Source organism: Bacteroides faecium, assembly GCF_012113595.1.
Lineage (GTDB): Bacteria > Bacteroidota > Bacteroidia > Bacteroidales > Bacteroidaceae > Bacteroides > Bacteroides faecium.
This window is the reverse complement of sequence record NZ_CP050831.1, coordinates 4,959,743-5,421,115: the sequence shown is the minus strand read 5'-3', so window position 1 is coordinate 5,421,115 and position 461,373 is coordinate 4,959,743. Positions and strand designations below refer to the sequence as shown.

The 461,373-nt window shown below is 41.4% G+C and carries 393 protein-coding genes, 11 tRNA genes and 1 riboswitch (2 of these 405 only partly in view); of the genes, 283 read left to right on the top strand and 121 right to left on the bottom strand.

Going from position 1 to position 461,373, the window contains the following annotated elements; genetic code table 11:
• From carB to BacF7301_RS20245, 22 genes are all read left to right on the top strand, one after another.
• Window positions 1-366, top strand: the 3' portion of a protein-coding gene (gene carB / locus BacF7301_RS20350; protein WP_167965717.1) for a carbamoyl-phosphate synthase (glutamine-hydrolyzing) large subunit. It extends 2,862 nt beyond the left edge of the window; the window shows 366 of its 3,228 coding nt (coding positions 2,863-3,228); its start codon lies beyond the left edge, outside the window; it ends in the stop codon at window positions 364-366.
• A 244-nt stretch (window positions 367-610) separates the two neighbouring features.
• Window positions 611-1,558 carry a tyrosine-type recombinase/integrase gene (locus BacF7301_RS20345; RefSeq protein ID WP_167965716.1) on the top strand — a complete coding sequence of 316 codons (948 nt, stop codon included), beginning with the start codon at window positions 611-613 and terminating at the stop codon, window positions 1,556-1,558.
• A 350-nt stretch (window positions 1,559-1,908) separates the two neighbouring features.
• Window positions 1,909-2,487 (top strand): UpxY family transcription antiterminator, encoded by a 579-nt coding sequence (locus BacF7301_RS20340; RefSeq protein ID WP_167965715.1) that lies wholly within the window; start codon window positions 1,909-1,911, stop codon window positions 2,485-2,487.
• A 22-nt stretch (window positions 2,488-2,509) separates the two neighbouring features.
• On the top strand, window positions 2,510-3,652 hold the full coding sequence (locus tag BacF7301_RS20335) for an MraY family glycosyltransferase (protein WP_167965714.1): 1,143 nt from the start codon (window positions 2,510-2,512) through the stop codon (window positions 3,650-3,652).
• 28 nt (window positions 3,653-3,680) lie between these two features.
• Entirely contained in the window at window positions 3,681-4,886 is a 1,206-nt protein-coding gene (gene wecC, locus BacF7301_RS20330) for a UDP-N-acetyl-D-mannosamine dehydrogenase (protein WP_167965713.1), read from the top strand.
• A gap of 10 nt (window positions 4,887-4,896) precedes the next feature.
• Complete coding sequence (gene wecB / locus BacF7301_RS20325) at window positions 4,897-6,048, top strand: non-hydrolyzing UDP-N-acetylglucosamine 2-epimerase (protein ID WP_167965712.1); 1,152 nt, start codon at window positions 4,897-4,899, stop codon at window positions 6,046-6,048.
• Between the two features lie 9 nt (window positions 6,049-6,057).
• Window positions 6,058-7,422: a lipopolysaccharide biosynthesis protein gene (locus tag BacF7301_RS20320; RefSeq protein WP_167965711.1), complete on the top strand. Its 1,365-nt coding sequence runs from the start codon at window positions 6,058-6,060 to the stop codon at window positions 7,420-7,422.
• Entirely contained in the window at window positions 7,388-8,605 is a 1,218-nt protein-coding gene (locus BacF7301_RS20315) for a hypothetical protein (RefSeq protein ID WP_167965709.1), read from the top strand. The genes BacF7301_RS20320 and BacF7301_RS20315 overlap by 35 nt, the downstream gene beginning before the upstream one ends.
• A gap of 4 nt (window positions 8,606-8,609) precedes the next feature.
• Window positions 8,610-9,791, top strand: coding sequence for a glycosyltransferase (locus BacF7301_RS20310; RefSeq protein WP_167965707.1), 1,182 nt, complete (start codon window positions 8,610-8,612; stop codon window positions 9,789-9,791).
• A complete protein-coding gene (locus BacF7301_RS20305) occupies window positions 9,788-10,966 on the top strand; it encodes a glycosyltransferase (protein ID WP_167965705.1) in 1,179 nt (392 codons plus the stop codon). Before BacF7301_RS20310 ends, BacF7301_RS20305 begins: the two co-directional genes overlap by 4 nt.
• A 2-nt stretch (window positions 10,967-10,968) precedes the next feature.
• A complete protein-coding gene (locus BacF7301_RS20300) occupies window positions 10,969-12,042 on the top strand; it encodes a polysaccharide biosynthesis protein (protein WP_167965703.1) in 1,074 nt (357 codons plus the stop codon).
• 141 nt (window positions 12,043-12,183) lie between these two features.
• A complete protein-coding gene (locus BacF7301_RS20295; RefSeq protein WP_167965701.1) occupies window positions 12,184-13,335 on the top strand; it encodes a capsular polysaccharide biosynthesis protein CapF in 1,152 nt (383 codons plus the stop codon).
• 106 nt (window positions 13,336-13,441) lie between these two features.
• Window positions 13,442-14,614: a UDP-N-acetyl glucosamine 2-epimerase gene (locus BacF7301_RS20290; protein ID WP_167965699.1), complete on the top strand. Its 1,173-nt coding sequence runs from the start codon at window positions 13,442-13,444 to the stop codon at window positions 14,612-14,614.
• A 32-nt stretch (window positions 14,615-14,646) separates the two neighbouring features.
• Window positions 14,647-15,048: a WbuC family cupin fold metalloprotein gene (locus BacF7301_RS20285; protein ID WP_167965697.1), complete on the top strand. Its 402-nt coding sequence runs from the start codon at window positions 14,647-14,649 to the stop codon at window positions 15,046-15,048.
• Between the two features lies 1 nt (window position 15,049).
• Window positions 15,050-16,216 (top strand): glycosyltransferase family protein, encoded by a 1,167-nt coding sequence (locus tag BacF7301_RS20280; RefSeq protein WP_167965695.1) that lies wholly within the window; start codon window positions 15,050-15,052, stop codon window positions 16,214-16,216.
• Window positions 16,217-16,221: 5 nt separating this feature from the next.
• Window positions 16,222-17,088, top strand: a complete 867-nt coding sequence (locus BacF7301_RS20275) for an AAC(3) family N-acetyltransferase (protein WP_245208493.1) — start codon at window positions 16,222-16,224, stop codon at window positions 17,086-17,088.
• The gene (locus BacF7301_RS20270; protein ID WP_167965691.1) at window positions 17,085-18,128 is read left to right on the top strand and encodes a polysaccharide deacetylase family protein; all 1,044 of its coding nucleotides are present in this window, start codon (window positions 17,085-17,087) and stop codon (window positions 18,126-18,128) included. Before BacF7301_RS20275 ends, BacF7301_RS20270 begins: the two co-directional genes overlap by 4 nt.
• Complete coding sequence (locus tag BacF7301_RS20265; protein ID WP_167965689.1) at window positions 18,115-19,332, top strand: glycoside hydrolase family 76 protein; 1,218 nt, start codon at window positions 18,115-18,117, stop codon at window positions 19,330-19,332. The genes BacF7301_RS20270 and BacF7301_RS20265 overlap by 14 nt, the downstream gene beginning before the upstream one ends.
• Entirely contained in the window at window positions 19,314-20,021 is a 708-nt protein-coding gene (locus BacF7301_RS20260; protein WP_167965687.1) for a WecB/TagA/CpsF family glycosyltransferase, read from the top strand. Before BacF7301_RS20265 ends, BacF7301_RS20260 begins: the two co-directional genes overlap by 19 nt.
• Window positions 20,022-20,042: 21 nt before the next feature.
• Window positions 20,043-20,843, top strand: coding sequence for a polysaccharide biosynthesis/export family protein (locus BacF7301_RS20255; RefSeq protein WP_167965685.1), 801 nt, complete (start codon window positions 20,043-20,045; stop codon window positions 20,841-20,843).
• 8 nt (window positions 20,844-20,851) lie between these two features.
• Complete coding sequence (locus BacF7301_RS20250; RefSeq protein ID WP_167965683.1) at window positions 20,852-23,266, top strand: GumC family protein; 2,415 nt, start codon at window positions 20,852-20,854, stop codon at window positions 23,264-23,266.
• A 441-nt stretch (window positions 23,267-23,707) separates the two neighbouring features.
• Window positions 23,708-24,754, top strand: coding sequence for a mannose-1-phosphate guanylyltransferase (locus BacF7301_RS20245; RefSeq protein ID WP_167965681.1), 1,047 nt, complete (start codon window positions 23,708-23,710; stop codon window positions 24,752-24,754).
• 3 nt (window positions 24,755-24,757) lie between these two features.
• On the opposite strand, the gene BacF7301_RS20240 is transcribed toward BacF7301_RS20245, so the two are convergent.
• Window positions 24,758-25,651 (bottom strand): helix-turn-helix domain-containing protein, encoded by an 894-nt coding sequence (locus BacF7301_RS20240; protein WP_167965679.1) that lies wholly within the window; start codon window positions 25,649-25,651, stop codon window positions 24,758-24,760.
• A 164-nt stretch (window positions 25,652-25,815) separates the two neighbouring features.
• Between BacF7301_RS20240 and BacF7301_RS20235 the strand changes: the two genes are divergently transcribed.
• The 5 genes from BacF7301_RS20235 to BacF7301_RS20215 are packed head-to-tail and all read left to right on the top strand — an operon-like array spanning window position 25,816 to window position 31,743.
• Window positions 25,816-27,075, top strand: coding sequence for a TolC family protein (locus BacF7301_RS20235; protein ID WP_167965677.1), 1,260 nt, complete (start codon window positions 25,816-25,818; stop codon window positions 27,073-27,075).
• Between the two features lie 15 nt (window positions 27,076-27,090).
• Window positions 27,091-28,002, top strand: coding sequence for an HlyD family secretion protein (locus tag BacF7301_RS20230; RefSeq protein ID WP_167965675.1), 912 nt, complete (start codon window positions 27,091-27,093; stop codon window positions 28,000-28,002).
• Window positions 28,003-28,017: 15 nt separating this feature from the next.
• The gene (locus tag BacF7301_RS20225) at window positions 28,018-29,496 is read left to right on the top strand and encodes an ATP-binding cassette domain-containing protein (protein ID WP_167965673.1); all 1,479 of its coding nucleotides are present in this window, start codon (window positions 28,018-28,020) and stop codon (window positions 29,494-29,496) included.
• A gap of 2 nt (window positions 29,497-29,498) precedes the next feature.
• Window positions 29,499-30,602, top strand: coding sequence for an ABC transporter permease (locus tag BacF7301_RS20220; RefSeq protein WP_167965671.1), 1,104 nt, complete (start codon window positions 29,499-29,501; stop codon window positions 30,600-30,602).
• A gap of 25 nt (window positions 30,603-30,627) precedes the next feature.
• Window positions 30,628-31,743 (top strand): ABC transporter permease, encoded by a 1,116-nt coding sequence (locus BacF7301_RS20215; RefSeq protein ID WP_167965669.1) that lies wholly within the window; start codon window positions 30,628-30,630, stop codon window positions 31,741-31,743.
• 124 nt (window positions 31,744-31,867) lie between these two features.
• On the opposite strand, the gene BacF7301_RS20210 is transcribed toward BacF7301_RS20215, so the two are convergent.
• Together BacF7301_RS20210 and BacF7301_RS20205 are read right to left on the bottom strand one after the other, a co-directional pair.
• Window positions 31,868-32,296: an Hsp20/alpha crystallin family protein gene (locus BacF7301_RS20210; RefSeq protein WP_209319464.1), complete on the bottom strand. Its 429-nt coding sequence runs from the start codon at window positions 32,294-32,296 to the stop codon at window positions 31,868-31,870.
• A 269-nt stretch (window positions 32,297-32,565) separates the two neighbouring features.
• The gene (locus tag BacF7301_RS20205) at window positions 32,566-33,033 is read right to left on the bottom strand and encodes an alanyl-tRNA editing protein (protein ID WP_167965667.1); all 468 of its coding nucleotides are present in this window, start codon (window positions 33,031-33,033) and stop codon (window positions 32,566-32,568) included.
• A gap of 43 nt (window positions 33,034-33,076) precedes the next feature.
• On the opposite strand from BacF7301_RS20205, the gene BacF7301_RS20200 reads away from it, so the two are divergent.
• The 3 genes from BacF7301_RS20200 (at window position 33,077) to BacF7301_RS20190 (ending at window position 36,326) form a co-directional block, all read left to right on the top strand.
• On the top strand, window positions 33,077-35,002 hold the full coding sequence (locus tag BacF7301_RS20200; protein WP_167965665.1) for a recombinase family protein: 1,926 nt from the start codon (window positions 33,077-33,079) through the stop codon (window positions 35,000-35,002).
• A gap of 36 nt (window positions 35,003-35,038) precedes the next feature.
• Window positions 35,039-35,452: a hypothetical protein gene (locus tag BacF7301_RS20195; RefSeq protein WP_167965663.1), complete on the top strand. Its 414-nt coding sequence runs from the start codon at window positions 35,039-35,041 to the stop codon at window positions 35,450-35,452.
• A 397-nt stretch (window positions 35,453-35,849) separates the two neighbouring features.
• On the top strand, window positions 35,850-36,326 hold the full coding sequence (locus BacF7301_RS20190) for a hypothetical protein (RefSeq protein ID WP_167965661.1): 477 nt from the start codon (window positions 35,850-35,852) through the stop codon (window positions 36,324-36,326).
• 48 nt (window positions 36,327-36,374) lie between these two features.
• On the opposite strand, the gene BacF7301_RS20185 is transcribed toward BacF7301_RS20190, so the two are convergent.
• A complete protein-coding gene (locus BacF7301_RS20185; protein WP_167965659.1) occupies window positions 36,375-37,028 on the bottom strand; it encodes a recombinase family protein in 654 nt (217 codons plus the stop codon).
• A gap of 459 nt (window positions 37,029-37,487) precedes the next feature.
• Between BacF7301_RS20185 and BacF7301_RS25835 the strand changes: the two genes are divergently transcribed.
• The 4 genes from BacF7301_RS25835 to BacF7301_RS20165 all read left to right on the top strand — a co-directional run bounded on the left by BacF7301_RS25835 (window position 37,488) and on the right by BacF7301_RS20165 (window position 40,454).
• Window positions 37,488-37,679, top strand: a complete 192-nt coding sequence (locus tag BacF7301_RS25835; RefSeq protein ID WP_209319463.1) for a hypothetical protein — start codon at window positions 37,488-37,490, stop codon at window positions 37,677-37,679.
• Window positions 37,663-38,316: a hypothetical protein gene (locus tag BacF7301_RS20175; RefSeq protein WP_167965655.1), complete on the top strand. Its 654-nt coding sequence runs from the start codon at window positions 37,663-37,665 to the stop codon at window positions 38,314-38,316. The genes BacF7301_RS25835 and BacF7301_RS20175 overlap by 17 nt, the downstream gene beginning before the upstream one ends.
• Entirely contained in the window at window positions 38,295-38,471 is a 177-nt protein-coding gene (locus tag BacF7301_RS20170) for a hypothetical protein (RefSeq protein ID WP_167965653.1), read from the top strand. The genes BacF7301_RS20175 and BacF7301_RS20170 overlap by 22 nt, the downstream gene beginning before the upstream one ends.
• A gap of 153 nt (window positions 38,472-38,624) precedes the next feature.
• Complete coding sequence (locus BacF7301_RS20165) at window positions 38,625-40,454, top strand: BT4734/BF3469 family protein (RefSeq protein ID WP_167965651.1); 1,830 nt, start codon at window positions 38,625-38,627, stop codon at window positions 40,452-40,454.
• Window positions 40,455-40,515: 61 nt separating this feature from the next.
• On the opposite strand, the gene BacF7301_RS20160 is transcribed toward BacF7301_RS20165, so the two are convergent.
• The 3 genes from BacF7301_RS20160 to BacF7301_RS20150 form a co-directional block, all read right to left on the bottom strand.
• On the bottom strand, window positions 40,516-40,698 hold the full coding sequence (locus BacF7301_RS20160) for a hypothetical protein (protein WP_167965650.1): 183 nt from the start codon (window positions 40,696-40,698) through the stop codon (window positions 40,516-40,518).
• Between the two features lie 425 nt (window positions 40,699-41,123).
• Complete coding sequence (locus BacF7301_RS20155; RefSeq protein WP_167965649.1) at window positions 41,124-41,762, bottom strand: SanA/YdcF family protein; 639 nt, start codon at window positions 41,760-41,762, stop codon at window positions 41,124-41,126.
• 96 nt (window positions 41,763-41,858) lie between these two features.
• Window positions 41,859-42,662: a BT1926 family outer membrane beta-barrel protein gene (locus tag BacF7301_RS20150; protein WP_167965648.1), complete on the bottom strand. Its 804-nt coding sequence runs from the start codon at window positions 42,660-42,662 to the stop codon at window positions 41,859-41,861.
• A gap of 412 nt (window positions 42,663-43,074) precedes the next feature.
• Between BacF7301_RS20150 and BacF7301_RS20140 the strand changes: the two genes are divergently transcribed.
• A complete protein-coding gene (locus tag BacF7301_RS20140; RefSeq protein WP_167965646.1) occupies window positions 43,075-43,779 on the top strand; it encodes an SGNH/GDSL hydrolase family protein in 705 nt (234 codons plus the stop codon).
• Window positions 43,780-44,184: 405 nt separating this feature from the next.
• Here the strand turns inward: BacF7301_RS20140 and uvrB are convergent, their stop codons facing one another.
• Window positions 44,185-46,218 (bottom strand): excinuclease ABC subunit UvrB, encoded by a 2,034-nt coding sequence (gene uvrB, locus BacF7301_RS20135; protein ID WP_167965645.1) that lies wholly within the window; start codon window positions 46,216-46,218, stop codon window positions 44,185-44,187.
• 134 nt (window positions 46,219-46,352) lie between these two features.
• On the opposite strand from uvrB, the gene BacF7301_RS20130 reads away from it, so the two are divergent.
• The 5 genes from BacF7301_RS20130 (at window position 46,353) to BacF7301_RS20110 (ending at window position 50,039) form a co-directional block, all read left to right on the top strand.
• Window positions 46,353-47,651 (top strand): phenylacetate--CoA ligase family protein, encoded by a 1,299-nt coding sequence (locus tag BacF7301_RS20130; protein ID WP_167965644.1) that lies wholly within the window; start codon window positions 46,353-46,355, stop codon window positions 47,649-47,651.
• 31 nt (window positions 47,652-47,682) lie between these two features.
• The gene (locus BacF7301_RS20125; protein ID WP_167965643.1) at window positions 47,683-48,108 is read left to right on the top strand and encodes an ACT domain-containing protein; all 426 of its coding nucleotides are present in this window, start codon (window positions 47,683-47,685) and stop codon (window positions 48,106-48,108) included.
• 226 nt (window positions 48,109-48,334) lie between these two features.
• Window positions 48,335-49,138, top strand: coding sequence for an outer membrane protein assembly factor BamD (locus tag BacF7301_RS20120; RefSeq protein ID WP_167965642.1), 804 nt, complete (start codon window positions 48,335-48,337; stop codon window positions 49,136-49,138).
• A 14-nt stretch (window positions 49,139-49,152) separates the two neighbouring features.
• Window positions 49,153-49,488, top strand: a complete 336-nt coding sequence (locus BacF7301_RS20115) for a DNA-directed RNA polymerase subunit omega (RefSeq protein ID WP_167965641.1) — start codon at window positions 49,153-49,155, stop codon at window positions 49,486-49,488.
• 107 nt (window positions 49,489-49,595) lie between these two features.
• On the top strand, window positions 49,596-50,039 hold the full coding sequence (locus BacF7301_RS20110; RefSeq protein ID WP_167965639.1) for a DUF4293 domain-containing protein: 444 nt from the start codon (window positions 49,596-49,598) through the stop codon (window positions 50,037-50,039).
• Window positions 50,040-50,118: 79 nt separating this feature from the next.
• Here the strand turns inward: BacF7301_RS20110 and BacF7301_RS20105 are convergent, their stop codons facing one another.
• On the bottom strand, window positions 50,119-50,853 hold the full coding sequence (locus BacF7301_RS20105) for a porin family protein (RefSeq protein WP_167965637.1): 735 nt from the start codon (window positions 50,851-50,853) through the stop codon (window positions 50,119-50,121).
• 7 nt (window positions 50,854-50,860) lie between these two features.
• On the bottom strand, window positions 50,861-52,621 hold the full coding sequence (locus tag BacF7301_RS20100) for a LysM peptidoglycan-binding domain-containing protein (RefSeq protein ID WP_167965635.1): 1,761 nt from the start codon (window positions 52,619-52,621) through the stop codon (window positions 50,861-50,863).
• A 157-nt stretch (window positions 52,622-52,778) separates the two neighbouring features.
• On the opposite strand from BacF7301_RS20100, the gene uvrA reads away from it, so the two are divergent.
• The 3 genes from uvrA (at window position 52,779) to BacF7301_RS20085 (ending at window position 57,940) form a co-directional block, all read left to right on the top strand.
• Window positions 52,779-55,604, top strand: coding sequence for an excinuclease ABC subunit UvrA (gene uvrA / locus BacF7301_RS20095; RefSeq protein WP_167967263.1), 2,826 nt, complete (start codon window positions 52,779-52,781; stop codon window positions 55,602-55,604).
• Between the two features lie 81 nt (window positions 55,605-55,685).
• The gene (gene ybaK, locus BacF7301_RS20090; RefSeq protein WP_167965633.1) at window positions 55,686-56,165 is read left to right on the top strand and encodes a Cys-tRNA(Pro) deacylase; all 480 of its coding nucleotides are present in this window, start codon (window positions 55,686-55,688) and stop codon (window positions 56,163-56,165) included.
• Between the two features lie 107 nt (window positions 56,166-56,272).
• The gene (locus BacF7301_RS20085) at window positions 56,273-57,940 is read left to right on the top strand and encodes a peptide MFS transporter (protein ID WP_167965631.1); all 1,668 of its coding nucleotides are present in this window, start codon (window positions 56,273-56,275) and stop codon (window positions 57,938-57,940) included.
• A gap of 75 nt (window positions 57,941-58,015) precedes the next feature.
• Here the strand turns inward: BacF7301_RS20085 and BacF7301_RS20080 are convergent, their stop codons facing one another.
• Window positions 58,016-58,516, bottom strand: coding sequence for a GNAT family N-acetyltransferase (locus tag BacF7301_RS20080; protein WP_167965629.1), 501 nt, complete (start codon window positions 58,514-58,516; stop codon window positions 58,016-58,018).
• 165 nt (window positions 58,517-58,681) lie between these two features.
• Between BacF7301_RS20080 and BacF7301_RS20075 the strand changes: the two genes are divergently transcribed.
• The 4 genes from BacF7301_RS20075 (at window position 58,682) to BacF7301_RS20060 (ending at window position 61,808) form a co-directional block, all read left to right on the top strand.
• Window positions 58,682-59,008, top strand: coding sequence for a PadR family transcriptional regulator (locus BacF7301_RS20075; protein ID WP_022139283.1), 327 nt, complete (start codon window positions 58,682-58,684; stop codon window positions 59,006-59,008).
• A 20-nt stretch (window positions 59,009-59,028) separates the two neighbouring features.
• Complete coding sequence (locus BacF7301_RS20070; RefSeq protein ID WP_167965628.1) at window positions 59,029-60,126, top strand: PspC domain-containing protein; 1,098 nt, start codon at window positions 59,029-59,031, stop codon at window positions 60,124-60,126.
• A gap of 154 nt (window positions 60,127-60,280) precedes the next feature.
• Window positions 60,281-61,279, top strand: a complete 999-nt coding sequence (locus BacF7301_RS20065; protein WP_167965627.1) for an MBL fold metallo-hydrolase — start codon at window positions 60,281-60,283, stop codon at window positions 61,277-61,279.
• Window positions 61,280-61,301: 22 nt separating this feature from the next.
• Window positions 61,302-61,808 carry a flavin reductase family protein gene (locus BacF7301_RS20060; RefSeq protein ID WP_167965626.1) on the top strand — a complete coding sequence of 169 codons (507 nt, stop codon included), beginning with the start codon at window positions 61,302-61,304 and terminating at the stop codon, window positions 61,806-61,808.
• 120 nt (window positions 61,809-61,928) lie between these two features.
• Here the strand turns inward: BacF7301_RS20060 and dpp5 are convergent, their stop codons facing one another.
• The 4 genes from dpp5 to pyrG form a co-directional block, all read right to left on the bottom strand.
• A complete protein-coding gene (gene dpp5, locus BacF7301_RS20055) occupies window positions 61,929-64,031 on the bottom strand; it encodes a dipeptidyl-peptidase Dpp5 (RefSeq protein WP_167965625.1) in 2,103 nt (700 codons plus the stop codon).
• Between the two features lie 48 nt (window positions 64,032-64,079).
• Window positions 64,080-65,411: a multidrug efflux MATE transporter BexA gene (bexA, locus tag BacF7301_RS20050; protein ID WP_167967262.1), complete on the bottom strand. Its 1,332-nt coding sequence runs from the start codon at window positions 65,409-65,411 to the stop codon at window positions 64,080-64,082.
• Between the two features lie 81 nt (window positions 65,412-65,492).
• Window positions 65,493-67,349 carry a membrane protein insertase YidC gene (gene yidC, locus BacF7301_RS20045; protein ID WP_167965624.1) on the bottom strand — a complete coding sequence of 619 codons (1,857 nt, stop codon included), beginning with the start codon at window positions 67,347-67,349 and terminating at the stop codon, window positions 65,493-65,495.
• A 26-nt stretch (window positions 67,350-67,375) separates the two neighbouring features.
• Window positions 67,376-68,986 carry a CTP synthase gene (gene pyrG / locus BacF7301_RS20040; RefSeq protein WP_167965623.1) on the bottom strand — a complete coding sequence of 537 codons (1,611 nt, stop codon included), beginning with the start codon at window positions 68,984-68,986 and terminating at the stop codon, window positions 67,376-67,378.
• Window positions 68,987-69,175: 189 nt separating this feature from the next.
• Between pyrG and BacF7301_RS20035 the strand changes: the two genes are divergently transcribed.
• The 30 genes from BacF7301_RS20035 (at window position 69,176) to BacF7301_RS19895 (ending at window position 103,877) form a co-directional block, all read left to right on the top strand.
• The gene (locus BacF7301_RS20035) at window positions 69,176-70,684 is read left to right on the top strand and encodes a DUF3078 domain-containing protein (RefSeq protein WP_167965622.1); all 1,509 of its coding nucleotides are present in this window, start codon (window positions 69,176-69,178) and stop codon (window positions 70,682-70,684) included.
• A gap of 250 nt (window positions 70,685-70,934) precedes the next feature.
• Window positions 70,935-71,525, top strand: a complete 591-nt coding sequence (locus tag BacF7301_RS20030; protein WP_167965621.1) for a UpxY family transcription antiterminator — start codon at window positions 70,935-70,937, stop codon at window positions 71,523-71,525.
• Between the two features lie 335 nt (window positions 71,526-71,860).
• Window positions 71,861-73,792: a polysaccharide biosynthesis protein gene (locus tag BacF7301_RS20025; RefSeq protein ID WP_167965620.1), complete on the top strand. Its 1,932-nt coding sequence runs from the start codon at window positions 71,861-71,863 to the stop codon at window positions 73,790-73,792.
• Window positions 73,793-73,805: 13 nt separating this feature from the next.
• Window positions 73,806-74,639: a polysaccharide biosynthesis/export family protein gene (locus tag BacF7301_RS20020; RefSeq protein WP_167965618.1), complete on the top strand. Its 834-nt coding sequence runs from the start codon at window positions 73,806-73,808 to the stop codon at window positions 74,637-74,639.
• Window positions 74,640-74,648: 9 nt separating this feature from the next.
• On the top strand, window positions 74,649-77,063 hold the full coding sequence (locus BacF7301_RS20015; RefSeq protein WP_167965616.1) for a GumC family protein: 2,415 nt from the start codon (window positions 74,649-74,651) through the stop codon (window positions 77,061-77,063).
• A 657-nt stretch (window positions 77,064-77,720) separates the two neighbouring features.
• The gene (locus BacF7301_RS20010) at window positions 77,721-79,034 is read left to right on the top strand and encodes a UDP-glucose dehydrogenase family protein (RefSeq protein ID WP_167965614.1); all 1,314 of its coding nucleotides are present in this window, start codon (window positions 77,721-77,723) and stop codon (window positions 79,032-79,034) included.
• Between the two features lie 671 nt (window positions 79,035-79,705).
• Window positions 79,706-81,151: a lipopolysaccharide biosynthesis protein gene (locus BacF7301_RS20005; RefSeq protein ID WP_167965612.1), complete on the top strand. Its 1,446-nt coding sequence runs from the start codon at window positions 79,706-79,708 to the stop codon at window positions 81,149-81,151.
• A gap of 12 nt (window positions 81,152-81,163) precedes the next feature.
• Window positions 81,164-82,372 carry a polysaccharide biosynthesis protein gene (locus BacF7301_RS20000; RefSeq protein WP_167965610.1) on the top strand — a complete coding sequence of 403 codons (1,209 nt, stop codon included), beginning with the start codon at window positions 81,164-81,166 and terminating at the stop codon, window positions 82,370-82,372.
• Window positions 82,373-82,412: 40 nt separating this feature from the next.
• Window positions 82,413-83,555 (top strand): DegT/DnrJ/EryC1/StrS family aminotransferase, encoded by a 1,143-nt coding sequence (locus BacF7301_RS19995; protein ID WP_167965608.1) that lies wholly within the window; start codon window positions 82,413-82,415, stop codon window positions 83,553-83,555.
• The gene (locus BacF7301_RS19990; RefSeq protein ID WP_167965606.1) at window positions 83,548-84,153 is read left to right on the top strand and encodes a NeuD/PglB/VioB family sugar acetyltransferase; all 606 of its coding nucleotides are present in this window, start codon (window positions 83,548-83,550) and stop codon (window positions 84,151-84,153) included. The genes BacF7301_RS19995 and BacF7301_RS19990 overlap by 8 nt, the downstream gene beginning before the upstream one ends.
• A 78-nt stretch (window positions 84,154-84,231) precedes the next feature.
• Window positions 84,232-85,293, top strand: coding sequence for a nucleotidyltransferase family protein (locus BacF7301_RS19985; RefSeq protein WP_167965604.1), 1,062 nt, complete (start codon window positions 84,232-84,234; stop codon window positions 85,291-85,293).
• Window positions 85,294-85,342: 49 nt separating this feature from the next.
• Window positions 85,343-86,485, top strand: coding sequence for a glycosyltransferase (locus BacF7301_RS19980; protein ID WP_167965602.1), 1,143 nt, complete (start codon window positions 85,343-85,345; stop codon window positions 86,483-86,485).
• A gap of 1 nt (window position 86,486) precedes the next feature.
• Window positions 86,487-87,476 carry a glycosyltransferase gene (locus BacF7301_RS19975; protein ID WP_167965600.1) on the top strand — a complete coding sequence of 330 codons (990 nt, stop codon included), beginning with the start codon at window positions 86,487-86,489 and terminating at the stop codon, window positions 87,474-87,476.
• A 175-nt stretch (window positions 87,477-87,651) separates the two neighbouring features.
• Window positions 87,652-88,716: an acyltransferase gene (locus BacF7301_RS19970; protein WP_167965598.1), complete on the top strand. Its 1,065-nt coding sequence runs from the start codon at window positions 87,652-87,654 to the stop codon at window positions 88,714-88,716.
• 8 nt (window positions 88,717-88,724) lie between these two features.
• Complete coding sequence (locus BacF7301_RS26130; RefSeq protein WP_369805547.1) at window positions 88,725-89,018, top strand: acyltransferase family protein; 294 nt, start codon at window positions 88,725-88,727, stop codon at window positions 89,016-89,018.
• Between the two features lie 475 nt (window positions 89,019-89,493).
• A complete protein-coding gene (locus BacF7301_RS19965) occupies window positions 89,494-90,459 on the top strand; it encodes a glycosyltransferase family 2 protein (protein WP_167965596.1) in 966 nt (321 codons plus the stop codon).
• The gene (locus BacF7301_RS19960) at window positions 90,444-91,163 is read left to right on the top strand and encodes a glycosyltransferase family 25 protein (protein ID WP_167965594.1); all 720 of its coding nucleotides are present in this window, start codon (window positions 90,444-90,446) and stop codon (window positions 91,161-91,163) included. Before BacF7301_RS19965 ends, BacF7301_RS19960 begins: the two co-directional genes overlap by 16 nt.
• Window positions 91,164-91,191: 28 nt before the next feature.
• Entirely contained in the window at window positions 91,192-92,352 is a 1,161-nt protein-coding gene (locus BacF7301_RS19955; protein ID WP_073345988.1) for an ATP-grasp domain-containing protein, read from the top strand.
• Between the two features lie 32 nt (window positions 92,353-92,384).
• Complete coding sequence (locus BacF7301_RS19950) at window positions 92,385-93,401, top strand: polysaccharide deacetylase family protein (protein ID WP_167965592.1); 1,017 nt, start codon at window positions 92,385-92,387, stop codon at window positions 93,399-93,401.
• A gap of 44 nt (window positions 93,402-93,445) precedes the next feature.
• Window positions 93,446-94,435, top strand: a complete 990-nt coding sequence (locus tag BacF7301_RS19945) for an acyltransferase family protein (RefSeq protein ID WP_167965590.1) — start codon at window positions 93,446-93,448, stop codon at window positions 94,433-94,435.
• Window positions 94,407-95,711, top strand: coding sequence for a glycosyltransferase family 4 protein (locus BacF7301_RS19940; protein ID WP_167965588.1), 1,305 nt, complete (start codon window positions 94,407-94,409; stop codon window positions 95,709-95,711). The genes BacF7301_RS19945 and BacF7301_RS19940 overlap by 29 nt, the downstream gene beginning before the upstream one ends.
• Window positions 95,712-95,746: 35 nt before the next feature.
• Window positions 95,747-96,970, top strand: a complete 1,224-nt coding sequence (locus tag BacF7301_RS19935) for an O-antigen ligase family protein (RefSeq protein WP_022136911.1) — start codon at window positions 95,747-95,749, stop codon at window positions 96,968-96,970.
• Window positions 96,971-96,984: 14 nt separating this feature from the next.
• Entirely contained in the window at window positions 96,985-98,127 is a 1,143-nt protein-coding gene (locus BacF7301_RS19930) for a glycosyltransferase family 4 protein (RefSeq protein ID WP_167965586.1), read from the top strand.
• Window positions 98,128-98,136: 9 nt separating this feature from the next.
• Window positions 98,137-99,288, top strand: a complete 1,152-nt coding sequence (locus BacF7301_RS19925) for a glycosyltransferase (protein ID WP_167965584.1) — start codon at window positions 98,137-98,139, stop codon at window positions 99,286-99,288.
• 10 nt (window positions 99,289-99,298) lie between these two features.
• On the top strand, window positions 99,299-99,853 hold the full coding sequence (locus BacF7301_RS19920; RefSeq protein WP_167965582.1) for an LbetaH domain-containing protein: 555 nt from the start codon (window positions 99,299-99,301) through the stop codon (window positions 99,851-99,853).
• Window positions 99,846-100,760 (top strand): glycosyltransferase family 2 protein, encoded by a 915-nt coding sequence (locus tag BacF7301_RS19915; protein ID WP_167965581.1) that lies wholly within the window; start codon window positions 99,846-99,848, stop codon window positions 100,758-100,760. The genes BacF7301_RS19920 and BacF7301_RS19915 overlap by 8 nt, the downstream gene beginning before the upstream one ends.
• Before the next feature lie 32 nt (window positions 100,761-100,792).
• Window positions 100,793-101,560, top strand: a complete 768-nt coding sequence (locus tag BacF7301_RS19910; protein ID WP_022136906.1) for a glycosyltransferase family 2 protein — start codon at window positions 100,793-100,795, stop codon at window positions 101,558-101,560.
• Between the two features lies 1 nt (window position 101,561).
• Complete coding sequence (locus BacF7301_RS19905; RefSeq protein WP_167965579.1) at window positions 101,562-102,500, top strand: NAD-dependent epimerase/dehydratase family protein; 939 nt, start codon at window positions 101,562-101,564, stop codon at window positions 102,498-102,500.
• A gap of 2 nt (window positions 102,501-102,502) precedes the next feature.
• Entirely contained in the window at window positions 102,503-103,492 is a 990-nt protein-coding gene (locus tag BacF7301_RS19900; RefSeq protein ID WP_167965577.1) for an MraY family glycosyltransferase, read from the top strand.
• Entirely contained in the window at window positions 103,482-103,877 is a 396-nt protein-coding gene (locus BacF7301_RS19895; protein ID WP_167967261.1) for a WbuC family cupin fold metalloprotein, read from the top strand. Before BacF7301_RS19900 ends, BacF7301_RS19895 begins: the two co-directional genes overlap by 11 nt.
• Before the next feature lie 75 nt (window positions 103,878-103,952).
• Here the strand turns inward: BacF7301_RS19895 and BacF7301_RS19890 are convergent, their stop codons facing one another.
• From BacF7301_RS19890 to BacF7301_RS19880, 3 genes are all read right to left on the bottom strand, one after another.
• Complete coding sequence (locus BacF7301_RS19890; RefSeq protein ID WP_167965575.1) at window positions 103,953-104,366, bottom strand: N-acetylmuramoyl-L-alanine amidase; 414 nt, start codon at window positions 104,364-104,366, stop codon at window positions 103,953-103,955.
• 4 nt (window positions 104,367-104,370) lie between these two features.
• Complete coding sequence (locus tag BacF7301_RS19885; RefSeq protein ID WP_022136901.1) at window positions 104,371-104,478, bottom strand: smalltalk protein; 108 nt, start codon at window positions 104,476-104,478, stop codon at window positions 104,371-104,373.
• A 99-nt stretch (window positions 104,479-104,577) separates the two neighbouring features.
• A complete protein-coding gene (locus BacF7301_RS19880) occupies window positions 104,578-105,075 on the bottom strand; it encodes an HU family DNA-binding protein (RefSeq protein ID WP_022136900.1) in 498 nt (165 codons plus the stop codon).
• Window positions 105,076-105,295: 220 nt separating this feature from the next.
• Here BacF7301_RS19880 and BacF7301_RS19875 point away from each other — a divergent pair, with 220 nt between their 5' ends.
• Window positions 105,296-105,514, top strand: a complete 219-nt coding sequence (locus BacF7301_RS19875; protein WP_044653407.1) for a DUF4248 domain-containing protein — start codon at window positions 105,296-105,298, stop codon at window positions 105,512-105,514.
• Between the two features lie 147 nt (window positions 105,515-105,661).
• Here BacF7301_RS19875 and BacF7301_RS19870 read toward each other — a convergent pair whose 3' ends face one another.
• Window positions 105,662-107,497 (bottom strand): DUF3987 domain-containing protein, encoded by a 1,836-nt coding sequence (locus tag BacF7301_RS19870; protein WP_167965573.1) that lies wholly within the window; start codon window positions 107,495-107,497, stop codon window positions 105,662-105,664.
• 74 nt (window positions 107,498-107,571) lie between these two features.
• Complete coding sequence (locus tag BacF7301_RS19865) at window positions 107,572-108,198, bottom strand: BT4734/BF3469 family protein (RefSeq protein ID WP_167965571.1); 627 nt, start codon at window positions 108,196-108,198, stop codon at window positions 107,572-107,574.
• 166 nt (window positions 108,199-108,364) lie between these two features.
• On the opposite strand from BacF7301_RS19865, the gene BacF7301_RS19860 reads away from it, so the two are divergent.
• From BacF7301_RS19860 to galE, 11 genes are all read left to right on the top strand, one after another.
• On the top strand, window positions 108,365-108,517 hold the full coding sequence (locus BacF7301_RS19860) for a hypothetical protein (protein ID WP_167965569.1): 153 nt from the start codon (window positions 108,365-108,367) through the stop codon (window positions 108,515-108,517).
• A 233-nt stretch (window positions 108,518-108,750) separates the two neighbouring features.
• Window positions 108,751-110,313 carry an ATP-binding protein gene (locus tag BacF7301_RS19855; RefSeq protein ID WP_167965567.1) on the top strand — a complete coding sequence of 521 codons (1,563 nt, stop codon included), beginning with the start codon at window positions 108,751-108,753 and terminating at the stop codon, window positions 110,311-110,313.
• A 28-nt stretch (window positions 110,314-110,341) separates the two neighbouring features.
• A complete protein-coding gene (locus BacF7301_RS19850; RefSeq protein ID WP_167965565.1) occupies window positions 110,342-111,598 on the top strand; it encodes an FRG domain-containing protein in 1,257 nt (418 codons plus the stop codon).
• 228 nt (window positions 111,599-111,826) lie between these two features.
• Window positions 111,827-112,252 (top strand): SoxR reducing system RseC family protein, encoded by a 426-nt coding sequence (locus BacF7301_RS19845; RefSeq protein WP_167965563.1) that lies wholly within the window; start codon window positions 111,827-111,829, stop codon window positions 112,250-112,252.
• Between the two features lie 7 nt (window positions 112,253-112,259).
• Window positions 112,260-113,198, top strand: coding sequence for a Fe-S cluster domain-containing protein (locus BacF7301_RS19840; RefSeq protein WP_167965561.1), 939 nt, complete (start codon window positions 112,260-112,262; stop codon window positions 113,196-113,198).
• A gap of 24 nt (window positions 113,199-113,222) precedes the next feature.
• On the top strand, window positions 113,223-114,560 hold the full coding sequence (gene rsxC, locus BacF7301_RS19835; RefSeq protein ID WP_167965559.1) for an electron transport complex subunit RsxC: 1,338 nt from the start codon (window positions 113,223-113,225) through the stop codon (window positions 114,558-114,560).
• A gap of 5 nt (window positions 114,561-114,565) precedes the next feature.
• Window positions 114,566-115,558 (top strand): RnfABCDGE type electron transport complex subunit D, encoded by a 993-nt coding sequence (locus BacF7301_RS19830; RefSeq protein WP_167965557.1) that lies wholly within the window; start codon window positions 114,566-114,568, stop codon window positions 115,556-115,558.
• Window positions 115,555-116,298, top strand: coding sequence for an RnfABCDGE type electron transport complex subunit G (locus tag BacF7301_RS19825; protein ID WP_167965555.1), 744 nt, complete (start codon window positions 115,555-115,557; stop codon window positions 116,296-116,298). Before BacF7301_RS19830 ends, BacF7301_RS19825 begins: the two co-directional genes overlap by 4 nt.
• 14 nt (window positions 116,299-116,312) lie before the next feature.
• Window positions 116,313-116,900 carry an electron transport complex subunit RsxE gene (gene rsxE, locus BacF7301_RS19820; protein ID WP_167965553.1) on the top strand — a complete coding sequence of 196 codons (588 nt, stop codon included), beginning with the start codon at window positions 116,313-116,315 and terminating at the stop codon, window positions 116,898-116,900.
• Window positions 116,901-116,996: 96 nt separating this feature from the next.
• Window positions 116,997-117,569: an electron transport complex subunit RsxA gene (gene rsxA, locus BacF7301_RS19815; RefSeq protein ID WP_167965551.1), complete on the top strand. Its 573-nt coding sequence runs from the start codon at window positions 116,997-116,999 to the stop codon at window positions 117,567-117,569.
• A gap of 242 nt (window positions 117,570-117,811) precedes the next feature.
• Window positions 117,812-118,846, top strand: coding sequence for a UDP-glucose 4-epimerase GalE (gene galE, locus BacF7301_RS19810; protein ID WP_022136693.1), 1,035 nt, complete (start codon window positions 117,812-117,814; stop codon window positions 118,844-118,846).
• 258 nt (window positions 118,847-119,104) lie between these two features.
• Here the strand turns inward: galE and ispE are convergent, their stop codons facing one another.
• Complete coding sequence (ispE, locus tag BacF7301_RS19805; protein WP_167965549.1) at window positions 119,105-119,929, bottom strand: 4-(cytidine 5'-diphospho)-2-C-methyl-D-erythritol kinase; 825 nt, start codon at window positions 119,927-119,929, stop codon at window positions 119,105-119,107.
• Between the two features lie 234 nt (window positions 119,930-120,163).
• Here ispE and dnaB point away from each other — a divergent pair, with 234 nt between their 5' ends.
• The 6 genes from dnaB to BacF7301_RS19775 all read left to right on the top strand — a co-directional run bounded on the left by dnaB (window position 120,164) and on the right by BacF7301_RS19775 (window position 127,775).
• Window positions 120,164-121,732, top strand: coding sequence for a replicative DNA helicase (gene dnaB, locus BacF7301_RS19800; RefSeq protein WP_167965547.1), 1,569 nt, complete (start codon window positions 120,164-120,166; stop codon window positions 121,730-121,732).
• A 265-nt stretch (window positions 121,733-121,997) separates the two neighbouring features.
• Window positions 121,998-124,460, top strand: coding sequence for a phenylalanine--tRNA ligase subunit beta (gene pheT, locus BacF7301_RS19795; protein ID WP_167965545.1), 2,463 nt, complete (start codon window positions 121,998-122,000; stop codon window positions 124,458-124,460).
• A 41-nt stretch (window positions 124,461-124,501) separates the two neighbouring features.
• Window positions 124,502-125,239 (top strand): YebC/PmpR family DNA-binding transcriptional regulator, encoded by a 738-nt coding sequence (locus tag BacF7301_RS19790; protein ID WP_167965544.1) that lies wholly within the window; start codon window positions 124,502-124,504, stop codon window positions 125,237-125,239.
• 6 nt (window positions 125,240-125,245) lie between these two features.
• Window positions 125,246-125,491: a TIGR03905 family TSCPD domain-containing protein gene (locus BacF7301_RS19785; protein ID WP_167965542.1), complete on the top strand. Its 246-nt coding sequence runs from the start codon at window positions 125,246-125,248 to the stop codon at window positions 125,489-125,491.
• Window positions 125,492-125,727: 236 nt separating this feature from the next.
• The gene (locus tag BacF7301_RS19780) at window positions 125,728-126,981 is read left to right on the top strand and encodes an Nramp family divalent metal transporter (protein ID WP_167965540.1); all 1,254 of its coding nucleotides are present in this window, start codon (window positions 125,728-125,730) and stop codon (window positions 126,979-126,981) included.
• Window positions 126,982-127,010: 29 nt separating this feature from the next.
• The gene (locus BacF7301_RS19775; protein WP_167965538.1) at window positions 127,011-127,775 is read left to right on the top strand and encodes an exodeoxyribonuclease III; all 765 of its coding nucleotides are present in this window, start codon (window positions 127,011-127,013) and stop codon (window positions 127,773-127,775) included.
• A 4-nt stretch (window positions 127,776-127,779) separates the two neighbouring features.
• Here the strand turns inward: BacF7301_RS19775 and BacF7301_RS19770 are convergent, their stop codons facing one another.
• The gene (locus BacF7301_RS19770) at window positions 127,780-128,046 is read right to left on the bottom strand and encodes a hypothetical protein (RefSeq protein ID WP_167965536.1); all 267 of its coding nucleotides are present in this window, start codon (window positions 128,044-128,046) and stop codon (window positions 127,780-127,782) included.
• Between the two features lie 92 nt (window positions 128,047-128,138).
• Here BacF7301_RS19770 and BacF7301_RS19765 point away from each other — a divergent pair, with 92 nt between their 5' ends.
• From BacF7301_RS19765 to nhaA, 5 genes are all read left to right on the top strand, one after another.
• Window positions 128,139-128,597: a C-GCAxxG-C-C family protein gene (locus BacF7301_RS19765; RefSeq protein ID WP_167965534.1), complete on the top strand. Its 459-nt coding sequence runs from the start codon at window positions 128,139-128,141 to the stop codon at window positions 128,595-128,597.
• Between the two features lie 153 nt (window positions 128,598-128,750).
• Window positions 128,751-128,951: a winged helix-turn-helix domain-containing protein gene (locus tag BacF7301_RS19760; RefSeq protein WP_167965532.1), complete on the top strand. Its 201-nt coding sequence runs from the start codon at window positions 128,751-128,753 to the stop codon at window positions 128,949-128,951.
• Between the two features lie 127 nt (window positions 128,952-129,078).
• Entirely contained in the window at window positions 129,079-130,860 is a 1,782-nt protein-coding gene (gene lepA / locus BacF7301_RS19755; RefSeq protein ID WP_167965530.1) for a translation elongation factor 4, read from the top strand.
• Between the two features lie 141 nt (window positions 130,861-131,001).
• Entirely contained in the window at window positions 131,002-132,180 is a 1,179-nt protein-coding gene (locus BacF7301_RS19750; RefSeq protein WP_167965528.1) for a cation:proton antiporter family protein, read from the top strand.
• 45 nt (window positions 132,181-132,225) lie between these two features.
• Entirely contained in the window at window positions 132,226-133,545 is a 1,320-nt protein-coding gene (gene nhaA / locus BacF7301_RS19745) for a Na+/H+ antiporter NhaA (protein WP_167965526.1), read from the top strand.
• A gap of 155 nt (window positions 133,546-133,700) precedes the next feature.
• On the opposite strand, the gene BacF7301_RS19740 is transcribed toward nhaA, so the two are convergent.
• The gene (locus BacF7301_RS19740) at window positions 133,701-134,942 is read right to left on the bottom strand and encodes a DNA recombination protein RmuC (protein WP_167965524.1); all 1,242 of its coding nucleotides are present in this window, start codon (window positions 134,940-134,942) and stop codon (window positions 133,701-133,703) included.
• Window positions 134,942-135,796, bottom strand: a complete 855-nt coding sequence (map, locus tag BacF7301_RS19735; RefSeq protein WP_167965522.1) for a type I methionyl aminopeptidase — start codon at window positions 135,794-135,796, stop codon at window positions 134,942-134,944. Before map ends, BacF7301_RS19740 begins: the two co-directional genes overlap by 1 nt.
• A gap of 180 nt (window positions 135,797-135,976) precedes the next feature.
• Here map and BacF7301_RS19730 point away from each other — a divergent pair, with 180 nt between their 5' ends.
• Window positions 135,977-137,125, top strand: coding sequence for an AAA family ATPase (locus BacF7301_RS19730; RefSeq protein WP_167965520.1), 1,149 nt, complete (start codon window positions 135,977-135,979; stop codon window positions 137,123-137,125).
• A 153-nt stretch (window positions 137,126-137,278) separates the two neighbouring features.
• Here BacF7301_RS19730 and BacF7301_RS19725 read toward each other — a convergent pair whose 3' ends face one another.
• Window positions 137,279-137,905: a DUF4858 domain-containing protein gene (locus BacF7301_RS19725; protein WP_167965518.1), complete on the bottom strand. Its 627-nt coding sequence runs from the start codon at window positions 137,903-137,905 to the stop codon at window positions 137,279-137,281.
• Between the two features lie 152 nt (window positions 137,906-138,057).
• Window positions 138,058-139,692 carry a B12-binding domain-containing radical SAM protein gene (locus BacF7301_RS19720; RefSeq protein WP_167965516.1) on the bottom strand — a complete coding sequence of 545 codons (1,635 nt, stop codon included), beginning with the start codon at window positions 139,690-139,692 and terminating at the stop codon, window positions 138,058-138,060.
• A gap of 207 nt (window positions 139,693-139,899) precedes the next feature.
• On the opposite strand from BacF7301_RS19720, the gene BacF7301_RS19715 reads away from it, so the two are divergent.
• Window positions 139,900-140,313, top strand: coding sequence for a hypothetical protein (locus tag BacF7301_RS19715; RefSeq protein WP_167965514.1), 414 nt, complete (start codon window positions 139,900-139,902; stop codon window positions 140,311-140,313).
• A 77-nt stretch (window positions 140,314-140,390) separates the two neighbouring features.
• Here BacF7301_RS19715 and BacF7301_RS19710 read toward each other — a convergent pair whose 3' ends face one another.
• Together BacF7301_RS19710 and rlmD are read right to left on the bottom strand one after the other, a co-directional pair.
• Window positions 140,391-141,311, bottom strand: a complete 921-nt coding sequence (locus BacF7301_RS19710; RefSeq protein ID WP_167965512.1) for an RluA family pseudouridine synthase — start codon at window positions 141,309-141,311, stop codon at window positions 140,391-140,393.
• A gap of 11 nt (window positions 141,312-141,322) precedes the next feature.
• On the bottom strand, window positions 141,323-142,693 hold the full coding sequence (gene rlmD, locus BacF7301_RS19705) for a 23S rRNA (uracil(1939)-C(5))-methyltransferase RlmD (protein ID WP_256380265.1): 1,371 nt from the start codon (window positions 142,691-142,693) through the stop codon (window positions 141,323-141,325).
• 247 nt (window positions 142,694-142,940) lie between these two features.
• Between rlmD and ppdK the strand changes: the two genes are divergently transcribed.
• From ppdK to BacF7301_RS19640, 13 genes are all read left to right on the top strand, one after another.
• Window positions 142,941-145,661, top strand: a complete 2,721-nt coding sequence (gene ppdK / locus BacF7301_RS19700) for a pyruvate, phosphate dikinase (RefSeq protein ID WP_167965510.1) — start codon at window positions 142,941-142,943, stop codon at window positions 145,659-145,661.
• A gap of 203 nt (window positions 145,662-145,864) precedes the next feature.
• Window positions 145,865-147,064: a tyrosine-type recombinase/integrase gene (locus BacF7301_RS19695; protein ID WP_167965508.1), complete on the top strand. Its 1,200-nt coding sequence runs from the start codon at window positions 145,865-145,867 to the stop codon at window positions 147,062-147,064.
• 107 nt (window positions 147,065-147,171) lie between these two features.
• Window positions 147,172-149,361: a hypothetical protein gene (locus BacF7301_RS19690; protein WP_167965506.1), complete on the top strand. Its 2,190-nt coding sequence runs from the start codon at window positions 147,172-147,174 to the stop codon at window positions 149,359-149,361.
• A 163-nt stretch (window positions 149,362-149,524) separates the two neighbouring features.
• The gene (locus BacF7301_RS19685; RefSeq protein WP_167965504.1) at window positions 149,525-150,193 is read left to right on the top strand and encodes a hypothetical protein; all 669 of its coding nucleotides are present in this window, start codon (window positions 149,525-149,527) and stop codon (window positions 150,191-150,193) included.
• 346 nt (window positions 150,194-150,539) lie between these two features.
• Window positions 150,540-150,809 carry a hypothetical protein gene (locus tag BacF7301_RS19680; RefSeq protein WP_122138281.1) on the top strand — a complete coding sequence of 90 codons (270 nt, stop codon included), beginning with the start codon at window positions 150,540-150,542 and terminating at the stop codon, window positions 150,807-150,809.
• 95 nt (window positions 150,810-150,904) lie between these two features.
• Window positions 150,905-151,792: an AAA family ATPase gene (locus BacF7301_RS19675; RefSeq protein WP_167965502.1), complete on the top strand. Its 888-nt coding sequence runs from the start codon at window positions 150,905-150,907 to the stop codon at window positions 151,790-151,792.
• Entirely contained in the window at window positions 151,758-152,843 is a 1,086-nt protein-coding gene (locus BacF7301_RS19670; protein WP_167965500.1) for a DUF3871 family protein, read from the top strand. Before BacF7301_RS19675 ends, BacF7301_RS19670 begins: the two co-directional genes overlap by 35 nt.
• Before the next feature lie 8 nt (window positions 152,844-152,851).
• The gene (locus BacF7301_RS19665; protein ID WP_167965498.1) at window positions 152,852-153,307 is read left to right on the top strand and encodes a JAB domain-containing protein; all 456 of its coding nucleotides are present in this window, start codon (window positions 152,852-152,854) and stop codon (window positions 153,305-153,307) included.
• Between the two features lie 945 nt (window positions 153,308-154,252).
• A complete protein-coding gene (locus tag BacF7301_RS19660; RefSeq protein WP_167965496.1) occupies window positions 154,253-154,906 on the top strand; it encodes a tellurite resistance TerB family protein in 654 nt (217 codons plus the stop codon).
• A gap of 391 nt (window positions 154,907-155,297) precedes the next feature.
• Entirely contained in the window at window positions 155,298-155,711 is a 414-nt protein-coding gene (locus tag BacF7301_RS19655; protein ID WP_167965494.1) for a pepsin/retropepsin-like aspartic protease family protein, read from the top strand.
• Window positions 155,698-156,225, top strand: a complete 528-nt coding sequence (locus BacF7301_RS19650) for a hypothetical protein (protein ID WP_167965492.1) — start codon at window positions 155,698-155,700, stop codon at window positions 156,223-156,225. The genes BacF7301_RS19655 and BacF7301_RS19650 overlap by 14 nt, the downstream gene beginning before the upstream one ends.
• 734 nt (window positions 156,226-156,959) lie before the next feature.
• Window positions 156,960-157,475, top strand: coding sequence for an outer membrane beta-barrel protein (locus BacF7301_RS19645; RefSeq protein WP_167965490.1), 516 nt, complete (start codon window positions 156,960-156,962; stop codon window positions 157,473-157,475).
• 191 nt (window positions 157,476-157,666) lie between these two features.
• Entirely contained in the window at window positions 157,667-158,365 is a 699-nt protein-coding gene (locus BacF7301_RS19640) for a porin family protein (protein ID WP_167965488.1), read from the top strand.
• Window positions 158,366-158,451: 86 nt separating this feature from the next.
• On the opposite strand, the gene BacF7301_RS19635 is transcribed toward BacF7301_RS19640, so the two are convergent.
• From BacF7301_RS19635 to BacF7301_RS19590, 10 genes are all read right to left on the bottom strand, one after another.
• Window positions 158,452-159,060: a thiamine phosphate synthase gene (locus tag BacF7301_RS19635; protein WP_167965486.1), complete on the bottom strand. Its 609-nt coding sequence runs from the start codon at window positions 159,058-159,060 to the stop codon at window positions 158,452-158,454.
• Window positions 159,061-159,121: 61 nt separating this feature from the next.
• Window positions 159,122-159,814 (bottom strand): HesA/MoeB/ThiF family protein, encoded by a 693-nt coding sequence (locus BacF7301_RS19630; RefSeq protein ID WP_167965484.1) that lies wholly within the window; start codon window positions 159,812-159,814, stop codon window positions 159,122-159,124.
• A gap of 4 nt (window positions 159,815-159,818) precedes the next feature.
• Complete coding sequence (thiH, locus tag BacF7301_RS19625) at window positions 159,819-160,943, bottom strand: 2-iminoacetate synthase ThiH (RefSeq protein ID WP_167965482.1); 1,125 nt, start codon at window positions 160,941-160,943, stop codon at window positions 159,819-159,821.
• Window positions 160,944-161,018: 75 nt separating this feature from the next.
• Window positions 161,019-162,707, bottom strand: coding sequence for a phosphomethylpyrimidine synthase ThiC (gene thiC, locus BacF7301_RS19620; protein WP_167965480.1), 1,689 nt, complete (start codon window positions 162,705-162,707; stop codon window positions 161,019-161,021).
• Window positions 162,708-162,741: 34 nt separating this feature from the next.
• Window positions 162,742-163,518: a thiazole synthase gene (locus tag BacF7301_RS19615; RefSeq protein ID WP_167965478.1), complete on the bottom strand. Its 777-nt coding sequence runs from the start codon at window positions 163,516-163,518 to the stop codon at window positions 162,742-162,744.
• Window positions 163,519-163,550: 32 nt separating this feature from the next.
• Window positions 163,551-164,168, bottom strand: a complete 618-nt coding sequence (locus tag BacF7301_RS19610) for a thiamine phosphate synthase (RefSeq protein WP_167965476.1) — start codon at window positions 164,166-164,168, stop codon at window positions 163,551-163,553.
• A 4-nt stretch (window positions 164,169-164,172) separates the two neighbouring features.
• Window positions 164,173-164,373, bottom strand: coding sequence for a sulfur carrier protein ThiS (gene thiS / locus BacF7301_RS19605; protein WP_024988332.1), 201 nt, complete (start codon window positions 164,371-164,373; stop codon window positions 164,173-164,175).
• 60 nt (window positions 164,374-164,433) lie between these two features.
• Window positions 164,434-164,527: riboswitch (TPP riboswitch) on the bottom strand.
• Between the two features lie 55 nt (window positions 164,528-164,582).
• The gene (locus tag BacF7301_RS19600; RefSeq protein WP_167965474.1) at window positions 164,583-166,565 is read right to left on the bottom strand and encodes a sensor histidine kinase; all 1,983 of its coding nucleotides are present in this window, start codon (window positions 166,563-166,565) and stop codon (window positions 164,583-164,585) included.
• 147 nt (window positions 166,566-166,712) lie between these two features.
• Window positions 166,713-167,330 (bottom strand): superoxide dismutase, encoded by a 618-nt coding sequence (locus tag BacF7301_RS19595; RefSeq protein ID WP_022138544.1) that lies wholly within the window; start codon window positions 167,328-167,330, stop codon window positions 166,713-166,715.
• Between the two features lie 75 nt (window positions 167,331-167,405).
• A complete protein-coding gene (locus BacF7301_RS19590) occupies window positions 167,406-169,145 on the bottom strand; it encodes an RHS repeat protein (protein WP_167965473.1) in 1,740 nt (579 codons plus the stop codon).
• Window positions 169,146-169,291: 146 nt separating this feature from the next.
• On the opposite strand from BacF7301_RS19590, the gene BacF7301_RS19585 reads away from it, so the two are divergent.
• The 3 genes from BacF7301_RS19585 to BacF7301_RS19575 all read left to right on the top strand — a co-directional run bounded on the left by BacF7301_RS19585 (window position 169,292) and on the right by BacF7301_RS19575 (window position 174,171).
• On the top strand, window positions 169,292-171,667 hold the full coding sequence (locus tag BacF7301_RS19585; RefSeq protein WP_167965471.1) for an ATP-dependent helicase: 2,376 nt from the start codon (window positions 169,292-169,294) through the stop codon (window positions 171,665-171,667).
• A 27-nt stretch (window positions 171,668-171,694) separates the two neighbouring features.
• Window positions 171,695-172,390, top strand: a complete 696-nt coding sequence (locus tag BacF7301_RS19580) for a YMGG-like glycine zipper-containing protein (protein ID WP_167965469.1) — start codon at window positions 171,695-171,697, stop codon at window positions 172,388-172,390.
• Between the two features lie 218 nt (window positions 172,391-172,608).
• Window positions 172,609-174,171 carry an ATP-binding protein gene (locus BacF7301_RS19575; RefSeq protein ID WP_167965467.1) on the top strand — a complete coding sequence of 521 codons (1,563 nt, stop codon included), beginning with the start codon at window positions 172,609-172,611 and terminating at the stop codon, window positions 174,169-174,171.
• A gap of 64 nt (window positions 174,172-174,235) precedes the next feature.
• Here the strand turns inward: BacF7301_RS19575 and BacF7301_RS19570 are convergent, their stop codons facing one another.
• Window positions 174,236-174,619 (bottom strand): helix-turn-helix domain-containing protein, encoded by a 384-nt coding sequence (locus BacF7301_RS19570; RefSeq protein ID WP_167965465.1) that lies wholly within the window; start codon window positions 174,617-174,619, stop codon window positions 174,236-174,238.
• A 13-nt stretch (window positions 174,620-174,632) separates the two neighbouring features.
• Entirely contained in the window at window positions 174,633-174,926 is a 294-nt protein-coding gene (locus tag BacF7301_RS19565; protein ID WP_167965463.1) for a type II toxin-antitoxin system HigB family toxin, read from the bottom strand.
• Window positions 174,927-175,696: 770 nt separating this feature from the next.
• Between BacF7301_RS19565 and BacF7301_RS19560 the strand changes: the two genes are divergently transcribed.
• From BacF7301_RS19560 to BacF7301_RS19495, 14 genes are all read left to right on the top strand, one after another.
• Window positions 175,697-176,824, top strand: a complete 1,128-nt coding sequence (locus BacF7301_RS19560) for a winged helix-turn-helix domain-containing protein (protein WP_245208271.1) — start codon at window positions 175,697-175,699, stop codon at window positions 176,822-176,824.
• Window positions 176,825-176,975: 151 nt separating this feature from the next.
• Window positions 176,976-177,209 (top strand): NVEALA domain-containing protein, encoded by a 234-nt coding sequence (locus tag BacF7301_RS19555; protein WP_167965461.1) that lies wholly within the window; start codon window positions 176,976-176,978, stop codon window positions 177,207-177,209.
• Window positions 177,178-178,260: a BF3164 family lipoprotein gene (locus BacF7301_RS19550; RefSeq protein WP_209319539.1), complete on the top strand. Its 1,083-nt coding sequence runs from the start codon at window positions 177,178-177,180 to the stop codon at window positions 178,258-178,260. Before BacF7301_RS19555 ends, BacF7301_RS19550 begins: the two co-directional genes overlap by 32 nt.
• Before the next feature lie 207 nt (window positions 178,261-178,467).
• Window positions 178,468-178,749, top strand: a complete 282-nt coding sequence (locus tag BacF7301_RS19545; protein WP_167965459.1) for an NVEALA domain-containing protein — start codon at window positions 178,468-178,470, stop codon at window positions 178,747-178,749.
• A 5-nt stretch (window positions 178,750-178,754) separates the two neighbouring features.
• Window positions 178,755-179,741 carry a 6-bladed beta-propeller gene (locus tag BacF7301_RS19540; RefSeq protein WP_167965457.1) on the top strand — a complete coding sequence of 329 codons (987 nt, stop codon included), beginning with the start codon at window positions 178,755-178,757 and terminating at the stop codon, window positions 179,739-179,741.
• 39 nt (window positions 179,742-179,780) lie between these two features.
• A complete protein-coding gene (locus BacF7301_RS19535) occupies window positions 179,781-180,647 on the top strand; it encodes a DUF1573 domain-containing protein (RefSeq protein ID WP_167965455.1) in 867 nt (288 codons plus the stop codon).
• Between the two features lie 8 nt (window positions 180,648-180,655).
• Window positions 180,656-182,656, top strand: a complete 2,001-nt coding sequence (locus BacF7301_RS19530) for a transglutaminase domain-containing protein (protein WP_167965453.1) — start codon at window positions 180,656-180,658, stop codon at window positions 182,654-182,656.
• Window positions 182,647-184,527 carry a glutaminase domain-containing protein gene (locus tag BacF7301_RS19525; RefSeq protein ID WP_167965451.1) on the top strand — a complete coding sequence of 627 codons (1,881 nt, stop codon included), beginning with the start codon at window positions 182,647-182,649 and terminating at the stop codon, window positions 184,525-184,527. Before BacF7301_RS19530 ends, BacF7301_RS19525 begins: the two co-directional genes overlap by 10 nt.
• The gene (gene lepB, locus BacF7301_RS19520) at window positions 184,524-185,399 is read left to right on the top strand and encodes a signal peptidase I (RefSeq protein ID WP_167965449.1); all 876 of its coding nucleotides are present in this window, start codon (window positions 184,524-184,526) and stop codon (window positions 185,397-185,399) included. Before BacF7301_RS19525 ends, lepB begins: the two co-directional genes overlap by 4 nt.
• A 24-nt stretch (window positions 185,400-185,423) precedes the next feature.
• Window positions 185,424-187,049: an O-antigen ligase family protein gene (locus BacF7301_RS19515; RefSeq protein ID WP_209319538.1), complete on the top strand. Its 1,626-nt coding sequence runs from the start codon at window positions 185,424-185,426 to the stop codon at window positions 187,047-187,049.
• Between the two features lie 162 nt (window positions 187,050-187,211).
• Window positions 187,212-188,306, top strand: coding sequence for an efflux RND transporter periplasmic adaptor subunit (locus BacF7301_RS19510; protein ID WP_209319462.1), 1,095 nt, complete (start codon window positions 187,212-187,214; stop codon window positions 188,304-188,306).
• Between the two features lie 99 nt (window positions 188,307-188,405).
• Window positions 188,406-191,501 carry an efflux RND transporter permease subunit gene (locus BacF7301_RS19505; RefSeq protein ID WP_167965447.1) on the top strand — a complete coding sequence of 1,032 codons (3,096 nt, stop codon included), beginning with the start codon at window positions 188,406-188,408 and terminating at the stop codon, window positions 191,499-191,501.
• A 37-nt stretch (window positions 191,502-191,538) separates the two neighbouring features.
• Entirely contained in the window at window positions 191,539-193,044 is a 1,506-nt protein-coding gene (locus BacF7301_RS19500) for a TolC family protein (RefSeq protein WP_369805537.1), read from the top strand.
• A 157-nt stretch (window positions 193,045-193,201) separates the two neighbouring features.
• A complete protein-coding gene (locus tag BacF7301_RS19495; protein WP_167967254.1) occupies window positions 193,202-196,447 on the top strand; it encodes an efflux RND transporter permease subunit in 3,246 nt (1,081 codons plus the stop codon).
• 50 nt (window positions 196,448-196,497) lie between these two features.
• Here BacF7301_RS19495 and BacF7301_RS19490 read toward each other — a convergent pair whose 3' ends face one another.
• Entirely contained in the window at window positions 196,498-197,055 is a 558-nt protein-coding gene (locus BacF7301_RS19490; protein ID WP_167965446.1) for an NAD(P)H-dependent oxidoreductase, read from the bottom strand.
• 176 nt (window positions 197,056-197,231) lie between these two features.
• On the opposite strand from BacF7301_RS19490, the gene nspC reads away from it, so the two are divergent.
• From nspC to nagA (BacF7301_RS19445), 9 genes are all read left to right on the top strand, one after another.
• The gene (nspC, locus tag BacF7301_RS19485) at window positions 197,232-198,371 is read left to right on the top strand and encodes a carboxynorspermidine decarboxylase (RefSeq protein ID WP_167965444.1); all 1,140 of its coding nucleotides are present in this window, start codon (window positions 197,232-197,234) and stop codon (window positions 198,369-198,371) included.
• Window positions 198,372-198,489: 118 nt separating this feature from the next.
• Window positions 198,490-198,562 (top strand) — tRNA-Gly (locus tag BacF7301_RS19480).
• A gap of 34 nt (window positions 198,563-198,596) precedes the next feature.
• Window positions 198,597-198,678 (top strand) — tRNA-Leu (locus tag BacF7301_RS19475).
• 26 nt (window positions 198,679-198,704) lie between these two features.
• Window positions 198,705-198,788: transfer RNA gene (locus BacF7301_RS19470), tRNA-Leu, on the top strand.
• A 19-nt stretch (window positions 198,789-198,807) separates the two neighbouring features.
• A tRNA-Gly gene (locus BacF7301_RS19465) sits at window positions 198,808-198,880 on the top strand.
• Window positions 198,881-198,912: 32 nt separating this feature from the next.
• Window positions 198,913-198,997: transfer RNA gene (locus BacF7301_RS19460), tRNA-Leu, on the top strand.
• 34 nt (window positions 198,998-199,031) lie between these two features.
• A tRNA-Gly gene (locus BacF7301_RS19455) sits at window positions 199,032-199,107 on the top strand.
• Window positions 199,108-199,302: 195 nt separating this feature from the next.
• Window positions 199,303-200,469, top strand: coding sequence for an N-acetylglucosamine-6-phosphate deacetylase (nagA, locus tag BacF7301_RS19450; protein ID WP_167965442.1), 1,167 nt, complete (start codon window positions 199,303-199,305; stop codon window positions 200,467-200,469).
• Window positions 200,470-200,490: 21 nt separating this feature from the next.
• Entirely contained in the window at window positions 200,491-201,663 is a 1,173-nt protein-coding gene (gene nagA, locus BacF7301_RS19445) for an N-acetylglucosamine-6-phosphate deacetylase (protein ID WP_167965440.1), read from the top strand.
• A gap of 164 nt (window positions 201,664-201,827) precedes the next feature.
• Here nagA (BacF7301_RS19445) and BacF7301_RS19440 read toward each other — a convergent pair whose 3' ends face one another.
• Window positions 201,828-202,187 (bottom strand): thioredoxin family protein, encoded by a 360-nt coding sequence (locus BacF7301_RS19440; protein WP_167965438.1) that lies wholly within the window; start codon window positions 202,185-202,187, stop codon window positions 201,828-201,830.
• Between the two features lie 240 nt (window positions 202,188-202,427).
• Between BacF7301_RS19440 and BacF7301_RS19435 the strand changes: the two genes are divergently transcribed.
• From BacF7301_RS19435 to BacF7301_RS19425, 3 genes are read left to right on the top strand one after another with little or no spacing between them, the layout of a single operon-like run.
• A complete protein-coding gene (locus BacF7301_RS19435) occupies window positions 202,428-203,693 on the top strand; it encodes a TolC family protein (protein WP_167965437.1) in 1,266 nt (421 codons plus the stop codon).
• A 22-nt stretch (window positions 203,694-203,715) separates the two neighbouring features.
• A complete protein-coding gene (locus BacF7301_RS19430; protein ID WP_167965435.1) occupies window positions 203,716-204,810 on the top strand; it encodes an efflux RND transporter periplasmic adaptor subunit in 1,095 nt (364 codons plus the stop codon).
• A 17-nt stretch (window positions 204,811-204,827) separates the two neighbouring features.
• A complete protein-coding gene (locus BacF7301_RS19425) occupies window positions 204,828-207,953 on the top strand; it encodes an efflux RND transporter permease subunit (RefSeq protein WP_167965433.1) in 3,126 nt (1,041 codons plus the stop codon).
• A gap of 95 nt (window positions 207,954-208,048) precedes the next feature.
• On the opposite strand, the gene BacF7301_RS19420 is transcribed toward BacF7301_RS19425, so the two are convergent.
• Both BacF7301_RS19420 and BacF7301_RS19415 read right to left on the bottom strand, forming a co-directional pair.
• Window positions 208,049-209,380, bottom strand: a complete 1,332-nt coding sequence (locus BacF7301_RS19420; protein WP_167965431.1) for a sensor histidine kinase — start codon at window positions 209,378-209,380, stop codon at window positions 208,049-208,051.
• A gap of 23 nt (window positions 209,381-209,403) precedes the next feature.
• Window positions 209,404-210,078 carry a response regulator transcription factor gene (locus BacF7301_RS19415; RefSeq protein WP_167965429.1) on the bottom strand — a complete coding sequence of 225 codons (675 nt, stop codon included), beginning with the start codon at window positions 210,076-210,078 and terminating at the stop codon, window positions 209,404-209,406.
• 116 nt (window positions 210,079-210,194) lie between these two features.
• Here BacF7301_RS19415 and BacF7301_RS19410 point away from each other — a divergent pair, with 116 nt between their 5' ends.
• Window positions 210,195-212,204 (top strand): glycoside hydrolase family 97 protein, encoded by a 2,010-nt coding sequence (locus BacF7301_RS19410; protein WP_167965427.1) that lies wholly within the window; start codon window positions 210,195-210,197, stop codon window positions 212,202-212,204.
• Between the two features lie 213 nt (window positions 212,205-212,417).
• On the opposite strand, the gene BacF7301_RS19405 is transcribed toward BacF7301_RS19410, so the two are convergent.
• Window positions 212,418-214,082 carry a long-chain fatty acid--CoA ligase gene (locus tag BacF7301_RS19405; RefSeq protein WP_167965425.1) on the bottom strand — a complete coding sequence of 555 codons (1,665 nt, stop codon included), beginning with the start codon at window positions 214,080-214,082 and terminating at the stop codon, window positions 212,418-212,420.
• A 281-nt stretch (window positions 214,083-214,363) separates the two neighbouring features.
• Window positions 214,364-215,830, bottom strand: coding sequence for a potassium/proton antiporter (locus tag BacF7301_RS19400; RefSeq protein WP_167965423.1), 1,467 nt, complete (start codon window positions 215,828-215,830; stop codon window positions 214,364-214,366).
• Between the two features lie 169 nt (window positions 215,831-215,999).
• Between BacF7301_RS19400 and BacF7301_RS19395 the strand changes: the two genes are divergently transcribed.
• Window positions 216,000-217,184, top strand: a complete 1,185-nt coding sequence (locus BacF7301_RS19395; protein WP_167965421.1) for a uracil-xanthine permease family protein — start codon at window positions 216,000-216,002, stop codon at window positions 217,182-217,184.
• Window positions 217,185-217,307: 123 nt separating this feature from the next.
• On the opposite strand, the gene hcp is transcribed toward BacF7301_RS19395, so the two are convergent.
• The 6 genes from hcp to BacF7301_RS19365 all read right to left on the bottom strand — a co-directional run bounded on the left by hcp (window position 217,308) and on the right by BacF7301_RS19365 (window position 224,148).
• The gene (hcp, locus tag BacF7301_RS19390; protein WP_167965419.1) at window positions 217,308-218,939 is read right to left on the bottom strand and encodes a hydroxylamine reductase; all 1,632 of its coding nucleotides are present in this window, start codon (window positions 218,937-218,939) and stop codon (window positions 217,308-217,310) included.
• Between the two features lie 151 nt (window positions 218,940-219,090).
• On the bottom strand, window positions 219,091-219,759 hold the full coding sequence (locus BacF7301_RS19385; protein WP_209319461.1) for a Crp/Fnr family transcriptional regulator: 669 nt from the start codon (window positions 219,757-219,759) through the stop codon (window positions 219,091-219,093).
• Between the two features lie 27 nt (window positions 219,760-219,786).
• On the bottom strand, window positions 219,787-221,100 hold the full coding sequence (locus BacF7301_RS19380) for a sensor histidine kinase (protein ID WP_167965417.1): 1,314 nt from the start codon (window positions 221,098-221,100) through the stop codon (window positions 219,787-219,789).
• Between the two features lie 12 nt (window positions 221,101-221,112).
• Window positions 221,113-222,456, bottom strand: coding sequence for a sigma-54-dependent transcriptional regulator (locus tag BacF7301_RS19375; RefSeq protein WP_167965416.1), 1,344 nt, complete (start codon window positions 222,454-222,456; stop codon window positions 221,113-221,115).
• Between the two features lie 104 nt (window positions 222,457-222,560).
• Window positions 222,561-223,364, bottom strand: a complete 804-nt coding sequence (locus BacF7301_RS19370) for a hypothetical protein (RefSeq protein ID WP_167965414.1) — start codon at window positions 223,362-223,364, stop codon at window positions 222,561-222,563.
• Window positions 223,345-224,148: a metallophosphoesterase family protein gene (locus BacF7301_RS19365; RefSeq protein WP_167965412.1), complete on the bottom strand. Its 804-nt coding sequence runs from the start codon at window positions 224,146-224,148 to the stop codon at window positions 223,345-223,347. Before BacF7301_RS19365 ends, BacF7301_RS19370 begins: the two co-directional genes overlap by 20 nt.
• A gap of 346 nt (window positions 224,149-224,494) precedes the next feature.
• On the opposite strand from BacF7301_RS19365, the gene BacF7301_RS19360 reads away from it, so the two are divergent.
• Genes BacF7301_RS19360 through BacF7301_RS19350 form a run of 3 tightly spaced genes read left to right on the top strand, consistent with a single transcriptional unit; the run spans window position 224,495 to window position 229,774 of the window.
• Window positions 224,495-226,729 (top strand): ABC transporter permease, encoded by a 2,235-nt coding sequence (locus tag BacF7301_RS19360; protein ID WP_245208269.1) that lies wholly within the window; start codon window positions 224,495-224,497, stop codon window positions 226,727-226,729.
• A gap of 37 nt (window positions 226,730-226,766) precedes the next feature.
• Window positions 226,767-227,441, top strand: coding sequence for an ABC transporter ATP-binding protein (locus tag BacF7301_RS19355; protein WP_167965408.1), 675 nt, complete (start codon window positions 226,767-226,769; stop codon window positions 227,439-227,441).
• Window positions 227,442-227,455: 14 nt separating this feature from the next.
• Window positions 227,456-229,774, top strand: a complete 2,319-nt coding sequence (locus tag BacF7301_RS19350) for an ABC transporter permease (protein ID WP_167965406.1) — start codon at window positions 227,456-227,458, stop codon at window positions 229,772-229,774.
• Between the two features lie 38 nt (window positions 229,775-229,812).
• On the opposite strand, the gene BacF7301_RS19345 is transcribed toward BacF7301_RS19350, so the two are convergent.
• Window positions 229,813-231,180, bottom strand: a complete 1,368-nt coding sequence (locus BacF7301_RS19345; protein ID WP_167965405.1) for an MATE family efflux transporter — start codon at window positions 231,178-231,180, stop codon at window positions 229,813-229,815.
• A gap of 170 nt (window positions 231,181-231,350) precedes the next feature.
• On the opposite strand from BacF7301_RS19345, the gene BacF7301_RS19340 reads away from it, so the two are divergent.
• The 3 genes from BacF7301_RS19340 (at window position 231,351) to BacF7301_RS19330 (ending at window position 234,188) form a co-directional block, all read left to right on the top strand.
• Window positions 231,351-231,998, top strand: a complete 648-nt coding sequence (locus tag BacF7301_RS19340; RefSeq protein WP_167965403.1) for an HAD family hydrolase — start codon at window positions 231,351-231,353, stop codon at window positions 231,996-231,998.
• 201 nt (window positions 231,999-232,199) lie between these two features.
• A complete protein-coding gene (panB, locus tag BacF7301_RS19335; protein WP_167965402.1) occupies window positions 232,200-233,021 on the top strand; it encodes a 3-methyl-2-oxobutanoate hydroxymethyltransferase in 822 nt (273 codons plus the stop codon).
• Window positions 233,022-233,030: 9 nt separating this feature from the next.
• A complete protein-coding gene (locus BacF7301_RS19330; protein ID WP_167965400.1) occupies window positions 233,031-234,188 on the top strand; it encodes an MFS transporter in 1,158 nt (385 codons plus the stop codon).
• Window positions 234,189-234,311: 123 nt separating this feature from the next.
• Here BacF7301_RS19330 and BacF7301_RS19325 read toward each other — a convergent pair whose 3' ends face one another.
• Complete coding sequence (locus BacF7301_RS19325; protein WP_167965399.1) at window positions 234,312-236,528, bottom strand: RelA/SpoT family protein; 2,217 nt, start codon at window positions 236,526-236,528, stop codon at window positions 234,312-234,314.
• A 106-nt stretch (window positions 236,529-236,634) separates the two neighbouring features.
• Between BacF7301_RS19325 and BacF7301_RS19320 the strand changes: the two genes are divergently transcribed.
• The 8 genes from BacF7301_RS19320 to BacF7301_RS19285 all read left to right on the top strand — a co-directional run bounded on the left by BacF7301_RS19320 (window position 236,635) and on the right by BacF7301_RS19285 (window position 246,699).
• Complete coding sequence (locus tag BacF7301_RS19320; RefSeq protein WP_167965398.1) at window positions 236,635-238,152, top strand: DUF4301 family protein; 1,518 nt, start codon at window positions 236,635-236,637, stop codon at window positions 238,150-238,152.
• 124 nt (window positions 238,153-238,276) lie between these two features.
• Window positions 238,277-238,900: a chloramphenicol acetyltransferase gene (locus BacF7301_RS19315; protein ID WP_167965396.1), complete on the top strand. Its 624-nt coding sequence runs from the start codon at window positions 238,277-238,279 to the stop codon at window positions 238,898-238,900.
• Window positions 238,901-238,931: 31 nt separating this feature from the next.
• Window positions 238,932-240,347, top strand: coding sequence for an acyloxyacyl hydrolase (locus BacF7301_RS19310; RefSeq protein WP_167965394.1), 1,416 nt, complete (start codon window positions 238,932-238,934; stop codon window positions 240,345-240,347).
• A gap of 62 nt (window positions 240,348-240,409) precedes the next feature.
• Window positions 240,410-241,576, top strand: coding sequence for a formate-dependent phosphoribosylglycinamide formyltransferase (gene purT / locus BacF7301_RS19305; protein WP_167967252.1), 1,167 nt, complete (start codon window positions 240,410-240,412; stop codon window positions 241,574-241,576).
• A gap of 246 nt (window positions 241,577-241,822) precedes the next feature.
• Window positions 241,823-242,773, top strand: a complete 951-nt coding sequence (locus BacF7301_RS19300) for a tyrosine-type recombinase/integrase (RefSeq protein WP_167965392.1) — start codon at window positions 241,823-241,825, stop codon at window positions 242,771-242,773.
• A 344-nt stretch (window positions 242,774-243,117) separates the two neighbouring features.
• Window positions 243,118-243,312: a hypothetical protein gene (locus tag BacF7301_RS19295; RefSeq protein ID WP_167965390.1), complete on the top strand. Its 195-nt coding sequence runs from the start codon at window positions 243,118-243,120 to the stop codon at window positions 243,310-243,312.
• Window positions 243,313-243,361: 49 nt separating this feature from the next.
• The gene (locus BacF7301_RS19290; protein ID WP_167965388.1) at window positions 243,362-245,386 is read left to right on the top strand and encodes a coiled-coil domain-containing protein; all 2,025 of its coding nucleotides are present in this window, start codon (window positions 243,362-243,364) and stop codon (window positions 245,384-245,386) included.
• Window positions 245,387-245,421: 35 nt separating this feature from the next.
• Window positions 245,422-246,699: an OmpA family protein gene (locus tag BacF7301_RS19285; RefSeq protein ID WP_167965386.1), complete on the top strand. Its 1,278-nt coding sequence runs from the start codon at window positions 245,422-245,424 to the stop codon at window positions 246,697-246,699.
• Between the two features lie 327 nt (window positions 246,700-247,026).
• On the opposite strand, the gene BacF7301_RS19280 is transcribed toward BacF7301_RS19285, so the two are convergent.
• The 5 genes from BacF7301_RS19280 to BacF7301_RS19260 form a co-directional block, all read right to left on the bottom strand.
• The gene (locus BacF7301_RS19280) at window positions 247,027-248,202 is read right to left on the bottom strand and encodes a FimB/Mfa2 family fimbrial subunit (protein WP_167965384.1); all 1,176 of its coding nucleotides are present in this window, start codon (window positions 248,200-248,202) and stop codon (window positions 247,027-247,029) included.
• Window positions 248,203-248,232: 30 nt separating this feature from the next.
• Window positions 248,233-252,501, bottom strand: a complete 4,269-nt coding sequence (locus BacF7301_RS19275) for a hypothetical protein (protein ID WP_167965383.1) — start codon at window positions 252,499-252,501, stop codon at window positions 248,233-248,235.
• A 102-nt stretch (window positions 252,502-252,603) separates the two neighbouring features.
• Window positions 252,604-253,812: a hypothetical protein gene (locus tag BacF7301_RS19270; protein WP_167965381.1), complete on the bottom strand. Its 1,209-nt coding sequence runs from the start codon at window positions 253,810-253,812 to the stop codon at window positions 252,604-252,606.
• A 44-nt stretch (window positions 253,813-253,856) separates the two neighbouring features.
• Entirely contained in the window at window positions 253,857-254,789 is a 933-nt protein-coding gene (locus BacF7301_RS19265; RefSeq protein WP_167965379.1) for a hypothetical protein, read from the bottom strand.
• Between the two features lie 16 nt (window positions 254,790-254,805).
• Window positions 254,806-255,342 (bottom strand): DUF3575 domain-containing protein, encoded by a 537-nt coding sequence (locus BacF7301_RS19260; protein WP_167965377.1) that lies wholly within the window; start codon window positions 255,340-255,342, stop codon window positions 254,806-254,808.
• Window positions 255,343-255,905: 563 nt separating this feature from the next.
• On the opposite strand from BacF7301_RS19260, the gene atpD reads away from it, so the two are divergent.
• The 11 genes from atpD to BacF7301_RS19205 all read left to right on the top strand — a co-directional run bounded on the left by atpD (window position 255,906) and on the right by BacF7301_RS19205 (window position 268,156).
• Window positions 255,906-257,423, top strand: coding sequence for a F0F1 ATP synthase subunit beta (gene atpD / locus BacF7301_RS19255; protein ID WP_167965375.1), 1,518 nt, complete (start codon window positions 255,906-255,908; stop codon window positions 257,421-257,423).
• A gap of 12 nt (window positions 257,424-257,435) precedes the next feature.
• Window positions 257,436-257,681 carry an ATP synthase F1 subunit epsilon gene (atpC, locus tag BacF7301_RS19250; RefSeq protein ID WP_022137275.1) on the top strand — a complete coding sequence of 82 codons (246 nt, stop codon included), beginning with the start codon at window positions 257,436-257,438 and terminating at the stop codon, window positions 257,679-257,681.
• Between the two features lie 103 nt (window positions 257,682-257,784).
• The gene (locus BacF7301_RS19245; protein ID WP_167965373.1) at window positions 257,785-258,219 is read left to right on the top strand and encodes a hypothetical protein; all 435 of its coding nucleotides are present in this window, start codon (window positions 257,785-257,787) and stop codon (window positions 258,217-258,219) included.
• Window positions 258,203-259,342: a F0F1 ATP synthase subunit A gene (gene atpB / locus BacF7301_RS19240; protein WP_167965371.1), complete on the top strand. Its 1,140-nt coding sequence runs from the start codon at window positions 258,203-258,205 to the stop codon at window positions 259,340-259,342. The genes BacF7301_RS19245 and atpB overlap by 17 nt, the downstream gene beginning before the upstream one ends.
• A gap of 44 nt (window positions 259,343-259,386) precedes the next feature.
• Window positions 259,387-259,644 (top strand): ATP synthase F0 subunit C, encoded by a 258-nt coding sequence (gene atpE / locus BacF7301_RS19235; protein WP_024988623.1) that lies wholly within the window; start codon window positions 259,387-259,389, stop codon window positions 259,642-259,644.
• A gap of 4 nt (window positions 259,645-259,648) precedes the next feature.
• Complete coding sequence (gene atpF, locus BacF7301_RS19230) at window positions 259,649-260,152, top strand: F0F1 ATP synthase subunit B (protein WP_167965369.1); 504 nt, start codon at window positions 259,649-259,651, stop codon at window positions 260,150-260,152.
• A gap of 5 nt (window positions 260,153-260,157) precedes the next feature.
• Window positions 260,158-260,718 carry a F0F1 ATP synthase subunit delta gene (locus tag BacF7301_RS19225; RefSeq protein ID WP_167965367.1) on the top strand — a complete coding sequence of 187 codons (561 nt, stop codon included), beginning with the start codon at window positions 260,158-260,160 and terminating at the stop codon, window positions 260,716-260,718.
• Window positions 260,718-262,301, top strand: coding sequence for a F0F1 ATP synthase subunit alpha (gene atpA / locus BacF7301_RS19220; protein ID WP_167965365.1), 1,584 nt, complete (start codon window positions 260,718-260,720; stop codon window positions 262,299-262,301). The genes BacF7301_RS19225 and atpA overlap by 1 nt, the downstream gene beginning before the upstream one ends.
• A 123-nt stretch (window positions 262,302-262,424) precedes the next feature.
• Window positions 262,425-263,321, top strand: coding sequence for a F0F1 ATP synthase subunit gamma (locus BacF7301_RS19215; protein WP_167965363.1), 897 nt, complete (start codon window positions 262,425-262,427; stop codon window positions 263,319-263,321).
• A gap of 153 nt (window positions 263,322-263,474) precedes the next feature.
• Complete coding sequence (locus BacF7301_RS19210) at window positions 263,475-265,412, top strand: LruC domain-containing protein (RefSeq protein WP_167965361.1); 1,938 nt, start codon at window positions 263,475-263,477, stop codon at window positions 265,410-265,412.
• Window positions 265,413-265,600: 188 nt separating this feature from the next.
• Window positions 265,601-268,156: a helix-turn-helix domain-containing protein gene (locus BacF7301_RS19205; RefSeq protein WP_167965359.1), complete on the top strand. Its 2,556-nt coding sequence runs from the start codon at window positions 265,601-265,603 to the stop codon at window positions 268,154-268,156.
• A 5-nt stretch (window positions 268,157-268,161) separates the two neighbouring features.
• Here BacF7301_RS19205 and BacF7301_RS19200 read toward each other — a convergent pair whose 3' ends face one another.
• From BacF7301_RS19200 to BacF7301_RS19190, 3 genes are all read right to left on the bottom strand, one after another.
• Entirely contained in the window at window positions 268,162-268,782 is a 621-nt protein-coding gene (locus BacF7301_RS19200) for a LysO family transporter (RefSeq protein WP_167965357.1), read from the bottom strand.
• Entirely contained in the window at window positions 268,779-269,057 is a 279-nt protein-coding gene (locus BacF7301_RS19195) for a LysO family transporter (RefSeq protein ID WP_022138007.1), read from the bottom strand. The genes BacF7301_RS19200 and BacF7301_RS19195 overlap by 4 nt, the downstream gene beginning before the upstream one ends.
• Window positions 269,058-269,461: 404 nt before the next feature.
• Window positions 269,462-270,379, bottom strand: coding sequence for an SDR family oxidoreductase (locus BacF7301_RS19190; protein ID WP_167965355.1), 918 nt, complete (start codon window positions 270,377-270,379; stop codon window positions 269,462-269,464).
• A gap of 148 nt (window positions 270,380-270,527) precedes the next feature.
• Between BacF7301_RS19190 and BacF7301_RS19185 the strand changes: the two genes are divergently transcribed.
• Window positions 270,528-271,697 carry an RtcB family protein gene (locus BacF7301_RS19185; protein ID WP_167965353.1) on the top strand — a complete coding sequence of 390 codons (1,170 nt, stop codon included), beginning with the start codon at window positions 270,528-270,530 and terminating at the stop codon, window positions 271,695-271,697.
• A gap of 277 nt (window positions 271,698-271,974) precedes the next feature.
• Here BacF7301_RS19185 and BacF7301_RS19180 read toward each other — a convergent pair whose 3' ends face one another.
• From BacF7301_RS19180 to BacF7301_RS19170, 3 genes are all read right to left on the bottom strand, one after another.
• The gene (locus BacF7301_RS19180) at window positions 271,975-273,252 is read right to left on the bottom strand and encodes a clostripain-related cysteine peptidase (RefSeq protein WP_167965351.1); all 1,278 of its coding nucleotides are present in this window, start codon (window positions 273,250-273,252) and stop codon (window positions 271,975-271,977) included.
• Window positions 273,253-273,638: 386 nt separating this feature from the next.
• Window positions 273,639-274,538 (bottom strand): helix-turn-helix domain-containing protein, encoded by a 900-nt coding sequence (locus BacF7301_RS19175; protein WP_167965349.1) that lies wholly within the window; start codon window positions 274,536-274,538, stop codon window positions 273,639-273,641.
• A gap of 35 nt (window positions 274,539-274,573) precedes the next feature.
• The gene (locus BacF7301_RS19170; protein WP_167965347.1) at window positions 274,574-275,476 is read right to left on the bottom strand and encodes a helix-turn-helix domain-containing protein; all 903 of its coding nucleotides are present in this window, start codon (window positions 275,474-275,476) and stop codon (window positions 274,574-274,576) included.
• Window positions 275,477-275,645: 169 nt separating this feature from the next.
• On the opposite strand from BacF7301_RS19170, the gene BacF7301_RS19165 reads away from it, so the two are divergent.
• Window positions 275,646-276,668, top strand: coding sequence for an SDR family oxidoreductase (locus BacF7301_RS19165; RefSeq protein ID WP_167965345.1), 1,023 nt, complete (start codon window positions 275,646-275,648; stop codon window positions 276,666-276,668).
• A 28-nt stretch (window positions 276,669-276,696) separates the two neighbouring features.
• On the opposite strand, the gene BacF7301_RS19160 is transcribed toward BacF7301_RS19165, so the two are convergent.
• From BacF7301_RS19160 to BacF7301_RS19140, 5 genes are all read right to left on the bottom strand, one after another.
• Window positions 276,697-277,230 carry an occludin gene (locus BacF7301_RS19160; RefSeq protein WP_167965343.1) on the bottom strand — a complete coding sequence of 178 codons (534 nt, stop codon included), beginning with the start codon at window positions 277,228-277,230 and terminating at the stop codon, window positions 276,697-276,699.
• Between the two features lie 116 nt (window positions 277,231-277,346).
• Window positions 277,347-278,042 (bottom strand): response regulator transcription factor, encoded by a 696-nt coding sequence (locus tag BacF7301_RS19155; RefSeq protein ID WP_167965341.1) that lies wholly within the window; start codon window positions 278,040-278,042, stop codon window positions 277,347-277,349.
• 12 nt (window positions 278,043-278,054) lie between these two features.
• Window positions 278,055-279,572 carry a sensor histidine kinase gene (locus BacF7301_RS19150; protein ID WP_167965339.1) on the bottom strand — a complete coding sequence of 506 codons (1,518 nt, stop codon included), beginning with the start codon at window positions 279,570-279,572 and terminating at the stop codon, window positions 278,055-278,057.
• A 68-nt stretch (window positions 279,573-279,640) separates the two neighbouring features.
• Complete coding sequence (locus BacF7301_RS19145; protein ID WP_167965337.1) at window positions 279,641-280,342, bottom strand: epoxyqueuosine reductase; 702 nt, start codon at window positions 280,340-280,342, stop codon at window positions 279,641-279,643.
• On the bottom strand, window positions 280,339-281,466 hold the full coding sequence (locus BacF7301_RS19140) for a GyrI-like domain-containing protein (protein WP_167965335.1): 1,128 nt from the start codon (window positions 281,464-281,466) through the stop codon (window positions 280,339-280,341). Before BacF7301_RS19140 ends, BacF7301_RS19145 begins: the two co-directional genes overlap by 4 nt.
• Before the next feature lie 246 nt (window positions 281,467-281,712).
• Between BacF7301_RS19140 and BacF7301_RS19135 the strand changes: the two genes are divergently transcribed.
• Complete coding sequence (locus BacF7301_RS19135) at window positions 281,713-283,821, top strand: outer membrane beta-barrel family protein (protein ID WP_167965333.1); 2,109 nt, start codon at window positions 281,713-281,715, stop codon at window positions 283,819-283,821.
• A 2-nt stretch (window positions 283,822-283,823) separates the two neighbouring features.
• Here BacF7301_RS19135 and aspD read toward each other — a convergent pair whose 3' ends face one another.
• Window positions 283,824-285,467: an aspartate 4-decarboxylase gene (gene aspD, locus BacF7301_RS19130; protein WP_167965331.1), complete on the bottom strand. Its 1,644-nt coding sequence runs from the start codon at window positions 285,465-285,467 to the stop codon at window positions 283,824-283,826.
• 51 nt (window positions 285,468-285,518) lie between these two features.
• Complete coding sequence (gene aspT / locus BacF7301_RS19125) at window positions 285,519-287,213, bottom strand: aspartate-alanine antiporter (protein ID WP_167965329.1); 1,695 nt, start codon at window positions 287,211-287,213, stop codon at window positions 285,519-285,521.
• A 117-nt stretch (window positions 287,214-287,330) separates the two neighbouring features.
• Between aspT and BacF7301_RS19120 the strand changes: the two genes are divergently transcribed.
• A complete protein-coding gene (locus BacF7301_RS19120; protein ID WP_167965327.1) occupies window positions 287,331-288,998 on the top strand; it encodes a formate--tetrahydrofolate ligase in 1,668 nt (555 codons plus the stop codon).
• Between the two features lie 386 nt (window positions 288,999-289,384).
• Here BacF7301_RS19120 and glyA read toward each other — a convergent pair whose 3' ends face one another.
• The 8 genes from glyA to BacF7301_RS19080 all read right to left on the bottom strand — a co-directional run bounded on the left by glyA (window position 289,385) and on the right by BacF7301_RS19080 (window position 295,442).
• Window positions 289,385-290,665, bottom strand: a complete 1,281-nt coding sequence (gene glyA / locus BacF7301_RS19115; protein ID WP_167965325.1) for a serine hydroxymethyltransferase — start codon at window positions 290,663-290,665, stop codon at window positions 289,385-289,387.
• 135 nt (window positions 290,666-290,800) lie between these two features.
• Window positions 290,801-291,538 (bottom strand): porin family protein, encoded by a 738-nt coding sequence (locus BacF7301_RS19110; protein ID WP_167967251.1) that lies wholly within the window; start codon window positions 291,536-291,538, stop codon window positions 290,801-290,803.
• 18 nt (window positions 291,539-291,556) lie between these two features.
• Window positions 291,557-292,126 (bottom strand): flavin reductase family protein, encoded by a 570-nt coding sequence (locus BacF7301_RS19105; protein WP_167965323.1) that lies wholly within the window; start codon window positions 292,124-292,126, stop codon window positions 291,557-291,559.
• 36 nt (window positions 292,127-292,162) lie between these two features.
• Window positions 292,163-292,624 carry an aspartate carbamoyltransferase regulatory subunit gene (gene pyrI, locus BacF7301_RS19100; RefSeq protein ID WP_167965322.1) on the bottom strand — a complete coding sequence of 154 codons (462 nt, stop codon included), beginning with the start codon at window positions 292,622-292,624 and terminating at the stop codon, window positions 292,163-292,165.
• Window positions 292,621-293,562 carry an aspartate carbamoyltransferase gene (gene pyrB, locus BacF7301_RS19095; RefSeq protein WP_044654187.1) on the bottom strand — a complete coding sequence of 314 codons (942 nt, stop codon included), beginning with the start codon at window positions 293,560-293,562 and terminating at the stop codon, window positions 292,621-292,623. The genes pyrI and pyrB overlap by 4 nt, the downstream gene beginning before the upstream one ends.
• 103 nt (window positions 293,563-293,665) lie before the next feature.
• On the bottom strand, window positions 293,666-294,454 hold the full coding sequence (locus BacF7301_RS19090) for a DUF4373 domain-containing protein (RefSeq protein WP_167965321.1): 789 nt from the start codon (window positions 294,452-294,454) through the stop codon (window positions 293,666-293,668).
• A gap of 23 nt (window positions 294,455-294,477) precedes the next feature.
• Window positions 294,478-294,816, bottom strand: a complete 339-nt coding sequence (locus BacF7301_RS19085) for an SH3 beta-barrel fold-containing protein (protein ID WP_167965320.1) — start codon at window positions 294,814-294,816, stop codon at window positions 294,478-294,480.
• A gap of 215 nt (window positions 294,817-295,031) precedes the next feature.
• The gene (locus BacF7301_RS19080; RefSeq protein WP_167965319.1) at window positions 295,032-295,442 is read right to left on the bottom strand and encodes a DUF4119 family protein; all 411 of its coding nucleotides are present in this window, start codon (window positions 295,440-295,442) and stop codon (window positions 295,032-295,034) included.
• Between the two features lie 136 nt (window positions 295,443-295,578).
• On the opposite strand from BacF7301_RS19080, the gene BacF7301_RS19075 reads away from it, so the two are divergent.
• The 46 genes from BacF7301_RS19075 (at window position 295,579) to BacF7301_RS18850 (ending at window position 343,231) form a co-directional block, all read left to right on the top strand.
• On the top strand, window positions 295,579-296,526 hold the full coding sequence (locus BacF7301_RS19075) for a tyrosine-type DNA invertase cluster 3b (protein WP_305792421.1): 948 nt from the start codon (window positions 295,579-295,581) through the stop codon (window positions 296,524-296,526).
• A gap of 343 nt (window positions 296,527-296,869) precedes the next feature.
• Window positions 296,870-297,442 (top strand): UpxY family transcription antiterminator, encoded by a 573-nt coding sequence (locus BacF7301_RS19070; RefSeq protein ID WP_167965317.1) that lies wholly within the window; start codon window positions 296,870-296,872, stop codon window positions 297,440-297,442.
• A gap of 47 nt (window positions 297,443-297,489) precedes the next feature.
• A complete protein-coding gene (locus tag BacF7301_RS19065) occupies window positions 297,490-299,418 on the top strand; it encodes a polysaccharide biosynthesis protein (protein ID WP_167965316.1) in 1,929 nt (642 codons plus the stop codon).
• Between the two features lie 16 nt (window positions 299,419-299,434).
• Entirely contained in the window at window positions 299,435-300,253 is an 819-nt protein-coding gene (locus BacF7301_RS19060) for a polysaccharide biosynthesis/export family protein (RefSeq protein ID WP_167965315.1), read from the top strand.
• Between the two features lie 9 nt (window positions 300,254-300,262).
• Complete coding sequence (locus BacF7301_RS19055; protein WP_167965313.1) at window positions 300,263-302,686, top strand: GumC family protein; 2,424 nt, start codon at window positions 300,263-300,265, stop codon at window positions 302,684-302,686.
• 90 nt (window positions 302,687-302,776) lie between these two features.
• Window positions 302,777-302,902, top strand: coding sequence for a hypothetical protein (locus BacF7301_RS26065; protein WP_256380245.1), 126 nt, complete (start codon window positions 302,777-302,779; stop codon window positions 302,900-302,902).
• Window positions 302,903-303,248: 346 nt separating this feature from the next.
• Window positions 303,249-304,529 (top strand): DegT/DnrJ/EryC1/StrS family aminotransferase, encoded by a 1,281-nt coding sequence (locus BacF7301_RS19050; protein WP_167965311.1) that lies wholly within the window; start codon window positions 303,249-303,251, stop codon window positions 304,527-304,529.
• Between the two features lie 119 nt (window positions 304,530-304,648).
• Complete coding sequence (locus tag BacF7301_RS19045) at window positions 304,649-305,380, top strand: glycosyltransferase family 2 protein (RefSeq protein WP_167965309.1); 732 nt, start codon at window positions 304,649-304,651, stop codon at window positions 305,378-305,380.
• A 288-nt stretch (window positions 305,381-305,668) separates the two neighbouring features.
• Entirely contained in the window at window positions 305,669-306,235 is a 567-nt protein-coding gene (locus tag BacF7301_RS19040; RefSeq protein ID WP_167965307.1) for an HAD family hydrolase, read from the top strand.
• A 20-nt stretch (window positions 306,236-306,255) separates the two neighbouring features.
• Entirely contained in the window at window positions 306,256-307,914 is a 1,659-nt protein-coding gene (locus BacF7301_RS25970) for a phosphotransferase (RefSeq protein WP_245208268.1), read from the top strand.
• A 44-nt stretch (window positions 307,915-307,958) separates the two neighbouring features.
• Window positions 307,959-309,503, top strand: a complete 1,545-nt coding sequence (locus BacF7301_RS19025; protein ID WP_167965305.1) for an MATE family efflux transporter — start codon at window positions 307,959-307,961, stop codon at window positions 309,501-309,503.
• An 8-nt stretch (window positions 309,504-309,511) separates the two neighbouring features.
• Complete coding sequence (locus BacF7301_RS19020) at window positions 309,512-310,849, top strand: hypothetical protein (RefSeq protein WP_167965281.1); 1,338 nt, start codon at window positions 309,512-309,514, stop codon at window positions 310,847-310,849.
• A 1-nt stretch (window position 310,850) separates the two neighbouring features.
• Entirely contained in the window at window positions 310,851-311,711 is an 861-nt protein-coding gene (locus BacF7301_RS19015; RefSeq protein ID WP_167965279.1) for an SDR family NAD(P)-dependent oxidoreductase, read from the top strand.
• Between the two features lies 1 nt (window position 311,712).
• Window positions 311,713-312,630, top strand: a complete 918-nt coding sequence (locus BacF7301_RS19010; RefSeq protein WP_167965277.1) for a hypothetical protein — start codon at window positions 311,713-311,715, stop codon at window positions 312,628-312,630.
• Window positions 312,627-314,390 carry a thiamine pyrophosphate-binding protein gene (locus tag BacF7301_RS19005; RefSeq protein WP_167965276.1) on the top strand — a complete coding sequence of 588 codons (1,764 nt, stop codon included), beginning with the start codon at window positions 312,627-312,629 and terminating at the stop codon, window positions 314,388-314,390. Before BacF7301_RS19010 ends, BacF7301_RS19005 begins: the two co-directional genes overlap by 4 nt.
• Window positions 314,387-315,478, top strand: coding sequence for a polysaccharide pyruvyl transferase family protein (locus BacF7301_RS19000; protein ID WP_167965274.1), 1,092 nt, complete (start codon window positions 314,387-314,389; stop codon window positions 315,476-315,478). The genes BacF7301_RS19005 and BacF7301_RS19000 overlap by 4 nt, the downstream gene beginning before the upstream one ends.
• Window positions 315,475-316,497, top strand: a complete 1,023-nt coding sequence (locus tag BacF7301_RS18995) for an acyltransferase family protein (protein ID WP_256380244.1) — start codon at window positions 315,475-315,477, stop codon at window positions 316,495-316,497. Before BacF7301_RS19000 ends, BacF7301_RS18995 begins: the two co-directional genes overlap by 4 nt.
• Before the next feature lie 154 nt (window positions 316,498-316,651).
• Window positions 316,652-317,590, top strand: a complete 939-nt coding sequence (locus BacF7301_RS18990; RefSeq protein ID WP_256380243.1) for a glycosyltransferase family 2 protein — start codon at window positions 316,652-316,654, stop codon at window positions 317,588-317,590.
• A 321-nt stretch (window positions 317,591-317,911) separates the two neighbouring features.
• Window positions 317,912-318,811 (top strand): glycosyltransferase, encoded by a 900-nt coding sequence (locus tag BacF7301_RS18985; RefSeq protein WP_167965269.1) that lies wholly within the window; start codon window positions 317,912-317,914, stop codon window positions 318,809-318,811.
• Window positions 318,812-318,819: 8 nt separating this feature from the next.
• Window positions 318,820-319,914 carry an EpsG family protein gene (locus tag BacF7301_RS18980; protein WP_167965267.1) on the top strand — a complete coding sequence of 365 codons (1,095 nt, stop codon included), beginning with the start codon at window positions 318,820-318,822 and terminating at the stop codon, window positions 319,912-319,914.
• A 3-nt stretch (window positions 319,915-319,917) separates the two neighbouring features.
• The gene (locus tag BacF7301_RS18975; protein ID WP_167965266.1) at window positions 319,918-320,907 is read left to right on the top strand and encodes a hypothetical protein; all 990 of its coding nucleotides are present in this window, start codon (window positions 319,918-319,920) and stop codon (window positions 320,905-320,907) included.
• A gap of 19 nt (window positions 320,908-320,926) precedes the next feature.
• A complete protein-coding gene (locus BacF7301_RS18970; RefSeq protein ID WP_167965265.1) occupies window positions 320,927-321,910 on the top strand; it encodes a polysaccharide deacetylase family protein in 984 nt (327 codons plus the stop codon).
• Window positions 321,911-321,935: 25 nt separating this feature from the next.
• The gene (locus BacF7301_RS18965) at window positions 321,936-322,163 is read left to right on the top strand and encodes an acyl carrier protein (protein ID WP_167965263.1); all 228 of its coding nucleotides are present in this window, start codon (window positions 321,936-321,938) and stop codon (window positions 322,161-322,163) included.
• Window positions 322,164-322,233: 70 nt separating this feature from the next.
• A complete protein-coding gene (locus BacF7301_RS18960; protein ID WP_167965261.1) occupies window positions 322,234-322,986 on the top strand; it encodes an SDR family NAD(P)-dependent oxidoreductase in 753 nt (250 codons plus the stop codon).
• Window positions 322,987-323,006: 20 nt separating this feature from the next.
• Window positions 323,007-324,008, top strand: coding sequence for a 3-oxoacyl-ACP synthase III family protein (locus BacF7301_RS18955; RefSeq protein WP_167967249.1), 1,002 nt, complete (start codon window positions 323,007-323,009; stop codon window positions 324,006-324,008).
• Between the two features lie 272 nt (window positions 324,009-324,280).
• Window positions 324,281-325,156: a glycosyltransferase family 2 protein gene (locus BacF7301_RS18950; RefSeq protein ID WP_167965259.1), complete on the top strand. Its 876-nt coding sequence runs from the start codon at window positions 324,281-324,283 to the stop codon at window positions 325,154-325,156.
• 3 nt (window positions 325,157-325,159) lie between these two features.
• Window positions 325,160-326,278, top strand: a complete 1,119-nt coding sequence (locus BacF7301_RS18945) for a glycosyltransferase family 4 protein (protein WP_167965257.1) — start codon at window positions 325,160-325,162, stop codon at window positions 326,276-326,278.
• 160 nt (window positions 326,279-326,438) lie between these two features.
• Complete coding sequence (locus BacF7301_RS18940; protein WP_167965255.1) at window positions 326,439-327,572, top strand: glycosyltransferase family 4 protein; 1,134 nt, start codon at window positions 326,439-326,441, stop codon at window positions 327,570-327,572.
• A 1-nt stretch (window position 327,573) separates the two neighbouring features.
• Window positions 327,574-328,182: a sugar transferase gene (locus BacF7301_RS18935; protein ID WP_167965253.1), complete on the top strand. Its 609-nt coding sequence runs from the start codon at window positions 327,574-327,576 to the stop codon at window positions 328,180-328,182.
• A complete protein-coding gene (locus BacF7301_RS18930) occupies window positions 328,182-328,769 on the top strand; it encodes an acetyltransferase (protein WP_167965251.1) in 588 nt (195 codons plus the stop codon). Before BacF7301_RS18935 ends, BacF7301_RS18930 begins: the two co-directional genes overlap by 1 nt.
• Window positions 328,770-328,779: 10 nt before the next feature.
• Entirely contained in the window at window positions 328,780-330,045 is a 1,266-nt protein-coding gene (locus BacF7301_RS18925) for a DegT/DnrJ/EryC1/StrS family aminotransferase (protein ID WP_167965249.1), read from the top strand.
• Between the two features lie 218 nt (window positions 330,046-330,263).
• Complete coding sequence (locus BacF7301_RS25965; RefSeq protein WP_245208267.1) at window positions 330,264-331,799, top strand: IS66 family transposase; 1,536 nt, start codon at window positions 330,264-330,266, stop codon at window positions 331,797-331,799.
• Entirely contained in the window at window positions 331,796-332,080 is a 285-nt protein-coding gene (locus tag BacF7301_RS25960) for an IS66 family transposase (protein ID WP_245208266.1), read from the top strand. The genes BacF7301_RS25965 and BacF7301_RS25960 overlap by 4 nt, the downstream gene beginning before the upstream one ends.
• A 194-nt stretch (window positions 332,081-332,274) precedes the next feature.
• Window positions 332,275-332,694, top strand: coding sequence for a WbuC family cupin fold metalloprotein (locus tag BacF7301_RS18910; protein ID WP_167965247.1), 420 nt, complete (start codon window positions 332,275-332,277; stop codon window positions 332,692-332,694).
• Between the two features lie 27 nt (window positions 332,695-332,721).
• Window positions 332,722-333,306 (top strand): N-acetylmuramoyl-L-alanine amidase, encoded by a 585-nt coding sequence (locus BacF7301_RS18905; RefSeq protein ID WP_167965245.1) that lies wholly within the window; start codon window positions 332,722-332,724, stop codon window positions 333,304-333,306.
• A gap of 277 nt (window positions 333,307-333,583) precedes the next feature.
• A complete protein-coding gene (locus BacF7301_RS18900) occupies window positions 333,584-333,802 on the top strand; it encodes a hypothetical protein (protein ID WP_167965243.1) in 219 nt (72 codons plus the stop codon).
• Window positions 333,796-334,116 carry a type II toxin-antitoxin system RelE/ParE family toxin gene (locus BacF7301_RS18895; RefSeq protein WP_167965242.1) on the top strand — a complete coding sequence of 107 codons (321 nt, stop codon included), beginning with the start codon at window positions 333,796-333,798 and terminating at the stop codon, window positions 334,114-334,116. The genes BacF7301_RS18900 and BacF7301_RS18895 overlap by 7 nt, the downstream gene beginning before the upstream one ends.
• Window positions 334,117-334,317: 201 nt before the next feature.
• Complete coding sequence (locus BacF7301_RS18890) at window positions 334,318-334,500, top strand: nucleotidyltransferase family protein (protein ID WP_167965240.1); 183 nt, start codon at window positions 334,318-334,320, stop codon at window positions 334,498-334,500.
• A 122-nt stretch (window positions 334,501-334,622) separates the two neighbouring features.
• On the top strand, window positions 334,623-336,188 hold the full coding sequence (locus BacF7301_RS18885) for an ATP-binding protein (protein ID WP_167965238.1): 1,566 nt from the start codon (window positions 334,623-334,625) through the stop codon (window positions 336,186-336,188).
• Window positions 336,189-336,349: 161 nt separating this feature from the next.
• Window positions 336,350-336,871, top strand: a complete 522-nt coding sequence (locus BacF7301_RS18880; protein WP_167965236.1) for an HU family DNA-binding protein — start codon at window positions 336,350-336,352, stop codon at window positions 336,869-336,871.
• A gap of 68 nt (window positions 336,872-336,939) precedes the next feature.
• Complete coding sequence (locus tag BacF7301_RS18875) at window positions 336,940-337,032, top strand: smalltalk protein (RefSeq protein ID WP_156150203.1); 93 nt, start codon at window positions 336,940-336,942, stop codon at window positions 337,030-337,032.
• Between the two features lie 185 nt (window positions 337,033-337,217).
• Window positions 337,218-339,542 (top strand): transglycosylase domain-containing protein, encoded by a 2,325-nt coding sequence (locus tag BacF7301_RS18870; protein WP_167965234.1) that lies wholly within the window; start codon window positions 337,218-337,220, stop codon window positions 339,540-339,542.
• Between the two features lie 15 nt (window positions 339,543-339,557).
• Window positions 339,558-339,926 (top strand): 2-amino-4-hydroxy-6-hydroxymethyldihydropteridine diphosphokinase, encoded by a 369-nt coding sequence (locus BacF7301_RS18865; protein ID WP_167965232.1) that lies wholly within the window; start codon window positions 339,558-339,560, stop codon window positions 339,924-339,926.
• 8 nt (window positions 339,927-339,934) lie between these two features.
• Window positions 339,935-340,687, top strand: a complete 753-nt coding sequence (gene kdsB / locus BacF7301_RS18860) for a 3-deoxy-manno-octulosonate cytidylyltransferase (protein WP_167965230.1) — start codon at window positions 339,935-339,937, stop codon at window positions 340,685-340,687.
• A 4-nt stretch (window positions 340,688-340,691) separates the two neighbouring features.
• Window positions 340,692-341,975 (top strand): M16 family metallopeptidase, encoded by a 1,284-nt coding sequence (locus BacF7301_RS18855; RefSeq protein WP_167965228.1) that lies wholly within the window; start codon window positions 340,692-340,694, stop codon window positions 341,973-341,975.
• Window positions 341,976-342,061: 86 nt separating this feature from the next.
• Window positions 342,062-343,231, top strand: a complete 1,170-nt coding sequence (locus tag BacF7301_RS18850) for an MORN repeat-containing protein (protein WP_167965226.1) — start codon at window positions 342,062-342,064, stop codon at window positions 343,229-343,231.
• Between the two features lie 86 nt (window positions 343,232-343,317).
• Here BacF7301_RS18850 and BacF7301_RS18845 read toward each other — a convergent pair whose 3' ends face one another.
• Window positions 343,318-344,256 carry a ribose-phosphate pyrophosphokinase gene (locus tag BacF7301_RS18845; protein ID WP_167965224.1) on the bottom strand — a complete coding sequence of 313 codons (939 nt, stop codon included), beginning with the start codon at window positions 344,254-344,256 and terminating at the stop codon, window positions 343,318-343,320.
• Window positions 344,257-344,436: 180 nt separating this feature from the next.
• Here BacF7301_RS18845 and BacF7301_RS18840 point away from each other — a divergent pair, with 180 nt between their 5' ends.
• The 9 genes from BacF7301_RS18840 to lacZ4 all read left to right on the top strand — a co-directional run bounded on the left by BacF7301_RS18840 (window position 344,437) and on the right by lacZ4 (window position 361,719).
• Complete coding sequence (locus tag BacF7301_RS18840; protein WP_167965222.1) at window positions 344,437-348,750, top strand: sensor histidine kinase; 4,314 nt, start codon at window positions 344,437-344,439, stop codon at window positions 348,748-348,750.
• 34 nt (window positions 348,751-348,784) lie between these two features.
• Window positions 348,785-349,513, top strand: a complete 729-nt coding sequence (locus BacF7301_RS18835) for a DUF5932 domain-containing protein (RefSeq protein ID WP_167965221.1) — start codon at window positions 348,785-348,787, stop codon at window positions 349,511-349,513.
• Between the two features lie 37 nt (window positions 349,514-349,550).
• On the top strand, window positions 349,551-351,005 hold the full coding sequence (locus BacF7301_RS18830) for an AbgT family transporter (protein ID WP_167965219.1): 1,455 nt from the start codon (window positions 349,551-349,553) through the stop codon (window positions 351,003-351,005).
• A gap of 99 nt (window positions 351,006-351,104) precedes the next feature.
• Window positions 351,105-351,692 (top strand): RNA polymerase sigma-70 factor, encoded by a 588-nt coding sequence (locus BacF7301_RS18825; RefSeq protein ID WP_167965217.1) that lies wholly within the window; start codon window positions 351,105-351,107, stop codon window positions 351,690-351,692.
• A gap of 78 nt (window positions 351,693-351,770) precedes the next feature.
• Complete coding sequence (locus BacF7301_RS18820) at window positions 351,771-352,793, top strand: FecR family protein (protein WP_167965216.1); 1,023 nt, start codon at window positions 351,771-351,773, stop codon at window positions 352,791-352,793.
• A 133-nt stretch (window positions 352,794-352,926) separates the two neighbouring features.
• The gene (locus BacF7301_RS18815; RefSeq protein ID WP_167967248.1) at window positions 352,927-356,313 is read left to right on the top strand and encodes a TonB-dependent receptor; all 3,387 of its coding nucleotides are present in this window, start codon (window positions 352,927-352,929) and stop codon (window positions 356,311-356,313) included.
• Between the two features lie 28 nt (window positions 356,314-356,341).
• Window positions 356,342-358,156: a RagB/SusD family nutrient uptake outer membrane protein gene (locus BacF7301_RS18810; protein ID WP_167965214.1), complete on the top strand. Its 1,815-nt coding sequence runs from the start codon at window positions 356,342-356,344 to the stop codon at window positions 358,154-358,156.
• A 73-nt stretch (window positions 358,157-358,229) separates the two neighbouring features.
• Complete coding sequence (locus tag BacF7301_RS18805; protein ID WP_167965213.1) at window positions 358,230-359,669, top strand: sulfatase; 1,440 nt, start codon at window positions 358,230-358,232, stop codon at window positions 359,667-359,669.
• A gap of 64 nt (window positions 359,670-359,733) precedes the next feature.
• The gene (gene lacZ4, locus BacF7301_RS18800) at window positions 359,734-361,719 is read left to right on the top strand and encodes a beta-glucuronidase LacZ4 (RefSeq protein ID WP_369805659.1); all 1,986 of its coding nucleotides are present in this window, start codon (window positions 359,734-359,736) and stop codon (window positions 361,717-361,719) included.
• Window positions 361,720-361,774: 55 nt separating this feature from the next.
• On the opposite strand, the gene BacF7301_RS18795 is transcribed toward lacZ4, so the two are convergent.
• A tRNA-Arg gene (locus BacF7301_RS18795) sits at window positions 361,775-361,848 on the bottom strand.
• A 286-nt stretch (window positions 361,849-362,134) separates the two neighbouring features.
• On the opposite strand from BacF7301_RS18795, the gene BacF7301_RS18790 reads away from it, so the two are divergent.
• The 6 genes from BacF7301_RS18790 (at window position 362,135) to BacF7301_RS18765 (ending at window position 368,045) form a co-directional block, all read left to right on the top strand.
• A complete protein-coding gene (locus tag BacF7301_RS18790) occupies window positions 362,135-362,869 on the top strand; it encodes a tetratricopeptide repeat protein (RefSeq protein ID WP_167965209.1) in 735 nt (244 codons plus the stop codon).
• 126 nt (window positions 362,870-362,995) lie between these two features.
• Window positions 362,996-364,003 (top strand): aminodeoxychorismate synthase component I, encoded by a 1,008-nt coding sequence (locus BacF7301_RS18785; RefSeq protein WP_167965208.1) that lies wholly within the window; start codon window positions 362,996-362,998, stop codon window positions 364,001-364,003.
• The gene (locus BacF7301_RS18780; protein ID WP_167965206.1) at window positions 363,987-364,583 is read left to right on the top strand and encodes an aminotransferase class IV family protein; all 597 of its coding nucleotides are present in this window, start codon (window positions 363,987-363,989) and stop codon (window positions 364,581-364,583) included. The genes BacF7301_RS18785 and BacF7301_RS18780 overlap by 17 nt, the downstream gene beginning before the upstream one ends.
• Window positions 364,584-364,859: 276 nt before the next feature.
• Entirely contained in the window at window positions 364,860-365,534 is a 675-nt protein-coding gene (locus tag BacF7301_RS18775; RefSeq protein ID WP_209319460.1) for a DUF2461 domain-containing protein, read from the top strand.
• Window positions 365,535-365,567: 33 nt separating this feature from the next.
• Window positions 365,568-366,014, top strand: coding sequence for a NanQ anomerase/TabA/YiaL family protein (locus BacF7301_RS18770; protein ID WP_167965205.1), 447 nt, complete (start codon window positions 365,568-365,570; stop codon window positions 366,012-366,014).
• A gap of 18 nt (window positions 366,015-366,032) precedes the next feature.
• The gene (locus BacF7301_RS18765; RefSeq protein WP_167965203.1) at window positions 366,033-368,045 is read left to right on the top strand and encodes an alpha amylase C-terminal domain-containing protein; all 2,013 of its coding nucleotides are present in this window, start codon (window positions 366,033-366,035) and stop codon (window positions 368,043-368,045) included.
• 78 nt (window positions 368,046-368,123) lie between these two features.
• On the opposite strand, the gene BacF7301_RS18760 is transcribed toward BacF7301_RS18765, so the two are convergent.
• From BacF7301_RS18760 to BacF7301_RS18720, 9 genes are all read right to left on the bottom strand, one after another.
• Window positions 368,124-368,612 (bottom strand): PepSY-like domain-containing protein, encoded by a 489-nt coding sequence (locus BacF7301_RS18760; protein ID WP_167965201.1) that lies wholly within the window; start codon window positions 368,610-368,612, stop codon window positions 368,124-368,126.
• A gap of 133 nt (window positions 368,613-368,745) precedes the next feature.
• Window positions 368,746-370,443 (bottom strand): alpha-amylase family glycosyl hydrolase, encoded by a 1,698-nt coding sequence (locus tag BacF7301_RS18755; protein ID WP_167967246.1) that lies wholly within the window; start codon window positions 370,441-370,443, stop codon window positions 368,746-368,748.
• 52 nt (window positions 370,444-370,495) lie between these two features.
• On the bottom strand, window positions 370,496-371,302 hold the full coding sequence (locus BacF7301_RS18750) for a patatin-like phospholipase family protein (protein ID WP_167965199.1): 807 nt from the start codon (window positions 371,300-371,302) through the stop codon (window positions 370,496-370,498).
• An 84-nt stretch (window positions 371,303-371,386) separates the two neighbouring features.
• Entirely contained in the window at window positions 371,387-372,931 is a 1,545-nt protein-coding gene (locus BacF7301_RS18745; protein ID WP_167965197.1) for a 4Fe-4S binding protein, read from the bottom strand.
• Between the two features lie 6 nt (window positions 372,932-372,937).
• Complete coding sequence (locus tag BacF7301_RS18740; RefSeq protein WP_167965195.1) at window positions 372,938-373,873, bottom strand: DUF362 domain-containing protein; 936 nt, start codon at window positions 373,871-373,873, stop codon at window positions 372,938-372,940.
• A 15-nt stretch (window positions 373,874-373,888) separates the two neighbouring features.
• Window positions 373,889-374,398: an ECF transporter S component gene (locus BacF7301_RS18735; protein WP_167965193.1), complete on the bottom strand. Its 510-nt coding sequence runs from the start codon at window positions 374,396-374,398 to the stop codon at window positions 373,889-373,891.
• Between the two features lie 287 nt (window positions 374,399-374,685).
• Window positions 374,686-375,399, bottom strand: a complete 714-nt coding sequence (locus tag BacF7301_RS18730) for a DUF169 domain-containing protein (protein WP_167965192.1) — start codon at window positions 375,397-375,399, stop codon at window positions 374,686-374,688.
• A 70-nt stretch (window positions 375,400-375,469) separates the two neighbouring features.
• Window positions 375,470-376,357, bottom strand: a complete 888-nt coding sequence (locus tag BacF7301_RS18725; RefSeq protein ID WP_167965190.1) for a polyphosphate kinase 2 family protein — start codon at window positions 376,355-376,357, stop codon at window positions 375,470-375,472.
• An 84-nt stretch (window positions 376,358-376,441) separates the two neighbouring features.
• On the bottom strand, window positions 376,442-376,975 hold the full coding sequence (locus BacF7301_RS18720; RefSeq protein ID WP_167965188.1) for a methylated-DNA--[protein]-cysteine S-methyltransferase: 534 nt from the start codon (window positions 376,973-376,975) through the stop codon (window positions 376,442-376,444).
• A 129-nt stretch (window positions 376,976-377,104) separates the two neighbouring features.
• On the opposite strand from BacF7301_RS18720, the gene BacF7301_RS18715 reads away from it, so the two are divergent.
• The 5 genes from BacF7301_RS18715 to BacF7301_RS18695 all read left to right on the top strand — a co-directional run bounded on the left by BacF7301_RS18715 (window position 377,105) and on the right by BacF7301_RS18695 (window position 382,801).
• Window positions 377,105-378,721, top strand: a complete 1,617-nt coding sequence (locus BacF7301_RS18715; protein ID WP_167965186.1) for a patatin-like phospholipase family protein — start codon at window positions 377,105-377,107, stop codon at window positions 378,719-378,721.
• A gap of 119 nt (window positions 378,722-378,840) precedes the next feature.
• Window positions 378,841-379,203, top strand: coding sequence for a hypothetical protein (locus BacF7301_RS18710; protein ID WP_167965185.1), 363 nt, complete (start codon window positions 378,841-378,843; stop codon window positions 379,201-379,203).
• 224 nt (window positions 379,204-379,427) lie between these two features.
• Window positions 379,428-380,231: a DUF4846 domain-containing protein gene (locus tag BacF7301_RS18705; protein ID WP_167965183.1), complete on the top strand. Its 804-nt coding sequence runs from the start codon at window positions 379,428-379,430 to the stop codon at window positions 380,229-380,231.
• Between the two features lie 180 nt (window positions 380,232-380,411).
• Window positions 380,412-381,914 carry a glutamine synthetase family protein gene (locus BacF7301_RS18700; protein ID WP_167965181.1) on the top strand — a complete coding sequence of 501 codons (1,503 nt, stop codon included), beginning with the start codon at window positions 380,412-380,414 and terminating at the stop codon, window positions 381,912-381,914.
• Window positions 381,915-382,030: 116 nt separating this feature from the next.
• Window positions 382,031-382,801 carry a hypothetical protein gene (locus BacF7301_RS18695; RefSeq protein ID WP_167965179.1) on the top strand — a complete coding sequence of 257 codons (771 nt, stop codon included), beginning with the start codon at window positions 382,031-382,033 and terminating at the stop codon, window positions 382,799-382,801.
• A gap of 74 nt (window positions 382,802-382,875) precedes the next feature.
• Here the strand turns inward: BacF7301_RS18695 and BacF7301_RS18690 are convergent, their stop codons facing one another.
• Genes BacF7301_RS18690 through BacF7301_RS18680 form a run of 3 tightly spaced genes read right to left on the bottom strand, consistent with a single transcriptional unit; the run spans window position 382,876 to window position 384,095 of the window.
• Window positions 382,876-383,289: a PaaI family thioesterase gene (locus BacF7301_RS18690; protein ID WP_167965178.1), complete on the bottom strand. Its 414-nt coding sequence runs from the start codon at window positions 383,287-383,289 to the stop codon at window positions 382,876-382,878.
• Window positions 383,290-383,317: 28 nt separating this feature from the next.
• Window positions 383,318-383,881, bottom strand: coding sequence for a Crp/Fnr family transcriptional regulator (locus BacF7301_RS18685; protein ID WP_167965176.1), 564 nt, complete (start codon window positions 383,879-383,881; stop codon window positions 383,318-383,320).
• 16 nt (window positions 383,882-383,897) lie between these two features.
• Window positions 383,898-384,095, bottom strand: coding sequence for a hypothetical protein (locus tag BacF7301_RS18680; protein ID WP_167965174.1), 198 nt, complete (start codon window positions 384,093-384,095; stop codon window positions 383,898-383,900).
• Window positions 384,096-384,289: 194 nt separating this feature from the next.
• Between BacF7301_RS18680 and BacF7301_RS18675 the strand changes: the two genes are divergently transcribed.
• The 5 genes from BacF7301_RS18675 to rbp all read left to right on the top strand — a co-directional run bounded on the left by BacF7301_RS18675 (window position 384,290) and on the right by rbp (window position 388,527).
• Window positions 384,290-385,186 carry a DUF6268 family outer membrane beta-barrel protein gene (locus tag BacF7301_RS18675; RefSeq protein WP_167965172.1) on the top strand — a complete coding sequence of 299 codons (897 nt, stop codon included), beginning with the start codon at window positions 384,290-384,292 and terminating at the stop codon, window positions 385,184-385,186.
• Between the two features lie 50 nt (window positions 385,187-385,236).
• Window positions 385,237-386,235 carry a sensor histidine kinase gene (locus BacF7301_RS18670; RefSeq protein ID WP_245208265.1) on the top strand — a complete coding sequence of 333 codons (999 nt, stop codon included), beginning with the start codon at window positions 385,237-385,239 and terminating at the stop codon, window positions 386,233-386,235.
• Window positions 386,232-387,287 carry a sensor histidine kinase gene (locus tag BacF7301_RS18665; RefSeq protein WP_167965168.1) on the top strand — a complete coding sequence of 352 codons (1,056 nt, stop codon included), beginning with the start codon at window positions 386,232-386,234 and terminating at the stop codon, window positions 387,285-387,287. The genes BacF7301_RS18670 and BacF7301_RS18665 overlap by 4 nt, the downstream gene beginning before the upstream one ends.
• Window positions 387,284-388,003, top strand: coding sequence for a LytR/AlgR family response regulator transcription factor (locus tag BacF7301_RS18660; RefSeq protein WP_167965166.1), 720 nt, complete (start codon window positions 387,284-387,286; stop codon window positions 388,001-388,003). Before BacF7301_RS18665 ends, BacF7301_RS18660 begins: the two co-directional genes overlap by 4 nt.
• Before the next feature lie 278 nt (window positions 388,004-388,281).
• Window positions 388,282-388,527, top strand: a complete 246-nt coding sequence (rbp, locus tag BacF7301_RS18655) for an RNA-binding regulator (protein WP_007755457.1) — start codon at window positions 388,282-388,284, stop codon at window positions 388,525-388,527.
• 64 nt (window positions 388,528-388,591) lie between these two features.
• Here the strand turns inward: rbp and BacF7301_RS18650 are convergent, their stop codons facing one another.
• The 5 genes from BacF7301_RS18650 to thiD form a co-directional block, all read right to left on the bottom strand.
• Window positions 388,592-388,765 carry a hypothetical protein gene (locus BacF7301_RS18650; protein ID WP_004316403.1) on the bottom strand — a complete coding sequence of 58 codons (174 nt, stop codon included), beginning with the start codon at window positions 388,763-388,765 and terminating at the stop codon, window positions 388,592-388,594.
• 66 nt (window positions 388,766-388,831) lie between these two features.
• Window positions 388,832-389,692, bottom strand: coding sequence for a succinate--CoA ligase subunit alpha (sucD, locus tag BacF7301_RS18645; protein ID WP_167965164.1), 861 nt, complete (start codon window positions 389,690-389,692; stop codon window positions 388,832-388,834).
• Between the two features lie 34 nt (window positions 389,693-389,726).
• Window positions 389,727-390,857, bottom strand: coding sequence for an ADP-forming succinate--CoA ligase subunit beta (gene sucC, locus BacF7301_RS18640; protein ID WP_167965162.1), 1,131 nt, complete (start codon window positions 390,855-390,857; stop codon window positions 389,727-389,729).
• A gap of 192 nt (window positions 390,858-391,049) precedes the next feature.
• Window positions 391,050-391,937, bottom strand: coding sequence for an ACP S-malonyltransferase (fabD, locus tag BacF7301_RS18635; protein ID WP_167965160.1), 888 nt, complete (start codon window positions 391,935-391,937; stop codon window positions 391,050-391,052).
• A gap of 50 nt (window positions 391,938-391,987) precedes the next feature.
• A complete protein-coding gene (gene thiD / locus BacF7301_RS18630) occupies window positions 391,988-392,824 on the bottom strand; it encodes a bifunctional hydroxymethylpyrimidine kinase/phosphomethylpyrimidine kinase (RefSeq protein ID WP_167965159.1) in 837 nt (278 codons plus the stop codon).
• A 341-nt stretch (window positions 392,825-393,165) separates the two neighbouring features.
• On the opposite strand from thiD, the gene BacF7301_RS18625 reads away from it, so the two are divergent.
• The 4 genes from BacF7301_RS18625 to xylE all read left to right on the top strand — a co-directional run bounded on the left by BacF7301_RS18625 (window position 393,166) and on the right by xylE (window position 398,384).
• Window positions 393,166-393,897, top strand: coding sequence for an NUDIX hydrolase (locus BacF7301_RS18625; RefSeq protein ID WP_167965158.1), 732 nt, complete (start codon window positions 393,166-393,168; stop codon window positions 393,895-393,897).
• 40 nt (window positions 393,898-393,937) lie between these two features.
• Window positions 393,938-395,461: a xylulokinase gene (locus tag BacF7301_RS18620; RefSeq protein ID WP_167965157.1), complete on the top strand. Its 1,524-nt coding sequence runs from the start codon at window positions 393,938-393,940 to the stop codon at window positions 395,459-395,461.
• 43 nt (window positions 395,462-395,504) lie between these two features.
• Entirely contained in the window at window positions 395,505-396,821 is a 1,317-nt protein-coding gene (gene xylA, locus BacF7301_RS18615) for a xylose isomerase (protein WP_167965156.1), read from the top strand.
• A 108-nt stretch (window positions 396,822-396,929) separates the two neighbouring features.
• On the top strand, window positions 396,930-398,384 hold the full coding sequence (gene xylE, locus BacF7301_RS18610) for a D-xylose transporter XylE (protein ID WP_167965155.1): 1,455 nt from the start codon (window positions 396,930-396,932) through the stop codon (window positions 398,382-398,384).
• A 104-nt stretch (window positions 398,385-398,488) separates the two neighbouring features.
• Here the strand turns inward: xylE and BacF7301_RS18605 are convergent, their stop codons facing one another.
• Complete coding sequence (locus tag BacF7301_RS18605) at window positions 398,489-399,109, bottom strand: HU family DNA-binding protein (protein ID WP_167965154.1); 621 nt, start codon at window positions 399,107-399,109, stop codon at window positions 398,489-398,491.
• Window positions 399,110-399,446: 337 nt separating this feature from the next.
• On the opposite strand from BacF7301_RS18605, the gene BacF7301_RS18600 reads away from it, so the two are divergent.
• Entirely contained in the window at window positions 399,447-400,751 is a 1,305-nt protein-coding gene (locus tag BacF7301_RS18600; protein WP_167965153.1) for a DUF3874 domain-containing protein, read from the top strand.
• Between the two features lie 143 nt (window positions 400,752-400,894).
• Here the strand turns inward: BacF7301_RS18600 and BacF7301_RS18595 are convergent, their stop codons facing one another.
• Window positions 400,895-401,368 (bottom strand): hypothetical protein, encoded by a 474-nt coding sequence (locus BacF7301_RS18595; RefSeq protein ID WP_167965151.1) that lies wholly within the window; start codon window positions 401,366-401,368, stop codon window positions 400,895-400,897.
• Window positions 401,369-401,817: 449 nt separating this feature from the next.
• Between BacF7301_RS18595 and BacF7301_RS18590 the strand changes: the two genes are divergently transcribed.
• Window positions 401,818-403,356: a carbon-nitrogen hydrolase family protein gene (locus BacF7301_RS18590; protein ID WP_167965149.1), complete on the top strand. Its 1,539-nt coding sequence runs from the start codon at window positions 401,818-401,820 to the stop codon at window positions 403,354-403,356.
• Window positions 403,357-403,441: 85 nt separating this feature from the next.
• Here BacF7301_RS18590 and BacF7301_RS18585 read toward each other — a convergent pair whose 3' ends face one another.
• Window positions 403,442-404,491, bottom strand: a complete 1,050-nt coding sequence (locus BacF7301_RS18585; protein ID WP_167965147.1) for a DUF2776 domain-containing protein — start codon at window positions 404,489-404,491, stop codon at window positions 403,442-403,444.
• A 211-nt stretch (window positions 404,492-404,702) separates the two neighbouring features.
• Here BacF7301_RS18585 and ileS point away from each other — a divergent pair, with 211 nt between their 5' ends.
• From ileS to BacF7301_RS18560, 5 genes are all read left to right on the top strand, one after another.
• On the top strand, window positions 404,703-408,191 hold the full coding sequence (ileS, locus tag BacF7301_RS18580; protein ID WP_167965145.1) for an isoleucine--tRNA ligase: 3,489 nt from the start codon (window positions 404,703-404,705) through the stop codon (window positions 408,189-408,191).
• A gap of 35 nt (window positions 408,192-408,226) precedes the next feature.
• The gene (locus tag BacF7301_RS18575) at window positions 408,227-408,607 is read left to right on the top strand and encodes a TraR/DksA family transcriptional regulator (RefSeq protein WP_022138809.1); all 381 of its coding nucleotides are present in this window, start codon (window positions 408,227-408,229) and stop codon (window positions 408,605-408,607) included.
• Between the two features lie 98 nt (window positions 408,608-408,705).
• Window positions 408,706-409,362: a lipoprotein signal peptidase gene (locus tag BacF7301_RS18570; RefSeq protein WP_167965143.1), complete on the top strand. Its 657-nt coding sequence runs from the start codon at window positions 408,706-408,708 to the stop codon at window positions 409,360-409,362.
• Window positions 409,355-410,431, top strand: coding sequence for a DUF4296 domain-containing protein (locus BacF7301_RS18565; RefSeq protein WP_167965141.1), 1,077 nt, complete (start codon window positions 409,355-409,357; stop codon window positions 410,429-410,431). Before BacF7301_RS18570 ends, BacF7301_RS18565 begins: the two co-directional genes overlap by 8 nt.
• Before the next feature lie 5 nt (window positions 410,432-410,436).
• Window positions 410,437-410,823, top strand: a complete 387-nt coding sequence (locus BacF7301_RS18560; RefSeq protein WP_167965139.1) for a hypothetical protein — start codon at window positions 410,437-410,439, stop codon at window positions 410,821-410,823.
• On the opposite strand, the gene BacF7301_RS18555 is transcribed toward BacF7301_RS18560, so the two are convergent.
• Window positions 410,774-411,538, bottom strand: coding sequence for a TrmH family RNA methyltransferase (locus tag BacF7301_RS18555; protein WP_167965137.1), 765 nt, complete (start codon window positions 411,536-411,538; stop codon window positions 410,774-410,776). The two genes, BacF7301_RS18560 and BacF7301_RS18555, sit on opposite strands and share 50 nt — an antisense overlap.
• A 143-nt stretch (window positions 411,539-411,681) precedes the next feature.
• Between BacF7301_RS18555 and tamL the strand changes: the two genes are divergently transcribed.
• The gene (gene tamL / locus BacF7301_RS18550; protein WP_167965135.1) at window positions 411,682-413,991 is read left to right on the top strand and encodes a translocation and assembly module lipoprotein TamL; all 2,310 of its coding nucleotides are present in this window, start codon (window positions 411,682-411,684) and stop codon (window positions 413,989-413,991) included.
• On the opposite strand, the gene BacF7301_RS18545 is transcribed toward tamL, so the two are convergent.
• From BacF7301_RS18545 to BacF7301_RS18535, 3 genes are all read right to left on the bottom strand, one after another.
• Window positions 413,945-414,397, bottom strand: a complete 453-nt coding sequence (locus BacF7301_RS18545) for a hypothetical protein (protein ID WP_167965133.1) — start codon at window positions 414,395-414,397, stop codon at window positions 413,945-413,947. The two genes, tamL and BacF7301_RS18545, sit on opposite strands and share 47 nt — an antisense overlap.
• A 97-nt stretch (window positions 414,398-414,494) precedes the next feature.
• Window positions 414,495-415,046, bottom strand: coding sequence for a DUF3332 domain-containing protein (locus tag BacF7301_RS18540; RefSeq protein ID WP_167965131.1), 552 nt, complete (start codon window positions 415,044-415,046; stop codon window positions 414,495-414,497).
• Window positions 415,047-415,140: 94 nt separating this feature from the next.
• Window positions 415,141-415,590 (bottom strand): DoxX family protein, encoded by a 450-nt coding sequence (locus BacF7301_RS18535; protein ID WP_167967245.1) that lies wholly within the window; start codon window positions 415,588-415,590, stop codon window positions 415,141-415,143.
• 172 nt (window positions 415,591-415,762) lie between these two features.
• Between BacF7301_RS18535 and BacF7301_RS18530 the strand changes: the two genes are divergently transcribed.
• Complete coding sequence (locus tag BacF7301_RS18530; protein ID WP_167965129.1) at window positions 415,763-416,011, top strand: DUF6965 family protein; 249 nt, start codon at window positions 415,763-415,765, stop codon at window positions 416,009-416,011.
• Window positions 416,012-416,229: 218 nt separating this feature from the next.
• Here BacF7301_RS18530 and BacF7301_RS18525 read toward each other — a convergent pair whose 3' ends face one another.
• Window positions 416,230-416,652, bottom strand: coding sequence for a BT0820 family HAD-type phosphatase (locus BacF7301_RS18525; protein WP_022138799.1), 423 nt, complete (start codon window positions 416,650-416,652; stop codon window positions 416,230-416,232).
• Between the two features lie 99 nt (window positions 416,653-416,751).
• Between BacF7301_RS18525 and BacF7301_RS18520 the strand changes: the two genes are divergently transcribed.
• The 4 genes from BacF7301_RS18520 (at window position 416,752) to BacF7301_RS18505 (ending at window position 419,294) form a co-directional block, all read left to right on the top strand.
• Window positions 416,752-418,140 (top strand): peptide MFS transporter, encoded by a 1,389-nt coding sequence (locus BacF7301_RS18520; protein WP_167965127.1) that lies wholly within the window; start codon window positions 416,752-416,754, stop codon window positions 418,138-418,140.
• Window positions 418,141-418,222: 82 nt separating this feature from the next.
• Window positions 418,223-419,026 carry an MBL fold metallo-hydrolase gene (locus BacF7301_RS18515; RefSeq protein ID WP_121764976.1) on the top strand — a complete coding sequence of 268 codons (804 nt, stop codon included), beginning with the start codon at window positions 418,223-418,225 and terminating at the stop codon, window positions 419,024-419,026.
• An 89-nt stretch (window positions 419,027-419,115) separates the two neighbouring features.
• Window positions 419,116-419,188: transfer RNA gene (locus BacF7301_RS18510), tRNA-Lys, on the top strand.
• Window positions 419,189-419,221: 33 nt separating this feature from the next.
• Window positions 419,222-419,294: transfer RNA gene (locus tag BacF7301_RS18505), tRNA-Lys, on the top strand.
• Between the two features lie 180 nt (window positions 419,295-419,474).
• Here the strand turns inward: BacF7301_RS18505 and uxaC are convergent.
• Window positions 419,475-420,881 carry a glucuronate isomerase gene (gene uxaC / locus BacF7301_RS18500; RefSeq protein ID WP_167965125.1) on the bottom strand — a complete coding sequence of 469 codons (1,407 nt, stop codon included), beginning with the start codon at window positions 420,879-420,881 and terminating at the stop codon, window positions 419,475-419,477.
• A gap of 198 nt (window positions 420,882-421,079) precedes the next feature.
• On the opposite strand from uxaC, the gene BacF7301_RS18495 reads away from it, so the two are divergent.
• From BacF7301_RS18495 to BacF7301_RS18475, 5 genes are all read left to right on the top strand, one after another.
• Window positions 421,080-422,147 (top strand): LacI family DNA-binding transcriptional regulator, encoded by a 1,068-nt coding sequence (locus tag BacF7301_RS18495; protein ID WP_167965123.1) that lies wholly within the window; start codon window positions 421,080-421,082, stop codon window positions 422,145-422,147.
• 26 nt (window positions 422,148-422,173) lie between these two features.
• The gene (locus tag BacF7301_RS18490) at window positions 422,174-423,613 is read left to right on the top strand and encodes a tagaturonate reductase (protein ID WP_167965121.1); all 1,440 of its coding nucleotides are present in this window, start codon (window positions 422,174-422,176) and stop codon (window positions 423,611-423,613) included.
• Between the two features lie 461 nt (window positions 423,614-424,074).
• Window positions 424,075-424,557, top strand: coding sequence for an HU family DNA-binding protein (locus BacF7301_RS18485; RefSeq protein ID WP_167965119.1), 483 nt, complete (start codon window positions 424,075-424,077; stop codon window positions 424,555-424,557).
• Between the two features lie 1,070 nt (window positions 424,558-425,627).
• Window positions 425,628-426,002, top strand: coding sequence for a tetratricopeptide repeat protein (locus BacF7301_RS18480; RefSeq protein ID WP_167965117.1), 375 nt, complete (start codon window positions 425,628-425,630; stop codon window positions 426,000-426,002).
• A gap of 33 nt (window positions 426,003-426,035) precedes the next feature.
• Window positions 426,036-427,622, top strand: a complete 1,587-nt coding sequence (locus tag BacF7301_RS18475; RefSeq protein WP_167965115.1) for a tetratricopeptide repeat protein — start codon at window positions 426,036-426,038, stop codon at window positions 427,620-427,622.
• 266 nt (window positions 427,623-427,888) lie between these two features.
• Here BacF7301_RS18475 and BacF7301_RS18470 read toward each other — a convergent pair whose 3' ends face one another.
• The 4 genes from BacF7301_RS18470 to BacF7301_RS18455 form a co-directional block, all read right to left on the bottom strand.
• Window positions 427,889-428,443, bottom strand: coding sequence for a hypothetical protein (locus BacF7301_RS18470; protein WP_167965113.1), 555 nt, complete (start codon window positions 428,441-428,443; stop codon window positions 427,889-427,891).
• Window positions 428,430-429,473 carry an ATP-binding protein gene (locus BacF7301_RS18465; RefSeq protein WP_167965111.1) on the bottom strand — a complete coding sequence of 348 codons (1,044 nt, stop codon included), beginning with the start codon at window positions 429,471-429,473 and terminating at the stop codon, window positions 428,430-428,432. The genes BacF7301_RS18470 and BacF7301_RS18465 overlap by 14 nt, the downstream gene beginning before the upstream one ends.
• A gap of 134 nt (window positions 429,474-429,607) precedes the next feature.
• Entirely contained in the window at window positions 429,608-430,135 is a 528-nt protein-coding gene (locus tag BacF7301_RS18460) for an FHA domain-containing protein (RefSeq protein WP_167965109.1), read from the bottom strand.
• 21 nt (window positions 430,136-430,156) lie between these two features.
• Window positions 430,157-431,233: an HU domain-containing protein gene (locus tag BacF7301_RS18455; protein ID WP_167965107.1), complete on the bottom strand. Its 1,077-nt coding sequence runs from the start codon at window positions 431,231-431,233 to the stop codon at window positions 430,157-430,159.
• A gap of 90 nt (window positions 431,234-431,323) precedes the next feature.
• Between BacF7301_RS18455 and rfbC the strand changes: the two genes are divergently transcribed.
• Genes rfbC through BacF7301_RS18440 form a run of 3 tightly spaced genes read left to right on the top strand, consistent with a single transcriptional unit; the run spans window position 431,324 to window position 434,047 of the window.
• Complete coding sequence (rfbC, locus tag BacF7301_RS18450) at window positions 431,324-431,872, top strand: dTDP-4-dehydrorhamnose 3,5-epimerase (RefSeq protein ID WP_167965105.1); 549 nt, start codon at window positions 431,324-431,326, stop codon at window positions 431,870-431,872.
• Window positions 431,873-431,900: 28 nt separating this feature from the next.
• Window positions 431,901-433,214, top strand: coding sequence for a UDP-glucose dehydrogenase family protein (locus tag BacF7301_RS18445; RefSeq protein WP_167965103.1), 1,314 nt, complete (start codon window positions 431,901-431,903; stop codon window positions 433,212-433,214).
• Between the two features lie 35 nt (window positions 433,215-433,249).
• Window positions 433,250-434,047: a DUF4738 domain-containing protein gene (locus BacF7301_RS18440; RefSeq protein WP_167965101.1), complete on the top strand. Its 798-nt coding sequence runs from the start codon at window positions 433,250-433,252 to the stop codon at window positions 434,045-434,047.
• Between the two features lie 11 nt (window positions 434,048-434,058).
• Here the strand turns inward: BacF7301_RS18440 and BacF7301_RS18435 are convergent, their stop codons facing one another.
• Window positions 434,059-435,318 (bottom strand): DEAD/DEAH box helicase, encoded by a 1,260-nt coding sequence (locus BacF7301_RS18435; protein ID WP_167965099.1) that lies wholly within the window; start codon window positions 435,316-435,318, stop codon window positions 434,059-434,061.
• A 46-nt stretch (window positions 435,319-435,364) separates the two neighbouring features.
• Entirely contained in the window at window positions 435,365-436,594 is a 1,230-nt protein-coding gene (serB, locus tag BacF7301_RS18430; protein ID WP_167965097.1) for a phosphoserine phosphatase SerB, read from the bottom strand.
• A 266-nt stretch (window positions 436,595-436,860) separates the two neighbouring features.
• Between serB and BacF7301_RS18425 the strand changes: the two genes are divergently transcribed.
• Window positions 436,861-437,364: a thioredoxin family protein gene (locus BacF7301_RS18425; RefSeq protein WP_167965095.1), complete on the top strand. Its 504-nt coding sequence runs from the start codon at window positions 436,861-436,863 to the stop codon at window positions 437,362-437,364.
• A gap of 165 nt (window positions 437,365-437,529) precedes the next feature.
• Here the strand turns inward: BacF7301_RS18425 and BacF7301_RS18420 are convergent, their stop codons facing one another.
• Genes BacF7301_RS18420 through lon form a run of 3 tightly spaced genes read right to left on the bottom strand, consistent with a single transcriptional unit; the run spans window position 437,530 to window position 442,226 of the window.
• Entirely contained in the window at window positions 437,530-438,627 is a 1,098-nt protein-coding gene (locus tag BacF7301_RS18420; protein WP_167965093.1) for an LptF/LptG family permease, read from the bottom strand.
• 3 nt (window positions 438,628-438,630) lie between these two features.
• Entirely contained in the window at window positions 438,631-439,761 is a 1,131-nt protein-coding gene (tgt, locus tag BacF7301_RS18415; RefSeq protein ID WP_167965091.1) for a tRNA guanosine(34) transglycosylase Tgt, read from the bottom strand.
• Window positions 439,758-442,226, bottom strand: a complete 2,469-nt coding sequence (gene lon / locus BacF7301_RS18410; protein WP_167965089.1) for an endopeptidase La — start codon at window positions 442,224-442,226, stop codon at window positions 439,758-439,760. The genes tgt and lon overlap by 4 nt, the downstream gene beginning before the upstream one ends.
• 216 nt (window positions 442,227-442,442) lie before the next feature.
• On the opposite strand from lon, the gene BacF7301_RS18405 reads away from it, so the two are divergent.
• Complete coding sequence (locus BacF7301_RS18405; RefSeq protein ID WP_167965087.1) at window positions 442,443-443,153, top strand: tRNA1(Val) (adenine(37)-N6)-methyltransferase; 711 nt, start codon at window positions 442,443-442,445, stop codon at window positions 443,151-443,153.
• Window positions 443,154-443,697: 544 nt separating this feature from the next.
• On the opposite strand, the gene BacF7301_RS18400 is transcribed toward BacF7301_RS18405, so the two are convergent.
• Window positions 443,698-443,892: a hypothetical protein gene (locus tag BacF7301_RS18400; RefSeq protein ID WP_167965085.1), complete on the bottom strand. Its 195-nt coding sequence runs from the start codon at window positions 443,890-443,892 to the stop codon at window positions 443,698-443,700.
• Window positions 443,893-444,041: 149 nt separating this feature from the next.
• On the opposite strand from BacF7301_RS18400, the gene BacF7301_RS18395 reads away from it, so the two are divergent.
• The 3 genes from BacF7301_RS18395 to BacF7301_RS18385 all read left to right on the top strand — a co-directional run bounded on the left by BacF7301_RS18395 (window position 444,042) and on the right by BacF7301_RS18385 (window position 445,091).
• A complete protein-coding gene (locus tag BacF7301_RS18395; RefSeq protein ID WP_167965083.1) occupies window positions 444,042-444,815 on the top strand; it encodes a class I SAM-dependent methyltransferase in 774 nt (257 codons plus the stop codon).
• A gap of 91 nt (window positions 444,816-444,906) precedes the next feature.
• Window positions 444,907-444,981: transfer RNA gene (locus tag BacF7301_RS18390), tRNA-Pro, on the top strand.
• A gap of 35 nt (window positions 444,982-445,016) precedes the next feature.
• Window positions 445,017-445,091 (top strand) — tRNA-Pro (locus tag BacF7301_RS18385).
• A gap of 178 nt (window positions 445,092-445,269) precedes the next feature.
• Here the strand turns inward: BacF7301_RS18385 and BacF7301_RS18380 are convergent.
• From BacF7301_RS18380 to BacF7301_RS18370, 3 genes are all read right to left on the bottom strand, one after another.
• The gene (locus tag BacF7301_RS18380) at window positions 445,270-446,157 is read right to left on the bottom strand and encodes a Fic family protein (RefSeq protein ID WP_167965081.1); all 888 of its coding nucleotides are present in this window, start codon (window positions 446,155-446,157) and stop codon (window positions 445,270-445,272) included.
• 120 nt (window positions 446,158-446,277) lie between these two features.
• On the bottom strand, window positions 446,278-447,555 hold the full coding sequence (locus BacF7301_RS18375) for a sensor histidine kinase (protein ID WP_167965079.1): 1,278 nt from the start codon (window positions 447,553-447,555) through the stop codon (window positions 446,278-446,280).
• Window positions 447,552-448,928 (bottom strand): sigma-54-dependent transcriptional regulator, encoded by a 1,377-nt coding sequence (locus BacF7301_RS18370; protein WP_167965077.1) that lies wholly within the window; start codon window positions 448,926-448,928, stop codon window positions 447,552-447,554. Before BacF7301_RS18370 ends, BacF7301_RS18375 begins: the two co-directional genes overlap by 4 nt.
• 206 nt (window positions 448,929-449,134) lie before the next feature.
• Between BacF7301_RS18370 and BacF7301_RS18365 the strand changes: the two genes are divergently transcribed.
• The 7 genes in view from BacF7301_RS18365 to BacF7301_RS18335 are tightly spaced (at most 51 nt apart) and all read left to right on the top strand, a layout consistent with a single transcriptional unit that may run on beyond the window.
• Window positions 449,135-450,607: a TolC family protein gene (locus BacF7301_RS18365; protein ID WP_167965075.1), complete on the top strand. Its 1,473-nt coding sequence runs from the start codon at window positions 449,135-449,137 to the stop codon at window positions 450,605-450,607.
• Between the two features lie 51 nt (window positions 450,608-450,658).
• The gene (locus BacF7301_RS18360; RefSeq protein ID WP_167965073.1) at window positions 450,659-451,909 is read left to right on the top strand and encodes an efflux RND transporter periplasmic adaptor subunit; all 1,251 of its coding nucleotides are present in this window, start codon (window positions 450,659-450,661) and stop codon (window positions 451,907-451,909) included.
• A 26-nt stretch (window positions 451,910-451,935) separates the two neighbouring features.
• Window positions 451,936-454,314: an ABC transporter permease gene (locus BacF7301_RS18355; RefSeq protein WP_167965071.1), complete on the top strand. Its 2,379-nt coding sequence runs from the start codon at window positions 451,936-451,938 to the stop codon at window positions 454,312-454,314.
• A 13-nt stretch (window positions 454,315-454,327) separates the two neighbouring features.
• Complete coding sequence (locus BacF7301_RS18350) at window positions 454,328-456,724, top strand: ABC transporter permease (protein WP_167965069.1); 2,397 nt, start codon at window positions 454,328-454,330, stop codon at window positions 456,722-456,724.
• Between the two features lie 27 nt (window positions 456,725-456,751).
• A complete protein-coding gene (locus tag BacF7301_RS18345; protein WP_167965067.1) occupies window positions 456,752-457,426 on the top strand; it encodes an ABC transporter ATP-binding protein in 675 nt (224 codons plus the stop codon).
• A gap of 16 nt (window positions 457,427-457,442) precedes the next feature.
• A complete protein-coding gene (locus BacF7301_RS18340; protein WP_167965065.1) occupies window positions 457,443-459,785 on the top strand; it encodes an ABC transporter permease in 2,343 nt (780 codons plus the stop codon).
• Window positions 459,786-459,809: 24 nt separating this feature from the next.
• On the top strand, window positions 459,810-461,373 hold the 5' portion of the coding sequence (locus BacF7301_RS18335; RefSeq protein ID WP_167965063.1) for an ABC transporter permease. The gene runs 848 nt beyond the window's last position; 1,564 of the gene's 2,412 nt are visible here — the first part of the coding sequence; its start codon is at window positions 459,810-459,812; its stop codon lies off the right edge, out of view.

Here is a 461,373-nt window from a genome sequence, read left to right as displayed (position 1 = left end):
AAAGCCGATATGATGGATGCAGCCCGTATGTTGGTGAATAAGGGCTATAAACTCTTTGCGACCGGTGGCACGCACAAAGCGCTTGCTGAAAACGGTATTGAAAGTACCCATGTCTATTGGCCTAGCGAAGAGGGGCATCCGCAAGCATTGGAAATGCTCCATAATAAGGAAATTGATATGGTAGTCAACATTCCTAAGAACCTGACAGCCGGAGAGTTGGACAACGGATACAAAATTCGTCGTGCAGCCATTGACCTGAATACTCCGTTGATTACAAATGCCCGTCTGGCTAGTGCATTCATTAATGCTTTCTGCACGATGAGCATTGACGATATCGCTATCAAGAGTTGGGCAGAATATAAGTAATGCGATGGCATGCATTCGATAGAATGATGGCATCCTGTTGAAATGAAAAAATGAAAGGTCGTTCCTGTTATTCGGGAGCGACTTTTTTTGTTCATTTTTTGATTAATCTGCCAATTTTGGTATTAAATCGTATAGGTTATTAAAAACTTTATAAGAAAATCTCAGTTAATTGCCATTTTAATTGGAAATTCGTTCTATTTCTCGTAATATCATACTGATTTTATAAACTAATAGATTAGAAATTATGAGAAAAGACGGATTTACCGTATGTGCAAACAATTATGTGGAGTGCTTGCGCCGTGAGGGGCGCTATGCTACAGCACATGTTTATGAGAATGCGCTACGTTCTTTCACAATGTTTTGTGGAACATCGTGTGTGTCATTCAGTCAGATTACTCGTGTGAACTTGAGGCGATACAGTAACTATTTGCTGGCTAGTCGTTTGAAGCTTAACACTATCTCTACTTATATGCGAATGTTGCGCTGCATATATAATAAAGGGGTAGACGCTCACCAGACCCCTTATGTGCATCGTTTGTTTCGTGATGTATTTACCGGAGTGGATACTCGTCAGAAGAAAGCCATCCCGGTAAACGAACTGCACACGTTGCTTTACAAAGACCCGCAGTCCGAGAGATTACGCCGTACGCAGGCTATTGCCAACTTATTGTTTTTATTCTGTGGAATGCCCTTTGCCGATTTAGCCCATCTGGAAAAGTCTAACTTGGAAGGGAATATTCTGAAATACAATCGTACCAAGACAGGAACTCCCATGAGTGTGGAAATATTAGAATCGGCGTCAGATATTGTTTCCCGGCTTCGTAATTTCCACTCGTCGGTTCTTCCCGAATATCCTGATTATCTCTTTTATATATTAAGCGGGAAGAACAAGCGGGACGAAGAGGCCGCCTATAAAGAATATCAATCCACCTTGCGTCGTTTTAATAACGACCTGAAGAGTTTAGCCAGGAAGTTACATGTTCGTTCAGCCGTAACTTCTTATACATTCCGGCATTCCTGGGCTACTACTGCCAAATACCGGGGAGTCCCTATTGAAATGATAAGTGAATCACTAGGGCATAAATCTATCAAGACAACACAAATCTATTTGAAAGGCTTTGACCTTAATGAACGTACAAAAGTAAACCGACTGAATTATTCTTACGTGAGGAATTGTAGGGGAATTCTGTGATAAGTAGATTAAATACTTGATATTCAGTTAAATTGCACGGTTGTTACTTCTTAGGTAACGGAAATTATTCGGTGCAAATATAGACAAAATTGTTAATAGCGTACAAGCAAATTTCCTTTTTTTTCTCTTTTTATTTAAATATATAGTAAAAATGTATCCGAACATGAAACTTTATCGCTTCATGTTCAATGATTTCTATTGTCTGCACTGAACGAATTTCTCTGTAAATCAGGCAGAAAACTCCCAAACTTCCCTATTTGTATGCATTTCTTCTTCTTATTGTGGCAGGTTTCCAGTCGCCTATATTTCCGTTACCTAAGAAGTAATGGAAACATAAGGGGTAAAAAAGTATGATTCTAAGAAAAGAAGGAACTTTAATTGCTGGGCCTAATATTGGGACAGGGGAAGGCGTAGCACACTCTAAACGCTGGTATGTAGCTCTCGTGCGTATGCACCACGAGAAGAAAGTAGCAGAGCGTTTGGCCAAGATGGGGATTGAGAATTTTGTACCGGTCCAACAGGAAGTGCATCAATGGAGCGACCGCCGTAAAGTGGTTGAATCTGTTCTGCTTCCGATGATGGTATTTGTGCATGCGGATCCGAAAGAACGTAAAGAGGTTCTTTCCTTCTCTACAGTCAGCCGGTATATGGTAATGCGTGGTGAGAGTAGTCCGACTGTAATTCCTGATGAACAAATGGCTCGTTTTCGTTTTATGCTCGATTATTCGGATGAAGCGATTTGTATGAATAGCGCTCCTTTGGCACGTGGTGAGAAAGTACGTGTTGTCAAAGGACCTTTGACAGGGCTTGTAGGGGAACTTGTAATGGTAGATGGTAAAAGTAAAATAGCTGTCCGGTTAAATATGTTGGGATGTGCTTGTGCAGATATGCCGGTGGGGTATGTGGAACCGGTTGGAGAAAAGAATTAAGCCTAAAATACGATAGATTATTATGATGTATATTTATATTGGAGGTACTTTTTTACTTTCAGTACTATTAGCTACGATTGTTATTCCAAGAATAATATTTATATCTTATAAGAAGCGTCTCTTTGACGTTCCTGATGCCCGTAAAGTACATAAGACTCCCGTTCCTCGTTTGGGCGGTCTGGCTTTTCTGCCTGTTATATTAATATCTTTGTGTATTATCACAGGAATCCGTTATTACATGAATGAACCCGTTGCGCCTGTATGGTCATCCTGTTTATTCATGCGTTATCTTTTCCTTGTTGCCGGCACGACATTGCTTTACCTTGTCGGGGTAGCGGATGATTTGGTAGGAGTGAGTTATCGGTATAAATTTGTGGTACAGATTCTTTCCGCCTCTTTTCTTCCCCTTTCCGGTCTTTGGATTAACGATTTGGGAGGATTATTAGGACTTCATGCCATACCTGCATTTATTGGTATGCCTTTGACTGTTTTTCTTGTGGTCTACATTACGAATGCTATTAATCTGATAGATGGAATTGATGGTTTGGCTTCGGGGCTTACTTGCATTGCATTAGGGCTGCTTATTATTGTGTGTACACTTGTGGGGCAGTGGACTCATGCGCTTTTGGCTTCTGCTACATTGGGAGTTGTCATTACCTTTTTTTATTATAATGTATTCAGTGTATCCGGACGGAAACTATTTATGGGAGATGCCGGCAGTTTGACTCTTGGTTATATTCTTAGTTTTTTGATTCTTCATTTTTGGATGCAGCAAGAATATTGGGATCCATTCAAGCTGAATTTGAATATGGTAACTATTTCTACATTGTTTATTCCATTGCTTGATGTTGTACGTGTATTCTATTCCCGTATTAGAAGTGGACGTAATCCTTTTCTGCCAGACAAGAATCATATTCATCATAAATTGCTACGTACAGGGATGAGGATACGCACTGTAATGATCACATTATTAATGTTGTCATTGTTTTTGGTAGCGGCTAATTTTGTATTGTCTTTTTATATCAATGCAACTTTCATGCTTCTTTTCGACTTGATATTTTGGTGTACTTCACATGTTGTTATTAATCGAGCCATTGTAAAGCACGAAAAACTAACTGGAAGAAAGTGGTATAAGACCTATATACATGTACCATTCAATAAGTAAGTTCAATAATATTCAAAATAAAATAATCATGAAAGCTTGTTTTATGGGGTTAGGCTATATTGGCCTGCCTACAGCCATTATTGCCGCTAAAAACGGTGTTCAAGTAGTCGGAGTTGACATTAATCCGAAAGTCGTTGAAATGACCAATCAGGGCAAATTGCATATCATAGAGCCGGGTATGGAAGAGATGTTGCAAGAAGTGGTAAAAGCGGGTAGCTTGAAAGCTGCCACTGTTCCCGAAGTAAGCGATGCCTATTTTATGGTGGTTCCTACACCATTTAAAGGAAATCACGAACCTGATATTTCATATGTGGAATCAGCAACTCGCGCCGTGCTTCCTTTATTGAAAGAGGGTGATTTGTATGTTATAGAATCTACTTCACCTGTGGGTACTACTGATAAAATGAAAGATCTTATTTTTTCAGAACGTCCCGAATTAATTGATAATATATATATAGCCTACTGTCCTGAGCGTGTGTTGCCGGGTAATGTCATTTATGAATTAGTACACAATGATCGCGTCATTGGTGGGATAAATGATGAATCTACTGATAAAGCTATTGCTTTTTATAGTCAGTTTGTACATGGTACGCTTCATAGCACTAATAGCAAAACTGCTGAAATGTGTAAATTGACTGAAAATTCAAGCCGTGATGTACAAATAGCTTTTGCCAATGAACTTTCACTTATTTGTGATAAAGCCGGTATTAATGTATGGGAACTGATAAACTTAGCTAACAAGCATCCACGCGTCAATATTCTGCAACCAGGATGTGGTGTAGGAGGGCATTGTATTGCCGTAGATCCGTATTTTATTACCGCCGAATTTCCAATGGAATCTAAGATCATTAGCCAGGCACGTGAAATTAATAATTATAAATCATTTTGGTGCGCAGAAAAAGTACAGAGCGAGATGCTGAAATTTGAGCTTGAGCATCACTATAAACCTTGTGTGGCTATGATGGGGCTTGCTTTTAAACCCAATATTGATGATTTGCGTGAATCACCAGCTAAATATATTGTTACTAAAGTAATGCAAAGTTGCAATAATGCCAATATTCTAGTGGTAGAACCTAACGTGAAGGAACACAATGTGTTTAAACTCACTGATTATAGAGATGCTTACGAAAAGGCTGATATTATCGTTTTTCTGACTGCACATGAACCGTTCAGGGCGCTTGAATGTCGGGAAGATAAGGTTATTCTCGATTTCTGCGGTATTTTCAAAAAATAAAACACGTATAATGAAAAAGATAATGTTAGTCTTCGGGACTCGTCCCGAAGCTATTAAAATGGCACCATTGGTGAAAGAATTTCAGAAACACCCTGATAGCTTTCAAACCATTGTCTGTGTTACTGGACAACATCGCCAAATGCTTGACCAAGTGTTGAACCTGTTTGAAATAGCACCAGATTTCGATCTAAATATAATGAAACAGGGACAAGATCTCTACGATGTGACGGCAAGGGTATTGACAGGTATGCGTGATATTCTGAAAGAGGCGAAACCTGATATTGTATTGGTACATGGAGATACTACTACAAGCACAGCTGCCGCTCTTGCAGCTTTTTATCAACAAATACCTGTAGGTCATGTGGAAGCAGGGCTTCGCACACATAATATTTATAGTCCATGGCCAGAAGAAATGAACCGCCAGATAACGGGGCGTATTGCTACTTATAATTTTGCACCTACTTTACTAAGTAAAAGTAATCTTTTAAAGGAGGCCATAAATCCGGATTCAATTGTCGTGACGGGGAATACCGTCATTGACGCCTTACATCAAGTCGTTACGAAAATCAAGAAGGATACGCTCCTTGATATTGAATTAGAGAAGACGCTCATACAAAGTGGATATGACGTAAGTCGTTTAAGAGATGGAAAGAAGCTGGTACTCATTACAGGGCATCGTCGGGAGAATTTTGGTGACGGTTTCATTCAGATGTGTACAGCAATCAAAGACCTAACCCAAAAATATCCTGAGGTTGATTTTGTGTATCCCATGCATCTTAATCCTAATGTGCGCAAGCCTATTTTTGAAGTCTTTGGTGAAAATCTTTCTAATCTGAAAAACATGTTTTTCATTGAGCCTCTCGAATATTTAAGTTTCGTTTATCTGATGGAAAAATCAACAATTGTATTAACCGATAGCGGAGGAATTCAGGAAGAAGCACCGGGACTGGGTAAGCCGGTATTAGTAATGCGTGATACTACAGAACGTCCGGAGGCATTGGATGCAGGGACAGTGAAATTGGTAGGAACAGACTATAATAAGATTGTAGATGAAGTTTCTATATTGTTGGATAACGCAGAAACATATAAAAAGATGAGTATGGCGGTCAATCCTTACGGAGACGGACTGGCATGCGGAAGGATTGTGAAATCTTTGTTATAGTATATAATAATGAATTTGATAAAAGGAGCCCTGCATTATCTGAATTCAGGAAATGGGCGTACTGTCAGAGCTAAAAAAGCTATAACAAGAATGTTTCTTAATAAAGGAACAAGCCTGTTTTTAAGTATGTTGTATGTCCCTTTGTTTTTGGAATGTTTGGATAAGACACGGTATGGTATATGGGTTACAATAATGTCTTTAGTGAATTGGATTGGCTTTTTTGATATTGGCATTGGACAAGGATTAAGGAATCTTTTAGCTAAATCTCTAGCAGAGGAAAATTATATAGAAGCAAAAAAGATTGTTAGTACAGCTTACGTTGCCATGATCTTGATTTTTGTTTTTATCATGATAATATTTGTGGCCATATATCCTTTTGTCAATTGGTATAAGATTTTTAACGCACCTGTAAATATGGCTTCGGAAATTAATACTTTAATGTTGATAGTCGTTTTAATGATGTGTATGAATTTCATCTTGGGCATATTTAAGTCTGTTTTGTTGGCTTTTCAAATGCCGGATGTCACGTCCAATATGAATTTAGCTATTCAATCTATTTCATTGCTGACTATTTTTATTTTTTATTTGAGTGGGAAAATATCTTCTTTGATAGGGATAGGATCTATATTGGTAGTTATTCCTGTATTAGTCTATGTGTTTTATACCTTTAAATATTTTGGAGGAAGGTTTAAGAAGGTCTTACCGTCTTTTCGCTTCTTCGAAAAGAAAATGGTACGGCAGATATTGACATTGGGGGCTGCCTTTTTTATCATTCAGATTTCTAATCTTTTTCTGTTTCAAAGTAATAATATTATAATCTCTAATATTGTTGGACCTGAAGCTGTTCCTGAATATTATATAGTGAATAAATATCTTTCAATATTACTTTTTGCTTTTACTATAATAACAACTCCTTTCTGGTCAGCGGTGACAGATGCTTATACCAAAAAAGATATAGCTTGGATTAAAAATGTAAAGTCAAAATTGGTTCGGATTTATTGCGGGTTTATATTATTGGCTGTGATAATGATTATAGTTTCACCATTCTTTTTTAATATATGGCTTGGTGATAAAATGGAAATAAGTACATCCCTTGTGATACTATTGTCTGTATTTTTATTGTTGCAAATGTACTCAAACATATTTTTGAGTATAATTAATGGTATCGGTAAAATAAAGCTCCAATTTTACATATCTATTTTACTTCCTTTTATTTATGTTCCTCTAGCTATAATTCTGGGGAAATATATGGGAATATATGGAGTAGTAATATCAGGTATAATAATGATGTTTATATATGTAATTATATATCCTATTCAATATTATAAAATCATATCTAATGAGAATAAGCCGAACAGCATATGGTACAAATAGTCTGAAATCTAAAAAGATTATAGACAATATTGTACTATTCTTCCTCTTTATTTATATTTCGAATACTGCTTCAATTTGTTTTGAACAGACATTCTCTTTTGCTTTGATTGGCTTGTTTTGTGCGTTTTTTTTGCTAAAAAAGAGACGAGTTGATCCATTTTTTATAGGGATAGGTATATATTGGTTCTTTATCAATTTTCTATATTCTAATGTTTTTAATGATTCGTGGGGCTTCAATAAAGTGCTGGGTGGTTTAATACCTCTGACTATATCATATTTGGGATTTAAAATAATTGGCAGTTCATTCTGGCACCGTTTTGAAAAATGGGTATTTGTATTAACGGTCATTTCCTTGGTATTCTATGGCATGCAGTTATTATTACCATCCTTATTTGAGAGTTTGTCTCCCATATTTGGACGTTTCATTGCTGAATTTTATACGGAAGCCCGACCGACTGCGTGGTATGTATTTGTTTATACTTATTCTCCGATAGCCGGATTGGCATATGTCAGAAATTCAGGCTTTATGTGGGAACCCGGGGCTTTTGCCATGATCTGCATTATTGCCATCATCTATCGTTCTATAGTTTATGGAGTAAAAATAGATAAGTATTTAATTATTTATGTAATAGCAATTTTGACAACAATGTCGACTGCCGGATATTTGGCACTGGCATTATATCTTTTATTTTATATTAGAAATAGTGAAGGCCGTATCAAAACGATTTTGTTCTTATTATTTTTTATTTGTGCCATTCCTTTTGTGTTTCAATTAGAGTTTATCGGAGAAAAATTAAATGATTATTTGTATAATTCAAATGTTTATGGAACGACTAATGCGAGGTTGGACACGATAGAATATGACAGATTTACTGTCTTTAGATTGAATTTGGAACGCCTTCTTTACTATCCATTGGGATATGGTGTTTATAATATTAAAGATGATTTTGGCTACAATTTCGTAGGTGTCAATGGTATAGCGACTTTTGCTCGTATGTGGGGGATAGCAGGCATATCTTGTGTGTTAATTGGAATTTATAAGACTTTAAAAAAAATGTATGGGGGAATGTATTTTTCTTGGTTGTTTGTATGGATGTTGTTGATCGTGTTTTTTTCAAACCCAATAGAACGCAGTCCTTTGTTTTTTTTCTATTTAATGTCATTTTGTCGAATTCAAAAATAATAAAATGAGAGTTTCAGTAGTTTGCACATTTTCCTTTCCTGAAGGATTGGCAGCATCAGCAAGGATTATTTCTTATATGAAAGGACTTCATCAACATGGTGCTAAAACAGATGTTTTTATTTATAGGCCAACGGATTTACATACAAATCCATCATCTTATCCTGCCTATGGAACTTATGAAGGCATAAATTATAGATATCCCAACACCCGTGTTTATTCTAAATATAAAATTTGCAGGTTTATTGGGAGGTATTATTACTGGGGAGTGACATGCTATAATATTTGGAAGGAAAATAAAGCTGAAAAAATAGATTTCTTATTAATTAGCAATGATTTCCTAGATATACTGTTCTTATTCACTTTATGGGCTAAGATATTAGGTATTAAGCCTGTTTTTATTACTGATGAATATCCGGAACCTATAAGAGTGTATTTGAAGAAAGATATTCCAACTTGGAAAAAAAGACTCTATAATTTTATTTTAAAATATGAGGATTCTTTTATTTTCATGACGGAAAAATTGAATGTTTTTTTTAATAGCAAACTGAATAAACCTTATTATATTTTACCTACTATCACAGACACTTCCAGATTTAACATCAATGCGGCTGACAATGTTCAGAAAAAATATATGTGTTATATGGGTAATATGGAGTTGTCAAAAGATAATGTAGACAATATAATACGTGCTTTTTCTATGATAGCCAATAAATATCCTGATATAGATTTTTATCTGTATGGAGCTCCTTCACCAAAAGATTATAATGTAATAATATCTGTTATTGAAGAATGTAATCTTTCAGATAGGGTATTTATTAAAGGAAGAGTTAGTAGTTTGGAAGTACCGTCTATTTTGAAGAATGCTTATTTGCTAGTGTCGTCTCAACCTAATTCTAAACGAGCAGAAGGTGGTTTTCCTACTAAACTTGGCGAGTATATGGCAACCGGAGTTCCGGCTATTTTAACCGATGTAGGTGAAATAACTAAATACGTTCAGGACGGGGTTCACGTTTATATCGTAGAGCCAGAGAATCACATAGCTTATGCTAGTAAATTGGATTTTATTTTTTCAAACTATTCAGAAGCATTAGATATAGCATCTAATGCGAAAGAGTATTTATTGAATAATTTCGATTACAAATCAGTGTCGAAGAAATTATTGGATTTTCTTTATTCCCGTTTATGAAAATAGCCATTATTTGCAGTTATCCATTGCCTTATGGAATGGCTGCGACAACACGAATTTTTTCTTATTCAAAAGGATTGGTTGCCTTGGGTGCTGATATTGAAGTTATTTCATATATGCCATCAGGAATAGGCATAGATAATTTGGAAGATGACAAGGGAGAATTGGATGGTGTAAAATATAGATATGCCTTCCGACGTAAGAGAACAAAGAATAAAATCTTTAGATATTTAGAAGTTCTTTGGTCATTGCTGCTATTAATGAAATATTTAGTTAAGAATAATGGAAAATCTAAATATGATGCAATAATTATTAGTTCGGATAATCTTGTAATATTATGCTATATGATATTTGCCAATATAATAATTCAATCGAAGTTGTTGTTTATATTTGATGAATTTCCTATTCCCATCCGGGGTAAATTGAAAAAAGCAATTCCTGCATGGAAGCGGAATGCATATTCATTAATTCTTCATTTCTATTCAGGATATATTTCAATGACGGATACTTTATTGAAGTATTATCAAGACATTTCTTTCCATAAAGGGATAATAGTTTCATCCATTACGGATATTTCAAGATTTGAAAAACTACCTGTTAGAGTAAATATGCATCCTGCATCTTTTAGGATTGTATATATGGGAAATATGGAATTATCGAAGGATAATGTGGATAACATATTATTATCATTGGCTTATTTAAGAAATAAATATAACATTCATCTTTTTTTATATGGTAATCCTTCAAAATCAAATAAGAATGAACTGTTAGACATAATCAAGTCTAATGAATTATCTGATTATGTGACATTCGATTATGTTTCTTATGTAGATGTTCCAACGATATTGAATGAAGCAGACGTTTTAGTCTCATCGCAACCGGATACGGTTAGAGCTGCCGGTGGGTTTCCGACAAAATTAGGTGAATATTTGATGACAGCAAAACCTGTTTTATGTACTGATGTAGGGGAGATATCAGAGTATTTTGTGGATAAGAAAGAGGTTTATCTGGCTATGCCCGGCTCTCCGAAAGATTTTGCTGATAAATTGAGCTATATATTTGATAACTATAAAGAGGCTCTATTGGCAGGGGAGGCTGGTAAACAAAAGATTATAAATAACTATTCGCATTATCAGGCGGGAAATAAAATATTTAACTTTATAAAATCGTTATAATTATGTCAGTATTTAAAGACAAAGTCCTGTTAATCACAGGCGGTACGGGTTCATTTGGAAACGCTGTTCTTCGTCGTTTTTTAGACTCGGATATCAAAGAAATTCGCATCTTTAGCCGTGACGAGAAAAAGCAAGACGATATGCGTCATCGTTTGCAGAATCCGAAAGTGAAGTTTTATATAGGTAATGTGCGGAATAAAGCGTCTGTGGATGTTGCTATGCGAGGGGTAGACTATGTGTTTTCTGCTGCTGCTCTGAAACAAGTACCCAGTTGCGAGTTTTTTCCAATGGAGGCTACTCATACCAATGTATTGGGCACGGAAAATGTATTGCTTTCCGCTATCGAACATGGTGTAAAGAATGTGGTGGTACTTTCTACCGATAAGGCTGCTTATCCAATTAATGCAATGGGTATTAGTAAAGCTTTGATGGAGAAAGTTTCTATATCAAAAGGACGTGAACTCGGTGAAGATGCACGGACAGTTATTTGCTGTACCCGCTACGGCAATGTCATGGCAAGCCGTGGCTCGGTGATACCTTTGTGGGTAGAACAGATCATCGAAGGTAATCCGATTACTATCACCGACCCGAATATGACTCGTTTCATGATGACGTTGGACGATGCGGTAGACTTGGTTGTGTATGCCTTTACTCATGGACATAATGGTGACCTTTTCGTGCAGAAAGCTCCAGCTGCGACACTTTCTACATTGGCTGAAGCTTTGAAACAGATTTATGTGAAAGTGGATCCAAGATATGGAGAAACAGAAGTAAAAGTGATTGGAACTCGTCATGGTGAGAAATTGTATGAAACGCTTGTCACTCGTGAAGAAATGGCTAAAGCGATAGATATGGGTGATTATTATCGTATCCCTTGTGATAACCGCGATTTGAACTATGACAAGTTCTTTACTGAAGGTAATGAAGATGTTTCCCGAATTGAAGATTATCATAGCCACAATACTCGTCGCCTTGATGTGGAAGGTATGAAAGAGCAATTGATGCGCTTGCGTTTTATTCAAGAAGACTTGGGATTGATAGAACATGCTAAAGCTAAAGAAATCAGAAGTGAGTAACTTTATCCTTGCTTTTAAGCAAATATATTTTGTGAATTTATTATTAATGCCTTTTTACTCAACTTGCATAGTTTCACAATTTCTCTTTCCTGAAAATAATCTCTAATAAGAAACAAGTTGAGTTTTAACAATAAAATTAGTATGAATATATTAGTTACCGGTGCCAAAGGCTTCGTCGGACGAAACTTAGTTTCCCAATTGCACAATATTCAGAGTGGTAAGGCTAAGAACTATGATATATCAGGTGAAGAACTGAAAATCTTCGAATATGATATTGATAGTGATCCGGCAGAGTTGGATATCTATTGTAGAAATGCCGACTTTGTGTTTAACCTTGCCGGAGTGAATCGTCCGAAAGATCAGTCAGAGTTTATGAAGGGAAATTTTGGTTTCGCTTCTATACTGTTAGATACGTTAAAGAAATACGGAAATAAATGCCCTGTGATGATTTCATCATCGTCGCAGGCTGCTCTGAACAATCCTTATGGGGAGTCGAAGAGAGCAGGAGAGCAGTTGATGTTCGACTATGCCGGAGAAACAGGAACCAAGGTACTGGTGTACCGTTTTCCTAATGTATTTGGCAAATGGTGTTGTCCTAATTATAACAGTGCGGTAGCTACGTTCTGTAATAATATAGCCAATGGTTTGCCTATTCAAATGAATGATCCTGATGTGGTGATGAATCTGGTGTATGTAGATGATGTGGTGAATGAATTAATTGCTTCCTTAAGTGGAATGGAACATTACGAGGGTGCTTATTGTGTAGTGCCTGTGGTGCATACCATAACTTTAGGTGCTATTGTCGATTTGCTCTATAGCTTTAAAGAGAGCCGTAATAATTGGAGTGTACCTGATATGGGCGATGCTTTCACAAAGAAACTCTATTCTACTTATCTATCTTACCTGCCAACAGATGAATTCGGTTATCCGTTAAAAATGAATGTTGACGAGCGCGGTAGTTTTACGGAGATTATTCGTACTCCCGAGCGTGGACAGTTCTCAGTTAATATAGTGAAACCGGGCATAGTTAAAGGACAACATTGGCATCATACAAAAAACGAGAAGTTTTTGACCGTCAGTGGTAAGGGAGTGATTCGTTTTCGTGATATGAGAAATTCTGATAGTCAAGTTCTTGAATATTATGTTTCAGGAGATAAGATGGAAGTTATTGATATTCCTACAGGCTATACACATAATATTGAGAATTTGGGGGATACGGATATGGTCACATTCATTTGGTGTAACGAGTGTTTTGATCCTCAGAATCCGGATACTTACTTTGAAAAAGTGTAATATACTAATTTAGCCAATATGCTGACAGGTTCTTTTCAATGGATAATTGAATAAGAGCATAAATAAGCATATTGGCCATTAATGCGTTAAAAAAAATGTTTGGATTATGAGCTATTCAAATGTCAAATTTCAGAATAACGGGAAATTGAAACTCTTAATTATTGCCGGAACTCGTCCTGAAATTATTCGTCTTGCCGCAGTGATAAACAAATGCCGTCAATATTTTGACTGTATTTTAGCACATACCGGTCAGAATTATGATTATAATTTAAATGGTGTTTTCTTCAAGGATTTGAAATTGAAAGATCCAGAGGTGTACATGGACACTGTAGGAGATGATTTAGGGGCAACGGTGGGTAATATAATTAATTATAGTTACAAATTGATGGCACAGATACGTCCGGATGCATTGTTAATCTTAGGTGATACAAATTCTTGTTTATCTGCTATATCTGCCAAACGTCTTCATATTCCGATTTTTCATATGGAAGCGGGCAATCGCTGTAAAGATGAGTGTTTGCCGGAAGAAACGAACCGCCGTATTGTGGATATTATTTCAGATGTCAATATGTGTTATAGTGAACATGCACGTCGCTATTTAGATGAGAATGGGCTTCCCAAAGAGCGTACTTATGTGACAGGTTCACCTATGGCAGAAGTAATTCATGCTAATTTGCACGACATTGAAGCATCAGATATATTGGAACGTTTGGGATTGGAGAAAAAACAATATATGCTGCTTTCCGCTCATCGTGAAGAGAATATTGACACGGAGAAAAATTTTCTTTCTTTATTCAATGCTATCAATGCTATTGCAGAGAAGTATAATATGCCAATTCTTTATTCTTGTCATCCTCGTTCAAAAAAACGTTTGGAACAGAGCGGATTTAAACTGAATGCATCTGTCATACAGCATGAGCCTCTTGGTTTTCACGATTATAATTGCCTTCAAATGAATGCTGCTGCTGTGATTTCCGACAGTGGCACATTACCTGAAGAGAGTTCTTTCTTTGTTTCTATAAAGCGTCCGTTTCCTGCAGTGTGTATCCGTACAAGCACGGAACGCCCCGAGGCATTGGATAAAGCTTGCTTTGTCTTAGCCGGAATTGATTCAGAGTCGTTGTTACAGGCTGTAGATATGGCTATCACGATGAATGCAAATGGTGATTATGGTCTTCCTGTGCCGGATTATGTAGAAGAGAATGTTTCCACCAAAGTCGTAAATCTAATTCAGAGCTATACGGGAGTGGTTGATAAGATGGTTTGGCGAAAATATTGAAAATAAAGGATATTTAATAAAATGGATTTGTAATGAAAATAATTGGAAAATCTATTGTTGCAGAAGTACATAAGCAAGCGAGAGTATCAGAACGATTACGTATGAATTATAACATTCATGAATCTTTAGATGAAGATATTCATAAACTTTTAAACTCTTTGCAGCCTGAAACTATTATGCCTATTCATCGTCATCTGCACCCATCTAAGAAAGAAACATTTGTTTTGTTACAGGGGGCAATAGAAGTTTTACGATATGATGACAATAAAACAATTGTCGAACGTCATCTGATGAGTAGCGAAAGTGGCAATATTATTTGTGAAATAATGCCTGGTGAATGGCATTCACTCAGAGTCTTGGAATCTGATACCTTAATTTTAGAAATAAAAAAGGGACCATACATTCCTTTTCAAGACATTGATTTATTAAAATAGGATGAATAAAAGTATTTTATGTATAAGCTCTTCTGATTATGAAGGTATACGTTGGGGAAGAACTTTCCCATTAGCACGAGCTTTAGCACATAATGGATTGGAGGTTGTTTTATTGGTTTCTGAAAAAAGGAGAAGTCTGAAATTATGGCATAAAAGATATATTGACGGAGTTACGATTATCTGCTATAATGCTATAATCCCTTATCGTATAAGAAAATTGCCTATGGGACTTTTTACCTTAAATTTTATGATGAGAGCGTTATATGCTTTATTCCATAAATATGATTTGGTGTATTCGGACTGTGGAGAGACTCCTTGTTCAGGTTGGCCATGTAAAATAAACCAGTTTATATATAAATCTAAGTATTTATCAGAATATGGTGATTTGTTAGGGAGGGGTGGATATTATGATTCGAAATCCTATTTGTATAAAATCCTATTTGGAAAATATTTTTTGTGGGCAATATCATATTTTAGACAAACATCTGATTATGTATTGGTATTGTCTGAAATAATGAGAAGTTATGTTATTGAGGAAATGAGAATAATGCCGGAGAAAATTATATTGGTTCCTGGCGGTTCTTTACCAGATAAAATCTCGTTTAAAGAATTGCCTGATTCTTTAAATAGGATAATAAGGTTTGGCTATATAGGAATTGATGATGAGGAATTTAAAGGTATTTTGCCAATACTTTTATGTATAAAGCATTTTTATCCTTCAAATTTTAAGATTTTATTGTTCGGGAAAAAAGTTTCAGATTCAATTATAGATAAATATGGATTGAGAAATATTATAATTGAGTGTGGCTGGATTGATGTTATAAAAGGACAGAATGAAATAAGTGAGGTCGATGTATTCTTATTAATGCGTAAAAACTTACTGATAGGTGCTATGGGTTGGCCTAATAAATTAGGTGATTATTTGAGTTATGGACGACCTGTAATGATTGATCCATATGGGGATTTAATATCATTTGTTGAATTACATGAGAAAGGATTTATTAAAGTAAACCGTGATGATGAACAGGATATTTGTGAAAAGTTAAAATCCATACTAAATAAGAATTATAAATTATCCGAAATGGGAAAATATAATAGGAGCATTGCTGAAAATGAGATTTCATGGGATGCACGCGTTAAAGTCTTGATTAATAAAATAAGTAATTAACAGTGATGGTAAATATAAAGTCTTTTTTGAAAGGAGTTTTATCTCCAGAGTTGAGGAGCCATTTGAAAAGATTAAAACGCCATCTTAAGGAACGGATGAAAGGTGATGTCCCTCAAACATCTCTCGATGAGTTGAAGGGGATATTAGTAAATGATTTGGGCTTACAATCTGGGGATAAAATCATAGTATCTTCAGGATTCGGTAATTTGAACGCAAAATATTCTCCTCAAGAAGTAATAGAACTACTTCAATCGATTGTTACCAAAAATGGTGTGATAATGATGGCTTATTACCCCCCGATGAATTCTGATGAATGGGCGAAAGGTAATCATATATTTGATATGAAGAACACTAAGTCAGGTATGGGAATTTTAACTAATGTTTTTTCTAAAATGCCAGATGTTTATAAAAGTATTCATCCAACAAAAGCAGTTTGTGTGTGGGGCAAGAATGCCCAAATTTTTGCAGGAGGACATGAAAATAGCCAAACCCCATTTTATTGGGATTCTCCTTATGGAAAATTATTAAAAGAGGAGTGTAAGTCTTTAGGATTGGGCGTAAAGAATATTCCAGCTTTTCATGCGTTAGAAGATGTATTATCAAAAGATAAAGCAGAGTGGTATTTGTCTGATAAGTTTTTATTGAAAGTAAGGTTGGAGAATGGAGAAGAGAAAGATGTGAAAACATATATTCACAATAGTAAATTAATGAATTCAGCAATTAGTCCAGGAGATTATGTTGCATCACTTCATTGCAAAACTTACAAAAGAGTAGATTTTGGTTTTTCTTTTATATATGTGGTGGACAACACAGATCTTTATAATGAGGTGAAGATTAAGTATGAACAAAATATTACTCGACTTAAAAAATGAAGGTATTTCTTCTTACTCTTGATTATGAGTTATATGGTAATGGCTCTGGAAATATTTTCCAACACATGATTGAACCGACTAAACATTTGTTGGATATTGCGAATCTGTATGATGTACATTTTACTTTCTTTTTTGAGGTAATAGAATACTGGAAATTAAAAGATGAATGGGCTAAAGGTAATACAATGGGATATAAGGAGAATCCTATTGAAGCAATTGAACAACAATTATTAGATGCTTATAAGGCTGGACATGATATACAACTACATCTTCATCCTCAATGGGTAGATGCTTATTGGGATAAAAATAAATGGAATGTTAATTTGAAAGAATGGCGATTGGGTAGTTATGAACGTGATGGAGAATATTCTTTGGTAAATCTCTTAAAGAAAGGTAAAGCTATTATTGAAGAGTTGATTCAACAGGTTGATCCGACGTACGAATGTATTGCTTTGCGTGCTGGTGGATATAATATTCAACCTTCTGAGAATATTGTAAATGCAATGGAGCAAGCTGGGTTGGTGATTGATTCGTCTATATATCCTGGAGGGAAGGAAGCAGGAATTCTTTCAAATTATGATTATTCAAATATACCAATAGATTTAGAATATTGGCAAGTGGGGAATATGTTAGAACAAAGAGGAAATAAAGAGATATGGGAGTTACCAATTGTTGCTTTTCCAATGGTCCGTTGGACTAAATATATTTCAATGGAGAGAATGAAATCGTTATTTCAGAATCGAAAGTCGGCAAAAGATGCTTTTGAAGCAAAAACAAACGGAATTCATAAAGGAAAACTTGATAAGATTAAATATTTTTTTGAAAGGGAATATCAAACTTGGGACTATTGCCTTTTTTCTTCTATAATGCATAGAAAATTTTTGTCGTTAATAGCTTTACAAGATAGAAATATATTCGTACTCGTTGGTCATCCTAAAAGTTTTGTATCAAGTGGAGGATTTAAGTATTTATTGTCTGAAACAAACGATGGTTTTAAATATCAAACAATAACGGAAATATATAAAAATGACATTAAGTAATACTACTACTAAAATATTACTGAAACTTAAATTGTACTGTGAATCACAGCACTTTAAGGGATGGGATCCTTATGATGGATTGAATTCGAAACTTTTTCATGCATTTCCTCTTTTAAAGAAGTCTGCTTTATGCAGATTAATCATCATTCAGGGATTTAAAAGATGCCCTATTAATTTGCGTTCTGTAGCATTCGTTCCTAAAGAATATAATGCAAAAGGAATAGGGCTATTCCTACAAGGATATTGTAATTTATATACAGTGGTTTGTAAATCTCCTGAGCTGGAAATTGAGTTTGGAACAAAGGCGGTGTTGTTGAAACAAATCGGAGAGCTGGCAAATTTATTGATCTCACTCCAATCGAAAGGTTACGCCGGTGCTTGTTGGGGATATAATTTTGACTGGCAAGCACGACGATTGTTTTTATTTCCTAAATATACACCTACCGTAGTAGCAACAAACTTTTGTGCTACAGCATTGATGGAAGCTTATGAAGTTACAGGCAACAAGGAGTTCTTGAATGTGGCACTTTCTGCTGCAAACTTTGTTATGAATGATTTACACCGAGTTGATTGCAATGGTGGTTTTTTATTCTCGTATAGTCCACTCAAAGGTAACGATACAGTATTTAATGCTTCATTGTTAGGTAGTAAGCTATTAAGCTATTGTTATCATTATACAGGAAACGAATTGTATAAGAAAGCTGCAAGAAAGTCGGTGATTGCTTGTTGTAATGCACAGAAAGAGGATGGTTCGTGGGTGTATGGGATGTTTCCCGTACAATCATGGATTGATAGTTTCCATACAGGCTACAATCTGGATGGTTTGATAGCATATGAAGAACAGACAGGAGATAGAGCATATCATTTGCATATTGAAAAAGGATTTAATTTTTATATCAGTCATTTTTTTGAAGAGGATGGTACTCCTAAGTATTACCATAATCAAATGTATCCGATAGATATTCATTGTCCGGGGCAGTTGTTTATTACTTTACATAGATTGCATAAGTTTAATGAAAATCAGGAAATGGCTGAGAAAGTGCTGAATTGGACAATAAAGAATATGCAAGATAAAAAAGGATATTTCTATTATCAACTTAAAAAAGGAATAAGCTCGAAGATTTCTTATATGCGTTGGAGTAATGCATTTATGTTTAATGCTTTAAGTTATTATATATTATCGCTATGCAAGACAAAAGAGTAATATTGAATGGTGTAAAAGTACATCCCTTCAAGGCTTTTTCAGAACTATTGGAATATGTGAAAGGCCGTAAAGGTATTTTGGTAGCTATCAATGCTGAAAAGATTCTGCATGCTACAAATCAGACACGGGATATCATCAATCGAAATATTGGTTACTGTGATGGTATTGGCGCTGTGATGGCTTTGAAACAACATGGATATAAGGATGTTGTTAAAATTCCGGGGTGTGAACTCTGGCTGAAGATAATAGCTTCTTTATATGAAGAGAGAAAAAGTTTTTATTTAGTCGGTGGTAGGCAGGACGTGATTGAAAGTACGGTAGAGAAGTTGCAGAAGGAATTTCCAGGTATTAATATTGCCAACTATCGAAATGGTTATATCAAGACAGAGACGGAAAAGCAAGCATTGATTGCTGATATTGTGACAAGGAAGCCGGATGTGGTGTTTGTAGCTATGGGCTCTCCAAAACAAGAGTTGCTTATGGAGGAAATGTTTCAACAACACATAGCTATTTATCAAGGGCTGGGAGGAAGTTTCGACGTGTATACGGGAAATGTGAAACGTGCGCCCAAATGGTGGATAGATCATAATTTAGAGTTTGCATATCGATTAGTGAAACAGCCGTCGCGAATAAAGCGTCAGATTCATTTGATACGCTTTCTTCAGTTGGTGAGAATGGGCAAGATTTAACATTTTAAATACAATAAATTTATGAATAGATTAAATAAACAATTATTTTGGTTGATGTTGACTTTTCTTTTGGTTGCATGTCAATCGTATAAAAAAGTACCATATCTGCAGGATGTCGAGGTCATAGAGCAGACTACACAACAGGAGAAAATGTATGATGCGAAGATTATGCCAAAAGATTTGTTGACTATTGTTGTATCATGTACTAGTCCGGAATTGGCTATGCCATTTAATCTTACTATTGCAAGTCAGGTAAATGTTAATGAAATGAGTAAATATACAACAGCTCAGCCCACGTTACAAACTTATTTGGTGAGTAACGAAGGTACTATTGATTTCCCTGTATTAGGAGAACTGAAGTTAGGCGGATTGACGAAGAAACAGGCAGAGCAAATGATTGTAGAAAAACTGAAGCCTTATATAAAGGAGATTCCGATTGTTACAGTACGCATGGTGAATTACAAGATTTCTGTCATTGGCGAGGTTGCCCGTCCGGGGACATTCACTATCAATAACGAAAAGGTTAATTTATTGGAAGCTTTGGCAATGGCAGGAGATATGACAGTATATGGACTTCGTGACAATGTAAAGTTGATTCGTGAAGATAACAATGGTAAACAACAGATTATAACACTTGATCTCAATAAAGCTGAAACTATTTTATCCCCTTATTATTGGCTGCAACAAAATGACATACTCTATGTGACTCCGAATAAAGCGAAGGCACGCAATTCGGATATTGGTAACAGCACAAGCCTTTGGTTCTCGGCTACTTCTATATTGGTATCATTAGCAAGCCTGTTAGTAACAATTTTGAAATAACAAAATATATGATTGAGGAAAGAAAGGAAAGAGCTAACCAAGCGGACGAAGAACAAATTAATATTCAGCAAATTATTTTCCGCTATTTGATTCATTGGCCGTGGTTTATCGTTTCGGTCGTTATCTGTATGATTGGTGCATGGGTTTATTTGTTTACAACTACTCCGATTTATAATATCTCTGCTACTGTATTAATAAAGGATGACGAGAAAGGTGGAGGAGCAAGCATGGGCTCGGAATTAGAGAAAATGGGACTTGATGGTTTCATGTCTTCATCAAAGAATGTGGATAATGAAATAGAGGTATTACGCTCTAAATCATTAGCTCGTGAGGTGGTGAATCAGTTGAATTTGTATGTGACTTACAGAGATGGTGATGCATTTCCTGCAAAGGAGCTATATCGAACTTCTCCTGTACTGGTAAGTTTGACACCGCAGGAAGCAGAGAAACTTCCCAAAACAATGGAGGTGGGAATGACTTTACTATCAACAGGAGCTATGAATGTACAAATTATAGTAGGTGATAAAGAATATAATAAGCAATTTGATAAATTGCCGGCAGTATTTCCTACGGATGAGGGAACTGTGGCTTTTTTTGAAAATAAGGATACGTTAGCGGTTATTCAGCCTGAAGAAGAAAGTGAAGAACGGCATATTACGGCTTTTATAAATAGGCCACTATCTGTGGCTAAAGGATATACTAGTGCTTTGTCAATTGCTCCTACGTCAAAAACGACTTCTGTAGCTACTGTTTCATTGAAAAACTCGAATACTCGGCGTGGTACGGATTTTATTAATCAGTTGCTGGCGATGTACAATATCAATGCCAACAATGATAAAAATGAGGTAGCCCAGAAAACAGCAGAGTTTATTAACGAACGCATTGGGATTATTTCGAAAGAACTGGGTAGTACAGAACAAGATTTGGAGAATTTTAAGCGTAGTGCCGGTATTACTGACTTGACAAGTGAAGCTCAGATAGCATTGACTGGGAATGCTGAATATGAGAAAAAACGTGTAGAGAATCAGACGCAGATTAATTTGGTAATGGACTTATATCGTTATATGAAAGGTAATGAATATGAGGTTTTGCCAAGCAATGTCGGATTGCAGGATGCAGCGTTAGCTGGAGCAATAGATCGATATAATGAGATGTTGGTGGAAAGAAAACGTTTGCTACGCACATCGACGGAAAATAACCCGACTATTGTAAATTTGGATACCAGTATTCGGGCAATGCGAAGCAATGTGCAGGCCACATTGGATGCTACAATAAAAGGCTTGCAGATTACGAAGGATGATTTGGCTCGTGAAGCGAACCGTTACTCCCGTCGTATCAGTGATGCGCCGACTCAGGAGCGTCAGTTCGTCAGTATAGCCCGTCAACAGGAAATCAAAGCCGGACTCTATCTGATGTTACTTCAGAAACGTGAGGAGAATGCAATAACTTTGGCAGCTACTGCAAATAATGCGAAAATTATTGATGAAGCATTAGCGGACGATAATCCGGTTTCTCCTAAAAGGATGATAATCTATTTGGCTGCTTTAATAGCCGGTGTGGGATTTCCTGTCGGTATTATTTATTTGATTGGACTGACAAAATTAAAGATTGAAGGTAGAGCTGATGTGGAAAGGTTGACTTCACTCCCAATTGTTGGTGATATTCCTCTAACTTCTGAAAAACAAGGCTCTATTGCTGTGTTTGAGAATAAGAATAATCTAATGAGTGAAACCTTCCGGAGCATTCGTACTAATCTTCAGTTTATGCTCGAAAATGGTAAGAACGTGATTTTGGTAACTTCGACTATTAGTGGTGAAGGTAAATCCTTTGTATCGGGAAATCTTGCAATCAGTCTTTCTTTGTTAGGAAAAACAGTTGTGATTGTGGGACTTGATATTCGTAAGCCGGGATTAAATAAGGTATTCAATATTCCTAAAAAAGAACATGGAATAACTCAATATCTAACTAATACTACTACAAACTTAATGGATTTGGTGCAGCAGTCTGATATAAATAAGAACTTGTTTATTTTACCTGGCGGAACAGTGCCGCCCAATCCGACTGAATTGCTTGCACGTGATGCTTTGGAAAAAGCGATTGAACTTCTGCGCCAAAATTTTGATTATGTAATATTGGATACTGCTCCTGTCGGTATGGTAACAGATACATTGCTGATAGGACGTGTGGCTGATTTGTCTGTTTATGTATGTCGTGCGGACTACACCCATAAAGCTGAATATACACTAATTAATGAGTTGGCTGAAGGAGATAAACTACCTAATATTTGTACAGTCATCAATGGACTGGATATGAATAAGAAAAAATATGGCTACTATTATGGGTACGGTAAGTATGGTAAATATTATGGCTATGCCAAACGTTACGGTTATGGATATGGAGAACAATATAATGATAAAGAATAAAGAAAAAATAGCGTAGTTTATTACTTATGCTGTTTGACCCCAAGTGAGATGAAATATGTAGGTCCCTAACTTCATGCTACACACATGAAGAACCCTACATTTTGTAGGTCAGGAAACGTACAGCGGTATGTTCCTGGTCCACGCCCTCATGTCGGCGTAAAAGCCGGTGTGATTTCCTTTTATATCAACTGTCTGCGAAGATCGTTGATATATTTTTTTTATAACAAGCAAAGGTGGAAAACGAAATACGAATAAGAGTAAAACATAAAGCGGTGCTTTACGAAGGCTAAAGCATAGCTTTACTACCTCTAAAGCTATGCTTTAGGACTAAGAAAACACCATGTGTTACAAGTGTTTTAATTAGTTTCTTTTGTTTTCCTTGCGGAATTGGGCATTTTGGAGTAACTTGCGCAATTATTTAAAAATTGGAGAATAACAGGTATGGATAATCATGTCGTAATAATGGCTGGTGGCATTGGCAGCCGTTTTTGGCCGATGAGTACACCGGAATGTCCAAAACAATTTATTGATGTAATGGGATGCGGACGGTCGCTGATTCAGTTGACTGCCGATCGTTTTGACGGTGTTTGCCCGAAGGAAAATATGTGGGTGGTTACTTCCGAGAAATATATAAATATTGTTCGGGAGCAGTTGCCAGAGATGCCGGAGAGTAATATTTTGGCAGAGCCTTGCGCACGTAACACGGCACCCTGCATAGCTTATGCCTGCTGGAAGATCAAAAAAAAACACCCGAATGCGAATATCGTAGTGACTCCTTCGGATGCATTGGTTATCGATACGGGAGAATTTCGTCGGGTAGTAGAGAAGGCACTTCGTTTTACGAATGATAGTAGCGCTATTGTTACCCTAGGTATCAGACCGACCCGTCCGGAAACCGGATATGGGTATATTGCTGCCGGAGATCAGATAATGACGGATAAGGAGATTTTCACAGTAGATGCATTCAAGGAAAAACCGGATAAGGAAACTGCTGAGAGGTACTTGGCAGAAGGAAATTACTTCTGGAATGCCGGAATCTTTGTGTGGAATGTACGTACCATAACCTCGGTGATGCGTGTATATGCTCCGGGTATTGCACAGATTTTCGACCGTATCTTCCCGGATTTCTACACGGAGAAAGAAAGCGAAACGATAAAGAAGCTGTTCCCGACTTGCGAAAGCATTTCTATTGACTACGCGGTGATGGAGAAAGCGCAGGAAATCTATGTACTGCCTGCATCATTCGGTTGGTCAGATTTGGGTACATGGGGTGCTTTGCGTGGACTGTTACCACAGGACAAATCGGGAAATGCTACGGTAGGAACAGATATTCGCCTGTATGACAGTAAAAACTGTATTGTACACGCCAGCGAAGAAAAGCGGGTGGTGGTTCAAGGACTGGACGGATATATCATTGCCGAGAAAGATAATACGTTGTTGATTTGTAAACTGGAAGAAGAACAGAGGATTAAAGAATTCTCAAAATAAGAGCTATTCCGGGTTCTGATATTCACGTGGTGTTATCCCTGTTATCCGTTTGAAAAACTTGCAGAAAAAAGAAGGGTTAGGGAAATTTAACTCATCAGAAATTTGATAAACAAGCAGGTTGCTATGCTTTAGCAATACTTTAGCTTCTAGTATAATGGACTGGTTTATCCAGTCCATTACTGTTTGTTGGCTGGCTTGTCGGACGACCGTATTGAGATAGCGTGGAGTGAGACATAGTTTGTTTGCATAAAAAACAACGTTACGCTCTTTCTTACTATAAGTATTGACCAAAGAGATGAAACGCTGGAAGATTTCTTCCTGGCGTGTTTGGTAGTTTTGTGTTTTCTGGTTGTTATTGGCAAGGTATTCTATATTATATAAGAGGCTGACCAGTAAATGCTGAATGACTTCCCGGCGGAAGAACGATTCTTGTAATATATTCCACATGAGGTCAAAATAACTTTTAAATTGCTGGCTTTCCTGCGGTGTCAGGGATAATATAATATTTTTCTGTAATTGTGAGAGATGGGTAAAGAAATCATCCTTTCCGATTATAGGAAGAAATTCAGAATCCATTGCCACCATTTGCATATCAAAATCAGGAGATACCTCGATGAGCTGAAGAATAGAATTGGGAACTATTAGCAACATCTTGTCTGGCTGGAAAGTTTGTTCTATCAGGTTAATTAGTACCCGTGCATACCCCTGTTTGATAATCGCAACACGTCCTTCTTTGATTCGGTATGGCTGATCTAATGTGACAAGACTCGATTCTAATTTTGCAAAGCTGTGTACAAATCCGAAATGCGGTGATATAAAACGGAACTCATTATGCCGGACGATATCCAGATTCCCTAATATTTCCAATCCTATATTCAAAGGTGTTTTCTTCTCCATTTTTTTTCTTTATTTTTCCGGCAAAGATAATAAAAAGCTCCAAATGACCTTTCTTCCTTTTGCTTTATCGAACTATTGGGACATATTTGCTGACTATCAGAATGTGACTGTATCTCTGAAACACCTATCTTTGTCTTTCGAAGAATTAATAGAAAATGATGCGTATGAAAAGAATAGTTTTCAGTTTCTCCTTTTTATTGTTTGTATTGGGTATGTATGCGCAAGTTACGTTAGAAGAATGTCAACGGAAGGCGCAGGATAATTATCCGTTGGTACATCAATATAGTTTGGTGGAGAAAACAAAGGAATATAGTTTGGCAAATGCGGCCAAAGGATATTTGCCTCAGTTGGCTCTTTCGGCTAAAGCTACTTATCAGAGCGAAGTGACGGAGATTCCGGTGAAACTTCCCGGAGTAGATATAAAAGGATTACCCAAAGACCAGTATCAGGTAATGTTGGAGTTGCAACAGAAAATTTGGGATGGTGGCGGAATCCGGATGCAGAAGAAACATACAATGGCGGAAGCTGAGATAGAGAAAGAAAGCCTGAATGTGGATATGTATGCACTGAACGGTCGGGTGAATGATTTGTATTTCGGAATTTTGTTGTTGGATGAGCAATTGCGACAGAATGTATTGTTGCAGGATGAACTGGAACGGAATTACCGTCAGATCACCGCTTATGTGGAAAATGGAATAGCCAATCAGGCGGATTTGGATGCTGTGAAAGTAGAGCAGTTGAATACCCGCCAGAAGAGGGTAGACCTTGTTTCGTCACGTGCTGCTTATTTGAAAATGCTTTCGTTGCTGGTAGGGGAAGAGTTATCTCAAAACACTACATTGGAGAAACCCGTCCCTCAGAATGAAGTTTCTGCTGTTAGTGAGATACGTCGGCCGGAATTATCCTTGTTTGATGCGCAAGGAGCCGGGTTGCAAGTTCAGGAAAAGGCACTTAATGTACGTCATCTTCCGCAATTCGGATTGTTTGTACAAGGAGCTTATGGAAATCCGGGGCTGAACATGCTGAAAAATGAATTCTCTCCTTATTATATGGCAGGTGTCCGCTTTTCGTGGAATTTCGGTAGTCTGTATACGTTGAAAAACGACCGGCGGGTGATTGAGAATAAACGCCGGCAGTTGGACAATAACCGGGATGTGTTTCTTTTCAATACGCGGTTGCAAATGACGCAACAGGATCAGGCGATTCGTTCGTTGGAGAAGCAGATGCAGGATGATGATGAGATTATCCGTCTGCGTACTAATATTCGAAAAGCGGCAGAGGCAAAGGTGGCTAATGGAACATTGACCGTGACCGAGATGCTTCGGGAACTGACCAATGAGAGCTTGGCGCATCAGTCGAAAGCCCTGCATGAGATTCAACGGTTGATGGGCATTTATCAATTGAAATATACAACGAATTATTAAAAAACTTCTCAGGATATGAAAGGAATAACAAAGATAGGAATGTGGGGGATGGCATTGGTAATGTTGTCTGCCTGCGGAAACGGGACACCTGATTATGACGCAACCGGTACGTTTGAAGCTACGGAAGTCATCGTCTCTGCCGAAGCTGCCGGAAAATTGCTAAAGTTGGATGTAGAAGAAGGTACAAGATTAAAGGCGGGTGAAGAAGTTGGTTTGGTCGATACCGTGCAGTTATATCTGAAGAAGCTGCAACTGGAAGCTAGTATGAAATCCGTGGAAAGCCAGCGTCCTGACCTTGCCAAACAGATTGCTGCTACCAAACAGCAGATTGCTACGGCCGAACGTGAAAAGAAACGGGTAGAGAACTTGCTTGCTGCGGGTGCGGCGAATCAGAAGCAGTTGGACGACTGGGATGCACAAGTCAAATTGCTCGAGAGGCAGCTTGTTGCCCAGGAATCATCATTGCTGAACAGTACGAATAGTCTGACGGAACAGGGAAATTCGGTAGCCATACAGGTGGCACAGGTGGAAGACCAGTTAGACAAATGCCATATCCAGTCACCTATTGAAGGTACGGTACTGGCAAAATATGCGGAAGCCGGTGAACTGGCATCTGTCGGCAGACCATTATTTAAAGTGGCAGAAACTGACGGAATGTACCTGCGGGCTTATATAACTTCCGAACAGTTGTCACAAGTGAAACTGGGAGATAAGGTGACTGTCTATGCCGATTATGGAAATTCGGAGCAGAAAGCCTATCCGGGCGTGATTACATGGATTTCCGACCGTTCGGAATTTACTCCTAAAACTATCCTGACAAAAAATGAACGCGCTAATTTAGTATATGCAGTGAAAATAGCTGTGAAAAATGACGGAGAACTGAAGATAGGTATGTATGGTGGAGTAAAAATGAAGGTTGGAAACTGAAAACGGAGAATTTAGATGAAAGTGGCAGATGGAAGAGAACCCATAGTGGTTGCGGAAGAAATCAGCAAAAGCTATGGAAAGGTGGAAGCGCTGAAAGGAGTTTCTTTTGCGGTAGAGCAGGGAGAGATTTTCGGGCTGATTGGCCCCGATGGTGCGGGAAAGAGTACCTTATTCCGTATTCTGACTACTCTATTGCTTGCTGATAAGGGTGTGGCGGCTATCGGCGGATTAGATGTAACTTCGGACTATAAACAGATTCGCACGAGGGTAGGATATATGCCCGGTCGCTTTTCGCTTTATCAAGACCTCTCGGTGGAAGAGAATCTGGAGTTTTTTGCTACGGTATTCCATACGACAATCCGGGAAAATTATGATTTGATTAAGGATATCTATCAGCAGATAGAACCGTTCAAAAAGAGAAGGGCAGGAGCCTTGTCGGGTGGTATGAAGCAGAAACTGGCATTGAGTTGCGCGTTAATTCATAAACCGGATATTTTATTTCTGGACGAGCCGACTACGGGTGTGGATCCTGTGTCGCGCAAAGAGTTTTGGCAAATGCTCAGGAATTTAAGGCAGCAGGGGATTACGATTATTGTTTCGACTCCTATTATGGACGAAGCCCGCCAATGCGACAGGATTGCTTTTATCAATCATGGACAAATTCATGGCATCGATACACCTGAACGTATTCTGCAACAATTTGCTTCTATTCTTTGTCCGCCTTCATTGGAACGGGATGAAGTACGGCATGAGAGGACGCCTGTGATTGAAGTGGAGCAGTTGACTAAATGTTTTGGAAGTTTTACCGCAGTAGATCATATCTCCTTTCAAGTGAACCGGGGAGAAATCTTTGGCTTTCTGGGTGCTAACGGTGCAGGAAAGACGACAGCTATGCGGATGCTTTGCGGACTGAGCCGGCCGACATCGGGGGTGGGAAGGGTAGCGGGATATGATATTTTCCGAGAGGCGGAGCAGGTAAAGAAACATATCGGATACATGAGCCAGAAGTTTTCTCTATACGAAGACTTGAAGGTATGGGAGAATATTCGCCTGTTTGCCGGAATCTATGGAATAGAAGAACAGGAAATAGAACGGAAGACTGAGGAATTGCTGGAGCGTCTGGGTTTTTCTGCCGAGCGGGATACTTTGGTGAAAAGCCTTCCTTTAGGCTGGAAGCAGAAACTGGCATTTTCGGTTTCAATCTTCCACGAGCCGAGAATCGTTTTTCTGGATGAGCCGACCGGTGGGGTGGATCCAGCCACGCGAAGACAGTTTTGGGAATTGATTTATCAGGCTGCCGACCGGGGAATCACGGTATTTGTGACCACACACTATATGGACGAAGCGGAATATTGTAACCGGATTTCTATCATGGTGGACGGACAAATTAAGGCTCTTGACACGCCTGCCCGTCTGAAAAAGCAATTCGGAGTGGAAACGATGGATGATGTTTTCCAAAAATTAGCCCGCAGTGCGGTGCGCAAAGCAGATTGATTATGAGACAGTTTATTGCTTTTGTAAAGAAAGAGTTTTACTATATTTTCCGTGACAGGCGGACGATGCTGATTCTGTTGGGGATGCCCGTTGTGCAGATTATTCTGTTCGGATTTGCCATCAGTACGGAAGTGAAAAATGTACGCCTGGCTGTGCTCGATCCTTCTAATGATGTGGTGACACGGAAGATCATTGATCGTTTGGATGCCAGTGAGTATTTCACGGTTACTGCCCGTTTTCATTCACCTCAAGAGATGGAAGCTGCTTTTCTGAAAAGTGAGATTGACATGGCGGTTGTTTTTGGCGAACGTTTTATGGACGGGCTTTATGCGGGCGATGCTCGTGTACAGTTGATTGTTGATGCGACGGATCCGAATATGTCGACTTCTCAAGTTAATTATGCGACTGGAATTGTCTCTATGGCAGGGCAGGAGATGCTGCCGCCGAATGTATCGGCTGCCAGTCTGACTCCCGACGTAAAGCTGCTGTACAATCCTCAGATGAAAAGTGCTTATAATTTTGTACCGGGAGTGATGGGGTTGATTCTGATGTTGATTTGTGCCATGATGACCTCTATTTCCATCGTTCGCGAGAAAGAAACAGGGACAATGGAAGTATTGTTGGTTTCGCCGGTAAAACCGTTATTTATTATTTTGGCAAAGGCTGTGCCTTATTTTGTGTTGTCGTTTGTCAATCTGATAACTATTCTGTTACTTTCAGTCTTTGTGCTGGATGTCCCGGTGGTGGGAAGTTTGTTTTGGCTGATAACGGTGTCTCTGTTGTTTATCTTTGTGTCTTTGGCTTTGGGGTTGCTGATTTCATCGGTAACGCAGACGCAGGTTGCCGCTATGTTGGTATCGGGCTTGATGTTAATGATGCCTACTATGCTGCTATCGGGGATGATTTTCCCTATTGAGAGTATGCCATTGATACTTCAGTGGATATCGGATATACTTCCGGCACGTTGGTATATTCAGGCGGTGCGAAAGTTGATGATTGAAGGCGTGCCGGTTATATTTGTAGTGAAGGAGATTGGAATTTTATTGTTGATGGCGACGGTGCTTATAACAGTCAGCTTCAAGAAGTTCAAGTATCGGTTGGAATAATAATGGGCTAAATGGAGAATTACTTATGATAAAGTTCTTGATAGAAAAAGAGTTTAAACAGTTGCTACGCAATTCGTTTCTGCCGAAACTGATTCTTGTTTTTCCATGTATGATTATGCTGCTGATGCCTTGGGCGGTAAATCTGGAAATCAAGAATATCGAACTGAATATAGTGGATAATGACCATTCGGCTATTTCCCGGCGACTGGTGAATAAGATTGCTGCTTCCACTTATTTCCGTCTGGTGGAAGTGCCGGCTTCCTATGAGGAAGGGCTTCGAAATATTGAAACCGGAACGGCGGATATTGTAATGGAGATACCGAGGCATCTGGAACGGGACTGGATGAACGGTGAAGATGCTCATATCTTGATAGCTGCCAATGCCGTGAATGGGACGAAAGGGGGACTTGGAAGTTCTTACTTAGCTTCCATAGTTAATGACTATGCTGCCGAATTGCGTTCGGAACGTCCTGAAGCGGCTACCCTTTCCGGGGCTTTTCCTTCTATCCGTATTGATACTCAGGGATTGTTTAATCCGAATTTGAACTATAAACTTTACATGATTCCGGCATTGATGGTTATGTTGCTGACATTGATTTGTGGCTTTTTGCCTGCCTTGAATGTGGTTAGCGAAAAAGAAGTGGGGACGATTGAACAAATCAATGTGACACCGGTTCCGAAGTTCGTCTTTATTCTTGCCAAACTACTGCCTTATTGGTTGATTGGCTTCATTGTGTTGACTTTATGTTTCATATTGGCATGGTTGATTTACGGTATAGTACCCGTCGGGCATTTTATGTTGATTTACTTCTTTGCAGTTCTTTTCGTATTGGTGATGTCCGGCTTCGGACTTGTCATTTCCAATTATTCGGCTACAATGCAGCAGTCGATGTTCGTTATGTGGTTCTGTATGTTGATTTTGATATTGATGAGCGGGCTGTTTACGCCGATTAGCAGTATGCCGGAGTGGGCACAATGGATTACCAGGCTCAATCCTTTGCGTTATTTTATGGAAGTGATGCGAATGGTGTATCTCAAAGGGAGCGGTTTCTTTGACTTATTGCCACAGTTGGGGATATTGCTGTTTTTTGCAGTTGTGTTTAATAGTTGGGCAGTGGTCAGTTACCGGAAGAATCAATAAGAAACATATCTACATAAAGGGATACATCTACATGTATATAAAAAGACAGCCCATTCCTTTTGATTGGAAAGAGCTGTCTTTGTCATTTCTATCACTGGTTCCAGTGATTTAGTTGGTTACCGTATTATTTTACTTCGATTTGTCTATTCGGCTTCTTCACTTCTTCTTCAGAGAGTTTGGGAAGTTCAATATTCAGAACGCCATTATCTACGGATGCAGCAATTTTTTCTTTGTCTACATTATCCGGTAGAATCATTGTTTGCTGGAACTTGGAGTATGAGAATTCGCGACGCAGATAGCGACCTTCTTTCTTCTCCTCTTTGTTTTCAGTCTTCTTCTCCATGCTGATGACGAGGTTGTTGTCTTCATCAATGCGAACATTGAAATCATCCTTTGTCATACCTGGAGCAGCCAGTTCTACTTTGTATTCTTTCTCTGTTTCCAAAACGTTAATTGCAGGTGCAGTAGCATTTGCTTTTACCATCCAATCGTTATCAAAGAAATCGTTAAAGATACTTGGTAACCAACTTTGAGTTCTTCTAACAGGCATCATAATTTTAGTCTCCTATCTTTAAGTTAAACATTTTATTAATTCAAGTTTGAACTTCGGAACTCTTGCAGGTAGTGGAGATTATTTGGGTATCCACTGTCTGTTCTTGAACCGTCATTCACTCTTAATAGTGCAAACCTCGTGCCAATTGATTTTAGAGATTAAAAATGTCTATTTGACATTTGAATAATGTCAATTTTACTTATTTGGTGACAAAATGTATTCTTCTTTTATTTATTTTATATAAGATAGATATTAATTTTATAATCCGGTTACTTCTTCTCGATTAGCTTGAATCTTAATCTCAGCGTTTGCCTTTCTTCATCATAATCATAACTGATGATTTTGAAAGTTCCCACTTCGGCGGTATTGGATACATGAGAACCGATACAGGCACAGGCATCATAATCGCCAATACGAATGATGCGAAGTGTTTCGCTGGCATCCGCAGGTAGTTTACTCAAGTCTACAATGTCTTTAGCCTGCTCATGTGTCATAAACTCAATAGTCACTGGCAGATTCAGACTGATGACTTCGTTCACTTTATTTTCAATAGATTGTATCTGCTCTGCTGTCGGACAAGAGGAAAGAATATAGTCACATTTACTTTTTTTTCTTTCTATGTGGGCGTTGCGAGAGCGTGGGCAACCGAAAGTTTTTACCATGGTGGCATTTAATAAATGCTCCGCTGTATGCATAGGTGCGATAAACATACTTTGAAATTTTTCTTTTCCATCCATAATTCTTATATTTGTAAATGATAATGCAAATATAAGAAAAAATATGAAAAAAGTAGTAGCAATTTATGTGAGAATTAGCACCCAATTACAATATTTAGATAGACAGATTGAAGAATTGACAGCTTATGCTAATAACCACCAATATAAGATATATAAAGTGTATAATGATGTTATTACAGGTTTCCAATCTAAGGAAAAACGCCCACAGCTATTAGAACTAATTAAAGATTCTAAGAAAGGTTTATTTGAACTTATATTATTCAGTGAATTTTCACGATTAGGGCGAAATCAAATGGAACTAAATAGGCTTATTAATGGTTTTCATAAATTAGATATTGAACTATATTTTGCTAAGCAAAATCTAATGATATATAGGAAAGAAATTGATATGAGCACGAAAATGACTTTATATGTTTTAGGTCTAATTTCTGAGTATGAAATTAAACTATTTGCAGAAAGGTCTATTAGCGGAAAAATATCAGCCTTAAAAAATAGAGGTATTAATATCGGTGGATTTTCTAATTACGGATATACAACAGATAAAGTAACAAAGAAAATGATAATAGATAAAGATGAGGCTAATGTAGTAAAGCGTATATTTAATCTTTATAATGAAGGAAAATCACAGCACGAAATATGTGATATATTAAATGATTTAAATGTACCACCACCATACTTTAAACGTTTAAATAATGCTAATAATAAGAGAAAAGAAAAGGGGTTTAAAGAGAAGGATTATAAAGGAAAAGATACTTCAATTTGGCTTATCAGCTCATTAAATCGCATTTTAAAAAATGAGGTTTATATAGGAAAACGATATTTTGAGTTTTATAAGCCCGATGTAGATAAATATATAGATAAAGAAATAGATGACTTATTTAAAACAGAAGAAGAAAAAAAAGAAGATGTAAAAAAAGAACGTGAGTTATTAGAGAAGTTTGAAATATATGATAAAGATTTAGCTATTATAGATGAAAGATTATTTTTAGATGTTCAGACTAAAATAATAAAAAATAGAACTAATAAAAACCCCGAAATAAAGTATAAAAACTTGCTGAAAACAAAATTAATTTGCGGAATATGTAGCTCAAATTGGGCAGTTGGAAAAGAGAATGATTATCATATATATAGATGTTATGGGAGTTATAAAGGGAGTGTTTCCCGTAAAAAAATATGTTTTGATAGCCTGCAAATTTCGCAAAGTAAACTAAATGGTTTAGTAGTACAATTATCAATACAAAGATTTGCAGAATGGCAGATAGAATATAATTCTCAGAATAGAATTGATGAATTAAGAAATAAAATAGCCGAGAATAATGATTATATTAGAATAAAAGAAAAAGAATTGAGTAATATAAAAGAGGAATGGATAAACTTCTTTAATAAGGCAATTAAGTTTAATATTGAAGATAATTTAATAGCAGAAAAGAAAAATGAATATGATATAGAAAATAACGCTATTAATAGAACAATAGATAGATATAAAAAAGAAGTAATAAAATACTCTGAAATTATTAATTCTATTTCTAAGATGGATAAAGAAAAGGGGTTGTTATCTAAAATACGTGAATTGAAAGATAAAAAAGATTTGATTAAACAAATGATAGACGATTATATAGATAAAATAGTTGTTTATCCATTGTATAAGAAATATAGTTTAATTATTGTTTGTTATATAGATGGCTCTGAAAGTTGGGGGAGTATAAAATCAGCAAGATATAGTAAAGAAGAACTTTTTATTGACCCTATATTTGCTATTACTCCTCAATATATTAGTTTATTCTACTATAATGAATATAACAAGCATACTTGTACATTTGATTCTGAGAATAAATGCTTTCATTATATTTCTGAGAATAAAACATTATTAGGTGATACTAAGTTAGGTGATTATTCGATAGAAGAATTTATAACTCTATTAAAAGAGCATGAAGCAACAATATCATTTGTTAATTACGATTATAATTGATATATTTGCATATTGTTTAACTAAATAATATAAGATATGGAAAAGGAACAAGAAAAAAAGGTACCTCAGTACACAAAATCAAACTTAAAACGTTTTATTTATTCAGAGGATGGTACACGTTATCAACAGTTTTTGGATGAAAAGAACTATCAATTAGAAGATTTTGAAAAAAAGACTATTCAAGAACAAGCAACTGAATTGAAACTTTTTTTTGATTCTAAAGGGTGGAAACTTAAAGCTAATAGACAGGGAAAATTTCCAGAGAATATTGTTTTAAAGGTAGATGATAAAAGCCTTATTGAAAAAATAACTGATAGTATTAAATGTGATAATGATAAGAAAATTGATTTGATAAAAAAAGCACTTTTATTAAAAACAAAAGAGGAAGAATTGACTAAACTACAACAAGAAATAAACGAAATAACTACAGAGATAAATGCAGTTATTTGATTTTTATAACTATGTGAAAAGAGAGTTACAAATTGAAGTAATTCTCTTTTTTTTGTCAATAAAATGAAATATATTAAATTGTTCGATATTGAAATTTTAACTTTATGCTAGGTATATAGAGAATTATTGCTTATATTTGCACCATGTTTCAGGTGTGAGACTGTTTTGATGGCATTTAAAGCTCATTGTTTGCTGATAAAACGACCAAATTAAGAAGCGAACGACAATAAGCACATTAAATGCCCATGCTATAGGCGTGGGCGTGCTTGGCGTTCGTATGGTGCTTGGTCGTACCTTTCAGCAGCGAAGTACGACCCACGTTTTAGTTAAACGTTTGGTGTCTTAAATTTTGTTGATTTATTTTTATCAAATATTGTTTAACTAAAAAAATTACAAAATGAAAAAAGTATTTTCTTTAATGTTGCTTTTTGCAACAATTAGTTTTTTATCGTCTTGCTCGAAAGATGATGATAATGAGGGTGATAATGGTTCTAATGTCATCACTGTTAACAGTACGAAATTTCATACAGAAAGTACCCCTACAATAAGTAAAGGTGCTAATTCACTGTATTTTGAAGTATCTTTGGTTCAAAATGACGTAGACTATTTAACCATGTACGATTTAGGAATAAGAACTAATGTAACGGAAGTTAAAGCAGGTCAAGAACTTAAAGTAGAAGTTGAATTATACCAAGAATATACAGATGTAGGTAGCTTATATAGCTATAATTCATTTACAGGTAAGGTTATTGTTGAGGCTGTTGATGGCAATTCTATTACACTTAAATATGATAATTTTGCATTCAATAGAAGGCATAAAGATAAAGATAGTAAATACGCTGTAAATGGTTCAATCAAATATCAATATAACTAATATTCGATATTTAATATATTTAGAAAGGGGGGATATTTCCCCCTTTTTTTATTGATAACGTTTCATTAATCGGCTGACAGCAGCAGGTGTAAATAAACAACCTTTAGACGTTCTAAATTCATTGTCATTTAAATACGTGGCAATAGCTTGCAAGGTCATATTACGTTCAATTAGCGAACTAATAACACTGTATGCACGCTTATTATTAGTGTTATTATTTGCTTTATTCTTAATTGCATTGGCGGACTTAATACGCATATCATTTGATATAGTTGCATTGGGTGCACCCAACTTAATACCTTTTTCTTTCTTTGCCTGTAATGCTGCCCTTGTACGTGAACTGATTGTTTCACGTTCTGATTGAGCGATGGTCGCAAATATGCCTAATGTGAGCGTATTACATTCAGGAATATCACAGCAATAAAAGTTTATTCCGCTATCTTTAAGTGCGAAAATGAATGATACATTACGGCTTAATCTATCTAATTTTGCAATTATCAAAGTTGCTTTATTTGTCTTGCAATAATTAATTGCTTTAATCAATTCAGTTCTATTGTTACACTTACCGCTTTCCTTTTCTTCAAATGAATTAATTAGCTCACCATTGATATTATTAATGTAATTAACAACTGTATTACGTTGAGCGTCTAACCCTAAGTTTTGGCGTTTAGTTGAAACTCTATAATAACCGACATATTTCATATTATTGTCATTTAAATTAATGCTACTACAAAGATATTAATAATATATCAAATTGCAAATGAACGTATGCAATTTGATAATCTATTAGCATGTATTAACATTCTACTATCATATCAATTTAATAGGTAGTACTCTACGGGTACTACTAATAGTACCCATAGGGTACACATTATTATAAAAGAAATAAGAGAGTTTATAATCCACCTTTAGAGGATGGATTAAAAAACTCATATCAAAACTAAGGGGGTATAATATAATGTAGCTAATTATTATTAACAATTATATATATGTTATGCAACAGCTTATTTACTTCTAATGTGCCATACAGTATGCTACAGAAGGGGTAGTAAAAAATTTCTCATAATTCTATTTACATTTATTAGTAGTATGGTTAACTTTAGTATAGTTAGTATGATACTTATATATAGTACTAATAATAATCAAATAAAATACATTAAAATGAGAGTAGAACGTAAACAAACTTTAGAAAGCAATATAAAGAGAAGTATTGCAAATAGAGGGAAAAAAAGAAGTGAAGAAACCAAACAGAAAATCAGCAGTTCACTAAAAGAATATTGGGCAAAAATACCTTATTCTTTAGATGATGAAAATAAAATAGTAACCAATATAATAAATGAAGAAGAAAAATGAGAAACACGATATACTTGCTGATATAGGACATTATACTGTAAACAATGTCCACCTAAAGAAGGTGTTAACACCACAAGAGTTTGATTTATTCGATTTAATAAGGTATGAAAATAATGTGTCAAATGGATATATCAGTTATACTCTAATACAATTGGAAGTTGGGATTATACAGCGCAATTTAATTGCTGAAATTAAACGAAATCTGATAAAGTTAGGGTTTATATCAATTGTTGATAATAACCGAATTAAGGGAACAAAGTACACGGTTAATTATACGATTGTACGTGATATAGTTCAAGTCTTGAACAATGAACGTAATAGCGTAAATAGGTTGCGAATCGCAGATAATTATAGAACTAATAAAGGGTTGAAAAGTATTGTTGGAAATAGAATTTCCAAATTTGAAAATACAAATTTTGACATAAGTGTAGATGTTGACCGTTTTGAAAAAAATAAGGAAAATAAACAAGTAAATTGTAAAGAAGTAATTCTTTTAAATAATCTATTTGAAAAATTGAAAAATAAAGAAATAACAGAAAGACAATATAACGTACAGAGTAATAATATTAAAGCCTCAGCCAAACAAAGAATAATATTTAATAAAGATAAAAATCAATGGATAATAGAAATGAATTAAGATTAAAAATGTTAGTTGATACATTAAACAATACTTTAGAAGCAACTGACAAGAAGCAATTAATAAACCTTATGGCTGAAATAATACAAGTAGTTGAATTGCTTAAATGGGATGAAAAATATAATAATACAGACCCCTTCATGTTTGTGGATTAATCAAAATTGAAATGACCAAAGAGCAAAAAATACAAATTCTAAAAATGAAAAATCATTTAAAAGAGTTATTAGATTATAACTGTATTGATAAGTACACTTATAACTACCTATTGAACTACAATATACTAATAATGAAACAAAATAACTAATAATATGGAAACAATAAACTTCAATAACACTTATTCCTACGAACAAATTTTAAAATCACTAATTGATTTATCAAAAAATGGATTACCTACAGGATATAATATGGGTATATCTGAATTAGACGAAATGTTTAGAATTGATAAGGGTAAACTTATCACATTAACGGGTATTCCGAATTTGGGAAAATCAGAATTTACCGACTTTATTTGCACTCAATTTAATAAATTATATGGGTTTAAAACTCTATTCTTCAGTGCTGAGGATGATTTAAATACACACGTTGCAAAGATTATTACGAAATATACAAATAAAGAGTTTAAAAATACTCAAAATGAAGAAATAGAAAAGCAGGCAAAGTATATGTATGAGAACTTTATATTCATTGATTATAATAAGGTTTATACCGTAAATGCACTATTGGAAGAAGCAGAAAAACAAATAATTGAACAGAATATTGATATACTTGTAATTGACCCATTTAATAAATTAGAGGCTGACAAGGATTATAATGTTAATATGACTGATTACATATCTAAATTTTTAGATAAACTATTAAGATTAACCAAGAAATATAATATAATAACTTTATTGGTTGCTCATCCAAAAAAAATGAATGAAGGTATTATTCCATCTCCGTATGATATTAGTGATAGTGCCCATTTCTTTAATAAATCAGATTACTGTATTACAGTGCATGGAAATAAGGCTAATTATAGCACTATAATTAAAGTGGATAAGGTCAAATATAAACATTTAGGTAGTTGTGGACAAATAGAATTATATTATGATGATTTGAGCGGTAATTTCTATTATGATGATAGATTTAATGAACGAAAATATATACATAAAGATTTCGATATGACACCTAAAGGAAATTACAGCCGTTCTAACGAGCTATTAAATATTGATGTAGATACGTTTAATTGTATTGCCGATGTACAGCCAAAGCAAAAGAAACTGATTGATATTCTAACTTTAAATGATGATGAAAAGGCAAATCAAATAATAACGCAGATACGCAGCGAAAAGGACGAAAGTAAGCAAAAAGAACTTAAAAAGAATTTGCCTAATTATTGTATCAACGCAACATTTAACAGTACACGTAAAAAAGATAATATAAAAGCATTGACAGGGTTATTATATATTGATATTGACGCTAAAGACAATACAAGTATTATTAAAAATGTACCCGATATACTACGTAATATTAGTAATATATTATTCTTTAAACGAAGTTGCAGAGGGTCGGGATATACTGCAATTGTGCCATATAATACCAATTTAAAGATAGATGATGTTTGGCATTCAATAGACACTGATTTTAAAAAGTTAGGGGTTGAAATTGATAAGTCTACCAAGAATGTAGACCGTGTTACATTCTACTCTTATGATACTGATTTTTATATAAATGATAATGTTGAAACATATAATAAGTGTATTAGTAATACCGTTTCTTCAAATTTCAAAGTATCTGAAAATTCAAAAAATGATACTCAAAAAGTTGTTGTTAATCCCCCAAATAATATCGTAAATAATAAAGATAGTTATAAAAATAGGGAATATTTGAACAAATTAATAGGGTATTTGAATGATACTAAAAAGTCACTTGACAATGGTAATTACGCAGCATGGGGGAAGATATGTTTAGCATTAATATCTGAATTTAAAGAAAAGGGATTATACTATTTTTTGATGTTAAGCCAAAATTATAAAGGGTTTAATAAAGATGAAACAACCGAATTTTACAACAAATATTTGGATAGTTATTCAGATAATAATGATGTAACATTTGCCACAATTAAGCATTATGCAATGTTGGTAGGTTTTAAAGAATGATTTGTATGTAGCACAAATTGAAATAGGTGTATCACTATAATAAGTGGTACACCTTTTCTTTTTAATACAATAAAATTTTTTTCTTATTCCTATTTTTTTCTTTCATGCCATCACTTATATTCTCTTTATGTTCTTTGCTTAATTTACGCCCTGTAAGTGCTTGCTTGATGTGCTTAATGTGTGTTGCGGACTTTTTTCTACCCTTCATTTTAGCACTGATTTTCTTTTTTGTAATTTCATCCATTTGCTTATCTATTATATAATATAAGTAGTAGTTAAGTTCATTTTATGCTAAAAAAATATATGGAAAATTCGTTTTTCAAACCGTATGTGTAGTAGATAAATTAATAAATTATTTTTTTAATCTGAGTGTGGGGTTACGCCAATTAATACACGTCTAATACACCTTATATTTAAGACCTGAATAGAGGTTATTGGAATGTTATCTATTCTATTGTAAACCAATTAATTGGTTAAAATATGTGATTATATTTATTTGTTTTATAATTCTTATTACCGTACTTGCTTTTTTGTGGTCGTTTTATGAAATGTAAATATCATAATATCAGCTAATTAGTAAACAAGTATGTTTATATCTGTAGTGTGCATGGGCGGGTACTCCTGCTTGTTGTGGTCGTTGAGTTGAGGCTGTTGTTCCATAAATTATTCTTATTTTCCAATTATAATTTTTTCTCCTAAGAAATGTGGCTGTTTATCTGTTGCTAAGTCAATAAACATTTTTACTCTCGCAAATAGTTCCCGGATATTGGTTTTTAATCTTGAGTAGGCATTCACGTCTTTTGCATTGTAACCAATAGCATTTATTCCATTTTTCTCGGCTAGATAAATAGCACGTTCATTGTGAAAACGTTGAGATATGATTGTCAGCCGATTTTGCCCGAATACTTCCTTTGCACGTACAACGGAGTCTAGTGTACGAAATCCAGCATAATCCAAATAAATAGACTTTTCGGGGATTCCTTTTTGCATAAGTGCCTTTTTCATTTCTTCCGGTTCATTGTAATCTTCTCTGCGATTGTCGCCACTGATAAGGATATATTTTATTTTTCCTGCTTTGTATAATTCGATAACCGCAAGAATACGATAGTCGAAATACAGATTATTATTCCCATTTTTTAGTTTTGGAGAAGTGCCGAGTAATAATCCTACATTGTTTTGAGGAATAGTGATGACTTCACTGTAAATTTGTGCGGAAGTATGTTTCTTGATTGTTCGGTTACAAACAATCAGACTGATTGTACATAAGATTACAATTATGAGTGTTATATAAAGCAGCTTTCGTTTCATGCGATAAAAATACAGATTTTTGTGAAATAAATAAGGCAGAATGAAAGAAGTTTAACATCTTTCGTTCTGCCTTATTGACTAGATGAGTATTTCTTTTTAGAAAGTAATACCAATACGAAGTCTAGGCTCGATATAAGTCTTGAAATTAGTTGTGCGATAGTTATCAGTTGTTTCTTCATCTATTGTATCTTCAGTTGTAGTCGTTTGTCCTCCTGAAGTTACCTTGCTGATTGTTGTTGCGTCAAATTCCATTTTTAAGCTTTTCCGAGAGCTGCAGCCTATTCCTAATTCTGTTCCGATATAAAGTCCTTTATATATATAGACATCTAAACCGGCAAAAATGGCAGCGTTTATATTCCAACTGGCTCTCTCGGCTTGGTCAAAGATATTATTGCCTGTGCTACTTGTAATGGCGCCATTCTTCAGTTCTCCTGTATAAGATGTTTCAATGATACGCGAACCGTTGTATTCATCATATGTAGATTTTGAATAAGTCTCAATCTTAGTTGATGCAAAATTCTTACCTAATCCAATGCTACCGCCAAGATATGCATCCAGTCTTTTACCCAAGTTAAAATGACGTTCATATCCTAAATCAATATTGAAATTTCCCTTTTTGTAATCATATTGATTATCACGGCTACTCCCTTTTTCTTCATCAGAATCTTTATCTGTGTATTTAGAATTAGTTGTTGCGAAACCTACTTTCAGCCGAATTGCATTTTTATCATTGAAGAAATAACGAACTTTCAATCCATCCAAACTAAATGTTTCTCCATCTTGATCAAAAGGATTGATTTGGACTTCAGTACTCCACGAACCTTTTGTGGGTTTGTGTTGTGCGGATGTGTTTCCAGCCATCATTAGAGTGGCCAATAGAATAAATGCTAATCTTTTCATAAACTTAGTTTTATTTGTTTTAGTGAATATGTTTTAAAAAACAGCGCAAATGTATGAAATATTTGGAGATTAAAATAAAAAAATGTTTTGTTTATAAAAAGTTAACTATAAAATAGGCTGCTAGAAAAGAGTTTAGAGGATGTGTTATGCAAACGTATGGACATAAAAAAAGGAGCAACGCCTTGCTCCAACCTTTGTTAACCTTAAATCTAATACTATGAAAAACACATTGCAAAGGTACGGACTTTTGCGACAATAGCAAATAATCCAAGAAAAACAATATGTTATATAACATAGATTAAGAAATCTGAGCTTGATGTTAACGCTTATTCGCTGATTGAGTAACAATATATATGAGAATTCTTTATCTTTGCGTGCGATTAATATTTCACTAATACTTAAAAATATAAAGATGAAAGGGAAAAGGATAGGCCACTGGGTATTATTGGCCGTTATTTGTTTGAGTTTCTCAATAGGAGAGACTTTTGCTCAGAAAAAGGATTTTGCAAACTTGGCTCGCTATGCTAAAGAGAATGTAGAGTTACCAAAACCGGCAAAAAAAGAGAAAAGAGTTGTGTTCATGGGAAACTCCATTACCGAAGGCTGGGTGCGGACTCATCCGGAGTTTTTTAAGACGAACGGATATATCGGTCGTGGTATTAGTGGGCAGACTTCCTATCAGTTCTTGCTGCGCTTCCGTGAAGATGTGATAAATCTTTCTCCAGCTTTGGTAGTCATTAATGCCGGAACCAATGATGTGGCGGAAAATACGAATCCTTACAATGAAGATTATACTTTTGGCAATATCGTTTCTATGGTCGAACTGGCTAAGGCAAATAAGATAAAGGTGATATTGACTTCCGTACTTCCTGCTGCGGCTTTTAAATGGAGAATGGAAATAAAGGATGCTCCACAGAAGATTCAAGCCTTGAATGCCCGTATAGAGGCTTATGCTAAGGCTAATAAAATTCCGTTCGTAAATTATTATAAGGCAATGGTGGCCGGAGATAATCAAGCTTTGAATCCTCAATATACAAAAGATGGAGTTCATCCGACAGGTGAAGGATATGATATTATGGAGCCATTGATTAAAGCTGCGATAGACAAAGCGCTTTGAGGAATGTTGGCAGATTTTGATGCGACGGTCGTAAATAAGTAAACTCTTCGTATTAGAAAATAGTGAATAAAAATGGCGTCACTATCCGGTTGGCATAGTGACGGTATGTGGCTATGATAGTGACGGTATCCCACCCGGATAGCGTCACTGTTTTTTGTGGTGTGTTCGAAATAAGAAAGACAGGATAAGTACGGGCATAAAAAAAGGAGCAACGCCTTGCTCCAACCTTTGTTAACCTTAAATCTAATACTATGAAAAACACAGTGCAAAGATACGGACTTTCGTGATATTTGCAAATTATCAGTGAATGATTAGTGTTTTTATAACACTAGTTAAATGTTTGATTCCGATATTATAGACTTGTTAAGATTCTCCATCTTGCGTATTAGATGGAGAATAAAAAACTTATCCCCATTTTTCTTTCATTAAATCTTCCAGTTTCAGTAATTCGTCACGATATTGGGCAGCTTCAATGAATTCCAATTTCTTGGCGGCTTCCTGCATAAGTTTGCGGGTACGCTCGATGCTCTTTTCCATTTGCGGTTTGCTCATATACTGTACCACCGGATCGGCTGCGATATTTGGCGTGGCAGGTTCGATATAAGCATGTTTCTCCTTCAGTAAATCATTTGCTTCGGAGTTTGCATTACCAAATACAGCCAAGTTTCTAGCCTTCTTGATTTGTTGTGGAGTAATACCGTTTGCTTCATTATATGCCAACTGTTTTTCACGACGACGGTTAGTCTCGTCAATGGTCAACTTCATGCTATCCGTCATCTTGTCGGCATACATGATAACTTTTCCGTTCACATTACGTGCGGCACGTCCTGCGGTTTGTGTCAGGGAACGATGGGAGCGAAGGAACCCTTCCTTATCTGCGTCAAGAATGGCTACGAGCGATACTTCAGGAAGGTCTAGTCCCTCACGAAGCAGATTCACTCCAATGAGTACATCGTAGATTCCTTGCCGGAGATCATCCATGATTTTGACACGTTCAAGTGTATCGACATCGCTATGGATATAATTACATCTTACATTATTATTAAGAAGGTATTCCGTCAACTCTTCCGCCATCCGTTTGGTCAGCGTAGTGACAAGTACACGCTCTTCTTTCTCGATCCGCAGTTGGATTTCTTCCATTAAATCATCAATCTGATTAAGGCTCGGACGAACTTCAATAATAGGATCCAGCAAACCAGTAGGACGAATTACCTGCTCTACAACAATACCTTCGGATTGAATTAATTCATAATCTGCGGGCGTAGCACTGACGTAAATGACTTGTTTTGCCATCTCCTGAAACTCTTCAAATTTCAGCGGACGGTTATCCATGGCAGCAGGCAGGCGGAAACCATATTCCACAAGATTGATTTTACGTGCACGGTCACCACCATACATAGCACGGACTTGTGGGACACTTACGTGACTTTCGTCAATTACAATCAGAAAGTCATCCGGAAAGAAATCAAGCAAACAGTAAGGACGGGTACCTGCTGTGCGACCGTCGAAATAACGGGAATAATTTTCAATGCCGGAACAATGCCCGAGCTCCCGAATCATTTCCATATCGTAAGTAACCCGTTCATATAATCGTTTAGCTTCATACTCTTTGCCGATAGACTCAAAGAATGCCACTTGTTTGGTCAAGTCATCCTCTATTTCATGGATAGCACGGAGAGTCGCTTCCTTTGTAGTCATAAACAAGTTGGCCGGATAAATTTTATAAGCATCGAAAGGAGCGATAGTGACGCCTGTAATAGGATCTACCTCTTCTATGCCATCAATTTCATCTCCCCAGAAAGTGACGCGAAGCAGATTGTCCGTGTAAGCCAGATAAACATCCACCGTATCACCTTTCACACGGAAATTACCACGATTGAGATCAATATCGTTGCGTACATACAAGCTATCTACCAAACGGCGAAGAAACACATTGCGATCCATCATGCGTCCCCGTTCTATATCAATTACATTTTTATAGAAGTCCGAAGGGTTTCCCATACCATAAATGCAGGAAACGGAAGAAACCACTACCACATCTTTTCTTCCGGAGAGCAGGGCGGAAGTGGCGGCAAGACGAAGTTTATCGATTTCGTCATTAATCATCAAGTCTTTTTCTATATATGTATCACTACTTGGCAAATAGGCTTCCGGTTGGTAATAATCATAATAGGAAACGTAATATTCCACCGCATTATTCGGAAAGAAACCTTTAAACTCGCCATACAACTGTGCAGCCAGCGTTTTATTATGGCTCAAGATCAATGTCGGTTTATTGATATTCGCAATTACATTGGCAATGGTAAATGTTTTTCCCGATCCGGTGACTCCCAATAAAGTCTGCGCGGGAACTCCCTGAAGTACCCCTTCAGTCAGTTGCGCAATAGCTTCCGGCTGATCCCCGGTAGGCTTGTAAGCTGATGTTAGTTCAAAATTCATAGTTAATCCTAAAAAGTGGAGCAATATTCGGCAAAATAATCGAGATTACAAATCATTTTTCCAAATAAATCCTTTACTTTGCAACATATTAATATCAAAAAACAGATTCATACAACTAGTAATACCAGAAACACATGATTTGGAATGAGAGCATTGAGTGTATGGACCGCGAAAGTCTTCGCAAGATTCAAAGCATACGACTCAAGAAAATTGTAGATTACGTTTATCACAACACGCCCTTCTATCGGAAGAAGATGCAGGAAATGGGAATTACTCCCGACGATATCAATAGTATAGATGATATTGTAAAACTGCCGTTTACCACGAAACATGATTTAAGAGATAATTATCCATTCGGACTTTGTGCCGTTCCGATGAGTCAGATTGTACGTATCCACGCATCTTCCGGTACTACCGGAAAGCCGACAGTCGTTGGATATACCCGTAAGGACTTGTCCTCATGGGCGGAATGTATATCCCGTGCTTTTACAGCCTACGGAGCAGGTCGTTCCGATATATTCCAGGTGTCTTACGGATACGGGCTTTTCACGGGCGGACTGGGCGCGCATGCCGGAGCCGAGAATATCGGAGCTTCCGTTATCCCGATGTCCAGTGGCAATACCGAAAAACAGATAACCCTGATGCATGATTTCGGCTCTACGGTACTTTGCTGTACGCCATCCTATGCACTCTACCTAGCAGATGCCATTAAAGATTCCGGTCTGCCGCGCGAAGATTTCAAACTAAAGGTAGGAGCTTTAGGTGCGGAGCCATGGACGGAACATATGCGTCATGAAATCGAGGAAAAACTCGGTATCAAAGCTTATGATATTTATGGCTTGAGTGAAATAGCCGGTCCTGGTGTCGGTTATGAATGTGAATACCAACATGGTACTCACTTGAATGAAGACCATTACTTCCCTGAAATTATTGATCCGAATACGTTGCAACCGGTAGAACCCGGACAAACAGGCGAATTGGTATTTACCCATCTGACGAAGGAAGGTATGCCGCTGCTTCGTTACCGTACGCGCGACTTGACCGCCTTGCATCACGATAAATGTTCCTGTGGCCGTACATTGGTGCGCATGGATCGCATTTTAGGACGTAGTGACGATATGTTGATTATCCGCGGTGTGAATGTATTCCCGACACAGATTGAATCAGTTATTCTTGAAATGGCTGAATTCGAACCGCATTACCTGCTGATAGTAGATCGTGCAAACAATACCGACACCATGGAACTTCAGGTGGAAGTGCGTCCTGAATTCTATTCTGACGAGATTAACAAGATGCTGGCCTTGAAGAAGAAACTGGCGGGACGTTTGCAAAGCGTACTCGGGCTGGGAGTCAATGTGAAACTGGTAGAGCCGCGCAGCATTGAACGTAGCGTAGGCAAAGCGAAACGAGTGATTGATAACAGAAAAATTTAATACCTGAACTTACATATAATACTTTACGATTATGGTAGCAAAACAACTTTCTATCTTTTTGGAAAATAAGTCAGGCCGTCTGACGGAAGTGACTGAAGTGCTGGCGAAGGAGAATATCAACCTTTCTGCCTTGTGCATCGCAGAAAATGCGGATTTCGGCATTTTGCGTGGAATAGTATCCGATCCGGATAGAGCATATAAAGCTTTGAAAGATAATCATTTTGCAGTGAATGTGACCGATGTGGTCGGCATTAGCTGTCCCAACGTGCCGGGTGCTTTGGCAAAGGTACTGGGATTTTTATCTGATGAAGGAGTATTTATCGAATATATGTATTCGTTTGCTAATAACAATATCGCTAATGTAGTGATTCGCCCAAGCAATCTGGATAAATGTATCGAGGTACTGAAAGAGAAGAAGGTCGATCTGCTGGCAGCAAGCGACCTGTATAAACTGTAAATTTCAAGATTGAAATGTAGACAGTAAATAAAGAATGGTAAACAATATGCGGTGGATGGGCTGTACTTTCAGTTAATAGTGCAGTTTATTCACCGCATATTGTTTATGGTTCGACGTCATTTTCTCCCCTTTTGTCGATGTTTAACGCCTTTTATGTATTAAAAAACATAGATTAATTGCTAAATTCCCGGCGAATAAGTAACTTTGCGCATTATTTTTAAATAGGATGAAGAAAAATATCATTATAACTTTGCTTGCGGCAGCCACTCTTACGTCATGTGGAGAGTATAATAAATTGCTGAAAAGCACCGATTACGAATACAAGTACGAAGCCGCCAAAAACTATTTTGCGAAAGGACAGTATAACCGTTCAGCTACCCTGTTGAATGAGTTAATTACCATTCTTAAAGGAACGGACAAGGCGGAAGAGTCTTTGTATATGTTGGGAATGAGCTACTATAATCAGAAAGATTACCAGACAGCTGCCCAAACATTTATTACCTATTTCAATACATATCCCCGTGGTACTTTTACCGAACTGGCACGTTTCCATGCAGGTAAGGCATTATTTCTGGATACTCCGGAACCACGTTTGGATCAATCAAGCACTTATCAGGCTATCCAGCAGTTGCAGATGTTCATGGAATACTTCCCGAGCAGCACAAAGAAGCAGGAAGCACAGGATATGATTTTCGCTTTGCAGGATAAGTTGGTGCTGAAAGAACTTTATTCAGCCAGACTATACTATAACCTGGGTAATTATATGGGTAACAACTATGAGTCTTGTGTTATCACAGCACAGAATGCCCTGAAAGATTATCCTTATACAGATTATCGCGAAGAACTTTCTATCTTGATTCTGCGTGCAAGGCACGAAATGGCTATTTATAGTGTGGAAGATAAGAAAATGGATCGTTATCGTGAAGCGATTGATGAATATTATGCTTTTAAGAATGAATTTCCTGAGAGCAAGTACCTGAAAGAGGCTGAAAGAATATTCAATGAATCACAGAAAGTAATTAAAGACTAAATTTAAATAGATTTATGGACTACAAAAAGACGAATGCTCCTGTTACAACAGTAACTCGTGACATGATGGAACTCTGTTCTGATACAGGGAATGTTTATGAAACTGTTGCCATTATCGGTAAGCGTGCAAATCAGATCAGTGTGGAAATCAAAAGTGATCTTTCTAAGAAATTGGCAGAGTTTGCTTCTTACAATGACAACTTGGAAGAGGTATTTGAAAATAGAGAGCAAATCGAAATTTCTCGTTACTATGAGAAATTGCCGAAACCGGACTTGATTGCTACGCAAGAATACATCGAAGGGAAAATATATTATAGAAATCCTGCTAAGGAAAAGGAAAAACTTCAGTAATCTATTTTCTGACGAAAAGATTGATAGTCAAGTAGTAAGTGGGATAATAATCCCTGCTCCTTATTGCTTGGCTATTATTGTTTAACTTAACTACTATAAGAAAACTTATGATTCAACGGATTCAAACAGTTTATTTACTAATTGTTGCAGGATTGCTGATTGCGGCAATGTGTTTGCCGATGGGCTACTTTACTGATACAATGGGAGAGCATCCTTTTAAGGCTTTAGGAATGGGCGTAAATGGCGCTTTCCAGTCCACATGGGGATTGTTCGGCATTTTAATGCTTAGCACCTTGGTTGCTGCCGCTACAATCTTATTGTTTAAGAACCGTATGTTGCAGATTCGTATGACGATTTTCAATAGCCTGCTGTTAGTTGGTTATTATATTGCCTTCCTTGCTTTTTATTTTGCATTGAAAAATGACGCGAACTTGTTCCGTATTGGTTGGGCGCTATGCTTGCCGCTTATTTCTATTATCCTTAATATTTTGACTATTCGTGCCATCGGACGGGATGAAGTAATGGTAAAAGCAGCAGATAGATTGAGATAATTTGAGCATTCATATCTGATACAAAAAGCACCGCTTTAGTCATCCTAAAGCGGTGCTTTTTGATATCTAAAGCGATGCTTTATTTTTTCAAGTCAAATAAATAGGTGAGTTTAATGGTGATTGTACCATGTGCTGCACGTGCAAAATAATCTTTCTTTGTAGTACTATAGAAATCGGACAGGGCAAAGTAATAACGTCCTTCTACGATGAAACTACCTGCTTTCTTTGTTCTGAGCTCCACGCCGCCACCGCCGGCAATACCATAATCAAATTTATTCTGAATCTTGACTCCATATACTGCTTTTTGAGTATTTGACAAGTTATTCATGTCTATCCCCTCTATCGTTTCAGATTCACTTATCAGAAAGCCGATTTGAGGCCCTGCATGGACGAAGAACTGCAATCCTCTGTCTCGTCCGAAAGCAAGATGGGCGAGAAAGGGAATGTCGACATAAGTCATTTTGCGGGTATAAGTCTTGGTAGGGTCTTTGGAAGTCACTTCATATCCATTGGCGTCCAATGATACGGTTTCGAATAATTGATCCCATCCTCGTTGTGAGACATTCAGTTCGACCTGTGCGCCGCAAATCATGGCAAAATACTTCTCAGAAATATAACGTGCTGTCAATCCACCGGTAATCCCCATCAAGCTATTTTGCTTGATGGTCGGGGTGAAAGAAGCGCTATTCAGATTGACGCCGCCGTTGATACCCACAGAAAAATTACTTCGTGCTTCTCCGATTTGGGCAGTAACAGGCAGAGTAAAACCTGTAAGCAGGAGCGCTGCGATCAAAAATGGTTTTATCTTTATCATTTTCGTATTATTCGAAGTCTAGTTTTACTAATTCAAAGTTCTTAGTGAAACGTATGAAGAACACCTTCTTATTAATAAATCCCCCCCAGTTGTTCACACGCTGGAATTTGAATCCGGTCTGAATAGGAGTCAGACTCATTTTAGGCAGATTATTTTCAAGTTCCGAGCCATAGCGTGACAGGCCTTTCAGGAAGAAGAAGCCAGTGTCAAATCCAAGCATTGCATAGTTTGGAAATTTGCTTGTTAAATCCTTGCTGTACCATTTATGGTAGTCGTTGGTGAATTGCACAGCCGCCGGGAATAATGTATTCGTATAGAACGAAGAGTAGAAATATACATCCAGTTCAAAGAAACTATCTAAATGGTCTTTAGTATAAATTTGCCACTCCGGGTAGCCAAACAAGTGAATATTTTGTTCGGGATTGTCCCTGACTAACAGAGTTAACTGTGGTAGTGCCTTAATTAGCAGCACATTCGTACTTGATGTTGGAATAAAGATGTTCTCTTTGTCATTACGAAGTGCTGCCTTCAATGTTTCTTTCGTAGCGCTTTCGTTGACTGTCTGCATCGAGACTCCCTTGCTTTTCAATTCCTGCTTCAAACCACTGATAAAATCAGCTTTCTCCTTATCGGCAATTGTCGGCTCAATAAAGATAACGTGTGCATTAGGAAATTGACGGGTAAAATGCTCGTAAACTTCCGAATACAAATAAGACTGTGGCGTATTGATTTGATAAACGGCAGGATTATTGAATACCTCTTCACCTTTTTGTGAGAAAGGAATCACTAAACGAATATCGTTCTTTTCTGCGAAATCGGATAAAGGTTTAATTTGGTTCTGATGCATCGGACCGAAGATTACATCCATCTTCTTCATCTCGTTTTTGGCAAGAATCGTATTTAAGGTAGAAACATCTTTGCCACTATCATACACATATAAGTCAAGCGAAGTACCAGTGCGTTTCAGGCTATCCACTGCCATGAGGAAACCTTCGTAATATTCCACCATACGTTTGTCTTCCTGGAAAGGCAACACTAATGCAGCTTTAATGGTAGACATCTCTTTGGGAGTCTCTTTGCTCTTGCGGAAAAGTTCGCTGTTGCTCGGTGGAATAGCATAAGGATCTTCTTTTTGGGTAGGCTGCACGGTAGTTGCTGCAGGGTAGGGGATACAAAGGAACTGTCCTTTTTTCATTCCCTTTTTCAGTTCGGGATTGGCAGCGATCAATTCCTGTTCGCTGATTCCATATTCGCGGCTCACGCTGAAAATTGTTTCTTTGCGTTTCACCTTATGCATATCCTTGCATCTGGGAACCACAGGGCCTTGAATACTGCTTTGTTCAACCGGTGTCTGGACGGCAACTTCCTTTTCCTCTTTCTGTGGAATCAGGATAACCTGTCCGATACGAAAATTCTCGGCACTCAAACCGGGATTGGCTTCACAAATATCTTTTGCGGATACATTATACATTGTTGTCAGTTTGTACAAAGTCTCTCCGGCTTGAATCGTATGGAAGGTTTCTCCTTTCTGGCTTTCTTTTCCTTTAGGAATCTTAATCGATTGCCCGGCATAGATTTTCTCGTCACAACCGGGATTCAAACGGATAATATCCGATGTCGTGACATTGTACATCTTGGAAATAGAGTATAAACTTTGTCCTTTTTCGATGGTATGCAAGAAATATGACTGGTTTTCCTGTGCATAACTGACGGCGTATGAAACGCTTATAAAAAGCAGAAATAAGAATATTCGGTTTATCGGTTTCATCAAATTATAACTATTGGTTCTTGAAATCAAGGAACAAAGGTACAAATAATGCCCTATATCTTCATAAGATTTGAGTTAAGAAAATAATATTGTGCTTTTTTAGGAGCATATTTCGGGCGGAAACATTAATTTTGCAGCATTTATGGAAGATATGAATATGCAGGAAACAGAATATATCAACGTGTACGGTGCGCGAGTACACAATTTGAAGGATATTGATGCCGAGATTCCCCGCAACAGTCTGACTGTCATTACAGGACTAAGCGGAAGTGGTAAATCTTCTCTGGCTTTTGATACAATTTTTGCTGAGGGACAACGCCGCTATATCGAAACCTTTTCAGCGTATGCCCGTAATTTTCTGGGTAACCTGGAACGTCCGGATGTCGATAAGATAACAGGCTTGAGCCCGGTTATTTCCATTGAACAGAAAACAACGAATAAAAATCCCCGTTCTACCGTAGGGACAACGACCGAGATATACGATTATCTCCGTCTGCTCTATGCCCGTGCGGGAGTGGCCTATTCGTACCTGTCCGGTGAGGAAATGGTGAAATATACCGAAGAACAGATTTTAGACTTAATCCTGAAAGATTATGCGGGAAAGAAAATATATCTGCTTGCCCCGCTGGTTCGTGCCCGTAAAGGACACTACCGGGAACTGTTCGAGCAGATACGCAAAAAAGGATACTTATATGTACGTGTAGATGGCGAAGTGCGTGAAATAACGCATGGCATGAAACTCGACCGCTATAAGAACCACGACGTCGAAGTAGTCATTGATAAATTGGTGGTAACGGAAAAGGATGACCGACGCCTGAAACAGAGCGTGGCAACTGCCATGCGCCAAGGTGACGGACTGATGATGATTCTGGATACCCAGTCGGAAAATATCCGTCATTACAGTAAACGTCTCATGTGTCCGGTCACCGGATTATCATACCGTGAACCGGCTCCCCATAATTTCTCCTTCAACTCTCCGCAAGGAGCGTGTCCGAAGTGCAAAGGACTGGGAATTGTCAATCAGATTGACGTGGATAAAGTGATTCCCGACCGAGATCTTTCGATTTATGAAGGCGCAATAGCACCTTTGGGAAAATATAAAAATGCCATGATTTTCTGGCAGATTGGAGCGCTGCTTGACAAGTACGACGCAACATTGAAAACTCCTGTTAAGGAATTGCCCGACGATGCGATTGACGAAGTTCTGTATGGCTCTGATGAACGGATTAAAATCAAAAGTTCTCTGATCGGAACTTCTTCTGACTACTTCGTCACTTACGAAGGTGTGGTGAAGTATATCCAAATGTTACAGGAGAAAGACGCTTCTGCTACGGCACAGAAATGGGCGGAACAATTTGCTAAAACGACTGTTTGTCCCGAATGTAAAGGCGCCCGACTGAATAAAGAAGCGCTGCATTTCCGTATTCATGATAAGAATATCAACGAACTGGCCAATATGGACATTAACGAGTTATATGACTGGTTGATGAAAGTCGATGAATTCCTTTCTGATAAACAGAAGAAAATCGCCGTGGAAATACTGAAAGAGATTCGTACACGTTTGAAGTTCTTATTGGATGTCGGTTTGGATTATCTGGCATTGAACCGCAGTTCTGTCAGCCTTTCCGGTGGAGAGAGTCAGCGTATCCGTTTGGCAACGCAAATCGGCTCCCAGTTAGTGAATGTACTTTATATTCTTGACGAGCCGAGTATCGGTCTGCATCAACGCGATAACCTGCGTCTTATCAATTCTTTGAAAGAACTTCGTGATATGGGAAATTCCGTGATTGTAGTGGAACATGACAAAGATATGATGTTGGCTGCCGATTACGTCATTGATATGGGGCCGAAAGCCGGTCGCCTGGGTGGAGAAGTAGTTTTTGCCGGAACTCCGCAGGAGATGGTAAAGACCGACACAATGACTTCTCAATACCTGAACGGAAAGATGAAGATAGAAGTTCCCGTCAAACGTAGAAAAGGGAACGGAAAATCTATTTGGCTGAAAGGAGCGAAAGGTAATAACCTGAAAGATGTTACTGTTGAATTTCCATTGGGAAAACTGATTTGCGTAACGGGAGTATCGGGAAGTGGAAAATCCACTTTAATCAATGAGACATTGCAACCCATCCTTTCGCAGAAATTCTATCGTTCCCTGCAAGATCCTCTGGAATACGATTCTATTGAAGGATTGGAAAATATAGATAAGGTGGTCAACGTCGACCAGTCTCCGCTGGGGCGTACACCCCGTTCCAATCCTGCCACTTACACCGGCGTGTTCTCGGACATCCGTAATTTGTTTGTTGGATTGCCGGAAGCGAAGATTCGCGGTTATAAACCGGGACGTTTCTCTTTTAATGTTTCGGGCGGTCGTTGTGAAGCATGTACGGGAAACGGCTATAAGACTATTGAAATGAATTTCCTGCCGGATGTCTATGTGCCCTGTGAAGTCTGCCATGGCAAACGTTACAACCGGGAAACACTGGAAGTCCGTTTCAAAGGGAAATCCATAGCTGATGTGCTGGATATGACAATCAATCGTGCCGTAGAATTCTTTGAAAACGTACCGCAAATCCTAAATAAAATCAAAGTCATACAGGACGTCGGACTGGGATATATCAAGTTAGGACAATCTTCCACCACTCTTTCCGGCGGCGAGAGCCAGCGTGTGAAACTGGCAACGGAACTCTCCAAAAGAGATACCGGTAAAACCCTTTATATTCTGGACGAACCGACTACCGGACTCCATTTTGAAGATATACGCGTATTGATGGGTGTCCTGAACAAACTTGTAGACAAAGGCAACACGGTAATTGTGATCGAGCATAATCTGGATGTGATTAAAATGGCGGATTATATCATCGACATGGGCCCTGAAGGTGGCAAGGGCGGGGGAGAACTCCTTAGCTATGGAACACCCGAAGAAGTTGCGAAGAGCCCTAAAGGATATACACCTAAGTTTCTTCGCGAAGAACTGGGGCTTTAATCAGAATCATAAAGTGCCAATTTACCGGATAGTCTCCGGTGGGTTGGCACTTATCATAGTATACCTTTAAATACAACGAAAATGAAAATCAATAAAACGAATGCTGCACGGCTGCTGGACAAGGCGAAAATAGCTTATGAGCTAATTCCCTACGAAGTAGATGAAAATGATCTGAGCGCCGTTCACGTAGCAGCAAACTTAGGTGAGAACATAGAGCAAGTATTCAAAACGCTCGTTCTTCACGGCGACAAGAGCGGATATTTTGTCTGCGTCATCCCAGGCGAACACGAAGTCGATTTAAAATTGGCAGCAAAAGCTTCCGGTAACAAGAAATGCGATTTGATACCTGTCAAGGAACTTTTGCCGCTTACAGGTTATATCCGGGGTGGTTGTTCTCCTATTGGCATGAAGAAGCATTTCCCTACCTATATTCATGAGACTTGTCAGCAATTTCCGTATATTTATGTGAGTGCCGGAGTGAGGGGGCTTCAGATAAAATTAGCTCCAGAAGATTTGATTCGCGAATCGCGAGCGGAAATTAGTCGTTTATTTGAGGAATAAATCCTATTATTTATAGAGCAAATATGCCTACATATTCTTTGAATGAATTAAAAAAAGTATATATTTGCAGAAAATATCAATTTTATTAATCTAATATTCTAGTTTATATGTTTGAAGGACAACCGAAAGGGCTATACGCTTTAGCCTTGGCTAACACGGGCGAACGTTTTGGCTACTACACGATGCTTGCTATCTTTACACTTTTCTTACAAGCGAAATTTGGTTACACAGCAGCAGAAACTTCTACTATTTTTGGTTCATTCCTGGCAGCAGTTTATTTTATGCCTCTCATTGGCGGTATCTTGGCTGACAAGTGTGGTTATGGTAAGATGGTAACGACAGGTATCGTTGTCATGTTTATCGGTTATCTGTTGCTGGCGATTCCTACGGCAGCGAACCTCACAGGTAAGATGATGATGTTCGGTTCACTGTTTCTGATTGCTTGTGGAACAGGACTATTTAAAGGAAACTTGCAGGTAATGGTAGGTAACCTTTATGATTCTCCGGAATATAGTTCAAAGCGTGACACTGCTTTCAGCTTGTTTTATATGGCAATCAACGTAGGTGCTTTATTTGCTCCGACGGCTGCAACCAAAGTTACCAACTATATCTTAGGCGGTGCAGGATTTACTTATAATGCTCAAATTCCTTCATTGGCACATCAATACCTTAACGGAACTATTACTCCGGAAGGAAATGTTGCTCTTAGCGGATTACAGGCTGCGCAAGGCTTTGCCGGTGATACAGCCGCATTCTGTGATATCTATATTGAGAAACTGTCAGAAGCCTATAACTATGGTTTTGCCGTAGCCTGTATTTCTCTGATTATTTCAATGGCAATTTATGTGTGCTGCCGTTCTATGTTCAAGCATGCGGATTATAACTCCAAGCAAGCTAAAGCTGTAAACAATAATAATAATGAACCGGAATTGACTCCGGCACAAACGAAAGAACGTATTGTTGCTTTGTTGCTTGTATTTGCTGTGGTTATCTTCTTCTGGATGGCATTCCATCAGAACGGTTTGACAATGACATTCTTTGCGCGTGACTATACCACTCAATCTGTGACCGGACTTGATCGTCTTGGATTCGATGTATGGAATTTGGTTCTTGTTATTATTGCCGTTTATGGCGCATTCTCCCTCTTTCAGTCCAAGACAGGTCGTGGTAAAGCGATTGCAGGTGTTGCTGTGTTAGCTTCATTAGGCATATTGGTATGGAGCTATTCTTCCATGGATTCAACCGTAGAAATCCTTCCTCAAATATTCCAGCAGTTCAATCCGTTCTTTGTAGTGGCTCTGACTCCGGTTTCTTTGGCTGTCTTTGGTTATTTGGCTAAGAGAAAGAAAGAACCTTCCGCACCCCGTAAAATCGGTATCGGTATGGTGATTGCAGCCTGTGGTTTCTTGATTTTGGCTGTTGGCTCTATGGGGCTGCCTACTCCGAAAGAAGTGGAAACAGCAGGCATTAGCCCGGATGTCCTGGTTTCTCCCAACTGGTTGATTTCTACTTATCTCGTATTGACTTTTGCAGAATTGTTGCTTTCTCCGATGGGTATTTCTTTCGTGTCGAAAGTAGCTCCTCCCAAGTATAAAGGTATGATGATGGGTGGCTGGTTCGTAGCTACGGCTATCGGTAACTATTTGGTTGCTATTATCGGTTATCTGTGGGGTGGCATGCAACTGTGGATGGTATGGAGTGTATTGATCGTATGCTGTCTGCTATCAGCCTTGTTCATCTTCTCTATCATGAAGAAACTTGAAAAAGTAGCTTAAAAATAAATCCGGTAAATAATACCGGATTATAATCATAAGAAAAGGCTTGCAGAGCAATCTGCAAGCCTTTTCTTATTAAATAATATCCAATCCCATAATATAATCATTCATATAATAACCGTTACCAATCGGAAAATCACCTTCCCGCAGTTTCCTCATCCCCATATGCTCATAAAACTGCAATGCCTTATTGTTACGATTCACATTCAGCTCCATCAAGCAAGGTTCCGGATGCACTTCTTTTATATATCTGACAGCCTCTTTAAACAGGAAACTTCCGCAGTGCGTTCCCTGAAAGTGGGGGAGGACATAAATCTTCTGAAGATGGAAAACATCCTTTTCCTGTTGCTGCACAGAAACATATCCACATAACTCACCATCTTTGTAAGCGATGAAATAGACATGCCTTTCTTCTTCCATTTGCTTGAGAATATTCCGGGGAGCATACATCCAATCCATCATATAATCCAGTTGTTCGGGAGATAAAATTTCATTGTAAGTGGCGGGAAACACTTCCTTTGCCATCTTATGGATAAGTTCGCAATCGTTGACCGTTGCTTTTCGAATAGTAAACATACGTATTTTCTTTTTTGTGGTTTAACGGGCACAAATATAGACATTATTTCTTTTTATAATAAGGTGTAAACTCTCTAATGTTTTAATAATTATTAATTTATAGTACTTTGCAATGCAAGGTACTAAAGTTATGCATATATTTGTGCCATACAAAAGAAGAGAATAATGAAAGTAGACAATGTAAAATCCCAGATGAGAAAAGGCATGCTTGAATATTGCATCATGCTTTTGCTGCATAAGGAGCCTGCTTATGCTTCAGACATCATTCAGAAACTGAAAGAGGCCCAACTAATTGTAGTAGAGGGGACTTTATACCCTTTGCTGACACGTCTGAAGAATGACGATTTGTTGAGCTATGAATGGGTGGAATCCACGCAGGGGCCACCTCGCAAATATTATAAACTCACAGAGAGTGGAGAAGCCTTCCTGGGAGAACTTGAAATCTCCTGGAAAGAATTGAACGAAACAGTGAACCATATTGCCAATAGATAATCCGAAAAGAAAAAATTAAAATGAAAAAGACATTGACCATCAATTTAGGAGGAACTGTCTATCATATAGATGATGATGCCTACCGTCTGTTAGACAATTACCTGTCTAATCTGAAGCATTACTTTCGTAAACAGGAAGGTGCGGAAGAAATCGTAAACGATATTGAAATGCGTATTGCCGAACTGTTTGCTGAAAAAATAGCCGAAGGAAAACAAGTCATAACCGTTTCGGATGTGGAAGAAATTATAGCACGTGTAGGTAAACCGGAAGATTTTGGAATAACTGACGATGATGTGGATTCCCAGAAAAAGACGGAACAGTCTGCTTCCGGTAATCAGAGTTATACGCATACTGCCGCTCCGCGCCGTTGGTTCCGCGATCCGGATAATAAGTTGTTGGGTGGTGTAGCATCAGGACTGGCAGCTTATTTCGATTGGGATATCACCTTGGTGCGTATTCTGATGATTATTTTGGTATTTGTCCCTTACTGTCCGATGATCATACTCTATATTATCGGATGGATTGTTATACCGGAAGCTCATACAGCGGCAGAAAAACTGAGTATGCATGGAAAAGCCGTCACAATCGAGAATATTGGCAAAACGGTGACAGACGGCTTCGAGCGGGTAGCGGATGGAGTCAATAATTATATGAATTCCGGCAAGCCCCGTACCTTTCTTCAGAAAGTAGGGGATGTGTTTGTTTCCATCGCTGCCGTCCTCTTTAAGATATTTCTGGTAGCTTTGGTGATTATCTGCTGCCCTGTACTGTTTGTATTGGCTGTCGTACTGGTAGCCTTGGTATTCGCTGCTGTTGCGGTAGCGGTCAGTGGCGGGGCATTGCTTTACGAAATGCTGCCTGCCATCAATTGGATGCCAGTGACTTCCGTATCTCCTATGATGACGCTGCTTGGTACGATTGCCGGAGTTGCCCTGATTGGTATTCCATTGGGAGCTTTCCTTTATACTATTCTCCGTCAGTTGTTCCATTGGTCACCGATGGGGACAGGCTTGAAATGGTCATTGCTGATTCTATGGATATTGGGTGCAGTCATTATGGTAATTAACCTTTCAGCCCTCGGATGGCAACTGCCTTTATACGGCTTACACTGCTCTTAACTAACTCTTGTTCTATTAAAAAAGGATAATATTTATTCTTTTATAACTAAATGTACCCCGATAGTGTGTCCGGGGTACATTTTTTGTTTGTTCTTATTTATAGTAAATCGAGAATTTTTTATTAAGTTTGTAAAGACGTATTCAAGAAATAAAAATGGGTGAACATATATGTTTTAGGAGAAACGAACGTTTGGCTACCGTCAATCCTTATTGGAGAGGAAATCCGATGGTGCGCGGACGCTTTTTTAACAGACAGCATCGCTTCCGTCCGGGGATGGGAAGTGTACTGAAATGGCGTCTTTCGCCCAATCCCCAACGAAAAGAAAAGAAGACGGTGAAGTGGAATCCGAAAGTCTGCTACCTTCGTTCCCTGGACGCAGTGGTAGGAGACTCCCTGATATGGTTGGGACATAATTCCTTTTTTCTCCAATTGGCAGGCAAAAGAATCATGTTCGATCCTGTATTCGGCAGCATCCCTTTTGTTAAGCGTCAGAGCGAATTTCCCGCCAATCCTGACATCTTTACAGGGATTGACTATTTGCTCGTCAGCCACGACCATTTCGACCATTTGGATAAACAAAGTATCGCCCGTCTCTTGAAGAACAATTCGCAAATGAAACTTTTTTGCGGACTGGGAACAGGAGAATTAATCCAGAACTGGTTTCCTGAAATGAAGATAATTGAAGCCGGCTGGTATCAGCAGATGGAAGACGAAGGACTCAAAATCACCTTCCTTCCGGCACAGCATTGGAGCAAACGTTCCGTGCGTGATGGCGGTCAACGATTGTGGGGAGCCTTTATGCTGCAAGGCGATGGCATCTCACTCTATTATAGCGGTGATACGGGATATTCCAGTCACTTCCGTGAAATCCCGGACTTGTTTGGTCCACCGGATTATGCTTTGCTGGGAATCGGTGCGTACAAACCCCGTTGGTTTATGCGTCCCAATCATATCTCGCCTTACGAATCCCTGACTGCCGCCGAAGAAATGCGCGCCGGGCTTACTATCCCGATGCATTATGGTACATTCGACTTGTCTGACGAACCTTTGCACGATCCCCCGAAAGTCTTTGCGGCAGAAGCAAAGAAAAGAAAGATTCCAGTAGAGATTCCATACCTGGGAGAAATTGTAAAACTAAATAAGAAGAAATAACTATAAACGAACGAATAAAGAGATGAAGAAATTAGAAATTAAAGACCTGAAAGAGAACTTTTTCGAAACTATCGGAAAAGAATGGATGCTGGTCACAGCCGGCACGAAAGAGAAGTTCAATACAATGACGGCAAGCTGGGGTGGCATCGGCTGGTTGTGGAATAAGCCCGTAGCCTTTGTTTTCGTTCGCCCCGAACGCTATACATATGAATTTATAGAAAAGGGCGACTATCTGACTTTATCCTTCTTAGGAGAAGAAAACAAGAAAATTCATGCAGTCTGTGGCTCCAAGTCGGGACGGAATATAGATAAAGTCAAAGAAACCGGATTGAAACCTATATTTACGGAAGAGGGAAATGTATTGTTCGAGCAAGCCCGTCTGAGTCTGGAATGTAAGAAACTCTATGCCGACGGCATCAAACCGGAATGTTTCCTGGATAAGGAATCATTAGAAAAATGGTATGGTGGCGCTCATGGCGGTTTCCATAAAATGTATATTGTAGAAATTAAAAATATATATTCGGAATAAATTTAGCGGATTTTTTATGAATGTAACGGAGAAGGCTCTGAACTCAATGAATGATTGAGAACAGAGCCTTCTTTTATTTTACTATGTTTTATTCTACTATGTGATTAGTATCTTAAAAACTTATTTGGATGGAGCTTTCTTTACCCACGTGTCCAGCCATTCAAAGAATGTACGTTGCCACAACACTCCGTTTTGAGGTTTCAGTACCCAGTGGTTTTCATCCGGATAAATCAGCAGTTCGGCAGGAACCCCACGCATCACGGCAGCGTCGAAAGCAGCCATCGCCTGATTAGCCAGGATACGATAATCTTTTTCTCCATGGATGCAGAGAATCGGAGTATCCCATTTTTCTACGAAGAGGTGAGGGGAGTTGGCGAAAGTACGCTGTGCCACCGGATTTTGTTTTTCCCAGTATGCGCCACCCATATCCCAGTTGGCAAACCATTTCTCTTCAGTCTCCAAATATTGCATTTCCATATTGAAGATACCGTCATGAGCAATAAATGCCTTGAAGCGTTTGTCATGGTGTCCGGCCAACCAATATACGGAGAATCCACCGAAACTGGCACCCACACATCCTAAACGGTCTTTGTCTACATACGGCTCTTTTGCCATCTCGTCAATAGCCGTGAAGTAATCCTTCATGCATTGACCGCCATAATCACCGCTGATCTGTTCGTTCCATTCTACACCGAATCCCGGCAGACCGCGACGGTTCGGAGCAACGATGATATAATCATTAGCCGCCATAATCTGGAAGTTCCAACGATATGACCAGAATTGACTTACCGGACTCTGAGGACCGCCCTCACAGAACAACAAAGTAGGATATTTCTTATTCGGGTCAAATTGTGGCGGGTAAATCACCCATGTTAACATCTGTTTGCCGTCTGTTGTCTTCATCCAGCGACCTTCCACTTTACCCATTTCCAACTGGTCATAAATCTGCTTATTCTCTTGTGTCAATTGAGTGGTTGTACCGTCCAGTGCCACTGTATAAATCTCGTCACCCATACTCATAGAATGACGCTTGGCAATCAGCTTATCACCAAAAAGAGCCACGCCTTCGTAATCATACATTCCCGAAGTAACCGCCTTTACCGAATCATTTGCCAAATCCAGCGCATAAATCTGCGATTCTCCGTGCCATACACCTGTGAAATAGATAGTCTTAGCGTCTGCACTCCATACAAAAGCATCCACATTCGATTCGAACGCCTTGCTGACAAACCGTTTCTCACCGGTTTCCAGATTCATGATGAACAGACGGTTCAGATCAGCTTCGTATCCGTCACGTTCCATGCTCTGCCAGGCGATATACTTGCCGTCCGGAGAGTATTGCGGATTGGTATCATATCCCTTATTCTCTTCGGTGATATTCTCCGTTTTCTTAGTATTCAGGTCATAGACATAAATATCCGAATTGGTAGAAACCGCATACGCCAGTCCTGTCTTCTTGCGGCAAGTATAAGCTACTTTGTCCGAAGTCATATTCCAGGCAAGTTGCTCGATGCCGCCCCAAGGCTTCATCGGGCTTTCATATGGCTCACCGTCCAGAATATCCACGATATTGGAGATGCCGTTGCCGTCAAAATCAGCAACGAAAGGATGCGGAGCCGTCGTCACCCATTCATCCCAATGTTTGTACATCAGGTCAGTGACAATAATGCCGGTAGCTTTAGGCAGGTCCGGGTATTTATCGGCTGTACTTTCTTTCGTCTTTACTTGTGAGATAAACAAGAGCTTCTTGCCGTCCGGTGAGATAGAATATCCTTCGATGTCACCGTCATAATTGGTCAGTTGCTTGCGACCGCTGCCGTCGGGATTCATCTCGTAGAGCTGGCTGCTACCGTTGTCGTTGCTTAGAAAAGCGAGCTTGGTGCCCCCTTTAATCCATGTCACCTCATTCTCCTGATAAGGAGTGTGGGTGATTTGTTGATTATCACTTCCGTCTGCGTTCATCACGAAGACTTCGCGGTTACTCTTGTTTTCCGGTACACTATAGTATGCCACCGTATACACAATTTTCTTTCCGTCGGGCGATACCGCGAATCCGCCGATACGTCCCATGGCCCAAAGTGCTTCGGGAGTCATGCGCTTCCCTTCAATCTTAATATCCGATTTCTCGATAAGCACCTGGTCCGTCTTGCCTGCGTCTTTGGTTCCGCCGCAGGCAGCTAACAACATTGCTGCCGACATCATAAATAAATTAGCTTGTCTCATATATTTTATAAAATGTTTATTTTCTTGCGAAGATAGTGAAAAAAGGATTTAAATCTTCTTTTTCTGCCAGTTTCCTTTCTTCATATACATGTAGCAGAATATCAATGTGAAAATACCATACACACACTCCGTTGTCCACGCAAATGCGATGTCCATCCGCAGATACAGGATAAAGTACATTGAGTAAGCGACATAAATGGTCAGTACGCAAAGTTCCATCGCTAGAGCTGTGCGGGTGTTTCCCGTCCCTGATACCGACTGGAAATAAACATTGGCGGGAACTAGCACCAGATAAGCCGAACATAGTACCCAAAGAGAATGGACGGATGCTTCCCTTAATTCCGGAATGTCAGTATAGATACTCAGAACCAGGTCAGGAAACAGGCAGAAGAATACCAGTATGGGTATTACAAGTATATACCCGATACGGATATGCTGCCTGATAGTTCCCCGTACGCAATCCTGTTCGCCTGCGCCAATAAGGTTGCTGACCAGTGAACCGCAGGTAGAGGCGAAAGCCATCGCAATCATAAACGGAATTCCCGATACATTACGGATTATATTGGCGATTGCCAGCGACCGTTCTCCCAAGTGTTCCACGAAAAGGAAGAACATGAACCAGGTCGATAGGGAAACGAAGTTCTGAATCATCGTCCAAACGGAAATATTGAGAATCCGTTTCAACATCTGTACACGGAATTTTGGCAGGATATTCAATGCATACTTCTTGCAGTCAATCCGTTTCCATGTATAGATGATGAAGAAAATCACCGAAACCATCTCGGCTAACGAAGAACCGATGGCAGCACCGGCAATCCCCAGTTGCGGGAAACCGAATTTACCGAAAATCAGGATATAGTTGAATACAACATTCGAGAGTACCATCACAATGGAGTTCAATGTCAGTGTCTTGGTCTGGGTGGTTCCTACGAAGAACGCCCGGAACATAACGCCGACAAAAGAGAAGAAGAAACCGTAGACTCTCCAGTGTATATAGCTCTCGGCTGCATCGTAGATGTGCGGAGAAGATATGATATTCTTCAATATATGCGGTGAGAATACGATGGATAGGGTGAACAATATAGCTGCAACCGCCAGTAAAAAATAGATGCCCTGATAGAAGATCAGACCTATCTCTTTGTAATTTCCTTCCCCGTTGCGACGGGCAATCAATATCTGGGCTCCGATGCTGAAACCGAAAGCCAGCATAAAGATAGCGAGGTAATATACACCTGCGATGGCAGATGCCCCCAGTTCAATTTCGCCAACACGTCCTAGAAAAGCCGTGTCCGTCATGCCAATCAGCTGCTCCATAATCAGGCTGATTAGGATAGGATAGGCGATCATCCAGATTTGTTTATAAGTATATTTAGTTTTCATCATACTTTGTATTTTAGAGAAAGAAAGCCGGGCAACCTAAATGGATGTCCGGCTTTCTCAGAATATATAGGATTTTATTCCTTATTTCTTATTCTGTCTTTGCTGCTGCAATTGCTCTTGTTGCTTTTGCATCGCTTCCAGGCGTGCAGCAAATCCGGTCTTTTTCGCTTGTTTCGGGTCTTTCTTTTTCGCTTCGAGGATAGACAGTAATTTTGTTTCGTTAGTAGTTTTACGAAGCAGAATCATAGTACCTACACTAATCAACGTTGACACGAAATAATAATAGTTCAAACCTGACGGATAATCGTTCAACACAAACAAGAACATAATCGGCATCAGATACATCATCCATTTCATGGCAGCCATCTGTGGTTGCGCGCCTGTATCCTGCATAGACATCGTGTACTTCGTGTTCAGCACGTTGGTTACCGTCATCAGCAAGCAGAACAAGCTGAGATGGTTGCCCAGGAACGGAATATTGAATGGGAATGTGATAAATGCGTCATAAGTGGAAAGGTCGTCCGCCCACAAGAAACTTTGTTGGCGCAACTCGATAGCACTCGGCACGAACATAAACAAAGCCATCAGGATAGGGAACTGCAACAACATCGGCAGACAGCCGCCCATCGGGCTTACCCCATATTGGCTGTAAAGCCCCATCACTTCCTGCTGCTTCTTCATCGCGTCTTCCTGCTTCGGATACTTCTTATTGATTTCGTCGATTTTCGGTTTCAACACGCGCATCTTGGCAGAAGACATATAAGTTTTCCAGGTAGCCGGATAAACCACAACTTTCACCATGATAGTCAGAATCAACAGTACGATACCCATGCTCAAGCCCCAACCGGACAACCAGTCGAATACGTTGATCGTGATGAATTGATTAATCCAGCGAATCAACGGCCAGCCCAGATATACCAGTCTGTGAAGTTCCCATTTCTCGGTACGACCCTTATCCAACGCTTTCAGCGTCTTGAAGTGGTTCGGACCAAAATAGAAATACATCTCTGTCGGTTCTTTGCCTGTCGGATCGAAGAATGTATTCATTTCAGCAGAGTAATCCTTGATATATCCGCTTCCTTGCTGTTCCATTCTCGATTTTACAGAAACCTTTTCGAAATCCTGCTCAGCGATAAATACAGAAGAGAAGAACTGGTTCTTGAAAGCCACCCAGTCGATACGGCTTTCCAACTTCTTATCATCATCCTTGGCAGCCGACAAGTTATCTACATTTTCACCTGTCACCTTATAAGTCAGCTCAGACAAACGATTCTCGTAAGTGAACCCTTTTTCCAGTTGGCGGGCACGTTGTGACCAGTCGATGTCCACATACTTGGTGTTAGCCAGCTTGTCTGCCATACCTGTAGCCTTGATTTCAAAGTTCATCAGGTAGCTGTCCGGTTTCAGTGTGTAGATGAAGTCGATATAGCTTTCGCTGCCTGCGGCCAAACGCATGGTAACGCTACTATCCGTCTTGTTTACTGCTTCAAAGAAATAATCCTTTGTCTGAATAGCACCTTCTTTATTGTAGAAGTTGAAATTCATCGAAGCATCATCACCGTCGAACAGCATGACCGGTGTCTTCTTATCCTGTGCCATGTAATCCTTCAGCATGGCTGAATATACACGTCCGCCCTTCGTCGTGAAAGTGATTTCCGCTACATTATTCTGAATACTGATTTTAGAATCAGTTCCGTGCATGGCATTGAAAAACAGAGCAGAAGAATCGGCTACCGATGCGGCAGTCTCTTTCTTGCTGTCAGCCAGTGCAGCTTCCGTTTTCGCCTTCAGCGCTTCTTCTTGCTGCTGTACCACGGCAATAGAATCGTAGTATTTCTTTTGTGCAGCTATCTGCTCCTCGCTGGGACGGCTCAGAAAACTGAATCCTACCAATAATATACCTATTAAAACGAGACCTGTGATGGTGTTTTTATCCATTCTTATTTTAATTACAAATTACTAATTTACTTTTCGTTTTCGATAGCAGCTTTCACAAACGCTACGAACAACGGGTGCGGGTTCAATACCGTACTACCATATTCCGGATGGAACTGTGTACCAACGAACCACTTCAATGCCGGAATTTCCACAATTTCCACCAAATCCGACTCAGGGTTGATACCTACACATTTCATGCCGGCAGCTTCGTACTGTGTTTTGTAGTCATTGTTGAACTCATAGCGGTGACGGTGACGTTCTTGAATATGTTCCTGTCCGTAAGCCTTATAGGTCTTAGAGTCTTTATTTAATACACATTCGTAAGCTCCCAAACGCATCGTACCACCCATATTGGTGATTGCCTTCTGTTCTTCCATGATGTCGATTACGTTGTGCGGAGTCTTTTCATCCATCTCGCGTGAGTTGGCATCGGCATAACCCAGTACGTTGCGTGCAAATTCGATAGCGATACATTGCATACCCAGACAAATACCGAAAGTCGGAATATCATGTGTACGCGTATATTTGATAGCAACAAACTTACCGTCAATACCACGCTGACCGAATCCTGGACCAATCATAACACCAGCCATGCCTTTCAACGCTTCACCTACATTCTCGTCTGTCAGCTTTTCACTGTTTACGAAATGCACTTCCACTTTGCGGTCATTGTAAGTACCGGCCTGTGACAAAGCTTCACGGATAGATTTATAAGCATCCTGCAAGTCATATTTCCCAACTAACGCAATATTAACCGGCTCTTTTGTCTCTGCAGCGTGACGGCGTTCCAGGAATTTGCGCCATGGGCCGAGTCCCGGAGTTTCTCCTACCGGCAGTCCCATCTTTTCAAGAATGGTGCTGTCCAGTCCTTGTGCCTGCATCAGGATAGGTACTTCGTAGATTGTTTCCGCGTCGATAGACTGTACTACGGCTTTATCGTCCACATTACAGAACTGTGCCACCTTTTTGCGCAATCCGTCGCTTAGCGGATGTTCGGCACGGAGTACCAGTACATCTGGCTGAATACCTACACTCTGAAGTTCCTTCACCGAATGTTGTGTCGGTTTCGTTTTCAGTTCTCCGGCAGCAGCAAGATAAGGAACATAAGTCAAGTGCACACAAAGAGCATTCTTGCCAAGTTCCCATTTCAACTGACGGATACTTTCGAGGTAGGGGAGTGACTCGATGTCGCCGACCGTACCACCGATTTCAGTGATTACAAAATCGAATTTGTACTTGTTGCCGAGCAGCTTCACATTCCGTTTGATTTCATCCGTGATATGAGGAATCACCTGGATTGTCTTACCCAGATAATCTCCACGGCGCTCCTTATCGATAACGCTCTTGTAGATACGTCCCGTAGTGATGTTGTTCGCCTTTGTCGTTTGAATGCCCAGGAAACGCTCATAGTGTCCCAGGTCAAGGTCGGCTTCGTGTCCGTCTACGGTAACATAGCACTCTCCGTGCTCATATGGATTCAATGTTCCCGGGTCGATGTTGATGTACGGGTCAAACTTTTGGATGGTTACATTATAACCTCTTGCTTGTAGCAACTTACCGATGGATGATGAGATGATACCTTTTCCTAATGAAGAGGCAACACCACCGGTGACGAAAATATACTTTGTTTCTCCCACAGCTATAACTGTTTTAAAAATTGTTTACTTAGTAGTATTCTTACGAACTTAAAAAGCGCAAAATTATAAAAAAAAGAGGAAGAATGCTGTCTTTCGTCTCTACAAATTTATTAAAAAATGCAATTTTAAAAGATTCCTATGATTTCTGAACAAAATAATGTAGCTTTGCACCCTAAACCATAGACAAATATGATGAGAATTACTACTTTATGTTCAGCTTTTATCCTGTCCTTATTATCGTTATCGCTTTCTGCACAGGAACCAGTCGATAATTCTGCACTTCCGGTCGATTCAGTACAACCTGCCCCCGAAGTGGTCAAACCTGTCAAAACTACTAAGTCCTCAACCGTTGTGGCAAAAGCCAAAGTTGTGAAAGCGGATACACTTTCAGCGGAGCTGCAGAAATATTTGATGCTCAAACTTAATATGTCGGGGCCGACTCCTAAATTGGATACAGTTTCTTATTTATATAATAAGTATATCGCCCAGTTGGACTATCTGAATGACTTGTCCGTACCCGTACGCTATATTCCGTCCGATCCCGACTACTTCCGCCTGTTTACCCCATTGGCATATTATTATGCTCCAATGGAACAATATTCAAAACTGGAATGGAAACCAGAGCAACCGGACACCACTCCGCAACTGACAGCGGAACTCCTTCCTTATGACACCCTGGCATTTACCAAAACCCAACGTGCCAACACCTTGGTCAATAAGGCACTGATGGATCTTTATCTGCAAAAACCGCAACTGGTAGTCACTACGGAAGACCGTATCATGAGTCGTGATGTTTTCCGTCGCGATGTCAAGCCGAAAATATCTCCGAAAGCCAGCGTTATCCACTTGTTCCAACCGGAAAATATGGATGATAATGTAGGTAAGGCCGATATAAAGATCAGCCGCCCCAATTGGTGGGTGACCGGTGGTAACGGATCGCTGCAAATCAGCCAAAACCACCTTTCGGACAACTGGTACAAAGGTGGTGAGAGTAACTTCTCCGGCCTGGCAACTTTTCAGGTGTTCGCCAACTACAACGACAATGAAAAAATCCTGTTCGAGAATCAACTCGAAGCTAAAGTGGGTATGACTTCCACTCCTTCGGACGAATACCATAAATACTTGTTTAATACCGACCAATTTCGTCTGTATAATAAATTAGGTCTAAGAGCCTTCAAGAACTGGTACTACACTATTTCTTCCGAATTCAAGACCCAGTTCTTCAACGGCTACAAAGCGAACAGTGAAGATTTGGTTTCAGCATTCATGTCTCCGGCGGATTTGGCAGTCAGTGTCGGTATGGACTACAAATTGTCCAAGAAGAAATTCAACCTCTCCGTATTCGTGGCGCCGTTGACCTATAACTTGCGTTATATCGGCAGCTCGGAAGTAGACGAAACCAAATTCGGTCTGGATAAAGGAAAATGCTCCAAGAATGACTTCGGCTCCCAATTGCAATCGACATTCAACTGGACTATTATCTCTGCCGTAACATTGGAATCCCGTCTCAACTACCTGACCAATTATCATTGGGCGCGTGTTGAATGGGAAAATACCTTCAACTTCGTCCTGAACCGCTATCTTTCTACCAAGCTTTATCTACATACCCGTTTTGATGACAGCTCCAAACCTACTGAAGGCGACAGCTTCTTCCAGTTGAAAGAGCTGCTTAGCTTCGGTATTAATTATAAATGGTAAAAAAAGGCAGGAATAATTTGAAAGCAAAACAGGGGGGCTGAATAACAATTAAAGTTATTCAGCCCCCTAATTATTATCCCCTATATTTGTAAACCATTAGTCATATCCAGAGCCGATTTAACCACATATTTAGACTTGTGAGTAAAAAGAAAGTGTTTTTTCTTGTTTACTATTTATTATTTTATCTATATTTGCAACCAAATTCATTCCGTTATCAAAGAAGTAACGGAGAAATGAAGGGTGAAAATACATGATCATTAACAAAAATGACGATCGAAAAACTCTGCCAACAAATGTGATTGGCAGCGGCGTAGCACGCTCAAAACGTTGGTTAGTGGCAATTGTGCGCATCTGTCACGAGAAAAAAACGAGTGAACGTCTTACAAAAATGGGGATTGAAAACTTCCTACCAATTCAACAGGAAGTCCATCAATGGAGCGATCGCCGTAAAGTTGTTGACCGGGTATTACTTCCGATGATGATCTTCGTTCATGTTGACCCGCATGAACAAAAAGAAGTTTTGACATTATCTTCTATCAGCCGTTACATGGTACTACGTGGTGAAAGTACTCCGGCTATCATTCCTGACCAGCAAATGTTGCGATTCAAATTTATGCTCGACTATTCGGATGAAACGATTAGTATGAATACATCGCCATTGGCACCGGGAGAGAAGATAAAAGTGATCAAAGGACCATTAGCAGGACTGGAAGGGGAGCTGGTAAATGTGAATGGAAAATCAAAGGTTGCTGTCCGCTTGACAATGTTAGGGTGTGCATGCGTAGATATACCGGCAGGATGTGTAGAGCCGGTATCTGGAAATGGGGAATTACAAGATTAATCAACCAATTTATTTTATGGGGGTATGGGGATTTTACTACAAGAACGTAATGAAAGTCTGCAAAATATAACAGGCTGTCTATCTGACATCGGTGATAAAAAGCTAGGTATGTGCACCGATGACCTCTCTCGAGTGAATAAAAATCCATGAAAGTATTAATGAATTGTATCCTCTAAAGGGATACAGTGTAGAAATGTATGTACGTATCGAAAGATGAGGGGATTCTTTGTGTGGTAACACTACCGCCATTGAAGTCTTGCTCATAACCTTTGTGCTGATAATAATCAATCAGATAAATCAATTTTCGAAATATAATTTTATTCGTTTATACTATAATGGAAAAGACATTGAAGGACATAGTACAATATGTCCGCAAAAACTATTTCAGTTATTGGGTAATTTTAGGTATTGACACGGCAATATCTGTCTTATGCTCATTGATAGCCTATGCCGTAATTCACTATATGGCACATGTTCCAATGACTGACTGGATGCTTTGCCAATTTATTTTTGTCTCTTTAGCAGCAAGTATTGCAGGCTCCTTATTATTTCATACTTATCGTAATACGATTCGTTTTTCTCAGGCACGTGAACTTTGGCGCATCATGTGTGCTGTCTTGTTCAAGGTTGCCTGTTTGTTGGTTGTTTCTTTTTGGATTATATCCGAATCGCAACTACAATACAATTATAAAACGGCCTATCTTCTGTTTGACGGTCTATTGACTTTGGTGGCACTTACTGCTTTTCGTGTATCACTTATTATCGTTTACGATTTTTTGTTAGACTGGATGAATAAGAAAAATACTCGTATTCTTATTTATGGTATTGATGAAAAGAGTGTAGCTTTAAAACTTCGTCTCCGTGACAGTGCACACTATAAAGTAGTAGGTTTCTATACCTATGGTAAAGGTAACAGCAGGCGTCGCTTGACAGATCTTCCCATTTATTACTTTGAAAATGAATCGGATGTTGAGTATATAATGCGTAAACGGGGGATTCGTGGCATTTTGTTTGCCCGTTATGAAGATACCCGTCTGGAGGAAAACCGTCTTCTGGAATACTGTAAAAGCAATTCTCTTAAGACTCTGATTGCGCCTACCATCAGTGAAGCGGATTCTGATGGTAACTTCCATCAGTGGGTGCGTCCTATAAAGATTGAAGATTTGTTGGGACGTGCTGAGATTAATATCAATCTCCGTCAAGTTGCAGAAGAATTCAGAGGGAAAACTATATTGGTTACAGGTGCTGCCGGTAGTATTGGTAGTGAGCTTTGTCGTCAATTGGTACAGATGGGTATTCAGAAACTCATCATGTTTGATTCAGCAGAAACTCCTTTGCATAATGTCCGTCTTGAGTTTGAAAAGAATTATCCTACTATAGATTTTATTCCGGTGATTGGTGATGTGCGTGTGAAAGAACGTGTACGCATGGTATTTGAAATTTACCATCCTCAAATCGTCTTTCATGCTGCTGCTTACAAGCATGTGCCTTTGATGGAAGAAAATCCTTGCGAAGCGGTACTTGTCAATGTCACAGGTTCACGTCAAGTGGCTGATATGGCAGTGGAGTATGGTGCGGAAAAGATGATAATGGTTTCTACTGATAAAGCTGTTAATCCTACTAATGTGATGGGATGTTCCAAACGTCTGGCAGAAATCTATGTGCAGAGTTTAGGCTGTGCCATTCGTGAAGGAAAAGTGAAAGGCCATACCAAATTCATCACTACCCGTTTTGGTAATGTCTTGGGTAGTAATGGTTCAGTTATCCCTCGTTTCAAGGAACAGATAGAGAATGGAGGACCTGTTACTGTAACTCATCCTGATATCATCCGCTTCTTTATGACTATTCCTGAGGCTTGCCGTTTGGTAATGGAAGCCGCTACGATGGGAGAGGGTAATGAGATTTTTGTCTTTGAGATGGGTAAGGCTGTGAAGATTGTCGATTTGGCTACTCGCATGATTGAACTGGCTGGTTATCGTCCGGGAGAGGATATCAAAATTGAATTCACAGGCTTACGTCCTGGTGAGAAACTTTATGAAGAGGTATTGAGTGATAAGGAAAATACGCTTCCAACCGAAAATAAGAAGATTATGATAGCTAAAGTCCGCCGGTATGAGTATGCCGATATCCTTGATACGTACACAGAGTTTGAGAGACTCTCCCGTGCGGTTAAGATCATGGATACGGTCAGACTGATGAAGAAAGTAGTCCCGGAATTCAAATCGAAGAATTCTCCGCGGTTTGAGGTATTGGATAAAGAACAATAAACTAGAATATATTATGAACAATTCATTTTGCATTGCTGCAAGTATGCAGAAAAAAGTCGGTGGAATACTTTCCTGCCTGTTTGTACTCTTTCTGCTTGCTTCCTGCCAGTCATACAAGAAAGTCCCCTATCTGCAGGACTCTGAAGTTGTGGGACAGGTTGCCCAACAGGAAACTCTGTATGATGCCAGGATAATGCCTAAGGATCAGCTTACTATCATGGTGTCATGTACGAACCCTGAACTGGCGGCTCCTTTCAACCTGGGAGCGACCGGTTCTGCCGGTATGACTGCCGGAAACCCACAGGGTACTTCTCAATCCTCTCAACAGACTTATCTGGTAGATAATGAGGGGAATATTAATTTCCCTGTATTGGGGATATTGAAAGTGGGTGGACTGACTAAAAAGGAGGTGGAGCAAATGATAGTGGAGAAGCTGAAGCCCTATATCAAAGAAACTCCGATAGTTACTGCCCGTATGGTCAACTATAAAATCTCCGTGTTAGGAGAAGTCGCTAGTCCTGGTACATTTACTATCAGCAATGAGAAAGTGAATCTATTGGAGGCCTTGGCCATGGCGGGTGACATGACCATTTATGGAATCCGTGACAATGTTAAATTGATTCGTGAAGGTGCTGACGGTAAACAACAGATAATAACATTGGATTTGAATAAGGCCGAAACTCTTCTTTCTCCTTACTATTGGTTGCAGCAGAACGATATTATATATGTGACTCCGAACAAGGCGAAGGCCCGAAATTCAGATATCAGTAACAGTACAGGTCTTTGGTTCTCTGCTATTTCTATTTTGATGTCATTAACAAGTTTATTAGTAACAATCTTCAGATAATAATATCGTATGGTTGAGGAAAGAAAAGAAAGAACGGGGGCACAATCCGAGGAACAAATCAATATTCAGGAAATTCTTTTCCGTTATCTGATTCATTGGCCATGGTTCGTTGTTTCAGTAATAGTCTGTGTTGCTGTTGCATGGGGATATCTACGTCTGACAACACCTATATATAATGTTTCCGCCACAGTTCTGATTAAGGATGAGAAGAAAGGCGGTGGTGCGAATATGTCTTCCGAATTGGAAAAGATGGGGATGAATGGCTTTGTCTCCTCATCGGGTAATATAGAGAATGAAATTGAGGTTTTGACTTCCAGGACATTGGCAAGGGAGGTAGTCAGCTCTTTGGGATTGTTCGTGACTTATATGGACGAGGACAGGTTTCCCAAGAGGGAACTGTATCGTACTTCCCCAGTTCTGGTAAGCCTGACTCCACAGGAAGCGGATAAACTTCCGCAGACAATGGAAGTAGGTATGTCCTTACAACCTTCCGGTGTGATGGATGTACAGATTAAAGTGGGAGAGAAAGAGTATCGGAAAAGTTTTGAGAAATTACCAGCCGTACTTCCGACCGATGAAGGTACGGTTGCTTTTTGGGCAAATAATGATACCCTGTCATCACTTCGTCCGGAGAGTGTAACAAAAGAACGTCATATCACGGCTTATATTAACAGACCTTTTTCTGTAGCGAAAGGATACGCCGGTTCCCTGTCAATAACTCCTACCTCGAAGGCGACTTCCGTAGTGACCGTTTCACTTATGAATTCCAATACCCGGCGTGGTAAGGACTATATAGACAAGCTGCTTGAGATGTATAATATCAATGCCAATAATGACAAGAATGAGGTGGCTCAGAGAACTGCCGAGTTTATTGACGAGCGTATCGGCATCATATCAAAAGAACTAGGTAGTACAGAGCGCGATCTGGAGAATTTTAAGCGTAGTGCGGGTATTACAGATTTGACAAGTGAAGCCCAGATTGCCTTGACGGGTAATGCTGAATATGAGAAGAAACGTGTGGAGAATCAGACTCAGATTAATCTTGTCATGGATTTGCAAAGATATCTCCAAGGCACTGAATATGAAGTATTGCCTGCGAATGTCGGTTTACAGGATGCAGGTGTAGCGGGTGCAATTGACCGGTATAATGAAATGGTGTCCGAGCGTAACCGTCTGTTGCGTACATCCACGGAAAGCAATCCGGCAATTGTAAATCTTAATGCCAGCATCCGAGCGATGCGTGGCAATATACAAACCACCTTGGATGCAACGCTGAAAGGTCTTGAGATCACTAGGGCTGATTTGGCCCGTGAAGCGAGTCGTTATTCCCGTCGTATTAGTGACGCTCCTACCCAGGAACGACAATTTGTTAGTATTGCTCGCCAACAGGAAATCAAGTCTGGCTTGTATCTGATGCTGCTTCAGAAGCGTGAGGAGAATGCCATTGTCCTGGCTGCTATAGCCAATAACGCCAAGATTATTGACGAGGCACAGGCGGATGGTGCTCCGATTTCTCCGAAGAGGAGTACGATTTATCTTGCGGCTTTGATATTTGGAATAAGTATTCCGATAGGTATCATTTATCTGGTTGGTTTGACCAAATTTAAAATAGAAGGTCGAGCTGATGTTGAAAAATTGACTTCGCTCCCTGTTATCGGTGACATTCCATTAGCAGATGAAAAGACTGGCTCTATTGCCGTATTTGAGAACCAGAACAATTTGATGAGCGAGACTTTCCGAAATGTCCGTACCAACCTTCAGTTCATGCTTGAAAATGATAAGAATGTTATTTTGGTAACCTCTACTATTAGTGGTGAGGGAAAATCCTTTATATCCACCAATTTGGCTATCAGTCTTTCCTTGTTAGGGAAAAAGGTTGTGATTGTTGGTCTTGATATTCGCAAACCGGGATTGAACAAGGTGTTTAACATACCTAAGAAAGAGCATGGTATAACTCAATTTCTGACTAATCCTACTATAAATCTGATGGATTTGGTACAGCCTTCTGATATAAACAGGAACTTATATATTCTTCCCGGTGGAACAGTTCCCCCTAATCCAACAGAATTGTTGGCTCGTGACGGACTGGAGAAAGCAGTTGAAACCTTGAAGAAGAATTTTGACTATGTGATATTGGATACTGCTCCTGTAGGTATGGTGACAGATACTTTGCTCATAGGACGTGTAGCGGACTTATCCGTCTATGTATGTCGTGCTGATTACACCCGTAAGGCTGAGTTTACTTTGATCAATGAACTCGCTGAAAATAGTAAATTGCCTAATCTCTGTATTGCCATCAATGGTTTGGATCTTCAGAAGAAGAAATATGGCTATTACTATGGCTATGGTAAATATGGCAAGTATTATGGCTATGGTAAACGTTATGGTTATGGCTACGGGTATGGGGAACATAAAGTAAAATGAATATAAGGTTTTTCTGTCATTTTTCTATCTATTGAAAGTAAAATCCATCCTTGATGAGGGTATAATAGCAGAGGAAAGAGGCACTTACTGCCAAGGACTTGGAAACAACTATATCTTTATCAACCTCAAGCAACATCTGAAAATAGAGAAAATCAGTGCTTCTTCCAAAGTCGTAGCTTATCTGTCTAGAGCTTTAAACTAAATAGATGTTGGGGTAAACAATATTTTTACTTACCATTTAGAGATACCCAATAGATAACAATGTGGTAGAACGTGTCGTTAGTCTGCTGACAATTCAACACCACTTCATGCTTTATTTCAGCAGTGGTGAAGGGACTGAAATATCCACATATAATCAGTACAGTGAAGATCAAGGTAGGTTTGATTGAAATTATTTAGGTGAGTTTACTACTGATATTTCTTACGGTTGTAGATATTTGATAGTCTGCAACTAGATAAAATTGGATTAGTAATATGCCGATAGTTATGCAAACGTTTAAAACTTAATATAGGTACTTGCAAAAGGTGCTTGTATGAGAGGGCTTAAAATTGACTACTAACATCTTTTTGTATAGGTAAATATTCCCAATTGTTACCTCTGTGAGATATGTACTCAATTCTGCATGGAATTAATAAGATCTTAATCAATAACAATATATGAAAATAGCAATTGTTGGCACAGGCTATGTGGGCTTGGTGTCCGGTACCTGTTTTGCTGAAATGGGTGCTACAGTAACTTGCGTGGATGTAGACGCAAATAAGATTAATAAACTAAAAAAGGGTGAAATGCCTATTTATGAACCAGGGCTGGAAGAGTTGGTGAAACGTAACGTGGGTTACGGACGATTGAACTTCACAACAGACTTGATTGAAATTTTAGATGACGTGGAAGTTGTTTTCTCCGCTGTGGGAACTCCGCCGGATGAAGATGGTAGTGCCGATTTGAAATACGTACTTGCTGTAGCCAAGCAGTTTGGACAAAACATCAACAAATACACTATTTTAGTAACTAAATCTACCGTGCCTGTTGGCACTGCTCAAAAAGTGAAAGCTGTCATTCAGGAAGAGTTAGATAAACGTGGAATGGATGTACCCTTTGATGTAGCCAGTAACCCTGAGTTTCTGAAAGAGGGTGCTGCTATCAAAGACTTTATGAGTCCTGATCGTGTGGTTGTAGGTATTGAAAGTAAAAAAGCAGAGGAGGTGATGACCAAGCTCTATCAACCTTTCTTGCTTCAGAATTTCCGTGTAATTTTTATGGATATTCCTAGTGCAGAAATGACCAAATATGCTGCTAATGCTATGCTAGCTACCCGCATTAGCTTTATGAATGACATAGCTAATTTGTGCGAGCGAGTAGGTGCCAATGTAGACCATGTGCGCAAAGGAATAGGGGCGGATGTACGTATCGGTCAGAAATTTCTTTATGCCGGTTGCGGATATGGTGGTAGCTGTTTCCCAAAAGATGTGAAAGCTCTGGTGCGTACGGGTATCGACAGCGGTTACCACATGGAAGTGATTGAAGCTGTAGAGCGAGTTAATGATCGTCAGAAGAGCATAGTTTATGACAAACTTATTCGTTTGATGGGCGATGTAAAAGGCAAGACCATTGCTTTGTTAGGTTTAGCTTTTAAACCTGATACGGATGATATGCGCGAAGCTCCAGCTTTAATGGTGATTGATAAATTGCTGAAGGATGGTGCTAGCGTGAGAGTGTTCGATCCCATTGCAATGAATGAGTGTAAACGTCGTATTGGTGATGTCGTGGTTTATACGGAGAATCTTTACGACTGCGCAGATGGTGCGGATGCCCTGTTACTAATGACTGAATGGAGACAATTTCGATTGCCAACTTGGAATGTGATTCAGAAAGTAATGGTCGATAAGTATGTTGTAGATGGGCGTAACATCTGGAATCGTGCAGAGTTGGAAGAGATGGGATTTAGTTATACCCGAATAGGGGAAAAGTAATGATATTTTATACAAAATACTTTACGAATGAAACAACCCTGAATTGATGTTTGCAAGAGATTTATTATTATCACTGTAACGATAGTATACATAATGCTGGAGAGTCGTTTTTTCTACTTGTTTCATATGGTTATGTTCTTTTTTAGCAGGTTATGTTATACGTTACATCCTATAATTATCGTCAAAAAGTCGAAGAGACTATTCATACCACGTTTGGAATTGTTTCTTCTTTTGATTGTTGCAGAAATGTTACTGTCATATCAAATTAATGAAAGTGTAACATAGAATGTGGCAGAATGAATGATGCTATCTAGTTGGTTGTCAGATGAGTTTGGGGAGTTTTGTGAACTTTAATAATTGTAGTTGGAACAATGGGAATAGTTATACTTATACAATAAGATTTCTGGTACCATTTTTGCTTTTAGTTATATATAGTTTAATGGATGTTCTACCAGTAAAGATGATTTTATTATTAGCACTGTATACTCTTTTGAACTATATTTACTTTTATCTTGCATAACAATTAGAATGCCAATGGGATATTATATTAGTAATCCATTATCTCTTTGATTGTTTATACAATAACTCCTTTTTAATCATTATTTTTACTCGGAATTAAGGAGGAAGAAGATAATTTGGAAGTAATAACAGGAGGAAGATAAATAAAAACAATGTCAAATATTAGACAAGAAATGAAGAAGGGGCTGTTTTGGACAGCTCTTGATAAGTATTCGGGTCAAATTATAGGTATTGTCATATCTATGATATTGGCACGCCTACTTACACCATACGACTATGGTGTTGTAGCAACTGCTTCCGTGTTATTGGGCTTTTTAAGTATTTTTACAAGTGCTGGCATCGGCCCTGCAATCATACAGAGAAATGATCTCTCTCAAGATGATTTAAACAATATATTTACCTTTTCCATCATTCTTGGATTAGTGATAGGTAGTGTATCTTTTGGTTCTTCTTGGGTAATTGCAGATTTTTACGGTACTCCTTTGCTTACTCCGGTTATTCAGATTTTGTCTGTGGGACTATTCTTTGGTACTATCAATATGGTGCCGGCAGCATTGATGTCCAAGAATAAGCGATTTAAGGAAATGGCAACTCGAAGCCTTGCATTTCAGGTTTTATTTGGTGTAATAGGTATTATTTCTGCCTTTCTCGGAGCAGGAGTGTATGCTCTTGTTTGTCCGCAGATATTTGCGTCGTTGTGTACATTCTTGTATAACAATCACTTTTATCCTGTTCGGATTAGTAGTCGATTTCATGTTGAACCCATTAAGCGAATTATTTCTTTCTCATCATTTGTATTTCTTTCTGAGTTTACTAATTATTTTGCACGAAATTTGGATAAATTGATTATTGGAAAAACGATATCTGCAAATGCACTTGGATATTATGAGAAGTCATATCGGTTAATGCAGATGCCGCTCAACAATGTATCTTCTGTTATTTATCCTGTCTTACAGCCAATCATGACTAGTCTTCAAAATGACATGAAGGAGATGTCTACAAAATATGCTAAGATTGTCTCCATTATAGCATCTGTAGGCTTCCCTATTGCGGTTATTTTATATTTTACTGGGCAAGAAATTATGGTAGTTATGTTTGGAGAAGTATGGCTTCCGGCTGTTCCAACTTTCAAGATATTAGCTCTATCCATTCCAACAATGCTGATATGTAACCCCAATGGAGCAATATTCCTATCTTGTAATGCTTCAAAACAAATGTTTTATGTGACAATCATCAATACATGTCTTACAGTAATAGGTTTTATTGTCGCTGCTGTATTTGGTGGCACTATCGAAGCTATTGCATGGGGATGGACAGGAAGTGGGATATTAGCAACTTTTAATTCATACTTTCAATTATATGTGCTTGTTATGCATCAGTCACTTATTCCAGTGTTAAAGAGCCTTATCAAACCTGTTATCAATGCGTGCATATTAATTGTTGTGTATATGCTCTATGACATATTAATGCCGTCTTCATGGTTTATGATTGCACACTTGATACTCAAATGTGTCTTGGGTTTGATGATAGTATTATCATTTTTGAGATGTACAAATCAGTTTGATGTTATAGCATTTGCGAAATCAAGGATAAAATAATATTATTATAAAATGTTCAACTTAGAGAAGTTCATTTCTGACTCTGTGACCTCTCGTTCAGTCAGTATGTTTGCACTAGATATTGAGGCAAACAAGGAATTTCTTACCACTGAAATCAAGGGTAAGAAAGTGTGTGTAATTGGTGGTGCTGGCAGTATTGGTTCTAGTTTCATCAAAGCTGTACTCCGATTCAAACCAGCTTCGGTTGTAGTTGTTGACCTTAACGAGAACGGCCTTGCAGAACTCGTTCGTGACGTTCGTTCCACCGAGGGACTTTTCGTGCCCGAGGAGTTCCGCTGCTACACACTCAACTTTGCAGACCCTATTTTTGAACGCATTTTTCGCGAGGAGAAGGGCTTTGACATCGTTGCCAACTTCTCAGCTCACAAGCACGTGCGTTCAGAGAAAGACAAATATTCCGTTCAGGCACTTATTGAGAACAACGACATCAAGGCCAAAAAGCTGATGGATCTCCTTACCATCTATCCACCTAAGCACTTCTTCTGCGTCTCCACTGATAAGGCTGCCAATCCCGTGAACATAATGGGTGCCAGTAAACGTATCATGGAAGACCTTGTAATGGCCTACAACACTCACTTCAAGGTTACTACCGCACGCTTTGCTAATGTAGCATTCTCTAATGGTTCACTTCCTGATGGCTGGATTCATCGCCTTCAGAAGAAACAACCTCTGGCAGCTCCATTTGATGTAAAGCGCTATTTCGTATCACCTGAGGAGTCTGGTCAGATCTGTATGCTCGCTTGTGTCCTCGGTAATGGTGGTGAGGTGTTCTTTCCTAAGTTGGGTGAAGACCAAATGCTCACCTTCTCTACTATCTGCGATGATTTCGTAAAGGCGGAGGGATTCATCAAGGTAGAGTGCAAGAATGAGTTAGAGGCAAAGCAGTATGCTATTAACATGTCGTACGAGTCGGACACATATCCTGTGGTTTACTTCAAATCAGATACCACCGGAGAGAAGGCATATGAAGAATTCTATATTCCAGGTGAGAAAATCAATATGGAGCGCTTCTCTGCTCTTGGAGTAGTAGAGGAGACCAAACGTCGTCCAATGCCTGAAATCAACAGCTTTTTTAATGAGTTAGAAGGTATCTTTGCAAAGGATGACTTTACCAAGGCAGAAGTAGTAGAATCAATCAAGAGGTTTATACCTAACTTTGAACATGAGGAAAAAGGTAAGAATCTTGATCAGAAGATGTAATTTATAAATAAATAATTGACAAATTAAATTATAGAGAATTATGGCTTACAAAATTCCTTTGTTCAATCTGAACTTTGATGAACGTGAGGCTCAAGCTGCATATGATACTATTAAGTCTGGCTGGATCTCTACTGGTCCTAAAAATGCCGAACTTGAGCAAATGTTTATTGACATGTGGAAGGTGAAGTATGCAGTCAGCATGTCTAATTGTACTGACGCACTTCACGTTTGCTGTATGGTATGCGATTTTGGTCCTGGTGATGAAGTTATTTGTCCTTCACTAACTTTTGCTGCTTCTTGCAACTGTATCCGCTACGTTGGTGCCACTCCAATATTTGCCGACATCGTAAGTCCTGGTCACATCAACATTGATCCTAAGGATATCGAGGCTAAGATCACATCTCGCACCAAGGGTATAGTTGTTGTACACATGGCTGGATTCCCTGCCGATATGGATGCTATTATGGAGATTGCCCGAAAGCATAGTCTCAAGGTTGTTGAAGATGCATGTCACGGTCCTCTTTCTGAGTATAAGGGCAAGAAACTCGGTACTATAGGGGATTGCGCAAGCTTCTCATTTTTCTCTAATAAAAATATCTCTACAGGTGAGGGGGGTATGTTTATCACCAATAACGAGGAAATGGCTCAGAAGGCTCGTCTTATTCGTTCTCATGGTATGAGCACCATGTCTTACCAGCGTGCATCTGGTCATGCAACAGAGTATGATATCACTTGTCTTGGTTATAACTTTCGTATGGATGATATTCGTGCTGCGATTGCAATTGAGCAGCTCAAAAAGCTTCCAGCCGATCTCGAGACTCGTGTAATAGTTCGCAAGCGCTATGAAGAGAATCTCGCTAAAATTAATCGGATAGTGGTTCCTTTTGTAGATTGCAAGGAATTCACCAGCAACTATATCTTCCCAATCGTCATTAAAGATTCTACAAAGGAGCAGCGTAACTCTCTTCGTGAGTACATTCATGCTCAGGGCGTTCAGACTTCTGTACACTATCCTGCAGCTCACCACTTCTCTACTTACAAAGAACTGGATGTTGTACTTCCTCAGACGGACTATGTTACTGACAATGAGGTAACTCTTCCTATGTATGCATCTCTTACTATGGAACAGGTTGATTTCATATGTGAAGTAGTAGCTAATGGTATCAAGGAAATCTATGGATAAAGATGTTATATTGCTCGGTGGTTTTCACGAGGTGATTGAACTTTGTGAAAAAGCGGGCTACAATATTGTCGGTATCATAGATGGTCGGTTACGGGATTCCTATTTTGGATATTCTGTGATTGGTTCTGATGCTGATGCTGAAGTCTTGTTCTCTAATTATGGTAAGTGCAAGTTGGTTCTCACCCCTGATTCACCCAAAATCAGAGAGAAACTTGTCAATCTGTACAAACCGTTAGGTTATGACTTCGCTACAGTCATTAGCCCCCAAGCAACAATATCCAAGTTTTCAACAGTTGGAAAAGGAACGATCATTCAAGATGGGGTGAATATATCTGCATGCACTACTATTGGTAATTATGTAAAACTCAATACCAATTGTAACGTTATGCATGATAATGTCATCTCAGACTATGTTACAATAGCTCCCAATGCTATAAATCTTGGTAGGATTACTGTTGGAAGGTCATCATATATAGGTGCAAATGCTACTATACTTCCAGAGGTGAAGATTGGGCACCACTCAACAGTTGGAGCAGGTGCTGTGGTAACAAAGGATGTCGATGATAATAAAATAGTAAAAGGAGTGCCTGCGAAATAGAGTTATCCGACCGCACAGATTATCCAGCGGATGTCGTTCGGTACAACTGATTGGAACTTAACATAAAGATTTAAAACTATGGCTGTTTTAGAAAAAATTCAAGAAAGGTCTATACAATGTTCGATGACAGTACTCCAGTCACTTAAAAAGATGGATGAGACTAAGGTCAAGATGCTTTTTGTTTTTGATGAAGATCGTTTTCTTAGTATACTCACTATTGGTGATATCCAGCGTGCAATAATTAAACAAACAGCATTGAACGATTCTGTTTTTACAATAATCGATATAAATAAAAAGTTTGCATCACCTACAGAAACAAGGGCACAGATTCGAGAAAAAATGCTTTCACTTCGTGCAGAGTGTATGCCTGTGGTGGATGAAAATGGTAATCTTGTGGATGTCTATCTTTGGAGTGAGATGTTCAAGCATTCAGAACCCGAGCATCGTGAGAAAATTGACCTTCCCGTTGTCATTATGGCGGGAGGTAAAGGTACTCGATTGAAACCGATTACTAATGTAATTCCTAAGCCTTTGGTTCCGGTAGGAGATAAGACTATCTTGGAAGTCATTATGGATCAATTCGAGAATATTGGTTGCCATAAATTCTATATGTCTGTCAATTATAAGGCAGATATGATGGAGTTCTATCTTTCTCAACTTGAACATAAGTATGACGTCGAGTTTTTTATGGAGAATAAGCCTCTCGGAACCATCGGTAGCGTATCACTTTTGAAGGGAAAGATTACCACTCCTTTCTTCGTGAGCAACTGTGATAGCATCAACGAGCAGGATTATCGTGATGTGTATGATTATCATGTTAGTAATAAGAATGATATGACTATTGTTACCCTCGTCAAGAGTTTTAAGATACCTTATGGTGTTATCAAAACTGGTGAAGACGGTTTGATGCAAAGTTTACAGGAGAAGCCAGAACATACTTATATGGTCAATTCAGGTGTGTACATCCTTAGTCCAGAATTGATAGATGAAATTCCGGAAGATGAGTTCTTTCACATCACTCATCTTATGGAAAAAATAATGGCTCGTGGAGGACGTGTTGGTTGTTTCCCTGTTAGTGAAAATTCTTGGCACGATATGGGTGAATGGTCTGAATATTTGAAGATGATAAATGTAAGATAAGAGTGACTCATTGTTATTAGATTTGGATGAATATTAAAAAATATATAAAGTGAAAATCTTATTATTAGGATCAGTACGAGATGCTCATTTAAATAGATTTATAAACAATCTTAAATTGGCAGATAAGACTAATAGCATAAGTATTGATGTATTCGATATTTGGGGTGTGAATGAAAAAAACAATAGATATATAAGGGATTTATATTCTGTAAGGCTTCATTTTAAAAATTTTTTATACAATATTCCTGTATTGTCATCGTTGTTGCACATTATAGACTATAGAATAAGTTTTAGAAAAGTAAGTAATCAATATGATGTTGTAAACATTCATTACGTAACGGATATTTCTTATTATATATTGGATATAATTAAACGTCGTACTGCGAAAATTGTAGTAACGCCATGGGGTAGTGATATATATCGTATAAAAGAGAGTGATAAGGGAAAGGTACGCAAGGTTTTAAAGGATGGATATGCAATTACTTATCCTCATGATAGGATGAAATATGACATTCAGAAAATATTTTCTTTGGGTAGTGCAGTCTTTGTTCAGATGTATTTCGGATCTGAGACAATAGATTCTTTGTTGCGTATGCCATATAATCAAACTGAAGCAAAGGAAAAATTAGGATTCGCTAAGAAATACATAATAGTATGTGGATATAATAGAGTGCCAGAACAGAATCATGAAAACATTATTACTGCATTAGTTGCCGTTAAGAAACGGCTTCCTAATAACACAATGTTGGTATTTCCATTTAGCTATGGAATTTGTCCAAATAATTATAAGATTTCCTTGGTAAGTAAGTTGATGGAAAGTGGATTTGAATATAGGTTCTTTGATAACTATTTGACGAATGAAGAGAATGCATTATTACGTATATCGGCAGATATGTTTATACATATACAAACCACTGATGCTAATTCTGCTACTATTCAGGAATTTTTATTGACAGATACTGTGGTCTTTAATGGTGCTTGGCTAAAATATCCTTTATTAGAACAGCATAATCAGATGCCATATATAAGAGTTGATTCAATGAATGATTTATCCTCGAAAATTGTTCAATACTTTAATGGAAGTGTCCTTGTGTCAGTAAGTAATGAATGTAAGGAGATTATAAATAGCAATTCGTGGGGCAATAGAGGAAAAGAATGGTTTAATTATTTCAAAAAGATATCTTCTATTTAGTATGAATACAACAATAGTATATATTCTTACTAGCTCTGACAAGGATTTATATATTGAGCAGCTATGGTTATCATTGTATTCGCTTCGTCTTCACAATCCCGAAGTACGAGTGGTGCTTTTAACAGATGATAGTACAGAAGTTTCGTTGGTAGGTGATAGGGCAAAGATTAGACAATATCTATCTGAAGTAAAAGTTATAGATGTCCCTAAAGAGTATACTCTAAAAGAACGTTCTCGCTTTATCAAAACTACCTATCGTAAGTATTTAAAGGGAAATCTTCTTTTTCTTGATACAGATACAATCATTGCTGACAGTCTTAGTAGTATAGATGCTGTAGAAGCAGATGTAGCATGTGTGTTGGATTATCATGCTCAGTTGGACAAACTCATTGATGGACCTGTTATCCGCGAGCGCGTGATAGACATTTTTGGTGTAGATGTAGGTGACGAGAGCAACTATTTTAACTCAGGTGTGATGTTTGTAAAGGATACTCCTCGTACTCATCAGTTTTTTGAAGAGTGGCATAAGAATTGGAAAATTGCAGCCTTTGAAAAGAACCAATGCTTTGATCAGCCAGCTTTATTAGTTTCCGATAAGGTCTGTGGGCATGTTATAAAAGAGCTATCCGGTGTTTGGAACTGTCAAGTACTCACTAGTATTCAGTATCTCCATCATGCCAAGATTATTCACTTCTTTAATAATACATGGGAGGGAAAAGCCGAATGGTCTCCTTTCTTTGACGATGGAATATATAAACAACTAAAACGTGAAGGAGAAATTCCTGCAAGAGTCAAGGAGTATATTAATGACCCTAAGTCTGCATTTTTCTCTCCAGCATACTTTGTGTGTAAAAGGAAGAATGAATTTCTGCAAACTCTTGTAGGAGCCACATTGTATAGTGAGTTCCAGAAAAATGGCATTCTTTTCAGGTTTGTAAAACTACTATGTAATTTTCGCTGTTTTTTTATACAATTGATTAAACATGGTTAGATTTAGTTTCATAGTACCTGTGACTGTTTGCAGAAAAGAGTTTGACCTTTTGGTTGATTATGGAAAGTCGCTGATGACAATCATGGTTAATCCAGATACAAAGTTGAAGAAGTTCTGCAAATTTATGATAGAAAAAGCTATTCGTATATACTGGATATTCCAACGCTTTTAAAAGATGAGGCAACCTCATATTGAATTGTTGCGTATCTGCGCTATGCTATTGGTATTGATAGTGCATACTGCTTATTACTCAATGGGTTCTCCTACAGGAGAGATGATAGTCTGTGCGCCCGTTGAATGGACATGGATTACATTTGTACAGTCTGTATCTGTAATTTCTGTGGATGTATTTGTGCTAATCTCAGGTTGGTTTGGCATCAGACCTAAGGTAAAGTCGCTTGTAGGTTTCTTTTTTCAAGTATTTTTCTTTCTTATATTATCATTTGGTGTGATGGCGGCATTGGGGAAAGTGCCCGTATCGATGAACAATATTACCAAATGCCTAACCGTCATTAATACTCTTTGGTTTGTTAGTGCATACCTTTTGCTATATATACTTAGTCCCGCATTGAATGCCTTGGTAGAGCATACTAGTAGGCGAACTTTCAAAAGGGTACTGATAGCGTTTTATGTGTTACAATTTGTATATGGTTGGACTGGGTTACTACCGATATACGAGGGTGGCTATTCAGTCCTATCGTTCGTTGGTCTCTACCTTTTGGCCAGATATTTCAAGGTGTATCAACCTAAGTTTACGAGGTATAACCAGTACACATATATATATTCATATATGTTGATAGCTATTTTGCTCACTATCCTTGGTGTGGCAATTGCATATCTGCCAGTCTTATGCGACCATGTATCCGTAGTCAGTTGGACACTATTTGCATATAACAGTCCATTCGTTATTCTTGAAGCATGCGCCTTTTTCTTTATCTTTGAAAAGATGCATCTCCCTCTTCATTTTCAACGAGTTATTGTGTGGGTGTCATCTTCAAGTTTTGCGGTTTACCTATTACATGCTAATCCTTTTGCACTAAGTGTGTGGTACAAACCTGTAGTGTCAGGTCTTTACCAGATGACAGATTGGGTATTTGTGAATGAAATATGTATTCTTGCATTTGTTGTGGGAGTATTTGTCGTTGCTATTGTGATTGATAGGTTGAGGATAGTACTATGGGATATTGTTTGGCGGAAAATGGAAAAGCCGATTAGAAGGGTAGTAGAAGCAGTGACCTAATCATTATTATGAGAAATCTAAACGGTATTGATTTGTTAAAGTTCATAATGTCAATCATCATCGTTGGCGTACATAGTTGTGTTTTCGAGATGCTTGCCAATGATTATTTTGGAGTACTCATAAACAATATATCCAATGTCTGTGTATCAACATTTTTTGTTATCTCTTCTTTTTTCTTTTTCCGTAAGGTACGTAGCCTTACAACAACTAAAGAAAAGAATAGGCAATTACTTATGTTTGAAAAAAGAACATTATTTCTTTATCTTTTTTGGATAGTTGTACAGTTGCCATATATGGTATAGAGTGCATGTAGGGAGTCTAATTCTTTCATTTTGGAGAGGAATGTTTTGGATGATGTTAGGATATTATTGCTCGTCAGATAAATTTGTAAGAGTTATTGGGAGGACGCCACAGTATGTAAAATTACTTCTACTTGTTTCTATCTTATTGCTTACGCCAGTATGTCCGATAGACTACATTAGTATACCATTTACTATTCTTGTGTTTGCTGTATTTTACACTATGCCATTAAAAGATTCTGCTGTATATAAACAGTTACGAGTTTATTCAATTATTATTTATTGTATTCATGGAACAGTATTGGCTGCTATATCATTTCTTTTACACCCAAGTACAATTATGTTAACCGTTATCGCTGTGTTTATTTGCATAATTGTAGCAGTGGTTGTTTATAGACTTTCGATGGTTCCCCGCTTCAAACTTTTGCAATTAGCTTATTGATATAACCTGTCCTTTGATTGTAATATTTTTAGATTTATGCCTTTAGTTTCAATTATCATACCTGTTTACAACGTAGATAAATATCTACGTACATGTTTAGACTCAATTATCAATTGGACATTTACCAATTGGGAGGCAATCCTTATAGATGATGGAACGCCGGATAATAGTGGCGTCGTCTGTGATGAATATGCAGTAAAAGATACGCGCTTCAAGGTAATTCACAAACAGAATGAAGGTGTCTCCGTTGCTCGTAATTTAGGGCTGGATATAGCAAAAGGACAATGGTGTTGGTTTGTTGATTCAGATGATCTTATTGATTCAAATACACCTGTTGATGTAGAATTATTGAAAGAAAAAGATATAGTAATGTTCGACATTAAGATGTTTAATGATGGCGAAGCAATTCCATACGCTGTTGAAACTATATCATATGATGAATGCGATAACTTAGATACTTTTTACAAAAGGTGGATTTCATATACGCATCCAACTATATGGTATAACCGGAAATTTTGGGATAAAAATGGAGAGTATGCCATTCGTTTTACAAAAAGTATAATATTGGGCGAGGACTTGGAATTCATGCGTAAGTGCGAGTTGCTGACAACCAATCCTATAAAGATTCATTATACCAATTATTACTATCGTCTTCGTGAAGGTTCTGCATATCATAATGCTAACATTCATCAGCAAGTTATAGATGATACTTTCAAAGTTTTGACTAATCTTTATGAGTTTATTTCCAAGTATCACATAAAACCAACTAATGGTTTTCTTCCTCGACTTACAAATCTCGCAACATGCATACCTTCTCATGCTGTAACTGGCAAGATATGGAATCGGCCTTTACAGAAAAAATTTAAAGAAGTTATGAGTAAATACGAACAAAAAAGGATTCATTTGACTTCGGCTCGTTATATTTGGTTAGCGACAAAGCTGCCATGGCTATTATCTTGGGCAACAAAGCTTAAAACAGTATTAACATGCAAACATTCTTGATAAATTTAGATAAAGACAAAGATCGTCTTATAGCAGCAGATGCTCAACTCAAAAGATTGTGTATCGCATATGAACGTTTCCCGGCTGTTTATGCGAAGGAAATGCCAAAGGAAGAAAGAGATTCAAAAGTGAATTATTTCCGGTTTCGTTGTTGTACGGGGCGAGATATTTGGCTAGGTGAAATAGGTTGCTGTTTATCTCATTACTCACTTTATCAGAGAATGATAGATGAAAATATTCCTTATGCGTGTATATTAGAAGATGATATTGTTTTAACGGAAAATTTCAAATCTACAGTAAAACGAGTGGAACTCTTTTTAGAACACAGTCTACCTCAGGTTTTTCTACTTTCAAATTATACTAACGAGGTGGTTGATGGAGAAGAAATAAGAGAAGTAAATAACGGATATTGTACTGATGCTTATATAATTACTCAACCTGCAGCAAAAGCTCTCTTGAAAGAGAATTTGCCAATTTGTGTTCCTTGTGATCATTGGGCACGATGGGTACGGCACAAGGCTATAAAACTTTATGTAGTTCTTCCTTCTGTTTGTACACAAAATAATACAGATTTTGTGACTAGCATTCCTAGTAATGGGGAAAAAAAAGTGAGCGACATGTCGTTGCTTGAGAAAATTGGATTTAAGGCTAGACGAGTATTAGGGAGCTCTTTTGATTATATTCTTTATAAGTTGCATAAATAGCTTTTCTTGATTACAAAAGTAATTTGTTATGAAAAAAAAAGGTACAGACAATAAGATTATTGTTATTGGCGGAAGTCACTATAATACACTTGGATTGATAAAAAGTTTAGGCAAAAAGAGATATCCAATTATAGTACTCTTGGAACATTGTAGACTCGATTGGTGTAGTTTGAGATTCAGTAAATATATATCAGAACTTTATCATCTTGAATCATTGGACAATGCACTTGAGATATTGCGTAAGAATTATTGGAACGAGCCTAATAAGCCTATTATTTTATGTGCTAGCGATGCTTCAATATGTTTTTTAGATAATCATTATGATGCATTGAAAGATAAATTCTTTATTTTTAATGTGAATGAGCAGCAAGGAATGATAAATCATTATATGAATAAATGGAATACATTTTCTATAGCTGAAAAGAGTGGATTCTCAATAATAAAATCCTATCATATTGCAAATAAGGAGGATATTCCTAAATGCATCAGTTTTCCTTGTTTAATAAAAGGTAATAGCAGTGTTACTAGTTTAAAAACAGATATGTTCAGATGTGAAAACGAAGAAGAATTAAAAAACTGTTTTCATGAAGGAGTTGATTATCTGCTGCAAGAGTATATTGATAAAGATTACGAAATAGATGTTGTAGGTTTTGCGTATAATCATGGTCAAGACACTATTATTACAGGAGCAGTGAGAAAGATTCGGGATGATTTGCAACGACAGTCTGTTTACATACGTTTAGATGATATTAATGATTACCCTCAGCAAATCAAAAAATCGATTTCTATATTTTTAAAGGAGATAAAATATGATGGAATTTTTAGTATAGAACTTTTATGCAAAGGTGATAAGTTTTATTTTTTGGAAATAAATTTGCGTAATGATGGGAATGGGTATTTGTATACGGCTGCGGGGGTAAACTATCCACTGTGTTGGGTTAAATACTGTACAGGAACACTAACTGAAGATTATATAGAATCCATTCGGATAAAAACTCCTTATCTGTTAATGCAATTATTGGATATTTATAATGTATTTGAGGGAAAGGTCTCATTCCTAAAATGGTGTTGGCAAGCAATAACAGCAAATGCTTATTATGTATTAGATTGGCATGATCCTAAACCATTTATCCATATAGTTGTAGTTAGCGTAAAGCAGGTTAGCAAGAAAATATTAAGATTGTTATAGCCTTTATTAGTAACAGAAATATTTTGTAGTACATGACAAAATTGATAGCTCAAATATGTTATATTTTACAATTGCATAGATTGGCGTATTTTTTCAACAGGGATAGAAAACGAATCATCACATTTCATAATGTATTGCCAGACGATTGTTTTGAAAAAAATGTTGCAAACGGAGTCTCGTGTTCGCTATCTGATTTTAAAACCATCATAGATGAAATTTCACGTTTTTATGGTTTTTCATTGGATCTTGACGATGCAAAGACTGTAACGGTAACTTTTGATGATGGGTATCAGAATCAAGTGGAAATTGCAGCCCCATATTTGTTTGCAAGAGGTATCCCAGCCTATTTGTTTGTTTCTGGGCAATTATTGCCGCCAAATAGTGATGATGGTGAGAGAAATGAAGAAGCTAGACCACTTACTATTGATTTGCTTTTGCATTGGGTAAGCTATGTGCCAAATGGTGAATACAAACTTAGATTTGGTGAAAGATGCTTAGATATTCATGTTACTGACAATAATCGTCTACAGATATGGTCAAGCGTGTTATGGCCTGCATTTCTGGATGATTCTATTTCAAAGGGGGTGAGGCTGTTGAACGCACTGGACGCAACTTATCCCATTGATTCAGTCATAAAATCATTGCCAAAGAAGTATGCTGAACAAAGATTGGGATGTCCAACCATTGAACAACTGAATGAACTTAGAACAAAAGGTTGGGAGATCGGTTGGCATACGTATTCTCATTATCCATTAGCAAAACTTTCACATGAAGAAAAAATAAAAGAACTGATGTCAGATTTGAAATGTTCTAGCAAAGTGTTGTCCTTTCCTTTTGGTGGTCCTCAAGAAGTAGATTGTGAGTGCTTGGAAATAGCGAAATCTATGAATTATTCTACAGCAGTTAGTAATGTTAATGTTGTGAATACTTTGTCAGGAAAATGGTTTCGTTCAAGGATGAGTTTGAGTCCTGAACCTGCATTATTGCATTTTGAATTGAGCGGTTTAAGATATATAATCAAGCATAGAAAACTTTTGCCTAAGATTTAATTTTTGGATTAAATTTTTTCTATATAATCAATATGATGTGTATAATGATACAAAAAACTTATTTAAGAATTCCCGAGTTAGATTACATGCGTGGGCTAGCAATGTTATTTGTAGTTATGGGGCACATTCTTGAATTTGGAATGCAGGCAGATAGTTATCCACGAGCATTTATGAGCATTGTTCAAATGCCTATATTTTTCATGATAGCTGGTTTCTTTGCTTATAAAGACGGAGATGAGAGTGTGAAAGCTGTTGTACATCGTTTTGTGTTGCGCACCAGAGCGTTGCTTGTTCCGTTAATAGTATGGTCGGTATTGCTAAACGTCTGCAATGGTGTTGTAACATCTCCACTATCAATGGTATACAGGGGTGGGTATTGGTTTTTTTTGGCATTATGGTGGTGTGATGTTATAAGTACATTGTGTGCTTATGCGTCAAAGAAGTTCAAGTATGGTATAGTGTCAGATATAGTTCTTTATTCTACCCTCTATGCGATTATACTTATAGGCAAAATAGAGGACATAGAACTTGCAGGACTGTTGCCTATACAAAATGTACAGTACTACTTCCCTTTTTTTGCACTGGGTATAATGTGCCGGAAATATCCATGTATATATAGTGCTGTTTTGAACAAATATACATATGCATTAGGTCTCGTAACGGTTATTGTGGGATGGTATTTCTCTTACTTGCAGAGCTATGCAATATTTGCTACAACAGCTCTTGGTGGCTGCGTGGTAATATGGATGGCATGCAAAGAGATTCCTGACAAAGTAAAGTGGGCTAAAGCATTGAGCATTGTTGGCAAGAACACGTTACCTATATATGCTATTCATTATTTGTTTATAACAACTTTGCCACAATGTTTGCATGATGTAGTCAATGTACCTATGGGCTTTTTCTTACAATTTGTCATAGCATTTGCATATGCTGTTATTGTGGTAATTTTGTGTCTTATCATAGACCGCATTATCTCTATTAACCCTATCACTAGAATGGTATTTTTTGGCGAAAGTAAGAAAAGAGAATGGTAATTTGAATGCTATTTCTAATCTTATTAATGTAGAAAAGTTTATTATATATCCTGTGAAAAAGCTATATATATCTATTACGCCTTTTTTTCCTACGAAAGATTCCTTTAGAGGTCCTTATGTGTATGATCAAGTAAAGGCAATTGAAAAGAATAGTGACTATGAAGTCATAGTATTTAAGCCTAAGTGTCCTTGGACAAGGACTATGACCTATGACTATGAAGGGATAAAAGTGTACTACTTCGATAGTATTGAAATGCCTTCTTATATTCTGAATGGACTCACAAATGATATTAACTCCTACCTATTCATAAAGAGAGTCAAAGAACTTGGTATTCAGATTAATGACATTGCAGTAGCTCATGGTCATACTTCTCAGTTTGCTGCCTATGCTTTGGCTCTGAAGAATCTTAACCCAAAGATAAAAGCTATCGTTCAACATCATGATTGCGATCCCTTTACCATACGTAATGGAAAATGGGCGAGAAAAAAATGGAATGCAATTTTTAGAGCAAATAAAAGTATTGAATTGTTTGAGAAAGTGGATTTGCATGTTTGCGTCAGTGAAGGAATGAAAGATTCTTTACTGAGTTTTCCTAATGCACCGCAACATCTTTATTATGATGACTACCGCAATGCATTAAGTGCTGTGAAAGGAGTTCGTAAACCAAAAATAAAGGATGTTTATGTATTATATAATGGAGTTGATTGTGAAAAGTTTAAACCCTTGGAAAAAACGCAGGATTTAGAAAGAAGAGTAAACATTAAGCCTTATACCATAGGTTGTATAGCAAACTTTGTGGAATTGAAAGATCAAATAACACTCCTTAAAGCACTAAAAATACTTGTTGACAATGGCATTCATGATATTAAAATAATTTTTGTTGGCTCTGGCCCCACATTGAGCAACTGTAAACAATATATAGTTAATAATAATTTGACACAATATATTGAGATACTTTCTGAGTTCGAGCATTCTCAATTGAGGGGATATTACCAATCGTTGGATTTATTTGTGTTGCCAACTTATTTTGAGGGATTTGGATGTGTATGTACTGAGGCGGCAGCCTGTGGTGTACCATTTATGATATGTAAGTATCAAGGGGTTGCTGAATATATTGGGAAAGATGATGAAGATTTGTGGACATTTGAACCACATGATTATAAAACATTGGCTAGATTGATTGCTAATGCTAAATCGCAAAATTTGAAGCAGACTTTGATACATCCATATGATATAAACACTCTTGTTTCAGGGTATTTGAAGTATATCAGTTAATAAATTTTTTATTATATACGTTGTGATGAATTACAATGAATAAAATTCTTAACTATTTGATAAACTTACCTGTTTTTGCAAATGTAGATGCTACGATCAATTGTAAGCGAATGGCGTGGTTGTTTACGATAATTGCGATAAATGGCATAACAGGTTTTAGTATTCCATTATTAGGAAGTATATATATTCCCGTGTGTATGGTTTGTTTGTTATATATATTGGCATGTGGCAAACTGAAAATCGATGGACTGTATGTGGTAATGTATATAGCCTTTTTTCTAAGTGCATTAGGGGCAACTGAACCTTTTTTCAACTCTAATATCCGGTACTTATTGTTTCTATGTGTAACATTACTATGTACGTCATGTATTTCTTCTCCTACAGCAATAGCTTTTAGGAGTCTTGTGTACCGTAATATATTAATACTTCTCACATTTCTTACAATAGGTTCATTTGTGTGTTATTTCCTCGGCATTAATTTAGTGCGTAAAGATTTGATGCATGATGTTACGTCAGCAGGTGTATTCGGAGGACTCTATGCGCATTCAATGTTACTTGGACCTATGTCTGCACTTGTGGCATTGATGTTTCTTAACACATATGTAGTTTATCGTAAAAAGATTCTTATTGCACTTTTTTTTATAGCGGCAGCGGCAGTTGTAATGTCAGCAAGTAGAGGAGCTACATTGGCTATGGTTGTACCTATTGTTTATTCACTTTTTTTTATGAAAGACTTGGGTGGTGGCCGAAAGGCTCTTATTGGATTGCTGGTAGTAACATCAATTGTAGCTATACCTATTGCAGATAGAATTGCAACGGGATTGATAACTAAGCAGCAACGTAATGAAAAGGCTGGTAGCACATTTGATAGTCGTGAGGATAAATGGGATAATAGAATACGAGAATTTGAGGAGAATCCGGTTTTGGGAATTGGGTTTTGTTCTGTTGATTTGAGGAACTCAGAAGATTATAATGCTGCGGGTGGGGTAGAGTCAGGCTCTACTCATTTATCTATTCTTTCTATGACAGGAGTGGTTGGTATGATACCCTATTTATGTGTGTTATTAAGTGCATACAAAAGTGTACGTAGGGATAGAAGCGTAGTGGCCCAAATGAGAATGTATATGTTTCTTGCAATGATAACACATGCTATGTTTGAGGGGTATGCTTTATATGCAGGTGGGTTTCTCTGCTTTGTTTATTGGTTGATGATTGGGCATTGTGCTGATTATAAGAAAATGAAAAATAGGTTGGAATAAATAATACTTGAGGTATGACAATAGTATTTGTATCAATAGCATTGAATATTCATCAGGCTTGTGTTGCTGATGAACTATATAAATTGACCAATGGAAATTTTTGGTTTGTGGAGACAGGTGATGTTGATAATGACTATAGCAAAGGTGGAGATATGAATGACTTTTCTAGCCGACCCTACTTGATTCGGTTGGCTGATGGTAAGGAATCTGTGCAGAAGGCATTGAGGTTAATTCGTGAGGTAGATGTGATGATATACGCTGCTGCGCCTTTGATATTTTTAAAAGAGAGGATTCGGACAAACAAAATTACATTTATTAATAGTGAACGTTGGTTGAAACGTGGGGTGATAAACTTACTGTCTCCTCGTTTACTTAAACAACAGTGGTATTATCACACTTCTTGTCATGGTAAGCCATTCTATGCTTTGTGTTCGAGTGCTTATGCAGCAGGAGATTTTCGTTTAATGCAGTCATTCAAGAAGAAATGTTATAAATGGGGATATTTTACTGCTGTACCAGATATTGATATTGAAGTTATACAAAAGGCAAAGCGAAATGCTTCCACTGTAAAAATCTTGTGGGTAGCAAGATTTTTACAGTTGAAGCATCCGGAACGGATGCTTCAACTGGCTTCCTTGCTTTATCGTGAAAAAGTGGATTTTATAATCAATATGATTGGAACGGGTCCCGAATATAGTAAAATAGAAGCTTTAATACAACGTAAAGGTTTGAAGGGGGTTGTTCACCTGCTTGGTAGTATGCATAACAGTAAAGTGATAGAGACTATGCGCATGCATGACATTTTTTGTTTTACCAGTGATAAGAATGAGGGATGGGGTGCCGTACTCAATGAGGCAATGAGCTGCGGATGTTGTCCTGTAAGTTCCATAGAGACAGGTTCAACTCCTTATCTTATAAAAGAGGGCATAAACGGCTTTTCATTTAATCTTAAGAAAAAGAATGATTTATTCGATAAAGTACTTTGGCTGATAAAACACCCTAAAGAACGCGAAAGAATGAGCATAGAGGCTTACAAGACAATACGTGATGTGTGGAGTCCAAAGAATGCTGCCGAGCAATTGTATAAATTGTGCCAATCGATGTTACAAGGTGAAAATTATGTAGTAGAAGACGGTCCTTGTTCAAAAGCAGAATAATTAAAAATAATGAAAGTATTACAGACTATACAGGGATTATCAGCTTCATCTGGTGGTCCCAGTACTTGTACTCGTGACCTTTTGGAGGGGTTGGAAGACTTGGGAGCTACAGTTCATTTACTAACTACCGAAAGCGCTGATGGTAAGGGACCTAATTTGGGTAAAGGGAGTGGCTGGCTTATTGAAGTGGCAAATGATTATAAAACGCCTTTAGCTTTTTCTGCCAATTTGCAGCGTGCTTTAGCTGAATCTGATTGTGACATTTACCATACTAATGGTTTGTGGATGTATTCTAACCACGTAACTTGTAAAATGGCACGTGCCAAAAAGAAGCCATATATTATTTCTCCCCATGGTATGCTGTATCCTTCTGCACTTGCTATTAAGCGATGGAAAAAGTGGCCTATGCTGAAATTATGGTTTAATAAGGATGTGCATAACGCGACTTGTCTACATGCTACCTGCAAGCAAGAAATGGAACATTGTAGAACTTTCGGCTATAAAGGTCCTATTGCGGTAATTCCTAATCCTGTGGTTTTTCCAAAAGGAGTGGAAGCTATTGTCAATAAACCTGAAGGTCGTAAACAGATAGGCTTTTTGGGACGGTTGCATCCTATTAAAAGAGTAGAGAATCTAATTTATGCGCTTACTCTTTTATCGGAAGAAGAGCAAAGCAGATTGTCTTTACAAATTATGGGTAAATACGATGATTGTTATGAAGAGTTCTTGAAAACGGAAGTTAAGCGTTTAGGGCTGGATGATTGTGTGGAGTTTGTAGGGTTTGTGAGCGGTAAAGATAAATACGATCGTCTATCACGCTTATGGGCATTGATGGTTCCCAGTACGCAAGAGAACTTTGGTATGATTGTACCTGAAGCTCTAATTTGTGGTACACCAGTATATGCTTCATTGGGTACGCCTTGGGGTGAATTGAATGAGTGTCAGTGTGGATGGTGGAAGGACAATGAACCTGAGACTATTGCGAAGGTGATGCTTGAAATATTGAGTATGTCGGAAGCTGAAGTTGTAGCTATGGGTGCTCGTGGGCGCAAGCTGATGGAAGAAGAATATGAGCAACATAAAGTGGCTGGTATGATGAACGATTTATATAGATGGGTGGTTGGCAAATGTGCCAAACCGGATTTTGTATATACTCTTTGATTAGTGTCTGATGGAAAAAATAGATTTATCAAAGTATCATAATACATTAGGTCGAAAGCATCAATGGGTGCGTTTGGCTTGGAGTATTGTGTGGGGGTGTTTAGCGCGACCGTTACCAAGAAGTATGGGGAGCGGATGGAAGCGTATGTTGCTTCGATTGTTTGGGGCTAAGATTGATTCCACTGCTGTGGTGTATTCATCAGCAAAGGTTTATTATCCAAAGAACTTGGTCATGGGAAGATATTCATGTTTGGCATCTAATGTAGATTGTTACAATGTAGCTTCTGTAATATTAGGTGACAATGTGACTGTATCACAAGGTGCTTTTCTTTGTACAGCCAGCCACGATGTAACAGAACCATTGCATCCTCTTATTACCGCTCCTATTGTGATTGAAGATGCTGCTTGGGTAGCAGCTGATGCTTTTGTGAGCATGGGGGTAACTATAGGTGAAGGGGCTGTAGTTGGTGCTCGGGCTTGTGTCTTTAAGGATGTGGAAAGATGGGCTATAGTAGGAGGGAATCCTGCAAAATTTATTAAGAAGAGAGAACTGAAAAATGAATAAACTTGATTTGACAACTATCATCCTTACATACAATGAGGAATTGCATATTCGCAGATGCTTGGAGAATGTGTGCCCAATCTCTAAAAAGGTGATTGTGGTGGATAGTCCATCAACAGACAGCACTGTAGAGATTTGCAAGGAATTTGAAAATGTGGAAGTTGTTGTTCACAAATATCCGGGTAATCAAGCGGAACAGTTTAATTGGGCACTTGATAATGTAGAGATATCGACAGAATGGGTGCTGCGTATTGATGCAGATGAGTACCTTCTGCCAGAATTGATGGAAGAAATTGAAGCGAAGTTGCCTACTTTGCCCAAGGAGGTGACTGGTATAGAGTTGAAGCGTCGTCACATCTTTATGGATAGGTGGGTAAAGCATGGCGTATATCCTGTGTTGATTATGCGTATGTTTCGCAAAGGTATGGGCAGATATGACGATGCTCGCTTGATGGATGAGCATATTGCGCTGAAAGAGGGGCGTTCAATAGTGTTGAATAATGATTTCTGTGATCATTCTTTAATTGATTTGGGTGACTATTGTCGCAAACACATCAACTATGCACAGCGTGAAGCTTGCGAGGTGTTGAATGATGAGTTCAACCTTTCAGGGGGTAATGATAGAGACAAAAATGGGGGACTTGGCAAACAAGCAAAAGAGAAACATTACCGCAAGAATGATTATAACAAGCTCCCGTTGTTCTGGCGTAGCTTTGCCTATTTCTGCTACCGTTACATTATGAGAGGCGGTTTCCTTGATGGCAAGGAGGGCTTTTTGTTTGCATTCATCCAAGGATGGTGGTATCGTGCTATGGTGGACGGTAATATCCTAGCCTGCAAGAAGGCTTGTGGCGAGGATAAGGAGAAAATGAAGGTATTTATTAAAAATCGTTGGAATATTTCGCTGTAGGGCTGTATGGTTTAATGACTAATGATAAATATATGAGGATTTCTATAGTAACTGTTACTTGGAATAGCGCTGCAACGCTACGTGATACCATTGAAAGTGTGTTGAAACAAGACTACAAGAATTTGGAATACATCATTGCCGACGGCCTGTCTAAGGATGAAACCGTGAGCATAATCAAGGAATATGAGCCTAAGTTCAATGGTCGCATGAAATGGTTCTCAGAGAAAGACAAGGGGATGTATGATGCCATGAACAAAGGTATCAAAATGGCTACCGGTGACGTAGTGGGCATCATCAATTCGGATGACTTCTTTCATCGCACGGATGTGATTTCGAAGGTAGCGGAGGCTTTTGAACAAAATAAATCCGTCGAGGCTGTGTATGGTGATGTCCGTTTTGTGAATGATAGTGATTTGGATAAGACGGTACGCTATTATTCATCGAAAAACTTTGCACCTTGGCGTTTCCGATTTGGCTTTATGCCTGCACATCCTTCGTTTTATACATATAAGCACAATTTTGAAAAATATGGCTATTACCAGTATGACTACAAGATTGCAGCAGATTATGAGTTGCTGACTCGTTTTCTTTATTCAAATAAATTAAAGTCGAAGTATTTGCATTTGGATTTCATGAAGATGCGAACAGGAGGTAAGAGTACCGCTAACTTGAAGAGTAACTGGATATTGAATAAGGAAATTGTCCGTGCGTGTCGTGAAAATGGAATATGGACATGCATGCCGTTGCTTGGATTGAAATACTTTGTGAAAGTTTTTGAGTTGATTTTTACAAAAGAATAATATGAAGATACTTATAACCGGAATCCACGGCTTTGTCGGAAGTAATATTGTAAAGGCCATGGGACGGAATCATGAGATTTATGGTCTCGACATTGTTGCTCCTGAAAAGGAGGGTGTAGTCAAGACCTTTTCCTGGAATGACCTTGATGAAAATAAGATTCCACAAGTAGATGCTGTTATCCATCTTGCCGGCAAGGCACATGATTTGAAGAAAACATCGGGGCCGGAGATTTATTTCAAGATTAATACTGGATTGACACAGAAAATCTATGACTGGTTCCTTCAGTCATCGGCCGGAAAGTTTATCTTCTTCTCGTCTGTAAAGGCTGCTGCCGATTTTGTTCCGGGCGATATTCTTACTGAGGATATTGTTCCTAATCCTGTGGGGCCTTACGGTGAGTCCAAGATTAAGGCTGAAGAGTATATCTTGTCTCATCCTGCAACCGGTAAGCAAGTGTATATCCTGCGTCCATGTATGATACACGGTCCCGGTAACAAAGGTAATCTCAATCTGCTCTACGGTGTAGTGAAAAGAGGGATACCTTGGCCGTTGGGGGCATTTGAAAATCGACGTTGTTTTACTTCCGTTGGCAATCTTTGCTTTGCCATTGAGGGTTTGCTTACCAAAGATGTCGCTTCGGGCATCTACAATATGGGAGATGATGAGTCTTTGTCAACGAACGAGCTTATTGCAGTCATTTGCAATGCGCTGGGTAAGAGAGCACACATCTGGCATCTACCCAAGGGATTGATGAACGGCATGGCAAAAGTGGGAGACGTTTTGCACCTGCCGCTGAACTCGGAGCGTTTGACGAAACTTACCGAAAACTATGTGGTGAGCAATGCCAAAATAAAAAGGGCGCTGGGGGTAGATAAGATGCCCATACGTGCCGAAGAAGGACTGACACAAACCGTTAAATCATTTGCAAATACAAAATAAGTATGGTCGTATATCTGTTGATAGCAGTATTGTTGCTTGTTCTTGAATTAGCATATTTCAAGGTTGCCGATAAGTGTAACATAATAGATAAACCCAATTTGCGTTCATCGCACAGTTCTATAGTGTTGCGTGGCGGTGGTATTATTTTCTTGTTTGGAGCCTGGCTTTATGCCGCCTTTTATGGTTTCACATGTCCGTGGTTCCTGTTGGGGCTCACCATGTTGGGTGGCATCAGTTTTGCCGATGATATTCATTCGGTACCCAATAAATTTCGACTGATTGTACATTTCGCCGCTATGACGCTTATGTTCTATCAGTGGGGCATTTTACTGCCTGAGTATTGGTGGGTGGTTATCATTGCACTTATAGTATGTACAGGTATTATCAATGCGTATAACTTCATGGACGGCATAAATGGTATCACCGGTGGCTATTCATTGGCGGTATTGATTCCCTTGTTGCTCTTGAATATGCAGGAGGAATACACCGATAACAACTTTATCATTGTGACTTTGTTGAGTGTATTGGTGTTCTGCCTGTTCAACTTCCGCACCAGGGCAAAATGCTTTGCCGGTGATGTGGGCAGTGTCTCCATCGCATTTATTCTGCTCTATTTCCTGGGCTCTTATATTTTACAGAGCGGAAACTATTGGGCTATAGTGCTGTTGATGGTATATGGTGTGGACAGTGTGCTTACTATCTGTCACCGCATCATGCTACACGAGAATATAGGTAAACCCCATCGCAAGCATGCTTATCAACTGATGGCTAATGAACTGCATATTAAGCATGTGACGGTGTCCACCATCTACATGATTGTACAGTTGGTAATTTCTTTGGGTGCCATCTATCTGCCGGTGAACAAGTATCTGTATCTCGTAGTGGTGTTGGTGCTGCTGTGTGTAGCCTATATATTGTTCAAAAAGAAGTATTATCATTTGCACGAAGAGTATCTGCGTGCTAAAGCTAACGAAAGGGATGATGGAAATTAATGACCAATTGCTTGATGAGTTGCTGTCTCAAGCTGAGACCAATGAGAGACGCCGTGTCAATCTGGATTTGCGTAATGGCGATGGAGACACTTCACAACGTATGCTCAATGCCTTGCAACCGGGAACGCATGTTCCCATTCATCGTCACACAACGACTAGTGAAACCGTAATTCTGCTTAGAGGTCATGTCACCGAACTTTTCTATAACGAAAAAGGAGTTGAATGCGGTCGTTATGATTTGAATCCCGTGAAAGGTGTTTATGGTGTTCAAGTCCCCGTTGGAATGTGGCACACTCTTATTGTACATGAACCTTCTGTTATCATAGAAATGAAAGATGGTGCTTATGTGCCCATTACCATGGATGATATTTGGCAGTACGAATAAATTCAGGGTTATTATAGAAAATATAAGACGAATGGCTGACAAAGAAATCTTCTGTCAGCCATTCGTCTTTTTAATTTATACCTGCAAATACTCTTTTACCGCATCATAGCACGGACATCCCTTCATCGGATTCAAATCATGATGCCCCACAATCAACGCTTTCGGAAACTGTCTCCGCAACTCCCTCAACAAAGCAAGCAACGAGCCCTTTTGCTCCAAGGTACGAGTATCCTTCGGCTTTCCTTCCGCATCCAGCCCGCCTTCGTAGCAAATACCTACCGAATGTGCGTTATGGTTCCGGCAGTGTGCCCCAACCTTTTCAAGCGACCGTCCCCGATGGATTTCCCCGTCACGTGTGATATAGAAATGATAACCGATGTCACGAAATCCACGATGGTGGATATGGTCTGAACGACAGGCTTCCGCCGAGAGGGATTTCCCCTCCGGCGTAGCACTGCAATGAATGATAATTAGCGTAATAGTCCTCATTAGCCTACATACAGCTTTGCACCCCGAACACACCGCCGATGGCGGTGGCTACAGTGATGATAATTTTGAGAACCAGGCTCCATACGGAGCGGCGTGATGATGAATTGCTCATAAGTCGATTTTTTTAAGATTAAATAATTTAATATTAGCGAGCCCTTCGCAAACAGAAGGGCTCACAGAAAATAGGAGAGACAGGAGATAGGGACAAGGGTTAAGCTGCCGGATCCGGAGTCTCTCCACCATCATCCGGGTTCGGATCAGGCGTATTGCCGGAATCCGAACCGGAACCGCCGCCACCGGAAGTGGTAGGCTTCTGATACTCCGCCTGCTGTCTCAGTTGGCTGTCGAGCTTCAGGTTGGTCGTTGACAGATTGCCGGTGGCACGTGCCTTGAGTCTCATACCGGTGATATTCTTCTCCAGCGAAAACTCTTCCAACGTTTCAGCAGCCTTGCTGCGGATACCTACACCGAAAATGGCAAGGTCGTCAATTTTCACACATTTGCCATCGAGCAGCAACTCCTTGATGCAGTCCACCATATCGGTGAGCACACCCTTGATGACACCGCCGGAATACGGTGAATTGTGTTTCGACATATGTTCGGCAAGCTTGCCTAAATCATACGTCTCATCGCTTACCGCACGGGCGAACCACTTTCCCGCATTCAAGCCTTTCTTCTGTTGGTTCTGATAAATTTTGTAACGAATCATAAAACAATAAATTAAAGGGTTATACATGGTGTCTCCGGGATTCTTTCCCCTTTCGACGATACAAAGATACAACCCCGGACTACCCGAAAATCGGTTGTGTACCGTTATGCTCATACCTTGTCGGTTATATGCAATTAGGGTCGGTTATTCAATGGAAAAACGTTGGTTATGTGGAAATATTTTGTTACTTTTGTGACAGTAAATCAGAAACTTATCCATCATGAAAGAATTCAGAATACGTGCGTATGGACGCATGGAGCTGGCGCAACTCTATTCTCCCGAACTTACCGATATTGCCGCTTACCGGAAAATGAAGAAATGGATCCTACGGTGTCCCGGACTTTTACAACGCTTGTATGATTTGGGTTATCAACCGGAACATCGCTCTTTCACACCGTTGGAGGTGAGGGTGATTGTGGATGCGTTGGGCGAGCCTTAGGAGAGCAGCGTTTTACAACTGCTAAAGCGGCGCTTTAGAGGACGTAAAGCTAAGCTTTAGCACTCGTAAAGCGCCGCTTTGATACAGACAAATCGCTACGTTGTTAATAACGGGCAGGTACAGCAGGTACACTTTTCCGGGGCTCCCTTACACACGCACACGTGCGTGCGCGTAAGTTCCTTTTCCGTCTATACTGATGAACACTCCGCTTTTGGTCAATCGTTTCAACCAGGTGAGGGCAGTGTTTTCCTTGATTCCCATGGCAGCTGCCTGTTCCAACAACTGTGCGCGGGTAAATTCTTCACCCAACTGTTCGAAGAGGAAATCCCGGTCGGCATTAGAACGGTGACTGATTTCTACGGCAGGAAGGAAAGACAGGATATGCGTGGCATGACAGTAGAGAGGTTCAGCCAGTGCAAGCACAGCTTTAAAGTCCTCGGGAGTAATAGTTACGTCCCAACGGGTAATAATACCGTCATTGATGTTGTCAGTAGGAATTTCCTTGTCGGGAGTAAAGCTGGAAGCAGGGGATACCTTGAACTGATAAGACTGCGGACTTTCGAGAGCACGCAATACAGCTACTTCCGCCATGATACGACACAGGTTGACAGCCAGGCGGGCTACGAAACTGTACATCTCCCTGCCATTAGCTATGCTCGAACGGGAGAACAGGCGGGAGAAGAGTGCGTCGAATTCTTCTTTCTGTCCAACCGTGAGCTGGAGTGTGTGAATTCCATGTGCTTTTATCATATCCAGTTTCCCTTTCCATTCCAATCCCATAGCGGTAAATACCTCTTCCAAATTTATCTTGTCCTCTGTAAACTGGCTCACCCATTTCCAGATGCCGTGCAGGTAGTAGAACAGTTGACGGGAGAAAGCACCGTCTTCTGTCGTCGGAATAAAAGTTTTGACTTGTGAGGGTGTTCCGGAAATCAGGACGGAAAGAAAGCTCTTTTTAACTTCCCGGTATTCCTGGTCCGTACGGCGGTTGTAAGACAAGCGGTCGTGGTCGAATGCTTTGCGGAGCGTGTCGCTCCAGTGGCCGTAATCCGAGCCTATGGCAGTGGAAAGGGTATCCGCTTCGGCTTCACAGATAAGTCCTGTTCCTTCGGAATCCATGATATTTTGCAGGATACCCGTGCCGGTATTATTACCGGAAATGAGAAACATCCTGTTGGCAGGAATTTGCGGAGCTTCCACTTTAGCACGCTCTTTGCCCATTGCTTCGTAAGCCGCTTTCTCTCTCTTATATGCTTTCATCTGTACGGCCACTTCTGTACGAATCTGGTCGTGGATAGGTTCTACGAGCAACCGGATATAGGAAAGGATGCTTTTGCCGGAAGCGGAAGGAGCGATGACGAAACATTGCATACAGGGATACTGGTATTTACCGCCATAAGAACAACGCACATACCGTTCCATGGAAGAACCTAAGGCTGTCAATGCTCCTAATAGCATGATGTCATGTTGGGCCGCAGTGTTTCCATAGCTTATGATACGTTGCAGAAACTCCGGCCAGTCAGCTTCGGGGAAGGTAGGTAGCGGATGCTGCGGTTCACTGCCCGGCAATAGTTCTTCTTCTCCGTTTCCGCAAGTTTCGTCATTTCTTACCTTATTACGCGCGCACGTGTGTGTGAGAAAATTGCGGGGTGTACCTGCTGTACCTTTTGTACCCGCCGGGCTGTTCATAACTTCGTCTTTGCGGATGGTTACCCCTGCGGTTTCGGCGAGGTGGAACACTGTGCCCAGATGTATGTCGCCATGTTTCGTGGTGAGTGCGTTGGAGAATACCCTGTCGGCTTGTTCACGCTGATATTTGGCGGACATGCGGCAGAGACGGTGAAAATAGTCGCGCCCGGCTTCGCCGCAATCTGTGGCGATGGCAAATGCCAGTTGTACGTACTCAATGTAAGTCGGGGCGATATCCGCTCCTGCCGTTTCGACTGTCTCGGTGAGGCGGTGTAGTGATTCAATGTCGTTCATTTTTCTTGGATTGGGAATTATACAATTGAGAAATATAAATTCGTATATGGTCAGGCAATGACTTATAAGTCATATCAGATGTTTCTGAATAAGGCTTCGGGGTCGTGGCTTAGGAAGCAGGCTCTTACCAGGTCTTTCCCTGAACCGTCTACGCCTTTGGCAGTTGTCCGGGCGGTGATGTCCGTTGCCGGGGCGTAGGCCATTTCGACATATTGCATGGCTCTGTGGATGCTTTCTGTGACATTCCGTATCTCGTCTGCCGGAAATGGCGTGCCGGTCGGGACGAATGCTTTCACGCCCCGGCCGCTGGGGCTGATATACGTAAGTATGGGGCGGAGGAAGGGATCGTCGAACAAGGTACGGCGCATTCCGGCGGCTTCTTCGTAGGAGTCGAGGTGGTCTACATCTATCACTATCAGCCGTGAGGGGGATAGGAAGCACTTGCTGTTGCGACGGGTGAAGGTGCCGCAGGGGGTCACGTAAGGCAGGAGTGTGGCTTTTGCCGTCCGCATATCCGGGGTGTTGCGTACTTGTTCGGTCAGGAGCCTGAGGTCTTCGTTGCAGGTGATCATCTGGAAAACTTGTTCCACGGAGATTTCGCAGAAGGGGAGAAGGGTGGCGGGGGTGACAATTCGTCCTTCTTCATTCCTGACGGGGGCGATGGGTGGCATGAAATAGGACATTCTGTAGTTGTTTGGCATATTGTTTTGCTGTAATGAGTTTAAATTTTTACCTTTGCGAAAAAAACACGAATGTGCTTTAAAACACGGTGTAAAATTAGCAAATACGAAATAAACATCATCCCGACATATGGGATGAAAGTTAAAATAATTAATCGTTATGGTGTGTTTTTAACAATAAATAAGAATGAAAAAAGAAAAAGCTTGTTATGAGAGTTTGGGCGCTTGCATTTGGGAGTTGCAAGACCGTTTGGGTTTGAAGAATTCTGAAGTACATAAGGCAATAAACATCGGTCATTCTACCTATAATGATGTAAAAAAGGGCTGGATGGCAGATTGAGTCATTACGTAGAAGTTGTCGATTTCTTTTTTGACTCCTTTAGTGAGGAGGAAATCGAGGCGTATTGGGATAAATGGAAGTTGCTGTATCTGGAGCACAGAAAGAGAAGAGAGGAGGAGCGAGGAGAACAGTGAAAAAACAGATAAAGTGAAAGAGTTGCAGGCGGGAAAAAATTTCCCGCCTGCCTTTTCTGAACGGATATTTTTTGTAGCTTTGTGAAAAATATGATTGATATGGCAGATTCGCAAAGATTATACCCTATTGGGATACAGACATTCTCGAAGATACGTGAGGATAATTTTCTCTATATTGATAAAACGGAATATGTGTACCGACTGACACATTCGGCTTCCAGCTATTTGTTTCTAAGCCGTCCGCGACGTTTCGGGAAATCTTTGCTTACCAGTACCTTTCATTGTTATTTCGAAGGACGGAAAGAGTTGTTTGAAGGACTGGCTATGGAGGCATTGGAAACGGAATGGGTACAGCATCCGGTATTACACTTCGACATGAGTACTGCCAAACATGTAGACAAGGAGCAACTGAACGCGGAACTGGAATTGAAGCTCATGGCTTATGAGGAGATTTATGGACGTGTAGAAGAAGAACTGTATGTCAATCAGCGTTTGGAGGGGCTTATTAAACGTGCTTACAAACAGACCGGCAAGAAAGTGGTGGTCTTGATAGACGAATATGACGCCCCTTTGCTCGATGTGGTTCATGAAGAGAAAAACCTGCCGCAGTTACGTAACGTGATGCGTAATTTTTATAGTCCGTTGAAGGCGTGTGACCCTTATTTGCGCTTTGTCTTTCTTACGGGGATAACTAAGTTTTCGCAACTCAGCGTGTTCAGTGAACTTAATAATATAACCAATGTGAGTATGTTGCCTGATTATGCTGCCATTTGTGGTATTACAGGTGAGGAACTTCGTACTCAGATGCTTCCGGATGTAGAACGTCTGGCTGTCCGCCTGGGGATTACTGCTGAGGAGATGTTGGACAAATTAAAGGAAAATTATGACGGTTATCATTTCGCATGGCCGTCACCCGATGTCTTCAATCCTTTCAGTTTGCTTAAGGCGATGGCTTTGGGAGAGATTGGCTCCTATTGGTTTGAGAGCGGTACACCCACTTATATTATAGAGATGCTGCGCAAATATGCCGTGTTGCCGTCAGAGATCGGTGGGGAGGAGGCATCACCCAGTGATTTTAACGTGCCTTTGGAGCTGGCTACCAATTATATGCCGTTGCTTTATCAGGCAGGCTATCTTACGATAAAGGGGGCGGATTTGGAATTTGACGCTTATATGCTTGATATTCCTAATAAGGAGGTACGAGTCGGTTTGATGAAAAGCTTGATACCGTCTTATGTGATGAGCGACACGCACGAGGTGAACAGTGTGGTGCGTAATTTGGCGCGTAACATTGTGAGGGGAGATATGGAAGGCGCCTTGAAGTTGCTTCAGACTTTCCTTGCCACTGTGCCTTATTGCGACAACACAGATTATGAGGGGCATTATCAGCAGATGCTTTATGTGATATTCTCATTACTGGGTATTTATACGGATGTGGAGGTGCATACGCATAAAGGACGGGTGGACATGGTGCTTCGTACCAGGACTACTCTCTATCTGGTGGAATTGAAGTTGAATCAAAGCGCGGAAGCTGCCATGAAGCAAATTGACTTGCAGCAATATTCCGACCGTTTCGCTCTCTGCGGGCTTCCGGTGGTGAAGGTTGCGATAAATTTCAGTGCGGAGACCCGGACGATTGCAGATTGGGAGATTGTTTTATAATAAGTTTGGAAGATTTTTTTAAGGTATTATGGTGACAGGAAACGAATATATATTTCCAAATATAGATGACGCATTGGCTTATGTGTTGGATAATGAACAAAGAGCGTTGGCGGCAGATACAAAAAGGCAGACTGCTCCAATTATGATAAGACCACCTTTTCAGACGTCAAATGTGACAAAAAGGCAGATAACAGTGGATAATTTAGATTTTCCTTTAAGCGGATATTTTAACAGTGCGCCATCAGATAGTTTTATTATGTCTCGGTTGGCGTCAGGTAGATATGCTTTGAAGCCCAATCTTCGTGAAAGAAAATATTTGTTCCGTGGTGAAACGGAATTTCATTCTCCGTGCAGTCCTAATTTATTTCGCAACGTGAAACAAAAGAGATACATCGGAGAGTTGGCTACCGGTCAGGAAATGATGCTTCTGATGTTATCACATCCTTTGGTGCAGTTGCTGGATCTTGGTGTTGAGCTAAATGGTCGGCTATTCCGCTTTGAAATGAATTTGTTTGGTTTGACTCAACATTATTATAATAGAACTTCATTATTAGATTTGACTAGCAAACCACAAGTGGCGTCATTCTTCGCAACAACTTGTTATGATTGGAAAACTGATAGTTATTGTCCCATTCTGGATGAAAATCATACACCGGGTGTCCTCTATTATTATTCGTTGGATATTGCAAGTGATTTTAAAATGAATTCACTTTCTACGATAGGATTGCAGGTCTTTCCACGCAGTGGCAGGCAGTGTGGCTTTCTCTATGATGTACAAAAAGGACAAGACTTTAATCTTCTCTCAAAATTGCAGATGGTGCGATTTAAACATGATTCTGTAATTGCCAAACGTATATTTGATGAATTTCATGGTGGTGTGGACCTTTTCCCTGATGATATTTTGATGAATCATTGGAAGGCTTTCAATCGTGATAGAATGGTGCTGTCTAATAGAACTGTTTTGGCTAATCAGATAATGAATTCTAATTCATCAGTAGAAGAGCTAACTCATGAATTGGAAGATTTAGGATATGAAATTCAAGATTATATACCAGCTTTTACACAAGATGAATTAGATAAACATTATGATGCGGTTAAAAAAGGACTTTGGGATGAATTTTGCTCAAAGTTGTACATTCCAGGTGATGATGGCTCTATGATGGCTGCATTAAAGTCTCTTCCTTACGATTATCGCTATCAATGGGCTTTTGAAGCTGGTGTCTCACATTCTATAGATTACAATCAGGGATTTGTACTGAAAAGGTTTGCCAATTGTTTGAGATAGGAAAGTGTTTACCTGTCCGAAAGAATTTTATTCATATTGTATATGTTGTGAGTGCATATGTGTGAGATAAGATGATAAGTCTTTCAAATAGTAGCCATATCTTTTTCCGTGTGCGATAACGAAAACAGAAGAAATAACAATTTATTATGTAGAAAAAATATGGAGAATGCTTCGTAGTTCACAAATAATGATTAAATTTGCCGCGATTTGTAATGTTGAGTTTGCAAAATGACGAATAATACTATAAAGCATCTAGGTATTGTGGAAAGCATACAGGGTTCTCATCTGTCGGTGAGGATTGTTCAGACATCGGCTTGCGCGGCTTGTAGCGCAAAGGGGCACTGTTCCTCGGCGGATAGTAAGGACAAAATCATAGATATAATCGATACTGCGGTTTCTTCCTATCAGGTGGGAGAGAGAGTGATGGTAGTCGGCGAAATGTCGATGGGCATGATGGCAGTGGTATTGGCATTCATAATTCCTTTCGTACTTCTGATTTTTTCATTGTTTCTTTTTATGGCTCTGATAGGGAATGAATTGTATGCAGCACTTCTTTCTCTGGCTATCCTTATTCCTTATTATTTTATTTTGTGGCTCAATAAAACACGACTCAAACAAAAATTTTCATTTACTATAAAACCAATAAATAACTAAGAACATTATGAATTTGATTCTGATTGCAGTGATTTCATTGGGAGCGATAGCGCTCGTATTGGCCGCTATTCTATATCTTGCTTCCAAGAAATTTGCCGTGTATGAAGACCCGCGGATTGCCCAGGTAGGAGAAGTTTTGCCCCAGGCTAATTGTGGTGGATGTGGCTACCCCGGTTGTAGTGGATTTGCCGACGCTTGCGTCAAAGCCGGATCACTGGATGGCAAGTTCTGCCCCGTAGGCGGACAACCTGTCATGGCACAAATTGCTGATATTCTCGGACTGGCAGCAGGTGAAGCTGAACCGATGGTAGCAGTAGTGAGATGTAACGGAACATGCGCCAACCGCCCGCGTACGAACTTTTACGACGGTGCGAAGAGTTGTGCTATCGCCGCTTCACTGTATGGTGGAGAAACCGGTTGCAGCTACGGCTGTCTGGGATGTGGCGACTGTGTGGCTGCCTGCCAGTTCGACGCTATCCACATGAACCCTGAAACAGGGCTTCCCGAAGTGGACGAAGCAAAATGCACGGCTTGTGGCGCTTGCGTGAAGGCTTGTCCTAAAGCGATTATCGAGATCCGCCCGCAAGGTAAGAAGTCACGTCGTGTGTACATCTCTTGTGTGAACAAGGACAAGGGTGCTGTGGCACGCAAGGCTTGTACCGTTAGTTGCATCGGCTGTGGCAAGTGTGTGAAGACTTGTCCGTTCGAAGCTATCACGCTGGAGAACAACCTGGCTTACATTGATCCGAACAAGTGTAAATCTTGCCGCAAGTGTGTGGAAGTTTGTCCGCAGAATACGATCATCGAGCTGAATTTCCCGCCGCGCAAACCGAAGGCGGAAGAAGCTGCGGCTGCTCCGAAAGCTACGGTTGCTCCGAAGGAACCGGCTGCTCCGAAACCGGCTGCTGCCAAAGAATCGGCTGAAGCTCCGAAAGTAACAGAATAATAACAGAATAAAATACAGAATTGTATGTTAAAGACATTTTCAATTGGTGGAGTTCATCCACACGAAAATAAATTGTCGGCACATCAACCTATTATCACGGCGGAAGTTCCTGCAAAGGCAGTTATTCTGCTGGGGCAGCACATCGGTGCGCCTGCAAAACCGATTGTCGCGAAAGGTGATGTGATAAAGGTGGGCACTAAGATTGCCGAACCTGCCGGCTTTGTTTCGGCAGCAATTCACTCTTCAGTCAGTGGCAAAGTGGCGAAGATTGATACGATAGTCGATGCCAGCGGTTATGCGAAACCTGCCATCTTCATTGATGTGGAAGGTGACGAATGGGAAGAGACAATCGACCGCAGCACGACGCTGGTGAAGGTATGTGAACTTCCGGCGGAAGAAATCGTGAAGAAGATTGCCGATGCGGGAATCGTTGGTCTGGGCGGGGCTTGTTTTCCTACGCAGGTGAAACTGTGTCCGCCGCCGTCTTTCAAGGCTGAATGTGTGATTATCAACGCGGTAGAGTGCGAACCCTATCTGACTGCCGACCATCAGCTCATGCTGGAACATGCGGAAGAAATCATGGTAGGTGTTTCTATCCTGATGAAAGCTGTGAAGGTGAACAAAGCATTTATCGGAATCGAAAATAATAAGCCGGACGCTATCGAGTTGATGACGAAGATAGCTTCCAGTTATGCAGGTATCGAGGTTGTTCCTTTGAAGGTGCAATATCCGCAAGGGGGTGAAAAACAACTGATCGACGCGATTACCAAACGTCAGGTGGCCAGCGGCGCACTGCCTATCTCTACGGGAGCGGTGGTACAGAATGTAGGTACGGCATTTGCTGTATATCAGGCTGTTCAGAAGAATAAACCGTTATTTGAGCGTGTGATTACCGTGACGGGAAAGTCGGTTGCGAAACCTTCCAACTTCATGGCTCGTATCGGTACGCCGATGAAGCAGTTGATTGATGCTTGCGGCGGTCTGCCGGAAGATACGGGGAAAGTAATCGGTGGCGGCCCGATGATGGGTAAGGCACTGGTGAATATCGAAGTTCCCACTGCGAAGGGCAGTTCCGGTATCCTGATTATGAATCGGAAGGAAGCCAAGCGTGGCGAGGAGCAGACCTGTATCCGTTGCGCGAAGTGCGTGAGCGCCTGTCCGATGGGGCTGGAACCGTACTTGCTCGGAGCTTTGTCTGAAAACGGGGATTTTGAATCAATGGAAAAAGAAAGAATCATGGATTGCATCGAGTGCGGCTCCTGCCAGTTCACTTGTCCTGCCAACCGTCCGCTGCTCGACTACTGTCGTCTGGGTAAAGGCAAAGTAGGAGCTATGATTCGCGCACGTCAAGCTAAAAAATAACGAATATGGAAAATAAATTAATCGTATCACTATCACCCCACGTTCATGGCGGAGACAGCGTGAAGAAGAACATGTACGGCGTGCTGATTGCACTGGTTCCGGCTTTTCTGGTGTCTCTCTATTTCTTCGGACTGGGTGCCCTGATTGTTACAGCTACTTCCGTTGCGGCTTGTTTGTTCTTCGAATGGGCAATCGGAAAATATTTGATGAAGAAACCGACCACGACTGTCTGCGACGGCTCTGCCGTTATCACAGGTGTGTTGCTGGCATTTAACTTACCTTCCAATCTGCCCATCTGGATTATCGTCCTCGGCGCACTGTTTGCTATCGGTGTAGGCAAGATGTCTTTTGGCGGACTGGGTTGCAACCCTTTCAACCCGGCATTGGCGGGACGTGTGTTCCTGTTGCTCTCTTTCCCGGTGCAGATGACAAGTTGGCCGGTAGTCGGTCAGTTGACCGCTTACACGGACGCCACCACCGGCGCTACTCCGCTGGCGTTGATGAAGCAGGCGATTCATGGCGATACCTCTGCGTTGAGCCAGATTCCGGATGCTTTGAGCCTGTTGATCGGGCAGAACGGCGGATGTATCGGTGAGGTCAGTGCGTTGGCGCTGCTGATTGGGCTGGTTTATATGCTTTGGAAGAAGATTATCACTTGGCATATCCCTGTATCTATCCTGGTGACTGTATTCGTATTTGCAGGTATCATGCACCTGGCAGATCCTGAAAAATATGTTTCTCCGGTATTGCAGTTACTCTCCGGCGGTCTGATGCTGGGTGCTGTCTTTATGGCAACCGACTACGTGACTTCTCCGATGAGCAAGAAAGGAATGTTGATTTATGGTGTTTGTATCGGTCTGCTGACGGTCATTATCCGTCTGTTCGGTGCCTATCCCGAAGGTATGTCATTCGCCATCCTGATTATGAATGCGTTCACTCCGCTGATTAACACCTATTGTAAACCTAAACGCTTTGGGGAGGTAGCGAAGAAGAAATGAAAAAGTTACAATCATCTTTAAAGAATATGTTGCTGGTGCTTACGGGTGTGACTGCTGTCTCCGTAGCGTTACTGGCTTATGTGAACGAACTGACCAAAGGCCCTATCGCTGAAGCGAACGCGAAGACGCTGAACGAGGCGCTGAAGAAGGTTCTTCCCGAATTTACCAATAATCCGGTAGCGGAAAGCGATACTATTTTCGGTGAGAAAGACGGAAAGAAGTTCGTTGATTTTATCGTCTATCCGGCAAAGAACGGCGAAGAGCTGGTCGGCACGGCTGTTGAAGCTAAGTCGATGGGATTCGGCGGTGAATTGAAAGTGCTGGTAGGCTTTAATGCCGAAGGCAAAATCTATAATTACTCTCTGCTGGCTCATGCGGAAACTCCGGGACTGGGTTCGAAAGCTGACAAATGGTTTGGCGCTTATGATCCCACGAAAGGCGAACAAGGCGTGACGCATGAAGAAAGTACAAAATCTATCCTGGGTATGAATCCGGGTGAAGCTCCGCTGACTGTGAGCAAAGACGGTGGCTCGATAGATGCTATCACTGCGTCTACTATCAGCTCGCGCGCATTCCTGAATGCTGTGAATGCAGCGTACCAGGCATACAAAGCAGAGGGTGGGGAAGTGAACGGTGTCACCGGTGCTTCTCAAAAGGCTGCCGGTGAAAATGCAGACGCGGATGCAGCTACTGGAGCTACGATTAAAGTTGAACTTACTGATTCTATCAGTGCTAATTAAGAAAGGAGACAGGTATGAATAACTTTAAAGTAATGATGAACGGGATTGTCAAAGAGAATCCTATTTTTGTGCTCCTGCTTGGTATGTGTCCCACATTGGGTACGACTTCATCGGCTATCAATGGTATGGGTATGGGGCTTGCCACGATGTTCGTATTGATTTGCTCGAACGTGGTAATCTCTTCCATCAAGAACCTGATACCGGACATGGTGCGTATCCCTTCATTTATCGTGGTGATTGCGTCTTTCGTAACGCTGCTTCAGATGATAATGCAAGCTTATGTGCCGGATTTGTATGCTACGCTCGGTCTTTTCATTCCGTTGATTGTAGTAAACTGTATTGTGTTGGGACGTGCCGAAGCGTTCGCCGCGAAAAATAATCCGATTGCTTCCATGTTCGACGGTATCGGCATGGGATTGGGCTTTACTATTGCCCTCACTCTGCTGGGTGCTGTTCGCGAATTCCTGGGAACAGGCAAGATTTTCGACCTGACAATCATGCCGGAAGAATACGGAATGTTGGTATTTGTACTGGCTCCGGGCGCTTTCATCGCTTTGGGATACCTCATTGCAATAATTAATAAATTGAGAATTGAAAATTGAGAATTGAGAAATAATAGACATGAACTATGTTCTTAATTTCACTTTCACATTCTCTGATTTTTTAATTTTTAATTCTCAATTTTCAATTTAATAATTATGGAATATATATTGATTTTTATTTCGGCAATCTTTGTAAACAACATCGTGTTGTCGCAGTTCTTGGGTATCTGTCCGTTCCTCGGCGTATCCAAGAAAGTGGAAACTGCGATGGGTATGAGCGCTGCGGTTGCTTTCGTGCTGACCATCGCCACCATCGTAACCTTCCTGATTCAGAAGTTTGTCCTTGATGTTTTCGGTTTGGGATACTTGCAGACGATTACTTTCATCCTGGTGATTGCCGGACTGGTGCAGATGGTGGAAATCATCCTGAAGAAAGTCTCTCCGGCCCTTTATCAGGCATTGGGTGTGTTCCTGCCGCTGATTACGACCAACTGTTGTATTCTTGGTGTGGCTATCCTGGTGATTCAGAAAGACTTTGATTTGCTGACAGGAGTTGTGTATGCTTTCTCTACGGCTTTGGGCTTCGGGCTGGCACTGGTACTCTTTGCCGGACTGCGTGAACAGATGAGCCTGGTGAAAATCCCGAAAGGGATGCAAGGCACTCCGATTGCCCTGATTACCGCCGGTCTGCTTGCCATGGCATTCATGGGATTCTCAGGTGTGGTGTAAGACTTACAGTTGATAATTAAATATGGGATTGGGAACTCCGGTGTATGGCGACATACAGGCTGCGGGTTTCCAATTCTTTTTTGTACCTGAATGCTGTTTTTTTATACCTGAATACCATCGAATCGTACCAAAACGGTTTTTTGATAAATAATTTCGTGACAATTTATTGCAAATCCATTTTATTTCCATAAATTTGTAGCTCAAACGACAAAAAGCCGAGAAACTAACCATTTATAAAGAATATGAAAGAAAGAATTTTAGTAACGGGCGGAACAGGATATATAGGTTCGCACACCGTAGTAGAACTACAAAACAGTGGATATGAAGTAATCATCATCGATAATTTATCAAATTCAAGCGCTGACGTTGTTGACAATATAGAGAAGGTATCCGGTATTCGTCCGGTTTTCGAGAAATTGGATTGTCTCGATTTGGAAGGTCTGGATGCTGTGTTTACTAAATATAAAGGAATTAAGGCTATTATTCACTTTGCAGCGAGCAAAGCAGTTGGAGAATCAGTGGAGAAACCGTTGCTTTATTATCGCAACAACCTCGTTTCTTTAATCAATCTCCTCGAGTTAATGCCTAAACATGGAGTGGAAGGTATCGTGTTCTCTTCTTCTTGTACAGTATACGGTCAGCCGGATGAACTGCCGGTAACGGAAAAGGCCCCGATCAAGAAAGCGGAATCGCCTTATGGAAATACCAAACAAATTAATGAAGAGATTATTCGCGATACAGTAGCTTCCGGAGCTCCGATCAATGCTATCATGCTGCGTTATTTCAATCCGATTGGCGCGCATCCTACCGCATTGCTGGGTGAACTGCCGAATGGTGTTCCTCAAAACCTGATTCCTTATCTCACTCAGACTGCTATGGGTATCCGTGAGAAACTTAGCGTGTTTGGTGATGATTATGATACGCCTGACGGCTCTTGTATCCGTGACTTTATCAATGTTGTTGACTTGGCTAAAGCACACGTAATCGCTATCCGTCGTATCTTGGAAAAGGGACAGAAAGAAAAAGTAGAAGTATTCAATATCGGTACGGGACGTGGTGTTTCCGTTTTGGAATTAATCAATGGCTTTGAAAAAGCTACCGGTGTGAAATTGAATTACCAGATAGTCGGACGCCGTGCAGGTGATATCGAAAAGGTTTGGGCAAACCCTGATTTCGCAAATAATGAACTGGGTTGGAAAGCCGTAGAAACTTTGGAAGATACTTTACGTTCTGCATGGAACTGGCAACTGAAGCTCCGTGAGAGAGGTATTCAGTAAAAGAGATAAATGTTTTAATTAACATAAAAGTTTAAACAAACCGTGCATGCGGTTTGTTTAATAGATGCTAATCAACCTGAAGCTATTTGTGAGTATGTGAATATACATAAGTAGTACTTATACCTCTCCGGTATAGACAGGTGGATTGCATAGTAGTTTTGTCGTGTTTTATTTTGTGTTTGTGTTGTGACGGTACTACGACGTGAGTCGTGGTACCGTTTTTTGTTTGCCCGCAAAGCAGGCAAACTGCTTTTATTGTTACAGTTTTCCTTTAAAGCAGAAGGTGTCGGGCTTCCAGTCTATTTCCGGCAGGGAAGATTCCGGTACGAACAGCCCGAATACAGAAGAACCGGAACCGCTCATGGAAGCATAAACTGCTCCTTGATTATAGAGTTCTTGCTTTATTTCTCCGATAACGGGATGCTGCGGGAAGACGCTCGCTTCGAAATCGTTGATTAATGTATCCTTCCATTCTGCAACCGGACGACGGATTACCTCTTTGACCGGATATTCGGGATGATGGGGATGAATGTTTGCGAAGGCTTCGCGGGTGGAAACAAAGACGTCCGGCTTCACAATCATAATCTGGTAACCTTTTAATGAAAGTTCGATTGGCGAGAAGATGTTGCCGATGCCTTCGGCGTAGGTCGTTTTGTTCTTAATGAAGAAGGCGCAGTCTGCTCCCAGGGTGGCGGCATATATTTCCAGTTGGTCCTCAGATAATTCCAGATGGAAATGATTATTGAGTAATTTCAGCATAAAAGCGGCATCTGACGATCCGCCGCCAAGACCGGCTCCTGAAGGGATATGCTTATATAGATGAATCTCGACAGGGGGAAGGTGAAACTCTTTGTCCAGAAGTGAATAAGCCTTTGCCACCAAATTATCTTCCGGATTGCCGGCTATCTCCATTCCATATTGGTGGAGAGTGATTTTCTTTTCTGCTTCGGGCAGAGTGCGGATTTCGAGAGCATCCTCGAGGGCTACCGGATAGAAAACCGTTTCAAGGTTGTGATAACCGTCCGGGCGTTTCTCCGTGATGGAGAGCCCCAAGTTTATTTTGATATTCGGAAAAACGATCATAAGGTTATTTACTATTTTACAATTTACAATTTACTATTTGTAGTGGTGCACACCACAATTAATCGTGTGCTTAATGTGATTCGGGAGCAAAGTTAGTAAAATCTTCATTTTTCCTTATTCATTCTTCGTGATTATATTCTATCTTTGTCGTCCCGACTGGAAAAACTCTGTTATAAAGGAGTCTGTCCGGTCGCAAAATAGTAAATAGTAAATTGAAAACTAGTAAATATCTTCATGGCCGAACAGAGAAAAAATACCCGTAATACAAAGTCTACTAAAGTGCAACCGGTAAATGACTATGGTCGTATCCAGCCACAGGCACCCGAGTTGGAAGAAGCTGTGTTGGGAGCTTTAATGATTGAGAAGGATGCTTATTCACTGGTGAGTGAAATTCTTCGTCCCGATTCTTTTTATGAACGCCGGCATCAGTTGATTTATACTGCTATTACCGATCTTGCCGTGAATCAGAAACCGGTGGATATTCTGACGGTAAAGGAGCAACTTAGCAAACGGGGAGATTTGGAAGAGGTCGGCGGACCGTTCTATATTACTCAGTTGAGTAGTAAGGTCGCCTCTTCGGCACATATTGAATACCATGCGCGTATCATTGCGCAGAAGTCACTGGCGCGTGAGTTGATTACATTTACAAGCAATATCCAAAGTAAGGCTTTTGACGAGACGCTGGATGTGGATGACTTGATGCAGGAAGCGGAAGGCAAACTTTTCGAGATTTCTCAGCAGAATATGAAGAAAGACTATACGCAGATCAATCCGGTGATTGACGAAGCCTATAAGCTGATTCAGAAGGCTGCGGCACGAACTGACGGTTTGAGCGGTCTTGAAAGTGGTTTCACGAAACTGGACAAGATGACTGCCGGCTGGCAAAATTCCGACCTTATTATTATTGCCGCCCGTCCTGCCATGGGTAAAACAGCTTTCGTGCTTTCTATGGCGAAGAACATAGCTGTTGATTATCGGAACCCGGTGGCGTTGTTCTCTCTTGAAATGAGTAACGTTCAGTTGGTGAACCGTTTGATTACGAATGTTTGTGAGATTCCGAGTGAGAAAATCAAGAGCGGACAGTTGGCAAATTACGAATGGCAGCAGTTGGACTATAAGTTGAAGGACTTGCTGGACGCGCCGCTTTATGTGGATGATACTCCGTCTTTGTCTGTTTTCGAACTTCGTACGAAAGCGCGCCGTCTGGTGCGTGAGCATGGGGTGAGAATCATTATTATTGACTACCTTCAGTTGATGAATGCGAGCGGTATGGCATTCGGAAGCCGTCAGGAAGAGGTGAGTACCATTTCGCGTTCGTTGAAGGGATTGGCGAAGGAGTTGAATATTCCGATTATTGCGCTGTCACAGTTGAATCGTGGTGTGGAAAGCCGTGAAGGTATCGACGGTAAGCGTCCGCAGTTGAGTGACCTTCGTGAATCGGGAGCCATCGAGCAGGATGCCGATATGGTGTGCTTTATCCATCGTCCGGAATATTATAAGATCTTCCAGGATGACAGGGGAAATGACTTGCGTGGTATGGCGGAGATTGTGATAGCCAAGCACCGTAATGGTGCGGTAGGCGAGGTGTTGCTCCGATTCAAGGGTGAGTTCACCCGGTTCTCGAATCCGGAAGACGACATGGTTATCCCGATGCCGGGCGAGCCTGCCGGTGCCATGCTTGGTTCTAAAATGAATACAGGGGGAGCGGGTTCCGTTCCACCACCGCCGGCGCCTGACTTTACTCCGCAGACGGATAATCCGTTTGCCGCACCGATAGGAGGGGATGGACCGCTGCCATTTTAGTTGCTCATTATTTCACCACAGAGGACGCAGAGGACACAGAGTTCTTTCTTTTTACTAAGTACTCATGTTTAATTAGTTCACAAATTAATTATATACATTTACTTATTACGGATTTACACTTGTTTATCATCTTCCCGCTATCCTCTGTGTCCTCTGCGTCCTCTGTGGTGAAATAACTCTCAACTTTTTTAAGAACCTTTTCGGTCAACCGAAAAATCTTATTAACTTTGCAAATCTTTTTGAGAAACAATAAAAAAATAATGATATGAATATCTCTTACAACTGGCTGAAAGAGTATGTCAATTTCGATTTGACGCCCGAAGAAACGGCGGCTGCGTTGACTTCTATCGGCTTGGAAACAGGTGGTGTGGAAGAAGTGCAAACCATTAAAGGTGGTTTGGAAGGTCTTGTGATCGGCGAAGTGCTGACTTGCGTGGAACACCCGAATTCCGACCATTTGCATATTACTACTGTCAATCTGGGAGAAGGCGATCCGGTGCAGATCGTTTGTGGTGCTCCGAATGTGGCTGCCGGACAAAAAGTGGTGGTAGCTACTTTGGGAACAAAACTCTATGACGGTGACGAATGTTTTACCATCAAGAAATCAAAAATCCGTGGTGTGGAATCTACCGGTATGATTTGTGCTGAAGACGAAATAGGGCTTGGTACGGATCATGCAGGCATCATCGTATTGCCGGAAACTGCTGTTCCGGGTACCCTCGCCAAGGATTATTATAATATAAAGAGCGACTATGTGCTTGAAGTGGATATCACGCCCAACCGCGCGGATGCCTGCTCACACTATGGGGTAGCCCGTGACTTGTATGCCTATCTGATTCAGAACGGCAAGCAGGCTACTTTGCAACGCCCGTCAGTGGATGACTTCAAAGTGGAAAACCAGGACTTGAATATTGAAGTGAAGGTTGAAAACAGCGAGGCTTGTCCGCACTATGCCGGAGTTACCGTGAAAGGAGTGACGGTGAAGGAAAGCCCGGAATGGTTGCAGAACAAACTGCGACTGATCGGTGTGCGTCCTATTAATAATGTAGTGGATATTACCAATTATATCGTTCATGCTTTCGGTCAGCCTTTGCACTGCTTCGATGCTGCCAAGATAAAAGGCAATGAGGTGATTGTTAAAACAATGCCCGAAGGAACTACGTTCGTCACACTGGATGAAGTGGAACGTAAACTGAACGAACGCGACCTGATGATTTGCAATAAGGAGGAAGGCATGTGTATTGCCGGTGTATTCGGCGGACTGGATTCCGGTTCTACGGAAGCTACGACGGATGTATTCATCGAAAGTGCTTACTTCCATCCTACATGGGTGCGTAAAACCGCACGTCGCCATGGTCTGAACACGGATGCTTCTTTCCGTTTCGAACGTGGTATCGACCCGAACAGTGTGATTTATTGCCTGAAACTGGCTGCCATGATGGTGAAAGAACTGGCTGGCGGTACGATTTCTTCTGATATTAAGGATGTATATACTACTCCTGCGCAGGATTTCATCGTAGACTTGGCTTATGCAAAAGTCAATTCACTGATAGGCAAGGTGATTCCGGTAGAGACAATCAAGAGCATTGTGACCAGTCTGGAAATGAAAATCACCAATGAAACGGCTGAAGGTCTGACATTGGCTGTTCCGCCTTACCGAGTGGATGTACAGCGCGACTGTGACGTGATTGAAGATATCCTTCGCGTTTACGGATATAATAATGTGGAGATTCCGTCTACTCTGAAGTCTAGTTTGACTACGAAAGGTGAGCATGACAAATCAAATAAATTGCAGAATCTGATTGCCGAGCAGTTGGTTGGCTGCGGATTCAATGAAATATTGAATAACTCATTGACCCGTGCCGCTTACTATGATGGTCTGGAGACGTATCCGTCCAATCACCTGGTGATGCTGCTGAACCCGTTGAGCGCGGATTTGAACGCTATGCGCCAGACTTTGTTGTTCGGCGGACTGGAAAGTATCGCTCATAACGCGAACCGTAAGAATGCCGACCTGAAATTCTTCGAATTCGGTAATTGCTATTATTTCGACGGAGACAAGAAGAACACGGAAAAGGTGTTGGCTCCTTATTCGGAAGATTATCACCTGGGCTTGTGGGTGACCGGCAAGAAGGTTTCCAACTCATGGGCACACGCTGACGAAGACAGTTCTGTATATGAGTTGAAGGCTTACGTGGAGAATATATTGAAACGTCTGGGACTTGATCTGCATAATTTGGTTGTAGGCAACCTGACTGATGATGTTTTTGCTGCTGCGCTTTCTGTGAATACGAAGGGTGGCAAGCGTCTTGCGTCTTTCGGTGTAGTGACTAAGAAATTGCTGAAAGCATTCGATATTGATAATGAAGTGTATTTCGCCGACCTGAACTGGAAAGAACTGATGAAGGCTATCCGTTCCGTGAAGATCAGCTACAAGGAAATTTCCAAGTTCCCGGCTGTGAAGCGTGACCTGGCTTTGTTGCTTGACAAGAACATACAGTTTGCCGAAATCGAAAAGATAGCGTTCGATACGGAGAAGAAGTTGCTGAAAGAAGTGGAACTCTTCGACGTGTACGAGGGTAAGAACCTTGAAGCGGGCAAGAAGTCGTATGCTGTCAGCTTTCTGCTTCAGGACGAGAGTCAGACATTGAATGATAAGATGATTGACAAGATCATGTCGAAACTGGTGAAGAACCTGGAAGATAAGCTGGGTGCGAAACTTAGATAATCTGATAAACTTAAAATTATCAATCTAAAATATACAAACCAATGGGAAGAGCATTTGAATATAGAAAGGCCACCAAACTGAAAAGATGGGGCCACATGGCTAAAACATTTACAAGACTGGGTAAGCAAATCGCTATCGCTGTAAAGGCAGGCGGTCCGGAACCTGAAAATAACCCGACGCTGCGTTCGGTGATCGCTACTTGTAAGCGTGAGAATATGCCGAAGGATAATATCGAACGTGCTATCAAGAACGCGATGGGTAAAGACCAGAGCGACTACAAGAGCATGACTTACGAAGGATACGGCCCGCATGGAATTGCTGTCTTTGTGGATACTTTGACAGACAATACTACCCGTACGGTGGCTGACGTCCGTTCGGTATTCAACAAGTTCGGCGGTAACTTGGGTACAATGGGTTCCCTGGCATTCCTTTTCGACCACAAATGTATGTTCACTTTCAAGAAGAAAGACGGACTGGATATGGAAGAGTTGATTCTCGACCTGATCGACTATGATGTGGAAGATGAATACGAAGAGGATGACGAAGAAGGAACAATCACTATCTACGGTGATCCCAAGAGTTATGCAGCTATTCAGAAACATCTGGAAGAATGTGGTTTCGAAGATGTCGGTGGAGACTTCACTTACATCCCGAACGACTTGAAAGAGGTGACTTCCGAACAGCGTGAAACTCTGGATAAGATGATCGAACGCCTGGAAGAATTTGACGACGTGCAGACTGTTTATACTAATATGCAACCCGAAGAAGGCGAAGAATAAGCGGTCATGGAGTATGTGTATAGGACGAAAGGTACTTGCAGCACGAACATCGAACTGAATGTGGAAGATGGAGTGGTGAAGGAAGTGGCCTTTTGGGGTGGATGTAACGGTAATCTGCAAGGTCTTTCACGCCTGGTAAAAGGGATGAAAGTAGAAGAGGTGATAACAAAGCTCGAAGGAGTGCGTTGTGGCGGCAGACCGACATCTTGTCCCGACCAGTTATGTCGTGCATTGCACGAGATGGGATATTAATAGTCGACATTTCCCTTTTTTATAGTTATATCGGAAGGGAGTGGCAAAAAACTCCCTTTTGATTTTTATTTAGGCACGGATTACACGGATAACACGGTTTTGATTGATTTTGAACCGTGAAATCCGTGAAATCCGTGCCTAAATCTTATTTACTTATTTGTTGGTATTTTGAACCAAAATGAATCTTCAGTCGTTATTTATAAGTACATTTGTACTGGATAAACTATTATGCAAAAATGAAGAATATTTTTCAAGACTTAAAACGCAAAGATCATAAACGTTATTTGGGCGGACTGGATGTTTTCAGATACATCGGTCCGGGACTTTTGGTAACTGTCGGGTTTATTGATCCGGGAAACTGGGCGTCTAATTTTGCTGCCGGTTCCGAATTCGGGTATTCATTGCTTTGGGTGGTTACCTTGTCCACTATTATGCTGATCGTCCTTCAGCACAACGTTGCCCACCTGGGGATTGTCACCGGACTCTGCCTTTCGGAAGCAGCCACTAAATATACTCCGAAATGGGTGTCTCGTCCGATATTGGGTACGGCGGTGCTGGCTTCCATCTCTACTTCGCTGGCGGAGATTCTGGGTGGTGCCATTGCATTGGAAATGCTGTTTGATATGCCTATCATATGGGGAGCTATATTGACGACCGTTTTTGTCTCTATCATGCTTTTCTCCAATTCTTATAAAAAAATAGAGCGTTCCATTATTGCGTTCGTTTCCGTGATCGGGCTTTCGTTTATTTATGAGTTGTTCCTCGTGGAGATAGACTGGCCGGCTGCGGCAGCGGGATGGGTGACTCCGTCTTTTCCGAAAGGAAGTATGCTGATTATCATGAGTGTATTGGGCGCGGTAGTGATGCCGCATAATCTGTTCCTTCATTCGGAAGTGATACAGAGCCACGAGTATAATAAGAAAGATGATGCGTCCATTAAGAAGGTACTGAAATATGAGTTGTTCGATACGCTGTTTTCGATGATTGTCGGCTGGGCGATTAACAGTGCGATGATTTTGCTGGCTGCCGCTACGTTCTTCAAGAGCGGTATTCAGGTAGAGGAGTTGCAACAAGCCAAATCACTGCTCGAACCGTTGTTGGGAAGTAATGCCGCCATCGTATTCGCGTTGGCTCTGCTGATGGCGGGCATTTCATCGACTATCACGAGCGGGATGGCGGCAGGTTCCATCTTCGCAGGTATTTTCGGTGAATCGTATCATATCAAGGACAGCCACTCGCAGGTCGGGGTTCTTCTGTCTTTAGGGATTGCCCTGCTGCTGATTTTCTTTATCGGAGATCCTTTCAAGGGGTTGATTATATCGCAGATGATACTTAGTATCCAGTTACCCTTCACGGTGTTCTTGCAGGTGGGGCTGACTTCTTCACGGAAGGTGATGGGGGATTATGTGAACAGCCGTTGGAGTACGTTTGTGTTGTACACCATTGCCATCATCGTATCGGTGCTGAATATTATGCTGTTATTCTCATAAAAAGAACATGAATTAATAAATATATGACAATGAAGATTATTACTTATAACGTGAACGGGTTGCGTGCTGCTGTTTCCAAAGGTTTCGCGGAATGGCTGGCGCAGGAGAATCCCGATGTTCTTTGTCTGCAAGAGACAAAACTACAACCGGACCAATATCCGGGAGAGGTGTTTGAAGCGCTGGGGTACAAGTCTTATCTGTATTCTGCACAGAAGAAAGGGTATAGCGGAGTGGCTATACTGACCAAGCAGGAACCGGATCATGTGGAATATGGGATGGGAATGGAAGCCTACGATAATGAAGGGCGTTTTATCCGTGCTGATTTCGGAGATTTGTCGGTTGTCAGCGTGTATCACCCTTCGGGAACGAGCGGGGATGAACGCCAAGCATTCAAGATGGTGTGGCTGGAAGACTTTCAGAACTATGTGACGGAGTTGCGGAAAACCCGTCCGAATCTGATTCTTTGCGGGGATTATAACATTTGCCATGAGCCGATTGATATCCACGATCCTGTGAGGAATGCGAAGAACAGTGGTTTCCTTCCTGAAGAACGGGAGTGGATGACACGTTTCCTTTCGGCGGGATTTATCGACTCTTTCCGGTTGCTTTATCCCGAAAAGCAGGAATATACGTGGTGGAGCTACCGCTTTAATTCGCGTGCCAAGAATAAGGGTTGGCGGATAGATTACTGTATGACGAGCGAGCCGGTACGTCCTTTACTGAAGAGTGCACAGATTTTGAATGATGCTGTACATTCCGATCATTGTCCGATGGCGCTGGAAATCGAGCGTTGAGCTTTTAGAATTGGGATGGCGGATTCAAATCCACATATGGATCTTTGATGGCGGATTCCATCATTGCGTTCACGGTGATTCCGGCATCCTCTTTATAGGTCCTTCTTTTGTTCCACTCGCGTATATCTTTGAGTGTGACTTCACGCTTTTTTCTGTTTTGAGGGAAATTGATTTTTCTTTTCCTATCAGCGTATTCGTCTTTACGTGCGGAACTCATCATAGCCTGGATAGCTATGGCTGTCGATTCTTTATATGATATTGATTTGCCCATATTTTTAAATTTAGATTTTAATCTTAGTGTAATTTCCGATAACAAAGATACTTTTTTATATTTTTGCATGAAAATAAAAAGCGAAAAATAGTATGGAAGATAGAATACAAAAAGCTGTAGAGCTTTTTAAGAGCGGATATAACTGTTCGCAGTCGGTAGTGGCTGCCTTTGCGGATATGTATGGATTCACGCAGGAACAGGCCTTGCGCATGAGTGCTTCCTTCGGTGGGGGAATAGGCAGGATGCGCGAAACTTGCGGGGCTGCCTGTGGAATGTTCCTCGTTGCAGGACTGGAAACCGGAGCAACGGAAGCGACAGACCGGGAAGGCAAAGCTGCCAATTATGCGGTGGTGCAGGAACTGGCGGCTGAGTTTAAGAAGAGAAACGGTTCGCTGATTTGTGGCGAATTGTTGGGATTAAAGAAAAAAGAACCGGTTTCCACCGTTCCGGAAGAGCGTAATGCTCAATATTATAGCAAGCGCCCTTGCGCAAAAATGGTGGAAGAAGCGGCAAGAATTTGGTCAGAATACCTCGAAAATCATCCTAAATGAGGGGAAAAATGCTTTTTTATTACAAAATCAATAAAAAAACATTCAATAAAGTGTTATATAACATAAAAATAACTATCTTTGTCCCCGAAATAAAATCTGAAAGTCTTTAGGACCGGATGATTTAAAGCATGTCTAACTAAAATTTCAAAGCAAATGTTGAAAGAAAAAGCAGGTGTAATCGCAGGAAGTATCTGGAGTGCACTGAATGAAACAGAAGGAATGACTGCCAAGCAACTGAAGAAAGCTACTAAGTTGGTTGACAAAGACCTGTTCCTCGGACTTGGCTGGTTATTGAGAGAAGACAAAGTCTCTGTGGAAGAAGTTGAAGGTGAACTCTTCATCAAATTGATCTAAGCGAGTAACTCACTTAAGCAATAAAAAAATGCGTTGGTACATTGTCAGAATGTTATCAACGCATTTTTTTTTATTCCGCCATTTACGTATCTTTGCACACCAAAAAGATAAAATAATAAGAATTCGAATGAAGAATATACGCAATTTTTGTATTATTGCTCATATTGACCACGGTAAGTCGACGCTCGCCGACCGTCTGCTGGAGTTTACCAAGACTATTCAGGTGACTTCCGGACAGATGCTTGACAATATGGATCTGGAGAAGGAGAGAGGAATTACCATCAAGAGCCACGCTATTCAGATGGAATATACCTATAAGGGCGAGAAGTATGTCCTTAACCTGATCGACACTCCGGGACATGTGGATTTCTCGTACGAGGTGTCTCGTTCTATTGCGGCTTGTGAAGGTGCGTTGCTGATTGTCGATGCGTCGCAGGGCGTACAGGCACAGACCATTTCCAACTTGTATATGGCTATCGAGCACGATCTTGAAATTATTCCGGTTATCAATAAATGTGATATGGTGAGTGCTAACCCGGAAGAGGTGGAAGATGAAATCGTGGAACTGCTGGGCTGTAAGCGCGAGGAAGTGATTCGTGCATCAGGTAAAACCGGTATGGGCGTGGAAGAAATTCTTGCGGCTGTTATCGAACGTATTCCTCATCCCGAGGGTGATGACGATGCTCCGTTGCAGGCATTGATTTTTGACTCTGTGTTCAACTCTTTCCGTGGAATTATCGCTTATTTCAAGATTGAGAACGGTGTTATCCGCAAGGGTGATAAGGTGAAGTTCTTCAATACGGGGAAGGAATATGATGCCGACGAGGTAGGGGTGCTGAAAATGGATTTGGTTCCTCGCAACGAGCTTCGTACGGGTGATGTAGGATATATTATTTCCGGTATCAAGACTTCCAAAGAGGTGAAAGTGGGGGATACCATTACTCATATTGCCCGTCCGTGCGACAAGGCTATTGCCGGTTTTGAGGAAGTGAAGCCGATGGTGTTTGCGGGAGTTTATCCGATTGAGGCGGAGGAATTCGAGGATCTTCGGGCATCTTTGGAGAAGTTGCAACTGAATGATGCTTCCTTGACGTTCCAGCCGGAGTCTTCGCTGGCTTTGGGATTTGGTTTCCGTTGTGGTTTCCTCGGATTGCTTCATATGGAGATTGTGCAGGAACGGTTGGATCGTGAGTTTGACATGAATGTGATTACTACGGTACCGAACGTATCCTATCATATCTTTGACAAGCAGGGGAATATGAAAGAGGTGCACAATCCGGGCGGTATGCCTGACCCGACTATGATAGATCATATCGAGGAACCGTATATCAAGTCTTCCATCATTACGACGACCGATTATATAGGTCCTATCATGACGCTTTGCCTGGGTAAACGGGGTGAGCTTATCAAGCAGGAGTATATTTCCGGTAACCGTGTGGAGATATATTATAATATACCTTTGGGTGAGATTGTGATTGACTTTTATGATAAGCTGAAGAGTATCTCCAAAGGGTATGCTTCGTTTGATTATCATCCGAACGGTTTTCGCACTTCCAAGTTGGTGAAGCTCGATATTCTGCTGAACGGCGAGCCTGTGGATGCGCTCTCTACGTTGACACATGTCGACAATGCCTATGACATGGGCAAACGGATGTGTGAGAAGTTGAAGGAGCTGATTCCCCGCCAGCAGTTTGATATTGCCATTCAGGCGGCTATCGGTGCGAAGATTATTTCTCGCGAGACGATTAAGGCAGTTCGTAAGGATGTGACTGCAAAATGTTACGGCGGTGACGTCAGCCGTAAGCGTAAGCTGCTTGAAAAGCAGAAAAAAGGTAAAAAACGAATGAAACAAATAGGTAACGTGGAGGTTCCTCAAAAGGCCTTCCTCGCTGTACTGAAACTGGATTAAAATAAAGCCGCAAGCAATTTTTTCGGATATATATTCTGAACAAATTGACTTGCGGTTAGTTTTTTAATACACCAGGGTGATTGCCTTCTGTCCGCAGAGCTTTCCTTGGCAGTCACTTTTAAAAAACAAACGACTATAAATATGAGAAAAGTTCTGTCTTTTTCGGGCTTCCTTATGTTGGGGCTCATTATTTCACAATTCCTGCCGGTAATGGCAGGGCAAGGTTATGGAACCGTTAAATCCATTTCAAATGTACTGCTTTATGTATGTCTTAGTTTTATAATGATTAATGTGGGCCGGGAGTTCGTGCTCGATAAGGTCAGGTGGAAAAGCTATGCTGAGGATTACTTCATAGCGATGGCGACGGCAGCTCTGCCGTGGTTTATGATTGCCATTTATTATGTGTTTATATTGCTGCCGCCCGATTATTGGAATAGTTGGGAAGCATGGAAGGAGAATCTGTTGTTGAGCCGTTTTGCGGCGCCGACATCGGCAGGTATCTTATTTACGATGTTGGCTGCTATCGGGCTGAAGTCCAGTTGGATTTATAAGAAGATTCAGGTGTTGGCTATCTTTGATGATTTGGATACGATTATCCTGATGATTCCTCTTCAGATAATGATGATCGGATTGCGCTGGCAATTGATTATTGTGGTGGTGGTCGTGTTTATGTTGTTGGCTGTCGGTTGGCAGAAGTTGAATAAATATGACTGGCGTCAGGACTGGAAGGCTATTCTCTTTTATTCGGTTATTATATTCCTGGCTACGCAGATTCTTTATTTAGGCAGCAAGGAGTTGTATGGAGAAGAAGGGAGTATCCATATTGAAGTGCTGTTGCCGGCTTTTGTCTTGGGTATGATTATGAAACATAGGGAGCATGATACGCCCGTGGAGCGAAAAATGTCAACCGGAATTTCTTTCTTGTTTATGTTCCTGGTGGGGATGAGTATGCCTCATTTTATCGGGGTGAACTTTGCGGAGACTCATGCGGGCACACATTCCGTAACGGGCTCACAGGAGATGATGTCCTGGGGAATGATTATGTTCCATGTGGTGATTGTCTCTTTGTTGTCGAATGTAGGAAAACTCTGCCCGATGTTCTTTTATCGCGACCGGAAGTTGAGTGAACGGCTGGCTCTTTCCATCGGAATGTTTACCCGCGGGGAAGTGGGGGCCGGAATTATTTTCATTGCGTTGGGATACAATTTGGGAGGGCCTGCGCTGGTGATTTCTGTGCTGACTTTGGTGTTGAACCTGATTTTGACAGGAATCTTTGTGCTTTGGGTGAAAAACCTGGCTTTGAGGAGCTATACTGAATAGAAAAATCCGTATATTGCCGACTTTAATACTATAAAGCATTTTCTTATGACGATCTTACGGACCATGCGAAACTTCTCGTCGATGAATATCACGGCGAGCATCCTTTTGTTTTTGGCTGCAATTTCCGCCGCTGTTATTGCTAATTCTTCAGTTGCTCCGGTTTATCAGGAGTTTCTGTCTCATGAGCTTCATTTGCAGATTGGTAGTTTTAACTTACTTTCGCATGGCGGGGAAAATCTACGGATGATTGAGTTTATCAATGATGGTTTGATGACGATTTTCTTCCTGATGGTGGGATTGGAAATCAAACGGGAGTTATTGGTTGGCGAGCTTTCTTCTTTCCGCAAAGCGTCATTGCCTTTTATTGCCGCTTGCGGCGGTATGGTGTTTCCGGTATTGATCTATATGCTGTTTTGCCCGCCGGGTAGTGATGGTGGACGGGGACTTGCCATTCCGATGGCGACGGATATTGCTTTTTCATTGGGAGTGTTGAGCTTGTTGGGCAAACGTGTTCCGATAAGTCTGAAAATCTTTCTGACGGCTTTTGCGGTTGTGGATGATATTGGCGGTATCTTGATTATCGCTATCTTTTATAGTTCGCATGTATCTTATGGTTATCTTGTAGTGGCTGCGTTACTTTATGTTTTGCTTTACTTTATTGGAAAATGGGGAGCGATAAATAAAATCTTCATTTTGGTGATTGGTATAGTAATTTGGTACCTATTCCTGCAATCGGGTATTCATAGTACGATTTCAGGGGTGATTCTGGCTTTTGTGATTCCTGCGAAACCTCGTCTGAATGTTGGAAAGTATATTGAACACATCCGTCATACAATAGCCGGTTTCCCGACAATGGAATCGGGAAGTATTGTGTTGACCAATGAGCAGATTTCCAAACTGAAAGAAGTGGAATCGGCTTCCGACCGTGTGATTAGTCCGTTGCAGTCATTGGAGGATAATCTGCATGGGGCTGTCAATTATCTGATTCTGCCGCTTTTTGCTTTTGTCAATGCGGGTGTGGTGCTTGGTGGTGGCGGTGAGTTGGTCGGCAGTGTGGGCATTGCTGTGGCAGCCGGGTTATTGCTGGGAAAATTCATCGGTATTTATTTGTTTACTTGGTTGGCTATCAGAATTAAACTGACTCCCAGGCCATTGGGGATGAATTGGATGAATCTTGCGGGAGTTGCCTTATTGGGTGGTATTGGTTTTACTGTATCACTTTTCATTGCGAACCTTTCTTTCGGTGCTGATTATCCGCTATTATTGAATCAGGCTAAGTTCGGCGTATTGTCAGGCTCCATACTTTCCGGGTTATTAGGATATGCTTTACTCCGGCTGGTACTCATAAAAGGGCAGGGGCACTGATATTGTCTGTTAGGCACGGATTACACGGATTACGCTGTTGCTTTATGCAATCATATTTCTAAAAACCGTGAAATCCGTGTAATCCGTGCCTGATTTGTTATGTATAGGCTTTAGTATATGAAACCGGGATGATGAAGTTTGTTTAACCTATTCTCTTATTGTTCATCTGTAAGCTCATCATCTATTCCGTCAATCGGTAGAATCTTCTGGCTTTCTTCATGTGGTAACTGCTCCACTTGCCGCAGTTTCCGTTCGATGGCACGTGTCCGTTTTCCCATCACTTCTTCCAGTTGGTCTCCGGCGCTTTGCAGGTTCTTCTGTACTTTTTCAAGTAATCCGCCGAATTTTCCGAATTCTGTTTTGACAGCTCCCAATACGGTCCATACTTCTCCGGTACGCTTTTGAATGGCAAGAGTACGGAATCCCATTTGCAGACTATTCAAGATAGCCCCTAATGTTGTCGGTCCGGTCACAACTATCTTATATTCCTTTTGGAGCGTTTCTACAAGACTTGTTCTTCGGATTACTTCCGCATAAATGCTCTCGAAAGGTAAAAACATAATAGCGAAATCGGTGGTAAAAGGCGGATCTACATATTTGTCATGGATGTCTTTTGCCATCTTCTTGATCGTGCTTTCCAGTTGCTTGCCGGATGATTCCATCAGCGCGGCATCTCCTGCTTCGAAAGCATCGTAATATTGCTCGTATATGTCTTTCGGAAATTTGGCATCAATCGGAAGATAAACGGTGCTGTTGGCATCGTCTTTTCCCGGAAGTTTGATGGCAAATTCTACGAATTCAGTTCCGCTCTTTTTCGTTTTAACGTTAGCGTCATACTGTTCGGGGCTCATCATTTGTTCGAGTAATGCTCCGAGCTGTACTTCACCGAATGTTCCCCGCATTTTTACGTTGCTCAATACTTTTTTCAGTCCGCCGACGTCCTGTGCCAGGGATTTCATCTCTCCGAGTCCCTTTTGTACGTTCTCAAGCTGTGAACGGACGATTTCAAACGACTGGCCGATTCGTTCGTTCAGTGTCTTTTGCAGCTTTTCCTCTACCATCAGGCGCATATCGTCCAGGCGTTTCTCGGTAGATTTTACCAGTGCTTCCTGTTGGCGTGCCATCGTGTCGAATTTCTGGCGTTGTAACTCTCCGCTGGTCATCATGTTTTTGTGCAGGACATCCTGGAGTTGCTGCATATTCTGATTGAGCGTTTGCGTCATTTCCATGCGAAGTTCCCGGATGCTGCGGTTCAGTTCTTCCCGGTTCTCCTGCATCTGTTGGCGCAAAGCTATCTGTAATTGTTCCGCTTGAGTTTGATTGTTGCCTTTTGTCAGTGATAATACCAGCAGGACTATCACTAATACGGCAATTACAATAAGTAGAATCAGTTCCATCAATAGGTTAGAATTTCGTTTCCGGTTTCAGTAATCAGAATCATATTTTCCCATTGGGCGGAGGGTAGTCCGTCGTCGGTGCAAACAGTCCATCCGTCGGCTTCGTCTATAAATACTTCGTAGGTTCCCATATTAATCATCGGCTCGATGGTAAAGGTCATACCGGGTACGATCATCATCCCTGTGCCGCGGCGTCCGAAGTGTTCTACATCCGGCTCTTCATGGAATTTCATCCCCACACCGTGTCCGCAAAGGTCGCGGACAACGCTATATCCATTCTTTTCGGCATGTTCCTGAATCGCTGCACCTACATCGCCCAATTGTTTCCAGGGCTGTGCGGCAGCAATTCCTATTTCCATGCATTCTTTGGTTACCCGAACGAGTTTGCGCATTTCGGGACTTACCTCGCCAATCATAAACATGCGGGACGCGTCGGAGAAATAGCCATTATAAATCGTAGAAACATCCACATTGACAATGTCACCGCTTTTAAGGATTTCGTTTTTGTTCGGTATCCCATGACACACTACATCATTGATACTTGTACAAACGCTCTTGGGGAATCCTTCATAATTGAGCGGGGCGGGGATAGCTCCGTGGCCGGTAGTGAAATCATACACCATTACATCAATCTCTTCGGTAGACATTCCTTCACGAATATTTTCAGAGATATAATCCAATAATGCCGTATTGATTTTGGCACTTTCACGAATTCCTTCCAGTTGCTCGGGGGTACGGAGTACTTTACGTGGTGGAAGCTTATATCCTTGTTTTCTATATTTCTGTATTTTCTCTTCTACTGCTGCCGGATAATTGGAGGGGGTAAACCGGAATCCCTTGATAAAATTCTTCATTATTATAGGATGTTTTTTTAATCGTACAACAAAGGTACGAGAATTAATGGAAGATATGCTTTCTTACTTTCTAAAACTTTTCTGTCTTAACAGTAAGATGATATATTATTGATTTTGTATTATACGATTTGTATAATATGAATAGAATAATTATATTTGTGTTCATTAAATATGTAAATAATGGAAAATCCTTTTATTATTATCGGCAATATTCCGGAGAAATATTTCTGTGACAGGCGTGAAGAGTCTAAGAAAGTCATTCGTATCTTATCTAATGGTGGAAATTTGTGTATGATTTCACCAAGGCGTATGGGAAAATCCAAGTTGATTCGTTTTTGTTATGACAAGCCTGAAATTGCTGATAATTATTATACTTTTTATATAGATGTCCTGCATACATCCAGTTTGCGTGAATTCACCTATCTTTTCGGGCAAAAGGTTTTTGAAACATTGAATACAAAAAGTAGAAAGGCATTTATGGCTTTAGTACAGGGATTAAAATCTATCAATGCAAAATTTGGATTTGATCCTGTCAACAGTGCTCCGACATTCAGTTTGGAGTTGGGCGATATTAGCCGTCCGGAACTTACATTGGCCGAAATTTTTGCTTGTCTTGAGCAGGCGGACAAACCATGTATCGTAGCTTTTGATGAATTTCAACAGATTACCAAATATCCGGAAGAGAACATCGAAGCTTTACTTCGTTCGCATATCCAGCATCTTTCCAATGTGCATTTTATCTTTGCCGGTAGCGAGCGTCATCTTGTGACGGAAATGTTCCTTTCTTCTGCCAGACCTTTTTATAACAGTACGTCGATAATGGAATTGCATCCTATTGCAACAGAGGAATATATACCTTTTGTCTGCAAATGGTTCAAGGTATATGAACGGGAGATCCATGAGAATGACGTGTTGAAAATATACGAACTGTTTTACGGGAATACTTATTATATACAGAAGACTTTTCATGAGGCTTTTATCAATACTTCGACAGGTGGTGTATGCACAATAGATATATTGAGACAAACGATTGATGAGATTCTGGAAGAAGCCAGTGATGGTTATCGCCAGATGTTATCCCGGATTCCCGAACGGCAGAAAGAACTCTTATATGCAATCGCTACAGAAGGAAAAGCCCAAAAGATAATGAGTGCTTCTTTTATCCGTAGATATGCATTGACATCTAGTAGTGCTGTTCAGGCGGCAAGCCGTAAATTGATGGAATTGGATTTGTTGACTGTGGAAGATAACGTTTATTATATTCCGGATATTCTTTTCCGTATGTATCTGCAAAGATTAAGAGAGAGCAGTATTTCTTTTCTGGTATGATTGCCGTTCTGCTTTAGCAAGAGAAACTAGGGAAAAGTCAGAAGAATAGGCGAAATCGCCGTTGGCCAACGGCAAATTCATCGTTGGCCAACCATGAATTCACCGTTGGCCAACGGTGAAAATGGTAAGAATGGATAGAAAAAGTTGTAGTATTTACCATTCATATGAAACACTGACTTGTGGTATCCATTCCCATCTTTTTCGCAGGGCATTGTATTGATATTGCATACCGGTTTTAATCTTCCAGTTTTTGTTTATTCTCAAAACAATGTTGCTTCCTAGTTGGGTTGGTTCTACTTCGGAAGGTAGTCCCCGGTGTTTTCGGGTATCAAGATTTTGCGTACCATATATATTGAGTGACCATTTTTTTGAGAATTTATAGTCAATAAGAGTTTGGATATGGAAGTTGTTTTGACTTTCTGCAAAGTTGCTTTTGCTATGCAGAATAAGATTCTTGTTTATTTTTAAAAAAGAATAAGTGGGTAAAAAGGTAGAAGCAGGTGGCCTGTAGAGTATGTTATTGGTGTTAATGGATGGCTTTGAAAAGATTGTAGAAGATTTTATAGTTGGTAATGTTAAATCAAAATCTGTAAACGGCTTTGGAGAATACGTTCCTTGCTCTGTTGCTTCAATGAGTTTTCTGTTTATTATAATTTCTTGGTCGGAGTCTAATATTTGCTGTAGTTTCAATGAGTCCTTCTTACTCCATTCTTGTCCTGCGACAGATAGAGGGAGTAATGATAGGCAAAGAATCATCAACTGATATTTTTGAATGTCCATACAGTGTTATGCTAGTAAAGTTTACTGTATGGACGATGGAGAATAGGAAATGCTGCTACAAATGATAAATGAATAGTAATTATTTCACAAAATATGGGAATACTTTTCTTTTTTTATTTGGACAGTTTTCTGATTACGGGGGGGATTCTTTATTAAGTTGTTGCTTTAAATACCGGTTGTATCTTCTGAATCTCCGATTCAAAGCCGAACCAGTATCCATGTCCTTCTTCGTCGGTGGGAAGAAAGCATAGACGTAGATTTTCACGATATGAACCGTATATTACTTCCCAACTTTCGGGAGGAACTTGCCGTTTGGTTCTTACTCTTTCGGCAGGGGCTTTCTTCAGGGACATTCCTGCTTCTATCCATGCGATGCTGACTTGCGTCAAGTAATCGGGGTATTGACTTTTACAAAAATCGTATAGAATCAATCCTCTTCTTTCCAAACTTAAAGGAGTGTCGATGACATCTGTTTGCACCAAATGGTTGAGGAATTCATGTAAGAAAGAAGGATTCTCCAAAATTAATGTCCGGGTAATGCTTTGCCAGGTAGGAGTATTGTAGAATCCGTCTAAAAGTCGGGACAGATAATGTGCTGTCTGTAACTTATCTACTGATATTTCGCGGGTTTGCAGTACTTCGTACGGTGGGAGTGGCGAGTATTGGATGCCTAGTTCTTCTGCTCTTCTTCGCATTTCAGTGCCGGGAAGTAGCTTCAGAGATTCCAGTTGGATTTCTCCTGCGCCATATTCTGCCAAGGTGTGTACATCTTCGAATATCTCGGATAAGTGATAGAGTGGGAGTCCTGCTATCAGGTCGGCATGCGTCTCCATGTTTTTTAGGGAGCAGAGATATTTCAATCCTTCAAGGGCATCGGACAGCTTTCCGATGCGTCGGCTTTGTTGTAGGACAGACTCTTTTAAACTCTGGATACCGGCTTCCAGGTGTAATAAACCTTTAGGGAGAACGGATAATTCCTTTTTAAGTTCTTCGGAAAGGAGAGCCGGATGGATTTCAAGATGGAAACAGATGTCCGGATAGTTGCGGAACAGGTCGAGTAATTCTTTAGCACGCTTATTATTATAATTAAAGGTACGGTCGAGAACACGTACATTCTTGATGCCATGTTGATGAATATCGTTCAGACGTTCACGGATAGCTTCCAGAGGAATGGTGCGGACAGGCTTTTCACCGCCACTGACACAAAAAGCACAGGTGTTGAAACATCCGCGGGTCGTTTCAAGCTGTACGAAAGGCTTGCTCCAGTTGAAGAAACGGCTCTTTTCTGGTGAGATGAGTTGTGAGAAATTCATGACACGGGCAATGCCGTTATCCTGATATTGATTCGTCTCATCAATGTAGCAAAGTCCGGTTATGGATTTCCATGCTTGCTTTGGGTGATTCCATACTTTAAGCCATTGAGGAAATACTTCTTCACCTTCGCCGCGGAATACTCCGCTGACAAATTTATTTTTGATTAAAAAGTCTTCGTTATCTCCCAAAAACTCGGGACCGCCAAGTACGACACAAGATTGGGGAAGTAATGCTTTTGCACGTGAAACAATATGTAATAGTTGTTCGTGGTTAAATAACCAATTGGTAGCTGCAATGATGTCCGGTTGATGGTGATAGATTTGTTTGACAACGTTACCTATGTTCTCATTGATTGTTGCAGAAACCATACACCATTCGATAGTGATGTCATTTGCTATTTGTGCATGTAGGGCGGGTAATGCCAAAGATGAATGGGCGTATGAACTATTTAAATCAAGCCAAAGAAGTTTCATGTGAAAATTTTAATATTATGTGGCAAAGGTACAAAAAACTTATGGCTTGCTGCCTATAGTGAATAAAAAACGCTAATTTTGTGCATAATTCATATTTCGGTAGAAAACAAAAACTTTGAGTCTCTTATATTTGTTTTAAGAAAGAGATTGTTTTTGTGAAAACGAAATTATATATTTGTATCAATAAACGCAAAAAACTAGATAATTATGAAAATGATTAAGAGATATGCAGGTATCTTGATGATGCTGACCTTATTGGTTGGTTTTACTTCGTGTGAAAGTGAAGAAGAAACAGAATTTAATCTGCCGGGTACATGGTATACCAATGAAGAAATAGATTTTGATTCATATACTTGGGGGAGAGGTACGGTAATGACTTTTAATGCGAGGAATCAAGGAACAATTGGTTCGGTGGGTGATCCGAATTATTTGGTTTTTGAATGGGAGTGGATTAACGAAGGATATAATTCGATGGAATTATATTTCTATGATAGTCGTAGTTATGCATACATTTGGGGAGCAGAAGCAACCGGTAGGACATTTAGTGGAACATGGTATAACACTTGGCAAGACTATAGAGATAGAGTGAATGGTCAGCCATTTTATATGCGTCGTCAATAAAACAATGAGATAGTAGAATATAAAAAATAAGGCCGGAATCAATAAGAAAATGATTCTGGCCTTATTTTTTATCAACCCTATTTCTTCAAAAACAACTTCTTGAAATCTGCCGGATAAGGAGTCTCAAACTCCATCAAGTCCCTCGTCACCGGATGATAAAAACAAAGTTTGAAAGCATGAAGGGCTAATCGTCCGATAGGATTCGAATAGTTTTCTCCACCGTATCTTCCATCACCGATAATCGGATGACCTAACCCTTGCATATGTACACGAATCTGATTCTTGCGGCCTGTTTCCAAATCAAGTTCCAACAAAGAATATCCGTTCGCACGTTTGATTGTCTTGTAATGTGTGATTGACTTCGAACCACCATCGTCATATTCGCTGGAACTGACATACAAAGTCTTGTCTGTCAACCAAGATACTACCGTATCATAATCCTTCTCCATATTTCCTTCCACTACGGCTACATATCTGCGGTCGGTCACTATCTCTTGCCAATTGTCACGCAAAATTTGCTGTGTCTTTTCATTTTTTGCAAACATCATCAAACCGGAAGTATCTCTATCCAGGCGGTGAACGATGAATACACGGAATTGGCGACCGGAACGCTGCACATATTCATTAAGTATGGTGTAAGCGGTACGCTCCTTTTGACGTTCCGTATTGACGGATAAGAGTCCTTGCGTCTTTTCAATGACGATAATATAGGCATCTTCATACACAATCTTCAGCAATCTGTTGCTAAATTCTTTCTTTCCTTTTACCTTGCTGATTTGCACTTTCATTCCTGCTTGAAGCGGGAAATTAAATTGCGTAGTGATTACATTGTCTACAAGCACCACTCGTTTGCTCAACAAAGCCTTCAGTTTCGTGCGACTTGCATCCGGCATTTTAGCAGCCAGGAAATCCATGAGTTCCATCGGCTCTTTGACTGCGTAGTTCGTATATTGGGCGCGTGCTTTTTCTGCAAGCGTCTTTCTCGGTCTTTTTTCCATTCTTTTCTCTTTTATCGAAATTCTAGCAATACTACATTCTCCACATGATGAGTATGGGGGAACATATCTACAGGTTGCACAGCTTTCACTTTATATTTGCCGTCGAGTAATTGCAAGTCGCGTGCCTGGGTAGCAGGATTACAGCTTACATAAACAATCCGTTTAGGTTCGGCGAATAAAATGACGTCAACCACATCCTGATGCATACCTGCGCGGGGTGGGTCTGTAATGATAACATCCGGGCGTCCGTGCTGATTGATGAAATCCTGCGTCAGCATATCCTTCATGTCACCGGCATAGAACAAAGCGTTTTTAATATCATTGATTTCCGCGTTTACCTTTGCGTCTTCGATTGCTTCCGGTACATATTCGATACCAATCACCTGGCGTGCCTGTCGTGAAACGAAGTTGGCAATCGTTCCTGTTCCGGTATAAAGGTCGTACACCAGTTCATTTCCGGTCAGTCCGGCAAAGTCACGGGCTATCTTATATAGATTGTATGCCTGTTCCGAATTAGTCTGATAGAACGATTTCGGTCCGACTTTGAAACGCAGTCCTTCCATCTCCTCAAAGATGTGATCCATTCCTTTAAATACGTGCACATCCAAATCGTTGATGGTATCGTTACACTTATTATTAATAATGTATAATAGAGAAGTAATTTCCGGGAAAGAGTCAGCGATGAACTGAAGCAGTTGCTTGAACAGTTCCATTTCGTGATCTTCTGTGATCTTGCAAATCACAATAACCATCAATTCGCCTGTCGAAGAAGTGCGGATAATCATATTCCGCAGCATACCTTCCTGTGAGCGCAGGTTGATAAAGGAATAATCGTGCTCGTAAGCATAATCACGTACCGCGTTACGGATACGGTTGGATATATCGTCCTGTAACCAGCATTTCTCGATAGCCAGCACCTTGTCAAACGCACCCGGAATATGGAAACCTACCGCATTCATCTGATCGTACTTCACATCCTGGCGCACTTCTTCGTTTGTCAACCAACGTTTGTTGGAAAAAGTGAACTCCAGTTTGTTTCTGTACCATTCAGTTTTTGCCGAACCAAGAATCGGGGAGATTTCAGGCAGCTCGATTTTCCCGATACGTTTCAGGTTATCTTCCACTTGCTGCTGCTTATATCTGATTTGTTCCGCGTAAGGGAGCACTTGCCATTTGCAGCCGCCGCATACGCCATAGTGTTGGCAGAAAGGAACGGCGCGATTGGGCGATAGTTCATGAAACTTCACCGCTTCTGCTTCGGCATATTTATTCTTTTTACGCTTGATCTGAAGGTCTACGACGTCACCCGGCACTACGTAGGGGACAAAAATTACCAGGTCGTTTACTTTTGCGATGGCTTTTCCTTCGGCAGCCACATCCATGATTGTTACCTTCTCTAATAAGGGAAGCTCTTTTTTCTTTCTTGCCACTTTTACACCAGTCTAATAATTACTCTGCAAAAGTAGGTATTTTTTTTGGAAAAATTTCGTGTCTGTAGAAATATTCCAGATTGTAATGTCGAAATTGCATTTTGATAGAAAGTTTTTTCGCAAAAAGTTTTCTGGTTTACGAAATATCCTTAGATTTGCGAACAGAAGATAATCATAATGTAACTTTAAACACAGTATTATGGATAAAAAAAGAGTTTATACCTTTGGTAATGGTCAGGCAGAAGGAAAGGCTGACATGAAGAATTTGCTAGGTGGTAAAGGTGCCAATCTTGCTGAAATGAATTTGATCGGAATTCCAGTCCCTCCAGGATTCACAATAACTACAGATGTTTGTACGGAATACAATACATTAGGACAGGACAAAGTGGTTGAGTTACTGAAAGATGATGTCGTGAAAGCCATCTCTAATGTAGAGGGCTTGATGAAATCAAAATTTGGTGACATTGAAAATCCTTTGTTGGTGTCTGTACGTTCCGGTGCCCGCGCGTCTATGCCGGGTATGATGGATACTATCCTGAACCTGGGTCTGAATGACGAAGTGGTGGAAGGTATTATCCGTAAGACAGGTAACGCACGCTTTGCATGGGATTCTTACCGCCGCTTTGTACAGATGTACGGTGACGTGGTATTGGGTATGAAGCCTACCAATAAGGAAGATATCGACCCGTTCGAAGCAATCATCGAAGAGGTGAAAGAATCGAAGGGTGTGAAACTCGACAACGAGTTGGAAGTGGAAGACTTGAAAGAACTCGTGAAGAAATTTAAAGCTGCCGTAAAAGAACAGACAGGAAAAGATTTCCCGACTTGTGCATACGAACAGCTTTGGGGTGCCATCTGCGCAGTATTCGATTCATGGATGAATGAACGTGCTATCCTTTACCGTAAGATGGAAAGTATTCCTGATGAATGGGGAACAGCCGTAAACGTTCAGGCGATGGTATTCGGTAATATGGGTGAGACATCGGCAACCGGTGTTTGTTTCTCACGTGATGCCGGTACGGGTGAAGACCTTTTCAATGGTGAATACCTGATTAACGCGCAAGGTGAAGACGTAGTGGCAGGTATCCGTACTCCGCAACAGATCACTAAGATCGGTTCTCAACGCTGGGCTCAACTGGCCGGAGTAAGCGAAGAAGAGCGCGCAGAAAAATATCCTTCTATGGAAGAAGCTATGCCGGAAATCTACAAAGAACTGGATGCGCTTCAGACTAAACTGGAAAATCACTATAAAGATATGCAGGACATGGAGTTCACCGTACAGGAAGGTAAACTTTGGTTCCTTCAGACACGTAACGGTAAGCGTACGGGTGCCGCTATGGTGAAAATTGCTATGGATTTGCTTCGTCAAGGTATGATTGATGAAAAGACAGCTTTGATGCGTGTTGAGCCGAATAAGCTGGACGAATTGCTTCACCCTGTATTTGATAAGGATGCTTTAAAGAAAGCTAAAGTCCTGACTCGCGGTCTTCCGGCTTCTCCGGGTGCTGCAACCGGTCAGATTGTATTCTTCGCCGACGACGCTGCCGAATGGCATGCTGCCGGAAAGCGTGTAGTGATGGTTCGTATCGAAACTTCTCCTGAAGACTTGGCAGGTATGGCAGTTGCCGAAGGTATCCTGACAGCTCGTGGCGGTATGACTTCTCACGCTGCTGTGGTTGCCCGTGGTATGGGTAAATGCTGTGTGTCGGGTGCGGGTGCATTGAATATTGATTATAAAGGCCGTACGGTAGAAATTGATGGTGTAGTGCTGAAAGAAGGCGATTACATCTCTCTGAACGGAAGTACGGGTGTTGTATATAATGGTAAGGTGGAAACGCAGGCTGCCGAACTTTCCGGTGACTTTGCCGAATTGATGACGTTGGCTGATAAATATACCCGTCTGCAAGTACGCACGAATGCGGATACTCCTCATGATGCGGAAGTAGCCCGTAATTTCGGCGCGATAGGTATCGGTCTTTGCCGTACGGAACATATGTTCTTTGAAGGTGAGAAAATCAAGGCAATGCGTGAAATGATCCTGGCAGAAGATGCAGATGGACGTCGGAAAGCATTGGCTAAGATTCTTCCATACCAGCAGGCTGACTTCAAGGGTATCTTCAAGGCAATGGCAGGTTGTCCGGTGACTGTACGTCTGCTCGATCCTCCTTTGCATGAGTTTGTTCCTCACGATTTGAAGGGACAGCAGGAAATGGCGGATACAATGGGCGTAAGTCTGCATTATATCCAGCAGCGTGTAGAATCCTTGTGCGAACACAACCCGATGTTGGGTCACCGTGGTTGCCGTTTGGGAAATACATATCCTGAAATTACGCAGATGCAGACACGTGCTATTCTGGGGGCTGCATTGGAATTGAAGAAAGAAGGAGTGGAGACACATCCGGAAATCATGGTTCCGTTGACCGGTATCTTATATGAATTCAAGGAACAGGAAAACGTGATCCGCACAGAAGCTGCGAAGTTGTTCGAAGAGTTGGGAGACAGCATTGACTTCAAAGTAGGTACAATGATTGAAATCCCGCGCGCAGCTTTGACAGCCGACCGTATTGCTTCTTCTGCTGAATTCTTCTCATTCGGTACAAATGACTTGACGCAGATGACCTTCGGTTATTCTCGTGACGATATCGCTTCTTTCCTTCCTGTTTATCTGGAAAAGAAGATTTTGAAAGTAGACCCGTTCCAGGTGCTCGACCAGAATGGTGTGGGACAACTGGTACGTATGGCAACAGAAAAAGGCCGTGCTATCCGTCCGGATTTGAAATGCGGTATTTGTGGTGAACATGGTGGTGAGCCTTCTTCAGTGAAGTTCTGCCACAGAGTGGGCTTGAACTACGTTAGTTGTTCTCCATTCCGCGTGCCCATCGCAAGACTGGCGGCGGCTCAAGCAGCTATTGAGGGATAGTTGAATACACTGGTTAGGTACTTGACTATCTGATAAATCAATATTAATCAGTAAGTTATAGAGGGATTTGCTTTTATAGTAAGTCCCTCTTTCTATTGTTATAATAGTCTGTTTTTAATGATTGTTTGACTCTATGTTTGCAGAAGGAAAGCATGGTGTTTGCAGTGAATATGTTATGTTAAACAATTAAATATTAGATGATTATGGCAACTTTTAAAGCTTGTGTTAGGTCACAGAGAAGTGATGGCTTGTTTGCTGTATTAATAAGGGTTACTCATAATAGAGTTGCAAGATATATAAATACAGATAAAACAGTGGATAAATCAAAATTGCGTAAAGGGGAAATTAAAGACCCTGAAATACTTTCTTATTGTTCCAACCTTATTAAACTCTATAGTGATAGATTGAATGCTGTAGATATATCCAGTTGGGATACCAATGAGGTTGTATCCTATTTACAACACATAGATGAAGATATATCTTTTTCTAAATATGCTAGGAAGTATGTTTTGGAGATGGCTACTGTTAGGGGGATGGTTAGGAATGCAAAGAACTACAGATGGGCATATCAATCATTGGAAAGGTTTGCAGAGTCAGAGAATATAATGTTTTCAAAGCTTACTACAAAGTTTATTCAAGACTGGATTAGCTCTTTAGCATCTACAAATAGGGCAAAGGAAATGTATCCAACTTGTATTAGGATGATATATAATGCAGCTCTTGAAGAGTATAATGATTATGATAAGAATATCATCCGAATCAAATTACAACCTTTTAGGAAGATTTCAATACCTAAAGCTGATGTTCCAGAGAAGAGAGCTTTGGATATAGATATATTAAAGAGATTCTTTACAGGTGAAATACCTGAATCTAATTTAAAAGTATCTCTACCAGAATTAAGTAGAGATGTAGCAGAAATGGTTTTCTGTCTAGCAGGGATGAATACAGCAGATATCTTTGAACTGCGTAAGGAGAATTTAAGAGAGGGAGTATTATGTTATCATAGATTAAAGACAAAGAAGTTTAGGCGTGATGGTGCATATTTGGAAATCAAGATACCATCAAGGATATTATATTTATTCGAGAAATACAAGTCAGATAATGAATACCTTCTGAATTTCAATAAAAGGTATCAGGATGGTAACTGTTTTAATGTAAATGTAAACAATGGTTTAAAATCTTATTGCAAGTATAATGAACTTCCTGATATCTGTATTTATAATTTCAGGCATTCATGGGCTACCATTGCCCAGAATAATTGTGGAGCTAGTACAGCAGAGGTTGGGTTTGCATTGAATCATGCATCCGCACATAGGGTAACAGAAGGGTACATTAAGAAAGATTATTCTCCAATTAGTATGTTGAATAATAAGGTTATTGAATATGTATTTGGGGAATATTAGTTGGTGCTAATAGCACCCAAGTGGTAAAAAGAATCTTTATAGCTAGTAACTATAGAGATTCTTTAGTATCTTTGCGCACTAAGGTGTATATTATATGTAAATACTATATGAGTAGAAGCAACCAAGACCTTAAGGTTGATTTAACCGAGGAAGTAGTAGACTTTCAAGAGTTAGAAGATGAGTTAGCTAATCTTGACCTCAAGAATGCTTTTGTTATTGACTTTGATAGCAAGTCAAATGCCATAACAGAGTCTCAAACATTAAAGATTAAGGACTCCAAACAATCTTTCTTTAGTGCCCTACCTGCTACTATTGAAGCTTCCAATAATGATAGTCTACAATCAGCAGAGATTATAGAGTGTGATGAAAGTATTAATTACATATCAGAGAAACTACCTATGATTCCCTCTGGTATCATTGAATGCCAAGTACTCCATATAGGCATTACTTATCTGGAGCTACATGCTGACAGAGATTCTATTATTCTGTTTCCTCATGAGGATGAAGCTAAGTTATATGCTAAAGAGTATCCTGAAATTAGCTTCTATGTAGACATACAAGAAATGATGTTTGAACAGGAGATAACTGCCTATAGGTCTGATAATAATAAACAGAAGTTTCTAGTTACTCCCAGTAGCATAAGTAGACTGTTGGACTATCTAGGTCAAGAAGAGGCATTAAAGTGTTTCTTTATGATTAAGGATATGGAGAAACTTCAATCAGAGTGTAACTATAAGCCTTATATATCTACTATCTTAGACTATTATATGGCATACCCTAAAGACAAAAGATGTATCTGTACCACAGATTATAAAGCATTTAGTCATCCAGTCCTTAAGAGTGAAGATGTACACATCATCAAATGGCATCATTTACCTAAGAGAAACATCAAGGTAAGACCATGCAGTAATACTATTGGAGTATTGAAAGAAACCATAGAAAAGCTACCTGATACAGATAAGGTACTAATTGTATATACATCTGTATCACAAGCAAGGTTAAGCATATTGAACCTTAAGGAAGATATACAGAAAGAATGCTGCATATTATGTAGTACTTATAATAAGGAAGATACAGGAGAGTTCTATGCTTCAATAGATGAGCTATCAGAAATACTATCTAAAAGAATCACATTCTTAGCTCTCAATAAGTTTGATATTAAGGTGAATGACAAATGTCATCTAATTACTGTATCCGATACAAGCAGAGGTAGTACAACAATGTCATTAAAGGATATAACCAGTGTATATGATTTATGCAAACCTGACAACATATTGAGTGATACTGTAATCCATAATACTATAAAGTGTTATGATAAGTGGAATGATGATATTGCTCTATTAATAGAAAGAGCTGATAAGATATCCAAGTTACAAAATACAGCAGATGAACTAAGCAGAGGTGATAGCAACTTACAGAGATTATTCTCCATTGTAAAGAGCACTATAAAGAACAAAGCATCTGGCAGGATAAGAGGTCGATTCCCTAACATCAAGTTAACAAGGATTGATGCTTGGAATAGATGTGCTGTAGCTTATATGAATATAGATAGCTTATTGTTAAGGACTAACTTATACAAGTCATATTATGATAAACCGGAATGCTTAGGTACTGCACTTAACAAATTATATCCTACTACTACCAGTGATAAGCTTAATGACAATCAAGTCTCTAAGGAGCAAAAGGAGAGAGAAAAGGAGGAGAAAACCCTATATAAAGATAAAGTAGCCAAAGGAAGATTAGCAGTATTAGATAACATACTAAAACTACATACAGAAGGTAAACTTAACATGCCATATCTTGAAATGAATAGTAGAAGAGGCACTAGAGCAAATAGAAAGATATATGAAGAAGTCAAAGTATTATATCCTTATATTTCAATAGAAGAGCTTATAGCAGGACTAAAAACTATCAAAAGTGGCAACAGAATAGGCTTCAAGACATTCAATAACTCTGTCATATATTGGGCACTTGATGATGAGCATCCCCTAAAACTATCTGTTAATAAGGCATTCAAGGTTGGAAAGAAATATAGTAATACTGAAATTAGAGAGAGGATGAACCCTATTATACAATATCATCTACATAAGGATTGGGCAGGCAATGAGAGGAAGACCATTGCACTGTTTAAGTGCTTCTTCAAGACTATAAGACCTAAGAGAGAGTATATCATACAGGCAGGTGACAAGTTTAACATTCATAAAGAGAGGATAAGTAAGGAAGAAAATGATTTGTTAAAATTACTTATAATCACTGACAGCCAACCCAATAAGTCAAGTGCAAGCATTGTGATATGATTAATTATACTTAACTTTAAGGTGTTACAAAATGTATATCAATTTTACTTATCATAAGGGTCAAATATCACCCTATACTAATTACTTTAGGATAAGCTCTTATCCTTTATTACTGTAGGTAATTAGTATGGGGTGGATTTTGACCCCTGCAAAACAAGAATTAATGACAACAGTTAAACAATTCACCATCATCCCCATTGAAGCTTGTAAATACTTCAAGCCCAAAGACCTTTATCTACTGGCAGGTTTGTATATTAATGCACCTTATAAGATAGGAGAAGAATATTTGGTAACAAACACCACCTATGAACAGTTAGCAGACACTACAGGAGTAAGCCTTGATTATATCAAGGATGCCTTTATCCCCAGATTAAAAGAAAGCAACTATGTTAAAGTTAAGACCATACAGGAGAACTATATGGTCAAGAGAAATATTTATCATCTACCTAATCCACCAGAGGATTTCAGGATTATATGGGCAGAGTTGTTCAGTGATAGCTCTTTAAGTCCTGAAGAGAAAGGAGTTATGATAGGGTTATATTGCCTTTGTGTTAACAATGAGTTCAGGATAGACCTATCAGATAAAGTCATTTATAGCCACTTGGATATGGCAAAGAACACATATAAAAAGTATAGAGACCTACTGATTGAAAAGAAAGTTATCTGGTCTTCCAATGATGTTCCAATGACACTAGCATGGAGTGAACATATGGAAGCTAAAGTACTCTTATACCCTCACTTAGGTTATAATACTTGGATAGACAAAGTTACATCAGATGTACCAGATGATGATGAAATCAAGCATTACATTGATACTGTTAATGATGAATGAATATGAATGATACATACCCAATATCCCCTGTTTTCACACTAGAAGATAGGGGATTATTGTATATGTACATAACTAATGTATAGCACTCCCTACTGTCATCTGATATACTGTCCCCTGATTTTTTAAATTTTTATTTTAAATTTCTGCAAACTTGATATCTACAAGTGCACTCTAAGTCACACTTTCACCCACCCCAGACCTTAAGAGTGGGATATCCCCCCTGTGGATATTGGGGATTATTGGATTCACATTATGAACTCATTACAGTAAGCTCATTACCCCACCATAGTAACTGAATCAACAGCAGCAGAATGGTCTGTCTGCACAACAATAAAATTACAATATTATGGAAAGATTAAAGTTCTTAGAAACAGTAACAGTGAATGAGTTCAAGGCTCAAAAGGGAGTAAGTAAGATTGAAGTAAAGCAGAATCCTCATACAGGTAAATGCTTCTTTGTCTATGGATGTGAAACTGGTGCAGTTAGTGACAAGTTCCTTAATGGAGAGGTTACCAATCCTGTTATCTCTCAAGTATGCTCACCAGATACAGGTGATATGTTCTATATGCTGCACCAAAGAGGTGAAGGTGGAGCTATGACATTGGCAACTTTATGATGGTTGTTAATGTTGACCTCAAGGAAGTAAGTCTATTAGAACTTGCTTCCTTTTTTCTTTATAGATTATACATCAACTATTAATACTATTCAGATATGTTGAACTTAAGAGTTTCATCCAAGAAGCAGGCTAAGATTAAGCTTGCTCTACAAGGTTGTGCAGGTTCAGGTAAGACCTACTCTGCATTACTTTTAGCTTATGGTCTATGCAATGACTGGACTAAGATAGCCATTATTGATAGTGAACATGGAAGTGCAGACCTTTATGCTCACTTAGGTGCTTATAATGTATTAAGCCTAAGTGATAACTTTACACCTGAAACCTATATACAAGCTATTGAAGTTTGTGAAGGTGCAGGTATGGAAGTTATCATTATTGATAGCATTTCTCAATGTTGGGATACCTTGCTTGAATACCATGCAGGTCTACAAGGTAACAGCTTCACCAATTGGCAGAAGGTGACACCTAGGATTAATGCTTTCATGCAGAAAGTATTGCAGTCTGGAAGCCATGTAATATGCACTATGAGATGCAAACAAGACTATGTTTTAAGTGAGAAGAATGGCAAGATGATACCAGAGAAAGTAGGACTTAAAGCAGTCATGAGAGATGGCATAGATTATGAGTTTACTATAGTCTTTGACATCAACATGAAGCACCAGACTATTGCATCCAAAGACAGGACAAACCTGTTTATTGGTAAGCCTGACTTTAGCATTACACCTGCTACAGGTCAGATAATACTTGACTGGTGTAATGATGGAGTTAACCTAGAGATGATAAGAAGTAAGATTAACAGCAGTAAGACCATTGAAGAGTTAACTGCTATCTATCATGCTTATCCAGAATGGTATCAGCAGCTTACATCAGACTTCATGCAAAGGAAAGCAGCACTTATGGACAAACAGAATCAACCAACTATTAACTATACTCCTAATTACATTAGATATGGAAACAATGCAGTTGCAGCCAGTCAGAGCTAATCTGATATACCCTAATAGAAATAAGGTAGATAATCCTTATATTCAAACAGTTGAGCCAATAGAAGTCACCAACACAGGCATTATATCAACAAATCCTGTAGAAGCTGAACTAATAAGCACCAGAGAAGGTAATAAGTTACCTTTTATTGAGGCTAATACAAAGGAAGTAACCATGCAGTACCTCAAGGAGGAATGTATTACACCTGTGTTCTCTAAGGACAATGAGGTTACTATATCACACTCTAGCTTTATAGAAACAGTATGGGAAGCAGCTAATAAGGTGTTTACTAATGAGAGAATAGATGAACCTGCCATCAGGGTAAGCCATGTTATCAAAGGCAGAATACCAGAAGCTATTCATAAACCAGTGAATCAGTTACTGGAATCTGATAAAACCATCTACTTTGAAAGGATGATGTTCTGTTTTGAGATACCAACCATATATGAGGATATTGCAGGTAACAGATTGAGCTTAACCATAGGTGGAGTAAGAGCTTATAATCACATGAATCTGTACAGCAAGAAGGGGGCAGAGAAGTTCAAAGTGTTTATTGGATTTCAAAACATGGTATGTTGTAACATGTGTGTATCAACAGATGGTTACAGGTCAGAGCTAAAGGTTATGAGTACCACAGACTTATTCAATTCAGTGATGAGGCTATTGCAAGAATACAATATAGCTAAGCATTTGTATTACATGTCAGCTTATAAGGATACTTATATGAGAGAATCCCAGTTTGCCCAGTTCTTAGGCAGATGCAGATTATATCAGTTCCTTCCTGTTGACCAAAAGAAGAAGTTACCACAGATGCTAATGACTGATACTCAAATAGGATTAGTTGCCAAAGCATACTATAATGATGATAACTTTAGTACTCTTCTGGATAGCAGGGAAATCAGCATGTGGAATGTGTACAACTTACTAACTGGAGCTAATAAGAGCAGCTACATTGATAACTTCTTGGACAGGTCACTTAATGCCACCCAATTGGCAGAAGGACTTAATAAGGCTTTATATGGTGAAAGTGAATATAGTTGGTTCATTAATTAGTGTATCTAATGGATAGTATAATGAATGTAGCAGAGGTTCAATTGAGCTATAAAAGTAATGTCAAATCATCAACTAGATACAAGATAAATAGTTCACAGGATGCCTATGAACTATTGATAAAGTGCTTCCCTGATGACACTATAGAATACAAGGAAAGCTTTAAAGTGGTACTGCTTAATCAGTCTAACAAAGTACTGGGTATAGTACCTATTTCAGAAGGTGGAATATCTGCAACTTATGTAGATGTAAGGTTGATATTACAAGCTGCCTTATTGGCTAATGCAACACAGGTAATATTGGCACATAATCACCCTTCTGGAAGCATGAAACCCAGTACTTTGGATGATGTTTTGACTGAAAAAGTAAGGAAGGTGGCTGAACTCATGGAGATTCATGTAGCAGACCATATAATCTTAAGTCCAGAGAAAGAATACTACTCCTATCATGATGAAGGAAAACTATAAATACTTAACCTTCTAAGGTCTACAATATCCTACCTTCTATTAAATCCATCCCCTCTGCTGTTATTATACCATTATGATGGGAAATTTCTCCTGCCTCACTTTCTTGCATATTATATATACAAAGTAAGTGATGTAGAATGGCAAATCAGGGGATAGTTTTATAGAGGTTGAATGCCTCTTCTAATATAGGTTGAGGGTATTTGATTACAGGGTAAAGAGATGTACTGCTATAATTACTTAACCACTTGAGGTTCGGTGAAGTATGTAAACATGAATTATAGCAATAGTTAGTAAGTTAGATTAAATTAAATGTCGATTGAATTATGTGTGAGATAATCTTGATTCTAGTGGGGGTTGTCCTCACAAGTATGATACTTAAGGATTAAGAGGTTATATACCTCTTACTATGTGTTTTTATTGTTGTTGATAGCCCTAGTTCATCATGGACTGGGGCTTTAACTTGTGTATATATGACAGCATTAGATATGATATTACAGTGGCTTATATTGATAGTTACTGGTACTCTATTTATCAATTGGGCATACAGAAAGTGAACAATTAGCCCTACCTTGGTATTATAAGGATATAGCCTGCATCTATGGTATTGATATGCCTTGAAACCTATTAATTTATGACTGTCAGATGATGAAGTATGACTGGAAAGTTCTATCTTTGCAGCAGTATTAATTAAATGACAATTAATGAAATAGATGTTTAACTAAGACATATTAGAAGAAGAAGTGTTTGCTTCTTGCTTGATGTTATCAGAGAAATCGCCAATTTCAATCAGATATAACCATCAAAAGCAGGTTAGTGAATGCTCATACCATATAGGTGTGGGCTTTCCTTATTTGCATGGTTATAGGTGTTTGGCGATACCTTCTGATAAGCAACTAAGGTTAAGCTCACACCTTCTTTGTAGTATGGCTACAAAGGAATATAATTATGGGAATACTAGACTTATTCAGGAGAAAAATTAAAGACCCTGAACTGTGTAGATTACGAGACTTACTAACTATTGCTTATGCAAGTGGAGAAATGACAGCTAAAGAGAGAAATACTATTCTTGAAATAGCAGCAAAGCACAACATTAGTAGTAGTAAGTTTCATCAAATGCTTGAAATAAGCCCTGATAGTGTACAAGATGCTTATCCTATTACTAAAAAGGAGAAGGATGAATATCTGCATGAGTTGGTGTATCTAATGGAAGTGAATAGCAAACACACTATGAGAGCTGTAAACTATGTTGAGTTTATTGCCAAGAAGCTAGGCTATACCCCTCAAGATGTACATGAAATGATAGAGGTAGTTACTTCTAGCCCTATCAATAATTCACCACAAAAGAAGCCTAACCAATGGCATATTAAATCAATTAGAGACTTTACTCAAGATGAAATCAATGCTGTATCACAAGCAGTTGTGGTATCCAGTCAGTATGGCAATAGTGTACAATTCACTATGATTAGTGGTGGGATGACCTATATTCCAATAGAACAGAATAGTGCTTCAGTTGCAGGCGAGATTGTGGATATAACTAAAGCTAAATTGCTCACCTTAGAAAAGACTGGTGAGATTGACATCTATAGAGTACAGATTTAGTATTAATCAGGGACTAGGTTATCTACTCCCTTAAACTTATTGCTTTATGAAGAAGATATTATCCATTGTACTAGTGCTGATAGCAATAGCTTTATACTTACTGGCTTTCTGGAAAATCTTAGTAGGAGTATTAATCATCTTTATCATAGGTATTATACTTGAAATGTATAATGGCAAATCACTTAAAGAAATCATTAATGACATGATAAACTAAAAGAGCTAAACACCAAAAGATATGAGAAAGATATTATATGTTTTAGGCTTACTTCTATTGGGGATAAGCATATGGAGCATTGCATGGACATGGCTAGAGTGGACATTAGTAGGAGTGATACATAGAATGGTCTTCCTAATAGTTAGTATCATACTCATCTATAAATATAGGTAGCCAATGTACTACTCCTTATATTATGGATTAAATAGTACCAGACTTCCCATTATATTAGTTGATGTTAAAGGTGAACACCTTTGCTTCATCTTGGATACTGGAAGTACCTGTAGTCTGATAGACAGCACTGTAGTAGAATACTTCAAGGATATAATAGAGCCTATTGGTGACTATTGTATCAGTGGAATTGAAGGAACTAAGCACAAGGTAGATATGATTACTCTGCCTTTCACATTTGAAGGTCAGATATATAAGCCCAAGTTCTGTGTAAGACCCTTATTGGATGCTTTTAAAAGCATTGAGGATGAAAGTGGAATACGGGTACATGGCTTATTTGGTACTGACTTCTTACTAGAGAACAAGTGGATTATTGACTTCAAACAACTTAATATTGCGGATGATTATGAAAAAGTATAACATTATTTATCTTATAACATTAACCCTAACTCTCAACATAGGATGTACAGGAAAACAAAAAGCAGAGCAATCTAATAGTATTACAGTTGAGAATGGTACTGTTATTGAAAATGTTCTTGCTGAGAAATTAGGTACAATAGTCAATACAAAATGGTCTACCTATAAATATAGGTCTCATTTTAAAGATATGGGTGCACAGGACAATAATATAGAAATGTACTCAAGGCTTATCAAAGATGAGTCAGGTAGCTATAATAATTTTGCTATTGATATATATGTTAAGAATGACTCTATTGTATGGCAAGGTTGTAGCATGCTTTTTGATTATGAAGAATTCATTAAATATGATAGTTTATTATTGGACTGTATTCCTAATAATGTAATTGGGGATTTCACTCCAGAAGATAAGTTTTGGAATAGACAATACTTCTTTGATGAGTTTTATGTGCAAGTAGGTAGGATGGATACTAATTATTATGTGCATTATTATTCAAGGGCATTTAGAAAGTATTGATTCTTAAATTTAACACTAATCCATTAACCCAATACAACACTACTATGCCAAATCCAGAACCTAACAAGTGGACTGGTATCATGCTATTTGCAGGTACAGTCTTATTAATCATCATCATGGTGATACTGACAATCATAGCCAGTTCTCATATGTAAGAAGAGAAGGGGCACATGAAGTATTTGAAGTAAGTTACTTTGAACACTTGTACCCCCTACTTTATTAAAACTCTGATAAGGTAGATTTGTACTTTATTGATGCCTACTTATGCCAAGTGAACATCTATTGAATGAAACTTTAAACTAATTAAGTTATGAAACAGAAGGAAGAAACTTAGTATTTATATACTATTATATTAAAATAATATTGCTACTTTTGTAGCAGAGCAATCAATGACAGACTGTATTGAATATGCTGAAGAACTATTATAGAATTAATGAAGTTTTCAGCATGCTTGCAATGAAAGACTAACTTGTTGATTAATAGGCAAGACTGGCGGCGGCGCAGGCAGCCATTGAGGGATAGCTAAATACACTGGTTAGGTACTTAACTATCTGATAAATAGGCTGTGAATACTTGTAAAAGTATTTGCAGTCTATTTTATTTTGTGTAAACAGAAGTTGTGTATTTTATAAAAAACTAACTAAAAAGTTGTTTTAATGAAAAAAGGGTTATACTTTTGCACCCCGGAAACGGATCTAAATGGGGTCTAATGGTATAATTTTAAAAAAAAGAAGATGAAAAAGAGTTTATTATTGGTAGTTATCATGCTGGTAGCTATCGCTGTAAAAGCACAAGACATTTACGTAGGCGGATCTTTGAACGTTTGGCGTAACAGCACAGGCAACACTACATCATTTAAAGTTGCTCCGGAAATTGGATATAACTTTAATAAAACATGGGCATTGGGTGCCGAATTGAATTATTCACATGAGTATAACGAAGGCGTAACTGCCAATGCAGTATTTGTAGCTCCGTACGTTCGTTGGTCTTATTATCAGAACAGTGCTGTTCGCCTGTTTATGGACGGAACTGCTGCTCTCGGCTTTGTGAAAATCAAAGATGGTGATACCAGCAAAGCAGGACAGATCGGTATCAGACCGGGTATTGCTGTGAAACTGAACAAGCATTTCTCTTTTGTTGCTAAGTATGGTTTCCTGGGCTATCGTAGAAACATTAATACTTCCGGAGATTCTTTCGGTCTTAAACTGAGTAGCGAAGACTTGTCATTTGGCTTCCACTACGAATTCTGATAAGAAAAACCGAACAAAAAATAGGAAAGGGAGTTCTCTAAAATAGGAAATTCCCTTTCTTTATGTATAAACTCTATAATTTACGCACTTGTTAACGAAAAATTTGTTTAATACGAATTACAATTATACATTTGTATTGTTAAACAATGAGGAAGTATAATCCTTGAGTATTAATTTAAAACTTTAAAATTATGAAGAAGAGTGTCTTATTTGTATTATTTGCGCTGATTTCAGTAGCAGGTTTTTCTCAGATTACTGGTTGGAATGCCAAAGTTGGTATGAATGTCAGTAACTGGACAACAGATGACATGAATGCGAAAGTTGGTTTCAGAGTTGGGGTTGGGACAGAGTATGCATTCAATGATATGTGGTCATTGCAACCTTCTTTGTTCTTTTCTACCAAAGGAACAAAAGCTGATAATGGTGATTTTATGGGAGCTAGTGCAAAAGTGACTGTGAACCAAATGTATCTGGAATTACCAGTAATGGCTGCTGCTCGTTTTAGTGTGGCTGATAATACGAATTTGGTTATTAGCGCAGGTCCTTATTTTGCTTATGGTGTAGGTGGTAAAACAAAGGCTACTGTTAAAATGCAGGGAGATGAAGCTAAGGTAAAGTTTAATACTTTTGGAGATATAGACAAAGTAACTCTTGAATATAATGGACAAAGTGCAGATGTTTCTATTAAAGATCTTGAAGATGAAACTGGTGAAGACTTGTCAGGAGCGAAAGGACTGGATCGTTTTGATTTTGGTTTAGGTGTTGGAGTTGCGTTGGAATACAATAAATTTATTGTTGGTCTGGACGGACAGTTTGGATTGACTAAATTACAAACCGGTGGTGGCAAAAATATGAATTTTGCAATCAGCGTGGGATATAAATTCTGGTAAGTATCCATAGAAAAAAGAAAGCCGTTGCAGAAGATGATTCGCAACGGCTTTTTTATTATTGAGATTAATAAATGTAGTCTCTTTCTTTAATCCGACAATTTCTTCAACTTCTTGAAATGCTCGATTACAGCAAGATAATTTTGATCCGAGCAGGCATCGAACCTGTTCCAAAGGTCTCCCAGTACGACAGCTCCCCCAAAACCGAAATCTTTAATTTCCAGCAGATTGTCTTCGTTGATACCCCCCAATGCCATGACTTTGGAATCAATGATTTTGGCCTTTTGGGCTTCACGCAATTCTTCGGCAGTATATGTTGAATAGTAATTCACTTTAGAGATACTGTCATAGATAGGACTCATGAAAACATAATCATAGAAGTGCTTTTTGTTTTTCACCTCTTCGACAGAGTGGCACGAACAACTGATATGTCCGTCGTAGTCATGCGGCTCTTTCGGATTTCGCGCATTCAGGTGAATCCCCATCAGGTTGAACTCTTCCTTCAGATAAAAATGTTCGTGCGTGACAATGCGGCGGTGATATTTTTCCGGGATAAGAGTCAGTAATCGTTCTGAATACATGGCCGGAGTTTCCGGTTTTCTAAGATGTAGAATGTCCAGGCCCTCTTCGAAAAGAGCAGTAATAATCTTATCTTCTTCAACGAAGAAAGTGGGTGTGGTGACTACAATTAATTTCATTTCCTTTGTTAACTTGGATTGTTTAGCAAAGTTAGTGATTAACTATATCAGAAACCAACGTTTATAGTGAAAATTTGTTAGATTGCAATGTCCGCAAGTCAATAGTCCATAGTTCGCCTGCCAAAACATCGCCAAATCCACCAATAACTTTCAGAACTTCCGTTGCTTCAATGCTTCCTACGACGGCGGGAGTAATCCCCATTACACCTTTTGGCGGCGGTGGCATTCGCTTCATTTCTTCCTCGTCAGGATAGAGATCACGGTAACTTTTCTTCCGGTTTCCGAAATTGAATACCGAAACTTGTCCTTCAAAACCGCAGATGGCACCGTATATATACGGCTTTCCCTGTTCGATGCAAATGTCATTAATCAGATAACGTGTGGTGAAGTTATCGCAACCATCCACGACCATATCATATTCCCCGATAATATCACGAGCATTATCTTCTGTCAGTCGGGTAGAGTAGGGCTGTACTTTGATTTCACTGTTAAGGGCGGATAGTCGCTCCGCTGCACATACTGCCTTGGACTTACCCAGCTCTTTCTCGGAATAGAGTACTTGCCGTTGCAGATTGCTGATACTTACCACGTCATCATCCACCAACCCGATACAGCCTACACCGGCACCCGCCAAGTAGAGGGCGATGGGAGAGCCTAACCCTCCCACGCCTACTATAAGAACTTTGGCATCCAACAACTTTTTCTGACCTTCTTCTCCGATTTCGGGAAGAATCATTTGTCTGTCGTATCGCATCCGTTTATCTTTTAAAATCGAAAGACTGATCCCAATCTTTCCAAATCGGTTCACGGCCTAACTTTCTCAAATCACGTTCAACCTCTACCGCTTTCCGTTCATCGCTGACATGAAATTGTTCTAGTGTCTGTGGATAACTGTAATATCCTCCCGGCTCTGTTTTACTTTCCGCACTCATAGTCGTTACACCCAGTGTAGCCATATTATTCCGGATTTCAGCACTTTCGCGGGTGGAATAAGAGATGTCCACATCATGGTCGAAGATACGCATGGCGAATGTCAGTTGAGCCAGTTCCCGGTCGTTCATGATTACGTTCGGTTGGAAACCGCCATTCTCCGACGGGCGCATGCGCGGGAAGTTGACGCTGTATTTTGTTTTCCAGTAATATTTTTGCAGATAACGCAGATGATAAGCCATCATGGTGACATCCGTCCGCCATTCTTCCAGTCCGATCAGGACACCCATACCAATCTTGTGCACACCTGCCTGTCCCATACGGTCGAAACCATCCACGCGCCATTCAAATTTAGACTTCATGCCTCTTGGATGATACGTCTTGTAATTTGACTTATTATAAGTCTCCTGGAAACAAATCACTCCGTTCAGTCCATGATCCGTCAGTTCCTTATATTCTTCCACTTTAAGCGGCATTACCTCAATTTGCAGATTACTGAAATAAGGCTTTGCCAAATCCAGTGCACGGGCGATGTACGGAACTCCGGCTGCCGCAGGATTCTCACCCGTCACGAGCAGAAGATTCTCGAAAGGAGCCAATCGCTTGATAGCCTTGTATTCATTGATTATTTCTTCCTCTGTCAGTATCGTTCTTTTCATCGGGTTACTGATGTGAAAACCACAATAGACACAGGAATTGGTACATGAATTAGTCAGATAGAGCGGCACAAACATAGAGATTGTCTTGCCGAACCGTTCCATTGTATATTTTTGGCTAAGGCGTGCCATCACTTCCAGATAAGGAGTGGCGGCAGGTGAAATCAGCGCCATAAAGTCGTTGACGTCCAAATGTTCTTTCTTACCTAATGCACGGCGTACATCGGCATCAGTTTTGGAATAGATGGCTTTTGTCGTCTCTTCCCAGGGTATTTTTTCTAATTCGTCAGAGAACATTCTTATTAAATTAAAAATTAAAAATTGAGAATTGAAAAATGAGGTTGAGAGGTTGTCAGAACCTTTTTCCTCTTTTTACTTCTTACTCTTTTTTAAATCACGTGATAATCGCATCGCACAGAAGTTGGGCCCGCACATCGTACAATATTCCCCGTCGATGTGGTGTCCTGCACGGAAATAAGTCTGTGCCCGTTCCGGGTCGAGTGACAAGTCGAACTGGTCTTTCCAACGGAACTCATAACGTGCTTTGCTCAGTGCGTTGTCACGTACCTGTGCACCCGGATGCCCTTTGGCAAGGTCGGCGGCATGAGCAGCTATCTTGTAGGTGATAACTCCTACACGGACATCTTCTTTGTCCGGCAGGGCAAGATGCTCCTTCGGAGTCACATAACAAAGCATTGCCGTACCCAGCCATCCGATTTGTGCGGCACCGATAGCGGAAGTGATATGGTCGTATCCCGGAGCGATATCCGTCACCAACGGGCCGAGCGTGTAGAACGGTGCATCGTGGCACTTCTCAATCTGACGTTCCATATTCTCTTTAATCTTGTGCATCGGCACATGCCCGGGGCCTTCGATAAATGCCTGGACATTCTTGTCCCAGGCGCGAAGTACCAGTTCTCCCATCGTATCCAGTTCTGCAAACTGAGCTTCATCGTTGGCATCATAGATAGAACCCGGACGAAGTCCGTCTCCCAAAGACACCGCTACATCATACTCTGCCAGAATATCACAAATATCATCGAAGTGATCATACAAGAAACTCTCCTGGTCATGCTCCAGGCACCATTTACTCATAATACTTCCCCCGCGACTGACAATACCACACAGGCGATTATCGGCAAGGTGTACATTATGGCGGCGGATACCTGCATGAATCGTAAAATAATCCACTCCCTGCTCGCATTGTTCAATCAAAGTATCCCGGTAGATTTCCCATGTCAGGTCTTCCACTACACCGTTTACTTTTTCAAGTGCCTGATAGATAGGAACCGTGCCGACCGGAACGGGGCAATTGCGGATAATCCACTCGCGTGTCTCGTGGATATTTTCTCCCGTAGAGAGATCCATCAAAGTATCACCGCCCCATTTGCAACTCCACAATGCTTTTTCCACTTCTTCGTCAATGCTCGAAGTAGTAGCGGAGTTTCCGATATTCGTATTGATTTTCACTAGAAAGTTGCGTCCGATAATCATCGGTTCGGCTTCCGGATGATTGATATTGGCAGGCAGTACGGCACGTCCTTCCGCAATCTCCCGGCGGACAAATTCAGGGGTGATATGGCTTTTTATTCCCAATTCCTCACAGTTCATATTCTCACGGATAGCCACATACTCCATTTCGGGAGTGATGATACCTCTTTTGGCATACGCCATTTGGGTGATAGCTTCCCCTTTTTTTGCACGATAAGGCAGGGCGATATGTTCAAAACGCAGGTGGTCGAGATTCTTGTCATCCCGTCTCATGCGTCCGTATTCGGATGTGATTTCAGGAAGTTGTTCCACATCACCGCGACCTACAATCCATTCTTCGCGCATTCGCGGCAAGCCTTTTTTAAGGTCGATACTCATATCCGTGTCGCTGAACGGACCGCTGGTATCATATACATATACTTCGGGATTCGGTGTCGCAATCTTTTCTTCGCCTTCAAAACTGACGCTGGGCACTTGTTCCACTTTCCGCATGGCTACACGGATATTCGGATAAAGTTTGCCGGGTAAATATACTTTTTGAGAGCGGGGAAATTTTATTCTTTGTTCCATAATTGTTTTTTTAGTAGTCAGCTACTCATTCATATTATTTATCCAGGAAAGCAGTCAGAGGTGAGCTTGCTTCGGCTATAAAGTTGTTCGCTTGCAGTCCTAATCCCGCTTCGTAAGCCCGTCTTCCGGCTTCGGTGGCAGCTTTGAAAGCCTTTGCCATCTCTACCGGGTTTCCGGCAACGGCGATTGCCGTATTCACCAATACGGCAGAAGCACCCAGTTCCATTGCTTCGGCAGCATGGCTTGGCGCGCCGATACCGGCATCGACAACAACGGGGATACCTGCCTGTTCGATAATGATTTGCAGGAACTCTTTAGTTTGCAATCCCTTATTCGTGCCAATCGGAGCACCAAGAGGCATGACGGTAGCTGCACCGGCTTCTTCCAGACGTTTGCAAAGCACAGGGTCTGCCTGGCAATAGGGCAATACGATAAAGCCCAGTTTTACCAACTCTTCCGTAGCCTTCAGTGTCTCGATAGAGTCGGGGAGCAGATAACGGGGATCGGGATGAATTTCCAGTTTCAGCCAGTTCGTACCGAACGCTTCACGCGCCATCTGTGCGGCAAAAACAGCTTCTTCCGCATCACGTACACCGGAAGTATTGGGCAATAACTGGATATTCGGATGGATAATATGTTTCAGCATGTCGTCCTCTTTATTGTCCATGTCGATACGTTTCATGGCAACCGTCACCATTTCTGTGCCTGAAGCCAGAATGGACTGTTCCATTACTTCATTGGAATTGAATTTTCCTGTTCCCAGGAAAAGGCGTGAGTTAAATTCACGTCCTGCAATTACTAACTTTTCCATGTTTTTTGGAATTTAGAATGATAGATGTTGATTTATGAATTACTTAGAATTTTTCGTGTTTCCTCTACCGGATTTTCAGCCCGGAGAATCGTGCCGGACATGGCAATCCCGTTGACTCCTGTGCGGAGAATATCAGGAATATCCTCGTTCGTGATTCCACCGATAGCCACTACGGGCAGTTCGATATTCGCTTCCTTCATTTGGGAAAGGATGGACGAATATCCTTCCAAGCCCAGTACAGGGCTCAGGTTCTTCTTGGTAGTAGTGAACCGGAAAGGCCCGATGCCGAGATAGTCGGCTCCGGCGCGATAATGCTGCACGACGTCTTCGAATGTATTTGCCGTGCCGCCGATAATAAAGGCTTCTCCGAGCATTTGCCTTGCCTGGTCGATAGGCATATCCTTTTTACCCAGGTGCACGCCGTCCACTTCCAGTTTTTTGACCAGTTCGACGTGGTCGTCGAGAATTAAAACCGCTTCGTACTCTTTACAAAGTGGTTTCAGTTGCAGTGCCACCGCTTCCACTTCCTTGAGAGAAGCATCCTTCATGCGTAGTTGAATCCATTTGCACCCGCCTTCGAGTGCCATACGTGCCGATTCGAAGTATGAATACCGTTCGGTCTGATGCGTGATAAATTGTAGACTGACCATCACTTTATCCTCCGCATGCTGCCTTGATAATTACCAGGTTGTCATTCTCATGAAGCGTGAAACGTTCCCACTCGGTGCGGGGAATCATTTTGTTGTTCACGGCGATAGCGATACCCTGAACCGGAAGTTCGAGTTGCGCTGTCAGTTGTGTAAGGGTAGAGTCGGGAATCATTTCCACCTCTTTGTTGTTCACTTGTACTTTCATTGTCCTATCAGAATAAATAAGTTGAAAGTAAATACAAAGAGCGTGCTTTTATGGAAAGGCGATAAGAAGAAACACAATCCCTACGTCAGTACTAACTGCCTCAGGTTCCTAGGGTATAATCTCAGCCCCTCATGGGGCACCCCTTTGTCTTTACGGGGGCAAAGTAAGCGAAAAAGAAACAGAAAAACACTAAATCGACAGATTATTTTTCATTTTTCTGCCGATTCCTGTTTTTTGATAGGATGGGAAAAGACAAATCGTGCGCCATTCTTGTAGTTCTTGTCAATCCATATATCACCTTGCATGTACTGAATGGTCAACTTGCAGATAGCCAGTCCCAGTCCCGTTCCCTGAATAAACTCGTTCAGTTTCTCGAAACGCTGGAATACGAGTTCCTGTTTCTCTTCGGGGATTCCTGTACCGGTATCAGTCACGGAGAATAACATACATTGCTTTTCTTCGTCCACTTTGTAGTCCAGTGTGATACTTCCTCCCGCAGGCGTGAATTTCAACGCATTATTCAGCAGATTGATAATGATTTGTTGCAGGCGCAGCGGGTCGGTATATAATAGATACGGCTCTTTGGGCATCTGGAGACTGATATTTACATCTTTCGTTTTATTCTGATTCGTCAGAGTAATCATGTTTTGACAATGATTCATCAATTCACACCACTCATATTTGAATTGCAATTTACCTGACTCCAAACGTGATATATCCAATACATCGCTAATTAATTGGAGTAACAGATTGGAATTAGTCTGAACAATATTCGCGTATTCCTGAAGTTCGCCGTTATGGTCTACCGAATCAACAATCAGACTGGAAAAGCCTACGATGGCATTCAGCGGTGTCCGTATTTCGTGGCTCATGTTCGACACAAAGGCGCTTTTCAGTTGATTGGCTTCCTCGGCACGTTCCTTGGCATCACGCAGTTCGATTTCGGACGCTTCCAGTTTCTTTTTGTCTTCCCGCAATTGTTCCGTCGTTCTTTCGAGGTGGTTTTTCAGGATTTTAGTCCGGTAATAGTAATATAGTGAAATCATCAATCCGCCTATCAATACCAGGAATATGAGCAGGATGAACTGTACCTCCGTCTTATAAGCCACAAAGAAAGGAATCGGCTGATTGATAACAAGCGAGCCGACAGGCAGTTTCTTATCTTCAAATCCCCATTCTTTCAGCTTGTTGGCATCAAATTTATACTTATTAGGTAGAATATTGATGCTTCTGATATCAGTTTTCCCCCGGTCTAAAAATTGGTAGGCATATTCTCCCATACTTTTTCCCACCCCTTCATATTGGGGAACATATCCGCCGATAGCCCAGTATCCTATGGCGGTGGAAGTCAGGCTGAACACCGGCAGCAAAGGGTTGGCTTTGGAAAAAGCATAAACGGAGTTATTCATATAGGTAATTCCACGGTTGTCCACCCGCCAGATGCCGAGTAACATCACTGATTTTGGCGAAAGATTCCGTAGCTGGCTGACAGCCGTATCAATGGTATGAATACGACCGTCGATATAAGTAACCGACAATTCCGGATAATTTTTCAGGTTCTTTTTGAACCAGGCAAGCTCAGCCAGTCCATTGTATGTATTGTCTGATACGAATACCAGGTTATCCATTTCCGGATAAAAATCCTGCATCATTTCTATATCTTTGTTGATGTCATATTCGTATGTATTACAGTATTTTACATTGTACTCTTTCATCTTCTCCGTTAAGTCAATGCTTTGAGGCTCATAACTTCGGATATCAATAGAATCATCCGGGATATGGATGCCGTTGCGTGAAGCCATTGCGAAGAAAACGGGGAGCTGCTTGTATTTCTCATCTTCGAGATGAAGGAAACTGCTCCATGCTTCACCACCCAGTAGGACAACTAACTTCGCTTTCGGATGCTTGTCCAGAATATCGGTCAGTGTCTTTTTCCATTTATGGGCCTGGGTTAAATCCGTTGCATTCATATTTTCTACAATGGTAGAGTATTTTCCGCCCAATTGCGTATAAGTCTTTATAAATGCACTGATGTTATCGTAAGTATATTTAGTATCGGCATTATAAGAAGTGATGAAAAGTATTTCTTCCTCAGATTCTTCTGCGGTGGCGGCATTGCAGAAAATAGGGAAGAAAAGGAGAAAGGCAATGGCGGTAATCAATCGTATGTTTTTTCCTTTATGTAATGTCATAATTGTTTGTTATGCTGATATGAGTGTTGCAAAAATACAACTAATGTAGCTGATATACAATAAATATTGATTTTTTATGTGAGAAAAAAGGCCGCTGTGATTTTCACAACGACCTTTTCATTAGTATAGTTTAGTCAGTAAATCCGGTTACATTCTTTTTTCAACCACATCCCAGTCGATGATGTTCCACAGGGCGTTGACATGGTCGGCACGGCGGTTTTGGTAATCCAGATAATAGGAGTGTTCCCACACGTCGAATCCGAGAAGCGGCTTCAGTCCGGCACGTACAGGGTTGCTGCCGTTTCCTTCTTTGGTGATGTGCAGTTTGCCGTCTTTGTCAACGGACAACCAAGCCCATCCCGAACCGAACAATCCTACTGCTGCTGCGTTGAATTCTTTCTTGAAGTTTTCAAAGCTGCCGAAGTCACGTTTGATAGCTTCTCCCAGTTTGCCTGCCGGTTCCTTCTTCGCAGGTTTCGGGGCAAATTGCAGGAAATACAGATTGTGGTTCAATACTTGTCCGGCGTTATTGAATATAGCTCCATCCGGTGCTGCGGCAACGATTTCTTCCACCGTTTTACCTTCATATTCTGTTCCCGGTACGAGGCTATTCAGATTATTTACATACGTTTGTAGATGTTTTCCGTAATGGAAATCTATCGTTTGCTGACTGATTACAGGTTCCAACGCATTGTTTGCGTAAGGAAGTTTAGGCATTTCGTAAGTCATGGTCATCATAATTAAAGACATTAATATAGTATTCATAATGTTACAAGTTTTAATTGGCTTGTTATACTATAATAACAGAAGCCTTCCGCAAAATGTTCACAGCATCTTCTTTTATTTATAAATATACTGTATCCGTTCCATATCTTTCGGGTTGTCCCGGTTCGTGCGGCAAATCCATTGTCCCGTATTGTCATACTCATAGTAAGAATTTCCATCAATCCGGTTCCCGTATTTATCGTACATGCAAGTCAGGCAGCCGGACGTTTTCTGGTTATTCCCTAAAATCCGCTGGTAGACAATCTGCGTCAGATACCCGTACTTGTCATATTCATAAGCATCTTTCTGTGAAATAATCTGATCGGACGAGTTGGCGAAAAGCAGGTTCTGATGTTGCGAGGCAATCAATCTGCCTTTATCATCATATTTGTTTGCGGTGTAGCCTTGGAGCTCTCCGTTCTTATTATATTCTTTGGCTTCGGTCAGTAAGCCCTGCTTATTGTAAGTACTAATGATGAGTCTGCCATCCGTATATCTCAGAGAATCGCTCTCGATACTTCCATCAGCACCGATACGGCGTGTCCGCCGGTAAATGTCCGTCTTGGTCTTCGGATTCGTCTGTACTTCAAAGATGCAGTGACCTTGCGGGTCGTACAGCCTGTTTGTCTGCATTTCATTGCTTGCCTGCCCGTTTTTCATGGTCAGTGATAACGTGGAGATGAGCTGCCCCTTGTCGTCATACGAATAAGTGGTAGAGATATTTCCCGTGCTGTCGTTTTCGGCAGACTTTATCAGCCGTCCTGCATTATAATATTTCACGGAAGTGGGAGTGGAAATGATTGTTTGCAGGATAAACGGTGTCCGTAACGCATTGGCCTGGTCACGAAACTCCTTGTATCTGTGCGTACTAAGAAATTCCTGCAACAGACTCAAAGATTCGGAACTGACTATCGCCGGCTTTAAAAGTTCGAAATCCGCTTTTTCACTGAGATACTCCAAGTCGTTCTGATGAGTACGCGCCGCGGTATCCAGATAAGGAGTGCGTTTGTAGTCATCGATGATTTGTCGGATAGCCGTTGCATTTCCCCCTTCCCGTAAGCTGTCAATGCTATGGAACAGGTAATTGTCATATAACGCTTGCACTTCACCCAGAAACGGGCGGGTATCCGTATCCGTGAAGAACTTTTGCATGGCGGGATTATCAAAGAAAGCTTTGAAATTCTCCGGTGTTGGATTTGTCTTCACAATCTGATAAAGTCGCTTGTTCTCGGCGGCATTGATCTGGGAGATGAATTTTCCGTTCGGATACTCGGTCATGTACGTCTGATAAATGCCGGGTGCAGGTGCTTTCAGCATACCTTCCAGCAGTGCCATTTCGCGGATATCCCGTAACTTCTGTATCAGTGCGGAATCTGCGGGATAACCGCTTGAACGGATGCTGTCCATTAGTGTCCGGCTGAAAGGAATCTGATTATTCGAAGTCTCTAAAATATAGACGATAGATTGCTCCGCCTTGTTCTGCACGTTGGAAAGCTGTATCTTCTCCTCATCGCAGATGTTGGGGAAATAGGATTTGGCTGCCTTTTCATAACAACCGAAATAATCGGTGGCTGCCTGTTCGCTCTGTTTGTTCCACAGTCCGTTGAGGACATCCAGCAGTTCCAGTTCCTCAGCATAATATGCCTGCGTTTCATCGTCTACCTTTTCGCGGTTCTTCTGCCATTTGTCAGCGTCGTTGTCATTCAGATACCTGAGCAGTTTTTCCAGACGGCTCTGCTTCTGTGCCATGGCCTGTGGAATACAGGCGACCAGACACAAACTTAAAATAATTGTCAAAAATATACCTCTTTTCATTGCTTTTGGGGGTTAGGTTAAAATAGTTAGTGATGAAAAATCATAAAAATACCTTCATTCTCGAATGAATATTATACTTTTGTATTGAGAACAAAATTGAACGCCGAGGGTTTGTTAAAAAACCTCATTGTTTTTATAATGCTGTTATGAATACCAATTATATAGAGGAATTGAATGAGAGTCAGTGTGCAGCAGTGACTTACAACGACGGTCCTTCACTGGTGATAGCCGGTGCAGGTTCGGGGAAGACGCGCGTGTTGACTTATAAAATCGCCTATTTGCTGGAGAACGGTTACAATCCGTGGAACATCCTTGCACTGACCTTTACCAATAAAGCAGCGCGTGAGATGAAAGAACGTATTGCCCGCCTGGTAGGTATGGAGCGGGCGCGTTATTTGTGGATGGGGACTTTCCATTCCATATTCTCCCGTATCCTTCGTGCCGAAGCGCAGTATATCGGATTTACTTCCCAGTTTACCATTTATGATACGGCCGATAGTAAGAGCCTGCTCCGTTCCATCATCAAGGAAATGGGGCTTGACGAAAAGACCTATAAACCGGGAACTGTGCAATCCCGTATTTCCAACGCCAAGAATCATCTGGTCACTCCTACGGGATATGCTGCCAATAAGGAAGCGTACGAAGGCGATATGGCAGCCAAGATGCCTGCTATCCGCGACATCTATACCCGTTATTGGGAAAGATGCCGCCAGGCGGGAGCTATGGACTTTGACGACCTGTTGGTATATACCTATATCTTGTTCCGTGACTTCCCGGAAGTCCTGGCCCGCTATCGGGAGCAGTTCCGCTATGTGCTCGTAGACGAGTATCAAGATACCAACTATGCCCAACACAGCATCGTCCTGCAACTCACCAAAGAGAACCAGCGTGTCTGTGTCGTAGGGGATGACGCACAAAGCATCTATTCTTTCCGTGGAGCGGATATCGACAATATCCTCTATTTTACGAAAATCTATCCTAATACGAAAGTCTTCAAACTGGAGCAGAATTACCGCTCCACACAGACCATTGTCTGTGCTGCCAACAGCTTGATTGAGAAGAATGAGCGTCAGATACGGAAAGCCGTATTCTCCGAAAAAGAGAAAGGGGAAGCTATCGGTGTGTTCCAGGCATACAGCGATGTGGAAGAGGGTGATATTGTGGCGAATAAGATAGCCGAACTGCGCCGCGAACATTCCTACGGCTATGCTGATTTCGCTATCCTGTATCGTACGAATGCGCAAAGCCGTATTTTTGAGGAAGCTCTTCGGAAGCGGACGATGCCTTATAAGATTTACGGCGGACTTTCGTTCTACCAACGAAAGGAGATAAAAGACGTTATCGCTTATTTCCGTCTGGTGGTGAATCCGAATGACGAAGAAGCGTTCAAGCGTATCATCAATTATCCTGCCCGTGGTATCGGAGATACTACCGTCGGCAAGATAATATCGGCAGCCACCGATAATGGAGTCAGCCTGTGGGCGGCGCTCTGCGAGCCGTTGAGCTATGGCTTGAATATCAACAAAGGGACACATACGAAACTTCAAGGTTTCCGTGAGTTGATAGAAGGCTTTATTGCGGACTTGGCAGATAAGAACGCATACGAGATTGGAACGGATATTATCCGTCAATCCGGCATTATCAACGATGTCTGCCAGGACACTTCTCCTGAGAATCTGAGCCGCAAGGAAAATATAGAAGAGTTGGTAAACGGTATGAACGACTTCTGTGCTTTACGGCAGGAAGAAGGCAATCCGAATATATTCCTAACCGATTTCCTTTCGGAGATTTCATTGCTTACCGACCAGGATTCCGATAAGGCGGATGACGGGGAGAAAATAACTTTGATGACCGTCCATTCCGCCAAGGGATTGGAATTTAGGAATGTGTTTGTGGTCGGTCTGGAAGAAAACCTGTTCCCTAGCGGCATGGTAGGAGACTCACCACGTGCGTTGGAAGAAGAACGTCGTTTGTTCTATGTAGCCATTACCCGTGCGGAAGAGCATTGTTTTCTGTCTTTTGCCAAAACCCGTTTCCGTTACGGAAAGATGGAGTTTGGAAGTCCCAGCCGTTTCTTGCGGGATATTGATGTTGATTTCTTGAAGATGCCGCATGAGTCGGGAGTCAGCCGTTCGGTGGATGAAGGTGCGGGACGTTTCCGCAGAGAGATAGAAGGCGGATTTACCCGTTCTGCTTCTCCGTCGCGTGCACCTTTCGGAAGTACCTCTTCTTCAGAACAGCGCGAACGGCCGAAGGCGCAGATAATAGCTCCCAGTGTGCCGAGAAACTTGAAGAAGGTAAGTGCGGTAGGCAGCAGTGGGGGAACTCAGGCGTCGTCTTCCGGTTCTGCATCGGTGGCAGGAGTGCAAGCCGGACAAATGATAGAGCACGAACGTTTCGGACTGGGAGAGGTGATGAAAGTAGAAGGAACGGGAGATAACGCAAAAGCCACCATTCATTTCAAAAATGCGGGTGACAAGCAACTATTATTGCGTTTTGCTCGTTTTAAAGTGGTAGAATAAGAGAAGTAACACTAAATAGAGAGGTTCATGAAGAAACAACTAACAGTAATTTTGCTTTCCGCTTTGATTTTGAGCGGATGTGCGTCGGGGCGTATGGGGAATCCGGGAGCTATCGTAGCAGGTGCTTCTATCGGTGGTAGTCTGGGAAGTTCGATAGGCGGGCTTGTCGGGGATAATAATCGTGGCTGGCGTGGCGGTTACCGTGGTTCTGCCATCGGAAATATCGTAGGAACCATTGCCGGCGCGGCAATAGGAAGTGCGTTGACAGCGCCGAGACAGGAACAAATAGAAGAAGATGCCTACATTCCTGAAGTGCGTGAAGTCCGTGTTCAGAAATACAAGAAACAGCCGCAGCAGGTTCAGCGTCCGCTTGCCCAACTGAAATTGCGCAGGATTCGTTTTATTGATGATAACCGCAACCATGTGATTGATGCAGGGGAGAACAGCAAGATAATCTTTGAGATTATGAATGATGGCCGGAAGCCTGTATATAATGTGGTTCCTGTGGTAGAAACAGTCGAAAAGGTGAAACATCTCGGCATCTCTCCTTCGGTGATGATAGAGGAAGTTCTTCCGGGCGAAGGTATCCGATACACTGCCTCGATTCATGCAGGCGAAAGACTGAAAGACGGTGAAGTGACTTTCCGTGTAGCAGTGGCGGACGAGAACGGAATGATTTGCGATTCGCAGGAATTTACCCTGCCTACACAGCGCGGAAACTAAGGAAAACAGCCGGAAATATCCGGTTTGAATATAGTGACGGTATGTGCCCGGGATAGTGACGCTATCCTAAGCACATACCGTCACTATGTTGGTGGGATAGCGTCACTATTTTAAAATGACAATAATATGGGGCAAATCTCAAATTCGGATCATATTTATACAAGGTATGCGTAAAAACGTTATCTTTGTTCATGTTTCAACAAAAGCATTAGAATTATATGAAAGAGATATTCAGAAGATATCCTATCGGGATACAGAATTTTGAGCAGTTACGTAATATGAATTGTGTATATATTGATAAAACTGCATTGGTTTATCAATTAGTCCATACTGATACTGTGTATTTTCTTAGCCGTCCCCGCCGCTTCGGAAAAAGTCTTCTAGTCTCTACTCTGGAAGCCTATTTCTCCGGGAAAAAAGATTTATTTAAAGGACTGGCAATAGAGCAGTTGGAACAGGAATGGACTGTTTATCCTGTGTTGCATATTGATTTCAGCAGAACAAAATATACCGCTATTGAAGACTTACAGGAACAATTGAATCTTTATCTGAGCGGATGGGAGAGGACTTATGGGAAAAATGAAGAAGAAACGAGTTATGCAGCCCGTTTGACAGGTTTGCTTCAACGAATTTATCAACAGACAGGAAAGCAGGTTGTCGTATTGATTGACGAATATGATGCACCTTTATTGGATAGTAATAGTGACTCTGCTTTACAAGGACAATTACGAACCGAGATGCGTAAATTCTTCAGCCCTCTCAAAGCCCAAGGGCAATATCTTCGTTTTTTATTTCTGACAGGTATCAGTAAATTCAGTCAGATGAGCATATTCAGTGAGTTAAACAACTTGCAGAATATTAGTATGAGTGATGATTATAGTACTATTTGCGGTATAACAGAGCCGGAATTGCGGAGTCAGATGCAACCGGATATTGAGAGGATAGCCCAAGCGAACAATGAGACTTATGAAGAAGCCTGCCAGCATTTGAAACGCCAATATGACGGTTATCATTTTAGTGAAAATTGTGAAGATATTTACAATCCGTTTAGTCTTTTCAATGCTTTTTCTCAAAGGAAATATAAAAGCTTTTGGTTCTCTACCGGTACGCCCACTTTCTTGATTGAGATGTTACAGCGAATGGACTTCAATCTCAATCTACTGGAAAAGATGGAAGTGAAAGATGAAGACTTTGATAAAGCGACAGAGGTTATCACAGACCCGATTCCTGTACTCTATCAGAGTGGTTATCTGACTATCAAAGGATATGAACCTCTTTTTCGTACATACACATTAGGCTATCCGAACGAAGAAGTTAAAATAGGCTTTATTGAGACGCTGATTCCTTCCTATCTCAACCAACCCACCCGAGAAAGTAATTTCTATGTAGTTTCTTTCGTAAGAGACTTGATGAAAGGTGATATTGAGCAATGTCTTCTTCGTACTCGTTCTTTCTTTTCTTCTATACCCTATGATTTGGAAAACAATCAGGAAAAACACTATCAAACCATATTCTATTTGTTATTCCGTTTGATGGGGCAATATGTGGATGTAGAAGTCAAGAATGCAATTGGCAGGGCTGACATAGTGATAAAGATGCCTGATGCGATTTATGTGCTTGAGTTTAAGGTAGACGGAACTCCCGAAGAAGCGTTGGCACAAATCAATAGTAAACAATATGCCATTCCTTATGAGATAGACCATCGTAAGGTTGTTAAAGTTGGCGTGAATTTTGATAGCACAACAAGGACTTTGGGAGAGTGGGAGATAGAATATTCTTAGTAGAATTTGAACATAATTTTTTAAGGGCGTGTCACGGCACGCCCTTATTTCATCTTATTCTTTTCTACATATTATCTAAGATAAAATCAGCTGGAATTCCGAAATTGTCCCGCAAACGTTTCACTAAATTCAAGTTAAGCGCTCTTTTGCCAGATAATAGTTCACTTATTCGAGATTTGGAAACGCCTAATTTTTCTGCCGCTTCAATTTGGTTAAGATTGGCTTCGTCCATTTTACGTCTAATCTCGTCCGTTATTAAAGTTGAAACTTTTCCCGGTAGAGGATGATAAGCGGCTTCCCATTCTTCTACCATATCAGACAAACGAATAAGTTCATCCTTGTCTGATTGATCAAGTAAGTCCATACTTCCAAGGTTAGTGCCAGTGTGAATGATTTTATCTATTCCTCTTTTGCACCTTCTATATTCAGCGTCACTTTTTATTTTCATAATCCACCTCCTTTTATATAATCTTAGCATCTATTCTGTCATAATCAGCATGTGTTCCTACAAAACGTATATATAAACGTCCTGCGAAAAACACTACAACGGCAATAATCCTATATTTGTTCCCTTTGATATTGAAAACATATCGATCGTTCCCTACGTAATCAACTGAAAGAAAGTCACTTTTCAATTCATTGTGATTTTTCCATTCGGCACTTTGGATTATTTCTATCCATCTTTCAATAGCGTTCTCTGCATCGGCGTGCTTTTTCACAAACTTCTCCAGTTTTTCCGCATCGATAATTTTCATATCTTCCTTGTTTATTTAATACAAAGATAGAATAAAGTTCCCAAATATGGAACTGTCTGGCCGTATATTTTCTATTTTTAATCGTTATTTGCTAAAAGTGCTCTTTTATTAAAATAAGACCATACATAAAAATAGGATACTTTATGCGTTTTTCCTGCTTGAAATTTAGACAGAGTATGTTGTGCAAGTAAATATGTGAGTGATCAGGCACTGTGGGAATCTGTGATGCTTCTATTTATCTGTTATAATAGTACCTATTGTTTGCAATAATGACCTAATTGTATGTATCTGTCGGAAGATTGGGAATCTATATAATATTTTGCTATATTTGTTTTTGACAAAATAAGGCATGAAATAGCCGGAAATATACAGGTTATATCAAGCCACACCGATGAACACGTCGTTGGTCGGTGAGAAAAGCATCGACTCTCACCGACCAACGATGTGTTCCTTTTAAAGGAACGGAGCTTAGTTAGGGGAGAATAACTCGTTTTTTATTCCTCATTTATGCAGTTTTTAGCTCATGAATGGCATATTCTTACATTAATTTATACATTTATTTTTCTATTTGCTCGATTTTGAATTGAATATTAAAAGGAGAAATCTTAAAAATAGAACAGAATCTCTTATTGTGGGAGACATAGTTGACATTCCATTCTCTGTTGAAACTGCAAGAATATAGTTTCTCGCACTATAGATATTGTTTGGCTTATTCGCGAATTAATTAAATAATGTTACCTTTGTGTTTGAAAAAGGATATAAAATGAAACATGATGAGAACTTATAATGTTATTTTGTTGTTTATTGCTGCCTGCATCGGTGGAGTTATATTTTTCTTTGCTTGCAAGTACACTTATGAATCGAAATTATCAGAACTTAAGAAGAAAGCGGAAGTAGCCTTTGGTGAGGCAATAAATCAGGAGCTGATAAACAGGAATTTGAAGGGTGATATTTCGCTTAATTTTAATCTAGCTACAGTGACTGATGATGTTTCGAGTATTGTTTATTGGGAAGATGAGTCTGGAAGACATGAGTATCTGCTTGATATAGAGAAAAGTACCCTGAATATAACTGATGATACTAATGTACGTCTTTTGCATTCTGTTGCATTTAAAAAGAAACCACTTCAACCTGATTCTTTGAATGTTAGATGGAGAACACAATTGGAATTATCAACTATTGTTTTAAGATCAGCTTTGTGCATATCCTTAACGAGCACTGATGGTGGTGTAAAATTGCAAAATACATATCAGAGCGAATGGTGTAACTCTTCCAATATAGTATTTACCCGTTATATAGGTTATGCTTGTGAGATAGAAGTAAAGGGTTACTTGTATTATTCTATATGGAGTATGATTTATAAAGAGATACTATTGTATTTATCATTATATTTGATTTTGGGATATGGATTTTATAAGTCTTTTATTGCTCTTCGTCGCAAGATACATTCATTTCATTGTAAAGAGATAGTGGAAATTATAAATGAGGTTCCTGTTGAAGTGATAAAGGAAGTTCCTGTAGAAATTCATGTAATCGAAGAAGTTCAGAAAGTGAGTACTACTCCCATACGCTCATACAAATTGGGTGAACATATAATATTTTATGCAGACCGTAATGTTGTAATGGTAAATGGCATTGAGAAAAAAAATCAGGCTCAAGCTTGTTTGCTTTTGGAATTATTTCTAAATGCAAGTAATAATGACTATATTCTAAAGGATAATATAATTATAGATACATTGTGGTCTGATGGTTCAGGTAATGACAAACGAATGCATAAAGCGGTTGGACGTTTACGTTCATTTATCAATGGAATAGATCCTTCATTAAATATATTAAGGAAAGTTGGTGCATATCAACTAATTATTTCAGAGAATTCTTCTTTTGAGTCAAATAGCTAAAATATCGATGAAATGGGAATATTTTAATTTGCATTTGATTATTAGAGAAAAAAATATTGCCATGTCCGAAATGGTCAGCAGCATAGTTTGCTAATCTGTTTTTTCACTACTATTTTTGTTGCCATAATTAATCTTATAACACAAAGATAGTATGAAGAAATTAATAGTTTTGTTATTGTGTATGGTAGCTGCTTTGTCTACTAAATATTTTGTTTCACATAGTAATAGTAAAGTGCATAATACTTTTCTATTATATAATGTTGAAGCGTTAGCTGCTGGTGAACACGCGGCCATTACTCGTTGTTATGGAACTGGTTCCTTAGATTGTCCTGTATCTCATAAAAAGGTTGAATATATTTTTGGAGGATATAGCCTTGAAGAATAGTATTCTTCTTCTCCTTCTTTTTCTATTTCTCTTTATTTCTTGCAAAACGAAATATAAGGAATATGCAGACAATGTATTACCTTATTCCAGATTTCCGCAAGAAAAAGAATTGAAAGGAGAAGTAATAGAGCTTGATACAGCCTTGTTCCGTTATCCTTTTCGGATACGGATAGAAGGGGATAAAGCTATTGTGATGGATTTACATGGTTTCGATTATTATGGGCATTTATTCCAATACCCAAGTTTCCGGTATCTATCTTCTTTTGGTAGACGAGGAGATTCTCCCACAGAAATGTTGTCAATGGAGAACTTTCGTTTACATAACCATATATTATGGACTTTAGATGCTAACAAAAGCGAATTAACTAGGTTAGATTTTTCTTCATCCGGTGATTCACTGCTTCGTGAGGAAACGGTGGCATTGGATGAAGATATACTTCGACCACTTGATTTTGCCATATATAATGATACAACATTTGTCATTCCTGACTATTCAGGTGAGAGTCGTTTTATGAAGGTTAGTTGTGAAGGTAAGCTAATAGAGAAAATAGGAGCTATACCAACAACAAATGAGAAGGCCTTGCAAGAAGCCCGTCCGGCATTAGCACAGGCATGGCGTAGCTTTTTAGATTATAATCCTCGTAATAGTATTTTGGCTGCTGTTACTCAGTTGGGAGAAGTGGTTGAAGTTTATAATTTAAAAGATAGTACTCATGTAATTCGTATCGGTGAGCACGACGAACCTGAATTCAAAATATCAGATGGATATGGTATGCCAACAGGTATAATGGGATTTAGCGATGTGCAAGTAACTGATTGTGCTATTTATGCGGTGTTTCATGGAACGCCTTTTAAGGAGATAGCGAGACAAAGCGGAAGCCTTCCTGATGGTGGAAAATATATTTATGTATTTAGTTTGAAAGGAGAACCGTTATGCAAATATATACTCGAACAATATATATATGGTATTTATGTAGATGAAACTACTAAAACGATAATGGCGACAGATGTAAATAGCGATCAGCCAATACTAAAGTTTAGCTTTGGTTGAATTAGATAATTAACTTGATTAAAGGAGCAGAATGATGAGTTTGTTCATCTTGCCGGATTTGCTTACATATCATCTGCTCCTAAACCTTTAAAAAAAGATTCCGCTGCAAACATAAGAATAAAAAATTAATGTAGCAAACTATTGCTATTCTGTTGAAATGATAGATACAGAAGAAAAACGAAAAAGAACAATTTAAAAAATGACAGAATGAAAAAGAAAATGATGGGGCTTATAGCCGTTGTTGTTATTGCCGTTGTTGCGGGATTTAATGTGTATAAAACACAAATTATTGTAGATTTATCAACTTTGGCTTTGGTTAATGTAGAAGCTTTAGCAGGCGGTGAGACTGAAGGTACGTGTACTGCTCGTGTCTCTTGTGGCGGTGGAGGACCTAATGATTTTGTTGAATGCTCAGGAAGAGTATGTGAGCGTCATGCTACAGTTTTGTCAAGATGGGTGAAATGTGATGGAATTAAAACCAGTTGTTGAATAATATGAAGTATGTATTTGTATTATTATTTCTTCTGATGAGTCTATTTTCTTGTTCAGAAAAAGATTTAGTAAGAAGATTATCAGTAAAAGATAAAGTATCAGAATTTTCTGATACTTTATTCTTAGGGCGAGTGAAAAACCTGCTTACGTATAATAATGACATCTATTTTGTTGAACAATATAGAAATCAAATTATAAAGTTGGATAGTTGTTTGAATCTCAAAGGACTAATAGGGCGTATGGGGGAAGGTCCGGAGGAATTGTGTAATGTGTCAAGTTTCATAATAGATAATGATATAATTTATGTTTTAGATGCAGGTTGTGCTAAACTCATATCATATGGGCTGGATGGTAATATAATAGCCAGATATCGTTTATCAGAAAAGGTTGGTTTAATGCCGGAATTTCGTTTCGTAGTATCAGGAAATGATTATATGGAAATGAGTGTAACTGATAGAAGGGGAGCTTTTGGAAAAATGAAGTTACAATCTGATTCTGTTTCATATTGGGGGGAACGAACTTTATTTGCACATACAGATATGGAGTATGTAAGAAATGGGCGCTATCTCTTTAAATCTTCTTCTGGATATGTTAGTATCTCAGATAATGAAGCAATAATTGAAGTGTACAATTTTGATAAGAAGAAAATAATGGATTATGATTATTCAAGTTTGGAGGTAGTAAAGAGAAGTTTAGCTTATTTGGATACACAACCTATGTCTTCCAATAGTTATGGCATTATTTGTGAAGATGCATATATGGATGGAAATCAGATTTATCTTTTATTGTCTTCTTATGAAACTATGGGATATAAAGCTAATACAGTGGCTGTTTTTGAGTTGCAATCTGATATCAGATTAAAAGGTGTATATCAGTTGGCTGGCTCATTATATTCTTCGTTATGTGTGTTGAATGGAAATGTGTATGCGTTTGAAACAAAAGAATCAATATTGGAAAAGTATTCAATAATGTCTTCTTCTGTTAATTGAATGCATTATAGATAATAATGAACTAAGTATTTAAATTGAATGAAATATATTGTTTTTTGTATACTATTATTTATGTCTATATCTTGTATAGATAGTAAACAAAAAAAAATAGTGGATTTAATACGAGAATGGGAAAGCAAAGAAATAGTTTTCCCGATTAATCCTATTTTTACAATTGGTGGAAAGGATACAGTAAACTTTCAGGTTGAAAGAAATAAATATAAAATAGTAGTGTATGTTGATTCTGTAGGTTGTACCAGTTGCAAACTAAGATTATTGGCATGGAAAGGTTTTATGGCTCAGATTGATTCATTATCTTCTAATACTGTTCAATTTTTATATTTTATTTATCCTAAAAATAAAATGGAACTTTCTTATAATTTGATGGTAGATAATTTTAGATATCCTGTATGCTTCGATGAGAAAGACTCGTTAAATAAATTGAATCATTTTCCGGGAGAAATGATGTTTCATACTTTTTTGCTAGATAGAGCAAATAAAGTACTTGCTGTTGGTAATCCTGTTTATAATCAGAAGATAAAAAAACTTTATTTAGATCTTATTTTAGGACGAGAAATTTCGAATGAAAAAGAAGAATTAAAAACAACAGCCATTTTGTCTGCATCAAAACTGGATATGGGAGCTTTTGAGTGGCATTATGAACAAATTGGTGAGTTCATATTAACTAATAGTGGTAATAAGCCACTTATTATAAATGAAGTCGTAAGTTCTTGTGGTTGTACCGTTATAGAATATTCTTCCAATCCAATCCAACCAAGAGATAGTATAAAATTGAAGGTGAGATATAAGGCAGAGCATCCGGAATATTTTAATAAAACAATTACAGTCTATTGTAATGCCGAAAATGCTCCATTTAAATTGAAAATTAGTGGAAATGCAAAATGAATAAGCATATGATAAAGCATTTACGATATTTCCAACTCATAATTATTATTCTATTAGGATGGTATCTTATCAAGAAAGTAGTATTTAGAGAAGAATCAATGACTTCTCTAGGAACTGTATTACAAGTTGCGAAAGATAATAGGATGGAGTTGGAAAAAGTGCTTTATCGTTATCAAAAAGACTCTACTGATAGTTTAAAGTATAAAGCAGTTTGTTTTCTGATAGAAAATATGCCTTTTTATACTTATTCTGTTGGAGAACAATTGGATAATTATAAGTCTTATTATACATGGTTGAAAAGAAGTAGAGGGCAAACGCCACAACAGGTTGCTGATTCGGTTAAGAATGTGTATGGGGCTATAAAGGCATTTGAGAAGAAATGTGACATTATGGAGATAGATTCTGCTTATCTATGTCATAACATTGATTGGGCTTTTAAAGTCTGGCAGGAACAACCTTGGGGAAAAAATATCTCGTTTGAAACATTTTGTGAGTATATATTGCCTTATCGGATAGGGGATGAACCGTTAGCATACTGGCGTGAAACGTACTATGAAAAATATAATTCGTTGTTGGATTCTTTGCGTATGTCTGATTCATTAGATATTGAAGATCCGGTTGTTGCTGCTAATTATCTAATAAGTAAATTACCTGATAAGAGCTATTATTATACTTCTGTAACGCCATATCCATTTGGACATATAGGACCGGAATATGTACAATACTTATCCGGTACATGTAGGGAAGTGACTGATTTTGCTGTGTATCTATTTCGCGCTTTGGGTATTCCTTGTGCCATTGACTTTGTTCCTGTACGAAGTTATATTAATGCCGGGCATTTTTGGTTGACAACATGGAATAAAGATGGAGAAGAGTATATGACTGATTTCCCACAAAAACTGCGACCTGTACGTAAGAATTGGTGGTATCGGTGGGATGATAGTTCTAAAGTGTATAGATATACTTTTAGTGCGAACAGAGAATTGTACGAGCAAATGGCAGAATATGGTGAAGAAGTATATCCATTTTGGCGTTTGCCGAAATTTACGGACGTAACTTATGGATATGGCTATAATTTAAAGAAAGAATTGGTTATTCCTTTGGAAAAACTGTATAAAACGAAACGGAGTGGAAAAATAGCTTATCTATGTGTCAGCGATAGGGATAATTGGACTCCGGTTGATTGGACTGAATATACTGCTGGTCATTTAGTGTTTCAGTATGTACGGAATGGTTCGTTTATGAGAGTGGCTACTTATGAGAATGGGACATTATGCTTTTTGACTGATCCTTTTTATGTTGATAAACAGAGTAATGAGATTTACTATTATCCCGCAGGAAAGGAGAAGGAAGATGTGATATTATATGCCAAGTGTGATATCGGGAGAGAAAATATGTATAGGGACCGGATGATAGGAGGTGTTTTTGAAGGGAGCAACTATCCTGATTTTTTGGAAAAAGACACTTTATTTATTATACAGGGCAGACCTAATCGTTTGAATACAACTGTAAAGAGTTGGTCTGATAAGGAATATCGTTATCTTAGATATTTTGGTCCGCCTAAAAGCGCATGCAATATTTCGGAAGTCGCTTTTTATGAGAAGAATGATACTGTTGCTCTGTCAGGGAAAATCATAGGGACTCCCGGATGTTATCAACATGACGGAACACATGAATATACCAATGTGTTTGACGGGAAAACATGGACTTCTTTCGACTATTTTAAGCCTACCGGAGGATGGGCAGGACTTGATTTAGGTAGAAAAGTCCGTGTAGACCGCATTGTCTATACTCCGCGCAATCGAGATAATTATGTTCGTCCTGATGATGTATATGAGCTGTTTTATTGTGATCAGGATTGGAAGTCTGCCGGAAAAATAAAAGCAACTGCCGATTCACTGGTATTTCGGGATATTCCCGAAAATACACTGTTACTTCTGAGAAATCATACGCGCGGACTGGACGAGAGAATCTTTATTTATGAAAACGGAACTCAGCTATGGAAATAAGAACTCATATCAGGCTTGTCGTGGCATGGAGAATAATTATAATCTCGGGTATTATTTCTCTGATATATGCTTGTTCTTATTCGGATAAGAAGATTTCGCATCTTTCCGGTATTGCTCCTTCTGAACATACATTATTGGCGATTACTCCCGATGTTAGTATCAAAGTAATAGGTGATTCGCTAAATAAAAGTTATCCGCAGTTGAGAACCGGGAAAGTATTCCCGATAACAGGTCTTTTGCGTGTAGACGGTAAAGCTTATCGTTTCATGGGAGACGATTCTTTGCGTATATCTCCTTTAGCTCCTCTTTCAGAGGATACTATCGGATGGACGGGGAAATATTCTTTTTTGTATCCGGGAAAAGGATGGGAATTGAGAGAATATGATGATTCTTTGTGGAATGAAGGTAACGGAGCTTTTGGTCCGACAAAGGGATATTATTATCCGGCTCATACTCTGTGGGGAGCGGAAAATATTTATGTCCGCAGGCATGTCAAGGTGGACAATAAAGAGGTTTTGAAGAATCATAAAGTGTATGCTCGTTATGTATGTGACGACCGGATAAAACTTTTTTGTAATGGGGGATTTCTGTTAGAGAATGGATTTACGCATCTAACGAAATGTCAACGCTTGACTGATGAAGCTGTTAGTCAAATAGTTGATGGAGATAATATTCTGGCTGCATACTGTCGTAATACGGGTGGTGCCGGCTTGTTGGATTTTGGCTTGTATATAGAAAATAAAACATATGCTGATGCAGAACCGGCAACTTTGAAAGAAATGGAAGTGCAAGCCACGCAGACTCAATTTATTTTCCAATGTGGAGATGTGGAACTTCAGATTGACTTTGTTTCACCTTCCTTGTCGGAAAGATGGGATATGACAGGATGGCCTGTTGGTTTTCTTACCTATCAGGTTCGTACGGCAAGCGGAAAGGAACATACAGTGGAAGTTTTGTTCGATGTGGACACGGAATGGATGTTTGGCAAAAGGAAAATTGATAGTTGGGTCGATAAGGATTGGCGTTTTGTGAAGTCCGACAGTTTGTATTTGGCTATGGCAGCAGATGAAACAAGCTTTTCGTGTGAAGATAATCATATCGTTCTATCTCAAAAATTGTGTGCGGGAAATGAAAATAGGGGGGGATTGCTTCTCGGATATGAAGAAGGGACAACTTTCCAGTATAGTGGTGAGAGTTTACGCCCACTTTGGAATAAGGATGGAACAAGAGAAATAAAAGAATTGATGATGTCTGTAGGAAACAGGTATCAGGATTTGAAAGCAGAATGTAATAAATTGGATTATCGGTGGAATATCAAGGCGTTTCAAGCAGGGAATAAAGCTTTTGCCGAACAAATGCTTCCTGCTTATCGTAATTTTATATCCTCTCATAGGTTTGTGTTATCCTCGGATAATAAGCTTTTTTGTTTTGGTGATACTTTGAGTAATGTAAGAGAAGCTTATGGAAATTTTCCAATGTTGTTGTTTTTTAACCGTACCGACTGGATGAAAGGCTTGTTGAATCCAATATTTGCATATTGTGAAGATATTTATTGGGTGAAGAAGTATCCACCTTACGATATAGGTTTGTATCCTATTGCCAGTAAACAAGTGAAATTGGAAGACTGTGCCGTGGAAGCGGCTGCCAATATGTTGATGATGACAACTGCTATTGTAGAAGCGGAACAGGATTTTGGTTATGCTGATATGCATTGGAAACAGTTGTGCTTGTGGGCGGATTATTTGCAGGAAAGAATGAAGAAAATGACTTTTCCATCTGTTGGATTATTGGATAATGATGATGAACGTGTGAAATGTGTGTTAGGACTGATGGCTTATCACAAATTGGTTCAATTAAAGGGAAACTTATGAGTAAAGTAAAGAGAATTTGGGCGATACTGGAGAATTTAGCATTCTTCATATTCTGTATGGTAGTAGTTCTATTCTTGATGCAACTGTTCTGCTTTACTTCATTCAGGATACCTTCGGATTCTATGGAACCGGTGTTGAAGGATGGCGACCGGATATTAGTTAATAAGATGATAAAGGGGGCTCGTTTGTTCGATGTGTTTGCAGCCTTGAATAATGAGGATGTTGTTATTCACCGAACGCCCGGATTTGGGAATTTCAAGAGAAATGATATACTGGTTTTTAATTTCCCATATCAAATGAATCGTTGGGATAGTGTACGGATGGATGTAATGCAATATTATGTAAAGCGTTGTATTGCTTTGCCGGGAGATACATTAGAGATTCGGGGAGGATTTTATAAAATACGTGGTTGTGATGAACAGTTGGGAAACTATAAGGCTCAACAATATCTCGCTGGATTACAGCATCCGGAACAGCATGGCATTGTAGTAGGTACATTTCCCTATGACAAACAAATTGGATGGACTATCCGTGAGTTCGGACCTTTGCCGATTCCCAAGAAAGGTCAGATAGTAATGATGAACCGTACGAACTGCCTTTTGTACAGGCAGTTGATAGGTTGGGAACAGAAGAAGAAACTACGTATAAAAGACGGACAGATAGTATTGGGGGACAGCGTTATTACCCAATATCGCTTTAAAAAGAACTATTATTTTGTTTCCGGTGATAATATGGCTAATTCGCAGGACTCGAGATATTGGGGGATGTTGCCGGAAGAATACATTGTAGGTAAAGCTTCCCGTATATGGTATTCGGAAGATAAATTTACGGAGAAACCTCGTTGGGACAGAATTATGAAGAAAATCAAATAAAGAACGAAAATAAAGTTGGAATTGATGCGGATGACACAGAAGAATATGGCGGATGTGATAACTCTTACAGGAGTTGCGGCAATCTTGAGCGTAGTAGTTTTTGCTACTTCGAATGATATTCCTGTCGGTGAAATGGCATATCAAAAACTATGGTTGGGACGCATGCTTTTTGTTTTTGTCGCTTGTTGTCTATTATCCTTTTGTCTGAATAGAAAAAACTATTTGTCTTTTCCATCCATCGTGACGTGGGTATTGATTGTCCTGGGTGGAATGGAAGCTATCTGGGGATTGAGGCAGATATACGGCTTGGCTGTTTCCAATCACTCTTTATATGCACTTACGGGCTCTTTCTATAATCCGGGACCTTATTCGGGATATTTGGCGATGATATTTCCGCTTTGCCTGTATGAATGGCTAAACTTGAAAGAAAAAACAGAACGTACATGGGTAGAACAGGGAAAGTATTACATAGCATTAGGAGTTATGCTGTTGATTCTTTGTGTACTACCTGCCGGAATGAGCCGTTCGGCATGGATTGCTGCCGCAATATCGGGTATATGGGTATATGGAATGCACGTTTCATGGGGAAGCAAACTAAAGGAATTTGGACGAAAATATAAGAAAAAACTAGTACTGGCTTGCATTGCAGGCAGCGTTATAATCATAGTGGCAGGTTATGCTCTTTTTCAGCTAAAAGCGACTTCTGCCAATGGACGCTTGTTCATGTGGAAAATTAGTAGTATGGCTATTGCCGAAAGTCCGCTTATAGGCCATGGCACAGGGAACTTTGTTTCAGCTTATGGCAGAGCGCAAGAAAGCTATTTTGCAAATGGGGAATTTTCGGAGACAGAAGAGTTGGTGGCAGGAAGCCCGGAGTATGCTTTTAATGAATATCTGCAAGTAGCGATGGAATATGGGATTCCTTTTTTATTAGTTGTCTCGTTAGTAATTGCATTTTGTCTTTGGAAGGGGAGTAGCGAAGGGAGAATAGGTATTTGTGGCGGAGTAATTTCATTTTTGGTATTTGCCTTTTCTTCTTATCCGATGCAGATTCCCGGATTTGCAGTGACATTTTATTTGTTGTTGGCGGCTTGTGTTATTGGGCGTTCTAAAGTAATATTATTCCTTTTTATTTCGATGATGGCTCTATTAGGAACGTATTATTGGAAAAACAATCAATATGCTGCGTGTAAGGACTGGTATCGTAGTAAGATGCTTTATAATATAGGAGCTTACCAGTCTGCTAAAGAAGACTACGGGAAGTTATACCCAGAATTAGCGAATCGTGGAGCATTTCTCTTTGAATACGGATATTCTCTTCATAAATTGAAAGAATATGATAACTCGACAAGGATATTGGAGGAAGCAATGACGCATAGCAATGATCCTATGATTCTGAATATCATCGGCAAGAATTATCAGGCATTAGGAGCGTATGAGAAAGCCGAAGAATATTTAATTCGCTCTACACATCGGCTTCCGGGACGAATTTATCCGTTTTATCTGTTGGTGAAACTTTATGCGGAACCGGAATATTGTCAGCCGGAAAAGTTAAAGCGTGCCGCAGAGGTTGTATTGACAAAAGAACCGAAAGTGCAATCGACGGCAGTAAAAGAGATGAGAAAGGAAGTAAAGAAATTATTGAAATAAATGCATAGGTACAATGAAATGGAAATTGTAATGTTAAGAATTGTTGTGATGTAACTCATGTAAGAAAATTATTACTGATAAACGAAATATAGGTATTTCAATTATGTTACTTTTGTAACTAAGTAAAACATAAAGTAAAACGCTATGAAGACAAATATGCTTATGAAAAAATACAATTGTATATGGGTGCTGTTATGTTGTTTGGCTTGTGTGGGGACAACCTCATGCTCTGATAAGAAAAGTAGTGCCGATGAACAGGAAAAAGGTGTCTCCACCGTTCTTCCTGACACAAAGAATGAAGTTACCACTCAAATTCTGAAGAAGCGTAATTTTGATCATGAACTGGTAAGCAATGGAAAGGTGAATGCCCGTAGCAAAGCCGATTTGCGTTTTGAAACGAGTGAAGTCATTGCCCGTATTTATGTGAAGAATGGTGACCGTGTACATAAAGGACAGAAACTGGCAGAACTGGATAAATTCCGTCTGGAGCAGAAACTGTCCCAGGTGGAAGATGCTTTGTTGAAAGCTGAACTCGAGTTGAAAGATGTGCTCATCGGGCAGGGATATACACCGGATGATTTCAGCAAGGTTCCTGTGGAGACAATGAAACTTGCGAAAGTGAAGAGCGGTTATGAGCAGTCGAAGTCCCAGTACGAACTGACAAAAAGGGAAACGGAACACGCGACGCTTACCGCGCCTTTTGACGGGGTGGTGGCTAATCTTTTTTCAAAGCCTTATAATCCGGCTAATACCTCGGAAGTATTCTGTACTATTCTTGATACCAAAGGAATGGAAGCTGAATTTACCGTATTGGAGAATGAACTTGCCTTTATTAAAAAAGGTGACAAGGTGACGGTTATTCCTTATGCCGGGGGAAGTTCTTTTGAAGGCAGCGTATCCGAAATCAATCCGTTGGTGGATACCAATGGAATGGTAAAGGTAAAGGCTGACGTAAACGGTGAAGGCAAGTTGTTTAGCGGTATGAATGTGCGGGTCAGTGTCAGGCGGAACTTGGGGGAACAGTTGGTGATTCCCAAGACGGCTGTGGTACTGCGCTCCGGCAAGCAAGTGGTGTTTACATTGGAAAAAGGCAAGGCTATGTGGAACTATGTGCATACGGGACTGGAGAATGCAACGGAATACATTGTTTCTGATAAATCCCAGAAAGGTGTTGAAGATGGTTTATTGGAAGGAGATACGGTTATTGTGACCGGAAACCTGAATCTGGCACATGAAGCGGAAGTAAATGTAAGATAATCAAAAGGCACGGATTACACGGATTTCACGGTTTTAGAATTGTGATAGCATAAAGCAACAGCGTAATCCGTGTAATCCGTGCCTAAAACTAAAGTAAGCATGATAAAATTTTTAATCCAGCGTCCTATCGCCGTGTTGATGGCTTTCACCGCCTGTTTTATAATCGGCTTGGTGACCTATTCCACACTGCCGATATCGCTGCTTCCGAATATCGCCATTCCGGAGATTACCGTACAGGTTTCTGCCGCGAATACATCCGCCCGCGAACTGGAAAACACGATTGTGAAACCTTTGCGCAGCCAACTGATTCAAGTTTCCACCTTGAAAGACATTCATAGCGAATCGAGGGACGGGGCGGGTATCATCCGCTTGTCTTTTGAGTTCGGCACTAATACGGACCTTGCTTTTATCGAGGTCAATGAGAAGATAGACGCCGCGATGAACTATCTCCCCAAGGAAACGGAACGTCCGAAAGTTATCAAGGCGAGTGCAACGGATATTCCCGTGTTCTACCTGAACCTGACCTTGAAGAATGACAGTGCTTATAGTACTACTACCACGGGACAGCAATCCTTTCTTGACTTGTGTGAATTTGCCGAATCGGTTATCAAGCGCAGGATAGAGCAGCTCGAAGAAGTGGCTATGGTGGACGTGACCGGACTGGTGGAACGCCAGGTACAGATTGTGCCTGATGAGGACAAGCTTGCCATGATGGGACTTGCCATCGAGGATATTGAATCCGCTCTGTCGTCCAACAATGTAGAACCGGGCAGTATGACAGTACGTGACGGGTACTACGAATATAATATCAAATTCTCGACATTGCTGCGTACGGCGGAAGATGTGGAAAATATCTATCTGCGTAAGGGTGACCGCATTGTACAGTTAAAGGATTTCTGCAAGGTCAATATCGTGCCCGTGAAGGAAAAGGGCGTGTCTTTATCGAACGGTAAGCGTGCGGTGACACTGGCTGTCATCAAGCAGGCGGATGAGAATATGGACAAGATGAAGAACTCCCTGGTAGGAACGATGAAGTATTTCCAGCGGGTATATCCGGACATTGATTTCAGTATCAGCCGTAACCAGACGGAGTTGCTGGACTTCACGATTTCCAATCTGCAGCAGAACCTTTCTTTAGGATTCCTCTTTATCTGCCTGGTAGCAGTCCTGTTCCTGGGTGACGTGAAATCCCCGTTGGTCATCGGGCTCAGCATGGTGGTTTCCATCGTCATCAGTTTCGTGTTCTTCTACCTTTGTAATATGTCACTGAATATCATTTCCCTTGCAGGATTGATTCTGGCTTTGGGAATGATGATTGACAGCTCGATTATCGTGACCGAGAATATTTCGCAATACCGCGAACGGGGATATTCACTGCGTCGTGCCTGTATCACAGGAACAAGTGAAGTGGTGACCCCCATGCTGAGCTCTTCGCTGACCACCATTGCCGTATTCGCCCCCCTGATTTTTATGAGCGGTATTGCCGGAGCCATCTTCTACGACCAGGCTTTCTCCGTCACGGTAGGACTGATGGTGTCTTATTTTACAGGTATCATGCTGCTTCCCGTCCTTTATCTGCTGGTCTACCGTGCAGGTATCCACACCCGGAAATGGAAGTGGCTCTCCTTTAAATTCAATAACCCGATAAAAGACCATACACTGGACCGTTTCTATGACGCCGGAGTAGACTGGGTGTTCCGTCATAAAACGTTCAGCGTATTGTTTTGCGTCATTTCCATTCCGCTCTGTGTATTCTTCTTTTTCTTTATAGACAAGGAGCGGATGCCCGATATCGAAGAAAACGAACTGATTGTCCGCATAGAATGGAATGAAAATATCCATGTGGATGAAAACAGGAAGCGTGTGGACGAACTTTTTAAGGAACTGGACGGCCGCTCTCTGGAACAGACGGCTTCTGTCGGCAGACAGGATTTTATCCTGAACCGGGAAAGGGAACTTTCCTCTTCCGAAGCGGAACTTTATTTCCGGACGGAAACTTCCAGTGAAATAGCTCCTTTGGAACAGGAAATATACCGACGGCTGAAAGAACGTTATCCGCTCTCCGTCATTTCTTTCTCTCCACCGGAGACGGTATTCGAGAAACTTTTTGTGACGGGTGAGCCGGATATCATAGCTGAATTTTATGCACGCAACAGGGCACAGGCACCGGAAGCGGAAACGATTCGCAAACTGGAGCATGAACTGGCAGGGAAAACTGGAATCAATCCTACGGGCATCGCTTTTGAAAATCAGTTGAACCTGAGCATCAGCAAGGAAAAACTGCTGCTTTACCGTGTCTCCTATAATGAACTTTACCGTGTCTTGAAAACGGCTTTCCGTGAAAACAGCGTGACTATGCTACATTCTTACCAGCAGTATCTTCCAATTAATATTGCAGGGAATGAAAAGACCGTGAACAGGGTCTTGCAGGAGACATTGATACAGACACAGCCGGATAACCAGGGCAATATAGAATATATCCCGCTCCGGGAACTAGTAAAGGTGGCTCCTGCCGAAGACCTGAAGAGTATTACTGCCGGGCGTAACGGGGAATTTGTGCCTTTCGATTTTTATGGAGTGCGGGATGCGGACAAGCTGATAAAAGACGTGAAGCAGGTAGCCGGAAATACAGGAGAGTGGGATACCGGCTTTTCCGGCAGCTTCTTCTCGAACCGGGAAATGCTGGACGAACTGGTAGTGATACTTCTGATTTCCCTGTTGCTGATGTATTTCATCCTTGCGGCACAGTTCGAGAGCTTTCTGCAACCCCTGCTTGTCTTGGCGGAAATCCCGATAGACGTTGCATTCGCGCTTTTGCTGCTTTGGATTTGCGGGCATACACTGAATCTGATGTCAGCCATCGGGCTTATCGTCACCTGCGGTATCGTAATCAATGACTCTATCCTGAAACTAGACGCAATCAATGAACTGCGCAAGGCAGGCGTCCCTTTGCTGGAAGCCATCCACGAAGCCGGACGCAGGCGCCTGCGTCCCATTATCATGACCTCACTGACTACGATTTTCGCCATGGTCCCGCTATTATTCTCTTCGGATATGGGTTCGGAACTGCAAAAGCCGTTGTCCATTGCCATGATAGGAACGATGTCGATAGGCACGGCAGTGAGCCTGTTCATCATACCGTTGCTTTACTGGTTCATTTACCGGAAAAAAGAAGAAGTAAGAAAGTTGAAATAAGTAGCAAATAATAACAAATAGTTCAAATATGAGAGTTATGAACGGATTATTAAGAATTCCCACCTTTCTCTGTGTCCTCTGTATCCTCTGTGGTGAATCCCCGCTGTACGCACAGAAACATCTGGTACTGGACTTGAATCAGACGATTGCTTTGGCCAACGACAGTTCGCTGGAATCATTCCGCACACAGAATATGTATCTCTCCGGTTATTGGGAATACCGGACATATAAGGCGAACCGCCTGCCCAGTCTGACGCTGGACCTTACTCCGGCGCAATATAACCGGGATATAACGAAACGTTATGATTCGGGCTCCAACCTCGACGTGTACCGCACGCAGCAATCATATTATGCCTACGGCGGCCTGAGCGTGAGGCAGAACCTCGACCTGACCGGGGGTACATTCTATCTGGAATCGAATCTTGCCTATATGCGCAACTTCGGGGATAACAGCGCGACACAACTCACCAGTGTCCCTATAAGGCTTGGATATTCGCAGAGCCTGGTAGGATACAATCCTTTCAAGTGGGAGCGGAAAATAGAACCGTTGAAATATGAGCGTGTGAAGAAGGAGTTCCTTTATAACGTGGAGAAAGTTTCGGAAACGGCCACGAACTATTTCTTTTCTCTTGCCATGGCACAGGCGGAATATAAACTGGCAAAAGACAATCTGGCTTCCACCGATACGCTTTACCGTATCGGGCAGCAACGCCACCGGATAGCCGCCATCTCACAAGCCGACCTGCTGACATTGAAACTGGACCGTGTAAACGCACAGAATACTCTTCAGAACAAGGCGAGCGACCTGAAACGGGCGATGTTCTCTTTAGCGTCTTTTCTTAATCTGGATAAGAATACGCAAATCGAACTGCAACTCCCTTCCCGTCCGGGCATGATAGAGATTCCGGTGGATGAGGCTTTGAGTTGGGGAAGAAGCAACAACCCCCAATTGCTGGAATTGAAGCAGAATGTACTGGAAGCGGAACGGAATGTGGACAAGACAAAGAAAGAATCCCGTTTCAACGCAAGTGTGAATGCGAGCGTCGGTTTTAACCAGGTGGCGGATAATTTCGGGGATGTATATCATAAACCGATGCAGCAGGATTTGGTGGCTGTCAGTGTTTCTATCCCGTTATTGGATTGGGGCGTCCGCAAAGGCAAGTATAATATGGCGCGCAATAACCTGAATGTGGTGAAGATTTCGGCACGCCAGGATGAGATTAGTATCGAAGAGGAAGTGATTATGACAGTGAGCGATTTCAATATCCAGCAGCAGTTGATAGCAAGCGCGGAAGAGGCTTTGGATTTGTCTGTACTTGCTTATAATGAGACAAAACAGCGTTTTATCATCGGCAAGGCGGATATAAACAGCCTGACACTCTCACTCAACAGGCAGCAGCAGGCACAACGGAATTATATTTCAGCCTTGCAGAACTACTGGCTGAATTATTACAAGATACGCCGGCTTACCCTGTTCGATTTCGCCGCGAAGCTTTCTCTTTCGGACAGGTTCGATTTCAATGGGGGGAAGTTGGTTAAATGAGTTCACCACAGAGGACACGGAGGACACAGAGTCCTTCTCGCTCTCTTTCCGCAAGTAAAACAGAGCAATAAATACGTGAGATTCTGTGTTACTCTACAGTAAATAAAAAATAGTAAATCTCTGTGTCCTCTGTGGTGAAATATAATGAATGATGATAATGCAAACTATGGATTCTGAAATAAATAAGTCCCCGAAGGCTTCCGCCTTTACGCTGATTGTGGCTTTTGTCTGTGTGGCATTGGTCGGGCTGGCACTTGTCCCGCTGTTGCCTGTCAAACTGAACCCGTCACGGACGCTGCCCGGCTTCACGGTGCGTTTCAGCATGCCCGGCACTTCGGCACGTGTGGTGGAGATGACGGCTACCAGTAAACTGGAGGCGATGCTTGCTCGCGTGAAAGGGATTCGGGGAATTTACTCAACTTCGGGAAACGGGTGGGGAAGTATCAGCGTGAACCTGGACAAGCATGTGGATGCGGCGGTCGCCCGTTTCGAGGCTTCCACCATTATCCGCCAGACGTGGCCGGAACTGCCGGACGGGGTGAGTTATCCGTATATTCAGATGCAGAGTCCCGGACAGAGCAGCCAGTCTCCTTTTATGGCGTTTACAATTAATGCGCCTGCTACACCTGTGTTGATTCAGCAGTATGCGGAAGAACATATAAAAACACGCCTTGCACAGCTTTCGGGGATTTATAAGATTAACCTTAGCGGTGCTACCCCGATGGAGTGGCGGTTGGAGTATGATTCCGAACAACTGCGCACGCTCGGGATAAGTACGGATGATATCCGTGAGGCAGTTCGGTTGCATTACCAGAAAGAGTTCATGGGTACTTATGATGTGGAACAGGGGGCTTCGGACAGGCAGTGGATACGTCTGGCACTGGTTCCCGAATCTGAAAGCCGGGATTTTGATGCGGGACACATACAGGTAAAGATGAAAGACGGGAGAATTATCGGTCTGAATGAGCTGGTGAAGGTTTCCCGTGTGGAAGAACAGCCGCAGAGTTACTACCGGATTAATGGGCTAAACTCGATTTATCTGTCTGTCGTGGCGGAAGAAACGGCTAACCAGTTAGCGTTGAGCAAGGAGGTGAAAGCGTATATGGACGGTATCCGGTCGTTTCTTCCGGCGGGGTATGAGATTCACACCAGTTATGACGCTACGGAGTTTATTCAGGAAGAACTAAGCAAGATTTATCTGCGTACGGGAGTGACGGTGGCTATTCTGCTTCTGTTTGTGTTGCTGATTACTTTCAGTCCCAAATACCTGTTTCTGATTGTAGTCAGCCTGTCCGTCAATATAGCGATAGCCGTTATTTTTTATTATGCGTTCGGATTGGAAATGCAGTTATACTCTTTGGCAGGTATCACGGTTTCCTTGAATCTTGTGATTGACAATACGATAGTGATGAGCGACCATTATCTGAGGCGCGGGAACCGGAAGGCGTTCATGTCCGTACTGGCAGCTACGTTGACGACGATAGGGGCACTGGTTATTATCTTCTTTCTGGATGAGAAGATACGGCTCAATTTGCAGGACTTTGCTGCTGTGGTGATTATCAATCTGGGAGTTTCATTATTGGTCGCCCTGTTTTTCGTCCCTTCCCTGATTGATAAAATCGGACTGAAACGGCGGAAGAAAACATCTCTTTCAAAACTCGGAAGACGAATGGGCAGCGTACGTCCCTTTGTGTGGATACGTTCGAAAATGCGGCGTGTTCCGGTTTATTTCAGTCGTTTCTACGGGTGGCTGATACGGATTATCTGTCGTTGGAGAGTGGCGGTTTGCATACTGTTATTGCTGGCTTTCGGATTACCGGTGTTCCTGTTGCCGGAAAAGATGAAAGGGGATGACAAGTGGGCGGAAGCTTATAATAAGACGCTGGGTACTTCCACTTATAAGGAAAAGGTGAAACCGGTGGTGGACAAGGTATTGGGCGGAACGTTAAGGCTGTTTGTGCAAAAGGTATACGAGGGGAGTTACTTTACCCGCAATGAAGAGGTGGTGCTTCATGCCAATGCCAATCTGCCGAATGGAAGTACACTGGAACAGATGAATACACTGGTTAAGAAGATGGAAACCTATCTGAGCGAATTTAAGGAAATCAAGCAGTTTCAGACGTCTGTGGAAAGCGCCCGCAAGGCATCTATTCATATTTATTTTACGAAAGAACATCAAAAAAGCGGTTTCCCCTATACGCTGAAGGCCAATATGATTGGCAAGGCGCTCCAACTGGGCGGTGGTGACTGGAGCATATACGGATTGCAAGACCAGGGATTCAGTAATAATGTACGTGAGAATGCGGGTTCTTTCCGGGTGAAGATGTATGGGTACAATTATGATGAATTGTATGCGCAGGCGGAAAAGTTGAAAGAAAAGCTGTTGTCCCACCGCCGTATCCGGGAAGTGACCATCGGTTCCGATTTCTCTTGGTGGAAGGATGATTATATGGAATTCTATTTCAATCTGGATAAACGACGGATGGCAGAGGAAGGGATTGGAGCCGGGAGACTGTTTTCCGCTATCCGTCCGGTATATGGGCGGAATATGGAAATCGGTTCGGTGGTGACGGAAGAGGGTACGGAAAAGATAAAACTTTCTTCGCGGCAGTCGGAAGAGAGGGATGTATGGGCGATGCAGTATTACCCTTTCGAGGCGGGCGGTAAGGAATATAAGCTTTCGGAACTGGCAACCGTAGAAAAAGGACAGATGCCGCAGGAAGTGGCGAAGGAGAATCAGCAGTACCGATTATGCCTGCAATATGAGTATATCGGCTCTTCGGAACAGGGAAACAAACTGTTGAAGAAAGACCTGGAAGAGTTTAACGAGCTTCTTCCAATGGGATATACTGCCAAATCGGAAGAAAACAACTGGTCATGGGGTGGAAAGGACAACAAGCAATATCGTCTGCTCCTGATAGTAATCGCCATTATCTTCTTTATCACAAGTATCCTGTTCAATTCTCTGAAACAGCCGTTGGCTATTATCTTTGTGATTCCGGTATCTTATATCGGCGTGTTCCTTACATTTTACTGGTTCAAACTGAACTTCGACCAGGGCGGTTTCGCTTCCTTTGTCCTGCTTTGCGGTATTACGGTAAATGCGAGTATTTATATCCTGAATGAATATAATTCTATCCGTAAGCGTTTCCCGTGTCTTTCACCGCTCCGGGCTTACGTGAAAGCCTGGAACACGAAAGTGATTCCTATTTTCCTGACGGTAGCTTCCACTATCCTGGGTTTTATCCCTTTCATGGTAGGAGCGGAAAAAGAAGGTTTCTGGTTTCCGTTGGCCGCAGGCACTATCGGGGGATTGATAATGTCCGTAATCGGGGTATTTATTTTCCTGCCGGTGCTGACGTTGAAGAAGAAGAGCTTTGCGGCATCTAAAGCTATGCTTTAAGGATGCTAAAGCGTAGCTTTATCCAGTCTAAAGCTACGCTTTTCATTGTCTTACCAATTGTTCCCTGCATTACTGCTATTGACAAGCATTTCCACCCGTTGCTTGTACAAATTCGCTCCTTCGGCAATATTCTTTCCTGCATCTGCGGTCCCCATTCCGTAAACGACAATAGGTGTCTGCCATGCCATACCCGAATGAATCGCGCTGCCCTGATACGGGCGTAGAAGCTCGTCGGTTGTGAAGCGGTTTCGCCCGCCGCTGCGGTAAGCGTCGTATTCGGAGCCGGTAGTTGTTACCACCATCAATGGCTTGCCTGCGACAGCCGGAGTCTTGGACAAGTAAGTGAACACTTCGTCCTGCCATTTTTTGAGTAATGACGGGGCAGCCATCCAGTAGAAAGGAAACTGGTAGATGACAGCCGAAGCGTCGGAGATGATTTTACTCCATTCGTCCACATTGAAAGCGATTTCCTCGGACAGTTCGTAAAGGTTGAAAACCGCCACTCCTTCAATGTCATTGACAGCATCGATTAATGCTTTGTTTGCCTGTGATTCTTTGATGTTTGGGTGAGCCAGCAGAATCACGACTTTTCTTAAATCTTTATTCATATTCAATCAGGTATTTAGGATGATACAACTACTTATATATTATTAAGGTCTAAAAATAAGAAAAAGTTCTCGAAAACCAATATCTTAATTAAAAATAAAACAATCCCTCTTTGCTTTTGAATTTGTATTTTTGCATCCACGTTCGTAAAACGTTACTTTAGATAATAATAGTAGATATGATAGATTTTACCCGGTTTCCTTCTCCCTGTTACATTATGGAAGAAGAACTTTTAAGAAAGAACCTGAGTTTGATAAAAAGCGTAGCCGACAGGGCGGGAGTGGAGATTATCCTGGCTTTCAAATCGTTCGCCATGTGGCGCTCTTTCCCTATATTCCGCGAATATATCAATCATTCAACGGCCAGTTCGATATATGAAGCCCGCTTGGCATTGGAAGAGTTTGGCAGCAAGGCGCATACCTATTCTCCTGCCTATACAGAACAGGACTTCCCGGAAATCATGCGTTGCAGCAGCCATATTACCTTCAACTCGATGGCGCAGTTCGAACGCTTCTATCCGATGACGGTAGCCGAAGGAAGCGGAATTTCCTGTGGAATTCGTGTGAATCCCGAATATTCAGAGGTGGAGACGGAACTTTATAATCCGTGTGCACCCGGTACCCGTTTCGGGATAACGGCTGATTTGTTGCCGGAGACACTGCCGCAAGGGGTTGAAGGTTTTCATTGCCATTGCCATTGCGAATCTTCCTCTTATGAGTTGGAACGTACATTGGAACATCTGGAAGAGAAGTTTGCCCGTTGGTTCCCGCAGATAAAGTGGCTGAACCTGGGCGGCGGACATCTGATGACCCGCAAAGATTATGATACGGAACATCTGATAAAACTGTTACAAGGATTAAAATCACGCTATCCGCATTTGCAGATTATCCTGGAACCCGGCTCGGCTTTTACCTGGCAGACGGGTGTCCTGACTTCCGAGGTCGTGGACATTGTAGAGAGCCGTGGAATCAAGACAGCCATCCTGAATGTCAGCTTCACCTGCCATATGCCTGATTGCCTGGAAATGCCTTATCAGCCGGCAGTCCGTGGCGCGGAAATGGGAAATGAAGGGAAATACATTTACCGTCTTGGGGGAAATTCCTGTTTGAGCGGTGATTATATGGGATTGTGGAGTTTCGACCATGAACTGCAAATCGGAGAGCGGATTGTGTTCGAAGACATGATTCACTATACGATGGTAAAGACAAATATGTTTAACGGAATTCATCATCCTGCCATCGCTTTATGGACAAAAGAGGGGAAGGCTGAAATTTACAAGCAATTTTCTTACGAGGATTATCGGGACCGAATGAGTTGATAATCAAAAAGATTGTTTTGCGGTGGGGGCAAAGTGTGCAGATTTCTTAAAAAAAAGTGTGCAGAATGTTTGCATGTTTACGGAAAATCCCTACCTTTGCAACCGCAAACGAAAAAATGCGGAAATAGCTCAGTTGGTAGAGCATAACCTTGCCAAGGTTAGGGTCGCGAGTTCGAGTCTCGTTTTCCGCTCATGTTTCTTTGAAATGTTGGAACAATAATCTTTGCCCAGGTGGCGGAATTGGTAGACGCGCACGTTTCAGGTGCGTGTGTCGAGAGGCATGCAGGTTCGAGTCCTGTTCTGGGCACAGAGATTAATAACTTTTAGAATTATGGAGAGGTGGCGGAATTGGTAGACGCGCTACTTTGAGGTGGTAGTGACAGAGATGTTGTGGGAGTTCGAGTCTCCTCCTCTTCACAGTTTATAAAGTTTATTTGCGGAAATAGCTCAGTTGGTAGAGCATAACCTTGCCAAGGTTAGGGTCGCGAGTTCGAGTCTCGTTTTCCGCTCTTGTTTCTTTGAAATGATGGAACTAAGTTTTGCCCAGGTGGCGGAATTGGTAGACGCGCACGTTTCAGGTGCGTGTGTCGAGAGGCATGCAGGTTCGAGTCCTGTTCTGGGCACCAATCTTTCAGTTTTCTGAATGACGGAATTTAGTTTGCGGAAATAGCTCAGTTGGTAGAGCATAACCTTGCCAAGGTTAGGGTCGCGAGTTCGAGTCTCGTTTTCCGCTCCATATAATATAAGAGGTTGTCAGTCGATAAGATTGGCAACCTCTTTTTTTGTATTATATCGGAAGTTTGCCGGACGATTTTATCAATAGATTGAATAGAAAAGCGTAATTTTGCAGATGAAAAAAATCAATGTACTCCCCCCAAAAAAGAGCGTCATTGATTCACACAGACCTATAATTAATTTAATAACAAATGGTATGTTAACACAAATCATTAATGCACGCATCCTGACCCCGCAAGGCTGGCTCAAGGATGGGTCAGTGCTTATCCGCGACAATAAAATTCTGGAAGTAACAAACTGCGACCTTGCCATTATCGGAGCCAAACTGATTGATGCCAAAGGAATGTACATTGTCCCTGGTGGAGTGGAAATCCACGTTCATGGTGGCGGCGGAAGAGATTTTATGGAAGGCACGGAAGAGGCTTTCCAAACAGCTATCAAAGCTCATATACAGCACGGCACTACCAGTATTTTCCCCACACTTTCTTCTTCAACCATTCCTATGATTCGCGCGGCCGCAGAGACTACCGAGAAAATGATGGCGGAACCGAATAGCCCGGTGCTCGGACTTCACTTGGAAGGACATTATTTCAATATGGAAATGGCAGGCGGGCAGATTCCCGAAAATATCAAGAATCCCGACCCTGAAGAATATATCCCGTTGCTGGAAGAGACGCATTGTATCAAGCGTTGGGACGCTGCGCCGGAACTTCCGGGAGCTATGCAGTTCGGCAAGTATATCACAACAAAAGGTATATTAGCTTCGGTAGGACATACACAGGCTGAATTTGAGGATATACAGACGGCTTATGAAGCGGGCTATACTCATGCCACCCACTTCTATAATGCCATGCCGGGATTCCATAAACGGAAGGAGTATAAATATGAGGGTACGGTAGAAAGTATTTATCTGATTGACGATATGACCGTGGAAGTAGTGGCGGACGGTATTCATGTGCCCCCGACAATTCTGCGTCTTGTCTACAAAATAAAAGGAGTGGAGCGTACCTGTCTGATAACGGATGCGCTGGCTTGCGCGGCCAGTGACAGTCAGACGGCTTTTGACCCGCGTGTAATTATTGAGGACGGGGTTTGTAAACTGGCAGACCGTTCCGCTTTGGCGGGAAGCGTGGCGACAATGGATCGCTTGATTCGCACGATGGTGCAGAAAGCGGAGATTCCATTGGCGGATGTGATAAGGATGATTTCCGAAACGCCTGCCCGCATCATGGGAGTGCTGGACCGTAAAGGTACGCTCGAACGTGGTAAGGATGCCGATATCATTGCGTTGGACAGAGACTTGAATGTAAGGGCTGTATGGGCAATGGGAGAGCTGGTAGAAGGTACCAATAAATTGTTTTAAATCCTATAAAAAAAGAAGACTATGTTAACTCAGATAATAAACGGAAGAATACTTACCCCGCAAGGCTGGTTGAAAGATGGCTCCGTATTGATTTGTGATGGAAAAATATTAGAGGTGACGAACAGTGATCTGGCGGTTATCGGTGCAACGATTATTGATGCCCGCGGGATGACAATCGTACCGGGATTTGTGAGTATGCATGCGCACGGCGGTGGCGGGCACGACTTTACAGAAGCTACGGAAGAGGCTTTCCGCACGGCAACTACTGCCCATTTGAAACATGGTGCCACCAGTATGTTCCCTACTTTATCGTCCACTTCTTTTGAAAGGCTTTATCAGGCAGTCGATGTTTGCGAGAGCTTGATAAAGGAGAAAGATTCTCCTATTCTCGGTCTGCATATCGAAGGCCCTTATCTGAATCCGAAGATGGCAGGCACGCAGTATGACGGTTTCCTGAAAATGCCGGATGAAAATGAATATATTCCTTTGTTGGAGCATACTTCCTGTATCAAGCGTTGGGACATCAGTCCCGAATTGCACGGCGCGCATGATTTTGCGAAGTACACCCGTTCGAAAGGAATTATGACCGCCGTGACACATACCGAAGCCGAGTATGATGAAATTAAGGCTGCATATGCGGTAGGCTTTACCCATGCCGCGCATTTCTACAATGCGATGCCGGGGTTCCACAAACGCCGTGAATATAAATATGAGGGTACAGTGGAAAGCGTATATCTGACGGACGGAATGACTGTGGAAGTGATTGCGGACGGTATTCACCTGCCGGCTACTATATTGAAACTGGTGTATAAACTGAAAGGTGTAGAGAATACCTGTCTCGTAACGGACGCTTTGGCTTATGCCGCTTCTGACGGGACTGTGCCGGTTGACCCTCAGTATATTATTGAAGGCGGAGTATGTAAGATGGCAGACCATTCTGCATTGGCAGGCAGTTTGGCTACTATGGATATACTGGTGCGTACCATGGTGAAGAAAGCGAATATACCTTTGGAAGATGCTGTACGCATGGCTTCTGAGACTCCCGCCCGTCTGATTGGAGTTAGCGACCGGAAAGGGGCGTTGGCTAAGGGGAAGGATGCCGATATTGTGATTCTTGATAAGGAATTGAATGTGCGTTGTGTGTGGTCGATGGGAAAGATTGTTCCGGGAACTGATATCCTGTTGCACAAATAACAGTTGAAATCATACAGGCGCGGATTAGCAAATAGCGTCTGAAATAATATAGGCACGGATTACGCGGATAACACGGTTCTGATTAACTAAAACCGTGAAATCCGTGCAATCCGTGCCTAAAATATATACTAATTATAAAAGCAAATGTTTCAACGTATCATATATTATGAAAGCAAACTGGTTTCTATCAGTTCCTTTAATTGTGCTTTATTCATCGTGCCCAGTTGCATAGTCGGTTTGCCGTCTTTGGTGCAAAGCAGCAAATTTGGAATAGTACGGATATTGAATGCACTTTCCAGTTCCGGTTCCTGGTCGACATCTACCTTATAAATATCTAATCTCCCTTCGTATTCTTTCGCCAACTGGTCTAATATGGGTGATAACGCTTTGCAATAGATACACCATGGCGCATGAAAATCTACCAGACAAGGTTTGTCTCCTTTAAATTCCCATTGGTCGGGATAACCCTTGAAGTCAGCAACTTTTTCAACGAAACTATCTTTATTCAAATCTTCTATTTTCATACTTCTAATTTTTAGGGGTTAGTGTTTATCTTTTCACTTTGCAAAGATAGGGCTATCTGCAAGAAGTACGGATAGCTATTTTTCCTGTTGACTTTACAATACTTCCTTTCTATTGTTTTTATGATTTCTAATCGAATTCTAATCTGAAATGAGAGCCTTATAATGGCTTTTTTCCTTCTCTACGATTGCAGAATTGTAATTTTGTCGCGAAAACTACGATAAGGTAAAAAGATGATTACAATGAACAGAGTATTTCTAATTTCTTTTTTTCTTCTATTGACAAGGGGAGCATTATGTGCCCAGCAGGTTTCGGGCACGCTGACACTAAAGGATGCGGAACAACGTTTCCTGGAACGTAACCTGTCTCTGATAGCTGAACGTTATAACATAGACATGGCACAAGCGCAGGTTCTGCAAGCCAAACTATTTGAGAATCCGGTGATTTCGCTGGAACAGAATGTCTACAACCGGCTGAACGGAAAGTATTTCGATTTTGGCAGCGAGGGCGAGACGGTTGTAGAGATTGAACAGGTGATTCGCCTTGCCGGACAGCGGAACAAGCAGGTGAAGCTGGAAAAAATCAATAAGGAAATAGCCGAATACCAGTTTGAAGAAGTGATACGTACCCTTCGGCAGGAACTGAATGAGAAGTTCGTACAAGTTTATTTTCTTACCAAATCCCTTTCTATCTATGAGAAAGAAGTAAATTCCCTGCAAGCGTTACTTGCCGGGATGAAGGTGCAGCAGGAAAAAGGAAATATTTCGTTGATGGAAATATCCCGTCTGGAATCCATGCTGTTTTCTTTAAAGAAAGAGAAGAATGAACGGGAGAATGAGTTGCTGACTCTCAGAGTAGAGTTTAACAGGTTGCTTAATCTTCCGGCAGATACCCGGATTCCATTATCATTGGATGAAGAGGTACTGAAACAGCTTGATTTGTCCCGACTGTCATTCGCTGATTTGAAAGCGATGATTAATGAGCGTCCGGACTTGAAAATCTCGCGGAGTACGGTAAGCGCTTCCCGTGCCAATTTGAAATTGCAGAAGTCGATGGCTTTCCCTGAATTCTCGGTGAAAGGTAATTATGACCGTGCCGGAAACTTTATCAATAATTATTTTGCGGTAGGAGTAAGCCTGTCCGTACCTATTTTCAACCGTAACCAGGGAAATATAAAGGCTGCCCGTTTCAGTATCCAGCAAGCGGGAGTACAGCAGGAAGATGCTGCCAACCGTGCGGATATGGAGCTTTATACCGCTTATGCTTCACTGGAAAAGGCAGTGCAGCTTTATCAATCTACCAACATGGACCTGGAACGCAACTTTGAGAAACTGATAACAGGCGTGAACGAGAACTTCAGCAAACGCAATATCAGTTTACTGGAGTTTATTGATTACTATGACAGTTATAAAGAAACCTGTATTCAGTTGTATGAGATAAAGAAAGATGTGTTTCTCGCCATCGAAAACCTGAATACAACTATCGGACAGAATATATTGAATTACTAATATCTATAAATTATCAAAGACTATGAACTGGAATAAATTCCTTCCTTGCATATTGCTTACTACTTTATTGGGAGCATGCTCCGGCAAAGGCGAACAACCGAATGTTGCCCCGGCTGCCTTATGTCTGACGGACAGCTTGCTGAAAGTCGTATCCGTCGATACGGTTCACGTCCAGGAAGTGATAGACGAACTGACACTGAACGGACGGGTGACTTTTAACGAAAATCAAGTGGCGCATGTATATCCGATGTTTGGCGGTACGGTGACGGAGCTGAAAGCTGAAATCGGGGACTTCGTCCGTAAGGGAGAAGTGCTGGCAGTCATCCGCAGTGGGGAAGTGGCGGAGTATGAAAAGCAACTGAAAGATGCGGAACAGCAATTACTGTTAGCCCGCAGAAACATGGATGCTACACAGGATATGTATTTGTCCGGGATGGCTTCGGATAAGGATATACTTCAGGCAAAACAGGAATTGGCAAGCGCCGAAGCGGAAGAGAGAAGGATAAAGGAAGTGTTCTCCATTTATAATTTCTCGGGAAATGCCTATTATCAGTTGAAGTCGCCTGTATCGGGCTTTATCGTGGAGAAGCAAATCAGCAGGGATATGCAGTTGCGCCCCGACCAGAGCGAAGAACTGTTTACGATTTCGGGACTTTCCGATGTATGGGTGATGGCGGATGTATATGAAAGTGACATCAGCAAAGTGTCCGAAGGGGCTTCGGTACGTATCTCTACACTGGCCTATCCCGACAAAACGTTTGCCGGAACGATTGACAAGGTATATCATCTCTTGAATAATGAAAGCAAAACGATGAACATCCGTATCAAACTCAAGAATGAGGATTATTTGCTGAAGCCGGGAATGTTTACGAACGTAAGCGTAAAATGCCGGGCGGACGGAACCTCGATGCCCCGCATTGATTCTCATGCGCTGGTATTTGAAGGGGGCAGGAACTATGTGGTCGTAGTGGAACCGGACCAGCGGCTGCAAGTGAAAGAGGTGGATGTATACAAGCAGTTGAGCAAAGAATGTTATATCCGTTCCGGACTTTCCGAAGGAGACAGAGTGTTGAATAATAATGTATTGTTAGTGTATAATGCTTTGAATGCAGATTAAAAACAGAGAATAGAGTTATGCATAAATTCATAGATAATATAGTGGCTTTCTCGCTGAAGAATAAGTTCTTTATCTTCTTCTGCACGGCGATTGCCATTATAGCCGGAGCTGTTTCTTTCAAGCACACTCCGATAGATGCTTTCCCGGATGTGACAAATACGAAAGTGACGATTATCACGCAATGGGCGGGACGCAGCGCGGAAGAAGTGGAGAAATTTATCACGATTCCTATCGAGATAGCCATGAACCCGGTTCAGAAGAAAACGGATATCCGCTCGACTACACTTTTCGGACTTTCCGTTATTAATGTGATGTTCGAAGACCGTGTGGATGATTTTACAGCCCGTCAGCAAGTGTATAATTTGCTGAATGATGCCGATTTGCCCGATGGGGTGACACCGGAAGTCCAGCCTTTGTATGGCCCTACCGGAGAGATTTTCCGCTATACGCTGCGTAGTGACAAACGCAGTGTGCGGGATTTGAAGACCATTCAGGATTGGGTAATCGAGCGTAATCTCCGTTCGGTGTCCGGTGTGGCGGATATTGTGAGTTTCGGTGGTGAAGTGAAAACTTTTGAGGTGAGTGTGAATCCTCACCAGTTGATTAATTACGGCATTACTTCCCTCGAACTTTATGACGCGATAGCCAAAAGTAATATCAATGTAGGGGGAGATGTGATTACTAAAAGCTCACAGGCTTATGTCGTCCGTGGTATCGGTCTGATTAACGACCTGGACGAACTGCGGAATATCGTAGTAAAGAATATCAATGGTACTCCGATTTTGGTAAAGAACCTTGCCGAGGTACACGAATCATGTCTGCCCCGTCTCGGACAGGTAGGGCGGATGGATGAGGACGATGTAGTTCAAGGTATCGTAGTGATGCGGAAAGGGGAGAATCCGGGCGAGGTAATCGCCAGCTTGAAAGACAAGATAGAAGATTTGAATCAGAATGTGCTTCCGAAAGATGTGCAAATAGTCTCGTTCTATGACCGTGAGGACTTGGTGAACCTGGCTGTCAAGACGGTGACGCATAACCTGATTGAAGGAATATTGTTGGTTACCTTTATTGTTTTAATTTTCATGGCAGATTGGCGGACCACTGTGATTGTTGCTGTTGTCATCCCATTGGCACTGTTATTCGCATTCATCTGTTTACGCGCAATGGGAATGTCCGCCAATCTGCTTTCTATGGGAGCCATCGACTTCGGTATCATTATTGACGGGGCGGTGGTGATGGTAGAAGGAGTATTTGTCGCCCTGGACAAGAAAGCCCGGCAAGTGGGAATGCCTGCTTTCAACGTCATGTCGAAAATGGGACTTATCCGTCACACGGCAAAGGATAAGGCGAAAGCGGTATTCTTCTCCAAATTGATTATTATCACGGCACTGATTCCTATTTTCTCTTTCCAGAAAGTGGAAGGGAAGATGTTCTCCCCCTTGGCATATACACTGGGTTTTGCACTCTTGGGGGCACTGATATTTACGCTTACCTTAGTGCCGGTCATGTCTTCCATGCTATTGAAGAAAAACGTCCGTGAAAAGAAGAATTTCTTTGTCCACTTTATCAATACTAGATGTTCGGCTCTCTTTGATACGTTCTATGCGCATAGAAAGCTGACTATCGGACTGGCTACGGTGGTAGCGGGCGTCGGCTTGTGGCTCTTCTCTTTTCTGGGGACGGAATTCCTTCCGCAGTTGAATGAAGGTTCTATCTATATCCGCGCCACTTTACCGCAAAGTATCTCTTTGGATGAATCAGTGACGCTTGCCAATAAAATGAGAAGAAAGCTATTGACATTCCCCGAAGTGCGGCAAGTATTGTCGCAGACCGGACGACCGAATGACGGCACGGATGCTACCGGATTCTATAATATAGAATTTCATGTCGATATCTATCCCGAAAAGGAGTGGGACAGCAAACTGACCAAGATGCAACTGATTGACAAGATGCAGGATGATTTGTCCATCTATCCCGGCATTGACTTTAACTTCTCGCAGCCGATTACGGATAATGTGGAAGAAGCGGCTTCGGGCGTGAAAGGCTCTATTGCCGTGAAAGTCTTCGGTAAGGATTTATACGAGTCGGAAAAGTATGCGGTTCAGATTGAGAAGATTCTCGCTACGGTGCAGGGAATTGAAGACTTGGGAGTAATCCGGAATATCGGTCAGCCAGAGCTTCGTATCGAATTGAACGAACAGCAGTTGGCACGCTACGGAGTAGCCAAAGAAGATGTACAGTCGATTATCGAAATGGCTATCGGCGGTAAATCGGCCTCACTACTCTATGAAGATGAGCGGAAATTCAATATCATGGTGAGATATAGCGAACAGTTCCGTCAGAATGAAGAGGAGATAGGCAAGATACTGGTTCCGGCAATGGATGGAACGATGGTACCTATCAAGGAACTGGCGGATATCACGACCATCACGGGACCGTTATTGATTTTTCGTGATAATCATGCACGTTTCTGTGCCGTTAAGTTCTCTGTGCGGGGACGCGATATGGGTACAGCAGTTGCGGAAGCACAGAAAAAGGTGAATGCGTCTGTACATTTACCTGCGGGATATTCTTTGAAATGGACGGGTGACTTTGAGAATCAGCAACGGGCTACGAAGCGCTTGGCGCAAGTAGTGCCTGTCAGTATTGCTATTATCTTTATCATTCTGTTTGTCCTTTTCTCTAATGCGAGGGATGCCGGGCTGGTATTGCTGAATGTGCCGTTTGCGGCTGTCGGGGGGATTGTAGCTCTTCTGCTCACACGGTTCAACTTCTCCATTTCGGCAGGTATCGGCTTCATAGCCCTGTTTGGCATCTGTATTCAGAATGGTGTGATTATGATATCCGATATAAAAGCGAATCTGAAGCTGGGCTCTCCGTTGCAGGAAGCGACGAAAGAAGGAGTCCGTTCACGTATTCGTCCCGTGATAATGACAGCGGCGATGGCAGCTATCGGTTTGATGCCTGCCGCCATGAGCCATGGTATCGGTTCGGAGTCACAGCGTCCACTGGCGATTGTTATCATCGGCGGACTGATAGGAGCCACTTTCTTTGCCTTGTTTATTTTCCCTCTTATAGTGGAAGTGGTCTATGAACGGATGCTGTATGATAAAAACGGTAAGTTATTGCAAAGACGTATATAAATAATTTCATTATCTATTCTATGAAAAAAACTCTCATAGATTAAATTGTATGTTTTCAGTAGGTAGAAGTGAGAAAGGGATAAAAAGCGGGTGAATTAGAAAATCACCCGTACTTTTGTCCCTTTTTCTATTTCGGAAGATATTTCCAGTTTTCCGTTGTATGCGGATATAATCTTCATTGTCAGGCTGAGTCCGATTCCTTGTCCTGCATAGTCATGCGTGTTGCTGCCCCGGTAGAAGGACTGGAAGATATGCTCTATTTCTTCCTGCGGAATACCGATTCCCCGGTCTTCTATTTCAACCACGGTTTGCTGGTTGGTACGGGAAAGGGTGATATCCACTTCCTTTTCAGAATACTTGCAGGCATTATCTATGATATTCTTCAATGCTATTTTCAGCAGATAGGGATTTGCCTGTACAGTGGCTTGTGTGCCGGGCTCTTGAATGTGAAACCGGATTCTGTCATTGCCGGTTGTCAAGTCAGTCAGCATATCCTGCAGAGAGGTTTCTTCCATATTATTCTTCAGCAGTTCTTCGTCCTGCCGGGAGAGGAAAAGAAGATGGCGTATCAGATTGGAAAGCCGTTTGCTTTCCGATGAAATCCGTTGCAGGGCTTCCACGTATTCTCCGGTACTTCTTTCTTTGAGCAGGCTGATTTCACATTCTCCCTGAATGGCGGTTATTGGGTTGTTCAGCTCGTGTGACGCATGGCTGACAAAGGATTTCTCTGCTTTGAAAGCACTGTCCAGGCGGTCGAGCATACTGTTCAGGGTGACTATGATTTCTTCCAGTTCGTCATTATTGCCTGTCTTCTTCAATCGCCGGTTGAGGCTGTTGGCACGTATCTTTTTCAGCTCCTTCAATATATGCTGAAGGGGAACAAGGATACGTCCCGAATAGATTTTTCCTATAAAGTAGATTAGGATAGAACTGAATAGCACCAGGAATATGGAAAGCAGCAACAGATGTTCCTGAATCTCCGTTCCGTAAGCATTGCGGGACATGACGAGAACGATGAAATTGCCTTCATTGTCGGGATAATAGAGGGCTGCGCCCAGTTGGTCTTTATATTTGAAGGAGAAAGGGATGCTGTCTTTGCCTGCTATAAGAAGTGTCTGTTGCTGTTGGGTGAGATATTTATTCAGTGTGTCACGTACTTCGGAAAGACTATCCATATTCAAAAGAATCTCATGGGCTTCGGGTAGAAGTTCGTCATATTTGCGTTGGATAATCTGATAACTCTGTTCGTCCACTTCGTCTTTCTCCCAATGTTTCTGTGCGGTCAGGTAGGCTTTTTCACGAAGGTAGGAAGCATAGAGCTTGTTAATATACTGCGTGCTGAAAATATAAAATACAGCAATGATGATAACAGTGGTCAGCACGCTGACTAATGTATAGAAAAGAGCTATTTTAGAACCTACTTTCATATTCCTGCCGATTGGTGACGCATTTAAGTATTCATGATATATCCTAATCCTACAACCGTGTGAATCAGTTTCTTATCGAAGTCACGGTCTATCTTTACCCGGAGATAATTGACGTAAACATCCACGATATTGGTATTCGTGTCGAAGTTCTTGTCCCATACATCTTTGAGCAAGGTGATACGTGAGAGGGCTACCCCCTGATGAGTCATAAAATATTCGAGCAGACGATATTCCTTGACGGTGAGTTCGATGTCTATATCACCTCTTCTGGCCTTCCGGGTATTGTAATCCAATATCAGATTATCACAAACCAGTTGGTTGGCGGCAACTTCCTTGCTGCGTCGAAGCAATGCCTTGATACGCGCTTCCAGTTCCTGAAAACTGAAAGGTTTGACAAGGTAATCGTCCGCTCCCGCATCCAGTCCTTTGACAATATCTTCCGTTGTGCCCAAGGCTGTCAGCATGATAACGGGAGTCTGATAACCGAACATCTGACGATAGAGACGGCAGAGTTCCAGCCCGTTTATCTTCGGCATGATGATGTCCAGTATTAAAAGGTCGAAAGGCTCTTCCTGAAGGATTTTCCAACCGGTGTTGCCGTCATGACAGACGCTTACCGTATGTCCGAATTCTTTCAGTCCCCGTTCAATAAAAGAGGCGATATTTATTTCATCTTCAACCAATAGTATCTTTGCCATAATCGTACTGTTTGCGTGCAAAGATACTTTTTCTTTGCATTTGGCGAAAGAAATCCGCCCTACATTTAAGTGTTTCTTATTTCTGAATTGTATTATATATAAACAGTAGATATGCTATGAAAATAAATCATTTAGTCGGAGCTTTTCTGTGTGTGCTGGGATGTTACGCGTGTAGCAGTCCGAAAACAGAAGTCAAATCACCGGATGGTCATATTAAAATGTCTTTTACAGTAGATGAAAACGGCAGACCACTCTATAACGTTTCAGTAGGTGATTCATTATTCATTGAAAATTCGATGATGGGCTTCACGGAAGGTAACGGAGTTGCCTTGGCAGACGGTTTCCAAATAAAAAGTACAACTTTCGACAGCAAGGACGAGACTTGGACACAGCCCTGGGGAGAGAATAAGACGAACCGGAACCATTATAATGAAATGGCAGTCAACCTGATTAACGGAAGCCAGGTGGAACTGACCCTTCATTTCCGTGTATTCGATGACGGGGTAGGATTCCGCTATGAATACAACGTCCCCACAGTAGATTCATTGATGATAACTGATGAACTGACTACGTTCCGTTTCCGTCAGGATGGTACTTCATGGTCGATTCCTGCCAGTGCGGAAACTTACGAGTTACTATATAAACAGCAACCTATCTCCGAAGTCGAAACGGCAAATACTCCCTTTACCTTCAAAACGGCAGACGGTGTGTATGGAAGTATCCATGAAGCGGCTTTGTATGACTTCTCCGAAATGACTCTGAAGCAGGCAGGTAACTATACATTGAAAGCGGAGCTTACCCCGTGGCCTGATGGTATCAAGGTGCGCAAAGGCAACCATTTCACTACTTCCTGGCGTACCATTCAGATTGCTCCCGAAGCTGTCGGACTTATCAATTCTTCATTGATTCTGAATCTGAATGATCCTTGTGTACTGGAAACTACCGACTGGATTCGTCCGTTGAAGTATGTCGGAGTCTGGTGGGGAATGCATCTCGGCGTAGAAACCTGGAAGATGGACGAACGTCACGGAGCCACCACGGTCAACGCTAAAAAATATATAGACTTCGCAGCCGCCAATAATATAGAAGGTGTCCTGTTTGAAGGCTGGAACGAAGGTTGGGAAAGTTGGGGCGGTATGCAGAACTTTGACTTTACGAAGCCTTATGCCGATTTTGATATTGACGAGATAGTCCGTTATGCCAAAGAGAAAGGCATTGAAATCATCGGCCACCATGAGACGGGTGGAAATATCCCTAACTATGAGCGTCAAATGGACCATGCGATGCAATGGTACACTGACCATGGCATTTCTATTTTGAAAACCGGTTATGCAGGAGCTTTCCCGGACGGACTTTCACATCACGGACAGTATGGAGTCAACCACTATCAGAAAGTGGTAGAAACGGCTGCCCGTCACAAAATGACGCTCGATGCACACGAACCGATTAAGGATACCGGAATTCGCCGTACATGGCCAAATATGATGACTCGCGAGGGTGCCCGTGGGATGGAATGGAACGCATGGAGCGAGGGCAATCCGCCTTCCCATCATGTGATGCTGCCGTTTACCCGTCTGTTGTCCGGACCGATGGATTATACTCCGGGAACTTTTGACATTCTGTTCTTGCAAACAAAAGATTCTCCTCGTCGTCAGAAGTGGAACGACCAAGATAAGGGAAACAGCCGTGTGAATACCACTTTGGCAAAACAGATAGCTAACTGGGTAATTCTGTATTCTCCTTTGCAAATGGCTTCTGACATGATAGAACATTATGAAGGACATCCTGCTTTCCAGTTCTTCCGTGATTTTAATCCTGATTGTGACGAATCGAAAGCATTGGCAGGTGAACCGGGAGAATTCGTAGCAGTTGTGCGTAAAGCAAAAGGCAACTATTTCCTGGGAGCAGCTACCGACGAGAAACCGCGTACATTGGAAATAAAACTGGACTTCCTGGAACCGGGCAAGCAGTATAAAGCCACCATCTATGCCGATGGAGAAAAGGCGGACTGGAAAACGAATCCTACGGATTATCAGATAACAGAGCAAACGGTGACTTCCGAAAATGTATTGACTGTACGGATGGCTGCCGGCGGTGGACAGGCTGTTTCATTCATGCCGCTTTAACGAAGAATCAATTGAAAATAGATTAGGTTAACAATAGTAGAGACAATAGGTTTAGTCTTTTTGAGGTAAGAAGATTGTTAGGAAATAAAGAAGATTGTCAGGAAGATAATAGGTATAAATAAAGTTGGTTAAGAGGTTTGAAAAAAACGGTGGACAGTACTGCAAGGCTGTTCACCGTTTTAGTTTTATATCTTATCGGTTTCTGCGATTGGATTATCCTTTCGCTTCCTGGTACATGAAGCGTTTGATTGATTTCTTTGCGGTCTTTTCAAATTCCTCGAAATGGATTTTAATCTTGCTTATTTGAGAATAGTTTGGAAGCTGCTGATTCAGTTCGATACGGTTCTGTTCCATCACTTTCTGAATATCCGCTTGCTGCAATCCATGAGCAAAAGCATCATCAAAATCAGGATAGATAAGAGCTACCAGCTTTTCATGCTGCAGAACGATGATTGATTCCGATACATACGGCAGGTTGTTCAATTTGCTTTCAATCTCTTCAGGATAGATATTCTGTCCGCTTGAAGTAAGAAGCAGATTTTTGCTACGGCCGCGGACGGTTACGTATCCTTCTTCATCCATTGTTCCGAGGTCGCCCGTATGCAGCCAACCGTGTACATCTATGATTTGTGCAGTAGCTTCGGGATTTTTGTAGTATCCCAACATCATATTGGTTCCTCTGCAAATGATTTCTCCGGCATGGGTTTTGGGGTCCGGCGAATCAATCTTTACTTCCATACGTGTCGTTGCCTTTCCGCAGGAAGCCAGTTTCAACGTTTCCCAACGGCTCGAGCAGATAATAGGGCCACATTCGGTCATACCGTAAGCGATGGTATAGGGGAATCCTATCTTTTGAAGGAAAGCTTCCACTTCGACATTGAAAGGAGCACCGCCGATAATGATTTCATCAAAGTTACCACCGAATATTTCCATAGCGGCCTGACGTGCCAAAGACTTGATTTTATCATTGACAATAGGCACTTTGAGCAATAACTTACCAATCTTGCTGTCCACTTTAGGCAGAATATCCTTCTTGATAATCTTTTCTACAATCAAAGGCACACAAGAGATTACTCTTGGCTTGATTTCCGCAAACGATTGGGCAATGATTTTCGGAGACGGCATACGCGTCAGGAAGTAGATATGCGCACCTGCCGAGAATCCGTACAGGAAGTCGTACACCATACCGAATACGTGTCCCATAGGAAGCATGGAAACGATGTTGTCTCCCGGCTTAAGCGGAAGCATCTCGAAGCAATACGCCACGTTTGACCAAATGCTGCGGTAGGGGAGCATGACTCCTTTTGAATATCCCGTAGTGCCCGAAGTATAGTTGATAATCGCTAACTCTTCCGGTCTGTCTTTCCGGTAACAGATATGTTCAGGGCGGAAATTCTTGGGATACTGCTGCCCATAAATAGCGTTCCGATGTTCAAAGGCATAAGTGAGTTTCTCGTTCCGTGATACTAAAGCGGAGAAGTCTGTCAGTGAAGCGATACCTTCCAGTAAAGGCATGGCATCTTCATTCAGATTTTCCCAAGCCTGGTCGCCCACGAAAAGTAGTTTGGCTTCGGAGTGATTGACAATATTATGAATGTTGTCCGCCTTGAACTCATGCAGGATAGGCACGATAACGGCTCCATAAGTAATAGTGGCTAAGAAAGTAACTGCCCAGTGGGCACTGTTGCGTCCGCAGACTGCTATTTTATCTCCCGGCTGAATTCCGGCGCTTTCCAGTACGATGTGAAATTTAGCGATTTTACGCGCTACGTCTTTATATTGAAGGGTGATTCCTTTATAGTCAGTTAAGGCATCTTTGTCCCAGTTTTTGATGATACTTTGCTCAATATAATCAATGAACTGATGTTCTTGTTCCATTCGATTCTTGCACATTTAGTTTAAAACTGCGCAAAATTAATACTTCAGATGTGTAAACCGAATTTTAAATTCAAGTTTTACGGTTAATTAACGGTGACTGACCGAACAATTTCTTTCGACCTGCCGGCGGGCTTTTCCTGTTTCTTCCTTAAAACTAATTGATGGGTATACCTGAAACGTTTCGTCTCCATGCGTGAAGACGAAATGAACGTCGTGTGAGGACGAAAGATTTCACGCATGGAGACGAATAAGTTTTTGTATAAAGGATTTCTTTTCAGATGTTAGGTGGATTCTATTTCTTCCTCTTTGGATTTCTCGGAAATGAGCAATAGTTTATCCCCCTCGTGCAGCTTCAATGTTCCGTTAGGAATCAGGAACTCATCTCCACGTTTCACAATCATTACCAGTGTGCCTTTGGGAAGATTCATATCCTTCAATGTATCTGCTTCTTCCAGCATTTCGCGGGTAATTGTCATGTCGCTTAGGTCGGAATCAATTTCTTCCGGGAGTTCGACACCGAAGTCATTGCCTGTTTTCTCCAAAGGTTCGGAGAGATGCAGTAGACGTGCCACAAAAGAAATGGTAGTACCCTGTACGACCAGTGAGACAATGGTAATGAAGAACACGATATTGAAGATAATATTCGAACCTTCGACTCCTGCAACCACCGGATAAGTGGCGAAGATGATAGGGACCGCTCCGCGCAATCCCACCCAGGACACGAACAAACGTGATTTCATCGTTATTTTTCGGAACGGGAGCAAGCAGAGGAATACGCTTAACGGACGACCGATAACAATCATAAATACGCCAATCAGCAAAGCGACGACAGCTACTTCCAGCATCTCATGCGGATTGACAAGCAATCCCAGGCAAAGGAACATAATGATTTGAAACAGCCACGTCAGTCCGTCCATAAATGTATAGATTTCCTTACGATGCATGATTTTGTTGTTTCCTACCATTATACCGGCGATATATACTGCCAGATATCCATTACCTTTCAGCAAGTCGGTGATGGCGAAAGTAAAGAAAACAAAAGCCAGTAACAGGATAGGGTATAACGCTTGATTGTCAATATTAAGCTTGTTCAACATGCGGATAGCCAGTTTGCCGAGTAAATATCCGGCAGCGGCACCTACAATAAACTGAATGATAAACGACATTGCGATAGCGCCGACTCCCATGCCTGCCGATTGGATAAACTGTATCAGGACGATAGTAAGCATATAAGCCATCGGGTCATTACTTCCACTTTCCAGCTCCAGCATAGGGCGGAGATTGTGCTTTAAGTTCATCTTTTGTGAACGAAGAATGGCGAACACCGAAGCTGAGTCGGTTGACGACATGGTAGCTGCCAGTAGCAGCGAAGTAGTGATAGGTAAATAAATGTTCGTCCAACTCATGCCGGATAACCACCAAATAAAGAGGCCGGTGAAAAGGGCTGTTAGTAGTACTCCGACAGTGGAAAGCACGATACCGGGACCTAATATAGGTTTTATTTCTCTGAATTTCGTGTCCATACCACCCGAGAAAAGGATGATACTCAAGGCGACCATACCGATGAACTGCGCCTCTTTGGCATTATGAAACTGGAGTCCGAAACCGTCGCTTCCGAATATCATTCCCACTACAAGGAACAGTAATAAGGTGGGTACTCCAAAGCGGTATCCGGTCTTTCCAACGACAATGCTGACGAAAAGTAAGATAGAACCGATAAGTAAGGTGTTTTCTGCTGTAAATATCATAGGCAATATATTATAAAGTTATAAAATTGTCGTATTGGTTTTCACTGTGCGAAGTTACACATTATTAACAACAAATAAAACCCCTGTTTGGATGTATTTTTGTCAAAAAAGGTAGTTAAATTGTCTAAAAAGATTAATTTTGCACTCACATTTTAGACAATCTACTTTTATGGATGCAAATAATCTTACACCTTTGAGGAAAGGAGTGGTGGGAGTACAATTCTTGTTTGTAGCTTTCGGAGCTACGGTACTCGTGCCGTTATTAGTGGGGCTCGACCCCTCGACAGCCCTGTTTACAGCAGGTATCGGTACGCTCATCTTTCATGCGGTCACCCGTGGAAAAGTTCCTATCTTCTTAGGAAGTAGTTTTGCCTTTATAGCGCCTATTATCAAAGCGACGGAGCTTTACGGACTGCCCGGCACATTGTCCGGGATGGTCGGGGTGGCATTGGTTTATTTTGTGATGAGCGCGCTTGTCAAATGGCAGGGAGTACGGGTGATTGAACGCCTCTTTCCGCCTGTTGTCATAGGGCCTGTGATTATTCTTATCGGTCTGTCATTGGCAGGAACCGGGGTAAACATGGCAAAGGAGAACTGGGTGCTGGCTTTACTATCGTTGGTCACTGCGGTCGTTGTCTCCATGAAGGCGAAAGGGCTTTTGAAGTTGATTCCTATCTTTTGCGGGATTATAGTCGGTTATCTGGCAGCCTGGCTTTTTTATGATTTGGATTTGTCGGGTGTCAGGGATGCCGCCTGGCTGGGATTTCCACAGTTCGTTTTTCCTAAATTCTCCTGGGAGCCTATCCTGTTTATGATTCCGGTAGCGATTGCTCCGGTGATAGAACATATCGGAGATGTGTATGTGGTGAACACCGTCACGGGCAAAGACTTTGTGAAAGACCCTGGTCTGCATCGTACTTTGCTGGGAGACGGGTTGGCTTGCTGCTTTGCGGGACTGGTGGGTGGACCGCCGGTCACTACTTATTCGGAAGTGACAGGAGCCATGTCATTGACGAAAATCACGAATCCGCAAGTCATACGGATTGCCGCTATTTCTGCTATCTTATTCTCCGTGATAGGAAAAATCAGTGCACTTTTGAAATCCATTCCAAGTGCGGTATTAGGTGGAATCATGCTTCTGCTCTTTGGTACGATTGCTTGTGCGGGAATTGCCAATCTGGTGAATAATTGCATAGACTTGAGCCGTACACGGAATATTATCATTGTATCATTAACGCTGACTGTCGGTATCGGCGGTGCTGCTTTTAGTTGGGGTGATTTTTCCCTGTCGGGCATCGGACTGGCAGCCTTGGTGGGAGTACTTCTGAATCTGATATTGCCTAAGGACGATTAATGAAATCTCCATCCTTATTAGAAGAATCGGCAAGATACTGATAGATGAAAAAAGGCAGGCTCGAATAATACTATCTGTATGATTCGAGCCTGAATTCTTAAGGTTTAGGGATGAAAATCCTGTTTATGACAGGAACTTCATTATATCTTCGTCCACACTGCTGATACCGCCGATTCCGAATTGTTCAATCAACACATTCTTTACATTCGGTGAAAGGAAAGCCGGAAGAGTGGGGCCGAGGTGGATATTTTTCACTCCCAATGCCAATAGGGCTAACAATACGATAACCGCTTTCTGCTCATACCAGGCAATATTGTAAACAATGGGCAGTTTATTGACATCGTCCAAACCGAAGATTTCTTTCAGTTTCAGTGCGATAACCGCCAATGAGTAACTGTCGTTACATTGTCCTGCATCCAGTACGCGGGGAATTCCGTTTATATCACCCAAAGCCAATTTATTGTACCGGTATTTGGCGCAACCGGCAGTCAGGATAACGGTATCCTTTGGTAACTTCTGCGCAAATTCCGTATAATACTCACGGCTTTTCATACGTCCGTCGCATCCTGCCATGACAAAGAACTTGCGGATAGCTCCACTCTTGACAGCATCTACCACTTTATCAGCCAGCGCTGTCACCTGTGCATGAGCGAATCCACCGATAAGTGTTCCGTTTTCGATAGCTACGGGTGGTTGGCATTGCTTGGCATGGGCAATCAGTGCGGAGAAGTCTTTCGGTTTTCCGTCTTTCCGTTCAGGGATATAATGTGCGCCTTCCAGTCCGCAGGCTCCTGTGATATAAATACGGTCTTTATAAGTGGCATTCGCACGCGGGGGAACGATACAGTTGCTGGTAAACAAGACAGGGCCGTTGAAACTTTCGAATTCTTCTTTCTGTTTCCACCAGGCATTTCCATAGTTCCCCGCCAGATGCTTGTATTTCTTCAGTTGCGGATAGTAATGTGCGGGAAGCATTTCGCTGTGGGTATATACATCTACTCCCGTACCTTCGGTTTGTTCCAACAGTTCTTCGAGGTCTTTCAGGTCATGTCCGCTGATAAGAATACCCGGATTGTTGCGGACACCGATATTTACTTCGGTGATTTCCGGATTTCCGTAACTGCTTGTATTGGCTTTGTCCAGTTGTGCCATAGCAGATACGCCATGTTTCCCTGTTTCCAAAGTCAGTTGTACCAACTCTTCCACGGTAATATCATTACGGGTTAATTCTGCTAATGCGTGTTGCATAAAGGCAAAGATTTCCGGTGACTGGTAACCCAGGTTATTGGCATGCTCTACGTAAGCCGCCATTCCTTTCAGTCCGTAGTGTACCAGTTCTTTCAGTGAACGGATATCTTCGTTCGGGGTACGAAGTACGCCTACGGTCTTCGACTTTTCTTCAAACTCATCTTCGCTGCCATCCCAAAGACATTCGTCGGGAGCATTTTGAATCGTTACCTTGCTGCCGAGTTCTTTTTTCAGCTTCAATCCTTCTTTGATTTTCCGGGTGATGGCATCCTTGTCAAAGTTGGCGTTGGTGATGGTGATAAACAGGGCATCGTAGATAAATTTGTCTGCAGTTTCGGAAGGATGTCCCTCTTTGCGCAGGTGCTCGTTGTAGACGGCAATTCCCCGTACTACAAAGAGCAACAGGTCTTGCAGGTTAGCCACTTCGGATGTTTTACCGCATACTCCTTTCAGGGTACAACCTGTACCCATTGCAGTCTCTTGACATTGATAACAGAACATACTCATAACTTTTACGTTTTAATTAGTCTTATAGTTTATTGAACGCAAAAGTAGGGGAAAGGTTGAACGTAATTCTGTAACCAATGTTACAAGGGCGAATATTTTTTATATCTTTCCCGGATTTCCTATTGAATGAGCCGGATAAGCAGTTTTTTTCTTATTGAATCAGTCGGATTAGCGATTCTTTTTGAAGAATCGTGATATGTTTTCGGTCGGCTATAAGCAGACCATCTTCCTGCATATGCGCCAGCTCGCGTGCGAGAGAAGGACGCGATACTCCGAAATAATCGCTTAACTCCTGTTGCGAACGGTCGAGAGTGATATGCAACTGTTGCTGTTGCTTATGCAGCCGGAGCAGATAAGAAGCCAGTTTTTGGCGAATCGTCTTGAATGACATAAAGAAGAGCTTGTCCGATAATGTCCGTGCATAATTGGCGGAGAGGTTCATATAGTTTTCCAAAAACTGTTCGTTCTTGCGAAACAGGTTCAGGACGCTCGATTTGGGAAGTTCGATGACTTCCGTCGGTTCATTGGCAGTCACTTCCACCGGAAAACGGTTCTCTTCTCCAAACAGGAACAAAGGGGCGAGGGCTCTTGGAGCGGCTATGTCTTCCACTTTGATGAGCCGTCCCGAATAGTCAATCATTTCCCCGCGCACACTCCCTTTTGTCAGGATGACAAGGTGGTTGCACACATCTCCCTGGCGTGCCAGGATTTCTCCTTTCTTATAAGAACGGGTGTGGAAACTGATTGCTTCCAAATCGGTGGAAAGTCTTTCTGGAGTAATCTCTCGGAATAACGGATTATTGGTGAGTGCAGGTATCATAATGGGGGGATATATAATTGGTTATTGTTATTTGAATTTTAAAACAAACTTGGTTTCCTTGTCCGGCAGTAGCGTGAGACTTCCACCCGATAGGCGCATAATCTGACGCGAAATGCTTAATCCGATTCCGCTGCCACCTTCCTTGGTGGTAAAGAATGGGATAAATATATGTTCGGCTATCTCTGACGGGATTTCGGGACCATTATTCTTTATTTCAATCAGTACCTCTTCCATGTCATTGCAATAAGCCAGGATTTCAATTCTTCCGTCCGGTTGGTTGCCGATAGCTTGAATGGCATTCTTCAAGAGGTTGATGACAACTTGGGAAATCAGGTTTTCGTCTGCATGTACTATCAAATCCGCAGGTGAAATATCCATCTGGAAGAAGATATTATCGCATGGGTTCTGATGGCGGGCAAGTTCGACCATTCTCCCTATGAATGTCTTTACATAGAATAAAGAGGGTTCGGGAGTCGGTATGCGTGTGAATTGCCGGTAAGATTCTACAAAAGAAAGCAGTCCTTTTCCGGTTGCGCTGATTGTTTGCAATCCATGATATATTTCTTCGTCTTTCTCTTCCGACATGGAAAGGAGAGTGTCGCAAAGTGAGGTGATGGGAGTTACCGAATTCATGATTTCATGGGTGAGTACACGTGTCAGACGAATCCATGAATCGATTTCCTTCTCGTCCAGTTCGGTATTGATGTCATTCAGAGCTAGGATGCGCAGATGCTCTTTGCGTACATTAATTTCTGAAACACGTAGGGAGAGGTTGACCGTTCCCCGCTCGTTGTGGAAGGTAACCTGCAACTTGTCTCCGGGACGGCAATGTTCTATCTTGTCCATCAATACGGCATCTACTTTACTCAACTGGCGGACATGCGTAAATATGTTCAGTCCGAGAAGCCGCAGGGCTTCTTTGTTCTTCTGATACACGGCTCCGTTGTCATTGAGCACTAACAGTCCGGTGCTGACAAAATCCAGAATCAGTTCATAATATTTTTCCTGCTGTGCCGTTTCCGCCTTTACATTATATAATATATGTCCCACCCGGTTGAGTGCTATATTGATTTGCCTGCTTTCCGCTGTTCCGTCCTCTTCGGGAAATCGGAAAGAGTTATCATTATTTTCCAAAGCGTCAATCATGAAAAGCACTTGCTTGACATGACGACGATAAAGCCGGATTTGCCATAGGATACTCAGGATTAGCAGAATTACACTGATACCGAATCCTATAGAATCTTTCTGAAAGCCAAACCAGGCAGTCAGCAGACAGGCACAGACGGTTAATGCTATTCTGAACCAATATCGGTAGCTAAGTTGCCGGAAGAACTTTTTCATACTCTGATTTTTTTATAATCCGAACTTTTTCATCTTGTTATAAAGAGTCTGCCTTGTTATTCCCAGTTGGCTGGCAACAGCAGACAGGTTTCCTGCGCAAGTGTCCAGGGCTTTCCGTATCATTTGTATTTCCATCTCTTCGAGCGTAGATATACTTTTCTCCTGAATCCCTGTGCGGGGTGGCACTGATAATTGAAATAATTCGGCAGGAATCAGCGGACTGTCATTGATGATGACGGCTTTTTCAATCACGTGTTCCAACTCGCGGATATTACCATACCAGGGATGCGCTGTCAGTTTCTCTTTGGCATCCGGTGCAAACTTCATCGGAGCCTTGTCATATTGCTTGCAGAAACGTATGATAAATCTTTCCGCAAGTGGGATAATATCCTCTTCCCGTTCCCGTAAGGGTGGTATTTCTACATGAATGGTATTGATGCGATAGAGTAAATCTTCCCGGAATTCGCCTTTGCCCACCATCTCTTGCAGATTCTGGTTTGTAGCGCATATCAGCCGGATATCAATAGGAATAGGAGTATTGCTTCCTACACGTACGATGCTTCGGCGTTGGATGGCAGTCAACAGTTTGGCTTGCAGATGATAAGGCAGATTTCCTATTTCATCCAAAAACAGGGTGCTTTTGTCGGCAGACTCGAACTTGCCTGTACGGTCGGCGTGTGCATCCGTAAAAGAGCCTTTTATATGCCCGAAAAGCTCACTCTCAAACAAGGACTCCGTGATAGTCCCCATATCGACAGCAATCATTTCCTGGTGTTTCCGATGGGACAGGGAATGAATCTCCCGTGCCAGCATTTCTTTTCCCGTTCCGTTCTCACCGGTTATCAGGATATTGGCATCGGTGGCGGCGACCTTTTCAATCAGCGTGCGGAGTTGCTGCATCACTTTGCTTTCTCCCCAGTACATAGCCGGGTGAATCGGTTCTTCTTTAGCGTTCGATTTCTTTTCTTGAGATGTAGACGCGGCTGCGGCTTGCAGGGTTGCCACTAGCTTTTGGTTATCCCAGGGCTTCACGATAAAGTCGGTTGCCCCTTCCTTTATCCCCCGGATGGCCAGTTCAATGTCCGCATAAGCCGTAAAAAGTACGACCGGCAGTTCCGGGCGTACTTTCTTTATTTCATGTAACCAGAACAGACCTTCATTGCCGGTATTGATGCCCGATGTAAAATTCATATCCAGCAATATTACTTCCGGCATCTCTTCCCGAATGACGCTTGTCAGCGTGACGGGAGAGGAGAGTGTAACGACTTTTGAGAAATAACTTTTCAGAAGGATTTGTACTGCGGTCAGCACCCCTTTATTATCGTCTACAATGATGATTGTTCCTGATTTACTCATTTTCGTGTAAGTTTTTAAAGCGCAAACTTACGAAAAAAGTAGTTTAGATTTCAATATTTGGATTTCAAAAAATGAATTTCAAAATTCATAACTCAAAAATGAATTTACAGCCATTGGAACTTCAATCCGAAGGACAGACTCAGATAATCACGCGGACGGAGATAACTATTTAGTACGGCGCTGACCAGGTAAAGGTCGCAAGTGCTTATCTCATAGAAGAACGTCACAGACTTAGCTAGAAATCTGCGTTGCGGATCAATATCATAAGTCAGCCGCTGTCCCATGAAGATATGGAAACGTACCTTGCTTGAGAAACCGTAGTAACCTTTCGGATAACGGTCGGGTTCATTTACCCAAAACTGGTCTCCGAATACCGTGTTCATATAAAGACCACAAGTAAGCGGTTCCGTTGAGAATCCCTTTCCAATATTGATGCTCCAAGGCATGTAATTTTGCTTGAGCGTCATCGTCACTTTGGCTTTCTTTGAAGAGTATTTCGGAATAAATCCGACCAATAAATCTGTTTCCCATTGATTCCGCTTTCCATAATCCCATCCTGTGCCGAAAGAGAGCAATCCCATGTTTCCGGCATATTGTATTTTAGAATGAGTGGGGATAATCCTTTCCCAGTTTCTGCGGAAACGGTGTACCCGGTTATCGTAACGGGTACGCTTCACTTCCTTGGGCGTGGCAGGCAATATGGAATCCGCTTTGATAATCGTAAATACGGAATCTCCTGTATGAAAAGCAATGATTGAATCTGACTTGATAACAAAGCGGAGTGAGTCTGCCTTGTATGTGTCTATGACGGTATCTGTCTTGCAAGTGGCTGAAATCAGACTGGGGAGCGAGAGAAGTGCCGACAGTACTCCTGCCCGCAAGATATATTTAGTATTTAACCAGTTCATATTCGTATTTTTCCGGGGTTATGGTAAATACCAGATAACTGCGGCAATCCATGCAGTCACTGGTGATATAATGTATTCCATCATCAAAAATGACATCATCCCGATAGTGGTGAGTATGGGCGGCCGTACAGAATTGTATTCCCGGATATTCGGTGACATAACGATGAAACACCTTGGCTACATTGTCATTAAACACATCTGTGTAGGGGCGCGCGTGCATGCTGATTACCGTTTTTTCAAACTCATCGCTTCTGTTTGTTATCTCCTGCTCCATAAAAGTGAAATTCGGGACAGGCTCGGAATAATCATATTCCAGCGCATTAGTATTCAGGCAGACAAATTTTACATTACCGGCTATGAAAGAAAAGTTGGTCGATCCGAATACGGCTTTGTATGTTTCTTCTCCCGTACCCAAGCAGTCATGGTTTCCGATAATAGCTACATAAGGCACTTTAAGCCCGTTCATAATATCGCGTTGCCAAAGGAACTCTTTCGTCACTCCGAAGTCGCTCATATCTCCGCCGTGAATGACGAAATCAATATCATCCCGTTTATTAATCTCTTTCACGAAATCTTCCGTTTCGTCATACCAACGTTGTGAATCGCCCATGGTTACGAAGCGTAGCGTAGTCTTACCTTTGCAATTCGCTTCTATCTTTTCGATATTGTGTGCATTGACATTTGTTTCGCCGCTGATTCGGACATCGTACGGATGATAATCTATCATACCGCATCCGGAAAGTAACAGACACGACAAGAGCGCATATAAACTTTTTCTCATCATAATTATAATAATATAGTTTAGAAAACTTTCAGCGAAGATATAGTTTTCGAATGAAATAACGATGGTCTAGTATGGAAAATAGGAAAAAAAGAACAATAAAGAGGTGGAAATATCAACTTATAGCCCTTTATGAGAGAGAACAGAACTATTCAACTTTGTCTAATTATTAGACACTACTGTCTAATAATTAGACAAATAATGTCTTATGGAGAATAATCTAACTGGCTGATAGCTAATAGAAAAAGACTTTGGCATGCTTTCTGTCTTTCTATTTGCGAATATAACAAAATAAAAATTGATGAGGCACTTTTATTATACCATTCAACTATTGATTCATGAACGGGGTATGAATAGTATCAAAATTATCTCGATGACTTTAGGGATATTTGTTGGTATTCTGCTGTTTTCGTGTGTGAAGTTTCAATTGAGCTATTACAATTTTTGTTTTCAACCCGAACGGCTATATGTTGCATATATGGATGGTCCTTATACTTATGGTCCCTTCTCTGCTGCTATGCGCGATAATTTCCCGGAAGAAGTGGAGGATGCTACAATATTGAGAGATATGGGGACTAATGTTTTTTATAATGGCAACGTCCGTTTGACGGAACCTATGATATATGCTGACGGGCATTTATTCTCCACATTGGGTTTGAAGCTGTTAGCGGGTAAGGCAGAAGAGCTGGTCCGTCCTGATGTTTTATTCATTTCCCGTTCGTTGGCAGAAAAAATAGGAGAAGGGAAAAGTCTTGAGAGTGTCATAGGTAAGACTTTGTCTGTCGACCGTAAAGAACCGATGATGATACGTGGTATTTTTGAAAATGTGGGAGAAAATACGGATATACATTTTAACGTAGTGGCTCCGATGAGCCAGTTGTGGAATCAGGCTCGTGGCGGGTGGGGGAGCGATATTAGTTATATGTCGATTATTCGTTTCCGCGAACCGGATAAAGATATAGCAGCGGTAGAGACGCGAATACCTGATATGCTTAAAAAGTATATGGCTGATTCCTCTAATAATAAAAAGAAATTCAATAGCTTTTCTTTCCGTCCATTATTAGAATTTCATACTGCCAATCCGACAGTCCGGCTCATGATACTAATGATGTCGGTATTGGGCGTTGTCATTTTGTTGGTTGCAGCTTTTGATTATGTACTTATTGCTGTATCGTCCTTAGCCCGGCGGGCTAAGTCTATCGGAGTGCATAAATGCTGTGGTGCGACTGATAGTAATATCTTCAGGATGTTTCTGACAGAAACAGCTTTTATTCTTTTAATTTCTGTGTTACTGACTGCGTTGCTTATATTTCAGTTTCGGGAATTTGTAGAAGAAATCATTGCGATACGTTTAAGTTCGCTCTTTACGTGGCAAACGCTTTGGGTGCCTATGGTTGTACTTCTATCAGTTTTTATATTAGCGGGAGTTATGCCGGCAAGCATATTCGCGTCTATTCCTGTGACACAAGTCTTTCGCCGTTATGCCGAACGTAAAACTTCTTGGAAACGTCCGTTATTGTTTATCCAATTTGTTGGCATGACTTTTATTTTGAGTTTCCTTATGGTTGTATTTCTCCAATACCGGATGGCAATGAATAAGGATTTGGGATACCGTCCGGAACGTGTCGTTATGTGTTGGCATAAGTTCGGGAGTGACCGGCAAAACGCAAAGAGCTTCTTTATGAACCTGCCTATGGTTGAGGAATATGGAGTGGCGCGGCAACCTATCTGGTCTGGTTGGGCTGGGGATGAGTTTAGTGTTGGGGAAGGGCGGACTATTCAAGGCCGGTTGGAATGGATAGGAGATGATTTTGTACCTATGATGGGGATACAGATACTATATGGTAAGAATGTGATATCTGCGAAAGAAGCTTTGGTGAATGAAGAATTCGTACGTCAGGCGGGGTGGACGGACGAACCGGTCGGGAAGCAATTATCCGTATGGGGTAAAGAGATAACCATTGTTGGTGTAATGAAGAATTTCTCTGTTCAAAGTGTGTATCATCCTCAATATCCGGTATTGTTGTTGGGAAGTGGGAGTGATTCAAACCCCGGGCTTCACTATATCCGTTTAAAAGAGCCGTTTGATGATAACTTGAAAAGGCTGAATGAATTGATGGCAGAGACTTTCCCAACAGATGATTTTGTCTTTTATTCACTGACTCAGAAATTAGATGCCCAATATACGGATATTACCCGTTTTCGGAACGCAGTACTTTTGGCTTCGATTTCTATATTCTTTATAGCGTTGATGGGATTATTGGGATATGTAGGCGATGAAATCCGCTTTTGTAGAAAAGAGATAGCTATTCGTAAAGTGAATGGTGCGGATACTTTCGGCATATTGAAATTGTTTTCTACAAACATATTGTGGACAGCACTTCCTGCGGCACTTGTTGGTGCAGTACTGGCTCATTGGGCAGGCATGAAGTGGTTGCAGCAATTTAGCGATTCTGTGAATCCGGGTATTGGGGCATTTGCAGGAGTCGTGGCGTTTGTATTAGTGGTGATATGGGTATGTGTCATACTTAAAGCATGGCATGTGGCTAATGAAAATCCGGTGAATAGTATTGCAAATGAATAACTGTGATATATTGAAATATAATAAAAATAAAGAGATTATGATTAAGATTGAAAACGTCAGTAAAGTATTCCGTACTTCCGAAGTAGAGACGGTCGCATTGAATCATGTCAATGTTGAAGTGAAAGAAGGAGAATTTGTAGCCATTATGGGACCTTCGGGGTGTGGCAAATCCACCTTGTTGAATATCCTCGGACTATTGGATAATCCCACCGAAGGTTCGTATCAGTTGATGGGGCAGGAAGTTGCCGGACTGAAAGAAAAGGAACGTACTCATGTGCGCAAGGGTAAATTAGGCTTCGTGTTCCAAAGTTTCAACCTGATAGACGAACTGAATGTCTATGAGAATGTAGAACTTCCGCTCACTTACCTGGGGCTTAAGGCATCCGAACGTCGCTGCATGGTAGAAGACATTCTGAAAAGAATGAATATCAGTCACCGCGCTAAGCACTTTCCCCAACAACTTTCCGGTGGTCAGCAACAACGTGTAGCCATTGCCCGCGCCGTAGTGACCAATCCTAAATTAATCCTTGCCGATGAGCCTACGGGTAATCTTGACTCCAAGAACGGTGCGGAAGTAATGAATCTGCTGACAGAACTGAATAAGGAAGGAACTACCATTATTATGGTGACCCACTCACAACACGATGCAAGCTTTGCTCATCGTACTGTGCATTTATTCGACGGAAGTATCGTAGCAAGTGTAACGGCATAAACAGTACATCAGCAATGAGACAAATCTACTATACTATACGTACATTATTGCGTGAACGAGGGTCGAATATCATAAGGGTAATCTCCCTTTCTTTAGGGCTTACCATTGGTATTCTGCTTTTCTCGCAGATAGCTTTCGAGCTAAATTATGAGCAATGCTATCCGGACGCGGAACGCTTGGCACTCGTACGTTGTCAGGTAACCAACTCCAGCACAGGTGAGACAGCGGGTGATGAGGGTGGAACCAGTTATGACTATACCGTCTTTGATGTGACAGCCGCTACTTTGGCGCAGGATATGCCAAATGAAATAGAAATGGCCAGTTGTGTCTTTCCTTTTGGTGGCGCTAATATCTATAAGGAAGACAAACTTTTGTCCGGCATAAATTACATCTATGCAGATACCTGTTTCTTTCAGACTTTCGGCATCCCTGTACTGAAAGGAAATCCGAAAGACATGATTATGCCCGGAAGTGTTTTTGTGTCAGAGCATTTTGCCCGTGAGACGTTCGGAGATGAAAATCCTGTCGGGAAAGTACTTTCTATTCAGAAACAAGAAGAACTGACCATTCGCGGCATATACAAGGACGTACCGGAAAACACGATGCTTACTCATGACTTCGTAATTTCCATCTATCAGAATGGGGGATATTACGCGGGAGCCGGCTGGAACGGGAATGATGTTTTTTATGCGTTCCTTCGCTTGCGCAATGTTTCGGATATTGATAAGGTGAACGCTAATATCCAGCGGGTGATTGGGAAATATACCTCTTTGGAATTTGATGGTTGGAAAACGCAATTTAGTGTCATTCCGTTAGTGAAACGTCATTTGGATTCTCCCGATGTGCAGAAACGGTTGGTTATTTACGGATTTCTAGGCTTTGCTATCTTCTTTGTGGCTATTATGAATTATATGCTTATATCCATTGCCACATTGAGCCGTCGTGCGAAAGGGGTAGGAGTGCATAAGTGCAATGGAGCCAGTTCGGCAAATATCTTCAATATGTTTTTGGCAGAGACGGGAATACTTATTATCATTTCCATATTGCTTAGTTTCTTGCTGATAATTAATACACGTGGCTTGATTGAAGACTTGCTTTCCGTACGTCTTTCCTCACTTTTTACTTGGGAAACGTTGTGGGTGCCGCTACTTACTGTCTTCGTGCTTTTCATTTTGGCAGGCGGCATACCGGGGCGGTTGTTCTCACGTATTCCTGTCACGCAAGTGTTCCGTCGTTATACTGACGGGAAGAAAGGCTGGAAACGTTCGTTGTTGTTTGTGCAATTTACAGGGGTTTCTTTTGTCTTGGGGTTGCTGTTAGTCACCTTATTGCAGTATAGTCATTTGATGAACCGGGACATGGGGATTGTCGTGCCCGGATTGGCCCAGGCACAAACATGGCTTCCCAAAGAATCGGTAGAGCATGTCAAAGATGAACTTCGTCGTCAGCCGATGGTGGAAGGAGTGACGGTTGCCATAAATGGCGTACTTGGTGAGTACTGGACGCGCGGACTGATAGGAAATGACGGCAAACGCATTGCTACACTGAATTTTAACTCTTGCCATTATAATTATCCCGAAGTAATGGGAATCAAGATAATTGAAGGAACTACGATAAAGAAGCAGGATGATTTGCTGGTAAATGAGGAACTGGTGCGTCTGATGAAATGGACGGACGGGGCAGTAGGTAAAAAGTTGAATGATGTTCAGGGAACGATTGTGGGTGTTTTTCGTGACATTCGCAACACCAGCTTTTATGCGTCTCAATCTCCTATCGTCCTGATAGGAGATGAGAATGCAAATCATGCGTTCGATGTCCGTCTGAAAGAACCTTATGACGAAAACCTGAAACGTCTGAACGAATTTGTGGAAAGTACCTTCCCGAATGTATCCTTACGCTTTGTCTTAGTAGACAGCATGGTGAAAGACATATATAAGAATGTGTACCGCTTCCGTAATTCCGTCTGGATTACTTCCGGCTTTATTTTGTTGATTGTCATCATGGGACTGATAGGCTACGTGAACGACGAAACCCAACGCCGCAGCAAGGAGATAGCTATCCGGAAAGTGAACGGTGCTGAGGCTTCCCACGTCCTGCGGCTACTGACACGTGACATCTTGTATGTTTCTGTAATTTCTATCCTGATAGGTACAGTTGTCTCTTATTTTGCGGGACAGGCATGGCTCGACCAGTTTGCCGAGCAGATTGATTTGAATCCGTTGCTTTTTGTAGGCACAGCCCTTTCTGTTCAATTATTGATTGTAATTTGTGTTGTTCTGAAAGCATGGCATATTGCCAATGAGAATCCGGTGAATAGCATCAAAGCGGAATAGAAATCACAGGACAAAAGCAGAATAGGGCAGGAACAGCCTTATTCTGCTATCACATTTTGTTGTTTTGACACCTTCTTAATATAAATCATCAAACTGACAACCGCTGTAATAAACGCTAATGCATCCGATACCGGCATACTAATCCAAATCCCTTTTAATCCTAATCCCCACCAATTAGGGAAAAGCAACAAGCAAGGCAATAAATAAAGCAACTGCCTTGTCAGTGAAAGGAAAATACTGATTTTCGCCTTGCCGATACTTTGGAAGAAGTTACCGATAACAATCTGTGCCCCTACGAATGGGAACATCAACACCGTCAAGCGAAGCCCTTCTACGGCAAGTCCGATTAGTTCATCATTATCCGTAAAGAGCGCGGACACTGCATGCGGGAAAAACTCACAAATCAGGAAACCGCTGCTCGTGATAACCACTCCCGAGATAATCCCCAGCTTCAACGTCTGCTTCACCCGGTCTATCTTCTGTGCCCCGAAGTTATAACCGACAATCGGCTGCATACCCATCGTCAATCCCAATACAATCATGACATAAAGCGTCAGCAACCGGTTGATGATACCATATGCACCGATAGCCATATCGCCCCCGTATTCCTGCAAACTGTTATTGATAATAATAACAATAGCACACGCACAAACATTCATCAGGAACGGTGACATACCGATAGCGAAAATACTCTCCACGATTCTTCGCTTCATCTTCCATACCTTTCCTTCAAAATGCACCGTGCTGTCTTTCTTCATAAAATGGCTCACTACCCATACCATACCAATCAACTGCGAAATGACCGTTGCCGTAGCCGCTCCGCGCATTCCCCATTCAAAGTGGAAGATAAAGATAGGAGCGAGGATGATATTAGCCACCACCGTCACCATAGAAGTAAGCATCGCCTTCTTCGGATAGCCGGTAGCACGCATCACGTTGTTCAATCCTATCATCGTATAAGTAATAGGAGTTCCCAATAAAATGACCTGCATAAAGCTACGTGCATAAGGCAACGTATCAGGACTCGCCCCGAAGAAAGTCAATATATCATCCAAAAAGATAAAAGACAATATCCCGAAGAAGAAAGAATTCGTGATACAGAGCATCAGCGTATGTGACAGAATTTCCGTAGCCCCCTGCATATCCTTTTGCCCCAACCGGATAGAAGCAAGCGTAGAACCGCCCGCCGACACCAACGTACAGAAAGCGACCACAAGATTCATCAGCGGAAAACTGATAGCCAATCCCGCAATAGCCATCGGGCCGACCCCATGCCCGATAAAAATACTATCAATAATATTATAGATAGAAGTAATCGTCATTCCTATAATAGCAGGAATGGAATATTGTAACAGCAGTTTGCCGATACTCTCTTTTCCTAAGATATGTGGGTCGTTCTTGCTCATGCGTCAGTCGATTTGTTGGATAAACCAGTAGAATTGTTGGATAAAAACGTATGTTACGTTTTTTTTAGCTTTGCAAAGGTACGAATAATTTGTCTGATTCGATGATTATTCGGAACTTTGCGCCCGTCGATACACAAGGTTTAACGTTTTAGGTAATAAGAAAGTTTGATATGAATACAACAAAGACAATTGCGGCACTGTTCGACTTCGACGGTGTCATTATGGATACAGAGACACAGTACACCGTTTTTTGGAACGAACAAGGACTGACATATCTGAACGAAGAAGATTTCGGACGCCAAATCAAGGGACAAACCCTGGCGCAAATCTACGAGAAACACTTCTCGACTCTTCCCGAAGCACAGCAGGAAATCACAGCGAAACTTAACGTCTTCGAGAAGAAAATGTCCTACGAATACATCCCTGGTGTAGAAGCCTTTATCGCCGACCTGCGCCGTCATGACGTAAAGATAGCCGTAGTCACCAGCTCCAACGAGGAAAAGATGCAGAACGTCTACAATGCCCATCCCGAATTTAAAGGAATGGTAGACCGTATCCTCACCGGTGAAATGTTTGCCCGTTCCAAACCCGCTCCCGACTGTTTCCTCTTGGGAATGGAAATATTTGAATCCACCCCCGAAAACACATACGTTTTTGAAGATTCCTTCCACGGCCTGCAAGCAGGAATGACTTCAGGCGCAACCGTTATCGGGCTCGCCACCACCAACTCCCGCGAAGCTATCACCGGAAAAGCCCACTATATCATGGACGACTTTACCGGAATGACCTACGATAAGCTCTTGACGCTGCACCGTTGACCCCGTTCCGCGCTTAAACGTCTTCATCCATCCTCTCAACCGCCCGCCAACTATCCCTGACGAGCGGTTGAGAGGAATTTTTTGTATTTCCTTCTCTGTTATGAATTAAATGTTATAACTTTGCCCCGATTTTTTTGCTGGTGTTCAACGACACAGCTCAAAATACATAAAATTAATTTATAATTCAAAATTTAAAAAGACATGGCTGGTTATATATCAGATGACACAAGAAAGGTAACTACTCATCGCTTGGTTGAAATGAAACAGAGAGGCGAAAAGATTTCTATGCTTACTTCCTATGACTACACAATGGCACAGATTGTAGACGGTGCGGGAATGGATGTTATCCTCGTTGGCGACTCCGCTTCCAATGTAATGGCAGGTAACGTAACCACGCTGCCTATCACGCTCGACCAAATGATTTATCACGCTAAATCCGTAGTACGTGGTGTAAAACGTGCCATGGTAGTCGTTGATATGCCTTTCGGTTCCTATCAGGGCAACGAAATGGAAGGACTTGCTTCCGCTATCCGCATCATGAAAGAGAGTCACGCCGACGCTTTGAAACTGGAAGGCGGAGAAGAAATTATCGACACGGTGAAACGCATTGTCAGTGCAGGTATTCCGGTGATGGGACACTTGGGATTGATGCCACAGTCTATCAATAAATACGGAACTTATACTGTACGCGCCAAAGACGACGCTGAAGCAGACAAACTGATTAGCGATGCTCATTTGCTTGAAGAAGCAGGTTGTTTCGCCATCGTGCTCGAAAAGATTCCGGCAACCCTTGCCGAACGCGTAGCCGGTGAGCTGACCATACCTATTATCGGTATCGGTGCAGGTGGTCATGTAGACGGCCAGGTACTGGTTATCCAGGATATGCTTGGCATGAACAACGGCTTCCGTCCCCGTTTCTTACGTCGTTACGCCGACTTGTACACGGTGATGACCGATGCCGTCAGCCGTTACGTATCCGACGTGAAGAATTGCTACTTCCCCAACGAGAAGGAACAATATTAAACAAATTATATGGCAGTTAAATTGTGGACAGTACATTTTATGCGGATATGTGTAGCTAATTTGCTGTTGTTTATATCCTTGTATGTGTTATTCCCAGTACTTTCCGTTGAGATGGCTGACCGTCTCGGAGTGCCGGTCGCACAGACAGGAGTAATCTTTCTCTTTTTCACGCTGGGAATGTTCCTTATCGGTCCTTTCCATGCCTACCTCGTAGATGCATACAAACGTAAGAGTGTGTGTATATTCTCTTTTGCCCTGATGGTAGCGGCAACGGTAGGTTATGCTTTTGTCACCAACATAACGGAACTTATCCTGTTGAGCACCGTACAGGGATTAGCATTCGGCATAGCCACAACAGCAGGCATCACCCTGGCAATCGACATCACTAACTCCACACTGCGCAGTGCGGGGAATGTCAGTTTCTCATGGGTGGCACGCCTGGGAATGATTCTGGGTATCATCCTCGGAGTATGGCTCTATCAGAGTTATTCCTTCCAAAATCTGCTGTCCGTCTCCGTTATCACCGGAGCAGCGGGAATCCTCGTAGTGTCTGGTGTCTATGTACCTTTCCGCGCGCCGATTGTCACCAAGCTCTATTCCTTCGACCGCTTCTTGCTGTTGCGGAGTTGGGTTCCTGCCATCAATATGATTCTGATTACGTTCGTGCCGGGACTACTGATTCCGCTTGTTCATCCTTTCCTTAACGACTCTGTACTCGGAACTACGGGAATCCCCGTACCTTTCTTTGCAGGAGTGGGAATCGGATACCTCGTATCCCTGTTCCTGGCACGTCTGTTCTTTATGAAAGAGAAAACGCTCAGACTGGTCATTATAGGAATCGGACTGGAAATGCTGGCTATGTCCCTGTTGAATGTCACTGCATCCGTAGTTGCCCCTTCCATACTTCTGGGGCTCGGACTGGGACTTATCATGCCGGAATTCCTGGTCATGTTTGTGAAACTGTCCCATCACTGCCAGCGTGGAACGGCAAACACCACCCATCTTCTCGCAAGTGAAATCGGTATCTCTTTAGGTATCGCCGCTACGTGCTACATGGATATGGATACCGACAAGATGCTTCATATCGGACAGATGGTAGCTTCGATAGCTTTAGTGTTTTTCGTCATTGTGACGTATCCTTATTATATAAGAAAGAAAGTGAGATAAGGGTGCTAAAATCCTTCTTGAAAATGGCGTCACTATACCGTCCGGATAGTGACGCTATACTATAGAAATAGTGACGCTATCCGCATGGGATAGCGTCACTATTTTTATTACATGAATTCGTTGTTAATTCCGGCTTACCTGTTTCACTCCTTTCACCGTCCTCAGCTTCTTGATAAGTGCTTCCAGTCTTCCTGTATCGCCAACCATAATCGTCAGCGTCCCCGAGAACAAGCCGTCATGCGAGTCAATGCCGATAGAGCGAAGAGTAATCCCATTCTCCTTGGATATAATAGAAGTGATATTCGTCACGATACCAATATCATCGTGTCCCACAACGCGCAGCGTGATAGGATACTGCGTCCCTTCTGATTTGCCTGCCCAGCGAGCCTTTACAATCCGGTAGCCGAAACGTTCGCGCATCTGATTCGCGTTCGGGCAGTCTTTCCTGTGAATCTTGATTCCCCCGCTTACCGTCACGAAACCGAATACATCATCACCATAAATAGGATTACAACACTTCGCCAGTTTGAATTCCAGCCCTTTCAGATTTTGGTCAATCACAAGCACGTCCTCTTTGGAAGTCGTCTCTTCCTGCACCACCTGCATGTTATATCCCTCGGCGCTACGATACACAATCTCGTCATGCGTATCATTATCCCGCTTCTGCTGCTCGATGTATTTGTCCAAAACCTCGTTGACATCCAGTGCTTCATCAGCTATTTTCTGATAAAACTCCGTCACGTTCTTGAACCCCAAACGCTTGATAAGACGCATCATTGTCGCCTCGTCATACTCCAGTTTACGGTTCTTGAATTTCCGTTCCAGCGTCTCCTTCGCAAAGTCATGCTGACGTGCCACCATCTCTTTGAGAGCCTGCCGAATCTTTGTGCGGGCTTTGGAAGTCGTTACGATATTCAGCCAGTCCTGTTTCGGTGTCTGCGTATTCGAGGTCATAATCTCCACCTGGTCGCCGCTGTTCAGCTTCTGCTTCAATTGGACATTCTTTCCGTTCACCCTCGCGCCGATACATTTGCATCCCAACTTGCTATGGATATGGAAAGCAAAGTCGAGTACCGTAGCACCTTTTGCCAGTTTGAACAAGTCTCCCTTGGGGGTAAATACGAAAACCTCATCCTCGTAAAGGTCCATCTTGAACTGGTCCATTACCTTCATCGAGTCGTTGTCCGCATTTTCCAGCGCTTCCCGCACCGAAGTCAGCCATTCGTCCAAGCCTGTTTCGCCTTTGATACCTTTGTATCTCCAGTGCGCAGCCAGTCCGCGTTCGGCGATTTCGTCCATGCGGCGGGTACGTATCTGTACTTCCACCCATTTCCCTTCCGGACCCATCACGGTGATGTGCAACGACTCGTAACCATTGCTTTTCGGGATAGACAACCAGTCGCGCAGACGCTTCGGGTTCGGTTGATACATATCCGTCACGATAGAATATACCTGCCAACATTCCTGCTTCTCCTTCGCCGGTTCCGGTTCCGAATCCAGGATAATACGGATAGCAAACAAGTCATAAATACCTTCAAACGGCGTTTTCTGTTTCTGAATCTTGTTCCATATCGAATGGATGGACTTGGTACGCCCCTTGATGTCGAACTTCAGTCCCGCTGCCGACACCTTCTTTTGGATAGGCTCGATAAAAGCAGCGATATACTTGTCGCGTGACGCTTTCGTCTCGTTCAACTTATCCTTTATATAATAATAGGTGTCCCGCTGCGTATATTTCAGCGACAAATCTTCCAATTCCGATTTCAACTTGTAAAGTCCCAGTTTGTGCGCTAGCGGAGCATACAGATAAGCAGCCTCGTTCGCCACCCTGTTTCGGTCTTCCTCGTTGCCCGTGTCCTTGATTTTGCGCATCACGTTCACACGGTCGGCAATCATAATCAGAATCACACGCATATCCTCGGCAAACGAGAGCAGCAGGTTACGGAAATTCTCCGACTCAATCGCCGGACTCTTGGCATATAGCTCGTTCGTCTTCACCAATCCCTTGATGATGCTCGCTACATCTTCCCCGTATTCCGCATTCACTTCTTCGATAGAGAGTATATGCGCTTTCACAATCTCGTGCAGCATGATACCAATCAGGCACGAGCCCTTCATTCCAATTTCTTCGGCCACGATAACCGCCGTTTGTAAATCTCTGATGACGGGATTCATCCCGAAGTTATTGCGTTGCAGCCCGTTACATTGTGCTGCTTTGATTAGATGTTTCTTTAACTTTAGGCAATCCTGCCAGGAAATGCTGTCTCCGGCAGATAGCATCAAATGCCGGTAGAGTGAAAAAAGCTCCTTTTTTTCCTCTGATGTAAAAAAGACGTCCATATTCAATCTTGTTAATTCGATGTAAAAGTAGTTTTTTTCTTGGTTATTCGGCAAGAAGTAAATAACATTTTGTATTTTTGGGCATCAATTAATAAAAATAGATATTATGATAACGACACAGGACAAAGAGTTGCTTGCCAGGAAAGGCATTACGGAAGAGCAAATAGCAGAGCAACTGGCTTGCTTCCAGACAGGTTTTCCTTTTTTGAAACTGGACGCTGCGGCTTCCATCGAGAAAGGTATATTAGCCCCCGGCGTTGAAGAGCAGAAAGCATATTTGGCAGCATGGGATGCATATACGGCCACGGATAAAACCATTGTGAAGTTTGTACCGGCTTCGGGCGCTGCAAGCCGTATGTTCAAGAACCTGTTTGAGTTTCTGTCTGCCGACTATGACACGCCGACTACAAAATTCGAACAAGCATTCTTCGACGGTATCAACGATTTTGCTTTCTATGACGACCTCAACGTAGCTTGCCAGCGTACAGCCGGAAAAGACATTCCCGGATTAATCGAAGCAGGCAACTATAAAGCCGTAGTTTCCGCTTTGCTCGAAACTGCCGGCCTGAATTACGGCGCACTGCCGAAAGGTCTGCTCAAATTCCATAAATATCCCGAAGGCGCACGCACTCCGTTGGAAGAACACCTTGCCGAAGGAGCTATGTACGCAGCCGGAAAGAGCGGCAAAGTCAACGTGCACTTCACCGTATCTACCGAGCATCGCGAACTTTTCAAGAAACTGGTGGAAGAAAAGTCCGGCGAATTTGCCAAACGCTACGGAGTAGATTACTACATCACATTCTCCGAGCAGAAACCGAGTACCGACACCATTGCTGCCGATATGGACAACCAACCGTTCCGCGACAACGGCAAACTGCTGTTCCGTCCGGGTGGACACGGTGCGTTGATTGAGAATCTGAACGACCTCGATGCCGATATTATCTTTATCAAGAACATCGACAACGTTGTCCCCGACAAACTGAAGGAAGATACCGTTACTTATAAGAAACTGATTGCCGGCGTACTTGTCTCCCTGCAAAAGCAGGCATTCGAATACCTCGAACTGCTCGACAGCGGCAAATACACGCACGACCAGATGATGGAAATGCTTCAGTTCCTGCAAAAGAAACTTTTCTGTAAGAATCCGGAAACGAAAGACCTCGAAGATTCCGTACTCGCCATCTATCTGAAGAACAAATTGAACCGTCCGATGCGTGTCTGCGGAATGGTGAAGAACGTAGGCGAACCGGGGGGTGGCCCGTTCCTTGCATACAACAGTGACGGAACGATTTCCCTGCAAATCCTCGAAAGCTCGCAAATCGACATGAATGACTCCGAAAAGAAGGAAATGTTCGAGAACGGTACTCACTTCAATCCGGTAGACCTGGTATGTGCCGTGCGTGACTATAAAGGTCACAAATTCGATTTAGTGAACTACGTAGATAAGGCAACAGGCTTCATCTCCTACAAATCAAAGAACGGCAAAGACCTGAAAGCTCTCGAACTCCCCGGCTTGTGGAACGGTGCGATGAGCGACTGGAATACCGTATTTGTAGAAGTTCCCCTCTCTACCTTCAATCCGGTGAAGACGGTGAACGACCTGTTGCGCGAGCAACATCAGTAAAGCAAAAAGGCGATTGCCCGGTCGGGGAAAACCGGGCAGCCGTTTCCCACAAACTAACAGCCTGGTTGCGTTTGAGCGGTTCTGCATCCACAAGCAACCGGCTATTTAAAAAAGAGTGTTTAGAATGAATCAGATTGAGAAAATCATTGATATTGCTACCTGGAACAGAAAAGAACATTTCGAGCACTTCAGTGCTTTTGACGACCCGTTTTTCGGAGTGACAGTCAACGTAGACTGCACCCGTGCGTATCAGGAAGCCAAAGACAAAGGCGTATCTTTCTCCCTCCTTGTGCTGCACCGGATTATCACCGCTGCCGCCAAAGTCGAAGAATTCCGCTACCGTATCGAAGGGGATAGGGTAGTGTGCTATGACAGCCTTCTGCCCGAAGCCACCGTAGGCCGTGCCGACCATACGTTTTCTTTTGCGGCCTTCGAATATAACCCGGACGAACTTACCTTCATCTGCAAAGCGAAAGCCGAAATGGAACGTCTGCAAGCCACCACCGGACTGAACAAAGGGGGAACATTCCACCCTAACGCCATCCATTACTCGGCTGTTCCGTGGCTTACTTTCACAGATATGAAACACCCCACCAATATGCGTTCGGGCGATAGCGTCCCCAAAATCTCCACCGGAAAGTACTTCCGCGAAGGAGAGAAACTGCTGTTGCCTGTCTCCGTCACTTGCCATCATGGACTGATGGATGGTTATCATGTCGCCAAGTTTATTGAAATCCTCGATTTATGAACTTCGTTCTAAAAAGACAAAGTAGACGTCTATGAGATTCAAAGTACCAAGATGGAAAGCCATCGCCTTCCGCACCACCTTCCGTTACGCCTTCTGTTCGGCATTACTTTTTCCGGGAGCTTTCTTACATTCACAGGAAGTCCGGCAGGATACACTGGAAGATGCCCGTCAGGATGTGAAACAACTTCAGGAAGTTGTACGTGAACTCCGGCAGGAAGTCAGGAAGCTACAGGAAGAAATCCGTGGACTCCGGCAGGGATATTTCCCGGAATACGGGGAATACCAATTCGATTCCGTTTCGGCATACACTCCTCATCGCTTTATCCATCGCCTGGGCATAGAAGCCCGCCCGCAATACGTATTTCCCACCAATCCTTTCCTGCGTGGCGAGAATGAGCGGTGGAAACCGATTCAGACGTCTTTTGCCGCCCATCTGAAATATTCGTTCAAATTTCGTCCCAATACCTGTGCCGATCGCATCTATGGCGGTGCCTATCAAGGTTTCGGCTTGGCTGTCACTACCTTTGGAGACAAGAAACAACTCGGTGACCCTTTCACTTTCTATCTGTTTCAAGGCGCGCGCATCGCGCGTTTCAATCCGCGTCTTTCACTCAATTACGAATGGAATTTCGGTATTTCTGCCGGATGGCAGCCGTATGACAATGATTATAATTCTTATAACGGAGCTGTCGGCTCCCGCATGAATGCTTACCTCAATGCAGGTATTTATCTGAACTGGGCATTTTCCCGCTATTTCGACCTGATAATCGGTGGAGACTTCACGCATTTCTCCAACGGAAACACCAAGTTTCCCAATGCAGGAGTGAACACTACCGGAGCTAAAATCGGGCTGGTCTACAACTTCAACCGTGAAGAATCCGACTTGACCAAATCACTGGTAACTCCGTTGATTCCCCGCTTCCCGCGCCACATCAGTTATGACCTTGTCATGTTCGGCTCATGGCGACGGAAAGGAGTATATGTAGAGAGTGGAAAACAGATTGCTTCTCCCGGCAGTTATCCCGTGGCGGGATTCAACTTTGCCCCGATGTACAATCTCAATTATAAATTCCGTTTCGGAGTTTCGTTGGATGGTGTCTATGACGGCAGTGCCAATGTTTATATCGAAGATGTCATTTCAGACTACGGAGATACCGGTTCACGCCGTTTCTGCAGACCGGGAATTCAGCACCAGTTAGCCTTGGGCGTTTCGGGACGTGCAGAATACGTAATGCCTTATTTCACTATTGGCGTCGGTATTGGCTCGAATGTATTGGGGCGTGGAGATTTACGTGGTTTATACCAGGTATTTGCCTTGAAGATGAATATCACCCGGAGTTCATTCCTTCATATCGGCTACAATCTTCAGAATTTTCAGACCCCTAATTATCTGATGCTCGGACTTGGTTTCCGCTTTCACAATAAATATCCGAAAGTACGTCATTAAAAAAAGCCGTATTTCATCTAAATATACTAATTTTGCATCACTAATATAAAACACTCAAAATGATGAAGAAAATACTGTTACTCGGTTCAGGAGAACTTGGAAAAGAGTTTGTAATCTCAGCTCAGCGCAAAGGTCAGCATATCATTGCCTGTGACTCTTATGTGGGAGCTCCCGCTATGCAAGTGGCCGATGAATTTGAAGTATTCGACATGCTGAACGGCGAAGAACTGGAACGTGTCGTAAAGAAACACCAGCCGGACATTATCGTGCCGGAAATTGAAGCTATTCGCACAGAACGCCTGTACGACTTCGAGAAAGAAGGAATCCAGGTAGTGCCGAGTGCCCGTGCCGTCAACTTCACGATGAACCGCAAAGCCATCCGTGACCTTGCCGCCAAAGAACTCGGACTGAAAACTGCTAAATATTTCTACGCCAAGACACTGGAAGAACTGAAAGAAGCTGCCGCTAAAATCGGTTTTCCCTGTGTGGTAAAACCTTTAATGTCCTCATCCGGCAAAGGACAGTCCCTCGTGAAGAGTGCCGACGAACTCGAACACGCCTGGGAATACGGATGCAGTGGCAGCCGTGGTGATATCCGCGAGCTTATCATCGAAGAATTTATCAAATTCGACAGCGAAATCACCTTATTGACCGTTACCCAAAAGAACGGGCCTACCTTGTTCTGCCCGCCTATCGGACATGTACAGAAAGGTGGAGACTACCGTGAAAGTTTCCAACCCGCACATATTGACCCCGCCCATCTGAAGGAAGCGGAAGAAATGGCGGAAAAAGTAACTCGTGCCTTGACAGGCGCAGGATTGTGGGGAGTGGAATTTTTCCTGAGCCACGAAAACGGGGTTTACTTCTCCGAACTTTCTCCACGTCCGCACGATACGGGCATGGTGACATTGGCAGGAACACAAAATTTGAACGAATTTGAACTTCATCTCCGTGCTGTACTCGGTCTGCCTATTCCTGGCATCAAGCAGGAGCGGATAGGGGCAAGTGCCGTTATTCTTTCTCCGATAGCCAGTCAGGAACGTCCTCAATACCGTGGACTGGAAGAGGTGACAAAGGAAGAAGACACCTATCTCCGCATATTCGGCAAACCGTTTACCCGTGTCAACCGCCGTATGGGAGTAGTGCTCTGCTACGCTCCGTTGAATTCCGACCTCGACGCGTTGCGTGATAAGGCTAAGAGAATCGCTGAAAAAGTAGAGGTGTACTAAGAAATCGGAATTTCCCGTATCAATGTTCTCGGGGGGATACTCATTCATTTAAGGAAATCATATCAAAAGGCGGCTCATGTTACTTGAACATGAGCCGCCTTTATGTTGGAATCATAATAATCTCCAAATAATAAATTATAGATTTAAAAATATCCGGCTTGGCTTTCCATATTCAGAAAATTATTGTTTCATTTATAAAGTGGGAAATGAAGAATTTAGTAAATAATAATTATTGTAGAAAAGTAAATGAAGAAAGAAAGCTTAGTCTCATTTATGAGAGAGATTGCAGGGGAATTACAGAAAAGTGGGAATTTAGGGACTGCCCATGTATATAGGAGCAGCTTGAATGCAATACTCGCTTTTCATGGTTCCGAGAAGTTATCGTTTCATCAGTTGACGCCTGAATGGTTGAAACGTTTTGAGAGTAGTCTTCGGGAGCGTGGATGCAGTTGGAATACGGTGTCTACTTATGTTCGTACTTTACGAGCGGTTTATAATCGTGCGATAGATAGACGGATAGCAGTATATGTGCCGCATTTATTTCATTCGGTTTATACAGGTACACGGGCGGATCGTCAGCGTGCGTTGGATATGGAAGACATGAAGAAAGTGTTTGTCCGTCTGCCGCGACAGGCTACTGCTTCTGTTACTTCTGCGATGAGAGATGCACAAGAGTGGTTTATTCTGATGTTCTTGCTTCGCGGATTACCGTTTGTCGATTTCGCTTATTTGCGCAAGAGTGACTTGAGGGATAATGTCATCACTTACCGCCGACGCAAAACAGGGCGTCCGTTATCGGTGACGCTGACACCGGAAGCAATGATTTTATTGAAGAAGCATATGAATCGTGATGTTGCGTCTCCTTATTTGTTTCCTGTTTTGAAAAGCGGAGAGGGGACGGAACAAGCCTACCGCGAATATCAGTTGGCATTGCGCAGCTTCAACTATCAGTTAGCTTTGCTTGGGAAATTCTTAGGGCTTAAAGACCATCTGAGTTCCTATACTGCGCGCCATACCTGGGCTACGACTGCTTATTACTGTGAAATTCATCCGGGCATTATCTCCGAAGCAATGGGACATTCGTCTATAATGGTGACGGAGACATATCTGAAGCCGTTTCGAAGTAAGAAAATTGACGATGCAAACGGGCAGATTATTGATTTTGTGAAGCGGTCGGTCGGTGGCGCAATAGCCTAATAGATAGACTGTTACTTTGTAGGTAACAGGAATTTTATTCCGCTGCAAATATGGGCATATTTCTTAATTTAAACAAATAAAATACGACTTTTTTTCTTCTAAATGTATCTAAAAGGGAATTGACACGATAAACATATAGAATTTTTGCTTTAGAGCTCTTCTACTCTCTGAATTTTGCAAAAAGTTTCCTTCCCTCTACTACCCTTCGGAAGCAGGGGTAAGAATATTTCATCATTAATTAGACTGTTTTCCGTACTGATTACTCTAAAAAAGCAGGAACAAAGGTTTTTCTGTTACCTACAAAGTAACAGGAAAAGGGATGGTATAATTAATTGTGAAGTGATATGATACAACAAATTCGGAAATTTTGGAAATCAAGGCATCGTGGTGTTTATAATGAGTTGGCTATCAAGTTTAAAGTTTCTCCTTGGAAGATTTATAAACTTGCACATGGAAGGCGGGCTGTAACTAATGTAGATTCGGATATACTGGAAGAGTTGTTTGAACGTGGCATCATTAGTGGGATAAGACCCTATTAGACAAATTAGATATAATTAAGGTTAGAAATAAGGGAAGGAGAGCTGTATAATGGATATTAAGAAGCATAATTTTATTTTTGTTATAGTGTTGTTCTTATTAGGAACAACAAGCGTGTTGATGGGTGGTTGCCAGAAAGACTACGACGGGCAACTGGAAATCATCCGTAATCAGATAAAGAGTGGAGAAATCAGTTTGGATAATCTAAATTCAAAAGTAATTCTTATTGACGAGCAGATTGCGGCATTGCAAAAAGCATTGGAAGATGCTGAGACTACGGAGGAGCATAAAAAAGATATTCAGGCGGTTCTGAAGAAACTGGATGATGTAAAAACGGAACTGGAAGGAAAAATTGCCGGACTGGAAAAGAAAATCGCGGATAACAACGAAGAATTAATCGGTATTAAAGAAACGATTGAATCTTTGGAACAACAGTTTAATGAGAAATTGTTGGCTATTTCTATTGAAATTCAAGGTATTGATGTTCGCCTTGATGCTTTGGACGGGCGTGTGAATGCATTGGAAGGACAGGTGAAAGCGCTGGAAGAGATACGGGAAACCATTCAAGATGAAATTGATGACTTGAGGGACAAAATTGCAAAGGCACCTTCTCAAGAACAGATTGGGAAACTGGAAAAAGCGGTAGGCGATTTGACCAAATTGCAGGAAGAGTTGGGGAATAGTATCACAACTCTTACAAAGCAAGTGGGCGATATTGCCACTGATGTGAAACGTCATGAAGAGGCGATAAGTGATGCTGCACGGGATATTATAGATATTAATAACCGGATAACTGAGGTGATGGCGGAACATGCTACTGAGTTTAAGAATTTGTGGGATGCTATTAATGGAATAAAAGAACAATATACCAAGTGGGATGAAAAGTTTGAAAAACTGACTGATGAATTTTCTGCCTTACAAAGTGACTATATTGAAAAAATAACAGCTCTTGAAGAACTGATTAAGACAGTAGAACCGGAAGAAATTGCAAAAGAAATTGAAGAGGTAAAGAAAGAACTGAATAAGCTGTCTAGTGCTGTCGAAAAAAACAAGGCTGACATATTAACCACAAGTAATCTTGTGGTAGATGTTAAGAAACAAGTTGAAGCGTTGAATGAAATCGTTACGGAGCACAAACAAAGGATTTCAGCGATAGAGAAGGAAATAAAATCAATACAAGAAGATATAAAGAATCTGTTTGATCGTATTCAAAGCATGGTGATTATTCCTCAATATACAGGGAATTATGTAAAATTAGAGACTAGTAATGAGAGTAACAAGACGTACAATTTGACTATGGAGGTTGATATTAGACCTTTCAGTATAGCGGCGAAGATTGCAAAGGGTGCGTTCTCAATCTCTGTAAAGTCGGTTGAGCCAACTCCGACTCGTGAAGTGTCTGAACTTCCAGCTTTTAGCATAGAATCTGTGTCTTCTAATAAAGGAAGTTCTACTTTTACAATAACAGCATCAACGACAATGGAAATCGGGAATGCATCTATCTATTCAACTCCTATGAATTTCCAAGTAGCTCTTGCTTTGGACGACGTAAGTAGTGGTACTTCAAAGAATGATAGACTGTCTGAGTATATGGGTGTATATTATGTTGCGCCGGGATCTATTGATGAGGATGTACTTTATAAGTTCTATGAAAATGGAGAAATGAAAGAAGAACTGAAAAATGTAACAGAAAGTATATCCCCATCCATTTTAGAATCAAATTGTTATCTAAGAACCTTTTTGGATAACGGTAATTTCATGGGTAAATCGTATCCTATTTTTGACTCTAAGATTACAGCTAATCGAGGAGAAAAACAAGTGCGGGCTAATGAAGAAGAGGATTTTGAGGTCGAATTTAGCTTAGCTTCTGCTGCATATAGTAGTCAAGCAAGTCTTGGCTTGGCGAATTGTTTTACCGTATCCCGTAATGGGGTTATAGCGCAAATAAAAGATGCGTCCGCGTACGTGAAGTCTTTGGATGGCGTTAAGATATTTGTTGGCTTACAAGCTAAGAAAGGCTCAGTTAAATATGGTAAGCATTGCTATATCTGTGTAGTTCTTAAAAACAAAGACTGATTGCGAATTTATTGTAAACAATAAAATTGATACAAATGAAAATATTACGTTATGTAGCGGTAATAATATGGTGGGTGTATTTGCCGGATATGACTGTTTCAGCCCAAGATATACATATTTCAGACCCTTATGCGAATTATCCTGCTAAAAAAGCAATGTATGATGAGTATTCGCATTGGAGTATCGGGCTGAATGGCGGTATCCCTTTCTTTGCCGGCAATTTCCGCTCCATGTCATTGGGGAATAACTATTGGGGCGGAATGGCCGGCATACAAGCCGGATATCAGATTAATCCTCTCTTCGGAGTGCGTATGTCCGTAGATTACGGAGTGAACAAAGCAGGTTCTAAAAACTATGAGGATGACTTTATCCTACTGCCTGATGCGGAAACTTATTACAATGTCAATCTTCCTGAGGGCGCTAAATACTATCGTGAACTTTACAGTTCCATCAAGATGTGGAACGTCGGTTTGAATTTCGAGACAAACCTGTTTAACCTGCTCCGCAGAAGTGACGGTAACCGTCGTTGGGGAGTAATTTTATCTCCGGGCATCTATTTGCAGAAATTCTCACCTACCGTGAAGTCGAAATCGGACGATAAACAATTCGCTTCTGAAATCAGTAATAAACTGAATATCGGTTTGGGTGGAGATTTGGCTGTACGCTATCGGGTGAACCGGAATATTGATTTACAGCTAAAAGGCGGCATGATGTGGGTAAATAACAATACCCTCGACGGAGTGAAAACCATATGCGATTGCAAACATAGCAGTATGGTCACCGTTCAGGCAGGTGTTGTCTGGAAAATTGGTAATGGTACGAATAAGAAGAAAGATAATATAATGTATGCTCCGGGATATTTGCCGGAATGGAAGCGCGCGACACGTACGGTGACTAAGATTATCCATGATACTATTTACATAGAAAAGAAAATCATCGAGAAATCTCCCGAAGTGGTCGTTTGTAAGGGCTTGCCCAATCTGCCTGCCATCTATTTCGAACGTGGCAAATCTAATTTGGATACGGATAAATATGCCATCCAACTGTTTACTATAGCCCAAGCCATGATGGGTAGTCCTGCATCCGAGATTGATATTCTGGGATTTGCCGACCATACGGGTGGGGAAGCGATTAATGCCAAAATCACGAAGAAGAGGGCGGAAGCTCTGAAGAAGTTTTTAGTAAAGGTTGGTATTGACGGTTCCCGAATTCATACGTATGGCATGGGAAAAGATATGAAAATAGAAAAGGAACTGCAATTCTCGGAGAAAGCCCGACGTACAGAAATTAAGGCAATCTTAAATAAAAAATGACCGGGTCGGTGGATAATTGGCAAACATGAATAATTTAATAATATTTTTTTCAACGTGAAAACGAATAAACCCTGTTTCAGGCTTTCTTGGGAATATGGGAAGACCTGAAACTCATCTCAGAAAGTTCGGGCTTGTGAAAGTCCGGGCTTTTAAAATCATGAAAAGGGATATCGACTTATATTTATAGGGTATTCCTTTTCAATCCCTAATTTTTTGAAATATCTTCCTTTGTTGCGCAAAAAGCGCCAGTCCTCATTTCCCTTGGATAAGGAGGTGTTTCGAGAATACAAAAGCCCGGGTCTGTGAAGCTCCGGGCTTTTCGTTGGATTACTCCCACACCAATAAATTTTCCCATTCCGTCATCACCTTTGCCCGTATCCCGGTTCTTGTTCCTATGGCTCCCAAATTAATAGGAACAAGCGGTGTGCCTATTCCATAGAAATGATTGGCAATGATGGGGAAGCGATAAACACCTTGCGGGTCGATAATACCTGTACCGTTTCCGGTAGAAGAATTAGAGTCATCACTGTCAGAGAGAGTGACACGTGCCGAGCGTAACGTATTTCCGGCGGCATCCACAAGTTCCACTTTCAGCGAAAAATCATTTGCATTCACGACGGCAGGAGCTGGAACAGGCAGCACATAAGACCCTTTGGATAACGTGGCGAGAGGCAAAGTGCCTGCGGGTACGGGAATCTGTACCAATACGCGGCCACCGGTGGAAGCGGAGAGGGGACTGGCTATGTAATCCTTGAATACAGGAGTCTGGCTGCGTTGCAATAATGGGACGCTTTTGTTCTGCTGCGTATAGAGTGTGATGCGTATGGCGGATACCGTAGTAGCCCCAACCAGTGTGGGGACATTCGTAAACCAGCCCATCACGCCCGCTACCCGTCGCCAAAGGTCTACATTGCCTTGCGCACCGGCATAGGTGGGCGTCAGCACGGTGGCTCCGGCAAAAAGTTCGGAAGTGCGTATATTGTTCCAGGTGGTTGCTTCCGTGCCGGACAGGGTGGCGATGGCATTGCCTAGCGTAGTAGTATTCACTTGTATGGCAGCGGGAAATCCATAGGTAGTGCGGGAAGACGCATCCATGCCGACAGCGAGGAAAGTGTAAGGATTATCCTTTACAAGTCCTTCGTACTTCACATGATACTTCATAGTAGCCGTCACCGTAGGCGGAACATTGCCGAAATAGGCAGACCAACCCACATCTTCGGACGCTATGCACACAGCAGCATCACCCGTACCGTTGAAAATATAGAGCTGAACGGACGTCACATGTTGAGTATTCCCTGAACCGGGCAGCTCGGTACGGGTACTCGCCGGGTCGGCACTCAGCGACAGTTCGCCTGCTACGGTAAAATCAAGAATTACTTCTCCCGCTTTTTCCTGAGGTACAGGTTCTGTCAGTTCTTCTATCTCTTCTCCTTGTTGGCAGGCGGCCATCAGCACTGCCAACAGCCAAAACGCTAACTTTCTTCCTATATGATTCCGTTTCATAATGCTATATTTTTCTGATATGATTCTTGATTATTGATTCTTCATTAGATAAAACCTTCCTACGTGCGTGGATAGTATTCCTAAATCCAGTGTCGTTTCTGAGGTAGATAATGAAGTTCGTTTTCCCGTTTGCGTATCCACGAGCGACCAGTTCTTCCAAGTATCTCCATTACCGTGGGAAAGTTTCAACGTAACCCGTGCAGGATTGCGCAAACTGAATCCCAGAGGAATCTGAACGGCATTATTATTGAGTTGCTGAATATCAAGCGCTTTCTCGTCGGCAACGCTGAATACGGCAATGACGGGAGCTACTTCGTTATCCATCAAGAGTTCGGAGTCTTCACCTGCACGAAAATCGTCACGGGCGGAAGAGGACAGGCGCATCAGACAACCGGAGGTGGTGCTTCCGGCTGTTGCCGAGAGTAGCAGGGTGGGGCGTGAAGCGGAGGAAGTGCCGGATAAAGACAGGGCACGGGTACTACGCATCAATCCGCCAGAACCGGGAGCTTGCGTCAGGGCAGCTTCGGTGAACTTCACGGAAAGTCCGGTGGCTGGCACACTGACAGTGACAAAGAATGACTGCATCGGTGCTATGTACTGGAAGTTGCTGCCGTTCGTCAGTAACTGTCCGTCTGCTTTGATGACGGAATTGTTGCTGTTGCCGTCATACACTTTAACGGATGTCACACTGGGATTGTCCATCATGAAACGGTCGATACGTATATGCGTCATAAACGGATTTCCGATAAGGAAGCTCGTCCCGGTGGCTTTGTTCGTAGCGTTCACGGTATAGGGGAATGAGACTGCCCCGCTACTGTTCTCGTAGATAAAGCGTCCGAGAAGCGTCCGCGTCAGGTTTTCACTGTACGAAGTTCCTTGTCCCGACATATTATAATAGGTATAATGCGTATGCACTTTCGGGAAACGGAATGTGAGCGTGCTGCCCGATACAGATTCTTTGTCGGCGAGCAGGGAGAAGCCCATGCCTGCGGTATAGGCTTGGTTCAACGCGTTGAAAGGCGGTGTCCAGTTGGTCTTGTCCGGGGTGACGGTGACAGGGGTAAGTGTTCCGCCGCTAATCTTCTGTCCAGGGGCGTCATGGCTCCATAGACGTTGGTAGATACGGGGGCTGAAACGATTTTCGGGGGAAGTCGTTTCGTTCAGAATCACGAAGAAGTCGTTGTTCTGAGTTCCGCTTATGGAAGCGGGGATAAACATATCGCCCGTGAAAGTGGCTTTCAATGGGGCGGACAACATATAGTAACGTCCGGATTGCAGCGCCATTTCTGCCCATGCCTGCGAATAGGTGAGATAGTGAGTATTTACTATTTCCGAGTTCGGGGCGAAGTGGAGATTGTTGCAATAGTTGGCGTCTCCTTGTACGAGTACAGGGTAGAGGGCGGCACCGGACGGGATGATGACGTCCGTACATTGCCACGGGCTTCCGTCACTCCAGTTGGCCCATGTGTTCCAGTTGGAAGTACCTGCGTTGGTTTTCCAGGTGGTGCGCAGCGGGTGGACAGTAGAGTGGATACCGTTGTAATATAACTTCGTGCCGCCGGCATCATAGATGGAGATATAATAATCGCCTGCGGGCATATTGGCAATGGTAAAGGTTTGATTGGTGAGGATAACTGTTTTATCCGTCACTTCATTATTCTTGGCGACGTTGTAGAAACGCAGCAGATAACTGTTGCCGTTCGTTCCGCCCTGCACTTGTAGCGCGATGGGACTGCCTTGGCAGAGATGTGAGGTGACACCGAGGAAATCAATCGTCTCATCTCCCCCCGGAGTGACTTCGGCACAGTCGGGGATACCGTCGCCATTACTATCCTGACGGGTATAGACTCCCGCCAGTTGGATGGTCTTCAGCGCGTCGACAACTCCGGCAAAGGTAATCCGCACTTCGTCAAAAGGAGCGGAAGAAGGAGTCGTCTCCATATATTGCTTGCCACCCGTCCCGATGACATCCAGTCCCAACACACCGCCTGTTCCGGTCTGTCCCACCAGTACGCCGGCGTTATAGACGGAGAGTGTAGTCCAGTTTATCAAGTCGGCTCCGGCTATTCCGGCAGGGTCTACCACAATAAAGCCCACGGGCTGTTTCTGCTGTATCCGGTTGAACTTCACAGCCACAGTGACCGCTCCCAATACGTTGGTGGCGGTAATGGTAGAATAGCTGTTCTCGTCGGCATCTATCAAGTTGCCCAGATTGTTGATGGAAGTTCCTACATTGGCTACGCCCGGACTGCCGGTAGCGATATAGTTGATGCTCGCTCCGTAAGTGGAAGGCGTCATAAGCTGAAGGCAGGCATTGGCTACACTGCTGCTGTAACAGTTGTCGCTCACGTTTTCCCAATAGGCGTAGTAGATGCGGAAAGCATTTAGGTTGAGATTGAGTATGCCGCCTGTCCAAAGTTCGATGGCATCGAACTCCTGATTGGTAGTGACACCGACGCGTACTTTATTCCCACTGTCGCCTATCAGTCCGGCGGAGATGGTATTATTATCGTCTGCGGTACTCTCAAATACTTTCACGCCGTTTCGATACAGGCGGATGATAAGGAATTTGAGCGCATTGACACTGAGCAGTTTCGCGGAAGTCTGGATGACAAATCCCGTACGAATTTGTGCTTTCGAAGCATTGATAGGGGTAGCGGCTGCTGTCCGGATACCCACGATAGAAGTATTGGCGGCAATGCTCGCTACATTATAATAGGTAATATAGTTGTCGGGATTGCTGTCTATAAGGTTGCTTTTCCCTGTGAAATTGGTGCCTTCACCTACGCATAACAGGCATCCGCCGCCGGAAGGGGCGTAGACGGTAGCTCCGTTGCTGGTGGCGGTTATCAGCGTGTTGCAGGATGCGGAGCCGTTGGACACGGCGTTGCGGGTGATGGTGGCGGTCTGTGTGTAAACCGTACCGTTGGCTGCGGTGTAGGTTCCTGTCACCTGATAGGCGCCATTGACGGTCATCCCCGTTATTTTATTGTTGCTAATAGCGGGAGTAGCTCCTGACGGGGAGCTGTTGATGACGTAAGTCACGCTTCCGGTGGCGGGGGTAAGTAGCTGGTAAGAATTACCAGTGATGGTGGCATTGCTCAATGAGAAAAAACTCGATGGGTCTACTACCGACGCGTCACGCACAAAGGCGTAATTGATAGTCGTAGTCCCGAGATTGACGTTCACTCCTGAGAACTGTATTTTGAGCTGCGTACAGGGTTTCTTCAGAATCATGCTGACTTGTGTGCCACCGCCCACGATGGCGGAGATACCGAGCAGGTTGCTGACCGAGACTTGTTCCTGTTGCACGTCGTTGGCGTCGTAGGTAGTCAGTATGGTTGTACCCAACAGGCTGATATTGGCTAGTCCGAGGTTGGAGAGGTTGAAGCCTACTTCGGCTCCTATGGGGATTACTTGTTTGAAATTGATTGTGGCACGAGGTTGCAACAATGAACCTATCAGGCTGAAAGTGGGGCCGTTGGTCAGGTTGGCGTCTATCAATTCCCCACTGCTGGGGACGGTAGTCCAACTGAAATCAAGACCGGAATTGGCATGCACTGCCACACCGTTTGTATAATAAGCGTTTCCGGTTACGGCAGGCTGTATGGGGTTGTCGCCTACAAAGGCGTAATATAGTTTCAAAGCATTCAGTACGGTGGCAGAAATGCCATACATACCTATTTTTATTTCATCAAAGGGTTTGGTGAGCGAGGTGGTGATGGAAAGAGCTTGCTGACCGCCATTGTTGGCTGCGCCGATAAGGTTGAGTTGTAAAGTTTCCACTACTTGTGAGTCGCTGCCTTTCATTTCTTGTTCCACGCCTTTGAGGTAAGTTTTCAGGTAGAAACCTTTCAGCACATCAAGTGTGAGCAGAGAGGAGTTATCCAGTAAATAGACAAATCCGGCAGCTTGCCCGCCGGCATAGGTGCGGTTGACGTCACGCACGGACGCTATCTGGTTGCCTATCAGATTGGCGGTTGCCACGCCACTGAATGAGGCGGAGTTGGTGAGGTCGGTATCAAGCATGTTGGCGATACCCTGATTGGCGTTGAGTACTTCTATCAAAGCGTTCGACATATCGTCTACGATACGTCCTTCACCCACTAGAGGAACCCTTCGGCTGGCTGTCCATGTCTTTCCACCATCGGCGGATGTGAGGACGGATGTTGAGCCGGAAGTGGCTGCTATGGCTCTCGACGGAGGTATATCTGCGGGAGCGGGTATGATTTCTTCGTCCTGACACGCGAAAAGGCAGAGGAAGAAGGCGCAGCTTAGAAAGATATGTTTTGTTTTCATTGCAGGAAGAGTTTTTTTAGTAACAGGGGTAAAAAGTGAAGAGGATGTGCAGGGATTCTGTGGCTAAAATCTGTTCCGGCACACCCGCTTACTAAAAAAAGATTATTCTATACCAAGGTTATAAATCGTATCCCAAGCATCGTTGATGGTGATGGTGATAACGGTTTCTTTGGACAGGTCGATAGGTTGGTCGGCATCTCCGGGGTCACTTGTACCGCCGTCAGTAGAACCGGCTACGTATTTCTGACCGATAGAGTAGAAGTAGTTGCGCTGAACGTCGAATACTTTATCTCCTGAAAGACCATTATTGATTACATCCCAAGATTTCAGGACTGTTCCGGTTGCGTTTTCCAGTTGTATGGTAAAGGTCGTTGTACTTGCCACTTTGGAAAACGGAATGAGGAACTTACCACTAAGGATACTGTTGGGCACGGTAGCAGTCAGGCCGGTTTTGGCAGGAATATTAAATGTTTTGGTCAAATCTAGTCCGATAGCCGTAGTTTGAGATACGAAATCAGATATCAACGTAGCAAGGTTGAATTCCAGCACTTTGGTCTTAGTATTGTTTCCTGTTCCATTCACCGGCAATGCACTCGGGAAAGTGAATGCTGACGCATGAGAAGATGCATATACGCGAACGAATGCTACAATGTCGGGAAGGTTGGTAGAAGGGTTGGTGTACAATATAGGTACATTCTTGAAGTACCCCAGCAAACCGGCTACATGGCGACGTAGTTCGACTTCGCTGGTGGTTCCTGATTGTATGTTACCATTCACTACGGTAAAAGTGCTCTTTCCGGCAAAGAGTTCGGACTCGTTGGTAGCTCCCGGAAGGGTAGCTGTGAACGCATCGTTGGCAGTACCGCCACCACTGATGGTATAGTCGGTCACCAGATTATAACCATAAGCCACTACAGTATATACCCCGTCAGATGCCAGTTTATTCAGTTTGATGGTTTGGCTCGCTTTATGAGCCGGACTGGGGTTGTCACCGGGAGCGGCGGGACTTGACGGACCTGCTGTCCAAGTGATAGGGTTCAGTGTACCTGCTGTCAATGCGGCAGCGGTAACGTCTGTTCCTGATGCATTGTAAATGTACAGTTTGATAGCGGTTACATTGTTGGCTGCTTCGGAACTGTTCACTGGACGATTGGCACGAGTACCCAGCCCGTCGCCGCCACTATTGAGCGTCAGGGTAAGTTCAGAACCGGGTTGAGTTGCGTCGGCACCTTCGACAGGCACTGTGTCATCATTGCTACAAGCTGCCAGCATCATCGCGCCGACAGCGGACAAAAATAAATACTTTTTCATTTGAGTTAAGTTTTAGAATTAAACAATATGTGAAAAAAACAAGATTAGTCTATATCCAAGTTGTAGATGATTTCCCAGGCATCATCTATCAACAGGAAGATGTTGAAGTCCCTTTTCTCGTCATCGTAGACGTATTTCAGGGTAGTCAGTTCATTGCGTTTCAGGGTGACGTTCACATCTTTTGGGGTAAGGATGGGAGCTGTCCGCTCTGCTTTATCGTATAGGTTGATATGGACGGGAGATTGTAATTCTCCTATCGAAGGAGCCAAAATAGTGTACAGCACAACATCCGGAGCTGTATTCCAGGCGTCTTGCTTGCGCACGGTGATTGGATTGCTGTATTCGAACTTGTGGTTCACTCGTTCGTATATCTGTCCGATGCTGTTGTCTTCATAGAGTACGGTGGCGGGCAGGTCGACGATTTGAACCAACAGCTTTCCCGTGGTGCGTTGAAGGTCAAAGGAGTAGTGGACATGCTGGTCGTCATATACCAGTGTGTCATGTGCCAGGTAAATATCTTTTGCCTCTACCTGACTGGCGTGCAGGATGCTGGCAAGTGAATTGTCCGTCAACTGTGAGTTGTCCGTCAATCCGCCCCATACGGTCAGCACGTATTTGCCGAACGGCAGGCACTCGCAGAAAGTTACAGCATGTGTGGGGGCATTGTCAGTCACGTTGAAGACTCCCTGTTCTTCTACGATGTCGCCGGTTGCCGCATCGCGGAGCGTATAGTAGAGGGTGGGGACGTAGGCACGGAAGGCGAGGGATTCGCTCTTGCGTGTCTCCAACGGCACATTGTTGATATTGAAATAGTTCTTATCCTTCACGGAGAGTTCCACTTGCAGGGGCGGGCAAGGTTTCAGGTCGTCTCTGATGCAGGAAGACAACAGCGGAAAAGTGGCAATGAGAAGGCACTGGATGCTTCTTTTGGCAAACTTACGGATACGTAATCCGTATAGGGGAATATCGGCTTTCATGTCGGTACGGATGAGGTTAGAAGATAAAATAGGTCAGGGATATGGCTATCTTGGTAGGACCAAAATAGTTCTTGTGTTTCCGCTCGTAACATTTCTCGCAGGGCACTCGCGGGCTCTCTTTATACCACAGATGGGCATATCCGATACCGATGGCTGCTTCCAGGTTCCAGTGGGGAGACAGAATCCAGTCATATCCATAGGTGAAACCGCCGCCTGCAAGGTAACCGTCATATCTTTTGGAACTGAATCCGCCATAGTACTGTGCACCGTGAAGGTGCACTCCGATGAAGTGTCCGTTGAACTTTTCGCAGGTCCAATACTTGAATTCCGGCTGTACCAGCCAGAAATGCATTTTCTTGTCATCCTTGAACGTCCAGGGATTGTAAGCACCTACAACTTCGAAGGTTGTCTTGCTACTCAGGGAAAATTCAGCTCCAAGAGTTGGAGTTGTGGTCAGCCAGTAGAGCGTATTCGTTTTGATAGCTACATTCTGAGCCGTTAGAATTTGCCAGAATCCGATGGCGGATAGTAGCAGTGACAACATTCGTTTCATAGGCTTGCTTTGTTTTCGGAAGACAACAGAAGCTGATTTCCGTTTGTTTCGAAAATTTTGAGTTTTAATCTTCGTTAAGGAAACTATGGATAAGGATAAACATATTGTATTCGAATATTATTGTGTTCGGACACAAAACTAGTTGTCTTTGCCACTATTTTATCTCTCCGATAATCCGTTGATTTTAAATATGTATATGGAAAACTTTACGGTGAAATCAAGTTTATTATTAATTTATCAGCGAAGAATGCATTTTGCTGTGTAATTGTAATTGAAATATTCCTATTTTGGTACTTTTGTAGTTGTTATTGGTCTAACAAGTGTTATCGAACAACAAATAATGAAAAAGGATGAACAATCTCACGTATTTGTTTCTACATTTGCACCGTTGTTTATTTAACTATTTCTTTTGATGATAGTTTATTAGAAATAGAAAATAGATGAACAAAAGCTGAACTTAGCTGTTTATTATAATAGTGAAACAGGTAAAACGCGAAACGTTCCTTGTCATACTATTATTTTCAATAGGAATAGAGAAAGAATAATATAAATAAAGATTGCTTATGTCACAGATTATCGGACATATCTCGCAGGTTATCGGCCCTGTGGTCGATGTGTACTTTGAAGGTACGGATGCAGAACTGATACTGCCAAGTATCCATGATGCACTGGAGATAAAAAGGCCAAACGGCAAAATACTGGTTGTGGAAGTTCAGCAACATATCGGTGAGAATACGGTGCGTACCGTAGCAATGGACAGTACCGACGGACTTCAGCGAGGCATGAAGGTGTATCCCACCGGAGGCCCGATTACAATGCCAATCGGCGAACAGATTAAAGGCCGGTTGATGAATGTGGTCGGTGATTCTATCGACGGTATGAAAGACCTCGACCGCAAAGGTGCGTATTCCATCCACCGCGATCCCCCTAAATTTGAAGATTTGACAACTGTGCAGGAAGTGCTCTTCACAGGTATCAAGGTTATCGACCTGCTCGAACCGTATGCCAAAGGTGGTAAAATCGGTTTGTTCGGTGGTGCCGGTGTAGGGAAGACTGTATTGATTCAGGAACTTATCAACAATATCGCCAAGAAGCATAACGGATTTTCTGTATTCGCCGGAGTAGGTGAGCGTACCCGTGAAGGTAACGACTTGCTGCGCGAAATGATTGAATCGGGCGTTATCCGCTACGGTGAAGCATTCAAGGAAGGAATGGAGAAAGGTCACTGGGACCTCTCAAAAGTAGATTATAACGAACTGGAGAAATCGCAGGTATCACTGATATTCGGTCAGATGAACGAACCGCCGGGAGCACGTGCTTCCGTAGCATTGTCCGGACTGACGGTAGCGGAATCTTTCCGTGATGCCGGAAGCGAGGGCGAGAAACGCGATATCCTGTTCTTCATTGATAATATTTTCCGTTTCACGCAAGCCGGTTCGGAAGTATCTGCCCTTTTGGGACGTATGCCTTCCGCCGTTGGTTACCAACCGACACTGGCTACGGAAATGGGTGCGATGCAGGAACGTATCACGTCTACCCACAAAGGTTCTATCACCTCTGTGCAGGCTGTGTATGTGCCTGCCGACGACTTGACAGACCCGGCTCCCGCAACGACTTTCAGCCACTTGGACGCAACTACCGTGCTCGACCGTAAGATTACGGAGCTGGGTATCTATCCGGCTGTAGACCCGTTGGCTTCTACTTCCCGTATCCTCGACCCGCACATTGTAGGTCAGGAACATTATGACATAGCGCAGCGGGTGAAACAGATTCTGCAACGCAACAAGGAATTGCAGGATATTATCTCTATCCTCGGCATGGAGGAACTTTCGGAAGAGGACAAGATGGTAGTGAACCGCGCCCGCCGTGTGCAGCGTTTCCTTTCACAACCGTTTGCTGTAGCCGAACAGTTTACAGGCGTGCCGGGCGTGATGGTGACTATCGAAGATACGATTAAGGGATTCAAGATGATTTTGGATGGTGAAGTGGATTATCTTCCCGAACAAGCTTTCCTGAATGTCGGAACCATCGAGGAAGCGATAGAGAAAGGTAAGAAACTGCTGGAACAGGCAAAGAAATAAAAACATAGAGTGATGAAAGAACTGCATTTGAGTATAGTATCGCCCGAGAAGAGCATATTCGACGGAGATGTGAAGATTGTCACATTGCCGGGCACAATCGGGTCGTTCTCCATTCTTCCGGGGCATGCGCCCATCGTCTCGTCATTGAAAGCGGGTACGCTGAGTTACACGACACTGGAAGGAGAGGAGCATACAATGGATATTCAGGGTGGTTTTGTCGAAATGAGTGACGGGACGGTTTCTGCTTGTATTTCCTGACGGAAACGGGAACTTTTCACAGAAACCTCTCCGCATGGAGAAAGACATCACACAGAATTGAAAAAGACGAGATTAAATAAGTACAGAAGAAAGACACAGTGACATGGTGAACATTAGTAAAACGAAACGGAACTTTATCGGTTTGCATACTTTATTTGCAATCTTAAGCGCGGCAATTGGGGCAGTCATTTTACACTTTGCTCTGCCCGGGCATTATTTCGGAGGGTATCCGTTCATTCCGGTTTATTTCTATTTATTCGGTTTGTTTAGTATCTATATGTTCGATGCGTGCCGGCTACACGCTCCGCAGAGAATGTTACTGTTGTACTTGGCGATAAAGATGGTAAAGATGATTCTTTCTATTATCCTGGTCTTGATTTATTGCCTTGCCGTACGCGAAGAAGCCAAAGCGTTTCTGCTTACGTTTATCTCGTTCTATTTGATATATCTGATATTCGAAACCTGGTTCTTCTTCTCTTTTGAAGTGAACCGGAAACTGAAGAAGAAAAATAAGAAGAAAAATGAAACAGTTGCATAACATAGTAGCTCCGTTGGTTTTGTTCTGCCTAATGATGGCGGTCGGCTTGCCGGTTCTTGCACAGGAACAGGTGGGGGACGCGACTTCTCAAACGCAGGACGGGATTACTCTGAAAGAAGAAAAGGAGAACACGGTGGATGTGAAAGAAATCGTGTTCGGGCATATCGGCGACTCATACGAATGGCACATTACAACGTGGGGTAAGACGCAGATTATTATACCATTACCTATCATCGTTTATAGTGGTAGTACAGGTTGGCATGTGTTCCTTTCTTCCCGCCTCGAAGAGAATGGTGGTACGTATGAAGGACTCTCCATCGCTCCCGCAGGAAGTAAGTACGAAGGCAAATTGGTGGAATACAACGCGGCAGGCGAGCAGGTTCGCCCCTGGGATATTTCTATTACGAAAGTGACATTCGCTCTGCTGTTCAACAGCGTATTGCTGCTGGTTATCGTATTGAGCGTGGCACACTGGTACAGGAAACGTCCGCAAGGAGCCAAAGCGCCGGGTGGATTTATCGGATTTATGGAGATGTTCATCATGATGGTGAACGACGACATTATCAAGAGTTGCGTCGGCCCGAATTACCGGAAGTTTGCCCCGTATCTGCTGACAGCGTTCTTCTTTATCTTTATCAATAATATGATGGGATTGATTCCGCTCTTCCCCGGAGGTGCGAACGTGACGGGAAATATCGCTATTACCATGGTACTTGCAATATGTACGTTCCTGGCAGTGAATATCTTCGGAACGAAGCATTATTGGAAAGATATCTTTTGGCCGGATGTGCCTTGGTGGCTGAAAGTGCCGGTGCCGATGATGCCGTTCATCGAGTTCTTCGGAATCTTTACGAAACCGTTTGCCTTGATGATTCGTCTTTTCGCCAATATGCTGGCGGGACACATGGCGATGCTGGTGCTCACTTGTCTGATATTCATCTCGGCAAGCATGGGGCCTGCATTGAACGGCACGCTGACAGTGGCTTCCGTATTGTTCAACATCTTTATGAATGCGCTTGAACTGTTGGTTGCTTTCATCCAGGCTTACGTATTTACCATGTTGTCGGCAGTGTTTATCGGACTGGCACAGGAAGGAGCCAAGGTTAAAGCAGAAGAGAAATAAATAATAAACGAGAGAAAATATAAACCATTTTAAAACTGAAAATTATGATCCTATCAGTATTGTTACAAGCCACTGCAGCAGCAGTAGGAGTAAGTAAATTAGGTGCAGCTATCGGTGCAGGTCTTGCAGTAATCGGAGCTGGTTTGGGTATTGGTAAAATTGGTGGTTCGGCTATGGAAGCTATTGCACGCCAACCGGAAGCATCAGGTGATATCCGTATGAATATGATTATCGCGGCCGCCTTGATTGAAGGTGTGGCATTGTTGGCGGTAGTAGTTTGTCTGTTGGTATTCTTCCTTTAAGCCTATGTCATTACTATTACCTGATAGTGGCCTGTTGTTCTGGATGTTCCTCTCATTCGGGATTGTGTTCGTGATATTGGCAAAATACGGCTTCCCCGTCATCATCAAGATGGTGGAAGGCCGTAAGACCTATATCGACCAGTCTTTGGAGGTGGCGAGGGAAGCCAACGCCCAGTTGTCTAAGCTGAAAGAAGAAGGCGACGCGTTGGTGGCTGCCGCCAACAAAGAACAGGGACGCATCTTGAGGGAAGCAATGGAAGAACGTGACAAGATTGTTCACGAGGCCCGCAAACAAGCCGAGATAGCCGCACAAAAGGAACTGGATGCGGTGAAACAACAGATTCAGATTGAAAAGGACGAAGCTATCCGCGATATCCGTCGCCAGGTAGCTGTTCTTTCGGTTGACATCGCTGAGAAGGTGCTCCGCAAGAATCTTGCGGACAAAGATGCACAGATGGGCATGATTGACCGGATGCTGGATGAAGTATTAACCCCGAATAAGAACTAAGGAAGATGGAAGTCGGAATACTCTCAATGCGTTACGCAAAAGCGATGATTGAATACGCGCAGGAAAAAGGTTTGGAGGACAGGATATACCAGGAGTTTATGACTCTGGCCTATTGCTTCCGTGCCCAGCCCGGGTTGCGTGAAACGCTTGAAAACCCTGTCGTCACGACGAAGGAAAAATTGGCGCTGGTCTGTACCGCTGCCGATGGTGACGGTAAGTCAACGAGGGAGTTTGTCCGTTTCATCACTTTGGTATTGAGAAACAGGCGTGAGGGCTATCTGCAATTTATCAGCCTGATGTATATGGACCTTTACCGGAAACTGAAACACATCGGCACCGGCAGGCTGATTACGGCCGTGCCTGTCGATAAGGAGACGGAAAACCGGATTCGTTCCGCAGCTGCGCATATCCTGCACGCCCAAATGGAACTGGAGACAGTGGTAGACCCGTCTATCGAAGGTGGATTTGTCTTCGATATCAACGACTACCGCCTGGATGCAAGCGTTGCCACGCAGTTGAAGCGAGTGAAACAACAATTTATTGATAAGAATAGGAGAATTGTATAATGTCTGAAAATATAAGAGTAAGCGAAGTATCGGATATATTGCGCAAGCAGCTCGAAGGAATCAACGCCAATGTGCAACTTGACGAAATCGGTACGGTGCTCCAGGTGAGCGACGGCGTTGTCCGTATCTATGGACTGCGGAATGCCGAAGCGAATGAACTGCTTGAGTTCGACAATGGTATCAAAGCAATCGTGATGAACCTCGAAGAGGACAACGTGGGGGCTGTGCTACTGGGGCCGACGGACAGAATTAAAGAGGGATTCATCGTGAAGCGTACCAGGCGTATCGCCTCTATCCGTGTGGGAGAGGGGATGTTGGGACGTGTCATCGACCCGCTGGGCGAACCGCTCGACGGTAAAGGACTGATTGGCGGTGACCTGTATGATATGCCATTGGAGCGGAAAGCTCCGGGAGTTATCTTTCGTCAGCCGGTAAACCAGCCGTTGCAGACCGGATTGAAGGCTGTTGATGCCATGATTCCTATCGGCCGCGGACAGCGTGAGTTGATTATTGGTGACCGTCAGACAGGAAAGACCTCTATCGCGATTGACACGATTATCAACCAGCGTAATAACTTCCTGGCAGGTGACCCTGTATATTGTATCTATGTGGCTATCGGTCAGAAAGGTTCTACCGTTGCTTCTATCGTGAATACGCTTCGTGAGTACGGTGCGTTGGATTACACGATTGTAGTTGCCGCCACCGCCGGTGACCCGGCTGCATTGCAGTATTATGCACCGTTTGCGGGTGCTGCCATTGGTGAGTATTTCCGTGATACCGGTCGTCATGCGCTGGTTGTCTATGATGACCTTTCCAAGCAAGCGGTAGCTTATCGTGAAGTTTCTTTGATTCTTCGTCGTCCGTCGGGACGTGAAGCATACCCGGGTGATATTTTCTACCTGCACTCCCGTCTGTTGGAACGTGCGGCAAAGATTATCAGCCAGGAAGAAGTGGCACGCGAAATGAACGACTTGCCGGACAGCTTGAAAGACATTGTCAAAGGTGGTGGTTCTCTCACCGCATTGCCTATCATTGAAACGCAGGCAGGTGACGTCTCGGCCTATATCCCTACGAATGTGATTTCTATCACTGATGGACAGATATTCCTCGAAACTGACTTGTTTAACCAAGGTGTACGTCCCGCCATCAACGTCGGTATCTCTGTATCCCGTGTAGGTGGTAACGCGCAAATCAAGGCGATGAAGAAGGTTGCCGGAACATTGAAGATGGACCAGGCGCAATATCGCGAACTGGAAGCTTTCTCCAAGTTCAGCAGTGATATGGACCCGATTACCGCCCTGACTATCGACAAGGGACGCAAGAATGCCCAACTGTTGATTCAACCTCAATACAGCCCGATGCCCGTAGAGCAGCAGATTGCTATTCTCTATTGTGGTACGCACGGACTTCTCCGTAATGTCCCATTGGATAAGGTGCAGGACTTTGAACGCAGCTTCATCGAATCTCTGCAACTGAATCACCAGCAGGATGTATTGGATGTCTTAAAGACGGGTGTTATCGATGATAGTGTAACCAACGCCATTGAAGAGACTGCCGCTATGGTCGCCAAACAATACTTGTAGAAAATTGAAAATTGAGAATTGAGAATTAAAAAATAAATGCTCACAATCAGTGAGGTAGTTGACATAATCCTCTTTATTCTCCATCTTCCTGTTTTTTAATTTATAATTTTTAATTTAAAAAAGATGGCTTCACTGAAAGAAGTAAAAACCAGAATAAATTCGGTAAAAAGTACCCGAAAAATCACTTCAGCAATGAAGATGGTGGCTTCTGCCAAATTACACAAGGCACAAGGAGCCATTGAGAATATGCTTCCTTATCAGAGGAAGTTGAACAAGATTCTAACCAACTTCCTAAGCGCGGACCTTCCTGTTGAGTCTCCTTACGTGAAGGAACGCGAAGTGAAGCGTGTAGCAATTGTCGCCTTCTCTTCGAACACTTCTCTTTGTGGTGCTTTCAACGCCAATGTCATCAAAATGCTACTACAAACGATTGGCGAATACCGCACTTTGGGACAGGATAATATCTTGATTTTCCCGGTAGGTAAGAAAGTGGATGAAGCCGTAAAGCGTATGGGATTCCAACCGCAAGAAACTGCTCCCACGCTTTCTGACAAACCGACTTATCAGGAAGCTTCTGACTTAGCGCATCGCCTGATGGAAATGTATGTGTCCGGTGAAGTGGATCGCGTAGAAATCATCTATCACCACTTCAAATCAATGGGCTTACAGATTCTTCTTCGTGAAACGTACCTTCCCATCGACCTGACGCATGTCATAGATGAAGAGGAACTAAAGGATAAAGAGGAGGTGGAAGAACATGAAATAGCCAATGACTATATCATCGAACCGAATGCCGAAGAGCTGATTGCCAGCCTGATTCCAACGGTATTGAGCCAGAAATTGTTTACCGCAGCCGTTGATTCGAATACTTCTGAACATGCTGCGCGTACATTGGCGATGCAGGTAGCTACGGATAATGCAAATGAGCTGATTCAGGATTTGACAAAGCAATATAACAAGAGCCGTCAGCAGGCGATTACGAATGAGTTACTGGATATTGTGGGTGGTTCCATGAAGTAGATTCTAATAATCAATAATACAATTTTTTGATTCGGTATCCCATTTTTAAGCTTTGTCTTAAAAATGGGATATTTGTATATATATTTGCGTCATAAAATGTCTCGGGCATATGATGTATAGACAAAACAAACTCTAAAATATAGTATCGGAATTATGAAAATCAAGTATTTATTTAATTTTATCGTTGTTGCAATATTCATAGGTATGGCAACGGGATGTGGAGAGAAGGATTTATATGATCCTAATTATGGTAAAGAACCTGTAAAAGGTCCTGAAGAATATTTCGGATTCGAAACACGTGGAGATGTGTCGCTTAATGTGAATTATGCATTACCCGGATTTGCGGCTCTTATTGAAGTCTATGATATTGATCCGATGGAAATTGTGGGTAATACACCTGTAAAAAAACAAGGAGTGGAAGCTTTATTCAAGATTTACACGGATGAAAGCGGAAAGTTTAATGGAAAGATGAATATTCCTACCTCTGTAAAATCAGTATATCTGTATACTGAAAGCTGGGGGCTGCCGAGATGTATGTCGTTGGAAGTTAAGGATGGTATGGTTAATTTTAATATGGCAGATTTAGGGGCTTCTACTGTGAAAACAAAAAATAATACGCGGTATTATGATTTTCAGGGAACGGTTCCCTATGTTCTGAACAGAAATGCGAATCTGTATTCCTTATGTAAATGGGGAGAAGGAGGAAGCCTTAACAGTGAATATATGTCGCTTGAAACGCAAGTTGGCGATGAAACGGTTGGAAGTTTGACACAACGTTTAAAGAATTTCTTTAATCCTGATGGAATTCCTAATGTTGATAATATGCATTTAGTCACACAATCTGAGGTTACGAATATTACTGTGGCGCAAGATGGTACTGCATTGGACGTTGTCTTCCTTAATCGGGATGCAGAGTATAATAATTCGTTTGGATATTATTATTATAAAACATCCGAGGGAGCTAATATGTCAAATATGAAGAAATATATTGTATTCCCGAATGTTTCTTTCTCTGTATATGGAGGTCAATTGCCAATTTTGAAATGTGGTAGTAAAGTCCGTTTGCTTTATTTTGATGAGCAGGGTAATGCAAAAAAGGAATTTCCGGCAGGATATACGGTAGGATGGTTCATCTATGCTGATGGATATAATCAGAATAAGAACGAAATTGATACAAATAAACAAGTTGTATCAGGCTTCGCCAATCTTTTGGCTTCTAATCAGGTATCTGGGCAGCAGCGACCGAATAATTTTGTATCTGTAAAGGACGAGAAGAGCGGCAAGATTATCATTGGAGTAGAGGATGGGGCAAATAATAGCTATTGTGACCTCTTATTCTATGTAAATGCATCAAAAGATATTGAGAATCCCGTTGACAGGCCTGTTATAACTCCGGATGATGGGAATGAACCGGAAAAACCGGATGTAATTGAAACGAAGACCGGTACGCTGGCTTTTGAAGATATATGGCCTGACGGTGGAGATTATGATATGAATGACGTAATCGTAGAATATAATTGTGCCGTGTCTTTTGATAAAAAGAATCAGGTAACTAAAATTGTAGATACATTTACTCCTGTACATGATGGTGCGGTGTTTGCGAATGCTTTTGCTTATCAGATAGATAAGGGACAATTCGGCAAAATAACTTCTTCTGCTACTACGGAAGGAATACGTACAGAAACGGAAACGTCTTCTATTATTGTCTGTTCGAATGTGAAACAAGCTGCCAGGAAGGCATACACTGTAACCCGTGAATTTGCAAGTGGTTCTTTCAATAAGAAAGATTTTAAGTCATATAATCCTTATATTATCGTGAAGTATGCCGAAGGACAGAGAAGTCGTACGGAAGTTCATCTTCCCAAGCATGAGGCGACATCTTTTGCGGATTTGTCCTTGATAGGTTCCGGCAAAGATGCTTATTATGTTGATAAGGCAGGAGCCTATCCGTTTGCTATTGATATTCCAATAGTGAATTTTATTCCAGTTACAGAAAAATCCAGTATTGATACCGAGTATCCTTATTTTAAGGCTTGGGCAGATTCAAAAGGAAAGGAATATACGGATTGGTACAAGAGTTATAAGAAGTAACTTTTGCGACACATAACACAATATTTGCTGTTCTAATTAAATCTATCGTCCCGGTTGTTTTCAGGAGAGAAACAGCCGGGACTTTTTATATCAGATTGTCACCTGCCGACTTTTATTGGAAAAGTTTACTGCTTTTATTTCAATCTCTGTATAGTTTTCTGTACCTTTGCCAAAAATAACAAACTTTCATGGAAAATAATCCTGAACTGCAACTTGCTTGGCAGTTCATTGAAAATACAGGCACACACCTGTTTCTTACCGGAAAAGCCGGAACCGGAAAAACTACATTTTTAAGACGATTGAGAGAGCATACCCCCAAACGCATGGTCGTATTGGCTCCTACGGGTATTGCGGCTATTAACGCTGGGGGAGTGACAATTCATTCTTTTTTCCAGTTATCTTTTGCACCGTTCGTGCCGGATACAACTCTTAACTCGGCACAGATACACTACCGTTTTAATAAAGAGAAACGTAACATCATTCGGAGCATGGATTTGCTTGTCATTGATGAAATCAGTATGGTACGTGCGGATTTGCTGGATGCGGTGGATGCTACTTTGCGGCGTTATCGTGACCGTGAGAAACCATTCGGCGGGGTACAGTTGTTGATGATTGGAGATTTGCAGCAGTTGGCGCCCGTTGTGAAAGACAGCGAGTGGGAGATGCTGCGGCATTATTACGAAACGCCCTATTTCTTTGCCAGCCGTGCGCTGAGGGAAACCACCTATATGACGATTGAACTGGAAAAGGTATATCGTCAAAGTGATACTTTTTTTCTTTCCCTGTTGAATAAGATACGGGAGAATAAGGCGGATGATGAAGTCTTGAATGAGTTGAATAAACGCTATCAACAGGGTTTTCAGCCTCTCAAAGAAGAAGGATATATTCGTTTGACGACACATAATTATCAGGCACAGCAGGTCAATGACCGTGAACTGGCATCTTTGCCCGGAAAGGCTTACAGTTTTCGTGCTGAGGTGAAAGACGAATTCCCCGAATATTCTTATCCTGCGGATGAAATTCTCACTGTCAAGGAGGGAGCGCAAATCATGTTCCTCAAGAATGATGTTTCTTCAGAAAAACGGTATTATAACGGTATGATTGGAGAGGTGGTGACTGTTAACGAAACGGGCATGTTTGTACGTGGAAAGGATAGCGAACATGAGTTTCAACTGTTGCAGGAAGAATGGGGGAATTATAAATACGTATTGAACGAAGAGACGAAAGAAATAACAGAGCAGATAGCGGGAGTATTTCGTCAGTATCCCATTCGACTGGCTTGGGCTATTACAATTCATAAGAGCCAGGGACTGACATTTGAACGCGCTATTATTGATGCACGTAGTTCTTTTGCACATGGGCAGACGTACGTAGCTTTAAGCCGATGCAAGACTTTGGAAGGAATGGTATTGGAATCTCCTTTGCGCCGGGAAGCTATCATTAGCGACAGTGTTGTCGATAACTTCACAAAGGCAGTGGAGCAGAATAAACCGGGAAGCAAGCAGTTGAATGATATGCAGAAGGCTTATTTCTTTGATTTGTTGAGCGATTTGTTTAACTTCTATTCTATCGACCAGGCTTATAAGCGGCTGCTCCGCATGATGGATGAAGACCTTTACAGACTCTTTCCAAAGCAACTTGCCGATTACAAGGCATTGGAATCCCATATCAAGGAAAAGATAGTGGAAGTTGCCCATCGTTTCCGCAACCAATATACCCGGTTGATGAATGAAAGTGAAGATTATGCCGGAAATCAGGAGTTGCAGGAACGTATCCGTTCCGGTGCCGGATATTTTCGTAAAGAGTTGGAACCGGTTCGTGCCTTGTTTGATAAGACAAATATGCCTCTTGACAATAGGGAACTGAGGAAACAATTGAATGAACGTCTGCAAACACTGGATGATGCGTTGTGGATTAAAGAATCTTTATTGGACATCATATGTACGTCAAGTTTCACCGTTTCTGACTATCTGAAGCAGAAAGCGAAAGTAATGTTAAGCCTCGAAGGAGATTCTTCAACTTCTGCTTCGTCTTCCAAAGCTCCGAGAGAGAGAAAAGAACGGAAAGAACGTGCGGCAAGCAGTCGTTCCGGGAAGGTGAAAGTGGATGTTCCTACGGATATTATGCATCCCGAGCTTTATCGTGCTTTGGCGGAATGGAGAACAGAAAAGACGCGTGAAGCCAATCTGCCTGCTTATGTCATTATGCAGCAGAAAGCATTGATGGGAATTGTGAACCTATTGCCAGATACTCCGCAAGCTTTGGAAGCTGTGCCTTATTTCGGAGTGAAAGGCGTGGAGAAATACGGACTTGAAATTTTGGGGATTGTTCGTAAGTATATGAAAGAAAACCAACTGGAACGACCGAAAATCAAGGAGATATTTATTTCGGAGAAGGAACATAAGAAAGATAAGAAAAAGGAAGAGAAAAAAGAACCCAAGAAAGAAACGAAACTGGTGAGCTATGAAATGTTCTGTCAGGGGATGGGCATAGAGGAGATTGCCAAAGCGCGTGATTTGGTGACGGGGACGATTGCTACGCATTTGGAGCATTATGTTCGTGAGGGAAAGATAAAGCTGGAGCAAGTGGTGTCGGCAGAAAAGATAGAAAAAATAGAGAAGATTCGCCGGCAGCAGCAAAAGTCCGGACATTCCGGAGTGGTGGATGTGAAAGTGGCATTAGGAGACGAGGTCTCCTATGCCGATATAAAGTTTGTATTCGCAGCCAACGACGTCCAACGTTGATTCCTTTAGAGATTACAGAAAAAAGAAACGAATACCGGGACGCTCATATCAATGAGGATACCATGCAAGATGGCGATAGGAATCATTTCTTTTCCCGAATATCTGCTGATAGAAGGCAATAGTACATCCATGGAATTGACTCCCGCCGCAGAGATGGGAGCCAATTTCCCGAAGTACTTCTTGATGAGCGGAGTTCCGAGAAGTGCCATCATTTCACGGAAGATATTAGTCAGCAAGGCGATTGTTCCCAGTTCAGTAGCCAGTTGCAAGCCGATAGACGGCTCTTTGAACTGGGTGATGAGGATAGAGGAAAGCGAGTAATAAGCAAATCCGCTTCCCACTGCCATGCAGTCGAATACACTCCATTGGCTTAACAATATGCTTGCCAGGGCAGAGAACAACAATGTACCGATAATAGTGCCCAACGGAATCAGCAACATCTTGGGGTGCAGATGTGAGATGATAGCTTTCAGATTCTTGTTGGAACCGATACTGATACCTACTTGTAGCATCAGCGCGTACAATATGTACATGGAAATGGTGTGTGTATCAAATTGGAACTTATTGAAAAGTCCCATGACACAGCCTACGCAAAAGAATAATATAACAATCAGACTTCCTTTCATTGTTTACCTCCTTTCTTGAAAAATAGTTGTAATACTAAGCGGGCAGCAATCAGGCTTCCCAATACACCGGATGAAGCAAGAATAACAGCTTGCCATCCGAACTTTCCGAGATTGTTCACAATCAGACTGTTAGAGCCGATAGACACACCGAGAATAAAGAGTAACAAGAATATTGTAAGAGAAATTGTCTTTTCTGTCTTTTGCAGAATACTCCAGTTACGCAATACATAACCGATGCCGATTCCTAAGAACATAGTAGATATAATAGAGAACATATTGTATATATTTTTGGTTAGGTTAAACGAATAATTAGATTACACACTGCATATTTCCAAAAAAGATGATGCATCTTGTTGAAAATCAAGTAGGAATACTGCTTATGAGTAACAAAATAAGTCGATAGGCAGTTCCTTTAAAAAAAGGATGGGTGAATTTAGATGAATCCGCTGAACCAATGCACATGCACGCAACTAGAGTTGCAGAAGGAAGGTATCCCTGCAAGAGTCGGAGAAGCGTTATGTAATTGTAATATTTGATTCATCACTGGTCTTTTTTTTATTTTGGTGCAAAGATAAGTCTTTATTGCATATTTTCAAAATAAATATGCAATAAAGATAGATTCTTGAAAGGTTGAAGCTGGAAAATACTGTTGTAATAAGTTGGTAATGTGTTCTTTCCTTTATAGAAGTTTCCAATCAAAAAGAACCTTTTTTAGTTTTCGTGGTTCGTATCCAAGTATCGTTTTAGCTTTTTCAATACTCATTCCGCTGAAACGGGGGCGGGGAGTGGCTTCTTTCATCTCTTCCGTAGTGGCAGGACGGATAAGCGAACGGTCGAGATTCATACAGTCTGCTACCTGGTAAGCAATCTCGGCGATAGTCATACATTCATCCCCACAGATATGGAATATTCCGTTGGTCGTATTTTCTATCAGGAGTTGTATTCCGTTTGATACGTCTCCGACATAAGTTGGGGTTCGCCATTGATTGGATACAACGCGAATCTCTTGTCCGGCTTTCAAACGGTTCATCACTAATAGGACGATATTTCCATGTTGACCTGGCAATGCCTTGCCATAGACGATTTCTACACGTGCTATTGCGTAGTTGCTACAAATCCTGGCAACCTTTTCTTCGCCTTTCCATTTGGTAAATCCGTAATAATTAACGGGAGCAGGAACGTCTTCTTCCGTATATAATTGTCCGGTATGCTCATTCATCCTTCCGTCAAAGACGAAATCGGTAGATAGATGGATGAAGCGGCTTTTGTATTCTTCACAGAGATGTGCCAGTTGCTCTACTGCCGTAACATTGGTAAGACAGGCTTCTTCGTGGTGTGTCTCGCAATAATCGGGGACGGACAGAGCAGAACAGTTGACGACTACATCGGGATGAACTTCTTTGAAAAGGTCTTTCACAGCCGCCACGTCCCGTATATCAGTTTCAATGAAATGATAGTTTCCGGCCTTGTCCGGAGTTGGAAAAATATCCGGGTGCAGGGAGCATCCGGTGACGTTATATTGTTTATGAATAGACAAATCATTCAATAACTGGCGTCCGGTAAACCCGTTAGCGCCGATAATCAGTATATTTTTCATGAATCCTTTTATAAGAAATTAGGGGCTGTTATTTTTGATATATCCACAAAAGTAGAAAATAAATTCTATTGCGCAAATAGATTTCGTACTTCCCTTTTTACTTTGCACCCGATAACAAGATTTACATGAATTGATAAAAGAAAAAAGTATGGAAAAAGTAATTATGGGAACACGTGTACCCGCCAAGCTGTGGTTGAGTGAAGTAGAAGAATCCTGTCTGTCGCAAATCCGCGATTTGACTTCACTTCCTTTCGCATTCAGGCATATTGCTATTATGCCCGATGCCCATGCGGGAAAAGGAATGCCCATTGGCGGTGTGCTAGCTACGAAAGGTGTGATTGTTCCCAATGCTGTGGGAGTGGATATCGGATGCGGAATGTGTGCGATTAAGACAAATCGTAAAGCAGAGGATTTCAATTATACGGACTTGACTTCCATTATGTCGAAGATTCGTAAAGTTATTCCTTTGGGATTCGACCATCAGAATAAGAAGCAGGATAAAGAACTGCTTCCTCAAGGATTTGATTTAGAAGAAATGCCGATTGTGAAGAATCAGTACGAAGCCTGTTTGAAGCAGATAGGTACGTTGGGCGGTGGTAATCACTTTATAGAGATTCAGAAAGATACGGATACTTCCGATGTGTGGGTGATGATTCATTCGGGAAGCCGAAATGTCGGTCTGAAGGTTGCCAATCATTATAATAAGATAGCGCAATACTGGAACGAGAAATGGTACTCTGAAATGATACCGGGATTGGCTTACCTGCCTATGGAGACACAGATGGCAAAAGATTATTTCCATGAAATGAATTTCTGTGTGGCTTTTGCCTTTGCCAACCGTCAGTTGATGATGACACGTATCTGTGAATCCATTCAAGCGGTGAAGCCGGATACGGACTTCGAGCCGATGATTAATATTGCCCATAACTATGCAGCCTGGGAAAATCATTTCGACCAGAATGTAATTGTACACCGAAAAGGAGCGACGCGGGCTTATGAAGGCGAGATTGGTATTATTCCCGGTTCTATGGGTACTAAGTCTTATATTGTCGAAGGTTTGGGTAATCCGGAGAGTTTCAAGAGTTGCTCGCACGGTGCAGGTCGGTTGATGGGAAGAAAAGATGCCTGCCGTCGTTTGTCACTGGAAGAAGAAACGGAACGAATGAATCAACAAGGTATCATTCACGGACTGCGTACACAGGATGGTCTTGACGAAGCACCGGGAGCTTATAAAGATATCGATCAAGTGATAGCCAATGAACGGGATTTGGTAAAACCATTGGTGGAACTGGCTCCGATGGCAGTGATTAAAGGATAATGGCTGCTATATACGAAGGAACCGATAGAATAGAGTTGGAGTATGGACATAAAAAAAGGAGCAACGCCTTGCTCCAACCTTTGTTAACCTTAAATCTAATACTATGAAAAACACATTGCAAAGGTACGTACTTTTGCGACATCTGCAAATAATCCAAGAAAAAAAGTATGTTTTATAACATTGATTAAGACTTTGTTTTCTCGATTCAATTTTTATTAAGAGATTTTGCCGGAAGTCGCCAAAGTGATGGTATTTATTCTGACAGTTTCCTGTCTCTTCAATGTGTAGCGGCATACCAGGCTGTTTCTTTCTTCCTGGCAGCTTCCGTACTGGTACTCGGGTCGGAAATAGTAATCCCCGAGAAAGTATCTATTTTTATTTTTTTTCCGCCTCCGCTCATTGTATAGTAATAATCTGTATTTCTTTTGAATGGAACAGTCCTGTCCAACTGTTCTTTAAATTGAGCTAATAATCCCTGGTCAGGACACAACTTTGAAACATAGTCCCAGCAATCGAAGAATATAACAGGCGAATAGCCGTCCAGTCTTTGCAAAGAACCGACTAATGTCGGGTCAAATGTATATTGGCTATTAATGTCTTTCATTATGGTTGCCAGATTTCCCAATTCTGAGCAATCAGTAACAGCAAGCGTACCGCATGGCATTGTTGTATAATTTGAATAAAAAGAATGGAATCCTTCACAAATCTTCTCGTAATTGACTTTGCCTATTAAATACTCTCCAATCTCTGCATAAGGCATTCCATACGCCATAACTTCACTGGTAGATGCAATTAAATGCTCCGTTACATCCTTGAGATCGTAAGCTACCTCTACACCCGACATATAGCAATCATCAAAAAGTATATATTCCATTTTCAGGCCGACACGGGTTATTCCTTCGGCAAGCGTAGTTATATCCGTCTGATATTCGGGAGACAGTCCGCCGAATAAACGTGTCATAGGTACATTTTCATATTCCCAATGTCTCTTGGTTGCACTGAATCTACTGCGGGATTGAGTATTGGATACAGGAATCCATCCCAGTCCGTGACACCCGATAATCATTGCATATCGTTTGGCAGGAGCATAGGTTTCAACATCATTCAGAATAGCGGCAATGCCATCTGCTGTTGTATATGAAGGACTTGGATACTTATAATTTTTATAAGTCTTTCGTACTTCCTTTCCGTCCTCATAGACAAGCTCGAAAAGGGAAGCTTCTGTCGCTTTGGTACACATGAACACGATAATCCGTTCATTCTTCAGTATATTCCTTGCAACGACTTTTCTCAGATCGGTAATATTCTGTTTGAAGTTACTTGTAAGGTTAGTAGACCAGGGAAGATACATGAATACGGTTTGTTCATTATTCGGACGTATAATCGGGTCACTAGTTTCAAAATCCGTCAAGTCGTCGACCGGTGGATCTGTTTGTCTTGTACTCGGGGGAGTGGAAACCGGTTCTTCTTTCTCACACGAACTCATGCTGAAGGAAAGAAGTAGTATGAAGATAACTGATTGTATCAGTCGAAAATATTTGTGAGTTGTCTCCATGATTCTATGGGGATTAAATTTTTCTTTTTATATATAACGTAAAAAGAGAACTTTTTGATTTTCCTTATCAAGAGAAAAATTAGCTTTAGTACCTCTCTCTTTTGCAAAGTTACTGAAAATTAGGGGAATTCTCACTATTGGGCATAAAAAAAGGAGCAACGCCTTGCTCCAACCTTTGTTAACCTTAAATCTAATACTATGAAAAACACATTGCAAAGGTACGCACTTTTGCGAAATCTGCAAATAATCCAAGAAAAAAAGTATGTTTCATAATATAGATTAAGAATTTGATATTTCAATTCAAATTTTATTAAGACTTTTTTCTCGTTTCGCAATGCTTTAATAATACTTTATTGGGGATGGGAATCCCCGTTTGATAAACATCATCAATTGGGTACTCTGAATTCATTGGGCGAACAGCCTGTGATTTTTTTGAACAGACGGCTGAAATAATGTGAATTAGAGAATCCCAGTTCCTCTGCAATCTGATTAAGTGGTTTATCGGTATTCTGCAACCAGTCTTTTGCAATCTCGAAACGTTTGAACTGGATATACTCATTGAACGATTTCCCTGTTTCATATATCAGCAGGTCATTGAGATATGCAGGTGATAAATGAAGGAACTTAGCGCAATATTCATAGGAAAGCATACCGATTGACTGAATAGCTTTCGTACTGATATGAGTATCTAGCAGACGATTAAATTCTTTGATAATCTTCTTATTAGCTTCATTGCGTGTGATGAACTGCCGTTCGTAGAAACGGATGCAATAATCCAGCAACAGCTCAATGTATTTTGAAATGATTTTCTTGCTATGCCGGTCGATGCAGCGTTGGAGTTCTTGATTGATCTTCTCCAGAAACTCCAGAATAATCTGTTTTTCACGTTGCGAGATATGCAGCGCTTCTTCGGGAAGATAAGAGAAGAACGTATAATTGTGTATGTTAAGCCCCAGAGGGGTACCGCAAATCAAGTCGGGATGAAAAGCCAGTATCCATCCTTTGGAAGGGAATCTCTTGTTATTCTCTTTCATGCTGATTGATTCTCCCGGAGCCAGACATACGAGGGTTCCGTCCGAGAAATCATAGCACTGATGTCCGTATGTATAAGCTTCGCATTTACATTCGCTCAACAGAAGTGTATAAAATCCGAATTTAATGTCCGTATGTGGAGATAAGTCCGCCATTGAGAGGTCAATGACACTGACCAGCGGGTGCAGTGTCTTGCTTCCCAGGCAACAATTACATTGATGCACGGTTCCTATCTTGAGTATTTTATCTCCCATGACGTTAACGTTCTCCTGTATCTATTATATACGTCTTAATTCAGTTGCTTATATTCATTCGGGGTATGTCCGACATGTTTCTTAAAGAGCCGGCTGAAATGTTGGGGATACTGGAATCCCAGTTCATAGGCTATCTGGCTGACCGTTTGCGTACCTTCTAATATCCGCTCTTTGGCAAGTTCAATGATTCTGCATTGGATATACTCCTGTGCAGTCTTACCCGTCTCCTTTTTTATCAGGTCACCAAAGTAATTGGGAGAAAGACATACCTTGTCCGCAAAGTATTTTACGGAAGGCAGCCCTTCGGTCATCGCCGCCTGCCCTTGGAAATATTCATCCAGCAAATGCTCGAACCTTACGATAATATCTTTATTTGCCTGGTTGCGGGTGATAAACTGCCGTTCATAGAAACGCATACAGTAATCGAGTAACAGTTCGATGTTGCGCACGATAAGCTGCTTGCTATGTTTGTCGATAGCATGTTCCAGTTCGATTTGTATCTTATGTATGCAGTCCGTTACGATTTCCTTTTCCTGGTCGGACAAGTGCAAGGCTTCGCTTACCTCATAAGAAAAGAAAGAATAATTCTTGATATTCTGTCCCAGAGAAGTTCCCCGGATTAAGTCAGGATGGAACAAGACACCGATAGATTGGGTACGTACTGGTGCCTGCTTCCGGTTATCTATTCCGATTACTTGTCCCGGAGCCATACAAACCACCGTCCCTTCCTGATAATCATAATATTTACGACCATACTTTAGGTCCCCGCATTTTGCGTCTTTCAGGAACAGAGAGTAGAATCCGATGTTCATGTGATAGTATTCCACTGTTTTTGTTGCTTTTGAAAAGTCAATCACATTGACCAAAGGGTGCAAAGTCTCCAGTCCGAACAGTTGGTCGTACTGGTCAATAGTTTCAATTCTGGTAATTTCATCCATACGGCTTACAGTTTTATCTGAAGGCAAAGATAAAACATTTCAGAACATCTTCCCTATATCCCATTTGCAAATCAGTAATATAGGTACAAGATTCAGTAATTTATATACAACCTTGGCAGTGAATGGCAGAATTAATATCTTTGTTCCAAGAATTTAAATACCAACTTTTATGAAAGCATTATTCATTGGTGGAACGGGTACGATTAGTACCGACGTCGTTGCGTTGGCGCAACAGAGAGGGTGGGAGATTACCCTTCTCAATCGTGGTTCGAAAAAGGTGCCTGAAGGAACCCGCAGTATCATTGCAGATATAAATGACGAAGAAGCCGTGGCAAAAGCCATTGCAAATGAAAATTACGATGTAGTTGCCCAGTTCATTGGCTATACGGCAGAAGACGTTCAGCGTGATATCCGCCTGTTTCGGAATAAGACAAAGCAATATATCTTTATCAGCAGCGCCTCTGCTTATCAGAAACCATTGGCTGATTATCGCATAACGGAAAGCACTCCTTTATCGAATCCCTATTGGCAATATTCACGAAATAAGATAGAAGCGGAAGAAGTGTTGATGTCCGCTTATCGGGCAGATGGATTTCCGGTAACTATTGTCCGTCCCAGCCACACCTATAACGGCACAAAACCGCCTGTCTGTGTGCATGGAAGTAAGGGTAACTGGCAAATTTTGAAACGTATCCTCGACGGGAAACCTGTGATTATTCCCGGTGACGGGACTTCTCTGTGGACATTGACACACTCCAAGGACTTTGCCAAAGGATATGTAGGATTGATGGCGAATCCTCACGCCATAGGAAATGCCTTTCATATCACTACCGATGAAAGTATGACTTGGAATCAGATTTACCAAACGATTGCCGATGCATTGGGAAAACCTTTGAACGCATTGCACATCCCTTCCGATTTCCTCGCCAGACATGGAGAAAACTACGATTTTAAAGGCGAACTCTTAGGAGACAAAGCCTCTACTGTTGTTTTTGACAATTCGAAGATAAAGAGACTTGTCCCGGATTTTGTCTGTAATATATCAATGGCGGACGGTTTGCGGCAAGCCGTGCAATTTATGCTTGCTCATCCCGAAACTCAGACACCCGATTTGGAATTTGACTCATGGTGTGACCGTATCGCTGATTCGATGCGTGTGGCGGACGAAGCCTTTTTAAAGAACTCGCGTTGATTTCAGCATAGAATTTATCAGCAGCAGATTAGTAGGGGACATTGCGCCCCTGCTGCACTTCAATCCGTATCCCGAAATTGCCATTAGCGGATTTGAGCTCGAATGCTCCCCGGAAATTATTCTTTTCCCAAGGCATAGCGCTCCGGTTAGGCACTCTCCAGCCGTCTTTATCATAATCTCCATATGTATTAATTCTCATTCCGTTTTTCAACTTGAAAGACCCCATCTGCATGAACTGCGGAGAAGACGACAGCCCCCAACCGTATCCGAAACCGGAGAAATAAGAGGAAGAAAATGCATCCGTAAATCCTTGTGAGTAGGTGGCGTCCGTATTCAAACGGAATATCTGGTTGTAATCTTTGCTCATATCCGGCATGCTCAAATCAAACTTAGGCAGTTGCGGAGCAGTGACATTCATTAATCCCATATCCAGCAAAAAGCCGCCAAATTCCTTGATATTAGCCGAAGGAGCACGACGGATACTATCAGAAGGAATTTCCGACTGTGCGGATGCAAAACCGACCGACAATATCAACGAAAGAAATAGAATCAGTTTTTTCATCTTCGTAAAGGTTGATTTACGACAAAGATAGAATATTTCAGCCTGACTATCCGCTTTCGTTATATTTTCTTAGAGAAAAACTTATTAAGACAAGTCGGCATCATCCATATGCAGATTTAAGTAGCAATTAACTTATAACCGATTCCCCGCACATTGATGATACGGATTTGCTCGTCCTGTGATAATTTATGCCGCAATTTGGTGATAAACACATGCAGGCTCCGTGAATTGAAAAAACTGTCGTCTCCCCAAAGTTCGAGCAGTACATCTTGTGTATTGACCACTTGGTTTTTATTCTCGCAAAGCCGTTTCAGAATTTCCGATTCACGATGCGAGAGTTCCTGCTTCATCCCGGCATGCATCAAAGTCTGAGTAATAGGATCGAACAGATAACTTCCTATTTCAAAGCGGTTGGAAGTCTTGTTTTCCGTGAATAAGAACGCCTTTCCCAGCAATGCTTTGATGCGGATAATCAACTCCTGCATGCCGAAAGGCTTTTTCAGATAATCATTCGCACCGAGTTCGAATCCTTCCACCACATCATTGATGCCCGAACGCGCCGTCAGAAACAGGACAGGGGTTTGTTTGTCCGTCTGACGGATACGGCGAACCATTTCGAACCCGTCCATTTTCGGCATCATCACGTCGGCAACGAGCACGTCCGGACGCAGTTCAAAGAAAAGACGTAATCCCTCTTCACCGTCACCAGCCGTATAGATGATAAAACCACTTTCTTCGAGTGTATCTTTGATAATCATGGCGAGCGTCAGTTCATCCTCTACCAATAATACTGTGATATCATTTTTGCTCATGATTTTGCAAGTTTATAAAGTAATCGTGAATGTACTTCCTTTGCCCGGCTCACTCTTCACTGTGATAGTCCCCCCGTGCTTCTCAACCATGCTCTTCACATAAAAAAGTCCCAATCCATACCCTTTTACGTTGTGAAGATTCCCGGTCGGAACCCGATAGAATTTATCGAATATATGTTTTTGCTTCTCAAAAGGAATACCAATTCCCCGGTCGGCAACGCTGATAATAACCGTTTTTCCTGTCTGTCGGCAGGAAATGGTAAGCTCCGCCTGCTCCTTCGAATAATTCACGGCATTGTCTATCAAGTTGCTGATGATATTACCGAAATGCGTACGGTCGGCAACGATGGTTAGCGTTTCCGGTTCAATCTCCAGTTGTATATTCACGGGCTTGTCCGCTTTTAACTGATGCTGTTCCATCAGCGGAGTTATCACCCCCTTCAATTCAATTTCTTCAGGATGTAGTCGGAAAGTCTTACGGCGTTCCATGCTCATGGATAAAATCTGTTCGACCAGTCCGCTTAATCTTTGCAGTTGTTCCTGGCTGATGCGGAGATATTGCTCACGCTTGCTTTTCTCATCCGCCTGGTTGAAGTTGAGCAAAGCATCGTTAGCAGCGTAAGCCACGGCAATCGGCGTCTTTAACTCGTGCGTGATATTATTGGTAAAATCACTTTTCATTTCATCCAGCGTCTTCTGTTTTAAGAGCGTACGAATAAGAAACCAAAATGAAAATCCGAGGATAAGCAGGATAATAAATGAAGTAACCAGAATCCCCGTCATTTGTTTCCATATTATTGCGCCAACCGGTTCGATAATCAGTTGATAGCGTTGGCTTCGATGTCTGTTGAACTCATAATCGTAACGGATTGCTTTTGGACTGGGGATATAACTACTATCTCCCGCTATGCCTAATGTATCTGTGAATGTTACGGTAGAATCTGCATCGCTTCCGGTATAAATCAATAAGGTACGATGAGGAACGGAAAGATTATGTTCCTCTAATACCACCATAAGCAGACTGTCATATCGTTGCAGATTGACATCTATATAAGTGTCTACTCCCGAATGAATCCCCTGCTGGATGCTGACCAGCAAATCCTTCAAAGAATCCTGTTTCTTCAATAACACATCGAGCCCGCTCTCACTGGACGCGACGGCTTCTGCTATCGCGCCATCACCGGTGGCGGTCTTTAGCGTATCCACCATTGTTTCCGTGCGCGAATGTAGCGTATCTTGATAAGTACTGTCCGTATAAGAAATAGTCTGGCTTGTCACCAATGAGTTACCATCCGCCCCATATCCTGCGGAAACAGTCACCGAACCATGTTCCACATTATCTTTCTGCAATTCATTCACCCGAAGCACTATCTCATTGAAATCACTCGTACGCATGGCATCCCTAATATTGCTTTCCATTTCCTGTTTCATCGTACGATAAAGCCCTGTCAACCAATAAGCCTGGTAAACGAAGATTCCGGTTAGCGAGCAGATAACCAGTATGACAATATGTTTCAACGGCAGTTTCATATGCACAAAGATAATGGTAAACTCTAATTTTTCTTCTCTTTGATAAGACTAAATAACAATGTGGATACTCAGACAATATTCCTCTTCATATATGTTTGTGTTCTGGGACAATGCACAAGGCATTTCAAACAGGTACTACATCCGTGTATGTTAACGATTTCATCTCTTGAAACAGCTCTACTCCAAATCTTACCTTTAAGGACTTTTCTTTCGCAGATATTGACGCAAGTAATGCAATTTCCACATTTTGGAGATAGAGGTTCATGCAATACCGTTTCCAGTGGAGCATTAGTCAAAACCGTACCGAGACATTGTGCTGCTCCATATTCAGGGGTAATTAACAGGTTGTTTTTCCCAATCCACCCTAATCCGCCAAGTAGTGCAACGGTTTTATGGGGTAATACTGATTCTTTTGTTTCATAATCGAATACGCCATCGGTCAATAAAGCCGTATCGGATTGCGAAACGGCTTTATAGCCCTTCCCGATAATGAGCTTGGCCAGTTCGTCTGCTATTTCTCCCGCCTTATGTTCGGTTAGCGAATATTCATCATCGTCGAAATTGTAATTATCCGCTATCCGTGCTTGTACATAGTCGGGAATATTAAATACCGTTTTAACATATTCTGCAGTTAGCGGAAGTGCAAAAACAATGGCGTTCGGGAGTTGTCTGTTTTGCTTTTCGTCCAAATGCGATATGCCGACAAAGCGAATCAGTTCTGCTCCTTGATTTTTTAATTCGTTTTCTATTTCTTGATTTAAGTATTTCATATTTCTTTTTTTGCAATGGGAATATAAATATCTGTTATAAGCTCCGAAGTCGGAGTTTTTTCGGGAGTGTTGATGTAAGTTTCAAAGGTGAACTGCTCCCGTAGTGTATAATCGCTTGTTGGCAACCAGTCAAGGTAAATATGGCGGTACACCTTATTCAATTCATGATAAAACCCTTTGAAACGAAAGATTGCATATTCTCCCGCATGAATTTCATAAACGCCAAAGCCTTTCGGCGTTTCAAATGATTGCGGCAATGTTACCCCAATCATAAAACGACTTTGTTCTTCATGCGTGATATATGGATAATCGAGAGCCAAACTCACGTATTTACATCCTTTTGAAGACAATTCATATTTTTCGGAGAATTGTAGCAACTGCTTCCACAAAACAGAGAAGCTATGGATGACATTATTTGTTCTTTCCAACTTCAAGTATGCGATTCGGATATCTGGTACTTTTTTAATGCTTGGTTCAATTCGTATCGGATTCTTCCTCTCGAGATTGACGTTTGAATGTCTTTTACGAAATTCCGGAATGGAACAATTAAAATAATTTTTGAATGCCCTCGAAAGTGTATGCTTGTTTTGATAATTGATTTGACCGAGAAGTTTCGGGACACTTATATCAGTCGTTATTAACTTAAATGCAATGTACTCTAATCTCAGTCGTTGAATGTAAGTTCCAATATTTTCGCCACAAACAGCTTTGAATAGCTTGTGGAAATAATATTTGGAAATACCTGCAACATGGGATAGCTTGTCTGAATTAAGGTCGTCAAACAAATGGCGGTTAATATATTCCTGAACTCTTATAATCAAATCATATTGCACATGAGCCGTATTGATTTTTTGTTTCCACCTCTTGATATTCGGAAGTCGGTTGGACATTTCCGTTCTCAACTCTTCCGAAGTGAGATTAACTCCTGTCTCTTTATAATATTCTTCGGGGAAAAGTCCCCAAAGATAAATGAGATAATCCATTGAAAAATCATAGAGTTTAACTCCATTGTGCAGACAATAGTCGCAATATTCCACATTTTTGTTTGCCTCTAGATTTGTATAATCTATATCTAAAGGTATTCCACACGTCTGGCAGTATTTTGTTTCATCATTGATTTTCATAAATATCCTGTTATTTGGATGCAAAGTTAATCAATAGATTGCGCTAAAGGTTACCATAAATAGCCTTCTTTTAAAAAAAACAGTATTTATAGATTCATTATTATTCAGTCTGTTATAAGTGTTATTATCTAATTCTTCTTTGTTTGGATAGTGAGCGATAAGACTAAATAACACTAGATAACCCAACGATAACGTAAACTTCCGTTTTTTCTGCCGTATTTTGCAGTGTACCAAAATAAATGCGATATGAAACGGATTAACATACTCTTCTTTTCTTTTTTCTGTATCTGGATGCGCGTAGCCGCACAAGAAAACAAACAGGTACAAGAACCTGCCGATAGCGTGAAAAACATAGCCTACATAGATAGCATATATCAGGAACTTCCCGAAGTGATGATTACCGGCGAACGCCCGATAGTGAAAGCGGAGCAGGGAAAATTAGTCTATGACGTTCCGCGACTGGTAGGTAACCTGCCCGTGGACAACGCTTACGATGCAGTCAAAAATCTTCCGGGCGTCATCGACATGAACGATGCCCTGATGCTGGGCGGACAGCCGGTGACTATTGTCATTAACGGGAAAGTGACCACCTTATCCATCGAGCAATTAACCGCCTTATTGAAATCAATCCCTGTCAGCCGTATTGAAAAGGCGGAAGTGATGTATTCCGCCCCGGCACGCTATCAGGTACGTGGCCCTATGATTAATCTGGTGCTCGCTTCTGGTACAGGAAAAGAACCTTCTCTGCAAGGAGAACTTTATACAGCCTATGCACAAACACACTACGAATCTTTGGCAGAGCGTGGAAGCCTTCTCTATTCCGGACGTAAATTCTCCGCTGACCTTCTTTACTCTTACACTTACGACCGTGACCGACGGGTGACGGACAAAGAAGCCCTTCACACGCTTGCCGACGGTTCGGTGCATCAAATGGATATGTACGATGTCACGCTTTCCCGTAATAACAATCATCAGGTACGCCTTGGAATGGATTATAACTTAGCGGAAAACCATTTGTTGAGTCTGGTCTATACAACCGCTTTTACCGATTCCAAACACTATGCCACCGTTGTCGGTGCACAGAATTCTGTTACCGATTCATACGGAGATAACCAGCTCCATAATGTAAAACTGGACTATCAGGCACCTTTCGGACTAAAGGCAGGCGCATCATTTACTTACTACCGCTCTCCGGGCGAACAACTATTGAACAGCACCCTGGGACATGAATCACTGAACTTCCTGAGCCGGGATAATCAACGAATCAATCAATGGCGATTCTACGCCGGACAAGAGCACACATTAGGCAAAGACTGGGGATTGAATTACGGTATGGCTTATACCACAGCCTTAGACAATAGTTATCAAATGTACTACGACCCTCAAACAAACGACCTCTTACCGGACAATAACATGAAATCCCGCCGTCGTGAGCAAACATTGAATTTTTACGCAGGATTAAGCAAAAGTTTCGGTGAGAAACTTTCCGCTGATATATCTTTGGCCGCAGAGCAATACCACACAAACATTTGGAATGAATGGAGCTTTTATCCGGTAGCCAATTTTACATATATGCCTGCTGCCGGACACGTCTTGCAACTATCACTGAGCAGTGACAAAGAATATCCTGAATACTGGAGTGTGCAGAATTCCACCTCTTACATGGGAGCCTACTCCGAAATCCAAGGAAATCCTTTGCTCAAACCTGCAACGAACTACGAAACCACCCTCAGCTATATATTAAGAGGCAAATATGTCTTCTCCGCTTATTACAGCTACACCAAAAACAAAGAAATGCAGACCCTCTACCAGTCGCCCGAACGCCTGGTGGAAATCTACAAATGCTTCAACTTTGACTTTTCAGAACAAGCGGGACTGGTAGCCGTAATTCCTTTCAAAATAAAGAAATGGCTGGATTCCCGAATCACCGCAATCGGTTTCCGTTACCGCCAGAAAGACAGTGATTTCTGGGACATTCCCTTCGACCGTAAGCTCTATACATTTGTGCTGACAATGAACAATACATTTACCCTCTCCACCAAACCCGATTTGAAATTTACCCTGACCGGATTCTTTCAAAATAAAGCCATACAAGGTATCTTCGACCTGCCCCGTTCGGGAAACCTGGACGCAGCACTCCGCTATACCTTTGCGAAAGGAAAAGCGCAACTGACATTGAAATGCGATGATATATTCAATACTTCCACCATATCAACACGTGTCCACTACGGTCAGCAGAACGTAAACAATCATTATATGCGGACCACCCGTGCGTTCGGCGTCTCCTTCAATTATAAGTTCGGGGGATATAAAGAAAAAAAACGGGAAGAAATTGATACTTCCCGTTTTAAATAAACTTATGATATGGATGTCTTCCACACTTCGGCATACTCTTCCAACACCCGCTTGATGCTCTGCCCGATTTTTACATAATCGGCTTCATTCAAATTGGCAAGCGATACGCGGACACTCCATTTCGGGCCGGCGAAACCGCCGCCGTTTAATAGCACGAGTGAAGTCTCATTGGCGAGGCGGAACACTACATCCAACGGATTGTATGTCTTTTCCAAGTAGGATACGAAGTCATCTCCATAAAATTTCCTTGCCCATACCAGCATGTCTATTTCAGAATAATATCCGGCACGCAGCGGGTCTTCCACCAGTGTGAAACCGGTATTATCCCATAGTGCATGCAGGCGGCGATGGATAATTTCCTGCATCTTTGCTTTATATCGGTCTTCCTTATCAAGCAGCGAGAAGATTGCGAATAAACTCATCTGCATCTGTTGGGGCAACGAAAGCCCGGCGGTATGATTCAGTGCAATTTGCCGGCTGTCAGCCACCATGCGGTCGATAAACTTCATCTTTTCCGGTTGCAAACTCAGACTGGAATAGCGCTTGTTCAAGATTGCTTTCTGCTCCGCCGACAGGCGGGCAATCATTTTGTCGTAGATGTTGTCTTCGTGTAGAGCAATAACTGCGTCTCTCCATCCCGTAGCTCCGAAATATTTGGAGAAAGAATAAACGCAAAGCGTATTATGCGGCAATTCCGCCATCAACGAACGGAAGTGCGGGATAAATGTCCCATACACATCATCCGTAATAATCATCAGGTTCGGATTGTCACTCTTTACGATGTTGACAATACGGGCGGTAGTCTCCGCGCTGAGCGCATAACTGGGCGGATTGCTCGGATTAGTGATAAACAGTGCCTTGATTCGCGTATCTTTCAGCTTGTCGATATCCTCATCCTTATATTGCCACGTATGCAACCCGTCGGCCGTCATCTGGTCGGCAGATATTTCAGTGACATCGAATTGGTAACGCCGCAGTTGCGGAATCTCGATATAAGGCGTGAAAACCGGAACCATCAAGGCGATGGCATCTCCTTGGTTCAGCAGGAAATTCTCTTGCAGCGAATCAAACAGGTAACACATGGCAGCCGTTCCCCCTTCGGTTGCGAAAAGGTCGAAAATCCCTTTCGGCGGACGGCGGTCGCACATTTCCTGGGCCAAATAATCCTGTACGATGATTTCTGTAAAATGCAAGATACGGTCGGGCACGGGATATTGGTCACCGATAACGGATTCCGCCCACTCATGCACCAGCGTGTCCGGGTCGGCAGCGTGTTCCATCAACATATAGTTGTATCCCTCTTTCAGCAAATCGGCACCCGCCGCCTTTTCATTGTCTTTCAGAAAAGCCTCGAAGCGTACGGCAATCCCTGCCTTTTGCGGAATACCGGCGATTCCTTCTTCCAGTGAGAACGCCCGGCGACATTCGCAAAGCCCGAATTGCCCCAGCAGGAAAAATGCTTCACGCGGTTCGGTGGCAATCCAGTTCGGATTACCTCTTCCGGCATTCAGCATGGTGTGTGCTATCTTCTTAATACTTTCATCCGCCATATCGATAAGCTTGTTCTTAAGCTCGAACGGGCTGATGGACTCCATTTTCCTGGCATAATTTTTGGTAATGGCAGGGCCATTTGTTTTCTTTTCCATAATGATATTATTTATATATTCTCGAAATAATTGAGTTGATTGAACGGGATGTTACATAAGCAGCACGATGACCACTCCCCAAATAATCAGCAATGTGTTGCCGACAGCATACGTCACAGTATATCCCAGGGCAGGCGTGTCACTTTCCACCGCATCCTGAATGGCGCCTAGCGCGGCAGTTGTGGTACGTGCCCCCGCCGTGCATCCCAAAGACAGGGCAGGATGGAACTTGAACAGATACCTTGCCATCAGCAACCCTGCAAGAAGAGGAATAGCTGTTGCCAGTGCACCGACGATGAACAGGCTAACTCCCACTTCCTTGAACCCGGCTATAAAACTAGGACCTGCGGCAATGCCGACTACCGCAATAAACATATTCAATCCCACATTATTCAGTACCCATAAAGATGGTTCGGGGATACCACCGAATGTAGGATGCTTGCTGCGCAACCAACCGAATAGAAGTCCGGCAATCAATGCTCCGCCACTCGTCGAAAGACTGATGGGAACACCGCCCAGATGAATGGCAAGCGCACCGAAAAGTCCGCCGAGCAGAATACCCAGCCCGACAAAAATCATATCCGTCTGATTGGTCGGACGGTCTACATATCCCATCTGTTTGGCGGCGGCTTCCACTTCGTGCTTCATTCCCGTCAGTTCGAGAACATCTCCCGAATCTACCACTGTCTGCGCAAGCACGGGAACATTGATACCCGCACGCTTGATACTGCGGATGCTGACACCATGCATAAACTTCTGTGCCCGGATAGTGGCAATCTTTTCTCCTGCGAAAGTCCGGTGGGTAACCATTACCGGAAGAGTCTCCGCCGGAAAATCGAGTAATTGGGCGTCAATCACTTCCGGTCCAATCCAGTCCTCTTCGCCGATAACAAATTCCCGTCGTCCGCTTAGTACGACTTCATCTCCCGATTGAAGAATCATGTCGGGGCTGACTTCCTTCACAACCCCCTGTTGGCGAACCCGCTCCACAAATAAACGTTTGTCTTTCTCGTTCAGATAAGTTTCCAGTTCGCTGACTTTCTTTCCTTTGCCGAACCACTTGTTCGTGATTTTGTAGGCACGGAACACCACCGGACGAAGGGCGGGAGAGAAGCCCGGTTCGTCGGCTTCCGAAGTCCCCATCTGTGCTTCCAGTTCCCTGCAGTCAGCTTTCACCTTTTCCAGTCCGCCGAGCATCTTGGGACCGAGGGAAGCCAGAATCCATGCGGAGCCTGCCGTACCGAAAATATAAGTTACGGCATAAGCCACCGGAATGGCATTGATATATGTAGCTTTCTGTGCTTCGCTGATACCCAACTGGTTAATCGTGTCACTAGCCACACCGATAACCGCTGAAATAGTCTGTGACCCTGCCAGCAAACCGGCAGCTTCGCCCACATGATACCCCATGATTTTAGCAAGAATCCACGGTGCCACCAAGCTCACGACACACATCAGCACGGTGAATCCTACCTGAGGCAGCCCATCCTTTTTCAGTCCGCGAAAGAATTGCGGCCCTACCTTATAGCCGACGGCAAACAAAAAGAGCAGAAAAAATACGGCCTTCATCGGACCGTCTACGGTAATGTTCAATTGTCCCACCAATACTCCTACAAGAAGCACACTGGTCACCGTACCTAAAGAAAACTTCCCTATCTTGAGCCTGCCCAACCAGAATCCCGCAAAGAGAGTGAGAAAAATGGCAAGCTCAGGGTGTACCCTTAGTTGATTAATAATCCATTCCATAATTAAGTTGTTGTTTAGGTTTATGTTACTTACAACAGTTATTGTGCGGAAAGAGTTTGTTACTCGACGCAGATTTGTTACTTTTGCATTTTCAAAATAAAACTAACCATATTCTGTATGAAATCAGACATAGAAATAGCTCGCAGCATTGAGCTGAAGAAAGTAAAGCAGGTTGCCGAAAGTATCGGAATTCCTCGCGAGGAAGTGGAAAATTATGGTCGCTATATCGCAAAGATTCCCGAACAACTGATTGATGAAGAGAAAGTAAAGAAAAGTAATCTCATTCTGGTGACTGCCATTACGGCCACAAAAGCGGGTATCGGCAAAACTACAGTATCTATCGGTCTTGCCTTGGGACTTAATAAAATAGGAAAGAATGCGATTGTTGCGCTTCGCGAACCTTCTCTCGGCCCATGCTTCGGCATGAAGGGTGGAGCAGCCGGCGGTGGATACGCCCAAGTACTCCCGATGGACAAAATCAATCTCCACTTCACCGGAGACTTTCATGCCATCACCTCTGCGCACAACATGATTTCCGCCCTGTTGGATAATTATCTTTATCAGAACCAGGCAAAAGGTTTCGGGCTGAAAGAAATCCTCTGGCGTCGTGTGCTCGACGTGAACGACCGTTCATTGCGTAGCATCGTTGTCGGGCTGGGACCGAAATCGAACGGCATCACACAAGAGTCCGGTTTCGACATTACACCCGCCTCGGAGATTATGGCAATTCTCTGTCTCTCCAAAGACGTGAACGACCTGCGCCGCCGTATTGAAAATATCCTGCTCGGATTCACTTACGATGACAAGCCTTTCACAGTCAAAGACCTGGGAGTGGCAGGAGCCATCACCGTATTGCTGAAAGATGCTATCCACCCCAATCTCGTTCAGACCACTGAAGGCACTGCCGCTTTCGTACACGGCGGACCGTTCGCCAATATCGCCCATGGTTGCAACTCTATCCTGGCTACCAAACTGGCAATGTCTTTCGGCGACTACGTAATCACAGAAGCCGGATTCGGTGCCGACCTCGGTGCGGAGAAATTCTATAATATCAAATGCCGTAAAAGTGGACTCCAACCACGCCTGACAGTAATCGTCGCTACTGCGCAAGGACTGAAAATGCATGGTGGCGTCAGTCTCGACCGCATCAAGGAGCCCAACATGGAAGGGTTGAAAGAAGGATTGCGCAACCTCGACAAGCATGTCCGCAATCTACGTTCTTTCGGTCAGACAGTGATTGTTGCTTTCAATAAGTTCGCTACCGATACGGACGAAGAAATGGAACTTCTTCGCCGACATTGCGAACAACTGGGTGTAGGCTTTGCCATCAACAACGCATTCAGTGAAGGCGGAGAGGGGGCAGTAGACATGGCACGCCTGGTAGTGGATACTATCGAAAATAAACCTTCCGAGTCCCTGCGCTATACATACAAAGAAGAAGACAGCATCGAGCAAAAGATTGAAAAAGTGGCTACTAATATCTACGGAGCAAGTGTTATCACTTACAGCAGCATTGCCCGCAACCGTATCAAGCTGATTGAGAAAATGGGAATCACCCATTATCCCGTCTGCATCGCCAAGACACAATACTCATTCTCTGCCGACCCTAAAATTTATGGTGCAGTGAATAACTTCGAATTCCATATCAAGGATATAGTTATCAATAACGGTGCGGAAATGATTGTTGCGATAGCAGGAGAAATCCTTCGTATGCCGGGACTTCCGAAAGAACCGCAGGCATTACATATCGACATTGTAGATGGAGAAATTGAGGGGCTGAGTTAAAAAGTGTGTCAATAATAAACTAGGCACGGATTACACGGTTTTATTTAACTGGAACCGTGAAATCTGTGTAATCCGTGCCTAAATAATATATGGTAAATCCCCGTCTTTCCTTATAAACCAATAGGGAAAGACGGGGATGCTTGTATATAGAGTCCGGTACACCTTTTTTATATCTCTTCTAGCATACCGTACGATTGAATTCATCTTTGTTGAAGAGATATTTTATATCCTTTTTGTAATAATAAAAACGAGATTCCTGACAGATAGTTCGGATGGCGGAGTTAATAAATATAAAAAAAGTCTGCTCTTTTCACAAAGAACAGACCCATGAAAATTCACAAATCAAATATTGATAGCCTTAGCAACTATCAAATAAAAAATATTTTTTAGAAAGCAAAAAGAGGATATTTCTTCATTGTCTCATTGACACGTGCACGTACTTGTGCAATAACCTCTTCGTTTTCTACATTAGACAATACAGTCTCAATCATTTCAGCAATTTCGATCATCAAGTCTTCCTTAGCACCACGGGTAGTGATGGCAGGAGTACCCAGACGGATACCGGAAGTCTGGAAAGCCGAACGGCTGTCAAACGGAACCATATTCTTGTTAACAGTAATATCAGCAGAAACCAATGCTTTTTCTGCCACTTTACCTGTCAAGTCAGGATATTTGCTACGCAGGTCTACCAGCATAGAGTGATTGTCAGTACCACCGGAAACGATGGTAAAGCCACGGTCTACAAGAGCCTGTGCAAGTACAGCCGCATTTTTTTGTACCTGTTTTGCATATTCCTTAAATTCAGGTTGCAGGATTTCGCCGAAAGCTACTGCTTTAGCAGCAATCACGTGTTCCAACGGTCCGCCTTGGATACCGGGGAATACGGCAGAATCCAACAATTGAGACATCATTTTGATTTCACCTTTCGGAGTCTTCTTACCCCACGGATTGGGGAAATCCTTACCCATCATGATGACACCACCACGAGGTCCGCGAAGTGTTTTATGTGTAGTAGAAGTGACGATATGTGCATATTTTACCGGGTTTTCGAGTACTCCGGCAGCAATCAGACCGGCAGGGTGGGCCATGTCGATCATCAGGATAGCGCCTACTTTGTCAGCGATTTCGCGCATGCGCTTGTAGTCCCATTCGCGTGAGTAAGCAGAACCACCGCCGATAATCATTTTCGGTTTCTCGCGCAGAGCGACTTCTTCCATCTGGTCGTAGTCAACGCGTCCTGTTTCCTGATTCAGGTTATATTCGCAAGGAGTATAGATAATCCCCGAAGTATTCACCAGTGAACCATGAGAGAGGTGTCCGCCGTGTGCAAGATTCAATCCCATGAATTTGTCGCCCGGATTCAGGGCAGCCAGGAAAACCGCTGCGTTAGCTTGCGCTCCTGAGTGCGGCTGTACGTTTGCCCATTCGGCTCCGAAGATTTCTTTCAGACGGTCGATAGCGATTTGTTCGCTTTGGTCTACAACTTCGCAACCACCATAGTAGCGTTTGCCTGGATAACCTTCTGCGTACTTGTTAGTCAGACAAGAACCCATTGCCTGCATTACCTGGTCACTCACAAAGTTTTCTGATGCAATCAGCTCGATACCTTTCAGCTGACGTTGATGCTCTTTTTCGATGATGTCGAAAATTAAGTCGTCTCTTTTCATTCTTTTATAAGTAAGATTAAATTTCTAATTCGAGATACCTATTTTTAAGCGCACAAAGTTAATGAAAATAAATAAAGAATGAAGGAAGTGCAAGAAAAATGTTAGTAAAAAGCGGGATTTAATGATATTTTATTTCTAAAGGATGAATCCCAGCGAAAAACTTAACGCACTGTCGCGGCGGCGGAAAGTAATATGGCTGACTCCCGTACTACCGTCGGAATTGATATTATCATACACAATGGACTTGGAAATATTTCCCACTCCCTGTTCATAGCGGAAATCGAAGAAGATACGGGAAATATTGACACCTACGCCGATCACCACGCTGACATTGAACGGATACAGTTTTTCGTGAATACCTTTCTGGTCGAAGTTCTTGAAAGTGATTTCATTCTGCTTTCCCCATAAATAGCGGAGCTTGGGACCTGCAAAGATAGACATCCCATACGGCCCTTTCTTCACCACATTATACCCGTACAAGACAGGGAAGTCGATACTATGCAGTACAGACTGCACCGAAGCATAATCCGGCTCGATGGCAGGATGCTGCGATCCCAACTTGTCAAAAGTAATCTCGCATTTAGTCACATTGTACGATACTTCCGGCTGAATGAAGTGCTTCTTCATATTGATACGCATAAAAAGTGCTCCGAAATAACCGATTTTATAGTTATTCTGCACCTCGTCAATCGTCACATCCTTAATCTTCAATTCAGATACCATGAACATGGACGAGTTGAATCCCGCCTTGATACCGAAATTTATTTTCTTCGTATTGGGGCGGTCTACTCTATCTGCGTTAAAGTTCTGTCCGAAAGCCGTGCAGGCTATGGATAACGAACCGAGAAGAAAGATTTTGCGCAGCATATTCATGGTCATATCGTCCTTAGTTTATGTCTTTTTCTTTTCTACACTCCAGCCGAACTTACCGATTTTCTCTCCCAAATCATAATACCCGCCATGTACGTATACCAACGGATTAGCTTCCGCCAGTTCAAGTTTTCCGGTTTCGGGATTCAGATTCCGGTCGTCGGCGCGTACATTCACCACGTCTGCTATGAACATATCATGCGAACCGAGAGAAACAATTTCCTTCACACGACATTCGATGCAAAGGGGAGACTCCTCGATCAGTGGTGCGTTGACCACAGTACATCGTCCCGGAGTGAGTTTCATCTTTTCGAATTTATGATAATCGCGTCCCGAACGAACCCCGCACCAGTCGGTGGCAAAAGCCATGTCTTTAGTTGTCAGATTGATAACGAATTCCATATTCCGTTTGATAATCTCATAAGAATGTCGTTCCGGTCGTACGGATATATAGCACATGGGCGGGTTTGTGCAAATCGTACCCGTCCATGCCACAGTGATAATGTTATATTCACTTTCTTCTTTTCCGCAGCTGACTAGTACAGCCGGCAGCGGATAAATCATCGTTCCTGGTTTCCAGTCCTGTTTCAATTTGAATAAAGATTAAAAAATGAGGAATCAAAGAAATCAGAGGATGGTAATTTCCTCACGTTTCTGTTCTTTCTCGCAATAATGGCATTTTACGATGCAATTATCCTTGTCTATCACGTGGAATAACGTAGCCATCGGCTCATTGTTCGTGATACATTTCGGATTGGCGCATTTCACGATTCCGCGAAGCACGTCCGGCATCTTCACTTCCTTCTTTTCCACTACCTCGTAATCACGGATGATATTCAGTTTGACATGAGGCGCAACCACTGAAATACGGTTGATCTCCTCATCGCAGAAAAACTTATCCGCAATCTTGATGATACCTTTCTTGCCCAGCTTCTTACTTTCGAGATTAAATCCGATAGTGATATTGCTAGTCATATGCTCCACGCCGAGCAACTGTACTACGGTAAAGAGCTTTTCGGATGGAATATGGTCAATTACTGTCCCGTTCTCGAGGGCAGCTACTTGCAGTTCTTGCTTATTTTCGCTCATAATAAAATATCGTTTTTAACGTCGTCTAATGTGATACCTAATACATCGCAAAGGATTGCTTCGCGAGCATACAGACCGTTCTGCGCCTGTTGGAAGTAATATGCTTTCGGGTTGTCATCCACGTCATATGCAATCTCGTTGACACGTGGCAGCGGGTGCAAAATGCGCAGGTTCGGACGGGTATTTTCCAGCATCTTATTGCGGAGGATATACACGTTCTTCACCCGTTCATATTCCATCAGGTCGGTGAAACGTTCGCGTTGCACACGGGTCATATATAGAATATCGGCATCAGCGATAATCTCTTCGGAGAAGTCCGTATGTTCAACGTATTTTATTTGGTGAGTCTTGCAATAGAGCTTGTATTCTTCCGGCATTTTCAGCTCTTCGGGAGCGATAAAGTGGAAAGTGGGGTTGAAGTGGCGCATTGCCATCAATAGTGAATGTACGGTGCGTCCGTATTTCAAATCGCCTACCAGGAAAATATTCAGGTTCTCCAGCGTACCCTGCGTCTTGTAGATAGAGTAGAGGTCGAGCATGGTCTGCGACGGGTGCTGGTTGGCTCCGTCTCCTGCATTGACAATAGGCACCGGAGCCACTTCACTGGCATATCGTGCCGCTCCTTCGAGATAGTGGCGCATGACGATAATGTCCGCATAGTTGCTCACCATCATAATCGTGTCTTTGAGTGTTTCCCCCTTCGAAGAGCTGGTTGCTTTGGGGTCAGTGAATCCGATAACCCGTGCGCCGAGACGGTTGGCAGCTGTTTCAAAACTCAGGCGGGTGCGGGTGGAAGGCTCGAAGAACAGGGTTGCTACAACCTTTCCTTGCAATAACCGGCGGTTGGGGTTCATTTCAAACTGCTTCGCCATTTCGAGCATGTAGAGGATTTTTTCTTTAGAATGTTCGGCAATGGTTACTAAACTTCTGTTTTCCATTTTGTTATATTTTATGTGGATAGAACTTGTTTTACCGGAGTGTAAAGGTACGAAGAATTTGTGAGAAGCACAGATTTTTCGCACCTTTTTTATCACCTTTTTATCAGCCGGCTTGTTTCCGTCCGCCGGCTAATGCCGCAATGATATATTTCCCCGGCGCCCCGATCTTGTTCCAGGACGTATTGGAAAGCAGTTTCCACACCTGAGTACCTTTCCTCCCGTAATCCGACAGCCGGAGAATCGTCTGCCTCTCCTTCGGATTCGTCACTTTGTGGCGTTCCAGGCTTTCTATCAGCCCGTTCATGTTGTGTGTAGCCTGATTGTAGGCATACCCCGGAATTTCAAACGAAGCATCGCTTATTTCTTCTTCCTCAAGATTTAGTTTAGTTTGCTTTAGTTTAGTTTGTCCGGAAATGTCTTCATTTTCCGGATTCGCGTCCTCTTGAGTTGAAGAAATGTCTGCATTTTCTTCATTCACGTCATCTTTCCGTTTACCTTTTTTCTTTTTGTTTTCTAATATATAAGGTAATTGGGAGAAATCTATTTTTCGTCGCGTGGTTGCTTCAAACCACACTTCCTGAATCCGTTCCGAGGTAAGGACACCGTATTGCTCGTAAGTTTCCTTGTGGAAAAATCCCTTTTCCAATAATAGTTCCATAATCTTTTCCATCATTTCCTTATTAATCCCGCCGCCCACTTTACGGACGAAAATCAAGCTTTGTTCTTTTCCCCAGGAGATGTAATATCCCTCTTTATAGATTTTGCAAAGCAATCGCAGAACGATATAAGAAGCTAAAACGCCAAATTTCGCTTCCAACAATTCCATAACTTCTTCATCGAAAAAGTTAGCCGGTGTAGGGAAATAAGATATCCCTTTGTTAATCATACTCATAGTTCAATATGTTTTACTGTAAATTAAACGATTGCTTTCCATTCCATCAGGTTGCTGATTCTGAATCTTCTCCATCCGTGTTGTTCCTCACTCCAATAGATGACCGACTCCTGCTTTACTGTGAACTTGAACTCCCTATGAAAGAATTTTTCGTATCCCACCAGAGTGCCTTTTTCCAAACAGAATGTTCCGTCCTGTTTCTGAAAAGCTATCATTACATTTCCATACAACATGCGTTTAACCAGTTCCATGCACTTCAGTACAATCTTTTCCGCACTAACTTCCGAAATTCCTTTTTCAGCGGCAATACGTTTTTTCCATATTGACATGCAGTCGTCAGACCTTTTTTTTATCCTTCTCATTGTTTAAAAGATTTAATTAAAATCACTCGTGTTTATTGCATAAATTTCCCCCTTCCGGGATAGTGACGGTATGCTGCAGATGTAGCGTCACTATCCTCGCCTTATAGTGACGCCATCGCGACCGGATAGCGTCACTATTTTTTAGGTAGAAGTTTACTGTTTTTCAGCCGGCAGAAAACGGCGGCAAAAGTAAAGCTTGCATTTTACCTGCACAATTATTTTTGTAAATACTTATTGGAAGCTTTCTCTTTAGCCTGTCTTTCTTTTTCTTTCCGCTGCTCCCGGAGAGCTCCCCTGATCACGGATAGTTCTGTCTCTATACTGCTGACTTCCATTAACTTATACCCACCTTGCTTGTGGACGTACAAGTGCTCTTTTTCATAAATTTGTTTGGCTAAATCTTTTAGCTTTTTGGAGTGCTTCATATGGACATCTCCCTCGTCAAATTTTTGGAGATATACCGTGAAAAGTGCAGTTTCATCTCCGGTCAGTCCGCCTCTTTTTTCCAGTTCTTCCTCACTGATGATTTCCGCTTTCTTACATCTGCCGCCACTCTTTTTCCGATTTTGGGCATTGTTTTTTACTCTTGTTTTCGCTTCCCTTTTGGGTGTCTTTTTACTAGCCATAATTTGCTAATTTTTACTTTGGTTAAAAATACTAAATATTAAAACATACTTTGGCAAGTGTGCGATAAAGCTGCAAAAAGATTCGTTTTTTTGCCGCTTGCCAAATGGTATATATATAAAATAACTAGTGATGCAAATGACAAGTAAAAATGGATTTAACCGGTGTGGAGAACTCTACATCGATCGTTTGCGAGAAGAGGGCCGCCACTCTACGGCGCATGTTTACAAGAACGCCCTCTTTTCTTTCAGCAAGTTCTGCGGCATATACGGTGTGTCGTTCAGGCAAGTCACCCGTGAGCGTTTACGACGCTACGGGCAGTATCTTTACGAGTGTGGGTTGAAGCCCAATACGATTTCTACGTATATGCGTATGCTTCGTAGCATTTACAATCGGGGAGTGGAAGCGGGCAGTGCCCCTTATGTGCCGCTATTGTTTCATGATGTTTATACGGGAGTTGATGTCCGGCAGAAAAAAGCTTTGCCTGTTGCCGAACTGAACAAACTTTTGTATGCGGATCCGAAGTCGGAACGTTTACGCCGTACGCAAGCCATTGCCACCCTGTTGTTCCAGTTTTGCGGAATGTCGTTCGCCGACTTGGCTCATCTGGAGAAATCGTCTTTAGACAGTAATGTGCTTCGATACAATCGTATCAAGACAAAAACGTCCATGAGCGTGGAAGTGCTGGACAGTGCCATAGAAATAATTAACCAGCTTCGGAACAACCAGGATTCGCAATCAGATTGCCCTAATTATCTTTTCGATATTCTCCGTGGTGATAAAAAGCGGAAGGATGCAGCAGCTTACCGGGAATATCAGTCCGCTCTCCGTCGGTTTAATAATAGCTTGAAGGAGTTGGCAAGGGCATTGCGTTTGAAGTCTCCGGTCACTTCCTACACGCTTCGCCATTCTTGGGCTACTACTGCGAAGTACCGGGGAGTCCCGATTGAAATGATTAGCGAATCATTGGGGCATAAATCTATAAAAACCACACAAATCTACTTGAAAGGCTTCGGGCTTGAAGAACGTACAAAGGTAAATAAAGGGAATTTATCTTACGTAAAGAACTACTGCGCTAGCAGATAAGAATAGTGTAATATATTGGAAATCAGTGATAATAATCGCCCGTTACTTCTTAGGTAACGGATTTAAATTTGACGCAAAGATAGACAAAAACATAGATAACATACAAATATTTCTTCACTTTTTTTAGTTTTATCTGAAATACAGGGCAAAAAACTATCCGAACATGAAATCGTAGATTTCTCATGTTCAATCATTTCTATTGCCTAATCCGAAGAGTCTTCTCGTTGATTACTAGACAATTTCATCTTTTCTCCCCTGTCTATGTGTGTAATTTCCTTTTTCATTGTTGCATGTGACTTATCCGTTACCTAAGAAGTAACGGACAAATATGGGGTAAAAAAACATGATTTTAACAAAGCCAAAATCGATTAGTGCTGGGCCTAGTAATGGGACAGGGGAAGGCGTAGCACACTCTAAACGCTGGTATGTCGCTTGTGTTCGAATGCATCATGAAAAGAGAGTTTCTGAACTCTTAGAAAAAGTCGGAATCGAGAATTTTGTTCCTGTTCAACAAGAAATTCATCAATGGAGTGACCGGCGTAAGATGGTCCAATCCGTGTTGCTTCCAATGATGGTATTTGTACATGCTGATGCAAAAGAACGTAAAGAAGTTCTTTCCTTTTCTACAGTAAGTCGGTATCTGGTAATGCGTGGCGAGAGTAGTCCGACTGTAATTCCTGATGAGCAGATGGCTCGTTTCCGCTTTATGCTTGATTATTCAGAAGATGTCATATCCATGAACAGTGCTCCCTTGGCACGTGGCGAAAAGGTTCGCGTCATCAAAGGTCCTCTAACGGGACTTATAGGTGAACTGGTTAATGTAGAAGGTAAAAGCAAGATTGCCGTTCGGCTTAATATGCTTGGATGTGCTTGTGCTGACATGCCGATGGGGTATGTAGAACCGGTGAAACTTTGAATATGTGATTGTATTTCTGATACACAACTTTATTCGTTCATACTACAATGGAAAAGACATTGAAGGGCATAATACAATATGCCCGCAAAAATTATTTTAGCTATTGGGTAATTTTAGGTATTGATACGGTAATATCCGTACTATGTTCGTTGGTAGCCTATGCCGTCATTCATTATATGGCACACGTTCCAATGAGTGATTGGATGCTTTGTCAATTTGTAGGCGTCTCTTTAGTGGCAAGTGTTGCAGGTGCTTTATTATTTCACACCTATCGTAACACCATCCGTTTTTCTCAGGCGCGTGAACTTTGGCGTATTATGTGTGCTGTACTATTCAAAGTTGGATGTTTATTAGTGATTTCTTTTTGGATTATATATGAAGTTCAATTACCATACAATTATAAAATATCCTATCTTCTGTTTGATGGCTTATTAACACTGGTTGTATTGACGGTTTTTCGTGTATTGCTTATTATTGTTTATGACTCTTTGCTAGATTGGATGAATAAAAAGAATACCCGTATTCTTATTTATGGTATTGATGAAAAGAGTGTGGCTTTGAAACTTCGTCTCCGCGACAGTGGGCATTATAAAGTTGCAGGTTTCTATACCTATGGTAAAGGCAATAGCAGGCGTCGCTTGACGGATCTTCCCATTTATTACTTTGAAAAAGAATCAGATGTTGAGTATATAATGCGTAAACGGGGAATTCGTGGCATTTTGTTCGCCCGTTATGAAGATACCCGTTTGGAGGAAAACCGTCTTCTGGAATATTGTAAAAGCAATGCTCTTAAAACTCTGATTGCACCTACTATTAGTGAAGCAGATTCTGATGGGAACTTCCATCAATGGATACGTCCTATTAAGATTGAAGATTTGCTGGGACGTGCTGAAATCAATATCAATCTTCGTCAGGTCGCCGAAGAGTTCAGGGGAAAAGTAGTGTTAGTGACAGGTGCTGCTGGTAGTATTGGCAGTGAACTTTGTCGTCAATTGATACAGATGGGTATTCAGAAACTCATCATGTTTGACTCCGCCGAAACCCCTTTGCATAATGTTCGTCTCGAATTTGAAAAGAATTTTCCTACTATAGATTTTATTCCAGTGATTGGTGATGTTCGTGTGAAAGAGCGTGTACGCATGGTATTTGAAAATTACCATCCTCAAATCGTCTTTCATGCTGCTGCTTACAAACACGTCCCATTGATGGAAGAAAATCCCTGCGAAGCTGTGCTTGCCAATGTCACCGGTTCACGTCAAGTAGCTGATATGGCGGTAGAATATGGTGCAGAAAAAATGATAATGGTTTCTACTGATAAGGCTGTTAATCCTACCAATGTAATGGGGTGCTCCAAACGTCTGGCTGAAATCTATGTACAGAGTCTGGGCTGTGCCATCCGTGAGGGAAAAGTGAAGGGTCATACCAAATTTATCACCACCCGTTTCGGTAATGTATTAGGTAGTAATGGTTCTGTTATCCCGCGCTTCAAGGAACAGATAGAGAATGGCGGTCCTGTGACGGTGACTCATCCTGATATAATCCGCTTCTTTATGACTATCCCTGAGGCTTGCCGTTTGGTAATGGAAGCTGCCACAATGGGAGAAGGGAATGAGATCTTTGTCTTTGAGATGGGTAAGGCTGTGAAGATTGTAGACTTGGCTACCCGTATGATAGAACTTGCCGGTTATCGTCCGGATGAGGATATAAAGATTGAATTCACAGGCTTGCGTCCCGGTGAGAAACTTTATGAAGAGGTGCTGAGTGATAAAGAAAATACGATACCGACAGAAAATCAGAAAATTATGATAGCTAAAGTACGTCGTTATGAATATGCCGATATCGTTGACACCTATGAGGAGTTTGAGAAGTTGTCCCGTGCTGTGCGGATTATGGATACGGTCAGATTGATGAAGAAAGTAGTTCCGGAGTTCAAATCGAAGAATTCTCCGCGATTTGAGGTTCTGGATAAAGAATAATAAACTTGAGAAATTTATGAATAATTTATTTTGCATTTGCGCAAGTAGAAAGGGTAGGGTATTGCTTCCTTGCCTGGTTGCGATATTGCTGTTCGCTTCCTGTCAGTCGTATAAGAAGGTGCCTTATTTACAGGATGTAAAGGTCGTAGAGCAGACCGCTCAACTGGAAAATCTGTATGATGCGAAAATAATGCCTAAAGATCTGCTTACTATTGTAGTGTCATGTACCAGTCCGGAACTGGCAGTCCCGTTTAATTTAACAGTGGCTACTCAAACAAATTTAACAACAAGTACGACTAGCCAACCGGTATTGCAACAGTATCTGGTCAATAATGATGGTAAAATCAATTTTCCGGTATTAGGTGAGTTGAAAGTAGGTGGTTTGACCAAGAAAGAGGCAGAGCAACTGATTGTGGAAAAGTTGAAACCCTATATCAAAGAAACTCCGATAGTCACTGTCCGTATGGTAAACTATAAAATCTCCGTATTGGGTGAAGTTGCCCGTCCGGGAACTTTTACCATCAGTAACGAGAAAGTGAATCTGTTGGAAGCCCTTGCTATGGCGGGTGACATGACAGTTTGGGGGCTTCGTGACAATGTGAAATTGATTCGTGAAGGTGCTGACGGCAAACAGGAGATTATAACATTGGACTTGAATAAGGCGGAGACCATCATTTCCCCATATTACTGGCTGCAACAGAATGATATAGTATATGTGACTCCCAACAAGGCGAAAGCGCGTAACTCTGATATAGGTAACAGTACGAGCCTTTGGTTCTCTGCTACTTCCATTTTGGTATCATTGGCAAGCTTATTAGTAACAATTTTCAGATAGTAGTGTCATATGATTGAGGAAAGAAAAGAAAAATACGGAGAACAGACCGAAGAACAGGTTAATATTCAGGAAATCATTTTCCGTTATCTGATTCATTGGCCATGGTTCGTAGTATCGGTAATCATTTGTATTGCTTGCGCATGGGGATATCTACGCATAGCGACACCTATTTATAATATTTCCGCTACAGTCATGATAAAGGATGACAAGAAGGGCGGGGGAGCAAACATGTCCTCCGAGTTGGAAAAAATGGGACTGGATGGTTTTGTCTCCTCATCGAGTAATGTGGATAATGAAATCGAGGTTCTTCGTTCAAAGTCATTGGCACGGGAAGTAGTTAACCGTTTGGGATTGTTTGTGACTTATATGGATGAAGACGATTTTCCCGTTAGGGAACTCTATCGTACTTCTCCCGTTTTGGTTAGCCTGACTCCTCAGGAAGCGGATAAGCTTTCTAGTAGCATGGAAGTAGGTATGACTTTACAGTCTACTGGTACAATGGATATACAGATAACAGTAGGAGATAAAGTTTATCAGAAACGTTTTGAAAAGTTGCCTGCTGTGTTTCCAACCGATGAAGGTACGGTTGCTCTTTTTGCCAATAATGACACTTTGACATCGGTTCGTCCGGAGACAGTAATCAAGGAACGTCATATTACGGCTTTTATTAGCAGACCTTTTTCAGTAGCAAAAGGATACGCTAACTCTCTGTCAATAGCTCCCACGTCAAAGAACACTTCGGTTGCAGTGGTGTCACTGAAAAATTCGAATGCTCGACGCGGTAAGGATTTCATCAACAAACTACTTGAAGTGTATAATATCAATGCTAATAACGATAAAAATGAGGTGGCTCAGAAAACTGCTGAATTTATAGATGAGCGTATTGGCATTATTTCAAAAGAGTTGGGCAGCACGGAACTGGATTTGGAGAATTTCAAACGTAGTGCCGGTATTACGGACTTGACTAGCGAGGCGCAGATTGCTTTAACGGGTAATGCTGAATATGAAAAGAAACGTGTGGAGAACCAGACACAGATTAATCTAGTTGTGGATTTGCAAAGATATATACAAGGCAATGATAATGAAGTGCTGCCTGGAAATATCGGCTTGAGTGATGCTACGTCTTCCGGAGCGATTGACCGTTATAATGAGATGTTGATTGAGCGTAAACGCTTACTACGTACATCAACGGAAAATAATCCGACTATCGTTAACTTGGATACCAGTATCCGTGCTATGCGTACCAATGTACAGGCAACTTTGGATGCCACTTTGAAAGGATTGGAGATAACGAAAGCTGATTTAGCTCGTGAGGCAAGCCGCTATTCCCGTCGTATCAGTGATGCCCCTACTCAGGAACGACAGTTTGTGAGTATTGCCCGTCAACAGGAAATTAAGGCAGGGCTTTATCTAATGTTGCTTCAGAAGCGGGAAGAAAATGCAATAACTCTTGCTGCTACCGCTAATAATGCCAAAATCATTGACGAGGCATTGGCAGATGATAGTCCTGTTTCTCCTAAACGGATGATAATTTACCTTGCTGCTTTAGTATTAGGGGTAGGAATTCCGATAGGTACCATTTACCTGATTGGATTAACTAAATTCAAGATTGAAGGTCGTGCCGATATAGAAAGATTAACTTCGCTTTCGGTGATTGGAGATATTCCATTAGCGGATGAAAAGTCTGGTTCTATTGCTGTCTTTGAGAATAAGAACAATCTCATGAGTGAAACTTTCCGTAATGTTCGTACCAACCTTCAGTTTATGCTTGAGAATGGTAAGAATGTGATTTTGGTGACTTCTACCATCAGTGGTGAAGGAAAGTCTTTTATATCCGCCAATTTAGCTATCAGTCTTTCTTTGTTAGGAAAGAAGGTTGTGATTGTGGGACTTGATATTCGTAAACCGGGGTTGAATAAAGTATTCAATATTCCTAAAAAGGATCATGGTATTACTCAGTTCTTGACTAATCCAACTACGAATCTGATGGACTTGGTACAATCTTCTGATATAAACAAGAATCTATTTATTCTTCCTGGTGGAACAGTTCCGCCTAATCCTACAGAATTGTTGGCTCGTGACGGGTTGGAGAAAGCTGTCGAAACGTTAAAGAAGAATTTTGACTATGTGATATTGGACACAGCTCCGGTGGGTATGGTGACAGATACTTTACTTATAGGACGTGTGGCGGACTTATCCGTTTATGTATGTCGTGCTGATTACACCCGTAAGGTAGAGTTCACTTTGATTAACGAACTTGCCGACAATAACAAACTGCCTAATCTCTGTATTGCTATTAATGGCTTGGACCTTCAAAAGAAGAAATATGGTTATTATTATGGCTATGGCAAATACGGTAAGTACTATGGTTATGGAAAACGTTATGGATACGGCTACGGGTATGGGGAAAATAAGGTAAAAAGACAAGACTAATTAATTAAAAGTAAGCGTCCAATTTTGCCATATTTCCTACCCGCTAATAAAATCAGATCTTTGTGTTTGTAGAATCAAAAAGCAAAGTTTATGTATAGTTACAATGATTTTGAGCGTCTGTTTTTGTTCTATAAATTAGAAGGCATACCGGCAGGAGTTTCAATAGAGAAATACTGCATAGCCAACAAAGTCACTTATAACCTGTTTGAAAAATAGTACAAGATATACGTTGTAAATACAATTGAAGACCCATATTCAGATATGACTCCTGACAAAAAAACGAAAATACTCATAGAACTGATTGCCCGCGTCTCAGCGGTATATCATACCATCATCTCAACCTGCAAGATGCAGGGTATGTCAGTTGGATTATTTCAAGAGATTCTTCAGTGAAATTGTTAAAGGACGTAGGGATTATGAACATTTATTGCCTTTGACAATCGGACTGAATCAATAACGAATATTAAAAATCAATATCATTTTTGACGTTATTTATTAGGGAATCGCTTTGTGGCGGCTTTCCTTGGGCTACACGTCAAAATTGGACGCTAACAATACAATCATGTCTGAAGAAAGAAAAAATATCTATTTGTGCCTCGCATCAATGAGTCCCAGTGGCGCAGAGCAGAAGTATGTTCAGGAAGCTTTTGACACCAATAGGGTAGTCCCCATGGGACCAAATGTCAATGCTTTTGAGCAAGATTTGTCTAACTTCGCTAACTGCAATAGCGACGGAAGCAAACTCGACTGCACCGTTGTATGTCTTAGTTCGGGCACTTCCGCAGTCCACCTTGCACTTATTAGTTGTGGCGTACAGGCAGGTGACGAAGTCCTCGTACAGAGCTTTACTTTCTGTGCATCATCCCACCCAATCACTTATCTTGGTGCAAAGCCTATATTCGTAGGTTCTGAGCCTACGACCTGGAATATGGACCCCGTGCTACTCGAAAAAGCCATTATTGACCGCAAGGAGAAGACCGGCAAGTACCCTAAAGCTATCGTTCCTGTTGCCCTCTATGGCATGCCATACGACTGCGAGAAGATTATGGCTATTGCCGACAGGTATGGTATTCCTGTTGTTGAGGATGCTGCCGAAGGTATGGGCTCACGCTTCAATGGTCAGGTGCTTAGCACTTTCGGTAAGTGTGGCGTACTCTCCTTCAATGGTAATAAGATGATCACCACCTCTGGCGGTGGCGCTTTGATTTGTCGTTCAAAGGAAGAAGCCAACGAAGTGATGTGGTATGCGACCCAAGCTCGTGATGCCTATCCTTACTATCAGCACACCGCCATCGGTTATAACTACCGCATGAGTAATGTCTGTGCAGGCATCGGTCGCGGACAGATGACTGTCCTTGATGACCATATCGCTCACCATAAGCACGTGCAATCACTCTATGAAGAACTCCTGAAGAACGTACCTGGTGTACATATCCACAAGCAACCAGAAGATCCTCGTTATGATGCCAACTTCTGGCTCTGTGCCGCCACCATCGACAAGGATGTTCACGTCAAGGGACAGGAAAATACCTACAAGGAAGTCATTACCTCTGCCGTAGGTGGTGCTGCAGGTGTAATCCATGCCGTAGATTCTGCTACCACCGATTGCCAGCCAAACGAAAACGTAGAAGCTCTCCGTGTCTTCATGCTCGACAAAAAGGTTGAGTGCCGTCCCGTATGGAAGCCTATGCACAAACAACCAGTTTACGAAGGCGCTCCTGTTTATACCAATGAAGTGGAAACCGAAATCTTTAAAGTAGGTTTCTGTCTACCTGCTGGTCCATACGTAACAGACGATGACGTGAAGTATATCGTAGAGTGTATCAAGGAAGCTATTGCATAACAATATTCAAGCTGGCAACAAGGCGTGATGCTGCAGATCGAATCTGTGCCTGATTACAACACTCTTAGTCTTTTAGCCCCCTATGTCTCTTAGACTTATATTCATTGAAATAAAAAAATATGCGAAACCTACATATTATCATGCCCATGGCTGGCGAGGGAAGCCGCTTCAAGAAAGAAGGCTGGACAACCCCCAAGCCACTCATCGAACTCAACGGTATGCCTCTCTTCAAGCACGCTATCAGTAGTGTCTCTGCCAAGGGTATCAACCTCAAGTACTCCTTCATAGTGCGTCAAGAGCATATCGATGAATACAAGATTGACGAAGGCATCAAGTCCTTCCAGCCCGATGCCAACATCTTTTCGGTGCTCAAGACTACCCTAGGTGCAGTAGAGACCTGCCTTATGGCCGAATCGGCCATTGCCGATGACGATGCCGTAATAGTGATGGATTGCGACCTCGAGTTCCGAAGTGTCCGCTTCGTCGAGATCATAAAGGAGATCCTCTCTCAGCCTATGGAGGAAGCTAACGGGGGTGCTTTAGTGTCATTCGAAAGCAACGAGCCTCGCTACTCCTATGCAGCTTTGGGTGAAGACGGTTTCGTAACTCGTACTGCTGAGAAGGAAGTCATCAGCAATCATGCTCTCTGTGGAGCCTATTTCTTCTCCACCGGCAGGCGCTTCAAGCAGATTGCCCACCAACTCCTTGACGAACCCGAGTTCAAGAAACCTGAGTATTATGTCTCACTCCTCTACAACTACCTCCTTGCCGATGGCGAGAAAGTTCGTCTTGCACCAATGGAGGAATACTATTCATATGGAACTCCTGAGGAGTTGAAGCGATATCTTTAAACGAAAACTAAAACTGTGGGGTTGGAAGCGAAAAATCAAAGTCCAAATCCGTGCTCGTTTAGTTATCGTTATAGTTAAAAATCACTTTTTGTTTTAGTTATAGTTTCAGTTGAACAAGGAAATCGCTTTATGGCGGCTTTCCTTGGACTATATGTCAAAATTGGATGCTAACTTGGAGTCTTTCCCTTAAATGGTTGCCCCTGAAACAGTCGGAGGGCTCAAAATCTTTACTCAAAATCCCCCTAGAAAATTCAAACTAAGTTTTTGTATTAGTTTTCGTACATAGTTATGATAAAAGCAATAATCACCGATTTTGACGGCACGCTCGTTGATACCTTCGAGGCCAATCTCCGTGCCTATCAGGAGGCTTTCCATCAGGTGGGCATCACACTCACAGCAGAGAAATATCGTGAGTGCTTCGGCTACCGTTTCGACCGCTTCATGCTGGCTATGGCAGTAACCGATGAGACTATTGCCAACCAGATCAACGAACTGAAGAAAGAGGCATACCCTCAGCACTTCAGCCACCTTATTCCCAACACAAAACTCATTGAGTTCATTGCCACCTTCCATCAGATGGGAGCCAAGACCGCAATTGCCTCTACAGCTCGTAAGGAAAACCTTATGAATGCTGTCAACTACCTGGGTATTGCTCATCACTTCGACCTCATCTATGCCGGAGTCGATGTCAAGCAAGGCAAACCCTCACCAGAGATATACCTCAAAGCAATGGATGCTCTTGAAGTAAAGCCCGAGGAGGTTCTCATTTTCGAGGACTCACCTGTAGGTTTCCAAGCAGCCAAAGCCAGTGGTGCTAAGTATATTCCCGTTACCACCGACTGGTTTACTGAATAAGAAATGTAAAAGTTATAACTATGGAAATAGAAGTTAGAGGTCATTCCGGCTGTCAGATTGATGTGGTCAATGAAGACGGAGGAATCTACGTTTATAAATCGACAGCAGATCCCAAGTATCTGCAACGTCTCGCATTGCAAGCCAAAAAGCAGATGGCTGCTGCAGATGTGGAGTACCAGCACATCCGTGTACCTAAAGTGTACGAGCTGCAGGAGAATCTCGACACCACCATCATCAAGATGCAGTATGTCTATTCCAAGAACTTCATAGAGTTCTTTGAACAGGCAGGCTTTGAGCAGGTCGATTACCTCATTGGCGCTTTGGAGTACTTCGTAGAGCACGAAATCTCCAAGAGCGAATTCCAGAAGGTCTCTCCCGCCGTCTTCCAGAAGAAGTTTGCGGATATCAGAACTAAAGTGGAATCCAATCCACTTTACAACGAAAACCAAAACGGCTTGAACCGTTTGAACCCTGCAATGGCAGATCTTATGACTCGTTGTCAAACCGTCTTCGACAATCTCAAGGAGATGACTATCCCTGTGGGCGTATGCCATGGCGACCTCACCTTCAGCAACATCCTCTTCAACGGTAACAACTACTACCTCATCGACTTCCTTGACTCCTTCATTGAGACTCCTCTTCAGGACATCGTCAAGATACGTCAGGATACTGCTTACCGCTGGTCACAACTCATGTACACCAAGAAGTATGATGCTGTCCGCCTCCGTATCGTGTGTGACAAGATAGACCGAGAGATCGACCAGTACTTTACCTGCAAGTACCAATGGTACACCGACAACTATCGCGTCATGCAGCTCATGAACATTCTCCGTATTCTGCCGTATGCACACGAGGAGAAGGTCATCTCGTATTTGGTTCAAGTACTCAATGACCTTCTCTCGAGCGTTGAAGGAGAAACGGGAAATGGGAAAGGATGTGAAGGTAACGAGAATGGAGAAATGAAAAACGAGAAATGTACCAACGACAACCCTTCTCCAGAACGAACGCTTATCATGCCGATAGCGGCAGATAAGAGTGAGTACAAAACCCGTCTCCCTCGCGTCTTCCTCATTGCCGAAGATGGCGTTATGCATTGCATACGAGCCCTCAAGAGTCTCAACCTCTCACGATACGATCACATCTACATCACTATCCTCCGTCATCTCGATGAGAAGTATGCCCTTACTGAGCGCCTCATTCTCCAGTTCCGTATTAATGGCATCACCAATGCCGAGATTGTAGTCCTCGACCAGCCTACCACCTCGCAACCTGATACCATCTACCAGACAATTCTCCAGAAGGATATCCATGGCAGCATCTTCGTCAAGGATGCCGATTGTAGCTTCTGTGGTGACGACACCATCGGCAATGCTATCGCCATTTATCCACTCGAAGAACTCGATTGGGTCAACCCTAAGAACAAGAGTTATGTGAGCGTTGATGATATGTACTATATCACCAACATCATTGAGAAACGCATTGTATTTCACTTCTTCACAGCCGGAGGCTATAGTTTTGAGAGTGCCGATACCTATTGCCGCTACTACGAGCAGTTCCGGCAGCAACCAGGTCTTTACCTCTCTCACATCATCTACTCCATGCTCCTCGACAAACACACCTTCCGTCCCGTTTTGACCAAGGAGTATGAGGACTTCGAGCTTAAGTTTGAGAAGAAGTAATCTGTTTTACTTTTTGTACGGAATTTTATCTTTATTATCAAATAATGGCAGACAGTATTTCAGATAACAAACGAATAGCCAAAAATACGCTTGCATTGTACTTCCGTACTTTCATTACGATGATAGTGGGATTGTACACAAGCCGTATTATGCTACAAGCGCTTGGTGTTGACGACTATGGTATAAACAATGTTGTAGGTGGCATTGTTGCAATGAGTTCCTTTTTGACAGGAGCTGTTTCATCTGCTATCGCACGATTTATCACGTATGCTCTTGGTGATGGTGACAAACACCGTATGAAAGTTGTTTTTTCTACAAGTGTCAATGTGATGATAGCTATGTCAATTGTTGCAGTCATAGCACTTGAGATTATTGGAGTGTGGTTCCTTAACTCACAAGCGGACATCCCTGATGGACGAATGACTGCAGCAAACTGGGTGCTGCAATTTTCAATCATTACGCTTGTGCTAAATCTCATCAGTACACCTTATAATGCTACCATTGTAGCACACGAGCACATGTCTATTTATGCCTATGTGAGTATTGTTGAGGTAGTGCTGAAATTGGGTGTATGCTTCGCGATTATGGCTTTTGGTGGCGACCGCTTGATTCTGTTTGCTATACTGACTGCTGCTATTGCTTTGGGCATTCGATTGTTTTATTCATGGTATTGCCAACGCAATTTCGAAGAAGCAAGATACAGTCATAAGCTGTTCGACAAGTCCTTCCTAAAGGAAATGACTCAGTTTACAGGGTGGTATATGGTAGGAAATGCTGTGTGGGTATTTAACACACAAGGCGTTAATATGCTTATCAATGTATTCTTTGGTGTTGTACTGAATGCGACCCGAGGAGTTGCTGTAACCGTCACTGGTGCTATCAATACATTCGTAAACAACTTCACTGTAGCATTTGTTCCGCAAATTACCAAGAGTTATGCTTCGGGAGATAAAGATCGTTTGCTTTTCCTGGTGTTTCAAGGCACCAAGATAACATGGTATCTCTTGTTTATATTGATCATTCCTGTTTTTTGGGAAGCAGAAACTTTGCTAAAACTTTGGCTTGGTAACCCTCCAAAGTATTCTGATTTATTCCTTCGTTTTGCTTTGTTTGAAAGTTGGTCAATGGTCGTAAGTTTTGCACTTCACAACACGATATTGGCAATAGGAAAATTGAAGAGAGTACAGTTGCAAATTGCGCTTTATACAGCTTTGATTTTCCCGATTACATGGTTGTGTTTCTTGGCAGGAGCTCCAGCATGGTCTTCATGCATCGTTTTTGTACTTCTGAACACCACATCAAAAGCATTCACTCTTTACGAACTAAAACGCCTTATTGATTTTCCTGTAAATAGCTTTATGAGACAATGCGTTCTGCGATGTACGGCTGTTACTGCACTAGCATTCGCACTACCAGGAGTTCTCGTGTATCTGATGCCGCAAACCACTTTACGCTTCTTTATTGTGGTTTCTGTGTCGATGTTATGGACGCTGATATGTGCATATAGACTTGGATTAAACAGTTCCGAGAGATTAGCTGTTCGTTCAATAATAAATAAGGTGCTGAATAGATTTGTAAATAAGAAATAACATATGTAATGAAAAAAATAGAATTAATCAAAGCTTATGTAGAGGGTGACACTATCCATTACCAAGTCCGCGAAGATGCAGGTCTTGGATTGCTGAAAAAGGAGATTGTTGACCTGTTCATCCGCTACCATGGTGATAGCAATTATGACTGTGACCTATCCAAGGTCCATAGGTCAATATTGCTTACGCCTATATCTCTATATATGTTGCCAATAACATATTTCTTCAATGACGTAGAATTGGTAATACCTGAGATGGACAAGGTTCTTTACGGACAATTGCCCACCATATATGAAGCTTATTCTAAGATTTATGGTCCATTCAAGAAAGATTGGAGGGGCAAAGTAACTGTACAGAAAGTTGTAGAGAATACACCTGTTGAGAATGCTAAGTATGACAAAGTTGTATTCTTCTCGGGAGGTGTAGATGCTTGTCATGCTGGTATAAATAATCCAGGCAAAAAATCTCTTCTGGTAAGTATTCCAGATATTGAGCGTGATGCGGTTAGCGAAGGGCCTTTGCGTGAAGAAAAGTACTCTTTAATCAAGAATTTCTCTAAAGTAGTAGATAGTGATTGGCTCTTGATTTTAAATAATTTCAATACTTCGCTTTTCAATGAAAAAGTAATATATAATTGTTTGAGTTTTGAGATAGGCCTTTGTAGTGATGCTTACAAATATGACGGATGGGGTGGCATAAGGTATTTGGCTAATATGTGTTGTGTGGCACCTGTCGCATATTTAACAAGTATAAGGTCGCTCGTAATGGGTTCAGCATTTGAACAGATTGAGGATAAGTTGCAGAATAATTATGATGGAGCAAGTCCGGAGTTATCTGATACTATAGGATTCTGTGATACTACTTTTGCGGAACAGGATGCTCTCACTGTTCGTCGCACCCAAAAAGTCCTCAATATTATTAATTGGTGTAAGTCAAAAAATACAACCACGAAAATATGGGTTTGCTTCTCTAATGATTCTGTTCAATGCGGCTTATGCGTAAAGTGTTTACGTACCCAGTTGAATATCTTGTGTGCAGGCGAAAATCCTAAAGAGTGGGGCTTTGAAAATTTCTCAGAGAAAAAGTTTTCTCTGTATGTTAAGGCTTACAAGTATAATGAAAGCAATCCTTGTTGGATATGGGATAATATAGATACAATCCAGGATGACAGAACTTACCCATATTGCGATGAACTCTTGCATTGGTTGAAGTCAATCGGTTATAAAGAGTATCACCAGCGTGCAGTGGAAAAGGCGAGACCTACTTTGATGAAGAGATTGCTGGCTTTCGGTCAGTATTCTCACTATCTCAAGGTGATTATTTCAAAACTAACAGGAAGAAAGTAATATGAGTGTCATAAGCAAATTAAAGAGTGTCGTAAAGGGCATTTTGAGAAGTGTTCAACCAAGAACAGCCGTTCAGGCTAATATATCACAATTAGCTCCGAATGAATTACTCAAGGATCGTTGTGCATTGATTACGGGCGGAACCAGCGGTATCGGCTTTGCTATTGCAGAGGCGTATCTCAAAGCTGGTGCAAAAGTCATTGTTACAGGACGCTCAGAGAGCAAACTAAAAAAAGCCGTTGATGATTTGGAGGGTTATGGTGAATGCTGTGGGGTGGTTATGGACATAACGAAGACAGAAACATTGCAGGATGACTTCAATACTGCTGTTTCAAAATATGGGAAGATAGATATTCTTGTCAACAATGCCGGAGTTTCAGGTGCATTAATCTCAAATGCAACTCCAGAGGCATTTGATGCTGTAATAGATACCAATCTGAAGGGCGTATTCTTCCTTTCTCAGATTGTAGGTAAATATATGGTAAAGAATGGTATTCACGGTAACATTCTGAATATTTCTTCAGCATCAAGCATCAGACCTGCGGCATGTGCTTATACTATCTCAAAATGGGGCATCCGTGGATTTACTATGGGACTTGCACGTACCTTGTTACCATACGGTATTGTTGTTAATGCATTGGCTCCTGGCCCTACAGCAACCCCATTACTCAAAAAGGATGCCGATGCAGATGATATCTCGTTACTTAGAACTCCTGCTGGTAGATACGCATTGCCTTGCGAAATTGCAAATATGGCGGTCATTCTTGTGAGTAGCATGGCACGATTGGTAGTTGGCGATACTGTATTCATGACCGGTGGCGCTGGTAACATAAATAATGGTGACATCGATTATACTATCTAATATGAAGAAATCAATAGATTTATTGTTACGCAAACTAGAAGAGAAACATATTTCAAAACATATTGTTTGCCCTTCTGCAAGTTTTGCGATTAAGGATTTAACCGAAAGCGTTGAAAACGCTGTCGAGATAATAGACGAACGATCAGCTGGATATATAGCAACAGGTATGTGCGAGGAGATGGATGAACCTATTGTGGTATGGTGTGCTGATAACGATGCTTATAGAAATCTCACATCAGCACTTACTGAAGCCTATTACCGTAAGTTGCCGATACTTGTTATTGCTGTTGCTTGTGTTTCTATTATCAATCAATCCATAAATCCGTATGACACTATCCGATATTATGCCAACAATTCTACTGTTGGCAGTAAGGGGGTAGAGGCAGATGTTGAAACAGCTATTGATTATCTGTTTGCAGACGTAAAAGGACCAGTCTTTCTGTCATTAGGTTCAAATTCCGTTAATACAAACAGTACCCTTATCGAAGAACCTGTGAATATGATTGATGCTACCGCAATCACTGCTGTTATCCCATCCGATACGTGCTTGCATCTTGGATACAACATAGCCTGTGAATGTGGTCATTTTATAGAATCTATTTCCAGAAAGGGGCATTGTACCAAGGATGGCAATCTCTCGATGTTGATAGGTTCCTCTGTAGTAGCTAAAGATCAGTTGCACATAGGCATCTTTACGAGTGATGAGGTAGCATACGACTTGAATATGTTAGGAAACAGGCATGTGGGAAACAATCTTATAGTCTTTTCCGTAATGTCTGGTGGTCAGTCATCAGCAATAAACAATTTCGCTAATAGAATGGCTTGGGAATGCAGGCGTGTAGCTATCTCGGAGATGGAATCACTTAAAGGATGTCTTGTTACAAGTGAAAAACCTCAATATATAGAAGTAGAATTATGAGTCAGATAGAAAAACAATATGATGATCTTAGATATAAGACAGGCTGTTTCTACACAAACGAACGCAACAAGCAAATCATCATATTCCTCCTGAAAAAATATGGCATAAAGAGGGTTGTTGTCTCTCCTGGAGCTACCAATTTTGCGCTTGTTGGCAGTATGCAGCACGATTCATTTTTCGAAATGTATTCTTGTGTTGACGAGCGTGCAGCTGCTTATATGGCAATTGGTATGGCAGAGAAGAGCAATGAACCTGTAGTCCTTTCTTGTACGGGTGCAACTGCCTCAAGAAACTATATGGCAGCATTGACTTATGCTTTCAAGCGTAATATACCTATATTGGTCATAACTTCAAGTCTCTCGTTGGCTTCAGTAGGACATCTGAAAGCTCAGGTTACAGACAGAGAGCACTCACCGGTGGATATGATTTTAAAGTCATATCAGTTTGATAACATTAAGGATGCAGAGGATGATTGGAAGGTTAATGTGAAAACTAATGAAGCTATCACACAACTCTTGCTTAATAGGAAACCTGTTCTCATCAATGTGTGCACTACATATAGTTTGAATTTTGTAGTAAGGGAATTATCTGGTGTCAAGTATATACCTACTTACTCCTTAAGTTCAGAGTTGCCTTCCATCCCCAACACCAATATCTGCGTGTTTATTGGATCGCATAAAAGATTTTCGGCTGAGCAGACAGCAGCTTTGGAAAAGTTTTGTGAGTGTCATAATGCCGTTGTTATGGCTGACCATACAAGTGGGTATTATGGTAGATATAGAGTGAATATGGTCTTGCCATTTAGTCAGGAACTTTACTTCTCCAAAAATCGGGAAGTGGGACTTCTTATTCATCTTGGTGAGATCTCTGGCGATTATTACACTTTTGGCGGTCTTCAACCGAAGATGGTATGGCGTGTAAATACAGATGGTGTATATTCTGATTTCTTCAAGAAACTGACGGCTGTCTTCAAAATGCAGGAAGCAGATTTCTTCAATCACTATAATAATGGATGTACGTCAGGTCATTCCTACTATGAATCTTGCTTGAAAGAGCGTGAGATGTTTTTCCAAAAGAGACCAGACATTCCATTTAGTAATATCTGGATAGCAAGTCAGTTGCACGACAAACTTCCGAAGGGTTCACAGCTCCACCTTGGTATTTTGAATTCATTGCGTTCATGGGATTTCTTTGATTTGCCGGAAGGTGTTGAAGGCAATTCTAATGTAGGCGGATTTGGTATAGACGGTTGTGTTTCTTCCTTGGTAGGAGCCGCTATGATGTCGCCTGATAAGATTTTTTATGGCGTTGTTGGAGATTTGACATTTTACTATGATGTAAATATTTTACTTAATAAATGTTTACCAAAGAACTTCAGATTAATCGTAGTCAACAACGGAAGAGGCATTGAATTCAGAAATTATTGCCATCCAGCATCAATGGCGTTCGGCAAATCTGTTGACTCTTTTGTAGCTGCAGCTGGTCATTTTGGCAATCAGCAGAATAGTGCCATCATTGATCTTTGCAAAGAAGCCAATATTGATTATCACGCTATCTCTTCAAAAGAAGATTTTTCCAGTATTATTGGAAAACTCGTTTCTCCGCAAAATGATAAAGCGATGGTGGTGGAATGCTTTACAAGTGCTGAGGACGAAAGTAACGCTCTTCGTCAATGCAGGCAATGTGTTCAGGATCCCTATTGGCGTATTCGTAAGGTTAAGAGAGTGATAGGTAGAATTAAAAATAGATTAGGATTATGAAGTTAGGCATACTTACATTCCATTGTGCACATAATTACGGAGCATTGCTACAATGTTATGCACTTCAGGAATATCTCAAGTCATTAGGTCATGATGTCTCAGTCATTGACTATCGCCCACGGTACTTAGTATCTGGTTATCTGCGAAGCTCACTCCATTACTGGATTTCGCGCACTCCCAAATATATTTTTAGCAAGTTCTTCTACGAGCTAAAGGTACACAAGGCACGAACACGCAGATTCGACAAGTTTGATGACTTTATCAATAAGAAATTCCATCTTGCTCCTTATAGCAAGGATATGGATTTCAGCGAATATGATGCTATCTTTATCGGTAGTGACCAAGTGTGGGATAAGGCTATCTGTGGAGGCACTTTTGAACCAGTATATTTTGGTGAGAAAGCAGTTTGTTGTATCATTTCTTATGCTGCAAGCAACAAAATGTCTTCATTGACAGATGAGGATAAAGCTTACTTCAAATCCAGACTGGAACGATTTACAGCCATTGGTGTTCGAGAGAAAAGATTGCAGGAACTGCTCCAACCGCTCACAAACAAAGAGGTTGCACATACTGTTGATCCTACATTGTTGGCAGGCTCCTTACTAACGGATGGTATCGAGGACAAACGTCTTGTGAAGGATGAATATGTTTTGGTTTATGAGGTGGTAGAGCATCCCGAGGTTATTCGTACTGCAAGAGAGTACGCAAAGTCCCATGGCTGCAAGGTTGTCTTGTTGAGTGCATACTTAATGACAACTGATCTGGACATTAGAGACCAGGAGGCTTTACCTTCGGATTTTGTAAACTATATCCGACATGCCGAATGTGTTTTTACTACTTCGTTTCATGGTACAGCATTATCTATTATTCTAAAGAAAAAGTTTTACAGTTTCCGTCAGTATACCAATTCGGATATAAGAATAGAATCTTTGCTGAATGTGGTAGGAATTCAAAATCGTTTTATCGATATGGGTGCGCCTATTGATAATACAGATGTTGATTACACAAATGCTTATCAAAACTTGAATAGGAGTGTTGATAGTTCGAGATTGTTTATAGAGAATGCTTTAGCAAAAGTGAGATCATGAATACAACAAACTTGCAGTTTACACGTGATTATACGCAGATCATAAAGGGCTTTGCCATAGTGTTTATGATAGTGCTACATTGCTTTGGTGGCAGCGGTTGGTATGATGCAGATCTGCCAATGAATCACAATGAGTTCTTGATGGCGTTCATGCCTTCATTGAAAATCTGTGTAGGTATTTTTACTTTCATGGTGGGTTACGGTTACGCTTTCTCCAAGACAAAGGATTTCTCCTACAGTTGGCACCACATTAAAGCACTCCTTATTCCATATTGGATTATACTGTTTGGCTTTACTGTTCCATTCTGTTTAAACTTAATATGTGGGGGTAAAAGCTTGATTAACAATGCGTTTGGTCTTCAAAGTAATCTTAGTTGGGTGAACTGGTTCATCCATTTCTACATCTGGTCAATGATTATTATGCCCTTTGTAGGAAAGATGATAAATAAAAAGCCATACCTCTTTGGAAGTATAGTAATAATAGCTGCTTTTGCAGGAGAAGTTGCTTTACATCAGTTAGTGCCTACATATAAGGATAATTGTTATCTACAGACACTATTCAACTGTCTTACACAGACGCCAACCATGATACTTGGTTATGTGTTTGCATGTATGCGACTCTTCCAAAAGGTTTCAATTATGGAATTGAAGGGTATAGGGGTTAAGGTGCTTGTTGTTTTGGGTATAGTAGTAATGATGTTTGTCATCCTCTTTATCCGCTCAAAGATAGATGCCATAGTCGGTTTCAATCTCGATTTCTTCTATGCCCCTCTGATGATAGCTTGCATTCTCTATCTTTTCAATCAGTTTCAGATGCCGAAGCTCAGCAAGGTTATGGTTTCGTTAGGTAGCAATTCCGTGTATATGTGGTTTTTCCATGGATTGTTCTTCACAGCTGTCATCCGTTCGGTTTATCAGCCCTTCATTATGGTCAGCACCAATCTCTGGATCATCTCCCTTTGGACAATAGTACTCACCTACATCTGTTCGGTAGTGATCAAGAAGGTTGTGGAGTATTAATATAGATTTTAGTTGAGATTATCTAATGGATCTTAGGTGAGGATTTTGAGCAAAACTACCATCGTAAAAACTCGACCTAACATTTTTAGTAAGATTTTTAGTTAATATTTTATAGATATAAGTTATTATTTTCGTTGACGTTATCGTTGAAAATATGAACAACCCATTAGTTTCAATCCTTCTACCAGTCTATAACACTTCGGCATACTTGCCTCAGTGTTTGGATTCTGTGCTTGCACAAACCTATGAGAACCTGCAGGTGGTTCTTGTGGATGACGGCAGTAAGGACAACTCATTAGAAATATGCCAGCAGTATGCCGCAAAAGACTCCCGCATAGAGGTTTATCATCAGGAGAACCAGGGGGTGGCTACTGCTCGCAATGCATTGCTGTCCAAGATCAAGGGCGATTACTTTTTCTTTGTAGATTCTGATGACTGGATAGAGTTGGATATGATTGAGTTCCTTCTTACTAGAGTTGAGAAAGAAAGAGCCGATATAGCGACCTGTGACATCGTTATTAATGATTCAAAGGTAAGTTCGGACTATTTTTCAAAGATATATAGCAAAGATGAGGCAGTTGAGCGCTTTCTCTACCATTTAGAGTTTCGAGGTTCATTGTGCAATAAACTAACGAAAAGTACATTGTTATGCAATAGGCCAAAATTCTTGAAGGATATCAGTTATGGAGAAGATGCTCTCTTCTGTTGGGAACTACTAAAGGAGGCAAAAAAAGTTGTTTATACCGACCGGCAGTTCTATCATTACAGAATGTTAATGGACAGTTTGACCCATTGTGCCTTTGGTCCTAGGAAGTTAAGTGGCCACAAAGTATGGTCTATATTATGCGATGAGACTGCACGTCTCTATCCTCAGTATTCAGATGTGGCACATGCTCGTTTCTGTGTAGAGACGACTCTTCTCCTTCGTGATGCTGCCCATTGTGGCTATAAAAAGATGGACAATGTGAAGATGCTCCAGCGAACAATCAAGAAGCACTGGCCTTGTTTGAACAAAGTCAGCATCACCTCTCTCAAAATGAAAATATACGCCTTACTTGCTTGCAGAAGCTATTGGTTGGCAGGTAAGATATAAGTTGAATGATTAAACTTTAATAATAATATGCAAAGAATAATATTTGCAAACCTTCATGGAAATGAGTTTCTATTGAAGACACTTAATAAGATCATATTCAAGCAGTCTGTTGCTATCAAACATAAGTATCTATTGGATTATCTTCTGCAGAGCGATGAATTTGAGGTGTGCACATATCTTAATGATAAGAGTTTCTCTATGTCGTATTCTCACGCAGGTATAATACCAAAGTGGCTTGTTAAATTAGAACATAAGTATTGCTTGAAGAAGAATGGCATTCCGTCAAGCAAGATTACAATTCTGACGAAAGAAGACCAGATAATGAAAGACGACATTTTGATTATGTACAACTACTATACTAATCAATATGACTTCAAGAAGCGTCCAGACTGTCTGATTGCCATAAGTCATATCCATTTCAATACAAGTAATGCGGATAAGATGCGTGCAATAGATCCAGACGTGCTGTACAACGAGGCAAACTTTTCTCATGGGTCTATTATTTTCGACAAATTCTACAGCTGGTTCAACAAAAAGTTTGAAGTCATCCCATTCGTTTTTGCCGACCGATTCCAGAATGTCAAGCCTTTCAACGAACGTCAGAACAAGTGCTTTTCAACAGGTACTGTTACCTATATGCATAACATCACACCTTACTATGGCGACCCTTGTGCACAACCAGCACGTAAGCAAATTATGACTCATAAGGAGGAACTTCTTCCTTTTGTTGATTGCTATAATAGTGACTATGCCGAGGATACTGTTGATGGTCTTTTGAAGGCAAATAACGTATGTGCCCGAATTTATAATGTGGTCTATTCCAAGTTGTTTACAGGTCGCCAAAAGAAGTACTATTCCTTCAATATGGTTGAGAAATTCAACGATTACAAAATGTGTCTTGTTGGTGAAGAGATAATGGGTATCCCCGGTGTCGGTTTCGTAGAGGGTATGGCATGCGGTTGTGCCTACATTGGTCAGAACAAAGGCTACTATGAAGATTACGGAATGCAGGAAGGTGTTCATTATATTGGGTATGATGGTAGCATAGCAGACTTGAAAGATAAGATAGCCTATTATCAGATGCCTGAACACCAAGAAGAACTTGAACGCATAGCAAAGACAGGTTGCGAGTTTGTTCGCAAAAACTTCTGTGGTCCTGTAATTGCAGAAAAATTTATCAATATTCTGTTACAATATCTCTCTAAGAAGAACGAAAAATAGAATAGATTATGGATTTTATTCCTGCTCAATATTATTATGATGTCTATCTTGTGATAGCAACATTGCTGTCATTTTCCTGTTTGACGTTCTATAATAGAAGAGATGTATCCCTTTCGTTGAATGTCAATCAAGAAAACAAAAAGGCATTCTGGCTATTCTTTATATTTGCTATCTTTGTGGGTGTGCGTCCTATTAGCGAATATTTTGCTGACATGACTCAGTATTATGGTATATATACCAGATGGTCAGGAAGCTTTACCTTCAACTGGGATGTGGAGAATCTTCTCTATGACAACCAAATGATGTGGTTTGCAAATATTCGTCTTGAGCCCGTCATCTATTATCTGTATATAGCATTCATATATTTTGGTGGCATGTATGTGGCATGTCGTAAGATGTTCCCCGGAAATGCTTATGCTGCTCTTTTGGTTTGTCTTGTTGCTTTCTCCACCTTTGGGGCTGGCACAAATGGTATCAAGGCTGGTTCTGCAGGTTCTCTCTTCTTGATTGCTCTTGCTTATCGTGACAATTTGAAAATATGCATCTCTTTTGTGCTGCTGTCTTATGGTTTCCATCATTCTATGCAGGTTCCTATTGCTGCCATGGTGGCAACATTGTTCTACAACAAGAAACCAAAATACTATATTTACTTCTGGATTGTTTGCTTCATATTATCAGCTTTGCACATATCCTACTTCCAACTTTTGTTTGCGGGTTTGACTGATGATAAGGGTGCTGGTTATCTTTTGAGTGATAGATCAGAGGATGTGATTTTTGATAGAGGTGGTTTCCGTCTGGACTTTATCATCTATTCCGCTATGCCCATTCTGATGGGATGGTATGCTATCACTAAGAGAAAGATACAAGACAAGTGGTATAACATCATCTTTTGTACATATACACTAGTAAATGCAGTATGGATGCTTTGTATGTACGCATCGTTTACCAACCGTATTGCCTACCTCAGTTGGTTTATGTATCCTATAGTTCTTATCTATCCGCTCTTCCTTGAGCAATGGGGAAATGATAGGTATAAGTTCTTTGCCAGGGTGGCAGCATTGCATCTGGCATTTACATTATTCATGCACATTGTTTATTATTAATATATGGAAGCGAAAACATTAACGAAAGCAGACTTGCAGCAGCTGCAAGATTATAATAAGAAGATATATCCAGATAAAGTGATTCCTGCCAAGGATTATCTGGAGTTCTGGTTCAATAGAAATGAGCGTGCCCTTGACCAATGCCTTATCCTTCGCGAAGAGGATGGAAGTGTACATGGTCAGGTGTTGGCATCGGAGATGTCGTACTACTATAAGCAGGAGCGAACAGATACCGTTTGGCTTTTCGACCTGATTGTGGATGAAGACCTCAGAAAGACAGGTTGGGGCGTGGATGTGCTACTGGCTTGTATGGATAAGCATCCTCGTTCTTGTTCTACAGGTTCTGGCCCTACTGCTCTACCTATCCACCTGAAGATGGGCAATAAGATGTTGGGAGAGATTCGCAAGTATGTGGGAATTGTTAATCCTTTGAGCATGTTTATCTCTCTCTTCCGGACAAACATCAAAGCAGAGAAGTTCCCCTCATCAGTTACTGTCAATGGTAAGACCTTCCGTGAACTTTCGCGTGAGGAAATGCCAGCACTGACAAAGCCATATAACGATAATCTTTTAGAGATTGCTCGCAATAGGGAATTCTTGCAATGGCGTTACTTCAATGACCTGCATCCATACGCTTTCTATAAGGATGAGCAGTCGGATGATTTTTTTGTAGTACGAACCACCATCCAGAAGCACATGACCGTGATGCTGCTTGTTGACTATCGTTGCGATATGAGTGATGCCAAGGCGTTTGAGAATATCTATCTGGCAGCCAAGAAGGTGATGAGCAAACTGCATATTGGTATGTTGATAGCTGGTAGCTCGCTGAAAGTTGTGGATGACGTGCTGGAGAGTCATGGGTGCAAGTCTATTGGTCGCCCTCGTCCTGTTATTGGCTTTGTGAAGGTGAAGGATAGAAAGGCAGATGTGGAGGCTCGCACCTTCTTGCTGACTACATTTGCAGATAGCGATGGCGAAACCAATTGGGTATAATTGTTAAATGATAGGACAAATGAACAATCCCAATAAAGGCACTCTCGTAATTTCCCTCGACTATGAGTTGATGTGGGGCATCATAGATGTTCTTACCAAGGACGGTTATGGGCAGACGCATGTCAAGCAGGTACCGGATGTTATCAACAAGATGATAGCCCTCTTTGAGAAATATGACGTGCATGCCACCTTCGCTACTGTGGGTATGATCATGTACTCCAACAGTAAGGAGTTGCTTGCAGACATCCCTCAGGTACATCCTACATACAAGCAAACGGTCAAGTCACCTTACGAGCACGATTACATAACTCAGATTACTGCTGAAGAAGAATGTCTTTTCTTCCAACCGGAGGTGGCAAAAAGAATTAACTCACACAAGGGGATGGAGTTTGGTACTCACACCTACTGCCATTACTATTGTTGGGCAGAGGGTCAGACAACAGAACAGTTTGATGCCGACACGAAGAAAGCGGTAGAGGTTGCTAAACGTAATGGTATTGAAATCAAGAGCATTGTCTTCCCAAGGAATCAGGTATCAGACGAACATCTGAAGATTTGTGCAAAATATGGTATCACGTCTTATCGTGGCAATGCGCTCAAGTTCTTCAATGAGCCAAAGAGTACATTTGAGGAGATCAAGAACCGCATCTGCCGACTGCTCGATGCCTATATCAATGTGGGTGGCATGACCTCCATTCCTTACGAAAAGTTGGAATACAAGGAGGGAATGCTGAATGTATGTGCCAGCCGTATGCTTCGTCCGTATAGCTCTCGTCTTTTTTTCTTAGAGGAGCTTCGTCTTAGACGTATCAAGAAGGAAATGACCTATGCCGCCAAGAAGAGTGAGATGTACCACTTGTGGTGGCATCCGCATAACTTTGGTGCAAACATGGAGGAGAACCTTCGATTTCTCGAAGGAGTCCTCCAGACTTATAAAAAGTGCAAGGAACGCTATGGAATGCAGTCCTGTACGATGACTGAAATCAAAGATCAATTATCATAGTATTAACTTTTAATTTTTTATTGTAATGGAACTCAATGAATTTGTAGCAAACTTTGCTGACCTTTTTGATGACACTGATGTAAGTGAAATTCAGCCTTCTACCATATTCCACGACCTCGATGAGTGGTCTTCACTCACTGGTATGGGATGTATCGCTCTCGCTAAGACTCAGTACAGCAAGGTAATCACAGGTGCAGATCTTCGTGCTTGCGTAACCGTAGAGGACGTATTCAACCTCATCAACAATAAGTAAAGAACTCAGTCTTTGACTTCATACGAAAACGATAACGAAGACGAAAACTAAAACGAAAAGTAAAGTAACCATGGAACAATTCAATCCGTTTTCCCTTGTTGGCAAACAGATTCTTGTTACTGGAGCATCATCAGGCATAGGCAAGGGAATCGCTCTTGCTTGTGCCAAGATGGGTGCTACTGTTATCATTACAGGTCGCAACGTAGAGCGTCTGAACGAGACTCTGAGTCTGATGTCCGAAGGTGACCACAAAGCCATCTCTGCTGATCTTACTAAAGCAGAGGATATTGATCGTCTGGTTAGCGAACTGCCTAAACTGGATGGTCTGGTGCAATGTGCAGGTGTGGGTAGTCGTGTTCCTTGCAAGCAGATTAGCAAGGATGATATTGCTCACGTGATGCAGCCTAATATGGAGGCTCCAATTTTGTTGCAAACTGCATTGCTCTCAAAGAAGAAAATCAACAAGGCTTCGTCCATTGTCTATATAGCTTCACGTGCATACCAATCTCCTTCAATGGGTAATGCCGTCTATAGTGCCTCAAAGGGTGCTATTGTGGCATACGCCAAGTGTTTGGCTTTGGAGCTCGCTTCTCGTCAGATTCGTGTCAACTGTGTTTGCCCAGGTATGGTATGGACAGATCTCATCACCAATGATGTTGATAAAGAGACGCTGGAAGGAGCCCAACTCAGATATCCATTGAAACGCTTCGGTACTACCGATGATGTTGCAAACCTTGCCATCTATCTACTGAGTGATGCCTCAGGCTGGATGACAGGTTCATGTGTTGACATCTCCGGAGGTGGTGAAGGCGTTTTGGTATAGAATAATCAAAAAGAACAACAATAATGGCATTTATTAAAGGAATTAGTTACTATCTCCCTGAGAGAGTAGTGACCAACGAAGAACTGCTTCAGGAGTTTCCTGAGTGGAGTGTGGACAAGGTAGCAGCCAAGGTGGGTGTGAACAGCCGACACCTTGCTGGCGAAAATGAGACTGCCGGCGATATGGCAGAGAAGGCTGCCCGCAAGTTGTTTGAGGAATATAACATTGATCCAAAGGCCATCGACTTTGTGATGCTTTGCACCCAGAGTCCTGATTACTTCCTGCCTTCAACTGCATGCATCCTTCAAAATCGGTTGGGCATCCCTACAACAGCAGGTGCTGTCGACTATAATTTGGGTTGTAGCGGTTGTGTATATGGTATTGCTATGGCAAACAGCTTCGTGAAGAGTGGTCTTGCAAAGAATGTACTCGTGTTGACTGCAGAAACCTATCAGAAGTATCTCCATCCATCCGACAAGAGCAATCGTTCCATCTTTGGTGATGGTGCTGCTGCTTGTCTGATCTCAATCGAGGGTATGGCAGAAATTGGAAAGTGCGTATTAGGAACTGATGGTTCAGGCGCAGATAACCTGATTGTAAAGACTGGTGCGGCTCGTTGTAAGCAGGCTACTGGTGTTGTAGTAGAGGATGAGGACGGTCACCAGTGTTTTGATGACTACCTGTATATGAATGGTAGTGCCATCTTCAATTTCACGCTGGATGCCGTTCCTGCAATGATGGCTCAAATTTTGGAGAAGAACCAAATGCAGAAGGACGATGTGGATTACTATGTATTCCATCAGGCAAACAAGTTCATGCTGAACACTATCCGCAAGGTGTGCGTATTGCCAAAGGATAAGTTCTATGTGAATCTTGAAGAAACAGGCAATACTGTATCATCTACTGTGATGATAGGTTTAAAGGATTGCATAGAGGCTGGTACCATACACAAAGGTATGTGGGTAATGTGTGCAGGATTTGGTGTGGGTTTAAGTTGGGGTGGTGTAATATTAAAGTTCTAATATATGTATAACTTCAAACATATTACTCACAAAAGAATACCGCAACTTGTGGAGTATAACAAGCAAACCTGTCAAACACCTCGTACTTCAACTAGGTATATGTTTGAGAGGAATAATATTTATCTAAAGTAACTAAGATTCGATTTATATAGGATGTTTTAGAAAGTACTTGCATTTTACTTATCAGATATGAATCCAATATAAAGAATACTTATAGTAATAATATCGGTATCCATAAACATTGGTATAAATATAATAATTAATAAAACAAGATGAAAACTTTAACGGTATTTACTCCAGCTTACAATAGGAGCGATACATTGGTGAGGCTATATGAAAGTTTGTGTCGCCAGACATGTGATGATTTTGAGTGGCTTATTATAGATGATGGTTCTACAGATAATACTGAAGATGTTGTGAAACCGTGGTTGAAAGAACAGAAATTCCCTATTCGCTATATAAAGAAAGAAAATGGAGGTCTACATACTGGCTATACTACAGCCATAGCAAATATGGATACAGAGTTGAATGTTTGTATAGATAGCGATGACTATATGCCTGACAATGCTGTGGAAATTATTGTAAGTACTTGGGAAAAAAAATGTAGAGGTAAGAATTTAGCTGGTATAGTTGGTTTGGACTACAGGCTTGACGGAACAGCTAATGGAGGTGAGTTTGTTAAAGAAGGACCATTTCATTTCCATGAAATTGCGAAATTTCATATTGGCGATGACAAGAAAGTTTGTCGTACTGATTTATTAAAGGCGTTACCTCCGATGCCTGTGTTTAAAGGTGAGAAAAATTTTAATCCTATATACTATTATTTGCAGGTTGATGCAGAATACAAGTTTCTTGTTATAAATAAGAATCTTTGTTTTGTGGATTATCAAGTTGATGGTATGTCGGCAAATCTTTATCACCAGTTCAAAAACTCCCCACATAGTTTTGCACAACTTCGCAGGTTGTATATGTCAATGACATATTTCACATGGACTAAACATTTTCGTAATGCGATGCATTATGTGTCCAGTTGTATTTTTGGGCACGAATGGGATATGCTTTTTACTTCACCTCGCCCATTTATAACCTTTTTAGCAATCCCTGGAGGCATAATTCTAAATATATATATAAGATATAAGACACTATAAAGAATGGCGAAAAATATCATAGTATCATATTTGGGGAGACATGGAGCTGGTGCAGAATATTCTTTTGAAATGACTAGAGGATTATTAGCTCATGGTTGTAATGTATATGTAATTATATCTGCACAAGTGGATAATCTAGAGCTTTGGAAAGTTCTTCCGGTGAAAAAACTGTTTTTGATACCTACATCTAATCACTATCAAGATTTAATTTCAGCCACATGGCAATTTTTGTTTAAGTATATTGGAGAGATAAAATCGTACTTTAAAAATATTAAAGTTGATGTGTTATATGCCCCGATGGGGCATCCTTGGATATTGGTAATGCGTTATCTCGTTTTTAGGGATGCAAAGTTTGTGTTTACTTGTCATGATCCAATTGTTCATCCTAATGAACCGTTACTTCCTGTGCTTGGACAACGTTGTGCTATATGGATGGCCGATTCTGTTGTGATTCTATCAAAAATTTTTTTCAACTATATGGTAGAACACTATAAGAAGAAAAGAGAGAATATTGTAGTGATTCCTCATGGTGCTTTTTCACACTATGATGATGTTAATTATGTAAACATGGAGGCAACATTTCCAATAGCAAAATACAATTTTCTGTTTTTTGGTCGAATAACAAAATATAAGGGTATAGAAATGCTTGCCGAAGCATATAGAAAATTAGCATTGGAACGTAACGATATATCACTGCGTGTAATAGGTTCTGGCGATATATCGGAATATAAGGAGGCACTTGCATCTTGCCCAAACACAGTTGTGGAAAACAGATTTGTAGGAGATAATGAAGTCTGTAAATATTTCTCAATGCCTAACACTATTACGGTAATATCATATACTTCTGCTTCACAATCAGGGGTAATTCCTATCGCTATGCGTGCAAATTCACTTCTTATTGTAACAAATAATGAAGGACTGCTGGAACAGACTTTAGATGGCCAATTAGCATTGATTTCTGATATATCTATGATTTCACTTTATATGCAGATGAAAAATGCTGTAGAAAATTTTGATGACCATAAAACAATGATTAGAAAAGCTCAAGATTACATAAATTCCTTATCCTGGGATAATCTTGCAAAGATTCTACTTGACCATATAAATAAAGCGATAGCATAATAATGCTTCACGTAAGAAGATGTTCATTAAACTCAATTGTTTCATCGCCAAGGGTTTATGAAGCAGTTGAGTATAAGACTTACAGAATATTCTCAATTGATACGGTGGAAGAACTAAAGGTGGTAAAAATGTTTTTTTAAAAGTGAATACAAAATAATTTATGCAACAGAGATACAAAATAATTCGTGCCTGCACAGTACCCATGTCACTGGTATTTGTGAATGGTATGCTTCCAGACCTTCAGAAGAAGTACGAGGTAGTGTTGCTCTCATCCTCGGGTCCCGAGTGGGAGGAAGTGCATCAATTGCATCCTGATGTAAAGTGTATAGAATTAAATATACAGCGTCACATATCACTCACTAAAGACTTGAGAACATTGTGGCAACTGTGGCGCACATTCCGCAAGGAGAAACCACAAATGGTGCACTCCATGACTCCTAAGGCCGGATTACTCTGTATGATGGCTGCGTGGTTGGTCGGTGTTCCAGTGCGCGCACATACGTTCACGGGGCTAGTATTCCCCACTACCGTGGGGTTGAAAAGGAAGATTCTGATGGCGGCTGATTGGCTGACTTGTGCCTGCGCTACACATATTATTCCAGAAGGCGAAGGTGTGAAGAACGATCTCTTAAACAATGGAATTACCCGGAAACCTATTAAAGTTCTTGGTTATGGCAATTGTCGTGGAATAGATATTAAACGCTTTGATAAGACCCCAGAAATTATGGCTGAAGCTGAGAAGTTACGGAAAGAGGGTGTTTGCACTTTTGTTGCTGTTGGTCGTTTAGTTGGTGACAAGGGAATTAATGAACTAGTTGAGGCTTTCGTTAAATTAAATAAAGAGCATCCTGATACACGCTTGGTTCTTGTTGGTTCTGAGGAAAAGGAACTTGACCCTTTGAAGCCTGAAACAATGAAGGTCATTGCTGAGTGCACGGCTATTAGTGCAGTGGGTAGTCAGAGTGATGTGCGTCCCTGGTTTGCGGCGGCGGATATTGCTGTGCTCGCATCTTATCGGGAGGGATTTCCCAATGTTGTGATAGAAGCCGGTGCTATAGGTCTACCTCAGATTGTGACTGATATTAATGGTTCGCGTGAAATTGTCATAGAAGGTGAGAATGGAATTATCATTCCTCCCAAAAGTGTTGATGCTCTTTATAATGCCATGAAACGTATGCTTGACGTTAATTACCGTAATGCCCTTGCTAAGAATGCTCGCAAGCTGATAGCTTCGAGATATGAGCAGGGATTTGTGCGTAAATGTTTATATGATTTCTACGATAGTATATTATAATATGTATAAACACTTTTTCAAAAGGTTGATTGATGTCTGCATTGCTTTTATAGCATTGAGCATTCTGTTTATTCCGCTGGCAATCATAACGCTTTGGTTACATTTTGCCAATAAAGGTGCCGGAGCATTCTTCTTTCAGGAGCGTCCCGGCAGAGGAGGCAAGCTATTTAAGATTGTAAAGTTCAAAACTATGACCGACGAGCGCGATGCTGACGGTAATTTTCTACCTGATGAGAAGCGGTTAACGAGAGTTGGAAAATTTGTGCGTTCTACAAGTATTGATGAATTACCACAGTTTTGGAATGTATTAATTGGCGACATGTCACTAATCGGTCCCCGTCCATTGCTGGTGCAATATTTACCCCTGTATAGTAAAGAGCAGGCTCGTCGTCATGAAGTACGTCCCGGAATCTCCGGTTGGGCGCAGTGTCATGGACGTAATTCATTGTCATGGGACGAGAAATTTGCTTTGGATGTGTGGTATGTAGACCACTGTACACTGATTACGGATATTAAGGTAATTTTCATAACAGTCAAAAAGGTGCTTGTTCGTGATGGTATCTCACAAGAGGGCAACGCTACTATGAAACCTTTTAACGGAAATAACTAATGTATTTATACGGTGCTAGTGGTCATGCCAAAGTGATTATTGATATTATAAAGGCACAAGGCGGGGGAGTGGAAGGTGTGGTGGATGATGATCCTGACCTTAAAGAGCTGAGGGGTATTCCTGTGTTGCATGATGTTATCGGTTTATCTCCTTTCATCATTAGTATTGGCAACTGCAAGATACGTAAGATGATTGCTGAACGACTTAATTGCGAGTTTGCAACAGTAATTCACCCATCTGCTATCATTTCTTCTACTGCCACAATTGGCGAGGGAACAGTGGTAATGCAAGGTGCCATTATCCAAACTGAAGTGCAGATAGGCAAGCATTGTATCATCAACACAAAGGCGAGCATCGACCATGAGTGTGTGATTGGCGATTATGTGCATATAGCACCTGGATGCACTATCAGCGGTGATGTACATGTTGGCGAGGGCACTTGGATTGGAGTGGGAACAACTATCATACAAGGTATACACGTGGGCAAGAACTGCTTTATTGGTGCCGGTAGCGTAATAGTAAAGGATATACCGGACAATTGTAAGGCTTATGGAGTTCCTTGCAAAATAGTAGAAACAATCAAATAAGATATAAAAAATGAGTTACATTCCTGAAAAAACAATTTATCTCTGCCTTGCCCACATGAGCGAAGAGGGGATTGAGCAGAAATATGTAAAAGAAGCATTCGATACTAACTGGGTGGTGCCTTTGGGACCAAACGTGAATGCGTTTGAACATGACCTTAAGAACTTTGTTGGGGGCAAGAATGAGGTTGTTGCCTTGAGCGCCGGTACAGCTGCTGTGCATCTCGCATTGATTGGCTGCGGTGTTCATGCTGGTGATGAAGTATTGGTACAAAGCTTTACTTTTTGCGCTTCGTCGCATCCGATAATTTACCTTGGTGCTAAGCCTGTGTTCGTTGGCTCTGAAAAGGATACTTGGAATATGGACCCGGTATTATTGGAGGAAGCTATAAAAGATCGTATCTCTAAAACAGGTAAGAAGCCGAAGGCGATTGTTCCTGTGGCACTTTATGGTATGCCTTATGATTGCGAAAAAATCATGGAGATTGCAAACCGCTATGACATTCCTGTTGTAGAGGACGCTGCGGAAGGTTTTGGCAGTAAGTTCGATGATAAGGTGTTAGGTACTTTTGGTAAATTTGGTGTTCTTTCGTTCAATGGTAACAAGATGATTACCACATCAGGTGGTGGTGCTTTGATTTGCCAAAACGCTGAAGATAAAAATACCATTATGTGGTATGCTACGCAAGCTCGTGATGCTTATCCTTACTACCAACATACAGCTATCGGTTATAATTATCGTATGAGTAACATTTGTGCTGGTATTGGCCGTGGACAGATGACTGTTGCAGATACGCATATTACTCACCACAAGCATGTTCAGGCACTCTATGAAGATCTATTGGCGGATGTGGTGGGTGTGCACATTCACAAGCAGCCTGCTGATTCTCGCTATGATGCAAACTTCTGGTTATGTACTGCCACTATTGACTCCGATGTAAAGATTGTTGGTCAGGAAAAAGCTTATAAAGAAGTTATTAAAACAGCCGTAGGTGGTGCTGCCGGTGTGATCAAAGCTGTGGATAGTGCCACAACGGATTGTCAGCCCAATGCAAACGTGGAGGCACTGCGTGTATTTATGCTTTCCAAGAGGATTGAGGCACGGCCTGTATGGAAACCAATGCACAAGCAACCGGTTTATGCGGATGCTCCTTTCTATACTAATGGAGTAGAAGAGGAAATCTTCAAGGTCGGATTCTGTCTTCCTGCCGGACCGTATGTAACTGATGATGATGTGCATTACATTGTAGAGAAAATAAAAGAAGCGATTATAAAATAATAGTTGAACCATTAATATTATAAGCAAGAGAATATGTGGAGGAGCATCAAAGAAATATGTAGGTCCCTGAGCTCATGATATATTCATGAATTCCCTGCATTATATGAGTTGTTAGCGTCCCCAAATGACGTCTTAAAACGTAAGCACTCATTGTATGGCTCTTGCCCCATCTTTATTGGCGTCTTATCTTTGTACTCATAATTTAAACATATTTGATTATGAACATGAGTGAATTTTACAGTGAATTTTTATTCCGTTACCAAACTGATGGTGCTCCGCGTAAGATTTCCATCAATGCTTATTGCATTCAAGAAGGTGTTGAATGCCGTAATTTCATCAAGTGGTATCGTGATAACAAGAAGCGTATCCGCGAGTCAGAAATGGAAGAGATCCGTTTGCGTCCTGTTACGTTAACAGGTGCTTCCCCGGAGCATTCTCCTATTCCGTTGTTGTCGTCTCACTCCTCTTCGGAAGATGCGAACGTTGTTTGTTTCCACTTGAAATTGAGTAACGGTATTGAGATAAATAAAGAGAATTGTAATTTGGAAAGCCTCACTTACCTTCTTCAAAGTATGCGTAGAGATAATAAAAATCTTTCCAACCAACTATCCCAAGCACTGGAAGATAAGGCTCAGTCTGAGAAGCAATCCGCCCTTCTTTCCAGTGCTTTGGAAGAGTTGAAAAATCTCCACGCTTCTGAACTCTTTGAAATAGAAAAACAGAAACATCAGTTATATGGTTGCAAGTCTGAAAAGTCTTCCTCCTTACGCAAAGTACCGGATAAAGACCTTAAAAGTGATAAGGATGATTTTGACGGCAGCAATCCTCCTAAAGTATCTTGCGATGATTCATCAACCCCTGTTACATCGGAAATGACTAATAGTGAACCCGCTTCCTCCTTCAGTTCTGTATCCCGTCCTCATCGTTCGGATTACAGTAAGCGTTGCACCCGCGTTGATAATGTTTTGATGCATTATTGTGATGTAAGCGGTATCCCTTCAGATGCCCGCAAGCTTGATGTCCGCCACTGGATTCTTTATAAACTGGATTGGAGCGTTACCAAACATGTTTTAGAGTTGCTTCGTTTGATAGATAAAGAAGGCACAATTTCTAATTATTACAAAGCAGATGAAGCAAACGACACTTTGCATCCTTTTGCGAATGTGCTTCCCGGTTATCATGTAGATATTGATATGATTGCTCAGATTCTTGTTGACAAGTATCAATACAGCATGTCTTTGGAACGTGTGGTCGACCGCTTCAAGGATGTTGACGCGGATTTTTCCTCTTCTACAGTCTTGAATTGGGTTCATAGGCATATCCGGGAGCTTGACAAGCTTGACGCTCCTTTGCGCAGTATCCTGCTGACTGAGGGCAGTTTTCTTTTTTGTGATGAAACCACCGAACAAGTCAAGGTCTTTAACAAGTCAACCGGCAAGTTCGAGTATCGTAAGAAATACATTTTGGGCATAAAGAATTCCGCTTTAAAAGTCGCTTACTATTTGTACGACCATGGCAGCTTCAGCATGGCTGTGGCCGAGAATTTTTTCCGTAACTTCTTCGGTAGTATCACCACTGACGGCTACAATGTTTACAAGTTGTTTGACCGTCATCGAAAAGGGATTACCCGCTACGGTTGTATGGCTCATGTGCGGTGCAAGTTTGTGGATGCTTTGAATACCTCAAGCCGATATTTGATGAGACCCAGGTTTTTGCTGCCAATCTTTTCATCAAGGCGGTTCGTTATGCGGTGAACGAATGGGAGGCTGTATGCCGTTATGTGACCAATGACCAGGCGGAGATTGATAACAACACCGCAGAGCGTATGATGAAGCCTGTTTGTCTGGGTAGGAAGAACTATTTGTTCTGTGGCTCGGAGCAGGCGGCTAAAAATACGTCCTTGATTTACTCGATTATTGAAAGCTGCAAGATGAACGGGCTTCGTCCTGTTAAATATATTGCGGATGTTTTACGAAAATTAGTATCCGGAGAAATGGATTATATGGCACTTCTGCCAATGAATATTGCAAAATAACCTAATTATTAATCAAAAATATAACTTAAAGTGGGCTACAATACCTTTACGGGTATTATAGTCACACAGTGAGTGCTTACAGTTTTTATTAAGAATATGAATAAGATAAAGAGTGTTCTTAAATCGATATGGATTTTTTGTAAGTTTCTTTTTTGGCCTCAAAAAGTAAAACGGTTGCCCAACAATGAATGAATATGGATTTTGACAAAGATTTTTTAGAGAGATTATTTGAACAGGCTATTGAGAGTCCACGCCTTCGTCAAAGTTTTGACCTGCGTACATCTTCAGCCGATTCCAGTCAGCGAATACTTAATGCATTGTTGTCTGGAACTGTAGTTCCGATTCACCGACATCTGAATACCAGTGAGACGGTTATCTGTCTGTGTGGAAAGATGGATGAGGTAATTTATGAAGAATCTGATTCAAATAAAGAAGTTCCATCTCTCCGTGAGGTGCAACGCATTCGGCTTTGTCCCGCAGAAGCCAGGTATGGATGTCAAGTCCCTATGGGAGCTTGGCATACTGTGGAAGTGATTGAGCCTTCTGTTATCTTTGAAGCCAAAGATGGGGCTTATGCTCCAGTTACAAGCGAGAATGTTTGGAGTTATGAATAGTAAGCTTCTTAGAATACATTTTATAATATGAGAATATTAATAGATAACGGACACGGCAAAGAAACTCCCGGCAAGTGTTCACCAGACAGTCGTTTGAAGGAGTACGCATATACTCGTGAGATTACTGACAGGGTAGTAGCCGGATTGCAGGATCAAGGCATTGATGCCATGCGTATTGTGCCGGAAGAAAATGATGTGGCGTTATCTGAACGTGTGAGGCGTATCAATGCATTCGGCAAAGAAGCTATATTGGTATCAATCCACTGCAATGCGATGGGGAATGGCGTTGAGTGGATGTCCGCAAACGGATGGAGCGTATTTGTTGGTAACAATGCTTCAATGAATAGCAAACGGCTTGCCCGGCAACTGGCGCAAGCTGCCTTGAACAGAAAAGTGAAAGTCCGTCATCCGTCTCCACAGGATATCTATTGGACTGCCAATCTTTATATCTGTCAGAAAACGAATTGCCCGGCAGTGCTGGTCGAGAATTTCTTTCAGGACAATAAGGAGGATGTTGAGTTCCTTCTCTCGGAAGAAGGGAAGCAGTGTGTCACTAATATATTGCTGGAAGGTATTATGAACTATTTAAAGGAATATCAAAGAAATATGTAGGTCCCTGAACTCATGATATATTCATGAATTCCCTGCATTATACGAGTCAAGAAGAATACAGCGGTATATTCCTGACTTATACCCTCATATTGGCGTTGAAGCTGATATGTGTTTGTATGTAAGATATATCAACTGTCTGTGAAGATGGTTGATATATTGGTTTTAGGGGGTATGTTGATTAGCGTTTTATTTTTATCGGTTTAAGGGAAAATAATTATGGATTAGTATATATTCTCGGATTTACTTGTTACCTTTGTGGTATAAAAAAACTCATAAAATGAAAAAGAAGGAATCTCATGATATAGAGAAGAAAGAATATCCTGCACATGTGTCAGAACCAACTTCTGAATATGGAGCTTATTCAAGTTCTACATCTATACCAGGTTGTTGCTCAATAGATGAACTTCATACTATTTTGGATCGTGTAGAGAAGAATTTTTCTCAGGGAAAAAAGGTGTGTAATGAAGAAGCCTTAAAGAGAATAATGTCGTGGTAGAGTTTCAAGTTGAATGGGATGAAGGAGCTTTAGATGTTTTCAAAGCAATATTTCAGTGGTATAAGAAGAATTTAGGTCAGAAAGCTGCAGATAAGTTTCGAAATGGCATATTGAATGCTGTTCGTATTTTACAGTCTAATCCTCAATTAGGTAAGGTAGAAGAACTATTGGTAGGTAGAGAGAAGCAATACCGTTCTTTATTAGAGTATCCTCATCATCGTATAATTTATTTTATAGAAGATTCTGTAATTTATATCGCATATATATGGGATAATCGCATGGATAGTAAAATGATTCCTATTGTAGTGAAATAAATGGTTTGAATGTGGTGATATATCTTTTCTCTGTGAAGATGGTTGATATATTGGTTTTAGGGGGTATGTTGATTAACGTTTTATTTCTATCGGTTTACGAGAAAATAATTATGGCTTAGTATATATTCTCGAATTTACTTATTATATTTGTGGTATAAATAGCGTAAATAAGTAACTCAGAGCCATTAAAGAGATATAGAAATGAAAACATTATCAGAATATGTCAGCTTATTGCACCACTATATGCAACAAAATGCATCTAAATATGGAATTTTGCGTATGGGAATATTTGGTTCGGTAGCTCGCAACGAACATACTGCTACAAGTGATGTCGATATTTATATAGAAGGGCAACTCCATGGCTTTTTTGCTTTTGCTGAGTGAGAGTGGCATGATGAAATCTATCGTATTTGTAAGGAGGATATCATATCTTTGCATCAGATGATAAAGCGGATAATGAACGATTTACGATAGTAAGTAAGTTTTTAGTGAAAAATATAATTGATATGGAAGATTTGCAAAGATTATATCCTATCGGGATTCAGACATTCTCGAAGATACGTGAGGGGAATTACCTCTATATTGATAAGACGGAGTATGTTTACCGGATGACTCATTCGGCTTCTGGTTATATGTTCTTAAGTCGTCCGCGGCGTTTTGGTAAATCATTGCTTACTTCCACATTGCATAGTTATTTCTCCGGCCGCAAGGAACTTTTTCGTGGGTTAGCTATGGAAAAATTGGAGAAGGAGTGGGTGGAGTATCCGGTACTGCATTTTGATATGAGTACTGCCAAGCATGCGGATAAGGAGCAACTGTTGCAAGAATTAAATCTGAAATTATTTGGTTATGAGCAGATTTACGGACGGTTGGATGAGGAAGTTAATCCTAATCAACGTTTGATGGGATTGATAAAACGTGCTTACGAGCAGACTGGGAAAAAAGTGGTTGTACTTATTGACGAATATGATGCTCCTTTGCTAGATGTGGCGCACGAACCGAAAATTCTTGATGTATTGCGTAACATTATGCGTAACTTCTACAGTCCGTTGAAAGCTTGTGATCCTTATTTGCGTTATGTGTTTCTGACCGGTATAACCAAATTCTCTCAACTTAGTATTTTTAGTGAACTGAACAATCTTGAGAACATCAGTATGGATGAGCCTTATGCTGCCATCTGTGGGATTAGCGAGGATGAGATACATTCTCAAATGAAAGAAGATGTGGATGAGTTGGCGAAGAAATTGGAGGTTACATCAGAGGGGGCTTTGATGAAGTTGAAAGAAAATTATGATGGGTATCATTTTACTTATCCGTCGCCGGATATGTACAATCCATTCAGTTTGCTTACAGCTATGGAGAAAGGTAAGATTGGTTCTTACTGGTTTGGTAGCGGCACGCCTACATATTTGATAAAGATGCTGGATAAATATGGTGTAGAGCCTTCCGAAATAGGGAGGAAAATGGCTGCTGTAGAGGACTTTGATGCGCCAACGGAAAGAATGACAAGCATTCTTCCGTTATTATATCAAAGTGGCTATATCACAATAAAGGATTTTGACAAGGAATTGGACTTATACGCATTGGATATCCCCAATAAGGAAGTAAGAATAGGCTTGATGAAAAGTCTTCTTCCGCATTATGTCGGCAGTAAAGCTCCGGAAACTACGACTATGGTGGCTTATCTATCCCGTGATATCCGTAATGGTGATATGGATGCTGCTTTACATCGCTTGCAAACATTCTTGTCTACGATACCTCAGTGTGATAACACAAAATATGAGGGGCATTATCAGCAGATATTTTATATTATATTCAGCCTGTTAGGTTACTATGTGGACGTGGAAGTCCGCACTCCCCGTGGACGGGTGGATATGGTGTTACGTACAAAGACTACGCTATATGTGATGGAGTTGAAGTTGGATAAGGATGCGGATATGGCAATGGAACAGATTGACTTGAAGAATTATCCGGAACGTTTTGCTTTGTGCGGATTACCTATCGTAAAGGTGGCTGTCAACTTTGATAGTGAACGTTGTACAATAGGAGGGTGGAAGATTTTAAATGCCTGATTATATTGTTGACTGATAGTCTATTATATACTTGAACGAATAAAAAGAGCTCCGCAAGGGGCTTTTTCCTTTTCTATGCGAGATAAAAGCCGCACCTTTGCATCGTTGATCAACGAAACGTGAATAAATAACTTGAATTTGAATCTTTAAAAAAACGTAGTATGAGTGTAATTTACAAAGTCATTACGCGACCGACAGATCCGCGTGTCCCTAATTCTCCCAAGAGATTTTTTCCGCATCTGATTACTTTAGGCCAGTCTGTCAATTTGAGATATCTCGCTGAGAAGATGAAGGATCGTTCTTCTCTTTCTGTCGGTGATATCAAAAGTGTGATTCAGAACTTCGTGGATAAGATGAAGGAACAGTTGCTGGAAGGTAAATCGGTGAATATCGAAGGGTTAGGAGTGTTTATGTTGGCTGCCCGTTCGAAAGGTGCGGATCTAGCGAAGGATATCACTGCTAAAAGTGTGGAGAGTGTTCGTATCTTTTTTCAAGCGAATAAGGAACTGCGTGTCACAAAGACTGCAACACGGGCAGATGAGAAGCTGGACTTGATCAGTCTGGATGAATATCTGAAGAAAATCAGTGTTGCTGTAGCACCGGGAAATCCGGATGATGGCGGTGATGAAGGTGGCGGCAACGAAGGGGGAGATGACGGAGAAACGCCTGATCCGGCCGCTTGATTAATTGACAGCTCACAATTGGCTGTCTGGTAGTTTGTTTAATGTTTAATTTAAAAAGTAGAATGTCTATGAAAAGAACTTGGAGTATGATTTTGAAAGTGATTATTGCTGTTGCCGGTGCAATCGCCGGAGTGATTGGTGTACAGGCGGCAACGATGTAATTGGTATCTTGTAGTTAAGATATAATTAGGTATGAATGGCAGGCGGGAAAAATCCCGCCTGTTTTGTGTTTTAGAGGGATGTGGTATTTAACAAAACTGAAATAATAATCAAACTCGTTGGCTGAGTACTGGATTTTATCTACCTTTGCGTCTTAATTTAATGCGTTTTTTAAGCTAGAAAAAACATGATTCGAAAAATAATAAAAGCTCTCTGGATTTTATTGGCAATTGGAGTAGTGGCTGTCGTCACTATATTTGTTTCCATCTCGAAAGGTTGGATAGGATATATGCCGCCTGTAGAGGAATTGGAGAATCCGAGTTATAAGTTTGCGACGGAGATTTTCTCGGAAGATGATAAGGTACTGGGTACTTGGTCTTACAGTAAAGAAAATCGTGTATATACTGCCTATAAGGATTTGTCACCCAATATCATTAATGCATTGATTGCTACGGAAGATGTTCGTTTCGTCGAACATTCGGGTATTGACGCCAAGGCGTTGTTCCGTGCATTTGTGAAACGCGGTTTGATGTTCCAGAAAAATGCAGGTGGGGGTAGTACCTTGTCACAGCAGCTTGCCAAGCAGTTGTTTACGGAAAATGTGGCGAGAAATACTCTTCAACGTCTTTTTCAGAAGCCTATTGAATGGGTGATTGCTGTGAAGCTCGAACGCTACTATACTAAAGAAGAAATTCTGAGCATGTATCTCAATAAGTTCGACTTCTTGAATAATGCTGTCGGTATTAAGACGGCGGCTCATACTTATTTTGGCTGCGAACCGAAGGAATTGAAACTGGAAGAAGCGGCTACTTTGGTCGGTATGTGTAAGAATCCATCGCTTTATAATCCAGTACGTTTCAATGAACGTTCCCGTGGACGTCGTAATGTGGTACTTGAGCAGATGCGTAAAGCGGGATATATCACAGAAGCCGAATGTGATTCTTTAAAAGCTCTTCCGTTGAAGTTGACTTATAATCGTGTAGACCACAAAGAAGGGTTGGCGACTTATTTCCGTGAGTATCTCCGTGGTGTAATGACCGCACCGAAGCCGGTGAAAAGTGATTATCGCGGTTGGCAAATGCAGAAGTTCTACGAAGATTCTCTTTCTTGGGAAACCAATCCGCTGTATGGCTGGTGTGCGAAAAACAAAAAGAAGGACGGAACAAATTATAATATCTATACTGATGGGTTGAAGATTTATACTACCATCAACTCACGTATGCAGCAATATGCTGAAGATGCTGTGAAAGAGCATTTGGGTGATTATCTGCAACCGGTATTCTTCAAGGAAAAAGAGGGTAGTAAGAATGCTCCTTATGCAAGGTCTTTGCCGGAAAAACGAGTAGAAGAATTGCTGACTAAGGCGATGAAGCAGACCGACCGTTACCGTCTGATGAAGGAAGCGGGAGCTTCGGAACAGGAGATTCGGAAAGCGTTCGACAAGCCGGAAGAAATGACTGTCTTTTCCTGGAAAGGGGATAAAGATACGATTATGAGCCCGATGGACTCTATCCGTTATTACAAGTCTTTCCTGCGTACAGGATTTATGTCGATGGATCCGATGAACGGACATGTGAAGGCTTATGTAGGCGGACCGAATTATGTATATTTCCAGTATGACATGGCTATGGTAGGACGCCGCCAGGTAGGATCTACTATCAAACCCTATCTGTATACACTGGCTATGGAGAATAATTTCTCTCCTTGTGACCAGGTGCGTCACGTAGAACAGACATTGATCGACGAGAATGGAACTCCGTGGTCACCGCGTAATGCTAACAACAAGCGTTATGGTGAAATGGTGACTTTAAAATGGGGACTGGCCAATTCAGACAACTGGATTTCTGCTTACCTGATGGGTAAACTGAATCCGTATAATTTGGTGAGACTTATTCATAGTTTCGGTGTACGTAATAAAGCTATCGACCCGGTTGTTTCACTTTGTCTCGGTCCTTGCGAAATCTCTGTCGGTGAAATGGTGAGTGCTTATACAGCTTTCGCTAATAAAGGTATTCGTGTAGCTCCGCTGTTTGTTACCCGTATTGAAGATAGTGACGGCAATGTGATTTCTACATTTGCACCACAGATGGAAGAGGTAATCAGCGTTTCGAGCGCTTACAAGATGCTGGTCATGCTTCGTGCCGTTATTAATGAAGGAACAGGTGGACGTGTCCGCCGTTATGGTATCACTGCCGATATGGGTGGAAAAACGGGAACGACCAATGACAACTCCGATGCCTGGTTTATGGGATTCACTCCCTCACTGGTATCCGGTTGCTGGGTAGGAGGTGACGAACGTGATATTCACTTCGGTAGAATGACTTATGGACAGGGAGCTGCTGCTGCACTGCCTATCTGGGCACTCTACATGAAGAAGGTATACGATGACCCGACTTTGGGATACGACCAGCAAGAAACGTTCAAACTTCCTCAGGGATTTGACCCTTGTGCCGGTTCGGAAACTCCGAATGGCGAAGTGGAAGAAATGGGGTTGGACGACTTGTTTAACTAAGCTTCTTCTCCTGCCATGCATAAGTGTATCATCTGCATTGGAAGTAACTACAACCGGAAGGAAAATCTGTTTTTTGCGCGGCAAAAGCTGGCGGATTTGTTTCCTTCCATTCGTTTCACGTCTGAGCAGGAAACGCAGCCTTTGTTTTTCCGGAGCCCGGCGTTATTTTCCAATCAGGTAGCACAGTTCTTTTCCGAAGCCGGGGAAGAGATGGTAAAGAAGGAGTTGAAAGCCATCGAGAAATCTGCCGGCCGTCGTCCGGAAGATAAGAAAGAAGAAATAGTTTGCCTGGATATTGATTTGCTCACTTTTGACGACAGGGTATTGAAACCTGAGGACTTGAAAAGGGAGTATATCGTGAAGGGATTAGAAGAATTAAAATAGATTCAGATATGAAATTTCTGGGAATAATACCTGCCCGTTATGCATCCACACGCTTCCCCGCGAAACCGTTGGCTATCCTGGGTGGAAAAACAGTGATACAACGTGTATATGAACAAGTAGCGGGCGTATTGGATGACGCTTATGTAGCTACTGACGACGAACGGATCGAAGCGGCTGTAAAAGCTTTCGGGGGCAAGGTGGTGATGACTTCTGTTCATCATAAAAGCGGTACGGACCGTTGCTACGAAGCTTGTAGCAAGATTGGTGGTGATTTTGATGTCGTTGTTAATATACAGGGTGACGAACCTTTTATCCAACCTTCGCAGCTGAATGCCGTAAAGGCTTGTTTTGAAGATCCGACTACGCAAATTGCAACATTGGTGAAACCTTTCACTGCCGATGAGCCGTTTGCCGTACTCGAAAATGTGAATTCACCGAAAGTGGTAGTCAATACTAACTGGAACGCACTTTACTTCAGTCGTTCTATTATCCCTTATCAGCGTAATGCCGAAAAGCAGGATTGGCTGAAAGGACATACCTATTATAAACATATCGGCCTGTATGCTTATCGCACGGAAGTGCTGAAAGAGATTACGGCTCTCCCGCAGTCTTCTCTTGAAATAGCCGAGTCGTTGGAACAGCTTCGTTGGCTGGAAAACGGGTATAAGATAAAGGTAGGTATCAGTGATGTGGAAACGATTGGTATTGACACTCCTCAGGACTTGGAACGTGCAGAGGAATTTTTGAAAAACAGAGGATAGTCTTATGGATCGCACGATACAACCTGAAATACAAACCCTGAAAAACTTCCGGATACTTACTCCTGTCCGGACTACTTTGCCGAATGGTATTCCGCTGACCGTTATCAATGCCGGTGAGCAGGATGTGGTACGTATGGATATACTTTTTGCCGGAGGTCGCTGGCAGCAGTCGCAGAAACTGCAAGCTTTGTTCACCAACCGGATGCTGCGTGAGGGGACTGCGAAATATACGGCGGCAACAATTGCCGAAAAACTGGATTATTATGGTTCGTGGCTCGAACTGTCCAGCTCTTCGGAATATGCTTATATCACAGTCTATTCGTTGAATAAGTATTTGGCGAAAACATTGGAGGTGGTGGAGTCCATGATTAAGGAACCGCTTTTCCCGGAAAAAGAACTGCGGACTATCCTGGATACGAATATCCAACAATATCTGGTCAATACTTCCAAAGTTGACTTCCTGGCACATCGCAGTCTGCTGAAATCTCTCTACGGAGAACAACATCCATGCGGAAAGATAGTGATGGAAGAAGATTACCATATTATCACTCCGGATGTACTTCGTGATTTCTATGAACGGCATTATCATTCGGGCAACTGCTTCATTTTTCTTTCCGGGAAGGTGACAGAAGATAGTATTCGCCGGGTGACGGATACTTTTGGTGTTCCGTTCGGACAATATCAATTACAGATGCCGAAATTAAGTTTTCCGTTTGCTGCTGTTCCTGAAAAGAGAATTTTTACAGAGCGTGAGGATGCGATGCAGAGTGCAGTGAAAATGGGATGTACCACTATCACTCGTGAACATCCGGATTATCCGAAATTGCGGGTACTGATGACTTTGTTCGGTGGTTATTTCGGTAGTCGCCTGATGTCTAATATCCGCGAAGAAAAAGGATATACCTATGGGATTTCGGCAGGTATCATGTTCTATCCTGATAGCGGGACGCTGCTTGTTTCCACGGAAACGGACAATGAATATGTGGAACCGCTGATACAGGAAGTGTATCACGAAATTGACCGTCTGCATCAGGAACCTGTGTCTATGGAAGAACTGACAATGGTGCGCAACTATATGCTGGGCGAAATGTGCCGGAGCTATGAGTCACCTTTCTCGCTTTCGGATGCATGGATATTTATAGCTACTTCCGGTCTGACTGACGATTACTTTTCTGATTCCCTGCATGCTGTGAATGAGATTACACCTGCAGAGATACAGGATTTGGCACAGCGCTATTTATGCAAAGAGACATTAAAAGAGGTCATCGCAGGTAAAAAGTTGTCATAATTTGCTTTCCGGTAGGGGAATGTATGGGAGAGAAATTGTATCTTTGTCCAAATTGTAAATCTAAAAAAGAGTAACTACTAAAATAAATGAGGAAATATCTATATACTACACTTTTATTGGCTCTCCTTGCACAAGCGGGAGCGATGGCACAAGAAAATGAAGGAAAAAAAAGCGGATTTTTCGGGAAAATCAAAGATACATTCTCTACTGAAATAAAGATTGGCAACTATACTTTCAAAGATGGTAGTGTCTATACTGGTGAAATGAAAGGACGTAAACCGAATGGAAAAGGGAAAACAGTCTTTAAGAACGGTGATGTCTACGAAGGGGAGTACGTGAAGGGAAAACGTGAAGGCTACGGCATTTATATGTTTCCCGACGGTGAAAAGTATGAAGGACAATGGTTTCAAGACCAGCAGCACGGAAAAGGTATCTATTATTTTATGAATAATAACCGTTATGACGGTATGTGGTTTCAGGATTACCAGCATGGTGAAGGAACGATGTATTATCACAACGGTGACTTGTATGTAGGCAACTGGGTTAATGATAAACGCGAAGGCAAAGGTACTTATACCTGGGCGAACGGCGCAAAATATAGTGGTCACTGGAAGAACGACAAGAAGAACGGCAAAGGTACCATGAATTGGGATGATGGCTGTAAGTATGACGGTGATTGGAAAGACGATGTCCGCCATGGTAAAGGGGTCTTTGAATATACCAACGGCGATAAATACGATGGTGACTGGGCGGATGACATTCAACATGGAAAAGGTACGTACTTCTTCCACACGGGTGATCGTTATGAGGGTTCTTATCTTTTAGGTGAACGTACCGGCACGGGTGTTTACTATCACGCGAACGGTGATAAATATGTAGGAAACTTCAAGGATGGTATGCAGGACGGCAAAGGTACTTTCACGTGGTCGAACGGTGCTGTGTACGAAGGTTCTTGGAAAAACAACAAACGTGACGGAAAGGGTATCTACAAATGGAGCAATGGCGACGTTTACGATGGTGACTGGAAAGATAATCGTCCGAACGGGCAGGGTACTTTAAAGACTGTCGCAGGTATGCAATATAAAGGTGGTTTCGTTGACGGACTGGAAGAAGGACAAGGTGTGCAAGTCGACAAGGATGGCAACCGCTTCGACGGTTTCTTCAAACAGGGAAAAAAGGACGGTCCGTTTGTGGAAACGGATAAGGACGGAAAGGTTATTAAAAAAGGAACCTATAAGTTAGGAAGACTTCAATAAAAAGATAGAGATACTAAAAAGAAAACGGTGAACAAATTGCGTAGTGCAATATTTGTTCACCGTTTTTTTTAACGATATTGATTCGTTTAGATTATGTATTGTGAGCTGATTGACTCGTTATTCATAACGCGTTTGATAGTTTCAGCAAACATATCGGCAATACTTAACTGTTTTACTTTTGCGCATTTCTTAGCGTAAGGGATACTGTCGGTAAATACCATTTCAGTCAGACCGGACTCTTGTACACGGAAAGAAGCAGGATCGGACATTACACAGTGACTGGCGATAGCCCGTACAGATGCTGCGCCGGCTTCTAGCATGATGTTGGCAGCTTTAGTGATTGTCCCTGCTGTATCTACGATATCGTCAATCAGTACAACGTTCTTGTTGCTCACGTCACCGATGATTTGCATGGAAGCAACTTCATTTGCTTTTTCACGTGATTTGTTACAGAGTACCAATGGCACACCGAGATATTTGGAGAAAGTACTGGCGCGTTTTGAACCGCCTACGTCCGGTGTAGCAATCACCAGATTTTCCAGGTTTAATGACTGGATGTAGGGGAGGAATACGGCTGATGCATACAGGTGATCTACGGGAATGTTGAAGAATCCCTGAATCTGGTCTGCATGCAAGTCCATGGTAATCAGTCGGTCGATACCTGCCACAGAAAGCAGATCGGCTACCAACTTAGCTCCGATAGATACACGAGGTTTGTCTTTTCTGTCCTGACGGGCCCATCCGAAATAGGGGACTACGGCTACAACGCTCTTTGCAGATGCACGTTTTGCAGCATCGACCATCAGGAGAAGTTCCATTAAGTTGTCTGAGTTAGGGAAAGTGGATTGAACCAGGAATACATGTGCGCCACGAATTGACTCCTCATATGAAACCGCAAATTCACCATCGGCAAAATGCGTAATGTTCATATTTCCCAGAGGACAATCCAGGCTTGCGCAGATTTTTTCTGCAAGATATCTCGAGTTCGTTCCCGAGAATACCATAAAGGGTGCTTTTTCGCTCATTTTGTAATAGATGTTTTACCTATTTGTTAATTTGCCTGCAAAGGTAGGAATTTCTCTTATTATTTAGAAGGACTTATTGTATAAAAAATATTTTTCTCTCCAACTTATCGGAAATATTTGTAGATTTGCAATAAATAATGGGGAATATCCATTATCCGTCGTTAATTATCCGATAATAAAATGAGTTCACGCTTTCCTCTATATATAATAGGCGTAGTGTTGTTCGCCTCTTTTTTCTCGTGCACTGATATGGTGCCGACTAAAGAAGTGCGTCTGATTGATTCACTGAACGGGAAAGCGTATGCTTTTCGTTACCGGAATCTCGATTCTTCTTATAGATATGCTGAACAGGCTTATCGTAAGGTTAACTTATATAAGTCGGGGAAAGCCGAGGCATCCAACAATCTGGGATTCTGGGCTTACATGAACATGGATTTCGACCGTGCCGAAGCCTTGCACAAAGAGGTGTACAAACTGACCAAGAATGAGCTCGAACTACTGATTGCCGACATCGGACTGATGAAAATCTGTCAGCGGACGGCTATGAACAAGGAGTTTTATGATTACCGGAACAGTGCACTGAAACGCATGAAGCGTATCCGTGAAGAAAGCGACCTGTTTGCCGACCGTCACGAGAAGCTTCGGCTGGATTATGCTTTTACAGAATTTTTCATCGTTTCTTCTATTTATTATTATTATCTTCAGCAACGTCAGGAAGCGATTGCTTCGCTTAATCAGATACCGGAAGATGAAGCATTGGCAGATACGAACCAATTGCTTTATTATCATTATCTCAAAGGTTCAGCTTCTTTGGTGGAAGCCGGTAAACCGGAAGATAGGAAGCTCCGCGAGTTCGACCACCTTTATTATACTTGGCGGACGGCAGTTCAGAGCAATCATCTCTATTTTGAAGGAAATGGTCTGCAAGGGCTTGCCAACCTAATGATTGCTCCCAATGACTTCGATTTCTTTCAGGTGAGACGGGGACATGCGTTAGACCAGTTCGGCTTTTCGATAGATTCGCTTTTACCTTTGCGTCTGGCACAGCTTGCGCTTGAAAAGTTCCGTGAATACGATGATTTATATCAGATTGCCGGGGCGTATGTCTCTATCGGCAAATATCTGAATACACACGGGCGATATTCGGAAGCGTTGGATACGCTTACGAAGGCATTGGATTGTGTGAATCGCCATCATATGCTCTATTATCACCATGAGGCAGATACACTGGATAAGCTATATACGTTTGCCGAAGGAGATACAACCTATACGGGAGTGCCGTGGATTACGCAGGAGAATGTAAAGACTGTACCCGAATGGATTTCGAGAATCCGGGAACAATTGAGCGTATCGTATGCGGGATTAGGAATGAAATATGCTTCTGATTACAACCGGAATATTTATCTGGATATTCTAAACTTTACCCGTCAGGATAAGGAACTGGAGAGTCGTTATGTTTCATTGGAAGCCGGTTCGCGGCAGATGACACTTGTGCTTTCTTTGGTGATTGTCGGATTGGTGCTGGTAGTTATTCTTTGGTGGTTCTTCAACAAGCGTTCCAAGATAAGGAATCAGATTGATGTGGAACGTCTGCAACAGATTTTGGGGCTTTGCAGGGATATTACTTCTTCCATTCCAATGAATGTTCCGTTGATTCAGGAAGGAATAGACAATCTGTTCGGTAAGGGTAGGATGAGACTGGATATTCCCGAGGAGGGAAAAGTGGCGCTTGTTCCTGCGCATAGATTGAGTCGTGATGAAAAGGCTTTGGTGCATGTGCTTGAACCTTATATTATTTGGGCGGCGGACAATGAACAGATGGTGGAAGCATTGAGCGACGAACGGATGCAGTTGGAAAAACAACGGTATATCTATGAGCAGCATATTGCGGGAAACAAGCGTCAGAATCTGATAAAAAAGGCTTGTATGGCTATTGTGAATGGTATCAATCCTTATATAGACCGTATTCTGAATGAGGTGCACAAGCTTACGGAGAAGGGATATATTGATGATGAAAAGATAAAGAAGGAGAAGTATCAGTACATTGATGAACTGGTAACTACTATTAATGAGTATAACGATATTCTGGCTCTGTGGATCAAGATGAAGCAAGGAACGTTGAGCCTGAATATCGAAACGTTCAGTCTTGACGAGTTGTTTGAATTGTTGGGAAAAGGACGGCGTGCCTTTGAGATGAAAAAACAGACGTTGGAGATTGAGCCGACTACTGTTATGGTGAAGGCAGACCGGGCGCTGACTCTGTTTATGATTAATACGCTGGCGGAGAATGCCCGTAAATATACTCCGGAAGGAGGAATTGTCAAGGTCTATGCACATACTACGGATACGTATGTGGAGATTTCCGTGGAAGATGACGGACACGGCATTTCGGAGGAAGATGTGGCGCGTATTATTGGTGAGAAAGTATATGATTCGCGGGTGATAGGAATAAAGAATGCGGAGAATCCCGACGAATTGAAAGAAAATAAAGGCAGTGGTTTCGGACTGATGAACTGTAAGGGAATCATTGAGAAATATAAGAAAACGAATGAACTCTTCCGGGTATGTACCTTTGATGTGGAGAGTGAATTGGGAAAGGGAAGCCGTTTTTATTTCCGTTTGCCTTTGGGAGTGCGTAAGGTAATTGGCGTATTGCTTTGCCTGTTGCTTCCTATGGGAATGGTGTCTTGCCTGCATGACCCGATTCCACCTATGTCGCAGGTGGGAGATTCGATAGTGGTAGTTACTGATTCTGCTTATGAAGACTTGCTGGATGCAGCGTCGGACTATGCCAATGCGGCATATTTTGCCAATGTGGATGAAAATTACGAGCTTGCCTTGCAGTATGTGGACTCTGCCATGTCGTTGCTGAATGAGCATTATGAAAAGTATGCGCGTCCGGAAAGTCCGCATCGTTATATGAAACTTGTAGGCACAGGAATACCTGCTGAAGTCAGTTGGTGGAATGAATTATTTGATTCGGATTATCATGTGATTCTGGATATAAGAAATGAAGCGGCGGTCGCTTTCCTGGCTTTGAAGCAACTGGATGGGTACAGTTATAATAATTCGGCTTTTACGGATTTGTATAAGTTGCAGGGGGAAGACCAGACATTGGAAGCATATTGCAGGCAGTTGGAGCGCTCGAATACTAATAAGACGGTGGGGATTATCCTATGCTTTGTCTTGTTGGTTGTTTCTTTGGTTGGTTATTATTTTCTGTATATGCGGAAGCTGTTACAGAATCGGCTGAACCTCGAACAGGTGCTTGAAATAAATCAGAAAGTATTTGCGGCATCTATAGTCAGACTGCAGGAGCAAGAGGATGCGGAAGCGCTTCAACGTGAGGAGAGTACGCTCAAAGAAATTCCGCAGCGTATTGTGAATGAAGCATTCGGTTCGGTGAATGAATTATTGACGATTGACCGGATGGGAATCGCAGTGTATAATGAAACGACGCATCGGCTGGAATATGCTTCGCGTCCCGGGCAGGAAATGCCGGAAATGGTGCAACAGTGTTTTGACTCCGGCGAGTATCTTGCCGACCAACATCTTTTGGCTATCCCATTGAAAGTGGAAGCAGGAGGAGAGCATCAATGTGTCGGCGTATTGTATCTGGAGCGCCGGGAAGGTTCGGAACAGGAAACTGACCGTTTGCTCTTTGAACTGGTGGCGCGTTATGTGGCTATTGTGGTATTTAACGCGGTAGTGAAACTGGCTACGAAATACAGGGATATTGAGTCGGCGCATGAAGAAACGCGTCGGGCTTCCTGGGAAGACAGTATGCTGCATGTACAGAATATGGTGCTTGACAACTGTCTGTCTACGATTAAACATGAAACGATTTATTATCCGAATAAAATCAAGCAGATTGTAGGACGACTGAATACGCTGAGTCTTTCGGAAAAGGAAGAGCGCGAAGCAGTGGAGACTATGACTGAACTGATTGAATATTATAAGGGCATATTTACTATCTTGAGTTCGTGTGCTTCCCGTCAGTTGGAAGAGGTTACTTTCCGGCGGACGGTGATTCCGGTGCAGGAGCTTTTTGATGCTGCCGGAAAATATTTCAAGAAGATGATGAAGAACCGGACGGAGAGGATGGAACTGGAGATGGAACCGATAGAAGCGAAGGTGATAGGAGACGTGAACCAGTTGCGTTTTCTATTAGAAAATCTGATTGACGAAGCGTTGACGGTTCGTCAAGATGGCGTATTGCGTTTGCAGGTTCGCAAGGATGATGGATATATTCGTTTCCTCTTTACGGATACGAGACGTGAAAGGAGTGTAGAGGAACTGAATCAGTTGTTCTACCCGAATTTGGCACGCATGACTTCCGGTGAGAAAGGGGAGTTGCGGGGTACGGAATATTTGGTGTGCAAGCAGATTATCCGTGACCATGACGAATTTGCGGGACGCAGGGGATGCCGCATTAACGCCGAGCCTGCTGCGGGTGGAGGATTTACGGTTTATTTCACTGTTCCGCGCAGATAAAAAAGAGAACACATAAAAGTTATTAGATAAGGAAATGGAAGAACAGAAGTTTAAAGTTATTATTGTAGAGGATGTAAAACTGGAGTTGAAAGGTACGGAAGAGATATTCCGTCACGAAATACCGAATGCGGAAGTGATCGGTACTGCCATGACCGAGAGTGAATTTTGGCCGTTGATGGAGGCACAGCTTCCTGACTTGGTATTGCTGGATTTGGGACTGGGTGGTTCTACTACTATCGGGGTGGATATTTGCCGGAATATATTCAAACGCTATAAAGATGTCCACGTACTGATTTTCACCGGTGAAATATTGAATGAAAAGTTATGGGTGGATGTACTGAATGCCGGTGCCGACGGAATTATCCTCAAGACGGGAGAATTACTGACCAAAACAGATGTACAGGCTGTGATGGACGGTAAGAAACTGGTTTTCAACTATCCGATTTTGGAAAAGATTGTAGAGCGTTTCAAAAAGTCAGTTGCCAATGATGCGAAGCGTCAGGAAGCAGTAATCAGCTATGATATCGATGAATATGACGAGCGTTTTCTCCGCCATCTGGCATTGGGATACACGAAAGAGATGATTGCGAACCTGAAAGGTATGCCTTTTGGTGTGAAATCATTGGAAAAAAGGCAAAACGACCTTATCGGACGTCTCTTTCCAAATGGAGAAAGAGTAGGAGTGAATGCTACCCGATTGGCTGTTCGTGCTTTGGAATTGCGCATTATTGATTTGGATAATTTGGAAGCTGACGAGGAATAGACAAAGGGAAACTGACGAAGAACAAACCTGAAAAGCGATGAAGACAAAATGGCGCATGCCCCATCCTGCAACGATGTTCATGCTACTGACAATGGCAGTGGTCTTTCTTTCATGGATATGTGATATCTATGGATTGAAGGTGACATTGCCACAGACCGGTGAAGATATTCGTGTACAAAGCCTGCTGAGTCCGGAAGGAATTCGCTGGTGGTTGAGGAACGCTATCAAGAACTTTACAGGGTTTGCTCCGTTGGGCATGGTGATTATTGCCATGTTCGGATTGGGAGTTGCCCAACACTCCGGTTTTATTGATGCATGTATCCGTATGGGGGTGGGCAACCGCAAGGAGAAGAGGAAAATTATCTTGTGGGTGATTGTTCTAGGATTATTGTCGAATGCTATTGGTGACGGTGGATATATTATCTTATTGCCTATTGCCGCTATGCTGTTTCAGTGGGTGGGAATTCATCCGATTGCGGGGATTGTGACGGCTTATGTCTCCGTTGCCTGCGGGTATAGTGCCAATATTGTGTTGAGTACGATGGACCCGTTGCTGGCTCATACCACACAGGAGGCAGCGTTGGCTCAAACGGGCTATCAGGGAAATACGGAACCTCTTTGCAATTACTTCTTCATGAGTGCTTCTACGATAGTAATTACTGCCATTGTTTACTGGGTGACTCAAAAATGGCTTCTTCCCAGATTGGGTAAATATGAAGGAAGTGTGAAGGTGGAAGCCTATCGTCCCCTGTCCCGTAAAGAGAGACGTGCGATTATGATTTCTATTATGGTGGCGGCTGTCTATGTAGCTCTTGTTTTATGGCTTACTTTTTCCTCTTACGGAATTCTGCGGGGTGTGAATGGAGGTTTGATGCATTCACCTTTCATTGCCGGTATTTTGTTTCTTCTATCTTTGGGAGCGGGCATTACGGGGATGGCGTATGGCTTTAGTTCCGGTCGCTATCGCACAGACAATGATGTGATTGAAGGGTTGACGCAGCCCATGAAACTTCTAGGCGTCTATTTCGTAATTGCTTTCTTTGCCGCTCAGATGTTCGCCTGTTTCGAGTATTCTCATTTGGACAAATGTCTTGCCATAATGGGTGCCGAGTTGGTTTCTTCCTTTGAACCGGCTCCATTGGCAGCTTTGGTCTTATTTATCTTGTTCACGGCATTTATCAATCTGATTATGGTATCTGCCACTTCCAAATGGGCTTTCATGTCTTTCATCTTTATCCCGATGTTTGCGCAGATGGGAATATCGCCGGACGTAGCACAATGTGCTTTCCGTATTGGAGATAGCTCGACAAATGCCATTACTCCTTTCTTATTTTATATGCCTTTGGTGCTGACTTATATGCGGCAGTATGATAAGCAGATTACGTATGGTACATTACTTAAATATACCTGGAGATATTCATTGGCTATCTTGTTTGCCTGGACATTACTGTTTATCGTTTGGTATTTGCTGAAAATACCGGTGGGTTTATAATACAAAGATAGATTGCAAAGTTCCGGTTTCATCAGCCGGAATTTTTTATTTCTGAATTATTCGCTATATTTGTAATCGTTCCTTTAAGAAAAACAACGAATGAATCTACCGGAAGTCTCTGAAAAGCTAATAGAGCAATTAAATCATGGTAATATTAAGGCTTTTGATAAAATCTATCATACGTACTATCTGTACTTGTGTGCAATAGCTGTTTATTATGTACATGACAAACGGGTGGCCGGAGAAATTGTGAATGATGTTTTTGTTTCTTTTTGGCAGAATCGTCATCATATTACTCATCCGCCGCTTCCATATTTGAGGCGTGCCATCCAGAATGCAAGTGTCAGCTATCTCCGTTCTTCTTATTTTAATGAGAAACTGATGACGGAGCAGATGGAAGAGATATGGGCTTTTCTCGAAAATCATATTCTTTCTTCTGATAATCCTCTGCAGGCTTTGGAACATAGCGAAATGAATACAATGATTATGAAGAAAGTTGAAGAACTTCCTGCCAAATGCCGTGCTATATTTAAGGCAAGCCTATATGAAGGAAAATCGTATAGTGAGATTGCAGAGGAACAGAATATCAATGTCGCGACTGTAAGAGTACAGATGAAAATAGCATTGACTAAGTTGCGCGAATCACTTGGTATACCGTATATGATAGCAATTTTGATGTTTCTCTAAAAAAAATCGCATTTCTTTTAAACGTATTTTTTTCTTTTGCGTATATAGTTATATACACCCATAGAAATAATACGCTTTATGAATAAGTTTTATGATATAGAAGAGTTGGAATTACGGATTAGTAATTACTTGTCCGGTAGTTGCACGGAGAAAGAAAAAGAAACTCTACTTGCCTTTTTGGCGTCCAATGAGGATGCTGCCAACACCTTTCGGGAAATGTCTGCCGTATGGGCTGTCTCTTCTGTTCCCGCATTCGCAAAGAATGAGGATACTAATTTATTGCATATAAAAGAAGAAATTGCGGCTTCTGAAGTGAAAACTATCCGGACACGAAAGTTGGTACCTGTTTGGCTGAAGGTGGCTGCCGCTATTATTTTGTTGTTAGGATGTAATTATTTCTGGTACACTTATACCGAAAATCTTACGGAAGTATATACCAAAGCGGATTCTCCTTATGAAATCAAGGTACCTGCCGGTTCGCGGACGAATATTGTGCTTCCCGATGGAACGGAGGTTTCGCTGAATGCAGGTTCTGTTTTGCGTTATTACCGGGGCTTCGGTATTCGTGAACGTGATGTCACTTTAGATGGTGAAGGATACTTTAAGGTAGCGAAAAATGAGAAAATTCCTTTCTTTGTGAATACGAATGGTGTACAAGTGCGGGTAGTGGGAACTGTATTCAATGTCCGTGCTTATGATGACGATGACTATGTGATGGTATCACTGTTGGAAGGTCGTGTCAATTTATCCGCTTTGTCCGGCTCTGCGATGAAGTTATTCCCTAGCGAACAGGCTTTGTATAATAAGAATACGGGACGTATGGAAAAGATGAAATCGAATGCAAGTACCGCCTGCGACTGGCTGGATGGTGGCTTGACCTTTGAGAATGTCTCGTTTGCGGATATTGCACATCGACTGGAACGTAAATTCCAGGTGAAGATTAGAATTGAAAGTGAACGTCTGAGTGAGGAACATTTCTCAGGATGCTTCAACAGTAATCAGAGTATCGATGATATATTGGAAGAAATCAACGTTGAAAAGCAATATACATGGAAAGTGAGTGGTGACACAATCTTTATAACGGATAAAAAAAGGAGGTAAAATAAAAGAAAATATAGGATATGATTGGGAACATGACCGGTAGATATACGGGCGGTTCGTCGATATATAGAAAGATATTAGTTAACCTTTAATAGTGAAAAATATGAGATTAATAGTAAAGAAGATATTATTAATGCTTCTGCTTTTGTCTATCGGAAACGTTTTGGCTGGCTATCAACTGTCAGCGCAGGAACAAAGCAAGAGATTCAACGTAAAAGTGGATAACGTTACTTTAAAAGAAGCCATCGAGGTCATAAAGAAGTCCGGAAACTATTCTTTCCTGATTCGCAATAATGACATTGATCTGAATAGAAAGGTTTCTGTAGATATAAGTAACGGTACGATTAATGATGTAATGGGACAGTTGCTGACAGGTATGAACGTCAGTTATGAAGTGAACGGAAGCAGAATAATCATGTTCCATGCAGTAACTCCTCAGAATGAACAGGAAAAATCATTTCTTTTGAAAGGTCGGATTACCGATCCTACGGGGGAGGGAGTGATTGGCGCGAATGTGAAAGTGCTGAATTCTACAGAAGGTACAATTACGGATATGGACGGTAATTTCTCATTGATGGTTACCTTGAATGCCCGGCTATCTGTTTCTTATATCGGATATGCTACTCAGGAAGTGACGGTGAAAGATCAGCGTCCTATGAGTGTAACCCTGAAAGAAGATACCCGTTTGATAGACGAAGTAGTGGTTGTCGGTTACGGTGTGCAAAAGAAGGCGAACCTGACAGGCGCGGTTAGTAGTGTGAAGATGGATGATGTATTGGGTGACCGTCCGGTAGTTTCCGTTAGTGATGCTTTGAAAGGAGCGATGCCCGGTTTACAGATTACCGGTAATTCAGGAAGACCCGGTGAAGAAATGAGTTTCAATATCCGTGGTGTCAACAGCCTGGATAAGAATGGAAAACCGCTGGTACTGGTGGATAACGTGGAGATGGATATTAATATGCTCGACCCGAACGACATCGAATCGGTAACGGTTCTGAAAGATGCAGCCTCTTCTGCTATTTATGGGGCTCGTGCAGCGTTTGGTGTGATTTTGATTACTACCAAGAAAGGCTCGGACGCCACTAAGCTTTCTATCAATTATTCAAATAACTTCTCATTTAGCAGACCTGCCAATATGCCGCACAAGGCTACTCCACTTCAAACGGTGCAAGCTTATAAAGATATGGGAACAATCAATTATCAAAGCGGGCAGAACGTGGATACCTGGCTGGACTTATTGAAGGAATATAATGCCAATCCGTCTGCTTATCCGGATGGTTATGCGATGGTAGACGGACTTCGGTATAGCTTGGCGGAAACAGACCTTTTCGATGATATGATGGAGACAGGCTTCCAGCAAACTCACAATATCTCGGTAGGTGGTGGTACGAAAGATATTTCTTATCGTTTCTCTTTCGGTATGGTAAATGAGAATGGTGTATTGAACTCGGATAAGGATACGTATAAACGATATAATGTTTCTTCTTATCTTCGTTCGGATGTGTTCTCGTGGATTACTCCTGAGCTGGATATAAAATACACGAACTCCAACTCTTCATTACCTGAAACTTCCGGAGGATATGGAATATGGGGAGCAGCGGTAGCATTTCCTTCTTATTTTCCTACCGGAACAATGAATATTGACGGTGAAGATTTGCCGATTAATACTCCCCGTAATTTGATTAATCTGGCATATCCGACAACTATTCAAAAGAATAATCTTCGTATTTTCGGAAAAGTGACGATTACTCCTATGAAGAACGTGAAATTGATAGGTGAATATACATTCAATCATCTAAGCAATGAGAAAACAAAGTTTGATAAAAAATTCTACTATGCCCATGGAGGTAATTTTGTAAAAGAGGTTTCTACGGCAAATTCCAAGTACGAATATTCCAATGGTATTACCGATTATAATGCATTGAACTTCTATGCTAATTATAGCAATTCGTGGGGCAAGCATGATGTCACTGTAATGGGAGGTTTCAATCAGGAAAGTAGTGATTACCGGTATGCTGAAATGTTACGCATGAATATGATTAATGAGGATCTGCCTTCTATTTCACAGGCGACAGGGGATTATTTTGCTAAGGATAAATTCGAGCGTTATACAGTAAGGGGCTTGTTCTATCGTATCAACTATTCGTTTGCCGGCAAATATTTGCTTGAAACGAACGGACGCTATGACGGTTCTTCCAAATTCCCAAAGAATAGCCGTTTTGGTTTCTTCCCTTCGGTTTCTGCCGGATGGCGTATCAGTGAAGAAGCATTTATGCAACCGCTGAACACTGTTTTGTCTAACCTGAAGTTGCGTGGCTCCTGGGGTAATATTGGTAATCAGAGTATCACTCCTTATGCATATATTCCCGGTATGGATGCCGAACAAGCTTATTGGACTGTCTCCGGTATCAAAGTGACGACGCTGAAACCCGCTTCTTTGGTGAGCAATAGCTTTACGTGGGAAAAGGTGACGACCATTGATATTGGTTTTGACCTGGGATTATTGGATAACAGGCTGAATATGGTGTTTGATTGGTATCGCAGAGATACAAAGGGCATGCTTGCTCCGGGGGCTGAACTTCCGGGTGTATTAGGTGCAAGTGCTCCTTTGCAGAATACGGCTGACCTTCGTTCCAAAGGTTGGGAAATTTCAGTAGATTGGAACGACCGGATAGGAAAAGTGAAATACAATCTGGGATTCAATCTTTATGATGCAAAGACTAAAATCACCAAATACAACAATGAAACAGGTTTGTTCGGTAAAGATAAAAATGATAAGGATACCTATCGTGTAGGAATGGAATTAGGTGAAATCTGGGGATATGTTACCGACCGTTTGTACACTGTGGATGATTTCGATGAGAATGGAAAACTGAAGCCTGGCATTGCTAAAGTAGAAGAATATAATCCGAATCCGGGGGACATATTGTATAAGGATTTAGATGGAAATGGCATCATCAACAGTGGTACGAGTACGACAAAAGACCCGGGCGACCGTAAGATTATAGGTAATAACACACGTCGTTATCAATATGGTATTCATGGTAGTGCAAGTTGGAACGGATTCTCACTGTCTTTCCTGTTGCAAGGAGTAGGAAAACGGGACTTATGGGTTATGAATGACTTGTTCTATCCGCATTATGACGCCTGGACTACTGTTTATGATTCACAATTGAATTATTGGACTCCGGAGCATACGGATAGCTATTTCCCACGTATCTATGAGAAAGCTGCCGGAAATACTGCCGCTAATACACGTGTTCAAACCCGCTATTTACAAGATGGATCATATTTGAGTATTCGCAATATAACGCTTTCTTATAATTTCCCGTCCAAGTGGATGAATAAGATTGGGGTTAATAATCTGGCAGTATTCTTTAGCGGTGAGAATCTTTATACATTCGATCATCTTCCGAAGGGACTCGATCCGGAACGTTCTGTTACGGATGATTTGGGGCAGCGCGGTTTTACCTATCCGTATATGAGACAGTATTCGTTTGGTATAAACGTTTCATTCTGATTGTATTACAACTTAAAGAATAATTGTTATGAGTAAATATATACTATGTGTAAGCGTTAGTCTTTGTTTGTTGGTGTCGTCTTGCTTGAATGACGAATTCCTGGAAGTTTATCCGAAGGGACAGCAAACAGAAGGTTCAGTCTTCACTACCAATGATAATTTTAAAACGTATGCATGGGGACTGTATAATGTATTTTTCGGATATACGTATGATACGGGGCAGACGGATGAAATATTCCGTGGCGATTTCGAATCGGATAATATGATAAAAGGATTGGCAGGATATGAAGGGCAGTGGGCGTATCGTAAAGCAAAAGCTACGGATGAATCCAAAGATTGGGATTATGATTATATTCGTCGTGTCAACCTGATGCTTGATAATATTGATAATTCGGAAATGAATGAAACCGAGAAGGAGCATTGGAGAAGTGTAGGATGTTTTTTCCGTTCTTATAAGTATTTTCAGATGCTTTCCAAGTTTGGTGGTATTCCCTGGGTGGAACATGCTCTGACGGAAGAGAGTCCGGAACTTTATGGAAAGCGGGATACCCGTGATTTGGTGGCTTCCAATATCCTTTCCAATCTGAAATATGCGGAAGAACATATCGGTAGTGATATTTTGGTTGATGGGAAAAATACAATCAATGTATATGTGGTGAAGGCTCTCATCTCCCGTTTTGCCTTGTTTGAAGGCACTTGGAGAAAGTATCATGGTTTGCCGGATGCGGATACGTATTTAAAGGAATGTGCCCGTGCTGCCGGAGATGTGATAGAAGAGTATCCCGACGTACATCCCCGATATGACGAATTGTTTAATTCGGAGACATTGGACGGAGTGGCAGGAATTCTTTTGTATAAAGCTTATGAAACCGGGCAATTGATGCATGGCCTGACTCGTATGGTACGTACCGGTGAGTCTAATATTGAAGCAACAAAGGATGCGGTAGATAGTTATTTATGCAAGGACGGTCGACCTGTCAGTACGACAACAAGTAATTATGGCGGTGATAAGAATATCTACGGGCAGTTTCGTGACCGTGATTATCGTTTGTATCTCACGATATGTCCTCCCTATATGGTAAAGAAGGACAAAGGTCCGAGTACACCTGAATGGCAATATACGGATAATGCGGAAGATAGGGAATTTATGGATCTTATGGCTACGATTTCCGGTGAGACTTATCATCGTTTGCCGTCTTCCAACTTTAAAGGATTTACAGTTCAGGGACAGCCACACTTTAAAAATATGAATTGGGGACAGGGATGGAATGCTTCTCAAATGGGATTTTGGGTTTGGAAATATTATAATACACATACGGTGGCAACCAATGCTAACGGTGTAAATACAACAGATGCCCCGTTGTTCCGTGTAGGTGAAGTGATGGTGAACTATGCCGAAGCTATGTGCGAACTGGGCAAACTTGACCAGCCTGCCGCTGACAGGTCAATCAATAAACTGCGCTCAAGAGCCGGTGTTGATAAAATGATTGTGGATGATATTAATGACGATTTTGATACGGCTCGTGATCCTTCCGTTCCTGCTCTTTTATGGGAAGTACGCAGAGAGAGACGCGTGGAGTTGATGGGCGAAGGTTTTCGTTTGGATGATTTGCGTAGATGGAAGAAAGGGGAGTATGTCAATAAACAAGCATTGGGCGCATATGTGACAGAAGCTTCTGCTAAGAAGCTGAAAGTGACGGGCGGAATAGGTGCTGATGACGGTTATGTTTATTTCTACGATGCTCCGCTTGGATGGCAGGAACATTATTATCTGTATCCGTTGCCCTTGAAGCAATTGGCTCTGAATACGAATTTGGAACAGAATCCGGTATGGACTAAGTGATATTAAGTTAATAATATATACAAGACCTGTGATATTTTAGTATATTGCAGGTCTTTAAAATTTAAAGTGTAAAATGAAGAATAGATTCCCGATAAAATACACGCTTCTTTGTGGAACGGCTTGTTGTTTCTCCTCTATGATGCGGGCACAGCAGGATGTATCTCAGATGAATGTCCTTTTTATAATGGCGGATGATATGCGCCCCGAACTGGGGTGTTATGGAGTAAAGGAGGTAAAGACACCAAATATGGATCGTTTGGCTGCAAGCGGTGTCTTGTTTCAAAATGCTTATTGCAATATTCCTGTGAGCGGAGCATCCCGTGCCAGTTTATTGACAGGTGTATATCCCCAATATCCGAACCGCTTTATCAGTTTCTCGGCTTATGCCAGCAAAGATTGTCCCGATGCGATACCTATTTCAGGATGGTTTACCCGAAATGGTTATCATACCGTTTCGGATGGAAAAGTATTTCATCATATGAGTGACCATGCAGATTCATGGAGCGAGCCGCCTTATCGAAATCATCCGGACGGATATGACGTGTATTGGGCGGAATATAACAAATGGGAACTTTGGATGAATTCGGAATCTGGAAAGACTATTAATCCGAAAACGATGCGCGGACCTTTTTGTGAGTCGGCAGAGGTGCCTGACACTGCCTATGATGATGGCAAACTGGCGAATCGGGCTATTCGTGACTTGAAACGTATGAAGGATACGGGCAAGCCTTTTTTTCTGGCTTGCGGTTTTTGGAAACCTCATTTACCATTCAATGCTCCGAAGAAATATTGGGATTTATATAAGCGTGAAGAAATTCCTTTGGCTGCCAATCGTTTCAGACCCGAAGAATTACCCGAACAGGTTCGTAATTCGACTGAAATATATGCTTATGCGCGGGTTACAGATACGAGCGATATTGATTTCCAGCGAGAAGTGAAGCATGGATATTATGCTTGTTTGAGCTATGTGGACGCACAAATCGGAAAAGTGTTGGATGCGCTGGACGAACTGGGATTATCTGATAATACAATCGTTGTTTTGTTAGGGGATCATGGTTGGAATTTAGGGGAACATAATTTTGTAGGAAAACATAATCTGATGAATACTTCCACTCATGTTCCGCTGATTATCCGTGTGCCGGGAATGAAAAAGGGAAAGACAAAATCTATGGTGGAGTTTGTTGATTTATACCCGACTTTATGCGAGCTCTGCAAACTTCCTGTGCCTGGTAAGCAACTGAGCGGGCAAAGTTTTGCCGGAGTTTTCAGAAACCTGAAAGCTAAGACTAAAGATGAAGTTTATATTCAATGGGAGGGTGGAGATAATGCTGTTGACCAGCGATATAGTTATGCCGAATGGATGAAAGGGGATGTGAAGAAAGCTGGCATGCTGTTTGACCACCGGATTGATAAAGCAGAAAATAAGAACCGAATAAATGAGAAGAAGTATAAGGATAAAGTTGAATCGTTATCTTCTTTTATCAAAGTAAAGAAAACATCAATAAAGAAATAGTATGAGAACACGTTTTTTATTCTTCGTCCGCTTGTTGCCGGTTGTTTTATTTGTGCTTGGTAGTATGGCTGCGTTTGCGCAACGGCAGGATATCTCGTTAAATGATAATTGGAAATTCAGGTTTTCGCATCAGGTACAAAAGGGGACAGAAATTAGAGTTGATTTGCCTCATACCTGGAATGCGCAGGATGCTTTATCAGGGAAAATAGACTATAAACGGGGTATTGGTAATTATGAAAAGGAACTGTTTGTCCGTCCCGAATGGAAAGGCAAACGTCTTTTTATTCGCTTCGAGGGAGTGAATAATATCGCTGATGTATTTATCAATCGCCGTCATATAGGTGAGCATCGTGGAGGATATGGGGCTTTCATCTTTGAAATCACAGGGAAGGTTGAATATGGAAAAGAGAACTCCATATTAGTACGGGTGAATAATGGAGAGCAGTTGGACATCATGCCTTTGGTGGGTGACTTTAATTTTTATGGTGGAATCTATCGGGATGTACATTTGTTGATTACTGACGAAACGTGTATTTCTCCTTTGGATTATGCTTCTTCCGGAGTGCGTCTGATACAGGATAGCGTGAGTTATGAATATGCGAAAGTGCGTGCACTTGTTGAATTGTCAAACGGGAATACTGCCAATCAGGAAGTAGAACTTAATATCCGTCTTTTGGATGGTAAAAAAGTGGTGAAAGAAGAAATGAAGAAAGTGAATCTTTCCGGTACTTCAACTATGCAGCAGGAACTTGTTTTTGAAATGAATCAACCCCATTTGTGGAATGGCCGCCAGGATCCGTTTCTTTATCAGGCGGAAATCTCTCTTTCCCGAAACGGCAAACTAGTGGATTGTATAACACAGCCTTTAGGGCTTCGTTTTTATCGGATAGACCCAGATAAGGGTTTCTTCCTGAATGGAAAACATTTATCTCTTCGTGGAGTTTGTCGCCATCAGGATAGGAGTGAGGTGGGAAATGCTTTGCGAACTCAGCATCATGATGAGGATGCTGCATTGATGTTGGAAATGGGAGTGAATTCCGTGCGTTTGGCACACTATCCTCAGGCTACCTATTTTTATGACCTGATGGATAAAAATGGTATTATTGTATGGGCTGAGATTCCTTTTGTCGGTCCTGGTGGATACAATGACAAGGGCTTTGTGGATCTGCCTGCTTTCCGTGCCAATGGAAAAGAACAACTTAAAGAACTGATTCGTCAACATTATAACCATCCTTCTATCTGTGTATGGGGACTCTTTAATGAGTTGACTGAGATAGGGGATAACCCGGTAGAATATATTAAGGAATTGAACGTACTGGCTCATCAGGAAGATGCGACACGACCTACTACCTCTGCAAGTAATCAAATGGGAGATTTAAACTTCATAACAGATGTTATCGCATGGAATCGTTATGACGGGTGGTATGGTGGCACTCCTGCAGATTTGGGCAAATGGCTGGACGGTATGCATAAAAAGCATCCGAAGATCTGTATTGCTATCAGCGAATATGGCGCCGGTGCCAGCATCTATCATCAGCAGGATTCATTAACTAAAACTATTCCTACCAGTTGGTGGCATCCGGAAAATTGGCAAACATATTATCATATTGAGAACTGGAAGACGATTTCTTCCCGTCCATATGTATGGGGGAGCTTTGTCTGGAATATGTTTGATTTTGGGGCTGCACATCGTACGGAAGGCGACCGCCCCGGCATTAACGACAAGGGTTTGGTTACTTTTGACCGAAAAGTCCGCAAAGATGCTTTCTATTTTTACAAAGCCAACTGGAATAAGGAAGAACCAATGCTTTATTTAGCAGGCAAACGTAATATAATACGTTCTCAACGTTTGCAAACTATTATCGCCTTTACCAATCAGCCTGAAGCCGAATTGTTTGTAAATGGTAAGAGTTGTGGCAAAGCAGCCGCAGACCAGTACGCTGTTTTAGAATGGAAGAATGTGGAATTGCAATCAGGAGAAAATGAAATCAAAGTGGTTTCTACCAATAAGAAACAGCCTTTGAGTGATAGCTTCCGTTGCAGGTTATAATAAATTGTAAGTACAAAAAAGAGGTTGATTATTTTAAATAATCAACCTCTTTAAGTGATTCCGAAGCGATTCGAACGCTTGACCCACGCCTTAGAAGGGCGTTGCTCTATCCAGCTGAGCTACGGAACCATCCTTATTTGCGGATGCAAAGGTAGTGCTTTTTATGAAATCTCAAAAACTTTTTGTCACTTTTTTATTCATATTTTTCTTTATGACTATGAATCAGTAATTTATGCAGGGATAATATTTCGTCTATCTACGCATTGTAGCATGGATGAATAGTGAATCATTGTTTTTACGAAGAATAACGAACGTTATATTGCTTTCAAAAAGCTCAAAAAACTTAAATAGGGTTGTGTTTTTGTATTATAAGGTTTACTTTTGGGCGATAAACAACTAAAAAACACATAAAGTTATGAAGAAATTTATTTTTTTATTTGCATTTTGTATTACAGTAGCTAACCTTTTTGCTCAAACTGACCCTAACCAAATTAAGAAAGAAGGAAATGATGCATTCAATGCCAAAAATTATCCTGTGGCATACGCCAAATTCAGTGAATATTTAAAGCAGACTAATAATCAAGATTCAGCAACAGCATATTATTGTGGTATGGCTGCTGATGAAATAAAGAAGTATGCTGAAGCGGTTACATATTTCGATATAGCCATCGAAAAGAAGTTCAATACAGGAAATGCATATGCCCGTAAGGCGTCAGCTTTAGATGCATTGAAGAAGACTGATGAATACGTAGCTACATTGGAAGAAGGATTGAAAGTTGATCCGAACAATAAGGTAATGATAAAGAATTATGGCCTTCATTTTTTGAAAGCAGGACTTGCTGCTCAGAAAGCCGGTAAGGCTGAAGAAGCAGAAGAAAACTTCAAGAAAGTAATCCCTTTGAATCATAAGTCTTATAAGACGAATGCTCTCTATAGCCTGGGAGTTCTTTGTTACAATGACGGAGCCAATATTCTGAAGAAAGCCGCTCCTTTGGCAAACTCGGATGCTGATAAATATGCTGCGGAGAAAGAAAAAGCTGATGCTAGATTTAAAGAAGCGGTAGATTATCTGGAAGAAGCTGCCAAAATATCACCGGAAAACGAAAACGTGAAGAAAATGCTTCCTCAAGTGAAAGCTGCCATGAAGTAATAAGGTTCTTATAAAGAATATGAAGGGTTGCCAATAGACACATTTGGCAACCCTTTTTTTATTGTGTTTTTTCTAATCCATACTTTTTTTGTGTACTTTTGCCGTTCCTAAAACAGAAGGATTTTTATGCATTTAAATACCAAGGAACAGGCTGTCAAGCAGATGAATGAGTTGGGAGTATCCCGTCGCCCTTTTATCTTTATTATAAATTACCTACAAAATGCTTCTTACGTAGAAGATGTTTCGTCCGTAGATTCTACAGAATTGCTCTATAATCTGAATGAATTTACCAATCAACCGATATCAGACAAAAGCTATGAGGATTCTTTTCCCAATAATAAGGAAAAACATATTCGTTGGAAATCATTGCCCGAATCTTTTGATACTTATAGACATTCATTTCATATCGTTCAAAGAAATATTTTCGCAGGAAACAGCTTTCTCACGAACTTGACTTGCCGCACTCCGATAGAAACCAACCTCACTCTGAAAGATATTTATTCCCGTTCGAAAGCTACCTATAAGTTATGGTTAAAAGATTCGTTTACGGTATTTTCTCCTGAAATATTTGTCAGAATCCATCAAGGAAGAATTTACTCCTTCCCGATGAAAGGAACTATCGACGCTTCAATTCCTGATGCCGCCCAAATCCTGATGAATGATCCGAAAGAAGCCGCAGAACATGCCACTATTGTAGACCTGATACGGAATGATCTAAGCATGGTTGCCAATCAAGTATCAGTATCCCGCTACCGATATATTGATACCTTACGGACTAACCAAGGCTCTATCCTTCAGACAAGTTCGGAAATTCAGGGAGTTCTGCCGAATGATTATCAAGCGCACTTAGGTGATATTATTTTTAAGTTATTGCCCGCAGGGTCCATAACAGGTGCTCCAAAGAAAAAAACGATGCAGATCATTCAAGAAGCAGAAAGATATGACAGAGGATTTTATACAGGCATCATGGGATATTTTGACGGTGAAAATTTGGATAGTGCTGTTATGATACGTTTTGTAGAACAAGAAGGTGAGAGGATGTTTTTTAAAAGTGGCGGTGGAATCACCTGTCAAAGTGATGTGGAAAGTGAGTATAATGAAATGAAACAAAAAGTATATGTGCCCATTTATTGAAACTATCCGGATAGAAGATGGAAATATTTACAATCTCGACTATCATACAGAGCGGTTTAATCGAACTCGTGCTGCCTTTTGGAAAGACAGTACTCCACTCATCCTGCAGGAATTTATATCTCCGCAATCATTACAGGGAATTCATAAATGCCGGATTGTATATGGCAGAGAAATAGAAGAAATTACATATGCACCATATCAGATGCGGGAAGTTTCTTCTTTACGCCTGGTTGTAGCCGATACTATTGATTATACTTATAAAAGTACGAACCGGGAAGATTTGAATATTTTGTATGCCCAAAGAGAAAGAGCAGATGATGTCTTAATTGTGAGGAACGGTTATCTGACAGATACTTCCATAGCCAATGTGGCACTCTATGACGGAAAAATGTGGTATACACCCTCTCATCCGTTGCTCCGGGGAACAAAACGTGCCGAGCTTTTGGACAGGCAACTGATCGTGGAAAGAGACATTTCGCAGACACATTTAGGCGAGTACTCTAAAGTTATGTTATTCAATGCAATGATTGATTGGGGACGTATCATGTTACCCATTGATGATAAACATTTTATTCTATAAACTATAATTAACTGAAATATACAGAGAACTGCTGAACAAAAGCCACTTTTGTACTGTTATATTTATGTGTTTTTCATAGTATTAGATATAAGATTAATTAAAGAGATTGTACTCCACTTGTGAAAGCTAAAGTACGTCAGAGACAGAAGAGTCTGTTTTTTTGATAAATGTGTTAGAGCATCGGTTTACCAGGCCGATGCTTTTTTTATGTCCTTTTGCCCCCTTTTGTAGTTTATATGAAATAAAATTTGTACGTTTGTAGGATAATAATAGAAAATGATAAAGATGAACATACCCGTTATCTTTCAGTTTTTAAAAGATCTTTCCGCGAACAATAATCGTGAGTGGTTTAATGAGCATAAGGCAGAATATGAGATAGCCCGTGCCGAGTTTGATAATTTTTTGGCAACAGTGATTGCCCGTATTTCCCTGTTTGATGAAACAATTCGGGGAGTTCAACCCAAAGACTGTACCTATCGCATTTACCGGGATACCCGCTTCTCTTCGGATAAAACACCTTATAAAATACATTTCGGTGGTTATATCAATGCAAAAGGCAAGAAATCTGATCATTGTGGATACTATGTGCACCTGCAACCCGATGGCTCTATGCTTGCCGGCGGAAGTCTGTGTCTGCCTTCCAATATCCTGAAAGCCGTTCGGCAGTCTATTTATGATAATATTGAAGAGTTTGTCGCTATCGTGGAAGATCCGGAATTTAAGCAATACTTTCCGGTGATTGGAGAAGACTTCCTGAAAACAGCTCCTAAAGGTTTCCCGAAGGATTTCAAGTACATTGATTATCTGAAATGCAAGGAATATGTCTGTTCCTATAATGTCCCCGATAACTTCTTTACCCAACCGGATGTATTGGAGCAGATAGATAAGGTGTTCCGCCAATTCAAGCGGTTTGCCGATTTTATAAATTATACGATTGATGATTTTGAATAATACCCAAAATATAAACTTTAAAATTGAACTTATATGGTAGTAGATACTTTAGAAAATCTGGAGAAATATGCGTCTTTAAATCCTTTATTTGCACAGGCTATTGAGTTTCTGAAATCTCATGACCTTCAAGCCATGGAAATCGGTAAGACTGAATTGAAAGGAAAAGATCTGCTGGTGAATATCGCACAAGCTAAGCCAAAGACCAAGGAAGAGGCCAAACTGGAAACACATAACGAATTTATAGATATTCAGATTCCATTGTCAGGAACAGAAATTATGGGTTATACTGCTGCTAAGGACTGTGTTCCTGCAGATGCTCCTTATAACGCAGAAAAGGACATAACTTTCTTTGAAGGATTAGCTGAAACATACGTTGCCGTGAAACCGGGAATGTTTGCTATCTTCTTTCCACAGGACGGACACGCTCCCGGCATTACCCCGGACGGTGTGAAGAAAGTAATCGTAAAAGTAAAAGCATAATCTAAATTCAATTCTGATATGGAAAAGACACTTAATCTTATAAAAAATGATCCTTGGCTGGAACCTTTTGCCGATGCTATTGCAGGTCGTCATCAGTTTGTGTTGGACAAGGAAGCCGAACTGACCAATAAGGGAAAACAGACTCTTTCAGACTTTGCATCAGGTTATCTTTATTTCGGATTGCACCGCACTGATAAAGGATGGACCTTCCGCGAATGGGCACCGAATGCTACACATATATATATGGTAGGCACGTTTAACAACTGGGAAGAAAAGGATGCCTACAAGTTGAAAAAGCTAAAGAATGGGATTTGGGAGATTAATCTGCCGGCAGATGCCATTCATCATGGCGACTTATATAAGCTGAATATATATTGGGATGGTGGCCAAGGTGAGCGTATACCTGCTTGGGCTACACGTGTTGTTCAGGATGAACAGACCAAGATATTCAGTGCACAAGTATGGGCACCGGAGAAACCCTATAAATTCAAGAAGAAAACCTTTAAGCCCACCACCAATCCTTTGCTGATTTATGAGTGTCATATCGGAATGGCGCAACAGGAAGAAAAGGTCGGAACCTATAACGAATTCCGTGAAAAAACGCTTCCACGCATTGCTAAGGAAGGATACAACTGTATTCAGATTATGGCAATCCAGGAACATCCCTATTATGGAAGTTTCGGGTATCATGTATCCAGTTTCTTCGCCGCCTCTTCACGTTTCGGAACTCCCGACGAATTGAAAGCATTGATTGATGCTGCCCATGAAATGGGAATTGCTGTGATTATGGACATCGTTCATTCACATGCCGTAAAGAACGAAGTGGAAGGATTAGGGAATTTTGCCGGTGATCCGAACCAGTACTTTTATCCGGGCGGTCGCCGCGAACATCCGGCTTGGGATTCTCTTTGCTTTGACTATGGCAAGAATGAAGTAATTCATTTCCTGCTGTCCAACTGCAAATATTGGTTGGAAGAATATAAGTTCGACGGATTCCGTTTTGATGGAGTAACATCTATGCTATATTATAGTCATGGATTAGGTGAAGCTTTCTGTAATTATGGAGATTATTTCAACGGTCATCAGGATGATAATGCAATTGGCTACCTGACATTGGCTAATGAAGTGATTCATCAGGTCAATCCGAAAGCAATCACAATAGCGGAAGAAGTTTCCGGCATGCCGGGATTGGCTGCGAAGGTAGAAGACGGTGGCTACGGATTCGATTATCGTATGGCTATGAACATTCCTGATTACTGGATTAAGACAATCAAAGAAAAGATTGATGAGGACTGGAAACCTTCCAGTATGTTCTGGGAAGTGACCAATCGCCGTCAGGATGAAAAGACCATATCTTATGCAGAAAGTCACGACCAGGCATTGGTAGGAGATAAGACAATCATCTTCCGTCTGATTGATGCTGATATGTATTGGCATATGCAAAAAGGAGATGAAAATTATGTAGTCAATCGGGGTATTGCCCTGCACAAAATGATTCGTTTATTGACATCTTCTACCATTAACGGTGGTTATCTGAATTTCATGGGAAATGAATTCGGTCATCCTGAATGGATTGACTTTCCACGTGAGGGTAACGGATGGTCATGCAAATATGCCCGTCGCCAATGGGACTTGGTAGACAATAAGAATCTGACTTATCACTATATGGGTGACTTTGACGCGGAAATGCTGAAAGTAATCAAGAGTGTAAAAGACTTCCAGGAAACACCGATTCAGGAAATCTGGCATAATGACGGCGACCAGGTATTGGCTTATGGACGTAAGGATTTGATATTCGTCTTTAACTTCAATCCGAAACAGTCATTCGCTGATTATGGATTCTTGGTAGCTCCGGGCGCCTATGAAGTAATACTGAATACGGATAATGTAGCATTCGGCGGAAACGGTTTGGCAGATGATTCTGTCGTTCATTTTACAATAGCCGATCCACTGTATAAGAAGGAAAAGAAAGAGTGGTTAAAACTTTATATTCCTGCACGCACTGCCGTAGTGCTTAGAAAGAAAAAGTAATTTTTTGTTTTTAAATAAAGAGTCCTCGCAAATATTCAATGATTTGCGAGGGCTTCTTTTTATATATAACAGTCTCTTTTAATTGGATAAAAATGTATCTGGACCAAGAATGTCATACATATAACTGACGTTCCGTGTCTTCAGTAGCATCCCCTGTGGAGTATAGAATAATTGATATTTGATGTCTACATTGTCTTGTCCTACCTTAACTACTATAATAGCCTGCCATTTCGGAAATTCTACCATAGTCACATCATCCACTACCCAGCTCGCATAAGGACCGGATACAAATGCATTGTAAATAGTGGGTGACAAGCGGTCAAGACTAACAAGGTCAGTCTGCGTCATAGCCCATTGCCCCTGTGTATTGAACCATACATTTTTAGTAAATCCATTCTTTACAAAATTCGCGCAATAATATCCGCCATCCTGTGACCAGGCTATACCAGTGGCCTTCGGATACATTTTTTTGAAAGTGCCCTGCACATTACTGGGAGGGGTGTCCGCAAAAGCTGATATGGACATTAACAAAATCAATACGAACGCCCCGATATTAATCTTTTTCATAAGCCTTGAGTTTAGAGTATTATTTATCTACCTAAAACAGCCTTTGAGAATATTTGTTTGAGTGATATGCATAAAATAACCCGATCATTCGTAATGACCGGGTTATAATGAGTATATAAATCTTAGCTTTTACTTAAAAAGTAATCTTCAGTATCTTTCCATTATAGGCTCCGACTGAAACATCTGTCGGTTTATAAGGCAATAAACTGATTTCTTCTTTAGCGCCCGTCATCAGGTCTACTGCCTGGTAAGACTCCATTTGAGGAATCTGCAAGAAGTCGAAAGCGTGTGAAGGTATATTGATTGCCACATCTACCAACTGGCTGTCGAAATTAATAACGAAGAACAGCAACTCATTTTTATATTTCCTCATAAAAGTATATTGCTTGCGTTCGTTGAAGCGCCAGCCATTTATATTGGCATACATTAAATCAAAGAATACACCTTGGGTGATTGCCTTTTCCTCGTTGCAAAGCGTCAGCACTTTCTGATAAATGTCATAAAGTCGTTTATGATCTTCGGTAAGCATCTTACCGTCGAATTTTCCTCCGTTGCGCCAGCGTCGAATCGTGTCTACACTCCAATAATCAAATATAGTAGTCCTTCCGTCCCTTCCACTGAATCCTTCACTGTCCATCCCCATTTCTCCAAATTCCTGGCCGAAGTAAATCATCATAGGATTTGTGTTCATGCAGGCTGAAACAATGAGCGCAGGAATCCCTTTACGTGGATTTCCGGCAAAGAAATTAGAAGCGATGCGTTGCTCATCGTGATTTTCGAGGAAGTTGAGCATCCTTTTCTCAATTCCGTTCAGGCTTTGCCAGCAATGCGTGATGGCAGCGGCAGATTCATATCCACATGCTACATTGCGTAATGTATCATACAAGCCTACTTTATCATATAAATAATCAAATTTGCCACGCATCAGATAGTTGCGGTATTCATTCGGATTATAGACTTCTGCGATGAAAAGAATTTCAGGATAAGCCTCTTTGACCTGTGGAATAGCCCATTCCCAAAACTCAACGGGAACCATTTCAGCCATATCGCAGCGGAAGCCGTCAATATCCTTGGATGCCCAAAAGAGAAGGATGTCCAGCATCTTGATCCATGTGTCCGGAGTCGGAGAAAAGTGACATGTACCACCATTCTGATAGTCCACTCCATAGTTCAGTTTGACTGTTTCGTACCAGTCGGTGATATTGGGAGTAGCGTCAAAACGATTATTGCCTGTTGCCTTCGCCGGAAATTCCCGATAAGGTTCTGCGGCACCGTCTTTCATGTCAAACTGGGCATGAAGTTCTGCCTGTGGAATATAATAGAAATTATTGTAAGGGCTGAAAGACAAGCTTGAATCATCATTGGCTCCCAATTCCGTAGTGCCGTCCGGCTGTGCATCCGAATGATATTGGCGGGCCACATGATTGGGAACAAAATCAATGATAACTTTCAATCCGGCACGATGGGTACGGTGTACCAGATTCTCGAATTCCTTCATACGTCCCGGCACATCGTTTGCCAGATCCGGGTCAACATCGTAATAATCCTTGATGGCATAAGGCGAGCCGGCTTTTCCTTTCACGATAGCGGGATGGTCGGGACTGATATTGTATCGGCGATAATCTGTCTGCGTAGCATGTTCGATAATACCTGTATACCAAATATGCGTACTACCCAGTTTCTTGATTTCTCCAAGTGCTTTTAGGGTGAAATCGGCCATTTTTCCACAGCCGTTGGCACTTATGTCACCATTGTAGACACAGTGGTTGTTATTATTACCAAACAGGCGGGTGAACACCTGATAGATGATTATTTTCTTTTCGTCATTCATATCGAGTAGATTTTTATGATTCATATTCATTGTTCTTTTTGGAGAATATGGATTATTTCCATATTTTCCCTTTTTCTGCCAACAATTGATTCAACACTTCGTTGGCTGTATTATATCCATGTTCAAAGATTTCTTCTGCTTTTTCCAGTTCTGTGTTGCTATACCCATATAAGTTATAAGGCTCAATCAGCAAATCACATTTTTCTCTTTCGGGAAACGTATTGGCACGGAACATAAAGTGGAATGAACGCATGGCGATGCTTACAATATTCATCTTATAATCTTGCGCCATGATGGGACTTACATTGACAGCCACCACCTTGTCACAAACCCGGCGGAGAGTGGAAACCGGAAGATTCATCATCAATCCGCCATCTACATAATTAGTTCCTTCTATATTAACGGGAGCAAACATGACAGGCATACAGCAGGAAGCAGCCACCCGCTCCGCTATGGTGCCACGATGAAAATGAACCATACGCCCGTGGTCGAGGTCGGTTGCCGTAATAATCAGAGGGATCTGTAAATCTTCCAGATTCTTAGCCCTTACGTTCGTCCGGAGAAAATCAATAAATTCACAGAGGTCGAATAACCCTTTCTTGGGGATAACCAATTTAGTCAAGTCCTGGAATTTATGTCCGGAGAAATAATCAAGCACTTTGTGAGGTTCGTTGCCGTCCGCATAGAAAACTCCTGCGAGTGCTCCCGCACTTACTCCGGAGATAATGTCCGGTTTGATGTCATGCTCCAAGAGAGCTTGCATTACCCCCAAATGGGCAAATCCTTTAATAAATCCTCCGCTCAGAGCATAGCCAATCTGATATTTCCGGCTATTCCAGTTGTTTGTATATACCTCCATGAAATCCTATTTTCTTTAGTACGCCACGAATTTAGTGAAATTATTGAAAGTAGGCGGAATATAATGAATAGTTTTTTTGGGAAGTTAGAATCCGAAGCCATCAATTTCAACTTTATGTTCTTCGCTTTCTTTAAATGGTTTTGCTTCTTTTTGCACAGGATTTCCTTCAATATATACAGCTCGGAACGGACGTGCAGGGCAGACATATTCACAACCACCGCAACCTACACATATTTCTGTATTCACATGAGGGATAGTCAGCCCGTCCCTGTAAGGTACCATGGCGATGGCTTGAGTGGGACAGTGCTCCGAACAAGCTCCGCAACTGGTTCCGTCTGTGTAGACAATACAGTTTTCTTCGATAAATACCACAGTTCCCATTTGGGTGAGGTGCTTCTGCTCAACAGTCAGGGGGAGAATGGCGCCGTTGGGGCATACATCTCCGCAAACCGTACAGTCGAAATTACAGAATCCTTTATCGAAATTGACAGTAGGCTGCATCATGCCGGCCAGCCCATATTCCATGAAAGCCGGCTTCAGAACATGTGACGGACATTTGCTTACACAAAGATGACACGACGTGCATTTCTGTTGGAAGTGCTCCTGGTTGACAGACCCCGGTGGAGTAATCGGATTTTCCTTTTTATAAGCCTTTTTTCCTTGCATGGTTGCCACAGATTCCTGGACTTGTGAGAGAACCTTAGATGCTGCTCCGGCTGTAACAAGGCCAGCAACAAGGAAACGTCGTTTGGAAGAATCAGTAGTTGTCAATGTGGCAGCTCCTTCCGAAAGCGATTGTTGCTTTTTTGCTGTAGGACTATATACCAAAGCCTTCTGTTTGCAAGCCCCTAAACAATTGAAACAATCTACACAGCGACTATGGTCAATTATATGTTCCTTACTGTTGATGCAGGCAGCTTTACATTTGGTAGCGCAAAGCCCGCAACCATTGCATTTCGTAGCGTCAATGCGAACCTTGAATAAAGAAAAGCGGCTTAAAAATCCGAGTACAGTCCCGACGGGGCAAATTGTGTTGCACCAGGTTCTTCCATGTTTCCATGCCAATATAATAATGATTCCGAATGTGAGTATTGAGATAAGCAGGGAAGAAAGACTAAGCATAGACATATCTACCTGATAGAATGTATAATTCTCAAATTTTGAAAAGACAGATTCCAGCAAGTTATTCCCTAACATATAGACAGGCTTGAATACGTGCACCGCAATACGCCCGTAAGCACTATACGGATCTAATATTCCTATTGCAGCAGTGAATTTGCCAATAAAAGCAATTACCAGCACTCCGACGATGCTCCATCGCAATATATTTTTGGCAGGGCTGTATTTGTACCTTTTCTTTTTCTTTACTGTTGATTTGGAAATGCGTGCAACGACATCTTGCAGAATACCCATCGGGCAAATCGTTGAGCAATAAACGCGTCCGAACAGCAAAGTCAGTACAATAAGAAAAAGTAATATACCTACGCTGAATGATATCAGCGCAGGTATAAATTGAATATGTGCTAACCTATGAAAACTATTCGGTAATACCCCTGCGAAATCTATAAAATAAAAAGTAATCAGCGCAAAAAGCAGGGCTGATAGTACGATACGTATCTTTCTTAACATTATAATTTACATCTTAATTCGCTTGACATTCAGTTTGTCAAGATTCATGGTACCTACTTTCAAAGCTTCTCCTTTGGAGAGATGTCCTACGGTATCCAACGGCATCTCACGTACCTGGTTGAAGAACTTGGCGGCAGCCGTATCTACGGCTACAATATCCGGTGAAATAAACAATCCTTTTGCCAGGACAACATCTGACGCCGAACGTCCCCGCGGGCCATTGGTTTTCATAATCCGATAAGCGTCTACTACATTGAGCACTGCTTTTTTCTGTAACGTACATATATCCGCTATGCACTGTTGCAAATCATTCTGATGGAAGAAACCACGATCCCATACAATTCCCATATGATTTTTCATTGAGATTGTCAGATTGGCTCCGCCATGATTCTTCAGGATAGGGACATTGATCCACACGTCACAATTCAGAATCGCTTCATGTACTTTTGCCTTCTTCATTTTTTTACCATTTGGCAGGTCTACCGGTTTGTAGTAAGATTCCAGATGAGCAGGCATAACCTTAGCTCCCGCACTTTTGGCGGCTGCTTCGATACCACTGTTTTTGTAACATTTCTGCCAGTCGTCGCAAGTATGGTCGAATACAGTCACTTCTTTTGCTCCGGCGGCAAAACATTGCTTCACGATTTCCGCCACTAATTTCGGATTTGTATTCCCTGCCAGCTCCGGCACTTTATCCCAACCGATATTAGGCTTTACGACCACTTTCTGTCCCGGTTTGACGAATTGCTTCATACCCCCCAGTTCGCTTATGGCACGACGGAACATGGCTTCCGGCTCTCCACCCATGACGGCTACCAGGTCAGGATTAGCTCCGCTTGCTTTATTGATAGTCTGAGTTAATACCTCCATAGCTTCCGACCGCTGTATAGTCAAAGCTGCTCCGGTTATAGCTACTGTTTTTAAAAAGTCCCTTCTATCCATTATTTCTATTTTAGTTTAGAGTTTTGCAATCGCTTTTAACAGGGCATAGCCACCAAACCACTGGATCAACATTCCCGGAATACCGATACGGAAATCTTGTACCGCTGCATGGAAATTACCGAGAATCGCCCATTCAAAAGCAGTTCCTATGATCTGATAGGAGAGTACGACACCAAGAACGCCCAATAAAGAGACAGATTTCAGTGTTCGTGCGGCGAGAGCGGAAGCTCCGGCGAGCAAAGTGGATTTTATCAGTATAACCGGAAGCGCCGCTTCCGAAGGCATGGCAAACAACAGATGGTTAATGACGGGAGAAAGAATCGCAGTCAATAATCCTACGCGGAATCCATACTTATAGCCTGCAACCAATGTGAAAAAATAGATAGGCAGCAGGGTAGGGCCACCGTAAGGTGTAAGATGACATAGTTGTGGAAGTGCAATGTTGCCTGCAATAAACAGCAGAGCGAACAAGTAAGTTTTTACATTGCTGTAATTCAGCGAGTAGAGCTTGGCAGATGTTTCCATTTTCGTTGATAACTTTTGTATTTAATAGAACGATAATATCTTAAAAATTAGACTTTCCTCTATTAAAAAGGTTTAATCCGGGAAAAGAACTATTTGCTTATTTTCTTAAAAATAGGACAGAAAAGTTTCAGACCCATTTGAAACACTTTGTTTCTCGGTGTGAAACACTTTGTTTCCCGGTGTGAAACGAATGGTTTCTCGGTGTGAAACAAAGTGTTTCAAGGCGCGAAACTTTTAGCTTCAAAGCACGAAACAGATTTTTGACCTATTTGATTGGTTCTTTTGCCTTATTCAGCATCCATCCTTTCCCGAATCTTGCTCCATGCATGCGTGTCGAACAAGCAACTTTGACGCATTGTGCCACACATTTCCTTGAATCTGGACATAGGTATGGTATAGCTTAATTTGTCCGCTTCGAAGTGGGGGCGTACCGACGGATCGAAGAAACCGATGAATGTCCGTCTGCCGCCTTTGCGGTTTTCTATGGTAGCTTGCGTTACTATGCAGCTACAACCGGAACCGAACATGGAAACCACACCGTCTTCAGCATTATTATCATAATAAGCCCATGTGGTGAGTCCGGAAAGCATGTCGGGATTGGCAATAAATACGACGCCTTCCACTTCTTCCAGACTTTCCATCTTGTCTATACGCGCAAAATGAAGGTATTTCTTTTCGGCTTTGAGCACTCCGATTTGCTGTATGAAGTCGATGACCATTTGCGGAGTCTGTTTATATCGCTCTTTTAATGAGACAAAAGTCGGTACACGCTCGGGCATTTCAGTAAAGCCGGTATAGAACTTGCCACCACCACAGCCGATTGTTTCGGCATTCAGGCTGATGATGCTGCCTTCTCTTACCGCTTTCATACCTTTGAAGAAACAGCCGTTTATTTTTTCCGCTGTCCCCACCTGTGTGTCCGAGTACCAGAATACAAGAGGCAATTCGGCTTTTTCTCCGAACGCCTCTCTGAAGTTTAGAATAAATGTTTGAATGTCCATAACTTATCAATTTTTGTTCATACGTAGTTGCTCTACAAAGTTAGAATAAAAAAGGATAAGTGCAAGTGAATCAGAAGTTAATATCGGATACACTTTTCTTACATTCTTCCAGCTTCCTTAATCCTTCTTCGGATAGTTTGGGGTAATGCAAGTCCAGTTGTTTCATCCGGTCGCAGATAATCCACCCTACTGCGTAGCGCATGAACCATTTATTGTCGGCGGGGATTACGTACCACGGAGCCAGTTCGGTAGATGTTTCGGTCAGTACATCTGCATAGGCTTTCATGTATTCATCCCAAAACTGACGTTCCTTGACATCTGCGGAAGAGAATTTCCAGTTTTTGGCTTTGTCATCCAATCTTTCCATAAAGCGCTTTTTCTGTTCGGCTTTTGATACATTCAGGAAGAATTTCAGGACAACGGTTCCGTTTTCCGTCAGATAACGTTCGAAATCATTGATTTGCCGGTAACGGCGCTTCCAGAAGTCAGGGTCAATGTCTTTGACGGTTTCTATGCCCGGCAATTTGCCGGACAGTATAATTTCGGGATGCACTTTGGCGATAAGCACGTCTTCATAGTGGGAACGGTTGAAGATTCCGATTCGCCCTCTCTCGGGCAGGCAACGGTTGATACGCCAGAGATAATCGTGATCCAGTTCTTCGGCAGAAGGCTGTTTGAACGAAAACACCTGGCATCCTTGCGGATTGATGCCGGACATGACATGTTTGATTGTTCCGTCTTTTCCGGCCGCGTCCATAGCCTGAAAGATAATAAGAATCGAGTAGCGATCCTGTGCGTAGAGCATGCTTTGCAGTTCGGAAAGTTTCTCAACGTCCTGTGCCAGTTGGTCTTTGGCATCCTGTTTGGATACTTCGCCGGTGAATGACGGGTCGAAATCGGAAACGGAATATTGTTTTCCGGGTTTGGCAAGCAGGTCTTTTAAAATGTCCTTTTTCATGGATTTGTAATTTGAATGTTTCTACTGAAAATAAAACAGCCGGGGCAATCAATTAGTTTTTCGGGCAAAGGACATTTTTCGGATTTATAGTGCCGTTCCTTTCTTCGGTACGAACAGGTTTGTCATATCCGCCTGTTCGAGAGTGAGCAACTCAATCTTTTTAGAAATACCGCCTGCATATCCTGTCAGGCTGCCGTTGCAACTTACAACCCGGTGGCAGGGTATGATAATGCTAACCGGATTGTGTCCCACCGCATTGCCTACCGCTTGCGTCGACATGGACGGCAGTCCGTTCCGGCGGGCTATTTCTTTGGCAATATCCTTGTACGTAATGATTTTGCCGTAAGGGATTTCTTTTAATATTTTCCATACGGAGAGACGGAAAGAAGTACCTTCCAAGTGTATCTCAGGCATGAAGCCGGGATTCTTTCCGCTGAAATAGCAATCGAGCCATTCTTTGGTTTGCTCGAATACGGGCAATGCTTTTTCTTCGTGTTCAGGAGACAACGAAGCGGCAAAATATTTCTGCCCGTCAAACCACAAACCTGTCAAGGAATTACCGTCACTTGCGATTGTTATTCCGCCGATAGGGGATTGATATTTGTAAATGTATTGCATAACGTTATATATATAAGGTGATGTCTTTTACAAAAGTAGCATTTCATTTTTAAATAATATCTTTTTCACCTCTGTTTTGAAGAATAATTACTTATATTTGCCCTACTACAAACTTTAAAACACATCATAATGGAAAACAAACTCAAAATAGCTTTGACTTTTTCAGGAGGAGGTTATCGCGCCGCAACTTTTCATTTAGGAGCTTTGTCTTATCTGCATACAGTAAAAATAGGAGAATCTACATTATTGGAACAGGTGGTTGCCATGTCCACCATATCGGGCGGAACTATAACGGGATTGCGCTATATGCTCGGACTGACCCGTGGCGAGTCTGTTGACGAGGTATTCAAGGATTTATATCATTTTTTCACCGAAATAGATTTGGCTACCATAGCAATGGATAATCTTTCGTCCTATGAAGAAGGTCAATGTGCCTCACTGATTCGCACAATGGCGGAAATCTATAATAAAGAGTTATTCAAAGAGGCTGTATTGGGCGACTTGATGGATAAGATTGACGATATCCATATCGGACATTTTGCCGCCAATGCAACGGACTTTACAAATGGTCTGGCTTTCCGTTTTCAGGCGACCGAAAATACTGGAGTCAAACCGGGAAATACAGCAGGTTACGGAATTGTCGGAAATAACAAGATAAGAATTCCCCGTGAGGTGGCAAAGCATATCCGGCTTTCCGAAATACTGGCGTGTTCTTCCTGTTTCCCCAGTGGGTTTGAGCCGCTTGTCTTCCCGAAGGATTTTGTATTGGGTGATTCGGAAGAAGTGAGAAATTATGTGGAAAAGATTGAACCATTCGGTATAATGGATGGTGGCGTTGTCGATAATCAAGGTATTGAGCCTATTATATTAGCGGAAGAACGAATGGCAAGGTGTGCCGGCAGTCCGGAAGAAAAGTGCCTGGATTTGGTGATAATATCGGACGTAGCCAGTCCATATATGGAGCCTTATTCTCCTTCTTGTTTCTGTTTGCCTGATTCGATTGGAAAATTGAGCCTGAAAAAACTTTCCGGGCGTCTTTTGATTACGGGCATTGTGGCTACGGGTGTTGTGGCGGCTTCTTATGTGTTTACCTCTGTCTCTTTCTTATCCGGTTTCCTTACGGCTTTGTGGGTGTTGTTGGTAGGAGTCTTTATCGTATATGCCATTCTGAAAAAGAAGCTGGTTCGGATAGCAAAGACAACCGTGATTCAAGACAGTGTGCCGTCTGTTCTGAACTTGCGTTTCAAGGATATTGCCACATTGGTTGCCAATCGGGTTAATTCGGTGTTGTTGTTAGTTTCTTCTGTGTTTATGAAGCATCTGCGCCGTATGGGGTACCGCAGTGTTTATCAGGATGAAACGTGGTATAATCGTACAATGATGAATGGCGTTTATGAGCTTCGCCCCAATGAAACGTGGGTATCCAAATTGAAATACGGACAACTTCCCGAATATCTGAAACCGAGTGATGCAATCCAACAGAACTCAAAGAAGGCGGCAGGAATGGGAACTACCCTCTGGTTCACACAGCAGGAGAAAGAAACCGGTATGCCCGATGCGTTGATTGCTGCGGGACAATATACTATTTGCTGGAATCTGCTTGAATATATCGAAGATATAAAGAAAGACCCGACAAATACGAATGAGCATCATCAATTGATTATTGCCTGTGAAGAACAGTTGAGGAAAGATTGGGAAGAGTTTCAGAAGAATCCGCTTTGCAAACTGGATGAATGGAAGAGATAGAACAAGGCATGGATTTGACGATTGTAGAGGAATTTGATAAAATACTTAGAGAAAATAACAGCGAAACATTAAATGACCGCTGTTAGCATAACGCTAGTCATATGAAATAGAATAAAATAATGAGTAGAGATATTATCATAGTAGAGGATGGGAAAGAAAAGGTTGTTTTCCATTTTGCTATTTTTTGTGAACTGCTAAAAGAATGTATCGCAAAATACGGAAACATACACATGGAACAAGCAGAACTACTTGTCAAAAGAGCTTCATTCTTTATATTCCGGGACATTAACAGTTTTACAGGTGTTGTATATTTTTCTCATGAAAGAAGTTTTCATTGGGCTATGATTATTCTATATGGAAATAATTATTGGCACACGCATCCTGAGTATGCGACAATTCCAAAAGACTATGATGCTTGGGAAACAATGTTTTTGGCTCGTTACCATTTATCAGATTGTTATGAATTTGAAACTAAAGAATAAAATGTGACTAACACGCACCTCGATTGCCTTAAATGGCTGTAAGCTGCAACTTATTATCGGTAAAATTGATTACAACACAATAGATGCACTAGCAATAAATTTCATACTGCAAAAGAAGTTTAGGATTAATATTTCAAAAGTTTGTGGGGAATAAAAGAATAAATTTGCCAGTTATCGGCAAGAAGTGTATATTTGTCTTGATACAACTATAAAACATATTATAAATGAAGCATTTGCTAATATATATAGGATTGTTCTGCGCAATCCTGCAATTACGGGGACAAGAGAGGGTTGTTTCAAGAATCATCCCACCGGCAGGGTATGTCAGGGAATCTTGTGCCGATAATTCGTTTACGGGTTATTTACGTAATTTGCCTTTGCTGCCGAAAGGCAGCAAAGTGATGCTCTACAACGGAAAAGAAAAGTCGAACCAGTCTGCTGCTTATGCCGTAGTAGATATGGAGATTGGCAACCGTGACTTACAGCAATGTGCTGATGCTGTGATGCGTTTGCGTGCGGAGTATCTGTGGGGGCAAAAGAGGTATGGAACAATAAAATTCAACTTCACAAACGGTTTTCCTGCCGAATATAAAAAATGGGCGGAAGGAAGCCGTATAAAAGTCAACGGTAATCAAGTGCTGTGGTATGCTTCGGGCAAAGGGACGGATTATTCCTATAAAACTTTCCGCAATTATCTCGATATGGTTTTTATGTATGCCGGAACGGCTTCTTTATCCAAAGAACTCCAGACTGTGGCTTATACTTCTTTGCAACCCGGTGATGTTTTTATAAAAGGTGGTTCTCCCGGTCATGCTGTTATTGTAATAGATGTCGCAGTTCATCCGGTTACGAAAAAGAAAGTATTCCTATTGGCACAAAGCTATATGCCTGCACAACAGATTCACATTCTTATAAATCCTGTCAGCCGCAGCCTTTCTCCCTGGTATGAATTAACGGAAACCGATAGCGGAAAACTATATACGCCGGAATGGATTTTTGAGAAGAAAGACTTAAAACGCTTTAAGTAGGAGAACAGGCTAAATAAGCGAATAGGCAAAATAAGCAAACAGATGAAGTAGGCGAACGGATTTAAATGAAAGGTAGTAAGGAAATAATTAAATCTTTTTTATTTGGTTTTCTATCTTTTCGTTATCTTTGGCGATTAACAAACCGTTTTTTAATCATACAACAACGAAAAACAACCGATCATGAATCAAGAGTTATCAATGAATGCCAATAAATTGGTGGCATTTCTCAAGAAGCCGACTTCTGAATTTACCAAAGCCGACATCATTTCATTTATCCAACAAAACGACATCCGCATGGTCAATTTCATGTATCCCGCGGGAGACGGTCGTCTGAAAACTTTAAATTTTGTCATCAACAATCAAGCTTATCTGGAAGCTATCCTTACCTGTGGAGAACGGGTAGACGGTTCCAGCCTTTTCTCTTTCATCGAAGCGGGAAGTAGCGACCTTTATGTTATTCCTCGGTTCCGTACGGCATTTGTCGATCCGTTTGCTGAAATACCTACGCTGTCTATCCTTTGTTCTTTCTTCAATAAGGACGGAGAACCATTGGAAAGCTCGCCGGAATATACGCTTCATAAAGCCAGTAAAGCATTTACGGACGTGACGGGAATGGAGTTTCAGGCAATGGGTGAGTTGGAATATTATGTGATAGCACCGGATACGGGTATGTTTGAGGCAACCGACCAGCGTGGTTATCATGAATCGGGGCCTTATGCCAAATTCAATGAGTTCCGTACCCAATGTATGTCTTATATCTCACAAACTGGCGGACAAATTAAGTACGGACACTCTGAAGTGGGTAACTTTACCTTGGAAGGCTATATCTATGAGCAGAATGAGATAGAGTTTTTGCCGGTTCCTGTTGAACAGGCTGCCGACCAGTTGATGATTGCCAAATGGGTAATCCGTAACCTGGGATTCAAATATGGATATAATGTTACGTTTGCTCCTAAGATAACAGCAGGTAAAGCGGGTTCCGGTTTGCACGTCCATATGCGTATCATGCAGGACGGAAAGAATCAGATGTTGAAAGACGGCATTTTGTCAGAAACAGCCCGGAAGGCTATTGCCGGAATGATGGAGCTTGCACCTTCAATCACAGCCTTCGGAAACACGAATCCCACTTCATACTTCCGTCTTGTTCCGCATCAGGAAGCGCCGACGAATGTTTGTTGGGGCGACCGCAACCGTTCCGTATTAGTACGTGTACCTTTGGGATGGGCTGCAAAGAAGGATATGTGTACATTAGCGAACCCGTTAGAAACGGAAAGCCATTTTGATACCACTCAGAAGCAGACGGTGGAAATGCGTTCGCCGGACGGTTCGGCAGATTTGTATCAACTGCTTGCCGGACTGGCTGTTGCCTGCCGTCATGGTTTTGAAATAGAGAATGCTCTGGAACTGGCTGAAAAGACGTATGTGAATGTGAATATTCACCAGAAAGAAAACGAAGATAAGTTGCAGGCATTGGCTCAATTACCGGATAGCTGTGCTGCGTCTGCCGATTGCCTGGAACAGCAACGGGCTATTTTCGAACAATACAATGTATTTAGTCCGGCAATGATTGACGGCATTATCCGTAAACTCCGTAGCTATGAAGATAAGACACTGCGTGCGGACTTGGACGGAAAACCGCAGGAGATGCTTGATTTGGTTCATAAGTATTTCCACTGCGGATAATGTAGTATAACTGATATATAAATAAAAGCCTGTCTTTCCATGGTAAGATAGGCTTTTGTTTAACGAAAAACACACAATTAGAGAAACAGAAATAAAAATATACGTAATAACAGGTTATGAGAACAGTAATAATTCTATTTTTATGTCTTATCGTTTATGCGTGTGGCGGTAGACAAAAACAATCGGGCGATATCAAGGCGGCATTTGATGATGAATCGGACACGACTCTATTGCCTGTGGATGAAGATACGGAGATAGATATTCTCATACCGGCAGGGTATAGAGGCAGTCTGCTTTCTGATTTCTATCATATGTATTCGGAGCCGTGGTATGACTTTTATCAGGACGTAACTGCTGGTTTTTGTATGAATAGGGCAAACGTAAAAGTGGAAAACTTTTATGATGATTGTATCGAAGATTCTGTTGCTTCTGTCTTTTCTGATAGAGATAACAGTATCCTGTTGATAAAAGGTATTGAGCCCCAAGACAGTTTGATAGAGACTAAGCCTATACAAGATAGTATTTATATGGGGGAGCAATATGAATTTGAATTTCATAATCAGAAATATCGATTACGTGCCGAAGGAGTATTAAGGAATGATATAGAGAACAACGGGAACTGGGATAACGTAAGGAACTATAAACTCTATCTGTCGAAAGCTGGTATGGATAAAGAACAGTTACTCATTGCCATGCCTGAATTCCACGATACTCATGTAGCTATACTTTGGATGGGAGACATGGATATGGATGGCTGTCCGGATTTTATTTTTGATGTTTCGGGCGATTACGAATCTAAGTCAGTAGTCTTATTTTTATCATCAAAAGCTGACGATGGTTTATTGGTAAAATGTGTTGGGCGCTCTGAATATGTCTTTGATTGCTAATGATAAATCAATGTTTCTTTTGCTAATTTTACATTGATTATCTGCATGAGTTTAATTGTTATTTAGTTCATATTTTATTTCTTGGAAATAAACCATTCGAAAACAGCCTGCATCACAAGCATATCTTCATTATTAAATAAAGAGACTTCCACATTTAATAAAATCCGTCCCTTTTGATTGATAGCTTCAATCACATCACACTTCTCAATATCACGAAGTTTTGCCGTTGAATATACTGTTCCAATTGCCGGTTTGCGATATTTCACCTCTACTTTTCTGACAACCGGGATAATATCCGATAATTCACTGAATTGTTCAAGGAGATAATGTCCGCTTGTAGCTTCCGCCAAGGCAAACATAGCACTGGCGTGTACGGTATCCAAGTGATTATGATATTCTGATTTATCGTTGAGCATTAAGATGTAATGCGGATTATCGGAGAATTCCAGTCCGATAAAATCATTAAAGGGCAGTTTTGTTACGTTCATCGTTTGATTATTTCATTATTAGTAGTTATTATTCATACTTCTTGCGTATATGACTAATCGTTTCTGGAGTAACCCGGAGAAAAGAGGCTACCTCTTTCAGGGTAATATAATTCAGAAAATCAGGATAACGTCTCACTAAGTCTAAATAGAGTTCGGCAGGAGTTTTGCAATATATATCTAATAAACGCATGTAGGTTTGCACAAAAAGTTCTTCTGCAAGAATCCGTTCCAAGTTCTGTGTCGTTTCGTTTGTAGAGAAGAATTTTCTCATGTCTTCGGCAGAAGCATAATAGATTCTAGCATCACTTGCAGCCTGGATACTTACCATAGCTTTCTCCTTTTTCAGGCATGCAGGATAGTCACCTACATATTCTCCGGCAAAAGAATAGCCGACGATATGCTCGCATCCTCTGTCGTCTGTACAGATATATCGGAACAATCCTTCCTCTATGTAAGCCCCATGCGTTGCTAAAGCTCCCTGCTGAGTGAAATACTCTTTCTTCTTCATGTCTTTACATTGCCCATGTGTCAAAAAGAAGTCCTTAAATGCGGAGAACTCTTCGCGTCCTGCATAATGATTAAAATTTTTCATGCCTTTAAATACTATTTTATTCCAGTCTTCTGAAAATCCCAGGTATTACCAGCCAGCCTATAACTAAAAAGATAATTCCCGCAATCATTAGGATAGCATATAGAAATCTTTCATGTCCGACGAAAATTCCCATACCGCCTGCGATGGTCAGACCTGAACCGACCGTAAATGTAGTTGCAAGGACAATTCTTTTAATGAACTTCAAATTCTCCATTTAATTATTATTCCGTTGGTTCTATGAATATACTTATCTGGCAGGCAAAGTTAAAAGAAAAAAGTAAAAAACAGCCCATGAAGGAAAAAATGATTCGTTTTGTCTACTGGATATTGGGTTTGGTCTACAATTTCCCAACATAGATTGGCAAAGCTTTATTTTTGCCTCATTCAAATTCAAAAACAGATAAAAGAATGAAAGCTATTTTATTAAGTGTGTTCGCCTTGCTCTTATTACTATCAGAAAATGTACAGGCACAGGTAACTATTAAAACAGGGTATATCTCTTCTTCGCAATATAAAGATGAAGAAGGGCAGAAAACTGGCGGGAAAGGGGATATGCGGTTTGTTGAAGGAAATGTCAATATCCCTGTCTCTCAGAAAATGAATGAAAGAAACCAGCCTACGGTCTGGATGATTTCGACTGGAGCAAGTTATACAGCTTTGAATAATAAAAATCTCCAATCCTATATAGATGTAGATCAAATCATAAATGCGCAGTTGAGTGTGACCAACATTCGTCCGATTAGCAAGAGATGGTTGTTGCTGACTACAATCGGCGCGGGAGTTTATACCACTTCCGATGTTAGACTGAAAAATATCCTTGGGCAAGGGGGACTTGTTTTTATCCGGCAGTTTAAGCCAAACCTGGCTTTAGGGGCGGGACTGGCCATTAATAACACTTTTGGTTATCCGATGCTATTTCCGGCAATTTATTTTGATTGGAGTACTGAAGGGCGTTATCAGATAAAAGTATCCATGCTCAATGCTATGGAAGTCTCGGCAGGAATGAGAATGAATAAATACCTGAACCTGAAAGTGGTCGCGGAAATGAACGGTTCGCTGGCATTATTGGAAAGAGAAGGGAAGGACGTCGTGTTTTCCCAACAATTCATTATTGCAGGTTTACAGCCGGAATTCAATATTGGAAATTCCTTTTCCGTGACTGCTACTGCCGGGGTGTCATGCAGCCGGATAGCCTATTACACCACCCGTACTCTAAAAGCCTTTTTTAAAGATATGTCGAAGGATGCAGACCCTTATTTCAAACCGGCAGCATATGTTTCGCTGGGAATGAAGTATCAATTCTAAAAAAGTAGTAACTTTATCGCCTGATGCCAGTTAGGATACCTTTATATAGATTGTTGAAACAAATAGGTATATTTCTATTAGTTACCTTTTTAGTATTCAGAGGTACATTTGTCGAAGATAACAGTGTAGGGCTGAATCCGGTGACAGGTGTTAACTTAGTGCTTTCGCTTATACTCTGGGGAATAATAAACCTGCATACCTATCGGGTGATTCCTGAATATTTGTTTCAAAGACGATATAAAGCCTATATCTGCTTTACAATTAGCCTTGTTCTATGCATGCTGCTGTTATTATTCATCGGTGCATATATCATGGGACAGTATTATCCCATGCCCGATAATATCAAAACAATCAATTCGAGATTTTTCTTTTTTCTGTTATTGAATGCTCTTGCTCTTATTCTTTACTTTTTTGCTTTCTCTTTCACTATTTTCTTGCGTCGATGGGTATCTTATCATCAACGGCTGGATGAATTGGAGAATAACGGTCTTCAAACCGAACTGAATCATTTGAAAGAACAACTGCAACCTGATTTTCTTTCCAAAATGTTGAATAAAGCCCGGACACTCTCTTTGGAAGATACCGATAGAGCGTCTGCGCTTATCTTTAAATTGAGTCGGCTGCTTCGGTACCAACTTTATGAAAGTGGACATAAGAAAGTATTATTAGGAGACGATATGCGTTTTATGACCGACTATCTGGAATTGGAGAAAATCTGTAATCCGACCTTCAAATCTGAAATCCGAATGGAAAGCAAGGTCGCTTATATGCAAATTCCGCCTTTATTATTTATGCCAATTATAGAATATGCAATTCAGGAAAGTATAGAAGAGGAAAAGTATATCACGATTGAGTTAAAGGCAGAAAAGGAGATGCTTCTTTTCACTTGTACTTACCGTTTAAAAGAAAGCGTACCGCGAAAGTCACTTCCCGCTTTTGAGAAACTTCGGCATCGGTTGAAGCTGTTGTATCCGAAAGGAGATTATTTGTTAGAGAATCGTTGTGATAACCAATCGCAGTGTGTTACAGATTTAAAGATTAAATTATGAAAGATTCCCGGAATATATATAATTGGGGAAAGAGTCTGGTCGATCATCGGTTCAGACTGTTGGGGCATCTGCTATTGTTACTTTTGATACTCTTCCTCGGTTTCCAGAATATACATAGAAGTTTTAATAGCGACGGTTTCCTGTACGCGTTTGTCGTGAGCACACTCGTATTTGCTTTTCCTATTTATTTGAGTATTTACTGGCTGGTTCCCCGCTTTCTGAATAAACACCAGCTAACACATTACTGGCTTTGGTTTTCCGCAATCATTCTTTTGAGTGCATTGATAGGGCTTGCCTTTTTATATCCTCTCCATCAACAATATGGGATTGATGACTTCCACTTACAGGATGGGCGACCTTTTTCTTTTTTGAGCTTTATACATTCTGTCGTCACATTAATGCTGATAGCGAGCGGGTGTACCAGTTTCGAGCTTTTCCGGCGTTGGATAATCTCCGGCAGGGAAATTATGGAACTGGAGAAAGCCACCAAACAGGCGGAATTGCAGCAATTGAAGAATCAGATTAATCCTCACTTCCTTTTCAATATGCTGAACAATGCCAATATCTTAGTGAAAGAAGATGCAGAGGAAGCGTCGCAGATATTAGCGAAACTGGATGATTTGTTACGCTATCAATTCAATGACAGTGCACAGAAAGAAGTACTTTTACAAGCGGATATTCAGTTTCTAGTCGATTATCTCGAACTGGAGAAAGTACGACGGGATTGTTTTGAGTATCACGTAACAACGGAAGGTGAACTTGACGAGATTTGCGTCCCCCCATTGCTTTTCATCCCTTTTGTGGAGAATGCAGTGAAACACAATCCGGATAGTAATAATCTGTCCTATGTACATCTCTACTTTAAGGTCTGTGATAACGAACTGCTGTTTCGTTGCGAGAACTCCAAACCGCCTGTTCCGATAAAGAAAGACGGCGGAATCGGACTGGTCAATATACGGCGCAGGCTGGATTTACTTTATGGAACACGATATGTGCTAAAAATAGAAGATAAGGAAACAACTTATAATGTCAACTTACATTTGAGCCTATGAATTGTATTATTGTCGATGACGAGCCGGTAGCTCGTAAAGGAATGAAATCATTGGTGGAGCAGATTCCTCAATTGGTATTGACCGGTAGCTTTAATAATGCCATTGCCGCGTCCGCTTTTATGAACGAACATACGGTCGATTTGGTCTTTCTCGATATTCAGATGCCGGGAATTACCGGATTGGAGTTTGCGCAGAGTATTCCTAAAGATACATTGGTTATCTTTACAACAGCCTATGCGGAATACGCACTCGACAGCTACGATGTGAGTGCCATTGATTATCTGGTAAAACCCATAGAGATGAACCGTTTCCTGAAAGCGGTCAACAAAGCCATTGCATATCATAAATTATTATTGTCGGAAACGCCTGAAAGGGTAGAGGAGATTCAAGAGGAATACATCTTCATCAAGTCGGAACGGCGTTATTTCAAGATAAACTTCGGTGATATTCTTTTTATTGAGGGACTGAAGGACTATTCGATTCTTCAATTGGAAGATCAGCGGGTGGTGACTAAGATGAATTTAAAGAATATCCACGAACAACTCCCCGGCAAGCAGTTTCTTCGGGTGAACAAATCTTATATTGTCAATATCTCCCGGATTGACTCTTTCGATACGAATGATATTTTTATCAAGTCTTATGAGATAGCTATAGGCGGAAGTTATAAAAAACTCTTTTTTGACGAATTTGTGATGAAGAATCTGCCGAAAGAATAATTCCGGCAACTAGCTTGGAAAATCCCCGGCAATAGGAGATACGAACGTTAAGTATTGGGCTATTTCCTTAAAAAAGATGTTTTACGAAAAGAAAAAGGAGAGAATATAGTGCAATATCTATAAATAATGCTTTCCTTTGCAATCAACAACAATAAAGAGGTTTATTGCGATTTGATTATTTTACATGAATCTTCTCATTTATTTGAGCATATCCATCTCTAATTTAGATCTTCCCAAAACTTTCTTATTGAATTATTAATTTTTTATATTTGTATTTTATGAATTTGTACATTGGAAATCTTAGCTATAATGTTAAGGAATCAGACTTGAGAAATGTAATGGAAGAGTATGGAACAGTTGCTTCAGTAAAGTTAATCACAGACCGTGAAACTAGAAGATCAAAAGGTTTTGCGTTTATCGAAATGCCGGATGATACAGAAGCTAACAATGCTATCAAACAATTGAATGGTGCTGAATATGTAGGTCGTTCAATGGTAGTTAAAGAAGCATTGCCAAGAAACTAAGACTGGAATATATAGCCAATTATAAAGAAAGGCGTGTCAGGTAAACTGGCACGCCTTTCTTCTATTAGTCCTCGTTGTTATCTTCTTCATCATCCACCATATTATTGAGCTCCAGTTCCAGATCTACCAGTTCCTGTTCCCATAATTTCAAGATATTTTTCGGTGTATCCTTTGCAGCCTTCTTGATTCTTTCCTGGGCTACGGATACTTCATGCTCCAATTGTCTACGTCTGCTCATACCATTCTAATTTTTAAGTGATAGAATTGTAACAAGCAGAATGAAAGAATAGTTCGAAGGATATAATTATTTTTTTAATAATACCGGTATATCCGAAGGCTCCCGTGCTACCCGGATTCCGGCAGCTTCCAGTGCTTCAATCTTCTCTTTTGCCGAACCGGAGCTTCCTGAAATGATCGCCCCTGCATGTCCCATCTGTTTTCCCGGGGGAGCAGATTGTCCGGCAATAAATGCCACTACGGGTTTGCTGACATTCCGCCGGATATATTCGGCAGCCTGTTCTTCCGCATTTCCGCCGATTTCTCCAATCAGGACGATTGCTTCAGTTTCCGGGTCGTTCTGGAACATCTCCAGCAACTGTAGGAAATGTAGCCCCACTACCGGGTCGCCGCCGATACCGATAGCGGTGGACTGTCCCATGCCGTTGGCTGTCAAGTGATATACTATTTCATAGGTAAGCGTTCCGCTACGACTGATAACGCCGACTTTGCCTTCCTGGAAGACTTGTTCCGGCAGGATGCCGACCATACTTTTTCCCGGAGAAATAAGTCCCGGACAGTTAGGTCCGACCAGCATCGCGCCTTTCTCTTCGACGAACCGGTGTGCTTTAATCACATCCAGAGTGGGAATCCCTTCTGCAATGCAAACAATTAAACGGATACCTGCGTCTGCCGCTTCCATAATCGCATCCGCCGCAAAACGTGCCGGAACGAAAATGATGGAAGTATCAGCCTGCGTCCGTTCGACGGCTTCATACATGGTGTTGAATACCGGAATACCGTCCACCTCTGTTCCGCCTTTACCCGGAGAAGTTCCGCCGACGACATTAGTTCCGTATTCCTTCATCTTTTTAGCGTGGAAAAGTCCGTCCCTGCCTGTGATTCCTTGTACAATCAAGCGAGTGGCTTTATTTATTAATATGCTCATAATTGTTTTACTTTTAGAGTGATTTCGTTACGTATTATGATTTCAGAGCCATGAGAGCGGCTTCTTTCATGGTTGTGGCTATCTGGAAACGACTATGATTCCGCAGCAATTCCCGTCCGATATTCTCATTCGTTCCCGTAAGCCGGACAATGACAGGTATATCACTTTTTATCATGTCGAATGCTTGGATAAGCCCCATTGCCACATCATCACAACGAGTGATTCCACCGAAAATATTAATCAGAACCACTTTTACTTTTTCATCCTGCAAGAGAAGTTTCATGGCATCCACTACTTTGAGCGGATTGGAACTGCCGCCAATGTCCAGGAAATTAGCAGGATTTCCACCGTGAAGTTTTATCATATCCATTGTAGCCATGGCAAGTCCGGCGCCATTCACCATGCAACCTATATCACCGTCCATATGAACATAACTGAATCCCTTATCTTTCGCATTTGCTTCGACCTTTTCTTCTTCCGTCGGGTCGAATAATGCATGTATTGCCGGATGACGGTAAAGTGCATTATCGTCAAAAACAATTTTGGCGTCAATAGCCATCAACGTGCCTTTTGCGGTGAGTGCCAACGGGTTGACTTCCACTAATGATGCGTCATTTTCTATAAATACTTTATGAAGTTCCTGAAGGATGACCGCCATCCTGCCTGCCTGTTCCATCTGAGGAAAAAGGGAGAAGGCAAAGCGCCGTGCCAGGTAATCGGGAAGTCCGACGAACGGATTGATTGAATATCTGATAATTTTCTCCGGTGTACGGCGGGCCACTTCTTCAATGTCCATTCCACCGGATGCGCTCATCATAAGAACGACGGAACGTGTATTCCGGTCGATAGTAAAACTGACATAGTATTCGGCTGCAATATCAATGGCTTCACTAACCAAGACCTGATTGACAGGAAGCCCCTTTATATTCATTCCAAGAATATTCCTGGCTTCCTGGTAGGCATCTTCCGTGTTGTCTACCAATTTGACCCCACCGGCTTTCCCCCGCCCGCCGGTCAATACTTGCGCCTTAATAACGGCTCTGTCTGTTCCCATACTCCGGAACGCGGCTACGACACCTGCGGCAGTACGGCATAAAGTGTGCCTTTCAACAGGTATTCCATACTTGGAGAAAATCTCTTTCGCTTGATATTCATGTATTTTCATGGCTCACAAATTTGAGTAAATGATTCCTATTAATAAAACAGAAGCAATATACGGAAAGTTTACGAAAAAGAAATCTACTTGAATGTTTTAGAACATGTTAATCCCTCTTTGGTATGAAGATTGAGAATAAAAAAAGCGTGTTGACAATCCTGCCAACACGCTGTAAACTAATAAATAGTGTATTTATTGTCTTTATGCAATGCCATGAGCACTGACAGTGCCGTCTATCTTCTTAATCAGACCTTGGAGTACTGCACCCGGTCCGCATTCTGTGAAATCAGTAGCGCCGTCAGCAACCATGTTTTTCACCGATTGAGTCCAACGTACGGAAGCAGTCAACTGGGCAACCAGGTTCTTCTTGATTTCTGCCGGGTCGGTATGAGGAAGAGCATCTACATTCTGATATACCGGACATTTGGGAGCATGAATCTCTGTTGCCTTGATGGCAGCTTCCAATTCTACTTTAGCAGGATCCATCAACGGAGAGTGGAAAGCGCCGCCCACTTTCAACGGAAGGGCACGTTTTGCTCCGGCAGCCTTCATCAGTTCGCAAGCCTTTTCGATACCCGGTATGGAACCTGAGATAACGATTTGTCCCGGACAGTTATAGTTGGCAGGTACACAAACTTCACCTTCCGCATTTACAGATGCACAGATTTCTTCTACTTTCTCGTCCGGCAATGCGATGATGGCAGCCATTGTAGAAGGAGTCGCTTCGCAAGCTTTCTGCATAGCCATCGCACGTGCGTAAACAAGTTTCAATCCATCCTCAAAGCTCAGAGCTCCGGCAGCTACCAATGCAGAGAATTCACCGAGGGAGTGTCCTGCTGTCATTTCCGGCTGGAAGTCGTCGTCCATGCAAAGGGCAGAGATAACAGAATGAAGGAATACGGCAGGTTGAGTCACCTTTGTCTGACGAAGGTCTTCGTCTGTGCCATTGAACATGATATCTGTAATGCGATATCCAAGGATATCATTTGCTTTTTCAAACAATTCTTTTGCTAAAGCTGAGTTTTCATACAGGTCTTTACCCATTCCCACGAATTGAGCGCCTTGACCGGGAAATACAAATGCTTTCATATTTTTATTATTTAATTGATTTTTAATTGCGGGTGCAAAGTTACGTATTTTTATGATACGACCGCACAAAATGTACACATTTGTGCAACGGAGTCGGGAAAATGCCATAGCGGACCATTGCCGTGACCGATGTGCAAATCCTTTCCTGCAATGATAGCCTGAGTGATATAAGTCTTGGCATGCTGGATGGATTCCCGCATGGGATAACCTTTTGCCAGGCAGGTAGCAATGGCAGAGGAGAGGGTACAGCCTGTCCCGTGCAGATTATTGCTTTCTATCTTTTTCTCCTTATATATATGGTATATGGAGTCGGCAGTGTGAAGGAGGTCGAACATGTCGTCTCCTTCCAAGTGACCGCCTTTTATTAAAATGCCGGTATGGAAATTATCCGTCAATATTTCGGCTGCTTCCTGCATTTCCCGGATATTATGGATACTTTTACCCGTGAGCACAGTGGCCTCGTCTATATTAGGCGTGACTAAAGTAGCAAGTGGCAGCAACTTTTTCTTTATCTCTTCGATGGTTTCGTCCGTCATCAGTTTTCGTCCGCTGGTAGATACCATTACCGGATCATATACGACATATTCCGGTCTGTACTTTTTCAGACAATCGGAAATGACACGGACAATCTGAATATCATGTACCATCCCTATCTTTATGGCGACAGGCTGAAGGTCTTCCATCACAGCTTCTATTTGTCCGCGGACAATTTCAGGGGGCATAGCCTGCACGGCACGCACTCCCAAAGTATTTTGTACGGTAACTGCGGTGATAGCTGATGCCGCATATCCGCCTAAAGCCGAGATTGTTTTTATATCTGCCTGAATACCTGCACCACCCGAACAATCGGAACCGGCAATGGATAAAATGACTGGATGACGTTCCATTTTAGTTTTTTTAATATTTACTCTGCAAAGATAGAATAAAAAACGATAAGGTACAAAATGACATATCGTTTAAAGTACAATAAGTACCCTTGTTGCCGTTCGCTGGAATTCATATGAAAAGTACTGATAATAAAGCGCAAATCCTGTTTTTGTACTTTATACAATTACTCATCCCGGAAATGACTAAAATACATATTGTAAATCATAAGATAACACTAACTATTCATATTGTATGATGTATGATATGTATTTATATGAAAAACAATGTTTTATAGCATACTAATTAATCTTGTTTAGACGGTATTTCCCCTCTATATTTGCATTGTCTTAAAGAAACAGATATGCAGAATATACATAAAAATACACCTTTGGCGAACAATCATATATCAGTAGACTGTGTAGTGATTGGTTTTGACGGAGAACAACTGAAAGTATTGCTAGTAAAACGTGCAGGTGAAGAAAACGGCGAGGTATATCATGATATGAAACTTCCCGGAAGCCTTATATATATGGACGAAGATTTGGATGAAGCTGCGCAACGCGTATTATTTGAATTGACAGGACTTAAAAATGTGAACCTGATGCAGTTCAAAGCATTCGGTTCCAAAAACAGGACCAGTAATCCCAAAGATGTACGTTGGCTGGAACGTGCCATGCAGTCGAGAGTGGAACGTATTGTGACCATTGCTTATCTGTCGATGGTGAAGATAGACCGCGCATTGGATAAGAACCTGGATGAGCATCAGGCTTGCTGGATTGCCTTGAAAGACATGAAGACATTAGCTTTCGACCATAACCTGATTATCCGCGAAGCGATGACTTATATCCGCCAGTTCGTGGAGTTCAATCCTTCCATGTTATTCGAACTGCTCCCGCGTAAATTTACGGCTGCGCAATTACGAACTCTTTTTGAGTTGGTATATGATAAAGCGGTAGATGTACGCAATTTCCATAAGAAAATAGCCATGATGGAATATGTAGTTCCTTTGGAAGAAAAACAACAGGGAGTGGCTCACCGTGCCGCCCGTTATTATAAGTTCGACAAGAAAATATATAATAAGGTGAGACGGTAAGAAATCATAAATAGTAAATCGTTAAATCGTAAATAAAATTATGTTTCTATTAGGTTATGACATAGGTAGCTCGTCTGTAAAAGCGAGCCTGGTAAATGCTGAAACAGGCAAATGTGTATCGTCTGCGTTTTTCCCGAAGACGGAAGCGAATATTATCGCAGTGAATCCCGGATGGGCAGAACAAGACCCGGAGAGTTGGTGGGAAAATCTGAAGCTAGCCACTCAAGCTATTATGGCTGAATCGGGCGTAAGTGCTGCCGAGATTAAAGCTATCGGTATCTCTTATCAGATGCACGGATTGGTATGCGTTGATAAGGAGCAGCGTGTGTTGCGTCCTGCTATTATTTGGTGTGACTCTCGTGCTGTGCCTTATGGACAGAAAGCATTCGAGACAATCGGAGAGGAGAAATGCCTTTCTCACCTGTTGAACTCGCCGGGTAACTTTACAGCTTCCAAATTGGCATGGATTAAAGCAAACGAACCAGCCATCTATGAGCAGATTTACAAAATAATGCTGCCAGGTGATTATATCGCCATGAAACTGAGCGGTGAAATCTGTACGACAGTTTCCGGACTTTCGGAAGGTATGTTCTGGGATTTCAAGAACAACCGGGTAGCTGATTTCTTAATGGATTACTACGGATTCGATTCGTCGCTGATTGCGGATATTAAACCTACTTTTGCAGAGCAGGGTCGTGTCAACGCTGCGACAGCTAAAGAATTAGGTTTGAAAGAAGGCACTCCGATTACATACCGTGCCGGTGACCAACCTAATAATGCCCTTTCTCTGAATGTATTCAATCCGGGTGAGATAGCTTCTACGGCAGGAACATCGGGAGTGGTTTATGGAGTAAACGGCGAAGTGAATTATGACCCTCAATCACGTGTCAATACCTTTGCGCATGTCAATCATTCAATAGAACAGACTCGCTTGGGTGTACTGCTTTGCATCAACGGAACAGGTATTCTTAATTCATGGGTGAAGCGTACGATTGCTCCCGAAGGAATATCTTATAATGAAATGAACGTCCTGGCTTCCAAGGCGCCTATCGGCAGCGCGGGAATCAGTATCCTTCCCTTCGGCAACGGTGCCGAACGTATGCTGAATAATAAGGAAATCGGTTGTAGCATTCGCGGGTTGGATTTCAATGCACATGGCAAGCATCATATTATTCGTGCTGCCCAGGAAGGTATCGTGTTCTCCTTTAAATATGGTATTGATATTATGGAGCAGATGGGTATTCCTGTGAAGATGATTCATGCCGGACACGCCAATATGTTCCTGAGTTCGATATTCCGTGATACTCTGGCAGGAGTGACGGGAGCCACTATCGAACTTTATGATACGGACGGTTCGGTAGGCGCAGCGAAAGGTGCGGGCATCGGCGCAGGTATCTACAAAGATAATAACGAGGCGTTTGTCACACTCGACAAACTGGACGTGATTGAGCCTAATGTAGCTAAACGCCAGGAATATGCAGACGCATATGCCAAATGGAAATATCGCCTTGAAAAATCAATGGCAAGCAAAATACCGGCTCCGGTTCTTTCTTCAGATAAGTAATTGACAATATAAATAATAACCATTTAAAAAATAAAAAAGAATTATGGCAACAAAAGAATTTTTCCCGGGAATTGAAAAGATTAAGTTCGAAGGTAAAGATAGTAAAAACCCGATGGCATTCCGTTACTACGATGCTGAAAAGGTAATCAACGGTAAGAAGATGAAAGATTGGTTGAGATTCGCTATGGCATGGTGGCATACATTGTGCGCAGAAGGCGGTGACCAGTTCGGTGGCGGAACAAAACAATTCCCTTGGAATGGTAATGCAGACGCAGTTCAGGCTGCAAAAGACAAAATGGATGCAGGTTTCGAATTCATGCAGAAAATGGGTATCGAATACTACTGTTTCCATGATGTAGACTTGGTATCCGAAGGCGCAAGCATCGAAGAATACGAAGCTAACCTGAAAGAAATCGTAGCATACGCAAAGCAGAAACAAGCTGAAACAGGCATCAAACTGTTGTGGGGTACTGCCAACGTATTCGGTCATGCCCGCTATATGAACGGTGCTGCTACTAATCCTGATTTTGACGTTGTAGCCCGTGCTGCCGTTCAGATTAAGAATGCTATTGACGCTACTATCGAACTTGGCGGTCAGAACTATGTATTCTGGGGTGGACGTGAAGGTTATATGTCTCTTCTGAACACCGACCAGAAACGTGAAAAAGAACATCTTGCACAAATGTTGACTATCGCTCGTGACTATGCCCGTGCCCGTGGCTTCAAAGGTACTTTCCTGATTGAACCGAAACCGATGGAACCGACTAAGCATCAGTATGACGTAGATACGGAAACTGTAATCGGATTCTTGAAGGCTCATGGCTTGGATAAAGACTTTAAAGTAAACATTGAAGTAAACCACGCAACTTTGGCAGGTCATACTTTCGAACACGAACTTGCAGTAGCAGTAGATAACGGCATGTTGGGTTCTATCGACGCTAACCGTGGTGACTATCAGAATGGCTGGGATACAGACCAATTCCCGATTGACAACTACGAACTGACTCAGGCTATGATGCAGATTATCCGCAACGGTGGCTTGGGCAATGGCGGAACAAACTTCGACGCTAAGACTCGTCGTAACTCTACCGACCTGGAAGATATCTTCATCGCTCACATTGCAGGTATGGACGCTATGGCGCGTGCATTGGAAAGTGCGGCAGCTTTGCTGAACGAATCTCCATACAAGAAAATGTTGTCCGACCGTTACGCTTCATTTGATGGCGGTAAAGGTAAAGAATTTGAAGACGGCAAATTGTCTTTGGAAGACGTGGTTGCTTATGCTAAAGCAAACGGCGAACCGAAGCAGACTAGCGGCAAGCAAGAACTTTATGAAGCAATCCTGAATATGTATTGCTAATTAAAATCTAATACTAAGGTGGTAAAGCAGTGGTTGAACTGCTGCTTTATCACCTTCTTTTATATCTAATCCAACTACTACACACTACTTATCCAATTTATACAAACTATGAACAATACAACGAACGAAGGAAGCAAACTCTATTTGTATTCCATCACATCCGTTGCTATCCTGGGCGGACTGCTTTTCGGTTATGACACGGCAGTTATCTCCGGAGCAGAAAAAGGCTTGGAAGCTTTTTTTCTTTCAGCCTCTGATTTCCAATATAACAAAGTAATGCATGGAATCACTTCTTCCAGTGCATTGATAGGTTGCGTACTTGGTGGTGCGCTCTCCGGCATATTCGCTTTCCGTCTGGGACGCCGTAATTCGTTGAGGCTCGCTGCCGTACTCTTTTTCCTTTCAGCATTAGGCTCTTATTACCCGGAAGTCCTGTTTTTTGAATATGGAAAGCCGAATATGGACTTGTTGATTGCATTTAATCTGTATCGTGTCTTAGGCGGTATCGGTGTCGGACTGGCATCTGCCGTTTGTCCGATGTATATCGCGGAAATAGCCCCTTCCAACATTCGCGGAACTCTTGTTTCGTGCAACCAGTTTGCCATTATCTTTGGTATGCTGGTGGTGTACTTTGTGAATTACCTGATTATGGGCGACCATCAGAATCCTATTATTCTGAAAGATGCTGCCGGAGTCTTATCGGTTAGTTCCGAATCTGATATGTGGACTGTATTTGAAGGCTGGCGTTATATGTTCGGCTCGGAAGCTTTCCCTGCCGCTTTCTTCGGCTTGTTGCTGTTCTTTGTTCCGAAAACTCCCCGTTATCTGGTATTGGTACAGCAGGATGAAAAAGCTTACTCAATCCTTGAAAAGATCAACGGCAAGGCAAAAGCTCAGGAAATCCTTAATGACATTAAAGCTACCGCCCACGAAAAGACAGAGAAACTCTTTACTTATGGAGTGGCAGTAATCGTTATCGGTATTCTCCTTTCTGTATTCCAACAGGCTATCGGTATCAATGCGGTACTTTACTATGCTCCGCGTATTTTTGAAAATGCAGGCGCAGAAGGTGGCGGTATGATGCAAACGGTTATTATGGGTATCGTAAACATCATCTTCACATTGGTTGCTATCTTTACAGTAGACCGTTTCGGACGTAAACCGCTGTTAATTATCGGTTCTATCGGTATGGCAGTAGGAGCATTTGCAGTAGCAATGTGTGATAGTATGGCTATAAAGGGAATCTTCCCGGTAGTTTCGGTTATCGTATATGCCGCATTCTTCATGATGTCATGGGGACCGATTTGCTGGGTATTGATTTCAGAAATCTTCCCGAATACAATCCGCGGCAAAGCAGTTGCCATTGCCGTAGCTTTCCAATGGATATTTAACTATATTATATCTTCCACTTTCCCGGCATTGTACGATTTCAGTCCGATGTTCGCATACAGCCTTTATGGAATTATCTGTGTAGCTGCCGCAATCTTCGTTTGGCGTTGGGTGCCCGAAACGAAAGGCAAGACACTGGAAGATATGAGCAAGCTTTGGAAGAAAAATAAGTAAATTAGGTTAGTGTAATTTCATCAAGATTATGACATCATGCCAATGGTATGGTGTCATAATCATTTTTACAAGTATCTCATTGTAAATCAAGACCTAATATTGCATCAACGATTTCTGGATATTCCGAACCAACCTGGTACGGGGAAATAGAATGGAGAACGAAGATACCCCGGATGAGTCAGTTTTCCTTCAGTCACTCGTTTTTGTAACCTGCGAAGTGCAGTAGCTTTTCGTAGTCCGCATAATGAACAAAGTTGCTGTGTGGTAATATAAGGGTTATCTTTGAAAAATTCAGCTAATTTTCCGTCAATTTCTATATCGCTCAATTCCTGTGAGCGGCGGGTTTCACTTACCTTTTCAAAGGTCGTAGACTTTAATTCGCGAAGCAAATCTTTTTCCGGTGTAAAAACGATTCCGCTGCAATGAATGTTTTCAGCGCGGATTTCTTTGGGAGAGCGTACTTCGGGAGATTCTGCCTTGATACGGAACGAACCGACCCCGGGAATATGAATACTGTTACCATTGGATAATTCTTGTTTGAAAACATCTGCGAACTCTATAAAAGAGCCTATTACGTCGCTTTGTCTTAAACTACTTCTGGATTCAATTCTTTCGGCAATATCCTCTAGTGCAATGGTATCCCGTACGACCAGCCGGGCGTGATATCTCGTTTTATTGGAGTCTTTGGGTTGAGGAGTCAGGAAGAAATCATAAAGTGCATTCATTGCTTTAGTTGTTTTGTGCGCACCAATTAGCAGATTTACGCGGTTGTTTTATTTATTTTGTGCCCATCTATTGATTGGCTCACATTATGTGCAACAGCTAACTCACATTATGTATGACAACTGTTGCTCATTGTGTGCGACAGTTATCGCACAATTGGTGCTACAACTAATATGATACGTCAAAATTACTAATTATTCTAATCAAAAACAATACTTCAACGGTTTATTTCTGTTAGTTCATTTTATTGAAAAGAATGAAGCTACTTATTTGTAAATCCGGTCTTTAGTATTATACTTTTGTGTCTCAAATTTCATAATAATTAAAAAAATGACGAATATGGGAACAATGATTAGAGAAATGGTGGAGACAATAAAACAGTTATTTGTACAGAAACAGTTGCAGAAACCGGTAGCTGCGGAATCTGCAATACCGGAGAAGGCAGAACAAACGGTTACGGAGAATAAACCGGAAAAAAATCTTAAGCCTAATAATAAATGGAACAAGTCGTTGACCTTACAATTAAAGGAGTATTTGGATAATAATTTTGTATTTCGCTATAATAGCCTGACAGGTGCAACGGAGTACAGAGGGATAAGTGAAAAGAATGTTTTTCGTCCCATTAATGAACGTGAAATGAATGGCATTATTGTGGACGCCCGTTTGGATGGAATCCCTTGTTGGAGAGGGGATGTACCTACCTTTGTCCTGTCAAACAAGGTTAAGTCTTATAATCCTTTTCATCTTTATGTGAAGGAATTGCCGCCCTGGGATGGAGTAGACCGGGTGACACCTTTATTATTAAGGGTTTCGGATAACGAACTTTGGCTGAAAGGAGGGCGTTGCTGGTTGCGGGCGATGCTTTCGCAATGGAGTGGGGAAGAGCGTTTGCATGCCAATGTACTTACACCTGTATTAATAAGTGGAAAGCAGGGATTGAGCAAAAGTACCTTCTGTCGTTTATTGATGCCGGATTCACTTCGATGTTATTTTCTGGATAATTTGAATCTGGCGACAGGCAGTTCCCCGGAGAAAAAACTGGTAAAGAACGGCTTGATTAACTTGGACGAATTTGATAAAATAAAAGAGAGCCAACAGGCTACATTAAAAAATCTTCTCCAAATGGTGAATGTATCCGTTTTTCATGGCAAGCGATTGGGGTGGGTGAACGAACCCCGTCTCGCTTCTTTTATAGCAACAACAAATGTTTATCAGGTTCTAACTGATCCTACGGGAAGCCGCCGTTTCCTTTGTGTAGAAGTCTTGAAACCGATATCGGAAGAACCATTGGAGCATAAACAGATATACGCACAGCTAAAAGAAGAATTGGAGTCCGATGCACCGGATCATTTAAACAAGGAAGAAGAAAAAGCTTTGCAGAAACATAATAAAGCATATTATCGTCAGTCTTTATTGGAAGATGTATTTCATTGCTGCTTCCGTCGTCCTCTTGATACGGAAAAAGGTATTTGGCTGACAACTGCCGAAATATTCCAGGTAATGCGTAAATTCAATTCGGCTGCTTTGAGGGATATATCTGCACGGCAACTAAGTCTAAAACTATCTGCAATGGGATTTTTTGCCAAACATACGTCTTTTGGGAATCGCTATTATGTATTTAATCTTTTGGCTACGAAAGAGTAGTGGCATTGTATTAGGCTATGTTTAAGGTGGTTACGTTGAAAAGTGATTTACTGATGAGGATATCTAAAAAGACAAAACTCCCGCTTTACGTTCGTTTGGTGATACGACGGAAAGCGGGATATTTGAACGAATATCAGTTTGTGTTACTCGTTGGTTATATTCTGAGATTCGATGGGTCTGCTGCCCATGAGTTTTTCCAAGTCACGTAATTGGCGATGATAGTCTTGCAATATCTGACTGATGAAACCACGATGAAAGGAAGCTGCTATCAGGAAGTCCGACCATTTCGTCCATTCTTCGAATATCTTTTGGCATTCTGCGCGAGGTGAATTTTGTAAAGCCAGGAAATGCAGGCAAGCCTTTTGCATCTCTGGCATCCCATTTTCCCATGGACGGTCGAGGTTGGTCAACGCTTTAATAAAATGCTTGATTTTGTGGTGTAACGCTCCCAAACGTTGCGTTTCCGAACGATCGGCTGATACAGTAGGGCATAGTCGTAGTGATTGGGCTAAATAAAACTGTTTTAGTTTCTCTTTTTCTTCCGGATTGGGAGAGTCTGCTTCCTGCCGATTGCTTCGAATGGTTTTTACAGGTGCATTGTTTTGTTCTTCATGCATGATACAACGATTTTTAAGATAGGCGGGAATATAAAAACGGTTCCGCCTTTCCCGTTGCATAACACTTCACAGAAGCTGGGGACGCATTAACGTTCCCCACGGGGGTACGAAACCGCGTATCTACGACAGCAACAGGCATAAGAATGCCTGCTACTGGAGTTGAAGCAGGTTCACTGCTTCTGTGAATAAAATGTTATGCGTTGCAAATGTACGATAATTTTCGGAAGTCACAAATTAAACAGCACAAGAATCTGTGTGAAAATTGTGTGGTGTTAAAGTGCAATAGCTGTTTCGGAATACATATTGTTATGGCAGATAATTCAATATAGATTAGGTCTATTTTCTCTATATGATTCAAAATTAAATATAATACATTTTTTGTTTTGTAATGACAATATATAGGTATAAGCTGTACCTTTGCACTGTCTTTATATAAAACACGTATTATTATGGAACAACATCCGATTAAAATTAATAAAGTACAGATACGCAATCTTCAGATAGAAGATTACGCACAGTTATCCCAATCGTTTACCCGTGTTTATTCTGACGGTAGCGATGTGTTTTGGACTCATGCCCAAATCAAGAAATTAATAAATATTTTCCCGGAAGGACAGATTGTAACAGTGGTTGACGATAAAATTGTAGGTTGTGCCCTTTCTATTATTGTCGACTATGACAAAGTAAAGAACGACCATACTTATGCTCAAGTCACAGGTAAGGAAACATTTAATACGCACAATCCCGAGGGAAATATTCTGTATGGCATCGAGGTGTTTATTCATCCCGGATACCGTGGGTTGCGCCTGGCGCGTCGTATGTATGAGTATCGTAAGGAACTTTGCGAAACATTGAATTTGAAAGCCATAATGTTTGGCGGACGTATTCCGAATTATCATAAGTATGCCGATAAGATGCGTCCGAAAGAATATATTGCACGCGTTCGCCAACGTGAAATCTATGATCCGGTTCTGACATTTCAATTATCGAATGATTTCCACGTCCGCAAAGTGATGACCAATTATCTTCCGAACGATGAAGAATCTAAACATTATGCGTGTTTGCTTCAATGGGATAATATCTATTATCAGCCACCTACGCAGGAATATATAAGTCCCAAAACTACCGTCCGTGTAGGCTTGGTGCAATGGCAGATGCGTAGTTATAAGACGCTGGACGATTTATTTGAACAAGTAGAATTTTTTGTAGACGCAGTATCGGATTATAAAAGTGACTTTGTACTGTTCCCGGAATATTTCAATGCCCCTTTGATGTCGAAGTATAACGATAAAGGAGAATCTCAGGCTATTCGCGGATTGGCACAATATACAGATGAAATTCGGGAACGGTTTGTGAATCTGGCTATTAGCTACAATATAAATATCATAACCGGTAGTATGCCATACGTAAAAGAGGATGGACTGCTTTATAACGTAGGATTCCTCTGCCGGCGTGACGGAACATACGAAATGTATGAGAAGATGCACGTCACTCCTGATGAAATAAAAAGTTGGGGACTTAATGGCGGCAGGCTACTGAATACTTTTGATACCGATTGCGCGAAAATTGGCGTTTTAATTTGTTATGATGTAGAATTTCCCGAACTTTCCCGTTTGATGGCAGATCAGGGAATGCAGATTCTGTTTGTACCTTTCTTGACAGATACACAGAATGCCTACTCCCGCGTTCGTGTCTGTGCGCAGGCACGTGCCATTGAAAATGAATGTTTTGTAGTCATTGCAGGAAGTGTGGGAAATCTTCCCCGTGTGCATAATATGGATATCCAATATGCCCAATCCGGCGTATTTACTCCATGTGACTTTGCTTTCCCGACCGATGGAAAGAGGGCAGAGGCAACTCCGAATACAGAAATGATTCTGGTGTCCGATGTCGATTTGGACTTATTGAACGAACTTCATACTTATGGTAGTGTCCGCAACTTGAAAGACCGCAGGAACGATGTCTATGAGGTCAGATTGAAGAGATAAAAATAGTGACGCTATCCCGTCACGATAGCGTCACTATATGCTTAGGATAGCGTCACTATCCGGAGTACATAGTGACGCTATATTTTTACTTGGAAGAAGTACCGCTTTCCAGTATGCTAACGATAGAAAACAGTGTGAAACAGATAGCCCCTAATCCGACTAAAACACGTGCCGGGATAAAATAATCGGCATGTTCCGTTGCAAGCTCGAATACGAAAGCCGCTAGAAATAAGCAGGCTAATGCCGTCAATACCGGAATCATAGGGATACGGTTAGCCAGTTTAAACTCCTGTCTCCATATCTTGGCTAGCAGGATTACCTTACTGGAAATACTGTAACACACCAGTCCAAGACCAAGCATGATATATCCGGTAGTACCGTTTGTGCTACCTGAATCTGCAAAAATTACGAATAACCCCCATATAAAAGAGATAGAGCCCATCAATAAAACCAGTTTCGGCCATTTGTTCCGTTCCTTTTCCGAATAATCATTCCGCACCTGGCGGGCGATAGTAGCTACCAATGCAATAAGGCTGGTACAAATACATGCAAGCCCTACCATCACATGCCCTGCAACAAAATAAGCGGGATGAGAGTGACTGTTGCTCAATAAGACAAATGCCCATATCCATGCTATAATAGAAATGATAATAGCAAGAATTACCATTGCCCGTCTCTGGTTAAGAGAAAACGCTCCCTCTGGCACTTCGTTATCCGTTGCTTTTGAATTTCTTGGAATTAAAGAGAAGCGGGTGGAAGAGGTGGCGGCAGTAGCTACGCAGGCTGTGATAAATCCTACACCCGTAATTACGTGACCTGCAACGAAGGCGGAAGTGGAAGCGGCATTACTAAAAATACAGATACCGCCAATAATCGTAGTTACGGCTGCCAGATACCCTATGATGGGTAAAACATATTTGGTGGCTTCATTATAGGTATGTATGATTTGCCGGATAATAGTGGCTGCCGTACAAAACAGCGCAATACATATCATACCTAATGAAAATACAACAGGGCCCGCTACAACACGATTTCCCGCATCTCCGTAACCATAAATAAACGCTCCGTATCCGAAGCAAAAAAGTGCCATCGCCAAAGGGATTGCTCTGAATAAAATACTAATACCGTAATTCATAAGTTAAGTGCTTTTAGGTTTTTCACTAGAACAAGGATATATCCGTTTTGTTTAACCCGCAAGCCGTTTATAATCATTAACTTCGCATGATTCTGATTAAAAGTTATTGCTTTTTGCTCAACTAAGCAAATGTTTTTGTAAATTTGCACCCTTAAAAATGGGGATACCCCTCAAAGTGTAAATTGTAAATAGTAAAATCGTAGACACAGCTATGAGTAAGAGATTTACTGAGTATTCGCAGTTTGACCTTTCACAGGTGAACAAAGATGTGCTGAAGAAATGGGACGAAAACCAGGTTTTCGCCAAGAGTATGACAGAACGTGATGGCTGCCCTTCGTTTGTATTTTTCGAAGGACCACCCTCGGCTAACGGTATGCCGGGTATTCACCATGTAATGGCTCGTACGATTAAGGATATTTTCTGCCGTTACAAAACGATGAAAGGTTATCAGGTAAAGCGTAAAGCCGGATGGGATACGCACGGACTGCCTGTGGAACTGAGTGTGGAAAAAGCATTAGGTATCACAAAGGAAGATATTGGTAAGAAAATCTCTGTTGCCGATTACAATGCTGCTTGCCGCAAAGACGTGATGAAATATACCAAAGAGTGGGAAGACCTGACTCATCAGATGGGATATTGGGTGGATATGAAACATCCTTATATCACGTACGACAACCGCTATATTGAAACACTGTGGTGGTTATTGAAGCAATTGCACAAAAAAGGATTATTATATAAAGGGTATACTATCCAGCCGTATTCTCCGGCTGCGGGAACAGGATTGAGCTCACACGAGTTGAATCAACCGGGCTGCTATCGTGATGTGAAAGATACAACTGCCGTTGCCCAGTTTAAGATGAAGAACCCCAAGCCGGAAATGGCAGAGTGGGGAACTCCTTATTTTATAGCATGGACAACCACTCCGTGGACATTGCCCTCAAATACGGCTCTTTGTGTAGGACCGAAAATTGATTACGTTGCCGTACAGTCTTATAATGCTTATACCGGAGAACCGATTACGGTTGTTCTGGCAAAGGCTTTATTGAATACTCTCTTCAACCCGAAAGCGGCAGATTTGAAACTGGAAGATTACAAGGCTGGAGATAAGCTTGTGCCGTTCAAGGTAATCGCCGAATATAAAGGCGCTGACCTGATTGGCATGGAATACGAGCAACTGATTCCTTGGGTGAAGCCGGTTGAAGTATCCGAAGACGGTGCCTGGAAAGCCAGTGATAAAGCCTTCCGTGTAATTCCGGGTGATTATGTGACTACAGAAGATGGTACAGGTATCGTCCACATTGCACCGACATTTGGTGCGGACGACGCGAATGTGGCACGTGCTGCAGGAATCCCGTCACTGTTCATGATTAATAAGAAAGGTGAAACTCGCCCGATGGTAGACCTGACAGGTAAATTCTATCTGATTGATGAGCTGGACGAAGACTTTGTGAAGGAGTGCGTTGATGTAGATAAATACAAAGAATATCAGGGCGCATGGGTGAAAAATGCCTATGATCCTCAATTTATGGTAGATGGCAAATACGATGAGAAAGCCGCACAGGCTGCCGAGTCTCTGGATATTGTGATTGCCATGATGATGAAAGCCAATAACAAGGCTTTCAAAATAGAGAAACATGTCCACAACTATCCGCATTGTTGGCGTACAGACAAACCGGTACTTTATTATCCGTTGGATAGCTGGTTTATCCGTTCTACGGCTTGTAAGGAACGTATGATGGAACTGAATAAGACCATCAACTGGAAACCGGAATCTACCGGAACAGGACGTTTCGGAAAGTGGCTGGAAAATCTGAATGACTGGAACCTGAGCCGTTCCCGTTATTGGGGTACTCCGTTGCCAATTTGGCGTACGGAAGATAACTCTGATGAGATATGTATCGAGTCTGTAGAAGAACTTTATAATGAAATAGAAAAATCGGTAGCTGCCGGATTCATGAAATCCAATCCGTACAAGGAGAAAGGGTTCGTTCCGGGCGAATATACTGAAGGAAATTATGATAAGATTGACCTTCACCGTCCGTATGTAGACGATATTGTATTGGTATCGAAAGACGGTCAGCCAATGAAGCGTGAATCCGACCTGATCGACGTTTGGTTCGACTCGGGTGCCATGCCTTATGCGCAGATTCATTATCCGTTTGAGAACAAGGAAATGTTGGATAACCGCGAGGTATATCCGGCTGACTTTATCGCAGAAGGAGTAGACCAGACACGCGGTTGGTTCTTTACGCTGCACGCTATCGCTACGATGGTATTTGATAGTGTGTCCTACAAAGCTGTTATCTCCAACGGACTGGTACTTGACAAGAATGGTAACAAGATGTCCAAGCGTTTGAACAATGCTGTCGATCCGTTTACTACGATTGAAAAGTACGGTTCCGACCCGTTGCGCTGGTATATGATTACCAACTCTTCTCCGTGGGATAACTTGAAGTTCGACGTAGAAGGAGTGGAAGAAGTTCGCCGTAAGTTCTTCGGTACTTTATACAATACCTATTCGTTCTTCGCGCTTTATGCCAACGTAGACGGATTCGAATATAAGGAAGCCGACGTGCCGATGGCGGAACGCCCGGAAATCGACCGTTGGATATTGTCCGTATTGAACACATTGATTAAAGAGGTAGATACTTGTTATAATGAATATGAACCGACAAAGGCAGGACGTCTGATTTCCGACTTTGTGAATGATAACTTGTCCAACTGGTATGTTCGCCTGAACCGTAAACGTTTTTGGGGTGGTGAATTTACACAGGATAAATTGTCTGCATACCAGACATTGTACACTTGTCTTGAAACAGTTGCCAAATTGATGTCTCCTATATCACCGTTCTATGCAGACCGGTTGTATACGGACTTGATTACTGCAACAGGACGTGACAATGTGGTTTCTATCCACTTGGCTAAATTCCCGGAATGTCAGGAAGAAATGATAGACAAGGAATTGGAAGCCCGTATGCAAATGGCACAGGATGTAACGTCTATGGTACTGGCATTGCGTCGTAAAGTGAATATCAAGGTTCGCCAACCGCTACAGTGTATCATGGTTCCGGTGGTAGATGAAGAGCAGAAAGCTCATATCGAAGCAGTGAAGAACTTGATTATGAACGAGGTAAATGTCAAAGAAGTCAAGTTTGTTGACGGTGCTGCCGGTGTATTGGTGAAGAAAGTGAAATGTGACTTTAAGAAGCTCGGCCCGAAATTTGGAAAACAGATGAAGGCAGTAGCTGCCGCAGTTGCGGAAATGTCACAGGAAGCCATCGCCGAACTGGAAAAGAACGGAAAATATACATTGAACCTGGACGGAGCGGAAGCTGTCATAGAAGCGGCGGATGTAGAAATCATCAGCGAAGATATTCCGGGATGGCTGGTTGCCAACGAAGGCAAGCTGACTGTTGCGCTTGAAGTGACTGTTACCGAAGAGTTGCGCCGTGAAGGTATTGCCCGTGAATTGGTGAATCGTATTCAAAATATACGTAAATCAAGCGGTTTCGAGATTACAGACAAAATAAAAATAACAATCTCGAAAAATACGCAAACAGATGATGCGGTAAAAGAATATAATACTTATATTTGTAACCAGGTTTTAGGCACATCTTTGGAACTTGTTGATGAAGTGGAAAACGGTACAGAGCTTAACTTTGACGATTTCTCACTGTTCGTGAATGTGATAAAAGACTAATACTATATTGATTAACCTTTTAAAATTGTAAGATTATGGCAGAAAAGACTAGATACTCAGATGCGGAACTCGAAGAATTCCGTGCCATCATAATGGAGAAACTGGAATTGGCACAACGTGACTATGAACAGTTGAAAAGGAGTCTGATGGGATTGGACGGTAATGATACTGACGATACATCTCCTACATACAAAGTGTTGGAAGAAGGAGCTAATACGCTTTCCAAGGAAGAAACTACCCGCCTGGCACAACGCCAGTTGAAGTTTATTCAGGGATTGCAGGCTGCTTTGATACGTATTGAGAATAAAACGTATGGCATTTGCCGTGAAACGGGAAAGTTGATTCCGGTAGAGCGTTTACGTGCTGTTCCTCATGCCACTTTGAGTATTGAGGCAAAAAACAGTGGTAAAAAATAATAGATAGCTACATAAGCTACGGGTAATGAGCTACAAGTAGCTGCGCAAAGTTTACGCACGGCACTTGTAGCTCGTTATGTTTAATTTATAATGAACACATGAAGAAACTATTCACGAAGGGGAGAATTGCTCTCATCGTTATCTTTTCCGTATTAATTATTGACCAGGTCATTAAAATCTGGATTAAAACTAACATGTACTGGCACCAGAGTAACCGTGTGACAGACTGGTTTTATATCTATTTCACCGAAAACAACGGGATGGCTTTCGGCATGGAAATCTTTGGTAAGCTATTCCTGACCACATTCCGTATTGTCGCTGTGGCATTGATAGGCTGGTATCTCTATAAAATAGTGAAGAAGGGCTTTAAAACCGGATACATTGTTTGTGTAGCCTTGATTCTGACCGGTGCATTGGGAAATATTATCGACAGTGTATTCTATGGAGTCATTTTCAATGAAAGCACTCATTCGCAGATTGCGAGTTTCATGCCCGAAGGCGGAGGATATTCTACCTGGTTTTACGGTAAGGTGGTAGATATGTTTTATTTTCCCATTATAGATACGAACTGGCCTACATGGATGCCGTTTGTAGGCGGGGAACATTTTATATTCTTCAGTCCGATCTTTAATTTTGCCGATGCTGCCATCAGTTGTGGTATCATTGCTTTGTTGCTCTTTTATAGTAAATATCTGAATGAATCCTATCATTCGTTGGATAAAGGTAAAAAGGAAGAAAGTGCGAATCATGAATAATAAATTTCGGTTTCATCTGTGTCTTGTCTGCATGCTTGCTTTTGCAGTGGCCGGGTGTAAAGTGAAAAGGCCCGGTGATGTTATCTCTGAATCGAAGATGGAGAATCTGCTGTATGATTATCATCTGGCAAAATCCATGGGAGACAACCTGCCTTATAGTGAAAACTATAAGAAAGCGCTGTATGTGGATGCCGTTTTTAAGAAATATGGGACTACACAGGCTGAATTCGATTCGTCTATGGTTTGGTATACACGTAACACAGAAGTGCTATCGAAAATTTATGAAAAGGTAAGAAAGCGTTTTAAAGACGAACAGGAACTTGTTGGTGACCTGATAGCCAAACGTGACAAGAAGCCGAAAATGACTAAACAAGGTGACAGTATCGATGTTTGGCCATGGCAGCGTATGGTACGTTTGACCGGTGAAATGATGAATAATCAGTATATATTTACTTTGCCGACTGACTCTAATTATAAAGACCGGGATACTTTGGTGTGGGAAGTGAGATATCGTTTCCTCGAACCGATGCTTGCCGATTCTTTGAGATTTGTTACTATGGCGATGCAGGTGATATACGAAAAAGATACAATCAACTGTTGGGAGACTGTGACCGAACCGGGTGTTCAGCAGATACGTCTTTTTGCAGATACATTGGGGCAGATGAAGGAGATAAAAGGTTTCATTTATTATCCGGTGGAAAATCAGCAGAAAGTGGGAACATTATTGGCCGATCGTTTTTCGATGATCCGCTACCATTGTACGGATACGCTTGCTTTTGCTGTTCGTGATTCGTTGAATAAGATAGAAGCTTTACGGGTGGATTCTTTGAAAAAACTTGCTGATAAAGAAAAAGTTGATTCGCTACAGAAAGTGATAGAAGAAAATAAAGAGGATGCCCAACGTCTGACACCGGAAGAAATGAACCGTCGTCGCTCGGGAACTCAGCGTGAGAAGAAGCCGGAGCAGATTGAAGTAGAGCAGCATATCCAGCAAGAAAGGATAGAACAGAGAAGAGAACGGCAGATGAACCAACGTAAGCAGCAACAGCAAAGACGTCAAACCCGTTAGGCATTATGAAACGATTTGCATCGCATTATTTACTGATACCTGATATTGGATTTATGAAACAGCAGGTAGTGGAGATTAATGATGAAGGAGTTGCGCAAAGTATATTCCCATTGACTGAAGAAATTGAGTCGGTTGAATGGATACCGGGAGTTATCGTTTTGTTTTCTGTACGTCAGATGGAAGATATAAAAAACACTGGGATGATTTTAAAAAACATCCCAGTGTTTCAATCTAATCTTCCCGTTGTTTCCAATCAATCTTCTCAATATTCAAGTGAACTTCTTGATGAGTCCAAAAGGAGAGGAGAAACGTTGCTTCCTTATCTGTTCTATCCCTTTGATTTTATTTCCATGCAGCCTGTCGACGGAACTCGGCACAGATTACTGCGGTAGCGATGGCTACATTGAGTGATTCGGAAGTTTCCTGCCCCTGCGGATAATTGGGAATATATAGTTTTCTATTGATCAGTGCTTCCACCTCTTTTCCTATTCCGTTTCCTTCGTTTCCCATAACGATCAACCCGGTAGCAGATAATGGCTGCTCGTACATGTTTTTTCCATCCAGGAAAGTGCCGAATACGGGAGCATCTCCAAGTGAGCGGATAAAATCGGGAAGAGAAGTATAGTGCACCTTTACCCGTGCGATTCCGCCCATGGTGGCTTGTACGGTTTTTGGGTTATATACGTCTACTGTATTCTGTGAACAGATAATATGCTCGATACCGAACCAATCGGCCAATCGGATAATAGTCCCCAAATTTCCGGGATCCTGAATGTCGTCCAGTGCCAGACAAAGAGACTGGTGTACAGCTTCCGGATTTAAAGTATAGCGGGGTTGTTCAAAAACAGCAAGTACCTGTTGGGGAGTTTTCAGTAAACTGGCTCGTGAGAGTTCATCCTGTGAAACTTCTGCGATTTCATTTGCATGAATATCGGGATGTTTTTGAAGCCATACTGAAGTGGCAGCCAGAAAACGACAAGGAAAATGTTCAAGTAAATCACCTACCAGTTTAGGGCCTTCGGCAAGAAATACCTGTTCTTCTTTACGTATTTTCTTCTGTTCCAGCGAGTGGATATACTTTATTTTGTTTTTACTTAATGATGCCATATATTTGATATTCTTTTGCAAAGCTATAAAGATATTTCCAATCTATCCTTACTTTCCCCTCTTTTTCTTAATTTATTTTCCCCATCGGAAAATATAAATTATCTTTGTAATCGCATTTTTTATGCTATCGATGTAGAAACCGTATGAGGAGAAATTTTCTTTTTTTGATTACTTCCGCTGCTGTCCTGTCACTTGCTTCGTGCACTGCCACTAAGTTTGTGCCGGATGGTTCTTATTTGTTGGATGAAGTCAAGATTCGTACGGATCAGAAGAATATCCGCCCTTCTTCCTTGCGCATGTATGTGCGTCAGAATCCTAATGCCAAGTGGTTTAGTTTGATAAAGACGCAGCTGTATGTCTATAATCTTTCGGGACGTGATTCTACCAGATGGGGGAATAAGTTTTTGAGAAGGATAGGGGATGCTCCTGTGATATATAGTGAGGAAGAAGCGCTACGTTCAGAGGAAGAAATCACGAAGGCTGTACATAATATGGGATATATGGCAGCAACAGTGAAGCGTTCGACAAAGATAAAAAAGAAAAAGATAAAGCTGTATTATGACGTGACGGCAGGGAACCCGTACGTCGTCCGGTCTATTAAATATGATGTGCCCGATCCAAAGATAGCCAGCATCCTGAAACGGGATTCTGCCAGGAATTTGCTGAAAGAAGGGATGTATTTTGATGTCAATGTATTGGATGCAGACAGACAGCGTATCACGGACAGGTTACTGCGGAATGGTTACTATAAATTTAATAAGGATTTTATTGGCTATACCGCTGATACGGCTCGTAATACATATAATGTGGATTTAATCCAACATTTGCAACCCTATAAAGTTCATGCGAGCGATTCTGCAAGAGCACATCAGCAATACAGGATAAACAAGATTAATTTTATTACGGATTATGATGTGTTGCAGTCATCTGCAATGAGCAGTGTAGATATCAATGACTCTGTTCATTATAAAGGCTATCCGATTTATTATAAAGATAAACTTTATCTGCGTCCCAAAGTACTGACGGACAATCTTCGTTTCAGTTCCGGGGATTTGTATAATGAACGGAATGTGCAGCAGACGTATTCCAGTTTTGGGCGTTTGTCTGCCTTGAAATATACTAATATCCGTTTTGTTGAAACACAGATAGGTGATTCGACAAAGCTCGATTGTTACGTCATGTTGACTAAGAGTAAACATAAATCCGTAGCTTTCGAGGTGGAAGGGACAAACTCTGCCGGCGACTTGGGTGCAGCGGCTTCCGTCTCTTTTCAGAATCGGAATCTTTTTCGAGGCTCAGAGACTTTTATGATAAAATTCCGTGGTGCTTATGAAGTGATTTCCGGACTTCAGGCTGGTTATTCGAATAATAACTATACGGAATATGGGGTGGAGACAAGCATTAATTTCCCTAACTTCCTGTTTCCCTTTCTTTCATCGGACTTTAAACGGAAAATCCGGGCTACTACGGAGTTCGGATTGCAATATAATTATCAGTTGCGACCTGAGTTTCTGCGTACGATGGCTTCCGCCAATTGGAGCTATAAGTGGACTCAGCGTCAGCGAATACAGCACCGTATCGACTTGATTAATATTGGTTTTCTCTATTTGCCGCGTATCTCCGATAAATTCAGAGAGGATTATATAAACAAGGGGCAGAATCAGGTTTTCCAGTATAATTATCAGAATCGCTTGATTATAAATATGGGATATAGCTATAATTATAATAGCGTAGGCGGATCGATAGTTAATAATACAATCGCTGCTAATTCATATTCTATCCGTTTTAATTTCGAATCTGCAGGAAATGTAATGTATGCTTTGTCGAAGGCTACCGGTATTCGGAAGAATAGTAATGGTGAGTATGCAATTTTAGGTATTCCTTATGCCCAATATCTGAAGGGGGAATTTGATTTTGCTAAAAATATCCGGATTGACCGTCGAAATTCATTTGCGTTTCATGCAGGTGTAGGAATTGCTGTTCCTTATGGAAATGCGAAAACAATTCCGTTTGAGAAGCAATATTTCTCCGGTGGTGCTAATAGTGTTCGTGGCTGGTCTGTACGTGATTTGGGGCCGGGTTCTTTTGCCGGAAATGGAAATCTGCTGGATCAATCCGGCGATATTAAGTTGGATGCCAGCATTGAGTATCGGAGTAAATTGTTCTGGAAGTTCCAGGGGGCAGTATTTGTAGATGCGGGTAATATCTGGACAATCAGGAATTACGCGAATCAGCCGGGTGGTGTATTTGAATTTGATAAGTTCTATAAGCAGATAGCAGTGGCTTACGGATTAGGGTTGCGCCTTGATTTGGATTTCTTTATCCTTCGTTTTGATGGGGGTATGAAAGCGGTTAATCCGGCTTTCCAAACAAAGAAAGAGCATTTTCCTATTATTCATCCTAAATTTAGTCGTGATTTTGCTTTCCATTTCGCAGTGGGATATCCTTTCTGATTAGCCATCTATTGTATTCTCTTACCAGTTCAAGCGTATCTTGCAGAGCGTTTATCTGTTTCATTTCTCCATTTATCGGATTGATAATAAATGCATTTTTTATTTGGCACACAACTGTTGCTCTCTCGGAGTTGGCATCTATTTCACTTGAGACAATTGAAACTTTAGCGGCTCCTTGTGTCTTTAATTGGTCTAGGTGAGTTTGCTTGACATTGGATGCTAAAAAACTAAAGTAGGGCAGAGAAGAAGGAGTGCTCCATTCTTTGGCAACCGGATAATTGAAATTATAAAATGCTTCACAAAAATCTATGGCTGTTTGCTCTATTTGGTTCTGTGGGGTTTGTTGCTGGCATGATAAACATGTAAATAATAAAAATGAAAGGATTAATATGTGTAGCTTGTTCATAGTATTAAGAAATTTGTAACCGGGAATGATAATGAAAAAAGGAGATGAAACTCACCTGAACAGGTTCCATCTCCTTTATATTTTTTTCTTTTGATTGTTAACGGGCTGCAAACATTAGGTTGCTTGTTGTTGCCTGACGGGCTGCCATCATACCTTGGGCATCCAGTGTAACATTCATCTTTTCGCCGTTTGGTAAGAACAGATCAGCTGTGCCGTCATTGTTCATCTTGATCAATTCTGCGCTTTCACCGTTTGCTACAACATTCCAAGTATTGGCTTCTTTGTTGTAAATCAGATCCATGGAAGCGGTTTTACCTTCTTTAGTGATAGAATAACCATTCTCAAGTGTTTTTACCATGTAGTTGCCGTTTTCTCCTTTTACTTTCTTCACGTCGCCTACATTAGCCATCGGATTGGAGCCACTCCAGAATTCGATAGAGTTGATAACTAAAGCATCAGCCAGATAAGCTACTCCATAAACCGGAATGATGTTGAAAGCCAAAAATACAAGTTCGTTTACAAATTTGTTTCCAACAGACTGGTTCCAGGAAGATAAGCGATTGAATAAACCAAATGAACCTACACAAGAACTGAATAATAGGCTGCCGCTAAGTACTACTGCGACTAAAGACAGTTTCCCTCTTTTCATGTCAAAAATGTTTTTGATTAATAAAAAATGTTTATATATTCTCTTTTAAATGTATGCAAATATACTATTTTTTAATTAATTAGGGTTATTATTCCTATTTTTTATAAGATTTAGATTTTCGCCGTTCCAATTCGTAGCCGATTATATGGTCAATTGAGAATTTACCGGGACCGGCAATATACATGATGATAAATACGACTAAGTAGATGAAAGCCATTTCTTTAACTGCAAATACATCATTTGCGTGAACTATAAAGAATGCTACAATCATGGTGAAAATCATTGGAATCATTGCCAACCGATACAGGAAGCCGACGATAAATGCCATTGAACACACAAGTTCGCCAAAAATGGCTAATCCGAGAGAGATAGGACTTCCTATTCCCAACGGATCGGGAAAGGCTGTCGACAGTTCCTGGAAATTACTCCATTTTTGTATACCATGGTTCATTAATAATATTCCGAAGATGATTCGGACTGCCAATAAAAGCAAAGAAGCTTTTGTCGTATTGGGCTTTGTCGGAAATAAAAGATTATAAATCATAAGTTGTTCTATTTTTAAGTTCATCTCTATCTATTTTATATAAACATAAAAAATCTTGATTTTGTTCTTTGAAGATTATAAAAAATAGATACGTTTGATATTGAAAAGAAACAAGTAACCTTGTTCGTGAATAAATAAACTTTGTATCTTTGTCGGAAAATATAAAAGATATATGGCACAACATACTTATGACAATGATTCTGTTCAGGAGTTGCTGGACTGGGCAAAAAAGATGATTGAAACTAAAAATTATCCGACTGAAAAATATCAGCTTAATAAATGTACTACAATTATTGATGGCAAACAGTATTTGGAGTCTTTGGTTGCGATGATTGCCAGGAACTGGGAAAATTCAACGTTCCATCCCATTATTGAGCAATTATGGGAGTTTCGGGAGAAATGGGAGGATAAAGAAGCGTAGCCGGAACTGCGCGAATGGTACTATTTATAAATATATGTGCACTCTAATCACGCCAGATAAGAGTGCACAATTTTCAAAATAAACATATAATACTCGTGACTTTAATAAGGGCACGAGAAATAAGGGTTTGCAAATATACACCGAATAGTCACAAAAATCGACTGTTTAATCGCTTTTTTAATCTAAATAGGCAAAATTTGCATTTGTTTGAGTGCCTCTTAAAAAGGCAGCCATCTTTTTTTCTTTTTCAGAGATGGTTTTTCCTCTTCTCCATTTTGGCTGTATATATCTGCGAATGTCTTTTTCTCTTTTATCATTTCATAAATAACTCCCCAATCCGGCAAGCCGCCCAGGTTACGGTCGTCTATAAACATATCGGCTTTCAGTTTACGAGAGAAACCCTGATGGTCTTTTTGTTCTTCAGGATAATCCTTATTCACTGCGTAAAACTCCAAACCTCTGGCCTTGCACCATTCGACAGCTTCGTCCAGAAGTGAGCCTTCACGCACACTCCATAATATTAAACGGTGCTTTTCTTGTTGCAACAACTTCAGTGTATCAACTGCGAATGGAATTTCTTCACCAATACGCGGGTAACGATGTTCTACAATCGTTCCGTCAAAATCAACAGCTATAATCATAGTTTTTTTTAATACCTAATTTTACACAAAGATACGGACAGTAAGCCAAAAAAACGTATCTTTGTTCCAAATTAACATTTTAATAAAAATTATCGATACATGAACAATTCCCCTCAGCGTGCTGCCAAAGGCTTTACGAGAGCTTTTTGGGTTAGCAACACAGTCGAACTGTTTGAACGTATGGCGTATTATGCCGTTTTTATCGTTCTCACGATTTATCTATCTTCCATTTTAGGTTTTAACGATTTTGAAGCAAGTATGATTTCCGGCTTATTTTCCGGTGGATTATATCTGCTTCCTATTTTTTCCGGGGCTTATGCCGACAAGATTGGTTTTCGGAAATCAATGATTATAGCGTTTTCCCTATTATCTATCGGATATTTGGGATTAGGAGTCTTGCCTACCTTATTAGAAGCGGCCGGACTGGTGAATTATGGTGCAACGACACAATTTAGCGGCTTGCCCGATAGCAGTTCCCGTTGGCTGATTGTGCCTGTCTTATTTATTCTTATGGTAGGCGGTTCTTTCATTAAATCTATTATTTCCGCTTCCGTAGCCAAAGAAACAACAGAAGCCACTCGTGCCCGTGGTTATTCTATTTTTTATATGATGGTAAATATAGGTGCTTTCACCGGTAAAACAATTATTGATCCTTTGCGGAATGTAATTGGTGAACAAGCATATATCTACATCAATTATTTTTCCGGTGCCATGACTATTATTGCTTTGCTTGCCGTTATTCTTCTTTATAAATCTACTCATACGGCAGGAGAAGGAAAAAGCCTTCGTGAGATTGGGCAGGGATTTATGAGAATTATAACGAATTGGCGTTTACTGATTCTTATATTGATTGTCACAGGCTTCTGGATGGTACAACAGCAACTTTATGCTACGATGCCCAAGTATGTGATCCGTATGGCAGGCGAAACGGCAAAACCGGGATGGATTGCCAATGTGAATCCTTTTGTGGTGGTATGTTGCGTTAGTTTTATCACACGTTGGATGGCAAAACGCAGTGCTATTACTTCAATGAATGTGGGAATGTTTCTGATTCCTATTTCGGCTTTATTGATGGCATGTGGTAACTTGCTAGGTAACGACTTGATTTCGGGTATGAGCAATATCACATTGATGATGGTTGCGGGTATTGTTGTGCAGGCACTTGCCGAGTGTTTCATCTCGCCGCGTTATCTGGAATATTTCTCTTTGCAGGCTCCTAAGGGAGAAGAAGGGATGTATTTAGGATTTAGTCACTTACATTCTTTCCTCTCGTCTATTTTCGGTTTTGGGTTGGCGGGAATCCTGCTGACTAAATATTGTCCGGATCCTGCTTTGTTTGAGACACGTGCAGCATGGGAGGCAGCCAGCGGAAATGCCCATTATATATGGTATTACTTCGCTGCAATTGGTCTGATTGCTGCTATAGCATTGCTATTATTTGCAAAAATCACCGAATTCATCGACAAAAAGAAGAAGGCTAATCAGTAAATCTCTCCTTTTTTACGTATATTTGCCGTCACTTTGCTGTAAAAGTTGACGGCATTTTGCATTTTAATAAAGAAGTTGAGACATGAAAGTGAAATTTATAAGCTTGGCGAGTGGCAGTAGTGGAAACTGTTATTATCTGGGCACTGAAACCTATGGAATACTGATAGATGCTGGAATCGGTATTCGTACTATAAAAAAAACACTGAAGGATTTTAATATCTTGATGGATAGTATTCGTGCCGTATTTATTACGCACGATCATGCGGATCATATCAAAGCCGTAGGCCATTTGGGTGAGAAGTTAAACATTCCCGTCTACACAACGGCACGTATTCATGCAGGAATCAATCGTAGTTATTGCATGACGGAGAAACTTAGTTCATCGGTTCGTTATCTGGAAAAGCAGGAGCCTATGGTTTTAGAAGATTTTCGTATTGAATCTTTTGAAGTCCCGCATGACGGTACGGATAATGTAGGGTACTGTATCGAAATAGATGGCAAAGTATTTTCTTTCTTAACCGACCTTGGGGAAATTACGCCTACGGCAGCTCATTATATTAGTAAGGCTCACTATCTGATTCTCGAAGCTAATTATGACGAAGAAATGCTCAAAATGGGTCCTTATCCTCAATATTTGAAAGAGCGGATCACGAGTAAGACCGGACACATGAGTAACTCCGATACCGCAGAATTTTTAGCGGAAAATATCACGGAACACTTGCGATATATCTGGCTATGCCACTTGAGCAAAGACAATAATCATCCGGAGTTGGCCTTTAAAACTGTGGAATGGAAATTAAAGAACAAAGGTGTTATTGTTGGCAAAGATGTGCAACTGCTTGCTTTAAAGCGAAATACGCCTTCCGAGCTTTATGTGTTCGAATAAAAGCAAAAAAAAGATAGTAAAAAAGCTGCATTATTGTTTGGTCAAATAAAATAAAAGACCTACTTTTGCAACCGCAAACGAGGAAATAAGCACTCTTAGCTCAGTTGGTAGAGCAACTGACTCTTAATCAGTGGGTCCAGGGTTCGAATCCCTGAGGGTGTACAAGTTCCGAAGTTGCAACGTAAATTTAATGTTGCACTCTTAGCTCAGTTGGTAGAGCAACTGACTCTTAATCAGTGGGTCCAGGGTTCGAATCCCTGAGGGTGTACAAATAGAAGAAGTAACAGATGTTGCTTCTTTTTTTATTTATAGTCTCTCTATTGGCTGAAGGTTTTCAGAACATGGAACATTCCTGGATTCTGGGGAATTTTGAGGAATGAGATAAAATAAAATGCCACTGCTTGAATTGAAACTCAAACAGCGGCATTTGTATTTTAACTGCGGTATATTAGAACTTGAAGAAGTTCTTTGCGTTGTTATAGCTGATATCTTCAATCATCTGATTAACGCGTTCCATTTCAGACGCCGGGATTTCTCCGTTCTCTACATCACGTCCTACCAGGTTGCATAATGTACGACGGAAGTATTCGTGACGAGGATAGGAGAGGAATGAGCGGGAGTCTGTCAGCATACCTACAAAGCGGCTTAAAAGACCGAGTACGGACAAAGCGTTCATTTGTTTTTCCATGCCGTCTTTTTGATCCAGGAACCACCATCCGGAACCAAATTGGATTTTTCCTGCTACGGAACCATCCTGGAAGTTGCCTAACATGGTAGCGATTACTTCATTTGCGCATGGATTCAGATTATAGAGGATTGTTTTAGTCAATTTGCCGTTGGTGTTCAGGCGGTCGAGGAATTTAGCCATTGCTTTAGCAGTTGTAAATTCACCGATAGAGTCAAAACCGGTGTCGGCGCCTAACAGTTTAAACATCTTGGTGTTGTTGTTACGGATAGCTCCATAGTGGAATTGCTGCGTCCATCCTTTTTCCCAATCCATCTCTCCGAAAATCACGAGCATAGCTGATTTGAACTTCAGAATTTCTTCTTTTGTCAGTTCGGCACCTCCATATACCTTATTAAATATAGCTTTGATTTCTGCGTCTGTATAGTCTTCTGCGTAGAATTCTTCGATACCATGGTCAGACAAACGGCATCCTTGTTCTGCGAAGAAGTCATGGCGTTTACGTAAAGCAGCAATCATATCATCAAAGTTGGAGATAGTAACACCGCTTACTTCTGCCAGTTTTTCTACGTAAGCACGGAAGTCGGCAGGAACTTCTACTGCCATTGCTTTATCCGGACGCCAAGTTGGCAGCATCTTTACTTCAAATCCGCTTTCACGGGTTTTGATGTGGTATTCCAGTGAATCGATTGGATCGTCAGTAGTGCATACTGCTTCTACATGGTAACGACGCATCATTCCGCGAGCTGAATATTCAGGTTGAGCTAGCTTCTCGTTACATTCATCGTAAATCTCACGTGCAGTTTGCGGGTTCAATATCTTATTGATGCCGAATGCAGTCTTCAGTTCAAGGTGAGTCCAGTGATACAATGGGTTGCGGAATGTATAAGGAACGGTTTCAGCCCATTTTTCGAATTTCTCCCAGTCTGTGGTATCTTTACCTGTACAAAAGCGTTCATCTACGCCATTTGTACGCATTGCGCGCCATTTGTAGTGGTCGCCACCCAGCCAGATTTCAGTCAGTGATTTAAACTTGTAGTCGTCAGCTACCATTTGTGGGATTAAGTGACAGTGATAGTCGATGATCGGCATTTTAGCCGCATGCTCGTGATACAACTTTTGTGCAGTTTCTGTCTGCAACAAAAAGTTTTCGTCCATGAAGTTCTTCATTATTACTGTGTTTTAAGTGTATAAAATTATTACTTTCTATATTTATACCTATATAGTATTGATTCTAAAGCTAATAGGTGTAAATCTCGTTTTAGTTTTATTAACCGTTATCGAACACAAAAATAGAAAATTTACTTGGAGTAACAAAATAATTCGTATATTTGCAGCGATTATTTATAATATTTAAGTTTTAGCACTATGGAGGACCAGAACTATACCATTAAAGACATAGCTCGCATGGCGGGTGTTTCTGCCGGAACGGTTGACAGGGTATTGCACAATCGCGGTGACGTATCTCCCAAGAGCAAAGCTAAAGTACAAAAGGTGCTGGATGAGATTCATTATCAGCCTAATGTGTTCGCTATCGGATTGGCTGCTAAAAAGAAATACTCTTTCATTTGTCTGATTCCTTATTATATAGAACATGATTATTGGCATTCGGTAGTGGGTGGCATTGAACGTGCCCGACAAGAGTTGCGTCCTTTCAATGTGAGCGTTGATTACCTGTGCTATCATCATGGTGATGAGCAAAGCTATCAGGAAGCCTGCCGTTCTATTAAGGAAAGTAACGTGGATGCCGTATTGATTGCTCCGAATTTTAGGGAAGAAACATTGTCATTGACAGCCTATCTGCAAGAGAATAAGATAGCTTATGCATTTGTCGATTTCAATATGGAAGAGGTGGATGCATTGACATATATCGGGCAAGATTCATACAAAAGTGGATATATCGCGGCTAAAATATTAATGCGCAATTATTCGGTAGGAGAAGGGCAGGAACTGGTTCTGTTTTTAAGCAATAATAAGGATAACCCTGCTGAAATACAGATGCAGCGCCGTTTGGAAGGCTTTATGAGTTATATTACCGAAGAGTATGACAACTTGGTGATCCATGAAGTGATACTGAATAAATCCAATCAGGAAAACAATCAGCAGACATTGGATGAGTTTTTTCAGACGCATCCGAAGGCTGTGCTCGGCGTGGTATTTAATTCCAGAGTATATCAGTTAGGAGAATATCTCCGTCACGCAGGTCGTAGTATGAAGGGGTTGATAGGGTATGACCTTTTGAAAGCGAACGTAGAGCTGCTAAAATCGGGCGATGTGCATTATTTAATCGGGCAGCGTCCCGGATTACAAGGATATTGCGGAGTGAAAGCTCTGTGCGATTATGTCGTGTTTAAGAAGCATATTGAGCCCGTAAAATATATGCCTATCGACATTCTGATTAAGGAGAATATTGATTTTTATTTTGAATTTGTATAATATCAACTTTATAAATTACAACTAACATGAAAGCATTAAACAAAGAAACTGCTCCTAAAGTACAACGTCCGGAGCGTATTATTCAATTTGGCGAAGGTAACTTTTTACGCGCTTTTGTAGATTGGATTATTTATAACATGAACCAAAAAACTGACTTTAACAGCAGTGTTGTAGTGGTTCAACCTATTGATAAAGGCATGGTCGATATGCTGAATGCACAAGATGATCTTTATCATGTTAATCTTCAAGGATTGGATAAAGGGGAAGCGGTTAACAGCTTGACAATGATTGATGTAATCAGTCGTGCGTTAAACCCGTATACTCAAAATGATGAGTTCATGAAGTTGGCAGAGCAACCGGAAATGCGTTTCGTTATTTCAAATACTACAGAAGCAGGTATCGCTTTTGATCCGACTTGCAAACTTGATGATGCTCCTGCTTCATCATATCCGGGTAAATTGACTCAATTGCTGTATCATCGTTTTAAAACATTCAACGGTGACAAAACGAAAGGTTTGATTATCTTCCCTTGCGAACTTATCTTCCTGAACGGTCACAAACTGAAAGAAACGATTTATCAGTATATTGAATTGTGGAACCTGAGTAATGAATTCAAAACTTGGTTTGAAGAAGCTTGTGGCGTATATGCAACATTGGTAGACCGTATCGTTCCGGGATTCCCACGCAAGGATATTGCTGCTATCAAAGAAAAATTGCAATATGATGATAACTTGGTTGTTCAGGCTGAAATCTTCCATCTGTGGGTAATCGAAGCTCCGCAGGAAGTGGCTAAAGAATTCCCGGCTGACAAGGCAGGTTTGAATGTATTGTTCGTTCCTTCGGAAGCTCCTTACCATGAACGTAAAGTTACTCTGTTGAATGGTCCTCATACGGTTCTTTCTCCGGTTGCTTATCTGTCCGGAGTGAATATCGTTCGTGATGCTTGTCAGCACGAAGTAATCGGTAAATATATCCATAAGGTAATGTTTGACGAACTGATGGAAACATTGAATTTGCCGAAAGATGAATTAGAGAAATTTGCTAATGACGTATTGGAACGTTTCAATAATCCGTTCGTAGACCATGCAGTTACAAGCATTATGCTGAACTCATTCCCGAAATACGAAACTCGTGATCTTCCGGGATTGAAAACTTATTTGGAACGCAAAGGTGAGCTTCCGAAAGGATTGGTACTTGGTTTGGCTGCTATTATTACTTATTATAAGGGCGGTGTGCGTGCAGACGGTGCTGAAATTGTACCGAACGACGCTCCTGAAATTATGAATTTGCTGAAAGACCTTTGGGCTACTGGCTGCACAAAGAAAGTAACTGAAGGTGTTCTGGGTGCAGAATTTATCTGGGGTGAAGACTTGAATAAGATTCCGGGACTGGCAGAAGCCGTGAAAGCGGATTTAGATTCAATTCAGGAAAAAGGTATGATGGAGACTGTGAAAGGTATCCTGTAATAGATAAGAGACGACGAAAGTCGAACATGAATATAAGGGGTGTTTTGATAGGGAATATAACTATCAAAACGCTCTTTTTGTTTGCTTGTCTGGAATGGTTGGTTAATGATTCTTAAAAGTGAAAATTCTCTGTTTCTGCATTTTTTATTTTTCTCATTCTTAATTTTCTTACTTTCCGCGTTTTTGAAAGCTTCAAATCCTTAGTAGGCCGTCTAATTTTTTATTGTCGCCTATTTTCTTTTAAGTTTTAAATTTAATACATTAGTTATCAATTGTATATATTGTTTTGTTGACTTGAATTTACTTTTTATGTGCTGCACTTTATAGTTGTAAATAAACTAAGAATAAAACAGTCTTTTTCCATAATTTCCCCGTTAGGAAATCTCAAATGATACTGATACCTTTGTTGTGAAGTCAATAGAGTGGCTTCCTATTATTATTAAATTAAATTTTAGAAAAGTATGGCTATACGCTATAAAAAGAAGCAGATCACTTTATGCTTCGACAAAGAAAATAAAGTGGAAAAGTACGTTGCAGCAAACGTATTAGTTGGAAGTATCAGCTATAGCAAGCTGTGTGACGAGGTAAATCAGCGAACGGGGATTCATCGTGCTATGGTGGATGTAGTGCTGAAAGGAGTGCAGGATACGATGGTAGCCTTTGTAGAAGAGGGATTTTCTGTGAAGCTAGGAGAGTTCGGTTCATTCCGTCCTGCTATTAATGCGGAAAGCCAAGACAATTTAGAAGACGTGAATGCCAATACTATTATTAGGAGAAAGATAGTCTTTACTCCGGGAAGTGCGTTCAAGGAAATGCTTGGCTCTGCGAGCATAGAGTTGTTTGGCGGTAATGTGGCAGATACGAATGGTGGCAACAGTGGGAATCCCGGTGCAGGCGGTGGTTCCGGTGGAGATTCCGGAGAAACCCCAGATCCGGCAGCCTAGTTTTTACTAAAATTGCTTTTGATAGGGAAAGTTCTTTCGGGGACTTTCCCTATTTTTTTGACATTTCGGGTAGGTATGGTGTAAATCGCCGTTGGGCAACGGTGAATTCATGGTTGCCCAACGACGATTTTACCGTTGCCTAATGGCGTATTTGCTATCAGACGTAGAGTTTTGGTAAGAATAGCGTACGGAAAAACGGGACTTCTACTGGATTTATATTTTGTTTCTCCGTCTCTTTATGTTTCCTGTTTATTGAAAAAGCGAGGGATATCTTGGTTTTTCTTGTATCAACCTCTTCAAAAAATGTTATTTGTGAGAAATAATTTTTATCTTTGCAACGTTGTAGTGGCGTAAGTTGCTCAACATTATATTGATTGATGAAAGTGTTTAGCTTTTATCCTTGTCAGGAAATCTGGTAAATTTCAAAAAGCACAGGGAAGCAATAACATTCATCACTTGTATCGCTATGTATAATTTATGTTACATATGCTTTATGAGTGTGGGGTATTGTTTATTTGTGCTTAGGTTTACCAGAACCTCCTGACGGATAGACTAATAACTCCACACTTTCTTTTTACTGTTTAACGAACTGCTGTTGGAGTTGTGGTAGTGAAATTAATGTTACTTATTATGATAAAATCTATTTTATAACATATGCTTTTCGTTTTTCTAAGAAGAAGCATTTTAAGAAGAAATAGTACTCTCATTAGAGCGCCATATTGAAGAAAAAACGTATCTTTGCAATTGTTAAGACACAATTTGTGCTTTAGCAGACATAAGAAAGCGTTTTTGCTTTGTCCCGAAACTGAAATTCGCCAAATTTTAATCAAGAGGACGGAGGCAATATGACGCTCATTCTGTTTTGTATATATTCGTGCAGCCTATGCTGTATCCATATGTCAAAATGGCGTGAGAGTATTGTTTCTTCTCGTTCATTCTTGATCAGGCGTTTGGCGATGCCTCAGTTTCGATGAACTGGCAGACAAGTCTCACGCCTTTCTTGTATAGTAACGTTTGATTAAAATAAACGGCTGAATTTGGAGACTTATAAGCGTATAGGAGGACAAAGTATGAAAAGGTCAGTTTTATTTTTATTGTTATCTTTTTTTGTATTAAGTGGCTATTCGCAAGACAAAGGTACTGAAAAAACTTTAGCAAAAGCGCAGGGTGGAAATGCTAAAGCACAGTATCAAATTGGATGGTACTATGGTAATGGTGCAAAGGGCTTTGTACGTAATGAATTAAAGGCAATTGAATGGCTGGAAAAATCAGCAGAGAATAACTATCATCCAGCACAATATTACTTAGGGTGGTTCTATTTTTATGGTTATGGGGTTAAAAAAGATATAAATAAGGCTACTTATTGGTATGAAAAGGCTGCTGCTCAAGGAAGTAAAGAAGCGAAGCAGATGTTGAAAGCTTGTCAGTTACATTCTAATAAGTGAAAATTCTCTGTATAAATAACATTGTTTTAGGTTATGAAAAATAAGAAACTGTTTAGTTTAGCAAGTTCTCAAGGAAGAATTTGTTCTATTGTTGTTTTTGTATTTTGGAGTCTAGCGAGTCTAGCTCAAAATAGTAATTCACAGGAACTTATGGAGAGTGCTAATCAAGGAGATCCTGAATTGCAGTTTGAAATGGGGACAGAGTTGTATAATAAAAGGGATTATGTGAAAGCTTTCGAATGGTATTCTAAAGCTGCCGCACAAGGCTATGCTAAAGCTGAATATAATGTGGGGTACTTCTATGAAAATGGAGTAGTAGTGGAAAAGAATGTGATTAAAGCCTTTGAATGGTATTCTAAAGCCGCTACACAAGGCCTTGCTGCTGCAGAGTGTGCTGTAGGCTACTGTTACGAAGAAGGAGAAGGCATTGAAAAGAATATAGCCAAAGCTTTTGAATGGTACTCTAAAGCTGCTACACAAGGCCTTGCTGCTGCAGAGCGTAGTGTAGGTCGCTTTTATTATAAAGGAATGGGAGTGGAAAAGAATGCAACAAAAGCTTTTGAATGGTATTCTAAGGCTGCTGCACAAGGAGATGCTATGGCACAATATATTTTGGCTCTTTTTTATACAGATGGAACAGGAGTAGTGAAAAATGAACGAAAAGGTTGGATGTGGATGGTTAAAGCTGCAAATAATGGGTATCTTAATGCGCAAATTTCATGTTATCAAAATTATAAAGCAGCGGGCAGTAATTGGACTGGAATAGCTATGAAATATATCTTGTTAGCTTCTCAACAGGGAGCTGATGAAGCAAAAAGTATGTTCAAAGAAGTTGTTGGGATATCATATGATAATTTAGAAAAGACTTATAAAAGTAAAATAAAAACATACATAGGCGAGTACCCTTTGCCTTTAAGATATTATAATGCTTATGTACGTCATACTGGAAATTGTACTTATCAATATTATGAAATTGGGGATTTAAGAATATATCATGGAATATTTGAATACACTTCGAAGGAAAAGGTTCAAGTATTGAAAGATAAAGCTATTCCTAAATTAACTATAAACGGAAATTTTAAAGATGATTATAGAGATGGGGTTTGGAAGATTAAATATCGTGAAAGCGATGTTGAATACAACATAAATGTTACATATCGGAATGGAATATTTAATGGACCTTTCACATATCAAAAGAAATATACTTCGGGTAAAAATATTCAGATCACAGCTGAGTATAAAGATAATATTATAGTTAAATTTAAGAGACAGGATTCCACTGGATTTTCGGTAGAAGCTTATATGGATGATGATGGCTTTTTGCATGGTCCATATTTGGCAAAAGACTCTGAAGCAATAATTAAAGGGGATTTTATTCACGGAAATTCAGATAATGTTTCTAATGCAAACTTACAAACTGGTGGATTGAATAGGAAGGCTATGAAAAAAAACAGTTATTCTAGAGCAAGCTTCGTTAGCATCCCTTGGTATGATTCTTCAAATGTTTTGTATGGATTACATAAGGAATTTAAGAAGGGGCTAGAATTATCCTCATTTGCTATAGGCCAAGATTGGTTAAATGGGGTTCCGGCTGCTTATCCTTCAGATATTGATAGATGATGGGATTAAATAAAGTTGGTTTTATATCTTTGATTATAAAAATGAATTTTAGTACTCATTGAAGTATCAGGATACTAGAAGAACTGTAAATTAGGACACTGTCTACAATATTTAGGACAGTGTCTTTTACAATCGACTTAAGTGTGTATAATTCTTTTCTGAACAATACAAATATAACTCCCTGTAGTCAACTCCTTCTTGAGAAACAAATAGACATATTTAGGACTTTGTGTATATAGCTCTATTTCAGAACAGCGAAATAATAGCTATATCAAACTTACTTCCATTCCTTCCAACTCATTATTATAAGCACGTGTATTGAGTATATCCACGTCTGAAGTGAGCCAAGTTAGTCGTTTTCTTAGTTCTTTCCGTCTTGTAGACATATTTGTTTTAGCTCGTCGTAACAAATTCTCTGTTGAAACATCTAACTCCACCCATGCAATCACTTTTAAGTTGCCATTATCATTAAGATGTCCCACATGACTCTTCCACACATCAGGTAAATTAGTAGAATTTCGTGCACCGCCAATGATTGTAGCTAAAGAATCTTTCACTTTTTGGGCTATTTCCACTGTTATGTCATCTTTCTCACCGGTCAAACGTTGCACATTCTTTTTATCGCCATATCCTCTAAAACCTTTGACTTCAATAAATAGCAAAATTTTATCTGCGTCATTAAATCCGATAAAGTCTATACATCGGGTTTCTGGTATTTGTTTGCATATCTTTTGGCGATAATCAGCTTCTTCGTCCAGTTGGTAAACTTCCCATCTATCATCAAATCTGAAAACAAGACCACTCTCTTTAAACTCTTTCATTATGCCTCTTTATATATTCGTTTTCTAAATCATAAAAAGCCGAATATTCTTCTAAAATAGGATTATGGGCTATATCTACTAACTGGTTGGCAATTTCTGCTTCTACCCGGTGTCCATCTTTATATAAACTAAAGAAACGCATTGCCGGACTAGTTTCCTCAGCATATTCTGCCATCATCGATAACTTATGTGATAATAGATAATCATGCGTTGACAAGAAAATCTGGATTCCGTGTTTTTGTGCCAGCTCCATTAATAAATCAACAATAATTGAAATTAAATTGGGGTTCATATTCGATTCTGGTTCGTCCCAAAATAGGATACTACCTGGTCTAAGTTCTCCGTTGATACACAAATATAGGATAGTAGCTACTTTTCTTAATCCTTCTGCTACTAGATGGGCTTCGTATTCTTGGCTATCATCAATAACATAAAAACGATTTCCTTTTCGCATTACGTCTATATTCCATTTTGCCAATATAGGAGCCAACATGTCTTTTGCCCTTTTCAATGCTTCGTTTTTCAGTGGAGAGACGTCCATTGCTTTGGCTAAATCCAAATAAGTTTCATCAAAGGAGATTTCCCTTCGTTCATATAGGCTGATAAACCCTTCGAATAAGGAAAACATTTCTCTTGGGGGAATATAAATAAAGTGGGGTTGCTCAATGTATGCATTATTATCTGTCTTCACCAATGATGCCCTTTCTCCGAAATTATATGCGATATCTCCCGTAGTCAGTTCTACTTTTACCGAAGCCGCCCCCAAACCGTATTTGTTTACCAAATGTCCTAAAGAATCAGGCTTGAAATAACCGATTAACTTCTCTGACAGCAAATCTCCGAACTTGTCTTTGGTTTTTGATGTAGATTGGCTAAACAAGGCATTGGCTTTCATGGATGCTGCCAAACATTTCAATATGTGAGTTTTACCGGTTCCGTTACGACCTATAAAAATATTGATGCCTTTACAGAAATCAAAGACAGAATCATCAAAGCAGGTAAAGTTGTTTAAATATAAACGTTCAATCATTATTGCTATGTTATTTTAATCCGATTGGGTATTCATTGCGAAGATAATAAAACAATTTAGCCCATTCGTCTTTTTTCGCAATTTCTTATCATAAATAACTGCAAAATATTCAATTATATATGAGAGGTTAAATACTATTCAGCAGCGTGTAAAATAAACGTAGTAGCTCCAATAGTCACAATCGCACCATCTTCAATGCGGATGCGATCCTTATCTCCCAAAATTTCATTCATCAGAAATGTTCCTGTCAGGCTGGGAGCATCGCGTAGTGTATAAACGAGTTTGCCTTGTTTATTGCGTTTTATGTTGATGATGCAATGACGGCGATCCATGCTCATATCACCACTTTCGATAGGAGTATTAATATTGGTTCCTACGCAACGTCGTCCTATGACATTATCTCCTTCTTGTAATGGAAGTATTTGTTTGAATCCAAAGACGTTTTCGATTACTGTGATATATCCGAACTCTTCCTTGTGTGCTTCTGCTTCCTCTTCCAGATTTTCTTCGTTTCTAAGGGCTTTTACTTTGCTTTTTCCAAGCCGGATACTGAATTGTTTGCCACAATGTTCACATTCAAATACAAGTGATTGGCCTTCACTATATTTGGTTTCATCAAAATAAAGATAATTCTCACATTTGGGACAAAGAACTCGTTTCATGCTTTTTTATAAAGGGATTTTTTATTTAGCCAGTAACCAGGCATTCTTGTAGGTTTCATTTTTTCTAAGCTCCAATAGCTGTTTGGTAGCTTCTTCACGATTTTCGAATGAACGGATGCTGACACGTACTTTACCGTCTGTATTCAGTGCTTTTGCTTCTGCAAATCCTTTTGAATTCAATTGATTTGCCATAGCTTCTGCATCTTTAAGACTGATTCCGCCTGCTACTATAATATGATAAGGATGATTCACATTCGCTTGTGGCTTGGCAGATACAGGAGCGGGAGCAGCTTCTTGCTTGGCAACTTTTACTTCTTTCACAGCAATAGGTCTTGATGTCTGCGCTTTATCCGCTGTCAGTTTTGGAGTGGATGAAGTTTTGGCTGAAGCAGAAGTCTTCTTTGTTTGTTGTGCAACATCGCTCTTTACGTATACAGGAGTTACTGCAACCGATTGCTTCTCTATTTGCTCAAAAAGTTCGCCAGGTAATAACTGTGCATAATTGTTCTTCTGAACATCGGTGTTCTCTACCGGAGTTGAAAAAGCAAAGAACAATACGATAGCGGCAATCATAGCGGCTGCATTACGAAGGAACGCACGACTGATGCTGATTTCATAAGTTTTCTTCTCTTTCTCCAGATTGGCAGGCACTAATACCTTTTCTCTCTGCTGCAACGTAGATAGTTCGTGCATTTCAAAGGAATCCAAGCCATAGAGTGAAGGAGTCGCTATCTTATAATCATAAGGGATAAATTCATAATTTCCATAAATGTTATAATGAATCTCACCTATATTCTCCAAATGCGCTTTTCCTTCCTCATGAAGAAGCCCGATAAACTCGCTTACTTCCTTTTCTACGATGCGGTTGGCATCAGCGAAACTCGTGTCGTATGCTGACATATAGGATTGTACTAATACTCCGTCGTTCAGCTTTAATTGAGGATTAAAGCCGATAGTGCGGGTAGGGGGCAAAAAAAGATTCTCTTCTTTAACATGAGTTGCAGGAGCGTAATGTGCTACAAATCCACCAAATCCCGGAACGATAACGCAGTCGTTTTCCAGTAGTAAAACCTCTATATGTTGTGCCAATTCAATCATGTCTGCAAAATTAAGAGATAAATTGAATATATCCCAGAAAACTACGAAAAATTCACTACTTTTGCATCGTTTTATTTATTACTATTAACGATGGACTATATACAGACGGAAATAGACGGAGTGTGGCTGATAGAGCCGAAAGTGTTCTCCGACGAACGTGGCTATTTTATGGAAGCCTTTAAGCAAGAAGAGTTTGAAGCCAATATCGGACCTGTAAATTTTATACAGGATAATGAGTCGAAATCTTCTTTTGGCGTATTGCGTGGATTACATTATCAGAAAGGTGAATATAGTCAGGCTAAATTGGTTCGCGTCATTAAAGGAGAAGTGCTGGACGTTGCCGTTGATTTGCGTAAATCATCACCCACATTCGGAAAACATGTGTGCGTATTGCTTAGCGAGGAGAATAAAAAACAGTTTTTTATTCCACGCGGTTTTGCACATGGTTTTGCTGTATTAAGCGAAGAAGCCATCTTTACGTATAAGGTAGACAACAAGTATACTCCACAGGCAGAAGCTTCTATTTTATATAATGATGAAACATTGGGAATAGATTGGCCGCTGACTGACTCGCAGATGGTATTGTCTTCCAAGGACAAAGAGGGTACGGCTTTCAAAGATGCTGCATATTTTGAATAACTTCTAAACAAACAATAAAATATTAAGTATGAAAATTGCGATTGTAGGAACCGGATATGTAGGTCTGGTGTCAGGTACATGTTTCGCTGAAATCGGCGTGAATGTAACTTGTGTTGATACTAACAGCGAGAAAATAGAATCTTTGCAGAAGGGAATCATCCCGATTTATGAGAATGGATTGGAAGAGATGGTGCTCCGTAATATGAAAGCAAAGAGATTGAAGTTTACCACGTCATTAGAGAATTGCCTGGATGATGTGGAAGTGATATTTAGTGCTGTGGGCACACCGCCGGATGAAGACGGGAGTGCTGACTTGAAATATGTGCTAGAGGTAGCCCGTACTATCGGGCGCAATATGAAACAGTATAAACTGGTGGTAACCAAGAGTACAGTTCCCGTAGGTACTGCCAGCAAAGTTCGCGCAGTCATTCAGGAAGAATTGGATAAAAGAGGAGTGAAGGTAGACTTCGATGTTGCTTCCAACCCGGAATTTCTGAAAGAAGGAAATGCAATCAGTGACTTTATGAGTCCGGACCGCGTGGTAGTAGGAGTAGAGTCGGCACGTGCGGAGAAACTGATGTCTAAATTGTATAAGCCATTCTTATTAAATAACTTCCGTGTGATTTTCATGGATATTCCGTCTGCCGAAATGACTAAATATGCGGCAAATTCAATGTTGGCAACCCGTATTAGCTTTATGAATGATATAGCAAACCTTTGCGAGATAGTTGGTGCGGATGTAAATATGGTACGTAGCGGAATTGGTTCGGATACGCGTATCGGACGCAAATTCCTATATCCGGGTATTGGATATGGCGGCTCTTGTTTTCCTAAAGATGTGAAAGCTCTTATTAAAACCGCCGAGCAGAATGGATATACAATGCGGGTACTTAGTGCTGTGGAAGAGGTGAACGAACAGCAGAAAAGTGTTTTGTTCGAAAAGCTTGTGAAACATTTTAATGGTGATTTGAAAGGTAAGACCATCGCTCTTTGGGGCTTGGCATTCAAACCGGAAACAGATGATATGCGTGAAGCTCCGGCACTGGTCTTGATTGATAAGCTGCTGAAAGCCGGCTGCCAGGTACGTGCGTATGATCCGGCTGCTGTACAAGAGTGCAGACGTCGTATTGGAGATACAATCTATTATGCTTGCGATATGTATGATGCGGTACTTGATGCTGATGCATTGATGTTGGTTACCGAATGGAAGGAATTCCGTTTGCCTTCATGGGCTGTCATCAAAAAAACAATGGCGCAGCAGATTGTGTTGGACGGACGTAATATATACGACAAAAAAGAGATGGAAGAACTCGGATTCGTTTATCATTGTATTGGTAAATGAAAAAATAAGAGTATCTTTAGGCAAAACTAAGACAGATGATGAAATATGTGGCTATATCGTTAATGGTGTTTTTTTCTGCGGCATGTAGCAGCAATAAGAATCCAAATTCTCCTGAGCAGGGGAAAGAGGATACGAATGCTAAGGAACTGTTGCAGGGAATCTGGCTGGACGATGAGACTGAAAGCCCGTTGATGCGTGTGGAAGGGGATACTATCTATTATGCCGATGCGCAAAGTGCTCCGATTGCATTTAAAATCGTGCGGGATACCCTTTATACTTATGGCAATGATACGACTTATTACAAGATTGATAAGCAAGGGGAACATATATTCTGGTTTCATGCCATAACAGATAACATCATCAAGCTGCATAAGTCCGAGGATCCTAATGATTCATTGTCATTTGTCCGTCAGGAATTAGTGATTCCAATTTATAATGAAGTAATTCAACGCGATAGCGTGGTGACCTATAATGGCACTCGCTATCGTGCTTATGTTTATATTAACCCTTCTAAAATGAGGGTTATAAAAACCACCTATTCCGAAGACGGGATTAGTATGGATAATGTATATTACGATAATGTGATGCACATCTGCGTCTACGAGGGCAAGAAGAGTTTATTTGCCAGTGATATTACTAAACAGATGTTTGACCAGGTAGTTCCCGGAGATTTTTTAATGCAAGCTATTTTATCTGATATGAAGTTTGTAAAAGTAGACCGGAATGGTTTTCATTATCAAGCAGTTTTAGCCATTCCGGAAAGTTCTATATATAGCATTACAGATATGGAAGTAAGTTTTGAAGGAAACTTAACCATTACGTCAACGAAATAACGGATTTCGTATTAATTCTGTTTGGGAGAGGGGCGATTATTGCCTTTTCCACCATTATTTTTTCCACGGAAATTCCTTCTTTTAGAGTTGTTGCCATACTTGCCTTTACTGAAAGAACGCGGTTTGTATTCCGGTGCTTCCCCCAACTCTGCGGGAATAGGTATCTTATAGATTTCTTTCTCCAGGAAATTCTCAATGCTTTTAAAGTTACTTTGTTCTTTTTCACTGACAAACGTGAGCGCTACTCCGTCATTGTTTGCACGTGCCGTACGTCCGATACGATGTACATAGTCTTCGCTGTCATGGGGAACATCAAAGTTGATTACCAGGCGGATGTCATCAATATCAATACCACGGGCAACAATATCTGTGGCAACTAATATATTGATTCGGCCGGCTTTGAATTCATGCATCACTGCTTCCCGTTGAGCTTGTTCGAGGTCCGAATGCATTTCTCCTACATTCAATTTCATTGATTTCAAAGCTTTAGCCACCTCTTTCACTTTGATCTTGGAAGATGCAAAGACGATGACACGTTCGGGAACTTCGTCCACAAAGAGACTTCGTATAATTCCCAACTTTTGATTTTCATAACAAACATATGCAGCCTGTATAATCTTATCGGCAGGTCTTGAAACGGCCAGCTTTATTTCTGACGGATTATTCAGGATGGTATTTGCCAGTTGTTGTATCTTGGCAGGCATGGTCGCGGAAAACATGATAGTCTGTCGTTCTTTCGGCAAATACTTAACAATCTGCATGATATCCTCATAGAACCCCATGTCGAGCATCCGGTCTGCTTCGTCCAGAATAAAATAAGAAACCTTGGAAAGATCTACATATCCAAGGCTTAAATGGGCAAGGAGGCGTCCAGGGGTGGCAATAACAACATCAGCTCCCAAAGTGAGCCCTTTTTTCTGTTGCTCAAACAAGATGCCATCATTTCCACCATATACAGCAACACTCGATGCCGGCATAAAATAGGAGAACCCTTCCATCTGCTGGTCTATCTGTTGGGCCAATTCACGGGTAGGAGACATGATGACACAGTTGATCGCATCTTCAGGATGTTTTCCTTCAGATAATTTATTCAGTACAGGAAGCAGGAATGCTGCTGTTTTACCTGTACCGGTCTGTGCTACGGCTATCAAATCTTTCCCCTCAAGTATGATTGGGATTGCTTGTTCCTGAATAGGAGTGCATTCGTCAAATCGCATGGCATCAAGCGCCTCAAGCACATTTGCGTTTAATTGTAGTTCGGAAAACTTCATTCTTTTATTTAATTTGTCAGCAAAGATAATTTATTTTTCGGTCTAATTACATATTCAAATAAGAATCTTTGAATCCGAGGAAATAGAGCACTCCGTCAAGTCCGATGGTATTGATAGATTGCTTGGCATTTGCCACTACTTTAGGCTTGGCGTGAAATGCGATTCCCAGTCCGGCAACTCCCAGCATGGGGAGGTCATTAGCGCCATCTCCTACGGCAATAGTCTGTGCAATATCGACTTTTTCTACTTGGGCGATCAGTCGTAGTAGTTCAGCCTTTCGTTTGCCGTCCACAACATCTCCCAAGTAGCGTCCGGTCAGCTTTCCATCTATAATTTCCAGTTCGTTCGCATATACATAATCTATGCCATATTGCTTTTGCAGGTACTGACCGAAATAAGTAAATCCACCGGAAAGAATCGCGATTTTATATCCATATTTTTTCAGTACGTACATCAGTCTGTCTACTCCTTCTGTGATAGGCAGGCTTTCAGCTATTTCTTGCATAACAGATTCGTCCAAGCCTTTCAGTAAGGCTACGCGGCGAGTAAAGCTTTCTGTGAAGTCTATTTCACCACGCATCGCGCTTTCCGTGATCGCTTTCACTTCATCACCGACACCGGCACGGATAGCCAGCTCGTCGATGACTTCTGTCTCAATCAACGTAGAGTCCATGTCGAAACAGATCAGACGGCGCATACGACGGTACATATTATCCAGTTGGAAAGAAAAATCCATATCCAGTTCGCTGGCTAACTTCATCAGGCTTTCCTGCATAGCAATACGATCCTTAGGAGTACCTCTCACTGAAAATTCGATGCAGGCGCGTGTACGTGCGTCTGTATTGCATTCATCCAATGGAATACGGCCAGTCAGACGTTTGATTGCATCAATATTCATGCCTTGTTCTGCCAATACCTTGGTTGCTGCTGATATCTGGCGTGCAGAAAGTTTGCGTCCAAGTACTGTCAGGATATAGCGGTTTTTTCCTTGCATACCCACCCAATTCTCGTATTGTTCTGTTGTAATCGGCTCAAAGCGGATGGTAACTCCTATCGAAGATGCTTTGAACAACAATTCTTTCATTATAAAACCGGAATGTCTTTCCTCACTTTTGAAGAGAATACCTAATGACAATGTATTATGAATATCTGCCTGACCGATGTCAAGGATTGTAGCATCATATTTGGCTAGTATTTCAGTCACGGATGAGGTAAGTCCCGGGCGATCTTCGCCGGTAACTCGAATCAGAATCAATTCAGTATTTGATGGTTGCATATGAAATAGACTTTTATCTTGCAAAAGTAGAGAAAAAAGTTCGTTTTTATGCTAAATAACATAAAAAGTTATACCTGAAAAGTGAGATTTTTGCTTATTTGCTTGGAAGTTAATTTAATAATTACTTACCTTTGCACCCGGTTTCAAAAATAAAGGCTCTGATAATCAGCGAATTCCTCTTCGCCTGATGCCTGAAAAGACAACGTTTCGGGAAGAAACCACTGTTTAAGGACAGTCCCGGATAGTATTAACTAAAACCGAATTACATGAAGCATGTAAAGTGGATTTTTGTTGTATTACTAATTTGTTCCTTGACCGCTTTCGTTGAGAAAGACAAACCTACCGGAGGTTTGAGTGAGGGTGATGTAGCCCCGGATTTTAAAATCGAATCTACATCAAATGGGCAATCCGCCTTTAAATTGGGAAATTTGAAAGGGCGATATGTGTTGCTAAGTTTTTGGGCAAGTTATGACGCGCAGTCCCGGATGCAAAACGTAAGTTTGAGCAATGCGCTTCGTTCTTCTCATAATGTGGAAATGGTTTCTATTTCATTTGACGAATATCAGTCAATTTTTAAGGAAACTGTTCGTAAGGATCAAATAGTTACGCCCACTTGTTTCGTGGAAACAGAAGGCGAGGATTCCGGATTATTTAAGAAATACCGTTTGAACCGGGGATTCACTAACTATTTATTGGATGGAAATGGTGTAATTATAGCCAAAAACATCTCTGCTGCAGATCTTTCTGCTTATGTGGAAAAGATTGGTTGACAATCTTGAGAATGTAAGGAGAAAGAGGTATTTTCCGAATAGGACATCATTTGGTGAATGACGGAGAATAGACAAAAGAGGAAATGGATACAACAAAAAAGTTCCGCCTATACTTGCTTTAAGCAAGAATAGACGGAATTTCTATTTTATCTATATCCTTAATTCTTATTTAGGAGCTTTTTGATATAAGAAGAAAGCAATACCTGCATAGAGGATATTCGGAATCCAAACTGCGATGGCAGGAGGTACGTTCCCGTTTACGGCAAAGGTTGAAGTAATCGTTTGGAACAGGATATACGAGAAACTTAATCCAAGTCCTATGCCCAGATGAAGTCCCATACCACCTTTCGTTTTTCGTGATGAAAGAGATACGCCGATAATTGTTAGGATGAAAGAGGCGAATGACATGGCAATCCGCTTGTGATATTCAATCTCGAATTCTTTGATATTGGCGAATCCTCTTCGTTTCTGTTTTTCGATATAATCGCTTAACTGGGGACTGGTCAGCATTTCCTGCTGATTCTTCATAATGAGAAAGTCGGAAGGCTCCATATTGATTATAGAGTCAATTTTATCCCCCTTGGTGATTTTCTCCTTTAATCCGTCCAGTTCGCGTATCATATAATCATGGATAGTCCATTTATGAACGGTAGTCGTGTCATAAGTAATGCGGCGTGCGGTTAAGTGGGAAACGAGTTTCTTGTCGACAAATTTATCCAGAGAAAAGCGGTTTCCGGTTTTCATGGCATTGTTATAGTTGTCTATATAGGCTATGACTCCATTATCGACTTCCAACTGCACGTTACGGGCTGTATTCTGCTTTTTAGGCTTGATATACCTGTCTTCAAAGTTCAAACGTGTCACACTTCCTTTAGGAATTACGTATGAACTTAGCATAAAGGTTATTAATGCGATGATGGCCGCAGAAATCATGTAAGGACGCATCATTCTCTTGAAACTCATACCGGTAGAGAACATGGCAATAATTTCGGAGTTCTCTGCCAGTTTGGAAGTGAAGAAAATAACAGCGATGAATACAAACAGCGGACTGAACAGGTTGGAGAAGTAAGGAATAAAGTTCATGTAGTATTCAAGAATGATTTTACTCCATGGCGCTTCGTGTTCCATCAGTTTGTCCATCTTCTCGTTGAAGTCGAATACCACTGCGATAGAAATGATTAATGCAATAGCAAATACGTATGTCCCCAAGAATTTCTTGATGATATACCAATCCAGCCGTTTTATAAATCGATTGCTTTTCATTCTTTATAATCTAGTTGATACTCTTTTGACCATCATCGGTTTCCAGGTCGAGAAATCTCCTGCAATGATATGTTTGCGTGCTTCACCTACCAGCCACAGATAGAAAGCAAGATTGTGTATAGAGGCGATTTGCATCGCCAATAGTTCTTGCGCGTGGAAAAGATGTCGCAAATAGGCTTTACTGTATAGTGTGTCTACACTGGAAGCTCCGTCCGCCTCGATAGGAGAAAAGTCCATTTCCCATTTCTTGTTTCGCATATTGATAATGCCGTCCTTGGTGAACAACATGCCATTTCGTCCGTTTCGTGTCGGCATTACGCAGTCGAACATATCCACTCCGCGCTCTATTCCTTCAAGAATATTGACGGGAGTACCGACTCCCATCAGATAGCGAGGCTTGTCTTTGGGAAGAATCTCATTGACGACCTCTATCATTTCATACATTTTGTCGACCGGTTCGCCTACCGCCAAACCGCCGATAGCATTGCCGTCGGCACCTTTAGAGGCGACAAACTCAGCCGATTGCTTTCGCAAATCAGTATAGACGCACCCTTGAACGATAGGGAAAAGCGACTGGTTGTAGCCATATTTAGGCTCAGTCTCATTAAAACGTTTTATACAGCGGTCAAGCCATCTGTGCGTCAATCCCAATGACTTTTTGGCATATGCATAATCCGAATCTCCCGGGGGACATTCGTCGAAAGCCATCATGATATCAGCACCGATCGTGCGTTCTATATCCATCACTTTTTCCGGAGTAAAGATATGCTTACTGCCATCAATGTGTGAACGGAACTCGGCACCTTCTTCTCGGAGTTTTCGGATTCCGGCTAATGAGAATACCTGGAATCCGCCACTATCGGTCAGCATGGGGCGGTCGAAACCGTTGAAGCGATGCAGTCCGCCTGCTTTCTCAATCACTTCCAGTCCCGGGCGCAAATAGAGATGATAGGTATTGCCCAGAATAATCTGTGCCTGAATATCTTCTTTAAGTTCAGTCTGATGTACTCCCTTGACAGTACCCAGTGTACCTACCGGCATGAAAATCGGTGTCTGTATCTGCCCGTGGTCTGTTGTTATCAGACCGGCACGGGCATTACTTTTAGTGTCTGTATATTGTAAGTCAAATGTCATTCCTGGCTAGCTTTCTTTACAGATAAATCAATGGCATCTGCAACTTTTTCATTTGTCAGTGCGATGGCGAATACTTCTTTTATATCGTTTACATAGTGGAAAGTCAATCCCTTCAAATAGAGATCTTGAATTTCGTCTATGTTCTTTTTGTTTTCGGCACTCATGATGATTTCTTTGATTCCGGCACGTTTAGCAGCCAGAATCTTCTCCTTGATGCCACCGACCGGAAGCACTTTGCCGCGAAGTGTGATTTCTCCTGTCATGGCAAGATTAGCTTTCACCTTTCGTTGTGTCAGGGCAGAAGCCAAAGAAGTAGCCATCGTGATACCTGCGGATGGACCGTCTTTGGGGATTGCTCCTTCGGGTACGTGGATATGGATATTCCAGTTGTCAAAAATCTCTTCATCCAAATTCAAGATAGAAGCATGGGCTTTGATGTATTCGAGCGCCAGCATGGCAGACTCTTTCATTACATCTCCCAGATTGCCGGTTAAGGTAAGGCGTCCGCCTTTGCCGCGGCTCAGGCTGGTTTCGACGAAAAGAATTTCACCACCTACGGCCGTCCATGCCAATCCGGTAACTACGCCGGCATATTCATTTCCCTGATACTTGTCACGTGTATATTCCGGTGCTCCCAGGAAATCGTACAAGTCGGCAGGCTTGATTTCCGTCTTGGCAAAATAACCGTCGGTTGCGTATTGACGAGCTGATTTGCGGAGAATCTTGCCGATTTTCTTTTCCAGTTCACGAACGCCACTTTCGCGGGTATATGATTCGATAATGGCTTCCAGCGTATCTTTAGGAAGTTTGATATTTGTTTTTTTAAGCCCGTTGGCTTCCAGTTCTTTGGGAACTAAATGCTTACGTGCAATTTCAACCTTTTCTTCTGTGATATAACCGCTTACTTCAATCAATTCCATACGGTCAAGTAATGGCCCGGGGATTGTATTCAGATTATTGGCAGTCGCAATAAACAGTACTTTTGAAAGATCATAATCTACATCCAGAAAGTTATCATGGAAAGATGTATTCTGTTCCGGGTCAAGAACTTCCAGTAATGCAGAAGAAGGATCTCCCTGACGGTCGGCACTGACTTTATCTATTTCATCCAAAATAAATACTGGATTGGAAGCACCTGCTTTTATCAAGCTCTTGATGATTCGTCCCGGCATAGCGCCTATATATGTTTTGCGGTGACCACGGATTTCTGCTTCATCATGTACGCCGCCCAAAGACATACGTACATATTTACGTTTGAGTGCAGACGCGATAGATTTTCCAAGAGATGTTTTACCAACTCCCGGAGGGCCGTATAAGCAGATAATCGGTGATTTCATATCATCCTTTAATTTCAATACAGCCAAATGCTCCAAAATGCGTTCTTTCACCTTCTCCAATCCGTAATGATCCTTATTCAACGTCTTTTCTGCATTTTTGAGATTCAGGTTATCAGTTGTATAAACGCCCCACGGGAGGTTAAGCATTGTTTGCAGATAATTCAGTTGTACGCTGTAATCCGGTGATTGCGGATGAGTGCGTTCCAGTTTCGCCAGTTCCTTCATGAAAGTCTCTCTGACTTCCAAATTCCAACGCATTCTTTCCGCTTTCTGGCGCATTTCTTCAATTTCCTGCTCCTGGCCACCGCCACCTAATTCATCCTGAATAGTCTTAATTTGTTGCTGCAGGAAGTATTCACGTTGTTGCTGGTCAATGTCTTCACGGGCACGCATCTGGATGGATGCCTTGATTTCAGCCAACTGTACTTCACGATTCAGGATTTCCAATAAGCGGTAAGTGCGCTCACGCAACAAGTTGATGCTTAATAAATCTATTTTCTCATCTTTCTTGAATGGCAGATTTGAGCAGATGAAATTAACCAGAAACATCGGGTTGCTTATATTTTTAATAGCGAATGCCGAATCTTGATGCATGGTGTCTGATGATTTGATATAACGCATCGTCAAATCCTTGCATGTCTCTACCAGAGCTTGGAATTCCTTGTCATTGTTGCCCGGAGTTTCCTCTTCCAAGAGTTCTATTTCGCCCTTCAAATATGGATGGGTATCGGTAATACTTTTCAGATTCAACCGTTTCATTCCCTGGATAATGACGGTGGTTGTCTGGTCGGGCATTTCTAATACCCGCACAATACGCCCTACAGTACCGATGTTATGTAAATCTTCCAGTTTAGGGTCTTCTGTATGTGCCGACCTCTGACATACTACTGCGATATCCTTATGTTTTTTATCGGCATCATGTATGAGTTTCAGAGAAGACTTACGTCCCACCGTGATAGGCAGGAATACTCCGGGAAACAACACCATATTACGAAGGGGAAGGACCGGAAGAATTTCACCAGATTTAATATTTACATCGAATGCATTCTCATCGCTACCATCATAATCAGTAATTAACGAGAAACCGTTGTTATCGCTTACATCTTCCAATAAGTATCTTTCTTTCATCTTTTCGTTTTAATTTAGCTTATGTCATACAAATATGCATAAATCGTTTGCAAAGTTAATTGATTCTCTCTAATAATAAAGCACTGCTTGGAATAAAAACACAAAAACAATGCCAAAATATAGGGCGATTGAAGAAGTATTCCATAATAATTATTTATTTTTGGCGGTTTCCAATAAAATAGTAGAATAAAACAGGTTCAAAAATAAGCGGATATAATGTCGAATCCTTATTTTCAATTTAAGCAGTTTACGGTGTGGCACGATAAGTGTGCTATGAAGGTGGGCACGGATGGGGTGCTTTTGGGAGCATGGACTTCTGTTCAGAATGCACATAAGATTTTGGATGTCGGGACGGGGACGGGATTGGTTGCTTTAATGTTGGCTCAACGCAGTCTGCCGGATGCGGATATTGTAGCATTGGAAATAGATGAAACTGCCGCCGGACAGGCTAGGGATAACGTAACTCGTTCTCCTTGGAAGGAGCGGGTAGAGGTAGTGCAGACTGATTTCAGGAGCTATCAATCTTCGGACAAATTTGACGTGGTTGTTTCCAATCCCCCGTATTTCGTTGATTCATTGGAGTGCCCGGACCGGCAGAGGAATGCAGCCCGGCATAATGATTCTTTGACCTATGAAGAATTGTTGGAAGGAGTGGCCGGATTATTGGCGGAAGATGGAACTTTTACGATTGTGATTCCAGTGGATGTAGCTGATAGAGTGAAAATGATAGCTGCAGTGAAGAACTTATATGCAGTCCGGCAGCTAAATGTGATAACTAAGCCTGGCGGCGTTCCCAAACGTACCCTGATTACTTTTACTTTTTCTAATCAGGAATGTGTTGTCGAGGAATTGTTGACGGAATTAGCCCGCCATCAATATAGTGAGGAATACATAGCGTTGACGCGGGAGTATTATTTGAATATGTAAATATGGGTTGCCTGCTTTAGGTACCAATGTGCTATTTTTAAGATTCTGCCGAAAAATAGCCGCTCTAAAAGTAGTGAATCAGAGTAAGAATTGCATAAATAAATGCAATAATATGCATAAACGCAGGCTAATATTGCATAAAGCGACAATGAATATACGTTTTTTCTTATTATTCTAGCTCTGAATGTTTAAAACCAATGAGGTGTTCCTCGGTGTGCATCGCTTCCTTCCTCACCGAGGAACCTATTCTTCCTCGGTGAGGAAGAGGTGGAAGGCTTGTTTGATGCCTGTTTCTTCTCTAGTTTATCACCAACTGCCGAATGGAATAATATAACAGGATGGCTCGTTTCTTTTTCTATTATTACTTATATGGTAGATAAATGGGAAAAACTGTTGCAGTTTGGCTGATATATTCCCTGAATAACAGAAAAAGGAAATCCTATATTTGCAAATGCCGGAGCTTTTCTATTCTTTTCAATAGGTTGATGCAATTTATCCCTCTCCAGACTGTTTTTATATTCCTTTTTTAAGATGAGTCATTTTTTCATCCTCTGCTACCCAAGCTGTTTATATCAGGATTCAATTCCTTTACAGCCTCTTTTACTACTTTCTTTGTTGGTTTACGATAAGCTTCTACCTGTTGTACCGGTACAATCTCATTCACCATTCTTTCATATCCTTTTTGTTCTAACAAATGAACTTCTTTTTCATTGGTTTCTTTTTGCTTTTTTGTTTTCATATGACTTTTCTTTTTTTAGTTTCTACTTTGAAAACAGAAAACAGTAAAGGATGGTTCATTCTACCAAAATATATTTTCGGTTAATTCATCTCAATTAAACGCATTAATATCTATCTTTGTCCGTATAACAGATTCTTTTTATTTAGATTATGAAAGAAAATAAGTATGATGATAACCGTTTCTTCAGTCAATATTCTAAGATGGATCGTTCGGTAGAAGGGCTGAAAGGTGCTGGGGAATGGTATATACTGCAAAAGATGTTGCCGGATTTCACAGGCAAAAGAGTCTTGGATTTAGGATGTGGATTTGGATGGCATTGCATTTACGCAATAGAGCATGGAGCCGCTCATGTAACCGGAATTGATATTTCAGAGAAGATGTTGGAAGAAGCTCGGAAAAGAACCCCTTTTTCACAGGTAGAATATAAATGTATGGCTATTGAAGATTTCGACTATCGTCCGGATTCTTATGATATTGTAATCAGTTCATTGGCTTTTCATTATCTTGAATCTTTCGCAGATATATGTCGAAAGATTCACAATTGCCTTACTAAAGGAGGTTCTTTTGTCTTTTCAGTAGAGCATCCGATATTCACTGCTTATGGAAATCAAGAATGGTATTATGACTCGGAAGGGAATCGTATCCATTGGCCGGTAGACCGGTATTTTACAGAAGGTAAACGTACCGCCGTCTTTTTAGGTGAGGAAATCTCTAAATATCATAAAACGTTGACTACCTATATTAATGGTCTTCTTCAAACCGGATTTGAGATATGTGAGTTAGTAGAACCACAACCGGACGAAGTAATGTTGAATACTATTCCGGATATGAAAGATGAACTCCGGCGCCCTATGATGCTTCTGATTTCTGCCAGGAAAAAAGTTGAAATGCAAACGAATGAAATTCAGGCTATTGGAAAATAATAAATAAAAAACATCCGTTTGGCTATTGTTAATTAAAAAATACTCCCTATCTTTGCACCGCTTTTGAAAAGAACAACCCTTCAAAAAGTAGCGGGGTGTAGCGCAGTCCGGTTAGCGCACCTGCTTTGGGAGCAGGGGGTCGTGGGTTCGAATCCCGCTACCCCGACTACAAAGAGAGAGGGAGTTCAGTTAAAAGTTTTTCGGGGTGTAGCGCAGTCCGGTTAGCGCACCTGCTTTGGGAGCAGGGGGTCGTGGGTTCGAATCCCGCTACCCCGACGAAAAAAAACGAGCAAAGAAAAATGAATAGCGATGAGCTGATACAGACTGTATCAGTTTTTTTTGCTTGTGCAAAATAGATATAATTCTTTGAAGTGATTTTCTTATTTGAGCCGATAAAGAGGATAATTCTTTGAAATATCTTTGAACAAGTTTAGGTTCATTGATAATAGACTCACTAATATTTAATCCTGTATTTATCAAGTATGGACTTGTAGTGATCTTGTGCAGTCAGGCAAGTATCTCGCAAATACTCTCTGATATGCTCCCATTGCTGCAAACCGCGGTAGTAAAACATTTTCAGTTCATCGGTGATAATAAACGGTACATGATTATTCGCTAAACACTCTTTAAATATTACGAGACGTCCCACACGCCCGTTACCGTCCTGAAATGGATGAATCAACTCAAAACGGTGGTGAAGGTCGAGGATATCATCAAATGATTTTAGTTTCTTGGCGTTGTATTCTTTCAGTAAAGCCTTCATCTCTTTGTGTACATGCTCCGGGAGTGTTGTGTCTATACCGCCAACTTCATTCGGCAGACGTTTATAATCTCCGACAGCAAACCAATCTTTACGACTATCTGAGGTTCCTGATTTTAAAATATAATGCAGTTCTTTGATAAACGCTTCAGACAATTTCTCTTCTGTGCGTTCAATAATAAGGTCGATACAATGAAAATGGTTTGTAGTCTCAATAATATCATCTATGTTAATACTTTCGTCTGACACTCCGATAGTGTTTGTCTCGAAGATATAACGAGTTTGGTCGTGTGTTAGGCGACTACCCTCGATATGATTTGAATTGTAGGTGAGGTCAATTTGTGTTTTATGATAGATACCACCCTTTAATTTCATTTCTTTCTGCTCACGTAATATAGCAAGTAAAGGCATAATCTTTGCTTGTGACTTCTTACGAGCAGGCAACTTGGCATCTTGGGGAATGTTCCATGTTTTCCCCGTTAAGAATGCATCTTTAATTTTCCCGACAGCACAGTAATTACGCACTGTGCGTTCCGAAACGCCGTATTTTGCGGCAAATTCACTGACAGAAATATACTTCATACAACCAATCTATCGGCAAGTTTTAGACCTATTTATGGTTCAAAGATAGCACTTTTTGCCGATATCGGCAAAAAATACACGTAAATGCCTTTGATAACAGCTATAAAATTCCAATAACCATTATTTAGGAAAGGTGAGAATGAATCTACTTCCTTTGCCTAATTCTGATTTTACATTGATACTTCCTTCATGTAAAGTCATAATCTGCTTGCATAAGCTGAGTCCGATACCCGAACCTGTTGTTTTAGTAGTAAAGAAAGGTACAAATATCTTATCCAGAACATCCGGTAGAATACCTTCTCCATTGTCGGATACTGTCAGAATCTTATTGCCGGCAGGGGAAATGGCTATTTCTACTTGAATGTATTTATCTGATTGCTTTCCACATGCCTCGCGGGCATTTTTCAGTAAATTAATGAGGACTTGTTCTATTTGTGCCCGGTCTATATAGAGGTTCATTTCTGATGAAGGGATTTCAAAATGAATGTATTCTTCCGGGAATAACTTTTTCAAGTCCATACACAGTTCTGCGATAGAAACTTTGGTGCGGACAGGAGCTGGTATTCGTGTCAGGCGACGGTAGTTTTCTACAAATTCTAATAATCCTTTGCTTCTTCTGTGAATAGTTTGCATGGCTTGCAGGATAATGGAGTATTCTTTTTCTCCAAGCTGTTTGGGTATTCCTCTCTCGCTGAGTGTTTCGGATAGAGAAATAATCGGTGTGATGGAATTCATGATTTCATGAGTCAGTACACGTATCAGTTTTTGCCAGGCTTCCATTTCATTTCGTTCCAGTACGGAATGGATGTTTTTCAAGCTGATTATTTGTTGTTCTTTTCCTTGTGCCGCAAACTTGGTGCAAGAAATAGCCATTTCCAGGACAGTGCTATTTTGTTCGATACGGATAATGGGAATATCATTAGTCGCAGAAGCGTTCAGTAATGCTTCCGGTAATTGTGAGATTTGCCCTAAATGGGTGATGGCTGCCTGATTCATCCATTCTATATGTCCGGCTCTGTCGGCAACAAGTACGGCTGTGTCTACCTTGTTCAATAAGTTTTCGTAATATTGGTGCTTGATTTCCTCTGCCAGCAGTTTTCCCCGGAAGTCTTTCAGGCTTTCCGAAAGCTCTTTTGCCCACTCATTCATTATTTTATTTTTGAAAGGTGGGTGGAAGGTTTGCATCATGTCATTATATCGTAGTCCGTCTGTCAGCCGTCGTAACAAATTAATTTGTTTAAACTGCATACGATAGAGGTGTACACCGATAGTTATCAACAGTAGGATGCAGATAGTGGTGCTGAACCATAACTGTTTTTGAAACAGCAGACAGCTTCCGATAGAAAGCAGCATTATAAATAAGATGTGTAAGATCACTCTGATTGCAAATCGTTTCATAAGCCTAGTTTTTCAAGTTTACGATATAGGGCAAAACGGGTTATGCCCAGATATTCGGCGGCACGAGAAATATTTCCCTCACTAAGTTTCATTGCTTTCTCAATGGTTTGGCGTTCCAGTTGTTCCAAATTTAATGTGGTTTCTTCTTCCTTCCTTTGTTTGGGAGCAGCATGGAAAAGAAAGTTTTCAGGTTTTAATAAAGAGCCGTCTCCTAATATCACAGCGCGTTCTATTGTATGCTGCAATTCACGCACATTTCCGGGCCAGGCATACTTTAATAGTTTATTTTTGGCTTCCCGGGTCAGACCGCGCATATCCTTTTTGTATTTACGTGCATACCGTTGCAGGAAATATTCAGCTAGTAGAATAATATCATTTCCACGTTCACGGAGTGGTGGAATATGTATCTCGATAGTATTGATACGATAGAGCAAATCCTGCCGGAAGTTTCCTTCATCCACTAATTGGCGAATATCCGCATTTGTGGCGCAAATCAGGCGGACGTCAATAGGGACGGCTTGTGTACTGCCTAAACGGTTGATTTGTCGCTTTTCGATAGCAGTCAATAACTTCGATTGCATGGGAAGTGAAAGATTGCCGATTTCATCCAAAAACAGAGTTCCGTTGGTAGCAACTTCCATTCGTCCGGCTTTTGATTTTTTTGCATCGGTGAAGGCCCCTTTTTCAAATCCGAACAGTTCGCTTTCGAACAATTGTTCGGGGATACTTCCCAAGTCAATGGTGACAAAAGGTTTGCCGTACCGGGGGGAGCAGCGATATAAGAAGTGGGCAATCACATCTTTTCCTGTTCCGTTTTCCCCTAAAATCAGAATATTGGCATCCGTACAACTTAGTTTATTTATTGTAGTGAAAACTTCCTGCATAGCAGGAGATTCTCCGATGATGTCTCCTTCCGAAGTGCTTTGACCGCTAAGTACTTCTACTTGCTCTTTTAAGATGTTCACTTCCCGCTGTGACTGGCGCAGTCGCATTCCGGAAGTGAGTGTGGCCAGTAGTTTTTCTTTTTCCCACGGCTTGGGGATAAAATCTGTTGCGCCGGCCTTGATAGCCCGCACTGCTTTGTTTGTGTCTGCATAGGCGGTCATAAAGATAACAATAGCCTGCGGGTCGAGTTGCAGTATTTGCTCCAAACTCTCAAATCCTTCCTGCCCACTAATAGCGTCACGGCTAAAATTCATATCCAATAAGATAAGATCGGGTTGAAAGGTGGTCATGAAATGTTCGATGCGGTCAGGGGTGGTGGCTACCTTTATTTTCTCCGCATAAGGTTCCAATAAAAGGTTTAGAGCGAAAAGGACATCTTCGTTATCGTCTACTATGAGTATTTTTCCCAATTTGCTTGCTTCTTCCATCTCTTTTGCTGATTAGATTTATTGCTTTCCTTTATTACATCGGCAAAGATATAGATAATAATCATGTGTTGTATGTGCGATTGCGCACTAATTTTGTGCGTATTTGCACGCTGATAACAAAAGAGGATTATATATATCTGTTTGGAATATAGTGCTTTACGTAAATGGCACAGGTTTTGAATAATAAATAATAAATAAAACGAAGAATGAACCTGAAAATAATCTGTATAAGCATTGGAATCCTGTCGGCGGAATTATTGTCTGCTCAAAATCAGACAATGGAGCTGTCACTGGAACAAACCGTGAAAATAGCGCGTTTGGAATCTCCCGACGCGCAAACGGCACGTCATAGTTTTCGTTCTGCTTATTGGAATTATAAATATTATCGCGCCAACTATTTACCGACTTTGAGTTTGACATCCGATCCTAACTTGAACCGTGCCATAAATAAGATAACAATGGGTGACGGTTCGGTTAAGTTTGTCGAGCAGAACTTATTGAATACTGACCTGACCTTGAATCTTTCACAAAATGTATCTTGGACAGGCGGTTCATTGTTTCTTGAAACATCCGCCCAACGCATGGACTTGTTCAGCGAACATAAATATTCATGGCAGACTTCACCAATCATGATAGGTTATCGCCAGTCACTTTTCGGCTACAATAATCTGAAGTGGGATAAGCGGATAGAACCTGTACGTTATCAGGAGGCGAAGAAAAGTTATGTGGAGACATTGGAACTTGTTTCTGCTAACGCGATTAATAAATTCTTTGCTTTAGCTACCGCCCAAAGCAATTATGACATAGCGTCGTTTAATTATGCGAATGCAGATACACTTTATCATTATGCCCAAGGACGCTATAATATAGGTACAATAACAGAAAATGAGATGTTGCAATTGGAGCTTAATCGTTTGACGGAAGAAACGAACCGTATGAATGCCCGTATTGAGATGGATAATTGTATGCAGGAGCTTCGTTCGTACCTGGGTATTCAGGAAGACAGGGAGATTCGTGTACGTGTCAGTCCCCGGGTGCCGGATTTCAGCATTAATCTGAATGAGGCGCTGGCATTGGCATATGAGAACAGTCCTGACATACAGACGATGAAACGACGAAAGCTGGAAAGTGAAAGCGCTGTTGCGAGAGCCCGTGCCAATGCCGGTTTGAAGGCGGATATTTATCTCCGTTTCGGACTGACACAGACAGCGGACAAATTGCCGGAAGCTTATCGAAACCTTTTAGACCAGCAATATGTAAGTTTAAGCATCTCCCTGCCGATTTTAGATTGGGGACGGGGAAAAGGGCAGGTACGGGTAGCCCGTTCTAACCGTGATCTGGTCTATACGCAGGTGGAACAAAGCAGGACGGATTTTGAACTGAATGTCCGCAAACTGGTGAAACAGTTTAATCTGCAAACGCAACGTGTCCGCATCGCTGCCCGTACAGATGAAACCGCACAACGGAGGAATGAAGTTGCCCGTAAACTTTATATATTGGGAAAATCCACCATTCTTGATTTAAACGCTTCTATTTCAGAAAAAGATAGCGCACGCCGTAATTACGTATCGGCTTTATATAACTATTGGAGCTTGTATTACACACTTCGTAGTATGACACTTTATGATTTTGAGAGAAATAAACTACTGACGGAAGACTATAATCTTCTCGTCGAATAGGATAGAATGACTTTCTTATGATTGATATGAATATAAAAACTATATAACCTCATGGATATAAAATTAGAAAAGAAACCGTGGTACATTCGTTATAGATATTATCTGATAGGAGGACTTTTGTTTCTCTCCTTTCTGATGTATGTAATCATTCTTTCACTAGGTCCCAGCAAACTACGTGTTGATGTCGAGAATATTCAGATAGCGGAAGTGATGGATGCTGACTTTATGGAATATGTAGATGTGGAAGGATTGGTTCAACCTATATTGACTATTAAGGTCAATACCCGCGAAACGGGAAGTGTGGAAAAGATAGTGGGGGAAGAAGGCAGTCTGCTTCAGCAAGGGGATACGATTCTTGTTCTTTCCAATCCGGACTTGCTTCGTAACATAGAAGACCAGCGTGACGAATGGGAAAAGCAAATGATTACTTATCAGGAGCAGGAGATTGAAATGGAACAAAAGAGTCTGAATCTGAAACAACAGGCCTTGACGAATAATTATGAGCTTGAGCGTTTGAAAAAAAGCATTGCCCTTGACCGTGAAGAGTATCAGATGGGAGTAAAAAGCAAAGCTCAACTACAAGTAGCTGAAGATGAGTATAATTACAAACAGAAGAATGCAGCTTTGCAACAGGAGAGTTTGCGACATGACTCTGCTGTAACAATGATTCGTAAAGAGTTGATTCGTAACGACCGGGAAAGGGAACGGAAGAAATATGAACGTGCTCATGAACGCTTGAATAATTTGGTGGTAACAGCTCCGATAAAAGGACAGCTTAGCTTTGTAAAGGTTACTCCCGGGCAACAAGTCTCTTCCGGTGAAAGTATTGCTGAAATAAAGGTGCTTGACCAATATAAGATCCATACTTCGCTCAGTGAATATTATATTGACCGGATTACCACCGGATTGCCTGCTACTATCAATTATCAGGGAAAGAAATATCCGTTGAAAATAACGAAAGTTGTGCCCGAAGTGAAAGACCGTATGTTTGATGTCGATCTTGTTTTTACAGGTAATATGCCTGATAATGTAAGAGTAGGCAAGAGCTTTCGTGTACAGATAGAATTGGGACAACCGGAACAGGCGCTTATTATCCCCCGCGGTAATTTCTATCAGGCTACGGGAGGACAATGGATTTATAAAGTGAATTCCACGAAGACAAAAGCTGTTCGCGTTCCTTTATCTATCGGTCGCCAAAATCCGCAGCAGTATGAAATTACAGAAGGTTTGCAGCCCGGAGATTGGGTAATTACGACGGGATATGATACCTTTGGCGATGCGGAAGAATTGATATTGAACTAAAATAGAAATTCAAACAGATATAAGGCATGAAAACACTTAAATATGCAGTACGCTTTTTATTACGTGCTAAATCATATACGGCTATCAATTTGCTTGGACTGACTCTTAGTCTTGCCTGTTGTATTATCTTGTCCCGTTATATTTATCGTGAAACCACTGTAGATACGCATTGTATAGACCGTAATCAAGTTTATGGAGTTCAAGTGTCGTTTGATGGAAACCGAGTGTTGAGTAAGGCAGAAATAGGAAAACGTGATAGTACTTATATAGATGACAATGTTATACTGACACGTTCGAGTGTAATATTGCTTGAGAATGACTATGTAAATTATCAGACAAACCGTTTCCCTGTGCACGCCTTGATAGCCGATAGTGCTTATTTCAGACTTTTTCCTTATCGGGTATTACAGGGAGAGATTTCTTTGGAAGCTCCGGAATCAGTATTATTAATGGAGGATTTCTCAAAAAAACTCTTTGGCAAAGAAAATCCGATAGGTAAGATATTACGTTTTTCCAACGGTAAAGATATCAAAGTGACAGGTGTATTGAAAAAGCCGGTAAATAAACAAACATTCAATTTCGACATGGTACTTTCCCATGCTTTTTCGACAGACTGGGGACGGATGCCTTTGGAGTTTATTCAGTTTACTTCAGAGAAAGCAGCGGAGCAAGCCAACCAGATAGGGAGTTATCCCCGATTTATAAATCAGGATTCTCGTTCCGGAGATGCCCGGAAGTACACATTCTCTTTTATTCCTGTCAGTCAAATGTATTGGGATCAAGCATTACTTTACCAGACAGGGCCTAGTATGCTGGCGAGTGGAAATCGTTCTCACTTATTCATTCTTGGAGGAATTTGTTTATTGATACTGTTTGCCGGGGTTATCAACTTTGTTAATCTTTATTCTGTATTAATGGTGAAGCGAGGGAGGACTTATAGCCTTCGAAAAGTTTTCGGAGCCAGTGGCAATACGCTGTTTATGCAGATTTTTACAGAAAACGTTCTATTGATAGCCGTTTCCATTGTGTTTGCATGGTTTGTTGTTGAAGTAACATCCGTTTTTGTATCTCGTTTGTTGGATAGCCGGATAGTCTATACTGGATTCGATTGGATATTGTCAATTTCTATTCTGATATTGCTTTCTTTGACTGTAAGCCTGTATTCATACATAAAATGCCAACGCTCTTTGCCGGCTGTTGCTCTCAAGACATTGGGTACTGATAAACGCTCTATTCGTTTTCGTATGATATTCCTCTTTGTGCAATATATTGTTACCTTTTTATTGGTCTTGCTTTCCATCTATTTTAATAAGCAATTCAATTTGATGTTGCAAACAGATCCGGGGTTCCGCACTAAAGATATAATTCAGGCAAATATGATATATGAATCGAACGATTATTCTGCGTATACGCCTGAAACTATAAACCAGCGTAAAGAAAGAGTTTTAGCGATAGATCAATTGATAGATAACTGTCCGGATATTCAAAGTTGGACGACCGGTTTTTATTCTATTCTTGGATTTGATTATTCTGCAGGATTCCGAAATGCCAAAGGCGAATTGGTTACGTTGAATCAGAGTTATGTTACCGACAAGTTCTTCAAACTCTTTGAAATTCGTTTTGTTGAAGGGGATTTATCGGAAGCTGATAAAGAGGATGGAAATGAAATTATAGTTGTCAACCGTGCCGCATTAGCTGCTTTAGGTTATACAAGTTGCAAGGGGGCTACTTTGATTAATGAGCAGATGAGAAAGATAAAACCCGATTTGCAGGCACAGCCTATTGATGCTGTGATAGAAGATTATTATGATAGGCATGTAGGATTGGGCAGTCGTCCTATGGTGTTTATCGTGAATAAACAGTTAAAGGGAGACTACTATCAGATTGCTTGCTATCCAGGCAAAACTCAGGCAGTCATCGGTTATCTGAAAGATATTCAGAGAAAAGTATATGGTACGGAAGACTTTAAATATTCCCTGTTGGATGACGATGTGGCAGAGCTTTATAAAAACGATCGGCAAATAGCTATGGTATATGCTATTTTTGCAGGTATTGGAATTATAATAATCTGTCTCGGATTATTCGGTATTTCCTTATTTGATATTCGTCAGCGCTATCGGGAGATTGCGATTCGTAAAGTTAACGGCGCATTGGTGAAAGATTTGTACTTGCTGCTTGGATGTAAATATTTGGTTGTATTGGGAAGTGCTTTTGCCGTATCTATTCCATTATCCTGCTACTTGATTTATCAGTACACTAAAGACTTTGTAATAAAAGCTCCGTTAAGTATAGATATCTTTTTGATAGCATTGCTTGTAGTGAGTTGCATTTCTTTAGGCACACTGTGCTGGCAGATAAAGAAGGCGTCACGTATTGATCCGGCCAAAATAATGAAAACAGAATAAAAATAATAATACTATGATACGACACTATTTGACAGTTGCCTTTCGCAATTTACTGAAATACAAGACACAAAATATAATCTCTATCATCGGTCTTGCGGTAGGATTGCTATGTTTCTGCATATGTATGTATTGCAACCGTTTTGTTGAAACAACCAACCATTGTTTCAGTAATTACACCCGCATTGCAGAATTAAACCTTTATGATGACCAGACGGGGACCTATTTTTCCGGTACACAAGTGGCTTTATCCGAAGAACTCCGTACATGGGCAATGGGAGAGGTGGAAGCAATTTCTTGTATGACATATTTGCGTGAACGTTCTTACCTTATTGAAATTTCAGAGGGAAAATCATTGCCATACGAACTCGGAACGATAGAAATAGATACTTTATACAATAAGGTATTCACTCCACAAATAGTAGCCGGAAATTGGAAGACGGCAAGCCGGACATCGAATGCAGTTATTTTAAGTGAGTCTACTGCCATAAAGATATTCGGTAAAATAGAAACGGCAATCGGTAAGCATCTGACTTTGGCGAAGCGACTCCATACTTCGCCCGAAAGTACTCCGAAGACAGGAGGTATTGTTTATACGGTACAGGCAGTAATGAAAGATATTCCGTTAAACAATGGTTTTAGTTTTATGACGCGTATCGATGCAATGGCTCTGAATGATAGTGAAGGGCTTTTCCAAAGTACAAAACGTCACGATATGACAGGAGCCAGAACGTATGTCTTGCTTTCTCCCAATACGAGCATAGCGGAATTGGAACAACAATTCTCAAAGCGCAATTATAGTTATGCCATGTATAATCAGCCTTATTCGGTTGTAGCTAGTTATATTGGCGACAGGGCACAGAAGAAAGGTGCTTTTGTATTGGGATGGGCGACAGGAATAGTTGGTGCGTTGATATTGCTGGTCGGACTAGTCAATTTCTTTCACTTTCTTATCGGTTCTTTTTTTAATCGCACTAAAGAATACAGTATAATGAAAATGGCAGGGTGTAATTGGAAGCAACAATTCTGCCTGTTGTTTGTACAATCATTGATTGTCGTGGTTATATCTTCCTTTTTAGTAATATGGGGAATAGAGTTGATTGGCAATCGGATGGATTTTTCTCTGTTGGGCATTACGATGACTTTTCCGCCCGAGATTCTTTTGAAACACGCTTTACAATATATCATTCTTCTTATATTACTTTGTGCTGCAATTTGTTTCTTTGTATCCATCCGTATTCGCAGGATTTCGATACAAACAGGTGTACATGGAGCAAACAAACGTCGAGGTAAGCAGTGGGGACGTAACCTTATGTTGGGAATCCAGTTCTTTATCTGCTGGATATTTGTATCATTCACTGTCGCACTGTTTTTACAATCCGAGAAGACAACCAAAACATTGTTTCATACGCTTAGTCAAAAGGAAAAAGAAGCGATTCTCAGTATTCCACTGGATTATTCGTTTATGAAAAATGAAGAGAAGTTGAGTATGGTGGAACGTTTCCGGCAACATGCAGGGGTGAAAGACATCTTATTATCAGATATTGCTTATACGCAGGGAGTGTCCGGAAACCTGTTGATGACCGAGAAAGGGAATGACAACTCCTGGACTGATATTGATATTATGTGTGTTCCGCTAAATTTCTTTGCTTTTATGAATATTCCAATAGAGGAAGGTAGGACTATCCGGACAAAAAATGACCTTGTTATGGATAAGGTTTGGCAAAACAAACAAAAGAAGAATGTGATTGGAATGAACTTTTATGACCAAAACAATGATTATACCGTATGTGGGGTTTGTACTCCTTTCCAGACTGATGTCCATAATCATAGTGGCGGCTATGCTTTTATGCTCTATGATCCCTCTGGATATGTTGGGCATTGTTATGTGAAATGCTATCCTGAACAACAAAAGGAGGTTGTAAAGTGGATTGAGAGAATCCGCCGTGAAATGCTTCCGGAGAATATATCGTATAAGGTTCGTACGTTTCAGGACGACTTGTATGAAATGCAGGCTATGGAGTATATTCTGAAAGATATTATTCTGCTTTTCGCAATCGTCAGTATCATCATTACCTTGTTGGGTGTATATTCCAGTATTACCCTCGATACGGAACGCAGACAGAAAGAAATGGCTATTCGCAAAGTAAATGGAGCCGGAATGTTGCACATTATCTGGTTGTTTGCCCGTTTGTATATAACTTTGTTGGTGATTACGGCTGCTTTATCCTTTCCGTTAGTATATGTAGTGTTACAGTTATGGAAGCAAATATATACGGTATTCTTTAACTGTGGATTCTGGTTCTGGTCGGGAATCTTTATGGCTGTTGCTGTGATAACGGCACTAACGGTTTGGTTCCGTATCTTGAAAATTGCCAGAGTTAATCCGGTGGAATCTATCAAGAATGAATAAATTCAATAATTATTAAATAATACAATTATGATTAAGACAATTAATTTACAGAAGATTTTCAAAACTGAAGAAGTGGAAACCTGGGCATTGAATAATGTCAGTATTGAAGTGAAACAAGGTGAGTTTGTCGCTATTATGGGGCCTTCCGGCTGTGGAAAGTCAACATTGCTTAATATTCTGGGACTGTTGGATAATCCAACGGGAGGGGAGTATTATCTGAATGGCATGGAAGTTTCGAAGTACACGGAGTCGCAGCGTACAAACCTTCGTAAAGGAGTCATTGGTTTTGTATTTCAGAGTTTCAATCTGATAGACGAACTGAATGTATATGAAAATATCGAATTACCTCTGCTCTATATGGGTATCTCGGCTTCTGAACGTAAGAAGAGAGTGGAGACTGCCATGGAACGAATGGCTATCACTCATCGTAGCAAACATTTCCCCCAACAGTTGTCAGGTGGTCAGCAACAGCGTGTCGCTATTGCCCGTGCAGTAGTTGCCAACCCCAAATTGATTCTTGCCGATGAGCCTACCGGTAATCTGGACTCGAAGAATGGTAAAGAAGTAATGGGGTTATTGAGCGAATTGAATAGGGAAGGGACAACGATTGTGATGGTAACACACTCCCAACATGACGCCGGTTACGCTGATCGTGTCATTAATCTGTTCGACGGACAGGTGGTGACTGAAGTTAGTATGTAATGCTAAAAAGAATAACATGATTGAACATTATCTGAAAGTAGCTTTCCGTAATCTGACGAAATATAAGGTACAAAGTATTGTGAGTATTTTAGGATTGGCAATAGGCTTTGTATGCTTTGCATTGTCTGCTTTGTGGATTCGTTATGAGATGACTTATGATACTTTTCACGAAGGTGCGGAACGTATCTGTCTGGTACGTGCACATTATGCGCATGAATCTGGTAAGATATCCAATTTTACTCCTTATCCTTTAGCTGATTATTTACAGAAAGGTAATCCGGAAATAGAGGCAATGGCTTCTACTTCCGTACAGAAAGTTAAATTTCGTGTGAAGGATACTGAAAAGGAAGTTGTGTCGGTTGCTGCAGATTCTGTTTTCATGAACTTTTTTAATATACGAGTACTAAAGGGGACAGTGAATTTCTTGAAGGGAACCAATGGGGAAATTGCTATAACAGAAGAATTTTCTAAAAGGATATTTGGAGAGGAAGAAGCATTGGGCCGGGAGGTAGAGGTTAGTGGACGTGCTTCTAAAGTTGGAGCAATCGTGAGTGGCTGGTCTTCTCATTCCAATATTCCATATAGTATATTGACTTCTGCCAGACATTATACACAATGGGGGAGTGCGAATGAAAACTTATTTGTTCGCATTCGTAAGGGCATAAACGGGGAAGAATTTCAGAAGAAAATTGCTGCTCTCCGTATCAATGATATTGAGAAGGAAAATGAATTGGGAGAGCTATTATTGACCCCGATATCGGCTTTACGTTATTCCGGTTATGTATCTCGGGAAGATACCGTGATTACTTTTAGCTATATCTTATATTTTTCATTAGCCGGTGGATTGGTCATTATCTGTTCGTTATTTAATTATTTGACTCTTTATATCAGTCGGTTATATATGCGTAAACGTGAAATGGCACTTCGTAAAGTGAATGGGGCGGGTAATAAAGACTTGTTTGTTCAGTTGACTGTTGAGCTATTAATCGTTCAACTTATAGCTTTGGCAGCCGGATTATTCTTTATAGAAATATGTATGCCTCGTTTTCTGAACTTCACCCAAATAACTCCCGGTTCCTATTATGGAGAGATTTTAGTATATCTGCTTGCTGTGATAGCTTTATCTCTATTGTTTGCTCAACTACCATTATATCATTTTCGCCATCGCACATTACAGGACGTTATTATAGGGAAGGTTTCTGTAAACAGACCGTATGCTTTCCGTAAGTTCGGGATTGTTATACAATTGATAGTCAGTCTTATTTTTATATTCTGCACAGTGGTTATAATGAAACAGCTTTATTTCTTGAAGCATACAGATTTAGGAATGGAACGTCATAATATTGCCAATGTTGCATTATGGAGAGGTGATATAAAACAGTGGGCCGGTAAAATAGCAGCTTTACCTATGGTGACCGAAGTTCTGCCTCCCCGTTATTTTCCGATTGTCCCTACCGGACCAATGATGTATGCGGAAATGAACCATTGGGAGGATATGCCTGAAGCAGTAGAAGAACCTATAACTGTTGGCATAATGCCTGCAATGAAGGATTTCTTTGATTTTTATGATTTGAAATTAATTGAAGGCGAACTGCTCTCAGAAAAGAATGCTCCCAATGATATTGTAATTGATGAAAATACACTTCGGATATTTGGTTGGAACCAAGGAGTAGGAAAGACTTTGGGATATGAGAAGGATGGCAAAAATCTTCATTCATATAGAGTGGTAGGAGTTGTCCGGAATTTCTGTTATCAACCGCCTACAAGTGTTCCGGGATGTATCGCTTTCCAACAACCTCAAGCGCAAGATTATCTGCTGTTTCGTGCCAGTATTTTGTTTAAATATGAGGAAGGTTCCTGGAACGAATGCCGGAAAGCGATTGAGGCCATGCATAAAGAAGATTTTCCGAATGCCTATTTACGATTGTTTAATGAGGAAGAAGAATATGATAAATATCTCCGTTCGGAGAATGCTTTAATGAAGTTGTTGAGTTTCGTATCATTCGTTTGTATCTTGATTTCCTTGTTTGGGATATTTTCCTTGGTAACATTATCTTGTGAACAACGCCGTAAGGAGATTGCCATACGTAGAGTCAACGGGGCACAGGTATATCATATTCTTCAACTGTTTTTCCGTGAATATTTATTTTTGTTGGTGCTAGCAGTTATAATAGCGTTTCCTGTCGGCTATGTTTTAATGAAACAGTGGATTGCTCAGTATGTAAGGCAGACGTCTATTGAGGTATGGATATATGTAGCCGTATTTGGAGTTACAGGACTTTTTATTCTGCTATGTATAGGTTGTCGGGTATGGAAAGCTGCCCGGCAGAATCCGGCGGAAGTAATCAAAAGCGAGTAAGAATATTATTTAATAAAAAGCAATATGAAGAACCAGCTATCAGTTATCAAGGCTCTGTTTCGTTTCAGAATTTATACGCTAATCAATATTGTAGGACTTGCCATTAGTGTGGCGGCAACGTTAATAATTGTGCGCTATATCCATCAGGAAGTGACTGTTGACCATTTCTGTAAAGACTTGGATCAATTATATATATTGACGGCTCAAAGGAGTAACGGTCATATTTCAATAATTGATAATACAGACAGGAATAATGATCCTAATTTTATAGATCCGATGAAGAATCCGGAAATAGAAAAGTATTCGTATTGCATTTCTTTTAAAGATGATTATATCATAGTTGATAAGCATCGTTTTCAGGCCAATGTTTTAGTGACGGATAGTTTGTTTTTACAAATAATGGACTATCCTGTTATTTCTGGTATCAAGGCTATCCAGCGTCCGGATGATGCAATCATTACCCGAAAATATGCAAAGCATCTTTTCAAGGATGAGAATCCGCTTGGGAAGCAACTTGTTTCTTCCGCAGGCTATACACTTACCATACGGGGAATTGTAGATGAACCGGATACTAAATCCTCTTTGCAATTCGACTTGATAACTCCTGTGAATCAGGGGAAATATATGGATTGGAGCCGAATGGGATTTTGTATAGCACGTTTAGTTAAAGGCACAGAGTTGAACAAATTTAATGAGAAGATTTCTAAACCACAATCGTTGATCTGTTTTAGTCATTCACCTATACAATTCAGACTTTTTCCTTTGAAAGAGTTATATTTTAATAAAGTTGTAAGTTCTGTATCCGGTTTTTTCTTGAGAGGTAATAAGGAGCATATTATTGTTCTGTCTGTTGTGGCATGTATGCTGTTACTGGTCGGAATCTTCAATTTTATCAATATCTACACGGTTATTATACTGAAGCGGGCACGTGAATTTGGGGTTAAAAAAGTGTATGGTGCTAGTGGCTTCCAGATATTTTCCCAAATATATGTGGAGAATCTGTGCATGGTCGCTACTTCGATGCTGATTATATGGATGTTGATAGAGGCTACAGCCGGGCTATTTGCAACTGTATATTCAATTCCTGTGAAACCGGATATAAAATTTGATTTATTACTGTCCTTTATTTTATTGTTCGGATTGCCGTTAGTCACATCTATCTATCCTTTTCTAAGGTACAATTACTCTTCACCGATTACATCGTTGCGTTCGGTCAATGTTGGAGGACATTCCATTGTATCCCGTACGTTTTTTCTATTCGTTCAGTATATCATCACTTTCTGTTTGATTGTGGTTTCATTGTATTTTGTACGCCAGCTATATACGATGCTTCATGCTGATTTGGGCTATCGGGTAAAGGATATTATATCCTGTCAGTTCCTGTCACACGAGACACAGAACAAAAGATATACAAGTGATGAAGAGTGGCAGAAAGAACGCGATTTGGAACAACATAAAGAACAAGTCATTAAACAGAAAATGGATGCGTGTCCTTTGTTCATTACTTGGAGCTATGGTGAAATACCTATAAATTTAGAACCTCAGATTAATATGGAAGCAGCTAACGGTGAAAAACACAAAGTTGCCC

Bases quoted from the DNA above. Each gene is read 5' to 3' on its own strand.
- BacF7301_RS19120 (WP_167965327.1), top strand. From the start codon at position 287,331: ATGAAATCAGACATAGAAATAGCTCGCAGCATTGAGCTGAAGAAAGTA.
- BacF7301_RS19545 (WP_167965459.1), top strand. From the start codon at position 178,468: ATGAAAAAGAAAATGATGGGGCTTATAGCCGTTGTTGTTATTGCCGTT.
- sucD (WP_167965164.1), bottom strand. From the start codon at position 389,692: ATGAGCATATTAATAAATAAAGCCACTCGCTTGATTGTACAAGGAATC.
- BacF7301_RS19080 (WP_167965319.1), bottom strand. From the start codon at position 295,442: ATGGCTAGTAAAAAGACACCCAAAAGGGAAGCGAAAACAAGAGTAAAA.
- BacF7301_RS19575 (WP_167965467.1), top strand. From the start codon at position 172,609: ATGAAAGAGATATTCAGAAGATATCCTATCGGGATACAGAATTTTGAG.
- BacF7301_RS20245 (WP_167965681.1), top strand. From the start codon at position 23,708: ATGGATAATCATGTCGTAATAATGGCTGGTGGCATTGGCAGCCGTTTT.
- BacF7301_RS19205 (WP_167965359.1), top strand. From the start codon at position 265,601: ATGGAAAATAATCCTGAACTGCAACTTGCTTGGCAGTTCATTGAAAAT.
- BacF7301_RS19000 (WP_167965274.1), top strand. From the start codon at position 314,387: ATGAAGTTAGGCATACTTACATTCCATTGTGCACATAATTACGGAGCA.
- BacF7301_RS19070 (WP_167965317.1), top strand. From the start codon at position 296,870: ATGATTTTAACAAAGCCAAAATCGATTAGTGCTGGGCCTAGTAATGGG.
- lepA (WP_167965530.1), top strand. From the start codon at position 129,079: ATGAAGAATATACGCAATTTTTGTATTATTGCTCATATTGACCACGGT.
- BacF7301_RS20035 (WP_167965622.1), top strand. From the start codon at position 69,176: ATGATGAGAATTACTACTTTATGTTCAGCTTTTATCCTGTCCTTATTA.
- thiD (WP_167965159.1), bottom strand. From the start codon at position 392,824: ATGGAACGTCATCCAGTCATTTTATCCATTGCCGGTTCCGATTGTTCG.
- pyrI (WP_167965322.1), bottom strand. From the start codon at position 292,624: ATGAGCGAAAATAAGCAAGAACTGCAAGTAGCTGCCCTCGAGAACGGG.
- yidC (WP_167965624.1), bottom strand. From the start codon at position 67,349: ATGGATAAAAACACCATCACAGGTCTCGTTTTAATAGGTATATTATTG.
- BacF7301_RS18680 (WP_167965174.1), bottom strand. From the start codon at position 384,095: ATGGAGAATTTGAAGTTCATTAAAAGAATTGTCCTTGCAACTACATTT.
- BacF7301_RS25835 (WP_209319463.1), top strand. From the start codon at position 37,488: ATGAGAGTAGAACGTAAACAAACTTTAGAAAGCAATATAAAGAGAAGT.
- BacF7301_RS18940 (WP_167965255.1), top strand. From the start codon at position 326,439: ATGCAACAGAGATACAAAATAATTCGTGCCTGCACAGTACCCATGTCA.
- dpp5 (WP_167965625.1), bottom strand. From the start codon at position 64,031: ATGAGACAAGCTAATTTATTTATGATGTCGGCAGCAATGTTGTTAGCT.
- BacF7301_RS19690 (WP_167965506.1), top strand. From the start codon at position 147,172: ATGAGTAGAAGCAACCAAGACCTTAAGGTTGATTTAACCGAGGAAGTA.
- fabD (WP_167965160.1), bottom strand. From the start codon at position 391,937: ATGAAAGCATTTGTATTTCCCGGTCAAGGCGCTCAATTCGTGGGAATG.
- BacF7301_RS19610 (WP_167965476.1), bottom strand. From the start codon at position 164,168: ATGGTCAGTCTACAATTTATCACGCATCAGACCGAACGGTATTCATAC.
- BacF7301_RS19055 (WP_167965313.1), top strand. From the start codon at position 300,263: ATGATTGAGGAAAGAAAAGAAAAATACGGAGAACAGACCGAAGAACAG.
- BacF7301_RS19300 (WP_167965392.1), top strand. From the start codon at position 241,823: ATGAAGAAAGAAAGCTTAGTCTCATTTATGAGAGAGATTGCAGGGGAA.
- BacF7301_RS18420 (WP_167965093.1), bottom strand. From the start codon at position 438,627: ATGAAAAGCAATCGATTTATAAAACGGCTGGATTGGTATATCATCAAG.
- sucC (WP_167965162.1), bottom strand. From the start codon at position 390,857: ATGAAAATACATGAATATCAAGCGAAAGAGATTTTCTCCAAGTATGGA.
- BacF7301_RS19435 (WP_167965437.1), top strand. From the start codon at position 202,428: ATGAACAGAGTATTTCTAATTTCTTTTTTTCTTCTATTGACAAGGGGA.
- BacF7301_RS18855 (WP_167965228.1), top strand. From the start codon at position 340,692: ATGGATCGCACGATACAACCTGAAATACAAACCCTGAAAAACTTCCGG.
- BacF7301_RS18710 (WP_167965185.1), top strand. From the start codon at position 378,841: ATGAGTAGAGATATTATCATAGTAGAGGATGGGAAAGAAAAGGTTGTT.
- BacF7301_RS18435 (WP_167965099.1), bottom strand. From the start codon at position 435,318: ATGAAGTTTTCCGAACTACAATTAAACGCAAATGTGCTTGAGGCGCTT.
- BacF7301_RS19085 (WP_167965320.1), bottom strand. From the start codon at position 294,816: ATGAGAAGGATAAAAAAAAGGTCTGACGACTGCATGTCAATATGGAAA.
- rlmD (WP_256380265.1), bottom strand. From the start codon at position 142,693: ATGGATGTGGCTGCCGAAGGAAAAGCCATCGCAAAAGTAAACGACCTG.
- BacF7301_RS19580 (WP_167965469.1), top strand. From the start codon at position 171,695: ATGAAGAAACAACTAACAGTAATTTTGCTTTCCGCTTTGATTTTGAGC.
- BacF7301_RS18675 (WP_167965172.1), top strand. From the start codon at position 384,290: ATGAAAGCTATTTTATTAAGTGTGTTCGCCTTGCTCTTATTACTATCA.
- BacF7301_RS18810 (WP_167965214.1), top strand. From the start codon at position 356,342: ATGAGTAAATATATACTATGTGTAAGCGTTAGTCTTTGTTTGTTGGTG.
- nspC (WP_167965444.1), top strand. From the start codon at position 197,232: ATGATAGATTTTACCCGGTTTCCTTCTCCCTGTTACATTATGGAAGAA.
- BacF7301_RS18790 (WP_167965209.1), top strand. From the start codon at position 362,135: ATGAAGAAATTTATTTTTTTATTTGCATTTTGTATTACAGTAGCTAAC.
- uxaC (WP_167965125.1), bottom strand. From the start codon at position 420,881: ATGAAGAACTTCATGGACGAAAACTTTTTGTTGCAGACAGAAACTGCA.
- BacF7301_RS18665 (WP_167965168.1), top strand. From the start codon at position 386,232: ATGAAAGATTCCCGGAATATATATAATTGGGGAAAGAGTCTGGTCGAT.
- BacF7301_RS19310 (WP_167965394.1), top strand. From the start codon at position 238,932: ATGAGATTCAAAGTACCAAGATGGAAAGCCATCGCCTTCCGCACCACC.
- BacF7301_RS19640 (WP_167965488.1), top strand. From the start codon at position 157,667: ATGAAGAAGAGTGTCTTATTTGTATTATTTGCGCTGATTTCAGTAGCA.
- BacF7301_RS18515 (WP_121764976.1), top strand. From the start codon at position 418,223: ATGAAAGTGAAATTTATAAGCTTGGCGAGTGGCAGTAGTGGAAACTGT.
- BacF7301_RS19290 (WP_167965388.1), top strand. From the start codon at position 243,362: ATGGATATTAAGAAGCATAATTTTATTTTTGTTATAGTGTTGTTCTTA.
- BacF7301_RS18380 (WP_167965081.1), bottom strand. From the start codon at position 446,157: ATGAAGTATATTTCTGTCAGTGAATTTGCCGCAAAATACGGCGTTTCG.
- BacF7301_RS19150 (WP_167965339.1), bottom strand. From the start codon at position 279,572: ATGAAACTGCCGTTGAAACATATTGTCATACTGGTTATCTGCTCGCTA.
- BacF7301_RS19840 (WP_167965561.1), top strand. From the start codon at position 112,260: ATGAATTTGATTCTGATTGCAGTGATTTCATTGGGAGCGATAGCGCTC.
- BacF7301_RS19260 (WP_167965377.1), bottom strand. From the start codon at position 255,342: ATGAAACGAATGTTGTCACTGCTACTATCCGCCATCGGATTCTGGCAA.
- BacF7301_RS18770 (WP_167965205.1), top strand. From the start codon at position 365,568: ATGGTAGTAGATACTTTAGAAAATCTGGAGAAATATGCGTCTTTAAAT.
- BacF7301_RS20205 (WP_167965667.1), bottom strand. From the start codon at position 33,033: ATGGATGGAAAAGAAAAATTTCAAAGTATGTTTATCGCACCTATGCAT.
- BacF7301_RS19535 (WP_167965455.1), top strand. From the start codon at position 179,781: ATGAAATATATTGTTTTTTGTATACTATTATTTATGTCTATATCTTGT.
- BacF7301_RS19740 (WP_167965524.1), bottom strand. From the start codon at position 134,942: ATGGAACTGATTCTACTTATTGTAATTGCCGTATTAGTGATAGTCCTG.
- BacF7301_RS19490 (WP_167965446.1), bottom strand. From the start codon at position 197,055: ATGAATAAAGATTTAAGAAAAGTCGTGATTCTGCTGGCTCACCCAAAC.
- BacF7301_RS19920 (WP_167965582.1), top strand. From the start codon at position 99,299: ATGGAAAAAATAGATTTATCAAAGTATCATAATACATTAGGTCGAAAG.
- BacF7301_RS19345 (WP_167965405.1), bottom strand. From the start codon at position 231,180: ATGAGCAAGAACGACCCACATATCTTAGGAAAAGAGAGTATCGGCAAA.
- BacF7301_RS19660 (WP_167965496.1), top strand. From the start codon at position 154,253: ATGGGAATACTAGACTTATTCAGGAGAAAAATTAAAGACCCTGAACTG.
- BacF7301_RS19600 (WP_167965474.1), bottom strand. From the start codon at position 166,565: ATGACATTACATAAAGGAAAAAACATACGATTGATTACCGCCATTGCC.
- BacF7301_RS20185 (WP_167965659.1), bottom strand. From the start codon at position 37,028: ATGAAATATGTCGGTTATTATAGAGTTTCAACTAAACGCCAAAACTTA.
- nagA (WP_167965440.1), top strand. From the start codon at position 200,491: ATGTTAACTCAGATAATAAACGGAAGAATACTTACCCCGCAAGGCTGG.
- BacF7301_RS20255 (WP_167965685.1), top strand. From the start codon at position 20,043: ATGAATAGATTAAATAAACAATTATTTTGGTTGATGTTGACTTTTCTT.
- BacF7301_RS19045 (WP_167965309.1), top strand. From the start codon at position 304,649: ATGCGAAACCTACATATTATCATGCCCATGGCTGGCGAGGGAAGCCGC.
- thiC (WP_167965480.1), bottom strand. From the start codon at position 162,707: ATGGAACAAAGAATAAAATTTCCCCGCTCTCAAAAAGTATATTTACCC.
- BacF7301_RS18660 (WP_167965166.1), top strand. From the start codon at position 387,284: ATGAATTGTATTATTGTCGATGACGAGCCGGTAGCTCGTAAAGGAATG.
- BacF7301_RS19960 (WP_167965594.1), top strand. From the start codon at position 90,444: ATGCAAACATTCTTGATAAATTTAGATAAAGACAAAGATCGTCTTATA.
- BacF7301_RS19370 (WP_167965414.1), bottom strand. From the start codon at position 223,364: ATGAACTGGTTAAATACTAAATATATCTTGCGGGCAGGAGTACTGTCG.
- BacF7301_RS18765 (WP_167965203.1), top strand. From the start codon at position 366,033: ATGGAAAAGACACTTAATCTTATAAAAAATGATCCTTGGCTGGAACCT.
- BacF7301_RS18465 (WP_167965111.1), bottom strand. From the start codon at position 429,473: ATGATTGAACGTTTATATTTAAACAACTTTACCTGCTTTGATGATTCT.
- BacF7301_RS18880 (WP_167965236.1), top strand. From the start codon at position 336,350: ATGAGTGTAATTTACAAAGTCATTACGCGACCGACAGATCCGCGTGTC.
- BacF7301_RS18780 (WP_167965206.1), top strand. From the start codon at position 363,987: ATGTGCCCATTTATTGAAACTATCCGGATAGAAGATGGAAATATTTAC.
- BacF7301_RS19245 (WP_167965373.1), top strand. From the start codon at position 257,785: ATGGTGAACATTAGTAAAACGAAACGGAACTTTATCGGTTTGCATACT.
- BacF7301_RS18965 (WP_167965263.1), top strand. From the start codon at position 321,936: ATGGAACTCAATGAATTTGTAGCAAACTTTGCTGACCTTTTTGATGAC.
- BacF7301_RS19145 (WP_167965337.1), bottom strand. From the start codon at position 280,342: ATGAAATACTTAAATCAAGAAATAGAAAACGAATTAAAAAATCAAGGA.
- BacF7301_RS20105 (WP_167965637.1), bottom strand. From the start codon at position 50,853: ATGATAAAGATAAAACCATTTTTGATCGCAGCGCTCCTGCTTACAGGT.
- BacF7301_RS18455 (WP_167965107.1), bottom strand. From the start codon at position 431,233: ATGATTGAATTGGCACAACATATAGAGGTTTTACTACTGGAAAACGAC.
- atpD (WP_167965375.1), top strand. From the start codon at position 255,906: ATGTCACAGATTATCGGACATATCTCGCAGGTTATCGGCCCTGTGGTC.
- BacF7301_RS19615 (WP_167965478.1), bottom strand. From the start codon at position 163,518: ATGGAAAAGTTAGTAATTGCAGGACGTGAATTTAACTCACGCCTTTTC.
- BacF7301_RS20000 (WP_167965610.1), top strand. From the start codon at position 81,164: ATGTTCAACTTAGAGAAGTTCATTTCTGACTCTGTGACCTCTCGTTCA.
- BacF7301_RS19510 (WP_209319462.1), top strand. From the start codon at position 187,212: ATGAAAAAATACAATTGTATATGGGTGCTGTTATGTTGTTTGGCTTGT.
- BacF7301_RS19710 (WP_167965512.1), bottom strand. From the start codon at position 141,311: ATGGAAAAAAGACCGAGAAAGACGCTTGCAGAAAAAGCACGCGCCCAA.
- BacF7301_RS20235 (WP_167965677.1), top strand. From the start codon at position 25,816: ATGAAAAGAATAGTTTTCAGTTTCTCCTTTTTATTGTTTGTATTGGGT.
- BacF7301_RS20070 (WP_167965628.1), top strand. From the start codon at position 59,029: ATGAAAAAGACATTGACCATCAATTTAGGAGGAACTGTCTATCATATA.
- BacF7301_RS18595 (WP_167965151.1), bottom strand. From the start codon at position 401,368: ATGCATGAAGAACAAAACAATGCACCTGTAAAAACCATTCGAAGCAAT.
- BacF7301_RS18975 (WP_167965266.1), top strand. From the start codon at position 319,918: ATGGAAGCGAAAACATTAACGAAAGCAGACTTGCAGCAGCTGCAAGAT.
- pheT (WP_167965545.1), top strand. From the start codon at position 121,998: ATGAATATCTCTTACAACTGGCTGAAAGAGTATGTCAATTTCGATTTG.
- BacF7301_RS20130 (WP_167965644.1), top strand. From the start codon at position 46,353: ATGATTTGGAATGAGAGCATTGAGTGTATGGACCGCGAAAGTCTTCGC.
- nagA (WP_167965442.1), top strand. From the start codon at position 199,303: ATGTTAACACAAATCATTAATGCACGCATCCTGACCCCGCAAGGCTGG.
- BacF7301_RS18735 (WP_167965193.1), bottom strand. From the start codon at position 374,398: ATGGAAACATCTGCCAAGCTCTACTCGCTGAATTACAGCAATGTAAAA.
- BacF7301_RS20125 (WP_167965643.1), top strand. From the start codon at position 47,683: ATGGTAGCAAAACAACTTTCTATCTTTTTGGAAAATAAGTCAGGCCGT.
- BacF7301_RS19195 (WP_022138007.1), bottom strand. From the start codon at position 269,057: ATGTTCTCTATTATATCTACTATGTTCTTAGGAATCGGCATCGGTTAT.
- BacF7301_RS25970 (WP_245208268.1), top strand. From the start codon at position 306,256: ATGGAAATAGAAGTTAGAGGTCATTCCGGCTGTCAGATTGATGTGGTC.
- BacF7301_RS19675 (WP_167965502.1), top strand. From the start codon at position 150,905: ATGTTGAACTTAAGAGTTTCATCCAAGAAGCAGGCTAAGATTAAGCTT.
- BacF7301_RS18890 (WP_167965240.1), top strand. From the start codon at position 334,318: ATGAAAACATTATCAGAATATGTCAGCTTATTGCACCACTATATGCAA.
- BacF7301_RS20275 (WP_245208493.1), top strand. From the start codon at position 16,222: ATGGTAAATATAAAGTCTTTTTTGAAAGGAGTTTTATCTCCAGAGTTG.
- BacF7301_RS20025 (WP_167965620.1), top strand. From the start codon at position 71,861: ATGGAAAAGACATTGAAGGACATAGTACAATATGTCCGCAAAAACTAT.
- BacF7301_RS19025 (WP_167965305.1), top strand. From the start codon at position 307,959: ATGGCAGACAGTATTTCAGATAACAAACGAATAGCCAAAAATACGCTT.
- BacF7301_RS18445 (WP_167965103.1), top strand. From the start codon at position 431,901: ATGAAAATTGCGATTGTAGGAACCGGATATGTAGGTCTGGTGTCAGGT.
- ppdK (WP_167965510.1), top strand. From the start codon at position 142,941: ATGGATAAAAAAAGAGTTTATACCTTTGGTAATGGTCAGGCAGAAGGA.
- BacF7301_RS19985 (WP_167965604.1), top strand. From the start codon at position 84,232: ATGGCTGTTTTAGAAAAAATTCAAGAAAGGTCTATACAATGTTCGATG.
- BacF7301_RS18705 (WP_167965183.1), top strand. From the start codon at position 379,428: ATGAAGCATTTGCTAATATATATAGGATTGTTCTGCGCAATCCTGCAA.
- BacF7301_RS18345 (WP_167965067.1), top strand. From the start codon at position 456,752: ATGATTAAGACAATTAATTTACAGAAGATTTTCAAAACTGAAGAAGTG.
- BacF7301_RS19440 (WP_167965438.1), bottom strand. From the start codon at position 202,187: ATGAAAATAGAAGATTTGAATAAAGATAGTTTCGTTGAAAAAGTTGCT.
- BacF7301_RS19680 (WP_122138281.1), top strand. From the start codon at position 150,540: ATGGAAAGATTAAAGTTCTTAGAAACAGTAACAGTGAATGAGTTCAAG.
- BacF7301_RS18485 (WP_167965119.1), top strand. From the start codon at position 424,075: ATGGCTATACGCTATAAAAAGAAGCAGATCACTTTATGCTTCGACAAA.
- BacF7301_RS20210 (WP_209319464.1), bottom strand. From the start codon at position 32,296: ATGATGCCTGTTAGAAGAACTCAAAGTTGGTTACCAAGTATCTTTAAC.
- BacF7301_RS19200 (WP_167965357.1), bottom strand. From the start codon at position 268,782: ATGAAAGGAAGTCTGATTGTTATATTATTCTTTTGCGTAGGCTGTGTC.
- BacF7301_RS19210 (WP_167965361.1), top strand. From the start codon at position 263,475: ATGAAAATCAAGTATTTATTTAATTTTATCGTTGTTGCAATATTCATA.
- BacF7301_RS19905 (WP_167965579.1), top strand. From the start codon at position 101,562: ATGAAGATACTTATAACCGGAATCCACGGCTTTGTCGGAAGTAATATT.
- BacF7301_RS18360 (WP_167965073.1), top strand. From the start codon at position 450,659: ATGGATATAAAATTAGAAAAGAAACCGTGGTACATTCGTTATAGATAT.
- lepB (WP_167965449.1), top strand. From the start codon at position 184,524: ATGAGTAAAGTAAAGAGAATTTGGGCGATACTGGAGAATTTAGCATTC.
- BacF7301_RS19855 (WP_167965567.1), top strand. From the start codon at position 108,751: ATGGCAGATTCGCAAAGATTATACCCTATTGGGATACAGACATTCTCG.
- uvrA (WP_167967263.1), top strand. From the start codon at position 52,779: ATGCAGGAAACAGAATATATCAACGTGTACGGTGCGCGAGTACACAAT.
- BacF7301_RS18715 (WP_167965186.1), top strand. From the start codon at position 377,105: ATGGAAAACAAACTCAAAATAGCTTTGACTTTTTCAGGAGGAGGTTAT.
- BacF7301_RS19570 (WP_167965465.1), bottom strand. From the start codon at position 174,619: ATGAAAATAAAAAGTGACGCTGAATATAGAAGGTGCAAAAGAGGAATA.
- atpB (WP_167965371.1), top strand. From the start codon at position 258,203: ATGAAACAGTTGCATAACATAGTAGCTCCGTTGGTTTTGTTCTGCCTA.
- BacF7301_RS19315 (WP_167965396.1), top strand. From the start codon at position 238,277: ATGAATCAGATTGAGAAAATCATTGATATTGCTACCTGGAACAGAAAA.
- BacF7301_RS19275 (WP_167965383.1), bottom strand. From the start codon at position 252,501: ATGAAAACAAAACATATCTTTCTAAGCTGCGCCTTCTTCCTCTGCCTT.
- dnaB (WP_167965547.1), top strand. From the start codon at position 120,164: ATGGCCGAACAGAGAAAAAATACCCGTAATACAAAGTCTACTAAAGTG.
- BacF7301_RS18685 (WP_167965176.1), bottom strand. From the start codon at position 383,881: ATGAAAAATTTTAATCATTATGCAGGACGCGAAGAGTTCTCCGCATTT.
- BacF7301_RS19775 (WP_167965538.1), top strand. From the start codon at position 127,011: ATGAAGATTATTACTTATAACGTGAACGGGTTGCGTGCTGCTGTTTCC.
- BacF7301_RS18875 (WP_156150203.1), top strand. From the start codon at position 336,940: ATGAAAAGAACTTGGAGTATGATTTTGAAAGTGATTATTGCTGTTGCC.
- BacF7301_RS19970 (WP_167965598.1), top strand. From the start codon at position 87,652: ATGAGGCAACCTCATATTGAATTGTTGCGTATCTGCGCTATGCTATTG.
- BacF7301_RS19325 (WP_167965399.1), bottom strand. From the start codon at position 236,528: ATGGACGTCTTTTTTACATCAGAGGAAAAAAAGGAGCTTTTTTCACTC.
- thiS (WP_024988332.1), bottom strand. From the start codon at position 164,373: ATGAAAGTACAAGTGAACAACAAAGAGGTGGAAATGATTCCCGACTCT.
- BacF7301_RS20085 (WP_167965631.1), top strand. From the start codon at position 56,273: ATGTTTGAAGGACAACCGAAAGGGCTATACGCTTTAGCCTTGGCTAAC.
- BacF7301_RS18355 (WP_167965071.1), top strand. From the start codon at position 451,936: ATGAAAACACTTAAATATGCAGTACGCTTTTTATTACGTGCTAAATCA.
- BacF7301_RS20340 (WP_167965715.1), top strand. From the start codon at position 1,909: ATGATTCTAAGAAAAGAAGGAACTTTAATTGCTGGGCCTAATATTGGG.
- BacF7301_RS19790 (WP_167965544.1), top strand. From the start codon at position 124,502: ATGGGAAGAGCATTTGAATATAGAAAGGCCACCAAACTGAAAAGATGG.
- BacF7301_RS20290 (WP_167965699.1), top strand. From the start codon at position 13,442: ATGAGCTATTCAAATGTCAAATTTCAGAATAACGGGAAATTGAAACTC.
- BacF7301_RS19075 (WP_305792421.1), top strand. From the start codon at position 295,579: ATGACAAGTAAAAATGGATTTAACCGGTGTGGAGAACTCTACATCGAT.
- aspT (WP_167965329.1), bottom strand. From the start codon at position 287,213: ATGGAATGGATTATTAATCAACTAAGGGTACACCCTGAGCTTGCCATT.
- BacF7301_RS19430 (WP_167965435.1), top strand. From the start codon at position 203,716: ATGAACTGGAATAAATTCCTTCCTTGCATATTGCTTACTACTTTATTG.
- BacF7301_RS20060 (WP_167965626.1), top strand. From the start codon at position 61,302: ATGAAGAAATTAGAAATTAAAGACCTGAAAGAGAACTTTTTCGAAACT.
- BacF7301_RS20115 (WP_167965641.1), top strand. From the start codon at position 49,153: ATGGACTACAAAAAGACGAATGCTCCTGTTACAACAGTAACTCGTGAC.
- BacF7301_RS19365 (WP_167965412.1), bottom strand. From the start codon at position 224,148: ATGATGAGAAAAAGTTTATATGCGCTCTTGTCGTGTCTGTTACTTTCC.
- BacF7301_RS18785 (WP_167965208.1), top strand. From the start codon at position 362,996: ATGCATTTAAATACCAAGGAACAGGCTGTCAAGCAGATGAATGAGTTG.
- BacF7301_RS19180 (WP_167965351.1), bottom strand. From the start codon at position 273,252: ATGGAGACAACTCACAAATATTTTCGACTGATACAATCAGTTATCTTC.
- BacF7301_RS18935 (WP_167965253.1), top strand. From the start codon at position 327,574: ATGTATAAACACTTTTTCAAAAGGTTGATTGATGTCTGCATTGCTTTT.
- BacF7301_RS19135 (WP_167965333.1), top strand. From the start codon at position 281,713: ATGAAACGGATTAACATACTCTTCTTTTCTTTTTTCTGTATCTGGATG.
- BacF7301_RS20250 (WP_167965683.1), top strand. From the start codon at position 20,852: ATGATTGAGGAAAGAAAGGAAAGAGCTAACCAAGCGGACGAAGAACAA.
- BacF7301_RS20165 (WP_167965651.1), top strand. From the start codon at position 38,625: ATGGAAACAATAAACTTCAATAACACTTATTCCTACGAACAAATTTTA.
- BacF7301_RS19165 (WP_167965345.1), top strand. From the start codon at position 275,646: ATGAAAGCATTATTCATTGGTGGAACGGGTACGATTAGTACCGACGTC.
- BacF7301_RS18950 (WP_167965259.1), top strand. From the start codon at position 324,281: ATGAAAACTTTAACGGTATTTACTCCAGCTTACAATAGGAGCGATACA.
- BacF7301_RS19355 (WP_167965408.1), top strand. From the start codon at position 226,767: ATGATTAAGATTGAAAACGTCAGTAAAGTATTCCGTACTTCCGAAGTA.
- BacF7301_RS19885 (WP_022136901.1), bottom strand. From the start codon at position 104,478: ATGAGCAATTCATCATCACGCCGCTCCGTATGGAGCCTGGTTCTCAAA.
- BacF7301_RS19630 (WP_167965484.1), bottom strand. From the start codon at position 159,814: ATGCGATACGACAGACAAATGATTCTTCCCGAAATCGGAGAAGAAGGT.
- BacF7301_RS19110 (WP_167967251.1), bottom strand. From the start codon at position 291,538: ATGAATATGCTGCGCAAAATCTTTCTTCTCGGTTCGTTATCCATAGCC.
- BacF7301_RS19720 (WP_167965516.1), bottom strand. From the start codon at position 139,692: ATGAAACTTCTTTGGCTTGATTTAAATAGTTCATACGCCCATTCATCT.
- BacF7301_RS19515 (WP_209319538.1), top strand. From the start codon at position 185,424: ATGCGGATGACACAGAAGAATATGGCGGATGTGATAACTCTTACAGGA.
- BacF7301_RS19360 (WP_245208269.1), top strand. From the start codon at position 224,495: ATGAATAGTATCAAAATTATCTCGATGACTTTAGGGATATTTGTTGGT.
- thiH (WP_167965482.1), bottom strand. From the start codon at position 160,943: ATGTTCTCTGACGAATTAGAAAAAATACCCTGGGAAGAGACGACAAAA.
- ybaK (WP_167965633.1), top strand. From the start codon at position 55,686: ATGAAAATCAATAAAACGAATGCTGCACGGCTGCTGGACAAGGCGAAA.
- BacF7301_RS19495 (WP_167967254.1), top strand. From the start codon at position 193,202: ATGCAAACTATGGATTCTGAAATAAATAAGTCCCCGAAGGCTTCCGCC.
- BacF7301_RS19500 (WP_369805537.1), top strand. From the start codon at position 191,539: ATGAACGGATTATTAAGAATTCCCACCTTTCTCTGTGTCCTCTGTATC.
- BacF7301_RS18530 (WP_167965129.1), top strand. From the start codon at position 415,763: ATGGCACAACATACTTATGACAATGATTCTGTTCAGGAGTTGCTGGAC.
- BacF7301_RS19040 (WP_167965307.1), top strand. From the start codon at position 305,669: ATGATAAAAGCAATAATCACCGATTTTGACGGCACGCTCGTTGATACC.
- BacF7301_RS18750 (WP_167965199.1), bottom strand. From the start codon at position 371,302: ATGGAGGTATATACAAACAACTGGAATAGCCGGAAATATCAGATTGGC.
- BacF7301_RS18540 (WP_167965131.1), bottom strand. From the start codon at position 415,046: ATGAAAAGAGGGAAACTGTCTTTAGTCGCAGTAGTACTTAGCGGCAGC.
- BacF7301_RS18925 (WP_167965249.1), top strand. From the start codon at position 328,780: ATGAGTTACATTCCTGAAAAAACAATTTATCTCTGCCTTGCCCACATG.
- BacF7301_RS18400 (WP_167965085.1), bottom strand. From the start codon at position 443,892: ATGAAAACAAAAAAGCAAAAAGAAACCAATGAAAAAGAAGTTCATTTG.
- BacF7301_RS18695 (WP_167965179.1), top strand. From the start codon at position 382,031: ATGAGAACAGTAATAATTCTATTTTTATGTCTTATCGTTTATGCGTGT.
- BacF7301_RS19405 (WP_167965425.1), bottom strand. From the start codon at position 214,082: ATGGAACAAGAACATCAGTTCATTGATTATATTGAGCAAAGTATCATC.
- BacF7301_RS19995 (WP_167965608.1), top strand. From the start codon at position 82,413: ATGGCTTACAAAATTCCTTTGTTCAATCTGAACTTTGATGAACGTGAG.
- BacF7301_RS20300 (WP_167965703.1), top strand. From the start codon at position 10,969: ATGTCAGTATTTAAAGACAAAGTCCTGTTAATCACAGGCGGTACGGGT.
- BacF7301_RS18775 (WP_209319460.1), top strand. From the start codon at position 364,860: ATGATAAAGATGAACATACCCGTTATCTTTCAGTTTTTAAAAGATCTT.
- BacF7301_RS18740 (WP_167965195.1), bottom strand. From the start codon at position 373,873: ATGGATAGAAGGGACTTTTTAAAAACAGTAGCTATAACCGGAGCAGCT.
- BacF7301_RS18535 (WP_167967245.1), bottom strand. From the start codon at position 415,590: ATGATTTATAATCTTTTATTTCCGACAAAGCCCAATACGACAAAAGCT.
- ispE (WP_167965549.1), bottom strand. From the start codon at position 119,929: ATGATCGTTTTTCCGAATATCAAAATAAACTTGGGGCTCTCCATCACG.
- BacF7301_RS19060 (WP_167965315.1), top strand. From the start codon at position 299,435: ATGAATAATTTATTTTGCATTTGCGCAAGTAGAAAGGGTAGGGTATTG.
- atpA (WP_167965365.1), top strand. From the start codon at position 260,718: ATGTCTGAAAATATAAGAGTAAGCGAAGTATCGGATATATTGCGCAAG.
- BacF7301_RS19930 (WP_167965586.1), top strand. From the start codon at position 96,985: ATGACAATAGTATTTGTATCAATAGCATTGAATATTCATCAGGCTTGT.
- BacF7301_RS19865 (WP_167965571.1), bottom strand. From the start codon at position 108,198: ATGCCAAACAACTACAGAATGTCCTATTTCATGCCACCCATCGCCCCC.
- BacF7301_RS18590 (WP_167965149.1), top strand. From the start codon at position 401,818: ATGGAACAACATCCGATTAAAATTAATAAAGTACAGATACGCAATCTT.
- BacF7301_RS19505 (WP_167965447.1), top strand. From the start codon at position 188,406: ATGATAAAATTTTTAATCCAGCGTCCTATCGCCGTGTTGATGGCTTTC.
- BacF7301_RS20170 (WP_167965653.1), top strand. From the start codon at position 38,295: ATGGATAATAGAAATGAATTAAGATTAAAAATGTTAGTTGATACATTA.
- BacF7301_RS19375 (WP_167965416.1), bottom strand. From the start codon at position 222,456: ATGAGTAAATCAGGAACAATCATCATTGTAGACGATAATAAAGGGGTG.
- BacF7301_RS19730 (WP_167965520.1), top strand. From the start codon at position 135,977: ATGGAAAATCCTTTTATTATTATCGGCAATATTCCGGAGAAATATTTC.
- BacF7301_RS20190 (WP_167965661.1), top strand. From the start codon at position 35,850: ATGAAAAAAGTATTTTCTTTAATGTTGCTTTTTGCAACAATTAGTTTT.
- BacF7301_RS18525 (WP_022138799.1), bottom strand. From the start codon at position 416,652: ATGATTATAGCTGTTGATTTTGACGGAACGATTGTAGAACATCGTTAC.
- BacF7301_RS19170 (WP_167965347.1), bottom strand. From the start codon at position 275,476: ATGGATGAAATTACCAGAATTGAAACTATTGACCAGTACGACCAACTG.
- BacF7301_RS19915 (WP_167965581.1), top strand. From the start codon at position 99,846: ATGAATAAACTTGATTTGACAACTATCATCCTTACATACAATGAGGAA.
- BacF7301_RS18480 (WP_167965117.1), top strand. From the start codon at position 425,628: ATGAAAAGGTCAGTTTTATTTTTATTGTTATCTTTTTTTGTATTAAGT.
- BacF7301_RS19695 (WP_167965508.1), top strand. From the start codon at position 145,865: ATGGCAACTTTTAAAGCTTGTGTTAGGTCACAGAGAAGTGATGGCTTG.
- BacF7301_RS19385 (WP_209319461.1), bottom strand. From the start codon at position 219,759: ATGATACCTGCACTCACCAATAATCCGTTATTCCGAGAGATTACTCCA.
- BacF7301_RS19380 (WP_167965417.1), bottom strand. From the start codon at position 221,100: ATGAAAAAGTTCTTCCGGCAACTTAGCTACCGATATTGGTTCAGAATA.
- BacF7301_RS18545 (WP_167965133.1), bottom strand. From the start codon at position 414,397: ATGAACAAGCTACACATATTAATCCTTTCATTTTTATTATTTACATGT.
- BacF7301_RS20230 (WP_167965675.1), top strand. From the start codon at position 27,091: ATGAAAGGAATAACAAAGATAGGAATGTGGGGGATGGCATTGGTAATG.
- BacF7301_RS20220 (WP_167965671.1), top strand. From the start codon at position 29,499: ATGAGACAGTTTATTGCTTTTGTAAAGAAAGAGTTTTACTATATTTTC.
- BacF7301_RS19265 (WP_167965379.1), bottom strand. From the start codon at position 254,789: ATGAAAGCCGATATTCCCCTATACGGATTACGTATCCGTAAGTTTGCC.
- BacF7301_RS20140 (WP_167965646.1), top strand. From the start codon at position 43,075: ATGAAAGGGAAAAGGATAGGCCACTGGGTATTATTGGCCGTTATTTGT.
- BacF7301_RS26130 (WP_369805547.1), top strand. From the start codon at position 88,725: ATGAGAAATCTAAACGGTATTGATTTGTTAAAGTTCATAATGTCAATC.
- galE (WP_022136693.1), top strand. From the start codon at position 117,812: ATGAAAGAAAGAATTTTAGTAACGGGCGGAACAGGATATATAGGTTCG.
- BacF7301_RS20240 (WP_167965679.1), bottom strand. From the start codon at position 25,651: ATGGAGAAGAAAACACCTTTGAATATAGGATTGGAAATATTAGGGAAT.
- BacF7301_RS19760 (WP_167965532.1), top strand. From the start codon at position 128,751: ATGTTGAAAGAAAAAGCAGGTGTAATCGCAGGAAGTATCTGGAGTGCA.
- BacF7301_RS19650 (WP_167965492.1), top strand. From the start codon at position 155,698: ATGAAAAAGTATAACATTATTTATCTTATAACATTAACCCTAACTCTC.
- rsxA (WP_167965551.1), top strand. From the start codon at position 116,997: ATGGAATATATATTGATTTTTATTTCGGCAATCTTTGTAAACAACATC.
- BacF7301_RS19565 (WP_167965463.1), bottom strand. From the start codon at position 174,926: ATGAAAATTATCGATGCGGAAAAACTGGAGAAGTTTGTGAAAAAGCAC.
- wecB (WP_167965712.1), top strand. From the start codon at position 4,897: ATGAAAAAGATAATGTTAGTCTTCGGGACTCGTCCCGAAGCTATTAAA.
- BacF7301_RS18745 (WP_167965197.1), bottom strand. From the start codon at position 372,931: ATGTTAAGAAAGATACGTATCGTACTATCAGCCCTGCTTTTTGCGCTG.
- BacF7301_RS19965 (WP_167965596.1), top strand. From the start codon at position 89,494: ATGCCTTTAGTTTCAATTATCATACCTGTTTACAACGTAGATAAATAT.
- glyA (WP_167965325.1), bottom strand. From the start codon at position 290,665: ATGAAAAGAGACGACTTAATTTTCGACATCATCGAAAAAGAGCATCAA.
- BacF7301_RS19410 (WP_167965427.1), top strand. From the start codon at position 210,195: ATGAAAATAAATCATTTAGTCGGAGCTTTTCTGTGTGTGCTGGGATGT.
- BacF7301_RS19955 (WP_073345988.1), top strand. From the start codon at position 91,192: ATGAAAAAAAAAGGTACAGACAATAAGATTATTGTTATTGGCGGAAGT.
- atpF (WP_167965369.1), top strand. From the start codon at position 259,649: ATGTCATTACTATTACCTGATAGTGGCCTGTTGTTCTGGATGTTCCTC.
- BacF7301_RS18905 (WP_167965245.1), top strand. From the start codon at position 332,722: ATGAGAATATTAATAGATAACGGACACGGCAAAGAAACTCCCGGCAAG.
- BacF7301_RS20075 (WP_022139283.1), top strand. From the start codon at position 58,682: ATGAAAGTAGACAATGTAAAATCCCAGATGAGAAAAGGCATGCTTGAA.
- BacF7301_RS19635 (WP_167965486.1), bottom strand. From the start codon at position 159,060: ATGAAATTAATTGTAGTCACCACACCCACTTTCTTCGTTGAAGAAGAT.
- BacF7301_RS19530 (WP_167965453.1), top strand. From the start codon at position 180,656: ATGATAAAGCATTTACGATATTTCCAACTCATAATTATTATTCTATTA.
- BacF7301_RS20160 (WP_167965650.1), bottom strand. From the start codon at position 40,698: ATGGATGAAATTACAAAAAAGAAAATCAGTGCTAAAATGAAGGGTAGA.
- BacF7301_RS18470 (WP_167965113.1), bottom strand. From the start codon at position 428,443: ATGAAAGAGTTTAAAGAGAGTGGTCTTGTTTTCAGATTTGATGATAGA.
- BacF7301_RS18565 (WP_167965141.1), top strand. From the start codon at position 409,355: ATGAATAATAAATTTCGGTTTCATCTGTGTCTTGTCTGCATGCTTGCT.
- BacF7301_RS19725 (WP_167965518.1), bottom strand. From the start codon at position 137,905: ATGGACATTCAAAAATATCAGTTGATGATTCTTTGCCTATCATTACTC.
- BacF7301_RS18995 (WP_256380244.1), top strand. From the start codon at position 315,475: ATGAATACAACAAACTTGCAGTTTACACGTGATTATACGCAGATCATA.
- BacF7301_RS20335 (WP_167965714.1), top strand. From the start codon at position 2,510: ATGATGTATATTTATATTGGAGGTACTTTTTTACTTTCAGTACTATTA.
- BacF7301_RS20015 (WP_167965616.1), top strand. From the start codon at position 74,649: ATGGTTGAGGAAAGAAAAGAAAGAACGGGGGCACAATCCGAGGAACAA.
- BacF7301_RS19350 (WP_167965406.1), top strand. From the start codon at position 227,456: ATGAGACAAATCTACTATACTATACGTACATTATTGCGTGAACGAGGG.
- BacF7301_RS19825 (WP_167965555.1), top strand. From the start codon at position 115,555: ATGAAAAAGTTACAATCATCTTTAAAGAATATGTTGCTGGTGCTTACG.
- BacF7301_RS20315 (WP_167965709.1), top strand. From the start codon at position 7,388: ATGAGAATAAGCCGAACAGCATATGGTACAAATAGTCTGAAATCTAAA.
- BacF7301_RS19015 (WP_167965279.1), top strand. From the start codon at position 310,851: ATGAGTGTCATAAGCAAATTAAAGAGTGTCGTAAAGGGCATTTTGAGA.
- uvrB (WP_167965645.1), bottom strand. From the start codon at position 46,218: ATGAATTTTGAACTAACATCAGCTTACAAGCCTACCGGGGATCAGCCG.
- BacF7301_RS19090 (WP_167965321.1), bottom strand. From the start codon at position 294,454: ATGAGTATGATTAACAAAGGGATATCTTATTTCCCTACACCGGCTAAC.
- BacF7301_RS19670 (WP_167965500.1), top strand. From the start codon at position 151,758: ATGGAAACAATGCAGTTGCAGCCAGTCAGAGCTAATCTGATATACCCT.
- BacF7301_RS18815 (WP_167967248.1), top strand. From the start codon at position 352,927: ATGCTTCTGCTTTTGTCTATCGGAAACGTTTTGGCTGGCTATCAACTG.
- BacF7301_RS18720 (WP_167965188.1), bottom strand. From the start codon at position 376,975: ATGCAATACATTTACAAATATCAATCCCCTATCGGCGGAATAACAATC.
- BacF7301_RS20155 (WP_167965649.1), bottom strand. From the start codon at position 41,762: ATGAAACGAAAGCTGCTTTATATAACACTCATAATTGTAATCTTATGT.
- BacF7301_RS18820 (WP_167965216.1), top strand. From the start codon at position 351,771: ATGAATAAGTTTTATGATATAGAAGAGTTGGAATTACGGATTAGTAAT.
- map (WP_167965522.1), bottom strand. From the start codon at position 135,796: ATGAAGAATTTTATCAAGGGATTCCGGTTTACCCCCTCCAATTATCCG.
- BacF7301_RS18570 (WP_167965143.1), top strand. From the start codon at position 408,706: ATGAAGAAACTATTCACGAAGGGGAGAATTGCTCTCATCGTTATCTTT.
- BacF7301_RS18520 (WP_167965127.1), top strand. From the start codon at position 416,752: ATGAACAATTCCCCTCAGCGTGCTGCCAAAGGCTTTACGAGAGCTTTT.
- BacF7301_RS19645 (WP_167965490.1), top strand. From the start codon at position 156,960: ATGAAAAAGAGTTTATTATTGGTAGTTATCATGCTGGTAGCTATCGCT.
- BacF7301_RS18945 (WP_167965257.1), top strand. From the start codon at position 325,160: ATGGCGAAAAATATCATAGTATCATATTTGGGGAGACATGGAGCTGGT.
- BacF7301_RS19005 (WP_167965276.1), top strand. From the start codon at position 312,627: ATGAGTCAGATAGAAAAACAATATGATGATCTTAGATATAAGACAGGC.
- aspD (WP_167965331.1), bottom strand. From the start codon at position 285,467: ATGGAAAAGAAAACAAATGGCCCTGCCATTACCAAAAATTATGCCAGG.
- rsxE (WP_167965553.1), top strand. From the start codon at position 116,313: ATGAATAACTTTAAAGTAATGATGAACGGGATTGTCAAAGAGAATCCT.
- BacF7301_RS18440 (WP_167965101.1), top strand. From the start codon at position 433,250: ATGATGAAATATGTGGCTATATCGTTAATGGTGTTTTTTTCTGCGGCA.
- BacF7301_RS19590 (WP_167965473.1), bottom strand. From the start codon at position 169,145: ATGAAAAGAGGTATATTTTTGACAATTATTTTAAGTTTGTGTCTGGTC.
- BacF7301_RS19065 (WP_167965316.1), top strand. From the start codon at position 297,490: ATGGAAAAGACATTGAAGGGCATAATACAATATGCCCGCAAAAATTAT.
- BacF7301_RS19870 (WP_167965573.1), bottom strand. From the start codon at position 107,497: ATGAACGACATTGAATCACTACACCGCCTCACCGAGACAGTCGAAACG.
- xylE (WP_167965155.1), top strand. From the start codon at position 396,930: ATGAACAATACAACGAACGAAGGAAGCAAACTCTATTTGTATTCCATC.
- BacF7301_RS19320 (WP_167965398.1), top strand. From the start codon at position 236,635: ATGATAACGACACAGGACAAAGAGTTGCTTGCCAGGAAAGGCATTACG.
- BacF7301_RS19555 (WP_167965461.1), top strand. From the start codon at position 176,976: ATGAAGAAATTAATAGTTTTGTTATTGTGTATGGTAGCTGCTTTGTCT.
- BacF7301_RS18805 (WP_167965213.1), top strand. From the start codon at position 358,230: ATGAAGAATAGATTCCCGATAAAATACACGCTTCTTTGTGGAACGGCT.
- BacF7301_RS18560 (WP_167965139.1), top strand. From the start codon at position 410,437: ATGAAACGATTTGCATCGCATTATTTACTGATACCTGATATTGGATTT.
- BacF7301_RS18850 (WP_167965226.1), top strand. From the start codon at position 342,062: ATGAGGAAATATCTATATACTACACTTTTATTGGCTCTCCTTGCACAA.
- BacF7301_RS19050 (WP_167965311.1), top strand. From the start codon at position 303,249: ATGTCTGAAGAAAGAAAAAATATCTATTTGTGCCTCGCATCAATGAGT.
- BacF7301_RS19560 (WP_245208271.1), top strand. From the start codon at position 175,697: ATGATGAGAACTTATAATGTTATTTTGTTGTTTATTGCTGCCTGCATC.
- BacF7301_RS18585 (WP_167965147.1), bottom strand. From the start codon at position 404,491: ATGAATTACGGTATTAGTATTTTATTCAGAGCAATCCCTTTGGCGATG.
- BacF7301_RS19270 (WP_167965381.1), bottom strand. From the start codon at position 253,812: ATGAAAAAGTATTTATTTTTGTCCGCTGTCGGCGCGATGATGCTGGCA.
- BacF7301_RS19330 (WP_167965400.1), top strand. From the start codon at position 233,031: ATGGCAGTTAAATTGTGGACAGTACATTTTATGCGGATATGTGTAGCT.
- BacF7301_RS18370 (WP_167965077.1), bottom strand. From the start codon at position 448,928: ATGGAAGAAGCAAGCAAATTGGGAAAAATACTCATAGTAGACGATAAC.
- BacF7301_RS18395 (WP_167965083.1), top strand. From the start codon at position 444,042: ATGAAAGAAAATAAGTATGATGATAACCGTTTCTTCAGTCAATATTCT.
- BacF7301_RS19595 (WP_022138544.1), bottom strand. From the start codon at position 167,330: ATGAATACTATATTAATGTCTTTAATTATGATGACCATGACTTACGAA.
- BacF7301_RS20080 (WP_167965629.1), bottom strand. From the start codon at position 58,516: ATGTTTACTATTCGAAAAGCAACGGTCAACGATTGCGAACTTATCCAT.
- BacF7301_RS25965 (WP_245208267.1), top strand. From the start codon at position 330,264: ATGAACATGAGTGAATTTTACAGTGAATTTTTATTCCGTTACCAAACT.
- BacF7301_RS20005 (WP_167965612.1), top strand. From the start codon at position 79,706: ATGTCAAATATTAGACAAGAAATGAAGAAGGGGCTGTTTTGGACAGCT.
- BacF7301_RS19890 (WP_167965575.1), bottom strand. From the start codon at position 104,366: ATGAGGACTATTACGCTAATTATCATTCATTGCAGTGCTACGCCGGAG.
- BacF7301_RS19225 (WP_167965367.1), top strand. From the start codon at position 260,158: ATGGAAGTCGGAATACTCTCAATGCGTTACGCAAAAGCGATGATTGAA.
- rbp (WP_007755457.1), top strand. From the start codon at position 388,282: ATGAATTTGTACATTGGAAATCTTAGCTATAATGTTAAGGAATCAGAC.
- BacF7301_RS19525 (WP_167965451.1), top strand. From the start codon at position 182,647: ATGGAAATAAGAACTCATATCAGGCTTGTCGTGGCATGGAGAATAATT.
- BacF7301_RS19830 (WP_167965557.1), top strand. From the start codon at position 114,566: ATGGAAAATAAATTAATCGTATCACTATCACCCCACGTTCATGGCGGA.
- BacF7301_RS18575 (WP_022138809.1), top strand. From the start codon at position 408,227: ATGGCAGAAAAGACTAGATACTCAGATGCGGAACTCGAAGAATTCCGT.
- BacF7301_RS20030 (WP_167965621.1), top strand. From the start codon at position 70,935: ATGATCATTAACAAAAATGACGATCGAAAAACTCTGCCAACAAATGTG.
- BacF7301_RS19140 (WP_167965335.1), bottom strand. From the start codon at position 281,466: ATGAAAATCAATGATGAAACAAAATACTGCCAGACGTGTGGAATACCT.
- pyrB (WP_044654187.1), bottom strand. From the start codon at position 293,562: ATGGAAAACAGAAGTTTAGTAACCATTGCCGAACATTCTAAAGAAAAA.
- BacF7301_RS18365 (WP_167965075.1), top strand. From the start codon at position 449,135: ATGAACCTGAAAATAATCTGTATAAGCATTGGAATCCTGTCGGCGGAA.
- BacF7301_RS20065 (WP_167965627.1), top strand. From the start codon at position 60,281: ATGGGTGAACATATATGTTTTAGGAGAAACGAACGTTTGGCTACCGTC.
- BacF7301_RS18460 (WP_167965109.1), bottom strand. From the start codon at position 430,135: ATGAAACGAGTTCTTTGTCCCAAATGTGAGAATTATCTTTATTTTGAT.
- bexA (WP_167967262.1), bottom strand. From the start codon at position 65,411: ATGAAAACTAAATATACTTATAAACAAATCTGGATGATCGCCTATCCT.
- BacF7301_RS18845 (WP_167965224.1), bottom strand. From the start codon at position 344,256: ATGAGCGAAAAAGCACCCTTTATGGTATTCTCGGGAACGAACTCGAGA.
- BacF7301_RS18970 (WP_167965265.1), top strand. From the start codon at position 320,927: ATGAACAATCCCAATAAAGGCACTCTCGTAATTTCCCTCGACTATGAG.
- BacF7301_RS19420 (WP_167965431.1), bottom strand. From the start codon at position 209,380: ATGAAAGTAGGTTCTAAAATAGCTCTTTTCTATACATTAGTCAGCGTG.
- BacF7301_RS19155 (WP_167965341.1), bottom strand. From the start codon at position 278,042: ATGAGCAAAAATGATATCACAGTATTATTGGTAGAGGATGAACTGACG.
- BacF7301_RS18985 (WP_167965269.1), top strand. From the start codon at position 317,912: ATGAAAGACGACATTTTGATTATGTACAACTACTATACTAATCAATAT.
- BacF7301_RS20305 (WP_167965705.1), top strand. From the start codon at position 9,788: ATGAAAATAGCCATTATTTGCAGTTATCCATTGCCTTATGGAATGGCT.
- BacF7301_RS18495 (WP_167965123.1), top strand. From the start codon at position 421,080: ATGGAGGACCAGAACTATACCATTAAAGACATAGCTCGCATGGCGGGT.
- BacF7301_RS20175 (WP_167965655.1), top strand. From the start codon at position 37,663: ATGAAGAAGAAAAATGAGAAACACGATATACTTGCTGATATAGGACAT.
- hcp (WP_167965419.1), bottom strand. From the start codon at position 218,939: ATGAGTATGTTCTGTTATCAATGTCAAGAGACTGCAATGGGTACAGGT.
- BacF7301_RS26065 (WP_256380245.1), top strand. From the start codon at position 302,777: ATGTATAGTTACAATGATTTTGAGCGTCTGTTTTTGTTCTATAAATTA.
- nhaA (WP_167965526.1), top strand. From the start codon at position 132,226: ATGACGATCTTACGGACCATGCGAAACTTCTCGTCGATGAATATCACG.
- BacF7301_RS20270 (WP_167965691.1), top strand. From the start codon at position 17,085: ATGAAGGTATTTCTTCTTACTCTTGATTATGAGTTATATGGTAATGGC.
- BacF7301_RS18690 (WP_167965178.1), bottom strand. From the start codon at position 383,289: ATGAACGTAACAAAACTGCCCTTTAATGATTTTATCGGACTGGAATTC.
- BacF7301_RS18405 (WP_167965087.1), top strand. From the start codon at position 442,443: ATGTCGAATCCTTATTTTCAATTTAAGCAGTTTACGGTGTGGCACGAT.
- BacF7301_RS18625 (WP_167965158.1), top strand. From the start codon at position 393,166: ATGCAGAATATACATAAAAATACACCTTTGGCGAACAATCATATATCA.
- BacF7301_RS18865 (WP_167965232.1), top strand. From the start codon at position 339,558: ATGCATAAGTGTATCATCTGCATTGGAAGTAACTACAACCGGAAGGAA.
- BacF7301_RS18725 (WP_167965190.1), bottom strand. From the start codon at position 376,357: ATGAAAAAGGACATTTTAAAAGACCTGCTTGCCAAACCCGGAAAACAA.
- lacZ4 (WP_369805659.1), top strand. From the start codon at position 359,734: ATGGCTGCGTTTGCGCAACGGCAGGATATCTCGTTAAATGATAATTGG.
- BacF7301_RS19655 (WP_167965494.1), top strand. From the start codon at position 155,298: ATGTACTACTCCTTATATTATGGATTAAATAGTACCAGACTTCCCATT.
- BacF7301_RS18760 (WP_167965201.1), bottom strand. From the start codon at position 368,612: ATGAAAAAGATTAATATCGGGGCGTTCGTATTGATTTTGTTAATGTCC.
- BacF7301_RS20100 (WP_167965635.1), bottom strand. From the start codon at position 52,621: ATGAAACCGATAAACCGAATATTCTTATTTCTGCTTTTTATAAGCGTT.
- BacF7301_RS19280 (WP_167965384.1), bottom strand. From the start codon at position 248,202: ATGAAACGGAATCATATAGGAAGAAAGTTAGCGTTTTGGCTGTTGGCA.
- BacF7301_RS18340 (WP_167965065.1), top strand. From the start codon at position 457,443: ATGATTGAACATTATCTGAAAGTAGCTTTCCGTAATCTGACGAAATAT.
- purT (WP_167967252.1), top strand. From the start codon at position 240,410: ATGAAGAAAATACTGTTACTCGGTTCAGGAGAACTTGGAAAAGAGTTT.
- lon (WP_167965089.1), bottom strand. From the start codon at position 442,226: ATGAAAGAAAGATACTTATTGGAAGATGTAAGCGATAACAACGGTTTC.
- BacF7301_RS19910 (WP_022136906.1), top strand. From the start codon at position 100,793: ATGAGGATTTCTATAGTAACTGTTACTTGGAATAGCGCTGCAACGCTA.
- BacF7301_RS18375 (WP_167965079.1), bottom strand. From the start codon at position 447,555: ATGAAACGATTTGCAATCAGAGTGATCTTACACATCTTATTTATAATG.
- BacF7301_RS20310 (WP_167965707.1), top strand. From the start codon at position 8,610: ATGAGAGTTTCAGTAGTTTGCACATTTTCCTTTCCTGAAGGATTGGCA.
- rfbC (WP_167965105.1), top strand. From the start codon at position 431,324: ATGGACTATATACAGACGGAAATAGACGGAGTGTGGCTGATAGAGCCG.
- BacF7301_RS19900 (WP_167965577.1), top strand. From the start codon at position 102,503: ATGGTCGTATATCTGTTGATAGCAGTATTGTTGCTTGTTCTTGAATTA.
- BacF7301_RS18700 (WP_167965181.1), top strand. From the start codon at position 380,412: ATGAATCAAGAGTTATCAATGAATGCCAATAAATTGGTGGCATTTCTC.
- BacF7301_RS19010 (WP_167965277.1), top strand. From the start codon at position 311,713: ATGAAGAAATCAATAGATTTATTGTTACGCAAACTAGAAGAGAAACAT.
- BacF7301_RS18555 (WP_167965137.1), bottom strand. From the start codon at position 411,538: ATGGCATCATTAAGTAAAAACAAAATAAAGTATATCCACTCGCTGGAA.
- BacF7301_RS19190 (WP_167965355.1), bottom strand. From the start codon at position 270,379: ATGAAAAATATACTGATTATCGGCGCTAACGGGTTTACCGGACGCCAG.
- BacF7301_RS20265 (WP_167965689.1), top strand. From the start codon at position 18,115: ATGACATTAAGTAATACTACTACTAAAATATTACTGAAACTTAAATTG.
- BacF7301_RS18475 (WP_167965115.1), top strand. From the start codon at position 426,036: ATGAAAAATAAGAAACTGTTTAGTTTAGCAAGTTCTCAAGGAAGAATT.
- BacF7301_RS18990 (WP_256380243.1), top strand. From the start codon at position 316,652: ATGAACAACCCATTAGTTTCAATCCTTCTACCAGTCTATAACACTTCG.
- atpC (WP_022137275.1), top strand. From the start codon at position 257,436: ATGAAAGAACTGCATTTGAGTATAGTATCGCCCGAGAAGAGCATATTC.
- BacF7301_RS19850 (WP_167965565.1), top strand. From the start codon at position 110,342: ATGGTGACAGGAAACGAATATATATTTCCAAATATAGATGACGCATTG.
- xylA (WP_167965156.1), top strand. From the start codon at position 395,505: ATGGCAACAAAAGAATTTTTCCCGGGAATTGAAAAGATTAAGTTCGAA.
- BacF7301_RS19020 (WP_167965281.1), top strand. From the start codon at position 309,512: ATGAAAAAAATAGAATTAATCAAAGCTTATGTAGAGGGTGACACTATC.
- BacF7301_RS18840 (WP_167965222.1), top strand. From the start codon at position 344,437: ATGAGTTCACGCTTTCCTCTATATATAATAGGCGTAGTGTTGTTCGCC.
- wecC (WP_167965713.1), top strand. From the start codon at position 3,681: ATGAAAGCTTGTTTTATGGGGTTAGGCTATATTGGCCTGCCTACAGCC.
- BacF7301_RS19160 (WP_167965343.1), bottom strand. From the start codon at position 277,230: ATGAAAAAACTGATTCTATTTCTTTCGTTGATATTGTCGGTCGGTTTT.
- BacF7301_RS18825 (WP_167965217.1), top strand. From the start codon at position 351,105: ATGAATCTACCGGAAGTCTCTGAAAAGCTAATAGAGCAATTAAATCAT.
- BacF7301_RS19875 (WP_044653407.1), top strand. From the start codon at position 105,296: ATGAAAGAATTCAGAATACGTGCGTATGGACGCATGGAGCTGGCGCAA.
- tamL (WP_167965135.1), top strand. From the start codon at position 411,682: ATGAGGAGAAATTTTCTTTTTTTGATTACTTCCGCTGCTGTCCTGTCA.
- BacF7301_RS19990 (WP_167965606.1), top strand. From the start codon at position 83,548: ATGGATAAAGATGTTATATTGCTCGGTGGTTTTCACGAGGTGATTGAA.
- BacF7301_RS19925 (WP_167965584.1), top strand. From the start codon at position 98,137: ATGAAAGTATTACAGACTATACAGGGATTATCAGCTTCATCTGGTGGT.
- BacF7301_RS18900 (WP_167965243.1), top strand. From the start codon at position 333,584: ATGAAAAAGAAGGAATCTCATGATATAGAGAAGAAAGAATATCCTGCA.
- BacF7301_RS19895 (WP_167967261.1), top strand. From the start codon at position 103,482: ATGGAAATTAATGACCAATTGCTTGATGAGTTGCTGTCTCAAGCTGAG.
- BacF7301_RS18620 (WP_167965157.1), top strand. From the start codon at position 393,938: ATGTTTCTATTAGGTTATGACATAGGTAGCTCGTCTGTAAAAGCGAGC.
- BacF7301_RS20280 (WP_167965695.1), top strand. From the start codon at position 15,050: ATGAATAAAAGTATTTTATGTATAAGCTCTTCTGATTATGAAGGTATA.
- BacF7301_RS20285 (WP_167965697.1), top strand. From the start codon at position 14,647: ATGAAAATAATTGGAAAATCTATTGTTGCAGAAGTACATAAGCAAGCG.
- BacF7301_RS18885 (WP_167965238.1), top strand. From the start codon at position 334,623: ATGGAAGATTTGCAAAGATTATATCCTATCGGGATTCAGACATTCTCG.
- BacF7301_RS19215 (WP_167965363.1), top strand. From the start codon at position 262,425: ATGGCTTCACTGAAAGAAGTAAAAACCAGAATAAATTCGGTAAAAAGT.
- BacF7301_RS20225 (WP_167965673.1), top strand. From the start codon at position 28,018: ATGAAAGTGGCAGATGGAAGAGAACCCATAGTGGTTGCGGAAGAAATC.
- BacF7301_RS20110 (WP_167965639.1), top strand. From the start codon at position 49,596: ATGATTCAACGGATTCAAACAGTTTATTTACTAATTGTTGCAGGATTG.
- BacF7301_RS18605 (WP_167965154.1), bottom strand. From the start codon at position 399,109: ATGAATGCACTTTATGATTTCTTCCTGACTCCTCAACCCAAAGACTCC.
- BacF7301_RS19950 (WP_167965592.1), top strand. From the start codon at position 92,385: ATGACAAAATTGATAGCTCAAATATGTTATATTTTACAATTGCATAGA.
- BacF7301_RS18350 (WP_167965069.1), top strand. From the start codon at position 454,328: ATGATACGACACTATTTGACAGTTGCCTTTCGCAATTTACTGAAATAC.
- BacF7301_RS18980 (WP_167965267.1), top strand. From the start codon at position 318,820: ATGGATTTTATTCCTGCTCAATATTATTATGATGTCTATCTTGTGATA.
- BacF7301_RS19415 (WP_167965429.1), bottom strand. From the start codon at position 210,078: ATGGCAAAGATACTATTGGTTGAAGATGAAATAAATATCGCCTCTTTT.
- BacF7301_RS19295 (WP_167965390.1), top strand. From the start codon at position 243,118: ATGATACAACAAATTCGGAAATTTTGGAAATCAAGGCATCGTGGTGTT.
- BacF7301_RS18835 (WP_167965221.1), top strand. From the start codon at position 348,785: ATGGAAGAACAGAAGTTTAAAGTTATTATTGTAGAGGATGTAAAACTG.
- BacF7301_RS18490 (WP_167965121.1), top strand. From the start codon at position 422,174: ATGAAAGCATTAAACAAAGAAACTGCTCCTAAAGTACAACGTCCGGAG.
- BacF7301_RS19785 (WP_167965542.1), top strand. From the start codon at position 125,246: ATGGAGTATGTGTATAGGACGAAAGGTACTTGCAGCACGAACATCGAA.
- BacF7301_RS19540 (WP_167965457.1), top strand. From the start codon at position 178,755: ATGAAGTATGTATTTGTATTATTATTTCTTCTGATGAGTCTATTTTCT.
- BacF7301_RS19845 (WP_167965563.1), top strand. From the start codon at position 111,827: ATGACGAATAATACTATAAAGCATCTAGGTATTGTGGAAAGCATACAG.
- rsxC (WP_167965559.1), top strand. From the start codon at position 113,223: ATGTTAAAGACATTTTCAATTGGTGGAGTTCATCCACACGAAAATAAA.
- BacF7301_RS18910 (WP_167965247.1), top strand. From the start codon at position 332,275: ATGGATTTTGACAAAGATTTTTTAGAGAGATTATTTGAACAGGCTATT.
- BacF7301_RS19395 (WP_167965421.1), top strand. From the start codon at position 216,000: ATGGATGCAAATAATCTTACACCTTTGAGGAAAGGAGTGGTGGGAGTA.
- BacF7301_RS19340 (WP_167965403.1), top strand. From the start codon at position 231,351: ATGAATACAACAAAGACAATTGCGGCACTGTTCGACTTCGACGGTGTC.
- BacF7301_RS20320 (WP_167965711.1), top strand. From the start codon at position 6,058: ATGAATTTGATAAAAGGAGCCCTGCATTATCTGAATTCAGGAAATGGG.
- BacF7301_RS18425 (WP_167965095.1), top strand. From the start codon at position 436,861: ATGAAGCATGTAAAGTGGATTTTTGTTGTATTACTAATTTGTTCCTTG.
- BacF7301_RS20345 (WP_167965716.1), top strand. From the start codon at position 611: ATGAGAAAAGACGGATTTACCGTATGTGCAAACAATTATGTGGAGTGC.
- BacF7301_RS19175 (WP_167965349.1), bottom strand. From the start codon at position 274,538: ATGGGAGATAAAATACTCAAGATAGGAACCGTGCATCAATGTAATTGT.
- BacF7301_RS19285 (WP_167965386.1), top strand. From the start codon at position 245,422: ATGAAAATATTACGTTATGTAGCGGTAATAATATGGTGGGTGTATTTG.
- BacF7301_RS19715 (WP_167965514.1), top strand. From the start codon at position 139,900: ATGAAAATGATTAAGAGATATGCAGGTATCTTGATGATGCTGACCTTA.
- BacF7301_RS19770 (WP_167965536.1), bottom strand. From the start codon at position 128,046: ATGGGCAAATCAATATCATATAAAGAATCGACAGCCATAGCTATCCAG.
- BacF7301_RS20215 (WP_167965669.1), top strand. From the start codon at position 30,628: ATGATAAAGTTCTTGATAGAAAAAGAGTTTAAACAGTTGCTACGCAAT.
- BacF7301_RS19400 (WP_167965423.1), bottom strand. From the start codon at position 215,830: ATGATATTTACAGCAGAAAACACCTTACTTATCGGTTCTATCTTACTT.
- BacF7301_RS20260 (WP_167965687.1), top strand. From the start codon at position 19,314: ATGCAAGACAAAAGAGTAATATTGAATGGTGTAAAAGTACATCCCTTC.
- BacF7301_RS18730 (WP_167965192.1), bottom strand. From the start codon at position 375,399: ATGGACATTCAAACATTTATTCTAAACTTCAGAGAGGCGTTCGGAGAA.
- tgt (WP_167965091.1), bottom strand. From the start codon at position 439,761: ATGACATTTGACTTACAATATACAGACACTAAAAGTAATGCCCGTGCC.
- atpE (WP_024988623.1), top strand. From the start codon at position 259,387: ATGATCCTATCAGTATTGTTACAAGCCACTGCAGCAGCAGTAGGAGTA.
- BacF7301_RS19765 (WP_167965534.1), top strand. From the start codon at position 128,139: ATGGAAGATAGAATACAAAAAGCTGTAGAGCTTTTTAAGAGCGGATAT.
- BacF7301_RS19185 (WP_167965353.1), top strand. From the start codon at position 270,528: ATGGAAAAAGTAATTATGGGAACACGTGTACCCGCCAAGCTGTGGTTG.
- BacF7301_RS19665 (WP_167965498.1), top strand. From the start codon at position 152,852: ATGGATAGTATAATGAATGTAGCAGAGGTTCAATTGAGCTATAAAAGT.
- BacF7301_RS18930 (WP_167965251.1), top strand. From the start codon at position 328,182: ATGTATTTATACGGTGCTAGTGGTCATGCCAAAGTGATTATTGATATT.
- BacF7301_RS19975 (WP_167965600.1), top strand. From the start codon at position 86,487: ATGAATACAACAATAGTATATATTCTTACTAGCTCTGACAAGGATTTA.
- BacF7301_RS20150 (WP_167965648.1), bottom strand. From the start codon at position 42,662: ATGAAAAGATTAGCATTTATTCTATTGGCCACTCTAATGATGGCTGGA.
- BacF7301_RS20010 (WP_167965614.1), top strand. From the start codon at position 77,721: ATGAAAATAGCAATTGTTGGCACAGGCTATGTGGGCTTGGTGTCCGGT.
- BacF7301_RS19945 (WP_167965590.1), top strand. From the start codon at position 93,446: ATGATACAAAAAACTTATTTAAGAATTCCCGAGTTAGATTACATGCGT.
- BacF7301_RS18960 (WP_167965261.1), top strand. From the start codon at position 322,234: ATGGAACAATTCAATCCGTTTTCCCTTGTTGGCAAACAGATTCTTGTT.
- serB (WP_167965097.1), bottom strand. From the start codon at position 436,594: ATGCAACCATCAAATACTGAATTGATTCTGATTCGAGTTACCGGCGAA.
- BacF7301_RS20195 (WP_167965663.1), top strand. From the start codon at position 35,039: ATGGAAAAGGAACAAGAAAAAAAGGTACCTCAGTACACAAAATCAAAC.
- BacF7301_RS19685 (WP_167965504.1), top strand. From the start codon at position 149,525: ATGACAACAGTTAAACAATTCACCATCATCCCCATTGAAGCTTGTAAA.
- BacF7301_RS18830 (WP_167965219.1), top strand. From the start codon at position 349,551: ATGAAGACAAAATGGCGCATGCCCCATCCTGCAACGATGTTCATGCTA.
- BacF7301_RS20020 (WP_167965618.1), top strand. From the start codon at position 73,806: ATGAACAATTCATTTTGCATTGCTGCAAGTATGCAGAAAAAAGTCGGT.
- BacF7301_RS19880 (WP_022136900.1), bottom strand. From the start codon at position 105,075: ATGATTCGTTACAAAATTTATCAGAACCAACAGAAGAAAGGCTTGAAT.
- BacF7301_RS19860 (WP_167965569.1), top strand. From the start codon at position 108,365: ATGAAAAAAGAAAAAGCTTGTTATGAGAGTTTGGGCGCTTGCATTTGG.
- BacF7301_RS19585 (WP_167965471.1), top strand. From the start codon at position 169,292: ATGAATACCAATTATATAGAGGAATTGAATGAGAGTCAGTGTGCAGCA.
- ileS (WP_167965145.1), top strand. From the start codon at position 404,703: ATGAGTAAGAGATTTACTGAGTATTCGCAGTTTGACCTTTCACAGGTG.
- BacF7301_RS19935 (WP_022136911.1), top strand. From the start codon at position 95,747: ATGAATAAAATTCTTAACTATTTGATAAACTTACCTGTTTTTGCAAAT.
- panB (WP_167965402.1), top strand. From the start codon at position 232,200: ATGGCTGGTTATATATCAGATGACACAAGAAAGGTAACTACTCATCGC.
- BacF7301_RS18755 (WP_167967246.1), bottom strand. From the start codon at position 370,443: ATGAATGACGAAAAGAAAATAATCATCTATCAGGTGTTCACCCGCCTG.
- BacF7301_RS18870 (WP_167965234.1), top strand. From the start codon at position 337,218: ATGATTCGAAAAATAATAAAAGCTCTCTGGATTTTATTGGCAATTGGA.
- kdsB (WP_167965230.1), top strand. From the start codon at position 339,935: ATGAAATTTCTGGGAATAATACCTGCCCGTTATGCATCCACACGCTTC.
- BacF7301_RS19780 (WP_167965540.1), top strand. From the start codon at position 125,728: ATGAAGAATATTTTTCAAGACTTAAAACGCAAAGATCATAAACGTTAT.
- BacF7301_RS20295 (WP_167965701.1), top strand. From the start codon at position 12,184: ATGAATATATTAGTTACCGGTGCCAAAGGCTTCGTCGGACGAAACTTA.
- BacF7301_RS19750 (WP_167965528.1), top strand. From the start codon at position 131,002: ATGAGAAAAGTTCTGTCTTTTTCGGGCTTCCTTATGTTGGGGCTCATT.
- BacF7301_RS18600 (WP_167965153.1), top strand. From the start codon at position 399,447: ATGGGAACAATGATTAGAGAAATGGTGGAGACAATAAAACAGTTATTT.
- BacF7301_RS20120 (WP_167965642.1), top strand. From the start codon at position 48,335: ATGAAGAAAAATATCATTATAACTTTGCTTGCGGCAGCCACTCTTACG.
- BacF7301_RS20200 (WP_167965665.1), top strand. From the start codon at position 33,077: ATGAAAAAAGTAGTAGCAATTTATGTGAGAATTAGCACCCAATTACAA.
- BacF7301_RS19425 (WP_167965433.1), top strand. From the start codon at position 204,828: ATGCATAAATTCATAGATAATATAGTGGCTTTCTCGCTGAAGAATAAG.
- BacF7301_RS18650 (WP_004316403.1), bottom strand. From the start codon at position 388,765: ATGAGCAGACGTAGACAATTGGAGCATGAAGTATCCGTAGCCCAGGAA.